This is a genomic window from Streptomyces sp. NPDC001351 (assembly GCF_042896045.1).
In the GTDB taxonomy this organism is placed as follows: domain Bacteria; phylum Actinomycetota; class Actinomycetes; order Streptomycetales; family Streptomycetaceae; genus Streptomyces.
The window spans coordinates 57,672-506,623 of the sequence record NZ_JBIAWS010000008.1 but is presented as its reverse complement, the minus strand read 5'-3'; the positions used below and the strand labels follow the sequence as shown (position 1 = coordinate 506,623).

General features: G+C 69.4%; 436 protein-coding genes, 1 tRNA gene, 5 pseudogenes and 1 riboswitch (2 of these 443 cut by a window edge). Of the genes and pseudogenes, 226 read left to right on the top strand and 216 right to left on the bottom strand.

Annotation, left to right across the window (positions count from 1 at the left end):
- A protein-coding gene (locus ACFY1U_RS30495; protein WP_390697325.1) for a winged-helix domain-containing protein crosses the window boundary here: on the bottom strand, positions 1–678 show its 5' portion. The gene continues 102 nt to the left of window position 1, outside the view; only the first 678 of its 780 coding nucleotides appear in the window; it begins with the start codon at positions 676–678; its stop codon lies off the left edge, out of view.
- A 183-nt stretch (positions 679–861) separates the two neighbouring features.
- On the opposite strand from ACFY1U_RS30495, the gene ACFY1U_RS30490 reads away from it, so the two are divergent.
- The 8 genes from ACFY1U_RS30490 to ACFY1U_RS30455 all read left to right on the top strand — a co-directional run bounded on the left by ACFY1U_RS30490 (position 862) and on the right by ACFY1U_RS30455 (position 5,938).
- Positions 862–1,725: an alpha/beta hydrolase gene (locus ACFY1U_RS30490; RefSeq protein WP_390697324.1), complete on the top strand. Its 864-nt coding sequence runs from the start codon at positions 862–864 to the stop codon at positions 1,723–1,725.
- Between the two features lie 40 nt (positions 1,726–1,765).
- Positions 1,766–2,020 carry a MoaD/ThiS family protein gene (locus tag ACFY1U_RS30485; protein WP_390697323.1) on the top strand — a complete coding sequence of 85 codons (255 nt, stop codon included), beginning with the start codon at positions 1,766–1,768 and terminating at the stop codon, positions 2,018–2,020.
- Positions 2,021–2,022: 2 nt separating this feature from the next.
- The gene (locus ACFY1U_RS30480) at positions 2,023–3,126 is read left to right on the top strand and encodes a hypothetical protein (RefSeq protein WP_390697322.1); all 1,104 of its coding nucleotides are present in this window, start codon (positions 2,023–2,025) and stop codon (positions 3,124–3,126) included.
- Between the two features lie 168 nt (positions 3,127–3,294).
- Positions 3,295–4,035 carry a DUF2993 domain-containing protein gene (locus tag ACFY1U_RS30475; protein WP_390697321.1) on the top strand — a complete coding sequence of 247 codons (741 nt, stop codon included), beginning with the start codon at positions 3,295–3,297 and terminating at the stop codon, positions 4,033–4,035.
- A 184-nt stretch (positions 4,036–4,219) separates the two neighbouring features.
- Positions 4,220–4,300 carry an Ms5788A family Cys-rich leader peptide gene (locus ACFY1U_RS30470; RefSeq protein ID WP_350751515.1) on the top strand — a complete coding sequence of 27 codons (81 nt, stop codon included), beginning with the start codon at positions 4,220–4,222 and terminating at the stop codon, positions 4,298–4,300.
- Positions 4,301–4,416: 116 nt separating this feature from the next.
- Positions 4,417–5,256 carry a sulfurtransferase gene (locus ACFY1U_RS30465; RefSeq protein ID WP_390697320.1) on the top strand — a complete coding sequence of 280 codons (840 nt, stop codon included), beginning with the start codon at positions 4,417–4,419 and terminating at the stop codon, positions 5,254–5,256.
- A gap of 60 nt (positions 5,257–5,316) precedes the next feature.
- The gene (locus tag ACFY1U_RS30460; protein ID WP_003991226.1) at positions 5,317–5,604 is read left to right on the top strand and encodes a DUF1416 domain-containing protein; all 288 of its coding nucleotides are present in this window, start codon (positions 5,317–5,319) and stop codon (positions 5,602–5,604) included.
- A gap of 70 nt (positions 5,605–5,674) precedes the next feature.
- The gene (locus ACFY1U_RS30455; RefSeq protein ID WP_115907338.1) at positions 5,675–5,938 is read left to right on the top strand and encodes a DUF3099 domain-containing protein; all 264 of its coding nucleotides are present in this window, start codon (positions 5,675–5,677) and stop codon (positions 5,936–5,938) included.
- A gap of 32 nt (positions 5,939–5,970) precedes the next feature.
- On the opposite strand, the gene ACFY1U_RS30450 is transcribed toward ACFY1U_RS30455, so the two are convergent.
- Entirely contained in the window at positions 5,971–6,333 is a 363-nt protein-coding gene (locus ACFY1U_RS30450; RefSeq protein WP_390697319.1) for a DsrE family protein, read from the bottom strand.
- Between the two features lie 164 nt (positions 6,334–6,497).
- Here ACFY1U_RS30450 and ACFY1U_RS30445 point away from each other — a divergent pair, with 164 nt between their 5' ends.
- The 6 genes from ACFY1U_RS30445 to ACFY1U_RS30420 all read left to right on the top strand — a co-directional run bounded on the left by ACFY1U_RS30445 (position 6,498) and on the right by ACFY1U_RS30420 (position 11,308).
- Positions 6,498–7,205: a hypothetical protein gene (locus tag ACFY1U_RS30445; protein ID WP_390697318.1), complete on the top strand. Its 708-nt coding sequence runs from the start codon at positions 6,498–6,500 to the stop codon at positions 7,203–7,205.
- Positions 7,202–8,062: a hypothetical protein gene (locus tag ACFY1U_RS30440; protein WP_390697317.1), complete on the top strand. Its 861-nt coding sequence runs from the start codon at positions 7,202–7,204 to the stop codon at positions 8,060–8,062. The genes ACFY1U_RS30445 and ACFY1U_RS30440 overlap by 4 nt, the downstream gene beginning before the upstream one ends.
- Positions 8,059–9,006 carry a hypothetical protein gene (locus ACFY1U_RS30435; RefSeq protein ID WP_390697316.1) on the top strand — a complete coding sequence of 316 codons (948 nt, stop codon included), beginning with the start codon at positions 8,059–8,061 and terminating at the stop codon, positions 9,004–9,006. Before ACFY1U_RS30440 ends, ACFY1U_RS30435 begins: the two co-directional genes overlap by 4 nt.
- Positions 9,007–9,247: 241 nt before the next feature.
- Positions 9,248–9,823 carry an FABP family protein gene (locus tag ACFY1U_RS30430; RefSeq protein ID WP_365833454.1) on the top strand — a complete coding sequence of 192 codons (576 nt, stop codon included), beginning with the start codon at positions 9,248–9,250 and terminating at the stop codon, positions 9,821–9,823.
- 71 nt (positions 9,824–9,894) lie between these two features.
- The gene (locus ACFY1U_RS30425) at positions 9,895–10,332 is read left to right on the top strand and encodes a Fur family transcriptional regulator (RefSeq protein ID WP_099929821.1); all 438 of its coding nucleotides are present in this window, start codon (positions 9,895–9,897) and stop codon (positions 10,330–10,332) included.
- A gap of 10 nt (positions 10,333–10,342) precedes the next feature.
- Positions 10,343–11,308, top strand: a complete 966-nt coding sequence (locus tag ACFY1U_RS30420) for a YgfZ/GcvT domain-containing protein (RefSeq protein WP_390697315.1) — start codon at positions 10,343–10,345, stop codon at positions 11,306–11,308.
- 34 nt (positions 11,309–11,342) lie between these two features.
- Here ACFY1U_RS30420 and dtd read toward each other — a convergent pair whose 3' ends face one another.
- Entirely contained in the window at positions 11,343–11,768 is a 426-nt protein-coding gene (gene dtd, locus ACFY1U_RS30415; protein ID WP_030941515.1) for a D-aminoacyl-tRNA deacylase, read from the bottom strand.
- A gap of 167 nt (positions 11,769–11,935) precedes the next feature.
- Between dtd and ACFY1U_RS30410 the strand changes: the two genes are divergently transcribed.
- Together ACFY1U_RS30410 and ACFY1U_RS30405 are read left to right on the top strand one after the other, a co-directional pair.
- Positions 11,936–12,583, top strand: a complete 648-nt coding sequence (locus ACFY1U_RS30410; protein WP_390697314.1) for an aerial mycelium formation protein — start codon at positions 11,936–11,938, stop codon at positions 12,581–12,583.
- A gap of 347 nt (positions 12,584–12,930) precedes the next feature.
- Positions 12,931–14,187 carry a GNAT family N-acetyltransferase gene (locus ACFY1U_RS30405; protein WP_390697313.1) on the top strand — a complete coding sequence of 419 codons (1,257 nt, stop codon included), beginning with the start codon at positions 12,931–12,933 and terminating at the stop codon, positions 14,185–14,187.
- A gap of 235 nt (positions 14,188–14,422) precedes the next feature.
- Here the strand turns inward: ACFY1U_RS30405 and ACFY1U_RS30400 are convergent, their stop codons facing one another.
- On the bottom strand, positions 14,423–14,608 hold the full coding sequence (locus ACFY1U_RS30400) for a hypothetical protein (protein ID WP_390697312.1): 186 nt from the start codon (positions 14,606–14,608) through the stop codon (positions 14,423–14,425).
- A 256-nt stretch (positions 14,609–14,864) separates the two neighbouring features.
- On the opposite strand from ACFY1U_RS30400, the gene ACFY1U_RS30395 reads away from it, so the two are divergent.
- Positions 14,865–15,704: a GntR family transcriptional regulator gene (locus ACFY1U_RS30395; RefSeq protein WP_390697407.1), complete on the top strand. Its 840-nt coding sequence runs from the start codon at positions 14,865–14,867 to the stop codon at positions 15,702–15,704.
- Between the two features lie 54 nt (positions 15,705–15,758).
- Here ACFY1U_RS30395 and ACFY1U_RS30390 read toward each other — a convergent pair whose 3' ends face one another.
- On the bottom strand, positions 15,759–15,947 hold the full coding sequence (locus ACFY1U_RS30390) for a hypothetical protein (RefSeq protein ID WP_344399511.1): 189 nt from the start codon (positions 15,945–15,947) through the stop codon (positions 15,759–15,761).
- Between the two features lie 183 nt (positions 15,948–16,130).
- Between ACFY1U_RS30390 and ACFY1U_RS30385 the strand changes: the two genes are divergently transcribed.
- On the top strand, positions 16,131–17,012 hold the full coding sequence (locus ACFY1U_RS30385; protein ID WP_390697311.1) for a FadR/GntR family transcriptional regulator: 882 nt from the start codon (positions 16,131–16,133) through the stop codon (positions 17,010–17,012).
- A 29-nt stretch (positions 17,013–17,041) separates the two neighbouring features.
- On the top strand, positions 17,042–17,749 hold the full coding sequence (locus ACFY1U_RS30380) for an HAD family hydrolase (RefSeq protein ID WP_390697310.1): 708 nt from the start codon (positions 17,042–17,044) through the stop codon (positions 17,747–17,749).
- Here the strand turns inward: ACFY1U_RS30380 and ACFY1U_RS30375 are convergent.
- Positions 17,740–17,922, bottom strand: a complete 183-nt coding sequence (locus ACFY1U_RS30375; protein ID WP_390697309.1) for a hypothetical protein — start codon at positions 17,920–17,922, stop codon at positions 17,740–17,742. The two genes, ACFY1U_RS30380 and ACFY1U_RS30375, sit on opposite strands and share 10 nt — an antisense overlap.
- A gap of 221 nt (positions 17,923–18,143) precedes the next feature.
- On the opposite strand from ACFY1U_RS30375, the gene ACFY1U_RS30370 reads away from it, so the two are divergent.
- The 5 genes from ACFY1U_RS30370 (at position 18,144) to ACFY1U_RS30350 (ending at position 25,081) form a co-directional block, all read left to right on the top strand.
- A complete protein-coding gene (locus ACFY1U_RS30370; RefSeq protein WP_390697307.1) occupies positions 18,144–18,974 on the top strand; it encodes a winged helix-turn-helix domain-containing protein in 831 nt (276 codons plus the stop codon).
- Positions 18,975–19,289: 315 nt separating this feature from the next.
- A complete protein-coding gene (locus ACFY1U_RS30365; RefSeq protein ID WP_390697406.1) occupies positions 19,290–21,428 on the top strand; it encodes an aminoglycoside phosphotransferase family protein in 2,139 nt (712 codons plus the stop codon).
- 46 nt (positions 21,429–21,474) lie between these two features.
- Positions 21,475–22,341: a hypothetical protein gene (locus ACFY1U_RS30360; RefSeq protein ID WP_390697306.1), complete on the top strand. Its 867-nt coding sequence runs from the start codon at positions 21,475–21,477 to the stop codon at positions 22,339–22,341.
- A 44-nt stretch (positions 22,342–22,385) separates the two neighbouring features.
- A complete protein-coding gene (locus ACFY1U_RS30355; protein ID WP_390697305.1) occupies positions 22,386–22,991 on the top strand; it encodes a TetR/AcrR family transcriptional regulator in 606 nt (201 codons plus the stop codon).
- Between the two features lie 68 nt (positions 22,992–23,059).
- On the top strand, positions 23,060–25,081 hold the full coding sequence (locus ACFY1U_RS30350; RefSeq protein WP_390697304.1) for a HelD family protein: 2,022 nt from the start codon (positions 23,060–23,062) through the stop codon (positions 25,079–25,081).
- A 37-nt stretch (positions 25,082–25,118) separates the two neighbouring features.
- Here the strand turns inward: ACFY1U_RS30350 and ACFY1U_RS30345 are convergent, their stop codons facing one another.
- Entirely contained in the window at positions 25,119–25,976 is an 858-nt protein-coding gene (locus ACFY1U_RS30345; protein ID WP_390697303.1) for a nitroreductase/quinone reductase family protein, read from the bottom strand.
- Positions 25,977–26,141: 165 nt separating this feature from the next.
- Here ACFY1U_RS30345 and ACFY1U_RS30340 point away from each other — a divergent pair, with 165 nt between their 5' ends.
- From ACFY1U_RS30340 to ACFY1U_RS30310, 7 genes are all read left to right on the top strand, one after another.
- A complete protein-coding gene (locus ACFY1U_RS30340; RefSeq protein WP_390697302.1) occupies positions 26,142–26,765 on the top strand; it encodes an RraA family protein in 624 nt (207 codons plus the stop codon).
- A gap of 11 nt (positions 26,766–26,776) precedes the next feature.
- Positions 26,777–27,274 (top strand): HAD domain-containing protein, encoded by a 498-nt coding sequence (locus tag ACFY1U_RS30335; RefSeq protein WP_390697301.1) that lies wholly within the window; start codon positions 26,777–26,779, stop codon positions 27,272–27,274.
- A 97-nt stretch (positions 27,275–27,371) separates the two neighbouring features.
- Positions 27,372–27,947: a carboxymuconolactone decarboxylase family protein gene (locus tag ACFY1U_RS30330; RefSeq protein WP_390697405.1), complete on the top strand. Its 576-nt coding sequence runs from the start codon at positions 27,372–27,374 to the stop codon at positions 27,945–27,947.
- Positions 27,944–28,810 (top strand): RNA polymerase sigma-70 factor, encoded by an 867-nt coding sequence (locus tag ACFY1U_RS30325; RefSeq protein ID WP_390697300.1) that lies wholly within the window; start codon positions 27,944–27,946, stop codon positions 28,808–28,810. The genes ACFY1U_RS30330 and ACFY1U_RS30325 overlap by 4 nt, the downstream gene beginning before the upstream one ends.
- Positions 28,811–28,913: 103 nt before the next feature.
- Entirely contained in the window at positions 28,914–29,540 is a 627-nt protein-coding gene (locus ACFY1U_RS30320) for a helix-turn-helix domain-containing protein (RefSeq protein ID WP_390697299.1), read from the top strand.
- Positions 29,541–29,608: 68 nt separating this feature from the next.
- Positions 29,609–30,259 carry a hypothetical protein gene (locus ACFY1U_RS30315; RefSeq protein WP_390697298.1) on the top strand — a complete coding sequence of 217 codons (651 nt, stop codon included), beginning with the start codon at positions 29,609–29,611 and terminating at the stop codon, positions 30,257–30,259.
- 131 nt (positions 30,260–30,390) lie between these two features.
- Positions 30,391–30,723 (top strand): DUF2516 family protein, encoded by a 333-nt coding sequence (locus ACFY1U_RS30310; protein ID WP_390697297.1) that lies wholly within the window; start codon positions 30,391–30,393, stop codon positions 30,721–30,723.
- Between the two features lie 99 nt (positions 30,724–30,822).
- Here the strand turns inward: ACFY1U_RS30310 and ACFY1U_RS30305 are convergent, their stop codons facing one another.
- From ACFY1U_RS30305 to ACFY1U_RS30295, 3 genes are all read right to left on the bottom strand, one after another.
- Positions 30,823–32,139, bottom strand: a complete 1,317-nt coding sequence (locus ACFY1U_RS30305) for a PP2C family protein-serine/threonine phosphatase (RefSeq protein ID WP_390697296.1) — start codon at positions 32,137–32,139, stop codon at positions 30,823–30,825.
- Between the two features lie 346 nt (positions 32,140–32,485).
- Complete coding sequence (locus ACFY1U_RS30300) at positions 32,486–33,583, bottom strand: NlpC/P60 family protein (RefSeq protein ID WP_390697295.1); 1,098 nt, start codon at positions 33,581–33,583, stop codon at positions 32,486–32,488.
- 191 nt (positions 33,584–33,774) lie between these two features.
- Positions 33,775–34,587: a class I SAM-dependent methyltransferase gene (locus tag ACFY1U_RS30295; RefSeq protein ID WP_390697294.1), complete on the bottom strand. Its 813-nt coding sequence runs from the start codon at positions 34,585–34,587 to the stop codon at positions 33,775–33,777.
- A 186-nt stretch (positions 34,588–34,773) separates the two neighbouring features.
- Here ACFY1U_RS30295 and mshA point away from each other — a divergent pair, with 186 nt between their 5' ends.
- From mshA to ACFY1U_RS30280, 3 genes are all read left to right on the top strand, one after another.
- A complete protein-coding gene (mshA, locus tag ACFY1U_RS30290) occupies positions 34,774–36,111 on the top strand; it encodes a D-inositol-3-phosphate glycosyltransferase (RefSeq protein WP_390697293.1) in 1,338 nt (445 codons plus the stop codon).
- Complete coding sequence (locus ACFY1U_RS30285; protein ID WP_390697292.1) at positions 36,104–36,604, top strand: YbjN domain-containing protein; 501 nt, start codon at positions 36,104–36,106, stop codon at positions 36,602–36,604. The genes mshA and ACFY1U_RS30285 overlap by 8 nt, the downstream gene beginning before the upstream one ends.
- Before the next feature lie 109 nt (positions 36,605–36,713).
- Positions 36,714–38,378 carry a glycosyl hydrolase family 28-related protein gene (locus ACFY1U_RS30280; RefSeq protein ID WP_390697291.1) on the top strand — a complete coding sequence of 555 codons (1,665 nt, stop codon included), beginning with the start codon at positions 36,714–36,716 and terminating at the stop codon, positions 38,376–38,378.
- Here the strand turns inward: ACFY1U_RS30280 and ACFY1U_RS30275 are convergent.
- Both ACFY1U_RS30275 and ACFY1U_RS30270 read right to left on the bottom strand, forming a co-directional pair.
- Positions 38,287–39,027 carry a methyltransferase domain-containing protein gene (locus ACFY1U_RS30275; protein ID WP_390697290.1) on the bottom strand — a complete coding sequence of 247 codons (741 nt, stop codon included), beginning with the start codon at positions 39,025–39,027 and terminating at the stop codon, positions 38,287–38,289. The genes ACFY1U_RS30280 and ACFY1U_RS30275 overlap by 92 nt on opposite strands.
- A gap of 42 nt (positions 39,028–39,069) precedes the next feature.
- Positions 39,070–39,873: an AraC family transcriptional regulator gene (locus ACFY1U_RS30270; protein ID WP_390697289.1), complete on the bottom strand. Its 804-nt coding sequence runs from the start codon at positions 39,871–39,873 to the stop codon at positions 39,070–39,072.
- A gap of 49 nt (positions 39,874–39,922) precedes the next feature.
- On the opposite strand from ACFY1U_RS30270, the gene ACFY1U_RS30265 reads away from it, so the two are divergent.
- From ACFY1U_RS30265 to ACFY1U_RS30255, 3 genes are all read left to right on the top strand, one after another.
- Complete coding sequence (locus tag ACFY1U_RS30265; protein ID WP_390697288.1) at positions 39,923–40,348, top strand: DUF2000 family protein; 426 nt, start codon at positions 39,923–39,925, stop codon at positions 40,346–40,348.
- Positions 40,349–40,668: 320 nt separating this feature from the next.
- A complete protein-coding gene (locus tag ACFY1U_RS30260) occupies positions 40,669–40,893 on the top strand; it encodes a hypothetical protein (RefSeq protein WP_390697287.1) in 225 nt (74 codons plus the stop codon).
- A gap of 225 nt (positions 40,894–41,118) precedes the next feature.
- A complete protein-coding gene (locus ACFY1U_RS30255) occupies positions 41,119–41,283 on the top strand; it encodes a hypothetical protein (protein ID WP_390697286.1) in 165 nt (54 codons plus the stop codon).
- Between the two features lie 141 nt (positions 41,284–41,424).
- On the opposite strand, the gene ACFY1U_RS30250 is transcribed toward ACFY1U_RS30255, so the two are convergent.
- A complete protein-coding gene (locus ACFY1U_RS30250; protein WP_390697285.1) occupies positions 41,425–42,681 on the bottom strand; it encodes an MDR family MFS transporter in 1,257 nt (418 codons plus the stop codon).
- Positions 42,682–42,832: 151 nt separating this feature from the next.
- Between ACFY1U_RS30250 and ACFY1U_RS30245 the strand changes: the two genes are divergently transcribed.
- Together ACFY1U_RS30245 and ACFY1U_RS30240 are read left to right on the top strand one after the other, a co-directional pair.
- Positions 42,833–43,594: a phosphoglyceromutase gene (locus ACFY1U_RS30245; protein ID WP_030941433.1), complete on the top strand. Its 762-nt coding sequence runs from the start codon at positions 42,833–42,835 to the stop codon at positions 43,592–43,594.
- A 320-nt stretch (positions 43,595–43,914) separates the two neighbouring features.
- Positions 43,915–46,746 carry a PKD domain-containing protein gene (locus tag ACFY1U_RS30240; RefSeq protein WP_390697284.1) on the top strand — a complete coding sequence of 944 codons (2,832 nt, stop codon included), beginning with the start codon at positions 43,915–43,917 and terminating at the stop codon, positions 46,744–46,746.
- Positions 46,747–46,921: 175 nt separating this feature from the next.
- On the opposite strand, the gene ACFY1U_RS30235 is transcribed toward ACFY1U_RS30240, so the two are convergent.
- Positions 46,922–47,461, bottom strand: coding sequence for a GNAT family N-acetyltransferase (locus ACFY1U_RS30235; RefSeq protein WP_390697283.1), 540 nt, complete (start codon positions 47,459–47,461; stop codon positions 46,922–46,924).
- Between the two features lie 206 nt (positions 47,462–47,667).
- Between ACFY1U_RS30235 and ACFY1U_RS30230 the strand changes: the two genes are divergently transcribed.
- The 3 genes from ACFY1U_RS30230 (at position 47,668) to ACFY1U_RS30220 (ending at position 50,461) form a co-directional block, all read left to right on the top strand.
- Positions 47,668–48,996, top strand: a complete 1,329-nt coding sequence (locus ACFY1U_RS30230; protein WP_390697282.1) for a thymidylate synthase — start codon at positions 47,668–47,670, stop codon at positions 48,994–48,996.
- 102 nt (positions 48,997–49,098) lie between these two features.
- Positions 49,099–49,890 (top strand): class I SAM-dependent methyltransferase, encoded by a 792-nt coding sequence (locus tag ACFY1U_RS30225; protein ID WP_390697281.1) that lies wholly within the window; start codon positions 49,099–49,101, stop codon positions 49,888–49,890.
- A gap of 256 nt (positions 49,891–50,146) precedes the next feature.
- Positions 50,147–50,461 carry a hypothetical protein gene (locus ACFY1U_RS30220; RefSeq protein ID WP_390697280.1) on the top strand — a complete coding sequence of 105 codons (315 nt, stop codon included), beginning with the start codon at positions 50,147–50,149 and terminating at the stop codon, positions 50,459–50,461.
- A 15-nt stretch (positions 50,462–50,476) separates the two neighbouring features.
- Here the strand turns inward: ACFY1U_RS30220 and ACFY1U_RS30215 are convergent, their stop codons facing one another.
- The gene (locus tag ACFY1U_RS30215) at positions 50,477–50,695 is read right to left on the bottom strand and encodes a hypothetical protein (protein ID WP_390697279.1); all 219 of its coding nucleotides are present in this window, start codon (positions 50,693–50,695) and stop codon (positions 50,477–50,479) included.
- 92 nt (positions 50,696–50,787) lie between these two features.
- Between ACFY1U_RS30215 and ACFY1U_RS30210 the strand changes: the two genes are divergently transcribed.
- On the top strand, positions 50,788–51,024 hold the full coding sequence (locus ACFY1U_RS30210) for a hypothetical protein (protein ID WP_390697278.1): 237 nt from the start codon (positions 50,788–50,790) through the stop codon (positions 51,022–51,024).
- A 12-nt stretch (positions 51,025–51,036) separates the two neighbouring features.
- Here ACFY1U_RS30210 and ACFY1U_RS30205 read toward each other — a convergent pair whose 3' ends face one another.
- Positions 51,037–51,255, bottom strand: coding sequence for a hypothetical protein (locus ACFY1U_RS30205; RefSeq protein ID WP_390697277.1), 219 nt, complete (start codon positions 51,253–51,255; stop codon positions 51,037–51,039).
- 44 nt (positions 51,256–51,299) lie between these two features.
- On the bottom strand, positions 51,300–51,533 hold the full coding sequence (locus ACFY1U_RS30200; protein ID WP_390697276.1) for a hypothetical protein: 234 nt from the start codon (positions 51,531–51,533) through the stop codon (positions 51,300–51,302).
- Between the two features lie 177 nt (positions 51,534–51,710).
- Here ACFY1U_RS30200 and ACFY1U_RS30195 point away from each other — a divergent pair, with 177 nt between their 5' ends.
- Entirely contained in the window at positions 51,711–52,838 is a 1,128-nt protein-coding gene (locus ACFY1U_RS30195; RefSeq protein WP_390697275.1) for an FAD-dependent oxidoreductase, read from the top strand.
- Positions 52,839–53,283: 445 nt separating this feature from the next.
- On the opposite strand, the gene phoU is transcribed toward ACFY1U_RS30195, so the two are convergent.
- Entirely contained in the window at positions 53,284–53,985 is a 702-nt protein-coding gene (phoU, locus tag ACFY1U_RS30190; protein WP_390697274.1) for a phosphate signaling complex protein PhoU, read from the bottom strand.
- Positions 53,986–54,231: 246 nt separating this feature from the next.
- Here phoU and ACFY1U_RS30185 point away from each other — a divergent pair, with 246 nt between their 5' ends.
- Both ACFY1U_RS30185 and ACFY1U_RS30180 read left to right on the top strand, forming a co-directional pair.
- Positions 54,232–55,500 carry a sensor histidine kinase gene (locus tag ACFY1U_RS30185; RefSeq protein ID WP_390697273.1) on the top strand — a complete coding sequence of 423 codons (1,269 nt, stop codon included), beginning with the start codon at positions 54,232–54,234 and terminating at the stop codon, positions 55,498–55,500.
- The gene (locus tag ACFY1U_RS30180) at positions 55,497–56,177 is read left to right on the top strand and encodes a response regulator transcription factor (protein WP_015659563.1); all 681 of its coding nucleotides are present in this window, start codon (positions 55,497–55,499) and stop codon (positions 56,175–56,177) included. Before ACFY1U_RS30185 ends, ACFY1U_RS30180 begins: the two co-directional genes overlap by 4 nt.
- A 76-nt stretch (positions 56,178–56,253) precedes the next feature.
- Here the strand turns inward: ACFY1U_RS30180 and ACFY1U_RS30175 are convergent, their stop codons facing one another.
- The gene (locus ACFY1U_RS30175) at positions 56,254–56,937 is read right to left on the bottom strand and encodes a DUF461 domain-containing protein (RefSeq protein ID WP_390697272.1); all 684 of its coding nucleotides are present in this window, start codon (positions 56,935–56,937) and stop codon (positions 56,254–56,256) included.
- 613 nt (positions 56,938–57,550) lie between these two features.
- Here ACFY1U_RS30175 and ACFY1U_RS30170 point away from each other — a divergent pair.
- The 6 genes from ACFY1U_RS30170 to ACFY1U_RS30145 all read left to right on the top strand — a co-directional run bounded on the left by ACFY1U_RS30170 (position 57,551) and on the right by ACFY1U_RS30145 (position 63,866).
- Positions 57,551–58,033: a CarD family transcriptional regulator gene (locus tag ACFY1U_RS30170; protein ID WP_003953493.1), complete on the top strand. Its 483-nt coding sequence runs from the start codon at positions 57,551–57,553 to the stop codon at positions 58,031–58,033.
- Positions 58,034–58,308: 275 nt separating this feature from the next.
- Positions 58,309–59,061, top strand: coding sequence for a 2-C-methyl-D-erythritol 4-phosphate cytidylyltransferase (gene ispD, locus ACFY1U_RS30165; RefSeq protein WP_390697271.1), 753 nt, complete (start codon positions 58,309–58,311; stop codon positions 59,059–59,061).
- Complete coding sequence (gene ispF / locus ACFY1U_RS30160; protein ID WP_390697270.1) at positions 59,051–59,557, top strand: 2-C-methyl-D-erythritol 2,4-cyclodiphosphate synthase; 507 nt, start codon at positions 59,051–59,053, stop codon at positions 59,555–59,557. Before ispD ends, ispF begins: the two co-directional genes overlap by 11 nt.
- 70 nt (positions 59,558–59,627) lie before the next feature.
- Complete coding sequence (gene cysS, locus ACFY1U_RS30155; RefSeq protein ID WP_390697269.1) at positions 59,628–61,025, top strand: cysteine--tRNA ligase; 1,398 nt, start codon at positions 59,628–59,630, stop codon at positions 61,023–61,025.
- Between the two features lie 108 nt (positions 61,026–61,133).
- Positions 61,134–62,075 carry a 23S rRNA (guanosine(2251)-2'-O)-methyltransferase RlmB gene (gene rlmB, locus ACFY1U_RS30150; protein WP_390697268.1) on the top strand — a complete coding sequence of 314 codons (942 nt, stop codon included), beginning with the start codon at positions 61,134–61,136 and terminating at the stop codon, positions 62,073–62,075.
- A gap of 117 nt (positions 62,076–62,192) precedes the next feature.
- Complete coding sequence (locus ACFY1U_RS30145; protein ID WP_390697267.1) at positions 62,193–63,866, top strand: DoxX family membrane protein; 1,674 nt, start codon at positions 62,193–62,195, stop codon at positions 63,864–63,866.
- Between the two features lie 168 nt (positions 63,867–64,034).
- Here ACFY1U_RS30145 and ACFY1U_RS30140 read toward each other — a convergent pair whose 3' ends face one another.
- The 3 genes from ACFY1U_RS30140 to ACFY1U_RS30130 form a co-directional block, all read right to left on the bottom strand.
- Positions 64,035–64,766, bottom strand: a complete 732-nt coding sequence (locus ACFY1U_RS30140; RefSeq protein ID WP_390697266.1) for an NDP-sugar synthase — start codon at positions 64,764–64,766, stop codon at positions 64,035–64,037.
- 117 nt (positions 64,767–64,883) lie between these two features.
- On the bottom strand, positions 64,884–65,339 hold the full coding sequence (locus ACFY1U_RS30135) for a hypothetical protein (protein WP_390697265.1): 456 nt from the start codon (positions 65,337–65,339) through the stop codon (positions 64,884–64,886).
- Between the two features lie 236 nt (positions 65,340–65,575).
- A complete protein-coding gene (locus ACFY1U_RS30130) occupies positions 65,576–66,712 on the bottom strand; it encodes an ABC transporter ATP-binding protein (RefSeq protein WP_390697264.1) in 1,137 nt (378 codons plus the stop codon).
- A 213-nt stretch (positions 66,713–66,925) separates the two neighbouring features.
- Here ACFY1U_RS30130 and ACFY1U_RS30125 point away from each other — a divergent pair.
- Positions 66,926–67,002, top strand: a tRNA-Thr gene (locus ACFY1U_RS30125).
- A 67-nt stretch (positions 67,003–67,069) separates the two neighbouring features.
- On the opposite strand, the gene ACFY1U_RS30120 is transcribed toward ACFY1U_RS30125, so the two are convergent.
- Positions 67,070–68,494, bottom strand: coding sequence for a condensation domain-containing protein (locus ACFY1U_RS30120; RefSeq protein ID WP_390697263.1), 1,425 nt, complete (start codon positions 68,492–68,494; stop codon positions 67,070–67,072).
- Positions 68,495–68,915: 421 nt separating this feature from the next.
- Here ACFY1U_RS30120 and ACFY1U_RS30115 point away from each other — a divergent pair, with 421 nt between their 5' ends.
- The 4 genes from ACFY1U_RS30115 (at position 68,916) to ACFY1U_RS30100 (ending at position 71,103) form a co-directional block, all read left to right on the top strand.
- A complete protein-coding gene (locus tag ACFY1U_RS30115) occupies positions 68,916–69,179 on the top strand; it encodes a hypothetical protein (RefSeq protein ID WP_365833343.1) in 264 nt (87 codons plus the stop codon).
- A gap of 216 nt (positions 69,180–69,395) precedes the next feature.
- Positions 69,396–69,749 carry a hypothetical protein gene (locus ACFY1U_RS30110; RefSeq protein WP_390697262.1) on the top strand — a complete coding sequence of 118 codons (354 nt, stop codon included), beginning with the start codon at positions 69,396–69,398 and terminating at the stop codon, positions 69,747–69,749.
- Between the two features lie 384 nt (positions 69,750–70,133).
- Positions 70,134–70,571 carry a hypothetical protein gene (locus ACFY1U_RS30105; RefSeq protein WP_390697261.1) on the top strand — a complete coding sequence of 146 codons (438 nt, stop codon included), beginning with the start codon at positions 70,134–70,136 and terminating at the stop codon, positions 70,569–70,571.
- Positions 70,572–70,695: 124 nt separating this feature from the next.
- Entirely contained in the window at positions 70,696–71,103 is a 408-nt protein-coding gene (locus tag ACFY1U_RS30100; protein WP_390697260.1) for a hypothetical protein, read from the top strand.
- Between the two features lie 137 nt (positions 71,104–71,240).
- Here the strand turns inward: ACFY1U_RS30100 and ACFY1U_RS30095 are convergent, their stop codons facing one another.
- The 3 genes from ACFY1U_RS30095 to ACFY1U_RS30085 all read right to left on the bottom strand — a co-directional run bounded on the left by ACFY1U_RS30095 (position 71,241) and on the right by ACFY1U_RS30085 (position 72,747).
- Positions 71,241–71,546, bottom strand: coding sequence for a hypothetical protein (locus ACFY1U_RS30095; protein WP_115907393.1), 306 nt, complete (start codon positions 71,544–71,546; stop codon positions 71,241–71,243).
- 244 nt (positions 71,547–71,790) lie between these two features.
- Positions 71,791–72,084 (bottom strand): hypothetical protein, encoded by a 294-nt coding sequence (locus ACFY1U_RS30090; protein WP_030941334.1) that lies wholly within the window; start codon positions 72,082–72,084, stop codon positions 71,791–71,793.
- Between the two features lie 189 nt (positions 72,085–72,273).
- On the bottom strand, positions 72,274–72,747 hold the full coding sequence (locus ACFY1U_RS30085) for a hypothetical protein (RefSeq protein WP_390697259.1): 474 nt from the start codon (positions 72,745–72,747) through the stop codon (positions 72,274–72,276).
- Positions 72,748–73,164: 417 nt separating this feature from the next.
- On the opposite strand from ACFY1U_RS30085, the gene ACFY1U_RS30080 reads away from it, so the two are divergent.
- Positions 73,165–73,917: a hypothetical protein gene (locus ACFY1U_RS30080; protein WP_390697258.1), complete on the top strand. Its 753-nt coding sequence runs from the start codon at positions 73,165–73,167 to the stop codon at positions 73,915–73,917.
- A 74-nt stretch (positions 73,918–73,991) separates the two neighbouring features.
- A complete protein-coding gene (locus ACFY1U_RS30075) occupies positions 73,992–74,270 on the top strand; it encodes a hypothetical protein (RefSeq protein ID WP_390697257.1) in 279 nt (92 codons plus the stop codon).
- Between the two features lie 67 nt (positions 74,271–74,337).
- Here the strand turns inward: ACFY1U_RS30075 and ACFY1U_RS30070 are convergent, their stop codons facing one another.
- Both ACFY1U_RS30070 and ACFY1U_RS30065 read right to left on the bottom strand, forming a co-directional pair.
- A complete protein-coding gene (locus ACFY1U_RS30070; protein WP_390697256.1) occupies positions 74,338–74,820 on the bottom strand; it encodes a GNAT family N-acetyltransferase in 483 nt (160 codons plus the stop codon).
- Positions 74,821–74,877: 57 nt separating this feature from the next.
- Entirely contained in the window at positions 74,878–75,798 is a 921-nt protein-coding gene (locus ACFY1U_RS30065) for an aminoglycoside phosphotransferase family protein (protein WP_390697255.1), read from the bottom strand.
- Between ACFY1U_RS30065 and ACFY1U_RS30060 the strand changes: the two genes are divergently transcribed.
- The 3 genes from ACFY1U_RS30060 to ACFY1U_RS30050 all read left to right on the top strand — a co-directional run bounded on the left by ACFY1U_RS30060 (position 75,797) and on the right by ACFY1U_RS30050 (position 80,619).
- A complete protein-coding gene (locus tag ACFY1U_RS30060) occupies positions 75,797–76,453 on the top strand; it encodes a rhomboid-like protein (protein ID WP_390697254.1) in 657 nt (218 codons plus the stop codon). The two genes, ACFY1U_RS30065 and ACFY1U_RS30060, sit on opposite strands and share 2 nt — an antisense overlap.
- Positions 76,454–76,463: 10 nt before the next feature.
- Positions 76,464–77,870 (top strand): NAD(P)/FAD-dependent oxidoreductase, encoded by a 1,407-nt coding sequence (locus ACFY1U_RS30055; protein WP_390697253.1) that lies wholly within the window; start codon positions 76,464–76,466, stop codon positions 77,868–77,870.
- A 112-nt stretch (positions 77,871–77,982) separates the two neighbouring features.
- Positions 77,983–80,619 carry a glycosyl hydrolase gene (locus ACFY1U_RS30050; protein ID WP_390697252.1) on the top strand — a complete coding sequence of 879 codons (2,637 nt, stop codon included), beginning with the start codon at positions 77,983–77,985 and terminating at the stop codon, positions 80,617–80,619.
- A gap of 79 nt (positions 80,620–80,698) precedes the next feature.
- Here ACFY1U_RS30050 and ACFY1U_RS30045 read toward each other — a convergent pair whose 3' ends face one another.
- The 3 genes from ACFY1U_RS30045 to ACFY1U_RS30035 all read right to left on the bottom strand — a co-directional run bounded on the left by ACFY1U_RS30045 (position 80,699) and on the right by ACFY1U_RS30035 (position 84,559).
- The gene (locus ACFY1U_RS30045; RefSeq protein WP_390697251.1) at positions 80,699–82,201 is read right to left on the bottom strand and encodes an MFS transporter; all 1,503 of its coding nucleotides are present in this window, start codon (positions 82,199–82,201) and stop codon (positions 80,699–80,701) included.
- A gap of 56 nt (positions 82,202–82,257) precedes the next feature.
- Positions 82,258–83,238, bottom strand: coding sequence for a zinc-binding dehydrogenase (locus ACFY1U_RS30040; RefSeq protein WP_390697250.1), 981 nt, complete (start codon positions 83,236–83,238; stop codon positions 82,258–82,260).
- A 139-nt stretch (positions 83,239–83,377) separates the two neighbouring features.
- Complete coding sequence (locus ACFY1U_RS30035; protein ID WP_390697249.1) at positions 83,378–84,559, bottom strand: NAD(P)-binding protein; 1,182 nt, start codon at positions 84,557–84,559, stop codon at positions 83,378–83,380.
- A gap of 128 nt (positions 84,560–84,687) precedes the next feature.
- Between ACFY1U_RS30035 and ACFY1U_RS30030 the strand changes: the two genes are divergently transcribed.
- Positions 84,688–85,383, top strand: a complete 696-nt coding sequence (locus tag ACFY1U_RS30030) for a pentapeptide repeat-containing protein (RefSeq protein ID WP_390697248.1) — start codon at positions 84,688–84,690, stop codon at positions 85,381–85,383.
- Positions 85,384–85,524: 141 nt separating this feature from the next.
- On the opposite strand, the gene ACFY1U_RS30025 is transcribed toward ACFY1U_RS30030, so the two are convergent.
- Positions 85,525–86,025 (bottom strand): hypothetical protein, encoded by a 501-nt coding sequence (locus ACFY1U_RS30025; RefSeq protein ID WP_115907403.1) that lies wholly within the window; start codon positions 86,023–86,025, stop codon positions 85,525–85,527.
- Positions 86,026–86,110: 85 nt separating this feature from the next.
- On the opposite strand from ACFY1U_RS30025, the gene ACFY1U_RS30020 reads away from it, so the two are divergent.
- Positions 86,111–87,505: a M1 family metallopeptidase gene (locus tag ACFY1U_RS30020; protein WP_390697404.1), complete on the top strand. Its 1,395-nt coding sequence runs from the start codon at positions 86,111–86,113 to the stop codon at positions 87,503–87,505.
- A gap of 327 nt (positions 87,506–87,832) precedes the next feature.
- On the opposite strand, the gene ACFY1U_RS30015 is transcribed toward ACFY1U_RS30020, so the two are convergent.
- Positions 87,833–88,201 carry a VOC family protein gene (locus ACFY1U_RS30015; protein ID WP_390697247.1) on the bottom strand — a complete coding sequence of 123 codons (369 nt, stop codon included), beginning with the start codon at positions 88,199–88,201 and terminating at the stop codon, positions 87,833–87,835.
- 62 nt (positions 88,202–88,263) lie between these two features.
- Here ACFY1U_RS30015 and ACFY1U_RS30010 point away from each other — a divergent pair, with 62 nt between their 5' ends.
- Positions 88,264–88,722 carry a MarR family winged helix-turn-helix transcriptional regulator gene (locus tag ACFY1U_RS30010; protein ID WP_390697246.1) on the top strand — a complete coding sequence of 153 codons (459 nt, stop codon included), beginning with the start codon at positions 88,264–88,266 and terminating at the stop codon, positions 88,720–88,722.
- 219 nt (positions 88,723–88,941) lie between these two features.
- Here ACFY1U_RS30010 and ACFY1U_RS30005 read toward each other — a convergent pair whose 3' ends face one another.
- Positions 88,942–89,466: a GNAT family N-acetyltransferase gene (locus ACFY1U_RS30005; RefSeq protein ID WP_390697245.1), complete on the bottom strand. Its 525-nt coding sequence runs from the start codon at positions 89,464–89,466 to the stop codon at positions 88,942–88,944.
- An 81-nt stretch (positions 89,467–89,547) separates the two neighbouring features.
- Between ACFY1U_RS30005 and ACFY1U_RS30000 the strand changes: the two genes are divergently transcribed.
- Positions 89,548–89,982 (top strand): hypothetical protein, encoded by a 435-nt coding sequence (locus ACFY1U_RS30000; protein ID WP_390697244.1) that lies wholly within the window; start codon positions 89,548–89,550, stop codon positions 89,980–89,982.
- On the opposite strand, the gene ACFY1U_RS29995 is transcribed toward ACFY1U_RS30000, so the two are convergent.
- The 4 genes from ACFY1U_RS29995 to ACFY1U_RS29980 all read right to left on the bottom strand — a co-directional run bounded on the left by ACFY1U_RS29995 (position 89,961) and on the right by ACFY1U_RS29980 (position 92,513).
- Entirely contained in the window at positions 89,961–90,509 is a 549-nt protein-coding gene (locus ACFY1U_RS29995) for a Uma2 family endonuclease (protein ID WP_390697243.1), read from the bottom strand. The two genes, ACFY1U_RS30000 and ACFY1U_RS29995, sit on opposite strands and share 22 nt — an antisense overlap.
- A gap of 62 nt (positions 90,510–90,571) precedes the next feature.
- A complete protein-coding gene (locus tag ACFY1U_RS29990; protein ID WP_390697242.1) occupies positions 90,572–90,796 on the bottom strand; it encodes a hypothetical protein in 225 nt (74 codons plus the stop codon).
- A 114-nt stretch (positions 90,797–90,910) separates the two neighbouring features.
- On the bottom strand, positions 90,911–91,834 hold the full coding sequence (locus ACFY1U_RS29985) for a helix-turn-helix domain-containing protein (RefSeq protein ID WP_390697241.1): 924 nt from the start codon (positions 91,832–91,834) through the stop codon (positions 90,911–90,913).
- Between the two features lie 202 nt (positions 91,835–92,036).
- Positions 92,037–92,513, bottom strand: coding sequence for an ATP-binding protein (locus tag ACFY1U_RS29980; RefSeq protein WP_390697240.1), 477 nt, complete (start codon positions 92,511–92,513; stop codon positions 92,037–92,039).
- A gap of 157 nt (positions 92,514–92,670) precedes the next feature.
- Between ACFY1U_RS29980 and ACFY1U_RS29975 the strand changes: the two genes are divergently transcribed.
- Together ACFY1U_RS29975 and ACFY1U_RS29970 are read left to right on the top strand one after the other, a co-directional pair.
- A complete protein-coding gene (locus ACFY1U_RS29975; RefSeq protein WP_390697403.1) occupies positions 92,671–93,546 on the top strand; it encodes a helix-turn-helix domain-containing protein in 876 nt (291 codons plus the stop codon).
- On the top strand, positions 93,543–93,755 hold the full coding sequence (locus tag ACFY1U_RS29970; protein ID WP_390697239.1) for a DUF397 domain-containing protein: 213 nt from the start codon (positions 93,543–93,545) through the stop codon (positions 93,753–93,755). Before ACFY1U_RS29975 ends, ACFY1U_RS29970 begins: the two co-directional genes overlap by 4 nt.
- A 72-nt stretch (positions 93,756–93,827) precedes the next feature.
- On the opposite strand, the gene ACFY1U_RS29965 is transcribed toward ACFY1U_RS29970, so the two are convergent.
- On the bottom strand, positions 93,828–94,403 hold the full coding sequence (locus ACFY1U_RS29965; protein WP_390697238.1) for a TerD family protein: 576 nt from the start codon (positions 94,401–94,403) through the stop codon (positions 93,828–93,830).
- A gap of 173 nt (positions 94,404–94,576) precedes the next feature.
- On the opposite strand from ACFY1U_RS29965, the gene arfB reads away from it, so the two are divergent.
- Both arfB and ACFY1U_RS29955 read left to right on the top strand, forming a co-directional pair.
- Positions 94,577–95,014, top strand: coding sequence for an alternative ribosome rescue aminoacyl-tRNA hydrolase ArfB (arfB, locus tag ACFY1U_RS29960; RefSeq protein ID WP_390697237.1), 438 nt, complete (start codon positions 94,577–94,579; stop codon positions 95,012–95,014).
- A gap of 91 nt (positions 95,015–95,105) precedes the next feature.
- Complete coding sequence (locus tag ACFY1U_RS29955) at positions 95,106–96,002, top strand: sigma-70 family RNA polymerase sigma factor (protein WP_390697236.1); 897 nt, start codon at positions 95,106–95,108, stop codon at positions 96,000–96,002.
- Positions 96,003–96,050: 48 nt separating this feature from the next.
- On the opposite strand, the gene ACFY1U_RS29950 is transcribed toward ACFY1U_RS29955, so the two are convergent.
- A complete protein-coding gene (locus tag ACFY1U_RS29950; RefSeq protein WP_390697235.1) occupies positions 96,051–96,635 on the bottom strand; it encodes a flavin reductase family protein in 585 nt (194 codons plus the stop codon).
- A 307-nt stretch (positions 96,636–96,942) separates the two neighbouring features.
- On the opposite strand from ACFY1U_RS29950, the gene cdgB reads away from it, so the two are divergent.
- Positions 96,943–98,601 carry a diguanylate cyclase CdgB gene (gene cdgB / locus ACFY1U_RS29945; RefSeq protein ID WP_390697234.1) on the top strand — a complete coding sequence of 553 codons (1,659 nt, stop codon included), beginning with the start codon at positions 96,943–96,945 and terminating at the stop codon, positions 98,599–98,601.
- Between the two features lie 133 nt (positions 98,602–98,734).
- The gene (locus ACFY1U_RS29940; RefSeq protein WP_390697233.1) at positions 98,735–99,682 is read left to right on the top strand and encodes a CBM35 domain-containing protein; all 948 of its coding nucleotides are present in this window, start codon (positions 98,735–98,737) and stop codon (positions 99,680–99,682) included.
- A 7-nt stretch (positions 99,683–99,689) separates the two neighbouring features.
- Here the strand turns inward: ACFY1U_RS29940 and ACFY1U_RS29935 are convergent.
- Positions 99,690–99,886, bottom strand: a pseudogene (locus ACFY1U_RS29935) (1-phosphofructokinase); the annotation flags it as partial.
- A gap of 217 nt (positions 99,887–100,103) precedes the next feature.
- Here ACFY1U_RS29935 and ACFY1U_RS29930 point away from each other — a divergent pair.
- Together ACFY1U_RS29930 and ACFY1U_RS29925 are read left to right on the top strand one after the other, a co-directional pair.
- Positions 100,104–100,604: a lactococcin 972 family bacteriocin gene (locus tag ACFY1U_RS29930; RefSeq protein ID WP_390697232.1), complete on the top strand. Its 501-nt coding sequence runs from the start codon at positions 100,104–100,106 to the stop codon at positions 100,602–100,604.
- A 212-nt stretch (positions 100,605–100,816) separates the two neighbouring features.
- Complete coding sequence (locus ACFY1U_RS29925) at positions 100,817–101,311, top strand: hypothetical protein (RefSeq protein ID WP_390697231.1); 495 nt, start codon at positions 100,817–100,819, stop codon at positions 101,309–101,311.
- A gap of 465 nt (positions 101,312–101,776) precedes the next feature.
- On the opposite strand, the gene ACFY1U_RS29920 is transcribed toward ACFY1U_RS29925, so the two are convergent.
- The 3 genes from ACFY1U_RS29920 to ACFY1U_RS29910 form a co-directional block, all read right to left on the bottom strand.
- Positions 101,777–102,706 carry a 1-phosphofructokinase family hexose kinase gene (locus ACFY1U_RS29920; RefSeq protein WP_390697230.1) on the bottom strand — a complete coding sequence of 310 codons (930 nt, stop codon included), beginning with the start codon at positions 102,704–102,706 and terminating at the stop codon, positions 101,777–101,779.
- A 101-nt stretch (positions 102,707–102,807) separates the two neighbouring features.
- Positions 102,808–104,046: an N-acetylglucosamine-6-phosphate deacetylase gene (gene nagA / locus ACFY1U_RS29915; protein WP_390697229.1), complete on the bottom strand. Its 1,239-nt coding sequence runs from the start codon at positions 104,044–104,046 to the stop codon at positions 102,808–102,810.
- Positions 104,046–104,987: an ROK family protein gene (locus ACFY1U_RS29910; RefSeq protein ID WP_390697228.1), complete on the bottom strand. Its 942-nt coding sequence runs from the start codon at positions 104,985–104,987 to the stop codon at positions 104,046–104,048. The genes nagA and ACFY1U_RS29910 overlap by 1 nt, the downstream gene beginning before the upstream one ends.
- 161 nt (positions 104,988–105,148) lie before the next feature.
- Here ACFY1U_RS29910 and ACFY1U_RS29905 point away from each other — a divergent pair, with 161 nt between their 5' ends.
- From ACFY1U_RS29905 to otsB, 3 genes are read left to right on the top strand one after another with little or no spacing between them, the layout of a single operon-like run.
- The gene (locus ACFY1U_RS29905; RefSeq protein ID WP_390697402.1) at positions 105,149–106,369 is read left to right on the top strand and encodes an ABC transporter substrate-binding protein; all 1,221 of its coding nucleotides are present in this window, start codon (positions 105,149–105,151) and stop codon (positions 106,367–106,369) included.
- Positions 106,370–106,409: 40 nt separating this feature from the next.
- A complete protein-coding gene (locus tag ACFY1U_RS29900) occupies positions 106,410–106,670 on the top strand; it encodes a DUF3263 domain-containing protein (RefSeq protein WP_390697227.1) in 261 nt (86 codons plus the stop codon).
- Between the two features lie 58 nt (positions 106,671–106,728).
- On the top strand, positions 106,729–107,610 hold the full coding sequence (gene otsB, locus ACFY1U_RS29895; protein ID WP_390697226.1) for a trehalose-phosphatase: 882 nt from the start codon (positions 106,729–106,731) through the stop codon (positions 107,608–107,610).
- Positions 107,611–107,668: 58 nt separating this feature from the next.
- Here otsB and ACFY1U_RS29890 read toward each other — a convergent pair whose 3' ends face one another.
- Both ACFY1U_RS29890 and ACFY1U_RS29885 read right to left on the bottom strand, forming a co-directional pair.
- The gene (locus ACFY1U_RS29890) at positions 107,669–109,060 is read right to left on the bottom strand and encodes a trehalose-6-phosphate synthase (RefSeq protein ID WP_390697225.1); all 1,392 of its coding nucleotides are present in this window, start codon (positions 109,058–109,060) and stop codon (positions 107,669–107,671) included.
- Positions 109,061–109,155: 95 nt separating this feature from the next.
- Positions 109,156–110,100, bottom strand: a complete 945-nt coding sequence (locus ACFY1U_RS29885; protein WP_390697224.1) for a glucosyl-3-phosphoglycerate synthase — start codon at positions 110,098–110,100, stop codon at positions 109,156–109,158.
- A gap of 161 nt (positions 110,101–110,261) precedes the next feature.
- A riboswitch (SAM riboswitch) is annotated at positions 110,262–110,419 on the top strand.
- An 18-nt stretch (positions 110,420–110,437) separates the two neighbouring features.
- Between ACFY1U_RS29885 and thrC the strand changes: the two genes are divergently transcribed.
- From thrC to ACFY1U_RS29850, 7 genes are all read left to right on the top strand, one after another.
- Complete coding sequence (gene thrC / locus ACFY1U_RS29880) at positions 110,438–111,724, top strand: threonine synthase (RefSeq protein ID WP_390697223.1); 1,287 nt, start codon at positions 110,438–110,440, stop codon at positions 111,722–111,724.
- Between the two features lie 44 nt (positions 111,725–111,768).
- Positions 111,769–112,044 (top strand): MoaD/ThiS family protein, encoded by a 276-nt coding sequence (locus tag ACFY1U_RS29875; RefSeq protein ID WP_030941262.1) that lies wholly within the window; start codon positions 111,769–111,771, stop codon positions 112,042–112,044.
- A 451-nt stretch (positions 112,045–112,495) separates the two neighbouring features.
- A complete protein-coding gene (locus tag ACFY1U_RS29870; protein WP_019057200.1) occupies positions 112,496–112,702 on the top strand; it encodes a cold-shock protein in 207 nt (68 codons plus the stop codon).
- Positions 112,703–113,026: 324 nt separating this feature from the next.
- On the top strand, positions 113,027–114,649 hold the full coding sequence (gene groL, locus ACFY1U_RS29865) for a chaperonin GroEL (protein ID WP_115907423.1): 1,623 nt from the start codon (positions 113,027–113,029) through the stop codon (positions 114,647–114,649).
- 137 nt (positions 114,650–114,786) lie between these two features.
- On the top strand, positions 114,787–115,932 hold the full coding sequence (locus ACFY1U_RS29860; RefSeq protein ID WP_390697222.1) for an NADH:flavin oxidoreductase: 1,146 nt from the start codon (positions 114,787–114,789) through the stop codon (positions 115,930–115,932).
- Between the two features lie 191 nt (positions 115,933–116,123).
- Positions 116,124–117,008, top strand: a complete 885-nt coding sequence (locus ACFY1U_RS29855; protein ID WP_390697221.1) for a metallophosphoesterase — start codon at positions 116,124–116,126, stop codon at positions 117,006–117,008.
- A 40-nt stretch (positions 117,009–117,048) separates the two neighbouring features.
- Positions 117,049–118,572, top strand: coding sequence for a carboxylesterase/lipase family protein (locus ACFY1U_RS29850; protein ID WP_390697220.1), 1,524 nt, complete (start codon positions 117,049–117,051; stop codon positions 118,570–118,572).
- 6 nt (positions 118,573–118,578) lie between these two features.
- On the opposite strand, the gene ACFY1U_RS29845 is transcribed toward ACFY1U_RS29850, so the two are convergent.
- Positions 118,579–119,148, bottom strand: coding sequence for a hypothetical protein (locus tag ACFY1U_RS29845; RefSeq protein ID WP_390697219.1), 570 nt, complete (start codon positions 119,146–119,148; stop codon positions 118,579–118,581).
- 202 nt (positions 119,149–119,350) lie between these two features.
- On the bottom strand, positions 119,351–120,325 hold the full coding sequence (locus ACFY1U_RS29840; RefSeq protein ID WP_390697218.1) for an ankyrin repeat domain-containing protein: 975 nt from the start codon (positions 120,323–120,325) through the stop codon (positions 119,351–119,353).
- Positions 120,326–120,523: 198 nt separating this feature from the next.
- Between ACFY1U_RS29840 and ACFY1U_RS29835 the strand changes: the two genes are divergently transcribed.
- A complete protein-coding gene (locus tag ACFY1U_RS29835) occupies positions 120,524–121,027 on the top strand; it encodes a DUF1269 domain-containing protein (protein ID WP_390697217.1) in 504 nt (167 codons plus the stop codon).
- Here ACFY1U_RS29835 and ACFY1U_RS29830 read toward each other — a convergent pair.
- The 3 genes from ACFY1U_RS29830 to ACFY1U_RS29820 all read right to left on the bottom strand — a co-directional run bounded on the left by ACFY1U_RS29830 (position 121,024) and on the right by ACFY1U_RS29820 (position 123,077).
- Positions 121,024–121,122 carry a DUF397 domain-containing protein gene (locus tag ACFY1U_RS29830; protein ID WP_390697216.1) on the bottom strand — a complete coding sequence of 33 codons (99 nt, stop codon included), beginning with the start codon at positions 121,120–121,122 and terminating at the stop codon, positions 121,024–121,026. The genes ACFY1U_RS29835 and ACFY1U_RS29830 overlap by 4 nt on opposite strands.
- Positions 121,123–121,140: 18 nt before the next feature.
- Entirely contained in the window at positions 121,141–122,076 is a 936-nt protein-coding gene (murQ, locus tag ACFY1U_RS29825) for an N-acetylmuramic acid 6-phosphate etherase (RefSeq protein WP_390697215.1), read from the bottom strand.
- A 77-nt stretch (positions 122,077–122,153) separates the two neighbouring features.
- On the bottom strand, positions 122,154–123,077 hold the full coding sequence (locus ACFY1U_RS29820) for a MurR/RpiR family transcriptional regulator (protein WP_390697214.1): 924 nt from the start codon (positions 123,075–123,077) through the stop codon (positions 122,154–122,156).
- A 54-nt stretch (positions 123,078–123,131) separates the two neighbouring features.
- Here ACFY1U_RS29820 and ACFY1U_RS29815 point away from each other — a divergent pair, with 54 nt between their 5' ends.
- Both ACFY1U_RS29815 and ACFY1U_RS29810 read left to right on the top strand, forming a co-directional pair.
- On the top strand, positions 123,132–123,515 hold the full coding sequence (locus ACFY1U_RS29815; RefSeq protein ID WP_390697213.1) for a hypothetical protein: 384 nt from the start codon (positions 123,132–123,134) through the stop codon (positions 123,513–123,515).
- Positions 123,512–123,790, top strand: a complete 279-nt coding sequence (locus tag ACFY1U_RS29810; RefSeq protein WP_390697212.1) for a DUF4031 domain-containing protein — start codon at positions 123,512–123,514, stop codon at positions 123,788–123,790. The genes ACFY1U_RS29815 and ACFY1U_RS29810 overlap by 4 nt, the downstream gene beginning before the upstream one ends.
- Here the strand turns inward: ACFY1U_RS29810 and ACFY1U_RS29805 are convergent.
- Complete coding sequence (locus ACFY1U_RS29805) at positions 123,772–124,839, bottom strand: GNAT family N-acetyltransferase (protein ID WP_390697211.1); 1,068 nt, start codon at positions 124,837–124,839, stop codon at positions 123,772–123,774. The two genes, ACFY1U_RS29810 and ACFY1U_RS29805, sit on opposite strands and share 19 nt — an antisense overlap.
- A 10-nt stretch (positions 124,840–124,849) precedes the next feature.
- The gene (locus ACFY1U_RS29800; RefSeq protein ID WP_390697209.1) at positions 124,850–125,527 is read right to left on the bottom strand and encodes a hypothetical protein; all 678 of its coding nucleotides are present in this window, start codon (positions 125,525–125,527) and stop codon (positions 124,850–124,852) included.
- Between the two features lie 73 nt (positions 125,528–125,600).
- Between ACFY1U_RS29800 and ACFY1U_RS29795 the strand changes: the two genes are divergently transcribed.
- Entirely contained in the window at positions 125,601–126,272 is a 672-nt protein-coding gene (locus tag ACFY1U_RS29795) for a maleylpyruvate isomerase family mycothiol-dependent enzyme (protein ID WP_390697207.1), read from the top strand.
- 292 nt (positions 126,273–126,564) lie between these two features.
- Positions 126,565–127,257 (top strand): copper homeostasis protein CutC, encoded by a 693-nt coding sequence (locus ACFY1U_RS29790; protein ID WP_390697206.1) that lies wholly within the window; start codon positions 126,565–126,567, stop codon positions 127,255–127,257.
- 41 nt (positions 127,258–127,298) lie between these two features.
- Here ACFY1U_RS29790 and ACFY1U_RS29785 read toward each other — a convergent pair whose 3' ends face one another.
- Positions 127,299–129,362, bottom strand: coding sequence for a HelD family protein (locus tag ACFY1U_RS29785; protein WP_390697205.1), 2,064 nt, complete (start codon positions 129,360–129,362; stop codon positions 127,299–127,301).
- A gap of 301 nt (positions 129,363–129,663) precedes the next feature.
- Here ACFY1U_RS29785 and ACFY1U_RS29780 point away from each other — a divergent pair, with 301 nt between their 5' ends.
- The gene (locus tag ACFY1U_RS29780; protein WP_181922421.1) at positions 129,664–129,849 is read left to right on the top strand and encodes a hypothetical protein; all 186 of its coding nucleotides are present in this window, start codon (positions 129,664–129,666) and stop codon (positions 129,847–129,849) included.
- Positions 129,850–129,893: 44 nt separating this feature from the next.
- Here ACFY1U_RS29780 and ACFY1U_RS29775 read toward each other — a convergent pair whose 3' ends face one another.
- On the bottom strand, positions 129,894–131,537 hold the full coding sequence (locus tag ACFY1U_RS29775; protein ID WP_390697204.1) for a DNA repair helicase XPB: 1,644 nt from the start codon (positions 131,535–131,537) through the stop codon (positions 129,894–129,896).
- Between the two features lie 136 nt (positions 131,538–131,673).
- Positions 131,674–134,205 carry a helicase-associated domain-containing protein gene (locus ACFY1U_RS29770; protein ID WP_390697203.1) on the bottom strand — a complete coding sequence of 844 codons (2,532 nt, stop codon included), beginning with the start codon at positions 134,203–134,205 and terminating at the stop codon, positions 131,674–131,676.
- A gap of 305 nt (positions 134,206–134,510) precedes the next feature.
- Here ACFY1U_RS29770 and ACFY1U_RS29765 point away from each other — a divergent pair, with 305 nt between their 5' ends.
- The 3 genes from ACFY1U_RS29765 to ACFY1U_RS29755 all read left to right on the top strand — a co-directional run bounded on the left by ACFY1U_RS29765 (position 134,511) and on the right by ACFY1U_RS29755 (position 137,908).
- Positions 134,511–136,115 (top strand): PstS family phosphate ABC transporter substrate-binding protein, encoded by a 1,605-nt coding sequence (locus tag ACFY1U_RS29765; RefSeq protein WP_390697202.1) that lies wholly within the window; start codon positions 134,511–134,513, stop codon positions 136,113–136,115.
- A gap of 73 nt (positions 136,116–136,188) precedes the next feature.
- Complete coding sequence (locus ACFY1U_RS29760) at positions 136,189–137,160, top strand: hypothetical protein (RefSeq protein WP_390697201.1); 972 nt, start codon at positions 136,189–136,191, stop codon at positions 137,158–137,160.
- A gap of 106 nt (positions 137,161–137,266) precedes the next feature.
- Positions 137,267–137,908 (top strand): HAD family hydrolase, encoded by a 642-nt coding sequence (locus ACFY1U_RS29755; protein WP_390697401.1) that lies wholly within the window; start codon positions 137,267–137,269, stop codon positions 137,906–137,908.
- On the opposite strand, the gene ACFY1U_RS29750 is transcribed toward ACFY1U_RS29755, so the two are convergent.
- On the bottom strand, positions 137,887–138,135 hold the full coding sequence (locus ACFY1U_RS29750) for a hypothetical protein (RefSeq protein ID WP_390697200.1): 249 nt from the start codon (positions 138,133–138,135) through the stop codon (positions 137,887–137,889). The genes ACFY1U_RS29755 and ACFY1U_RS29750 overlap by 22 nt on opposite strands.
- Before the next feature lie 164 nt (positions 138,136–138,299).
- Here ACFY1U_RS29750 and ACFY1U_RS29745 point away from each other — a divergent pair, with 164 nt between their 5' ends.
- Positions 138,300–138,683, top strand: a complete 384-nt coding sequence (locus tag ACFY1U_RS29745) for a cold-shock protein (RefSeq protein ID WP_390697199.1) — start codon at positions 138,300–138,302, stop codon at positions 138,681–138,683.
- 22 nt (positions 138,684–138,705) lie between these two features.
- Here the strand turns inward: ACFY1U_RS29745 and ACFY1U_RS29740 are convergent, their stop codons facing one another.
- The 4 genes from ACFY1U_RS29740 to ACFY1U_RS29725 form a co-directional block, all read right to left on the bottom strand.
- Positions 138,706–139,569 (bottom strand): 1,4-dihydroxy-6-naphthoate synthase, encoded by an 864-nt coding sequence (locus ACFY1U_RS29740; protein WP_390697198.1) that lies wholly within the window; start codon positions 139,567–139,569, stop codon positions 138,706–138,708.
- Positions 139,559–140,236, bottom strand: a complete 678-nt coding sequence (locus ACFY1U_RS29735) for a futalosine hydrolase (protein WP_390697197.1) — start codon at positions 140,234–140,236, stop codon at positions 139,559–139,561. Before ACFY1U_RS29735 ends, ACFY1U_RS29740 begins: the two co-directional genes overlap by 11 nt.
- A gap of 29 nt (positions 140,237–140,265) precedes the next feature.
- The gene (locus ACFY1U_RS29730; RefSeq protein WP_390697196.1) at positions 140,266–140,757 is read right to left on the bottom strand and encodes a DUF2771 domain-containing protein; all 492 of its coding nucleotides are present in this window, start codon (positions 140,755–140,757) and stop codon (positions 140,266–140,268) included.
- Positions 140,758–140,818: 61 nt separating this feature from the next.
- Complete coding sequence (locus ACFY1U_RS29725) at positions 140,819–142,243, bottom strand: MFS transporter (protein ID WP_390697195.1); 1,425 nt, start codon at positions 142,241–142,243, stop codon at positions 140,819–140,821.
- A gap of 344 nt (positions 142,244–142,587) precedes the next feature.
- Between ACFY1U_RS29725 and ACFY1U_RS29720 the strand changes: the two genes are divergently transcribed.
- The 3 genes from ACFY1U_RS29720 (at position 142,588) to ACFY1U_RS29710 (ending at position 147,888) form a co-directional block, all read left to right on the top strand.
- Positions 142,588–143,514 carry a DUF3027 domain-containing protein gene (locus ACFY1U_RS29720; protein WP_390697194.1) on the top strand — a complete coding sequence of 309 codons (927 nt, stop codon included), beginning with the start codon at positions 142,588–142,590 and terminating at the stop codon, positions 143,512–143,514.
- 186 nt (positions 143,515–143,700) lie between these two features.
- Entirely contained in the window at positions 143,701–146,844 is a 3,144-nt protein-coding gene (locus ACFY1U_RS29715; RefSeq protein ID WP_390697193.1) for a sacsin N-terminal ATP-binding-like domain-containing protein, read from the top strand.
- A 162-nt stretch (positions 146,845–147,006) separates the two neighbouring features.
- Positions 147,007–147,888: a hypothetical protein gene (locus ACFY1U_RS29710; protein ID WP_390697192.1), complete on the top strand. Its 882-nt coding sequence runs from the start codon at positions 147,007–147,009 to the stop codon at positions 147,886–147,888.
- A gap of 13 nt (positions 147,889–147,901) precedes the next feature.
- Here the strand turns inward: ACFY1U_RS29710 and ACFY1U_RS29705 are convergent, their stop codons facing one another.
- Positions 147,902–150,295 carry an HAD-IC family P-type ATPase gene (locus ACFY1U_RS29705; RefSeq protein WP_390697191.1) on the bottom strand — a complete coding sequence of 798 codons (2,394 nt, stop codon included), beginning with the start codon at positions 150,293–150,295 and terminating at the stop codon, positions 147,902–147,904.
- A 215-nt stretch (positions 150,296–150,510) separates the two neighbouring features.
- Positions 150,511–150,795, bottom strand: coding sequence for a DUF2530 domain-containing protein (locus ACFY1U_RS29700; RefSeq protein ID WP_390697190.1), 285 nt, complete (start codon positions 150,793–150,795; stop codon positions 150,511–150,513).
- A gap of 111 nt (positions 150,796–150,906) precedes the next feature.
- Between ACFY1U_RS29700 and ACFY1U_RS29695 the strand changes: the two genes are divergently transcribed.
- Complete coding sequence (locus ACFY1U_RS29695) at positions 150,907–152,358, top strand: NCS2 family permease (RefSeq protein WP_390697189.1); 1,452 nt, start codon at positions 150,907–150,909, stop codon at positions 152,356–152,358.
- On the opposite strand, the gene ACFY1U_RS29690 is transcribed toward ACFY1U_RS29695, so the two are convergent.
- Positions 152,351–152,533 (bottom strand): ribbon-helix-helix protein, CopG family, encoded by a 183-nt coding sequence (locus ACFY1U_RS29690; protein ID WP_390697188.1) that lies wholly within the window; start codon positions 152,531–152,533, stop codon positions 152,351–152,353. The genes ACFY1U_RS29695 and ACFY1U_RS29690 overlap by 8 nt on opposite strands.
- A 153-nt stretch (positions 152,534–152,686) precedes the next feature.
- Between ACFY1U_RS29690 and ACFY1U_RS29685 the strand changes: the two genes are divergently transcribed.
- A complete protein-coding gene (locus ACFY1U_RS29685) occupies positions 152,687–153,124 on the top strand; it encodes a MarR family winged helix-turn-helix transcriptional regulator (protein WP_390697187.1) in 438 nt (145 codons plus the stop codon).
- Between the two features lie 26 nt (positions 153,125–153,150).
- Positions 153,151–154,509, top strand: a complete 1,359-nt coding sequence (locus ACFY1U_RS29680; RefSeq protein WP_390697186.1) for an MFS transporter — start codon at positions 153,151–153,153, stop codon at positions 154,507–154,509.
- Positions 154,510–154,523: 14 nt separating this feature from the next.
- Here ACFY1U_RS29680 and ACFY1U_RS29675 read toward each other — a convergent pair whose 3' ends face one another.
- Positions 154,524–155,111, bottom strand: a complete 588-nt coding sequence (locus ACFY1U_RS29675; RefSeq protein WP_390697185.1) for a Uma2 family endonuclease — start codon at positions 155,109–155,111, stop codon at positions 154,524–154,526.
- A 104-nt stretch (positions 155,112–155,215) separates the two neighbouring features.
- Between ACFY1U_RS29675 and thpR the strand changes: the two genes are divergently transcribed.
- Positions 155,216–155,788 (top strand): RNA 2',3'-cyclic phosphodiesterase, encoded by a 573-nt coding sequence (gene thpR, locus ACFY1U_RS29670; RefSeq protein ID WP_390697184.1) that lies wholly within the window; start codon positions 155,216–155,218, stop codon positions 155,786–155,788.
- 175 nt (positions 155,789–155,963) lie between these two features.
- Here thpR and ACFY1U_RS29665 read toward each other — a convergent pair whose 3' ends face one another.
- Positions 155,964–156,956: an aldo/keto reductase gene (locus ACFY1U_RS29665; protein WP_390697183.1), complete on the bottom strand. Its 993-nt coding sequence runs from the start codon at positions 156,954–156,956 to the stop codon at positions 155,964–155,966.
- A 499-nt stretch (positions 156,957–157,455) separates the two neighbouring features.
- Here ACFY1U_RS29665 and ACFY1U_RS29660 point away from each other — a divergent pair, with 499 nt between their 5' ends.
- Positions 157,456–158,328 carry a DUF2637 domain-containing protein gene (locus ACFY1U_RS29660; RefSeq protein ID WP_390697182.1) on the top strand — a complete coding sequence of 291 codons (873 nt, stop codon included), beginning with the start codon at positions 157,456–157,458 and terminating at the stop codon, positions 158,326–158,328.
- A 7-nt stretch (positions 158,329–158,335) separates the two neighbouring features.
- On the opposite strand, the gene ACFY1U_RS29655 is transcribed toward ACFY1U_RS29660, so the two are convergent.
- The 3 genes from ACFY1U_RS29655 to ACFY1U_RS29645 all read right to left on the bottom strand — a co-directional run bounded on the left by ACFY1U_RS29655 (position 158,336) and on the right by ACFY1U_RS29645 (position 160,374).
- A complete protein-coding gene (locus ACFY1U_RS29655; protein ID WP_390697181.1) occupies positions 158,336–158,941 on the bottom strand; it encodes a DinB family protein in 606 nt (201 codons plus the stop codon).
- A 68-nt stretch (positions 158,942–159,009) separates the two neighbouring features.
- Entirely contained in the window at positions 159,010–159,603 is a 594-nt protein-coding gene (locus ACFY1U_RS29650; RefSeq protein ID WP_390697180.1) for a Uma2 family endonuclease, read from the bottom strand.
- Positions 159,604–159,690: 87 nt separating this feature from the next.
- Positions 159,691–160,374 carry an SGNH/GDSL hydrolase family protein gene (locus tag ACFY1U_RS29645; RefSeq protein WP_390697179.1) on the bottom strand — a complete coding sequence of 228 codons (684 nt, stop codon included), beginning with the start codon at positions 160,372–160,374 and terminating at the stop codon, positions 159,691–159,693.
- A 128-nt stretch (positions 160,375–160,502) separates the two neighbouring features.
- Here ACFY1U_RS29645 and ACFY1U_RS29640 point away from each other — a divergent pair, with 128 nt between their 5' ends.
- Entirely contained in the window at positions 160,503–161,489 is a 987-nt protein-coding gene (locus ACFY1U_RS29640; protein WP_390697178.1) for a WD40 repeat domain-containing protein, read from the top strand.
- Positions 161,490–161,643: 154 nt separating this feature from the next.
- Positions 161,644–163,161 (top strand): cellulase family glycosylhydrolase, encoded by a 1,518-nt coding sequence (locus tag ACFY1U_RS29635; RefSeq protein WP_390697177.1) that lies wholly within the window; start codon positions 161,644–161,646, stop codon positions 163,159–163,161.
- Between the two features lie 52 nt (positions 163,162–163,213).
- On the opposite strand, the gene ACFY1U_RS29630 is transcribed toward ACFY1U_RS29635, so the two are convergent.
- Together ACFY1U_RS29630 and serC are read right to left on the bottom strand one after the other, a co-directional pair.
- Positions 163,214–163,696: a hypothetical protein gene (locus tag ACFY1U_RS29630; RefSeq protein ID WP_390697176.1), complete on the bottom strand. Its 483-nt coding sequence runs from the start codon at positions 163,694–163,696 to the stop codon at positions 163,214–163,216.
- An 84-nt stretch (positions 163,697–163,780) separates the two neighbouring features.
- Positions 163,781–164,899, bottom strand: a complete 1,119-nt coding sequence (gene serC, locus ACFY1U_RS29625; protein ID WP_390697175.1) for a phosphoserine transaminase — start codon at positions 164,897–164,899, stop codon at positions 163,781–163,783.
- A 180-nt stretch (positions 164,900–165,079) separates the two neighbouring features.
- Between serC and ACFY1U_RS29620 the strand changes: the two genes are divergently transcribed.
- Positions 165,080–167,938: an FAD-binding and (Fe-S)-binding domain-containing protein gene (locus ACFY1U_RS29620; protein ID WP_390697174.1), complete on the top strand. Its 2,859-nt coding sequence runs from the start codon at positions 165,080–165,082 to the stop codon at positions 167,936–167,938.
- A 191-nt stretch (positions 167,939–168,129) separates the two neighbouring features.
- Positions 168,130–169,053 (top strand): DMT family transporter, encoded by a 924-nt coding sequence (locus ACFY1U_RS29615; protein ID WP_390697173.1) that lies wholly within the window; start codon positions 168,130–168,132, stop codon positions 169,051–169,053.
- A 19-nt stretch (positions 169,054–169,072) separates the two neighbouring features.
- On the opposite strand, the gene ACFY1U_RS29610 is transcribed toward ACFY1U_RS29615, so the two are convergent.
- The 4 genes from ACFY1U_RS29610 to ACFY1U_RS29595 form a co-directional block, all read right to left on the bottom strand.
- Positions 169,073–169,822: a class I SAM-dependent DNA methyltransferase gene (locus ACFY1U_RS29610; protein WP_390697172.1), complete on the bottom strand. Its 750-nt coding sequence runs from the start codon at positions 169,820–169,822 to the stop codon at positions 169,073–169,075.
- Between the two features lie 71 nt (positions 169,823–169,893).
- Entirely contained in the window at positions 169,894–170,292 is a 399-nt protein-coding gene (locus ACFY1U_RS29605; protein ID WP_390697171.1) for a DUF6234 family protein, read from the bottom strand.
- Between the two features lie 47 nt (positions 170,293–170,339).
- On the bottom strand, positions 170,340–170,561 hold the full coding sequence (locus ACFY1U_RS29600) for a DUF397 domain-containing protein (RefSeq protein ID WP_390697170.1): 222 nt from the start codon (positions 170,559–170,561) through the stop codon (positions 170,340–170,342).
- Positions 170,521–171,366, bottom strand: coding sequence for a helix-turn-helix domain-containing protein (locus ACFY1U_RS29595; RefSeq protein WP_390697169.1), 846 nt, complete (start codon positions 171,364–171,366; stop codon positions 170,521–170,523). The genes ACFY1U_RS29600 and ACFY1U_RS29595 overlap by 41 nt, the downstream gene beginning before the upstream one ends.
- 118 nt (positions 171,367–171,484) lie before the next feature.
- Between ACFY1U_RS29595 and ACFY1U_RS29590 the strand changes: the two genes are divergently transcribed.
- Genes ACFY1U_RS29590 through ACFY1U_RS29555 form a run of 8 tightly spaced genes read left to right on the top strand, consistent with a single transcriptional unit; the run spans position 171,485 to position 181,558 of the window.
- Complete coding sequence (locus tag ACFY1U_RS29590; protein ID WP_390697168.1) at positions 171,485–172,282, top strand: TIGR03084 family metal-binding protein; 798 nt, start codon at positions 171,485–171,487, stop codon at positions 172,280–172,282.
- Complete coding sequence (locus ACFY1U_RS29585; RefSeq protein WP_390697167.1) at positions 172,279–173,970, top strand: acyclic terpene utilization AtuA family protein; 1,692 nt, start codon at positions 172,279–172,281, stop codon at positions 173,968–173,970. Before ACFY1U_RS29590 ends, ACFY1U_RS29585 begins: the two co-directional genes overlap by 4 nt.
- Positions 173,967–175,565, top strand: coding sequence for an acyl-CoA carboxylase subunit beta (locus ACFY1U_RS29580; RefSeq protein WP_390697166.1), 1,599 nt, complete (start codon positions 173,967–173,969; stop codon positions 175,563–175,565). The genes ACFY1U_RS29585 and ACFY1U_RS29580 overlap by 4 nt, the downstream gene beginning before the upstream one ends.
- Before the next feature lie 5 nt (positions 175,566–175,570).
- Positions 175,571–177,421: an acetyl/propionyl/methylcrotonyl-CoA carboxylase subunit alpha gene (locus tag ACFY1U_RS29575; RefSeq protein ID WP_390697165.1), complete on the top strand. Its 1,851-nt coding sequence runs from the start codon at positions 175,571–175,573 to the stop codon at positions 177,419–177,421.
- Positions 177,422–177,478: 57 nt separating this feature from the next.
- Positions 177,479–178,615, top strand: a complete 1,137-nt coding sequence (locus tag ACFY1U_RS29570) for an acyl-CoA dehydrogenase family protein (RefSeq protein ID WP_390697164.1) — start codon at positions 177,479–177,481, stop codon at positions 178,613–178,615.
- A gap of 26 nt (positions 178,616–178,641) precedes the next feature.
- The gene (locus ACFY1U_RS29565) at positions 178,642–180,219 is read left to right on the top strand and encodes a 4-coumarate--CoA ligase family protein (protein WP_390697163.1); all 1,578 of its coding nucleotides are present in this window, start codon (positions 178,642–178,644) and stop codon (positions 180,217–180,219) included.
- Positions 180,216–180,950 carry an enoyl-CoA hydratase family protein gene (locus ACFY1U_RS29560; protein WP_390697162.1) on the top strand — a complete coding sequence of 245 codons (735 nt, stop codon included), beginning with the start codon at positions 180,216–180,218 and terminating at the stop codon, positions 180,948–180,950. The genes ACFY1U_RS29565 and ACFY1U_RS29560 overlap by 4 nt, the downstream gene beginning before the upstream one ends.
- Positions 180,938–181,558 (top strand): TetR/AcrR family transcriptional regulator, encoded by a 621-nt coding sequence (locus tag ACFY1U_RS29555; protein WP_390697161.1) that lies wholly within the window; start codon positions 180,938–180,940, stop codon positions 181,556–181,558. The genes ACFY1U_RS29560 and ACFY1U_RS29555 overlap by 13 nt, the downstream gene beginning before the upstream one ends.
- Positions 181,559–181,609: 51 nt before the next feature.
- On the opposite strand, the gene ACFY1U_RS29550 is transcribed toward ACFY1U_RS29555, so the two are convergent.
- Complete coding sequence (locus ACFY1U_RS29550; RefSeq protein WP_365836214.1) at positions 181,610–182,710, bottom strand: citrate synthase 2; 1,101 nt, start codon at positions 182,708–182,710, stop codon at positions 181,610–181,612.
- Positions 182,711–182,987: 277 nt separating this feature from the next.
- Here ACFY1U_RS29550 and pdxH point away from each other — a divergent pair, with 277 nt between their 5' ends.
- From pdxH to ACFY1U_RS29535, 3 genes are all read left to right on the top strand, one after another.
- Positions 182,988–183,674 (top strand): pyridoxamine 5'-phosphate oxidase, encoded by a 687-nt coding sequence (gene pdxH / locus ACFY1U_RS29545; protein WP_390697160.1) that lies wholly within the window; start codon positions 182,988–182,990, stop codon positions 183,672–183,674.
- Positions 183,675–183,987: 313 nt separating this feature from the next.
- Positions 183,988–184,815 (top strand): GNAT family N-acetyltransferase, encoded by an 828-nt coding sequence (locus ACFY1U_RS29540; protein WP_390697159.1) that lies wholly within the window; start codon positions 183,988–183,990, stop codon positions 184,813–184,815.
- 135 nt (positions 184,816–184,950) lie between these two features.
- Positions 184,951–186,354, top strand: a complete 1,404-nt coding sequence (locus ACFY1U_RS29535; RefSeq protein WP_390697158.1) for a PAS domain-containing protein — start codon at positions 184,951–184,953, stop codon at positions 186,352–186,354.
- A gap of 21 nt (positions 186,355–186,375) precedes the next feature.
- Here the strand turns inward: ACFY1U_RS29535 and ACFY1U_RS29530 are convergent, their stop codons facing one another.
- Positions 186,376–187,131, bottom strand: coding sequence for an SIS domain-containing protein (locus ACFY1U_RS29530; protein ID WP_390697157.1), 756 nt, complete (start codon positions 187,129–187,131; stop codon positions 186,376–186,378).
- A 225-nt stretch (positions 187,132–187,356) separates the two neighbouring features.
- Between ACFY1U_RS29530 and ACFY1U_RS29525 the strand changes: the two genes are divergently transcribed.
- A complete protein-coding gene (locus tag ACFY1U_RS29525) occupies positions 187,357–188,049 on the top strand; it encodes a metal-dependent transcriptional regulator (protein ID WP_030941023.1) in 693 nt (230 codons plus the stop codon).
- A gap of 572 nt (positions 188,050–188,621) precedes the next feature.
- Positions 188,622–189,494, top strand: a complete 873-nt coding sequence (locus tag ACFY1U_RS29520; RefSeq protein ID WP_390697156.1) for an alpha/beta fold hydrolase — start codon at positions 188,622–188,624, stop codon at positions 189,492–189,494.
- A 129-nt stretch (positions 189,495–189,623) separates the two neighbouring features.
- Here ACFY1U_RS29520 and ACFY1U_RS29515 read toward each other — a convergent pair whose 3' ends face one another.
- The 3 genes from ACFY1U_RS29515 to ACFY1U_RS29505 form a co-directional block, all read right to left on the bottom strand.
- Entirely contained in the window at positions 189,624–191,219 is a 1,596-nt protein-coding gene (locus ACFY1U_RS29515) for a transporter (RefSeq protein ID WP_390697155.1), read from the bottom strand.
- Positions 191,216–191,989 carry an ABC transporter ATP-binding protein gene (locus tag ACFY1U_RS29510; RefSeq protein WP_390697154.1) on the bottom strand — a complete coding sequence of 258 codons (774 nt, stop codon included), beginning with the start codon at positions 191,987–191,989 and terminating at the stop codon, positions 191,216–191,218. Before ACFY1U_RS29510 ends, ACFY1U_RS29515 begins: the two co-directional genes overlap by 4 nt.
- Positions 191,990–192,097: 108 nt before the next feature.
- Positions 192,098–192,751 carry a bifunctional DNA primase/polymerase gene (locus ACFY1U_RS29505; RefSeq protein ID WP_390697153.1) on the bottom strand — a complete coding sequence of 218 codons (654 nt, stop codon included), beginning with the start codon at positions 192,749–192,751 and terminating at the stop codon, positions 192,098–192,100.
- Positions 192,752–193,017: 266 nt separating this feature from the next.
- Between ACFY1U_RS29505 and ACFY1U_RS29500 the strand changes: the two genes are divergently transcribed.
- Together ACFY1U_RS29500 and ACFY1U_RS29495 are read left to right on the top strand one after the other, a co-directional pair.
- Positions 193,018–194,403, top strand: a complete 1,386-nt coding sequence (locus ACFY1U_RS29500) for a transcriptional regulator (protein WP_390697152.1) — start codon at positions 193,018–193,020, stop codon at positions 194,401–194,403.
- 190 nt (positions 194,404–194,593) lie between these two features.
- Positions 194,594–196,330: a hypothetical protein gene (locus tag ACFY1U_RS29495; protein ID WP_390697151.1), complete on the top strand. Its 1,737-nt coding sequence runs from the start codon at positions 194,594–194,596 to the stop codon at positions 196,328–196,330.
- Positions 196,331–196,352: 22 nt separating this feature from the next.
- On the opposite strand, the gene ACFY1U_RS29490 is transcribed toward ACFY1U_RS29495, so the two are convergent.
- Positions 196,353–197,660 carry an ABC transporter substrate-binding protein gene (locus ACFY1U_RS29490; protein ID WP_390697150.1) on the bottom strand — a complete coding sequence of 436 codons (1,308 nt, stop codon included), beginning with the start codon at positions 197,658–197,660 and terminating at the stop codon, positions 196,353–196,355.
- Positions 197,661–197,777: 117 nt separating this feature from the next.
- Between ACFY1U_RS29490 and ACFY1U_RS29485 the strand changes: the two genes are divergently transcribed.
- Both ACFY1U_RS29485 and purU read left to right on the top strand, forming a co-directional pair.
- Entirely contained in the window at positions 197,778–198,278 is a 501-nt protein-coding gene (locus ACFY1U_RS29485) for a hypothetical protein (protein ID WP_390697149.1), read from the top strand.
- A gap of 46 nt (positions 198,279–198,324) precedes the next feature.
- Entirely contained in the window at positions 198,325–199,206 is an 882-nt protein-coding gene (purU, locus tag ACFY1U_RS29480) for a formyltetrahydrofolate deformylase (protein WP_390697148.1), read from the top strand.
- Positions 199,207–199,243: 37 nt separating this feature from the next.
- Here purU and ACFY1U_RS29475 read toward each other — a convergent pair whose 3' ends face one another.
- On the bottom strand, positions 199,244–200,719 hold the full coding sequence (locus ACFY1U_RS29475; protein ID WP_390697147.1) for a maleylpyruvate isomerase N-terminal domain-containing protein: 1,476 nt from the start codon (positions 200,717–200,719) through the stop codon (positions 199,244–199,246).
- Positions 200,716–201,297, bottom strand: coding sequence for a sigma-70 family RNA polymerase sigma factor (locus ACFY1U_RS29470; RefSeq protein WP_390697146.1), 582 nt, complete (start codon positions 201,295–201,297; stop codon positions 200,716–200,718). Before ACFY1U_RS29470 ends, ACFY1U_RS29475 begins: the two co-directional genes overlap by 4 nt.
- A gap of 306 nt (positions 201,298–201,603) precedes the next feature.
- Here ACFY1U_RS29470 and ACFY1U_RS29465 point away from each other — a divergent pair, with 306 nt between their 5' ends.
- Together ACFY1U_RS29465 and ACFY1U_RS29460 are read left to right on the top strand one after the other, a co-directional pair.
- Entirely contained in the window at positions 201,604–201,984 is a 381-nt protein-coding gene (locus tag ACFY1U_RS29465) for an STAS domain-containing protein (RefSeq protein WP_390697145.1), read from the top strand.
- Between the two features lie 169 nt (positions 201,985–202,153).
- Positions 202,154–202,666: an EF-hand domain-containing protein gene (locus tag ACFY1U_RS29460; RefSeq protein ID WP_390697144.1), complete on the top strand. Its 513-nt coding sequence runs from the start codon at positions 202,154–202,156 to the stop codon at positions 202,664–202,666.
- Here the strand turns inward: ACFY1U_RS29460 and ACFY1U_RS29455 are convergent.
- Positions 202,650–204,194, bottom strand: coding sequence for a class I adenylate-forming enzyme family protein (locus tag ACFY1U_RS29455; RefSeq protein ID WP_390697143.1), 1,545 nt, complete (start codon positions 204,192–204,194; stop codon positions 202,650–202,652). The genes ACFY1U_RS29460 and ACFY1U_RS29455 overlap by 17 nt on opposite strands.
- Positions 204,195–204,364: 170 nt before the next feature.
- On the opposite strand from ACFY1U_RS29455, the gene ACFY1U_RS29450 reads away from it, so the two are divergent.
- The 4 genes from ACFY1U_RS29450 (at position 204,365) to ACFY1U_RS29435 (ending at position 208,561) form a co-directional block, all read left to right on the top strand.
- Positions 204,365–205,558, top strand: a complete 1,194-nt coding sequence (locus ACFY1U_RS29450; RefSeq protein WP_390697142.1) for an amidohydrolase family protein — start codon at positions 204,365–204,367, stop codon at positions 205,556–205,558.
- Positions 205,558–206,691 carry an acyl-CoA dehydrogenase family protein gene (locus ACFY1U_RS29445; protein WP_390697141.1) on the top strand — a complete coding sequence of 378 codons (1,134 nt, stop codon included), beginning with the start codon at positions 205,558–205,560 and terminating at the stop codon, positions 206,689–206,691. Before ACFY1U_RS29450 ends, ACFY1U_RS29445 begins: the two co-directional genes overlap by 1 nt.
- Positions 206,692–206,814: 123 nt before the next feature.
- Entirely contained in the window at positions 206,815–207,612 is a 798-nt protein-coding gene (locus tag ACFY1U_RS29440) for an acyl-CoA dehydrogenase family protein (RefSeq protein ID WP_390697140.1), read from the top strand.
- Between the two features lie 487 nt (positions 207,613–208,099).
- Positions 208,100–208,561: an ATP-binding protein gene (locus ACFY1U_RS29435; RefSeq protein ID WP_390697139.1), complete on the top strand. Its 462-nt coding sequence runs from the start codon at positions 208,100–208,102 to the stop codon at positions 208,559–208,561.
- Positions 208,562–208,927: 366 nt separating this feature from the next.
- Here ACFY1U_RS29435 and ACFY1U_RS29430 read toward each other — a convergent pair whose 3' ends face one another.
- Positions 208,928–209,854: a cyclase family protein gene (locus tag ACFY1U_RS29430; RefSeq protein WP_390697138.1), complete on the bottom strand. Its 927-nt coding sequence runs from the start codon at positions 209,852–209,854 to the stop codon at positions 208,928–208,930.
- Between the two features lie 84 nt (positions 209,855–209,938).
- On the opposite strand from ACFY1U_RS29430, the gene ACFY1U_RS29425 reads away from it, so the two are divergent.
- The 3 genes from ACFY1U_RS29425 (at position 209,939) to ACFY1U_RS29415 (ending at position 213,157) form a co-directional block, all read left to right on the top strand.
- Positions 209,939–210,853, top strand: coding sequence for an SDR family NAD(P)-dependent oxidoreductase (locus ACFY1U_RS29425; protein WP_390697137.1), 915 nt, complete (start codon positions 209,939–209,941; stop codon positions 210,851–210,853).
- Positions 210,854–210,959: 106 nt separating this feature from the next.
- Positions 210,960–212,108: an acyl-CoA dehydrogenase family protein gene (locus ACFY1U_RS29420; protein ID WP_390697136.1), complete on the top strand. Its 1,149-nt coding sequence runs from the start codon at positions 210,960–210,962 to the stop codon at positions 212,106–212,108.
- Positions 212,108–213,157: a Zn-dependent alcohol dehydrogenase gene (locus ACFY1U_RS29415; protein ID WP_390697135.1), complete on the top strand. Its 1,050-nt coding sequence runs from the start codon at positions 212,108–212,110 to the stop codon at positions 213,155–213,157. The genes ACFY1U_RS29420 and ACFY1U_RS29415 overlap by 1 nt, the downstream gene beginning before the upstream one ends.
- On the opposite strand, the gene ACFY1U_RS29410 is transcribed toward ACFY1U_RS29415, so the two are convergent.
- Positions 213,154–214,197 carry a GlxA family transcriptional regulator gene (locus ACFY1U_RS29410; RefSeq protein ID WP_390697134.1) on the bottom strand — a complete coding sequence of 348 codons (1,044 nt, stop codon included), beginning with the start codon at positions 214,195–214,197 and terminating at the stop codon, positions 213,154–213,156. The genes ACFY1U_RS29415 and ACFY1U_RS29410 overlap by 4 nt on opposite strands.
- 59 nt (positions 214,198–214,256) lie before the next feature.
- On the opposite strand from ACFY1U_RS29410, the gene ACFY1U_RS29405 reads away from it, so the two are divergent.
- A complete protein-coding gene (locus ACFY1U_RS29405) occupies positions 214,257–215,582 on the top strand; it encodes an MFS transporter (RefSeq protein WP_390697133.1) in 1,326 nt (441 codons plus the stop codon).
- A 195-nt stretch (positions 215,583–215,777) separates the two neighbouring features.
- Here ACFY1U_RS29405 and ACFY1U_RS29400 read toward each other — a convergent pair whose 3' ends face one another.
- From ACFY1U_RS29400 to ACFY1U_RS29380, 5 genes are all read right to left on the bottom strand, one after another.
- Positions 215,778–216,383 carry a flavin reductase family protein gene (locus ACFY1U_RS29400; protein WP_390697132.1) on the bottom strand — a complete coding sequence of 202 codons (606 nt, stop codon included), beginning with the start codon at positions 216,381–216,383 and terminating at the stop codon, positions 215,778–215,780.
- Positions 216,384–216,423: 40 nt separating this feature from the next.
- The gene (locus tag ACFY1U_RS29395; RefSeq protein ID WP_390697131.1) at positions 216,424–217,215 is read right to left on the bottom strand and encodes an enoyl-CoA hydratase/isomerase family protein; all 792 of its coding nucleotides are present in this window, start codon (positions 217,213–217,215) and stop codon (positions 216,424–216,426) included.
- A complete protein-coding gene (locus tag ACFY1U_RS29390) occupies positions 217,206–219,431 on the bottom strand; it encodes an acetate--CoA ligase family protein (protein ID WP_390697130.1) in 2,226 nt (741 codons plus the stop codon). Before ACFY1U_RS29390 ends, ACFY1U_RS29395 begins: the two co-directional genes overlap by 10 nt.
- A 142-nt stretch (positions 219,432–219,573) precedes the next feature.
- On the bottom strand, positions 219,574–221,088 hold the full coding sequence (locus ACFY1U_RS29385) for a flavin monoamine oxidase family protein (protein WP_390697129.1): 1,515 nt from the start codon (positions 221,086–221,088) through the stop codon (positions 219,574–219,576).
- Positions 221,089–221,248: 160 nt separating this feature from the next.
- Positions 221,249–222,442 carry a flavin-containing monooxygenase gene (locus tag ACFY1U_RS29380; RefSeq protein ID WP_390697128.1) on the bottom strand — a complete coding sequence of 398 codons (1,194 nt, stop codon included), beginning with the start codon at positions 222,440–222,442 and terminating at the stop codon, positions 221,249–221,251.
- 225 nt (positions 222,443–222,667) lie between these two features.
- Between ACFY1U_RS29380 and ACFY1U_RS29375 the strand changes: the two genes are divergently transcribed.
- From ACFY1U_RS29375 to ACFY1U_RS29360, 4 genes are read left to right on the top strand one after another with little or no spacing between them, the layout of a single operon-like run.
- Entirely contained in the window at positions 222,668–223,120 is a 453-nt protein-coding gene (locus ACFY1U_RS29375; RefSeq protein WP_390697127.1) for a DoxX family protein, read from the top strand.
- The gene (locus ACFY1U_RS29370) at positions 223,117–223,509 is read left to right on the top strand and encodes a Zn-ribbon domain-containing OB-fold protein (protein WP_390697126.1); all 393 of its coding nucleotides are present in this window, start codon (positions 223,117–223,119) and stop codon (positions 223,507–223,509) included. The genes ACFY1U_RS29375 and ACFY1U_RS29370 overlap by 4 nt, the downstream gene beginning before the upstream one ends.
- Positions 223,510–223,532: 23 nt before the next feature.
- Positions 223,533–224,147 carry a GNAT family N-acetyltransferase gene (locus ACFY1U_RS29365; RefSeq protein ID WP_390697125.1) on the top strand — a complete coding sequence of 205 codons (615 nt, stop codon included), beginning with the start codon at positions 223,533–223,535 and terminating at the stop codon, positions 224,145–224,147.
- Between the two features lie 39 nt (positions 224,148–224,186).
- Complete coding sequence (locus ACFY1U_RS29360; RefSeq protein ID WP_390697124.1) at positions 224,187–225,059, top strand: GNAT family N-acetyltransferase; 873 nt, start codon at positions 224,187–224,189, stop codon at positions 225,057–225,059.
- On the opposite strand, the gene ACFY1U_RS29355 is transcribed toward ACFY1U_RS29360, so the two are convergent.
- A complete protein-coding gene (locus tag ACFY1U_RS29355) occupies positions 225,037–225,702 on the bottom strand; it encodes a pyridoxal 5'-phosphate synthase (protein ID WP_390697123.1) in 666 nt (221 codons plus the stop codon). The genes ACFY1U_RS29360 and ACFY1U_RS29355 overlap by 23 nt on opposite strands.
- A 133-nt stretch (positions 225,703–225,835) precedes the next feature.
- Entirely contained in the window at positions 225,836–226,366 is a 531-nt protein-coding gene (locus ACFY1U_RS29350) for a hypothetical protein (RefSeq protein ID WP_390697122.1), read from the bottom strand.
- A gap of 78 nt (positions 226,367–226,444) precedes the next feature.
- On the opposite strand from ACFY1U_RS29350, the gene ACFY1U_RS29345 reads away from it, so the two are divergent.
- Together ACFY1U_RS29345 and ACFY1U_RS29340 are read left to right on the top strand one after the other, a co-directional pair.
- Positions 226,445–227,488 carry a helix-turn-helix domain-containing protein gene (locus tag ACFY1U_RS29345; RefSeq protein ID WP_390697121.1) on the top strand — a complete coding sequence of 348 codons (1,044 nt, stop codon included), beginning with the start codon at positions 226,445–226,447 and terminating at the stop codon, positions 227,486–227,488.
- Positions 227,489–227,571: 83 nt separating this feature from the next.
- Positions 227,572–228,702, top strand: a complete 1,131-nt coding sequence (locus ACFY1U_RS29340) for an IS630 family transposase (protein ID WP_390697120.1) — start codon at positions 227,572–227,574, stop codon at positions 228,700–228,702.
- Here the strand turns inward: ACFY1U_RS29340 and ACFY1U_RS29335 are convergent.
- The 5 genes from ACFY1U_RS29335 to ACFY1U_RS29315 form a co-directional block, all read right to left on the bottom strand.
- The gene (locus ACFY1U_RS29335; protein WP_390697119.1) at positions 228,699–229,043 is read right to left on the bottom strand and encodes a type II toxin-antitoxin system PemK/MazF family toxin; all 345 of its coding nucleotides are present in this window, start codon (positions 229,041–229,043) and stop codon (positions 228,699–228,701) included. The two genes, ACFY1U_RS29340 and ACFY1U_RS29335, sit on opposite strands and share 4 nt — an antisense overlap.
- Before the next feature lie 131 nt (positions 229,044–229,174).
- Positions 229,175–229,354: a DUF397 domain-containing protein gene (locus ACFY1U_RS29330; protein ID WP_390697118.1), complete on the bottom strand. Its 180-nt coding sequence runs from the start codon at positions 229,352–229,354 to the stop codon at positions 229,175–229,177.
- On the bottom strand, positions 229,351–230,196 hold the full coding sequence (locus tag ACFY1U_RS29325; protein ID WP_390697117.1) for a helix-turn-helix domain-containing protein: 846 nt from the start codon (positions 230,194–230,196) through the stop codon (positions 229,351–229,353). The genes ACFY1U_RS29330 and ACFY1U_RS29325 overlap by 4 nt, the downstream gene beginning before the upstream one ends.
- A gap of 988 nt (positions 230,197–231,184) precedes the next feature.
- Positions 231,185–231,517, bottom strand: a complete 333-nt coding sequence (locus ACFY1U_RS29320; RefSeq protein ID WP_390697116.1) for a hypothetical protein — start codon at positions 231,515–231,517, stop codon at positions 231,185–231,187.
- On the bottom strand, positions 231,514–233,379 hold the full coding sequence (locus ACFY1U_RS29315; RefSeq protein ID WP_390697115.1) for a polymorphic toxin-type HINT domain-containing protein: 1,866 nt from the start codon (positions 233,377–233,379) through the stop codon (positions 231,514–231,516). Before ACFY1U_RS29315 ends, ACFY1U_RS29320 begins: the two co-directional genes overlap by 4 nt.
- Positions 233,380–234,025: 646 nt before the next feature.
- Between ACFY1U_RS29315 and ACFY1U_RS29310 the strand changes: the two genes are divergently transcribed.
- Entirely contained in the window at positions 234,026–237,328 is a 3,303-nt protein-coding gene (locus tag ACFY1U_RS29310; protein ID WP_390697114.1) for a S8 family serine peptidase, read from the top strand.
- A gap of 195 nt (positions 237,329–237,523) precedes the next feature.
- Here ACFY1U_RS29310 and ACFY1U_RS29305 read toward each other — a convergent pair whose 3' ends face one another.
- The 6 genes from ACFY1U_RS29305 to ACFY1U_RS29280 all read right to left on the bottom strand — a co-directional run bounded on the left by ACFY1U_RS29305 (position 237,524) and on the right by ACFY1U_RS29280 (position 240,323).
- Positions 237,524–237,754: a hypothetical protein gene (locus tag ACFY1U_RS29305; protein WP_390697113.1), complete on the bottom strand. Its 231-nt coding sequence runs from the start codon at positions 237,752–237,754 to the stop codon at positions 237,524–237,526.
- 22 nt (positions 237,755–237,776) lie between these two features.
- Positions 237,777–238,019, bottom strand: a complete 243-nt coding sequence (locus ACFY1U_RS29300; RefSeq protein ID WP_390697112.1) for a hypothetical protein — start codon at positions 238,017–238,019, stop codon at positions 237,777–237,779.
- A 189-nt stretch (positions 238,020–238,208) separates the two neighbouring features.
- Positions 238,209–238,475, bottom strand: coding sequence for a hypothetical protein (locus ACFY1U_RS29295; protein WP_390697111.1), 267 nt, complete (start codon positions 238,473–238,475; stop codon positions 238,209–238,211).
- Positions 238,476–238,600: 125 nt separating this feature from the next.
- Complete coding sequence (locus tag ACFY1U_RS29290; protein ID WP_390697110.1) at positions 238,601–238,858, bottom strand: hypothetical protein; 258 nt, start codon at positions 238,856–238,858, stop codon at positions 238,601–238,603.
- Between the two features lie 2 nt (positions 238,859–238,860).
- Positions 238,861–239,994, bottom strand: a complete 1,134-nt coding sequence (locus ACFY1U_RS29285) for a WXG100 family type VII secretion target (RefSeq protein ID WP_390697109.1) — start codon at positions 239,992–239,994, stop codon at positions 238,861–238,863.
- Positions 239,991–240,323: a type VII secretion target gene (locus tag ACFY1U_RS29280; RefSeq protein ID WP_390697108.1), complete on the bottom strand. Its 333-nt coding sequence runs from the start codon at positions 240,321–240,323 to the stop codon at positions 239,991–239,993. Before ACFY1U_RS29280 ends, ACFY1U_RS29285 begins: the two co-directional genes overlap by 4 nt.
- Before the next feature lie 220 nt (positions 240,324–240,543).
- On the opposite strand from ACFY1U_RS29280, the gene ACFY1U_RS29275 reads away from it, so the two are divergent.
- Positions 240,544–240,891, top strand: coding sequence for a DUF1330 domain-containing protein (locus ACFY1U_RS29275; RefSeq protein ID WP_390697107.1), 348 nt, complete (start codon positions 240,544–240,546; stop codon positions 240,889–240,891).
- Positions 240,892–240,904: 13 nt separating this feature from the next.
- Here the strand turns inward: ACFY1U_RS29275 and ACFY1U_RS29270 are convergent, their stop codons facing one another.
- Positions 240,905–242,098, bottom strand: a complete 1,194-nt coding sequence (locus ACFY1U_RS29270) for an acetyl-CoA acetyltransferase (protein ID WP_390697106.1) — start codon at positions 242,096–242,098, stop codon at positions 240,905–240,907.
- An 88-nt stretch (positions 242,099–242,186) separates the two neighbouring features.
- On the opposite strand from ACFY1U_RS29270, the gene ACFY1U_RS29265 reads away from it, so the two are divergent.
- Together ACFY1U_RS29265 and ACFY1U_RS29260 are read left to right on the top strand one after the other, a co-directional pair.
- Entirely contained in the window at positions 242,187–243,377 is a 1,191-nt protein-coding gene (locus ACFY1U_RS29265; protein ID WP_390697105.1) for an acyl-CoA dehydrogenase family protein, read from the top strand.
- Positions 243,374–243,838 carry a nitroreductase family deazaflavin-dependent oxidoreductase gene (locus ACFY1U_RS29260; protein WP_390697104.1) on the top strand — a complete coding sequence of 155 codons (465 nt, stop codon included), beginning with the start codon at positions 243,374–243,376 and terminating at the stop codon, positions 243,836–243,838. The genes ACFY1U_RS29265 and ACFY1U_RS29260 overlap by 4 nt, the downstream gene beginning before the upstream one ends.
- 47 nt (positions 243,839–243,885) lie before the next feature.
- On the opposite strand, the gene ACFY1U_RS29255 is transcribed toward ACFY1U_RS29260, so the two are convergent.
- Entirely contained in the window at positions 243,886–244,506 is a 621-nt protein-coding gene (locus ACFY1U_RS29255) for a LysE family translocator (RefSeq protein WP_390697103.1), read from the bottom strand.
- 82 nt (positions 244,507–244,588) lie between these two features.
- On the opposite strand from ACFY1U_RS29255, the gene ACFY1U_RS29250 reads away from it, so the two are divergent.
- The gene (locus ACFY1U_RS29250) at positions 244,589–245,041 is read left to right on the top strand and encodes an Lrp/AsnC family transcriptional regulator (RefSeq protein ID WP_365836101.1); all 453 of its coding nucleotides are present in this window, start codon (positions 244,589–244,591) and stop codon (positions 245,039–245,041) included.
- A gap of 97 nt (positions 245,042–245,138) precedes the next feature.
- Here ACFY1U_RS29250 and ACFY1U_RS29245 read toward each other — a convergent pair whose 3' ends face one another.
- Positions 245,139–245,774, bottom strand: a complete 636-nt coding sequence (locus ACFY1U_RS29245; RefSeq protein ID WP_123970478.1) for a TetR family transcriptional regulator — start codon at positions 245,772–245,774, stop codon at positions 245,139–245,141.
- A gap of 135 nt (positions 245,775–245,909) precedes the next feature.
- Here ACFY1U_RS29245 and ACFY1U_RS29240 point away from each other — a divergent pair, with 135 nt between their 5' ends.
- Together ACFY1U_RS29240 and ACFY1U_RS29235 are read left to right on the top strand one after the other, a co-directional pair.
- Complete coding sequence (locus ACFY1U_RS29240; RefSeq protein WP_390697102.1) at positions 245,910–246,656, top strand: VOC family protein; 747 nt, start codon at positions 245,910–245,912, stop codon at positions 246,654–246,656.
- 225 nt (positions 246,657–246,881) lie between these two features.
- Positions 246,882–249,242 carry a PQQ-binding-like beta-propeller repeat protein gene (locus ACFY1U_RS29235; protein ID WP_390697101.1) on the top strand — a complete coding sequence of 787 codons (2,361 nt, stop codon included), beginning with the start codon at positions 246,882–246,884 and terminating at the stop codon, positions 249,240–249,242.
- A 251-nt stretch (positions 249,243–249,493) separates the two neighbouring features.
- On the opposite strand, the gene ACFY1U_RS29230 is transcribed toward ACFY1U_RS29235, so the two are convergent.
- Genes ACFY1U_RS29230 through ACFY1U_RS29220 form a run of 3 tightly spaced genes read right to left on the bottom strand, consistent with a single transcriptional unit; the run spans position 249,494 to position 251,843 of the window.
- Positions 249,494–250,270 carry an enoyl-CoA hydratase/isomerase family protein gene (locus ACFY1U_RS29230; protein ID WP_390697100.1) on the bottom strand — a complete coding sequence of 259 codons (777 nt, stop codon included), beginning with the start codon at positions 250,268–250,270 and terminating at the stop codon, positions 249,494–249,496.
- On the bottom strand, positions 250,267–250,683 hold the full coding sequence (locus ACFY1U_RS29225) for a Zn-ribbon domain-containing OB-fold protein (protein WP_390697099.1): 417 nt from the start codon (positions 250,681–250,683) through the stop codon (positions 250,267–250,269). The genes ACFY1U_RS29230 and ACFY1U_RS29225 overlap by 4 nt, the downstream gene beginning before the upstream one ends.
- 2 nt (positions 250,684–250,685) lie before the next feature.
- Positions 250,686–251,843, bottom strand: coding sequence for a lipid-transfer protein (locus tag ACFY1U_RS29220; protein ID WP_390697098.1), 1,158 nt, complete (start codon positions 251,841–251,843; stop codon positions 250,686–250,688).
- Positions 251,844–251,935: 92 nt separating this feature from the next.
- Between ACFY1U_RS29220 and ACFY1U_RS29215 the strand changes: the two genes are divergently transcribed.
- Positions 251,936–253,498, top strand: coding sequence for a FadD3 family acyl-CoA ligase (locus ACFY1U_RS29215; protein WP_390697097.1), 1,563 nt, complete (start codon positions 251,936–251,938; stop codon positions 253,496–253,498).
- Positions 253,499–253,569: 71 nt separating this feature from the next.
- Here the strand turns inward: ACFY1U_RS29215 and ACFY1U_RS29210 are convergent, their stop codons facing one another.
- Positions 253,570–253,752 (bottom strand): hypothetical protein, encoded by a 183-nt coding sequence (locus ACFY1U_RS29210; RefSeq protein WP_390697096.1) that lies wholly within the window; start codon positions 253,750–253,752, stop codon positions 253,570–253,572.
- A 229-nt stretch (positions 253,753–253,981) separates the two neighbouring features.
- A complete protein-coding gene (locus tag ACFY1U_RS29205; protein ID WP_390697095.1) occupies positions 253,982–256,933 on the bottom strand; it encodes a BTAD domain-containing putative transcriptional regulator in 2,952 nt (983 codons plus the stop codon).
- 196 nt (positions 256,934–257,129) lie between these two features.
- On the opposite strand from ACFY1U_RS29205, the gene ACFY1U_RS29200 reads away from it, so the two are divergent.
- The 6 genes from ACFY1U_RS29200 (at position 257,130) to ACFY1U_RS29175 (ending at position 264,598) form a co-directional block, all read left to right on the top strand.
- Positions 257,130–258,362: an amidohydrolase family protein gene (locus ACFY1U_RS29200; RefSeq protein ID WP_390697094.1), complete on the top strand. Its 1,233-nt coding sequence runs from the start codon at positions 257,130–257,132 to the stop codon at positions 258,360–258,362.
- Between the two features lie 17 nt (positions 258,363–258,379).
- The gene (locus tag ACFY1U_RS29195; RefSeq protein WP_390697400.1) at positions 258,380–259,282 is read left to right on the top strand and encodes an LLM class F420-dependent oxidoreductase; all 903 of its coding nucleotides are present in this window, start codon (positions 258,380–258,382) and stop codon (positions 259,280–259,282) included.
- Positions 259,283–259,293: 11 nt separating this feature from the next.
- On the top strand, positions 259,294–260,064 hold the full coding sequence (locus tag ACFY1U_RS29190; RefSeq protein ID WP_390697093.1) for an SDR family NAD(P)-dependent oxidoreductase: 771 nt from the start codon (positions 259,294–259,296) through the stop codon (positions 260,062–260,064).
- 127 nt (positions 260,065–260,191) lie between these two features.
- On the top strand, positions 260,192–261,310 hold the full coding sequence (locus ACFY1U_RS29185; RefSeq protein ID WP_390697092.1) for an LLM class flavin-dependent oxidoreductase: 1,119 nt from the start codon (positions 260,192–260,194) through the stop codon (positions 261,308–261,310).
- 97 nt (positions 261,311–261,407) lie between these two features.
- A complete protein-coding gene (locus ACFY1U_RS29180) occupies positions 261,408–263,138 on the top strand; it encodes an amidohydrolase family protein (protein WP_390697091.1) in 1,731 nt (576 codons plus the stop codon).
- On the top strand, positions 263,135–264,598 hold the full coding sequence (locus ACFY1U_RS29175; RefSeq protein WP_390697090.1) for an aldehyde dehydrogenase family protein: 1,464 nt from the start codon (positions 263,135–263,137) through the stop codon (positions 264,596–264,598). The genes ACFY1U_RS29180 and ACFY1U_RS29175 overlap by 4 nt, the downstream gene beginning before the upstream one ends.
- A gap of 159 nt (positions 264,599–264,757) precedes the next feature.
- Here ACFY1U_RS29175 and ACFY1U_RS29170 read toward each other — a convergent pair whose 3' ends face one another.
- Positions 264,758–265,156, bottom strand: coding sequence for a nitroreductase/quinone reductase family protein (locus ACFY1U_RS29170; protein WP_365834627.1), 399 nt, complete (start codon positions 265,154–265,156; stop codon positions 264,758–264,760).
- Between the two features lie 209 nt (positions 265,157–265,365).
- On the opposite strand from ACFY1U_RS29170, the gene ACFY1U_RS29165 reads away from it, so the two are divergent.
- A complete protein-coding gene (locus ACFY1U_RS29165) occupies positions 265,366–266,778 on the top strand; it encodes a M14 family zinc carboxypeptidase (protein ID WP_390697089.1) in 1,413 nt (470 codons plus the stop codon).
- A 109-nt stretch (positions 266,779–266,887) separates the two neighbouring features.
- Here ACFY1U_RS29165 and ACFY1U_RS29160 read toward each other — a convergent pair whose 3' ends face one another.
- Entirely contained in the window at positions 266,888–267,622 is a 735-nt protein-coding gene (locus ACFY1U_RS29160) for a DUF6348 family protein (RefSeq protein WP_390697088.1), read from the bottom strand.
- A gap of 26 nt (positions 267,623–267,648) precedes the next feature.
- Positions 267,649–269,097: a CehA/McbA family metallohydrolase gene (locus ACFY1U_RS29155; RefSeq protein ID WP_390697087.1), complete on the bottom strand. Its 1,449-nt coding sequence runs from the start codon at positions 269,095–269,097 to the stop codon at positions 267,649–267,651.
- A gap of 98 nt (positions 269,098–269,195) precedes the next feature.
- On the opposite strand from ACFY1U_RS29155, the gene ACFY1U_RS29150 reads away from it, so the two are divergent.
- Genes ACFY1U_RS29150 through ACFY1U_RS29140 form a run of 3 tightly spaced genes read left to right on the top strand, consistent with a single transcriptional unit; the run spans position 269,196 to position 273,283 of the window.
- Positions 269,196–270,044: an LLM class F420-dependent oxidoreductase gene (locus tag ACFY1U_RS29150; protein ID WP_390697086.1), complete on the top strand. Its 849-nt coding sequence runs from the start codon at positions 269,196–269,198 to the stop codon at positions 270,042–270,044.
- Positions 270,045–270,082: 38 nt separating this feature from the next.
- The gene (locus ACFY1U_RS29145) at positions 270,083–272,665 is read left to right on the top strand and encodes a bifunctional FO biosynthesis protein CofGH (RefSeq protein WP_390697085.1); all 2,583 of its coding nucleotides are present in this window, start codon (positions 270,083–270,085) and stop codon (positions 272,663–272,665) included.
- Between the two features lie 54 nt (positions 272,666–272,719).
- Positions 272,720–273,283, top strand: a complete 564-nt coding sequence (locus ACFY1U_RS29140; RefSeq protein ID WP_390697084.1) for a hypothetical protein — start codon at positions 272,720–272,722, stop codon at positions 273,281–273,283.
- A gap of 62 nt (positions 273,284–273,345) precedes the next feature.
- On the opposite strand, the gene ACFY1U_RS29135 is transcribed toward ACFY1U_RS29140, so the two are convergent.
- Positions 273,346–273,852: a DUF2165 domain-containing protein gene (locus ACFY1U_RS29135; protein ID WP_390697083.1), complete on the bottom strand. Its 507-nt coding sequence runs from the start codon at positions 273,850–273,852 to the stop codon at positions 273,346–273,348.
- A 284-nt stretch (positions 273,853–274,136) separates the two neighbouring features.
- Here ACFY1U_RS29135 and ACFY1U_RS29130 point away from each other — a divergent pair, with 284 nt between their 5' ends.
- Positions 274,137–275,252, top strand: a complete 1,116-nt coding sequence (locus ACFY1U_RS29130; RefSeq protein WP_390697082.1) for an ADP-ribosylglycohydrolase family protein — start codon at positions 274,137–274,139, stop codon at positions 275,250–275,252.
- A 67-nt stretch (positions 275,253–275,319) separates the two neighbouring features.
- Here ACFY1U_RS29130 and ACFY1U_RS29125 read toward each other — a convergent pair whose 3' ends face one another.
- Positions 275,320–276,894, bottom strand: a complete 1,575-nt coding sequence (locus tag ACFY1U_RS29125) for a sodium:solute symporter family protein (RefSeq protein ID WP_390697081.1) — start codon at positions 276,892–276,894, stop codon at positions 275,320–275,322.
- Positions 276,895–277,044: 150 nt separating this feature from the next.
- Complete coding sequence (locus ACFY1U_RS29120) at positions 277,045–277,830, bottom strand: SDR family oxidoreductase (RefSeq protein ID WP_390697080.1); 786 nt, start codon at positions 277,828–277,830, stop codon at positions 277,045–277,047.
- Positions 277,831–277,909: 79 nt separating this feature from the next.
- Between ACFY1U_RS29120 and ACFY1U_RS29115 the strand changes: the two genes are divergently transcribed.
- Positions 277,910–278,749 (top strand): hypothetical protein, encoded by an 840-nt coding sequence (locus tag ACFY1U_RS29115; protein ID WP_390697079.1) that lies wholly within the window; start codon positions 277,910–277,912, stop codon positions 278,747–278,749.
- A 137-nt stretch (positions 278,750–278,886) separates the two neighbouring features.
- Here ACFY1U_RS29115 and ACFY1U_RS29110 read toward each other — a convergent pair whose 3' ends face one another.
- From ACFY1U_RS29110 to ACFY1U_RS29100, 3 genes are all read right to left on the bottom strand, one after another.
- The gene (locus ACFY1U_RS29110) at positions 278,887–279,078 is read right to left on the bottom strand and encodes a DUF397 domain-containing protein (protein WP_078912651.1); all 192 of its coding nucleotides are present in this window, start codon (positions 279,076–279,078) and stop codon (positions 278,887–278,889) included.
- Between the two features lie 214 nt (positions 279,079–279,292).
- Positions 279,293–280,150, bottom strand: coding sequence for a helix-turn-helix transcriptional regulator (locus ACFY1U_RS29105; RefSeq protein WP_030940853.1), 858 nt, complete (start codon positions 280,148–280,150; stop codon positions 279,293–279,295).
- A 374-nt stretch (positions 280,151–280,524) separates the two neighbouring features.
- On the bottom strand, positions 280,525–281,283 hold the full coding sequence (locus tag ACFY1U_RS29100; RefSeq protein ID WP_115907564.1) for a GPP34 family phosphoprotein: 759 nt from the start codon (positions 281,281–281,283) through the stop codon (positions 280,525–280,527).
- Between the two features lie 1,013 nt (positions 281,284–282,296).
- On the opposite strand from ACFY1U_RS29100, the gene ACFY1U_RS29095 reads away from it, so the two are divergent.
- Both ACFY1U_RS29095 and ACFY1U_RS29090 read left to right on the top strand, forming a co-directional pair.
- Complete coding sequence (locus tag ACFY1U_RS29095) at positions 282,297–284,648, top strand: D-alanyl-D-alanine carboxypeptidase (protein WP_390697078.1); 2,352 nt, start codon at positions 282,297–282,299, stop codon at positions 284,646–284,648.
- A 201-nt stretch (positions 284,649–284,849) separates the two neighbouring features.
- Entirely contained in the window at positions 284,850–286,745 is a 1,896-nt protein-coding gene (locus tag ACFY1U_RS29090) for an MFS transporter (RefSeq protein WP_390697077.1), read from the top strand.
- A gap of 158 nt (positions 286,746–286,903) precedes the next feature.
- Here ACFY1U_RS29090 and ACFY1U_RS29085 read toward each other — a convergent pair whose 3' ends face one another.
- Together ACFY1U_RS29085 and ACFY1U_RS29080 are read right to left on the bottom strand one after the other, a co-directional pair.
- Positions 286,904–287,770, bottom strand: coding sequence for a MerR family transcriptional regulator (locus tag ACFY1U_RS29085; RefSeq protein WP_390697076.1), 867 nt, complete (start codon positions 287,768–287,770; stop codon positions 286,904–286,906).
- A 69-nt stretch (positions 287,771–287,839) separates the two neighbouring features.
- Positions 287,840–288,349 (bottom strand): glutathione peroxidase, encoded by a 510-nt coding sequence (locus ACFY1U_RS29080; protein WP_390697075.1) that lies wholly within the window; start codon positions 288,347–288,349, stop codon positions 287,840–287,842.
- A 77-nt stretch (positions 288,350–288,426) separates the two neighbouring features.
- Here ACFY1U_RS29080 and ACFY1U_RS29075 point away from each other — a divergent pair.
- Positions 288,427–288,900, top strand: a pseudogene (locus ACFY1U_RS29075) (MFS transporter); the annotation flags it as partial.
- Here ACFY1U_RS29075 and ACFY1U_RS29070 read toward each other — a convergent pair.
- A complete protein-coding gene (locus tag ACFY1U_RS29070; protein WP_390697074.1) occupies positions 288,833–289,678 on the bottom strand; it encodes a slipin family protein in 846 nt (281 codons plus the stop codon). The pseudogene ACFY1U_RS29075 and the gene ACFY1U_RS29070 overlap by 68 nt on opposite strands.
- Before the next feature lie 157 nt (positions 289,679–289,835).
- On the opposite strand from ACFY1U_RS29070, the gene ACFY1U_RS29065 reads away from it, so the two are divergent.
- On the top strand, positions 289,836–291,290 hold the full coding sequence (locus ACFY1U_RS29065) for a flavin-containing monooxygenase (RefSeq protein WP_390697072.1): 1,455 nt from the start codon (positions 289,836–289,838) through the stop codon (positions 291,288–291,290).
- Positions 291,291–291,390: 100 nt separating this feature from the next.
- Here ACFY1U_RS29065 and ACFY1U_RS29060 read toward each other — a convergent pair whose 3' ends face one another.
- The 3 genes from ACFY1U_RS29060 to ACFY1U_RS29050 form a co-directional block, all read right to left on the bottom strand.
- Positions 291,391–294,315, bottom strand: coding sequence for a M36 family metallopeptidase (locus tag ACFY1U_RS29060; protein WP_390697071.1), 2,925 nt, complete (start codon positions 294,313–294,315; stop codon positions 291,391–291,393).
- Positions 294,316–294,460: 145 nt separating this feature from the next.
- Positions 294,461–294,640: a DUF397 domain-containing protein gene (locus ACFY1U_RS29055; RefSeq protein WP_390666490.1), complete on the bottom strand. Its 180-nt coding sequence runs from the start codon at positions 294,638–294,640 to the stop codon at positions 294,461–294,463.
- A 3-nt stretch (positions 294,641–294,643) separates the two neighbouring features.
- Positions 294,644–295,525, bottom strand: coding sequence for a helix-turn-helix domain-containing protein (locus tag ACFY1U_RS29050; RefSeq protein ID WP_390697399.1), 882 nt, complete (start codon positions 295,523–295,525; stop codon positions 294,644–294,646).
- Between the two features lie 154 nt (positions 295,526–295,679).
- On the opposite strand from ACFY1U_RS29050, the gene ACFY1U_RS29045 reads away from it, so the two are divergent.
- The 4 genes from ACFY1U_RS29045 to ACFY1U_RS29030 all read left to right on the top strand — a co-directional run bounded on the left by ACFY1U_RS29045 (position 295,680) and on the right by ACFY1U_RS29030 (position 300,940).
- Positions 295,680–296,141 (top strand): ATP-binding protein, encoded by a 462-nt coding sequence (locus ACFY1U_RS29045; protein ID WP_390697070.1) that lies wholly within the window; start codon positions 295,680–295,682, stop codon positions 296,139–296,141.
- 119 nt (positions 296,142–296,260) lie between these two features.
- The gene (locus ACFY1U_RS29040) at positions 296,261–296,557 is read left to right on the top strand and encodes a hypothetical protein (protein ID WP_390697069.1); all 297 of its coding nucleotides are present in this window, start codon (positions 296,261–296,263) and stop codon (positions 296,555–296,557) included.
- 16 nt (positions 296,558–296,573) lie between these two features.
- Positions 296,574–296,726: a hypothetical protein gene (locus ACFY1U_RS29035; RefSeq protein WP_390697068.1), complete on the top strand. Its 153-nt coding sequence runs from the start codon at positions 296,574–296,576 to the stop codon at positions 296,724–296,726.
- A gap of 1,004 nt (positions 296,727–297,730) precedes the next feature.
- Complete coding sequence (locus tag ACFY1U_RS29030) at positions 297,731–300,940, top strand: amidohydrolase family protein (RefSeq protein ID WP_390697067.1); 3,210 nt, start codon at positions 297,731–297,733, stop codon at positions 300,938–300,940.
- Between the two features lie 105 nt (positions 300,941–301,045).
- Here the strand turns inward: ACFY1U_RS29030 and ACFY1U_RS29025 are convergent, their stop codons facing one another.
- The 4 genes from ACFY1U_RS29025 to ACFY1U_RS29010 form a co-directional block, all read right to left on the bottom strand.
- Entirely contained in the window at positions 301,046–302,077 is a 1,032-nt protein-coding gene (locus tag ACFY1U_RS29025; RefSeq protein WP_390697066.1) for a LacI family DNA-binding transcriptional regulator, read from the bottom strand.
- Between the two features lie 74 nt (positions 302,078–302,151).
- Complete coding sequence (locus ACFY1U_RS29020) at positions 302,152–302,988, bottom strand: ATP-binding cassette domain-containing protein (protein WP_390697065.1); 837 nt, start codon at positions 302,986–302,988, stop codon at positions 302,152–302,154.
- Entirely contained in the window at positions 302,985–303,998 is a 1,014-nt protein-coding gene (locus ACFY1U_RS29015) for an ABC transporter permease (protein WP_390697064.1), read from the bottom strand. The genes ACFY1U_RS29020 and ACFY1U_RS29015 overlap by 4 nt, the downstream gene beginning before the upstream one ends.
- 153 nt (positions 303,999–304,151) lie before the next feature.
- Positions 304,152–305,168, bottom strand: a complete 1,017-nt coding sequence (locus ACFY1U_RS29010) for a sugar ABC transporter substrate-binding protein (RefSeq protein ID WP_390697063.1) — start codon at positions 305,166–305,168, stop codon at positions 304,152–304,154.
- Positions 305,169–305,362: 194 nt separating this feature from the next.
- Between ACFY1U_RS29010 and ACFY1U_RS29005 the strand changes: the two genes are divergently transcribed.
- Complete coding sequence (locus tag ACFY1U_RS29005) at positions 305,363–306,307, top strand: carbohydrate kinase (protein WP_390697062.1); 945 nt, start codon at positions 305,363–305,365, stop codon at positions 306,305–306,307.
- A 44-nt stretch (positions 306,308–306,351) separates the two neighbouring features.
- A complete protein-coding gene (locus ACFY1U_RS29000; protein WP_390697060.1) occupies positions 306,352–306,645 on the top strand; it encodes a putative quinol monooxygenase in 294 nt (97 codons plus the stop codon).
- 18 nt (positions 306,646–306,663) lie between these two features.
- Here ACFY1U_RS29000 and ACFY1U_RS28995 read toward each other — a convergent pair whose 3' ends face one another.
- A complete protein-coding gene (locus ACFY1U_RS28995; protein WP_390697059.1) occupies positions 306,664–309,621 on the bottom strand; it encodes a SpoIIE family protein phosphatase in 2,958 nt (985 codons plus the stop codon).
- Between the two features lie 589 nt (positions 309,622–310,210).
- Between ACFY1U_RS28995 and ACFY1U_RS28990 the strand changes: the two genes are divergently transcribed.
- Positions 310,211–310,522: a hypothetical protein gene (locus ACFY1U_RS28990; protein WP_390697058.1), complete on the top strand. Its 312-nt coding sequence runs from the start codon at positions 310,211–310,213 to the stop codon at positions 310,520–310,522.
- A gap of 346 nt (positions 310,523–310,868) precedes the next feature.
- Here ACFY1U_RS28990 and ACFY1U_RS28985 read toward each other — a convergent pair whose 3' ends face one another.
- Positions 310,869–311,090 (bottom strand): hypothetical protein, encoded by a 222-nt coding sequence (locus ACFY1U_RS28985; RefSeq protein ID WP_390697057.1) that lies wholly within the window; start codon positions 311,088–311,090, stop codon positions 310,869–310,871.
- Between the two features lie 113 nt (positions 311,091–311,203).
- On the opposite strand from ACFY1U_RS28985, the gene ACFY1U_RS28980 reads away from it, so the two are divergent.
- The gene (locus ACFY1U_RS28980) at positions 311,204–312,046 is read left to right on the top strand and encodes a serine hydrolase domain-containing protein (RefSeq protein ID WP_390697056.1); all 843 of its coding nucleotides are present in this window, start codon (positions 311,204–311,206) and stop codon (positions 312,044–312,046) included.
- A gap of 107 nt (positions 312,047–312,153) precedes the next feature.
- Here the strand turns inward: ACFY1U_RS28980 and ACFY1U_RS28975 are convergent, their stop codons facing one another.
- The 4 genes from ACFY1U_RS28975 to ACFY1U_RS28960 all read right to left on the bottom strand — a co-directional run bounded on the left by ACFY1U_RS28975 (position 312,154) and on the right by ACFY1U_RS28960 (position 316,683).
- Complete coding sequence (locus ACFY1U_RS28975; RefSeq protein WP_390697055.1) at positions 312,154–315,150, bottom strand: glycine--tRNA ligase; 2,997 nt, start codon at positions 315,148–315,150, stop codon at positions 312,154–312,156.
- A 298-nt stretch (positions 315,151–315,448) separates the two neighbouring features.
- Positions 315,449–315,679, bottom strand: coding sequence for a tautomerase family protein (locus ACFY1U_RS28970; RefSeq protein WP_390697054.1), 231 nt, complete (start codon positions 315,677–315,679; stop codon positions 315,449–315,451).
- A gap of 29 nt (positions 315,680–315,708) precedes the next feature.
- Entirely contained in the window at positions 315,709–315,858 is a 150-nt protein-coding gene (locus ACFY1U_RS28965) for a hypothetical protein (RefSeq protein WP_390697053.1), read from the bottom strand.
- Positions 315,859–315,900: 42 nt separating this feature from the next.
- Positions 315,901–316,683, bottom strand: a complete 783-nt coding sequence (locus ACFY1U_RS28960) for an SDR family oxidoreductase (RefSeq protein WP_390697052.1) — start codon at positions 316,681–316,683, stop codon at positions 315,901–315,903.
- A gap of 187 nt (positions 316,684–316,870) precedes the next feature.
- Between ACFY1U_RS28960 and ACFY1U_RS28955 the strand changes: the two genes are divergently transcribed.
- From ACFY1U_RS28955 to ACFY1U_RS28945, 3 genes are all read left to right on the top strand, one after another.
- Entirely contained in the window at positions 316,871–317,776 is a 906-nt protein-coding gene (locus tag ACFY1U_RS28955) for a helix-turn-helix domain-containing protein (protein ID WP_390697051.1), read from the top strand.
- Positions 317,777–318,170: 394 nt separating this feature from the next.
- Positions 318,171–318,962 carry a hypothetical protein gene (locus tag ACFY1U_RS28950; RefSeq protein ID WP_390697050.1) on the top strand — a complete coding sequence of 264 codons (792 nt, stop codon included), beginning with the start codon at positions 318,171–318,173 and terminating at the stop codon, positions 318,960–318,962.
- 150 nt (positions 318,963–319,112) lie between these two features.
- Positions 319,113–319,973, top strand: coding sequence for a polysaccharide deacetylase family protein (locus ACFY1U_RS28945; RefSeq protein WP_390697048.1), 861 nt, complete (start codon positions 319,113–319,115; stop codon positions 319,971–319,973).
- A gap of 140 nt (positions 319,974–320,113) precedes the next feature.
- Here the strand turns inward: ACFY1U_RS28945 and ACFY1U_RS28940 are convergent, their stop codons facing one another.
- Both ACFY1U_RS28940 and ACFY1U_RS28935 read right to left on the bottom strand, forming a co-directional pair.
- Positions 320,114–320,458: a hypothetical protein gene (locus ACFY1U_RS28940; RefSeq protein ID WP_390697047.1), complete on the bottom strand. Its 345-nt coding sequence runs from the start codon at positions 320,456–320,458 to the stop codon at positions 320,114–320,116.
- A 79-nt stretch (positions 320,459–320,537) separates the two neighbouring features.
- Positions 320,538–322,298 carry a hypothetical protein gene (locus tag ACFY1U_RS28935; RefSeq protein ID WP_390697046.1) on the bottom strand — a complete coding sequence of 587 codons (1,761 nt, stop codon included), beginning with the start codon at positions 322,296–322,298 and terminating at the stop codon, positions 320,538–320,540.
- Positions 322,299–322,574: 276 nt separating this feature from the next.
- Here ACFY1U_RS28935 and ACFY1U_RS28930 point away from each other — a divergent pair, with 276 nt between their 5' ends.
- On the top strand, positions 322,575–323,045 hold the full coding sequence (locus tag ACFY1U_RS28930; protein WP_390697045.1) for an SMI1/KNR4 family protein: 471 nt from the start codon (positions 322,575–322,577) through the stop codon (positions 323,043–323,045).
- A gap of 208 nt (positions 323,046–323,253) precedes the next feature.
- Here ACFY1U_RS28930 and ACFY1U_RS28925 read toward each other — a convergent pair whose 3' ends face one another.
- Positions 323,254–323,961, bottom strand: a complete 708-nt coding sequence (locus ACFY1U_RS28925) for a hypothetical protein (protein WP_390697044.1) — start codon at positions 323,959–323,961, stop codon at positions 323,254–323,256.
- A gap of 858 nt (positions 323,962–324,819) precedes the next feature.
- Between ACFY1U_RS28925 and ACFY1U_RS28920 the strand changes: the two genes are divergently transcribed.
- Complete coding sequence (locus ACFY1U_RS28920; RefSeq protein WP_390697043.1) at positions 324,820–325,320, top strand: YfbM family protein; 501 nt, start codon at positions 324,820–324,822, stop codon at positions 325,318–325,320.
- Positions 325,321–326,141: 821 nt separating this feature from the next.
- A pseudogene (locus ACFY1U_RS28915) lies at positions 326,142–326,453 on the top strand (tyrosine-type recombinase/integrase); the annotation flags it as partial.
- A 435-nt stretch (positions 326,454–326,888) separates the two neighbouring features.
- Here ACFY1U_RS28915 and ACFY1U_RS28910 read toward each other — a convergent pair.
- From ACFY1U_RS28910 to ACFY1U_RS28790, 25 genes are all read right to left on the bottom strand, one after another.
- Positions 326,889–327,410 carry a hypothetical protein gene (locus tag ACFY1U_RS28910; RefSeq protein WP_390697042.1) on the bottom strand — a complete coding sequence of 174 codons (522 nt, stop codon included), beginning with the start codon at positions 327,408–327,410 and terminating at the stop codon, positions 326,889–326,891.
- Positions 327,407–328,504 (bottom strand): DUF4192 domain-containing protein, encoded by a 1,098-nt coding sequence (locus tag ACFY1U_RS28905; RefSeq protein ID WP_390697041.1) that lies wholly within the window; start codon positions 328,502–328,504, stop codon positions 327,407–327,409. Before ACFY1U_RS28905 ends, ACFY1U_RS28910 begins: the two co-directional genes overlap by 4 nt.
- The gene (locus tag ACFY1U_RS28900; protein WP_390697040.1) at positions 328,501–329,043 is read right to left on the bottom strand and encodes a hypothetical protein; all 543 of its coding nucleotides are present in this window, start codon (positions 329,041–329,043) and stop codon (positions 328,501–328,503) included. Before ACFY1U_RS28900 ends, ACFY1U_RS28905 begins: the two co-directional genes overlap by 4 nt.
- The gene (locus ACFY1U_RS28895) at positions 329,040–330,074 is read right to left on the bottom strand and encodes an N-6 DNA methylase (RefSeq protein ID WP_390697039.1); all 1,035 of its coding nucleotides are present in this window, start codon (positions 330,072–330,074) and stop codon (positions 329,040–329,042) included. The genes ACFY1U_RS28900 and ACFY1U_RS28895 overlap by 4 nt, the downstream gene beginning before the upstream one ends.
- Positions 330,075–330,159: 85 nt before the next feature.
- Positions 330,160–330,462 carry a hypothetical protein gene (locus ACFY1U_RS28890; protein ID WP_390697038.1) on the bottom strand — a complete coding sequence of 101 codons (303 nt, stop codon included), beginning with the start codon at positions 330,460–330,462 and terminating at the stop codon, positions 330,160–330,162.
- Between the two features lie 66 nt (positions 330,463–330,528).
- Entirely contained in the window at positions 330,529–331,155 is a 627-nt protein-coding gene (locus tag ACFY1U_RS28885) for a hypothetical protein (protein ID WP_390697037.1), read from the bottom strand.
- Between the two features lie 368 nt (positions 331,156–331,523).
- Complete coding sequence (locus tag ACFY1U_RS28880) at positions 331,524–332,213, bottom strand: hypothetical protein (RefSeq protein WP_390697036.1); 690 nt, start codon at positions 332,211–332,213, stop codon at positions 331,524–331,526.
- Positions 332,210–332,803, bottom strand: a complete 594-nt coding sequence (locus ACFY1U_RS28875; protein WP_390697035.1) for a hypothetical protein — start codon at positions 332,801–332,803, stop codon at positions 332,210–332,212. Before ACFY1U_RS28875 ends, ACFY1U_RS28880 begins: the two co-directional genes overlap by 4 nt.
- Positions 332,804–332,867: 64 nt before the next feature.
- Positions 332,868–333,200 carry an HU family DNA-binding protein gene (locus ACFY1U_RS28870; RefSeq protein WP_390697034.1) on the bottom strand — a complete coding sequence of 111 codons (333 nt, stop codon included), beginning with the start codon at positions 333,198–333,200 and terminating at the stop codon, positions 332,868–332,870.
- Between the two features lie 199 nt (positions 333,201–333,399).
- A complete protein-coding gene (locus ACFY1U_RS28865; RefSeq protein ID WP_390697033.1) occupies positions 333,400–334,212 on the bottom strand; it encodes a hypothetical protein in 813 nt (270 codons plus the stop codon).
- Between the two features lie 30 nt (positions 334,213–334,242).
- Complete coding sequence (locus ACFY1U_RS28860) at positions 334,243–334,623, bottom strand: hypothetical protein (protein ID WP_390697032.1); 381 nt, start codon at positions 334,621–334,623, stop codon at positions 334,243–334,245.
- Between the two features lie 65 nt (positions 334,624–334,688).
- Positions 334,689–335,414 carry a hypothetical protein gene (locus tag ACFY1U_RS28855; RefSeq protein ID WP_390697031.1) on the bottom strand — a complete coding sequence of 242 codons (726 nt, stop codon included), beginning with the start codon at positions 335,412–335,414 and terminating at the stop codon, positions 334,689–334,691.
- Positions 335,415–335,448: 34 nt separating this feature from the next.
- Positions 335,449–336,951: a DNA cytosine methyltransferase gene (locus ACFY1U_RS28850; RefSeq protein WP_390697030.1), complete on the bottom strand. Its 1,503-nt coding sequence runs from the start codon at positions 336,949–336,951 to the stop codon at positions 335,449–335,451.
- Between the two features lie 191 nt (positions 336,952–337,142).
- The gene (locus ACFY1U_RS28845) at positions 337,143–337,535 is read right to left on the bottom strand and encodes a hypothetical protein (protein WP_390697029.1); all 393 of its coding nucleotides are present in this window, start codon (positions 337,533–337,535) and stop codon (positions 337,143–337,145) included.
- On the bottom strand, positions 337,535–338,161 hold the full coding sequence (locus ACFY1U_RS28840; RefSeq protein ID WP_390697028.1) for a hypothetical protein: 627 nt from the start codon (positions 338,159–338,161) through the stop codon (positions 337,535–337,537). The genes ACFY1U_RS28845 and ACFY1U_RS28840 overlap by 1 nt, the downstream gene beginning before the upstream one ends.
- A gap of 85 nt (positions 338,162–338,246) precedes the next feature.
- The gene (locus ACFY1U_RS28835) at positions 338,247–338,534 is read right to left on the bottom strand and encodes a hypothetical protein (RefSeq protein WP_390697027.1); all 288 of its coding nucleotides are present in this window, start codon (positions 338,532–338,534) and stop codon (positions 338,247–338,249) included.
- Positions 338,535–338,634: 100 nt separating this feature from the next.
- Entirely contained in the window at positions 338,635–339,558 is a 924-nt protein-coding gene (locus ACFY1U_RS28830) for a helix-turn-helix domain-containing protein (protein WP_390697026.1), read from the bottom strand.
- 90 nt (positions 339,559–339,648) lie between these two features.
- Positions 339,649–340,782: a PD-(D/E)XK nuclease family protein gene (locus tag ACFY1U_RS28825; protein WP_390697025.1), complete on the bottom strand. Its 1,134-nt coding sequence runs from the start codon at positions 340,780–340,782 to the stop codon at positions 339,649–339,651.
- Positions 340,779–341,369, bottom strand: a complete 591-nt coding sequence (locus ACFY1U_RS28820) for a hypothetical protein (RefSeq protein WP_390697024.1) — start codon at positions 341,367–341,369, stop codon at positions 340,779–340,781. The genes ACFY1U_RS28825 and ACFY1U_RS28820 overlap by 4 nt, the downstream gene beginning before the upstream one ends.
- 18 nt (positions 341,370–341,387) lie before the next feature.
- A complete protein-coding gene (locus tag ACFY1U_RS28815; RefSeq protein ID WP_390697023.1) occupies positions 341,388–342,356 on the bottom strand; it encodes a recombinase RecT in 969 nt (322 codons plus the stop codon).
- Between the two features lie 27 nt (positions 342,357–342,383).
- On the bottom strand, positions 342,384–342,728 hold the full coding sequence (locus ACFY1U_RS28810; RefSeq protein WP_390697022.1) for a hypothetical protein: 345 nt from the start codon (positions 342,726–342,728) through the stop codon (positions 342,384–342,386).
- Between the two features lie 103 nt (positions 342,729–342,831).
- Complete coding sequence (locus tag ACFY1U_RS28805; protein ID WP_390697021.1) at positions 342,832–343,038, bottom strand: hypothetical protein; 207 nt, start codon at positions 343,036–343,038, stop codon at positions 342,832–342,834.
- Positions 343,039–343,127: 89 nt separating this feature from the next.
- On the bottom strand, positions 343,128–343,697 hold the full coding sequence (locus ACFY1U_RS28800) for a hypothetical protein (RefSeq protein WP_390697020.1): 570 nt from the start codon (positions 343,695–343,697) through the stop codon (positions 343,128–343,130).
- 248 nt (positions 343,698–343,945) lie between these two features.
- Positions 343,946–344,191 carry a hypothetical protein gene (locus ACFY1U_RS28795; RefSeq protein WP_390697019.1) on the bottom strand — a complete coding sequence of 82 codons (246 nt, stop codon included), beginning with the start codon at positions 344,189–344,191 and terminating at the stop codon, positions 343,946–343,948.
- Positions 344,192–344,204: 13 nt separating this feature from the next.
- A complete protein-coding gene (locus tag ACFY1U_RS28790) occupies positions 344,205–345,416 on the bottom strand; it encodes a peptidoglycan-binding protein (RefSeq protein WP_390697018.1) in 1,212 nt (403 codons plus the stop codon).
- 375 nt (positions 345,417–345,791) lie between these two features.
- Between ACFY1U_RS28790 and ACFY1U_RS28785 the strand changes: the two genes are divergently transcribed.
- Positions 345,792–346,121, top strand: a complete 330-nt coding sequence (locus ACFY1U_RS28785) for a hypothetical protein (protein ID WP_390697017.1) — start codon at positions 345,792–345,794, stop codon at positions 346,119–346,121.
- A gap of 16 nt (positions 346,122–346,137) precedes the next feature.
- On the top strand, positions 346,138–346,482 hold the full coding sequence (locus ACFY1U_RS28780) for a hypothetical protein (RefSeq protein ID WP_390697016.1): 345 nt from the start codon (positions 346,138–346,140) through the stop codon (positions 346,480–346,482).
- An 88-nt stretch (positions 346,483–346,570) separates the two neighbouring features.
- Here the strand turns inward: ACFY1U_RS28780 and ACFY1U_RS28775 are convergent, their stop codons facing one another.
- The 12 genes from ACFY1U_RS28775 to ACFY1U_RS28720 all read right to left on the bottom strand — a co-directional run bounded on the left by ACFY1U_RS28775 (position 346,571) and on the right by ACFY1U_RS28720 (position 357,664).
- Positions 346,571–347,014 carry a hypothetical protein gene (locus ACFY1U_RS28775; protein WP_390697015.1) on the bottom strand — a complete coding sequence of 148 codons (444 nt, stop codon included), beginning with the start codon at positions 347,012–347,014 and terminating at the stop codon, positions 346,571–346,573.
- Between the two features lie 2 nt (positions 347,015–347,016).
- Positions 347,017–348,123: a hypothetical protein gene (locus ACFY1U_RS28770; protein WP_390697014.1), complete on the bottom strand. Its 1,107-nt coding sequence runs from the start codon at positions 348,121–348,123 to the stop codon at positions 347,017–347,019.
- Entirely contained in the window at positions 348,123–349,049 is a 927-nt protein-coding gene (locus ACFY1U_RS28765) for a hypothetical protein (protein WP_390697013.1), read from the bottom strand. Before ACFY1U_RS28765 ends, ACFY1U_RS28770 begins: the two co-directional genes overlap by 1 nt.
- An 11-nt stretch (positions 349,050–349,060) precedes the next feature.
- Positions 349,061–349,993 carry a hypothetical protein gene (locus tag ACFY1U_RS28760; protein WP_390697012.1) on the bottom strand — a complete coding sequence of 311 codons (933 nt, stop codon included), beginning with the start codon at positions 349,991–349,993 and terminating at the stop codon, positions 349,061–349,063.
- On the bottom strand, positions 349,993–354,255 hold the full coding sequence (locus ACFY1U_RS28755) for a phage tail tape measure protein (RefSeq protein ID WP_390697011.1): 4,263 nt from the start codon (positions 354,253–354,255) through the stop codon (positions 349,993–349,995). The genes ACFY1U_RS28760 and ACFY1U_RS28755 overlap by 1 nt, the downstream gene beginning before the upstream one ends.
- A 35-nt stretch (positions 354,256–354,290) precedes the next feature.
- The gene (locus ACFY1U_RS28750) at positions 354,291–354,689 is read right to left on the bottom strand and encodes a hypothetical protein (protein ID WP_390697010.1); all 399 of its coding nucleotides are present in this window, start codon (positions 354,687–354,689) and stop codon (positions 354,291–354,293) included.
- The gene (locus ACFY1U_RS28745; protein ID WP_390697009.1) at positions 354,632–355,189 is read right to left on the bottom strand and encodes a hypothetical protein; all 558 of its coding nucleotides are present in this window, start codon (positions 355,187–355,189) and stop codon (positions 354,632–354,634) included. Before ACFY1U_RS28745 ends, ACFY1U_RS28750 begins: the two co-directional genes overlap by 58 nt.
- A gap of 2 nt (positions 355,190–355,191) precedes the next feature.
- Entirely contained in the window at positions 355,192–355,872 is a 681-nt protein-coding gene (locus ACFY1U_RS28740; protein ID WP_390697008.1) for a hypothetical protein, read from the bottom strand.
- A gap of 128 nt (positions 355,873–356,000) precedes the next feature.
- On the bottom strand, positions 356,001–356,444 hold the full coding sequence (locus ACFY1U_RS28735; RefSeq protein WP_390697007.1) for a hypothetical protein: 444 nt from the start codon (positions 356,442–356,444) through the stop codon (positions 356,001–356,003).
- Entirely contained in the window at positions 356,441–356,872 is a 432-nt protein-coding gene (locus ACFY1U_RS28730; protein WP_390697006.1) for an HK97 gp10 family phage protein, read from the bottom strand. Before ACFY1U_RS28730 ends, ACFY1U_RS28735 begins: the two co-directional genes overlap by 4 nt.
- Positions 356,872–357,303, bottom strand: a complete 432-nt coding sequence (locus tag ACFY1U_RS28725) for a DUF6093 family protein (RefSeq protein WP_390697005.1) — start codon at positions 357,301–357,303, stop codon at positions 356,872–356,874. The genes ACFY1U_RS28730 and ACFY1U_RS28725 overlap by 1 nt, the downstream gene beginning before the upstream one ends.
- The gene (locus ACFY1U_RS28720) at positions 357,293–357,664 is read right to left on the bottom strand and encodes a hypothetical protein (protein ID WP_390697004.1); all 372 of its coding nucleotides are present in this window, start codon (positions 357,662–357,664) and stop codon (positions 357,293–357,295) included. The genes ACFY1U_RS28725 and ACFY1U_RS28720 overlap by 11 nt, the downstream gene beginning before the upstream one ends.
- Before the next feature lie 422 nt (positions 357,665–358,086).
- On the opposite strand from ACFY1U_RS28720, the gene ACFY1U_RS28715 reads away from it, so the two are divergent.
- Positions 358,087–358,623 carry a hypothetical protein gene (locus ACFY1U_RS28715; protein WP_390697003.1) on the top strand — a complete coding sequence of 179 codons (537 nt, stop codon included), beginning with the start codon at positions 358,087–358,089 and terminating at the stop codon, positions 358,621–358,623.
- A gap of 56 nt (positions 358,624–358,679) precedes the next feature.
- On the opposite strand, the gene ACFY1U_RS28710 is transcribed toward ACFY1U_RS28715, so the two are convergent.
- From ACFY1U_RS28710 to ACFY1U_RS28690, 5 genes are all read right to left on the bottom strand, one after another.
- On the bottom strand, positions 358,680–359,009 hold the full coding sequence (locus tag ACFY1U_RS28710; protein WP_390697002.1) for a hypothetical protein: 330 nt from the start codon (positions 359,007–359,009) through the stop codon (positions 358,680–358,682).
- Between the two features lie 79 nt (positions 359,010–359,088).
- Positions 359,089–359,376, bottom strand: coding sequence for a hypothetical protein (locus ACFY1U_RS28705; protein WP_390697001.1), 288 nt, complete (start codon positions 359,374–359,376; stop codon positions 359,089–359,091).
- Positions 359,376–360,425, bottom strand: a complete 1,050-nt coding sequence (locus tag ACFY1U_RS28700; protein ID WP_390697000.1) for a major capsid protein — start codon at positions 360,423–360,425, stop codon at positions 359,376–359,378. The genes ACFY1U_RS28705 and ACFY1U_RS28700 overlap by 1 nt, the downstream gene beginning before the upstream one ends.
- A 13-nt stretch (positions 360,426–360,438) precedes the next feature.
- A complete protein-coding gene (locus ACFY1U_RS28695; protein WP_390696999.1) occupies positions 360,439–360,855 on the bottom strand; it encodes a head decoration protein in 417 nt (138 codons plus the stop codon).
- A gap of 111 nt (positions 360,856–360,966) precedes the next feature.
- On the bottom strand, positions 360,967–361,671 hold the full coding sequence (locus tag ACFY1U_RS28690; RefSeq protein WP_390696998.1) for a hypothetical protein: 705 nt from the start codon (positions 361,669–361,671) through the stop codon (positions 360,967–360,969).
- A gap of 464 nt (positions 361,672–362,135) precedes the next feature.
- On the opposite strand from ACFY1U_RS28690, the gene ACFY1U_RS28685 reads away from it, so the two are divergent.
- On the top strand, positions 362,136–362,342 hold the full coding sequence (locus ACFY1U_RS28685; RefSeq protein WP_390696997.1) for a hypothetical protein: 207 nt from the start codon (positions 362,136–362,138) through the stop codon (positions 362,340–362,342).
- Positions 362,343–362,553: 211 nt separating this feature from the next.
- On the opposite strand, the gene ACFY1U_RS28680 is transcribed toward ACFY1U_RS28685, so the two are convergent.
- Positions 362,554–362,742 (bottom strand): hypothetical protein, encoded by a 189-nt coding sequence (locus ACFY1U_RS28680; RefSeq protein ID WP_390696996.1) that lies wholly within the window; start codon positions 362,740–362,742, stop codon positions 362,554–362,556.
- Positions 362,743–362,945: 203 nt separating this feature from the next.
- Here ACFY1U_RS28680 and ACFY1U_RS28675 point away from each other — a divergent pair, with 203 nt between their 5' ends.
- Positions 362,946–363,893: a Ku protein gene (locus tag ACFY1U_RS28675; protein ID WP_390696995.1), complete on the top strand. Its 948-nt coding sequence runs from the start codon at positions 362,946–362,948 to the stop codon at positions 363,891–363,893.
- On the opposite strand, the gene ACFY1U_RS28670 is transcribed toward ACFY1U_RS28675, so the two are convergent.
- The 3 genes from ACFY1U_RS28670 to ACFY1U_RS28660 form a co-directional block, all read right to left on the bottom strand.
- Entirely contained in the window at positions 363,890–364,222 is a 333-nt protein-coding gene (locus tag ACFY1U_RS28670) for a DUF6233 domain-containing protein (protein WP_390697398.1), read from the bottom strand. The two genes, ACFY1U_RS28675 and ACFY1U_RS28670, sit on opposite strands and share 4 nt — an antisense overlap.
- A gap of 19 nt (positions 364,223–364,241) precedes the next feature.
- Positions 364,242–364,829, bottom strand: coding sequence for a hypothetical protein (locus tag ACFY1U_RS28665; protein WP_390696994.1), 588 nt, complete (start codon positions 364,827–364,829; stop codon positions 364,242–364,244).
- 173 nt (positions 364,830–365,002) lie between these two features.
- Positions 365,003–365,782 carry a hypothetical protein gene (locus tag ACFY1U_RS28660; RefSeq protein ID WP_390696993.1) on the bottom strand — a complete coding sequence of 260 codons (780 nt, stop codon included), beginning with the start codon at positions 365,780–365,782 and terminating at the stop codon, positions 365,003–365,005.
- A gap of 357 nt (positions 365,783–366,139) precedes the next feature.
- Here ACFY1U_RS28660 and ACFY1U_RS28655 point away from each other — a divergent pair, with 357 nt between their 5' ends.
- Entirely contained in the window at positions 366,140–366,613 is a 474-nt protein-coding gene (locus ACFY1U_RS28655) for a hypothetical protein (protein WP_390696992.1), read from the top strand.
- Positions 366,614–366,829: 216 nt separating this feature from the next.
- Here ACFY1U_RS28655 and ACFY1U_RS28650 read toward each other — a convergent pair whose 3' ends face one another.
- The 8 genes from ACFY1U_RS28650 to ACFY1U_RS28615 form a co-directional block, all read right to left on the bottom strand.
- Complete coding sequence (locus ACFY1U_RS28650; protein WP_390696991.1) at positions 366,830–367,069, bottom strand: hypothetical protein; 240 nt, start codon at positions 367,067–367,069, stop codon at positions 366,830–366,832.
- 73 nt (positions 367,070–367,142) lie between these two features.
- Positions 367,143–368,843, bottom strand: coding sequence for a hypothetical protein (locus tag ACFY1U_RS28645; RefSeq protein ID WP_390696990.1), 1,701 nt, complete (start codon positions 368,841–368,843; stop codon positions 367,143–367,145).
- 315 nt (positions 368,844–369,158) lie between these two features.
- The gene (locus ACFY1U_RS28640) at positions 369,159–369,827 is read right to left on the bottom strand and encodes a Crp/Fnr family transcriptional regulator (protein ID WP_390696989.1); all 669 of its coding nucleotides are present in this window, start codon (positions 369,825–369,827) and stop codon (positions 369,159–369,161) included.
- 54 nt (positions 369,828–369,881) lie between these two features.
- Complete coding sequence (locus ACFY1U_RS28635; protein WP_390696988.1) at positions 369,882–371,318, bottom strand: terminase large subunit domain-containing protein; 1,437 nt, start codon at positions 371,316–371,318, stop codon at positions 369,882–369,884.
- A gap of 53 nt (positions 371,319–371,371) precedes the next feature.
- Complete coding sequence (locus ACFY1U_RS28630) at positions 371,372–371,905, bottom strand: hypothetical protein (protein ID WP_390696987.1); 534 nt, start codon at positions 371,903–371,905, stop codon at positions 371,372–371,374.
- Positions 371,906–371,930: 25 nt separating this feature from the next.
- Positions 371,931–372,833: a ParB N-terminal domain-containing protein gene (locus ACFY1U_RS28625; RefSeq protein ID WP_390696986.1), complete on the bottom strand. Its 903-nt coding sequence runs from the start codon at positions 372,831–372,833 to the stop codon at positions 371,931–371,933.
- Positions 372,834–372,835: 2 nt separating this feature from the next.
- Positions 372,836–374,170 (bottom strand): hypothetical protein, encoded by a 1,335-nt coding sequence (locus tag ACFY1U_RS28620; protein WP_390696985.1) that lies wholly within the window; start codon positions 374,168–374,170, stop codon positions 372,836–372,838.
- A 1,100-nt stretch (positions 374,171–375,270) separates the two neighbouring features.
- The gene (locus ACFY1U_RS28615; protein ID WP_390696984.1) at positions 375,271–375,786 is read right to left on the bottom strand and encodes a VUT family protein; all 516 of its coding nucleotides are present in this window, start codon (positions 375,784–375,786) and stop codon (positions 375,271–375,273) included.
- A gap of 551 nt (positions 375,787–376,337) precedes the next feature.
- Between ACFY1U_RS28615 and dpdE the strand changes: the two genes are divergently transcribed.
- From dpdE to dpdD, 8 genes are read left to right on the top strand one after another with little or no spacing between them, the layout of a single operon-like run.
- Positions 376,338–379,655, top strand: coding sequence for a protein DpdE (gene dpdE / locus ACFY1U_RS28610; protein WP_390696983.1), 3,318 nt, complete (start codon positions 376,338–376,340; stop codon positions 379,653–379,655).
- Positions 379,645–382,281: a protein DpdF gene (gene dpdF / locus ACFY1U_RS28605; protein WP_390696982.1), complete on the top strand. Its 2,637-nt coding sequence runs from the start codon at positions 379,645–379,647 to the stop codon at positions 382,279–382,281. The genes dpdE and dpdF overlap by 11 nt, the downstream gene beginning before the upstream one ends.
- Positions 382,281–383,189, top strand: a complete 909-nt coding sequence (gene dpdG, locus ACFY1U_RS28600; protein WP_390696981.1) for a protein DpdG — start codon at positions 382,281–382,283, stop codon at positions 383,187–383,189. The genes dpdF and dpdG overlap by 1 nt, the downstream gene beginning before the upstream one ends.
- Positions 383,182–386,310, top strand: a complete 3,129-nt coding sequence (dpdH, locus tag ACFY1U_RS28595; RefSeq protein ID WP_390696980.1) for a protein DpdH — start codon at positions 383,182–383,184, stop codon at positions 386,308–386,310. The genes dpdG and dpdH overlap by 8 nt, the downstream gene beginning before the upstream one ends.
- Positions 386,307–386,993, top strand: a complete 687-nt coding sequence (locus ACFY1U_RS28590) for a hypothetical protein (RefSeq protein WP_390696979.1) — start codon at positions 386,307–386,309, stop codon at positions 386,991–386,993. The genes dpdH and ACFY1U_RS28590 overlap by 4 nt, the downstream gene beginning before the upstream one ends.
- Positions 386,990–391,486: a protein DpdJ gene (gene dpdJ, locus ACFY1U_RS28585; protein WP_390696978.1), complete on the top strand. Its 4,497-nt coding sequence runs from the start codon at positions 386,990–386,992 to the stop codon at positions 391,484–391,486. Before ACFY1U_RS28590 ends, dpdJ begins: the two co-directional genes overlap by 4 nt.
- Positions 391,483–392,004, top strand: a complete 522-nt coding sequence (gene dpdK / locus ACFY1U_RS28580) for a phospholipase D-like domain-containing protein DpdK (protein WP_385013929.1) — start codon at positions 391,483–391,485, stop codon at positions 392,002–392,004. Before dpdJ ends, dpdK begins: the two co-directional genes overlap by 4 nt.
- Complete coding sequence (dpdD, locus tag ACFY1U_RS28575) at positions 392,001–394,052, top strand: protein DpdD (protein ID WP_390696977.1); 2,052 nt, start codon at positions 392,001–392,003, stop codon at positions 394,050–394,052. The genes dpdK and dpdD overlap by 4 nt, the downstream gene beginning before the upstream one ends.
- A gap of 57 nt (positions 394,053–394,109) precedes the next feature.
- Here dpdD and dbpB (ACFY1U_RS28570) read toward each other — a convergent pair whose 3' ends face one another.
- Genes dbpB (ACFY1U_RS28570) through ACFY1U_RS28555 form a run of 4 tightly spaced genes read right to left on the bottom strand, consistent with a single transcriptional unit; the run spans position 394,110 to position 398,523 of the window.
- Entirely contained in the window at positions 394,110–395,204 is a 1,095-nt protein-coding gene (gene dbpB / locus ACFY1U_RS28570; protein ID WP_390696976.1) for a DGQHR domain-containing protein DpdB, read from the bottom strand.
- 48 nt (positions 395,205–395,252) lie between these two features.
- Positions 395,253–396,497 (bottom strand): tRNA-guanine transglycosylase DpdA, encoded by a 1,245-nt coding sequence (gene dpdA, locus ACFY1U_RS28565; RefSeq protein WP_390696975.1) that lies wholly within the window; start codon positions 396,495–396,497, stop codon positions 395,253–395,255.
- The gene (dbpB, locus tag ACFY1U_RS28560; protein WP_390696974.1) at positions 396,494–397,636 is read right to left on the bottom strand and encodes a DGQHR domain-containing protein DpdB; all 1,143 of its coding nucleotides are present in this window, start codon (positions 397,634–397,636) and stop codon (positions 396,494–396,496) included. The genes dpdA and dbpB (ACFY1U_RS28560) overlap by 4 nt, the downstream gene beginning before the upstream one ends.
- On the bottom strand, positions 397,633–398,523 hold the full coding sequence (locus ACFY1U_RS28555; RefSeq protein ID WP_390696973.1) for a hypothetical protein: 891 nt from the start codon (positions 398,521–398,523) through the stop codon (positions 397,633–397,635). Before ACFY1U_RS28555 ends, dbpB (ACFY1U_RS28560) begins: the two co-directional genes overlap by 4 nt.
- Positions 398,524–398,633: 110 nt before the next feature.
- On the opposite strand from ACFY1U_RS28555, the gene queC reads away from it, so the two are divergent.
- The 4 genes from queC to ACFY1U_RS28535 are packed head-to-tail and all read left to right on the top strand — an operon-like array spanning position 398,634 to position 401,109.
- A complete protein-coding gene (queC, locus tag ACFY1U_RS28550) occupies positions 398,634–399,344 on the top strand; it encodes a 7-cyano-7-deazaguanine synthase QueC (protein ID WP_390696972.1) in 711 nt (236 codons plus the stop codon).
- Positions 399,345–399,346: 2 nt separating this feature from the next.
- Entirely contained in the window at positions 399,347–399,982 is a 636-nt protein-coding gene (gene queE / locus ACFY1U_RS28545) for a 7-carboxy-7-deazaguanine synthase (RefSeq protein ID WP_390696971.1), read from the top strand.
- The gene (gene queD, locus ACFY1U_RS28540) at positions 399,982–400,338 is read left to right on the top strand and encodes a 6-carboxytetrahydropterin synthase QueD (protein WP_390696970.1); all 357 of its coding nucleotides are present in this window, start codon (positions 399,982–399,984) and stop codon (positions 400,336–400,338) included. Before queE ends, queD begins: the two co-directional genes overlap by 1 nt.
- 3 nt (positions 400,339–400,341) lie before the next feature.
- Entirely contained in the window at positions 400,342–401,109 is a 768-nt protein-coding gene (locus ACFY1U_RS28535; protein ID WP_390696969.1) for a GTP cyclohydrolase I FolE2, read from the top strand.
- A gap of 301 nt (positions 401,110–401,410) precedes the next feature.
- Here ACFY1U_RS28535 and ACFY1U_RS28530 read toward each other — a convergent pair whose 3' ends face one another.
- The gene (locus ACFY1U_RS28530; RefSeq protein WP_390696968.1) at positions 401,411–401,806 is read right to left on the bottom strand and encodes a hypothetical protein; all 396 of its coding nucleotides are present in this window, start codon (positions 401,804–401,806) and stop codon (positions 401,411–401,413) included.
- 650 nt (positions 401,807–402,456) lie between these two features.
- On the opposite strand from ACFY1U_RS28530, the gene ACFY1U_RS28525 reads away from it, so the two are divergent.
- The 3 genes from ACFY1U_RS28525 to gltX all read left to right on the top strand — a co-directional run bounded on the left by ACFY1U_RS28525 (position 402,457) and on the right by gltX (position 405,313).
- Positions 402,457–402,963, top strand: coding sequence for an ATP-binding protein (locus tag ACFY1U_RS28525; protein WP_390696967.1), 507 nt, complete (start codon positions 402,457–402,459; stop codon positions 402,961–402,963).
- A 75-nt stretch (positions 402,964–403,038) separates the two neighbouring features.
- Entirely contained in the window at positions 403,039–403,632 is a 594-nt protein-coding gene (locus ACFY1U_RS28520) for a non-canonical purine NTP pyrophosphatase (protein WP_390696966.1), read from the top strand.
- Between the two features lie 313 nt (positions 403,633–403,945).
- Complete coding sequence (gltX, locus tag ACFY1U_RS28515; protein WP_390697397.1) at positions 403,946–405,313, top strand: glutamate--tRNA ligase; 1,368 nt, start codon at positions 403,946–403,948, stop codon at positions 405,311–405,313.
- Positions 405,314–405,491: 178 nt separating this feature from the next.
- On the opposite strand, the gene ACFY1U_RS28510 is transcribed toward gltX, so the two are convergent.
- The 5 genes from ACFY1U_RS28510 to ACFY1U_RS28490 form a co-directional block, all read right to left on the bottom strand.
- On the bottom strand, positions 405,492–406,325 hold the full coding sequence (locus tag ACFY1U_RS28510) for an aminoglycoside phosphotransferase (RefSeq protein WP_390696965.1): 834 nt from the start codon (positions 406,323–406,325) through the stop codon (positions 405,492–405,494).
- On the bottom strand, positions 406,325–407,158 hold the full coding sequence (locus tag ACFY1U_RS28505) for an aldo/keto reductase (protein ID WP_390696964.1): 834 nt from the start codon (positions 407,156–407,158) through the stop codon (positions 406,325–406,327). Before ACFY1U_RS28505 ends, ACFY1U_RS28510 begins: the two co-directional genes overlap by 1 nt.
- Positions 407,092–408,282, bottom strand: a complete 1,191-nt coding sequence (locus tag ACFY1U_RS28500; protein WP_390696963.1) for a JmjC domain-containing protein — start codon at positions 408,280–408,282, stop codon at positions 407,092–407,094. Before ACFY1U_RS28500 ends, ACFY1U_RS28505 begins: the two co-directional genes overlap by 67 nt.
- Positions 408,283–408,290: 8 nt before the next feature.
- The gene (locus ACFY1U_RS28495; protein ID WP_390696962.1) at positions 408,291–408,479 is read right to left on the bottom strand and encodes a hypothetical protein; all 189 of its coding nucleotides are present in this window, start codon (positions 408,477–408,479) and stop codon (positions 408,291–408,293) included.
- Positions 408,480–408,855: 376 nt separating this feature from the next.
- Positions 408,856–409,035, bottom strand: coding sequence for a transcriptional regulator (locus ACFY1U_RS28490; protein ID WP_390696961.1), 180 nt, complete (start codon positions 409,033–409,035; stop codon positions 408,856–408,858).
- 503 nt (positions 409,036–409,538) lie between these two features.
- On the opposite strand from ACFY1U_RS28490, the gene ACFY1U_RS28485 reads away from it, so the two are divergent.
- From ACFY1U_RS28485 to ACFY1U_RS28475, 3 genes and pseudogenes are all read left to right on the top strand, one after another.
- Positions 409,539–410,894: a tetratricopeptide repeat protein gene (locus tag ACFY1U_RS28485; protein WP_390696959.1), complete on the top strand. Its 1,356-nt coding sequence runs from the start codon at positions 409,539–409,541 to the stop codon at positions 410,892–410,894.
- A gap of 35 nt (positions 410,895–410,929) precedes the next feature.
- The gene (locus tag ACFY1U_RS28480; protein WP_390696958.1) at positions 410,930–411,427 is read left to right on the top strand and encodes an NUDIX domain-containing protein; all 498 of its coding nucleotides are present in this window, start codon (positions 410,930–410,932) and stop codon (positions 411,425–411,427) included.
- A gap of 39 nt (positions 411,428–411,466) precedes the next feature.
- Positions 411,467–411,577 (top strand): annotated as a pseudogene (locus tag ACFY1U_RS28475) (YdcF family protein); the annotation flags it as partial.
- Positions 411,578–411,621: 44 nt separating this feature from the next.
- Here ACFY1U_RS28475 and ACFY1U_RS28470 read toward each other — a convergent pair.
- Positions 411,622–412,188, bottom strand: a complete 567-nt coding sequence (locus tag ACFY1U_RS28470; protein ID WP_390697396.1) for a flavoprotein — start codon at positions 412,186–412,188, stop codon at positions 411,622–411,624.
- A 588-nt stretch (positions 412,189–412,776) separates the two neighbouring features.
- Between ACFY1U_RS28470 and ACFY1U_RS28465 the strand changes: the two genes are divergently transcribed.
- The 9 genes from ACFY1U_RS28465 to ACFY1U_RS28425 are packed head-to-tail and all read left to right on the top strand — an operon-like array spanning position 412,777 to position 421,168.
- Positions 412,777–413,931: a hypothetical protein gene (locus tag ACFY1U_RS28465; protein ID WP_390696957.1), complete on the top strand. Its 1,155-nt coding sequence runs from the start codon at positions 412,777–412,779 to the stop codon at positions 413,929–413,931.
- Positions 413,931–415,976: a hypothetical protein gene (locus ACFY1U_RS28460; protein ID WP_390697395.1), complete on the top strand. Its 2,046-nt coding sequence runs from the start codon at positions 413,931–413,933 to the stop codon at positions 415,974–415,976. Before ACFY1U_RS28465 ends, ACFY1U_RS28460 begins: the two co-directional genes overlap by 1 nt.
- Entirely contained in the window at positions 415,973–417,043 is a 1,071-nt protein-coding gene (locus ACFY1U_RS28455) for an enolase C-terminal domain-like protein (RefSeq protein WP_390696956.1), read from the top strand. The genes ACFY1U_RS28460 and ACFY1U_RS28455 overlap by 4 nt, the downstream gene beginning before the upstream one ends.
- Entirely contained in the window at positions 417,025–417,471 is a 447-nt protein-coding gene (locus ACFY1U_RS28450; RefSeq protein ID WP_390696955.1) for a hypothetical protein, read from the top strand. The genes ACFY1U_RS28455 and ACFY1U_RS28450 overlap by 19 nt, the downstream gene beginning before the upstream one ends.
- A complete protein-coding gene (locus tag ACFY1U_RS28445) occupies positions 417,468–418,133 on the top strand; it encodes an HAD family hydrolase (protein WP_390696954.1) in 666 nt (221 codons plus the stop codon). Before ACFY1U_RS28450 ends, ACFY1U_RS28445 begins: the two co-directional genes overlap by 4 nt.
- Complete coding sequence (locus ACFY1U_RS28440; protein WP_390696953.1) at positions 418,130–418,927, top strand: class I SAM-dependent methyltransferase; 798 nt, start codon at positions 418,130–418,132, stop codon at positions 418,925–418,927. The genes ACFY1U_RS28445 and ACFY1U_RS28440 overlap by 4 nt, the downstream gene beginning before the upstream one ends.
- On the top strand, positions 418,924–419,763 hold the full coding sequence (locus ACFY1U_RS28435) for a creatininase family protein (protein WP_390696952.1): 840 nt from the start codon (positions 418,924–418,926) through the stop codon (positions 419,761–419,763). The genes ACFY1U_RS28440 and ACFY1U_RS28435 overlap by 4 nt, the downstream gene beginning before the upstream one ends.
- Entirely contained in the window at positions 419,747–420,514 is a 768-nt protein-coding gene (locus ACFY1U_RS28430; RefSeq protein ID WP_390696951.1) for a phytanoyl-CoA dioxygenase family protein, read from the top strand. The genes ACFY1U_RS28435 and ACFY1U_RS28430 overlap by 17 nt, the downstream gene beginning before the upstream one ends.
- A gap of 3 nt (positions 420,515–420,517) precedes the next feature.
- On the top strand, positions 420,518–421,168 hold the full coding sequence (locus tag ACFY1U_RS28425; protein WP_390696950.1) for an L-threonylcarbamoyladenylate synthase: 651 nt from the start codon (positions 420,518–420,520) through the stop codon (positions 421,166–421,168).
- 185 nt (positions 421,169–421,353) lie between these two features.
- On the opposite strand, the gene ACFY1U_RS28420 is transcribed toward ACFY1U_RS28425, so the two are convergent.
- From ACFY1U_RS28420 to ACFY1U_RS28400, 5 genes and pseudogenes are all read right to left on the bottom strand, one after another.
- Positions 421,354–422,193 (bottom strand): phosphotransferase, encoded by an 840-nt coding sequence (locus ACFY1U_RS28420; protein WP_390697394.1) that lies wholly within the window; start codon positions 422,191–422,193, stop codon positions 421,354–421,356.
- Between the two features lie 32 nt (positions 422,194–422,225).
- On the bottom strand, positions 422,226–423,701 hold the full coding sequence (locus ACFY1U_RS28415; RefSeq protein WP_390696949.1) for a helix-turn-helix domain-containing protein: 1,476 nt from the start codon (positions 423,699–423,701) through the stop codon (positions 422,226–422,228).
- Between the two features lie 99 nt (positions 423,702–423,800).
- Positions 423,801–424,529, bottom strand: a complete 729-nt coding sequence (locus ACFY1U_RS28410) for an HAD family hydrolase (protein ID WP_390696948.1) — start codon at positions 424,527–424,529, stop codon at positions 423,801–423,803.
- 2 nt (positions 424,530–424,531) lie between these two features.
- Entirely contained in the window at positions 424,532–425,551 is a 1,020-nt protein-coding gene (locus tag ACFY1U_RS28405) for an XRE family transcriptional regulator (protein ID WP_390697411.1), read from the bottom strand.
- A gap of 150 nt (positions 425,552–425,701) precedes the next feature.
- A pseudogene (locus ACFY1U_RS28400) lies at positions 425,702–425,929 on the bottom strand (helix-turn-helix domain-containing protein); the annotation flags it as partial.
- Between the two features lie 852 nt (positions 425,930–426,781).
- Between ACFY1U_RS28400 and ACFY1U_RS28395 the strand changes: the two are divergent.
- From ACFY1U_RS28395 to ACFY1U_RS28350, 10 genes are all read left to right on the top strand, one after another.
- On the top strand, positions 426,782–426,976 hold the full coding sequence (locus ACFY1U_RS28395) for a hypothetical protein (RefSeq protein ID WP_390696947.1): 195 nt from the start codon (positions 426,782–426,784) through the stop codon (positions 426,974–426,976).
- A gap of 137 nt (positions 426,977–427,113) precedes the next feature.
- Entirely contained in the window at positions 427,114–428,442 is a 1,329-nt protein-coding gene (locus ACFY1U_RS28390; RefSeq protein WP_390696946.1) for an ATP-binding protein, read from the top strand.
- Positions 428,439–428,855 carry a roadblock/LC7 domain-containing protein gene (locus tag ACFY1U_RS28385; protein ID WP_390696945.1) on the top strand — a complete coding sequence of 139 codons (417 nt, stop codon included), beginning with the start codon at positions 428,439–428,441 and terminating at the stop codon, positions 428,853–428,855. The genes ACFY1U_RS28390 and ACFY1U_RS28385 overlap by 4 nt, the downstream gene beginning before the upstream one ends.
- Positions 428,852–429,196: a DUF742 domain-containing protein gene (locus tag ACFY1U_RS28380; RefSeq protein ID WP_390696944.1), complete on the top strand. Its 345-nt coding sequence runs from the start codon at positions 428,852–428,854 to the stop codon at positions 429,194–429,196. Before ACFY1U_RS28385 ends, ACFY1U_RS28380 begins: the two co-directional genes overlap by 4 nt.
- A complete protein-coding gene (locus ACFY1U_RS28375; protein ID WP_390696943.1) occupies positions 429,177–429,776 on the top strand; it encodes an ATP/GTP-binding protein in 600 nt (199 codons plus the stop codon). The genes ACFY1U_RS28380 and ACFY1U_RS28375 overlap by 20 nt, the downstream gene beginning before the upstream one ends.
- A 2-nt stretch (positions 429,777–429,778) precedes the next feature.
- On the top strand, positions 429,779–431,008 hold the full coding sequence (locus ACFY1U_RS28370) for a cytochrome P450 (protein WP_390697393.1): 1,230 nt from the start codon (positions 429,779–429,781) through the stop codon (positions 431,006–431,008).
- Positions 431,009–431,019: 11 nt separating this feature from the next.
- Positions 431,020–432,264: a cytochrome P450 gene (locus ACFY1U_RS28365; protein WP_390696942.1), complete on the top strand. Its 1,245-nt coding sequence runs from the start codon at positions 431,020–431,022 to the stop codon at positions 432,262–432,264.
- Between the two features lie 167 nt (positions 432,265–432,431).
- A complete protein-coding gene (locus ACFY1U_RS28360) occupies positions 432,432–433,325 on the top strand; it encodes a phosphotransferase enzyme family protein (RefSeq protein ID WP_390696941.1) in 894 nt (297 codons plus the stop codon).
- 166 nt (positions 433,326–433,491) lie between these two features.
- Positions 433,492–434,544 (top strand): phosphotransferase enzyme family protein, encoded by a 1,053-nt coding sequence (locus tag ACFY1U_RS28355; RefSeq protein WP_390696940.1) that lies wholly within the window; start codon positions 433,492–433,494, stop codon positions 434,542–434,544.
- Positions 434,545–434,851: 307 nt separating this feature from the next.
- Positions 434,852–435,409 carry a hypothetical protein gene (locus ACFY1U_RS28350; protein WP_390696939.1) on the top strand — a complete coding sequence of 186 codons (558 nt, stop codon included), beginning with the start codon at positions 434,852–434,854 and terminating at the stop codon, positions 435,407–435,409.
- Between the two features lie 537 nt (positions 435,410–435,946).
- On the opposite strand, the gene istB is transcribed toward ACFY1U_RS28350, so the two are convergent.
- Complete coding sequence (gene istB, locus ACFY1U_RS28345) at positions 435,947–436,735, bottom strand: IS21-like element helper ATPase IstB (RefSeq protein WP_390696938.1); 789 nt, start codon at positions 436,733–436,735, stop codon at positions 435,947–435,949.
- On the bottom strand, positions 436,732–438,363 hold the full coding sequence (gene istA, locus ACFY1U_RS28340; protein ID WP_390696937.1) for an IS21 family transposase: 1,632 nt from the start codon (positions 438,361–438,363) through the stop codon (positions 436,732–436,734). The genes istB and istA overlap by 4 nt, the downstream gene beginning before the upstream one ends.
- Positions 438,364–438,613: 250 nt before the next feature.
- Between istA and ACFY1U_RS28335 the strand changes: the two genes are divergently transcribed.
- The 5 genes from ACFY1U_RS28335 (at position 438,614) to ACFY1U_RS28315 (ending at position 444,166) form a co-directional block, all read left to right on the top strand.
- Positions 438,614–438,907, top strand: a complete 294-nt coding sequence (locus tag ACFY1U_RS28335; RefSeq protein ID WP_390696936.1) for a hypothetical protein — start codon at positions 438,614–438,616, stop codon at positions 438,905–438,907.
- Between the two features lie 190 nt (positions 438,908–439,097).
- Complete coding sequence (locus ACFY1U_RS28330; protein ID WP_390696935.1) at positions 439,098–439,583, top strand: DUF6082 family protein; 486 nt, start codon at positions 439,098–439,100, stop codon at positions 439,581–439,583.
- A 136-nt stretch (positions 439,584–439,719) separates the two neighbouring features.
- Positions 439,720–442,014, top strand: a complete 2,295-nt coding sequence (fxlM, locus tag ACFY1U_RS28325; RefSeq protein ID WP_390696934.1) for a methyltransferase, FxLD system — start codon at positions 439,720–439,722, stop codon at positions 442,012–442,014.
- A gap of 178 nt (positions 442,015–442,192) precedes the next feature.
- On the top strand, positions 442,193–443,050 hold the full coding sequence (locus ACFY1U_RS28320; RefSeq protein ID WP_390696933.1) for a hypothetical protein: 858 nt from the start codon (positions 442,193–442,195) through the stop codon (positions 443,048–443,050).
- Between the two features lie 129 nt (positions 443,051–443,179).
- Positions 443,180–444,166: a phosphotransferase family protein gene (locus tag ACFY1U_RS28315; RefSeq protein WP_390696932.1), complete on the top strand. Its 987-nt coding sequence runs from the start codon at positions 443,180–443,182 to the stop codon at positions 444,164–444,166.
- Between the two features lie 131 nt (positions 444,167–444,297).
- On the opposite strand, the gene ACFY1U_RS28310 is transcribed toward ACFY1U_RS28315, so the two are convergent.
- The 4 genes from ACFY1U_RS28310 to ACFY1U_RS28295 all read right to left on the bottom strand — a co-directional run bounded on the left by ACFY1U_RS28310 (position 444,298) and on the right by ACFY1U_RS28295 (position 448,060).
- On the bottom strand, positions 444,298–445,383 hold the full coding sequence (locus ACFY1U_RS28310; protein WP_390697392.1) for a hypothetical protein: 1,086 nt from the start codon (positions 445,381–445,383) through the stop codon (positions 444,298–444,300).
- 386 nt (positions 445,384–445,769) lie between these two features.
- Entirely contained in the window at positions 445,770–446,438 is a 669-nt protein-coding gene (locus tag ACFY1U_RS28305) for a contact-dependent growth inhibition system immunity protein (RefSeq protein WP_390696931.1), read from the bottom strand.
- 24 nt (positions 446,439–446,462) lie between these two features.
- Positions 446,463–447,725 carry an RNase A-like domain-containing protein gene (locus ACFY1U_RS28300; protein ID WP_390696930.1) on the bottom strand — a complete coding sequence of 421 codons (1,263 nt, stop codon included), beginning with the start codon at positions 447,723–447,725 and terminating at the stop codon, positions 446,463–446,465.
- The gene (locus ACFY1U_RS28295) at positions 447,722–448,060 is read right to left on the bottom strand and encodes a hypothetical protein (protein WP_390696929.1); all 339 of its coding nucleotides are present in this window, start codon (positions 448,058–448,060) and stop codon (positions 447,722–447,724) included. The genes ACFY1U_RS28300 and ACFY1U_RS28295 overlap by 4 nt, the downstream gene beginning before the upstream one ends.
- 503 nt (positions 448,061–448,563) lie before the next feature.
- Between ACFY1U_RS28295 and ACFY1U_RS28290 the strand changes: the two genes are divergently transcribed.
- Positions 448,564–448,952: the 5' portion of a hypothetical protein gene (locus ACFY1U_RS28290; RefSeq protein WP_390696928.1), read on the top strand. The gene runs 274 nt beyond the window's last position; the window shows 389 of its 663 coding nt (coding positions 1–389); its start codon is at positions 448,564–448,566; its stop codon lies beyond the right edge, outside the window.

Here is a 448,952-nt window from a genome sequence, read left to right as displayed (position 1 = left end):
ATCGGCCTTCTCGGGAGTAACGAATCGATAACCGACGTTCCGGACGGTCCCGATCAGCGACTCGTGCTCGGGGCCGAGCTTGGCGCGCAGACGTCGTACGTGGACGTCGACCGTGCGGGTGCCGCCGAAGTAGTCGTAGCCCCAGACCTCCTGCAGCAGCTGCGCGCGCGTGAAGACGCGGCCCGGGTGCTGTGCGAGGTACTTGAGGAGCTCGAACTCCTTGAAGGTGAGGTCGAGGACCCGCCCCTTGAGTTTCGCGGAGTACGTCGCCTCGTCGACCGACAGGTCGCCGTTGCGGATCTCCATGGGGGAGTCGTCGTTGACGATCTGCTGCCGGCCCATGGCCAGCCGCAGTCGCGCCTCCACCTCCGCCGGTCCTGCGGTGTCGAGGAGCACATCGTCGATGCCCCAGTCGGCGGTGACGGCCGCGAGGCCGCCCTCGGTGACGACCAGGACGAGCGGACAGCCGGGGCCCGTGGAGCGCAGCAGCTGGCACAGGCTGCGGACCTGGGGCAGATCACGGCGGCCGTCGATGAGGATGACGTCGGCACCGGGGGTGTCGACGAGGGCGGGGCCCTCCGCCGGAGCCACTCGCACGTTGTGCAGGAGCAGACCGAGGGCGGGGAGCACCTCCGTCGACGGCTGGAGGGCATTGGTCAGGAGCAGCAGAGAACTCATACGTCTGGTTCCTCCTCGGTCCCTGCGAGGACGTGTGTGGTGCATCACCTGCTCTGCGATCCCGAAAGGCCCCGTATATCAGCGGTCACCTGGAGTTTCCCGCTTCGTATACAACGCTTCCGAAAGCACAAAAGGACCCGGGGGCTACGCTGCCCGAGTCCTCTGCCCAGCAGAATAGCCCACATGAGCATCACTCCGGCAGGTCATGTGGCGCGATCCACCGTTCGTCCGAATCCTGAGACGGGCAGACGGGGGCCTTTCCGTACGTTTCTGCGCACCGACGACGGGATTGCGATCGATTCCGTATACGACCCGGGCTCGGTCGTATACGACGCCTCCATGTCACCTTCCGTTGTTCCGGTGTTCGTCGTCGCCCACGGGTTCACGGGCGATGTGGACCGGCCGCATGTTCGGCGGGTGGCGGAGGCGTTCGCGCAGTACGGGGCCGTGGTCACGTTCTCCTTCCGCGGCCACGGTGCCTCCGGCGGGCGCTCCACGGTCGGCGACCGGGAGGTCCTCGATCTGGCGGCCGCGGTGGAGTGGGCGCGGGGGTTCGGGCACACGCGCGTGGTGACCGTCGGGTTCTCGATGGGCGGCTCCGTGGTGCTGCGGCACGCGGCGCTGTACGGACAGGGGCGCGAGGGGCGCACGGAGGCGGCGACGGACGCCGTGGTTTCGGTGAGTGCCCCCGCCCGCTGGTACTACCGGGGCACCGCCCCTATGCGGAAGCTCCACTGGCTGGTAACGCGGCCCGAGGGGCGGCTGGTGGGCCGCTACGGATTCCGCACCCGGATCCACCACCGGCAGTGGGACCCGGTGCCGCTGTCCCCCGTGGAGGCCGTACCGCGGATCGCGCCGACGCCGTTGCTGATCGTGCACGGCGACCAGGACGGCTACTTCCCGGTGGACCACCCGCGCATGCTGGCCGACGCCGCCGGTGACCGGGGCGAACTCTGGCTGGAGCACGGCATGGGGCACGCCGAACACGCGGCCGGCGACGACCTGCTGGCCCGTATCGGGGCCTGGGGTGCCGCGCAGGCGGGCTAGCCTGACCGTGTACACCGCCGATCCAAACCAGAGGAACCGGATGTCAAAGGTCACGGTGCGCTACTGGGCCGCCGCGAAGGCCGCGGCCGGGGTCGCCGAGGAGCCGTACGACGCGGCCACCCTCGCCGACGCGCTCGACGCCGTGCGCGCGCGACACCCCGGAGAACTCACGCGCGTCCTGCGGCGATGCTCGTTCCTCATCGACGGTGACCCCGTGGGCACCCGCGGACATGAGACGGTACGGCTGGCCGACGGCGGCACGGTCGAGGTGCTCCCGCCGTTCGCAGGAGGGTGACGATGACCGACCAGCCGTACGAGGGTTCGTACGACGCGTACGACCCGTATCAGCAGCCGTACCAGCCGTACCAGGGGTACCAGGGGTACGACGAGGCGCACGCCGCCCAGGCCCAGCAGTACCAGCAGTACACGCAGCAGTGGCAGGGGCAGACGTGGGAGGCGGCACAGCCGCAGGGGGCGCAGCAGGGGTATCCCGGCGCTGTAGTCGACCACGGCTACGAGGCGCCCGGCGGTGATGGCCTTGCCCACCCGTCCCGCCCCAGCGGGACGACTGCCCAAGGCGGTGACGGCGGTGACAGTGAGGCCGACTCCGATTACGGCCCCGCGACCCTCGCCGGCAACTCCCGGATCACGGACGCCCAGCGGGCCCGTGAGGAGGGACGTTCACCGATCATCGAGCCGGGCATGCAGCCGGCCGGGCTCACGGCGCTGCTGGGTCTGCTCGTGTCCGGTGCGGCGGCGATCAACTCGTACGCCCTGCTCGTCCCGCTCATCGCCCTGCAGGCGGTCACCGCTGCGGGCTGGTTCCGGCTGAACGGCATGTGGCCGGCCCGGCAGGGCATCGCGCTGGCCTTCCTGGGCGCACTCGCCGCGGACGTGGCGCTGCTGGTGGCGGGCCGGGAGAACGCCCCCGCGGCGATCCTGGGCACCCTGGGCGTCTGGGTCCTGCTCTCCCTGGTCCTCCAGCTGCGCTCGCACGCGGACCCGGACGAGCGGATGTACGGCCTGATGGCGACCGTCGCCTCGGCGGCGCTGTCCATCGTCGCGGCCGGGTATCTCGCGGCCGAGCCGGACGCGGTGACCGTCGGCGCGGCCGCCGTGGCGGTGGCGGTCCTGGCCCGCGCCCTGCCGCTGCCCACCCCGGCGTCGATCGTGGTCTCGCTGCTCGCCGCGGCGGGGGCGGGCATCGCGGTCGGCGGGATGACCGGCCTCGGCGCGAAGGGCGCACTCCTCGGCGCGGGCGCGGCAGCCTGCGCCCTGATCGGGCACCGCGTCGCGAGCTACGACTACCCGTCGAGATTCGTCCACTTCACAGCAGGCGTGGCCCTGCCCCTGACAGCGGCGGCACCGGTGGTGTTCATGCTGGGCCGGGCGCTGGCGTAGGGCTGGACCGGGGGCGGCAGCCCCGCTCACGGTCGGGCCGACTCCGGCAACCTCTGTCACAGCTGATCGACAACTCCGCGATCAGACCCAAGTGCAGGGTTACGCTCGCGCTGGACGGCCACCCGGTCGTCACAACCGTCGTCGTCCGGCAGGTGGGGGAAACACCGCATGCGCGCCCTGCGAATGCTTCTGATCGTCGTCGTGGTCCTGGGCGGCCTCTTCGTTGTCGCGGACCGCGTCGCGGTCCACTTCGCCGAGAACAAGGCGGCGGACAAGGTGAAGACCACGGAGAACCTGGCAACCACCCCGGACGTGTCCATCAAGGGCTTCCCCTTCCTCACCCAGGCCGCCTCCGGCGAGCTGGACGACGTCGAGATCGGCATCAAGGACTACGAGGCCGACACCGGCACGGGCACCGGCGGCGGACCGAAGACGATCCGTATCGACGACCTGAAGGCCGACATGAAGGGCGTCAAGTTCTCCGGCGACTACAGCTCCGCCACCGCCGCCACCGCGACGGGCACCGCCACCATCGCCTACGACGAACTCCTCAAGGCGGCCAAATCCGAGCCGACGCAGCTCTTCCCTGGCGTCCACGCCCAGGTCGTCGGCCTCTCCGACGGCGGCAACGGCAAGATCAAGGTGGACATCAAGGTCACCGTCGCGGGCGCCACGCAGACGTATCCCGTGCTCAGCTCGGTGACCGTGGACGGCGACACCGTCAAGGTGCACGCGGACAACCTGCCCAAGCTGGTCGTCGACCTCGCCGACTCCCGCATCCGGGCCGTCACCGACTTCCAGCAGGCCATCCACCAGCTCCCCGGCGGTGTGAAGCTGGACAGTGTGCAGGCTGCGAAGAACGGTGTGGAGATCACGGTGAAGGGTTCAAACGTCAAGCTCGCGGGGTAGACCGTAGACCGTCCGAAAGGCGAGACGGCGAGGTCCGTACCGTAGATGTGATGGTCCGTCCGCGCGCCGGGGAAGCACGGAATCACGTGCCCCGGAACGCGTCTGTCTCACTTTGTGGACGATCGCATCTCACCATTCAACACCCCGGTGACACGCCCTGCTGTCCGTCCCTACGATCGAGGCCATGAAGCGACAGGCGGATCTCACGAAGCGGCGGGCAGTCGACCTGTGCCGCGTCGCCGCCATGCTCTGTCGCCCCTTCTGAGCGGAAGCGCCGCCTTCCGTATTCCCCCCGCCCTGCCAAGGGCACCCGTGCGCTCCGGTCGAACCGCCGGAGGCACTCCGCACGCCCCGCCGCAACTGCCCCGGAGGAGAAAGAGCATGAGCCGCAGCGACGTCCTGGTCGACGCCGACTGGGTCGAGGCCAACCTCGACAACCCGAACATCGCGATCGTGGAGGTGGACGAAGACACGTCCGCCTACGAGAAGAACCACATCAGGAACGCGATCCGCATCGACTGGACCAAGGACCTCCAGGACCCGGTCCGCCGCGACTTCATCGACCAGGAGGGCTTCGAGAAGCTCCTGTCCGCCAAGGGCATCGCCAACGACACGCTGGTGATCCTCTACGGCGGCAACAACAACTGGTTCGCGTCGTACGCGTACTGGTATTTCAAGCTGTACGGCCACGAGAGCGTCAAGCTGCTCGACGGCGGCCGCAAGAAGTGGGAGCTGGACGCCCGCGAGCTGGTCGAGGAGGTCCCGGAGCGCGCCGAGACCACCTACAAGGCCAAGCCCCAGAACACGGCCATCCGTGCCTTCCGTGACGACGTCGTCGCCGCGATCGGCTCGCACAACCTGGTCGACGTCCGTTCGCCCGACGAGTTCTCCGGCAAGCTGCTCGCTCCCGCGCACCTGCCGCAGGAGCAGTCGCAGCGCCCGGGTCACGTCCCGTCCGCGCGCAACATCCCGTGGTCGAAGAACGCCAACGACGACGGCACCTTCAAGTCGGACGACGAGCTCAAGGAGCTCTACGCCGAGGAGCAGGTGGACCTGTCCAAGGACACCATCGCCTACTGCCGCATCGGTGAGCGCTCGGCCCTGACCTGGTTCGTCCTGCACGAGCTGCTCGGTGTCGAGAACGTCAAGAACTACGACGGCTCGTGGACCGAGTACGGCAGCCTCGTCGGCGTCCCGATCGAGCTCGGCGCCAACAAGTAAGACCCAACCCGCAAAATCCCGACCGGCCTTCCTCCGGTCAGACCCCTCTTGGAGAAAGACATGTGTGGAGCGAAGGCCGGCGGCCCGGACGCCTCGACGATCAAGCCCGGTGAGACCACCATCCAGGGCCAGGTGACGAAGGACGGCGAGCCCGTCGTCGGTTACGTCCGTCTCCTGGACTCGACCGGTGAGTTCACCGCGGAGGTCCCGACCTCCGCCACCGGACAGTTCCGCTTCTACGCCGCCGAGGGCACCTGGACCGTCCGTGCCCTGGTCCCCGGCGCCACCGCGGACCGCACGGTCGTCGCCCAGCAGGGCGGCCTCGCGGAGGTGGCGATCGCGGTCTGACGCGCTGACCACCCAAGGGCCGCATCCTCCGGGAGCGGCCCTTCGGCGTGCCCGGTTCTACTCTGGAAGCATGCTGGCACGTCGGCGTCACGTCTATTTCGCCATGATGGGCACCTGCATCACGCTGTTCGTCCTGGCCTGGGGAGTCGTACGCATCTGGTCGGTCCCGGTGGCGGTCGGGATGTGCGTGGTGGCGATGGTCATCCCCCCGGTCGCCGCCATGGTCGCCAACCGCCGGGGCCCGGACGACCGCTGGTGGGACGATCCGTCCGGCGACCCGAAGTCCGACGAGTGGTGGGACGAGCTGGACGGCAAGAAGCGCCCGAGGTCCTAGCGCGGCTCGGTGGGCCGGCTCCGTCGGCCGTCTCAGTAGACGAGAGCCTGCGTCTCGTCCCCCAGAGCCTCCTGGACGAACACCTGCGCCCCCGCGATCCGTACGCCCTCGATGACGTCCTTCTCCGTGATGTCCCGGCGGGCCGCGCACTGGGTGCACAGGGTGACGCGGCCGGCGGCGAGGATCGCGTCGAGCAGGTCGGGCAGCGGGGCCGCGTGCGGGAGTTCGAACTCGGCGGCGCGGCCCGGCAGGGCGAACCATGCGGACTCGCCGGTCAGCCACAGGGAGACGTCGACCCCGCTGGCCACGGCCACCGCCGCCACCGTGAACGCCTGCGAGCACCGCTCGGGCGCATCGGCCCCCGCCGTCACCTTGATCACGAGCTTCTTCGCCATGGCCGAATCGTAATCAACTCCCTTACAACCAGCGGTGCCGGCCATGGGTCTCCTGTGAGCGCGCGTACGGAATGCGCGCTTCAAGTTTGTGGGGGGACGTGTTGGAAGTACCCGAAGAGGTGGTCGAAGCGCCGGTTGTGGAGGTTGCGCCGGATGCGCCCGCCGTGCCCGGACGCCGCGGCCGCACCGCTCTGCTCATCGCCGGCGCCGCACTCCTCGGTGTGGTCGCGGGCACCTGCACCGGCTTTCTGATCCAGGCCGACCGCAGCCCGACGGCCCTGCCCCCGCTGTCCCAGCCGAAGCTGGCCCAGGCGACGGGCAAGGCGCCCGAACCGCTGCCCGCCGCCGAGGACCGTCAGGTGAAGACCGACGGCGACCTGCGCAAGCTGCTGCTGAAGAAGCCGGGCGGCGCGAAGGCGGCGACCTGGCTGGGCGGGGACGGCTGGATGAACCTGACCGAGTACGCCGAGGACTTCGAGAAGCCCGGCACCATGTTCGGCAACCTCGTCCGCGACGAGTTCCGCCGCGCGGCCGTCACCGGCTGGGAGACCGACGGCGGACAGACCGTGGAGATCCGGCTGGTCCAGTTCCGCCAGCAGGAGTCCCTGGAGGCCGCCGACTCCAGCGACAACGGCCAGTACTGGGCGGACCGGAAGTCCGCCACCAACAGCTGGTCCGTCCCCGGCACGGGCAGCGGCATGGCGTACGTCCACACCCGTCCGGACACCAAGGCCGGCTATGTGCCGCTGTACAGCGCGGAGGCCCACGCCTACCGCGGTGACATCGCCATGGAGGTCTGGGTCTACGACACCAAGCCGATCACCAAGGCCAGGATCATGGACCTGGCCGAGCGGCAGATGGAGCGGCTGTGAGCGAGAACGTCAACGAGCCGGCCGAGCCCGTACAGCCGATACAACCGGTCGAGCCCACCCCCGCCTCTGGGGAGCCGAGCGGCCCCGCGGAGCCCGCCGCCCCCGTCGGCAAGCCGCGCCGTCGCGGCCGTGTCGTCGCCGTCGCGGGGTTCACCCTGCTCGCCGTGGCAGTGGCCGCCGGTGTCGGCTACACCGCCGTCACCGTGAACGGCGCCGATCGCGACGCCGGTGCGGCCGTCTGGAAGTTCCCGAAGCAGAAGAGCGCCGAGGGAGGGAAGGAAGCCCGCGCCAAGGGGCTCTCCGGCATGCTCCTGACCTACACCAACGGCTGGAAGCGCGGCCCCGACCTCGGCGACTTCGCCGCCGACACCGAGCTCAGCGGTGCCCAGGCCACCGCCCTGCGCAAGGAGTCGCTGCGGAACCTGCCGCGCACCCAGCGCAAACAGCTGGAGAAGCTGATCGACAAGCAGCACATCGAGGGCATGGCGATGCGCAGCTATGTGCGGGAGGCCGGCGCCGCGTTCTTCACGGACACCGCCGTCTCCGTGAACATCCAGCTGTCCCAGATGAAGAACAGGGCCGCCGTCCGGAACATCTCGGCGTCCCAGAACGAGTTCCTCGACAGGCTCGACGTCTTCCGCAAGGGTCCGAAGATCGAGGGCTACAAGGACGCCGCGTGCTTCCTGCCGCCCAAGGACTCCCACGAGGACCTCGAGGCGATGTTCTGCTCCGCCTACCGCGGAAACGTCCTGGTCACCGTCACCGCTGACGGGGTCAAGCCGTTCGACGCCAAGGGGATCGCGGAGCTCCTGAAGGACCAGCTCGACCGCATCGCCGAGCCGGGAGAGGCCGTATGACCGAGCAGACCGAACGCACGGTGCAGGCTGAGCCGACCGTGCAGGCTGAGCCGACCGTGCAGGCCGAGCCGACCGTGCAGGCCGAGCCGACCGTGCAGGCCGAGCCGCAGACCGTCGTGGCGCCGCCCCACCAGCCACCGGCCCCGAGCCAGGGCCCCGTACCGGCCCCGGCTCCGGTCAAGAAGAACCGCCGCGTCCTGCACGCGGCCCTGCGCTGGACCGCCGCCGTCGTGGTGTTCGCGGCGGCCGGTGCGGGGACGGCGTACGGCATCACGGCGATGAAGCGGACCGACGTACCGGGACTGGCGACGCAGTCGGACGGGCGCTGGGAGTACCCGACGCTCGTCAAGCCGCCGCTGCCCTCCGGCAGCCCAGGGCCCTTCGCCGAGGGCAACACGGCCGGCGCCCACTACGCCGACCTGCGTGAACTCGTCCTGCCCGCACCCGAGGGAGCGGTGCAGGACCAGAAGCTGCGCGGCACGGACGGCTGGCTGGCGACGAAGGACTTCCTGGCCGAGTACGCGCCGGGGTCCGCCCGCGACGACCTGCGGCAGGAGTTCGTCGACAAGGGGCTGCGGCACATCGCGGCCCGCGGCTGGACCACTCCGGACGGCACGCGCACCCGCGTCTACCTGCTGCAGTTCGGCACGGCGGAGGTCGTGGACCATCTGTTCTCCCAGGAGGCCCCGATCGACGGCCCCCGACAGCAGCTGCGCGGCACGGACGGCTTCGTCTTCGACTCGGACTTCCCTTCCGAGGCTCACGACCACCATGTCGACTACTCCGTCTACATCGAGAAGAGGCCGCGCGGCGCCGAGCAGACCCGGCAGGGATACCTCTCCGCCGGTGACGTCCTGGCGGTGATCGTGCAGTCCGGGAAGGGCGCGGCGAAGGCCGTACCGTTCCGGCAGACGGTGGCCCTGCAGAGCGAGCTGCTCGGCTGACGTCCGCCCGAGTCCCGCTTGGGCGTACCTCACAAGGAGTGCCGGGCCCCGGCCGCGTAAGCTGGGGCCCGGCCTTTGTGTACCGCCCATCCTCAGCTCATCAAGGAGCACCCCGTGCTTGAGGCATTCTTCGAAGCCCTGCTGATCCTGGTCTGCGTCGGCGTCCTCGCCTTCGCCGGGCTGACCGTGAAGAAGCTGTACCAGGGCCAGCGCTGACCCCCATCAAGGAACTGCCGACCCCATGATCGAGATCCCGTCCGACCTCCACAAGGACCTCGTCCCCCTCGCCTTCCTGCTCGGCAACTGGGCGGGCGCGGGCGTGCACGACTTCCCCGGTGCCGAGAAGTGCAACTTCGGGCAGGAGGTGACCTTCAGCCACGACGGCCGGGACTTCCTGGAGTACCAGTCCCGCACCTGGGTGCTGGACAACGACGGCAACAAGGTCCGGCCGCTGGAGTCCGAGCACGGCTTCTGGCGCATCGACGCCGACCGCAAGGTCGAGGTGACGATGGTCCGCGACGACGGTGTCGTCGAGATCTGGTACGGCGAGATGGCCGACAAGAAGCCCCAGATCGACCTGGTCACGGACGCCGTCGCGCGCACGGCCGCCTCCGGCCCGTACAGCGGCGGCAAGCGCCTGTACGGCTACGTCAAGAGCGACCTCATGTGGGTCGGCGAGAAGCAGACCCCCGAGGTCGAGCTGCGCCCCTACATGTCGGCGCACCTGAAGAAGGTCGTCACCCCGGAGGACGTCGAGCGCTGGGCCAAGGCCCTGCCGGACGACATGCCGGACGACGGCATCGCGTTCTTCAAGTAGTCCGGTGGTCGTACCGCGGTCGCGTTTTTCAGGTAGTTCTGACAAGTACAAGTAGTTCTAGACTCTTCGGTGTGGTGAGCACCGACTGGAAGAGCGACCTCAGGCAGCGCGGCTACCGGCTGACGCCGCAGCGGCAACTCGTGCTCGAAGCCGTGGACGCCCTGGAGCACGCGACCCCCGACGACATCCTCACGGAAGTGAAGAAGACGGCGTCGGGGGTCAACATTTCCACCGTCTACCGGACGCTGGAGCTGCTGGAGGAGCTGGGCCTCGTCAGCCACGCCCACCTCGGGCACGGCGCGCCGACGTACCACCTCGCGGACCGCCACCACCACATCCACCTGGTCTGCCGGGACTGCCAGAACGTGATCGAGGCCGATGTGTCGGTGGCCGCCGAGTTCACCGCGAAGCTGCGGCGGGAGTTCGGCTTCGAGACGGACATGAAGCACTTCGCGATCTTCGGCAGATGCCGTGACTGTTCGCTGAAGAGTTCAACTACCGAGTCGTAGGCTTGTGCATATGAAGAGCCCCCTCCTGTCCCTGCCCGGCGCCGTCCCCGCCGAGGGCGTGGACGAAGGCGTCGCCGCCCACTACGGCGAACTGTTCCGCGAGCAGCGCGCCCTCGCCGACGGCACCGGCTTCGTCGACCTCTCGCACCGGGGGGTCGTCACCGTCACCGGCGAGGACCGCCTCAGCTGGCTGCACCTGCTCCTCACCCAGCACGTCAGCGACCTCCCGGCCGGCCAGGCCACCGAGGCGCTGATCCTCTCCGCACACGGCCACATCGAGCACGCGCTCTACCTGGTCGACGACGGCGAGACGGTCTGGGCGCACGTCGAGCCGGGCACCCAGGACGCGCTCCTCGCCTACCTGGAGTCGATGAAGTTCTTCTACAAGGTCGAAGTCGCCGACCGCACGGCCGAGTTCGCGGTCGTGCACCTGCCGGCCGGTTCGATCGCGGAGGTGCCTGAGGGCGTCGCCGTACGCGAGACGGCGTACGGCCGCGACCTGTTCCTCCCGCGCGCGGACCTCGAGTCGTACGCGGAGAAGGCGGGCCCCCCCGCCGGGATCCTGGCCTACGAGGCCCTGCGCGTCGAACACCACCGCCCGCGCCTCGGCTTCGAGACCGACCACCGCACCATCCCGCACGAGCTGGGCTGGATCGGCACGGCGGTGCATCTGCAGAAGGGCTGCTACCGGGGCCAGGAGACGGTGGCGCGGGTGCAGAACCTGGGGAAGCCGCCGCGCCGCCTGGTCTTCCTGCACCTGGACGGCAGCGAGGTCCACCTCCCCACGCCCGGCACGGAGATCCGCCTCGCGGACGAGGACCCCGACGGCCGCAAGATCGGCTTCATCACGACCTCCGTACGCCACCACGAGCTGGGCCCGGTCGCACTAGCCCTGGTGAAGCGGAACGTGCCGGTGGACGCGCGGCTGGTGGCGGGGGACACGGCGGCGGCGCAGGAGACGGTCGTAGAACCCTAGGCGCAGTGGCCGGAGGCTGGATCCAGATCCAGGTCTAGATCTCCACCAGGACGGTGAAGGGCCCGTCGTTGGTGAGCGACACCCGCATCTGCGCGCCGAAACGGCCCGTCGCCACCGTCGCGCCGAGGGCCCGCAGCTGGGCGACGACCTCGTCGACGAGGGGTTCGGCGACATCGCCGGGGGCGGCGGCGTTCCAGGTGGGCCGACGCCCCTTGCGGGCGTCCCCGTACAGGGTGAACTGGCTGATGACCAGCAGCGGCGCATCGACGTCACTGCAGGACTTCTCGTCCTGCAGCATGCGGATCGACCAGAGCTTGCGCGCGAGTTGGGCGGCCTTCTCCTTGGTGTCCTCGTGCGTCACCCCGACGAGGACGCACAGCCCCTCGCCGATGATCTCCCCGACCGTCTCGCCGTCGACGACCACGCTCGCGCCGTCCACTCTCTGCACCACTGCACGCATGAACCCATCATGCCGTGCGCCCGGAACCGGGTCCGAGGGGGCCTGGGAGGGCTTCTTATTGATCCTTAACCCCCCATCTGGGGCCGATCGGGGGCACTCGGTCACATAGCGGCCACTTGGGGTGGCACGATGCTTCCACACGCCGGTCGAGGGGACGGTTGAGGCACATGAGCACACCGAGCATTGGGCAGCCTCCTGGGGCAGTCTCGCTGATTCGTACGGGGGAGCGAACGCCGATGCGTCCGCCCACACAGCGCACGGACAGCCCGGACGGCGCGACCGGCGGGGACGGTGGTGAGGGTCCGGGCGGTCCGCAAATGCCCGCGGGGCCGCCCGAGCACGACCTGGCCGTGCTGAGCCTGCCCGAACTGCGCACCCTGCGCCGGGACGCCCAGCGCGAGGAGGCCGACCTCAGCTATGTACGGCGGCTGCTGCAGGGCCGTATCGACATCCTGCGGGCGGAACTGACCCGCCGCTCCCCGGCAGGTGCGGGCTCCGTGGTCGAACGGCTTCCGGAGATCCTCACCGACGCCCCGGCCCGCCACCGCTCCTCGGCCCGCCATGTGACGCTGGGCACGCCGTACAACGAGGAGTACGGCCAACTGGCCGCGGACATGCTCGCCGAGGTCGAACTCTCCGACCTGGCCGCCCGCACGGACCTGGAACTGAACACGGCAATGGGCCGACTGGTCCGCTACGAACAGCAGGTCTCCCTGAGACGCCAGCGCCTCCAACGCACCACGGACGACTGCAGCGGCGAAATCACCCGCCGCTACCGCGAGGGAGAGGCACAGGTCGACGACCTGCTGACCTGAGCCGGGAGATCGCCGCCCCGGGCCTGCCGTCCCGGTCCCTTGCCCGTCCGGCGGGGCGTTGCCTTTCAGCCCGTCGTGGGGGTCCCCCCGCTCGAGCGAAGCCGAGAGTGGGGGAGTTTGAGGACGAGGCCGTTCAGGCCGATCGGGGTCCGGGGCGGAGCCCCGAAACGGGGTGCGGGGGCGGAGCCCCGCGAGGGGTGCAGGGGACGCAGTCCCCGCCGGGGTGCAGGGGCGGAGCCCCTGGCGGGGTCGAAGGAGCGGCAGCCCCTGGGGACGGGACGGGTAGGGGCGGCGGGGGCGAGGAAAATCCACGCGACACCACCCCACGCCGCACCTACCGTGATCCCATGACCCAGGCGCACCCCGACATCGACGTCCGCCCGATCACCGAGGCCGAGTTCCCCGACTGGATCAGGGCCGTGAAGGCCGGGTTCCTGCAGATGCCCACGCCCCCGGAAGCCGAAGTCGAGGCGCGGCGCACGCAGTTCGAGACCGGCCGGTATCTCGGCGCCTTCGACGGGGCCCGCTGCGTCGCGACCTTCCGCTCCTTCGCCCAGGAGGTCACAGCGGTCGGCGGCACGCTCGTACCCGCCGACGCGGTCTCGGGTGTGACCGTCACCGCGACCCACCGCCGCCGCGGCCTGCTCACCCGCATGATGAGCCGGGACCTGGCGGCGGCGAAGGAGCGCGGGGACGTGGTGGCGACCCTGATCGCCGCCGAGTACCCGATCTACGGCCGTTACGGCTTCGGCCCCGCCACCAGCGCCGCCGAGTGGACCGTCGACGTGCCGCGCACCGGCCTCGACCCCCGCTGGTCCGGGCCGCAGGACGGCGCCCGTATCGACCTGGTGGACGCGGAGGAGGTGCGCAAGCTCGGCCCCGACCTGCACGACCGCGTGCGCCGCGCGACCCCCGGCGCCGTCAGCCGCGACGACCGGTGGTGGCAGCTCAACACCGGCGCGCTGCGCTTCGACCCGAAGTGGACCGAGCCGTTCTTCGCCGTGTACCGCGCGGCGGACGGCGAGGTCGAGGGTCTGGTCGCCTACGAGGTCGACGACAAGTGGGGGGACGCCAAGCAGCCGCAGGACACGGCGACCGTGCGGGGCCTGGACGCGGCGACCCCGGCCGCCGAGCGCGCCCTGTGGAGCTACCTGTGCTCCATCGACTGGGTCACCCAGGTCAAGAGCGGCCAACGGGCCCCCGACGACCTGCTCCCCCTCCTCCTCCCGGACCCGAGGGCCGCCCGTATCACGTCGCAGTCCGACTGGCTGTGGGTGCGGATCCTGGATGTCGTACGGGCGCTGGAGTCGCGGACGTACGAGGGGTCGGGCTCCCTGGTGCTGGAGGTCGCCGACCGCGCCGGCCTGGCGGGCGGCCGCTACCGGCTGGAGGCGTCGGCGCAGGGCGCGTCCTGCACGCCGACCACGGAGAGCACCGAACTCGCCCTGGACATATCCGAGTTGGGGCAGCTGTGGCTGGGCGACGAGTCGGTCGTGCGGCTCGCGGCGCTGGGCCGGGTGCAGGAAGAACGAGCGGGCGCCGCCCGAGTGGCCGACGCCCTGCTGCGTACGTCCAGGCGGCCTTGGTGCCCGGACATGTTCTGAGCCCCTTCCTTCCGACGACGACTGATGACTCATCCGTAGCTGTGCTCTTCAGTTGTGACCGTGCTTTCACGGGTTGTGCTGTTCAGTTGTGGCTGTGCTGGTGGAGCTGTTCAGTTGTCGGTGTTCAGTTGTGGCTGTGCGGTTGGTGCAGACTGACCGGGCTCCCGGCTCCCCTCCGGAAGGGAGCCCGGCCAGCCGGATCCTGGGTCGGCGAACCCCTCGGGCTCGCCGGGGCTCAGCCGGACTGGGCGAGCAGCATCACGAGGATGACCGCTCCGATGCCGCTGATCGTGGTGTTCCTGGCCTTGAGTCCGATGGACAGGGCGGCGAAGGCGATGATGCCCATCGGCCCGTACTTCCACTGGACGAGGTTCTCGAATCCGATGGCGAGGGCGGCGACGACGAGGGCGACGAGCGGCATGGCGGTCCCTCCTTCGGGACGGGGAGGCGGACGCCTGGTTGCGGCCAACCCTCTTGAAGTTTGACCATGTTGTTGAAGTTGGCTACCAACTTCTCTCTACTTATCTCCGCTTGGAAGCGGCTTATAACCACCTTCCCTGGAACTGCCGAAAGATGGCGGGAAGTTGTAGTGTTTGGTCGTGGACCCGAAACACGCCTCCGTCAATGGACGGAAGAGGTCGCAGCGGCCACAGGCGTCACAGATGTCGCACCGAGACGTGGCAGACAAGCTGCGCGCCCGCATCAGGTCGGGCGAGCTCAAACCGGGTCAACGCATGCCCACGCAGGCGAAACTGGCCGAGGAGTTCGGCGTCGAACGCGGCGCGGTACGCGAGGCCCTGCGCATCCTGCAGTCGGAGCACCTGCTGACCAACGTGTCGAAGGGTGCCCCCGCCACCGTCGCCCCCGACCTGGGCCTGAGCAAGGCCCTGACCGGCCCCGGAGCCCCGCCGCTGCCGACCATGGTGGCCCTGGCCCCACGCATAGCGGAGGCCTTCGCCGCGCAACACGTGGAGATAGACGCCCTCTGTCTGACCGCCGTCTCGCTGACCCTCGCCATCGGCGAACCGCTGCGCCGGATCCACGCCGGACAGCTGAAACCGGCCAGGCTGGACGTCCGCGTACTGCTGCCCAGCCACGACATCGACCTGGCCTTCCCGACCCCGGTGGACCCCTCCGCCGACGGCCGGCTGCAGCGCCGCTGGCTGGCCAATCGCAATGCCCAGGGCCAGGTGCTCCAGCACAACCTGCTGGCCCTGCGCGCCACACACGGCATCGATGTGAACATCACCTTCCGCGCCCTGCCCTTCACCCCGCCCGTGAAGCTGTACCTGCTCAACGGCATGGAGGCGCTCTTCGCGTACTACACGCTCACGCGACGCGAGGAGGAGATCGACCACGAGTACCTGGAGATGTACGACGCCGAGGGCACCCAGTCCATGCTGTTCGCCTTCGATCAGGGCGCCGGCCTGCGCGACACGACCTTCGTCGAGCAGTCGCACCTGTGGTTCAACGCACTGTGGGAGACGATCAGTTCGGAGCTTGTGCTCACGAGCTGACGTCTCCCACAGCGACGGGGACAGCGGCCGAGCGGGCCGCAGACCGCCTTCCGCTCACAGAGCGGGCCCCGCGACCAGCAGGGCGAGCACGACGGCCCCGATGGAGCTGACGGCCGGGTTCTTCGCCTTGATGCCTATGGTGAGCAGCAGCAGACCGATGATGCCGGTGGCGCCGTACTTCCACTGAACGGTCTGCTCGATGCCGACGACGAAGACGGCGGAGAGGAGGGCGAGGACGGGCATGGTGGTTCCCCCTTCGGGCTTCGCGGGCGGGACGGTGCGTGGGGGGCGAGGCGGTCCAAGGAAGCAAAACTTCCGCCAACTGAACAGAGTTGGCAACCAACTCCAAGTAAGTTATCCCCACTTGGCAGCCACTTATAAACAAGTCCCAAACAACTCCCGATAGATGGATCCGAGTTGTAGCGTTTGGTCGTGACCCAGGAGAACGTGGCAGTGAACGGCAGCAGAAGGCTCTCGCCCCAGGAGATCGCCGACATCCTGCGGGAACGGATCAGCAACGGCGACCTCAAGGCCGGAGACCGCCTGCCCACCCAGGCCGAACTGGCAGACGAGTTCGGCGTGGAACGCGGCGCGGTCCGCCAGGCCCTGCGCGCCCTCCAGCAAGACGGGTTGCTCAGCAATGTCAGCAAGGGAAGCCCACCACGGATCGCGGAGCCGCCGGCGCCCGCTCGGGGGGAGCCGCAGCCGACGATGGTGGGGCTGGCGCCGCGGTTGACGGAGGCGTTCTCGGCGCAGCGGGTCCGCGTCGACGTGGTGTGCCATACGTCCGAGACGCTGCTGCTGGCCCTCAGCGAGCCGCTTCGCATGATCCACGAGGGCCGCATACGGCCCGAGTCGATCACGTTCCGGGTCCTGCTGCCGAGCCGCGACATCAATCTCGCCTTTCCCGTGCTGGTCGAGGGCAGCGACGAGGACGACATGGTCCACAAGCGATGGCTCTCGATGCGCGACGCGCAGGCGCAGGTGCTCCGCCACAACCTGCAGGCCATCCGGTCCACGCACGGTATCGATGTGCGGGTCACATTCCGCGCGCTCCCCTTCACGCCTCCGGTGAAGCTGTACATGCTCAACGGCGAGGAGGCGCTGATCGGCTACTACATCCCCACCAAGCGGGCGGAGGAGTGGCAGAGCCAGACCCTGGAGATGTACGACGCCCTCGGCTCCGCGTCGGTCCTCTTCTCCTTCGTCAAACGAGCCGGGCAGCGGGACGGGGCGTTCGTGGAGGAATCCCAGAAGTGGTTCGACGCCCTCTGGGAAACCATCACGACGGACCTGACACTCTCCTAGTGACTAGTGATACGACGCAGACTGATCCGATGGCGGCACAGACCGAGCGACTGCAGGAGCTGATCGGGCACGCCCGCGTCGTGCTCTGGGACTTCGACGGACCGATCTGCCGGCTGTTCGCCGGGCACTCGGCGGAGGGGGTGGCGACCGACCTGGTGGACTGGCTCGAAGGCCGGGGGCTGCACGATCTCCTCACGGAGGACGAGCGGGACACCGAGGACCCCCACGCGGTACTGCGCGCGGTCGACCGCCGGCACCCCGACAGTGACCTGGTGCTGGAGGTGGAGGAACGTCTCACCCAGGAAGAACTGCGGGCGGTCCCCAAGGCCCAGCCGACCCCGTACGCCGACCCGCTGATCCGCACCTGGAAGGCGGTCGGTGCACGGTTGGCGATAGCGACCAACAACTCCCCGAAGGTCGTTCACGCCTACCTGGCCGGTCGGGGCCTGCTCGAGTGCTTCATGCCGCACATCTACGGCCGCACCCACGACCTCCAGTACCTCAAGCCCCACCCCCACTACCTCAACCGCGCCCTGACAGCCATGGGCGTGGCCCCCACCGGCGCCCTGTTCATCGGGGACACCCCCACCGACTGCGAGGCGGCCCGCAAGGCGGGTGTTCCCTTTCTCGGTTACGCGCGTAACGAGGCCAAGAAGAAGCAGCTGCGCGACGCTGGCGCCACGTCCGTCGTGATGTCGCTCGAGTGGCTCCTGAAGCTGCTCAGAGATCAGGCGTGAGTCATCAGCAGCGTGAACATGACGGCGGCCGTCACGGCGAGCCCGGTGCGCCGCACCCGCACAGCCGCGCCGATCACCAACAGGAGCAGCACACCGACCACACCCAAGCGCGCCTGCGCCCGCATGCCCAGGACCAGTTGGGCCAGTCCCCAGCACACCTGGAACAGGAACATTCCCCCCACCTCCCATCCACTTCCGGTCGACCTATCAACTAGCCGCCCAATTGGACTGGCTGGCCTGAGATTGGTCTGCCCCGCCCGTCTGATCCTTAATCAGCCATACCAATTCGGCCGTTCAGTTGACTGGAAGTGGTGTGAAAGTGGGCTGGGGGCGGTAGGTTCGAGAGGTGGACGGTCAGCAGAGTGCAGACGGTGGCGGCAGGGAGTTCCAGCGGGTGTCCGACGAGCTGCGGGCCCGTATGACCGACGGTACGTATGCGCGAGGTTCCTTCCTTCCCTCGCAGCGTGATCTGGCCGAGGAGTTCGGCGTCTCCCGGGACACGGTCCAACGGGCGCTGCGGGAGCTGGCCAGCGAGGGCTGGATCGAGTCGCGGCAGGGCAGCGGGTCGCGCGTCATCAAGACCCAGCGCATACAGTCGTCGACGCCCAAAGCCAGCAGGACGCCGCGCGGTATGACTCTGGGGCCACTCATCAGCGAGGCGTTCGAGCAGCCCGAAGTCACCCTGGATGTCTACACGTTGACGTCCGAGTCGCTGGACGCGCACATCCGCCTTCAGGCGGAGCGCATTCACGGTCGTTTGATCACACCGGAGCGGATCGCTCTGCGCATGCTGCTGCCCGACAGGACGCTGCCCCCTCCCTATCCGCGGATCAGTGGCGACAAGGACGACCTGCGCCCGTGGCGGCGGATGCTGGACATCACCGAGCGGCATACGGACTCACTGCGCGGGCTGCTGAAAGACCTGAAGACGGAGAAGCTGGTCCAAGACGTCGACGTGCAGATCCGCTACGTACCCCTCACCCCGGCCTTCAAGCTCTATCTGCTCAACGGTGTCGAAGCCCTGCACGGCATGTACGAAGTGATCGAGCGTCAGATGGAGCTGGATTCCGGCGAGGTCGTTTCGGCTCTCGATGTTCTGGGGCTGGGCACCGTGCTGACCCATCATGTGAAGGACGCCGATCCCGACTCGCCCGGCTCGGTGTTCGTGGACAGCATGCAGGCCTGGTTCGACTCGGTATGGGAGCGGCTTGCCACGCCCGAGTGATGTCACGCAGCGTGTCAGAGGCTCAAGTCGGCGATATTTCATCGACACGGCAATGCGCTAACATGCCCGCCATCCCCGGTGAACAACAGCTCCGGTTCATGCGTAAGAGATGGCAAAAACTACGCCAATCTCAAGCGGTCAGGTACAGAAGAGTGGCAAACCACCCATTGCGCACTCTCGACTGTGATTCTGGCCGTTCCGTGTATCACTCTGCGGTTAGTGCAGCTGTTTTGCCACCTGTCGAGCCAATATGCCGGAGGGTCAGTGGATACGTGGCCTGTCCCTCATGCCACTGCCGGGACGCACGCTGACGAGGTGCGACCCGCGGACACCTACCAGGCGTTCGTGGCGCGTGCGGGGGCATCAGGCCAGGCAAGCAACGGCTTCCACAATCAGAACTACGTGCTACCCCTGACGGCGCCCGTCGCGCGGTTGCTGAATCGTGATCCCGAGACTTACGTCACTGTGCGTATTCGGCGTGCCGAGGCGCTTCCTGTCGTGATCAGGACCTGGAACAACGAGGCGGAGATCCTTCGGGCCATCAGGGGCGTGCTGCCCAATGTGCCGGAATGTCTGTTCCAAGGGGACGGATTCGCCATCCACAGTTATGTGGAGGGCATCCCTCTTTCGAGTGTCTGCGGGAACGGCAAGCCCGTCGATACCCTTCTCATAAGGGCGCTGGCCGACCTCCTCGCGGGGATGACGCAGGTGCGCCTGGCGGCTCTGCCGACGCTGCCGTCGATCTGGCCTCACGACCACACGGACAGTCAGGGCTTCCTGCGGACGCTGGCGTTGTTGGCGAACTCTCAGATCAGGCAGCCCAATTGGCCTGGCTTCGGAGCCCTGTTCGCGAAGCTCGGCCTCCCGGAGGACGCCCTGATCCGGCTGGCCGAGCGGGTGCCGGCCATGGCGGCGCGTCCCTACAGCCTGCTCCACGCGGACCTGCACCGCGACAACCTGATCATGTCGTACGCCGGCGACTCGCCTCTCATCTGCGTGGACTGGGAACTGGCCACCTACGGCGATCCTCTGCACGATCTCGCGACGCATCTGGTCCGGATGCAGTACCCAGCCGACCAATGGGACGAGGTCGTGAATGCGTGGGCGGACGCCATGGAGCAGGTCCGACCGGCCGCTGTTAACGGTGCGAACAAGGACCTGCGTCACTACGTCGCCTTCGAGCGGGCGCAGTCCGTCTATCCCGACGTGATGCGTGCGGCACAGACCCTGCAGGGCCCGACCGACCAGAAGGGCCTGGACGCGGCGACGCAGGCGGTGCGCCGTGCCCTGGAGGCTGCTGCGGAGCCGCTGCGACTGGCGAAGGTGCCGAGCGAGCGCGCGATCGAGCAGGTCCTCGTGCAGTGGCGGGCCTCCCGCACCGGCGATGGCCTGGGTCTGTATGCCACGGGCGCCGACTGGCACCGCGACGAGCGGGTTCTCGAGCGACCCGACTTCCCTGAGCGGGCTGTGAGTGACGCGCTTCAGGCAGAGGGTGCGGCGTCCGGCAGCAGGGTGTTCAAAGGGACCGCGCACGTCAACACGGTGGTGAGCGTGCCGAACGTCGACTCCCGCGTCGTCGTGAGACGCGCCGTGCCCGGTGTGCGCCGACGTGAGCGGGGCTTTCTCAGCGAGCATGCGGTACTGGGTGCCATCGAGAAGTCGGGTGTCGAGGTGGCGGCCCCCAGGATCCTGGCACTGGGTTGGAACCATGACGGGGCCCCCTTCGCCATCCATACCTACGTCGGGCCCTGTCATCCCTACAGGCCGCCCGATCACCCGGTGAACGGTCTGCTGCCGCGTGAGGCGGACAGGCTGGTCGATCAGCTCTGCGCGCTGACGAAGGTCGACTACCTTCAGGTCGACCCGCTCGCGGGCCAGGGGAGGTTCTACGGCTGGCTCAGCGATCAGCTGGTGTCCCTGGTACGGGAGTTGCCGAAGGAATCGCAGCAGCTGGCCCGCGTTCTCGGGCTGCCCGGAGCCGACATGCTGGCGCAGATCCTGGCGCGCCACACGGTCAGCCACCGGACGCCTGCCCTGCTGCACGGCGACCTGAACCCCTGGAACCTCGTCCGCCGCGACGACGACCTGGCGCTGACCATCATCGACTGGGAGATGGCGATGGTCGGCGATCCCCTCTATGACCTCGTCCGACACATGCATCTCACTCCGACGCGGCCGGAGATCCGTGACCGGATGTTCCGCCGCTGGCAGCAGCGGCTGCCTTCCGAGTACACCGTCGACTGGCCGAAGGACTGGCGGGTCTACCGCTGGATCGAGATTGTGCGGTCCGCGTATGTGGACCTCGACCGCCTGGTCACCGGAGCAAGCCTGGATGCCCCCAACGTACGGCGGGCCGTGGACTCGTACGCGATGACCCTCGCGGCAGCCACCGGATCGCTGGGCCTGCCGGTCCGTCCGGCCGCGAACCCCTATCTTGCCCGTGCCCTTGCTTGAAGGGACCATGCATGGGGGGATCACGACATCCCCGGATGGGGGAGTCGTGCCGGAACGGGGGGCGGCGCTGGGGCGGTGGCTCAGGCGTCAACAGGAGCGCTGGGAACCGGTGGTGACCCGGGTCCTGTTGCTCGGAATCTTCGCCATCGGGCTGATCGGACAGTTCGTCAAGCCGGTCGGCGATGCGCTGGAAGGCAAGGTGTACCTCGTCGGCGCGCTGCTGAGCCTGGTCGGGTACGTGCTGTACGACCAGGTCAAGGAACTGGCCTCGTCCGTCAGGGCCCCGGCCCGCGCCCTCGTGAACTCCAGTGAGCTGGGCAGCTTCGTCAGTGAGGCCTTCCATGCCCGGAAGGTCGAGATCAGCTTCCTCGGCTACACGGGCGAGACCCTGTACCACGCCCTCTACCACCGCCTCGAGGATCTCTTCGACAATCAGGGACCCACCCGGAGGGTCTCGATCCGCATGATGGTGCCGGACTTCGGGTTGCCGATGCTCGTGCCCTCCAAGGTCGACGCTGAAGGGAAGCCCGAGGACGACGAAGCCTTTCGCAGGCGGTGTGAGCAGAAGTGCAGCGAGTACGACGACATGCTGTCCGATCTGGCAGAGCGGCTCACCGGAACCGGCCGGATGGTCGTTGAGTGCGAGTACCGCTTCTACCCCGGCATTCCGCGTGACAAGATCTGCATCTTCAACCGCAAGCAGGTTCTCCACGGCCTGTACGACCTGTCCGCGCGGATGCACTACATGGGCAACGAGTACTTCGATCCCAAGGGCTACAAGACCGACCTCAACGTGTGGTCCCTGCAGGGTTCCGCTGCCGCCGAAGAGGCCGTCGCCAGATGGAACAAGCATTTCGACGACCTGTGGAAGCTGGCGCGGGTGCCGCAGTGGCGGCGGCATCCGGCACCGTGATCGTCCGCCCCCCCCGCCGGTGCGCAGTGCGTACGCTCAGGGGCATGACCGAGCCCGGCCTGCGTGAACGCAAAAAGCAGCGGATGTACCAAGACGTCTCCGAGATCGCCATCCGGCTGTTCCTGGAGCGCGGCTTCGACGCCGTCTCCGTCGCCGAGGTCGCCGCCGCCGCCGGGATCTCCAAGCCGACCCTCTTCCGGTACTTCCCGGCGAAGGAGGATCTCGTCCTGCACCGGATCGCCGATCACGAGGGGGAGGCCGCTCGGGTCGTGGCCGGGGGGCCCACGCCGCTCGCCGCGCTGCGGCGGCACTTCCTCGACGGGCTGGAGCGGGGCGATCCGGTCACCGGGCTGAACGACCATCCGCAGGTGCTCGCCTTTCACTCCCTCCTCTACGGGACCCCCAGCCTCGTCGCCCGTGTGTACGCCTACCAGCAGCGGTCCGAGGCCGCTCTGGCCGAGGCCCTCGGCGGTGGGCTGGAGGGGCGGCTCGCCGCCGGGCAGATCGTTGCCGTGCAGCGGATCCTCGCGATGGAGAACTGGCGGCGGATCGCCGAGGGGGAGCGGGTGGAGGACGTACAGGCAGATGCCGTGGCTGCGGCGGAGCGGGCGTTCGGGGTGCTGGCGGCCGCGTTGCCGCACTTCGCCTGAGCCGCGAGCCGGCGTGAGACTCGGTAAAAAATTTAACTCGGTTACGTTTGTTGGGTAGTCTCGTACCCATGACGTCAGCCGATCCCGCCCCGCCCGCACTGAGAGAGTCCCTCCACCGCGAACGCGCCCACCACGACCGCTGCCGCAGAGCACTCGCCGCCATGGTCGACGGTGCCCAGGAGCACGTCGTCACCGGCGAGGACGTCTCCGCCTCCGGTGCCGACGCGGAGGTGCTCGGGTACCGGCTGCGCAGCCGGGCGAAGGAGATGCGCGAGCTGCCCGAGGGGCCGTTGTTCTTCGGGCGGCTGGACACCGCCGAGCAGTCGCTGCACATCGGGCGGCTCAGGATCAGCGAGGACGTCGCCGCCCCGCCCCTGGTCGTCGACTGGCGGGCGCCCGTCTCCCGCGCCTTCTACCAGGCGAGCGCCGGCGACCCGCAGGGCGTCGCGGTCCGGCGCAGGTTCGGCTGGGCCCCCGGCAGCCGCGGCGACTCCGCCGACCTCACCGGCCTCGAGGACGAGCACCTCGACCGGGGCGAGTCCCGGGCGAGCGACATCGTCGCCCGGGAGATCGAACGGCCCCGCGTCGGCCCCATGCGGGACATCGCGGCGACCATCCAGCCCGAGCAGGACGATCTCGTACGAGGGGACCTGGGCGTTTCCGTGTGCGTGCAGGGCGCTCCCGGCACCGGCAAGACCGCCGTCGGGCTGCACCGCGCCGCCTATCTCCTCTACACCCATCCGCAGCGCATGAAGCGCGGCGGACTGCTCATCCTGGGGCCCAACCGGACCTTCCTCTCCTACATCTCCCAGGTGCTTCCGGCCCTCGGTGAGACCGGCGTACGGCAGTCGACCCTCCAGGAGGAGATCGCCGCGCACCCGGTCAGGGGGACCGACAGCGAGCGCGCCGCCGTCGTCAAGCACGACGCCCGGATGGCTCAGGTGCTGCGCCGGGCGCTGTACGCGCATGTCTCCAGCGACGGGGTCGAGCCCCTCTCGGTGGACGACGGCTCGTACCGGTGGCGGGTCGGGGCCGGCGAACTCGTGCGGATCGTCGAGGGCGTACGCCGTGAGGAGCCGCCGTACGGGATCGGGCGCGAGCGGGTGCGGATGCGGGTCGTGCGGTGCGTTCAGGCGCAGGCCGAGCGGCGGGCCGGGCCGCAGTCGAACGCCTGGGTGCAGAAGATCTCGCGGGCGCGGGCGGTCCGGGAGCATCTCGACGCCGTGTGGCCTCGGGTGCGGCCCGAGGAGGTCCTCGCCCGACTGCTCGCCGATGCAAGGGCGTTGGCCGTCGCCGCCGACGGGCTGCTGGACGCCGACGAGCAGCGGGCACTGCTGTGGGCCAGGCCTCCGCGGTCGTGGAAGTCGGCCCGCTGGTCGGCCGCCGACCTGGTGCTCCTCGACGAGGTCGCCGGGCTCGTCGGGCATCCGGAGGGGTACGGCCATGTCGTCGTCGACGAGGCGCAGGACCTCTCCCCGATGGAGTGCCGGGCCATCGCGCGGCGCGCGCCCTTCGGGTCGCTCACCGTGCTCGGCGACTTGGCGCAGGGGACCACGCCCTGGGCGGCGCGCTCCTGGGACACGGTCCTGCGGCACCTGGGGAAACCGGACGCGGCCGTGGTGCCGCTGACGACCGGGTTCCGGGTGCCCGGGGCCGTCGTCGCGCTCGCCAACCGGCTGCTGGAGCGGCTGGACGTCGACGTTCCGGCGGGGCGGTCCCTGCGCGGGGACGGCGAGTTGAGGGTGCGGGAGGCGGGGGCCGATCTGCCGGGCGCGGTCGTGGACGCCGTACGCGACGCGCTCGGTCATGAGGGATCGGTCGGGGTCGTCGCCGCCGACGCCGACGTGGAACGGGTGACACAGGCGCTCGGCGCGGCCGGGATCAAGGCCGCGGGACCGGACGAGCTGGGCGCCCGCGTGACCGTCGTACCGGCGGCCCTCGTCAAGGGACTCGAGTACGACCATGTCGTCGCCGTCGAGCCCGCGGCGATCGCGGAGGCGGAGGCGCGCGGGCTGCACCGGCTGTATGTGGTGCTGACCCGGGCGGTCTCGCGGCTGGATGTGGTGCACGGGCGGCCGCTGCCGTTCTAGCCCGAAAGGGCCGAGGCAGGCAGCGGCCGCCCGCGGGTCAGGCCGGGGCGTCGAGGAGGGGGATCAACTCCTGCTCCTCGTACGTCAGATGGGCTTCGAGGTCGCGGGTGAGGCGCTCGACCTCGGCGCGGGCGGCTGCCGGGTCCTCGTCGGCCAGCGCGCGGCGCAGCTCCGCCACCAGGGCGGCGATCTGCTGGTGCTCCTCGCTCAGGCGTTTGAGTACCGGGTTTGCTTCGGGACGACGGTCGGCGAGGAACGGGAACATCATCGTGTCCTCGCCGGTGTGGTGGTGGTGCAGCCCCTGGCAGAAGGTCAGGCAGTTGACGCGCAGCTGGGCGCCGAGAGTGCCGTTGCCCGCCGCCATCTCCTTGCGGATCAGGGCCAGTTCACGGCGGAAGGCGTCGTGCACCACCTTGATCGCCTCGCCCGGCGAGGAGGCGTTGATCTTCCCCGGGCCGCCGTTGGTGATCGCGCGCAGGGCGACCACCGGGATGACCCGCTCGGTCTTCCTCTGGTACTCCGCCCAGCCGGGGTCGGCCTCCACCGCCCGCGCCCAGGCCTGCTCCCGCTCCTCTCCGGTCAGTACGACGGCCTCGGCCTCGTACGTGAACACACCGCTCTCCACGGTGACCCGGGGGTTGGCGAGGAGGTTGTGGTACCAGTCCGGGTGCTTGGGGGAGCCGCCCGCGGAGGCGATGACCAGGACCCGTTCGCCGCCGTCGGGGAAATAGGCGACGGGATTGGTGTGCGGGTTCCCGGTGCGGGCGCCGGTGGTGGTCAGCAGGAGCAGCCGGCCACCCTCGAAGGGGCCGCCGACGCGGCCGTGATGAGCGCGGAACTCATCGATGACCTGCTGGTTGAAGTCGATGAACTTCTTGTTGTCCTCGTCGGGCATTCTCTTCTTTCTCTGCAGTTGGTGTCTTCCGAAGGATGCGAAGGCGACGCAGAGAAAGTGGCGGGCTTCGCGCCCGCCCTGGCCTCACTCAGAGGCCGGGCACCCGACTCGCTCACGGCACAAGGCCGACCCGGCAGTCATGTACTGGACGATAACGTCCGGCGTATGACTGACGCCATCGAGTTCCGGACCATTCCCACCACCACCCTCGCCGACCTCCTGGGCCGCGGACAGGTCATGGACATCGGGATCCGCCCCCTGTGGGGACCGCACGGCCGGGTGGCCGGACCGGCCTTCACCGTCAGCTGCCCGCCCGGCGACAACCTGATGCTGCACGCGGCCATCCACCGCGCCGGGCGCGGATCGGTCGTCGTCGTGGAGTCCGGAGACCTGGACTGGGCGCTCGCGGGCGGCAACGTCTGCGCCGTCGCCCAGCGGCGGGGCGTCGAGGCCTTCGTGCTGGACGGGCTGATCCGCGACCTCGCCGAGGTGCGTCAGGCACGGTTCCCGGTGTTCGCCCGGGGTGTCATCCCGATCCCGGGCGCCAAGTCGGCCGTACGGCCGCTGGGCGAGCCGGTGACGTGCGGTGGCGTGCGGGTAGAGGCCGGTGACATCGTCGTGGCCGACGAGGAGGGCGTCGTCGCCGTGCCCGCCGCGCGAGGCGACGAGGTGCTCGCGGCGGCCCGGGCCAAGCTCGCGAAGGAGGCCGACGAATCGCTGGACGCGTGGGAGGCGGCCCACCGGGCACGCATCGACAAGATCCTGGCGGAGCAGGGTTTCGAGGGCTGATCCTGTCCCTGATGCTTCTCTTCCTCGACATCGACGGAACGCTGATCCCGTTCGGCTCGGCGCACCCGTATCCCTCGTACGAGCCGCGCTTTCCGCTGCCGCGGGCAGCGGTCGCCGGGCAGCCGCTGCTGGAGCGCATCGACCCCGCGCTCGGCGCGCGGCTGGTCGCGCTGGACTGCGAGCTGGTGTGGGCGACGACGTGGCTGGACGACGCGAACGTGTGCGTGGCGCCCTGGCTTGGCCTGCCCCCGCTGCCCTCGGTGGACTGGCCGGACGAGGACGAGCCGTCGGCGCCGCTGCACTGGAAGACCCGGCCCCTGGTCGCCCGGGCGGCCGGCCGGCCCTTCGTCTGGGTCGACGACGAGATCACCGCCGCCGACCGCACCTGGGTCGCCGCACACCATCGGGCGCCCGCCCTGCTGCACCGGGTCGATCACCGGTACGGGCTCACCGACGCGGACTTCGCCGTACTGGAGGAGTGGCTCAGGGGCCGCCCCGCCGGGAGCTGACGCTCTCTCCGCGCGTGCCTGTCGCTGTCACATTCGCGGACCCCGCGGTGTCTTCATGCCGAACAGGCAACGCACGCACACGGACAGGGAGATCACCATGGCGCTGCGCGTTCCGAAGGCCGAGATCAGCCGTGAGGTCGCCGACAGCATGACCGAGCGGTTCGGTGTCGTACCCGAACCGCTCGAGGCCACCTGGCACAACCCCGCGGTCGCCGAGGCGTCCTCGGAGATGGGGGCCAGGGTGGCCGCCTGGGACGCGGCCGACGAGAGCCTCAAGTCGTTCGCCCACATGGCCGTCGCCGCGCAGGTCGGCTGCGGCTGGTGCCTCGACATCAACTACTTCCAGGCGCGGAACCTGGACCTGGACCTGGCCAAGGCGAGCCAGGTGCCGCGCTGGCGCGAGTCGGACGTGTTCACACCGCTGGAGCGGGACGTCATGGAGTACGCGGAGGCCATGACGAACACGCCGCCGACCGTCACCGACGAGTTGTCCGCCCGCCTGCTGGCCGAACTCGGCGCGGCGGCGCTGGTCGAGCTCACCGGCTGCATCGCCTTCGCCAACCTCGCGACCAGGAGCAACACGGCGCTCGGGGTCAGCTCGCAGGGCTTCTCCGCGGCATGCGAGATCCCGCTGGCGGCGCGGCCGGGTACGCCCGAAGTGACCACGGCATGACCGAGGACCCGTTCGTCGCCCATCGCCGCCTGCTGTTCACGGTCGCCTACGAGATGCTCGGCTCGGCGGCCGACGCGGAGGACGTGCTGCAGGAGTCCTGGCTGCGGTGGGCCGGCGTCGACCGGGCACAGGTGCGTGACCCGCGGGCCTACCTCGTCCGGATCGTGACCCGGCAGGCGCTCAACCGCCTGCGCACCGTGTCGCGCAGCCGCGAGGAGTACGTCGGCGAGTGGCTCCCCGAGCCGCTGCTGACCAGCCCGGACGTCGCCGAGGACGTCGAACTCGCGGAGAGCGTCTCGATCGCGATGCTGACCGTCCTCGAAACCCTCGGGCCGACGGAACGGGCGGTGTTCGTGCTGCGCGAGGTCTTCGAGCTGCCGTACGGCGAGATCGCCGAGGCGACGGGCAGGTCCGCGGCCGCGGTGCGGCAGATCGCACGGCGGGCCCGCGAGCGCGTGGCGGCCCGGCGCCCGCGGGTGCGGGTCAGCCGGTCCGAGCAGCAGGCCGTGGTGGAACGGTTCCTGGCCGCGCTGCGGACCGGGCAGCTGCAGGAGCTGCTGGAACTCCTGGCACCGGACGTCGTCATGATCGCCGACGGCGGCGGGATCGTGGCGGCGGCTCTGGCTCCGGTCCACGGCGCCCAGGTGGTGGCCGAGCTGCTGGCGGGCGCGAACCGCAAGGTGGCGGCGCTCACGGCGACGACCGTATGGCTCAACGGCGCGCCCGCCGGCCGTATCGACTTCGACGGCGAACCGTCCACGGTGAGCCTCACGGTGGACAACGGCCGGGTCACCCGGATCTACGTGGTGAGAAACCCGCGCAAGCTGACCCGGCTGGACACACCGGCCGAGCTCGCGCGGTAGCCGTCGTGCACCCGACAGCCGTGGTGCACCCGACCGAGTGGCGTGGCGCACTATTGCAAGCAGCTGCTTGCAATAGTTAGCGAGGGTGGTGCAAGGTGGAGGCATGGCATCGCTCAACGTCGGCAATCTCGGCGAGTACCTGCGCGAGCAGCGGCGCACCGCGCAGCTGTCGCTCAGGCAGCTCGCCGACGCCGCCGGGGTGTCCAATCCGTATCTGAGCCAGATCGAGCGCGGGCTGCGCAAGCCGAGCGCGGAGGTGTTGCAGCAGGTCGCCAAGGCGCTGCGGATCTCCGCCGAGACGCTGTACGTCCGCGCCGGCATCCTCGACGCCGAGCGGGACCGGGACGAGGTGGAGACGCGCGCCGTCATCCTCGCCGACCCCACGCTGAACGAGCGGCAGAAGCAGGTGCTGCTCCAGATCTACGAGTCCTTCCGCAAGGAGAACGGGCTGGGGATCACCAGTACGGCGGACGAGGTGATCGAGGCACCCCCAGAGGCCGGCGCGGTGATCCTGTCCGCCGAGCCCGGCCAGGGCGCCACGGACACCCAGGACGCTCAGGACACCGACACCGCGATACGCCGCCCCCGCGAGGACGACGGCGAGCAGACCGGTGAGCGCCGTACCCGCAAGACCCGCACGGCCGGCGGACGCAGGTCCGCCACGCGCCGCACCCGCACGTCCGACGGCAACGATGCCGAACCGCACGACCCGCAGCGGCCCACCGGTTGAGCAGACCGGCCACGCTGCCCGCGGGAACCAAAACCCTCAGCTGCAAGCGACCCGGGAGGACCATCACCATGGCCATCACCGACGACCTCCGTAAGACCCTCAGCGACCCGACGCCGCTCTACTTCGCCGCGGGCACCGCCGACCTGGCCCTTCAGCAGGCCAAGAAGGTGCCCGGCCTCGTGGAGCAGCTGCGCGCCGAGGCCCCGGCCCGTTTCGAGGCCGTCCGCACCACCGACCCGAAGGCCGTCCAGGAGAAGGCCCAGGCCCGTGCCAAGGAGGCCGGCGCCAAGGTCAAGGAGACCCAGGAGAACCTCCAGGCCAAGGTCACCGAGTTCCTGGCGACCCTCGACGGTGACATCAAGAAGCTCGGCTCCACCATCGACGCCGACCTGAAGAAGCTCGGCGAGTCGGCCCAGGACCTCGCGCTGCGCGGTGTCGGCGTCGCCGCCGAGTACGCCGTGAAGGCCCGCGAGACCTACGAGAAGGTCGCCGAGCACGGCGAGCAGGCCGTGAAGACCTGGCGCGGCGAGGCTGCCGAGGAGATCGAGGAGCTCGCCGTCGCCGTCGAGCCGAAGGCCGAGCCGGTCACGGTCAAGGAAGACGCCGCCAAGCCGGCCGAGCCCACGGCCGCCGCCGCTCCGGCGAAGAAGCCCGTCGCCAAGAAGGCGCCGGCCCGCAAGACCACCACCGCGAAGAAGACGACGCCGCCCGCGAAGTAACCCGGACGGGTGATCGGTAACGGGTCGGGCACTCCTGGAGCGCCCGGCCCGTTGTGCGGGTAGCCGGTGTTCGGGAACGGGTACGGTGACCGCGTAGGGACAAGCCGAGTCGGGTGGTGGACGTAGTGCTGATGCAGGGATTCGCAGGGTTGATGTGGCTGCTGAGCATGGCCCTGATCCTTTTCAGCGGTTTCGCGCTGTTCGACGCGGCCATCCGCCGCGAGGACGGCTACCGAGCGGTCGGCAAGCAGACAAAGCCGTTCTGGCTGATCATCCTCGCCATCGCCTTCGTGGTGAACCTCATCTTCCCGATCCTGTCGTTCCTGCCCGCCATAGGCCTGGTCGCCAGCATCGTCTACATGGTCGACGTCCGCCCGGCCCTCCGAGGCCTCGCAGGCGGCGGCCGCAACCACAGGGGCTCCAGCAGCGACGGCCCTTACGGCCCGTACAACGGCGGCCGCTGACAACCGCCGGTCAGGGGAGCGCCCGAAGGGGCGCGGGGAACTGCGCGAACAGCCACAACGGACCCGCAGTCGGCATACAACAAACCCCACAACGGCGAGTTACCGCTCAGACCCCCGGTCCAGCAGCAGCACTGCAACATCATCCGTCAGCTCGCCCCCATTGAGCGCGCGAACCTCGTTCACGGCAGCCCGCAGCAACGCCTCACCCCGCAACCCCTCCGCCAACTGCCGCCGGACCATCTCCACCATCCCGTCCTGCCCCAGCCGCTCAAGGCGCCCCTCCCCGATCCGCCCTTCGATCAGCCCGTCGGTGTAGAGCATCAGGCTCCACTCCCGCCCCAACTCGACCTGCATCCGAGGCCACCGCGCCCCCGGCAGCAGCCCCAGGGCCGGCCCGTTGTTGTCGTAGGGCAGCAGCTTCGCCTTCCGTCCGGGCCGCGCGATCAGCGGCGACGGGTGCCCGGCCAGGCAGAGCCCGGCCCGCCGCCCGTCCGGCGAGATGTCCACCGTGCAGAGCGTCGCGAAGATCTCGTCGTCGGACCGCTCGTGCTCCAGCACCTGCTGCAGCGTCCCGAGCAGTTCGTCACCGCACAGCCCCGCCAGGGTCAGCGCGCGCCAGGCGATCCTCAGCTCCACGCCGAGCGCCGCCTCGTCCGGGCCGTGCCCGCAGACGTCGCCGATCATGGCGTGCACGGTGCCGTCCGGCGTCCGTACGACGTCGTAGAAGTCACCCCCGAGCAGCGCGCGCGACCGCCCCGGCCGGTACCGGGCGGCGAACCGCAGCGACGACCCCTCCAGCAGCGGCGTAGGGAGCAGTCCCCGCTCCAGACGCCGGTTCTCCTGTGCCCGCACCCGGCCCTCGGCGAGCCGCCGCTCGGCCGTGTCGGAACGTTTCCGCTCCACGGCGTAGCGGATCGCCCGGCTCAGTAGCCGGCCGTCCAGTTCGTCCCGGAAGAGGTAGTCCTGGGCGCCGACCCGCACGGCCTCGGCGCCGCGCTCGGCGTCGCCGGACGCGGTGAGCGCGAGGACGGCGTGCCGGGGCGCGAGCTCCAGTACGTGCTTGAGCACGGCGAGCTCGTCGTCGTCATCGCTGCGGCCGGGGGCCGGCAGCGCGAGGTCCAGCAGGATGCAGTGGACGTCGTCGGTCAGCAGCCGCGCGGCCTCGGTGAGGTTGCGGGCGGTGCGGACGCGGATCGGACGGCCGGCCGAGTCCTGCAGCTCGGGTATGACGGTGGAGCCGCCGGGATCGTCCTCGATCAGCAGCAGCGTCAGGTTCGTGGTGGTGGCGGCGTTCTTGTCGACCGTGGCTTCCTTGCGCGGGGTCTGGTCCGTGGAGGTGCCGCCTTGTTGCGCGGCCTGCGCCTGACCACTCTCCGCGGCCGGGATCGCTCTCTGCCGCGGTATGGGTACGGGCATCTTGTTGAGTTCCTTCCCTCCCCCCGAGGGCACGAGGAGCGAGAGATCTCGATCCACCGACGGGGACCATAGCGGGTGCCGGCGCCGTAAAGGAATGGCGTGAGACACGCTGCTTGGCCAGGCGCCAATGTCATATGCCGCGATTGGTATCGCAGTTGGACAGGAGGGACGGGGGCCAGGAATGACCAACGTCACGTCCACCGTGGGTTTGCCGGGGCGTTCAGCGTGCAGTGGGTCACGTGACGGGGTTCACGGCAGCGCCCCGAAGGGGCGCGGGGAACTGCGCGACAAGCCACGACGACGCCGCAGACAAAACACGACCCAAGGCCGCACAACCCGCGGAGCGTCACGCGTCGGGCCGCACCACCCCGAGGATCGGCATCGACCCCGCCCCCGTGATCGTCACCGTCCGCCCAGGCCGCGGGGCGTGCACGATCGCGCCGTCGCCGATGTACATCCCGACATGGCTGGCGTCGTCGAAGTAGATGATGAGGTCGCCGGGCCGCATGTCCTTGATGTCGACGTGCGGCAGCTGCTTCCACTGCTCCTGCGAGGTGCGTGGAATGGGGTGCCCCGCAGCCGCCCAGGCCTGTGAGGTCAGCCCCGAGCAGTCGTAGGTCTTCGGGCCCTCGGCGCCCCATTCGTACGGCTTTCCGATCTGCGCCGTGGCGTATGCGACCGCCTTCTTGCCGAGCTCGGACGCCTTGCCGTTGATCTCGTCGAGGATCCCGGAGTCGAGCCAGGCGGTCTGCGCCTGGAGGGCGGCGTCCTGCTCCAGCTGGGCGAGGCGCTCCTTCTCCTTCTTCTCCAGCCGGTTCTCGAGCTTCTCGGCGGCCGCGATCTGCTGCTTGATCTTCTTCCGGGCGGCGTCCTTCGCCTTGCGGTTCGCCTCCAGCTTGTTCCACTGGTCGGCGGCGTCCGCGGCGTACTGCTTCAAGTCCTGCTGGGTGCGGGTCATTTCCGTGATCAGGCCCTTGGTCGCGCGCTCGCCCTCCAGTACCTGGCCCGCGCCGTCGAGGAACTGCTGCGGGTTGTCGCTGAGCAGCAGCTGGGCCTCGTCGGGCAGTCCGCCGGTGCGGTACTGGGCGGCGGCCGCGGCGCCCGCCCGCTGCTTCAACTCGTCCAGCTTCTGCTGCCCCTTGACGATCTTCTGCGCCAGGTCGACGATCGCGGCGGACTGCTGCTTGGTCTTCTCCTCGGCCGCGTTGTACGCGTCCGTGGCGACGGCGGCGTCGTGGTAGAGCTGGTCGAGCTTCTCGCGGATCGCCTCAAGGTCCTTGCTCGGCGCGGGAGTCGCGGACGCGGACGGGTCCGGCGAGGGAGAGGCGGTGGGGGAGGGCGTCCGGCCGGCATTCGCGAACGCCGTTCCCGGCGCCGCCAGCACGGTGACCGCGCAGACCACGGTCACGGCCATCGCGACGAGGCCGCGCTTGCCCGTACCCATACCGCTACCCCCAAACCTGATTTACCGTCAGTAACTTACGGCGTCTGGGGGATCGTGCCACGCCGACGCGCAAAGCGACAGAGCCGCACGCACGTCGGATTTCCCCCTCCCTGCTGCCCTACGCGATCTCCCCGCCTTTGTGACGAACGACTCATGGAGATCGTTCCCCGCAGGTCAGGGGTGGCGGCCGGTCAGCCGCGGGGCGCCAACGCCTCCCAGGTCACCGTCACTTCACCCTGCCGCCACCGCCCGGCCCCGTCCGTCACCGGCCAGTCGGCCGTCAGGTCCCGCACCGCACGGATCCAGCGCTGGCGGGCGCCGTAGGAGGCGTAGGGCGCGGCGGCGGACCAGGCGCGGTCGAAGTCGCGCAGGAAGGCGTGCACGGGTTCGCCGGGGACATTGCGGTGGATGAGCGCCTTGGGGAGGCGTTCGGCGAGGTCCGAGGGCCGGTCCAGGGAGCCGAGCCGGGTCGCGAAGGTGACCGTCCGCGGCCCCTCGGGCCCGAGCGCGACCCACACGTGCCGGCGCCCGATCTCGTCGCAGGTCCCCTCGACGAGCAGCCCGCCGCGGGAGTGCGCGGTCGCCGGGGCCAGCCGGGCGCACAGCCGCTGCCACACGGCGGCGACCTCGGACTCGTCGTACTGGCGCAGGACGTTGGCCGCGCGGACGAGATGCGGCCGCTGGGGGAGGGGGATCTCGAACCCGCCGTGCCGGAAGGCGAGCCCGTCGCGCTCGTACGGCTTGGCCGCCGTCACCCGGGCCGGTTCGATCTCGACGCCGACCACGCGGGTGCGGGGCGCCGCCGTGCGGAGCCGGGTGAGGAGTTCGACGGCCGTCCAGGGCGCGGCGCCGTAGCCGAGGTCGACGGCGACGGGATCGGCGGCGCGGCGCAGCTCGGCGCCGTGCGTGGCCGCGATCCAGCGGTCCATGCGGCGCAGCCGGTTGGGATTGGTCGTCCCGCGCGTCACGGTTCCCACAGGGCGGGGCGTGGCGCGGGAAGTCATGCCTACGAGGGTATGCGGACGGTTCGCGGCCCCACGCACCCGAGTGTCGAACGGTTGAGCGATCCCCGGTAATGCCTCGGCAAAATCGCCGCCGCCGGGGATGGGAACGCCTCCCTGCAATGTTGCTTCCCTTGGAGGGCGCCCCACACCCTCCCCCAGGCATGCCCGCACAAGGAGGAACGCCACGTGAGCCAGTACGTCAACAGGCTCGGGCGACGCTCCCAGGCAACGCCCCCGCGGCTGAGGCTGCACCGCCGCCCCCGCCGCGTCGCCATGCTCTCCGTGCACACCTCACCGCTCCACCAGCCCGGCACGGGCGACGCCGGTGGCATGAACGTCTACATCGTGGAACTCGCGCAGCGCCTCGCCGCGATCAACATCGAGGTCGAGATCTTCACGCGCGCGACCACGGCCGCCCTCCCCCCGACCGTCGAGCTGGCCCCGGGCGTCCTCGTCCGCCATGTCGACGCGGGCCCGTACGAGGGCCTGGCCAAGGAGGAGCTGCCCGCGCAGCTGTGCGCCTTCACGCACGGCGTGATGCAGGCCTGGGCGGGCAACCGCCCCGGCTACTACGACCTCGTGCACTCCCACTACTGGCTCTCCGGCCACGTCGGCTGGCTCGCCGCCCAGCGCTGGGGCGCCCCCCTGGTCCACGCCATGCACACCATGGCCAAGGTGAAGAACGCCAACCTGGCCGACGGTGACACCCCCGAGCCCGCCGCCCGCGTGATCGGCGAGACCCAGATCGTCGAGGCGGCCGACCGTCTCATCGCGAACACCGCCGAGGAAGCCGACGAGCTGGTACGGCACTACTCGGCCGACCCCGGCAAGGTCGCCGTGGTCCACCCGGGTGTCAACCTGGACCGCTTCTGCCCGGCCGACGGCCGCGCCGCCGCCCGCGCCCGCCTCGATCTCCCGCAGGACGCCCTGGTCCCCCTCTTCGCGGGCCGCATCCAGCCCCTGAAGGCCCCGGACGTGCTCCTGCGCGCGGTCGCCGTCCTCCTCGACGAGCGCCCCGAGCTGCGCTCCCGCATCGTCGTGCCGATCGTCGGCGGCCCCAGCGGCAGTGGCCTCGCCAAGCCCGAGGGCCTGCAGAAACTGGCCGCCCGCCTGGGCATCGCGGACGTGGTGCGTTTCCGTCCGCCGGTCGGTCAGGACCAGCTCGCGGACTGGTTCCGGGCCGCCTCCGTCCTCGTCATGCCGTCCTACAGCGAGTCCTTCGGCCTGGTCGCGATCGAGGCGCAGGCGGCCGGCACCCCGGTGCTCGCGGCCTCGGTCGGCGGACTGCCGGTGGCCGTGAGCGACCGGGAGACGGGTTTCCTCGTACAGGGCCACCATCCGGCCGACTACGCGCGCGTGCTGTCCGCATTCGCCGACGACCCGACGCTCCCGTCCCGCATGGGCGCGGCCGCCGCCCGGCACGCGCAGTCCTTCGGCTGGGACACCGCGGCCGCCGCGACGGCGGACGTGTACACGGCCGCGATGCAGTCGCACCGGCGTCGCGTACGCTCCCACCATGGCTGATGCAGAGAAAGCGGCCCAGGTGATCGAGGGTGTCCTGAAGGACGCCGAGCTCGAATGGGAGAGCCCCGCCCCCGGCAACTACGTCGTACAGCTCCCCGGCACCAGAAAGCTGAAGACGACCGTCTCCCTCCTCGTCGGCCGCCACTCCCTCTCCCTCAACGCCTTCGTCATCCGCCACCCCGACGAGAACGAGCCGGGCGTCCACCGCTGGCTGCTGGAACGCAACCTCAAGCTGTACGGCGTGAGTTACGCCGTCGACCAGCTCGGCGACATCTACGTCGCGGGCAAGCTCCCGCTCTCCGCCGTCACCCCCGAGGAGATCGACCGCCTCCTCGGCCAGGTCCTGGAGGCGGCGGACGGCAGCTTCAACACCCTCCTGGAACTCGGCTTCGCGTCCGCGATCCGCAAGGAGTACGCGTGGCGGGTGGCGCGGGGCGAATCGACGCGGAATCTGGACGCGTTCACGCATCTGACCCAGCGCTCTGCTGAATAACTCCCGCACATCCCCTTTCCGACCACAGCCGCTCGTGGCATGCTCACGGCCGACGCAGATCTGAACGTCGTTCATATCCATGAAGAGTCGCATGGAAAGGACGTACGGAATGAGCACGGCGCACCAGGGCATGACCAGACGGAGCCTCCTCGCCGGCGCCACCGCTGTGGCCGCCGCCGCGGCGACCGGCACACCCGCCTCCGCCGCCCCCACCGGCAACCAAGTCCCCCGCATCTGGCGGGAGTTCACCCGCACTCCCTTCACCCACCCGCAGATCCCGTACGTCGGCCGGTCCGGCTTCCTGCGCGGGGCGGCGCGCTTCCCCCGCCGTCCCGCCGCGGCCGACATACGCGACTACGGCGCCGAGGCGGACGGTTCGACCGACTGCGCCCCCGCGATCAACCGCGCCCTCGCCGCCGCCGGGAGCGCCGGGGGCGGCACGGTCACCATCCCGCCGGGGACCTTCCGCATCGACGGCCTCATCCACATCGGGTACGACAACGTCGTACTGCGCGGCGCCGGGAGCGGCCGTACGACGCTGTACGCGACGAAAAGCCTCACCGAGCTGATCGGCGTCTACGGGTCCCGATACGGCGGCACCAAGTCGGCCTGGTCCTGGGCGGGCGGACTGATCTGGCTGGCCCCACAGGCCCGTTGGGAATCGCTGGTCGCCGCCATCAGGGCCCAGGCCTGGCCCTTCGAGGGCTGGACCGGCAACAGGCGGGACGAGTGGGAGCCCTTGACGACCGTGGAGCCCGCGCGGCAAGGGGACTGGACGGTGACGGTCGCCGACCCGTCACGGCTGCGCCCCGGCCGCCTGGTCCTCCTGCGCATCGCCGACGACGCCGGCCACACCCTCCTCCAGCACATGTCGGGCGGCGGCCCCGGCCCGGCGGCGTACTACTGGCAGGACAAGACCAAGCTCCTGTCGTACGTCCCCTACGAGTGGCCGGTCCGGGTGGCCCGCGTCCGCGGCCGCAGGGTCACGCTGGAGCGCCCGCTCCCGCTCGACCTGCGCCCCGAATGGGACCCCCAATTCACCACACACGTAAGGGAGCTGACCGGATCCGGCGTCGAAGGCCTCACCCTCGACGTCATGGACACCCCCCAGTCGCCGCACCTCCTCGACAAGGGCTACAACGGCGTCGCGCTGCAGTGCGCGTACGACTGCTGGGTGGACGACGTGACCGTGCGCAACGTCGACAACGGGTTCGGCCTGGTCGCCGCGTCCTCCTGCACCCTGCGCCGCACCAGGGTCGGCGGCCGCGGCGAACACCACCCCTACTTCTGCCGTGAGGGCTCGCACGACAACCTGGTCGAGGACTTCACGATCGAACAGCGCACGGTCCCGGCCCCGGAGGGGACACAGCTGCACGGCATCAACGTCGAGGGCCTGTCCTCCTACAACGTCTGGTCACGCGGCGATATGCAGATGGGCACCTTCGACTCCCACCGGGGCCTGCCCTTCGCGAACGTCCGCACCGACATCACCGTCTTCAACAACGGCCGCCACGGCGGCGACGCGAACGCGGGCCCCCTCTACGGCGCCCGCTTCACCCACTGGAACGTCCGCGTGTCGAACGGCAGGGCGGGCCTGGTGAAGATCGACGGACTCGCGCCGTACTCCGCGACCGTCGGCGTCAACGAGGTCACGGAGTTCGACCAGATGGACGTACCGGACTTCACCGGGGACCTGCATGCGCGGCTGGAGCTGTATCCCACGACGAACGAGGTCCGGCCGCGGAATCTGTACCAGGCTCAACGGGAGCTGTGACCAAGGCGCGGCGCAGGGTGTCGTACCCGATGAAGTCGAACATGCGCTGTCCGGGCTTCAGCGGCTGGGGTTCACCGGCGAACCGGTGGGCCCCGACGCCGTAGCCGAGGCTGGGGTCGGACACCCACAGCCGCTCGAAGCCCCGCTCCTCCAGCCATGCGCAGATCTGGGGCACCAGGTCGGGCTCGAAGTGCCGGGTGCGGGTCCATACGACAGTGCCGCCGGGCCGGCAGAGTTGCGTGAGGTGGTCGACCGTCCGCTCGACGTCGGCGTCGACCAGGTTGCCGAGGACCCCGCAGACGAGGACGAGGTCGGCGGGCGCGAGCGGGGCGTAGTGGTCGGTCAGCGAGGCGTCCCCGGCGAGGACTTCGACGTCCGGCAGTTCCGCGGCCCGCGCCGCGGCCCGTGCCGCCGTGACGTTCCGCTCGTCCAGCTCGACCAGCCGGGCCCGGACGTCGGCCCGTCGGGGGTGGTCGTGGAGCGCACCGATCAGGTCGCGGCCCTGGCCGGCGCAGAGGCTGACCGCGGTGAGCGGGCCGGGCGGGGCCTCGTCGAGGGCGAGCCGGATGCGTTCCTGGACGAGGGCCAGGCGCCGGCCGAGATAGGAGTCGGGTGAGTCGTACGCTTCGTGCCACTCATGCCAGTCCATGAGCCGGACGATATGGCCGCGGGCCTCGCAAGGGCGGCCTTCTCACACGTTCTTCGCATAACGCCCCGGGGTCACCCCCACCAACTTCCGGAAATGCCGGGTGAGATGGGACTGGTCGAAGAACCCGGTGGCGGTCGCGACCTCCCCCGGCGACCGGCCGTCGAGGAGAAGCCGGCGGGCGCGGTCGACGCGGCGGGAGTTCAGGTACTGGTGCGGCGCGATGCCGTAGGCGGTGCTGAACGCCCGTACGAGATGCGCGGGATGGGCGTGCACGAGCCCCGCGGCCTCGTCGAGGGTGAGGCCGTCGACGACACGCTCGTCGAGGAGTTCGCGCAGGCGGCGGGCGAGGGCGGGATCGGACCGGGGGGTGTCCGCACTGACGCTCGGCCGCAGCTGGGAGCGCAGCCGCTCCCCGATGAACGTCAGCCTGCTCTCGGCCTCCAGCTCGTCCCCGGCGTGTGCGAGGGCCGTGTGCAACTGCCCGACGCGCCGCCGCAGCACGGGATCGCGCAGGTCCGGCCGGTCGACGGCGGCCCCGATGAGGTCGTCGCGCAGATGCGTGCCGTCGAGATAGAGGACGCGCTTGCGGAAGCCGTGCGGGGTGGCGGGGGAGCCGTTGTGCGGCACGTGCGGCGGGAGGAGGGTGACCGTGTCGTGCGGGGTGCCGTGCTCGTGCCGGTCGAGGTCGTACCGTACGGCGCCGTCGTCCACGATGAGCAGCGTCCACGCCTCGTGCACGTGCATCGGGTAGGCGTACTCGGTGAAGTGCGCGTGGAAGACCTCCACGACGCCGGGTATCCGGGGGCGCCAGGCGGAGACCTCCTGCCTGGGGCGCTGGGCGGCCATGCAAAGAACGTACAAGACGGGGCCGTACGACGGTCGGCAGTCTCGAGGCATGAGCACTGAACCGATGCGCTTCGACACCAAGATCGCCGTCCTGCTGCGGGAGGACCTGGAGCCCTGGCAGCGGCTGAACGTGACCGCGTTCCTGGTCAGCGGCCTGGGGACGGCGGTTCCCGAGGTGATCGGCGAGCCGTACGAGGACGCGGACGGCGTCCGGTATCTGCCCATGTTCCGCCAGCCGGTACTGGTCTTCGAGGGGACTAAGGAGACGCTGACGGCGGCCCACGGGCGGGCGCTGTCCCGGGCCCTGCCGCGGTCGCTGTTCACGTCCGACCTGTTCGCCACGGGAAACGACCGCGACAACCGGGCGGCGGTGCGTGCCGTGGGGACGGGTGATCTGGACCTGGTGGGGATGGCGGTCCACGGCCCGAAGAACGCGGTCGACAAGGTGCTGAAAGGCGCGCGGATGCATCCGTGACCGAATCTGCACAGTGCATGCGCAACCGTGCGCGACCTCGACGCGAATGAGTTCTGTTGATGCGGAGTTGTCCTGTTCGCGATGGCCGGGGCAACACCTGCCGGCCCCGTGTGCGGCGCTCGGTGTAGAGAACCTGCCCCCAATTCGTGTGCATCCCCACACGCTTCGGCCGCCGACCGTTTCAACTGCCCAGCTCCGGGCGCCTTCGCACTGGATGCCGGGCACGCTCCGTGGTTTGATCCTCCGCACCGAGCCCCGTCTTCTGTCCCCCGCGGGGCCGCTCTCCCCTCTGGTACATCCATGCGAAGGGCAGTTTCACCATGAACTCCGCTCCCCAGGTTCAGACCGCCGAGATCTCCGACGCCGACCTCGACGCCGTCTCCGGCGGTCTGGCCCCGCAGGCCTCCCTCACCGTCGGCTCCACGACGCTCAGCAGCGCTGACGCCCTGGCCGAGCTCGACACGCTCAAGGCGACCGCTCTCGGCACCCTCGGCGGCACCCTCGGCGCCCTCCCGCACCAGGTCGGCCTGAACGCCAGCTTCTGACCACCAGCCGGCGACCTGACAGCGCCGGCACCGGTCGACAGCCACGGCGACAAGCCCTCCACCGGCGGACAACCGCAGGTGGAGGGCTTTGTCATGCCTTCTCCTAGGCCCATGCAGGTGACGCCCAGTGCGACGCATTCGGGTGCTTGTGGGCACGTGGCGCTTCCTTGACGGCGGCTGGGCGGCATAACTCCGGCAAGCACACACCTACCGAAGGAGACGCTTATGCGTGCATTTGCCGTGCTGGCCGCCATCGCGCTCGCCGGAGCAGTCCTGCTGGGCGGCGCGGCCCAGGCCCTCGCCGACGGCCACGACGACTGGCCGACCAGCGACGTGGGCCACGTCAAGGGCGACCCCGACTTCGGCAAGTTCGAGGGGACCTTCAACTAGGCTTCCGGGCACTGAGTGCCGGGCGTTGCTTGATTCCCCGCACACCGCAGGCGCGGGCCCCCGGCTCGCGCTCGTGCCCAGGCCTGGGCCGACTTCGTGACGTACGTCTCCGAAGCCTGACGCGGCCCGGGCGACGGGCGCCTACCCCGCCGCCACCTCGGCCCCGGCGGCGGCCGGAACGGTAGCTGCGGGCTCCGTCGCCGGAAGCCGCCGCATAAGGGCGCCGTACCCGACAGCGGCCGCCGTGCCGACGACCGCGCACAGCCCCCACAACCACTCCGCCCCGAACCGGTCGATCACCACCCCGGACATCAGCGGAGCGACCAGCGCGGCAAGAGACCAGGACAACGTGTACACGCCCTGGTAGCGCCCGCGCCCGTGCACGGGCGACAGCCGGACGACCAACCCCGTCTGTGTCGGCGCGTTGACCATCTCGCCCAGAGTCCAGACACACACCGTGAGTGCGAAGACGCCGACCGACCCGGCGAAGGCGGTGAGCCCGAAGCCGTACCCGGCCAGCAGGGACGAGACGACGAGCAGCCGCCGGGGATCCCGGCGCTCGATGAAGCGTGTGACGGGGATCTGCAGCGCCACGATCAGCACGCCGTTGACGGCGATGGCCATGCCGTAGTCGGCGGGCGTGAACCCGGCCTGCCCCATGGCGACGGGCAGCCCGACGGACCCCTGCTGAAAGACGAGCGCGACCAGGAAGGACAGCCCGACGACACCCATGTACCGCTTGTCGCGGACGACGGTACCGAGGCCGACGACGTCCTCCCTCGCCCCCTTGGAGACGCCGGCGACCGGTCGTGACTCGGGCAGCTTCAGGAAGACCACGACCGCGCAGACGGCCGTCATCCCGGCCTCGATCAGGAACCCGGCGAGATAGCTGAATTCGGCGATGAAGCCCGCGGCCATGGAGGAGACGGCGAACCCGAGGTTGATGGCCCAGTAGTTGAGGGAGAAGGCCCGCACCCGGTCCTCGGGCCGCACGATGTCGGCCATCATCGCCTGGACGGCGGGCCGGGAGGCGTTGGACGCCATGCCGACCAGGAAGGCGACGGCGGCGATGGCGACGGGATCGTGCACGAACCCGAGGAGGGCGACGGAGACGGCGGTCGAGGACTGGGCGATCAGCAGGGTGGGCCGCCGCCCGAGCCGGTCGGCCATGACTCCGCCCCCGAGCGAGGAGACGACCCCGCCGAGCCCGTGCAGGGACGCGACGAGACCGGCGTAGGAGGCGGAGTACCCGCGGTCGATCGTCAGGTACAGAGCCATGAAGGTGGCGACGAACGCCCCGAGCCGGTTGACGAGGGTGCTGGTCCACAGCCACCAGAACTCGCGGGGCAGCCCGGAGACGGTCTCCCGGGCGGCACGTCTCAGACTGGCGACTGACATCGGAATCCCCCACGGAAGTAAGTGGCCCAAGCGGCAGGCACAACTTACACACGGGTCGATGAGCAAGGCCACTCAATTAACAGATGCCGTCAACTGTCCGCTTGCTGGGCGGCCCTCCTGTGGCCCGAATGCGTGGATTACGCTCTGGGACATGGCCGACGCACCGTACAAGCTGATCCTCCTCCGCCACGGCGAGAGCGAGTGGAACGCGAAGAACCTGTTCACCGGCTGGGTGGACGTGAACCTCAACGAGAAGGGCGAGAAGGAGGCAGTCCGCGGTGGCGAGCTCCTGAAGGACGCCGACCTTCTCCCCGACGTGGTCCACACGTCCCTCCAGAAGCGTGCGATCCGCACGGCGCAGCTCGCGCTGGAGTCCGCGGACCGCCACTGGATCCCGGTCCACCGCAGCTGGCGCCTGAACGAGCGCCACTACGGGGCCCTCCAGGGCAAGGACAAGGCGCAGACCCTCGCGGAGTTCGGCGAGGAGCAGTTCATGCTGTGGCGCCGCTCCTACGACACCCCGCCCCCGCCCCTCGAGGACGGCACGGAGTTCTCCCAGTCGGACGACCCGCGCTACGCGTCGATCCCGCCGGAGCTGCGTCCCCGCACGGAGTGCCTGAAGGACGTCGTCGTCCGCATGCTCCCGTACTGGTACGACGGCATCGTCCCGGACCTCCTGGCCGGCCGCACGGTCCTCGTCGCCGCCCACGGCAACAGCCTCCGCGCCCTGGTCAAGCACCTGGACGGCATCTCGGACGCGGACATCGCGGGCCTGAACATCCCGACCGGCATCCCGCTCTCCTACGAGCTCGACGCCGACTTCAAGCCGGTCACCCCCGGCGGCAAGTACCTCGACCCGGAGGCGGCCGCGGCGGCCATCGAGGCGGTCAAGAATCAGGGCAAGAAGAAGTAGCTTCTGCGATCACGCCTCCCACCTGCGCATACGGCGCGGGCGGGAGGCATTTTCGTGCTCTGGAACCTCTCTGGAACCTGCTCAGCACCGACAAGAACGCCACAGGACTCACCATGCTGCCCAAGCGCGCGGCCTCCAGGCCCCGGCCGACGCCGACCGGCTCCGGGCGGTACTGGACCGCCGTGCAGCGGTCTTCCGCGCGAGGGGCGGCCTGACCGAACACGTTCAAACGGATAGAGGATCAAGGGCAACGCAAGACCCTCTCTTTGTGGTGCCGGTGCCAGACTGCGCGCCAGGGCATCTGATCTTTTGGGGGAGTGGTGGGCTCGTCACGCTTCGTCGCCTCGGCCGCGAGCATGCTGGTCGTCGTGGGCGTTCTGGCCGGGGCGCCGGCCGCTGCGGCGGACACCGGGCGGCCCGGGACGTTGTACGTGCAGAACGTCGACTGGTGCAGCGACACGGGCCCGGGCACGCAGGACGTGCCGTTCTGCTCGGTGCAGGCCGCAGCCGATCTGGTGGTGCCGGGCCAGACGGTCGACATCGTCGGCCCCCCGCGCCACGGCGGGACGGTGACCATTACCCGGTCCGGCACTTCCTCCGCGCCGATCACCTTCCAGGGCGTCACCTCCGACCCCATCGGCACCTCGGCCGCCCAAATCCTGCCGCCGTCCCTGGGCGGAACGATCACCCTGTCGGGCGTGCACGATGTCCACATCTCCTACCTCCTGCTGGACCACTCCACGACCGACGCCGTTGACGTCAAGGGCTCGCAGGACGTGGTGCTCGACCGCCTGCGCATCGCCCAGCAGGGCCCCCAGGACGCGCCCGCGGCCACCGACGGGGTCTCCGTCGACGGCGCCTCGTCGGATGTCACCGTCTCCCGCAGCCGGATCTACGACAGCCACGGGAACGCCGTCCAGGTCGCGTCCGGCGCGCACGACGTCACCGTGACGACCAACGAGCTCGAAGGCGGCAGGTACGCCGAGATCGCGGTCAGCGGCACCGCCACCGCGGATCTGACGGGCAACACGCTCGACGACGCGTGCGGTCCGGGCCTCAGCATCGACCGCGGCTCCTCCGCGACGGTGGAGAACAACGTCTTCACGGGCATCGGGCAGAGCCTCGTCTGTCCCGCCCCGACGGCCCCCGCGTTCTCCGTCGCCGCCGATTCGGCGGCCTCCGTGACCGCCGATTACAACGCCTTCGCGCTCGACAGCGGCCGGACCGAGTACTCCTGGGGCGACACCGGCTACACCACGGCCGCGGCGTTCACCGCGGCCACCGGCCAGGGCGCCCACGACCTCGACCACGTCGGCTACGCATACCCGGACGCCACGGACGAGAACTCCCCGGTGATCGACTCGGCCGACGCCGATGCGCCGGGCGAACCGGCCACCGACGTGAACGGCGCGCCCCGGGTCGACGACCCTCTCGTCGCGGACACCGGCACCGGCGCCCACACGACGTACGACCGCGGGGCTTTCGAGCGGCAGGACACCCTCTCCGCGCTCGGCGGTGCCACGCCGTCCAGCGGTATCGGCCCGCTCAGCGTGTCGGTGACGCCGGGCAGCGCGAAGCCCGGCTCCTGGGGTCTGCCGCAGACGTACACGGTGGACTTCGGCGACGGCAGCCCGGCCGTCACGGACGCCTCCGGGACCGTCACGCACACGTACACCACCCCCGGCGTCTATGCCGAGAAGGTCACCGTCACCGACGCCAACGGGTCCAGCACGACCCGGACGGCGAAGGTCACCGTCGGTACGGCGACGCCCCCGGCCACGTCCTTGGCCGTGAGCCCGGAGATCGCCCAGGGCACCGTCGACGCGGGAACCGCCTTCCTGAGGCTCGACCACTCGGACAACTGGGAGCTCGCCTCACGCACGATCTCCTGGGGCGACGGCTCCTCCAGCAGCGTGCCCGTCACCGCGGGAGTCACGGGGCATGACTACTACGACGAACAGTTCAGCAGCTACACGATGAAGCTGACGCAGACCGACATCTTCGGGCGCACCGCCACCGCCACCGCCGCCTTCCGGCCGGCCGACTCCTACACGCCGCTGACGCCGCCGGAGTACGACTACCAGGGCACCGTCAAGGCCCATGGCCTCCTCGACCTCACCAGCAGCACCCTGCACACCGATTCGAACGGCGTCGACGCGGCCGCCCTGAGGGTCACGGTCACCGGCGGCACCGCGGGCGGCTATCTGACCCTCTATCCGTACGGCACCACGCGGCCGGCCGTCTCAGCTCTGAACTTCGCCGCGCACCAGGCCACCGAGAACGGCATGACGGTCAGGACAAGCCCCTCCGGGGACGTGTACCTCTACAACGGCAGCGCAGCCTCCGTCAGCGTGAAGGTCGTCACCGCCGGGATCTTCAGCCACGCCCAGTACGGACACACCTACACGCCCGTCACCCCCGTCCGCGTGCTCGACACACGAAGCGGCACGGGCGGCGTCACCGGCCCGGTGGCGTCCGGGAAGTCGATCACAGTCGGTGTGGCCGGGACCCACGGCATCCCGGCGGACGCGGCGGCCGTCGTCCTCGACGTCCAGACGACGAGCGCCCAGGCGTCCGGGTCGCTCACCGTCACCTCGCACGGCATCGCGGACTCGGCCGTCACCACGTCCTACTGGACCAAGGGGCAGACGGTATCGAACGTGACCGTCGTGCCGCTCGCCGACGGCAAGGTCGTGCTGCACAACAGCAGCAGCGGCTCCGTGCAGCTGGTCACCGACGTCTTCGGCTACGTCGACGCGACCGGCACCGGTTCGGTCTACTTGCCGTCCACGCCCACCCGGATCCTCGACACCCGGAACGGCACCGGCACCGGGGGCCGCATCGCCAAACTCGGGGCGCACCAGACGCTGAAGTTCAAGTTCAGCGGCGCCCACGGCATCCCGTCGTCCGGCGCCACGGCCGCCGACCTGGTGCTGACCGCCGTCAGCCCCGCCACCGGCGGCTACCTGACAGCCTGGGCCGACGGAACCACCCGGCCGGGTACGGCGAGCCTGGACTACGGCACCGGGCAGACGACACCGAACGAGATCATGCCCCGGGTCGGCTCGGACGGGTACGTCGACATCTACAACGGCGGCTCGGCGGCCGTGAACGTCCTCGCTGACCAGTACGGCGTGTACGTGGCCCAGTGATGCCGCAACCGCCGACAGCCCGCGCAGAAACATCATGGCGCAGCAGCCCCAAAATCCGGGCGGTCGAAACTCAGGGCAAGAAGAAGTAACCCGACCTGAAGAAGCCCCCTACCTGCGGGTTCTCCGCCGGGAGGGGGCTCTTTCATGAGCCGGGGCCGTGTCTGGGCCGTCGTGCTCAGACACTCACACCACGCGCGATGCGGTACAGCACGTTCGGACGCAGTGGCCCTTCGGGCACGGTGGGGTCGTCGAAATCGTCAGCCGGGTCGCGGGTCATGCCGATCCGGCGCATCACTGCTTGGGAACGGAGGTTGGTGGCAGTCGTCACTGCAAGGATCTCGGGGAGTCCAAGCGTTTCGAAGCCGAAGGCCAGGACAGCCAGGGCGGCCTCGGTGGCGTACCCCTGGCGCCAGGCCGAGCGAGCGAGCCTCCAACCGATCTCGACCCCCTTGAACGGCATGCCATCATCCACTTGGTCCAAGCCCGCGAAGCCGATGAACTCGCCCGTGGCCTGCACTTGAACTGCCCACCATCCGTAGCCCCGCTGGTCGAACTCGGCCTGGAACCGCGCCACGGAGGCATCGCTCTGTTCACGGGTGAGCAGGTCGCCCAAGTGCTGCCGAACCTCGGGATCGGCATTCATCGCCGCCCACGGTTCAAGGTCGGAGTCTTGCCATCGACGGAGCACGAGGCGATCGGTACGCAGTTCAGCCATGCCGACCAGCCAACGTGAGCGCTACCCCCAAGGCAATCCATTTTCCTGCCGCCACTCAAAAGGAGACTGCTTCCCGGTCAGAGCAGTGGCTTCGGCGCGCATGTCGAATGCCCCGCCCAACAGCTGACACCACCACCAGCCGTCCGCTGCACACGTACGGCGTTTGGCTGCGCGCGCCCCTCGTCAGGAGCTCGTAGCCATGGTTCATGGCGGCAGCCTCATCCGACAGGGGGCCGGAAAACAGCCACAAAAAGGGTGAAATCTCCGGGCGAACCTCTTCCCGTGGCTCGCCGCTCACGGCCCCTGCGGCCGAGAGTGACGCCGGCACCATCCCGCTCCCCACATGGACCAAAACCCTCGGCTGGTGCGGTGTCGCCGGGCTGATCTACCTGCTGGTCTGTGCCGTAAGCATCATCAGTCGCGGCTTCGCGGGGCTGGGCAGCGACGCGGCGCACGCCATGTTCGCCTTCGCCGCGCACCCGTGGGTCGGACTGAGCGTCGGCATTCTCGGTACGGTCCTGATCCAGTCGTCGACCACGACGACGGCCATCGCCGTCACCGCCGTGGGGTCGGGCGCGTTGCCCATCCAGGGCGCGATTCCCATCATCCTGGGCGCCAACGTCGGCACCACGGTGACGACGAGCCTGGTCGCGCTGACCTTCATCGGAAACCGCACGGAGTTCCGCAGGGCGCTGGGCGCGTCCACCGTCCATGACTTCTACAACTGGCTCGCGTTGCTGATCTTCTTCCCGATCGAGCTGATCTGGCATCCGCTGCAACACATCAGCGGGACGCTGACCGATGCGCTGTACGGCACGGACTGGCTGCCGAACCCGGCTCACTTCAACTTCATCCGGGCGGCCACCAGGCCGGTGGAGCACGGGGTGATCCACGCGACCTCGCACGTCAGCAGCACGCTCGGCCCGCTGTCCACGGTCGTGATCGGTGCCCTGCTGATCCTGGTCGCCGTCCGCTACCTGGGAAAGCTGCTCAAACTGCTCATGGTCGGCAGAGCCCGCGACATCCTGATCAAGGCCGTGGGCCGCAATCCCTACCTCGCCATGGCGTCGGGCATGGGGGTGACCGTCGTCACCCAGTCCTCGATCATCACCACGTCCGTGCTGGTCCCCTTCGCGGGAACGGGCATCCTGACACCGGCGCAGGTGTATCCCGTCGTCGGCTCCAACCTCGGCACGACGTTCACCGTGGTCTTCGCGGCGTTCGCGGGCGTCGGGCAGGACGCGAAGATCGGCCTGCAGGCGGCCTTCGTCCACCTGATCTACAACCTCTGCGCGATCGTCGTGATCTACGTGATCCCGTTTCTGCGCCCCGTGCCGCTGTTCTGCGCCGAGAACCTCGCCCGCATCGCCTCCGAGCACCGGTGGGTTCTCGCTGTCTACCTCGGCACCGTCTTCACGCACTGCCCGCCCTGGTCATCGTGCTGGTGGGCGTGCTCTGAGTACGGCGTTCGACGGTGGAACCCGTCAGGGCTCAAGGCTCCGGGGCAGATTCACTCAGCACGTGGGCACCTTTGACGCCCGCTGATTTCGTTGTGCCCGCACTTGTGATCGTATTGGCTGTCGGCATCGAACTGTCAGTACCGCTGGTGTCCGCTCGGCTGTAGCAGGGAGTCAAACGTGCAGGACATTGTCGTCGACCCCGGTGCCCATAATCGGGCAGCCTGGGACAGGTATGTCCAGGAGGGCAACGAGTGGACGAGGCCGGTGAGCGCTGAGGATGTCGAGCGCGCCCGCAGGGGCGACTGGTCGATTGTTCTCATCGGGCGTGAGCCAGTCGACCGCTCCTGGCTGCCGACGGACCTGACCGGCAAGGACGTGTTGTGCCTGGCCTCCGGCGGTGGTCAGCAGGGTCCGATCCTCGCCGCCGCGGGGGCGCGGGTCACCGTGTTCGACAACTCGCCCCGCCAGCTCGGCCAGGACCAGATGGTGGCGGCGCGCGACGGACTTGAGCTGCGCACCGTCCTGGGGGACATGCGCGACCTCAGCGCCTTCGGCGACGCAGCATTCGACGTTGTGTTCCACCCGGTCTCGAACGCATTTGTACCCGACTTGGCGCCGGTGTGGCGTGAGTGCTTCCGCGTTCTGCGGCCGGGCGGAACCCTGCTCGTGGGCTTCCTCAACCCTGATGTGTACTTGTTCGACCACGAGGCCCTCGACGAGCGCGGCGAGCTGGTCGTCGTGCACAAGCTGCCCTACAGCGATGTCACGCAGTACTCCGCCGAGGAACGCGCCGCGAAGTTCGGCGCGGATGCCCCTCTTGAATACAGTCACACCCTCACCGACCAGATCGGCGGGCAACTCGCCGCCGGGTTCGTCCTCACCGGCTTCGCAGAAGCACCGCACCAATCCAATGCATCCGCCCCCTACATGTCGGGCTATTTTGCGACACTGGCGGTAAAGCCAGGCTGACGCGGACAGAACCGACTGAACGACACCTGCGGAGGCCGGCTCCGGCGGCGGTTCGAAGGCGGCGGGCGGCGACCACGCCGCCGGTGCCGCGCAGAACCTGTCCGCGTCCGACGCGGACGGCAAGGGCGGTGCGGCGCAGGTCACCAGCGGTGGCAACACGAAGCAGAGGGTGCGCCCGGCGTCCGTCTCGGGCGGGACCGACGAGGCCGGGGGCAAGGGTACGACGGCCGGCGCCCAGCCCTGCCGCGGAGACGAGATGCTTGTCTCCGCCGCGCACCGGTTCGCGGGTCAGCAGGGCGACCACCTGCTGATCACCGCGGCTAACGAGGACAACCCGGGCGGCGGCAAGCACATCACGCTCCAGCCCGGAGCCAAGGCGTGCGGCGCAGTGAACCTCTTCGACTACGGCTCGAAGCACCACACGGTGCAGTCGCTCGCCATCGCGCAGCGGGGTGCGCACGGCCAAGACGGCCCCTTCTGCTCCGTCGTCATGAAAGGGCCAGAAGCCGCAGTTCAGCTGGAACGAGGCCGACGTGCTGAACTCGAGCACCAGAAGCCGTACGACTTCTGACAGCCGTCGACGTCGTCAGGGGAGCCTCTTCATCACCCGCAACCCGATCCAGTACGCCAGGACGGCAACCGCGAAGCTGACGAAAAATACGGCAGTGTGCGGATAGTCCCGGGTCAGCCGCTCGGCCGAGTCGCGGGCCAGTCCGAAGGTGAAGGAGTAGCCGGCCGCGGCCGCCAGGGCGGCTCCGGCCCTGTCCTTGGTCCACCGCGCCTTCGGCCCGGAGTTGCTTGTCATCGGACGGTTGTACCGGGGGCAAGGGCGGTGCACAAGATCCAGCCGTCCGGACGCATCCCGGCCGTCGCTCGGCGGCCAGCTACCTTGAGCCCGTGACCGGTGGAAGCAGACGCCTCAAAGCGGCGGCCTGGGCTGTTGTCCAGTGGATCCTGACGACAGTCGTGATCCGCTTGATCGGCCTGGGCATCGACGAGTTCAGGAGTTGGTCGGCGTCCGCCGTGTTGGCCGCTGCTGCCATCGCGACCGGGGAGCTGTCGGACCGCTGGCACCGGCGTAGGCGAAGGAGGAAGGCGCGCACGTCTTCCGACTCGGTGGCGACCCGCGAGTAATCGCAGCTTCCGTCACGCCTCCGGGCCCCAGTGCTCCGGCCCCACTCCCCGCCAGTCGATCCAAGGCAATTGCGCCACGTCCGCCGGATCGATCTCCAGGCCGGCCCGGCGGAGGAATTCCGCGACATCCGTCACGTTGTACGCCAGCCCGAGGATCTCGCCGTCCACACGCACGCGCCTGCCTCCCGAGGGCGACGGTGGATGCACGGTCACGCGAATCGGTCCGGCCATGCCTTCAGGATCATCCGGGATGTCCGGGTCTGCACTCCAGCGTGTCATCGGGGGAGCCGCTCACTGGCGTTTCCGTGTGATCGTCCCAGGTCTCGCAGCTCCCACCAGGCTGCGGGGCTGGGGCGCCGGTGCTGCCAGTAGGGGTGGAAGTACAGCTGGGCCGACAGCTGGTGCAGGCGCCGGCGCAGCTCGGTGCGGCCGGGGTGCTCGGCGAGCCGGCGGTAGGTGGCGCTCCAGTCCTGCTGCGCCTGGGCGAGGTCGTCGGGGAACGGTCGCATGGCCGAATTCAAGCATGTGTTCGATTTTTTGGGCCAGTCGGATCGCCGTCGGGTGGATGTAGGCGAGTCGTCGGTGGCTGTCGGATGGATGTAGGCGGCTCGTCGGCGGGGGCTGACACCTTCCAGGGACGGGGCCGGCCGGAGTTCGCCGGGCGGCCACACACCTGAGGAGCCACCATGCACACACCTGTCACGATCATCGGCGCCGGACTCGGCGGACTCACGCTCGCCCGCGTTCTGCATGTCCACGGAATCCCGGCCACCGTCTACGAGGCGGAGGCCTCCCCGTCGGCCCGCGCACAGGGCGGGATGCTCGACATCCACGACTACAACGGGCAGCTCGCCCTCCAGGCCGCCGGTCTGATGGACGAGTTCCGCGCCATCGTCCTGGAGGGCCGCGAGGCGATACGGATCCTCGACCCGGACGGAACCGTCCTGCTCGACAAGGCCGACGACGGCGACGGCGGACGCCCCGAGGCGATGCGCGGCGAGCTGCGGCAGATGCTGATCGACTCGCTCCCGGCGGGCACCATCCGATGGGGGCACAAGGTCAGCGGCACACATGCCCTCGGCGACAGCCGCCACGAGGTCACCTTCGCCGACGGCACCACCCTCGTCACCAGCCTGCTGGTCGGCGCGGACGGCGCGTGGTCGCGGGTCCGGCCGTTGCTCTCCGACGCCACACCCACGTACACCGGCACATCGTTCGTCGAGACCTATCTGTACGAGGCCGACACCCGGCATCCCGCCGCCGCGAAGGCGGTCGGCGGCGGGATGATGATCGCGCCCTCGCCGGGCAGGGACATCTTCGCCCACCGGGAGAGCGGCGACACCCTGCACATATACGTGGCGCTGTCGAAGCCGCTGGACTGGTTCGCCGCGATCGACTTCACCGACGCCGCCGCGGCGACGGCACGGACAGCGGCGGAGTTCGAGGGCTGGGCACCGGAGCTCAGCGGGCTGATCACCGACAGCGACACCGCGCCGGTCCTGCGTTCCCTGTACGCCCTGCCGACCGGGCACCGCTGGGACCGGGTGCCGGGCGTGACCCTGCTCGGTGACGCCGCCCACCTCGCGACCCCCAACGGAGAGGGCGCCAACCTCGCCATGCTCGACGGCGCCGAACTCGGCAAGGCCATAGCCGCCCACCCGGACGACACCGAGGCCGCGCTCGCCGAGTACGAGCAGACCATGTTCCCCCGCAGCGCCGAGGCCGCCACCTTCGAAGGCGACGAGATACCCCGGATCGACTCCGAGGCCGATATCGCCGACCTGATCGCCCTGTTCACCCAGAAGGGCGAATGAGCCGCTCCTTCCACCGGGTGCGCCCCCTGCGGTCCATGGCGAGGTACGCAGTCCGGGGCACTTACGACGAAGGGCCCCGGCACGCTCACCGGGGCCCTTCACCGTCGTACGAGTCGTTCGAAATCAACCGGAGCGGTCAGCCGCACTGACAGGGATTACCCGACTGGCACCCGCAGCCGCAGCCCGAGCCGCAGCCGCACGCGCCGAAGAGCGGGAGGCTCTTGATCTCGGCGGGCTGGTCCGTCTCGCGCTCCTGCGTCGGGTCGGGCGTGGTGGGGGCTTCGGCCATGGGTCCTCCTGGAGACCTAGAGGCTGGTGCCTGTGCCCATTGCATGCCCGCCGTGCTGGGCGCATCAACGGCGCACTGTGGCGTCCACACGCCCCGCTCTCAGGGTTCACGCCCCTCGGTATCCCTTGGCTGTACGCCCCCCGGCACCCCTCCGCCCTACGCCCCGTCGCCCCCGGCCACCGGCTGGATCTCCGGCTGGACGTCGGCCTGCAGCTCGTCCGCGTGCTCACCCGTCACCAGGAACACCACGCGCTTGGCGACGGCCACCGCGTGGTCGGCGTACCGCTCGTAGTAGCGGCCGAGGAGGGTGACGTCCACCGCCGTCTCGATGCCGTGCTGCCAGCGGTCGTCCAGCAGGTGCTGGAAGAGGGTGCGGTGCAGCAGGTCCATCTCGTCGTCGTCGGACTCCATCTGCAGCGCCAGGTCGACGTCCTTGGTGATGATCACCTCGGCCGCCTTGGCCATCAGGCGCTGCGCGAGCTGGCCCATCTCCAGGATGGTCGCGTGCAGGTCGTGCGGGATCGCACGCTCCGGGAAGCGGAGGCGGGCGAGCTTCGCGACATGCTGTGCCAGGTCGCCCGAACGCTCCAGGTCGGCCGACATACGGAGCGAGGTGACGACGATACGGAGATCCGTGGCCACCGGCTGCTGGCGGGCCAGCAGGGCTATGGCCCGGGCCTCGAGGTCGTGCTGGAGACCGTCGACCTTCTGGTCGCCCTCGATGACGCTCTCGGCCAGCTTGAGGTCGGAGTCGAGGATGGCGGTCGTGGCGCGCCCGATCGCCGACCCGACCAGCCGGGCCATCTCCACCAGACCGTCGCCGATCGAATCCAGTTCCTCGTGGTACGCGTCCCGCATCAGGGATCCCTCTCTTACGTGTCCTTCGGGGCTGCCGGGGCAGGGGCCCGTGCGTCCGACGGCCGAAAACCGACCGTTCAAAACGGCGCTTCGCACCCCACGCTCCCACGTTCCGGCCCGCACGCGTCCGTTTCCGTCATCCCAAATGAACCATCACTGGCTCCAAGGTGAACTCTGGGCGACGAGTGTTCGAGCTCGCACCTCGACGGCTGTGGGGATGTCGTACCCCATGCCTAACCTGTTTGCATGGACGTGAACGCGGCGGTCGCCGCAGCGGCAGCGATCGCCGGGGTGCTCACCGGCGTGATCGCCATGCTGGCGTTCCGCTGGAGCGAGCGGGAGCAGAAGCGCCCCACCCGCACCTCCCTGCACACGGACCCGGTGCTTCCACCGGGCGTGGACACCGTCCTGTCCGTGCTCCGCTCCTCGGCCGTCGTCCTCGACGAGGCCGACGCGGTCGTCAAGGCCAGCTCCGCGGCGTACGCCCTGGGCCTGGTCCGCGGCGGCAGGCTCTCCGTGGAACCGATGCTCCAGATGGCCCGGGACACCCGGCGGGACGGCGAGATACGCCAGGTCGAGCTGGACCTGCCGCGGCGGGGCACAGGGCGGGGCGGCGACGCGCTCGCCGTCTCCGCGCGGGTGGCGCCGCTCGGCTCCCGGCTGGTGCTCCTGCTGGTCGAGGACCTCACCGAGGCCCGCCGCATCGAGGCGGTACGACGCGACTTCGTCGCGAACGTGAGCCACGAACTGAAGACCCCGGTCGGCGCTCTCTCCCTTCTCTCCGAGGCCGTCATGGACGCCTCGGACGACCCGGAGGCGGTGGAGCGCTTCGCCGGCCGTATGCAGATCGAGGCCACCCGGCTCACCAGCCTGGTCCAGGAGCTCATCGACCTGTCCCGGGTGCAGAACGACGACCCCCTCGAGGACGCCGAACCCGTCCGGGTGGACGAACTGGTCGCCGAGGCCATCGACCGCTGCCGCCACCAGGCCGGCACCAAGCAGATCACCATGGCCGCCGGCGGCACCGCCGACCTGTACGTCTGGGGCAACAGGGGTCAGCTGGCCGCCGCCCTGGGCAACCTTGTCGAGAACGCCGTCAACTACTCACCCGCCCGCACCCGTGTGGGCATAGCCGCCCGCCGGGTGACCGCGCCCGGCGGTGACCACATCGAGGTCGCCGTGACCGATCAGGGCATCGGCATCTCCGACAAGGACAAGGAGCGCATCTTCGAGCGCTTCTACCGCGTGGACCCCGCCCGCTCCCGTGCGACCGGCGGCACGGGCCTGGGACTCGCGATCGTCAAGCACGTGGCCGCCTCGCACGGCGGGGAGGTCACCGTGTGGAGCTCCGAGGGTCAGGGCTCCACGTTCACCCTGAGGCTGCCGGAGGCGGGGGCTGCCCGCGACCGTGCCCAGCCCCACCCCGACCCGGACGATCTCGACGACGAGGCCGACCGAAACACCCCCCAGTCATCCCCGTACGAACCGCTTCCCGCCCCGGAGGTCCTTCCGTGACCCGAGTGCTTGTCGTCGAGGACGAGGAGTCCTTCTCCGACGCCCTGTCGTACATGCTCCGCAAGGAGGGCTTCGAGGTCGCAGTGGCGACCACGGGCCCCGACGGACTCGACGAGTTCGAGCGCAACGGCGCCGACCTCGTCCTCCTCGACCTGATGCTGCCCGGGCTGCCGGGCACCGAGGTGTGCCGTCAGCTGCGCGGCCGCTCCAATGTCCCCGTCATCATGGTGACCGCCAAGGACAGCGAGATCGACAAGGTGGTCGGCCTGGAGATAGGAGCCGACGACTATGTCACCAAGCCGTTCTCCTCGCGTGAGCTGGTCGCCCGCATCCGGGCCGTCCTGCGCCGCCGCGGCGAGCCCGAGGAGGTCACCCCGGCCGCCCTGGAGGCCGGCCCGGTCCGTATGGACGTGGACCGCCATGTGGTCACGGTCTCCGGTTCCAAGGTCGACCTTCCCCTCAAGGAGTTCGACCTCCTGGAAATGCTCCTGCGCAACGCCGGGCGCGTCCTGACCCGCATGCAGCTCATCGACCGCGTCTGGGGCGCCGACTACGTCGGCGACACCAAGACCCTGGACGTCCACGTCAAGCGCCTGCGCGCCAAGATCGAGCCGGACCCGGGGGCGCCCCGGTACCTGGTGACGGTTCGTGGTCTGGGTTACAAGTTCGAGCCGTAGGCCGGCCACCGGGCCCTACGACGAAGGGCGGGACCTCCTGGAGAGGTCCCGCCCTTCGTCGTACTCGTACGCGTGCTCAGTGCCCGGCGGCCGGCTTCGACGGCGAGGCGCTCGCGGAGGCCGCGTCGGTCGGGGTGGCCGAGGTGGCCGGCTTCGAGGCCGAGGCGGACGGGTTCGGGGACGCCGTCGTGCTCGTGCCCGGCTTGGGGGTGGGGGTGGGGGTGGGGGAGGCGGGGGCCGACGGGATCTCGCTCGGGCCCCACGCCTCGAAGTAGCTCTGGGCCGGGACCACGAAGGCGCGCAGGCTCACATCGCCGGTCTTGCTGAAGGTGAAGGTGACCTTGCGGACGCTGCCGTCCTGGACCGCCTTGCGTCCGTTGGCCAGTACGGCGCTGGCGTTGCCCTTGCCGCCGATCACCAAGGAGCCGTGCGCGGGCACGACGAGCTTGCCGTTGCCCTTGGCCGGCCTGATCTTGGCGGTCGCGTTGACGTTCGGGAGGGTGATCGAGTCCACCGTCTGCGCGGTGTCACCGTTGTTGAAGAGGGTCGCCGAGATCACGGCCGGACCGGGCGCCCGGACGTCGGGCTGGGTGATGATCAGGGCGTTCTGCACCTTGAGGTCGCCGACCTTGGTCGCCGCGTTGTCCGGCTTGATTTCCAGCGTCTGAGCGTCGCCGCCCGCGCCGCACGCGGCGAGCGAGGCGATCGAGAACGCGATGGCGGCGGCGGCGAGGGCGCCGCGTCGAAGGCTGCTGCTCACGGCGGCGGCAACTCCTTGACTCGAGCGTGGCGACCCGTAAAGCCGCCCTAAGTGTCTGTCAGCGGCCTTAGGTTACCGAGCCGTCCCCGAGTCGCCGCACCCGACCCTCCCTCTGGCCCCGGCATGGCCCACCAGGGAGTAGTCCACAGGGGGTAGCCCACGCCCGTCCGGCATTCACATAAGTCCCTCCGGCATACCCCGTCCGACGGGGCGCAAAATTTCCGTGAAGGAATGCGCGGCGCCCCCGGAATTGATCACGACGCGGAACAAGCCACAGAACAACAGGCCACGTAGTCGGGTGCCCGTGATCAATTCCGGAATCGACGCGGAAGCGACTCCTGACACCGAACGGAGTAGCGGAAGTCGCACACTTGGAACCGGACATATGCGGACGTTCGTCCCCTTGGAAGGGCGTCCGGATGTGTGTAACGTACGCGTTTCACCTCCCCCGGAGAGCCGCTCCGACCTGCGAATACCTGCTTCCGCCGGGCCCGCGCAGCACGTTCCTGTTGCTGTTGTCAAGCCCCGAGATATGCCCTGACCTGCGAAAACGCCATTCAGAACCCGCGGTTTCCGTGTTACCCTGGATAGCCACGGAAGGGGTACCTGTCACATGACGTTCAAGGTTGGCGACACCGTGGTCTATCCCCATCACGGGGCCGCGCTGATCGAGGCCATCGAAACTCGCCAGATCAAAGGCGTGGACAAGACCTACTTGGTGCTGAAGGTCGCCCAGGGTGACCTGACGGTACGTGTGCCAGCGGACAATGCGGAGTTCGTCGGCGTACGTGATGTGGTCGGTCAGGACGGGCTGGACCGGGTCTTCGAGGTGCTGCGCGCGCCGTATGCCGAGGAGCCCACGAACTGGTCCCGTCGTTACAAGGCAAACCTGGAGAAGCTCGCCTCCGGCGATGTCATCAAGGTCGCGGAAGTAGTGCGTGACCTGTGGCGTCGTGAGCGCGAGCGCGGACTGTCCGCGGGTGAGAAGCGGATGCTCGCCAAGGCCCGCCAGATCCTGGTGAGCGAGCTCGCCCTCGCGGAGAACACGAACGAGGACAAGGCCGAGGCCCTGCTCGACGAGGTTCTCGCGTCCTGAACCTGACAGCAGGCGCAAGCCCGCTTCAGCACTCAGTACATTGAAATGCCGCGGTGCCCGATGACGTTTTCCCGTCGCCGGGCGCTGCGGCATGTTCATATCCAGGCGCCTTGCGTACGTCGTCACTGTCGGGGAGGTTCCCCCGCGATACTTGGCGTGCCGGGCCCGGGCAGCTGGCTCAACCGGTGTCACGGAAGGGTCCGGTCAAGGCGTCGCGCCCGGCACTTCCCAGGCCATACCCACGCAAGGCCAGCACACAAACCTGACAGGAACCGATGTCTGACGATTCGCGCCCTTCGCCCGCCGGAACCCGTACGGCTGCGGTGATTCCGGCCGCCGGACGGGGCGTACGCCTCGGTCCGGGCGCCCCCAAGGCACTCCGCGCGCTGGGCGGCACCCCCATGCTCATCCACGCCGTGCGCGCCATGGCCGCGTCCCGTGCGGTCTCCCTGGTCGTCGTCGTGGCCCCGCCCGACGGCGCGCCCGAGGTCAAGTCCCTTCTCGACGCCCATGCGCTGCCCGAGCGGACCGACTTCCTCGTCGTCCCGGGCGGCGACTCGCGCCAGGAGTCCGTGAAACTCGGCCTCGACGCCCTGCCGCCCGACTACGACATCGTGCTCGTGCACGACGCGGCACGGCCGCTGGTTCCGGTGGACACGGTCGACGCCGTGATCGAGGCCGTACGGGAAGGTGCGCCGGCCGTCGTGCCCGCGCTGCCCCTCGCCGACACCGTCAAGGAAGTCGAACCGGCGGCGGCACCGGGCGAGCCGGAGCCGGTGGTGGCCACCCCGGAGCGCTCCCGCCTGCGCGCCGTGCAGACCCCCCAGGGCTTCGAACGGGCCACGCTCCTCCACGCCCACGAGACCGTGACCGACAACGTCACCGACGACGCCAGCATGATCGAGCAGCTGGGCCTGCAGGTCGTGGTCGTACCCGGCCACGAGGAGGCCTTCAAGGTCACGCGCCCCCTGGACCTGGTCCTGGCAGAGGCGGTCCTGGCCCGCAGGAGGCTGAACGATGGCTTCTGACTCCTTCGACGGGCCGCTGCCCCAGGTCGGCATCGGCACCGACATCCACGCCTTCGAGGAGGGCCGCGAGCTGTGGTGCGCCGGCCTGAAGTGGGAGGGCGAGGGCCCCGGGCTGGCCGGCCACTCCGACGCGGACGTCGTCGCACACGCCGCGTGCAACGCGCTCTTCTCCGCCGCCGGCCTCGGTGACCTGGGACAGCACTTCGGCACGGGCCGCCCCCAGTGGTCGGGCGCCTCCGGCGTCACCCTCCTCACGGAGGCCGCCCGCATCGTCCGTGAGGCGGGCTTCCGCATCGGCAACATCGCCGTACAGGTGGTCGGCCCCCGCCCGAAGATCGGCAAGCGTCGCGACGAGGCGCAGAAGCTGCTGTCGGAGGCGGCCGGAGCACCGGTGTCGGTGTCGGGCGCCACAACGGACGGGCTCGGTTTCCCGGGCCGCGAAGAGGGCCTGATGGCGATCGCGACGGCACTGGTGGTGCGGGCCGGCCGAGGGTGAACGTCACGAAACCGTGCCCCTTGAGCGGAAGGGGCGCAAGGCACTGCCCTGCGCCCACTACCCTGGAGTGGTGACCATTCGCCTGTACGACACCAACGCCCGGCAGATCCGTGACTTCGTCCCGCTCACAGCGGGCTGTGTCTCGATCTACCTCTGTGGTGCCACCGTGCAGGCGGCCCCGCACATCGGGCACATCCGGTCGGGCCTCAACTTCGACATCATGCGCCGCTGGTTCGAATACCGCGGTTATGACGTGACGTTCATCAGGAACGTCACGGACATCGACGACAAGATCATCGCGAAGGCGGCCGAGCAGAACCGCCCCTGGTGGTCGATCGGTTACGAGAACGAGCGCGCGTTCAACGACGGTTACACCGCGCTCGGCTGCCTCCCGCCGACGTACGAACCGCGGGCGACCGGCCATGTGACCGAGATGGTCGAGATGATGCAGGGCCTCATCGAGCGCGGACACGCCTACGAGGCCGACGGCAACGTCTACTTCGACGTGCGGTCCTTCCCGGGCTACCTGGAGCTGTCCCGGCAGGAACTCGACAACCTCCAGCAGCCCTCGGGGACCGGCGAGACCGGCAAGCGTGACGCGCGCGACTTCGCCATGTGGAAGTCGGCCAAGCCGGGCGAGCCGACCTGGGCCACGCCGTGGGGCCGCGGCCGTCCCGGCTGGCACCTGGAGTGCTCGGCGATGGCGCACAAGTACCTGGGCACCGCCTTCGACATCCACGGCGGCGGCCTCGACCTGATCTTCCCGCACCACGAGAACGAGATCGCCCAGGCCAAGGCCTTCGGCGACGACTTCGCCCAGTACTGGGTGCACAACGCCTGGGTGACCATGGCGGGCGACAAGATGTCGAAGTCGCTGGGCAACAGCGTGCTCGTGAGCGAGATGGTCAAGACGTGGCGGCCGATCGTGCTGCGCTACTACCTCGGCACCCCGCACTACCGCTCGATGATCGAGTACAGCGAGGAGTCGCTGCGCGAGGCCGAGTCGGCGTTCGCGCGCATCGAGGGCTTTGTGCAGCGCGTGGTGGAGAAGGCGGGCGTGGTCGAGCCGTCCGCCGAGGTGCCGCCCGCCTTCGCCGAGGCGATGGACGACGACCTGGGCGTGCCGCAGGCCCTCGCCATCGTGCACACCACGGTGCGGCAGGGGAACTCCGCCCTCGCCGCCGACGACAAGGAAGCCGCTGTGGCCCGCCTCGCCGAGGTGCGCGCCATGCTCGGCGTCCTCGGACTCGACCCGCTGGATGAGCACTGGGCCGGCGAGTCCGACCGCGGCGACGACCTGCACGGCGTGGTCGACAGCCTCGTACGCCTGGTCCTCGACCAACGCGAGGCGGCCCGCGGCCGCAAGGACTGGGCCACCGCGGACGCCATCCGCGACCAGCTGGGCCAGTCGGGGCTCGCCATCGAGGACGGCCCGCAGGGTCCGCGCTGGAGCCTCGGCCCGCGCTGAGCGCGACAGCTGATCAGAAGATCGATTGTGCCGCCCGGCCGTCCGGGCGGCACACTTCATAGACGTACGAACGCACGCTTCCCCTTTTTGAGAGCAGACAGGTAGGTCATGGCAGCCAACAACCGCCGCATGTCCGGCAAGAAGGGCGCGCAGGTCGGCAGTGGCGGCCAGCGGCGCAAGGGCCTCGAGGGCAAGGGCCCGACCCCGCCCGCCGAGATGCGCAAGGGGCACAAGAAGAACCGCATCGCGACCGCCAAGGCCAAGCAGACGCAGCGCCGTCCCGTGCCGCGCGGCCGCGGCGGCAAGTCGTCGTCCGAACTGGTCGTCGGCCGCAACCCGGTGGTCGAGGCCCTGCGCGAGGGCGTACCGGCCTCCACGCTCTACGTCCAGCAGTTCATCGACAACGACGAGCGCGTCCGCGAGGCCCTCCAGCTCGCCGCCGACCGCGGCGGCATCAACCTCATGGAGGCCCCCCGCCCCGAGCTCGACCGCATGACGAACGGGCTCAACCACCAGGGCCTGGTCCTCCAGGTCCCGCCGTACGAGTACGCCCACCCGGAGGACCTCGCCAGCGTCGCCTACGACGAGGGCGAGGACCCGCTGATCGTCGCCCTCGACGGCGTGACCGACCCGCGCAACCTCGGCGCCGTCGTCCGTTCCGTCTCCGCCTTCGGCGGCCACGGCGTCGTCGTCCCCGAGCGGCGCGCGGCCGGCATGACCGCCGGCGCCTGGAAGACGTCCGCGGGCACCGCCGCCCGTACGCCCGTCGCCCGCGCCACCAACCTGACGCGCGCCCTGGAGGCGTACAAGAAGCAGGGCATCGCGGTCGTCGGCCTCGCCGCCGACGGGGAGCACGAGATCGGTGAACTGGAGGCCCTGGAGGGCCCCGTCGTGATCGTGGTCGGCAGCGAGGGCAAGGGCCTGTCCCGGCTCGTCGGCGAAACGTGCGACTTCCGGGTGCGGATCCCGATGCCGGGCGGCGCCGAGTCGCTCAATGCGGGTGTGGCCGCGGGGATCGTGCTGTACGAGGCGGCTCGGCGGCGCGGCTGAACAGGCGTTCGCGCCATCACTCGTGCGGGTCAATCTGGGCGTCCCGGACAACGTTGACGCGATCCGGACACATCCGGCGGGTCAAAGCAGTGTCCTAACCACACGTCACTCGGTTAGATGAGTGTGGACACCAGAACACCCCGCACGCCCCCGGGGGACGGCCCGTCGGGATTCGATGACGCTCCCGCGCTGAGCATGGTGAAGGTGCCGAGCGATCCGGCGCAGGTCATCGTCAATCATGCGAGCTTCCGTGTGCAGCTCGGCGCCTCGGCCCGCACCCGATCGCCGCGGATCGCACGGCACTTGACCGCCTCCCAGGACGCCGCCCGCACGCCCGCCGCCGGTACCGCCGCGGGCAGGACGGGCGCGGGCGCCCGCCGTCGGCCGGTCGTCTGGAGCGGCAGGTCGGCCCCCGACGACACCGGCGCGCACCGCCTGCTCCAGGCCGTGCGCGGCGGCAGCGTCCGGCACGGCGACGACCAGTCCGTCGACGCGGGCGCCACCCAGGTCATCCCGCGCGTGGAGGTCGGCGGCTACGACGAGGCCTACGACGAGCTGGAACAGACCGTGGAGACCCCGATCGTCGGCGCCCAGCGCGGCCGCCCCGCGGGCGACATCGTCGGCACCCGCCTCCTCCCCGGCATGCGCACCGCCGGCAGCGGATACGACGAGGAACAGGCCTACGGCGGCCAGGAGTTCGAGGACTTCGACGAGACCGGCGAGTTCGACGACCCCGAGGGGTTCGACGACTCCGACGAGTTCGGCGAATTCGACGAGGAGGACGCCGACCGGCCCGCCAGGCGCCACGGCGTCGACCCGGCGCGGCACGCCTACTACCCGGGCCGCCGGATGAACCTCGGCGTCGTCCTGCTCCCCCTGCGCATCTTCCTCGGCTTCATCTCCATCTACGCCGGCATGGGCAAGCTGTGCGATCCCGTCTACTTCGACGGCGGCAAGCGCGGCTCCATGGTCAAGTGGCTCAACACCCTGCACCCGTGGGAAGTCGCCGAGCCGCTGCGGCAGTTCGCCCTGCAGCACCCCGTCGGCTCCGGCCTCGTCATCGCCTTCGCACAGGTCGTCGTCGGCGTGCTCACGGTCCTGGGCTGCTGGCAGCGGGTCGCCGCCGTCTTCGGGGCACTGCTGTCGGCCGCGCTGATCGTCACCGTCAGCTGGAAGACCGTTCCCGCCTACGACGCCCCCGACATCATCTACCTCGCCGCCTGGTCTCCGCTGATCATCGCCGGCGCCCCTGTCTACTCCGTCGACGGCCGCCTCGCCGGCAGCGCCTGGCGGCGTCTGGGACCCTCCTCCGACATCTGGGACCTGCGCGCCTACGTCCTGCGCCGCGGCGCCCTCATCACGGCGATCGTGACCGGCCTGACCCTGCTCGTCGGCTCGCTGCTCGGCGGTGCGGTCCGCGACGCCGACCGGGTGATCGTCCCCGGTCCCGGCGAGGCCCCGCGCAACGAACTGCCGGGATCCCCGCTCCCGCAGGAGCCGCACAAGCGGCACAGCCAGTCGCCCTCGGCCTCGAAGACGCCGACCCACGGCGCCACCGCAGGTTCCACGCCCTCCGGCGCGGCGACCACGCCGGGAGCCACCGCGACCGGCGGCGCCCCCAGCCAGACCCAGGGCACCGCGGGCCGCACCCCGCCCCGGCACTCCTCACCGTCCGGCGGCGCCCCCAGCACCAGCTCCGGCCCCACCTCCGGCGGCGGAGACGGCGGCACAGGCTCCACCGGCGGCTCCTCCTCGGGAGACCCGGGCCTGGTGGGCGGCCTGCTGGGCTGAGCCGAGCCGACGGCCACCGGTCCATACGAAAGGGTCCCGCACAAAACGTGCGGGACCCTTTCGACGTGCGGTGCTGGAGCGCCCTGAAGGGGCGCGGGGCTGTATCGATTTACGGCTCCGCCGCGTGGGCGCGACAAGCCCCCACTGGCCCGCAGCCAAAAGGCAACCTCACCGCCCCAGAGCGGCCAGCTCCTTCGCCGCCTCGGTCAGATCCTTCGCCGTGTCGATGGCGCGCCAGTACGCCCCCTGCGGGATCGTGAACCCGGCCAGCCGCCGCTCACGGGCCAGATGCGGGAACGTCGTCCGCTCGTGATCCCCCCGCTCCGGCAGCAGATCAGCGAACTCGGCAGAGAAGACGTACACACCCGCGTTGATCTCGAACGTCGACGGCGGCGCCTCGATGAAGTCCGTGATGTGCCCGAAGCCGTCCGTCTTCACCGCGCCCCAGGGGATGCGCGGCCGGGCCAGCGCCAGCGTCGCGGCCGCGTCGCGCTCCGTGTGGAAGTCCGCCATGTCCCGCAGCGAGAAGCGGGTCCAGATGTCGCCGTTGGTGGCGTACCAGGGCCGGTCCGGGTGCGGGAGATGGGCGGCGGCGTACTTCAGCCCGCCGCCCCGCCCGAGCGGCTCCGTCTCGACGACCGTCGTCACCTTCACCGGCAGGTCGGCGGACTTCAGCCAGTCCTGCAGCACCTCGGCGAGATGGCCGCAGCTGACCACCACGTCCGTCACGCCCTCCTCGGCCAGCCAGACAAGCTGATGGCCGATGATCGGAGTCCCCGTACCGGGGATCTCGACCATCGGCTTGGGCCGGTCGTCGGTGTAGGGACGCAGCCGTGAGCCCTGGCCACCGGCCAGGATGACGGCTTGAACGGGGCGGGACGCGGCGCTCGGATGGGTCATGACCGAACTGTACGGTGCGTCCCGCCCGCCTCCGGAGCCCGCAACCGTTCCTTAATCAGCCGTTACCCTCCTCCGAACTGTCCGTGGCGTCCACGGCGGAGGAGGGACGGTTCCGACTCAGCTGAGCGCGGCGGCGACGCCCGAGGCGAAGGACGTGTCGCAGACCGGGCGGGCGTACGACTGGGCGCGTGTGGGGCCGTACATGCGGACCGCGGCGCGGCCCAGGGACCGGGCGATGGACACGCAGTGCCTGGCGAGCGACGGGCGCTCGCTCACGGCCTGCTGGAGGTGCGTGAGGACCGTGCCCGGGTCCTCCTGCTGGAGCTCGCCCAGGAGCTTGTCGCGCAGCACGTCCTGCGGGGCGCGGTGGGCGGCCCTGGCGTCCGAGGTGATGTCGGACGCGTCCGAGGCGGTGAGCACCGAGTCCGAGGGGTTTCCCGTCCAGTTGACTCGGGTGACCGCGAGGGTCCCGGAAAGCACCAGGACGACGGGCAGGACAAGGGCGAGCGTGCGGCCGATCCGGCGGGCGGGGCCCCGGCCGCGTCGCGTCTGTTGGTTAGTGGAGTGCTTCACGCGAGTGAGAGTAGCGCCAGGTGATGATTTGGCGACATTTAGTAATCAGTTCGGGGGACGTAAAGCCGGTTCGGACCGGGCGTGAAGTTGACGCACGCTGCTCGAAATGACCGATGTGCCGGGGTAAATATCGACAACGAGAAGGGCCCCGCAGGGGTCTGCGGGGCCCTTCTTCGTCAACCTGGGTGAATTACCCGGGATGGGTGTTTCGGGAGTTGCCGCTCGGCCGAGTGGCCTCAGTCGGTGAGACGCTCACCCGTCGAGGTCGAGAACACGTGGGTCTCGCCCGGGCGGGGCACCACGTGCAGGGTCGAGCCCTTCTCCGGCACCCGGCGGCCCTCGACACGGACGACCAGGTCCTTCGTCTCGCCGCCGACCTCGGCGGTGCCGTAGACGTAGCCGTCGGCGCCGAGCTCCTCGACGACGTTCACGGAGACCGCGAGACCGGCCGGCTTGTCCTCGGTGTCCTTCGACAGGGCGGAGGCGGCGGCGCCACCCTCCTCGACGATGTCGAAGTGCTCGGGACGGACACCGACGGTGACGGTGCGGTCCCCCTTGTCGGCGGCGGCCTTCAGGGCGTCACGGTTGACCGGGACGACGCTGTTGCCGAACTTCACGCCGCCGTCGGTGATCGGCACCTCGACCAGGTTCATGGCGGGGGAGCCGATGAAGCCGGCGACGAAGAGGTTGGCGGGCTTGTCGTACATGTTGCGCGGCGAGTCGACCTGCTGGAGCAGACCGTCCTTGAGCACGGCCACGCGGTCGCCCATCGTCATGGCCTCGACCTGGTCGTGGGTGACGTAGACGGTGGTGATGCCGAGACGGCGCTGCAGCGAGGCGATCTGCGTACGGGTGGACACACGGAGCTTGGCGTCCAGGTTGGACAGCGGCTCGTCCATGAGGAAGACCTGCGGCTCACGGACGATGGCGCGGCCCATGGCGACACGCTGGCGCTGACCACCGGAGAGGGCCTTCGGCTTGCGGTCCAGGTACTCGGTGAGGTCGAGGATCTTCGCGGCCTCTTCGACCTTCTTGCGGATCTCCGCCTTGTTGACGCCGGCGATCTTGAGCGCGAAGCCCATGTTGTCGGCGACGGTCATGTGCGGGTACAGCGCGTAGTTCTGGAACACCATGGCGATGTCCCGGTCCTTCGGCGGCAGGTGCGTGACGTCGCGGTCACCGATGCGGATGGCGCCGGCGTTCACGTCCTCGAGCCCCGCGAGCATGCGGAGCGAGGTGGACTTGCCGCAGCCGGACGGACCGACGAGGACGAGGAACTCGCCGTCCCCGACTTCGATCTCCAGACCGTCGACGGCGGGCTTCTCGGTGCCCGGGTAGATCCGGGTCGCCTTGTCGAACGTAACAGTGGCCATGGTGATGGGCCCCCTTCTACCGGCAGGAACGTGCCGGACGATCCGTTGTAGGAAGGTGGTGTAGTCCACGAGGGTGAACTGGCTCAGGACGCTACCTGGCGTTCGCCTGGTCTGTCAGTACCCGCGGGCCTGTGAACTTCGCGGAAATTTTCGACAGGGGCGGGCCGGGACCTGGGTACACTGCACGGGCACGCACGCGAAGCCTGCGTGCAGGCCTCCTTAGCTCAGCTGGTCAGAGCGCCGCTCTTGTAAAGCGAAGGTCGTCGGTTCGAATCCGACAGGGGGCTCCAGCCTGCCGCTCGGGCGGGCCGCCGAGACACAAGGGGCGGCCCGGTCGGCCGCCCCCGTTCGTGGCGTTCATCCCGCGAGATCGTGCGGTGCGAGTTCGCTGGCGCGCTGCTCGCCGGCCACGGTGAGGATGACGTCCCGCAGCCGCTCGACGTACAGCCGCATGTTCTTGTACGCGATGTCGGTGTCGGGGTAGCGGCAGGTGAACCACAGGCCCTCGTGCAGCCGGTTCAGCCAGATGCACACCTGGTCGCCGTAGGACACCCGCACCAGCCCGTAGGCCGCCAGCTCGTCCCAGCGCTCGGCCCCGGGGATGCCCCGTGCGTCCACGAACGAGACGATCGAGTACAGGTCGGGCGAGGTCGGCCGGAAGTCCTCGCCGAGCAGCCGCAGTACGCGGGCGAGCGGCATGCGCGCCAGCGACCTGTTGGCCTGCAGTTCGGCGCGCACGGCGGTCAGGGCGGTGGGGAAATCGGGTGCCTCGTCGATGGCGACCTCGATCGGGGCTCCGCCGACGTACCAGCCCACGGAGTTGGACCACTTGGACTTCACCCGGGTGTGGAACGGCACGACGGCGCGGTAGACGGGCTGTTTGCCGATCTCGTGGACGATGAGGCTGGTGGCGGCCAGAACGCCGACGAGGCTGCCGCCGAAGGGCCGGCAGTACGACTCGAACGCTGCGGCGGCGTCCGCGTCGACCAGCATCTCGCGCATCAGCTTCTGCCTGGGCAGGTCACCCCCGGGCTCAAGGCCCAGGTCGACTTGGAAGTTGGGCAGCTTCCCGTTGCACCGCCGGATGAAGTCCCGCCAGCGGCCGACGATGGCGTGGGTGCCGTCGATCCGGTCCGCGTCCGCGCGCTCGATCTCGCAGAAGTCGACGTAGCTGCCGACCGGGGACTCCTCGAGGGGACGCCCCTCGGCGGCGGCGTTGTAGAGCTCGTTGATCTCGGCGGGCATGCGCTGGATGGAGTAGGAGTCGACATTGCTGTGGTCGAACGCGATGTACAGGCTCGCGCCTTCGTCCCTGACGACCGCCGTGTAGAGGAAGTTGGGCCAGCTCAGCGCGCTCGCGGAGGCGTCGAAGCGGTCCTGGAGGTACTGCACGAGCCGCGCCGCGTCGGGGAAGTCGCCGATGTCCTCCCGGTGGAGGGACACGTCCTCGGTGCCGAGCGTGAAACGGCGCATCTCGTCGCCGTCCCAGCGGAATCCGCTGCGCAGCGTCTCGTGCCGGAGCGTCCAGCTGCGCAGTGCGTCCTGCAGCGCGTCGAGGTCGACCCTGCCCGGGATGTCGAATGCCGTACCGACCCAGGTCGGCACGAACAGGCCGTCCTCGTGCACCGATCGGGCGGTCCTGATGTGCGACTCCTGGACGTACGCCGGCGGCCGCGGGTCCTCCGGAAGGTCCGCCGCCATGGTGACGGTCGCCGGACTGAGCGCCCACTCGACGAGCCGTCCGGGCCGGACTTCGCAGCGCTGGATGTCGGTGATTCGCACGGGCGTCTCCTGTCGCAGTTGGAGCCCGAATCGGGCGGACCCGATCAAGGGAATGCCGCGACCGCGAAAGGAGATACCCGGAACATGGGGTGTTCCCACTTTTGAGTGGATTGAGTGATCGGCGGATGTGCGCCAATCGGTTGGCGGGACACCGCTATTCACTGGTCCGGGCATTTCAACATACGAACAAGTCGCGCTCGAGAAACCGGAGTTCATTCCGGCCGGGGGCCAGCGGCCCCCATTCTCGTACGGGGAGAATACGCGCTCCTTCGAACGGACTTTGCGTAAGCCGGAGTTGCCGCGCGTCGAGTGGACACGGGATATCCGGCGGTGTGGAATGCCTAGTTGTTACTGCTAGTGTTCGTCCAGTCACAGTAGGCAATCTGCCTCGACATCCAGGCAATGAAGGACCGAGGGTTTCATGCGCAAGCTTCAACAGGCCATGATCGCAGCAGCAGTGGCGGCTGGCGGTCTCTCCGTCATCGGTGCCGGCGCCGGCACCGCCTACGCCCACGGCCACGGTCACGGCCACGACGCCAAGCCGAAGGTGACCGAGCACTACCGCCCGTACCAGGAGTGCAGTCCGCAGACCGTGGCCGACGGCGACCTCCCGATCGGCGTGCTCGGTCTCTCCGAGACCTTCGACACCACCTGCGGCCAGTTCAACAACGCCTTCACCTCGTAATCGTGCGCGACGCTTTCCGCGAGCCCCTCGGGGTCACCCCCCGCAGGGGCCCGTTCACGTGTGGCCGCCCGGAGCGCGAGGCCGCTCCGGTGGCCCGCATGCGTTCGTGATGGCTCTGGAAGTTCCTTCAGCAGGTCAGCCCTTCACTTCGTAGGCGAAACGGGCCGGTCCGCGGCGCACGGCGCCCGGGTGCCCCTCACAAAGGAAACGGATCACATGCTCAGTAGGAAGAAGATCGCGGCCGTCTCGGGGCTTCTGTGCGGCCTCGCCGTGACCTGTACCGGAGCCACCCAGGCGTATGCGGCGGCGGGCCCGGGGGCCTGCACGGTGAGCGCGTCGGGCGATGTCACCTGCGTCCAGCGGTTCGCGGGCAAGACGTCCGACGGTGAGGACTTCATCGTCCGCCGGGCCAACACCTGCACCCCGCAGAAGCCCATGGAGCTGCCCGTCATCCCCCTGCTGAACAGCGGGAGCACCAAGATCGGGCCCGCGGTGACCTGTTCCCCCAACGATACGGGGGTCGACGACAGGGACACGCCCTCGGAACTGCCCGGTGGCATTCTGGGCTGAGGCCCGCACTTCCCAAGCGACGGACGGCCGGACCGGGGCGACCGGGACCGGCCGTCCGCTTTTTCCGTGCCGTTTTTTCGCTGCCTGCGGCAGATGGGTGACTGCCGCTGCCTGCCCGTGACTTGGGCCGGGGGAATCGTCGTTCTACGGGAGAGCGCCGAGTGCGCGACCCGACCACGTCATCAACTGCCCGCCCCGCACCATCCCTTTCTCTTTCCCTTTCCCTCTCCGAGCCCGCGGCCGAGCGGGTGGAAGGCCGCTTTGGCATAAGCCGACACGGTGCACAGAAGGACCCAAGATCCCAAATGACTACGTTTCGTGTGTATATGCTCACATTAAGTAGTCGAGCCAGGGCTTCCCGCCCAGCTAGGAAAGGGTCTAATCATGCGCAAGTTTCAGCGGACCGCAGCAGTAATTGCAGCGGTCGCGGGGCTCTCCGCCCTCGGGGCCGGCGTCAGCAGCGCCACCGACGGGTGGGGCGGCGGGGCGACCGCGGTGGCCTCCTCGCAGGCCAACGCCGTGGCCTACGGGAGCGGCGGGGGATGGGCCCCGCACGACGCCCCGCAGGCGGCTCCGTACGGTGCCCCGCAGGCCGCTCCGTACTTCGCGCCGATGAACGTCAACTTCGCGCCGCCGTCCGCGCCGCAGGCCGCCCCGCAGGCCGCCCCGATGGCCGCACCTCAGCCCGCGCCCCAGTACTTCGTGCCCCAGTACATCGCCGCGCCGCAGTACGCGCCCCAGTACGCCGCCCCCCAGTACGCCGCCCCCCAGCAGGCGCCGCAGTACGCGCCGCAGTACGCCGCCCCGTACGGCTCCAGGTAAAGAAGCCCCTGGCGCAACGACCTGAACAGAACCCTCAACGGCCAAGGCAGCCCGGACGCGCAGTAAACCCATCAGGGTGCGCGTCCGGGCTGTACCGATATAGCGATCAAAGGAAGAACAGCGCATGTTCAGTCGGCAGAAAATCGCAACGGTCTCGGGGATCCTCGGAAGTCTCGCCGTGATCTGCGTCGGAGCCGTGCACGCGCAGGCGAGCGAGAACCCGCGTGGCTGCAAGACCAATGCCGCAGGGGAAATCATCTGCGTGCACAAGACCGAGAGCGTCCACAAGGACAAGCACGGCACGTTCGTCGTCAAGCAGTCGCAGAGCTGCTCGACGACGGCGCGGCCGCGACTGGTGCTGCCGGAGGACGGCATGCTCAACAACGGGTCGACGCACGTCGGGCCGGTGCTGGACTGCACCAACAAGGCGCCGACGCCCAAGGGGTTCAAGCGGCCCCACATCAGGGCGTTCCATGTCACGGCGCCGCATGTCACGGCGCCCCGTGTCACGACGCCGCACTTCGATTTCTGAGGTGCGATCGGCGAGTGCCGGACCGGGGCCGCTCCCGATCCGGCACTTCGGCGTTCCGGCCCTGTGAAAACCCGGGTGCCCCGGCCGACCGGCCGGGGCACCGAGGACTGTTCTGACCTTCCGGCTTACTTGCCGGCTTACTTTCCGACGCTGTTGTTGCAGCCCATGTCCGAGCCCAGGTGGGTGTCCTGGGCGCCCGGGTTGCCCTCGCCGTTCAGCAGGTTGCCCGCAACGCCGTTGAGGATGCCGACCTGGCCGAGGACGTCGACGTTGGCGTCGTGCGAGCGGCAGGTGGTGCTCTGCAGAATGTTGAAGCCACCGCCGCGATGGCCGCCTTCGCCCGAGCCGAAGCCGCCCTGATCGGCGTGGGCGGCGCCGGCGCTCAGGAGTCCGACGCTGCTGAGGGCAGCGACCAGGACGGCAGCCTTGCGAAGCTTGTGCATGACATCTCCGGTGGAGTGAAGTGGATGCGATCCGTGATGGATCGACTTCGTGCAGTTACGGAGGCTAATAAGAAATACCCGTAAAAGACTGTGCGGCGCGCCGAATTCGGAATGATCCTCACTGCCCTGGTCGATGCCCGGAAATGCCGCCGGCGTGACAAAAAAATGGGCCCCGGCACCGAGTCTGGAGCTCGGTGCCGGGGCCTGCTTCCCGCTCTCGGCCGGCTACGCGACCGTCATTCGGCTAGAAGGCGCTGTTGTTGCAGCCCATGCTCGAGCCGATGTGGGTGTCCTGGCCTCCGGCGTTGCCCTCGCCGTTGAGCGCGTTGCCGAGCAGGCCGTTGAGGATGCCGACCTGGCCGAGGACGTCGACGTTCAGGTCGTGCGACTTGCAGTTGGAGCTCTGCAGCACGTTGAACTTGTCGCCACCCTTGCCGCCCTTGCCCCCGTCGTCGTGAGCCTGAGCGGTGCCGGCACCGAGGAGTCCGACGGTGCTGAGGGCGGCGACCAGGACGGCAGCCTTGCGAAGCTGGTGCATGTCATCTCCGGTGGAGTGAGTGGGTGCGATCCGTAACAGATCGACTTCTTACAGTTACGGAGAATAATAGGAAATAACCGACAATCACCTAGCGACGCGCCGTGTCCTGTGATCTTGTTGCGGCAGCTCCCTGACGTCGTACGGCGATCCCGGTGGACCTCGGCGACTTCTCGTCGGCCTCGGCGGCTCCTAGTGGGCCTTGGCGAGAGCGTTCGCCTGGCTGTTGGCCTGGGTGCAGGCGACGCCCTTGGTCTCGGCGGCGGCGAGCACGGCGACCGGGAGGTTCGCGTTCAGCACGGACTGCGGGCTGCACTCCTGGGCGGGGCGGAAGAGGTTGAACTGGTCGGCCGTGCCGCTGGACTGCGTCGGCGCCGACGGCGAGGAGATGTGCGGGTTGAGCTGCGGGTTGATCTGCGGATTGACCTGCGGGGCAACCTCGGCGGGCTGTGCCGGGGCCGCCTGGCGCGGGGCGGACGGGCCGGACGGGCCGTCCGCGTGGGCGGTGGCCTGGGTGGCCGTGAAGGCGCCGGCCATGGCGGGGCCCGGGGGCGGGGCACTGTTGCCGTAGGCGACAGGAGCGTCGGCGACACTGGGGCCGACGCCGATGGCGGACAGACCGCCGGCCGCTGCTACGACGAGCGCGACGTGCTGGAACTTGCGCATGGAACCTTCGGCCCTTCATTGACCTGGCATGGACGTACTGAAATAGCAGATGAGCCAGTGGAGTTGTGGCTGCTCTTGCTGTTCTGGGCGGCTGCGGTGGGTGATGGGTCTTCGCTCTGTCCCCGTGGGGAACGAAGCAAGTTCGGGGCCAGTCACGGGAGTCGGGGAGCAGTCACCCATTCGCCCCCCGGCAGGCCGGTTATCCGATCAATTCCAAATGGGTGACGGAATTCTTGATCCCGTGACCGCGCAGAAGGAAATGTCGTTGCCAGCAGGGAGAGGGCAGCGACCATGAACCGGTGAGAGGGGCAAGGGGATCCGCTGTCGGCTCCGGCGTGAACATCAGACTGAGCGCACGCAACACAGCACTGAATACAACGGATTTCCCTGCACAGGTATTGAAGGGCCGAGGGTTCCATGCGAAAGATTCACAAGGCCGCGCTCGTCGTAGCAGCGGCCGGCGGCCTGTCCGCCATCGGCGCCGGCGTCAGCCATGCCGACGCCTACCCCGGGTACACCGGTGGCGCTCCGGCTGCTCCGTACTACCCGGCCCCGGCGCCCGCGTACTACCCGGCGCCGCAGTACGCGGCCCCGGCGCCCGCGTACTACCCGGCCCCGGCACCGCCCCCCCAGTACTACGCCCCGGCCCCGGCTCCCCAGTACTACCCGGCACCCCCGCAGAGCGCTCCGCCGCGGGCCGTTGCCGCGTCCACCGCGGACAGCACCGCGCAGTCCGGTGGCCCGCAGTCGTACTCCCAGCCGGCGCCGCAGTACGCGCCCGCGGCGCCCGCCCCGCAGGCCGCGCCGCAGCAGCCGAGCCAGGCCACCGCCGTCGCCTCGTCGGTGGGCGGTGCGCAGGCCGGTGCGCCGGCGTCCGCCCCGCAGTCCGCTCCTCAGCAGCAGCCGCTGGTCCAGCCGCAGGTCGCCCCGCAGTCGTCGCCCGAGGTCATGCCGAAGGTCGCCCCGCAGGTCGCCATGCCCCAGGTCTTCAACCCGGAGCCGGCGCCGCATGTCGCGCCTCAGGTGAACCCGCAGTTCAACCCCCAGGTGAACCCGCTCATCGACCCGCTGGTCTCGCCCGCCAGTGCAGCACCGCAGGTGCCCGGGCTCGGTCTCGGACAGGTTGCGGCTCCTCCCGTCGGGAACCTGGGTCTGCCCCGCCTCGGCTGATGGCCTCCCGGTAGTTGTCCGTCGTCCCAACTCGATCTGCTGCAGATCACTTCCGCTCGATCAATGGAGAAGAAATGCGCAAGCTTCAGAAGGCCGCCATCGTGGGCGCCGCTGTCCTCGGCAGCATCGGCGCCTTCGGGGTCGGCCCGGCCTTCGCACACGGCGAGCCGGGGCACGACATCGACGTCACGCAGGACATCGAGTGCCGCTCGCACGACATGAACGTCGACGTCATCGGCAGCCTTGGCGCCCTCAACGGTCTGCTGGGCGGCGCGCTGAACGGTGAAGGCGACCCGGGTGCCCAGCCCACCCACCTCGGTTCGGACATGGGCTGCAACAGCAAGGCCCTCTGAGCAGCCGCGCTACCGCTTCTCGCCCAGGTCAGGAGCAATCCGGCCTGGGCTTTTGCGCTTCATGGCGTCAGCTGCTGCGGCCGGCCAGCTTCTTGAGCGGTTCGTCCGTCAGCCGGTACACCGTCCACTCGTCCTGCGGACGGGCGCCGAGGGACTCGTAGAAGGCGATGGCCGGGGTGTTCCAGTTCAGGACGGACCATTCGAGGCGCTCGTAGCCGCGCTGGGTGCAGATGCGGGCCAGTTCGGTGAGGAGGGCTTTGCCGTGGCCGGCGCCTCTCGCGGTGGGGCGCACGTAGAGGTCCTCCAGGTAGATGCCGTGGACGCCGCGCCAGGTGGAGAAGTTCAGGAACCAGAGGGCGAAGCCGACGGGGGTGCCGGTGGTGTCGTCGGTCGCGATGTGGGCGTAGGCGGCGGGGTGGTCGCCGAAGAGGGCGTCGTGGAGCTGGGCCTCGGTGGTCCTCGCCTCCTGCGGGGCCTTCTCGTAGGTGGCCAGTTCGCGGATCAGGGTGTGGATGACGGGGACGTCGGCGGGGGTTGCTTCGCGGATCACGTTTCCGAGGTTACGCGCGGGGTGCGCCGTCCTCGGCTGCGGCAGCCCCGGGCCCCCTCAGGCCTGGTTGCGCAGCCGCCTGGCTATTTCCAGGTCGCGGGGCTCCGGGGCGCGGCCGTCCTCGATGTCCCAGAGGGTGTTCTGCAGGAGTCTGCCCAGGGTCCAGGCACGTGCGCGTGCGCGGTCCAGGCCGAGTACGTCCGTCATGGCGTCGAAGCGCCAGCGGATCTCGTCGGCGTCGAAGCGGTTGGCGAGGGCCGGCCAGAGTTCGAAGCCGGGGTCGCCTGCCAGGGGTTTGGGGTCGATGGCGAGCCAGGGGGCGCGGGCGGAGGCGAGGACGTTCTCGTCGTGCAGGTCCCAGTGGAGGAGGCGGTCGCCGGGTTCGTCCACGACTTCTCGTACGGCGGCCGCGCAGTGCGCGACCAGGCTGCGGGTTTCGGGGTCCGGGATGCGCCTCAGCGCCCACGGGGTCCGGTCCAGCATGGCCTCGGCGATGTCGCCGAGGCGGCGCATGCCGTCCGGGGCCGGGGTGGCCGTCAGGTGGGCGAGCAGACGGGCGATGACCAGGACGGCCTCGCGGGTGCCGGGGAGCCGGGAGAGCATCCGGGTGTGATCGAGGCGTTCCAGGAGCATGGTGTGGGTCGTCTCGTCGTGGGCGAGGAGGCGGACCGCGCCGTCGCCGTCCCACAGGCGCAGGGCCACCGGCTCGCCCACGCTCTCCTCGTCCAGCAGCTGCAGCTTCAGCACGGCAGGGGTGTCGTCGCAGCGCAGGACCGGGAGGACAAGGGCGCTGACTCCGTGCATGGGGCGCCCGTCCAGTCGTAGCTCCCAGCGATCGAGGAACTCCTCAGCCAGGTGCGGCAGGCCCGCGATGAAGGCCCGTCCCGCCTCGCCGTTGAACTTCTCCTGTGCCGCCGCCAGCTCACCCGGGATGTCGATCACCCTTGCGACGATACTTACGTGCGTGAATCGCCTCATGCGAATTGACCGGGGGCTCGGGCAGCGGGTGTGGGCCTACGTCTGCAGTGCGCCGGGCACGTATCTCTGGCTGGCCGTCCTGTTCGTCACCACGGTCGCGATGCACCACATGTCGCCGCACTTCGAGCAGGAGTTCCTGCGGCAGCGGTCCACGAACATCCATGAGCTGTCGAACAACCCCGGGCGGGTGCTTCTGCAGAGTGCGATGTGGATCGACGGCGGCAAGTGGCTTCCGGTCGCCGTCCAGTACACCGTCTTCCATGCGCAGGCCGAGCGCTGGCTGGGGACGCTGCGGTGGCTGATGGTCTGCGCGGCTGCGCATGTGCTGGCGACGCTGATCAGCGAGGGAGCCCTGCTGAGGGCGGTGCAGGACGGGGTGGTGAAGCACTCGGCCGTCAATACCCTTGATATCGGGGTGAGTTACGCCCTCGCGGGGGTGGTGGGGGTGCTGGCCTACCGGATCGTGGCGCCCTGGCGGTATCTGTATCTGGCGGTGGTGTTCTTCGTGTACGGGGAACCGCTTGTGGACGCGCCGACCTTCACCGACCTCGGGCACTTCGTGTCGGTGCTGATCGGGCTCGCCTGTTATCCGCTGGTCATCGGGCGGGGGCCGGCGTGGGATCCGATGGAGACAGTTTCGGCCCTGAGGCGTTAGCTTTCCGGCCATGAGCAGCTCGGTGAGCAGTGTCGTGAACGGCGGTATCTCCTACTGGTACGCGGACGACGGTTTCCCGGCGGTGCGGGAGCCGCTCGGCGGTGACGCGTCCGCCGACGTCGTGATCGTCGGGGGCGGGTACACGGGGCTGTGGACCGCGTACTACCTGAAGAAGGCGGCCCCCTTCCTCCGTATCACCGTCCTGGAGCAGAAGTTCTGCGGGTACGGGGCCTCCGGGCGCAACGGCGGCTGGCTGTACAACGGGATCGCCGGGCGGGACCGGTACGCGAAGCTGCGCGGGCGCGAGGCCGCCGTACGGCTGCAGAAGGCCATGAACGAGACCGTGGACGAGGTCGTCCGGGCGGCGCACGAGGAGGGCATCGAGGCCGACATCCACAAGGGCGGAGTGCTCGAAATCGCCACCACACCCGCCCAGCTGGCGCGGCTCAGGGCCTTCCACGAGCTCGAGCTGTCGTACGGGGAGAAGGACCGTGAGCTGTACGGCGCCGGGGAGACCGCCGAGCGGATCCGGGTCGCGGACGCGGTCGGGTCGACCTGGACCCCGCACGGGGCGCGGCTGCACCCGGTGAAGCTGGTGAAGGGGCTGGCGGCCGCCGTCGAGGCGCTCGGGGTGACGATTCACGAGCTGACGCCGGTGGCGGAGATCCGCCCGAAGCATGCGGTGACGCCGTACGGGACGGTCCGGGCGCCCTACGTCCTGCGCTGCACGGAGGGGTTCACCGCGAGCCTGAAGGGGCAGCGGCGCACCTGGCTGCCCATGAACTCCTCGATGATCGCGACCGAGCCGCTCACCGCCGAGCAGTGGGAGTCGGTGGGGTGGGACGGGCTGGAGACGCTCGGGGACATGGCGCACGCGTACATGTACGCGCAGCGGACCGCCGACGGGCGGATCGCGCTCGGCGGGCGCGGAGTGCCGTACCGCTTCGGGTCGAAGACCGACAACGACGGGCGGACGCAGGCGGAGACGGTCGAGGCGCTGCGGGAGATCCTGGTGCGGTTCTTCCCCTCGCTGGCGGGGGTGGGGATCGAGCATGCCTGGTCGGGGGTGCTCGGGGTGCCACGGGACTGGTGCGCGACGGTGACCCTGGACCGGTCTACGGGGCTCGGCTGGGCGGGCGGCTATGTCGGCTCGGGGGTGGCGACGACGAATCTCGCGGCGCGGACGCTCAGGGATCTGGTGCAGTTCGACTCGGGGCAGGGCGGCCGGACCGAGCTGACCGAGCTGCCGTGGGTCGGGCACAAGGTGCGCAAGTGGGAGCCGGAGCCGTTGCGGTGGCTCGGGGTGCAGGGGATGTACGCCATCTATCGGGCCGCGGACCGGCGGGAACGCGCCACGTACCGCGCGGAGTCGTCGAAGCTGGCGCAGTTCGCCGATCGGGTGGCGGGGCGGCACTGAGGATTTTTTACCCGGTGATTACGTTCATGGGAATCTCTCATCGCAGCATTCACGCCAATGCTGTTGGCCAGCTCGTGTCATGTACGCCACTGCTCCCAGGGGAGGGCACTTCATGGCAGCCGACGGCTGGCGAAGAAGACGAGTATGGGCGGTGCTTGCCACCGCTGCCGCGCTGGGCCTGACAGTCACTCAGGCCCAGGCGGCGAACGGCGGCAGAGACCCCTTCGGTGTGCGGGAACTTCACAGACAGGCCCTTCTGCATCAGCAGCAGAAGGGCCTGTCGGCTTTCGCGCAGACGGGGGACGACGACGGCGGGGGAGAGGCACAGGAGGAAGCCGAGCAGGCGGACCAGTACGCCGAGGCGCGCACCTCGCCGGGGATCGTGGCGCCGGGGGCGTACGGGGCGGCGTACGACGCTCTGGTGAATCTCCCGCACACCAAGGGCAGCTGGAGCGATCTGACGCGGCTGCCCTACGACTCCGACGACCCGCGCTACCGGGACATCAACTCCAACTCCAGCGGCGGGGCCGGGAAGGTGACCGGCCGGGTCACCGGGCTCGCGGCCGACCGGCACGGCTATGTGTACGCCGGTTCGGCCAACGGCGGGGTCTTCCGCTCGCGCACCGGTGGCGGTCACTGGACGAACATCTCCGACGGGCTGCCCGCGCTGTCGACGGGCGATCTGCAGCTCGACGGACGGGGGCGCCTTTGGTACGCCACGGGTGAGGCCAACACCAGCGCGACCTCCTTCCTCGGGACCGGCGTGTACGTCCTCGCCGATCCGCGCAAGGGCAGCTTCGGTCCGAGCGACCGGGTCGGCGGCGACGAGCTGGAGTCGACGTCCATCAACGCCCTGCGCTTCGCCGGCGACAAAGTGTGGGCCGCGACCACCGAGGGCGTGTGGAGCCACTCCACGAAGACACTGAAGGGCCACTGGAAGCTGGAGTTCGCGCCCAACCCGGACTATCTGCCCGGTGGTCCGAAGGCGAATGACCCGTCGGCCGCGTACAAGAACATCACCAGTGACATCGCGATCGACCCGAAGGACCCGGGCAAGGTCGTGCTGGCCGTCGGCTGGCGCGGCGGGGACACCTACAACGGCTTCTACGCCAGGTCCGGGGGCAGCTGGCAGCGGCTGACCGGGCTCGGTGACCTGCCGAGCAACGCCGAGGACGTCGGCAATGTGACCTTCGCGCGGAGCGCCGACGGGTCGCGGTACTACGCCATCGACCAGTCTCCCGAGCAGACCGCGGAGAACCCGGACAGCGGGCTGGAGGGCATCTTCGTCTCCAAGTCCGGTTCGCCGACCGGCCCCTGGACGAGGATCGCCGACTACAAGCAGCTGCGGGACTCCGGCTCCGCGCTCACCGGCGCCGGGTACCAGCCCGGGATCCAGGCCTGGTACGACCAGTTCCTCACCGTCGACCCGAAGGACCCGGACCATGTGTACGCCGGTCTGGAGGAGGTCTTCGAGACCAAGGACGGCGGAAAGTCCTGGTCGGTGCCGGGTCCGTACTGGAACTTCGGGTTCCCCTGCTGGTCCATCGACCCGGGCAAGCAGACCGGTGACTGCCACCAGACCGTCCACGCCGACCAGCACTCCGTGGCGATCGGCAGCAACGGCGGAGCGCCGTACGTCGTCGTGGGCGACGACGGCGGCACCTTCCGGCGGCCGCTGAACGGCAGCGCCGACGCCTCCGGGCACGCGACCGACTGGACCTCCCTGAACGACGGCACGATGGACGCCCTGCAGTACTACTCGGTGGGCGTCGGAGCCGATCCGGCCGGGCGGGGCGTGGCGATCACCGGTGGCCTCCAGGACAACGGCCAGTCGGAGCTCCGGGCCGGTGACCGCGTGATGGGCTCCAACTTCGGCGGTGACGGCGGCGACACGATCACCGACCCGGCGAACGGGTGCAACATCGCCCAGGAGTACGTCTACCTGGCGGTCTCCGTCACCAACAACTGCGCGGTGAACGACGGTGGTTGGGTCACCGACCCGTCGAAGGCGACGACGTACTCCGTCGCCCCGCCCGACAACGCGACCGGCGAGGCACGCTTCATCGCCCCGTTGAACGCCGACATCAAGGACCCGAAGGTCTGGGTCGCGGGCGGCCGGCATGTGTGGATCAACACCAAGGGGTACGCGATCCGCAGCGGGAGCGAGTGGTTCGGCGCGTTCGACCTGGGTGCGGGGCACACGGCCACGGCGGTGGCCGCCTCGGGCGGCAAGGTGTACGCCGCCTGGTGCGGGCCCTGCAACAACCAGGGCTTCACACGCGGCATCGCGGTCGGCAACGCCGACGGCACGGGCTGGCACCAGCTGAGCCTGCCGGTGGACGGGACCGTACCCAACCGCTACCTCTCCGGTCTGGCGATCGACCCCGCGAACTCCGATCACGTCCTGCTCGCCGTCAACGGCTTCTCGCGGAAGTGGACGGAAGGGCCGGGCGCGGGTGTCGGGCACCTCTTCGAGACCCGGGACGGCGGGGTCACCTGGAAGGACGTCTCCGGGAACCTGCCCGATGTACCCGCCGACTCGGTGGCCCTGCTGAAGGGCGGCACGATCGCGCTGGGCACGGATCTCGGGGTGCTGGTGCGGACGCCGGGCTCGAAGGGCTGGAGGGTGGCCGGGGACAACCTGCCCACCACCGCGGTCCTCCAGCTGCGGACCGGCCCGGACGGGCGGCTGTACGCGGCCACGCACGGGCGGGGGATCTGGGCCATCGACGTACGGCGACTGCGGTGAGCGGCTGAGCGACCGCCCTGAAGGGGGGAGAAGGGGAGGGGCCCGCGGTCCGTGCGGCCCCTCCCCGTCCTTGTGCCCCCTATGCGACCGGCTCCGGCACCGGACTCTCGGCGGCTGCCCCGCGCTTCGGGGCCTTCGCCGTGACCATCAGGCCCGCGACCAGGCCGGCCAGCAGCATGATTCCGGCGGCCCACCAGATGGCGACCGTGTAGCCGTGGACGACGCCCTCCTTGGCGATCAGGGCCTTCTGCGCCGGGTTGTGGAGGTGGGCGGCGATGTACGCCGTGCTGCTGGTGGTGGCGATGGTGTTCAGCAGGGCCGTACCGATCGAACCGCCCACCTGCTGCGAGGTGTTGACGGTCGCCGAGGTCACACCGGAGTCGTGCGGGGCGACGCCCGCGGTCGCGGTGGCGAAGACCGGCATGAACGTCAGACCCATGCCGAGACCCATCAGGATCAGACCGGGCATGACCTCGGTCGCGTACGACGAGTGCGTGGTCATCCGGGTCAGGATCATCATGCCGCCGGACGCGAGGACCATGCCGGGGACCATCAGCACGCGCGGCGCCACGTGCTGCAGCAGCCGGGCGGAGATCTGCGTGGAGCCGGTGATGATCGCGGCGGTCAGCGGCAGATAGGCCAGACCGGTCTTCACCGGCGAGTAGCCGAGCACCACCTGCAAGTAATAGGTCATGAACAGGAACAGCCCGAACATGCCGATCACGGCGAGCATCATCGTCAGGAAGCAGCCCGCCCGGTTGCGGTCCTTGACGATGTGGAGGGGGAGCAGGGGCATCGGGGCCCGGTTCTGCCACCACACGAAGGCGACGAGGAGTGCGACGCCGACCGCGAACAGCGCCAGCACCAGCGGGTCGGTCCAGCCCCTCGGTTCGGCCTCGCTGAAGCCGTAGACGATCGCGACCAGTCCGCCGCAGCCCAGCACCGCACCCGGCACGTCGAGGCGGGCGCCCTTGCGGCCCGGACGGTCGTGCAGCAGCGCGAAGGCACCGAAGACGGCGATGATCGCGATGGGCACGTTGACGTACAGGCACCAGCGCCAGTCCAGGTACTCGGTGAGCAGACCGCCGACGATGAACCCGATCGCCGAGCCGCTGCCGGCCAGGGCGCCGTAGATGCCGAAGGCCTTTCCGCGTTCCTTCGGGTCAGTGAAGGTCGTGGTCAGGAGGGACAGCGCGGAGGGCGCGAGGACGGCGGCGAAGGCTCCCTGCAGCGCGCGGGCGCCGAAGAGCATGGCGGAACTGGTGGCGGCGCCGCCGAGCGCGGACGCGGCGGCGAAGCCGATCAGCCCGAAGACGAACGTCCGCTTGCGGCCGACCAGGTCCGCGATGCGCCCGCCGAGCAGGAGCAGTCCGCCGAAGGCCAGCGTGTAGGCGGTGATCACCCACTGCCGGTTGCCGTCGGACATGCCCAGGTCGCGCTGTGCGGACGGGAGCGCGATGTTCACGATGGTCGCGTCGAGGACGACCATGAGCTGCGCGAGCGCGATGATCACCAGGCCCCACCAGCGGCGGGGGTCGGCGTCCACAGGAGGGCTGGCTTCGCCTGTACGGGTGACGCTCACTCGGTCAGAAGACCATGAATCTGTACGTATCGCATCTGCGGATGCCTTGTGCCTGGTCATGGCTCCAGGACCACCTTTCCGGTCGTTCCGCGTGTCTCGAGCGCACGGTGCGCGGCCGCCGCCTCGGCGAGCGGGAAGCGCTGCACGGCGGGGGTCAGCCTGCCCGCGGCTGCTTCGGCGAGAGCGCGCAGTTCCAGGGTCTGTACGGGGTTGGGGCCGCCGGCCTTCCGCATCATCGCGGGGCCGAGGACCCGCTCGGAGACGCCGTCCACGAGAGAGGGCTCGCCGCCCCGGGCGCCCGCGGCCGACCAGCCGAAGACGAGATGTCTGCCGCCGGGTCCGAGGAGCTGTGCGCTGTGGTGTGCGACCTCGCCGCCCACGCCGTCGAGGACGACGGTGGCGGGCCGTCCGCCGAGGTGGGCACGGACCTTGTCCGGCCATCCCGGTTCCGTGTAGTCGACGGCGAGGTCGGCGCCGTTGGCCGCCACGCGCGCCGTCTTCTCCGGGCCGCCCGCCAGGCCGACGACGGTGGCGCCGGCGTTCTTCGCGTACTGCACGAGCAGGGTGCCGATGCCGCCGGCGGCGGCCGGGATCACGGCCACGGCATCCGGGCCGAGCTCGGCGAACTGCACGATCCCCATCGCCGTACGGCCCGTTCCGATCATGGCGACGGCCGCGGCGAAGTCCAGGTTCGCGGGGATCTCGTGCACGCGGTCGACCTCGGTGACGGCCAGCTCGGCGTAGCCTCCGGGGGCGAATCCGAGATGGGCGACCACACGCTTGCCGAGCCACAGCCTGGCGACGCCCTCGCCGAGCGACTCGACGACGCCGGCGACCTCGCGGCCCGGGACGGTGGGCAGCCGGGTCGGCTCGGGCAGCGGCCCCTGCTCGCCCTCCCGGAGAGCGGTGTCGAGCAGGTGCACTCCCGCCGCCGCTACGGCGATACGGACCTGGCCGGGGCCCGGCAGAGGGTCCGCCACCTCCTCGTAGCGGAGGTTCTCGGCGGGACCGAAGGCATGGAGCCGGATGGCGTGCATGGTGAAATCCCCCATCGGTTGCTTGTCAGGGACACCAGCTGTTTCGGGTGACCCGGCTGTTTCGGGTGACCCGTCTGTTTCGGGTAACCCGGCCGTTTCGGGTAACGCAGCTGTCTGTCCGGAACCCCAGCCTTCAACCTCAAGCATGCTTGAGGTCAAGCGGGCCGGTGGCCCGGCGGCCGAGCGCCAGCGACACCGCGGCGAGGGCGCTGTTGAAGGAGACCTCCGAGAGGACACCGGGGGCCGCGACCTGGTCGCCGGCGAGGTACACGCCGTCGCCGCGGTCGATGGCGGGGCGGTCGCGCCAGCTGGTGCCCGGCAGGTCGACGGCGCCGGTACGGCCGTTCGCGACGGCCTCGCGCCGCCAGGTGACGCGCCCGCGCCAGCCCTCGAAGGCCAGGTCGAGAAGCTCCTCGGCGCGGGCGACACCGTCGGCCTTCGTCTCGTGCGGGGCGATGGGGATCTGGCCCTGGACGAGCTGCTCGCCGGCCGGGGCGAGCGACCGGTCCTGCGCCGTGAACCTCTCCAGCCATCCCGGAGAGTCGAGGTCGCCCACGGCGAAGGCGTCCCCGCGCCGGCTCCGCACGGCGAGATCGACGAGCGTCGTACGACCGCTCGTCCAGGTCAGGGAGTCGTCCCTGAGCAGCCGGCGGGCGGCGTCGAGAGAAGTCGCGACGACGACCGGGCCGCCGGTCGCCGGAAGGGCGTCGAGGGAGTCCACCCGGGACAGGGTCTCCATCCGCACGCCCAGGTTCCACGCCCGGGCGGCCATCCGGTCGATGACGTTCGCCCAGCCGCCGCGCGGATAGTGCGCCTCCGGCGGGAGCTTGGTGGCACGGCGCAGCCGCTCCTGCACGAACGCGGCCGACAGGGCGCCCGGGTCGTGATGGAAGAGGGCGACGGCGGAATAGTGGGCGGCGGCGCGGGCGGCCTCCTCGCCCGCGATGCCGGTGGCCCAGGTCATGAAGTCGACGTCGACCGGCGCCTGTTGGAGACCGGGGCGCAGCAGCTTGACCATCGCGAAGGGCGGCGTGCGGCGCAGACTGCCCTGGTGGCGCAGCCGCAGCCGGGCCGCCTCCAGGGGAGGGAGCGGGGCGAGCGGTCCGATCAGGTTCCGCTGCTTGAGCCAGGTCCAGTGCGGGCCGCCGTTGTAGAGGGCGTGCGGTCCGTCGTTCGTCCGGTACGGGCCGTCGGCGGTCCGGGCTCGGCCGCCGAGGGTGTGGCGGGCTTCGAAGACGGTCACCTTGGCGCCGGCCTCGGCAGCGGTGACGGCCGCGGTCACTCCGGCGAATCCGCCGCCGATGACGGTGATGCGGTGCATGGCTCGGGGTCTCCCTCGTCTCGGGTCCGCCTTTCTGCGCATACGACGGATCGAGCCCCCGGAATGTGACATGAGCGGCGTTCAACCTGGTCAGGGTCGTTGTCAGTGGCGGAGTGCACCATGGGGGCATGGCGAGGAGAGAGGCGGGCGGGATGGGTGGCTCCAGCGGTACGGCGGTGAAAGGGGCGCGGCGGCCGGAGGTGCGGCTGCCTGCGCTGGAGCCGTTCGGGGGCGGGAAGTTGGAGCCGGACGGGGACTACGACGGGCTGGAGTTCCGGGAGACGGACCTCGCGGGACAGGACGGCGGGGGCGCCCGCTTCATGGACTGCGCGCTGACGGGGTGCGCGCTGGACGAGACGGGGCTGCGGCACGCCCGGATCCTCGACTCGGTCCTGACGGGGCCGCGCGGGGTCGGCACGAACCTCGCCGAGGCCACCCTGCGCGACGTCGAGGTGGTCGACGCCCGTCTCGGCGGGGTGCAGCTGCACGGCGCGGTCCTGGAGCGGGTGGTGATCCGCGGCGGCAAGATCGACTACCTGAACCTGCGCGCGGCCGGACTCAAGGACGTCGTCTTCGAGAGCTGCGTGCTGGTGGAGCCGGACTTCGGGGGCGCCCGGCTCGAGCGCGTGGAGTTCGTGGACTGCGTCCTGAAGGAGGCGGACCTCACCGAGGCGGTCCTGAAGGACGTGGACCTGAGAGCGGCGGCCGAACTAGGCATCGCACGCGGGGTGGACCGGCTGGCGGGGGCGGTGATCAGTCCGGGGCAACTGGTCGATCTGGCGCCGGTGTTGGCGGCGGAGATGGGGATTCGGGTGGAGGGGTGAGGGCACATTTCGGCGCTGGCCGCACTCGATCCTTGCCCGCCGGGGCTTGGGCTTTCAGCCTGTCCGGCGATTGAGGGCGAGGCCGTTCAGGCCGAAAGCGGGCGTCTGGGGGCGGCAGCCCCCAGCAGGCGGCACCGAACGTCACGGCACCCTGGGAAACCGGGCCTGCAGAGTCCAGATCGCCGGGTTCTCCCCAAGGTCCTCATGAAGGTCGACCAGGTCGGCAATCAGGTCATGCAGAAAGTCCCGGGCCTCGCGCCGCAGCTCACCGTGGGAAAAGGAGAGCGGCGGCTCCTCCGCCGGCATCCAGTCGGCCTCCACGTCCACCCACCCGAAGCGCCGCTCGAAGAGCATGCGGTCGGTCGACTCGGTGAAGTCCAGCTCGGCGCGCTGTGGCCGCGACGCGCGGGAGCCCGCCGGGTCGCGGTCGATGCGCTCCACGATGTCGCACAGCGCCCATGCGAAGTCGAGCACCGGTACCCATCCCCAGGCTGTGGACAGTTCTCGGTCCGCCTTGGTGTCCGCGAGATAGACGTCGCCGCAGAACAGGTCGTGCCGCAGCGCATGGACGTCCGCGCGGCGGTAGTCCGTCTGCGGGGGATCCGGGAAACGGTTGGAGAGGGCATAGCCGATGTCGAGCACGTACGAGATGGTGTCACGCCGCCGCCATAGGATCACCGGCGTGCCCAGACCCGTCCCCGTTGTCCCCGCAGCCCTCCGCGCCTCCATGGTCCGCCGAGCCCCCGCGGCTCTCTGCGCCCTCGCCGTGCTCCTGGCCCCGGCCCTGACGGCGTGCGGCGCCGGTGTCCACGGCACACCGGGCGGCTCCGGCCTGCGCGACCCGTACTTCCCGAAGGCGGGCAACGGCGGATACGACGTCGGCCACTACGACCTGAAGCTCGCCTACGACCCCTCCGGTGGGCATCGCCTCACCGGCACCGCGACCATCACCGCCCGCGCCACCCAGGCCCTCTCCGCCTTCAACCTCGACCTCAAGGGGCTGCACGTCGACGAGGTCACCGTGGAGGGCAGACGCGCCCGCTGGAACCGCACCGGGCAGGAGCTCACCGTCCGCCCGCACGACGACCTCCGTGCCAAGGAGACGTTCCGTGTCACCGTCCGCTACTCCGGCAGCCCGGTGACCATCACCGACCCCGACGAGTCCGAGGAGGGCTGGCTGCGCACCGCCGACGGCGCGCTCGCGCTCGGCGAGCCCACCGGCTCCATGGCGTGGTTCCCCGGCAACGACCACCCCTCCGACAAGGCGTCGTACGACATCGCCGTGACCGTGCCGAAGGGCCTGCAGGCCGTGTCCAACGGGGAACTGACGGGCGAGACCAGCAGCGGGGGCCGTACCACCTACACCTGGCACACCGCCGAACCGATGGCGACCTACCTCGCCACCCTCGCCATCGGCCACTACGACATCAGCCGGTACACCATCGGCGGCAAACACCTGCCCGTGTACGTGGCCGTCGACCCGACCCAGGCTAAGGACGCCCGCAAGGTCCTCGCGCAGCTCCCCGAGATCATCGAGTGGGAGGAGTACAACTTCGGGCCGTACCCCTTCTCCTCCACCGGAGCGATCGTCGACCGCCCGGATGACGCCGGGTACGCGCTGGAGACCCAGAACCGGCCGGTCTTCCCCGGCGCCCCCGACACCGGAACCCTCGTCCACGAACTCGCGCACCAGTGGTACGGCGACTCCGTCACCCCGAAGAGCTGGCGGGACATGTGGCTCAACGAGGGCTTCGCGACGTACGCGGAGTGGCTGTGGGACGAGGACCACGGCGGCGACACCTGCCAGCAGACCTTCGAGTCCCGCTACGAGGACGGCGACAAGGACATCTGGGCCTACCCGCCGGCCGAGCCGAGCAGCGCGGCGCACATCTCCGACAGCCCCGTCTACGAGCGCGGCGCGATGGTCCTGCACAAGATCCGGCAGACCGTCGGCGACGACACCTTCTACGACATCATCCGGGGCTGGGCCGCCGCCCACCGCCACGGGAACGCGGACACCGACGACTTCACGGCGTACGTCGAGAAGAAGGCACCGGACAAGGACTTCAAGGAGATCTGGAAGGTCTGGCTGTACGGGGAGGGGAAGCCGGATCATCCCTGAGGAGTCCGTGAGAGGAGGCCATGGGAGGAGGTCGTGAAAGGGATGATCCGGCGATTCAAGCCGGGGAGTCCTGCTCATCCCGCACCGCGGCGACGCGGCCGACGATGGCGCACTGCCCGGCGAATTCCGCAAGGTCCTCGCGATCGTGCGGGAGGCCGACGGCCCCGTGCAGGTCAGGGCGGCCCAACATTCACATGCCCACATAGCCAAGCATCCGATGCTTGCCTACTTGTTGTCCCGACATTGTCGGCTCAGCGCAGCAGAAGGGAGCGTCACGCACGAGCCCGGGGCGCAACCGCTGGTGATCGTCCGGTGGTGTCTGGTCGATCAAACGCGGTCGTGGAGCGTGACCTGGTAGCCGTCGGGGTCGGCGAAGGTGAAGGTCCGGCCGAAGGGGCCGTCGATCGGTGCGGAGACGATCGTGTGGCCGTCGGCGACGAGAGCGTCATGGATGGCCTGGACGTCGGTGGCGTGGAGCCAGATCGCGACACCGATGCCGGGCTGGGCAACGGATGCGAGGTCGGTGCCCGGAATGACGTCGCGGAGTGCGAACGCGATCGGCTTCGTCTCGAAGACGACGGCGTGCGGAGGTCCGGCCGGCGATCGGACGAGGCCCAGGTACTGCTCGTAGAACGCCTGTGAGGCGTCGAGGTCGCGCACTTGGAGCGAGATGAAGTCGGGTCCGGTGGCGGGCATGGTGATGCTCCTTCTCTTCGTGTCAGATTCCTGACACGGGCAATGTATGTCAGAATCCTGACATGAGTCAAAAGGGTCCCGGTGTCGACCTGGACAAATCATTGGGCTACCTGCTGAAAGAGGCGTCGAGCGCTCTGCGCGCAGCCATGGAGGAGGTGCTGCGGCCACTGGGGATGAGCGTGACGCAGTACTCCTGCCTGGAGCTGCTGGCTCAACGGCCGGGCTTGTCGAACTCCGAGCTCGCGCGGGGCGCGTTCGTGACACGGCAGTCGATGAACGTGCTGCTCCAGGCCCTGGAACGAGAGGGCTACGTGACCAGGCCCGCACAGGCGCCCGTCGGGAAGGTGCTGCCCGCGCGGCTCACGCCGCGCGGCCGGCGCAGCCTCGATAAGGCGACCGTAGCGGTCCGGTCCGTCGAGGTCAGAATGCTGTCCGGCATGACCGAGGCCGAGCAGTCAGACGCGTTCCGGATCCTGCAGAGCATGATCCATTCCCTGCGCGACGGCAACGACGGCGTATAGCTCGCCCACCGGCGCACGTCTCGCCGCGCCCGGACAGGAGTGCAGCCGAGCCTGAAATCCAGATGCTCCTGCCTTCCTGACGGCTGCGCTCCGTCGCGTCGCGGCGCCGGCGTGCGCGGTCAGCGAGCAGGGTTGAGCCGACGACGATGAGTGCGCCGAGTCCGGTGCCGGCCAAGGTCGTCCAGTCCACCTCGGCATCGTGCATGGGCGGGGTGCGGCTCAGGCGGGCGGGGTGTGGAGGTCCTTCCGCAGTACCGCGCAGGGGCGGCCGAGGCGGTGGTCGAGGCGGTGGTCGATCAGCTCGTAGCCGAGGGTGGTCCAGAAGGCGAGGGCCTTGGGGTTGTTGTCGAGTACCGCGAGGCGTACGGCGTCCCGGCCTCTCGTTCGGAAACGTTCCTCGACGAGGGCGGCGAGTCGGCGCCCGTAGCCGCGACCGTGCATGTCCGCGTCCACCATCAGCAGCCCGATCCATGGATCCGGGTCGGCCTGGTCGGGGTGATGGGCGAGGGTGATCGCGATTCCGACCAGGCGTCCCTCGCTGCGGGCGAGCAGCACGTCGACATCATGGTTCACGAACTCATCGGCCAGTGCGGTCGCCACCTGTTCCGGCCGGATGTCGTCCGGGTCGGGGAAGTCGCCGCTGAGGGCGTGGAACTCGCGGTTGGAGGCGTAGAGGGCGGTGAGCTCGGTGAGCAGCTCGGCGGGGAGGGCGCCGTCTTTGGGGGTGAGCTGTTCGAGGAGCATGGGGCGACAGTATCCGCAGCATGCGCTGACCTTTGGGAAGATTTCCGCGTAGCCACACCACGATTCCGGGGACGGAAGACGATGACGACACCGCTGCAGCCGCCGTACGGCACCCAGCCCCAGTACGGTCAGCCGCCCCCGCCGCCGCATCCACCTGCCGCGGCCCCGGCCGGCTTCGGCCCGCCGCCCCCTCAGCACGCCGCCCCGAATCCGCAGATCCAACCGCCTGCGCAGGGGCCGGAGTTCATGGCGGTCGACGTCCACAATTCGGTCGTCGTCGATGTCGCTGGTGTCGCCTTCGAGGATCACGGTGCCGCCATCGAGTTCTCCTGGCAGGAGATCGGCAGCATCCACTACAAGGCGAGCCCGAACGGCAAAGCGCTGATGGTGGCCGTGGTGCTGCCGAGCGGTCAGTTCTACGAGTGCGTGGTGCAGGCGAAGCCGAGGGCGCAGCTGGGGGAGTGGTTTGCGCAGTTGGCGGCGGTGTTGGGGTACTACCGGCCGATGGGCTGGTAACGCGGCAGGCCGTCCGTGGAGATCGTCCAGTCGCCGATGGTGACGTCCTCGCCGTAGACGAAGTCCTTGCGGGTGGCGTAGCGGGGGCCGTCGGGGGTCGTGTTGATGTCGGTGAGGACGGCGCCGGTGCCGGTGCGGGGGTCGAAGATCGCGTAGATCGGGATGCCGATCAGGGGGTAGTCACGGACCTTGCCGATCCAGTCATTGTCCGGGTTGGAGTGGGAGACGACCTCGATGGCGGCGATGAGGGCACGGGGGTCGAAGGATCCCGGGACATCCATGTCCGACCAGGCGATCACCATCACGTCGGGACGACGCATGATGCCTTCGGACTCGTCCTCGACATCGGGTTTCCCTGTGTGGGCCACGATCTCCTGCGGCATGGCCGTTTCCAGGCACTTCCGGAGACGAAGCCTCGTCAGCTCGTGGGGGCTGTTGGGCGAGATCGCGTCGTGGACGATCCCTTCCCGGGTGATCTCGAACTTGCCCGGCAGGAGGTCGTCCATCGCGTGAACGACGTCGCGCATGGCTCGATAGCGAGCGGAGCGCGCGGTGTCTTCGGCTCCGAAGGAGTACTCCCGCTTCCAGGTCACTCGCGAACTGCCTTCAGTGCCTCTTCAAGGACTGCCCTGAGGAGGGCTTCCAGCGCGATCGCTGGATCCGCGTGCTCCAGATCGTTCTCGGTTTGGAGGTAGCGCTTGGACAGGGCCGGGCGACGGGCGATCTCGATCTCCCTGGCCCAGATCAGGACCCAGCTCCGTACCGGGCTGAGGGACTGCCACTCGACGGCTTTGGCGAAGGCCTCGTCTTTCATGGCCCGCATCTCGTCGAGACGACCGGAGCGACGACGGTGAGGGCTGCACGCAGGGCGTCCGGTGTCAGTTCGGGACGGGGGATCAGCTCGTGCCTGTGGTTGGACGGAGCGCACTCAGGCGGCGGTGGCGAGGGGCGTACGGCAGTCACGGCAGAGTCCTGGGGCGGGTGAACGGAAGGCTCGGTCGCAGCCTTCGCAGGTCTGGAAGCGGGGCGGGGCAGCCGGCGGCTCGGTGGGTGCGCGGAACGGTGGCGGGGGCGGCAAAAGGGCCGTCAGGCGGTGGGCCAGGAGGGCGGCCGGGCGGCGTGGGCCCTCGGGTGGGAGGTCGCTGGTCAGGGCGTGGCGTACGGCTGCGGGGCTGACGTCGCGTTCCAGCCAGGCGGCGACGCCGGGGGTGAGGTGGGCGGCGTCGTGGGCCGAGAGGAGGAGGCTGGGGTCGATGTTGCGCAGGCCGGTGAGGAGGTCGGTGGCTGTCTGGAGGAGGCTGGGGGCGGGGTATGCCGGGTGCGGTACGGCGGGGAGGGGGCGGGCGGGGCGCTTCTTGGGTAGCGGGGTGCTGCGTGCGGCTGGGAGCGCGGGCGCCGGGGTTGGGCATGGGCGGGCGGCTGCGGGCGCCGCCGCTGTGTGGTCGGGCCGGTGAGCGCGGTGGGGCCTTGGCTGGTTGCACGAGATCGTGCGCGTGACGATACGGCCGCCGGTGATGCGTTTGCGTTCGCGGCGCAGGTAGCCGTGGGCTTCCAGTTCGCGCAAGGCCGCGGCGATGCGGGTCGGGCCCTCGGGGAAGCGGGCGGCCAGGGTCTTGATGTCGACGGAGGCGCCCGGCGGTAGCGACTGGATGTGTGCGCCCAGGCCGATGGCCAGGAGCGACAGCTCCGGGTGCTGGGTGAGGTGGTTGCCGATCACGGTGAAGCGGGTGGTGTGGCGGGTGTGGTCGTGGATCAGACCGCCGCCGGTTTCGGGATCCCGCCGGTTCGGGTGGTTGTTGGCTGCAACGCGGGACTGGGCGTGCGGGGGCACGCTAGGGTTTTCGGTGTCCATCAGGAAGGTCCGATCTTCCTCGGTGGTCAGGCCCCCGCACTGGGATTGCAGTCCCGGCGGGGGCCGTTGCATGTCTGCGGTTGTGTTGCGCTGAGCGTAGGGCAGGCAACCGGGCCGAAATCCAGCTGAGTTGGTGATGTTCACCCGCGAGGGTGAGCCTGTGCTGCGGGCGGGAGGGGCGGGGTTTAGTGGGGTTTCTTTCTCATCTCCTCGTTCCTTGGAGAAGGTCGCCCGGCCCACCGGAGCACAGCCCGACCGGAGCAGCGTCCACCGTGCTCCGGTGGACGCGGACCTCCGCCCACACCGTCTTGCGCGGCGGCAGCCCGGGTGCCACGCCCCACCTGTCCGCCAGTGCTTCTACGAGTACGAGGCCGCGGCCCGACTCGGCATCGGGAGCGGGGAGTTGGGTGCGCGGCTCACGCTCACCTCGCGTGTCCGTGACCTCGATGCGCAGGGTGTCGCCGACGACGTAGAGCGTCAGGCGGAAGTCGCGTCCCGGTACGCGGCCGTGGGTCGACGCGTTCGCCGCCAGCTCCGCCACGATCTGCTCCGCCGGGTCCAACGGCAGTCCCCAGGTGCGGAGTTGCTCGGTGGTCAGCAGACGGGCCAGGCGTGCTCCTCGTGGGGTGGAGGACAGCTGCGCGCTGAAGTTGCGGATGACGGCGGTTTCTTGATTCACGTCACTCAGCGTGGCCGCGCACGCTTACCGTGAACAGTGACGACTCCGTTGCGTACGGTGACTGTCCGGACGTTGTCCGGTGGTGTCCGGGCTGTCGGAGCGGGCCGTACGGGTAAGGGCGCGCGGTAGGGCCAGGTACGACGGAGGGGCACGCGGGATGTCAGTGGACGCGGAGGCGGGTCTGCTCAAGACCGAGGCGGACGAGCCGGGTTGGGAGGTGGATCCGGACGACGAGTGGGGAGTCGCGGTCATTGCCACTGTCGGGCGGCAGCTGAAGCTGCGGCGGGAGGCGGTGGGGATGCGGGCCGCCGAGTTCGGGGCGGCGGTTGGATACGGCGAGGACATGGTCTACAAGGTGGAGGGCGGGAAGCGAATTCCCAAGCAGGACTACCTGAACGAGGCCGATGTGGTGCTGAATGCGGGTGGCTTGATCGCGGCGACCTGGGAGGACGTGAAGAAGGTCCGGTACCCGAAGAAGGTTCGGGAGCTGGCCAAGTTGGAGGCGCAGGCGGTTGAGATCGGGCTGTACGAGTGCAACATCATCGCCGGGTTGTTGCAGACACCGGAGCATGCACGGGCCGTCATCTCGGCGGCTCAGCCGCCCTACTCGCCGGACGACGTGGAACGAATGGTGACTGCGCGCCTGGCTCGGCAGTCGGTCTTCGAGCGTGACCCGGCCCCGTCTATCCACTTTGTGCTGGAAGAGGCGGCACTGCGCCGTCCCATCGGCGGCACAATGGTGTGGCGACAGCAGCTCGAACGCCTGCTGGAGGTGGGGCGGTTGCACAACGTCGTGCTTCAGGTGATGCCGTTGAACTCCGAGGTCCACTCCGGTCTGGACGGGAGGATCGAGGTGCTGAAGTTCCCGGACGGTACGACGGTGGGGCGCTCCGACGGCGCGTTCAACGGCCGCCCTACAACGGACCCGAAACAGCTGCGCATCCTTGAGCTGAGGTATGGCACCATCCGGGCGCAGGCTCTCTCGCCAGGGGAGTCACTGGCCTTCATCGAGCAACTGCTGGGAGAAACATGATCCGCAAGTCCGCTGCCGGGGACGTCTCCAACCTGGCGTGGTTCAAGAGCAGTTACAGCGGCGGCAATGACGGCAACTCCTGCGTCGAGATCGCGATAGCGCCCCGCACCATCCACGTCCGCGACTCCAAGAACGACACGACCGGCCCCCGGCTCGCCTTCGCCCCCACCGCCTGGGCGAGCTTCGTGTCGCACGCCTCCGGCAGCTGACTGAACGCCGGAGCCCCCGGCCGCAGCGAACCGCAGCCAGGGGCTCCCGCTCAACGCAGCGCGCAGCGACTGTCAGACGTTCACGCCGAAGTCCTGGGCAATGCCTACCAGGCCCGAGGCGTAGCCCTGGCCGACCGCGCGGAACTTCCACTCCGCGCCGTTGCGGTAGAGCTCGCCGAAGACCATGGCCGTTTCCGTGGCCGCGTCCTCCGACAGGTCGTAGCGGGCGATCTCGGTGCCGCCGGCCTGGTTGATGATGCGGATGTAGGCGTTGCGGACCTGGCCGAAGTTCTGCGAGCGGTTCTCCGCGTCGTAGATGGAGACCGGGAAGACGATCTTGTCGATGTCGGCCGGGAGGCCCGCCAGGTTGACGTTGATCGCCTCGTCGTCGCCCTCGCCCTCGCCGGTGCGGTTGTCACCGGTGTGGACGATGGTGTTGTCCGGGGTCTGCTTGTTGTTGAAGAAGACGAAGTGGGCGTCCGAGAAGACCTTGCCCTGAGCGTTGACCGCGATCGCGGAGGCGTCGAGGTCGAAGTCCGTGCCGGTGGTGGTGCGGACGTCCCAGCCGAGGCCCACGGTGACGGCGGTCAGGCCCGGAGCCTCCTTGGTGAGCGAGACGTTGCCACCCTTGGACAGGCTTACAGCCATGGTTGGGAGTCCTTTCCCTCGTTTGCGTACGGCGGTACGACGTACGGGCTTGAAGCTACAGCTACCCCTATGAACGCCAAGAGGGGCGCCGAAGGTTCCACGTGTCTTTACTTTCTTTACCGAACTTGGGGTGAACGTTATTCGCGTGACGTGTGCCGGTCAGCTGCGGGACCATGGTGGGCATGTCCGGTCCCTACCTCATCCGCGGCTCCGTCTCGCTCCCCGAGGCCGAGCTCATGTGGCGTTTCTCGCGGTCGTCGGGGCCCGGCGGGCAGCACGTCAACACCAGTGACTCGCAGGTGGAGCTGCGGTTCGACCTCGCGAAGACCGAAGCCCTGCCCGAGGTGTGGAAGCAGCGGGCGCTGGAGCGGCTGGCCGGGCGGCTCGTCGACGGCGTGGTCGTCGTCCGTGCCTCCGAGCACCGGTCCCAGTGGCGCAACCGCGAGACCGCCGCCGTACGGCTCGCCGCCCTCCTCGCCGAGGCCAGCGCGCCGCCGCCCAAGCCGCGTCGGCCGACCCGTATTCCGCGCGGGATCAATGAGCGCCGGTTGCGGGAGAAGAAGCAGCGTTCCGATACGAAGCGGGGGCGATCCGGGCGGGACTGGGGTTAGGGACTCCACTCGTAGAACGTCCTTTGTCACATCCCCGCCCTCGCATCCGTCAAGTCACTGACAACGGACGGGGATGTGAGGAGCTGTGGCGATGGACGAGAACGGAATTCCCGGCGGGGACGGCGCTCCGAATGCGGCGGAGAAGGAATTTCTCGCCCGGCGGTTCGAATCACACCGGAGTCATCTGCGGGCCGTCGCCTACCGAATGCTCGGTTCCGGCGCCGAGGCCGATGACGCGGTGCAGGAGGCCTGGTTCCGGCTCAGTCGTACCGATGCCCGGCAGGTGGACAATCTCGGGGGCTGGCTCACGACGGTGGTCGGGCGGGTCTGTCTGGACATGCTGCGCTCGCGCAAATCGCGGGCGGAGGAGCCTTTGGAGGGCGGGGCGGGCACCGCGCGCGTGGGGGAGGTCTTCGCCGGCGATCCCGAGCAGGATGCGCTGCTTGCCGACTCGGTGGGCGTTGCGCTGCTCGTCGTGCTCGAGACGTTGACTCCTGCTGAGCGGCTGGCTTTCGTGCTGCACGACTTGTTTGCGGTGTCGTACGAGGAGGTCGGGGAGATCGTGGGGCGGAGCCCGGTGGCGGCGCGGCAGTTGGCCAGCCGGGCGCGGCGGCGGGTGCAGGGGGCTGAGGCTCATGATGCCGATCTGGGGCGGCAGCGGGAGGTTGTGGATGCGTTCTTGGCGGCCGCGCGGGAGGGGGACTTCGGGGCGCTGGTCGAGTTGCTGGATCCGGATGTGGTCGCGCGTACCGATGTGGGGGTGACGACGGGTGCGGCGGCGGTCGCCAAGGGGGCGTCGAGCTTCCGGCATTTCGGGGCCGTGTCGCGGCCTGCGCTGGTCGACGGTGTCACCGGGCTGGCCGTGTTCATCGAAGGGCGCCTGGACCGGACGTTGGCCTTCACGTTCGTACGGGACCGGATCGCGGTCATCGACATCGTGCTGGACGCTGCACGGGTGGCGGAGCAGGACGTCACCCTCGTGGACTAGGCCAGGCCGGTGCGCCACCTGCACCTTGCCGCACGCCAAGTGCTCAGCTCACCCCAACTGCCGGTACCGCCCCCGGAAGTACGCCAGCGGCCCCCCGTCCGCGCTCGGCACCCCGGCGGTCAGTACCCGGCCGATCACCAGGGTGTGGTCGCCGGCCCGCACCCGCTGCTCCGTGCGGCACTCCAGGGTGGCCAGGGCGCCGCCCACCAAGGGGGCGCCGGTCGCCTCCCCACGTACGTACGGGATGTCCTCGAACAGCAACCGGTCGCTGATGCGGCCCTTCATGGCGAAGCGGCCCGCGATGTGGCGCTGGCTCTCGGAGAGGACCGAGACCGCCCACAGGGGCTGCTCGTCGAGCAGGTCGTCCATGCGGGAGCCCTCGCGCAGGCTGACCAGGACCAGGGGCGGGTCCAGGGAGACGGACATGAAAGCCGTCGCCGTCATGCCGACGTCCTCGCCGCCCGGTGCCGTCGCGTCGTCCGGGTCGAGCGGCGGCTCCTGCGCGGTCACCAGGACCACACCTGCGGCCAGCCGGGACATGGCGGCGCGGAACTCCTCGTTGCTCACCCCCTCAGCATGCCCGGAGGCGGGCGGGGCAGTGATCGGGATCGTGGCAGCGGGAGTGTTCGGCACGCCCGAGACGCTAGTGTCCGCCCTGCGGCTGCCGCATCGGGCCCCGGGCCGATACTGGACCTAGGTCCATCGGCGGAGGCTTCTCCACATCCCCACAAAGTTTGCGTTCAGTAAACGCATAGGGAAAACGCAGAAACACCACTCAATTGTTCATCTTTGGCTGTGACTTGAGTCACAAGAGCCACTAATTGTTGACCCTGTGTACCGAGTGGGCAGCGCGCTGTGATTCAGTGGCGGGGAAGCTGCCAATGACGATACGCCGATGAGAACCCTTGATTCACTGCGAGGTCTCGGGGGGAGGGCGAGCATGGAGACCGAGTCGGAGCCGTACGTCCGTCTTGCGACCCTGCGACAACTTCACCAGGTCATGGCTGACATGAACACGGCCCGAAGCCTGGCGGACACACTGCAGACCGTCGCCGACGGCGTGGTCAACGGCCTCGGTTACGAGCTGGCGTGCGTCAATCTCGTACGTCCGGACGGAGATCTCGTCGTCGCCGCCTTCGCCGGCAACCCTGCGGCCGAGGCGCTCATCACCGGCCGGGTCGGCTCCCGGGAGTCCTGGGAGCGCCGCCTGAGCATGGGCGAGCACTGGGGCGACCTGGTGTTCATATCGCACACCGAGGGCTGGGTCCTCGACGACGACGACGTCCCGCAGTGGTACACCGACGGCCCCGCGCCCCGCTTCGAGGACGAGTGGCACCCCTCGGACCGGCTGTTCGCGCCCATGTACATGCCCGCCTCGCCCGGCGGCAGCTGCGGTGAGCTGATCGGCGTCCTGTCCGTGGACCGGCCGCGCAACGGCCGGCGGCCGGGCGCATGGGGTCGTGAAGCGCTCCAGATGTATGCGTTCCAGGCCGCCATCGCGATCAGCAACGCGCGTCTACGTGCGAATATGCAGCGGGCACTGGTCAGACTCGAAAGGGAGCAGCAGGCCCTGCGGGCGAGTGAGGAAAGCTTCAGGCAGGCCTTCGAGTACGCCCCCTCCGGCATGGCGATCGCCGAGATGGGCGGCGACCAGCACGGCCGGATCCTGCGGACCAACGACGCGCTGTGCCGCCTCCTCGGCCGCCCCGCCTCCGCGATGCGCCGCTACGCCTTCTCCGACCTCGTCCACCCCGAGGACATCGGCACCCTGCTGAGGACCTCGGCGGAGGGCGGACGGGCGGAACTGCGCCTGGGACGCCGTGACGGCACGTACGTCTGGGTGTCGCTGCGCAACAGCGTCGTCGCGGACGCCGCCGACGGGCCCCGCTTCCTGCTCACCCACGTCGAGGACATAGAGGACCGCAAGCGGCGTGAGCTGCAGCTCGCCCACCGCGCCTCCCACGACTCGCTCACCGGCCTGCCGAACTCCGCCGAGCTGCGCTCCCGTCTCTCCTCCCGCCTCTGTCAGCGCGCCGGGCACCCCGGCGCCCTGGAGTCCCTGGACGCGGCGTACGGCCATCCCGTCTACGACGCGGGCGGCCACGGCTTCGACTTCCGGCCGGGCGGCGGCGTCGAGGTGTACGACGGCTACGACCACCATGTGCACACCGCCGCCCCCCAAAGCGATCACGACGACGGCACCAAGGGGCTCGCGGTCCTCTTCTGCGACCTCGACGGCTTCAAGTCGATCAACGACCGGTTCGGGCACAACGCGGGTGACGCGGTTCTCATCGAGGTCGCCCGGCGGCTGTCGCGGGCCGTGCGCGACGGGGACACGGTCGCGCGGCTCGGCGGCGACGAGTTCGTGATCCTCGCCGACGGGCTCGGCCGGGCCGACGCCCAGGACCTGGCCGTACGCCTGCGCAACGAGATCATCCAGCCGATCCGGGCCGAGGGACGGGCCGTGCGCGTGGGCGCCAGCTTCGGCATCGGGTGGGCGCACTGCGGCATGACGGCGGACGAAGTGTTGAAGTCCGCCGACGAGCGGATGTACGTAGAGAAACGATCTCGTCCCAAACAGCACAGACGCGCGGGCTGATCTCCAGGTCAGGGGCCCTGTCTGCGGAACGATGCGATCCGAGTCACCCGTTTGGGGCAGCGGGAGCGGGTAGGCTCGCCATTCTGACCCCACGTATCGCGTTCGACCCGCACCGCTGAGGAGTACCACGGAGATGACGTCCGGCAACAACGGCGCCAGCACGCCCGAGGACGACGACCCGTTCGGCTACCTCTACGCCGACGGGCAGGCCAACGGAGCGCAGCCGCCGTCCGGTGGCGGCGGCTACGGCTACCCGGGCTCCGTCAACCGGAACCGCGCCGTCGGCCAGCGCCAGTACGGCCAGCCGGCCCAGGCCCAGCAGACCGCCGCCTACGGCCAGGCCCCGCAGCAGCAGGGCGCGTACGGCCAGCCGAACGCCCACTACGCGGCGCCGGAGACGCTTCCCGGCGGCGGCGCCCCCACGGCCCCGCAGCAGCCGGCGTACAGCGGCGGCGGTCGCCGCGGCCCCAACACCAAGGGCCTGCTGATCGGCGCGATCGCGGTGGTCGCCGCGGTCGTGATCGGCATCGGCGTGGCGATGATGAACGGCAACTCCAAGGACAACAAGGCGGGCGGCGGTTCCTCCAGCACGCCGTCCACCTCGCAGAGTTCCCAGCCGAGCCAGTCGGCTAGCAGCAGTGCTTCGGCGGAGCTGCCGAAGACGGATGCGAAGGATCTTCAGCTGGGCGGTACGGCGGCGAAGGCTTCGGACGTCCAGGGTGCCGGGGCCGACGGCGGTGTCTACGTGGGCAACCTCAACAACGTCGGCTCCTCGGTCACCTGGACGATCGACGACATCTCCGAGGCCGGTGCCTACACCCTCTTCGCGACCTACAGCGTCCCCGGCCAGGACCAGTCGATGACACTGCTCGTCAACGGCCAGCCGTTCGGCAAGAAGTTCAATCTGGGCAACTTCGCGCGTGCCGCGGACGGCGACTTCACCAAGGGCTGGACGAAGAGCTACGTGTGGCCCACCCTCAAGAAGGGCCCGAACACGCTCACCCTGACCTGCCAGGCCGGCGACAAGTGCAACGTCCTGCTGGACCAGCTGTACCTGAAGAAGGGTCAGGTCACGAGCTAGGGCGGTCTCAGGCCGCGGTGACCTCCCCGGTCACCGCAACCCGCCCCACCAGCTCCTCGTACGCCCCCGGTCGAACTCCCCCGCCACCGGCGCCGGCACCGTCGCCGCCGGCACCGACAGCGCCACCGCCCGGGACAGGCGGTCCGGCCATGGGAGTTGTTCCTTCGACCCCGACAGCAGGACTGCGACCGCCGAGTCGCCCGCCCGAGGATGGGTGGGTGCTGATCAAGCCATCCCTCACAACGTCTACCGGGGAGGGGAGATAGGTCAGGTCGGGCGAAAAATGGGCAGTTCGCACTGAGTCGGGTTAGTGAACCGGCCAAAAGTGGCTTTCCGTGATGCTCAATTTGATTGACCGCCCCTGCTCCTTCATAGAAGATCCTTCCGAAACCCCCAACAGGGGGGTGAACAGGGGGATATCGTGAAAACCTTCGGAAGGTCAATAACTTTCGGCTTTGTGAGCGTTGCGCTCGCGGTTTGCGGCTTTGCCGGACCGGCGGCGGCCTACGGTCCTCAGGGTGGAAACGGTGCAGGGAATGCCGTGGTTGAGGCCGGCGGTGGCCTCATAGCCGGGCAGCCCGTCATCCACAAGAGGGGGGACGGCGTCAAGCCGCCGGCGGAGCTGGGCAACCCCTCCGAGTGGGGCGTGGTAAAGCTGGAAATCAAGAATTCGGCCGCTCAGCTGAGAAGAGGGAATACCTGCGAGACCGTGACTCATGGCAAGTGGTGCTATGGGTACGATCTGGTGTCGGCCGGAAAGAAGTGCTACTCGAACTACATCGCGGATGTGCAGCACAAGTCGACGGTCAGGGTCCTGAACGTCGACCATTCAAGTGGCTGGGTGGCGAAGGGGGAGACTTCCTACGCCAACTCGACACAGGGTGCGGCGTGGACCTGCTATGCGTATTACGATAATGCATAAATGTATCCGCCGTGATGAGGGTTGACCTCCCTCGGGTGGGGCATTGCTCCGGGCGCACGCGAGCCCGGAGCAATGCCCCATTAGGGCTGGAAGGGGAGAGAGTGAGCGGTTGGGGTGCTCGGGCCGCGTCGTTCGCGGTTCCGCTCGGGCTTGGCTTGTTGCTTGGGTTGATGGGGCCCGTCGCTGAACATTGGGGCGGTCCGGGTGCGGCCGTGGGTGCCGTTTTCACCGGTGGGTGGCCGTGGGCCTGTTATGCGTTTCTGGTGGGTTATTTCCGCCGGTCCAAGATTGAATCAGTGATTCTCGCGCCTCTGGGGCTGGCCATCGGTGTCGTGACCTACTACCTGACCAAGGGAAACCTGGCCTCCCTGGGTGGAGTGGATTCCTCGGGTGCGGGGTCATCCGGAATCGCCCTCTGGGGTGTGCTGGCATTTCTCTTCGGAGCACCTCTTGGGCTCCTGGGGAATCTCGCACGGGTGCCGGGCGTTGGCGGCCTGTTCTTCCGGCTGCTTATTCCCCTGGTGGCTTTTTATGAGACTTCCATGCGTCTGGAGAGGGAGTCGCGCGGGCCGAGTCAGGTCGTTCTGGGTACCTGGACCACCGTTCGGTTCACGGCTGTTGCCGTTGCGGTCGCTCTAGTCGGCCACACGGTCTGGGGTTGGTGGAGGTCTCGCCGTATTCGTTCCGCCGGGGTGGGCGTTGGCTAGTGCCTTGTGATCCTGTTCAGGTCAGTTCGAGTGGACTTGATGACAGCTTGCCGGGGCCAGGCTGGGTGAGCCAGGAGCGGACGTTCCGTAAGGTGGTCTTCGAGGTTGAGCGGTGCATCGCTGCGACGGGACCGGCCGACGGGTCACGAAAGTGCGACAGATTGCCGCGAAGTGTCACACTCCTGGGCAGGTGGCATCCCCTCCTGGCAGGCGTCATCGGGGTCGATACACCGCTCAACTTCGAAGACCCCCGTAAGGCTCTGGGCAGGCAGGGCAGTTGAGGCTGGCGGGGTGTGACTGCGCCCCTCGGGCCGGTCGTCCGGGCAGATATCCAGCGCGGGGGCGTCCCGTGCTCCGGGTGGGCGTCGGTGGCCAGATCGACACGTGTCACGCGGCCGGTGCACCGCAGCCGACACCTCCCGGCGCGGGAACGACCGATCCAGTGATGCGAACCCTGCGAAGGCTCTAGGCCGCGGTGACCTCTCCGGTCACCGCCACCCGCCCCACCAGCTCCTCGTACGCCCCCCGGTCGAACTCCCCCGCCACCGGCGCCAGTACGGTCGCCGTCGACAAGGCCACCGCGCGGGACAGGCGGTCCGGCCAGGGGAGTTGTTCCGCCAAGCCCGACAGCAGGCCCGCGACCGCCGAGTCGCCCGCGCCCGTCGGGTTGCCGTGGATGCGGGCGGGCGGGGCTGCGTGCCAGCGGCCCTCCGGGGTGACTGCCAGGAGGCCCTGTGTGCCGAGGGAGGCGACCACCGACCGGGCGCCCCGGCGGCGGGCGTCCTGGGCGCCGCGCAGGGGGTCGTGGGAGCCGGTGAGCTCGGCCAGTTCGTCGGCGTTCGGTTTGACCATGTCCGGGCGGGCTGCCACACCGCGGCGCAGGGGTTCGCCACTCGTGTCGAGGAGTACGGGGACCCCGGCGGCCTTCGCGAGACGTATCAGGCCCGCGTACGCGCCCACCGGCACCCCGGGCGGCAGGCTGCCGCACAGGGCCACCGCGGACGCGGGCGCGAGCAGGTCCTCGTAGACCTCCTGGAAGGCGGACCACTCGGCGGGGGTGATGGTGGGGCCCGGCTCGTTGAGCTGCGTGGTGTCGCCTGTCCGATCGTCCACCAGTGCGATCGTGCGCCGTGTCGGACCCGAGACCGGGACCAGGGCGTCCACCAGGCCGGGCGTGGCGGTCAGCAGGTCCTGGACCGTGCGGCCCGTGGCGCCGCCCGTGAAGCCGGTGACCGTCACCTCGTGGCCGAGTGCCGCGAGCACGCGCGCCACGTTCACGCCCTTGCCGCCGGGCCGTTCGGTCACCTCGGTGATCCGGTGCGAGGCGTGCGGCTTGAGCGCCGGTACGCGGTAGGTGAGGTCGAGAGCGGTGTTCAGCGTGACCGTGAGGATCACCTGGGCCGACCTCCCCCGAAGACGAATGCGGAGCACGCGCCGAACGGACGGCGGCCCTCCTATTTTCGCAGGACGACCGCCGTCCTCAACAGCGGGACAGATCAGCCCAGTTGGGGATCGACCACCCATTCACCGCGGCGCATCACGCCCTTGAGGGCGAATTGATGGTCGAGAACCACCAGGTCGGCGTCCTTTCCGGGCTCCAGGGAGCCGACCCGGTCGTACAGGCCGAGCAGTTTGGCGGGATTGGCCGAGATGGCGGTGACGACGTCCTCCACCGGCAGTCCGTCCACCGTCACCGCCCGCTGGAACGCCCGGTCCAGCGTGAGCGTCGACCCCGCGATGGAGCCACCCTCCACCAGACGGGCTACTCCTTCGGTGACCTCTACCTCCAAGGGGCCCAGCAGATAGCGGCCGTCGCCGAAACCCGCCGCGTCCATCGCGTCCGTGATGAAGGCGACCCGGTCCGCTCCGGCGTGGTGGAAGGCCAGCTGGAGGGCGGCCGGGTGCAGATGCGTGCCGTCGTTGATGAGCTCGACGGTGACGCGTTCGTCCTCCAGCAGGGCCGTGATCGGGCCGGGGGCGCGGTGGCCGATCTGCGGCATCGCGTTGAACAGGTGGGTGGCGACCGTGGCGCCCGCGTCGATCGCCGCCACCGTCTGCTCGTACGTCGCGTCGGTGTGCCCGATCGCCGCGATGACGCCTAGTTCGGCGAGGAGGCGTACGGAGTCGAGGCCGCCGGGGAGTTCGGTGGCGAGCGTGACCATCCTGGCCCTGCCGCGGGCCGCGTCGATCAGTTTGCGCACCGCAGCCGGGTCGGGGTCCCGCAGCAGCTTCTCGGAGTGGGCGCCCTTGCGGCACGGGGAGATGAACGGGCCCTCGAAGTGGATGCCGGCGATGTCGCCCTGTTCGGCGAGCTCGCTCAGCAGCCCCGCTCGCTGGGCGAGGAGGTCCATGTCGTCGGTGACCGTCGAGGTGACCAGGGTGGTCGTGCCGTGCAGGCGGTGGGTGTGGATGCCGGTGAGGACGTCCTCGACCGTGCCCGAGGTGAAGGAGGCTCCGCCGCCGCCGTGGTTGTGGAGGTCTACGAAGCCGGGCACTACGTGGTGGCCGGTGAGGTCGATCAGCTGAGCGTCAGGTGATGCCGCACCGGCGATGCGAGTGCCCTCGACAAACACTCGGCCGTTCTCGACGGTTCCGGTGGGGAGGACCACGTTGGCGCCGGAGAGCACCAGGGGGGTGCGGGCCGTTGCGGGGTGCGGGTGCGTCGTGGTTGATCGCGCCCACGCGGCGGTAGCCGCAGATTCAATGGGGCCCCGCGCCCCTAGGGGGGTTGCCATCAGGGCGTTACCTCCGTGCCGTCAGTTGTAGTGAGGAGGTCCCAGGCCAGCAGCCCGGCACCGAGACAACCCGCCGTGTCACCCAGCGCCGCGGGGACGATCGTCGGCAGCTTCTGGAAGGTGACCCGCCCCCGGACCGCCTCCCGTAGCGGTGTGAACAAGGTGTCCCCCGCTTCCGCGAGGCCGCCGCCGATGATCAGGGTGCGGGGGTCCAGCAGGGTGAGGGCGGTGACCAGGCCGTCGGCCAGGGCGTCGACCGCGTGCTGCCAGACTCGTACGGCGTTCGGGTCGCCGGACGCGACGGACTTGGCGCAGTCGGCGGCGTCCGCGCCAGGGTCGCCCGTGGCCGCCGCCCAGGCCTCGCTCACCGCCGCCGCCGAGGCGTAGCGCTCCAGGCAGCCGCGCTGGCCGCAGGGACAGGGGCTGCCCCCGGGCCGCACGACGATGTGGCCGATCTCGCCCGCGAAGCCGTGCGCGCCCGCCTCCACCCGGCCCGCGATGCCGATCGCGCCCGCGATGCCGGTGCCGAGGGGGACGAAGAGGAAGCGGTCGGCGTCCTGTCCGGCGCCGATGCGGCCCTCCGCCAGTCCGCCGGTGCGCACGTCGTGGCCGAGGGCGACCGGGGTGCCGAGCCGTTCGGCGAGCAGATCGCGCAGGGGGATGTCGCGCCAGCCGAGGTTGGCCGCGTAGACGGCGATGCCCCGGTCGGCGTCGACGATCCCGGGGACGGCGACGCCGGCGGCGGACGCGGGCTCGCCGAAGTGCTCGGCGCCGTGGGCGCTGAGCTCGGCGGCGAAGTCGAGGATGCCCTCGACGACCGCTTCCGGCCCGCGCTCGCGACCGGTCGCCCGGCGGGACTGGTGGAGGAGGGCGCCGTCCTGCGCGACCAGCGCGGCCTTCATCCCGGTGCCGCCCACATCCAGGGCGATGACATGTCTCACGGGGGACAGTGTGGCCCGAGGACCCGCAAGAGGTCTAGTCCACTTACGTGGTGTAGACCTATCGTGTCCACATGTTGAACAGCGAGACAGTAGGGTTGGGGTCAACAGCAGTGCAGCGGCGGGGTAGGACAGGAACGATCGCGGCGGTGTCCGCACTGGGCATGACGGCGGTCCTCGGCGGCTGCGGCCTGACCGGCGGCGGCTCAGGAGACGTCACTCTGAAGCTGATCGCCGCGGACTACGGCGACTCCGCCGACAACAGCTCCCAGAAGTACTGGGACCGGCTGGTCAGGGAGTACGAGAGCAAGCACTCCGGTGTGAAGATCGACGTCACCGTGTACTCCTGGAACGACGTGGACCGCAAGGTCAAGGAGCTGGTCGACGCGGGCGAGGCGCCCGACATGGCGCAGATAGGCGCGTACGCCGACTACGCCGACAAGGGCCTGCTCTACTCGGCCGACGACATGCTCTCCATCAGCACCCAGGCCGACTTCGCCTCCCAGCTGGCCACCGCCGGACAGGTGAAGGGCGTGCAGTACGGGCTGCCGTTCGCGGCCTCCACGCGGCTGCTCTTCTACAACAAGACCCTCTTCAAGAACGCCGGGCTCACCCCGCCGAAGACCTGGAACGAGCTCGCCGCCGACGCCAAGGTGCTCAAGGCGCGCGGGGTGAAGTTCCCGTACGCGCTGCCGCTCGGCCCGGAGGAGGCGCAGGCTGAGACCATGCAGTGGCTGCTGAGCGGCGGCGGCGGTTACACCGACACCGTCGGCACCTACGGCATCGACTCCGCGCAGAACATCGACACCTTCAACTGGCTCAAGGACGACCTGGTCGACAAGGGCCTGACCGGTCCCGTCGCGCCCGGCAGCCTCAACCGCGCCACCGCCTTCGCCGCCTTCGCCAAGGGCGACGTCGGCATGCTCAACGGCCACCCCTCGCTGATGAAGATCGCCGCGAAGAAGGGCGTGAAGTTCGGCATGGTGCCGATGCCCGGCAAGGACGGCGTGAGCAAGAACGCCATGGGCGTCGCCGACTGGATGATGGCCTTCAAGAAGAACGGCCACGCCGAGCAGGTCGGCAAGTTCCTCGACTTCGTCTACAGCGAGAAGAACGTGCTCGCCTTCTCCCGCGAGTACGACCTGCTGCCGGTCACCACCTCCGCCTCCGACATCATGAGCACGAGCCGGCAGGACGCCTCCCTGGAGCCGTTCCTGAAGCAGCTGCCGCTGTCCGAGCTCTACCCCGTCGACAAGACCTCCTGGGCCTCGGTCGCCGTGGCCGTCAAGAAGCACATAGGCAACGCGGTGGCCCCCGGCGGCAACCCCGCGGCCACCCTCGCGCAGCTGGAGTCGACGGCGTCCATGGCGGAGAGCTCGCATTAGCCGCGGGGCGCTGTCAGTTGCGCGGGTTACGGTTCAGGACATGGACCAGGAGCAGCGGGGAGGCCGCCAGCCGCGCGAACCTCTGGGCGAGCGCGAGCGGGCAGTCCTCGCCCTCGAGCGCCGGGGCTTTCCGGGCCCCGGCGCCAAGGAGCGCGCCATACGCGAGGAGCTGGGCCTGGCCCCCGTCCGCTACTACCAGCTGCTCAACGCCCTGCTGGACGACGAGCGGGCCCTCGCCCACGACCCGGTGACGGTGAACAGGTTGCGCAGGGTGCGCGAGACACGCCGAGCGGAACGCTGACGGCCGGCGCTCCCCTGAGCCATGGGTGCGCCCCGCCCCGCGCGGTTATGGTCACCGTATGGGCACCCATACGGACACGGACTCGACGCACTCCATGGACCCCCTGCCGACGCCCACCACGCAGGCAGGCAGGGACGGACTCGCCGCGATCCTCGCGAACCCCGCGAAAACGGTGGTCGGCCTGGACTTCGACGGCACCCTCGCCCCGATCGTGGCGGACCCCGAGCAGGCCCGCGCCCACCCGGAGGCGGTGCCCGCGCTCGCCGCCCTCGCCCCGCGGATCGCCTCCGTCGCGGTGGTCACCGGCCGCCCGGCCGGCGTCGCCGTGCGGCACGGCGGCTTCGCGGGCGTCCCCGGCCTGGAGCACCTGGTGGTCCTCGGCCACTACGGCGCCGAACGCTGGGACGCGGTCAGCGGCGACGTCACCGCGCCCGCCCCCCACCCCGGCGTCGCCGCGGTCCGCGCCGAACTCCCCGGCTTCCTCGACCGCATCGGCGCCTGGCAGGGCACCTGGATCGAGGAGAAGGGCCGCGCCGTCGCGGTCCACACCCGCCGCGCCTCCGACCCCCAGGCCGCCTTCGAGGCCCTGCGCGCCCCCCTCACCGACCTCGCCACCCGCCACGGCCTGATCGTCGAACCCGGCCGCCTGGTCCTCGAACTGCGCCCCCCGGGCACCGACAAGGGAGTGGCCCTCCTGGAGTACGTCCGCGAGATCGACGCCTCGGCGGTCCTCTACGCCGGCGACGACCTCGGCGACCTCCCCGCCTTCGCGGCCGTCGACAAACTCCGCTCCGACGGCACCCCCGGCCTCCTGGTGTGCAGCGGCAGCGACGAGGTCACGGAACTACGGGAACGAGCGGACCTCGTGGTGGACGGCCCGGAGGGGGTCGTACGCCTGCTGCGGGGCTTGGCGGATTCCTTCAGCCCGTCCGGCGTTTGAGGACAAGGCCCCTTAAGGGCCGAGAAGGCGGGGGCCTGGGGGCGGCAGCCCCCAGACCTCAGCCTCGCAAGGCCTCCAGCTGATCAAGAAACCACTGGGCAGGCGGCAACGCCGTAGCCGCAGCGGCAAGCCGCTTAGACCGCTCGGCCCGCTCAGCCGCCGGCAGGCACAACGCCGCGTGCAGCGCCTCCGCCGTAGCGATCACGTCGTACGGATTCACCGTCAGCGCATCCTCGGCCAGCTCCTCGTACGCCCCCGCCTCCCGCGACAGCACCAGTGCGCAGCCCTCGTCGGAGACGACCGGCACCTCCTTCGCGACGAGGTTCATGCCGTCCCGGATCGGGTTGACGAGGGCCACGTCGGCCAGTCGGTAGGCGGCCAGCGAGCGCGCGAAGTCGTCCTTGACGTGCAGCACGACGGGGGTCCAACCAGGCGTCCCGAAACGGGAGTTGATCTCCTCGGCCACCCGCTGCACCTCGGCCGTGTAGTCGCGGTACACGGCGAGGTCCTGCCGGGAGGGATAGGCGAACGCGACATGCACGACCCGCTCCCGCCACTCGGGGCGGTCCTCCAGCAGCTGCCGGTACGCCAGCAGCCCGCGCACGATGTTCTTCGACAGCTCGGTGCGGTCGACCCGCACGACCGTCCTGCGGCCGGCGCCGATCTCCTCCTTCAGCGCGGCCATCCGCTCGGCCACATCGGCCTCGTGCGAGCGCTTGCGCAGGAAGTCCGCGTCCGCGCCCAGGCCGTGCACGCCGATCTCCGTGCCCCCGAGGCCGCCCACCACCGCCGTGGCGCACGCCGTGAACGCGTCCGCCCAGCGCCGGGTCAGAAAGCCCAGCCGGTCGGCGCCCAGCATGCCGTGCAGAAGCTGCTCGGCGATGTCGTCCGGCAGCATCCGGAAGTAGTCCACCGGTGCCCACGGCGTGTGCGAGAAGTGCCCGATGCGCAGGTCGGGACGGAGCTCGCGGAGCATGCCCGGCACCAGACACAGGTGGTAGTCCTGCACCAGCACCGCCGCGCCCTCGGCCGCCTCCTGCGCCAGCGCCTCGGCGAAGGCCCGGTTGTAGGTCTCGTACGACGCCCACTGCCGCCGGAACTCCGCGTCGAAGACCGGCTCCAGCGGCGTCTGGTACAGCATGTGGTGCACGAACCACAGCACCGAGTTCGCGATGCCGTTGTACGCGTCGGCGTGCACGCCGGCCGGGATGTCCAGCATCCGCACCCCGCCCTCGCCGGCCCCGCGCCGTACCGCCTCGCGATCGCCGTCGGACAGGGCCGAGCACACCCACAGGGCGTCCGCGTCGGGCCCGATCGCGGAGAGGCCGGAGACCAGCCCGCCGCCGCCACGCCTGGCGGCCAGCGAGCCGTCCTCCTGCACTTCGTACGAGACCGGGCCGCGGTTGGACGCGACCAGCACCTGATGACCAGCGCCGTGCGTGGAAGCCATACGCCTCAACCTAGCCCGGCCCGTAAACGCTCAAACGTACGGCTGCGCTCTGCGAGTGGACCGTATACACCGCCCACGCCGCGTAACGCGCCGCCTCAGGCGACCTTGCGCGACGCGTACTCCGTGATCTCCACCATCGGCGGCCGCTCCTCCGTGTCCACGGAGTAGGTGCGCGGCTCGAAGCCGTCCTCGCCCCGTTCGAACTGGGTGAGGGAGGGACGGATGAGGTGGCCGCGGGCCAGCCTCAGCTGTGCCGTGCGGTAGATCGCGGCGGACATCCGGCCCAGCGCCTGCCCGTCCTGGTGGCGGTGCTTGCGCACCCCGACGTCCACCTGGGCGAGTGCGTCGAGGCCCACCAGGTGCAGGGCGTCGACCAGCATGCCCAGCTCGACGCCGTACCCGACGGGGAACGGCAGCTGTTCCAGCAGGCTGCGCCGGGCCGCGTACTCACCGCCGAGCGGCTGCACGAAGCCCGCCAGCTGCGGCCAGTGCATGTTGAGCAGCGGGCGCGCCATCAGTTCGGTGACCCGGCCGCCCTGGCCCTGGGCGCCGGCCAGCGGACGGTCGTACATGCCCTTGACCAGGTCGACCGCCGGGTCGGTGAGCAGCGGGCCGACGATCCCGGAGACGAAGTCGGAGGAGAACTCCTTGAGGTCGGCGTCGATGAAGCAGACGATGTCCCCGCTCGTGACCAGGAGCGAGCGCCACAGCACCTCGCCCTTGCCGGGGACGGTCGGGATACGGGGCAGGATGTCGTCACGGTGGACGACCCTGGCCCCGGCCGCCGCGGCGACCTCGGACGTACGGTCGGTGGACCCGGAGTCGACGACGACGATCTCGTCGACGAGCGGAACCTGCTGCATCAGGTCGTGACGGATGATCGCGACGATGTCGCCGACCGTCTCCTCCTCGTTGAGCGCGGGCAGCACGACGCTGACCGACTGTCCCGTGCGCTGCTTGGCAGCGAGGATCTGGTGGAGAGGGCGGTCGGTCAGGGACCAGGAGCGGGTGCTCAGCCAGCGCTCGACTTCTTCCAGCACGTAGGCGGCTCCTCTGCGTTCTCTCGGCGAAGACCGGATCATCATGTGATCCATCTCGCGGTTCGGACGACTATCTCAACTGTCCTGGCCTTCCGTTACAGTCTTGAACAACGCTGGTGACCATCGCATGTCGGGGTCGCCCGGCGTTCACAACCGCATACCGCTCATCCAGAGGGGCAGAGGGATACGGCCCGATGAAGCCCCGGCAACCCTCCAGCCGGTCTCGTAACCGATCGATGCTGATCGTTCCGCGAGGCTCCCGGCTAGGGAAGGTGCCAAATCCGTCTCACGGCGAGATGCGTCGTGAGGAAGATGAGGAGAAAGGGCCTCGCCTCACATGGCTGCGCAGACTGTTGCAAGCACCACCGACTCCACGACCGTCGACCTCGGTCCCGCCGCGGCGCTCTCCTGCCGCGAGTGCGGTCACCAGGTGCCCCTCGGCCCGGTCTTCGCCTGCGAGGAGTGTTTCGGCCCGCTCGAGATCGCGTACGACTTCTCGGCCTACGACACCGAGGAGCTCCGCAAGCAGATCGAGGCGGGTCCCGCGAACATCTGGCGTTACGCGCCCCTGCTGCCCGTCCCGGCGGACGTGGCGGACAAGCCCAACATCAACCCCGGTTGGACCAAGCTCGTCAAGGCCGACAACCTGGCCCGCGAGCTGGGCGTGACCGGCGGTCTGTACGTCAAGGACGACTCCGGCAACCCGACGCACTCCTTCAAGGACCGGGTCGTCGCCCAGGCCATCGAGGCCGCCCGCGCCTTCGACTTCACCACCCTGTCCTGCTCGTCCACCGGCAACCTGGCCGGTGCGGTGGGTGCCGCCGCCGCCCGCGCCGGCTTCCGTTCCTGCGTGTTCATCCCGCACGACCTGGAGCAGGGCAAGGTCGTCATGGCCGCGGTCTACGGCGGCGAGCTCGTCGGCATCGAGGGCAACTACGACGACGTGAACCGCTTCTGCTCCGAGCTGATCGGCGACCCGGCCGGCGAGGGCTGGGGCTTCGTCAACGTCAACCTGCGGCCGTACTACGCCGAGGGCTCCAAGACCCTGGCGTACGAGATCTGCGAGCAGCTCGGCTGGCGGCTGCCGGACCAGCTGGTCGTGCCGATCGCCTCCGGCTCGCAGCTGACGAAGATCGACAAGGGGCTGCAAGAGCTGATCAAGCTCGGCCTCGTCGAGGACAAGCCGTACAAGATCTTCGGCGCCCAGGCCGAGGGCTGCTCGCCGGTGTCGGTGGCCTACAAGGCCGGGCACGACGTGGTGCGGCCGCAGAAGCCGAACACGATCGCCAAGTCGCTGGCCATCGGCAACCCGGCGGACGGGCCGTATGTGCTGGACATCGCTCGCCGTACCGGTGGGGCGGTGGAGGACGTGAACGACGAGCAGATCGTGGACGCGATCCGGCTGCTCGCCAGGACCGAGGGAATCTTCGCGGAGACCGCCGGTGGCGTGACCGTGGGTGTGACGCGCAAGCTCATCGAGAACGGTGTCCTCGACCCGACGCTGACCACGGTCGTCCTCAACACGGGAGACGGTCTGAAGACACTGGATGCGGTGGCTGGCACCGGGCTCACCGCCACGATTCGCCCGAGCCTGGAGTCGTTCCGCGAGGCCGGCCTCGCGTAGTTCCCCGTGCCCCTTAAAAGCCATACCCCGACCGGAGGTTCATCGTGAGCGTCAACGTCCGTATCCCCACCATCCTGCGCACCTACACCGGCGGCCAGGCCGAGGTCACTGCTGAAGGTGGGACCCTCGGCGAGGTCATCGCCGATCTGGAGAAGAACCACACCGGTATCGCCGCGCGTGTTCTCGATGACCAGGGCAAGCTTCGCCGCTTCGTCAATGTCTATGTGAACGACGACGACGTGCGGTTCGAGCAGGGGCTGGAGACGGCGACTCCGGACGGGGCGGGCGTCTCGATCATCCCGGCCGTGGCCGGAGGCTGACCGAAACAGGTCGGACGACCGATTATTACCGTCGGTAACGCTGATTACCGAGAGTTCATCGAATTGCCCCCTCCGTGAGAGAAGCGGAGGGGGCAATTCTGCATGGTTGAGCACGGTACAGTTGGGGAACCTGCTCGACTCCGCTTGCCGCGTGCATATGAGTTCCTACTTCTCGGGCAGCGAGAAGTAGCCAAAGTGTGCAGGTTTTTTGCGCCTTATGCTCCATTTATGGGGCCCGACTTGCCCTGAATTCGGGCGAATTCTCCGTAAATTCCGGACCGGTCGTGCCCGGAATTCTCGTCCGATTGACCTGTTGCAGACGGCAGTTGGACAGATACATTCAGCCGCGGTCGACGCGTTCCGGCGCACGCCCCCAACCGTGGGGGGTGAGGTCTGACCCGGATCCGCGAAGTGTGGATCTGTGCAAGGGCCAGTAATAGGGGAGTTAGGCATGGCTCAGGGCACCGTCAAGTGGTTCAACGCGGAGAAGGGGTACGGCTTCATCGCGGTCGACGGTGGTGCGGATGTTTTCGTCCACTACAGTGCGATTCAGATGGACGGCTACCGCACCCTGGAAGAGGGTCAGCGGGTCGATTTCGAGATCTCGCAGGGCCAGAAGGGGCCGCAGGCGGACATGGTCCGTCTGGCGACCAGCTGAAGCACGCGCCGGGTTAACTGCAGCGACGTTCTTCTGTTCTTGATCGAAGGGCCCGCACCTGAGGGTGCGGGCCCTTCGGCATGTCCGGCGGCGGGCCCGGGCGGCCCGTCGCCCCGGCTGTTCCCTGAGGGGCGCTTGCACTCGACCATGCCGAGTGCTAATCATTGGCGTTAGCACTCTGAAGGTGAGAGTGACAAAGATGGACCGGGTCGGTGAGGCCCGCAGGCCAGGTGGGGCAAGGAACCACGAGGCGTGCGTGCCGTCCGTCGCGGGCGCGGGCGCGGTCCGAAGGAATCACCCCCAGTCCTGGAGGGACCACTTCACATGGCCAAGATCATCGCGTTCGACGAGGAGGCGCGGCGCGGCCTCGAGCGCGGCATGAACCAGCTCGCGGACGCCGTGAAGGTGACGCTCGGCCCCAAGGGCCGCAACGTCGTCCTCGAGAAGAAGTGGGGCGCCCCCACGATCACCAACGATGGTGTCTCCATCGCCAAGGAGATCGAACTCGAGGACCCGTACGAGAAGATCGGCGCCGAGCTGGTCAAGGAAGTCGCCAAGAAGACGGACGACGTCGCCGGTGACGGTACGACCACCGCGACCGTGCTCGCCCAGGCCCTGGTCAAGGAAGGCCTGCGCAACGTAGCCGCCGGCGCCAACCCGATGGCCCTCAAGCGCGGTATCGAGAAGGCCGTCGAGGCCGTCTCCGGTGCCCTGCTCGAGCAGGCCAAGGATGTCGAGACCAAGGAGCAGATCGCTTCCACGGCCTCCATCTCCGCCGCCGACACCCAGATCGGCGAGCTCATCGCCGAGGCCATGGACAAGGTCGGCAAGGAAGGCGTCATCACCGTCGAGGAGTCCCAGACCTTCGGTCTGGAGCTGGAGCTCACCGAGGGTATGCGCTTCGACAAGGGCTACATCTCGGCGTACTTCGCCACCGACATGGAGCGGATGGAGGCGTCGCTCGACGACCCGTACATCCTGATCGCCAACTCCAAGATCGGTTCCGTCAAGGACCTGCTCCCGCTCCTGGAGAAGGTCATGCAGTCGGGCAAGCCGCTGCTGATCATCGCCGAGGACGTCGAGGGCGAGGCCCTGTCGACCCTGGTCGTCAACAAGATCCGCGGCACCTTCAAGTCCGTCGCGGTCAAGGCCCCCGGCTTCGGCGACCGCCGCAAGGCGATGCTGAACGACATCGCCATCCTCACCGGTGGCGAGGTCATCTCCGAGGAGGTCGGTCTCAAGCTCGAGAACACCTCCCTCGACCTGCTGGGCCGCGCCCGCAAGGTGGTCATCACCAAGGACGAGACCACCATCGTCGACGGCGCCGGCTCCACGGAGCAGGTGCAGGGCCGGGTCAACCAGATCCGTGCCGAGATCGAGAACAGCGACTCGGACTACGACCGCGAGAAGCTGCAGGAGCGCCTGGCGAAGCTCGCCGGCGGTGTCGCGGTCATCAAGGCCGGTGCCGCCACCGAGGTGGAGCTCAAGGAGCGCAAGCACCGCATCGAGGACGCCGTCCGCAACGCGAAGGCCGCCGTCGAGGAGGGCATCGTCGCCGGTGGTGGCGTGGCGCTCATCCAGGCGTCCAGCGTCTTCGAGAAGCTGGACCTCGAAGGTGACGAGGCGACCGGCGCCAACGCCGTGCGCATCGCGCTCGAGGCCCCGCTGAAGCAGATCGCCGTCAACGCCGGCCTCGAGGGCGGTGTCGTGGTGGAGAAGGTGCGCAACCTGACCCCGGGCCACGGCCTGAACGCCGCGACCGGCGAGTACGTCGACCTGGTCAAGGAAGGCATCATCGACCCGGCGAAGGTCACGCGCTCTGCCCTGCAGAACGCCGCGTCCATCGCCGCGCTCTTCCTCACCACCGAGGCCGTCATCGCCGACAAGCCGGAGAAGGCCGCCGCGCCCGCCGGTGGCGGTATGCCGGGCGGTGACATGGACTTCTGATCGGCCTCCGGCTGATCCGGGTTCCACCGAGGGCGGCACTCCCTGGAAACAGGGGGTGCCGCCCTCGGGCGTGTCCGAGGTCATAGGAGAATTGCTTAAGCGGGTGCAACAATGCGTGTGCACATACCATTCGGTTAATGCAGCCATCGCACGAGGAGCCCACCCACGTGACCACCGCCCCCTCCCGCGCCGCCGAGGTCCTCTCCCGGCCCACCGCGATCAACGGCCTGACCGTCCCCAACCGCATCGTCATGGCGCCCATGACGCGCATGTTCTCCCCGGGCGGCATCCCCGGCGAGGACGTGGTGTCGTACTACGCCCGCCGGGCCGCCGCCGGCGTCGGACTGATCGTCACCGAGGGCACCTACGTCGGCCACGAGTCGGCCGGCAACAGCGACCGCGTCCCCCGGTTCCACGGCGAGGAGCAGCTCGCGGGCTGGCAGAAGGTCGCCGAGGCGGTGCACGCGGCGGGCGGCACGATCGTTCCGCAGCTGTGGCACATCGGGACGGTCCGCAACCAGGGCGACGGCCCCTACCCGGGCGCCCCCTCGCACGGCCCCTCCGGTCTGCGCGTCACCGGCGTCGAGGACGCGACGCCCATGACGCAGGCCGACATCGACGCCGTCATCGGCGCGTTCGTCGAGTCCGCGGTCGCCGCCGAGCGCATCGGCTTCGACGGCATAGAACTGCACGGCGCGCACGGCTACCTCCTCGACCAGTTCCTGTGGGCCGGCACCAACCGTCGTACGGACGCGTACGGCGGCGACCCCGTGGCCCGTACGAAGTTCGCGGCGGAGATCGTGGCGGCCGTACGGGAGGCCGTCTCGCCCGAGTTCCCGATCCTGTTCCGCTACTCGCAGTGGAAGCAGGAGGCGTACGACGCGCGTCTCGCCGAGACGCCGGAGGAGCTGGAGGCGATCCTCGCGCCGCTGACCGCGGCGGGTGTGGACGCGTTCCATGCCTCCACACGGCGGTACTGGCTGCCGGAGTTCGACGGCTCCGACCTCAACCTGGCGGGGTGGACGAAGAAGCTGACGGGGCGGCCGACCATCACCGTCGGATCGGTGGGACTCGACGGGGACTTCATCCGGGGGTTTGCCGGGGAGGGGTCGCCGGTCCGGGGGATCGACGACCTGCTGGACCGGCTGGAGCGCGAGGAGTACGACTTCGTCGCTGTCGGACGGGCGTTGCTGCAGGATCCCGAGTGGGCGACGAAGGTGTTGGCCGGCCGGAGCGATGAGCTTGAGCCGTACTCGGCGAGTGCGTTGAAGACGCTGAGCTGAGCTGTGCGGTACGGGTCGGTGGGGGTGCGCCTCCCTGGGGGCCGCGCCCCCAGACCCCCATCGGCCTGCGGCCTCGTCCTCAAACTCCCCCACTCTCGGCTTCGCTCGAGCGGGGGGACCCCCACGACCGGCTGAAAACAGCGGCCTGACGTTCTGGTTGCCGAGGTCAACTACGGCTAGCGTTCCGGGACATGAGGATCCTGCACCTGTCCGACACCCATATCGAGCGCACCGACGCCCCCAACCGGCACGGCGTCAATGCCACCGATTCCCTGCGCCTCATGCTCGCCGAACTGCGCCACCAGCGGGACGTGGACGCGATCGTCGTCACCGGTGACCTCGCCAACGACGGGGCGGTGGAGGCATACACGACCGTACGAGAGCTGCTGACCGAGTTCGCGCTGCCGCTGAACGCGCCCGTGTTCTGTACGACCGGCAACCACGACGAGCGCGAGGCCTTCGGCAAGGTGCTGGGCAGCGGGCATCTGGCTGCGGACGGGGGCGAGCGGGCCGAGACGGTTCTCGAGTCCGCGGCGGGGGAGCGGGCCGCGGTGAGTGTGGTGGGCGGGTGGCGTTTCGTCACGCTGGACTCGCTCGTGCCGGGCAAGGTGCACGGGTGGCTCGGTGATGAGCAACTCGCTTGGCTTCGTGGCGTGTTGGCGACCCCTGCGGAGAAGGGGACGGTCCTCGCCCTCCATCACCCGCCGATCGCGCTCGACGTCGAGACGCAGCGCGTCTTCGGTCTCCGTAATCCTTCGGCGCTGGCGGAGGTGATCCGTGGCACCGATGTCCGGGTCGTTCTCACCGGGCACTTCCACCTCCAGTTGTTCGGGCTGCTCGAAGCGATTCCGGTGTGGGTCACCCCGGGCGTGGTCAACCGCATCGACCTGACGACACCTCCCGGCACGGAGCGTGCGGTGCGCGGGGCGTCGGCCTCGCTGGTGGAGCTGGGCGAGGGGGCGGGCTCGTCCGGGCCGATGTTCCATACCTTCCACGCGCGTGATCCGCGGGCCCACGAGACGGTGTACGAGATGGACGAGCAGCAGACGCGGACCCTCGTCGAACGGCACGGCTAGCCCTCCACTACCCCCCACAGTTCCCGACAAGGAGTAAATGATGACGTCGACGACCGTCGTGCGTACCGTCGCCGGTTCGGTGCGCGGACGCCTTGAGGGCGGGCTGACGGTGTTCCGCGGCATTCCGTTCGCCGAACCGCCCGTCGGGAAGGACCGGTTCGGGGCGCCGCGGCCGGTGCGGGCCTGGGAGGGGACCCGGGAGGCGTACGAGTTCGGGCCGCCGCCTCCGCAGGAGTCCGGCTTTCAGGGGCGTAGGGCCGTGCTGAACGTTCCCGAGGGCGACGAGTGGCTGACCGTCAATGTCTGGACCCCGGAGGCGGATTCGGGCGCCCGGAGACCGGTGATGGTGTGGATCTACGGCGGGGCCTACAAGCTCGGGCACTCCGGCAGTCCCGGTTACGACGCCCAGCGCATCGCCCGTGACGGTGACCTGGTCGTCGTGACGCTCAACTACCGGGTGGGGATCGAGGGGTTTGCCCTCATCGAGGGGGCGCCCGCCAATCGGGGGCTGCTCGACCAGGTGGCCGCGCTGGAGTGGGTGCGGGACAACATCGAGGGGTTCGGCGGCGATCCCGGGCAGGTGACCGTCTTCGGTGAGTCCGCGGGGGCCGGGTCGGTGGCCTCGTTGCTGGCCATGCCGAGCGCGCGGGGGCTGTTCCGGCGGGCCGTCGCGCAGAGTGTCCCGGGGACCTACTTCTCCGGCGAGCTGGCCCGGGACATCGCGTCCGCCATCGCGGAGGAGGCGGGTCTGCGTCCGGCGGCGGCCGATCTCGCGACCGTCGAGCCCCGTCGACTCACCTCGGTGGGCGAGGCGTTGAGCGCGAAGATGATGTCGTACGCGGACCGCTGGGGGCAGGTGGCCCCCACCTCCACGCCCTTCTCGCCGGTGGTCGACGGCGAGGTGCTGCCGTGCACCCCCTGGGAGGCGCTGAGGGCGGGGGCGGGGAAGGACGTCGACCTGCTCGTCGGGCACAACCGGGACGAGTTCCGGCTGTTCCTCGCCATCGGCGGGATGCTGGGCAAGATCGGGGAGGAGCAGGCGGGCTGGGCGCTGCGGATGTTCGGTCCGGGGCCGGACGGGGAGCGGGCGTATCGCGCGGCCTTCCCGGAGGCCACGCCGGGTGAGCTGTTCGAGCGCGTGCAGACGGACTGGTTGTTCAACATGCCCTCACTGCGCCTGGCCGAAGCGCAGGTCGAGGGTGGCGGGCGCGCCCATCTGTACGAGCTGACCTGGGCGGCCCCCGGCGGCGGGGGCGGCCTCGGCGCATGCCACGGACTGGACATTCCGCTGCTGTTCGGCACGTTCGAGGCGGACCTGGGTCAGCTGCTGTTCGCGGGTACGGGGGCCACCGCGGAGGGGGAGGCGTTGTCGTCCCGGTTCCGGGAGTCCTGGACGGCGTTCGCGCGGACGGGGGATCCGGGCTGGCCGGCGTTCGAGGCGGGGGAGCGCCTGGTCCAGGTGCTGGATGCCGGGCCGAAGGCGCAGGTCGGGCCGTACCTGGAGGAGACCTCGCGGCGGCTGTGGGAGGGGTACGAGTTCGCGTCGCTCCCGCTGCACAAGTAGGCGGGGCTAGAGGTTTCCCAACGGCTCGATGTCGACCTTCACCGGTGTGCCCCAGACGCGCAGCACCTCGTAGTCGGTGAACTCGTGCACCAGCCGGTACGCCATCGCGGGGCGGGGCCCGCGGCGCTGAGCGGCCAGATACAGCTCGGCCTCGCGCCGGTCCCGCCTCGGCGTCCCGCACAGGTGCCAGGTCTGGCCGTTCCACGCCTCCGCCAGCCAGCGCTGCTGCGGCTGCGGGCGGTCGGCGCTGACGCCGTAGCGGGAGGGGACGGTCTCGGTGGCGTGCGAGGGGACGGGGCCGCCGTTGAACTCGGCGCGGCGGGCCGCCCGGCGGCGGGTCTCGCACAGCAGGCAGAGGTCGTGGGCGTTCTCGTCGACCGGGCCGTTCGGGTGCTCGCGGCAGCGGGTGGCGGGCGCGGCGGAGGTGACGCTCTCGTCCAGCAGGTCGAGGGCGCGGCGGAGGTCCGCCTTGACCTCGTGAAGCTTGGCGTCCGGGGTGTCGGCGGTGAGGGATTCGCCGTGCTCGCCTAGGAGGCGGAGGGCGCGGCCGAGGGCCGTCAGTTGGGCGTGGTTCATAGGTATCAGTGTGCGTAGTCCTTGAGCTCTTCGGTGTCGAGGGTGAAGCCGACGGGTGCGGGGAGCTCCACCAGCGTCCCCAGGGCCGGCTGACGACTTGCTGGTAGCGGCCGTCCTTGGGCTCGCTGTAGACGACGACGGTGTTGTTGTCGCGGTCGATGAGGAGGTAGACGGGGATGTCGGCCTGGCTTCGGGGACCTAGTCAGACCGCCCAGTAGTCGCGGTCCGGCAGTTCGACCCAGTGGTCCGGCGGACCGAGGATCGCTCGGGCGTCGGTCGGGCGCAGGCCGGCGTACGCGAGCGAGTGGGCCACCGCCTGGTTGCAGTACACGTACGAGAACAGGACCTCCCCGGGGCTGTCCCCCACGTCCGGACCGCCACCCGGGTGCAGATCCCAGCCCTCGCAGACGCCGTCGCGGTGGATGCTGCCCTGGTTGCCGCTCTTCGGGTTGGCGTACAGGCCGTAGGAGACGGTGCCCGCGGAGAGGCGGGTGTGTATGCCGGGCATCGAAGGGCCGTAGCCCCACGGCTGGGTGATGACGCAGCCGCCCGGCACGGTCGTCACGCCGACGATCCTCAGGGTTTCGTCCAGGTCGTAGGCGTACGGGTCCTCCTCGAGCTCGGCCGTCAGTTCGGGGTCGGCCGGGGTTGCCTCCAGGCGGCGTATCGCCTCCGCCGCATCGATCCCGCCCACGCACGCCAGCCCGAGGCCGTCGTCGTAGAAGTCGCCGAGGGCCGCGATGAGCCGTCGGCCCTCCTCCGTCACCGCCCGCTCGGCCTCCGTGAGGCCGGGGCGGGCCTCGGGCAGGTCCGCGAACAGCTCGGGATCCGGCCCGGCGAGGCTCAGCCGTGCCGGTGTCCAGCCGCCGGGTCCGACCCACCCCGGGTCCGCGCCTGCGGCGACCAGCGCCCGGGCGTTCTCCGAACGCCTCTCCACCACCGCGTCCCACAGCGCCGTCGTCCCGCCCTCCAGCGCGTCCACGTCCGCCACGCGCCGGGCCAGTTCCGCGGCGACCTCGGGTGAGCCGAGCAGCGCCGCCCGGTGCAGGGGCCGCGAGCCGCCGACGCCCCACCGCTCGGGATCGGCGCCCGCGTCGAGGCGCCGCCGCACATCCTCAGGGTCCTGCCAGCCCCGGTAGTCCATGCCCTCCCAGCCGCCGCCGTCCGTGCGCGTCATGCCGTGTCCCCTCCAGCTCGTCGATCTCCGTGCCCACACCCTCGCAGACACCACTGACATTCAGTAACTCGACTTTGTCACTTGACTTGAGCAGTCGACCAACTCCATGATGGAGCCATCGCAAGGCGCTGTGGATCGAAGGCCAGGAACACTCGCGAGGTCTTCGGTGCGCGTCCCGTACCGTCAGGAGGAACCCCGATGACCGACATGATCGCCGTCGCGTACCCCAACGAGAGCGTCGCCGAGCAGGCGCTCGTGGAACTGCGCGCCCTGCACACCGAACACACCGTGCATGTGGCCGACGCGGTACTGCTCGTCCGTGACCACGACGGTGAGGTGAAGATCCCCGGCAAGCCCCACCCCGCCGCCTCCGGCGCCCTGGGCGGTGCGCTGTGGGGAGGTCTGATCGGGCTGCTGCTCCTGCAGCCGCTGCTCGGTGCCGCCATCGGCGCGGCCGCGGGCGGAGCGGTCGGCGCGACCGCCGAGGACGACGAGCGGACCCAGTTCATCAAGAGCCTCGGCGAGCGCCTGGCACCCGGGCACGCCGCGGTGATCGCGGTGATCTACGACGCCACCGCGGACAAGGCGCTGCCGCGTATAGCCCGGTTCGGCGGCGAGGTCCTGCACACCTCGCTCAGCCAGGCGGACGAGGAGGAGATCCGCTCCGCCCTGAACGCCCACCAGGCGGCAACGGTTGCTTAGTGGGCCCGCACGTCCTCGACGAACGCGGTCCATGCCTCGGCCCGGAACACGAGCTTCGGGCCGAGGGGGTTCTTGGGCGCTCGTCTGGCGGGCATGAGAGCGCCGGTGATTTCTCAGTGGGCCGCAGCCGCCAGTGCACCCCGCAGATGCCCGTCCGAGTCATCCAGGAGGCGCGCCGCCGTGGGGCCGTCCACACCGGCCAGGATGGTGAGGATCGCGTTCTTCACCTCGCCGTCGGTGGCCGCGAGGGCGCGCTCGATCTCGTCGTCCGAGGCGCCTGTGGCGAGGGCGACGATCCGCCGCGAGCGGGCGCGCAGCTTCTCGTTCGAGGCGCGTACGTCGACCATCAGGTTCCCGTAGGTCTTGCCGAGCCGGATCATCGTGATCGTCGAGAGCATGTTGAGGACGAGCTTCTGCGCCGTGCCCGCCTTGAGGCGGGTGGAGCCGGTGAGCAGCTCGGGACCGACGACGACCTCGATGCCGTGCTCGGCGGCCGCCGCGAGCGCGCTGTCCGCGTTGCAGGCGAGGCCGATGGTCAGTGCCCCCAGTGCGCGGGCGTGCCGCACGGCGGCGATCGCGTACGGGGTGCGGCCGGAGGCGGAGATGCCGACCACCGTGTCGGCGGCGAGGAGGCGCAGGGCGTCGAGGTCGCTGCGGGCCAGCTCCGCGGAGTCCTCGGCGCCCTCGACGGAGGTGACCATGGCGTCGGGTCCGCCCGCGATCAGGCCCACGACCTGCTCGGGGTCGGTGTTGAAGGTCGGCGGGCACTCGGAGGCGTCCAGCACGCCGAGCCGGCCGGCGGTTCCCGCACCGGCGTAGATCAGCCGCCCGCCCCGCGCCATCCGCTCGGCGACGGCGTCGATGGCGGCGGCGATGGACGGAAGCTGCCGGGCCACGGCTGCCGGGACGGTGGCGTCCTCGCCGTTCATGAGCCGGGCGATGTCGAGCGTGGGCAGCCGGTCGATGTCGGCGAGCTCGGGCCGGAAGGCCTCGGTGGTCAGCGATTCCAACTCGGCGCGGAGATCACGGGGGTTGGAGGTGGAGGTCATGGGGGCGGCTCTTTCGGATGTGCGGTCCGGTCTCTTGTCTGCGACTTCCTGCGACTTCCTGCGACGACTGCTTGCGACTACCTGCGGTGCCGGTGCGCCAGTGCCTCGTACGAAGCGGCCAGCGCGGGCGCAGCCGTCTCGTACGTCTTCTGCGCGACTCCCACGAACAGGCAGTCCACGACCAGGAGTTGACTGGTCCGGGAGGACATGGCCGCGGGCCTCAACTCGCTCTCCCGCGCGGTCGACGTCGTCAGCACATGGTCCGCGTACTGGGCGACCGCCCCGTCCGGCCGCCCCGTGATCGCCACCGTCGTGGCCCCGCGCTCGAAGGCGACCCGCAACGGCTCGATGACGTCCCCGGTGGACCCGGAGTGCGTGATCGCGATGGCGACGTCCCCCGACCGCAACTGCACCGCGTTCGTCACGGCCAGGTGCGGATCGCTGTGCGCCTGGGCTATCAGCCCTATTCGCAGCAGCTTCTGCGTGAGGTCCTGGGCGACGAGGCCGGACGCCCCGACACCGTACACATCGATGCGCCGCGCGACCGCCGCCGCGGCGACCGCCGCCCCCAGCTGGACCGTGTCCAGCCCGGCCGCCGTATCGGCCAGCGTCTGCTGCTCGTCGTACGCGAGTTTCGCCACGACATCGGCGATCGGATCGTCGACCGCGATGTCGGTGGTGATGGCGGGCGCCCGCCCGGACTGCTGCTGCGCCGCAAGCCCGGCGAGGGCGAGCCGCAGATCCCGGTACCCCGGATACCCGAGCAGCCGGGCCGTCCGTACGACCGTCGCCTCGCTGGTGCCGGTGAGCTCGGCGAGGCCGGTGACCGTGAGCGCCGCGCAGCCGGCCGGATCGCCCGCGACGGCCTCGGCGACGCGCTGCATGGAGCGGGTCATGGAGGGCGCGAGCGTGCGCACCTTCGCGGCGAGGGCGGCGGGGGCGGGCGGTGCGCTCGCCCGGCCCGCCGAGCCTGCGAAAATTTCCTTCACGTTCTGGGTCACCCATGAAAGATATTTTCGGTTCGTGTCCCGGTCAAGAGTGCGCACAATGGGGGCATGCACCCCATCAGCCCCCAGGAGCAGGCGCTGCACGCGGCACGCGCCCTTGTACTCGCCGATCTGGCCGCGGGCGAGGTCGCCGCGGCGGACGTGGTGTCCATGGTCGAGGAGTCCGTCGTCCAGCGGCGATGGTGGGTGGAGCAGTGGCCGGAAGGCGTCGAGTACGTCGCCGGGCTGGTCGCGCAGGACGTCCAGGACGCCCTGCTGGAGGCATACGGCCGCTGGCCGCTGTGCCCGGTCTGCGGCGGCGGTGACCCGCACGCCCTCGACGTCGAGCCGGAGCTCGGCCCCGATCCGCACTGGGTCTGCCACAAGGCGGGCGTGAAGGTCGCCGCGGTCGGCACGCTGGCCACGGCCACGGGCGGGTCGTCCTCCTCGTGACCGTGTACATCGACCCACCGACCTGGCCCGGCCACGGCCGCATGTGGTCCCACCTGGTGAGCGACGTGTCGTACGACGAACTGCACGCGTTCGCCGAGAAACTGGGCGTGCCCTCGCGCGCCTTCGAGCGGGACCACTACGACATCCCGTCGCACCGGTATGCGGAGGTGGTCGCGGCGGGAGCGGTGGAGGTCAGCAGCCGGGAGGTGGTGCAGTTGCTGACCCGGGCGGGGTTGCGGCGGCCGAAGGGGCGGTTTCAGCGCCCCAGCTCGTAGGCCAGCCCCTCCTCGTCCTCGCTCACCTTCCTGAAGCCGGCGCGGGTGACCACCGACTGGGACGGGACGTTGTCCCGTTCGATCGTGGCGAAGAGGGTGTGGACGTCGTCCCTTGCCAGGGCCCAGTCCGACAGGGCGCGCAGGGCCTCGGTGGCGTAGCCGTGGCCGCGGGCCGGTTCGGTGAGGTCGTAGCCGATCTCCGTGCGGCCCTCCTCGTCGGGGACGCCGTGGAAGCCGATGCCGCCGATCGCGCGGCCGTCCTCGCGGCGGACGAGGGCGAAGACGCCGAACTCCGGGCGGTGCACGCCCTCTTCGTACGCCTTCAGCATGAAGCCCGAGGCATCCCGGGTGCCCTCGAAGGGGGCGCCGTCGAGCCAGTCGAAGCCGCCGTCGCCGCCCGCCACCAGGTCGCGTGCGGCCGCGGGGGTGATGCCCTGCAGGGTGAGGCGGTCGGTGGGCAGGACCAGGTTGTTGCTCCAGCGCCACTCGGTGAGGCGGGCGCGGCCGGGGAGTTCGCCGCGGCCGGTGGCCCAGAGGAAGGTGCGCCAGTGGTCGGGGCTCGGCTGGACATGCGGGAAGATGCGGGTGAGGACGGACTCGGCCAGTGCGGCCGGGGGTTCGTACTCCAGGCCCAGAGCGCCCGCGATGTCGTACGTGTGGGCGAGGACCTCGGCGATGCCCATCGCGGCGAAGCCCTCGCGGTTCGCACTGCGGAAGGGGTACGGGTGGAAGCAGCGGGCCTCGCGCGGCGCGGTGCGGACGGCGGCGGCGAGCAGGGCGCCGGTCGTCTCGATCACGTGCAGCAGGCCGGCGTTGTCGGTGCCCTCGTCGAGCCTGAGCTCGAAGGGGACGTAGGCGTCCTGGGCTTGTCCGGCCAGGTTGGCGGCGTACGCGATGAGGTCATCCGCTATGTGGACCGCCGTCTCGTGGCAGTTCCACTCCAGCCCGGCCGCCGCCACCTCCGTCCAGTCCCGGTCCACCGCCTGCCGCAGCGCTGCCACGCAGCCCGCCACGGCCTCCTCCACCTGGTCCCCGCCCCATGCATGCATGGGCCGCAGACTATGCGGCCGGGCCGGTCGGAAGCGACAGCATTTCCAGCTCGGAGGTGAGGTTGTACCGGGCCGTCGCCTCCCACTCCGTCTGGCCGTGCGGCGTCCTGAACAGCCGTGGCAGATCGAGGAGTTGGCGCAGGATCGCGGCGCGGCCCGTGCGGAAGGCGACGCTGGGGACGAAGTGGTACTCCTCGCGTACGGCGGCCGTGTACGCGGCGTACGCGGACGGGGGTGAGGCCAGGATCGCGAGGTCGGCGTCGCACAGGACCTGGCCGTCGCGGTCGTCTTCGGCCGGGTCGTGGCCGACGGTGAGACGGACCAGGCGGGCCACCTCGGCGGTCTTCGCCTCGGAGAGGCCCGCCTCGGGGAGGGCGCGCTCGGCGAGGCGGGCCGAGCGTTCCTCGTTCTCGGAGCGGTCGGGGAAGTAGACCGCGTCGTGGAACCAGGCGGCGAGGCGTACGACGTCCGGGTCGGCCGCGTACTCCTCCAGTACGTCGACGTGGTCGAGGACCGCCGTGAGGTGCGCGAGCGTGTGGTAGTGGCGCTGCGGTTCCTGCCAGCGGGCGAGGAGGTTGTCCGCGTACGGGGCCGGGTCGGGGCCGGTGGCGGGGGAGCGGGCACCTTCCAGGGCGCGGGTCCAGCGGGTGCGCAGGGCGTCGGCATCGGGGCGGGCGTGATCGGCCATGGGCTCATTCTCCCGCCTCTCCGGAGTCTCCGGCCTCTCCCGTCGATCACCCGGCGCCCCTAGCGTGGCCCCCATGACGACAACTGACGACGTACGCGACCCCGAACTGCCCGGACGCCTCCTGGCCGTCGAGCGCGACGCCCTGATCCCGCTCCTGCGCGCCCGCCCGGACGCGGACTTCGCCCTTCCCACCACCGCGTGTCCGCGGTGGACGGTGCGGGACGTTCTCGCGCACTGTTCGGCCGCGCTGCTGCGGGTGGTGGAGGGCCGCTTCGAGGAGGGCGTCTTCTCGCCCGCATCCAACGACCGGGACATCGCCGAGCGCGCCGACTGGTCCCACCAGCAGGTCGTGGACGAGCTGGAGCGCGGGATGGCCGAGGCGGGACCGGTGATCGCCAAGGCGGGCGGTGTGCTGGACCGGGTCGCGCTGGGGGAGTGGGTGCACGCGGGCGACGTACGGGACGTCTGGGGTGAGCCGGGGGCTTACGGGGGCCCCGGTCTCCCGGACGCCCTCAGCCTCCTCGCCCGGATCACCCGCGAGCGGGGCCGCCTGCCGCTGCACGCCGACCTCGACGACGTGGACGAGCCGCTGCTGCTGGGGGAGGCGAGCGGGGAGCGGAACCCGGCGCGCTTCATCGGCGACTCCGCAACCCTGGTACGGCTCTACGCGGGCCGGTCGGTGCCGGATGGCACGTCGTACGAGCTGGTGGGAGCGGAGGCGGGGGAGCTGAACATGTTCGGCTGACGGCTCGCGGCTGCGGCAGGGTCCGGGGGGCGATCTCGCCCCGGCCGCCCCCCCTCGGCGTGCGCAGGGTGCGGGCCCTGGGTCGCCATCCGCAGGAGGTCGTTCCGAACACGTTGAGTCGCCCCCGCCGCCCCTACCCGTCCCGTCCCGGGGGCCAGCCCCCGGACCCCCGCTCCTCAAACGCCGGAGGGGCTGATTGGGGGCGATCTCGCGGTCGTCCGGCCTGGCGTCGTACCCTGAGATTGGACTAGACCTGTAGTCGCTCCAGGGGAACACCGACGGAAGGGGCCCTATGAGCATGCGTGCAGTCCTGGAGGTGATCGCCCTCGACGCCGAGGACGCGGTCGCCGCCCAGGCCGGAGGCGCGGACCGGCTGGAGCTGGTCGCCGACATGGCGGCCGACGGGCTGACCCCGCCGGTCGAGACCTTCGCCGGGATCCGTGCCGCCGTCGACATCGACCTGCGCGTGATGCTGCGGCCGGCGGACGGGTTCGCCGCGGGGGACGTGGAGAGGCTGGTCCGGGTGGCCCGGGAGCTGCGGGCGGCCGGGGCCGACCAGTTCGTGCTCGGGTTCCTCGACACGGACGGGCAGGTCGACCTGGATGCCGTGGAGCGGCTCGTGGGGGAACTCGACGGCTGCCGCTGGACCTTCCACCGCGCGATCGACCGGGCCGCGGACCGGGACGCACTGCGCAAGCAGCTGGACGGCCTGCCGGGGCACGACACCTACCTCACGGCCGGTTCGCCCGCCGGGGTCGACGACGGCCTCCCCACACTGCTCGCCGAGGCGGCGCGGTGCGGGGAGCCCGGCTACGAGCCGCGGATCATGGTGGGCGGGGGGCTGCGGCTGGAGCACGTGCCACAGCTACGGGCCGCGGGGATCGATGCCTTTCACATCGGCGGGGCCGCCAGACCCGGGGGCTGGGACGGGCCCGTGTCGGCGGAGTCGGTACGCGAGTGGCGGCAGGTCCTGGACGGGCGTTGAGCGGGGCTCCCCGAGAGGGCATGTCAGAACGGCGGAGCGCCCTACTCGGCCAGCTGCGGTGGCAGCGGTGCCGCATGCGTCACGATCAGGCCGGACACCGCGCGGGTCAGCGCCACGTACAGGCGGCGCAGGCCGGTCCGTTCGTCGGGCTCGCCGTCGACCACCGCCTGGGGCTCGTCCAGGACCACGTAGTCGTACTCCAGGCCCTTGGCGAGCGACGCCGGGACCAGGGTGAGGCGGGTCTCGGCCGTCGTCTCCTCACCGGGGGCCAGGTAGCTGATCCCGGCCGCCGTCAGTGCCTGAGCCAGTGCCGGGACGCGCGCGTCGGCCGCGATCAGGCCCGTCGAGCCCTCGTTGCGGAGCAACTCCTCGCAGGCGGCGACCACTTCGGAGACGTCCTCGATCGGGCGCAGGGCGAAGAAGCCCGGGTTCTCGCGGACCGACGCGACCGGAGTGAGGCCGGGAGCGATGTGCGGCAGCAGCCGGGAGGCGTAGGTGATGACGTCCGTGGGCACGCGGAAACCGGCCGTCAGCTCCTCGATCACGCCGTCCGACTTGCCGAGGTGCGCGAGCGCCTCGTCCCAGCTCCGCGTCGCCCAGGGCGTGGTGCCCTGCGCCAGGTCGCCGAGGACGGTCGCCGAACCGGTGGTGCAGCGGCGGCCGACCGCGCGGTACTGCATGGGGGAGAGGTCCTGCGCCTCGTCCAGGACCACATGCCCGAGGGAGTGCGTGCGCTGGACGAGGTCCGTCGTCTCGTCGATCAACACGGCGTCGGCCGCGGACCACTTGGCGGACTTCACGCTGCGGACCGGCTTCGACCAGAGGATCGTCTTCTGCTCGTCCTCGTCCAGGACTCCCTCCGCGTGTACGGCGAGGAAGTCCGCGTCCGTCAGCAGGCGCAGCACGAGTTTCGCCGGATCCACCGGCGGCCACACCTGTTTGACGGCCGCCTTCACCGCCGCGTTGCGGGCCACCGCGTCCTGCACCCGGTCGTCCGGCGCCTCCCCCGACCGTTCCATCTGCACCAGTACGGCGTGCGCGATGCGCTGCGGGAGGGCCTCGCGGGCGGCGCCGTAGCGGATGCCGCGGTCGAGCAACTCCCGGACGATGTCCTCCAGTTCGTACGCGGGTACCCGCCAGCGGCGTGAGCCGCGCACGACGACGAGGGGCTCGGTCGGCATGGTGACGTGGGAGTGGACGGCCCGCCGCAGCACCTCCGCCATCCTCGCGTCGCCCTTGATGACCGCGGCCGCCGCGTCGTCGGTGCCCCGGACCTCGATGCCCCCGGCCACGAGGTCGTCCACGGTGGCCTGCTGGACCGTCAACTCGCCGAGGGCGGGCAGGACCTGCTCGATGTAGTGCAGGAAGGACCTGTTCGGCCCGATGACGAGTGTGCCGGTGCGGGCGAGCCGCTCCCGGTGGGCGTAGAGCAGATACGCGACGCGGTGGAGGCCGACGGCCGTCTTTCCGGTCCCGGGTCCTCCCTGTACGCACACCGTCCCGCCCAGCCCGGACCTCACGATCTCGTCCTGCTCGGGCTGGATGGTCGCCACGATGTCCCGCATCGGACCCACGCGCGGGCGCTCGATCTCCTGCTGGAGCAGTTTGCTGGTGCGGGCGGCCTCGGCCGGGTCGGAGAGGTGCTCGTCCTCGTACGCGGTGATGTCGCCGCGGGTGTACCCGAAGCGGCGGCGCAGCGCGATGTCCAGCGGGTCCTTCTTCGACGCCCGGTAGAACGGCTGTGAGACCGGAGCCCGCCAGTCGATCACCATGGGGTCGCCGTCGTGGTCGTGCACATGCCGGCGCCCGATGTAGAAGCGCTCGCCCTCCGCGCCCTCGGCCTGGTCGGCGCCCGGGGAGTGCAGGTAGTCGAGGCGGCCGAAGAACAGCGGGGTGTCGCTGAGGTCGGCCAGCGCCTTGATGCGCTCGTCGATCTGGCGGGCCAGGACCTCGGCGTTGACCCAGTTCGCGGTGACGTCGCTGATGTCGAGCGACTCGACGTCCTCCCGCATGGCGCGCAGGGCCGCACGGGACTCGGCGAGGTGGGCGCGCTCGCGGGAGAGGGGGTCGTCGAGAGGGGTGGGGTCGTCGACGGGCGTGGACAAGGCTGTGCCTCCGAAGGCGCTGCGGGCTGGGCTGCGAGGTGCCGACCGGTTTCCGTCCGGGCGGCGGCACTCCGTGGAGGGAGGCGGGCAAGAGCGGAGATTCTAGGTGAACGGGGGAGACGGAGGCCAACGGTTTTTCCACCCCCCCGTCCGCCGCCCGGGCCTCCCCCTCAGGGCCCCCTAGGGGATGTCCCCGTCATACCCGGGAGGGAGGGCCAGGACCGGAGTCGTACGTGGCGGCGAAGGAGGTTCGGTCCGCAGGCCGATGCTCCCTTTATGCCTGCCGATCCACCATGGATACATGAGCGCAGCAACCATCACCCCAGGCCCCGGCCGGCCGGGTCCGCCCGGCGCCACCCCCGTCCTCGGCAGCCACCGCCACCGCCTCGGCGACGCCCTGCGCGCCCTGAAGGTGTTCGCGGGCGCCGCCTTCGACGTGGTCATCCTCGGCGAGTACGGCGAGGAAGCGGGCGTACGCCGTAAGTGACGGCACAGACGCCCGGCGGCTTCCCTGTGGGGGAATCGCTGTGCTCAGCCCTCCGCCAGGAGTTCGTCCGCGTCCATGATCCGGTAGGCGTAGCCCTGTTCCGCCAGGAAGCGCTGGCGGTGGGCGGCGAAGTCCTGGTCGATGGTGTCGCGGGCGACGACCGAGTAGAAGTGCGCCTGGTGGCCGTCGGACTTGGGGCGCAGTACCCGTCCGAGCCGCTGGGCCTCCTCCTGGCGTGAGCCGAAGGTGCCCGACACCTGGATGGCGACGGTCGCCTCCGGCAGGTCGATGGAGAAGTTCGCGACCTTGGAGACCACCAGCACGCTGATCTCGCCTTCCCGGAAGGCGTCGAAGAGCTTCTCGCGCTGGGCGTTGGAGGTCTCGCCCTTGATGACGGGCGCGTTCAAGTGCTCGCCCAGCTCGTCGAGTTGGTCGATGTACTGCCCGATGACGAGGATCTGCTGGCCCGCGAAACGGCGCACGATCGCCTCGGTGACCTTCCGCTTGGTCTCCGTCGTCGCGCAGTAGCGGTACTTCTCCTCCTGCTCGGCGGTGGCGTAGGCGAGCCGCTCGGAGTCGGTGAGGTTGACCCGGACCTCCACGCAGTCGGCGGGCGCGATGTAGCCCTGGGCCTCGATCTCCTTCCACGGCGCGTCGAAACGCTTCGGGCCGATCAGCGAGAACACGTCCGACTCGCGCCCGTCCTCCCGTACGAGGGTCGCCGTCAGACCCAGCCGCCGCCGCGCCTGCAGATCCGCCGTGAACTTGAAGACCGGCGCGGGCAGCAGATGCACCTCGTCGTAGACGATCAGGCCCCAGTCGCGGGAGTCGAAGAGCTCCAGGTGCGGGTAGACGCCCTTCCGCCTGGTGGTCAGCACCTGGTACGTGGCGATGGTGACCGGCCGGATCTCCTTGCGCGTACCGCTGTACTCACCGATCTCGTCCTCGGTGAGACTCGTGCGCTTCACGAGTTCGTGCTTCCACTGCCGCGCCGAGACGGTGTTGGTGACGAGGATCAGCGTCGTCGACTTCGCCTGCGCCATGGACCCGGCGCCGACGAGCGTCTTGCCCGCGCCACAGGGCAGGACCACGACCCCGCTCCCGCCGTGCCAGAAGTTCTCCACGGCCTGCTTCTGGTACGGGCGCAGCGCCCAGCCGTCCTCGTGCAGCTCGATCGGGTGCGCCTCGCCGTCGACGTATCCCGCGAGGTCCTCGGCGGGCCAGCCCAGCTTCAGCAGCGTCTGCTTGATCTGCCCGCGCTCGGACGGATGCACGGCCACGGTGTCCGGGTCGATCCGCGCCCCGACCAGCGGAGCGATCCGCTTCGAGCGCAGGATCTCCTCCAGCACCGGCCGGTCGGTGGTGGTGAGCACCAGTCCGTGCGCGGGGTGCTTGCTGAGGGTCAGCCGCCCGTACCGGTCCATGGTGTCCGCGACGTCCACGAGCAGGGCGTGCGGCACGGGATACCGGCTGTACTGGACGAGCGCGTCCACGACCTGCTCGGCGTCGTGCCCGGCCGCCCGCGCGTTCCACAGCCCCAGCGGTGTCACCCGGTAGGTGTGGATGTGCTCGGGCGCCCGCTCCAGCTCCGCGAACGCCGCGATGGCCCGGCGGCACTCGTCGGCCTGCTCGTGGTCGACCTCGAGGAGCAGGGTCTTGTCGGACTGGACGATGAGTGGACCATTCACGCGGGGCACCCTTTCCGTGGGCCGGACGTCTTGGCCAAACGTCTCGGCCAAACGTCCAGTGTGCCGCATCCAAGGATGATCACGGGAGGTCGGGAAGCGGCAGCAACCGACCGCTGCCGGTCCTGTCCGGCCTTGATCAGTCGTCCGCGAGTTCGGCGACCCCCGTGACCCGGTGCAGCGGATACGTCCGCACCTCGTCCGCCGTGTGGTCGTACGCCGTCACGAAGCCGCCCTCGACACGGATCGGGGCGATGACGCGCTGGCTGGCGGCTCCCTCGGCGTTGACGTAGCCGATCCACAGGGCCTCACCGGTGAGGACGGCGGCCTGCATGGTGGCGAGGGTCTCGGCGGAGGTGGTGCGGGGGAGGTCGCCGCCCGGCGCGGCCGACGGGGTCTGCTTGCGCGGGGTGGTGGAGGCCAGGTCACCGGCCCGGATCGCGCGGATCGCCGCCGCCAGGAGCGTGGCGTCGGGGGTCGGCGGACCGTCCGGGACCGGCTCGGGGGCGGTGCGCGGCGGGGTGCGGTGGGCATCGGCGCGGGTGATCAGGACGTCGCCCTCCGCCGACTCCGCGGCCGGGGCGAAGCCCATCGCGCGCAGCCCGTCGAGGAGGGTCGCCGGGTCGGCCTGGGTGGCGAGGACGGTGGGCGCGAGGCGGCGCAGCCGCAGGGCCGCGGCGCGTTTGTCGGCCATGATCTCGTTGAGCATCGTGTCGTCGTCGCAGCGCACGTACGCCGAGGCCGCGCCCACCCGCAGATGCCCGTGTTTGCGGGCCACGTCGTCGATCAGATACGTCAGCGGCTGCGGTACCGGCGTGCGGGAGTGGGCGCTCAGGAAGGCGTGCAGGTCGGTGGCCGTGCGGCCCGCGTCCAGGGCGCGCCGTACCGAACCCGGTGTGAAGCGGTAGACGGTGGCCCCGCCCTTCGACTCCACGTCCGCCAGGACGTCCAGCATGTCGGCCAGCGGGCGCTTCAACGGGCCGGGGGCCACCGCCGTCAGGTCCGCCTGGAGCAGCACATGGTCCAGGGGCTCGGGCAGGAGCGGCGCGAGGAGACGGCCGGCCGCCGCGGAGGCGGTGGCCTGCTCGGTGGGGGAGAGGGGCTCCACGGTGAGCGGCACGTGGTGGACGGGGAGCTTGTCGCCGGGGCCCTCCTGCGCCGGCTCGGCGTCCTTCGGCGCGGGTGAAGGCACGGGCGCGGGCGCCCCGAGCAGCGCCCTGCCGTGCGCGGACAGCGCGCCCCGGCCCGTCACGCCCAGCGTCTCCGCCTCCGACAGCGCCCAGCCGGCGAGCCGTCCACGCAGGTCGTCGCCCAGCTGGGGGCCGCGCAGGGGCCGCTCCCAGCGCAGCCGCGCCAGGACGGACTCGGCAGACGGGGAGGCGCCCTCCGGCAGCCCGGCCAGCAGGCTCAGCACCCGGTGCCGTACCTCCGGGGCCGCGGAGCGGTCCAGGCCCGGTCCCAGCGCCGACAAGGTGCGTTCCTTCGCGTCCCGCGCCCCGACGACGCCCGCGGTCCGCGTCGCCGTCAGCCACGCCTGCGCCAGCTGCGCCCAGCGCTCGGCGGGCGGCAGCTCCAGCCACTCGTCGTAGGCCGGGGTCGCCGCATACCGCTCGTCGGCCTCCCCGTCGGACGCCAGCAGCCCGGCCGCGTACGCCAGCTCGACCCAGAAGGCGGCGACGGGCTCGGACACGTCGAGCGCGACCGCGGTGCGCTTGAGGTCGCGCACGCTGAGACCGCCGGCCCGCAGCACCGCGGGCCCGCCCTCGTCCCAGTCCTTCAGCAGCTCCTCCACGGTCGCCAGCGCCGTGTACGCCTGCCCGGCCGCCGTCGCGTCCACAACCTGTGGACGGTGCGTGGCCGTCACCTCCAGGGCGGGCGGCAGCGGCTCGACGGCACGATGCGCACGGCCGCCGCGCAAGTGCAGGGCCACTTCACGGGGGAGTACGACCGTCCCGGGCGCCGTCGGCAGCAGCAGCCCGCGGTCCAGGAGCCAGCGCAGCCGGGGCGCGGGATCTGCCGTGACCTGCCCGTACGGCGGCCCCCACACCAGGCGGTCCAGCACCTCCCGGGACTCCACAGGCGCCTCGGCCAGCAGTGCCGTCATCCGGGCGCGGTCGCCGAACAAGGCGGTCAGCGAGGCCACGGCGGAGACGGAGTCGTGCGTCGAGGGCAGCCCGACCGTGGTGACGATCTCCTGGATCCGGCCCGGCGACATACCCGCCGTCGCTTCCTGCGCCGTGGGCCCGAGCCCCGTCGGCGACGGGTGCTGCGGTGCCGGCGCGAGCAGCTCACGGGCCGTCCGCACCAGCCGCAGCCGGTCGTCGCCGCCCCATACCAGGGCCTGCTCACGCAGGGTGCCCAGGGCACGGGGGAGCGCCGCGGCGACCGCCGGGTCGCCGTCGTCACCGCTCATCAGCCCGAGCAGCTCCTCGTACCCCGCCGGATCCGCGGCCACCGCCAGCGCCTCGGCCGTCTGCAGCGCGAAACGGTCCAGCCGCTCCAACGCCCGCACGACCGACGCGCGGGTGCCGGCCCGGGTCGCCAGCTGGGTGAGGTCGGTGGGGACGGGCGTGATGAGGTCGGGGCGGGCGCGCAGCAGTGCCGCCAGGGAGGCGTCGTCCCTGTTGCGCAGTGCCTCTGCGAGTGAACGCGGAGCGGCCGGGGTGCTCATCCGACCCACGGTAGCGGGTGGGGTCGCGTCCCTGGGGGCTGCGCCCCCAGACCCCCGTCGGCCCTGAAGGGGCTCGTCCTCAAACTCCCCCACTCTCGGCTTCGCTCGAGCGGGGGGACCCCCACGACGGGCTGACTTGGCTAACGGGACGTTTCGCAGTTGACCTCCGGATGAACTTCAGCGGGACGATTGCGGCAATCCTGGCCCCACCCGGCACCCACTGGTCACCCTGGGCTCCCTGTCAACTGCACGGTGGTTGCGGGCGATTGGGTGTTCGGTGGACACGGGGGAACTGGGGGCCCGGGGTGAACCTCGACTTCGACAAGTGGGTTGCTCTCGTCAGCGTCGGCTTCCCGTTCGCTGCGTTCCTGTGGGAGTTCGCCGTCGTCGGCCGCAAGCGGCTCGGCTACCGCGTGCAGATGGACACGCTCGCCGCGGACGCGACCCAGTCGCCGTACGCCGGAGTGCTGCGGGACATGCAGCAGGACGGCCACCATCTGAAGGATCCTTCCTTCGTCCTGCTGCGGATCGAGAACGCGGGCACCGCCCCGATCGAGGAGGGCGACTACCTCACCCCCGACAGCGATCCCTGCGGCATACGGGTCACCTTCCGGGAACGCCAGGTCGCGGCCCTGGTGGTCACCGAACTGAGCCAGGACGAACTGCGCGACTCCTTCATCCGGGACAACCAGGCCGTGCCCGGCTTCGGCCACGACAACCACCTGCCCGAACGGCAGGGCGTCATCCGGCTGCCGAAGGTGAAGCTCCCGGTGCGGGCCGAGTACAAGGTGCTCGTGGTGCTGGAGCGCTGGCCCGACGACCAGAGCAGAGAACCCTTCCCGAAGCCCGTCTTCCGCGGTGCCGTCGGCGGCCGCCGACGCTGGTTCGACCCGGTGCTGCGGTTCTTCCGGTTCAAGGTCGCCAGGACCGAGAGCCATGTCTTCGCGTCCCGGCCGGCCTGGTTCGGCATCATCCTGCTGGCCCTGGCCGTCATGGTCCAGGCGGGCCTGACCCTGTTCGTACGCGACGAGCCGGCGCCGCTGGACTGCGTCGGCGGCACCCTCCACCTCGGCGGCTCCACCGCCTTCGCACCCGCGGTGAAGGCCGCCGCCGACGAGTACGTGAAGCTGTGCGCGGCCAAGGGCGCGCACATCCCCGTCGACGGGGGCACCTTCCAGGGCAGCGGGAACGGCGTCGCAGCCCTGGAGAAGACCGGCGCGGACGCCGGGATCTCGGGCGAACAAGGGCTCCGTGACCACATCGCCTTCACCGACGGCCCGGCGGAGGGCAACCACCCCCAGATCCTGCCGCGCCCGGTCGCGTACACGCTGTTCACACTCGTCGTCAACGCCGACGCCAAGGTCCGCAACCTCTCCCTGCAGCAGGTCCGCGACATCTACGCCAGGAAGATCACCAACTGGTCCGAGGTGGGCGGCGTCGACCTCCCCGTCCACCTCGTCGACCGCTTCCGCAACTCCGGCACCCGCAACGCCCTCGAAAAGCGCGTCCTCAAGGGCCGCCCGGTCCCGGAGGCCGACGTGAACGACTGCACCGCCCTGGACCGCAACAAGCCCGGCGTCTGCGAGGCCGACAGCACCGACAACCTGCTGGACCGCACGGCCGCCATCCCGGGTGCCCTCGGCTACAGCGAGGTCAGCAGCGTGACCTCCGGCCGTCTCGTCAAGCTCCGCATCGACGACATGCCGCCCACCCTCGACGGCGTCGAGCACGGCACCTACCCGTACTGGCAGACCGAGTACGCCTACACCTACGGCGAACCGCCCGCCGACTCCATCGCCGCCGCCTTCCTGCGCTACCTCACCGACCAGGGCGGCAAGGACGTCCTGCGCGAGTACGGCAACCGCCCCTGCTCGGAGACCCGATACCCGCTGGTGTGCCGGCCGACGTGACCCGCGGCCTGCGCTACCGTCGTCACGGGAAGCAGCACGGGAAAACCAACGCACCCACCCCAAAGGGGACTTCGTGGGTATCGAGAGCGACAAGGTCGTCTACGAGTATCTGAGCCGCGTCGGCGACGTGGCGCAGCAGCGGCAGCTGCCGTCCGCCGCGCGCATGCGCCTGGTGTCGGAGCTCCGGGGTGAGATCGACCGCCGCCGGGCGAAGGCCACCGTCGACAGCCCCGCCGCGGTCCGCCGCATCCTCTCCCGGCTCGGCACCCCGGACGAGGTCGTCGCCGCGGCGGGCGGCACCGCCTCGGCACCCCAGTCGGCCCCCACCCATGTGCCGGTGCAGCGCGACGACGAACCGGACGACAGCGGGCGGCTGCCGAAGAGCCTGCGCCGGGTCGTACCGCGCCCCCGCCCCGCCCAGCCGGCCCCACCCGAGAGGCCCGCCGCCTCCCCGCCGCACATGGCGAGCGCCGAGGAACTCGGCAACAGCGCGACCCAGCCCGACTGGTGGCGGGTCGACAGCACCCCCTTCGGTGAGAGCGTCCCGGGATTCACCGGCGGTGTGGAGATCCCGGACCTGCTCAGGCCACCGCGCCCGAAGGATCTGGAGAAGGAGCCGCCACCGGCCGTCGAGCGGGCCCCGGAAGCCGAGGAGGAGACCGCACCCGAGGCCCCCGCCCCGCGTCGCCGCCTCGCGCTCCCCACCGGGGGCTGGAGCAACCCGCTCCTCCTGGTCGCCGCCGGCCTGCTCGTCGTCGGCGCGATCCTCGGCAACTGGTTCGCCCTGCTGCTCGGCTGGCTCATCGCCTACGCCTCCCGCCGCCTCACCCGCAACGAGTCCAAGTGGGCGGTCATCGGCATGCCCGGCCTCGCCGTCACGGCCGGCCTCATCTGGCTCTGGGGCAGAAACGACGGCCGCTGGGGCACCCCCATACCCCAGGGCCACATGAACGAGGCGATGGCGCAGACCTGGCCGTGGGTGGTGAGGGGCGCGGCCGTGCTGTCGGCGCTCTTCATCACCTGGCGCTCACAGAGGCGCCCCTAAAAGGGGCGCGGGGCTGTATCGATTTGCGGCGCCGCCGCGTGGGCGCGACAAGCCCCCACCCACCCGCAGCCGCCAGGCAACGGTTGTGACCGAGTCACTGGGCACAATGGCCCATATGGCCTACACGACCCCGCTCCCGCCCACCGTCGGCTTCGACCTGGACATGACCCTCATCGACTCCCGCCCCGGCATCCACGCCTGCTACCTCGCTCTTTCCGAGCGCACCGGCACATACATCGACGCCGACCTGGCCATCACCCGCCTCGGACCACCCCTCGCCGAGGAGCTCATCAACTGGTTCCCCCAGGAGCAACTGACGGAGATGGCCGACCTGTACAGGTCGATGTACCCCACGATCGCCATCGCCGCGACCCCCGCGATGCCCGGCGCCCGCGAGGCCATCGCCGCCGTACAGGCGGCCGGCGGACGCGCCATCGTCGTCACGGCCAAGTACGAGCCGAACGCCAAGCTGCACCTGGAACACCTCGGCATCCATCCCGACGAGGTCGTCGGCGACCTGTGGGCCGAGCAGAAGGCGGAGGCGCTGCGCGAGCACGGGGCCGGGATCTACGTCGGCGACCACATCGGCGACGTACGCGGCGCGCGCAAGGCCGACGCGCTGTCGGTGGCCGTGGCGACCGGTCCGTGCAGCGCGGAGGAACTGAGCACGGCCGGGGCGGACGTCGTCCTCGGGGACCTCACGGAGTTCCCCGGCTGGCTCGCGGACTACCGCCCGGCGCGCGCCTGACGGCGGCCCGCGGCGATCGACCGCAGCACTCCGGCGCCGGCGATCAGGAAGCCGACCCCCATGAGCATGCTCAGTCCGAACATGTATGTCGGAAATGGCTTCGCGTGGAGGAACAGCGGAGCCACTGTGACGAGTGTGGCCAGGGCACCGAGGAAGAACACGATGGCACCGACACGGATCAGTCGGTCACCGGGCTCGGCGGAATTCGTTTGGGTTTTGTCACGCACCGGACCAGGGTAGTTCCCTGCGCGAAGGAACAACCCGGCGACGTCTTGTCACCGGCCTGAAGACCATTAGCCTTGGTACCGGCGGGTCCGCGACGACCCGCCCGAGTGCTATCAAGAGCCGTTTCCGAAGCAGTTTTCCGACGAGTACGAGGACGAGGACAGACGTGCCTACCGGCAAGGTCAAGTGGTTCAACAGCGAGAAGGGCTTCGGCTTTCTCTCCCGTGACGACGGCGGCGACGTCTTCGTCCATTCCTCGGTCCTCCCCGCCGGAGTCGAGACGCTCAAGCCGGGCCAGCGAGTGGAGTTCGGTGTGGTCGCCGGCCAGCGCGGCGACCAGGCACTTTCCGTCACCGTCCTGGACCCGACCCCCTCGGTCGCGGCCGCCACCCGCAAGAAGCCGGACGAACTGGCCTCCATCGTCCAGGACCTGACGACCCTCCTGGAGAACATCACCCCGATGCTCGAGAAGGGCCGCTACCCCGAGAGGACCTCCGGCAAGAAGATCGCGGGCCTGCTGCGCGCGGTCGCCGACCAGCTGGACGTATAACCCTCAACAATTCCCGTATCCCCTACGGGAATTCGAGCGAATCCGGGCCGAGGGGCGGCACCAGCCCCTCGGCCGCCGCACGTGTGAGCAGTCCGCGTACCGCCGCGTAGCCGTCCTCGCCGAGGTCGTGGGTGAACTCGTTGACGTACAGGCCGATGTGCTGGTCGGCGACGGCCGGGTCCATCTCCTGGGCGTGCTCCATGACGTACGGGCGGGAGACCTCGGGCTCGTCCCAGGCAGCGCGTACGGAGGAGCGGATCGACTCGGCGAGCCCCTTCAGCACCTCCGCCCCCAGCGACCGCTTCGCGATGATCGCGCCCAGCGGGATCGGCAGCCCGGTGGTGTCCTCCCAGTGCTCGCCCATGTCGGCGAGCTTGTGCAGGCCGTAGTTCTGGTACGTGAAGCGTGCCTCGTGGATGACGAGCCCCGCGTCGACCTTCCCGTCCCGCACGGCGGGCATGATCTCGTGGAACGGCATGACCACGATCTCGCCGACCCCGCCGGGCACCGTGTCGGCGGCCCAGAGCCGGAACAGCAGATACGCCGTCGACTTCTCGCTCGGCACGGCGACGGTACGGCCCGTCAGATCCCCCGGCCCACGGGTGAGCACCAGCGGCCCGCAGCCCCGCCCCAGCGCACCCCCGCACGGCAGCAGCGCGTACTCGTCGAGGACGTACGGCAGCACGGCGTACGACACCTTCAGGACGTCGAACTCGCCGCGCTCGGCCATGCCGTTGGTGATGTCGATGTCCGCGAAGGTCACATCCAGCGCGGGGGCGCCGGAGACGCGGCCGTGGGCGAGGGCGTCGAAGACGAAGGTGTCGTTCGGGCAGGGGGAGTAGGCGATCTGCAGGGGCTGTGCGGGGTGTACGGGCTCAGTGGTCATGCTGGTTCCAACTCTCCAGTACGGTCGCGAGCTTCCCGAAGGCCTCCGTCAGGGCCGTGAGGGCGTCGCCGATGCGCCAGGCGGCGCGGTCGCGCGGGCCGACCGGATTGGAGACCGCGCGTATCTCCAGCACCGGCACGCCGTGCGCGGCGGCCGCCTCGGCCACCCCGAAGCCCTCCATGGCCTCGGCGAGGGCGCGGGGGTGGCGGGCGCGCAGGGCGGCGGCGCGCTCGGCGGTGCCGGTCACGGTGGAGACGGTGAGTACGGTGCCGGTGGGCGCCCCGGTCACGGACGCGAGGTCTCGTACGAGTGTTTTCGGCGGACGATGGGTGACGGTCCCGAAGCCGAGCTCCGTCACCGGGACGAAACCCTCGGGCGTCTCGGCGCCCAGGTCGGCCGCGGTGATCTCGTCGGCGATCACGAGGGAGCCGACGGGGGCCTCGGGCTGGAAACCGCCGGCGATTCCGGCGGAGACCACCAGGTGGTAGGGGGTGCCGCTCAGGGCGGCGGTGGTGAGGGCGGTCGCGGTGGAGGCCGCGGCGAGCGCCGGCCCCACACCGGCGGCGATCACGTCAGCCGTGAGGGGGCCGTCTCCCGTGAACGCCCGGGCCACCGCGTCCCGCTCGACGGGAACCGCGGTGGCCACGAGGACACGTACCAAAGACACGAAGGACCCGGCGGGCTCGGCAGGCGGGGTCAGTCGTTCTTCTTGAGCTTGAAGGACCACAGGCCGGTGACCGCGCTGCCGCCCTTCTTGCCGTCGCCCGCCTTGATGGTGACCAGGGTGGAGTTGCCCTGGGCGCCGTACTGGGCGTTGAAGAAGACGCTGCCCGGGATGGTGCGGTAGGTCTTGTCGCTGTCCTCGGTCAGGGGCTGACCGTTCATCAGGACCGTCCACCGCTTGTCGGCGATCTTGGGGTCGACGCCGAAGCGGACGGTGTCGTCGGGGTCGACCTTGATGGACTTGATGTTCTTGTCCTTGAGGCACTTCGCCAGGTCCGCGGTCTGCAGGGACTTGCCCTCGCCGCCGCAGGTGGCCTCCGAGCTGACGGAGGAGCGGCCGACCGTGATGGTGGACAGCGGCGTCGGCTTGTCGCACGCCGACAGGACGAGCAGTCCGGCGGAAACGGCGCCGGCGGCGGCGACGGCGCGGCGGCGTCGCACAGCATCGGATTGCATCGAGGTCATGGGCGAAGGCTATAGGGCCCGTCCGACGCTCTCTTTACCTGGGGTGCGGCGTGCCCCTGTGTTACGCCACGCGAGGCTTCGACGCACCCCCGTGCCGGGCCGAGCCGAGCAGCCCGCGGACGGTGGTGGCCCAGCCGAAGGCGATCACCGCGGCCGCCAGGGACAGCCCCGCCGCGCCGTTGAGCGGCATCACGATGCCGATCGCGCCGCCCAGCACCCAGGCCATCTGCAGCATGGTCTCGGAGCGCGCGAACGCCGACGGGCGCACCGTCTCGGGCACGTCCCGCTGGATCAGCGCGTCCAGTGCCAGCTTGGCCAGGGCCTGCGAGAACCCGGCGAACGCGGCGAGGCACGCCACCAGGAACGCGCCGAAGAAGATCGCGGCGGTGATCGCCACGCCGAGCACGATCGGCAGCACCGTCACGATGATGATCTCCGGCGCCCGCTGCCGCAGCCACGCACCGACCGCCGTACCGAGCGCGTTGCCCGCGCCCGCCGTGACGGCCACCAGGCCCAGCGACACCGCCGCGCTCTCGCCGGTCAGCGGATGCTCGCGCAGCAGGAAGGCGAGGAAGAAGGTCAGGAACCCGGACAGCCAGCGCAGGGCCGCGTTGGCGCCGAGCGCGTGGGTGACCGCGATACCGACGGTCCTCAGGCCCGGCTTCTTGACCGGTTTGATGTGCGGCCCGTGCAGATGCTGCTCGTCCGCCGCGAGCAGCGCCGTGTCCTCGCCCTTGGCCGAGTCCACCTTCGGCGCCAGCGAGAAGGACAGGAACATGCCCCAGATGTAGATCACGAAGGCGCCGTACAGCGGCCAGCGCGGACCGATGGCATGCAGCCCCGCCCCGATCGGCGCCGCGACACCGGTGGCGAGGAGACCGCCGAGCGTGACCCGGGAGTTCGCCTTCACCAGAGAGAACTTGGGCGGCAGCAGCCGGGGCACGACCGCGCTTCTGACCACGCCGTACGCCTTCGACGCGACCAGCACGCCGAGCGCGGCCGGATACAGCTCCAGGCCGCCGCCGGCGACCGCCCCGGCGATGATCAGCGCAAGGAGCGCCCGGGCGAGCATCGAGCCCGCCATCGCGGCGCGGCGGCCGTGCGGGAGCCGGTCCAGAAGCGGGCCGATGACGGGGGCGAGGACGGTGAAGGGCGCCATGGTGATGGCGAGGTAGAGCGCGACACGCCCCCGCGCCTCGTCGGTCGGCACGGAGAAGAAGACGGTGGAGGCGAGGGCGACGGTGACCATGACGTCACCGGCACCGTTCACCGCGTGCAGTTCGATCAGTTTGCCGAGGCCCGACTCACCGGCGCCGTGCGCATGCGTGGCCCTCCTGATCCCGCGGGCCGTTCCGGTCACCGGGAAGTGCAGGGCACGGCCGACCGCGCGGACGGACCCGCCGAACCGGCCCGAACCGCCACCACGACTGCTGCCCCTGATCCCACCGACCCCGGCGGTGCCTTGGGGCGTCCTTGCGGCTGCCACCCCGTCATAGTGCCCCGAGAAACCTGTGTGTAGTGCGGTTACCGCGCGTATGGGCGCGTAGTTCCTCTGCTTTTCCCAGGTGCATGCCAGATCGTTGCCGGGCCCGCGGGGGGAAACCTCCCGTCGGTGTAGGCCGAGCGGTCGGGAGAAGGTAGCGTGCGTAGCGCGTCGTGGCGAACGTTCTCGGCCGCGCGCCTCTCGGACATCCCGCAGAATGGATGCATGAGGTGCGCCCGAGTGCGATCGGGCGCGGACGTCGACGCGGCCCTCCGGTCCGCTCCGTCCGCACCCACCGCCTTCAGGCCGGCGCACCCGAGTGACGGCGTAGGAGAGAAGCGATACCTGTGAGCGCAGCGACAACGCGAAGCCGCACCCCCGACCGCCTGTGCGCCGAGGCCGTCGACCTCGCGCGCGCCGCCGCCGAGGAGGCCGCCGCGCCAGGCGTGGTCGGCGAGCATGTCGGGCTGGAGTCCGAGGGCGACCGCGTTGTCACGCACTTCTTCGAGTGCAAGGAACTCGGGTACCGCGGCTGGCGCTGGGCCGTGACGGTCGCCCGCGCCTCCCGCGCCAAGTTCGTCACGCTCGACGAGGTCGTCCTGCTGCCCGGCCCGGACGCGCTGCTCGCCCCGGAGTGGGTGCCGTGGAGCGAACGCCTGCGGCCCGGCGACATGGGCCCCGGCGATCTGCTCCCGACCGACGCCGAGGACCTGCGCCTGGAGCCCGGCTACTCCGGTGAGGAGGAGCCCGTGCCGAACGCGGCCGTCTCCGAGGAGATGGCGGAGCTGGTGGAGGCGGAGGACGCGGAGGTCACGGCGGGCGCCCCCGCGAACCTGCCCGTCGTCCCGTCCCGCGGCTCCATCGCCTCGGTCGCCGAGGAACTCGGCATGCGCCGCGCGCGCGTCCTGTCCCGCTACGGCCTGCATGTCGCCGCGGACCGCTGGGAGGAGTCGTACGGCGCGAAGACGCCGATGGCGCAGGCGGCACCGGCGTCCTGCGTGAGCTGTGGGTTCCTGCAGCCGATCGGCGGTTCACTGGGCCAGGCCTTCGGCGTCTGCGCCAACGAGTTCTCCCCGGCCGACGGCCGCGTGGTGTCCTTGGCGTACGGCTGCGGAGGCCACTCCGAGGCCGCGGTCATGCCGAAGCCCCCGCAGCCGGCACCGCCGGTGATCGACGAGACCCGCGTGGACCCGTTCCCGCTGCGCCCGGCGCCGGACTCCGGGTCCGTGCCGGTCGTCTCCGACGGGGAAGCGGCGGACCTGGGGCACTCGTAAGCCTGCAGGCGCGTCCAAACGCCGGACGGGCTGAGTTGGCTGCGCCAAAACCAGCCTCTCCGGCGTTTGAGGAGCGGGGGTCCGGGGGCTGGCCCCCGGGTCGGGACGGGTAGGGGCGGCGGGGGCGGCGAACAACTCGCGGTACCTTCGAGCTCACGCCGATGAGGGCCGATGAGGAGAGCCAACGTGAGCAAGTTCGTGCGGCCTGCACCCGAGGGCGCGGACCCCTTCGGAACCGCCCGCCTCAGGCGAGGCGTACTCGACGCCTGGGCCACCAGCCCCGCCCGGTTCCGCGAGGACGCCAACGCCGAGGAGGACCTCGTCCTCGGCGGCTACCGCGACCGCCTCGTCGTCGAACTCGCCCAGAACGCGGCGGACGCGGCGGCCCGCGCGGCCGTCCCCGGCCGCCTCCGCCTCACCCTCCGCGACGGCGTCCTCGTCGCCGCCAACACCGGCGCCCCCCTGGACGCAACCGGCGTCGAGTCGCTCTCCACCCTCCGCGCCTCCGCCAAACGCGACGCCCACGACACCGCGGTCGGCCGCTTCGGCGTCGGCTTCGCCGCCGTACTCGCCGTCACCGACGAACCCGCCCTGGTCGGCCGCCACGGCGGCGTCCGCTGGTCCCTCGCCGAGGCCCGGGAACTGGCCGCCGACACGGCACGGCACAGCCCCGGACTGGGCGACGAGATCCGCCGCCGGGACGGCCACGTCCCGCTCCTGCGGCTCCCCTTCGCCGCCGAGGGCACCGCCCCGGACCCGTACGACACCGCCGTCATCCTCCCGCTGCGCGACACCGCCGCCACCGACCTCGCCGAACGCCTCCTGGGCGCCGTCGACGACGCCCTGCTCCTCGCCCTCCCCGGCCTCGAAGAGGTCGTCGTCGAGATCAACGGCGACAGCCCCCGCACCCTCAGCCGCCGCACCAACGGCTCCTTCACCGTCGTCGACGACTCCCTGGGCGGCACCACCCACTGGCGTACGTCCTCCGCCCACGGCCCCCTCACCCCCGACCTCCTCGCCGACCGCCCCGTGGAGGAACGCCTCCGCCCGCACTGGTCCCTCACCTGGGCCGTGCCCGTCGACGCCACCGACAGCTCCCCCGCCCGCCCCCGCACCAGCGCCGTCGTCCACGCCCCCACCCCCAGCGACGAGCCCCTCGGCGTCCCCGCCCTGCTCATCGCCTCCTTCCCCCTCGACACCACCCGCCGGCACGCGGCACCCGGCCCCCTCACCGACTTCCTCGTCCAGCGCGCGGCGGACGCGTACGCCGAACTCCTCGCCGACTGGCGCCCGGTGAGCGGCGGCATCATCGACCTCGTCCCCGGCCCGCTGGGCAAGGGCGAGCTGGACGGCGCACTGCGCCAGGCGATCCTGGAGCGGCTCCCGCGGACCTCCTTCCTCCCGCCCGCCGCCGAGCCCGGCAAGGATCAGGGCGACGACCACGACCCTGAGCTGCCCGAGTCCCTCCGCCCCCGCGACGCCGAGATCGTCGAGGGCGCGGGCCACGACACGGTGCAGGTCCTCGCCGAGGTGCTCCCGACCCTCCTGCCCGCCGGACTCGAACGGCGCGTGGAACTGCGGACCTTGGGCGTCGCCCGCGTCCCGCTCACCGACGCGATCGACCGCCTCGCCGGTCTGGAGAAGGAGCCCGGCTGGTGGCGTCGGCTCTACGACAGCCTCGCCGGGGTCGACCCGGACCGCCTCTCCGGACTGCCCGTGCCGCTCGCCGACGGCCGTACCACCATCGGCCCCCGCCAGGTGCTCCTGCCCACCGCCGACGCCGCACGCATCGACCCCGAGGTGCTCGCCCGGCTCGGCCTGAAGGTCGCCCACCCGGACGCCGCCCACCCCCTCCTGGAGAAGCTCGGCGCCCTCCCGGCGACACCCCGCGCCGTCCTCACCACCCCCCAGGTACGGGCCGCCGTGGCCGCCTCCCTCGACGACGAGGGCGGACTCGACTGGGAGCAGGACGCGCCCGACGCCGAGGAACTGGCCGACACGGTTCTCGCGCTCGTACGGGACGCCGGTCTGGAGCCGGGCGACGAGCCGTGGCTCGGCGCCCTCGCCCTCCCCGACGAGGACGGCGAACTCGCCCCCGCCGGCGAACTCGTCCTCCCCGGCAGCCCCTTCCACCAGGTCATGCGGGCGGACGAACTCGCCACCGTCGACGCCGAGCTGGCCGACAAGTGGGGCGAACAACCACTGGCCGCCTGCGGTGTCCTCGCCACCTTCGCCCTCGTACGGGCCACCGACGTCGTCCTCGACCCGGACGAACTCGAACCGAGGGAAGGCGACTACGCCGAACCCGACGACGCGGGGCTGCTGGACGCCGTGGACGTGTGGAGCGAGGACGTCCTCGACCGCTTCCCGGACACACCCGTACCGCCGGTCGCCACCGAACTGGTCGCCGTACGGGACCTCGACCTGGTCGACGACGACAAGTGGCCGCAGGCCCTCGCCCTGCTCGCCCAGCCGCCCCTGCGCGACGCCCTCACCCAGCCGGTACGGATCCTGCTGCCCGACGGTACGCACGAGGTCGTACGCCCCTACACGGCCTGGTGGCTGCGCGGCCACCCGGTCCTCGACGGCCGCCGCCCGGCCGGGCTGCTGGCGTCCGGCGGCGACCCCCTTCTGCGGGGCCTGTACGACGAGGCCGACGCGACCGGCTTCGACGACGAGCAGGTGCTGCGGGCGCTCGGCGTACGGACATCGGTGTCGGCCCTGCTCGACGAGCCGGGCGGCGCCGCCGAACTCCTGGACCGCCTCGCCGACCCCGAGCGTGAGGTCACGGGGGCCCAACTGCACGCCCTCTACGGCGCGTTGGCCGATCTGGACCCCGAGCAGGTGACCCTGCCGGACGAGCTGCGGGCCGTTGTCGACGGCCGGGTCGAGGTCGTGGACGCCGCCGACGCCGTGGTCGTCGACTCCCCGGACCTGCTGCCCTTCACCGAGGGCGTCCCCCTCCTGCCGGTACGCCCGGCCCGATCCGCCGAACTGGCCGAACTGTTCCAGGTGCGGCGCCTGAGCGAATCCGTGACGGGCGAAGTCACCTCCGAGGGCACCGAACACGACGTACCGGACGCGGTACGGGTCCTGCTGGGCGCCGGTACGCCCGACACGTACGTCGAACACGAGGAACTCGTCGTCGACGGTGTGGAGCTGGACTGGCGCCTGACGGCGGACGGGGTGCTGCACGCGGCCACCCTGGAGGGCGTGGCCGCGGGCCTCGCCTGGGCGGCGGGCCAGTGGCCCCGGCGCTTCGAGGTGGCGGCCCTGCTGGAGGACCCGTCCCGGACGGAGGAACTGGCCCGGGACCGCTGGTTCGACTGACGGGCACGGAGGGAACTCCGGGGCGGCCGGTTCCCGATCTTGGCAAGAGATTTGCCATCACGGTCAGAAATTCGCTTCGGCCGTACAACTTTTCACAACCGTCACGGATCTGACCCCCTGAGCCAACAGGCTCCACGATCACTTTCTCCACTTGGGGAACACATGCGCATACGTGCCACCGTGGCCGCCGTCTCCGGCGCCCTGGCCCTTTCCTCCTTCGCCCTGCCGGCCGCCCACGCCGCCGACGCCCCGTCGTACCAGACGGAGGCCGCGAAGATTCTCGCCGCGCACGGCAGGACCGCCTTCAGCAGCAGCGCCGCCGCCGCGGACCTGGGCGTCACCTTCTCGAACCTCAAGATCGCCAAGACGATCAAGGTCGGCACCACGAACCACGTCGCCGCCACGGTCACCTACACGCTGACCCACGGGGCGAACTACGACATCAACTCCAGCGACTTCGACAGCGGCCCCCTCATCTACAAGGGCAGCTCGATCACCAACGCCCAGAACGTGCTCGGCGGCGAACTGCCCGCCACCTGCACGGCCACCTCGGACACCACGGCCAACTGCAAGGGCGACATCGACATCTTCCCGGTCAACGAGGGCGGCACCGCCGGTGACCTGCTCAACTCGGACGCGGGCACGTGGTCGGCGGGCGCGCTCGCGCTGCAGTACAGCACCGGGGACCACTCCCTGCAGGGCGGCCTCGGCAGCACCCTCGTCCAGCGCAACTCCACGCTGACGGTCAACGCCACCCCGGAGCCGGTGAAGAAGGGCAAGACCATCACCGTGGTCGGCAAGCTCTCCCGCGCCAACTGGGAGGACCACAAGTACCACGGCTACAGCACCCAGCCGGTGAAGCTGCAGTTCCGCAAGAAGGGCTCCAGCACCTACACCACGCTGAAGACCATCAAGACGAGCACCACGGGTGACCTGAAGACGACGACCACGGCCACGGTCGACGGCTACTACCGCTACTCGTTCGCGGGCACCACGACGACCCCGGCGGTCAACGCCACGGGCGACTTCGTCGACGTGCAGTAAGTATCCGCACCCGCTAGGCGGGAAAGCGGCGGTCGACCCACTTCCACAGCACCTCCAGGGCGACCGCCGCCACCGCCGCGATGCCGACCGCGACCCACGGCATCGTCTCGCCGACCAGCTTCAGCGCGAAGAAGTGCTGGAGCTGCGGCACGATCAGCACGAAGAGGAACGCCACGCCCATCGAGGCCACCAGGGCGATCCGCCACCAGGTGTAGGGGCGGGCGATGATCGCCAGGACCCACATGGAGATCAGGAACAGGGTCAGCGTGGCGGCGCTGGTCTCCGCGTCCAGCTGGCCCGGCCCGGTGTAGTAGTGACGGGCGATCAGATACATCACGAAGGTCGCCACGGCGGCCACCACCCCGCCGGGGATCGAGTACCTCATCACCCGCCGTACGAAGTGGGGTTTCGCCCGTTCCTTGTTGGGCGCCAGGGCGAGGAAGAAGGCCGGGATGCCGATCGTCAGGGTGGAGAGAAGCGTCAAGTGCCTCGGCAGGAACGGATACTCCACCTGCCAGCACACCACCAGCACCGCCAGCAGCACCGAGTAGACCGTCTTCACAAGGAACAGGGTCGCCACCCGCGTGATGTTGCCGATGACCCGCCGGCCCTCCGCGACCACCGAGGGCAGCGTCGCGAAGCTGTTGTTCAGCAGCACGATCTGTGCGACCGCCCGGGTGGCCTCCGAACCCGAGCCCATGGACACGCCGATGTCGGCGTCCTTGAGCGCCAGTACGTCGTTCACGCCATCGCCCGTCATCGCGACCGTGTGGCCGCGGGACTGCAGGGCGCCCACCATGTCCCGCTTCTGCTGCGGGGTGACGCGTCCGAACACCGTGCCCTTGTCGAGGGACTTCGCCATTTCCTCCTGCTCGGAGGGCAGGTGGCGGGCGTCCACGGTCGTGCCGGTCAGGCCCAGCTTGGCGGCCACCGCGCCGACCGACACCGCGTTGTCGCCGGAGATGACCTTGGCGCGGACGTCCTGGTCGGCGAAGTAGCGCAGGGTGTCCGCCGCGTCGGGGCGCAGACGCTGTTCCAGGACGACGAGGGCGGCGGGCCTCGCCCCGTTCGCGGGCTCGGGGTCGTCCAGGTCGCGGCCGGCCCGGGCGAGCAGCAGCACCCGTAGGCCCTGCTCGTTCAGCCGCCCGGTCTCCTTGAGGGCGGGGTCGCCTGCGGCCAGCAGCACGTCGGGCGCCCCCAGCAGCCACGTACTCGACTCGCCGTTGCCCTCGCTGAAGGTGGCGCCGCTGTACTTGCGGGCGGAGGAAAAGGGCAGGGACTCCGTGCAGCGCCAGTCCTCGACGTCCGGGTAGGCGTCGATGATCGCCTGGAGGGAGGCGTTCGGCCGGGGGTCGGACTCGCCGAGGGCGCCGAGGACCTTGCGTACGTACGACTCGTCGGTCCCCTGCAGCGGCCTGAGCTCGGTGACGTCCATGCCGCCCTCGGTGAGGGTGCCGGTCTTGTCGAGGCAGACGGTGTCGATGCGGGCGAGGCCCTCGATGGCCGGGAGTTCCTGAACGAGGCACTGTTTTCGGCCAAGTCGTATGACGCCTATCGCGAAGGCGACCGACGTCAGCAGCACCAGCCCCTCCGGGACCATCGGGACGATGCCGCCCACCGTCCGCGCGACCGAGTCCTTGAAGCCGTGCTGTTTGACCACCAGCTGGCTGATGACCAGGCCGATCGCGGTCGGGATCATCATCCACGTCACGTACTTGAGGATGGTCGAGATACCGGTGCGCAGCTCGGAGTGGACCAGGGTGAAGCGGGAGGCCTCCTCGGCGAGCTGGGCGGCGTAGGCCTCACGGCCCACCTTGGTCGCCTTGAAGGCTCCGCCGCCCGCCACCACGAAGCTGCCGGACATCACCTGGTCCCCGGGCTTCTTGACCACCGGGTCGGCCTCTCCGGTGAGCAGCGACTCGTCGATCTCCAGCCCGTCGGCCTCGACGCACACCCCGTCGACGACGGCCTTGTCCCCCGGCCCGATCTCGATCAGGTCGTCCAGCACGATCCGAGACGTACTGATCGCGGCGGCCACCCCGTCCCGCCGCACCGTGGGCCGCGCCTCCCCGATCACCGCGAGCGAGTCCAGGGTCTTCTTCGCCCGCCACTCCTGGATGATGCCGATGCCGGTGTTGGCGATGATCACGTATCCGAACAGGCTGTCCTGGAACGGCGCGACGAACAGCATGATCAGCCAGAGCACACCGATGATCGCGTTGAACCGCGTGAAGACGTTCGCCCGGACGATCTCGCCCATCGACCGGCTGCTGCGCACCGGAACGTCATTGACCTGCCCCCGCGAGACCCGCTCGGCCACCTCGGCCGCGGTGAGCCCCCGCGCCGGCACCGGAAAAGGTACGGGGTGCACAGGGTCGAGCTCCGCGCCCGCGTCGATGTGCGTCATGCATTCGACGGTACGTGTGGATTTACGCCTTCACCCGCCGAGTGCCCGGAAGATCCGACCTGGGGATGAGCGAACTCGTGCGGTGGTTGTACGCGCACTTCTCGGCGCGGCCGGCATCTTCAGCCCGTCCGGCGCTTGAGGACGAGGCCGTTCAGGCCGAAAGCGGGGGTCTGGGGGCGGCAGCCCCCAGCAGGGCCCGCACCACCGCCGGGTGCCTATTCGGCCGACGTCGCCTGTTCCGCCGGCGCTGATTCCGCGGCAGCGGCCCGCTTGATCGCCGCGTCCCGCTTCCGCACGAACCACACGCCGTACAGCCCGAGCACGCCCCCGGTCAGGCACGTCCACAGCCACCACAGATGCCCGTGGTCGTCGAACCAGCCGTAGAAGGGAAGCTGCACCAGGAAGAGGACGAACCAGAGGATCGTGCCGCCGGTGATGGTGGCGACCACGGGGCCCTCAAGGGGCTCCGGCGCCTCGTGCTGGGGGGTCCACTTCGCCATGCGCACAGCTTACGAGGCGCACGGGTCTACGCGCGGAGATAGCACCACCGGACTCATATGTTCATACTGAAACCGTTTGCGCACGTCCACTTCTGCTCGTAGGAACCTCCAATGTCCACCTCGGCCCCCGCCAAGGTCCCCACCCCCGAACAGTCGGGGAAGGCGCCCGTCTCCGGCGCTCTCGACCGCTACTTCAAGATCTCCGAGCGGGGCAGCACCCTGCCGCGCGAGATCCGCGGCGGTTTCGCCACCTTCTTCGCGATGGCCTACATCATCGTGCTGAACCCGATCATCCTGGGCAGCGCGAAGGACATGTACGGGCACCAGCTCGACAACGGCCAGCTGGTCACGGCGACGGCCGTGACAGCGGCGTTCACCACGCTCCTCATGGGCGTCGTCGGCAATGTGCCGATCGCGCTCGCCGCCGGTCTCGGTGTGAACTCGGTTGTCGCGCTCCAGCTCGCTCCCCGGATGGCCTGGCCGGACGCCATGGGCATGGTGGTCCTGGCCGGCTTCATCGTGATGCTGCTGGTCGCCACCGGACTGCGCGAGCGCGTCATGAACGCCGTGCCCTACAGCCTGCGCAAGGCGATCTCCATCGGTATCGGCCTGTTCATCATGCTGATCGGCCTGGTCGACTCGGGCTTCGTCTCCCGGATCCCGGACGCCGCCCACACCACCGTCCCACTCCAGCTCGGCGCGGACGGCCACCTGGGCGGCTGGCCCGTCCTGGTCTTCATCCTGGGCGCGCTGCTCACTCTCGCGCTGATCGTCCGCAAGGTCTCCGGCGCGATCCTGATCTCGATCGTGGCGATGACGGTCCTCGCGCTGATCATCGACGCCGTCGCGAAGGTCCCGACCTGGGGCCTGACGACGCCCAAGTGGCCCGGCAACCCGGTCGCCACCCCCGACTTCGGTCTGATCGGAAAGGTCAGCCTGTTCGGCGGCTTCTCCCACGTCGGTGTGCTGACCGGCATCCTCTTCGTCTTCACCGTGCTGCTGTCGTGCTTCTTCGACGCGATGGGCACGATCATGGGCGTCAGCGACGAGGCCAAGCTGACCGACGCCCAGGGCTATATGCCGGGCATCAACAAGGTCCTGTTCATCGACGGCCTCGCGGTCGCGACCGGCGGCGCCAGCTCCTCCTCGGCCACCACCGCGTTCGTGGAGTCCACGGCGGGCGTCGGCGAAGGCGCCCGTACGGGCTTCGCGAACGTCGTCACCGGCGGTCTGTTCGCCGTCGCCCTGTTCCTGACCCCCGTCGCCACGATGGTCCCGTCCCAGGCGGCCACCCCGGCCCTGCTCGCGGTGGGCTTCCTGATCCTGGCCGGCTCCATCAAGGAGATCGACTGGGCGGACTACACGATCGCCATCCCCGCCTTCGTGACGATGGTGATGATGCCGTTCACCTACTCGATCACCAACGGCATCGGCATGGGCTTCATCACCTTCGTGGTGCTGCGCCTCGCGGCCGGCCGGGGCCGGGAGGTCCCGGTGGCGATGTACGTGGTCGCGGCGGTGTTCGGCTTCTACTACCTGATGCCCGCGCTCGGTCTCACGTGACGCCGTAGAACCTCTCGGTCTCCTCCACGGCGGACTGGAAGCGCTCGTCGAAGTCATCCCGAATGAGCGTCCGGACGACATAGTCCTGGACGCTCATTCCTCTTTTCGCGGCGTGGTCCCGGAGTCGTTCGAGCAGCTCTCCGTCTATCCGCAGGCTGAGCACACTGGTCCCCATGCCTACGAGGGTCGCTGCACCCTTCGGCGCGGTGTGTCACGTTCCGCGTCTCGATCACCCAAATGAGTGATGTTCCGGTTCAGTGGCGCGAGTCACGGGCATTCGGCGCGCCCCGCCTGGTCCTTAGCGAGAGTAATGAGTTACTCTAAATACATGTCGGACCTCAGCCATGGCGACGATGCTGCCGCCGTGAACTCCCTGCGATCAGCTGTCATGCGGCTTTCCCGTCGGCTCAAGCACCAGCGGGTCGACGAGTCGCTTAGCCCCACCGAGATGTCGGTGCTGGGCACCCTCTCCAACTGCGGTAGCGCCACACCCGGCGAGCTCGCCCGCAAGGAGCACGTGCAGCCGCCGTCGATGACCCGCATCGTCGCGCTGCTCGAAGCCAAGGGGCTGGTCCGGCTGGAGCCGCACCCCGAGGACCGGCGCCAGAAGGTCGTCACCAAGACCGAACAGGCCGAGGCCATGCTCGCGGAGAGCCGCGCCAAGCGGAACGCGTTCCTGGCCAACCTGGTCGACGGCCTCGACGAGGACGAGTGGGCGACACTGCGCGCCGCCGCCCCCGTGCTGGAGAAGCTCGCACACCTGTAAGCCGACAAAAGAGGAGGCGAACCCTTTTGAGTACGGGACCCGGAGCAGATTCCGCCCCCGCACCGACACCTACTACCCCCGCTTCACCCCCGCTCTCCCGCAAGTCCTCGATGTTCAGCTCGCTGAAGGTCAGGAACTACCGCCTGTTCTTCATGGGCCAGGTCGTCTCCAACATAGGCACCTGGATGCAGCGCATCGCCCAGGACTGGCTGGTCCTGAGCCTCACCGGCTCCGCCACGGCCGTCGGCGTCACGACGGCCCTGCAGTTCCTGCCGATGCTGTTCCTCGGCCTCTACGGCGGCGTCCTCGTCGACCGCCTGCCCAAGCGCCGTACGCTGCTCGTCACCCAGACCTCGATGGCCGTCACCGGTATCGCGCTCGCCGCGCTCACCCTCTCCGGCCACGTCCAGGTCTGGCACGTCTACCTCGCCGCCTTCGCCGTGGGCCTCGCCACGGTCGTCGACAACCCGGCCCGCCAGTCCTTCGTCTCCGAGATGGTCGGCCCGGACCAGCTGCAGAACGCGGTCAGCCTCAACTCCGCCAACTTCCAGTCCGCCCGCCTGGTCGGCCCCGCCGTGGCCGGTCTGATGATCACCGGCGTGGGCACCGGCTGGGCGTTCCTCTTCAACGGCCTGTCCTTCGTCGCCCCGGTCGCCGGCCTGCTGCTGATGCGGGCGCGCGAGCTGTACGTCGTCGAGCGGGCACCGCGCGGAAAGGGCCAGCTGCGGGAGGGACTCCACTATGTCGCCGGGCGCCCCGACCTGATCTGGACCATCGTCCTCGTCGGGTTCATCGGCACCTTCGGCTTCAACTTCCCGGTCTACCTCTCGGCCTTCGCGGACGACGTCTTCCACGCGGGCGCCGGCTCCTACAGCGCCTTCAACACCGTGATGGCGGTCGGCTCCCTGGCAGGCGCACTCCTGGCCGCAAGGCGAGGTACGGCCCGGATGCGGGTGATGATCGGGGCGGCGGCGGCCTTCGGCGCCCTGGAACTGGTGGCCGCGACCGCACCCTCGCTCTGGCTGTTCGCCCTGCTGATGGCCCCGATCGGCATGTTCGGCATGACGATCAACGTCACCGCCAACACCAGCATCCAGATGGCCACCGATCCCGCCATGCGCGGCCGGGTCATGGCCCTCTACATGATGGTCTTCCTCGGCGGATCCCCGATCGGCGCACCCATCGCGGGCTGGGTCACGGACGCGTACGGCGTCCGGGCGGGCCTGGCCGTGGGCGGCGCGATCGCCACGGCGGCGGCCGTCACCATCGGCCTGATCCTGGCCAGGGTCGGCGGCCTGCGGCTGTCGGTCGGCTGGAACCACGGCCGTCCGGTCGTGCGGTTCGTGCCGCGGGAGCGGCAGGAGGAGTTGGCGGCCGCGGCGTAGGAAGGGCGGCGGGGTCAGTCGCGGGGGAACTCGTCGGTCTTGAGGACGAGGCCGACCACGGTCCCGGTCAGGTCGATGTCGTCGCCGAAGTCGAGACTGACCTCGCCCCGGTACTCGCCGTCCTTCGGCAGGGTGTGCAGGTGCCACTTTCCGGTGTAGGGGTCCACAAGCAGGTACACCGGTACGTCCGCGAGGGCGTAGGTGGTCTTCTTGGGGCCGTAGTCGTTGGCGGCGGTGTCCTTGGAGATCACCTCGGCGACGAACTCGACGTCCTTGTAGTGCCAGCGGCCCTTGTCGTCCAGCTGCGCGTCCTCGGCGATCAGCGTGACGTCGGTGGCGAATCCGTTGAGGCGGCCGGGGTAGTCGATGCGGACATCGGACATCAGACGCTTCCTGGGGTACCGGCTGCGCAGCTGGTCGAGGATGTCGAAAGTGATTTGCCAGTGAGTCCGGCGCTGCGGCGACATACAGATCTGCCCCCCGACGATCTCGGTCTTGTATCCCTCGGGGATGGGCATCTTGTCCAGCCACTCGAACATCGCGTCGAGTGTGAGCTCGTCACCGCTGTCGGCCATCTCGATCCTGTCTTCCAGGACGGTCATCGTGGCGCTCCTCCCCGGCTGCCGCTCGGTCAGGGACAGCCGCGCAGTACAACGATACGCACGGTGACCGGGTCACGCATGGACGCGGGAGTGAGACTGGCCTCATGAGACTCTTCGCCGCCGTGCTGCCCCCCGAGGGGTCCGTCGATGAACTCGCCGCCGAGGTGGCCGCATTGAAGAAGCTGCCGGACGCGGGGGCGCTTCGCTGGACGGCGCGGGAGGGCTGGCACTTCACGCTCGCGTTCTACGGAGAGGTCGACGAGGACCTCGTACCGGAGCTGTCGGCCCGGCTGGAGCGGATGGCACGGCGGTCCGAGCCCTTTGCGCTGGCCCTGCGGGGCGGTGGCCAGTTCGGACATGGGCGGGCGCTGTGGGTGGGCGCGGAGGGGGAACTGCCGGCCCTGCGGCTGCTCGCCGACCGCGCGGAGGCCGCGGCGCGGAAGGCGGGGGTGGCGATGGGGGAGCACCGGCGGTACAAGGCGCATCTGACGGTGGCGCGGAGCCGGGACGCGGTGGACGTACGGCCGTATGTCGCCGCGCTCGGGGAGTTCACGAGCCGTACCTGGACGGTGGGGGAGCTGGTGCTGGTGCGGAGCAATCTGCCGAGGTCCGGGGTGCCGGGGGAGCAGCCGCGTTATGAGGCGGTCGCCCGTTGGGCGCTCGGGGGCGCCGGTTAGGCTCGGGTACGTGGACCCGAAGACCCGGAACCGGATCATGGCCGGTGTGCTCGTGCTGTTGTTTGCTGTCGTCGCCCTGGCGGCTGCGCTCGGTAGGTAGCGCATCGCCGACGCGGCGGAGCCGCATATCGAATGCAGCCCCGCCGCCCCTGAAGGGGCGCCCCTGCTCGGGGCGCTACCAGGCGAAGGCCTCCGGCGACGGGCCCGGGCCCGGGAAGATTTCGTCCAGGCCGGTGAGAAGCTCGTCGCTCAGTTCCAGCTCCGCCGCCCTGATCGCCGACTCCAGCTGCTCGGCCGTGCGCGGGCCCACGATCGGGCCGGTCACGCCGGGGCGGGTCAGGAGCCAGGCCAGGGCGGCCTCGCCGGGTTCCAGGCCGTGCTTGTCGAGCAGGTCCTCGTACGCCTGGATCTGCGCGCGGATGGTGGTGTTGGCGAGGGCGTCCGCGGCCCGGCCGCCCGCCCGGCGGCCGCCCTCGACCTCCTTCTTGATCACACCGCCGAGCAGGCCGCCGTGCAGCGGTGACCAGGGGATGACCCCGAGGCCGTACTCCTGGGCGGCCGGGATGACCTCCATCTCGGCTCGGCGCTCGGCCAGGTTGTAGAGGCACTGTTCGCTGACGAGACCGATGGTGCCGTCGCGGCGGGCGGCGATCTCGTTGGCCTGGGCGATCTTGTAGCCGGGGAAGTTCGAGGACCCGACGTAGAGGATCTTGCCCTGCTGGACCAGGACGTCGATCGCCTGCCAGATCTCCTCGAAGGGGGTGCGGCGGTCGACGTGGTGGAACTGGTAGACGTCGATGTAGTCGGTCTGCAGCCGCTTCAGGCTGGCGTCGACCGCGCGCCTGATGTTGAGCGCGGAGAGCTTGTCGTGGTTGGGCCAGGTCTCGCCGTCGCCGGCCATGTTGCCGTACACCTTGGTGGCGAGGACGACCTTGTCGCGGTGGGCCGCGCTCTTGGCGAACCAGTTGCCGATGATCTGTTCCGTACGGCCCTTGTTCTCGCCCCAGCCGTACACGTTGGCGGTGTCGAAGAAGTTGATGCCGGCGTCCAGCGCCGCATCCATGATCGCGTGGCTGTCGGCCTCGTCGGTCTGCGGTCCGAAGTTCATGGTGCCGAGCACCAGTCGGCTGACCTTGAGTCCCGTGCGTCCGAGCTGCGTGTACTCCATGAACACCCAGCCAACGGCCTGGAGTGCGCTCTAGGCAAGGGATTCCCCAGAAAATGATCTATCCCTGCAAATGATCTCCGCTGTGCGAGAAGAATTCAAAAGACAAACTGCTGGATGACAAACGCTCTAGTCGATGTTTTCGTCGAATTGGCCTCACTCGTTTGCCGCGCATCCGGAGGAGGGGACGCGGCGTTAGCGGAATATGGCGAAAGCAAGGTTCCTTAACCCGTACCGTTCCGGAGCGACCGCGGAGGATCTGCCCCCCGCCCGTGCGGTGACAGTGGGCCGCTACACCTTCACGCCGGCCGCGGCGTACTCGGCGGCCGATGCGTGCGGCACCTTGCACGGGGACGGCGCGCGGATCGAACTGCAGGTCACCGGGACCCTCTTCAGCGAGTTCCTGGGAATCCTGGACACGGCTCAGGAGGAACTCGGGCGGCGGTGGAACGATCAAGGACGGTCCGGCTGCCACGCGGTTACATGACGGGGGCGGACCTCTATGAACGACGAATACCTGGATCTTTCCTTCACCCCGCACGAACGGTATCCCGGTGACTACCCGACCGGGCTGGCCACCGGCCGCCACCGGGGTCCCGCAGAGGACATGTACGCCACGGGCCCTCTGGTGGAGGGCTGGGACCCGGTCGAGGAACTCACGTCCCTCCTGCAGAACGCCGTGACGGCGGAGCAGGCGGGCACCGTGCCGCCGCCGCCTCGTCGCGAGCCGCCGCAGCAGCCCGACCTCGACTTCACGGGCGAGTCGATGGACAACCTGGCGAGGATCACCGCCGAGTTGCCACCCATCCGGCGCCGTACCGTCCGGCACCGGAAAGTGCGGTTCCGGCTGCGCTTCCGCTTCACCTGGCTGCAGACCGTCAGCTTTCTGATCGCCGCGCTCGCCGCCGTGATCGTTTCGATGGTGAGCGTGTTCGGCGGCATGGTGGCCTATGCGCCTCTGCGGCACGTCGCGTCGGCCACGCAGGGCGGGATACTGACCTGGTGGCCGCTTCTGGTCTACGGCCCCTGGATGGTGGCCTCGCTCTCCATCCTGCGCAGCGCCCTCCACCAACGCAGGGCCGTGCACTCCTGGTTCGTCGTTCTGCTCTTCTCCTTCCTTGCGATGTCACTCTGCGTGGCCGAGGCCGACAGGAGCTTCACCGGTATCGCCGCTGCGGCCCTGCCGACGCTCGCGTCCCTGGCCTGCTTCCAGCAACTGGTCCGTCAGATCACGCTGACCCGGCCGCCGCGCAGAAACATCTCCCGCCATCGTCATCGCCAGACGCCCACCAGTGCCAAGTCCCCCGCCTCCAAGAGCGGTTCGGGCACGTCCAAGCCGCGCCCCAGCGGTGGTGGCACGGCCTCCCGAAGCTGACCGGGGATCAGGCCGGCTTCCGGCCGGCCTCCCGCGCCGCACGCTCCACCCGGTCCCGGTGGCTCTCCCACCAGGCCGCGTCATCCGACGGCATGCTGTCGTTGCCCTGGTTCATCCCCACCGCGCCGTCCGTGAGTTCGCGCAGGATGTCGGCGTGCCCGGCATGCCGGTGCGTGTCGGCGATCACGCGCACCACGGCGTGATGCAACGTCACCTCGTCCCTGCCCTCGGGCCACCACGGCACCCTGCCGACGGTGTCCAGAGGCAGTGAGTCGATCGTCGCGTCCGTGTGCGCCCACGCGCTGCGGTAGAGGTCCACGACGTACGCGCGGGACTCGCCGGCGGTGGCCCACAGGTCCGCGTTGGGTTCACCGCCCGCTGCCATCCAGGGCAGCGGCCCGCCGGACAGCGGACGCCCGAAGGTGTCGCCGAGGTAGCCCAGCTCCGCGCCGGTCGCGTGCTTCACCAGGCCGAGGAGGTTGGTGCCGGTCGGTGTCCGCGGACGGCGGATGTCGTACTCCGAGAGCCCTTCGAGCTTCCAGAGCAGGGCATCGCGGGCGGACTGCAGATAGAAGTGGAGGTCGGCCTTGGCGTGAGGGGTGGGGGAGGTCATGGGGGCAGTCTGCCGCCGGCGCGATCTTTGGTCACCGGTTTTCCACCGCTCGTGGCAGTGCGCCGGGTTCAGTCGCGGGGGAAGTCGTCGGTCTTGAGGGTGAGGTCGATGATGGTGCCGGTGAGGTCGATGTCGGTGCCGAAGTCCACGGACGTCCGTACGGCGTAGTCGCCGTCCTTGGGTTCGGTGTAGACGTGGCACCGCCCCTGATAGGGATCGGCGATGACGTAGACGGGGACCTCGGCGACCGCGTACGCCGTCTTCTTGGGGCCGTAGTCGTTGGCGGCGGTTCCCTTCGAGATGACCTCGGCGACGAACTCGACATCCTGGTACCGCCAGTGTCCCGTGTCGTCCTTCTGCGCCGCGTCGCTGAGCTTGGCGAGGTCGGGGCAGAAGCCGTTCTCAAAGCCCGGGAAGTCGATGCGGACGTCCGAGAACACTCTGGTCTTCCTCCCGAAGCGGTCCACGAAGGACAAGAGGATCTCGCGGATGATTTCCCAGTGAGTGTCCCGCTGTGGCGTCATGTGGACGTTGCCCCCGACGATCTCGACCCTGAATCCCTCGGGGACGGGCATACGCTCAAGGCGCTCGAACCACTCGTCCAAGCGCTTGGTGTTGGCGTCGGCGTCGGCCATCTCGATCCTGTCCTCCAGGACGGTCATCGTGGCGCTCCTCCCCGGCTGCCCACGTTCGAGTGCAGCCGCGCAGTACAACGATACGCACGGTGACCGGGACACGCACCGATCAAGTCACCTTGTTCGAGCCACGTACGTTTCGCCCAGGTCCCACGCCTGATACATCGCCTCCGCGAACGCCTCCGCCAGCCGGTGCTCACCGCTCGCGTTGGGATGCGTGCCGTCGTACGTGTCCAAGTGGATGTCATACGACTCCGGCACCGACGCGAGCAGCAGCGGTGAGGACGGTTCGTCCAGGTCGGCGATCGTCTTCGCCAGCAGCTCGTTGAAACGGGTCACCTCCGCCGCGAACGGCGGGTCTGACTCCGCCCGTACGTTCGGGATCACCGGCAGCATCACCATTCGCACCCGCGGGTTCGCCTCCCGCGCCGCCGCAACGAACGCCCGCACGTTCTCCGCCGTCTGCTCCGCGTTCGTGTAGAAGCCCAGGTCGATCAGGCCGAGGGAGACCAGCAGGACGTCCGCGCGGCAGGAGCGCACCGCCTCGCCGATCAGCGGAGCCATGTGCAGCCAGCCCTCGCCCCAGCCGGCCAGATGTGCGCGCGGGAAGCCGGGGTCGGCGTACTCGTACGACACCGGCGCGTCCGCCGCCTTGTCGTACAGCGTCTCGCGCGGGCCGACCAGGGCGAACGGGCCGCCGTACGTCTCGCGCAGGTGCTCCCACATCCGGTAGCGCCATGTGTGCTCGCCCGCGCTTCCGATCGTCATGGAGTCGCCGACCGGCATGAATCTGAGCATCCGCTCATGATGGACGATCGAGGAGGGATCAGGGAGGGACCAATGGGGCGGGTGGGGTGTGAGGCCTGCCACGCGCCCCGCGCCGTCACCCGCCCGTGAACACGGGGCCGGGATGGCAGGCTTGGGACATGCGCCGACCGTTCGCTCTCCTCGCCGGGGTCCTTCTCGTGGGCGCCCTCGCCGCGCCCGCATCCGCCGCAGCCGGCGACGGCAAGGGTGACCAGGGCTTCACCATCAAGGACTCGCGCATCGCCGAGTCCAGCGGCCTGGCCGCCTCCCGCCTGCACCCGGGCATCTTCTGGACCCACAACGACAGCGGCGACGGCCCGTACATCTACGCCGTCGACAGCGGCACCGGGAAGACGGTCGCCCGCGTCACCCTCAGCGGTATCGGCGCCCCCCGCGACACCGAGGCCATCTCCATCGGCCCCGACAACCAGATCTACGTCGGCGACATCGGTGACAACCTCGGCGGCAAGTGGCCGTACGTGTGGATCTACCGGCTGCCCGAGCCGAAGAAACTGGTCGACCAGACAGTGCGGGCCACGCAGTACGTGGTGAAGTACACGGACGGGGCGCGCAACGCCGAGTCGCTCGTCATCGATCCGAAGACCGGTCGCGCCTACATCATCGACAAGAACGAGAACGGCGGGCACCTGTACGAGGGGCCGGCCAAGCTCTCCACCTCCGGCACGAACTACTTCAGGCCCGTCGCCACCGTCGACCTCTGGGCCACCGACGCCGCCATCTCCCCGGACGACGGACAGCTCGCCGTGCGCGGCTACTTCGGCGGGATCTACTACGACTGGAACGGCGGCAGGATCAAACGCAAGGGGCGCCTGAACGTTCCGCTGCAGGGCCAGGGCGAGTCCATCACCTACTCCGTCGACGGCTCGAAACTCCTTTACGGCAGCGAGGGCGCCGACAGCTCCGTGCAGGCGCAGGACGTGCCGGGCGGGGCCCGGGGTCCCAAGTCGCCCTCGGGTGGCGGGAGTTCCAGTGCATCGGGCGGGATCGGTGACGGCGTGAGCGGCAATCTCAAGGTCGGCGCGCTCACCGTCGCCGTCGCGGCGGCGGTCGTGTTCGGATTCCGGCGGCTGCTGCGCCGTAACTAGTCACCACTGGTCGCTCTTCTTTCTCCTCGACCGGCTCGCTTGTTGTCACGCACAGGGTTGACGTGTTCATGAGAGCTGCTTCCATTGGAGGTGCCGGGTTGTGGGAGCGCTCCCACTCGTTCCGGGCCCGCGCCTCCCGAGAGGAAGCAGCGACATGTTCCGCAGCCTGCGAAGAGCGCTGTGCGCCGGTGCCGCGGCGCTCCTGTTACCGCTGGGCGTCGGCGCGCACACCGCACACGCGGCCGCCGTCCCCGGCGCCGGCCACTGGCACACCAGCGGCCGTCAGATCCTCGACGCGGCCGGGCAGCCGGTCCGGATCGCCGGGATCAACTGGTTCGGCTTCGAGACCGCCAACCACGTCGTCCACGGCCTCTGGTCCCGCGACTACAAGTCCATGATCGACCAGATGAAGTCGCTGGGCTACAACACGATCCGGCTGCCCTACAGCGACGACATCTTCAAGCCGTCCACCGTGCCCAACAGCATCGACTTCAGCAGCGGCAAGAACGCCGATCTGCAGGGGCTCAGCTCCCTCCAGGTCATGGACAAGCTCGTGGCGTACGCCGGCCAGGACGGCCTCAAGGTCATCCTCGACCGGCACCGGCCGGACTCGGGCGGACAGTCGGCGCTCTGGTACACGGCGGCCGTCCCCGAGTCGACATGGATCGCCGATCTGAAGGCGCTGGCCGCCCGCTACCAAGGCCAGGACACCGTCATCGGCATCGACCTGCACAACGAGCCCCACGACCCGGCCTGCTGGGGCTGCGGCGACACGGCGACCGACTGGCGGCTGGCCGCCGAGCGGGCCGGCGACGCGGTGCTCTCCGTCAATCCCGACCTGCTGATCTTCGTCGAGGGCGTGCAGACGTACGGCGGGGTGTCGGGGTGGTGGGGCGGCAACCTGATGGGCGTCGCCCAGTACCCGGTGCGGCTCGACGTGGCGAACCGGGTCGTGTACTCCGCCCACGACTACGCGACCAGCGTGGCCCAGCAGCCCTGGTTCAGCGATCCGGCGTTTCCCGCCAACATGCCGGGCGTCTGGGACAGGTACTGGGGCTACATCTTCAAGCAGAACATCGCGCCCGTGTGGGTCGGCGAGTTCGGTACGACGCTGGCCTCGACCGTCGACCAGAAGTGGCTGGCGGCGCTGGTGAGCTATCTGCGGCCGACTTCGACGTACGGGGGCGACTCCTTCCACTGGACGTTCTGGTCCTGGAACCCCAACTCCGGTGACACCGGCGGAATCCTGAAGGACGACTGGACGACCGTCGACACGGTGAAGGACGGCTATCTGGCGAGCGTCAAGGCACCGCTCTTTCCCGGCACCGGCACGGGCGGCGGGGGCGGCGGCGGTGGGGGCGGCGGGAGCACGGCCGGGTGCTCGGCCTCGTACACCGTCAGCAGCGACTGGGGCAGCGGCTTCAACGCCGAGGTGAAGGTGACCAACACCGGGACGAGCGCGATCAGTTCCTGGAAGGTGACCTGGACCTGGAGCGGGTCCCAGCAGGTCACGAACATGTGGAACGCCTCGTACACCCAGAGCGGTTCGACCGTGACCGCGGTGAACGCCTCACACAACGGTGCGATCGCGGTGGGCGGTTCGGCCGACTTCGGGTTCGGGGGCGCGCCCGGGGGCGGAGGTGTGCCGAGCGTGACGTGCACGGCGGCATGAACAAAGGGCGCCTGGTGCCTGCCGGGCGCCCTCGTCGCCGTACTCGGACGGTTCAGCCGCGCACGGGGATGATCCCGTGGATCCGGCGTGGTTTGGGGGCGTCGAGCATGCTGACGCCGTTGTAGCGGCGGCCTCGGAGGAAGAGCACGGGAGCGGCGACGAAGGTGACGAAGATCGAGACGACACTGACCGGGAACAGGACCGGCAGCGACTGGCCCTCGGGCAGTGTCTTGCCGCCCTCGTGGATGGCGTAACCGAATGCCAGGAAGAAGACGAGCACGGTCAGGGCGGCCAGGGCCAGCAGGATGGTGGCGGTCCGGCGGGTGTGGGCCTCGTCGCGGACCTCGGCCAGCAGGGAGGCGTCGCACTGGGGGCAGGTCAGTTCCACGGTCTGCTTGCCGGACTGCGGCCGGCGTACCCGGTAGAGGCTGTCCCGCCAGGTGATCCGACGGGTCCGGGTGAGGAAGCCGGTCGTCTTGTCGCTGAGGATGTGGCGCACCGCGACCTGCACGGTGCCCGGTATCGGTCTGTTCATGCCACCGCCGTACCCAAGGAACAGGGCCCTGTCACCGACAGGGCCCTGCAACAAGTTACGGAACTACCGGGTTTGAAGCGGGAGTTACAGCTTCTCGATCACGTAGTCGATGCACTTCGTCAGGGCCTCGACGTCCGCCGGGTCGATCGCCGGGAACATCGCGACGCGCAGCTGGTTGCGGCCGAGCTTGCGGTACGGCTCGGTGTCGACGATGCCGTTGGCGCGCAGCACCTTGGCGACGGCGGCCGCGTCGACCTCGTCGGTGAAGTCGATCGTGCCGATGACCGCCGAGCGCTTGGCCGGGTCGGTGACGAACGGGTTGGCGTACTTGATGTCCTCGGCCCAGCCGTAGAGGGTGCGGGCGGAGGTCGCCGTGCGGCGGACCGACCAGTCCAGGCCGCCCTGGCCGTTGAGCCACTCCAGCTGCTGGTTCAGCAGGAAGAGGGTGGCGAGGGCCGGGGTGTTGTACGTCTGGTTCTTGCGGGAGTTGTCGATCGCCGTGGGGAGCGAGAAGAACTCCGGGACGTGGCGGCCGGACGCGTGGATGCGCTCGGCGCGCTCGATCGCGGCCGGGGAGAAGATGCCGATCCACAGGCCGCCGTCGGAGGCGAAGGACTTCTGCGGGGCGAAGTAGTAGACGTCCGTCTCGGACACGTCCACCGGGAGGCCGCCGGCGCCGGAGGTGGCGTCGACCAGGACCAGCGCGCCCTCGTCGGCGCCGGCCACGCGCTTGATCGGCATGGCGACACCGGTGGAGGTCTCGTTGTGGGTCAGGGCGTAGACGTCGACGCCCGCCTCGGCGACCGGCTCGGGGTGCGTGCCCGGGTCGGAGACGATGACGTCCGGCTCGGCGAGCCACGGGGCCAGCTTGGCGGCCTTGGCGAACTTCGAGGAGAACTCGCCGAAGTTGAGGTGCTGCGACTTGTTCTCGATCAGGCCGTGCGTCGCGATGTCCCAGAACGCGGTGGAGCCGCCGTTGCCGAGGATCACCTCGTAGCCCTCGGGCAGGGAGAACAGCTCACTGATGCCCTCGCGCACCTTGCCGACCAGGTTCTTGACCGGGGCCTGGCGGTGGGAGGTGCCGAGGAGGGAGGTACCGGTCGCGGCCAGCGCGTCCAGCGCTTCCGTCCGCACCTTGGAGGGGCCCGCGCCGAAACGTCCGTCGGCGGGCTTGATGTCAGCGGGAATCTGGATCTCAGCCACGGGGTGAGGTTAGCTGTTTCGGGAAACCTGGGTGAAACGTGGTCCGTCGGGTGAGACGGCGGTGTCGTGGCCGTAGCGGGGGGCTGCCGCCCCCAGACCCCCGCCTTTCGGCCTGAACGGCCTCGTCCTCAAACGCCGGACGGGCTGGTTGGTGTCGGCCGTGGCTGATTTGCTGGCCCCATGGCGGATCTCGAGGCACGTTTGCGCGAGGTTGTCCGGGGTGAGGTGCGGTTTGACGTTGCCGCCCGGGCGCTGGTCACGATGGACGCGTCCAATTATCGGCGTGTCCCGTTGGGGGTGGTCGCCCCGAGAGACGCCGAGGACGTGGCCGCCGTGCTGGAGGTCTGCCGGGGGCACGGCGTGCCCGTCGTGGCGCGGGGCGGGGGTACGTCCATCGCCGGGCAGGCCACCGGTACCGGTGTCGTTCTGGACTTCACCCGGCATATGAACCGGATCGTGTCCCTGGACCCCGAGGCCCGTACCGCCGTCGTCCAGCCGGGGCTCGTCCTGGACCGGCTGCAGGAGGCCGCCGCCCCGCACGGGCTCCGGTTCGGGCCCGATCCGTCCACGCACAGCCGCTGCACGCTCGGCGGGATGATCGGGAACAACTCGTGCGGTTCGCACTCGGTGGCGTGGGGGACCACCGCGGACAGTGTGCGGGAGCTGGACGTGGTCACCGCGGGTGGGGAGCGGTTGCGGCTCGGGCAGGGGTGGGCCGGGGCGCCGGACGGGCTGCGGGGACTGGTCGAGGGGGAGTTGGCACGGTTGCGGACCGGGTTTCCGGAGCTGCCCCGCCGTATCTCCGGGTATGCGGTGGACGCGCTGCTGCCGGAGAAGGGGGCCGATGTCGCCCGTTCCTTCTGCGGGAGCGAGGGCACGCTGGGGGTGCTGACCGAGGCCGTCGTACGGCTCGTCGAGGCGCCACGCGCGCGTGCGCTGGCCGTGCTGGCGTACGCCGACGAGAGCGCCGCCGCCGAGGCCGCGGCCGGACTGCTGCCGTACGGGCCGCTGACCGTGGAGGGGATGGCGGCCGATCTGGTGCCGTCCACGGCCGGGCTGCCGCGGGGCGGGGCCTGGCTGTTCGTGGAGACCGGCGGGGAGACGGAGGCGGAGGCACGCGCGCGTGCGGAGGCGGTCGTGCGGGCCGCCGATGTCGTCGACTCGCTCGTCGTCACCGATCCGGGCGGGCAGCGGGTGCTGTGGCGGATCCGCGAGGACGCCAGTGGTACGGCGACCCGGATGCCGGACGGGAGCGAGGCCTGGCCCGGGTGGGAGGACTGCGCGGTACCGCCCGCGCGGCTCGGCGCCTACCTGCGGGACTTCAGGCGGCTGCTGACCTCCCACGGGCTGCGCGGCACCCCTTATGGGCACTTCGGGGACGGCTGCATCCATGTCCGTATCGACTTCGACCTGCTGAGCGAGGCGGGCGTCGGCCGGTTCCGGCGCTTCTCGGAGGAGCTCGCGGACCTGGTCGTGGCGCACGGCGGATCGCTGTCCGGGGAGCACGGCGACGGGCAGGCGCGGGCGGAACTGCTTCCGAGGATGTACGGCGAGGACATGGTCGCCCTCTTCGGGCGGGTCAAGGGCGTGTGGGACCCGGACGACCTCCTCAACCCCGGCATGCTGGTCCGTCCGGCCCCGCTCGACGCGAACCTCCGCTTCTCGGTCCTGCCCCGGAAGCCGGTCGACGTGGCCTTCGGGTACCCGGCGGACGGCGGCGACTTCTCCGCGGCCGTACGGCGGTGCGTGGGCGTCGCCAAGTGCCGTACGACCTCCGCGTCCGGCCCGTCCGTCATGTGCCCGTCCTTCCGGGCGACCGGCGAGGAGGAGCACTCCACGCGCGGGCGTGCCCGGCTGCTGCACGAGATGCTGGCCGGCGAGGTCGTCACCGACGGCTGGCGGTCGACGGAGGTGCGGGACGCGCTCGATCTGTGCCTGTCCTGCAAGGGGTGCCGGTCCGACTGCCCGGTCGAGGTCGACATGGCCACGTACAAGGCGGAGTTCCTGCACCACCACTACGCCGGGCGGCGCCGCCCGGCCGCGCACTACAGCATGGGATGGCTGCCGGTGTGGCTGCGGCTGGTGGACCGCACCCGCACCGCCCGGCTGGTCAACGTCCTCGCCTCCGTGGGGCCGTTGGCGGCGCTCGCCAAGCGACTGGGCGGGATCGCGCCCGAGCGGCGGATTCCGCGGGTGGCGACCGAGACGTTCACCCGGTGGTTCGGGCGCCGTGCCAGGGCGCGGCAGCGGCGGATGATCCGCGAGCTGGGACCGGCGTACGAGGAGTCCTTCGGCAGGCCCGTCCTGCTGTGGCCGGACACCTTCACGGAGCACCTCTCGCCGGAGGTGGGGAAGGCGGCCGTGCGGGTTCTGGAGGCGGCCGGGCTGAAGCCGGTCCCGCTGCCCAGGCTGCCCCGGCACCGCCCCGTCTGCTGCGGGCTGACCTACCTCTCGACCGGCCAACTCGACCGTGCCCGCGAGGTGTTGCGCCGCACCCTCGACCAGCTCGACGTCCTGGTCTCCCCGGACGCGGCCGAGACCCTCGCGCCCCTCGTCGTCCTGGAACCCAGCTGCGCCGCGGCCCTGCGCACGGACCTGCCGGAGCTGCTCCACGACGATCCCCGCGCCGCCCGCCTCGCCGCCTCGGTCCTGACCTTCGCGGAGGCGCTGGAGCGGTACGCCCCCGACTGGGTGCCGCCCGCCCTCGACCGCCCGGTCACCGGGCAGACCCACTGCCACCAGCACGCGGTCCTCGGTGACGGGGCGGACCGCCGGCTGCGCGAAGCGGCCGGGCTCACCGGGGAGTTGGCGGGCGGCTGCTGCGGTCTTGCGGGCAACTTCGGCTTCGAGAAGGGCCATTACGAGGTGTCGGCGGCCTGCGCGGAGGAGCAGCTGCTGCCGGCCGTGCGGGACGCGGCGGACGGCACCGCCGTACTGGCGGACGGCTTCTCCTGCCGGACGCAGTTGGATCAGCTGGCGGGGGTGCGTGGGAGGCATCTGGCCCAGGTGCTGGCGGAGGGGCTGGCGGAGGAGCCGTAACAGCGGCTTCCCCGACGGCCGCCCCCTCTTCCGTGACGAGGAGCCCTGGCCCCGCAGCCGAGGCTGCCGTGTCCACCATTCAGGACAGCTGCAAAATGGGTTCACACGCCTGACCGAGTCCACTACCCTGGACCTGGCAGTGCATCTCGATGAACAAATCGTGAACCCCGAGCCGAGCACCTGGACCGCCCGTGACCAGCCCCAGTACCACCACCTCACCGTCAGCGGTGCACACCCCGACGGCCCCGCATCGCCGAGGCTCCCTCGGACCGGTCGGCCTGGTCCTGTCCGGCGGTGTGTCGGTGCAATTCGGCGCCGCGCTGGCGGTGAACCTGATGCCGCGGGCGGGCGCGCTCGGCGTGGTCACCCTCCGCCTCCTCGCCGCGGCCGTGGTGCTGCTGCTGATCTGCCGCCCCCGGCTGCGCGGCCACTCGCGCACCGACTGGGGCACGGTGATCGTCTTCGGTATCACCCTGGGCACGATGAACGGCCTCTTCTACCAGGCGGTCGACCGCATCCCGCTCGGCCCGGCGGTCACCCTGGAGGTCCTCGGCCCGCTCGCCCTGTCGGTCCTGGCCTCGCGCCGCGCGGTCAACGTCGTCTGGGCCGGACTCGCCCTCACCGGCGTCTTCCTGCTCGGCGGCGGAGGCTTCGACGGCCTCGACCCGCTCGGCGTCGCCTTCGCGCTGGGCGCGGGCGCCATGTGGGCGGCGTACATCGTGTTCAGTGCGCGTACGGGCCGACGGTTCCCGCAGGCGGACGGGCTGGCGCTGGCCATGGCGGTGGGGGCGCTGCTCATGCTCCCGCTGGGGATCGCCGAGTCGGGCGCGAGGCTGTTGGACCCGGTGACGATCGCGCTGGGCTCGGCGGTGGCCATCATGTCCTCGGTGCTCCCGTACACCCTGGAACTCCTGGCCCTGCGCCGCCTCCCCGCGTCCACCTTCGCGATCATGATGAGCCTGGAACCGGCCCTCGCCGCGACCGCCGGCTTCCTCATCCTGGGCCAGTCCCTCTCCCCCTGGCAGGCCGCCGCGATCGCCCTGGTCATCGGGGCGAGCATGGGGGCGGTGCGGACGCAGGTGGGGCGGGGGAAAGCGCCGGCGCCGGAAGCCTGACGGCCGGTGCCGGTTGTGTTCAGCCGGCGGGCTTCTCCCAGACCGACACGTGCTGTCGGCTGTCGCTGGTGAAGGGTTCGCGGGTCCAGCCGTCCCACCGGTCGCGCAGCCGCATCCCGGCCAGCCGGGCCATGAGGTCGAGCTCCGACGGCCAGACGTAGCGGAAGGGGACGGCGAGATACGAACCGTGGCCCTCGCCGTCGATCCGCACGTGGTGCGAGCTCATCGACTGGGTGGCGACGTCGTACAGATCGAAGCCGAGCCGTCCGTCCTCCACCCGGAACGGCACGGCGTTCTGCCCGGGCGGCAGCCGGCGCAGATCGGGGACGCCCACCTCGACGACGAAGCGGCCCCCGGGTTCCAGATGCTCGGCGACGTTGCGGAAGCAGTCGACCTGGGCGTCCTGCGAGGTCAGGTTGTTGATCGTGTTGAAGACGAGGTACGCCAGTGAGAACCGGCCCTCCGCCTTGGCCGTCGCGAAGTCCCCGATCGTCACACTGATCGCGTCACCCCCGGGCTTGGCCCGCATCCGCTCGACCATCGCCCGGGACATGTCGATGCCGTGCACCTCCACACCGCGCCGCGCGAGCGGCAGAGCCACGCGGCCCGTGCCGATGCCGAGTTCGAGCGCGCGCCCGTTCCCGCTTCCGGCCAGCTCCGCCAGCAGGTCGACCACCGGATCCAGCGTGTCCGCCGCGAACATCTCCGCCGTCGACTCGTCGTACCCCGCCGCGACGGATTCCCCGAAGTAGCCATCCTCATCGATCACCGGGGGACCGTACTGCGGGGGTGGTGGGCGGCGCGCCTCAATTTCGGCGCCTCAATTCAAGCGGTTCGCGTTCAGCAGTTGGCGCTGTACCGGACACAACCGGGCGGCGGGGAGTGGTCGTGGTTCCACTCGCGCTGCGCGGCCGTCAGCGCTCCGCCGGCCAGGAGCGCCACCAGCAGGTGCGCGACCACGGTCCAGCGGGCACGGAAGACTGCCGCGACGACCGCCAGGACGAGTACGACGATCAGCAGTTCTCGCAACCGCCCCATGTGCGCGAGGGCTGCCGCGTCGATCCGCGCCTGGTCGCCCTGCGCCGCCCATACCTCCAGGCCGTAGCCGTACATCCAGTCCAGCACGAGCCACCCCGTCTCCAGCAGGAACAGGGGGATCGCGAGGGCCAGGTCCACGCCCAGCCGCGTCCTGCGCGACCAGGGCCACCGGCGGGCCGGTCGTACGAGGGTGTCGGTCATGGGTGCAGCGTGCCGCGCCGGGTGGCGACACGCATGAGCACCCGTACTCAGCCTCGGTCGCGAGGGTTCTCGACGGCACCTCGGAGGAAGGCGGAGAAGGCAGCCGGGCTGAGGGTGAGGACCCCTGCCGGGGGGTTCTTGGAATCGCGGACGGCTATGACGGCGGTGTGGGGGGTGAGGTCGGCGACCTCCACGCATTCACCTCCGGTGCCGCCGCTGTACGACGACTTACGCCAGCGGGCTCCGGTCAGGTCCTGGCTGTTCTGCATACCGTTCCTCCCGTACGCGGGCGATCAGCGCTGCCGAGTCCTCGACTGAGAGGGCTGCGGCCTGCAGATGATCGTAACGATGCGAACAGTCCCTGACGACGTCTGGGTTGGCGGTCATGTACCCCTTGTCGTAGTTCTCTGAGTAGACGATGTCGGGGTCGGCATCGAAACGCAGAATGGTGAACGAGCCCGCCGTGGCCGGGTGTTGCCCCACCCCGAACGGCAACAACTGCACACGCAGCTGACGGCGTTTCTGGAGGTTCAACAGGTGCGTCAGCTGCTGATGCATGACTTCCCTGCCGCCGAAGGGCCTGTGCAGCACCACCTCGTCCAGCACCACCCATGCCAAGGGCGGTTCCTCCCGAGTCAGGATGCGTTGCCGTTCCATGCGCGCAGCGACCTGGTCGTCGAGCTTGTCCGCCCAGCCTGCCTCCAGCACGGCACGCGCGTACCCCGGTGTTTGGAGCAACCCGTAGACCACCTGGGTCTGGAACGTGGCGATGCTCGCCGCCCGCGCCTCCATCTCCGCAAACGGCTGAAACCAACTCGGCAACTGGTTCCGCAGAACCAGCCCCACCAACCGCGAAAACGTCCCGTCCGTCCCCAGCGCCGCATCCACTCGCTCGGAGAACTCCCGCGTCGGCACCTTCAGCGTCGTCTCGATCTGGCCGATCAGCGACCCGGTGCAGAACACGATCGAACCGAGCGCCGCTTGAGTCAGCCCCGCTGCCTCCCGAGCACGCCGTAGCTCGAAGCCGTAGTAGTCCAGTGGCGACGCACTGGGATCAAGTTCGCGCATATACATGGCGACCACCTCCAATAACCGAGGGTAGTCACTCGAGTGCGGACAGGTTCGGGCCTGTGGAAAACAAATTAATGCAAGCATGCTTGCTTGTTTCTGGGTCCGCTGCCATGCTCACCCCATGGCTGACCCGACGCCCGTGATCGACGATCTCTGCGCGGAGAGCGAGGAACTCGACCTGCTCGTGGCCGAGTTGAGCCCGGAGCAGTGGGCGCTCGCGACCCCGGCGCCCGGCTGGACCGTCGCCCACCAGATCGCGCACCTCGCCTGGACCGACCACTCCTCCGTGCTGGCCGTGACCGACCAGGACGCCTTCGCCCGCGAGGTCGAGAAGGCGCTGGTCCAGCCCGGCGACTTCGTCGACAACGGCGCGGAGGAGGGCGCCGTGAAGCCGCCCGCGCAGCTCCTCGCGGACTGGCGAGCCGGGCGCAAGGCGCTGGCCGACGCGCTGCGGGCCGCACCCGACGGCGCCCGCTTCCCCTGGTACGGCCCGCCCATGTCCACCGCCTCCATGGCCACCGCCCGCCTCATGGAGACCTGGGCGCACGCCGGGGACGTGGCGGACGCGCTGGGCGTGGCACGCACCCCCACCGACCGGCTCCGGCACATCGCCCGCCTCGGTGTCCGCACCCGCGACTTCGCCTTCGGCGTGCACGGACTGACTCCGCCGTTCGAGGAGTTCCGTGTCGAACTGACGGCACCTTCCGGCGAGTTGTGGATCTACGGCCCCGAGGACGCCACGGACCGCGTCACCGGCCCCGCCCTCGACTTCTGCCGCCTGGTCACCCAGCGCGCCCACCGCACCGACCTCGCCCTGCACGCAGAGGGCTCCGACGCCGACCGCTGGCTCGACATCGCCCAGGCCTTCGCGGGCCCACCAGGTGCCGGACGCCCGCCGAAGGGCGGCGGCACCGCATGACGACGACCCTGCGCGTCGGCAACGCCTCCGGCTTCTACGGCGACCGTTTCGACGCCATGCGCGAGATGCTCACCGGCGGTGAGCTGGATGTCCTCACCGGCGACTATCTCGCCGAGCTGACCATGCTCATCCTGGGCCGCGACCGCCTGAAGGACCCCGCGGCCGGATACGCCCGCACCTTCCCGCGCCAGCTGGAGGAGTGCCTCGGGCTCGCGCACGAGCGCGGAGTGCGGATCGTCGCCAATGCCGGTGGTCTCAACCCCGCCGGACTCGCCGATGCCGTACGGCAGTTGGCCGACCGGCTCGGCCTCCCCGTCCGCGTCGCCCATGTCGAGGGCGACGACCTCAAGGCCCGGTATCCGGACCGCCTCGCCGCCCACGCCTACCTCGGCGGCTTCGGCATCGCGGCCTGCCTCCGGGAGGGCGCGGACGTGGTCGTCACCGGGCGCGTGACGGACGCGGCGCTGGTCACCGGGCCCGCCGCCGCCCACTTCGGATGGGGGCCGGGGGACTACGACCGGCTCGCGGGGGCCGTCGTCGCCGGGCATGTGCTGGAGTGCGGGGCGCAGGCCACCGGGGGCAACTACGCCTTCTTCAACGAACGCGCGGGGGACCTCCGGCGCCCCGGCTTCCCCCTCGCCGAGATCCACGAGGACGGCAGCTGCGTCATCACCAAACACCCCGGCACCGGCGGTTTCGTCGACGTCGGCACGGTCACCGCGCAGCTGCTGTACGAGACGGCCGGCGCCCGGTACGCGGGACCGGACGTGACGGCCCGCCTGGACACGATCCGTCTCACTCAGGACGGCCCCGACCGCGTCCGCGTCGAAGGCGTGCGCGGCGAGGCCCCGCCCCCCACCCTCAAGGTCGGCCTCAACCGCCTCGGCGGCTTCCGCAACGAGGTCGCCTTCGTCCTCACCGGCCTCGACATCGAGGCCAAGGCCGCGCTTGTGCGGGGGCAGATGGAAACCGCCTTCGCGGAGGCCAAGTCCGCACCGGGCGAGGTCAGTTGGGACCTCGTCCGCACCGACGCCCCCGACGCCCCGACCGAGGAGACGGCCAGCGCGCTGCTCCGGCTCGTCGTGCGGGACCCGGACGAGCGGCTCGTCGGGCGGGCGCTGAGCGGAGCCGCCGTAGAACTGGCACTGGCCAGCTACCCCGGATTCCATGTGCTGGCGCCACCGGGAAAGGGCGCGCCTTATGGGGTTTTCGAGGATGTGTACGTCCCCCATAGCGCCGTCGACCATGTGGCGGTGCTCCACGACGGGCGGCGGGTTCCTGTGGCTCCGGCACAGGACACCCTCGTACTCGAAGACCTCCCGAGCCCCGAGTCGCCCGAACCGCTCCCGGACGGGCCCGCGCGGCGCGCCCCGCTCGGCCTCGTCGCCGGCGCCCGCAGCGGGGACAAGGGCGGGAACGCCAATGTGGGCGTGTGGGTGCGGACGGACGAGGCGTGGCGGTGGCTCGTTCACGAGCTGACGGCCGATCGATTCCGTGAGCTGCTGCCCGAGACCCTCGACCTGCCCGTCACCCGGCACATCCTGCCGAACCTGCGCGCCCTCAACTTCGTCGTCGAGGGCATCCTCGGCGCGGGCGTCGCCGCCCAGCACCGCTTCGACCCGCAGGCCAAGGCCCTCGGTGAATGGCTGCGCTCCCGCCACCTGGACATCCCGGAGGCCCTCCTGTGACCGTTCTGCCGACCACCCTGGACACCAGCGGGCCGGACTACCGGGCGGCCCGCGAGGCCATGCTCGCCAAGCTCGCCGACCTCGATGCCGAGCACGCCAAGGCCCTCGCGGGCGGCGGCGAGAAGTACGTCGAACGGCACCGCAGGCGCGGCAAGCTGCTCGCCCGCGAGCGCATCGAACTGCTCCTCGACCCGGACACGCCCTTCCTGGAACTGTCGCCGCTCGCGGCCTGGGGCAGCGAGTACGCGGTGGGCGCCTCGCTCGTCACCGGCATCGGCGTGGTGGAGGGGGTCGAATGCCTGATCACCGCCAATGACCCGACCGTACGCGGAGGCGCCAGCAACCCCTGGTCGCTGAAGAAGGCCCTGCGGGCGAATGACATCGCGCTCGCCAATCGGCTCCCGTGCATCAGCCTGGTGGAGTCGGGCGGCGCCGATCTGCCCTCCCAGAAGGAGATTTTCATCCCCGGGGGCGCCATCTTCCGGGACCTGACGAGACTGTCGGCGGCCGGGATCCCCACCGTCGCCGTCGTCTTCGGGAACTCGACCGCCGGAGGCGCGTACATCCCCGGCATGTCCGACCACGTGATCATGGTCAAGGAGCGCGCGAAGGTCTTCCTCGGCGGTCCGCCCCTGGTCAAGATGGCGACCGGCGAGGAGAGCGACGACGAGTCGCTCGGCGGCGCCGAGATGCACGCGCGCGTGTCGGGTCTCGCCGACTACTTCGCCGTCGACGAACCGGACGCGCTGCGCCAGGCCCGGCGGGTGGTCGCCCGCCTCAACCACCGCAAGGCGTACGGTGATCCGGGACCGGCCGAGCCCCCCAAGTACGACGAGGACGAGCTGCTGGGCATCGTGCCGGAGGACCTGAGGACCCCCTTCGACCCGCGCGAGGTCATCGCCCGGATCGTCGACGCCTCCGACTTCGACGAGTTCAAACCGCTGTACGGGACGAGCCTGACGACTGGCTGGGCCACACTCCACGGCTATCCCGTGGGGGTGCTGGCGAACGCCCAAGGGGTGCTCTTCAGCGAGGAGTCCCAGAAGGCCGCCCAGTTCATCCAGCTGGCCAACCAGCGCGACATCCCGCTCCTCTTCCTGCACAACACCACCGGCTACATGGTCGGCAAGGAGTACGAGCAGGGCGGCATCATCAAGCACGGCGCGATGATGATCAACGCGGTCTCCAACTCGAAGGTGCCCCATCTGTCGGTCCTGATGGGCGCCTCCTACGGCGCCGGTCACTACGGCATGTGCGGCCGCGCCTACGACCCCCGCTTCCTCTTCGCCTGGCCCAGCGCCAAGTCGGCCGTCATGGGCCCGCAGCAGCTCGCCGGCGTCCTGTCCATCGTCGCCCGGCAGTCCGCGGCCGCGAAGGGGCAGCCGTACGACGAGGACGGCGACGCCGCCCTGCGCGCCATGGTGGAGCAGCAGATCGAGTCCGAGTCGCTGCCGATGTTCCTGTCCGGGCGGCTGTACGACGACGGCGTCATCGACCCCCGCGACACCCGCACGGTCCTGGGCCTGTGCCTGTCGGCCATCCACACCGCGCCGTACGAGGGTGCGCGCGGCGGCTTCGGCGTCTTCCGGATGTGAGGCTCATGATCAGTTCTGTCCTGGTGGCGAACCGCGGCGAGATCGCCTGCCGTATCTTCCGCACCTGCCGCGAGTTGGGAATCCGGACGGTCGCGGTGCACTCCGACGCCGACGAAAACGCCCTCCACGCGCGCGTGGCCGACACGGCGGTACGGCTGCCGGGCGCGTCGCCCGCGGAGACGTACCTGCGCGGCGACCTGATCGTGAAGGCGGCCGTCGCCGCCGGCGCGGACGCCGTCCACCCCGGCTACGGCTTCCTCTCCGAGAACGCCGACTTCGCACGCGCCGTCATCGACGCCGGCCTGACCTGGATCGGACCGCCCCCCGAGGCCATCGAGGCGATGGCGTCCAAGACGCGCGCCAAGCACCTCATGGGCATCGCGTCCCTGGAGCGAGGCCGGATCACCGAGGCCGACCTGCCCGTCCTGGTGAAGGCCGCCGCGGGCGGCGGAGGGCGCGGGATGCGCATCGTGCGCCGCCTGGAGGACCTCGACGCCGCCCTGGAGGGCGCACGGGCCGAGGCCGCGAGCGCCTTCGGCGACGGCGAGGTCTTCGTCGAGCCGTACCTGGAGCAGGGCCGCCACGTCGAGGTCCAGGTCCTCGCGGACAGCCACGGCACGATCTGGACCCTGGGCACCCGCGACTGCTCCCTCCAGCGCCGCCACCAGAAGGTCATCGAGGAGGCCCCGGCACCCGGGCTCTCGGAGAGCCTGACGGAGGACATGTGCGCGCTGGCCGTACAAGCCACGTCCGCCGTCGCCTACGAAGGCGCCGGCACGGTCGAGTTCCTGGTCGCCGACGGCCGCGCGCACTTCCTGGAGATGAACACCCGCCTCCAGGTCGAACACCCCGTCACGGAGGCGGTCTTCGGCATCGACCTGGTGGCCCTGCAGATCCGGGTCGCCGAAGGCCACCGCCTGGAGAACGACCCCCCACGCGCGCGTGGCCACGCGATCGAGGCCCGCCTCTACGCCGAGGACCCGGCGAACGACTGGACCCCCCAGACCGGCACCCTGCACCGCCTGACCGCCCCCGAAGGCATCCGCCTGGACACCGGCTACGGCGACGGAGACGACATCGGCGTCCACTACGACGCCATGCTCGCCAAGGCCGTCGCCCACGCCCCCACACGCGCGGAGGCCGTCCGCAGGCTGGCCGGAGCCCTGGAGAGCACCACGATCCACGGCCCCACCACCAACCGCGACCTCCTCGTCCGCTCCCTGCGCCACCAGCAGTTCACCTCGGCCGCCATGAACACGGCCTTCTACGAGCACCACCTCCCCGAACTGACCACCCCGCCCCCGGCCCCCTACGCCCCCCTGGCCGCCGCCCTCGCCGACGCCCGCTCCCGCCCCTCCCGCTTCGGCGGCTTCCGCAACCTCCCCTCCCAGCCCCAGACCAAGCGGTACGCCATGGCGGGCGAGGAGCACGAGGCCCGCTACCGGCACACCCGCGCGGGTCTGGAGGCGGACGGGGTGCGGGTCGTCCACGCGGACGCGCGTCTCGTCGTACTCGAAGTGGACGGCGTACAGCAGAAGTTCGAGGTGGCACGGTACGGCGACGACGTCTACGTGAACGCCACCCGCCTGACCGCTCTGCCCCGCTTCCCCGACCCGACGGCCCAACACGCTCCGGGCTCCCTGCTGGCGCCCATGCCGGGAACGGTCGTGAAGGTGACCGAGGGGCTGGCCGTAGGAGCGCCTGTACAGGCCGGAGAGCCCCTTCTGTGGCTGGAGGCGATGAAGATGCAACACAAGATCACAGCCCCGGTCACGGGCACGCTGACAGCTTTGCACGTAGTACCTGGCCAGCAAGTGACGGTCGGCTCATTGCTGGCAGTGGTGGAGGAGACGTAAGGGGCGCGGGGAACTGCGCGACCAGCCACATACAACCCGCACCCCGAAGGAAACCAGATGGCCCTCATCGAGTCCGAAGAACACAAAGCCCTCCGCTCAGCAGTCGCCGCCCTCGGCAACCGCCACGGCCGCACCTTCGACCGAGAAGCCCTCTGGTCAGAGGCAGCCAAGCTCGGCTACCTGGGCGTCAACCTGCCGGAGGCACACGGCGGCGGAGGCGGCGGCATAGCCGAACTCTCCATCGTCCTGGAGGAATTGGGAGCCGCAGGCTGCCCCCTCCTCATGATGGTCGTATCCCCGGCGATCTGCGGCACAGTGATCGCCCGCTTCGGCACCGAGGACCAGAAACGCACCTGGCTCCCGGGCCTCGCCGACGGCACCCGAACCATGGCCTTCGGCATCACGGAACCGGACGCCGGCTCCAACAGCCACCGCATCACCACCACGGCCCGCCGCGACCCGGACACCGGTGACTGGCTCCTCACCGGCCGCAAGGTCTTCATCTCCGGCGTGGACATAGCGGACGCAACCCTCATAGTCGGCCGCACCGAAGACGCCCGCACCGGCACCCTCAAGCCCTGCCTCTTCATCGTCCCCCGGGACGCCGAAGGCTTCACCCGTCGCCAGATCGACATGGAACTGCACGCAGCCGAGAAGCAGTTCGAGCTGACCCTGGACGACGTACGCCTCCCGGCGGACGCCCTCGTCGGCGACGAGGACGCAGGCCTCCTCCAGCTCTTCGCCGGCCTCAACCCCGAACGCATCATGACCGCCGCCTTCGCCATCGGCATGGGCCGCTACGCACTCGCCCAGGCGATCACCTACGCCCGCGACCGCACCGTCTGGAAATCCCCCATCGGTGCCCACCAGGCCATCGCCCACCCCCTCGCCCAGGCGCACATCGACCTCGAACTCGCCCGCCTGATGATGCAGAAAGCTGCCTACCTGTACGACGCCGGAGACGACGTCGGCGCAGGTGAGGCCGCCAACATGGCCAAGTACGCGGCCGGAGAGGCCTGCGTCAGGGCCGTCGACCAGGCCGTGCACACCCTCGGCGGAAACGGCCTCACCCGCGAATTCGGACTCGCCTCGTTGATAACGGCCGCACGCGTGGCTCGTATTGCTCCGGTGAGCCGGGAGATGATTCTCAACTACGTCTCCCACCAGACTCTGGGCCTTCCCAAGTCGTACTAGACCGTCGTGGCCGCCTTGGAGGAACCGTGTTCCGCAGCGAGTACGCAGACGTCCCGCCCGTAGAACTCCCCATCCACGAAGCGGTGCTGGGCCGGGCCGCCGAGTACGGTGACGCCCCCGCCCTGATCGACGGAACCGACGGCACCACCCTCACGTACGAACAACTGGACCGCTTCCACCGGCGCATCGCGGCCGCGCTCGCCGAGGCCGGCGTACGCAAGGGCCATGTGCTCGCCCTGCACAGCCCCAACACCGTCGCCTTCCCGACCGCCTTCTACGCGGCCACCCGCGCGGGTGCCTCCGTCACCACCGTGCACCCCCTGGCCACCGCCGAGGAGTTCGCGAAACAGCTGAAGGACTCGGCGGCCCGCTGGATCGTCACCGTGTCACCCCTGCTGGAAACGGCACGCAGGGCCGCCGAACTCGCCGGCGGCGTCGAGGAGATCTTCGTCTGCGACAGCGCGCCCGGACACCGCTCGCTGATCGACATGCTGGCCTCCGCCGCCCCCGAACCGGACGTCGACATCGACCCGGCGGCGGACGTCGCCGCACTGCCGTACTCCTCGGGCACCACCGGCATCCCCAAGGGCGTCATGCTCACGCACCGCCAGATCGCCACCAACCTCGCCCAGCTCGAACCCGTCATGCCGGCCGGCCCCGGCGAACGCATCCTCGCCGTCCTGCCCTTCTTCCACATCTACGGCCTGACGGCCCTCATGAACGCACCCCTCAGGCAGGGCGCCACGGTCGTCGTCCTCCCGCGCTTCGAACTCGAAACCTTCCTCGCGGCCATCCAGAACCACCGCATCACCAGCCTGTTCGTCGCCCCGCCCATCGTCCTGGCCCTCGCCAAACACCCCCTGGTCGCCCAGTACGACCTCTCGTCCCTGAAGCACGTCATCAGCGCCGCCGCACCCCTGGACGCCCACCTCGCCGCCGCCTGCTCCGAGCGGCTCGGCCTGCCACCCGTCGGCCAGGCCTACGGCATGACGGAACTGTCACCCGGCACCCACGTCGTCCCCCTCGACGCCATGCACGACGCACCCCCCGGGACCGTCGGCAAGCTCATCGCGGGCACCGAGATGCGCATCGTCTCCCTCGACGACCCCGACAAGGACCTCGGCACCGGCGAGTCCGGCGAGATCCTCATCCGCGGCCCCCAGATCATGAAGGGCTACCTCGGCCGCCCCGACGCCACCGCCGCGATGATCGACCCGGACGGCTGGCTGCACACTGGAGACGTCGGCCACGTCGACGCCGACGGCTGGCTGTTCGTCGTCGACCGCGTCAAGGAACTCATCAAGTACAAGGGCTTCCAGGTGGCCCCCGCCGAACTCGAAGCCCTCCTCCTCACCCACCCGGGCATCACCGACGCGGCCGTCATCGGCGTCTACAACGACGACAACAACGAGGTCCCGCACGCCTTCGTCGTCCGCCGGCCCACCGCCACCGACCTCTCCGAAGGAGAGGTCATGATGTACGTCGCCGAACGCGTCGCCCCCTACAAGCGCGTCCGCCGGGTCACCTTCATCGACAGCGTCCCGCGGGCCGCCTCCGGCAAGATCCTCCGCCGCGAACTCCGGGAACTGCAGGAGCGCACATGACATTGATCGGACGTACCCGCGCGCGTGGCATCGAGACCCTCAGCCTCGACTCCCCGGCCAACCGCAACGCACTCTCCGCGGCACTCGTCGGCGAACTGGCCGACGCGCTGACGGACGGCGCCAAGGACACCGACGTACGCGCGATCGTCCTCACCCACACCGGCAACACGTTCTGCGCGGGCGCCGACCTCCGCGACCCTCCGGCCCCGGACGCACTCGTCGGGCTGCTGAGGCAGATCGTCGAGCTGCGCAAACCGGTCCTGGCCCGCGTGACAGGCCACGTACGCGCAGGCGGCCTCGGCCTCCTGGCGGCCTGCGACATCGCGGCAGCGTCGACCGGAGCGACCTTCGCCTTCACGGAGGTACGGATCGGAGTGGCCCCCGCGGTCATCTCCCTGCCCCTGCTGCCCCGCACAGACCCCCGAGCACTCGCCCGCTACTACCTCACCGGCGAACGCTTCGAGGCCCCCGAGGCGGCCCGCATCGGCCTGCTGACCGCCACCGGCGACGACGTGGACGCCGTACTGGAACCGATCCTGGACGGACTGCGCCGAGCCGCCCCTCGGGGCCTGGCCGAGACGAAAGCGCTGCTCACGGCTAAGGTGCTCGAAACATTCGACCGGGACGCGGCCGACCTCACCGCGCTCTCGGCCCGGCTGTTCGCCTCCCCGCAGGCCCGCGAGGGGATGACGGCCTTCCTGGAACGACGGGATCCCACATGGGTGCTGTGACCACCGACAACGGCGTCGACCGCGCCGACCGCGTACCCAAACAGGACCGCAGCCGAGCCACCCGGCAGCGCCTCCTGGAAGCCGCCGTGGCCTGCCTCGCCGAACACGGCTGGGCAGGCTCCACCGTCTCCGTCGTGGCCGAACGCGCCGGCGTCTCCCGCGGCGCCGCCCAACACCACTTCCCCACCCGCGAGGACCTCTTCACGGCAGCAGTCGAATACGTGGCCGAGGAACGCTCGACGGCGCTCCGCGCCCTGTTCCCGCAGGGAGCGGCCGGAGACCGCCGGGCGGTCGTGTCGGCCCTCGTCGACCTCTACACCGGCCCCCTCTTCCGGGCGGCGCTGCACCTGTGGGTCGCCGCCTCCAACGAAGACCAGCTCCGCCCCCGGGTGACGGAACTCGAGGCGCACGTCGGCCGCGAAACCCACCGCATCGCCGTCGACCTCCTGGACGCCGACGAGTCCCGCCCGGGCGTCCGGGAAACCGTCCAGGGCCTCCTGGACATGGCCCGCGGCCTCGGCCTCGCGAATCTGCTCACGGACGACACCGGGCGGCGGGAGCGGGTGGTGGCGCAGTGGGCCGCACTGCTGGACGAGGCGCTGGACTGAACTCCCGGGCCCATGCCTCGGCCCGCAGCCGCCCGCGCCCCCCAAGCCCCGTCAGCGGGCGATGCCCTCGTACCCCTCGATCTCCGAGGGACGCCGCACGCCCGGCCCCACGTACCGCGCAGACGGGCGCACGAGCCGGCCCGTCCGCTTCTGCTCCAGGATGTGCGCCGACCAGCCGGCCGTACGGGCACACGTGAACATCGAGGTGAACATGTGTGCCGGCACCTCGGCGAAGTCGAGGACGATCGCCGCCCAGAACTCGACGTTCGTGGCGAGGACGCGATCCGGGCGCCGCGCGTGCAGCTCCGCCAGGGCCGCCTTCTCCAGCGCCTCGGCGACCTCGAACCGCGGAGCGCCCAGCTCGCGGGCCGTACGCCGCAGTACGCGCGCGCGTGGGTCCTCGGCGCGGTACACGCGGTGTCCGAAGCCCATCAGCCGCTCGCCCTTGTCGAGTGCCTGCTTGACGTACGCCTCCGCGTCGCCGGTCCGTTCGATCTCCTCGATCATGCCGAGGACCCGGGAGGGCGCGCCGCCGTGCAGCGGCCCTGACATCGCTCCTACGGCGCCGGAGAGCGCCGCGGCGACATCCGCTCCGGTGGAGGCGATGACGCGGGCCGTGAAGGTGGACGCGTTCATGCCGTGCTCGGCGGCGGAGGTCCAGTAGGCGTCGACGGCGGCGACATGCTTGGGGTCGGGCTCGCCCCGCCAGCGGATCATGAAGCGCTCGGTGATCGAGTGGGCCTTGTCGATCTCCCGCTGCGGCACCATGGGCCGGCCCTGGCCACGGGCCGACTGGGCGACGTAGGAGAGGGCCATCACAGCGGCTCGGGCCAGGTCCGCGCGGGCCTGCTCGGCGTCGATGTCGAGGAGGGGTTTGAGGCCCCAGACGGGTGCCAGCATGGCCAGGGCCGACTGGACGTCCACCCGGATGTCGCCGGAGTGCACGGGGATCGGGAACGGCTCGGCGGGCGGCAGGCCGGGGTTGAAGGCGCCGTCGACGAGCAGCCCCCAGACGTTCCCGAAGGAGACGTGACCGACCAGGTCCTCGATGTCGACGCCCCGGTACCGGAGGGCGCCGCCCTCCTTGTCCGGTTCGGCGATCTCCGTCTCGAACGCGACGACTCCCTCGAGTCCGGGTACGAAGTCGGACATCAGGCGGCTCCTCGTGATGTGTACGACAGATGTGCAGGGCAGAAAAGCGGCGGCTCGGCCGCTGGATCCCCGGTCGTATCGTGCGACTCGTGGTCCTGGGTGGCCACCCTGGTGATGCCCCACGCGGCTGGTCGCTCAACCAGAACGCACCAGCACGATATCCCTGAGTGCCACTTTTGGGGAGGGTTCGCGGCACTCAGTGCCACTGGCGCTCGTGGTCGGCGACGGGCGCCCCTGCCGAAATCATGACGGACGCCATGGCGGACGGCACCTGCGGATGCGGCAGGATGATCGTGTGACCGACCGAGACGCCGTCCCCCTCGATCCCGCCTCGATGCGCAAGCAGTACCGGGCCGAGGGCCTCGCCGAGTTCGATCTGGCCGCCACTCCGGTGGCGCAGTTCGCACGCTGGTTCCAGCAGGCCGCGACTCAGGCCCACCTCTTCGAGCCGAACGCCATGATCGTCTCCACGGCGAACGCCGAGGGCCACCCCACCTCCCGAACCGTGCTGCTGAAGCACTTCGACGAGCAGGGTTTCGTCTTCTACACCAACTACGACTCCCGCAAGGCCCGCGACCTCGCGGAGAACCCGTACGTCTCGCTGCTCTTTCCCTGGCATCCGATGGCCCGCCAGGTCATCGTCACGGGCATCGCGCGCCGCACCGGCCGCGACGAGACCGCCGCCTACTTCCGCACCCGCCCGCACGGCTCGCAGCTCGGCGCCTGGGCCAGCGCCCAGTCGAGCGTGATCTCCACCCGCGCCGACCTCGACGCCTCGTATGCCGAACTGGCCGCCCGCTACCCGGAGGGCGAGCAGGTGCCGGTGCCTCCGCACTGGGGTGGTTTCCGGGTCGCCCCGCAGGCGGTGGAGTTCTGGCAGGGCCGCGAGAACCGGCTGCACGACCGGTTGCGTTTTGTGGCGGAGGCGGACGGGGGGTGGCGGGTGGAGCGGCTCAGTCCCTGAGAGCGCCCTCGCAACGCAGACGACCCGCGAGCTCTGGTCCCTCCGCCTGGGCGGAGGAGCCGGCCGGACGTACCGGCGAGCTCGCGGGTCGGGTGACTGCTTGGGATTGGGCCGGCTGCACGGTTCTCTCCCGTGCTGGTCCGGCACCGCACTCGGTGTGGTGGCGAGCCGCTAGCCCGCAGTCACCTCACGCGTCCGGTATTCATACATCTGCCGAACCACCTCCCTTCTCGTGTAACCCACACCCTAAGAACGGGTCGGCGCACGATCAACCACTTTTTTTGGCAGCGGCCGGTGATCTAGCTTTTCGACCATGACGCAGCGACGCGCGATCCTCAGTGGGTCGACCTTCGAGGAGCAGATCGGTTACGCACGGGCCGTGGTCGACGGGGACTGGGTGCATGTGTCCGGGACCACCGGGTTCGACTACGCGACGATGACGATCTCCGACGACGTCGTCGCGCAGGCCGAGCAGTGCATACGGAACATCGAGGCGGCGCTCGCGGACGCGGGGTGCGGGCTGGGTGATGTCGTGCGGGTGCGGTATCTGCTGCCTGAGCGGGACGACTTCGAGCCCTGCTGGCCGGTGTTGCGGCGGGCGTTCGGGGAGGTGCGGCCGGCGGCGACCATGATGGTGGTCGGGCTGGCTGATCCTCGGATGCGGATCGAGATCGAGGTGTACGCGCGGCGCCCGGTGCTGCGGATCGAGGCCGTCGGCTCCGAGGCGATGCTGGAGGAGTGGCGGTTCGTCCACAACGAGATAGTGCCGCCTGCCGCCATGTCCCTGGACGAGGCACGGGAGCGTCTCGGGCGTTACCGGTTGGAGAACGCGTATCTGGGGGATGTTCTCGTCGGGTGTTCGACCGTGCGGCCGCCGGAGGGCGAGGAGGGTGTGGCCACGGTGATCGCGCGGGTGTTGCCCGAGTTCCGGGGGCGGGGGTTCGGGCGGACGATCTACGAGAAGGGGTTGGCCCACGCGCGCGTGCTGGGTGCCGGGGTGATCGAGACGTGTGTGCTGGCGGCCAATGAGGGCGGGCTGCGGTTTGCCGGGAAGTGCGGGTTTGTCGAGACCGACCGGTATGTGCTGGACGGTGAGAGCGATCTGTGGATTGATCTTCGGCTGGTGATGGCCGGATCATAGGGACCGGCGGGCGTTACAACGATTCCTTCAATCTTGGGGGAACTCGGTGTGTGCTGCGTCACGTTCCAGTTAGATGATTGCGAGTGAGCGAACCGACGCGCCGTACGTGCGGACGCAGCTTGGCAGGGGGTCCAGGTGAGTGCTTCCCGGCGTAGTGGGACCACCGACGAGCTGGGGCCCGATGAGCCCGAGCGGGCCGGCCCGGTGGGCCCTGACGGCTCCGATCTGCTGGCCGCGCTGCTCGACGGGATGGATGCGGCGCTGTGTGCCTTCGACGCGGGCGGGGTCGTCACCCATTGGAATCGTGAGGCCGAGCGGATTCTGGGGTGGAGCGCGGCCGAGGCGGTGGGCCGGCACGGGTTCGCGGGGTGGGCGGTGCGCCCTGCGGATGCCGAGGAGGTCGAGGGGCGGCTGATGTCCGCCATGGAGGCCCCGGGGCGGCAGGTGCACGAGTTCGCGCTGCTGACGAAGGACGGCGGGCGGGTGCTGGTGCGGACGCAGTCCGCGGCGGTGCGCGGGCCCGACGGCAAGCCGGCGGGTGTGTACTGCGCCTTCAGCGAGGTGCATGCGCAGATCGATCTGGAGCGGTCGATCGCGCTGAGCGAGGCGTTGTTCGAGGACGCGAGCTGGGGTGTCGTGCTGGTCGATGCCGATCTGCGGCCCGCGGTGGTGAACGCTCATGCGGCGCGTGCGCTCGGCATCGGGCGTACGTCGGCGCTCGGGCGGCCGCTGGGGGAGTTGCTCGCCCAGGGTGTGGAGGAGCTGGAGAGCGCGCTCACGCATGTGCTCGCGGAGGGCGCGCCGCCGGCGCCGGCCGAGATCTGGGTGAGTGTGCGGACGCCGGAGGGCGATCAGCGGCGGTGCTGGCGCTGCGGCTTCGTACGGCTGGCTTCGCCACTCGCGGAGGAGCCGGTGCCGTTGGGTGTCGCCTGGCTCTTCCAGGACGTGACGGAGGGCAAGCAGGGCGAGCAGGAGGCGGCGCTGCTGCGGTTCAGGACCAATCAGCTGCACCGGGCGGCCCGGGCGGCCGCGGAGTGCGAGGACCCGGGTGAGGCGGCGACCGTCCATCTGGACTTCGCGCTCGCCGGGTTCGCCGATCATGCGCTGATCGACCGGGTGGCGGGCGGTGCGGTGGCCGACGGGGCGGCGGAGGGTCCCGTACGGCTGGTGCGGGTCGCCGCGACGCCGTCCGGGGCGCCGGGGCCGAGTCTGCTGACCGGGCAGGCGGGGTTGCCGGTGCGGTACGGGCAGGGGCATCCGGCGTTGCAGTGCGTGGAGCGGGCGGGGTCCGTGCGGGCGAGCGTGGGGGCGGTGCCGGCGGAGCAGGCGCGGGAGTGGGCGCTGGCTCGGCAGTGGCCGGGGGACGCGGTGCACGCGTTGTGTGCGGTGCTGCGGAGCCGGGGGCGGACGCTGGGGGTCGTGACGTTTCTGCGGGGGAGCGGGCGGAGCCAGTTCGAGCGGGTGGATTCGCTGTACGCGGAGGATGTGGCCGTTCGGATCGCTGCGGCGTTGGACCTGGCGGGGGTTGTGGGGCGGTAGCGCGGTCCGGCGGGTGCGTGGCTACTGCTGGTAGAAGATCCGGTCCCCGTATTCCTCCATCACCCGTGCGTTCCACTCGTGGCCGCCGTCCACGTTTCCCGAGCGCAGCAGGGGTGGTTCGATGCCGCGTTCGGCCAGGGTGCCTGCTGCCGTGGCCATGACGGCCTGGAGGATCGCGCTGGTGACGACCGTGGAGGCCGGGGCGAAGGGGGCCGGGATGCTGTCGAGGGTGAGGGTGGCGTCGCCGATGGGGATCTTGGAGTCGAGCACGAGGTCGCAGTGGTCGCGCAGATAGGTGCCGGAGGTGTGCCGGGACCGGGTCTCGGTCGCGTACGCCACTGAGGTCACGCCGATGACCTTCACGCCGAGCGCGCGGGCGTGCAGGGCCATTTCGACGGGGAGGGCGTTGCGGCCGGAGAGGGAGATGATCACCAGGGCGTCCCCGGTGCGGAGCGGCGAGGAGTCGAGGACGGCGGTCGCGAGGCCGTCGACGCGCTCCAGGGCGGAGCCCAGCGTGGCCGGCATCACGTCGACGCCGACGACGCCCGGCACGGCGAGCAGGTTCATCAGGGCGAGTCCGCCTGCTCGGTAGACGACGTCCTGGGCGGCCAGTGAGGAGTGACCGGCGCCGAAGGCGAAGAGGCGGCCGCCGTCCGTGACAGTGTCGGCGAGCAGGGTGCCGGCCGCCGTGATGGACTGCGCCTCCTCGTCCCGGACCCGTTGCAGGAGGTCGATCGCGGCGTCGAAGAACTGGTCGGCCAGTTTGCCGTCGCTCATGCGGGTCCTTCCGGGGCGGTGTGGGGTCCGGGCGCGGATGTGTCGCGGATCACCGTGCGGTCTGGACCAGTGCCATGTCAATACGGGGGGTGAGCGCCCGGTCGTAACGCCGTGGTTTCAGCGGCGAGGCACGGTTGTCAGTGGTATGCGTCAGAATTGAATCCAGGGCCAGCGCACACGCCGGGAAGCTGTCGTGCTTCCGGCAGATCTCATCGAGGGGCACGTATGTCCGGACTGATCGACACCACGGAGATGTATCTCCGCACCATCCTCGAGCTGGAGGAGGAAGGTGTGGTCCCCATGCGCGCCCGGATCGCCGAGCGGCTGGACCAGAGCGGGCCGACCGTCAGCCAGACGGTGGCGCGGATGGAGCGGGACGGTCTCGTGTCCGTCGCGACGGACCGCCATCTGGAGCTGACGGACGAGGGCCGTCGCCTCGCCACGCGCGTGATGCGCAAGCACCGGCTCGCCGAGTGTCTGCTGGTCGATGTGATCGGCCTGGAGTGGGAGCAGGTGCACGCGGAGGCGTGTCGCTGGGAGCACGTGATGAGCGAGGCCGTGGAGCGGCGCGTGCTGGAGCTGCTGCGGCACCCGACCGAGTCGCCGTACGGCAACCCGATCCCGGGTCTGGAGGAGCTGGGCGAGAAGGACGGCGCGGACCCGTTCCTGGACGAGGGCATGGTGTCGCTGGCGGACCTCGACCCGGGCGCCGACGGCAAGACGGTCGTGGTGCGCCGTATCGGTGAGCCGATCCAGACGGATGCGCAGCTGATGTACACGCTGCGGCGGGCTGGGGTGCAGCCCGGTTCGGTGGTGAGTGTGACGGAGTCGGCGGGCGGTGTGCTGGTGGGCAGTGGCGGTGAGGCGGCCGAGCTGGAGGCGGATGTCGCCTCGCATGTGTTCGTCGCCAAGCGCTGAAGCCGTCAACTTTCGTTGTTCCAGGGGGGTTTGAGGCGTCCTGTGGGTTGGTCGCCGATGTCTTCGGTGCCGGGATTCAGTGCGTCGAAATCGCAGCGCCCGGACGCTTCGCGTGCGAGGCTGTCGCGTGAGGCATATGACCTGAGGGGGGCCGGGAGGATGTGCCGCAGACGTGTGGAGGGCCCCGGCGCCATACGGCGCCGGGGCCTGTCCTCCCCTGTGCTGACCCGGAGCCCCGAGCTCTCAGGGTCATCCCCTTCGGACCTCTTTCCCCGAGCGGTCCGCCTCCCGCTGAAGATCTCCCCTCGGCGGCGGCGATCATTCCTCGGGCGAGGTCACTCGTACGAGGGGTGTTGCTCGCAGGCGCAGTATTTTCGAATAGTCATTCGATAGCCTTCGGTGACAGGTCACGCGGAATGTGCGCTTCAGGAGTGAGCGCACCAGCACTGAGCGCACAAGAACTGAGCTCACAGGAACAGGCAGCTGCACGGCACGGCAGGACACGGTTCACAGGACCGGCCGGCTCGAGCGGGAGCGAGCGGTCCGAGCGGAGCTAGGGGGGTGCCAGGACCATGGCGCGACGCATCGACGTGACGGGAGCGGGTGGCGTACGCCTCGCGGCCTGGGAGTTCGGCGACCCTCCCAAGACCGATCCGGCTCAGCCCGTGTCCGAGGACACCCCCGGAGTGCTGTTACTGCACGGCCTGATGGGCCGCGCCTCGCACTGGGCGGCCACCGCCCGCTGGCTGTCCGGGCGGCACCGCGCCGTCGCGCTCGACCAGCGCGGCCACGGCCAGAGCGACAAGCCCCCGCAGGCCTCCTTCACCCGTGAGGCGTACGTCGAGGATGCCGAGGCCGCCCTCGAGCAGCTCGGTCTCGCCCCGGCCGTCCTCATCGGCCACGCCATGGGCGCGCTGACGGCCTGGCAGCTCGCTGCCAAGCGCCCCGAACTGGTTCGGGGCGTGGTCATCTGCGACATGCGGGCCTCCGCACTGGGGATCGCCTCACAGCGGGAGTGGGCTGACTGGTTCAAGGCCTGGCCCGTCCCCTTCGCCACGCTCGCCGACGTACGCAAGTGGTTCGGCGAGGACGACCCGTGGGTGGAGCGGCCGAATCCGGCGCGGGGGGAGTTCTACGCCGAGGTGATGCACGAGTCACCCGACGGCTGGCGTCCCGTCTTCGACCACGAGCAGATGCTGCGCTCCCGGGAGACCTGGGTGTATGACGCGCACTGGGAGGAGCTTGCGCAGGTGCGGTGTCCGGCACTTGTCGTGCGCGGGGTCGACGGGGAGTTGGGGCGGGCCGAGGCGCAGGAGATGGTGCGGGTGCTGCCTCTCGGCGAGTATGCGGAGGTGGCTGATGCGGGGCATCTTGTGCACTATGACCAGCCGGTGGCTTGGCGGGCGGCCGTCGAGCCGTTTCTCGATGCGGTGTTCACTGCGTGAGGCTGGGCAGGGCGCCTAGTGGCTCGGGGGTGCTGTTGTTTGGCGGGTGCGGGTTGTTTGTGGTTGATCGCGCCGTTCCCCGCGCCCCTTCGGGGCGCGTTGTAGCCCCCCCCGCGTCAAATGGTGCCGTCAGCCCTTGCTTACCGCCGTCAGGATCTCCGGGAGGCGGGCCGCTGTGCGGGGGGCTGCCAGGCGTAGGCCTGCCAAGGTGATGCCTGCCCCGTACGCTGCGCCGACCGGCAGCAGCAGCCAGCCCCACTGGTCGCCGTCCTTGGCCACGTTTGCCCAGATCGTGGCGACGATGACGGGGGCGGACAGCAGGGCCGCGGAGACCATGCCGCCGAAGATGGAGATCCAGGCGAGGCCGGCCTGGCCGGGGGCCACGTTCTTGTAGCCCTCCTGCGGGATGGAGTACGGGAAACGGGCGGATGTCCATGCGCCGGTCGCCAGCATCGCGCCGAGCAGGGAGAAGGACAGGCCGAGCACCTCGGGCAGACGGGGCCAGTCGCCGAGCATCGCGGTGGTCAGGACGGTCACGAGGGTGGCGTACGGCAGGGTGATCACCAGCAGGGCGAGCGCTCGCCCGCGCAGCTCGACATAGGCGTCGTGCGCGGAGGAGATGGTGGTGGCGACCATCCAGAACGCGGAGGTGTCCTGCCCGAACTGGTTGTACATCTGGATGCCGAGCATGCCCGCGGCGAAGCACGCGAAGTAGATCGAGCCGGTGCCCTGCAGCGCGTTGAACACGGGCACGATCAGGCCGATGGCGAGCGAGGTCACCCAGGCCGCCTTGGTCTTGGGGTCGCGCCAGATGTAGCGCAGGCTGCGTTCCATGACCGTGCCGGTGCGCCCGGAGGGCAGCAGACGGGCGAGACCGCCGGTGGTCCGTTCGCGGGCGGCGGGTTCGGCGGCCTGGAGGGTGGAGCCGTCGGGCGAGGTCATCAGCCGGGTCAGATGGCGCGACCAGACGGCGAGCAGCAGTATCAACGCGCCCACGGTCAGGGCCAGTTGGAGGACGGCCACGCCGTACGAGCCGTCGCTCGCCGACTGCACCGCGCCGATGGCCGACGCGGGCGGCACCCACTTCAGGACGTCCGCCACCGGGTCGAGTTGCGAGAGCCCGGAGGAACCCAGGTGCTGCGCCCCGAAGTTGACCAGCTGCGCGCCGATCGCGATGACCAGGCCGCTCAGCACCGCCAGGTCGCGGCCCTTGCGGCTGGTCAGCAGGCGGATGTTGGCGGCGGCGACGGCCCGCGCCAGGGCCACGCACACCAGCAGCCCGAGGACGACGGCGAGGACACCGACGGCGTACGCCGCCCCGCCGTGTGCGACCGCGATCACCGAACCGGCCAGCAGAAGCAGCGTGAACAGCGGCCCGATGCCCACCAGCGAGGCCGCGAGCAGCGCCCGCACCAGCGGCCGGGGCCGCAGCGGCAGCATCACAAGCCGCGTCGGGTCGAGCGTCTCGTCGCCGCTCGGGAAGAACAGCGGCATCACCGCCCAGCCCAGCGCCAGTACGGCCGTCAGGAGCAGGACCACGGGCAGGGCGTGCGTGTTGCCGTGCAGCGCGATCAGCCCGAGCAGTTGCAGCGCCCCGAACAGCACCACGACGACGGCCGAGACGACATAGGCGGCCCGCCGTCCGCCGGACTGCCTGAGCCCGTTGCGCAGCAGCGACAGCTTCAGCCGTACGAAGACGGGAGTGAGGTCGGCTTCGCCCGTCATCGTGCGCCGCCGCCCAGCCAGTCCAGGTGCGACCCCGTGTCGCGGCCGCCCGCGCCGACGAGTTCGAGGAACGCCTGCTGCAGCGAGGCCGCCTCCCCGCGCACCTCGGCGAGCGTGCCGTGCGCGCGGATACGGCCGGCGGCCATCACGGCCACCCAGTCGCACAGCGACTCGACGAGCTCCATGACGTGGGAGGAGAAGACGACGGTGGCGCCCGAGGCCGTGTACCGCTCCAGGACCCCGCGGATGGTCTGGGCGGACACCGGGTCGACGCCCTCGAACGGCTCGTCGAGGAAGAGCACTTCGGGGTTGTGGAGCAGCGCGGCCGCAAGGCCGATCTTCTTGCGCATACCGGTCGAGTAGTCGACGACGAGCTTGTGCTGGGCGCCGGCCAGGTCGAGCACATCGAGAAGCTGCGTGGCCCGCTTGTCGACCTCGGCCCCGGGCAGCCCGCGCAACCGCCCGCTGTACGCGAGCAGTTCACGCCCCGACAGCCGCTCGAACAGCCGCAGCCCCTCCGGCAGCACCCCGATCCGCGCCTTCACCGCCACCGGATCCCGCCAGACGTCGTGCCCGACGACCTCGACACTCCCCTGATCGGGCCGCAGCAGGCCGGTCACCATGGAGAGGGTCGTGGTCTTCCCCGCTCCGTTCGGCCCGACGAGCCCGATGAACTTCCCCGCGGGTAGTTCCAGATCAATCCCGGCAACGGCAACTTGCTGCCCGAACCGCTTCCACAGTCCCTGTACGCGCACGGCGGCTGACGTCATGGATCAACCCTACGGCGCTGCAGCCGCCCTGAAGGGGCGCGGGGCTGTGCTGATCAGCGGCTCCGCCGCGTGGGCGCGAGCAACCACACACAACCCGCAGTCGCGAACCTACCGATCCCGCCCACACGCATAGGCAAGCGGCGAAATCAGTTCCTCCGCATCCGGCAGCCACCGATTGGCGGGCGTGGGCCGACAGGCCCACTGAACGGCCCCCCGCGACCCGTACCGCGTAGGCGGCGCAGCCACATACCCCCCCTCCCCGAGGACAACGAGATCCAAGGACGAGGGCGACCAGCCCAACTTCCGCACCAGTTCGGGCATCTTCACCGCCGCCCCGGGCAGCACGAAGAAGTGCATCCGGCGATCCGGCGTCAACGTCACAGGACCGAGCGTCAACTCCATGCGCTCCATGCGCGCCAGCGCGAGGAACCCCGCGGTCTCGGCGACCTCGATCGCGTCGAACGTACGGCCCGTCGGCAGCAGGATCGACGCCCTCGGGTGCTTCTGCCACATCCGGCGGGCGACGGTCGCACTGCCCGTCGCCAGCGCCTCCCAGTCGTCGTCCGCCGGATGTGCGCCGCGCGCGGCGCACGCGGGGTCGCCGCAGGAGCAGTGCCACACCCCGTCGACGGCCTCCAGCCAGGTGCCGGGAAAGACGTCCCAGTGGCGCTCCTCGGCGTAGCGGACGGCGGTCTCCTGCAGCGATTCCCCGCGCTGCTTCGGAATCTGAGCGGCTTCGGGGCCGGCGATCGTCTCTTCCACGGTGAACTCAACTCCCGCATCCACCTGGAGTTACGGGGGTAACGCGCGCGGGGGAGGAGCATTGATTCCGTATCTGGGGCGCATGGATGCATGTGTGGGGGCGCGCGGGAGGAACCTCGGCGTGAGCTGGGTAGCCACCGGTGGGGTCGGGTTCCGCCTTTACCCCGGCAATCCGCGCAAGCCTCGCATTTTACGTCTGTCGGCGGGGCATTGATCTTCACGGCCGGATCTTTTCGCTTCAGGGAATTGTTCCCAGGGGGTACGCCATGGCCGCAAGGCCTCTCGTCGCGCGACAGCCGAACGAACGGTTGCAGGCGCTCATCCAGGAGGCGGGGTGCTCGAACGCCGGGCTCGCCCGTCGGGTCAACATGTGCGGCGCCGAGCACGGCCTCGACCTGCGCTACGACAAGACGTCCGTGGCCCGTTGGCTGCGCGGGCAGCAGCCGCGTGGGCGCGCCCCGGCGATCATCGCGGAGGCGCTGGGCCGCAAGCTCGGCCGTACGGTCACGATCGACGAGATCGGCATGGCCAACGGCAAGAACCTCGCCTCGGGCGTCGGGCTCCAGTTCTCGCCGACGGTACTGGGAGCCATCGAACAGGTCTGCGAGCTGTGGCGCAGTGACGTGGGGCGCCGGGACTTCCTGTCCGGTTCGTCCGTCGCCGCGTCCGCGCTGGTCGAGCCGAGCCGGGACTGGCTGATCTCCTCGCCCGACTCGCAGGTGTCGCGCTCGGCGGGGCCCCGGGTGGGGCAGTCCGACGTGGCGGCCGTGCGCGCGATGACGCAGGCGCTGGTGGATCTGGACCATCAGTACGGCAGCGGGCATGTGCGCCCGGTGGTCGTGCACTACCTCAACAGCGTCGTCTCGGGGCTGCTGGCGGGGTCGTACCGGGAGGCCGTCGGCCGTGATCTGTTCGCCGCGGTGGCCCGGCTGACCGAGCTCGCGGGCTACATGGCCGTCGACACCGGGCAACCGGGCCTGGCCCAGCGGTACTACATCCAGGCGCTGCGGCTCGCCCAGGCCGCAGGGGACCGCGGCTACGGCGGGTATGTCCTCGCCGCCTCCATGAGCCACCTCGCCGCGCAGCTCGGAAACCCGCGTGAGATCGCGCAGTTGGCGCGGGCGGCGCAGGAGGGGGCGCGGGGGCGCGTGACACCGCGCGCGGAGGCGATGTTCTACGCGGCGGAGGCGCGCGGGCACGCGTTGATGGGTGACGCACGGGCGGCCCAGGTGGCGTCCGGGCGGGCGGTCACGGCGCTGGAGTCCGCCGATTCCGCCTCCGGGGACGACCCGGCGTGGATCGCGCACTTCGACGAGGCGTATCTGGCCGACGAGTTGGCGCACTGCCACCGGGACCTCGGGCAGGCCGAGGCGGCGGCGCGGTGCGCGCAGGAGTCCCTGGCCGGGCTCCCCGAGACCAAGGCGCGCCGGCGTGCCATCGGGTATGTGCTGCTGGCCACCGCGCAGGTGCAGCAGCGGGAGATCGAGCAGGGCTGCAACACGGGCCTGAAGGCCGTGGAGCTCCTCGAGTCCCTGCGCTCCAACCGGGGCGCCGAGTACCTGGAGGACTTCCAGCAGCGGCTGGACCCGTACCGGGACGAGCCGGTGGTGCGGGAGTTCGGAGCCCGCCTTGACCTGCAGGCGGCTGCGTGAACCTGCGGCGAACGGCCGGTTGCCGTGCGGGGCCGGCGGAAGTGGGTGACAGATACAGCGGTCTGTAGAGCGGTTTTGTTACTGCTGTCACAGGGAAGGAGGTTGCGCCCTGAGCTGCGTGGCACCCGGCTCGGGGGACCCGGTAGCGTGAGCCGACGATTCCGAAGGTCCCCCATTCGTAGGAGTCCCGGTGACGCAGAGTGGACAGGGCGAGGAGCCCTCGCCGCGCGAAGCGCGCGAAGGCATCGTGCTGCCCTCCGACGGCGGCGAGCCCCTGCTGCCGGGCATGCTGGGCGCCCAGGCTCCGGCCGGCCCGCAGCCCGGCCCCTACGGCGGACCGCCTGCCGGCGACTCCGCCGGGCAGCAGGCAGGCCCGTACGGCGCTCCGCAGGCCCCGGGCGCGGCCCCGCCCGGCGGTCAGGCCTGGGGCACGCCATGGGGCCCCGAGCAGCAGCAGAGCCCGGCCCCGCCGCCGGGCCAGGGCTGGCCGACCCCACCGGCCCCGGCGTGGGGGGCACCCGACCCGCAGCAGTCGCCGCCGCCGGACCAGTGGGGTGCCCACACGTCCGGCGCCCTGCCCCCTGAGGGCACCCCGGCCCCGTCGTACGGCGGGCAGCCCGCGATCCCGCAGCCCCCGGCGAACGCGCCCTTGCCGCCCGCCGCGCAGGGAGGCCCGGCCGCGCCGCTGCCGGCCGACCGCTCCGGTGGTTACGGCTCTGCTGCCGCGCCGGGCGCGGACGCGTACGGTGCCCCGGCTTCGGGGGCCGCGCCGCACGGAGGCCCGGCTGCCCCGCTGCCTCCCGCCCACCCCGGCGGCTACGGCTCTCCCGCCGCTCCCGGCGGTGCTCCTCTTCCGCCCGCTGTGGATGAGGGAGCAACCCAGTACATACCGCCCGTTGCCGCTGTTTCCGATGCCGAAGGGGCGACGCAGTACATTCCGCCCGTTGCGCCGGGGGCGTTGCCGCCCGAGGTGAGTGGGGGTGGACCGGTCTCCGAGGCCACGCAGTTCCTCGGGCATGTGCCGCATGCGGCCGGGCCCGACTCCCAGGCCACGCAGTACATACCCCCCGTGACCGGGCAGGCGCCGTACGGCATGCCGCAGGGCGGGGACCGGCAGCCGCCCGCCGAGTTCGACAACCTGTTCCGCAGCGGGCCCGGCAGCGAGAGCCCCGCCCAGGCCACGCAGCAGATGCCGCGCTTCCAGCAGCCGCCGCCGCAGGCTGCGCAGCCCCCGCAGGGCGCGTACCCGCCGCCCGGCGACGGCCGATGGGGGTCCCCCCGCTCCGGCGAAGCCGAGAGTGGGGGACGCTCGCGGGTGCCGCTCATCGCCGCGATCGGTGTCGGCATCGTCGTGCTCGGCGTCGGTGCCGGCGCGCTGCTCAACGGCGGGGGCGGCGGCACCAAGGACAAGAACCAGACCGTCTCCGCCACGGCCCCGGCCACCGACGGCTCCGCCTCCTCGGCAGGCGATCCGGCGAAGCAGCAGGCCGTCGCCCTGGACAAGCTGCTCGCCGACAGCGGTGACAGCCGGGCCTCGGTGATCCGGGCGGTGGACAGTGTGAAGGGGTGCAGGGACCTCGGCCAGGCCGCCTCCGACCTGCGCGGCGCGGCCAAGCAGCGCACCGAGCTGGTCACCCGGCTGTCCGGCCTGTCCGTCGACAGGCTTCCGAACCACGCCGCGCTGACCGCCGCGCTCACCAGGGCCTGGCAGGCGTCCGCGGCGGCCGACAACCACTATGCGGCCTGGGCCGACCAGGTCGGCGGCAAGAAGGGCTGCAAGAAGGGCCAGGCCCGCCCCACCGGCCAGACCGCGGCCGGCAACCGCGAGAGCGGCACCGCCAGCCAGCAGAAGGTCAAGGCGGCCCAGCTGTGGAACGCCATCGCGAAGACCTACGGCCTGACCTCGCGCCAGCCGACCCAGCTGTGACGTGAAGGCGCGGACGTGGGCCTCAGTTCACGTCCGCGCTCCGCAGCGTCTTCGTCACGTCGACGAACCCCTTGTCCGCCGCCACGAGTTGGCCCTGGCGCACGACCTGGAGCGTCACGTCGGCGTTGACCATGCGGGAGAAGCCGATGGCGGCCAGCGGGCCCTCGGAGGACCACTGCAGCGTCGGTGTCAGCCCCCCGGTGTCGACCTTCAGCCCGTCGTCGAGGGCCTTGCGCACCGTGTCGGCGGACACGTCGCCGCTGCCCAGCGACGCGACGACGGACCTGAACACCGTGTACGCGATCCAGGTCGTCTGCACCCCGGTGTCCGAGGCGTCGATGCGGTTGTCGCCGAAGGCCTGCTTCTGGATCACCTTCTTCATGGCGTCCCAGCGCGGATCGCTCGACACCGGGTACCAGCCCGTGACGTACGAGCCCTCGTACGGCCCCGACTGCCCGCCGGACTCGTTGATCACCGTCTGGTCGACGCTGTCGAGCGTGGCGGCGGTCTTCACCGCGGGATAGTCCTCGCGGTCGCGCCGGAAGGAGTCCATGAAGGTGTCGGTGCGGTCCCCGAGCGCGGGGATCACGCACCCCTTCTCCGCCCGGTTGCCGGTCGTGGCCGTCAGCGCCTGCTGCGAGGGCCCCGAGTACTCGGTGGTGTCGTCCGCCGCCCGCTGGTCGATCGCGGGGCGGTGCCCGCCCGCCTTCAGTCCGGAGTCGAGCATGGCGGGCAGTTCGTCGCCCGTGATGCTGTCGGGCCGTACGAGCGCCACCGGGCCGCAGCCGCCGGCGAGTTCCTTGCCGAGGCCGGCCAGCAGGGCGGGCTGGCCGCCGTTGACCGGGTACGACATGGGGCTGGTGAACTCGGCGGTCGTGACGCCGTAGCCGCCGATGTAGGGGATGCCGGCGCCCTCCAGCTCGGGGAGGTAGGAGTCGCCGTACTGGCTGTAGGAGCCGACGACCGCGACGACGTTCTCCTTGACGGCGAGGCGGGCGCACTTCGCGGCGGCCACGCTGTCGTTGTGCTCGTTGCAGGTCAGGACCTTCAGCTTGCGGCCGTTGATGCCGCCCTGGGCGTTGATCCAGCGGGCGTAGGCCTGCGCGAAGGCCGGCATGCCGGGCTTGTTGGTCGCTTTGGTGTCCGAAGGTGCCCAGGTCATGACGGTGATCGGGTCGTCCCCGGAACCCCCCGTGGTACCGGGGATGACCCCGCAACCGGCGGCGAGCGAGGCACACGCGACCAGCGCCCCCGCCGAGAGGACGGTGGCTCTGTGAGGCCGGGTGCGTGTGGGGAGGAAGGTGCTGCGATTGCGTCGCCTGCCGGTCATGGGTACACACGCTTCCGCCACATCGCCAACCCGGGGGTGACCCTCGGTTATCGACCGGTGACGTCAAGGTGAATTGCGGGGGCCGCTGGGACGCCCGAGCGGGAGAACGTACGATCGATGACCGTGCAAGGTTCGGAGAACTCTTCCCGTCGCGGCCGTCGCTCCTCCACCATGGGCGGCATGCCACTGAACGACATGCCGTGGTGGCGCTGGCGCAGCAATGTGCGCTCCGCGCTGCACATGCTCTCCGACCCGGCGTTCCAGCAGAACGTCTGGCTGGCCGGCGTAGACGGATACGGGGACGTGACCGATGCCGTGTACCGCCTGGTCGAGGACACCTGGCTGGACAACTGGTCCGCCGAGAAGTACGTGGGCACGATATTCCGGGACTCCCAGGAGGCGGCCCTCGTCGACACCGCCGTGCTCCGGGTGCTGCGGATCATGCACCAGGTCGGGCCCGACGCTCCGGTCTCCGCGTACGTCGAGAACCAGGCCTGGCCGGAGGCGGTCCGCGCGGCCCGGGACGCGCACGTGCGGATGGCGATGGCCGACGGGGAGGACCCGGACGCGCCGCCGCGCACGCTCGAGGTGCTGCGGATCATGACGAGGTCCGCGTAGCGGACTCCGGTCCGGACAGGGGCCCACTTATGGGACCCTGTCCTGCATGAACGAGCAGTCCACCCGAGCCGCGGCGCTCGACGACCAGTACGTCCTCACGCTCTCCTGCCCCGACAAGCGGGGCGTCGTGCACGCCGTGTCGAGCTATCTCTTCATGACCGGCTGCAACATCGAGGACAGTCAGCAGTTCGGCGACCACGACACGGGTCTGTTCTTCATGCGCGTCCACTTCTCCGCCGAGGAGCCGGTGACGGTGGACAAGCTGCGGGCGAGCTTCGCGGCGATCGGTGACTCGTTCCACATGGACTGGCAGATCAGCCGGGCCGACGAGAAGATGCGCATCGTGCTCATGGTCAGCAAGTTCGGGCACTGCCTGAACGACCTGCTGTTCCGGGCGCGGATCGGTGCGCTGCCGGTGGAGATCGCGGCGGTGGTGTCGAACCACACGGATTTCGCCGAGCTCGTCGGCTCGTACAACATTCCTTTCCACCACATTCCGGTGACGAAGGACAACAAGGCGGAGGCTGAGGCGCGGCTGCTGGAGATCGTCCGTGAGGAGGGGGTCGAGCTGGTGGTGCTCGCCCGCTACATGCAGGTGCTCTCCGACGATCTGTGCAAGCAGCTCAGCGGGCGGATCATCAACATCCACCATTCCTTCCTGCCGAGCTTCAAGGGCGCGAAGCCGTATCACCAGGCTCATGCCAGGGGGGTGAAGTTGATCGGGGCGACGGCGCATTACGTCACCGCGGATCTTGATGAGGGGCCGATCATCGAGCAGGAGGTCGAGCGGGTGGGGCATGACGTCACGCCGGATCAGCTCGTCGCGATCGGGCGTGACGTGGAGTGCCAGGCGCTGGCGCGGGCCGTGAAGTGGCATGCGGAGCGGCGCATTCTGCTCAACGGGCGCCGGACGGTTGTGTTCGCCTAGCAGCTCGGGGCTGCCGCCGGCGAAACCGAACCGCCCCCTACATCCGGCTCAAGGCAGCTGCAGCGAACAGCACATCCCTGATCGCCTCCCGGTCACCGACCTGCCCCACCGCCGCCTCCGCCGGAGGCACATGGCCCGCTGCCAGGCGGCAGAACTCGGCGCCGTCCAGGGCCACGTGAGCCACCTCGTGCGCGGCGGAGCCGACCGCCGCGGGGGAGTCGAGGGGGATCAGCCACTCGCCGCCGCCCAACCCTTCGATCTCCAGCCGCAGGCTGCGACCCGGCTCGCCCGCCGGGACGAGGTGCCGGTGATGGGGAGGCGAGGCCAGGCCGGCCCGGCGGCGGGTCGCCAGTACGTCCGGAAGGACACGCGCCGCGAGGTCGATCATGCGGTTCATATGGCGTGGGGCGGGCGGCTCGTACGGGTAGTCGACGGCCTCGGCGATGTCCTCGGCGTGCACCCAGCACTCGAAGGCCCGGTCCAGCATCGCGTCCCGCAGCGGCAGTTCGAAGTCGCCGTAGGAGACGGCCGGCCGGGCCGGCCCCGAGTCGCTGATGAAGGACACCGCGCGGACGAGGTCATGGGTCTGCTCGCGCCAGGGGGCCCGTACGGAACGGCCCGGCGGGAAGTGCGAGGTGCGCCAGTACGCCTCGGTGCGGGCCCGGGGTGTGGGGGCCGCCCCGGCCATGTCGCCGAGCGGGTCGTCCATGCCGAGGGCGACCGCGACCAGCCCGTCGACCGACAGCAGGTGGGCGATGACCCCGGCGACCGTCGTACGACGGGTCATGGGGCCCTCGGCCTCGAACCAGCGCAGCCGCACGGGCCTGTGCCACTCGGCGTCCCCGATGTCCTGCAGCAGCGCGTCGAGCCGGGCGGCCTCCGCGTCGTACGGAGCCGCCCATCCGGGCACCGGGACGCGGGGCGGGCGCCGGTCGAGGCAGCCGTCCAGGACGCGGGTGCGCAGGCCCGGGTCCAGGTCGAGGCTCTCCGGCTGGTGCAGCAGTCCGACCGCCTCACGCAGCCGCAGCGCCTCGTCGGCGCAGGAGCCGCAGTCGCCCAGGTGTTCCTCGACGGCCGCCGTCTCGTCCGGCGAGCAGGCGGCCAGCGCCCATGCGCCGAGGAGCGACTTCAGGACGCGGTGCTCCAGGACCAGCGGGGCGCGCCGCGGCGCCGCCTCTCCCAGGTCCTCCAGGGCGGGCAGCGGCCGTCCGCCGTCCTCGACGGAGGCGCGGGGCATCGGTATGCGGGGCGGCTGCCCGGGGCGCTGAGGGATGTCGTCGCCGTTGTCGTTCGCGGGTCCGCCCGGGATGCCGTACCCCTCCTGCCGCTCGTGCTTGTCCTGCTTGTCCTGCTCGTCTTGTTTGCCGCTCTCACCCTCGAAGACGCGCTTGTCCTCAAAGTCGCTCTTGTCCGAGAAGTCGCCCTTGCCCTCGGCGCCGTTCCGGCCGTCGGGGTCGTCCTCGCCGTCGAATCCCCCGTGCTCGAAGCGGTCGGCGCTGCCTGCGTCGTTCACACGGCACTCCCGTAACCGGGTGGTGCCCCGGGTGCGCCGGCGTCGTGGGCGGTGGCCAGCAGCTGCAGGCCCAGGCGGAGCCGGCGGCGGGCCTCGTCCTCGGTGACACCGAGGTCGGCGGCGGTCTGGCGGTAGTCGCGGCGCTGGAAGTAGGCCAGGTCCAGGGCGGCGCGCAGCGGGGCGGGCATGGACGTGACGATGTAGTCGGCGCGGGCGGCGACCGAGGCGCGGCGCACCTTGCGCTCCAGCTCCTCGGCGGAGCCGCCGGAGCCCTGGGCCAGCGCGGCGGTCTCGGTGGCGCGCAGCCGCTGCACGGCGAGCCGGTGGGTCAGCGTGGCGACCCAGGAGCGCAGCGGGCCCTGTTGGGGGTCGTACGCCTCGGGGTGTTCCCAGACGTGCGCGAAGACGTCACGCGTGATGCCGTCGGCCGCGCGCTCGTCCCCCAGGACGCGGTGGGCCAGGCCGTGCACGAGGGAGGCGAACCGGTCGTAGAACTCGCCGAGGGCGGCCGCCTCACCGCGTGCAAGTCGCTGCTGCATCTTGCGGTCCCAGCGGGGCGGTGCGTCCTTCTTCGTCATACGGCCCCCTCACCCCTGCCCGTTCGTCGGCCCGGCCTGCGTCCATCGTCTCCTCGAATGTAGTCGGCACCTACGACAGTGCACGTCGCTTTGTCGCAATGTGTGCAGCCTGCGTTCTGTGCCTGCCTACCCGCTCGACCTTCGATCAGACCTGATCGAACAGGATCGAAGTCGATTAAAACAAGCCTCTTCTGATCGGTTTCCGTTTCTTGCGTCGTGTTTCAGGGAACGGCCGCTGGGCAGCCGCGCTGCAAGGAAGCGTAGGAATGGCTTCCGTTTTGCGGGGGACTCCGGCGAGCGAAGGGCATGGTGGTGGCGTTCTATGTGACCGACGGTGAGCAGGGCGACTGGACCGTGCTCCGTGTGTCGGGCGAGCTGGACCTGCTGACGTCGCCGGTGCTGCGTCAGCGGGTGCACGACGTGGTGGCCGACGGCCGTCACGGCCTCGTCCTCGACCTCTCCGAGGTCTTCTTCTGCGACTCGAGCGGCGTCGGCGTACTCATCGCCGTCCGCCGCCTCATCCGCTCCTGCCAGGGCACCCTGCGTCTGATACTCCCGGCGCAGGGCGCGGTCGAGGGCTCACACGTCAACCGCGTCCTGGGCGCCCTGGGCGTGCGCCGGCTGTTTGACGTGTACGCCGACGTGGCCTCGGCGGTCGCGGAAGAGGCCGATCCGCTTTCGGCCTGACCTGGGCGGAAGCTGTTCAAGGGGTCGCAGCTCAGCTCCATGTGCCACACAGTTGTCCCGAAATTCCCCCGGTCTTGGCACAAGCGCCGCTTTCCCGCGCCCGGACGGCCTCCCGCGTCGTACGCTCCGACGAGACGCACCCGAGATGACGTAAGGCGGCCCGAAAGACATGGTCAGCAGCGAGTACGAGCGCAGGATCGCCGCCCGGTTCGCCACCTTCGACCAGGACGGCAACGGCTTCATCGACCGCGAGGACTTCAGCTCGGCGGCCAAGGCGCTGCTCGCCGAGTTCGGCGTCGCGGCCCGCTCCGACAAGGGCCAGGCGCTGTACGGCGGGGCCGAGGCGTTCTGGCAGGGCATGGCCGGAATAGCGGACCGGGACGGCGACCAGCGCATCAACCGCGAGGAGTTCGTGAACGGCGCGGTCAAGCGCCTGCGTGACAACCCCGAGCGGTTCGCCGAGATCGCCCGCCCCTTCCTGCACGCGGCCCTCGACCTGGCCGACACCGACGGCGACGGTGCCGCCACCGTCGAGGACACCGCGCGCGTGCTGCGCATCCTGGGCGCGGACGAGGACATCGCCAAGGCCGCCGCCGCGGCGCTCGACACCGACGGCGACGGCAAGGTCGGCGAGGCGGAGATCGTCCCGGCGTTCGCCCGCTACTTCACCGTCCCCGAGTAGGACCCGGCCGCTGGTCGGCGCCGTGCCCGTAGCGCTCCCGCAGCCTGTACTTGAGCACCTTGCGGAGCGTCTCGTTACGCGGCAGGGCGTCCACCACCTCCAGCTGCTCCGGCAGCTTGTGCACCGACAGCCCTTCCGCGCGCAGGTACGACGTCACCGCGTCCAGGGTCAACTCCACGGCGCCTTCGGGCTGTGCCCCCCTCTCGATCACTGCGCACACGCGCTCCCCGCGCTCGGCGTCCGGCAGCCCGATCACCGCGACGTCCCCGACCGCCGGGTGGGCGGCCAGCAGGTCCTCGATCTCCTTCGCCGAGATGTTCTCGCCCTTGCGGATGATCACGTCCTTGAGCCGCCCGGTGAGGACGAGATGCCCGCTGTCCGTCACGAACCCCAGGTCACCGGTGCGCAGAAACCCTTCCTCGTCGAAGGCCTCCGCCGTCTGCGCCGGATCCAGATACCCCTGGCACACGGCCTCCCCGCGCAGCCGCACCTCCCCGTCCACGATCCGTATCTCCATCCCCTCCGGCGGCCGCCCCTCCGTCGTCGCCAGGTTCTCCACGGTGTCGTCCGGCGCCCCCATGGTGATCATCGGCACCTCGGTCATGCCGTACCCGTGGGTGAGCTGCACCCCCATCTCCCGTACGACGGCGTGGTACACCTCCGGCGGCTTCGGCGCCCCGCCGCCCGCGAGCAGCCGTAGCGAAGGAATGACCTTTTGCCCGGGCTGCTTGCGCTGTTCCGCCAGGAACATCGAGTAGAACGCCGTCGACCCGCCCGCGACCGTCACCCCGTGCCTGCGATATCCCTCCAGCGCGTCCGGCAGGGCGAACTGCTCGAACATCACCGCCGGGAAGCCGTACAGCAGCAGCATCACCGTGTAGTCCGGCCCGGCGATATGGGCGTACGGGAAGGCCATCGAGCCCACGTCGTCCGCCGAGAGCCGCAGCGCGTGTGCGAGACAGGAGCCGCCCGCGATCAGCGAACGGTCCGTGTGCAGCACGCCCTTGGGATCGGAGGTGGTCCCCGAGGTCCAGTAGATCCAGCGCACCGAGGTGCCGTCGGAGGGCGGCGGGGGCAGCACCCCCGGATCGCCGTCCGGCAGCACGTCGTACGCCTCGAAGACCCCCTTCGCACCGAGCCGCCGCGCCATCCCGGTGTGGTCGAAGCCCCGCCACTCACCGGGTACGGCGAAGAACTCGGCCTTGGACTCCCGCAGCGCGAAGCCGACCTCGCGGTCCCGGTAGAACGGGATGACCGGAGTCTGTACGGCACCCAGGCGGGCCAGCGCGAAGGACAGCAGGGCCGTCTCGATCCGGGTGGGCAGCTGCCAGGCGACCACCGTGCCGGGACGTACCCCCATGTCGTACAGACCGGCCGCGACGCGCTCGGCACGCGCGCGTAGCTCGCCGAAACTCAGCGAGCGGTCGTCCTGGAGCAGGACCGGCCGGTCGGGGGTGAGGCCGGCGCGGCGGGCGACCAGGTCCCAGAGGGTGCGGGATGCGCTCAGCGCGTGGGCGGTGTCGTTCACGGCGACCCCCTCGTGGAGCTGACACGGAGCTGGTGCCGACCTGACGGGCAGTCAGATCGTGCGCAGAGCGTAGGGCTCGGCGCCTTGTCGGTCCAGAGGTGCGCGACTAGCCTGCTCGATGAAGCGAATCTGACGGTCCATCAGATAACTGAGTGCCCAGTGGGGGACCCATGACCGAACTGCCCCGCATCATCAGCGTCGACGACCACGTGATCGAGCCCGCCCATCTCTTCGAGACCTGGCTGCCTCAGAAGTACCGCGACCGGGGCCCGCAGGCCCTCACCGCCGGGATCGGCGAGCTCGCCTACGTAGGCGGGAAGTACCGGATCACGATGGACCCGGAGGGTCAGCCGACCGACTGGTGGATCTACGAGGATCTGAAGTTCCCGTACAAGCGGAACATCGCCGCCGTCGGATTCGACCGCGACGAGATGACCCTGGAGGGCATCACCCGGGAGGAGATGCGGCGCGGCTGCTGGGACCCCAAGGCCCGGCTCGAGGACATGGACCTCAACCATGTCGAGGCCAGCCTCTGCTTCCCGTCCTTCCCCCGCTTCTGCGGGCAGACCTTCGCCGAGGCGCACGACAAGGAGGTTGCGCTGGCCTGTGTGCGCGCCTACAACGACTGGATGGTCGAGGAGTGGTGCGGCGACAGCGGCGGCCGGCTCATCCCGCTGTGTCTGATCCCGCTGTGGGACGTGGAGCTCGCGGTCGCGGAGATCCGGCGCAACGCCGCACGCGGAGTGAAGGCGGTGACCTTCTCCGAGATCCCCACCTATCTCGGCCTGCCCTCCATCCACTCCGGCTACTGGGACCCGTTCTTCGCGGTCTGCCAGGAGACCGGGACGGTCGTCAACATGCACATCGGCAGCAGTTCCCAGATGCCCGCCGCCTCACCCGACGCACCCCCCGCGGTGCAGGCCTCGCTGAGCTTCAACAACGCCATGGCCTCGATGATGGACTACCTGTTCAGCGGGGTGCTGGTGAAGTACCCGACCCTCAAACTCGCCTACTCCGAGGGCCAGATGGGCTGGATCCCGTACGCCCTGGAACGCGCCGACGACGTCTGGGAGGAACACCGCGCCTGGGGTGGCGTGCGCGACCTGATCCCGGAGCCCCCGTCGACGTACTACTACCGGCAGATGTTCTGCTGCTTCTTCCGCGACAAGCACGGGGTGGCCTCGCTGGACGTGGTGGGCCGGGACAACGCCACCTTCGAGACCGACTATCCGCACGTCGACTCGACCTTCCCGCACACCAAGGAGGTCGCCCTCGACCATGTGAAGGGCCTCGACGACGAGACGGTCCACAAGCTGATGCGCGGCAACGCGATCCGCATGCTCGACCTGGACCTCGACCGCTGATGGACCTGTCGTACACGCCCGAGGAGGAGGACTTCCGGGCGCGGCTCGCGGAGTGGCTCGGCAAGGTGCTGCCGACGCTGCCGGCGAAACCCTCCCCGGAGGACTGGCCCGGGCGCAGGGCGTACGACCTCGGCTGGCAGCGGATGCTGTACGACGCCGGGTACGCCGACGTCCACTGGGACGCCTCCCCGACCACCCGGCTGATCTTCCTGGAGGAGACCGAGAAGGCGGGCGCCCCCTATGTGGGCGCGAACTTCGTCGGGCTGCTGCACGCCGGGCCGACGATCGCCGCAGAGGGGACCGACGAGCAGCGGGCCCGCTGGCTGCCGCCGATCCTGCGCGGCGAGGAGGTCTGGTGCCAGGGCTTCAGCGAGCCGGACGCCGGCTCCGACCTCGCGGCACTGCGCACGCGCGCGTGCAGGGACGGCGACGCGTACGTGGTGAGCGGGTCCAAGATCTGGACTTCCCACGCCGAAGTGGCCGACTGGTGCGAGCTGTTGGTCCGTACGGATCCGGCGGCGCCGAAGCATCGCGGGATCACCTGGCTCGCCATGCCCATGGCCTTGCCGGGCATCACCGTACGGCCGCTGCGGACCCTTGCCGGGTCGGCCGAGTTCGCGGAGGTGTTCCTCGACGACGTACGGGTGCCGGTCGAGAACCGGGTCGGGGACGAGAACGACGGCTGGCGCGTGACCATGGTGACGCTGTCGTTCGAGCGCGGTACGGCGTTCGTGGGCGAGGTGGTCGCCTGCCGACGGGTGCTGGGCGAACTCGCCGCGGAGGCGAGGGCCAACGGCCGCTGGGACGACCCCGTGCTCCGACGGCGCCTCGGGAGGCTGAACGCGGAGTTCCGGGGGCTGTGGCGGCTGATCCAGTGGAACGTGAGCGAGGCGGAGGCCTCCGGCGGTGTGCCGGGGGTGGGGGGTTCGGTTTTCAAACTGCGGTATTCGCATGCGCGGCAGGAGTTGTACGACGTCGCTGCCGCGGTTCTGGGGGCGGATGCCCTGGATCTGGACCGGCCCTGGATGCTCGACCGGCTGTCGTCGCTGGCGTACACCATCGCTGCCGGGACCTCGCAGATTCAGCAGAACATCGTTGCCGAGCGGATTCTGGGGCTGCCGAAGGGGCGGTGAGCGGTGCGGTTTCAACTGACCGTTGAGCAGCGGGCTTTGCGGGATGCCGTGCGGGGTGTGATCGGTCGTGGACCGGCTGCGGGTCCGTGGCGGCTGGTCGCGCCCCGCGGCGGAGCCGCTGATATGTACAGCCCCGCGCCCCTTAAGGGCGGCGATACCCAGCCCCGGCTTGACCGTGCCCGGTGGCGGGCCCTTGGAGAGCTTGGGTTCTTCTCCCTGCGGTTGTCCGAGGCCGACGGCGGGGCCGGACTTGGGTTGCCGGAAGCCGTGTTGGCCTTTGAGGAAGCCGGCCGGGCGCTGGTACTCGGGCCGCTCGTGGCCACCCATCTCGCGGCCGGGGAAGTGCCCGGAGCCGCCACGGGGGAAGTTGTCGTGGCCGCCGCCGATGGGCGGCTCGTGGAGTGGCGGGACGAGGCGGACGTCGTACGGCCGGGCGCCGAGGGAGCCGTACCGCTGCGGTCGGTGGATCCGCTGACCCCCCTGCACCGGGTGCCCGCGCCGGCGCCCGCCGATCCCGTCGCAGACCTCCTCACCGCCGCCGAGCAGCTAGGCACCGCCACGCGCGTGTGCGAGCTGGCCGTGCAACACGCCCGGACGCGTGAGCAGTTCGGGCAGCCGATCGGGGCCTTCCAGGCGGTCAAGCATCTGTGCGCACAGATGCTGGTGCGCGCCGAAGTGGCACGCGCCGCGGTCTACGCGGCCGCCGTCACCGCCGACCGCAGCGACATCGCCGCGGCCCGGCTGCTCGCCGACGAGGCCGCCGTGCGCGGCGCCCGCGACTGCCTCCAGGTGCACGGCGGCATGGGCTTCACCTGGGACTCCGAGGTGCATCTGCATCTCAAGCGGTCATGGGTGCGGGCGCAACGTGGCGGCGGTGTCACGGAGAGTGAGGAACTGCTCGCGGCCGATCTGGTGACCTGAACGGCGCCGGCCTGGGATGTCGCGGAAGCCGCCCTCGCGGTTGTCGCGGATTGTGGCATACCGGAATTACGGAGCGTTGATATCGGGTTGTGTCCTACGCGTGACCCGTCACGTCCTGGAGTCGGCGTCCCGCTCCGGTACCTTCTGTGGGATGCGAGTGGCTGCGAGCGTGAGCCGTACCGGTGTTGCCCCCGGGGTGACGCCGGAACTGGCCTGTTCGAGTCCCCGCATTGAGCGTCGCACAGTATGCCGCACGGGTACTCCTTCGCGCTGGAATATGCCCGAAGCGCTTGTTGGCGTGACTGTACGTCAACCATGCTGTCTCTTAAGGGATTCACGTTCCGTGACCCTTGCTCTGGGCTCTGCACTGGCCATTGTTCTGGTCATGCAGAAAATGGCTACGATCGTGGCCCTCGTCGCGGCGCGCGCGTGGCGCGAGGTCATGTGTCCGCCGGTTCGGATGGTGTGAGCGGTGCAGGTGCTTCAGGTGCAGCTGGAAGTCCGGCCCGACCCCGCTGAGGTGGGGCGAGCCCGGAGGTGGGCGCGTTCCCGCCTCGCGGGATCCGGGATAGAGGTCGACGAGCCGCTCGCCGAGACGCTGATCCTGCTCGTCTCCGAACTGGTCACCAACGCCGTGGTGCACACCGGCTGTCCGGCCGTGCTGCGGCTCTCCCTGCCCGGTGTGGCCGCCGAATCGGCCACCGTTCGCCTCGAGGTGGCCGACACCAGCGACCGGGCCCCCGTGCCCCGGTGCGCCGACGGTGACGCGACCGGCGGCCGAGGCCTCGCCCTCGTCGACGGTCTCGCCGACCGCTGGGGCTGGAGCCCCGAGGGCGCGGGCAAGCGCATCTGGTGCGAACTCGACCGCTGCGCGCAGACCCGGCAGACCGCACAGGCCTGCGTGGGTGGTGTGACGGCGTACGACGGGCTGGCGTTCGAGGCGGTGTGACCGGCGCACGGGCGTGGAAGGTCCGTCAGGCCCGGTGCACGGTCGCAGAAACCGCTCTCACGCCCTGGCCGGCTGAGGCGATGCGCCGGGATGTGCTTCTGTGCGCGCCCGCGACAAATTGGGCTTAAGTAATAAATCCCCGTACGGGTGTTGACGCATCGTGTCCGTTTGATCACGCTTGTGGTCAGCGATTCGCCGTGAGGGGACGACGAGGGCTTCGGTGACGGGAGCCCTCGACGAGTGCGGATCGTGATTCGGCGTCGGCTTTCTCAGGGTCAGGAAGAGCCGGGGCGGGTACGCCGAGTCGGTCGGCGGCGCGTGGTGCCGTGCTCGGGGCGGGAGCACCGCGCCGCCGGTCGACGAATCTCACAGGATGGCGACGGGGGCCACCGGAGTTCCCGTCGCGCCGACGAAGGGCTCGGGCATCGCCGACAGCAGGAACGTGTATCTGCCCTCTTCTCCACAGGCTGTGGACAACTCTTCGAGATTCCAGTTCTGGCCCTGCAGCATCCCCATCTCCACCAGGTCGAGCGCGTGTACGGGCAGCCACAGGTCCTCGATCTCGGGCGGGAAGATCTCGAACGTGAGGGTGTCGTTCGCGACGGCGGCGACATCGCGCGCGTGGAACCACTCCGGGGTACGGATCGACAGTCCCGGCGAGGGATAGCCGTACGCGTGTTTGTCCCCCGCGAGACAGACCTGGATCTGCCCGGTGCGTACGAGCACTATGTCGCCGGCACGTACGCGCGTACCGGCCATTTCCTCGGCGGCCTCCAGGTCCTCGGGGGTGACCGCGTGCCCGCCCTCCAGCCGGTCTGTGCCACGCGTGCGTGCCACATCCAGCAGCACCCCGCGCGAGACGACGTGCCGCGCCTTGTCGATGCCGCTGAACTCGGCGCCGCCGTGCGCGGTGACGGTGCCGGCCGGGCGGCCGTTGTAGAGCCGGCCCGAGTGCGAGACATGGGGCAGCGCGTCCCAGTGGGTGGCGGCCTGCAGCCCCATGGTCACGGCGTCGTCGCTGCACGCCACCGACCCCGGGCCGAACAGCTCCTGGTTGATCTGCACCATGGCGTGCAGCGGATTGACCCGCCCCGGGATCATCCCGGTCTGCACGCCGTCCTGCCGCAGGGGCAGCGCGAGGGGGATGCGGCGGCCCGTGCGGACGGTCGCGGCGGCCTCGCGGACGACCTCGTCGGTGATCAGGTTGAGGGTGCCGATCTCGTCCTCGGCGCCCCAACGACCCCAGTTGTTCACGCGCTTGGCGATCTCGTCGAACTCCGCGGGCATCGACATCGGCTCTCCCCGGGGCTTGTCTCCAGGTATCTGACGGGTCATAAAATCTAACGGTCCGTCAGAAACCGCGGGAAGGGGCCGGACGTGGGGAACTTCTTGGCAGGCAAGGTCGTCGCCGTGACGGGCGCCGGTCGGGGCATCGGCCGTGCGGTGGCGCTGGCCGCGGCGGCCGAGGGGGCGAAGGTCGTCGTCAACGACTACGGGGTCGCCATCGACGGGGCCTCGCCCACCAGCGAGGTCGCCGAGGGCGTCGTCAAGGAGATCGAGGCGGCGGGCGGGGAGGCCGTAGCGGTGGCCGACGACGTGTCCACGATGGCCGGCGGGCAGCGGGTGGTCGACGTCGCGGTCTCGACGTACGGGCGGCTGGACGGGGTGGTGTGCGTCGCCGGGATCCTGCGGGAGCGGATGCTGTTCAACATGTCCGAGGAGGAGTGGGACCCGGTCGTGGCCACCCATCTCAAGGGCACGTTCACCGTGTTCCGGGCGGCCTCCGCGGTGATGCGGGGGCAGCGGGCGGGGACCCTGATCGGGTTCACCAGCGGAAATCACCAGGGGTCGGTCTCGCAGGCGAACTACAGCGCGGCAAAGGGCGGGATCATCTCGCTGGTGCGGAGCGCTGCGCTGGGCCTGCACAAGTACGGGGTGAGTGCCAACGCGGTGGCGCCTGTCGCTCGTACGCGGATGTCGGCGAACGTACCCATGGAGCTGACGGAGATCGGGGAGCCGGAGGATGTGGCTGCCCTGGTGGTCTATCTGCTGTCCGACCGGGCGAAGGAGCAGGGGATCACCGGGCAGGTGTACACGATCGCGGGGCCGAAGCTGGCGGTTTGGGCTCAGCCGCGGGAGCTGCGCGCTGCGTATGCCTCCGGCGGTTGGACGGCGGAGATGGTTGCGGAGGTTTTGCCGGGGGCGGTGGGGGTGGATCCGATGCCGATGCTTGAGCGGTTGGCGGCGATGGAGAAAGCCGCTGCGCGGGGCGACAGGCCGAACGCCCAATAGGTCGGGGTGTGCGGGTTGTTTGGCGGGTGCGGGCTCGTTGTGGCTGGTCGCGCAGTTCCCCGCGCCCCTAGGGAAGTCACCCTGAACGGCGCCAAGAGGAGACCCCATGGACTTTGCATTCACCGCAGACGATGAGGTGTTTCGGGCGGAAGCCCGGGCGTGGCTCTGCGAGCATGCCGACGCCGGGCAGGACCGGCGGGTCTGGGAGCGCGCTCTCGGGAAGGCCGGATGGATCGGGCTCGGGTGGTCGGAAGCCGGGTACGGCAATCGGACTGCCACGCTTACCCAGCAAGTCGTCTGGGCCGAGGAGTACGCGCGGTCCGGAGCTCCGCCGCGGTCGGGGCATATCGGGGAGAAGCTGCTGGCCCCCACCCTTCTCGCGCACGGAACGCCGGACCAGAAGAGCCGTTTTCTTCCTCCCGTTGCCGCCGGTGACGAGCTCTGGTGTCAGGGGTACAGCGAGCCCGGTGCCGGGTCCGATCTGGCGGGGGTTCGGACGGCGGCCGTACGGGACGGGGCGGGGTACCGGATCAGCGGGCAGAAGATCTGGACCTCGCTGGCGCACGAGGCCGACTGGTGCTTTGTGCTGGCCCGGACGGAACCCGGCTCCCGTCGGCACCATGGGCTGACGTTCCTCCTTGTTCCCATGGACCAGCCGGGGCGGATCGAGGTGCGGCCCATTCGGCAGCTGACCGGGACCAGCGACTTCAACGAGGTCTTCTTCGACGGGGCACGCGCGCGCGTGGAGCACGTCGTCGGGGGTGAAGGGGGCGGCTGGAAGGTCGCGATGAGTCTGCTCGGGTTCGAGCGGGGGGTTTCCACGCTGGCCCAGCAGATCGGGTTCGCACAGGAGTTGGGATCTGTGGTGCGGACCGCCGTGGAGACCGGGGCGGTCGCCGATCCCGTCGTACGGGAGCGGCTGGTGCGGCAGTGGGCCGAGCTGCGGGCCATGCGGTGGAACGCCCTGCGGACGCTGGGAGGTTCCGGAGATGCCGGGGCGTCCAGTGTGGCCAAGCTGTTGTGGGGTGGCTGGCATCAGCGGCTCGGGGAGCTGGCGATGCAGGTGCGCGGGGCCGCGGCGGGGGTCGGGCCGGTGGACTGGTCGCCGACGGCGCCGTACGAACTCGACTCCTTGCAGCACCTGTTCCTGTTCTCCCGGGCCGACACGATCTACGGCGGTTCGGACCAGGTTCAGCGCACGATCATCGCCGAGCGTGTGCTCGGCCTGCCCAGGGAGCCCAAGGGGGTCTTCTGATGCGCGGTGTGGTGTACGACGGCAAGCGACTCGAGGTCGTGGACGACCTGGAGGTGCGGGAGCCGGGGCCGGGGGAGGTGCAGGTCGCCATCTCGGCAGCGGGGCTGTGCCACAGCGATCTGTCCGTGGTGGACGGGATCATACCTTTCCCCGTTCCTGTGGTGCTGGGGCATGAGGGGGCGGGGGTGGTGGAGGCCGTCGGCGCCGGGGTCACTCACGTGAGGGTGGGTGATCATGTCGCGCTCTCCACACTGGCCAACTGCGGTACGTGCGCGGAGTGCGACCGGGGGCGGCCGACGATGTGCCGGCAGGCGATCGGGCGTCCCGGGCAGCCGTTCGTGCAGGGCGGGCGGCCGGTCTACCAGTTCGCCTCCAACTCGGCGTTCGCGGAGCGGACCGTGGTGAAGGCGGTGCAGGCGGTCCGGATTCCCGGGGACATTCCCCTGCCGGCCGCCGCGCTGATCGGATGCGGGGTGCTGACCGGGGTGGGCGCCGTGCTCAACCGGGCAAGGGTGGACCGCGGGGACAACGTGCTGGTCATCGGCACCGGCGGCATCGGGCTCAACGTCATCCAGGGCGCACGGATCGCGGGTGCCCTGCGGATCGTCGCCGTCGACGCGAACCCGGCGAAGGAGGCGGTGGCCCGGCAGTTCGGGGCGACGCACTTCCTGACGTCGACGGACGGGGTGAAGGAGATCCTGCCCACGGGGGCCGACCACGCCTTCGAGTGCGTCGGGCGGGTGGAACTGATCCGGCAGGCGATCGACCTGCTCGACCGGCACGGCCAGGCGGTGCTGCTGGGCGTGCCCGCGGCGACCGCGGAGGCCTCCTTCCTCGTCTCCTCCCTGTACCTCGACAAGTCCATCCTGGGCTGCCGGTACGGCTCTTCGCGCCCGCAGCGGGACATCGCGCTGTACGCCGACCTGTACCGCGAAGGACGGCTGCTGCTGGACGAGCTGGTGACCGAGACCTACCCGATCGAGGACTTCGAGAAGGCGAAGGCGGACGCGGAGGCGGGGCGGGTGGCGCGGGGGGTGCTCACCTTCTAGCTGCTCACCTTCCGGTTTTCGCTGCTCACCTGCTCGCCGGTCAGCGCCCCGGCACGGAAAGTACGGCGATACGCGGTGGGGGTGACCCCCAGGAGTGTCTGCAGGTGCTGGCGCATCGACTGGGCGGTGCCGAAGCCGGACTCCTGCGCCACCTGGTCCACCGACAGATCGCTCGACTCCAGCAGCTGCCGGGCCCGCTCCACGCGCTGCTGGGTGAGCCACTGGCCGGGGCTGACGCCGACCTCCTCGCGGAAGCGGCGGGTGAAGGTGCGTACCGACATGGACTCCTGCGCGGCCATGTCGCGGAGCTGGATCGGCTCGTGCAGGCGGCCCAGGGCCCAGGCGCGGGCGGCCGTCGTGGTCGCCAACTGGGGCTCGGGGACCGGGCGTTGGATGTACTGCGCCTGGCCCCCGTCGCGGTGCGGGGGTACGACCGTGCGGCGGGCGACGTCGTTGGCGACGGCGGTGCCGTGGTCGCGGCGGACCATGTGCAGGCACAGGTCGATGCCGGCCGCGACGCCGGCCGAGGTCAGGATGTCGCCGTCGTCGATGAACAGCACGTTCGGGTCGACGTCGATCTTCGGGAAGAGGCGTTGCAGCTGCTCGGCCTCCGCCCAGTGCGTGGTCGCGGGGCGGCCGTCGAGGTAGCCGGCCGCGGCGAGCACGAACACACCGGTGCAGATGGAGGCGAGCCGGGTGCCGGGCCGGATGTGGGCGAGGGCGGCGGCCAGCTCGTCGGTGAGGACGCCCTGCTCGAAGACCGGGCCGAGTTCGTACGACGCCGGGACGATGACCGTGTCGGCGGTGGCCAGGGCCTGAGGGCCGTTCTCGATCTGGATGGCGAAGTCGGCGTCGGTCTCCACCGGGCCCGGTGGCCGGATCGAGCAGGTCACGACCTCGTACAGATGGCGCCCCCGGGCGTCCTTGGGGCGTCCGAAGATGCGGTGCGGGATGCCCAGCTCGAAGGGGAGCAGGCCGTCGAGGGCGAGGACGACCACGCGGTGCGGGCGGAACTCCGGGTCAGCCGGCTCACTGCTCATGGCCCGATCCTAGCGAATGCTGTCCTTCGGGCCAGTGGATGCGTACGGTTCCGGCCTGGATGCTCTATGGCGTGACCCAGACAACCGAACCCGCAGCAGTCGAGACGGCCCCCGAGCCCGGGCGATCCCCTCGTATCCGTGTCCACCGTGCGTGGTTCGTCGCCGCCGTCACCTTCGTGACGATCATCGGCGCGGCCGCCTTCCGTTCGCTTCCCGGCCTGCTCATCGACCCGCTGCACCAGGAGTTCGGCTGGTCGCGCGGCACGATCGGGGCCGCGGTCTCCGTCAACCTCGCGCTGTACGGCCTCACCGCCCCGTTCGCGGCGGCGCTGATGGACCGCTTCGGCATCCGCAAGGTCGTGGCCGTGGCCCTGACCGTGATCGCGCTCGGCTCGGGCCTGACGGTGTGGATGACGGCCGCCTGGCAACTGCTGCTGTGCTGGGGCCTGCTGGTCGGCCTGGGCTCCGGCTCGATGGCCCTCGCCTTCGCCGCGACGGTCACCAACCGCTGGTTCACCGAGCGCCGCGGTCTGGTCACCGGCATCCTCACCGCAGCCTCGGCCTCCGGCCAGCTGATCTTCCTGCCGCTGCTGTCCTGGATCGTCGAGAAGCACGACTGGCGCCCGGCGGCCGTCACCGTGGCCCTCGCCGCCCTCGCGGTCGTCCCCTTCGTCTGGCTGCTGCTGCGCGACCACCCGGCGGACGTGGGCCTGAAGCCGTACGGCGCCAAGGAGTTCGTACCGAAGCCGGAGCCCGCGGTCGGGGCCGCCCGCCGAGCGGTGACCGTGCTGTTCTCGGCCTCCCGCACCGGCACCTTCTGGCTGCTGGCCGGCACCTTCGCGATCTGCGGCGCCTCCACCAACGGGCTGATCCAGACGCACTTCGTGCCCGCCGCCCACGACCACGGCATGCCCGTCACGGCGGCGGCCTCGCTGCTCGCGGTCATCGGCGTGTTCGACGTGGTCGGCACGATCGCCTCCGGCTGGTTCACGGACCGCTTCGAGCCGCGCCGCCTGCTGGCGGTCTACTACGCCCTGCGCGGCATCAGCCTGCTCTTCCTGCCGAAGCTCCTGGCCCCGTCGGTCCACCCACCGATGCTGTTCTTCATCGTCTTCTACGGCCTCGACTGGGTCGCCACCGTCCCGCCGACCGTCGCCCTGTGCCGGGAGCAGTACGGCGACGACAGCGCGATCGTCTTCGGCTGGGTCCTCGCCTCCCATCAGGTCGGCGCCGCACTCGTGGCCTTCCTCGGGGGCGTCGCGCGTGACGTCTTCGGCTCGTACGACATGGTCTGGTACGCCTCCGGCGCGCTGTGCGCGGTGGCGGCGCTGATGGCGCTGGTGATCCGGCGCAGGCCGACGGTTCCCGTGCCGGCCATGGCCTGAACCCGCCTGAAGGGAAGGGCCGTTTGTGCCGGGTGTCCAGGTCGAGGCCTGGACACCCGCGTGCCGTTGTACGTCCTGTGGCGGATGCCTCTACGCCGTCAATCCCTGTTCGCAGCCATGCGCCGCCGTGCCGGCGGCGGTCGTCGGTGCCGTTCCCCCGAGACCCGCGCACCCTCCGCCTGGCCCAGTCGAGCCTCAGTCGAGCCGCCCGAACCGCCCCCGATGGAAGATCAGCGGTCCGTCGGGGGCCTCGCCCGTCCCCAGCGCGTCCACCCGCCCCACCACGATCAGATGGTCGCCTCCGGTGTGCACCGCGTGGATCGTGCAGTCGATCCAGGCGAGCGTGCCGGCCAGGCGCGGTGCGCCGGAGGCCGGGGCGGCGTCGTACGCCACGCCCGCGAACTTGTCCGCGCCGCTCACCGCGAAGCCCCGGCACAACTCGCCCTGCCCTGCGCCCAGGACGTTGACGCAGAAGACGCCCGCGCGGGCGATGCGCGGCCACGTCGACGACGTACGGCCGACCATGAAGGCGACCAGCGGTGGGTCGAGGGAGAGGGAGGAGAAGGACTGGCAGGCGAAGCCGGCCGGGCCGTCCTCGCCGTCCGCGGCGGGTGCGGTGACGACGGTCACGCCCGTCGCGAAGCTGCCCAGCACCCGCCGGAACTCGGCCGGGTCGACCGGCGCCCGCTCGTCCTCGCCGACGCACCGCAGCTCCGGGCGCGGCAGCGCCTCCACGGGGGCCGGGGTGCCGGCCGACCTGAGGTAGCGGACGGCGGCGGCGGCCGCCCCTGCGTGTCCCATCACCCCTCCATTGAAGCTGACGGCTCGTCAGATGGGAAGGTCAGCGGCCCCTGAACTCGGGGCTTCTGCGCTCCACGAAGCTCCGTACGCCGTCCTGGGCGTCCTCGGTCGTCATGTTGATCTCCTGTGCGGCCGCCTCGGCGGCGAAGGCCGTCGCCCGGTCGGTGTCCAGGGAGGCGTTGACCAGCTGTTTGGTCAGGGCGATGGCGCGGGTTGGCCCCGCGGCCAGGCGGGCCGCCCACTCGCGGGCCGTCTTGTCCAGCTCGGCGTCCGGGACGACCCGGTTGACCAGGCCCAGGCGCTCGGCGTCGGTCGCGGAGAGCGCGTCGCCGAAGAACATCAGCTCCTTGGCGCGCTGGGGGCCGATCAGGCGGGGGAGGAGATACGCCCCGCCGCCGTCCGGGACCAGTCCTCGCCGTACGAACACCTCGATGAACCTGGCCGACTCCGCGGCCAGTACGAGATCGCAGGCGAGGGCGAGATGGGCGCCGAGGCCGGCCGCCGTGCCGTTCACCGCCGCGATCACCGGCTTCTCGCAGTCCAGCACGGCGGCGATCAGGCGCTGGGCGCCCAGGCGCAGGACGCGGGCCAGGTCCCCGGGGACCCGCTCCCCGCCGGCGGAGGCTCCCCGGAGGTCCGCCCCGGCGCAGAACCCACGACCCGTGCCGGTGAGGACCACCGCCCGTACGTCCCGATCCGCCGAAGCCTCGGCCAACAGGTCGATGATCCGGTCGCGTTGACGGGGGGTGAGGGCGTTGAGGGCCTCCGGCCGGTTGAGGGTGAGGTGGGAGACCTGGCCGTCCGTCGTCTGCAGGACCTCGCTCACCGGCACACCGCCAGCGCGTCCAGCGCCACGGCTCCCTGCCCCCTGGGCAGCACCATCAGCGGGTTGATGTCGAGCTCCGCGAGCTCGTCCCCGAGCTCCAGCGCCATCCGCTGCACCCGCAGGACGACTTCGACGAGCGCGTCGAGGTCGGCCGGGGGACGCCCCCGGACCCCGTCGAGCAGTGCCCGCCCGCGCAGGTCGCAGAGCATGTCCCGGGCCTGCTCCTCACCGAAGGGCGGCACGCGTACGGCGACGTCGTGCAGCACCTCGACCAGCACCCCGCCGAGCCCGACGGTCACGGTCGGCCCGAACAGCTCGTCGTGCGTGACGCCGACGACCATCTCCACGCCCCGCTCGACCATCTGGCACACCAGGACACCGTCCAGGGACACGTCCTCGTAGCGTGCGATGTCGGTCAGCTCCCGGTAGGCGTCCCGGACCTGGCTGGCGGAGGTGAGTTCGATCTTGACCAGTCCCAGCTCGGTCTTGTGGGCGATCTGCCCGCCGGACGCCTTCATCACCACCGGGTAGCCCACCTGGCCCGCCGCGCGGACGGCCGCTGCCGCGCTGGTCACCAACTGCTCGCGCGGCACGCGGATCCCGTACGCCCGCAGCAGCTGTTTCGCCGCGTGTTCGCTGAGCTGCCTGCCCGGGCGCATCAGCGCCTGTGCCTTGCGGAAGGACGGCGAGGTGGTGCGGGGGGCCTCGTCGAAGGGGGAGCGGTAGCCGGTGGTGAAGCGGTGGTGGTCGAGGTAGGCGCGGACGGCGGTGATGCAGTTCGCGACGGTGCGGAAGGTGGCCACCCGCGAGGAGCCGAGGAGGACCTCGCGGTAGGCCGGCTCGGTGCCGACCGGGGAGCCCCAGACCACGCAGACCAGCTTGTCCGTGTGCTCGGCCGCGTCCACCAGGTCCTGGACGAGCTTGTCGCTGAGGGGAGGGAAGGGGCCGGTGATCGGGCAGATCAGGACGCCTACGTCGGGGTCGTCCAGGATCGCGTCGATGATCTTCCGGCCGCGCCAGTCGCCGACCGGATGCCCGCCGTTGTCGACCGGGTTGGCCACGCTCAGGTAGTCCGGTATCCACTGGTGCAGTTCGGCCTGCTTGGCCTGCGAGAGAACGGGCAGCCGCAGCCCCGCCTCGGTCGCCAGGTCCGCGAAGTGCGCGCCCGTGCCGCCCGAGATCGAATACACGACGACGCCCTCCGCGCGCGGCGGCCGGGCACGCGCCAGCAGGGCCGCGGTGTCCTGGAGTTCGTCGAGTCCGTCCACCCGGATCACGCCGAACTGCCGCATCGCCGCGTCCACGACCGTGTCCGCGCCGGTCAGCTTCCCGGTGTGCGAGGCGGCCGTGCGGGCGCCCGTCTCGGTCCGGCCCACCTTGACGGCCACGACCGGCACCCCGCGCCGTGCGGCCCGGTCGGCGGCGAGCAGGAAGGACCGGCCGTCCTTGAGCCCCTCGACGTAGCAGGCGATGGCGCCGACCTCGGGCCGCTCGGCGAAGTAGGAGATGAAGTCGGCGGTCTCCAGGTCGGCCTCGTTGCCGGTGGGCGCCCAGTGGGAGAGCCGGATGCCGAGGTCCTGGAGGGAGAAGACGGGCCGGCCCTGGTGGCCGGACTGGGTGATGAGCGCGATGGCCGGTCCGTCGAGGTCGTCCCGGAACCGCTCGAAGGCGTTGAGGTTGGTGTTGGGCCCGAGCAGCCGCATCCCGGAGCGCCGTACGGCCCCCGCCAGACGCTCCTGCGCGGCCGCACCCTCCGCACCGGTCTCCGCGAACCCGGAGGCGAAGACGACCGCGAACTTCACCTTCGCCTCGGCCAGTTCCTCCAGCACCGGAAGGGGATCGGCGATCAGCAGTACGGCGAGATCGACCTGCTCGGGCAGATCGGCGACGGAAGGGGAGCAGGGTATGCCGAAGACCGACGGGCGGCTCGGGTGGACGGGGTGCAGCTGCGCTCCGACCCGCTCGGCCCAGGCCACCAGCTGCCGTGTGATACCGGTGTTGGGCCGCCCCTCGGTGTCCGAGGCGCCGACCACGGCGACGGATTCGGGCCGGAAGAACCGGTCCAGATCGGGTACGTCGGCGTACAGGGGCAGGCCGCTGACGTCGAGGTCGTCGACTTCCGCGGGCCTGCCGTGGACGGCGGGCCCGGGTTGCTCGCCACAGGCGATGACCCGGGCCCGGCGGGAGTCGGTGGTGAGGGTGCCGTGGGTTGATCCAAGCATCGGTCCGCCCGCTCCTCTGAGAGACAGCCAATAACTGACGCACTGTCAGATTACTGAACTGACGCCATGTCAGGAACGGGCGTGCACGCAAAGTTGAACGGGCACTCAAGGCCCAACGTGACGGTCCCTCCCGGCGGACCCCTCACAGCTCCGCGAGCACCTCCTTGGCCACCCGTTCCCCCGACCGCACGGCCCCGTCCATGTACCCGTTCCAGTACGTGGAGGTCTCGGTGCCCGCCCAGTGGATGCCGCCGACCGGCGCCCGCAGGGCGGCTCCGTACTCGGTCAGGACGCCGGGCGGCGCATAGGCGACCGGGCCGCCGCGGGAGAAGCCCTCGTTGTTCCAGCGCTGCAGCACGAAGGAGGTGGGTGACTTGGCCTTGTCGCCGAAGTAGGTGGCGTAGTCCTTCAGGACGGCCGTCTTGACCTCGTCGACGCTCGACGCGTCGTACGCCCGCATCTCGTCGGCCTCGATGAAGCCCATCAGGGCGCCGTAGGAGGCGTCGGGCGGTGAGTTGTCGAACGTCGAGCGGACCACGCCGGAGTCGCTGACGACCTGGCCGTTGAGGCCGTCGGCCCGCCAGAACGGGGTGTCGTAGACCGCGATCGCCTTGCCGATCGAGCCCATGGGCAGCCGCTGGCTCAGCTGGTCGCGGGAGGCCGGCAGCAGCGGGTCGAAGACGATGCGCGCGGCCAGCGGCGGCGGCACGGCGACGACGACCTTCTTCGCGGTGACCGTGATGCCGTCGGCCGTGACGACGTACTCGCCGCCCGACTGCACGACCGAGCGCACCGGCGCGCTCAGCACCACCTTGTCGCCGAGCTTGGCGGCCAGCTTGATCGGGACCTGCTGGGAGCCGCCGACGAAACGGGACTCCTGGGCGCCGTTCGCCGTGTCGGTGAGGCGTTCCAGGGTGCCGACGTTGGACTCGTCGCCGGCGGCCGCGATGTAGAACAGCACGAAGAGCAGGGAGAGTTCGCGGGGCTGAGCCGAGAAGATCGACGTACAGGCCACGTCCAGCAGGAACTTGGCGGACGGGATGACCGCGTTGGCGTTCAGCCAGCTCTCGAAGGTCTGCTTGTCCCACTCGGCGGCCTTCGGGGCGGTCCAGGGCGCGTCGACGGGGACCGTCTTGGCCATGTCGTCCAGGGAGGCCTGCACGATCGCGGCGTTGGCGAGCCCGGCCGCGTCGACCGGCGGCACCGCGCCGAGGATGCCGTCGGTGGCGTACGGGGTCTTCTTGCCGTCCTTGTAGAGCAGGTTCTTGCCGGTGTTGTACGTCGTGAAGGTCGCGACCCCGAGCGAGTCGGCGAGGGCCTTGATGCGGTCCTGGGTGGGGCCGATGAACTCGCCGCCGCCCTCGGTGAAACCGCCGCCTGGCAGGGGCAGATTGACGACCCGGCCGCCGACGCGGTCGCGGGCCTCCAGGACGGCGACGGTCCTGCCGCCGGCCACCAGGTCGCGGGCCGCGGTCAGTCCGGCGAGTCCGCCGCCGACGATCGCGACGTCCACGTCACGGGTGGCGGAGGCCGCGGACGCCGTGCCCGCGGCGGTGGTGGTGAGGGTGGCGGCGCCCGCCGCAGCGGCGGCGCCGCCGAGCAGGGAGCGCCGGGAGAGCGTTCGGGGGTGGTGCTGTCTTTCGCGTGCCACGTGCATCCTCCGTGTGGAGAGAGTGTGGAGCCAGAAAGTGAGCAGTGTTCACATTCTGGCCCCGAACAGCGGCACGCTTCAACGCTCCCGCCACATCTGACTCACGCGTAACAAGAGTTCCAGGGACGGGAGTTGAGGGTTTTGGAGGGGGTTGGGGGCTTCTACGTCATCCGGGCAGACGGGACAGCGCGTCCCCGCCGTTCTTCACGATGGTCCTCGCGATCTTCTCGGAGTCCATCGCCACCTCGCGGAGGGTGCCGCTGATGGGGGTGGTGAAGCCGGTGAAGTGCAGACCGGGGGCGTGCTGCGGGGTGCGGGCGCCGTGCGCCACGGGTCTGCCCCGCGCGTCGAGCACGTCGAGGTGGCCGACCAGGCCTTCCAGGGCGCGGACGTACCCGGTGGCGGCGACGACGGCCTCCGGGGAGAGGCGGGTGCCGTCGGCGAGGACGACCTTGCCGTCCTCGAAGCCGTCGACGGCGGCCACGACCTCGACCCGCCCCTTGCGGACGGCGTCGATGAGACCCACGTCCTGCACCGGGATGGCGCCCTCCTTGACCCGGCTGTACAGCCCGGTGTCGGGGCGGGGCAGACCCTGCGCGGAGAGATCGGGGACGCTCAGCTTCGCCATCGGCCGCGCCAGCCGGTCGACCAGCCCGGTCGGCAGCCGCCGTACCAGCACTCCCGTGTACTGGGCGGCCCATCCGGCGGTCGAGCGGCGCACGATGTGCGGGGTCGTCCGCACCGACAGGCGCACCCGCGAGGCGCCGCCCTCCACCAGGTCCACGGCGATCTCGGCGCCGGTGTTGCCGGCACCGACGACGAGGACGTCACGGCCGGCGTAGGGCGCGGGGCTGCGGTACTCGCCGGCGTGCAGGAACTCGCCGGTGTAGGCGTCGAGGCCGGCCCAGTCGGGGACGTACGGCGTGTGGTTGTAGCCGGTGGCGACGACGACCGCGGCGCCGGTCAGTTCGCGGCCGCCCGTGGCGTGCAGCAGCCAGCCCTCGCCGTCGGGGGTGCGCTCGACGCGGGAGACCTCGACGCCGGTGACGGTCTCCAGTGCGTGCACCTCGGTGTACTTCTCCAGGTAGCGCACCACGTCGTCCCGGGCCGGCCAGCGCCCGAACCGGCGCGGCATCGGCAGCCCGGGCAGGGCCGAGAGGCGGCGGGTGGTGTGCAGGTGGAGACGGTCGTAGTGCCGCCGCCAGGACGCACCCACATGGTCGGACTTCTCCAGCACTACGGCGCGTATGCCCCGGGCCCGCAGCGCGTATGCGACGGAGAGACCGGCCGGGCCGCCGCCGATGACGTAGACGGGGCGCCGGCGGTCCGAGGTGCTTGCGGGCGGAGAGGAGTCGGCCATGAGCGCGAGCGTAATCACGCACCGGGTTGATGGGTCTCGGTCAAGCCCGGAATTGGTTGCGGATTGATCACGCCTGTAGGAGGGGTGGGTGGGATTGGTGACGTAGGCCACTCGGATGTGGTCATTCGGCGAGCGCCGGGCCGCCCCGAGGCGGGGGTCCGCTCCCGTTTCGCGTGCGGTGCACGGCGCTTCCCGGATCGCGCCATCTGACGTACCGTCAGATTCATGGATGCGATCTGGCTCACGGGCGCGGAATGGCTGGCCGTGCTGCGCATAGGACTCGGGCTGTGGTGGCTGGAGAGCTGGCGGCACAAGGACCGGAAGGCCTGGTTCGAGCGCGGGACCGGGATCGCGTGGGCGGCGGGCATCGCGGCGAAGCACCGCTGGAACGCGGTCAGGTCCGGCTTCGAGGTCATGGTGGCGCCGCGTCCGCGGACGATGGCGTACGTCGTGGTGTACGCGGAGCTGGCGATCGGGCTGGGGCTGGTCGTCGGGTTCCTGAGTCCGGTCGCGCTGGCCGGAGGGCTGCTCCTGAACGTCCTCTACTTCACCCTCATGATCCACGACGTGGCCGAGCAGGGGCAGAACTCGATGATGGCGCTGATGTCGGTGGTCGCGCTGTTCGGGATGTCGTGGCAGACGTGGTCGCTGGACGCCGCGGTGGGGTGGTTCGGATGACCACGCGCCACGACGTCCCCGAGGCCGACGCCTTCACCCGGGCCTACTGGGACGCGGCCGCCGGGGGCAGGCTGCTGATCCGGCGCTGCGGGGCGTGCGGGCGGGCCCACCACTACCCGCGCGAGTTCTGCCCGCACTGCTGGAGCGAGGACGTGGAGTGGGAGCGGGCGAGCGGCCGGGCGGTGCTCTACACCTGGTCCGTCGTCCACCGGAACGACCTGCCGCCCTTCGGGGAGCGGACGCCCTACGTGGCCGCGGTCGTCGACCTGGCGGAGGGGCCGCGGATGATGACGGAGGTGGTGGGGTGCGGGGCAGGTGAGCTGCGGGCGGGGATGGAGCTCAAGGTCGCGTTCCGGGAGGGGACGCCGGTATTCCGGCCGCGTGAATGAGGCGTACGGGTTTGAATGGCCCGATGACCTCTGTTGATGCGCAGCACACCGGCCCCCGCTCCCCCTCTCCGCTTCCCGATCTGCACGGCCACGGCGTCCGCCTGCGCCCGTGGGACGCGGACTCGGACGCCGATGCCGCGGCCTGGCTGCGCGGACACACGGACCCGGAGTTCCGGCGCTGGAACACACCGCTCAAGCAGGTCGACGACCTCGCCGGCGCACGCGGGTCGCTGCGGGACAAGGTGCTGGCCGCGGTGGACGGTTCGGGGGCGTCGTACTGCGTGACCGACGCGGCGAGCGGTGCGGTGCTGGGGCACATCGGCATCAACGCGATCGACTCCGTGCTGAGCGTCGCCCGTGTCGGGTACTGGGTGCTGCCCGAGGCCAGGGGGCGGGGGATCGCCACCCGGGCGCTGGCCGTGGCCTCCCGCTGGGCGCTGACCGACCTGGGGATACACCGGCTGGAGCTCGGCCATGCCCTCGGCCATGAGGCCTCGTGCCGTATCGCCGAGCGGTGCGGGTTCCGCTACGAGGGGACGTTGCGGGGCGCGATGTGGGAGGCGGAGCGGCGGGACGCGTTCCGGGACGTGCATCTGCACGGGAGGATCGCCACGGACCCCGAGCCGCAGCTCCCGTAATTCGAAGGCGACGGGCGGGGGTGCGCGGGATCATGGGGCATGCGTCCCGATGACTGGTACCTCACCGACGACCTGGACACCTTCCTGACGCGCGCCGGAGCTTTCCTCCGCTCCCGCCCCGCCCTGCACACCGTCCCGCTGACGGTGACCGAGGGACTGCGCACGCGCGGCCCGCAGTACTACGGCGCCGAGGCGCCCTACTTCGGCGTACTGGAGTCGCAAGGCGCCGTCCGGGCCGCCTACTTCCGCACCCCTCCCTACCCGCTCAACGTCACCCCCCTCACCGCCGAAGAGGCCGACTCCCTCGCCGCCCACCTGGCCGGTCTGGGCCGCACGGTCCCCGGAGTCCTGGGTGAGCGCTCCACCGTCGACGCCCTGGCCCGGTCCTGGGAGGGCCGCACCGGGACGACGACCACGGTGCAGCAGCGGCAACGGCTGTACCGGCTGGGCACGCTGACGTTCCCGCAGCCGATACCGGAGGGACGGCCGAGGATCGCCGACGCGGCGGACCGGGAGCAACTGGTCCGGTGGTACGGCGAGTTCATGGAGGCCATCGGCGAGAGCGGCGCGGAGCGTGCGGAGGGGTGGGCCGACGCGCGCATCTCCTACGGCGGGACGACGTTCTGGGAGACCCCCGACGGGACCCCGGTGGCCATGGCGGGGGTGACCCCGATGGTCGCCGGGCAGATCCGGGTCGCCCCCGTCTACACCCCGGCCCACCTGCGCGGCCGCGGATACGCCGGGGCGGTCACGGCCGAGGTCAGCCGGGCGGCCCTCGCGGCGGGCGCGGCCGAGGTACTGCTGTTCACGGACCTCGCCAACCCGACGAGCAACGCCCTGTACCAGCGGATCGGGTACCGGCCGGTGGCGGACTTCGCGATGTACGACTTCACGGCCACAGCAGTTCTCTGATCCAACCGCTCTTGTTATACCGGTAGTTCAGCCGTACGTGCCGTCTCTGCTCGTCCCCCTGGAAGAATTCCACCTCGTCCGGCCGCAGGCGGTACAGGGTCCAGGAGGGCACCGGAGCGTCGGGCTCCTGCTGCGCGCGCGCCCAGGCGGCCTCGGACTCGCGCGCCAACTCCTCCACAGAGCCCAGGACTTCGCTCTGACGTCCGGTGAGGGCGGCGGCGAGTGCGCCGGTCGAGCGGGCGTGGAGGTCGCCCTGGGACTCGGCGGCCGGGGCGGCGGTGACCGGGCCGCGGACACGGACCTGGCGGCCGAGGACCGGCCAGTAGAAGGCGAGCGCGGCATACGGCCGGGCAGCCAGCTGACCCCCCTTACGGCTCGTCGCATGCGTCGCGAAGGCCCAGCCGTCCGCGTCCGCGCCGTGCAGCATCACGATCCGTACGTCCGGGTGGCCGTCCGCGTCCGCCGTGGCCAGCGACATGGTGTGCGGCTCCTTCTGCCCGGCGGCCACCGCTTCCGCGAACCACGCCGTGAAGAGGGACAGTGGTTCGGCGGGGGCGCCCGCCGGGTCGAAGGGGCGCAGCTCGGTGACCTCCGGGTCCCACACCCGCAGCGACCTCAGCAGCTCGTGAAGATCCGTTGTCATGCGTCGAGTATCACCCGCGGGTCCGACACCGATCTTCGGAAGGCGCGCCGGGGGCGCAGGCCAGTGCGAACTGCGCCCCCGGGCCTTGTCGGCCGCCGGCTGTGGGCTGCCGACTGTTCGTCTGCGCACCGGCCTACTTGTACGGGCCGCACCCTCCCCACGTGCTCTGGTCCTGGGCGCAGGCGTCCGCCTGGTCGGGGGACGCCGCGTACATGAGGTTGGTGTACAGGGCCGACCAGGTGCCGCTGGCGGTCATGTCGTGCGTGTACTGGTCGGCCTTGCCGTCGGACTTGCGCCACACGGACACCTCGGCGCGTCCGCTGTACCCGGTGGACACCACGCGCGCCCAGTTGCTCTTGCAGGTCTCGGACCACCACAGCTCAACCCGCACCGGTACCGGCTTGCCGCCGTAGTTGACATCGTATTTGGGCACGACGGGGTAGCCGCTCACCTCCCATGTGTTCCTCATACACACACGGTTGCCGTCGGTGGGGTCGACATGATCGCAGTTGTTCTTGGAAGGATTGGCCGCGCAGGCGGACGCCGAGGCGGCATACGCGGCACCGGGCCCGAATGCCAGCTGACCGGCGAGCACCAGGCCGGCGCTCAGAGCCAGCGTCAGCGCCCGTTTCTGCCTGGTCACTGCGGCGGAGTTTCGGGACATGCGGGACCTCCGTGTCGTGGGGTGAGGGGATGCGCAGCTGTCCGGATGAGAATCTCCGACCTGTCGTGAGCATGCACAATGTTCGGCAGCCGATATGGACAATGCCGAACAAGTTCAAGAGAGTTCACGCTGGTCAACAGGGGAGGGGCGATGGCGGGTCGAAGACAACTGCCGTTGGAAGGTGACTCCGAAGTCGTGTGCCTGGCACGCCTGTTACGGGAGTTACGCGGCGAATCCGGGCTGACCCTACGGCAGTTGGCACGCAAGACCGGCTACAGCGCCAGCACCCTGTCGAATGCCGAAGGTGGCCGCCGACTGCCGAGCTGGGAGGTCCTGGAGGCGTACGTCCAGGGCTGCGGCCAGGAGTCGACGCCGTGGATCGTGCGCTGGCGGGCCGCCCGCCGGGAGGACGCAGGCGGCTCTGCGCCATCATCCTCGTCGGACACCTCGGACGTCCCGGACGACACCCCGCCCGCGGCCCCGCACGCGCCCCAACCTCCGCAACTCCCTGATCCGCCCGCCGCTGGGCAGCCCCAGCAACCCGCGGCCGACCGCCGTTTCCGCGTGCCCGTGGCCGCAGGGCTGGTCGTCGCTGGGCTGGCGGTCGTGGCGGCACTGACCACATGGGTGGCGGTCGGCCTGCACGACCGGTCGGCCACCTCGCCCAGTGCCTCGGCGGCGCTCCCGGCCAGGAACTCCGCGTCACCGTCCCGGCCGGGACGGTCCGGCGGCGCCCCCGATGGCTCCGACCCCTACGTACAGCACTGCAAGGCCGACGAGACCCTGCTCGACCGCCAGGATGTGCGGCGCAGGGACAGCCGCGCCTTCGGGACCCTGCTGCTGATGTACTCGCCGTCGTGCGCTGCCGCCTGGGGCTACCTCAACGCGCCCAACTCCTCCGCGTGGATCACCCACATCGACGCCCACCGCGTGCCCGGCCACACCACCGCGCCCTCGCATTTCTCCGGAGACGCGGCCTTCGGCTCCTGGGGCAACGTCCTGTCGACCCGGAACGGGTGTGTTTACGCCGAGGCGTACGTCGTCGACAGGAACGGCGAGGGGCCGCACGCCAAGACTGCCTGCATTCGGCCGGACGGGCCGGTCGGGACGGCCGCCCCGTAACTAGTGCTGTGACCGGGAACGTTTGCCGGGTTGCTCGTTGTGCTGGTCGGACGTGACGACTTCGACTGGCATGGGGAGGCGGGATGGCGTTACCGGTCAGGGTCCGTGGGCTGACCGAGCAGGAGGGGCAGAAGCTGCAGCAGATCGTTCGGAGGGGCAGCACCAGCTCGGTGCGGTTTCGGCGGGCGATGATGGTGCTGGCCTCGGCCGGCGGCAGCACGGTCCCGGTGATCGCGCGGTTGGTCCAGGCGGATGAGGACACCGTCCGCGACGTGATCCACCGCTTCAACGAGATCGGGCTCGCATGCCTGGACCCTCGGTGGGCGGGAGGCCGTCCCCGCCTACTGAATCGTGACGACGAGGACTTCGTCATCCAGACGGCCACCACCCGCCCAACCCTGCTGGGCAAGCCCTTCACCCGCTGGTCGGTCCGAAAGCTCGCCGACCACCTGCGGCGCAACATCTCCCGGCCAGTGCTGATCGGCCGGGAAGCCCTGCGCTGTCTGCTGGCCCGCCGGGGGATCTCCTTCCAGCGCACGAAGACCTGGAAGGAGTCCCCGGACCAGGCCTTCGACGCCAAGCTCGCCAGGATCGAGTACGCGATCAACGAAAGACCAGACCGCACGTTCGCGTTCGACGAGTTCGGCCCCCTCGGCATCCGTCCCGTCGCCGGATCCTGCTGGGCCAAGCAGGGCAAACCGAACCGGCTGCCGGCCACCTTCCGCCGCACCCACGGGATCACCTACTTCCACGGCTGCTACTCGGTCGGCGACGACAAACTGTGGAGCGTCAACCGCAGACGTAAAGGCATCGACCACACCTGGGCAGCCCTGCGATCGATCCGGGCCACCCGCCCGGACGGCGGCCCCATCTACGTGATCCTCGACAACCTCTCCGCCCACCTGAACTGGAGAATCCGCAGGTGGGCGGCAAAGAACAAGGTCGAACTGTGCTTCACCCCGACCTACGCATCCTGGGCGAACCCCATCGAGGACCACTTCGGGCCGCTGCGGCAGTTCACCCTGGCCAACTCGCATCATCGGAACCACACGATCCAGACCCGGGCCCTGCACGCCTACCTGCGCTGGCGGAACAAGAATGCCCGCCACCCTGACGTCCTGGCCGCCCAGCGCAAGGAACGCGCCCGCATCCGCAGCGAGAAGGGCCTTCGCTGGGGAGGCCGACCCCCGCTCGTGCCTGATCAAGCAGCCTAGTGCGCCGCCTGCTCGAGTCCACCGGCACGGAGGGCATCCTCGATCTCGCCGAGCTTCGCTGACGACAAGACTCCCACCTGCTCGGTCAGATCTTCCTGGGCCAGCGTGACCAGCCAAGTGCACGGGACAAGACCGGGACGTGGCAGCGCCACTCGAAGGACGCCCTCGAGAGGCAGCCCCTCGGGCGCCCCCACTGCCACCTCGACTGCCACACTGCTGATCTCGGTCCCCGCAGGAGCGACGACCTGCATCGCTCGGAACCCGGACGCTTCGTCTCCTGACAGCAGTACTACCGGCCGCCGCTCGTCAAAGTCCGCCAACCAGACCTCGCCGCGCTGCATGTGCCCTCCCGACGCAGGATCGCGGGGGAACCTTGCACGCCCCCGACCGAACACCTCATTGTCGGCCGTAATCCAACCAGTCCAGCGGTCACAGCGGCCAGCGAACCCGGTGAACCTTCGCGGTCACAGCACTAGCCGAACTGCCGGATGAAGGCCTGCCAGCTGTCGCGGGAGACGGTGAGGAGGGGGCCATGCGGGTGCTTGCTGTCGCGGACGGCTCGGCCGCCGGGGGCGGTGGCGGCGACCTCTACGCAGTCGCTTTCCGGCTGCGAGTAAGAGGACTTGCGGAACGAGCCCACGACGTCGCTCATGGCGTGACTCCCCCAATGGCTTCCAGCTTGCTCCGGATGAGCTTGGCGCTCGCCTCCGGCGTCAGTGCCGAAGAACATAGCTGGTCGAACGCAGCGGCGTACACCGCCAGATCGCTTGCTGACTCAAGGACAGATGTACCGGTGAAGTCGTCCGTGGTGACAGCTTCGATGCCCGACTCACAATCGAAGCAGAAGGCAGAGAAGGCGCTCTGGGCAGCCACCAATGTGCCTGCGCTGAAGGGAAGAACCTGCACGGTGACGTTCTCGCGCTCCCCGACCTCAAGAAGCGCCGCCAGCTGCCCCCGGTGAATCGCCATACTCGCCAGGGGATGCTCGATGACCGCTTCCCAGATGACGGCGGTGTACGCGGCGCCCCTTTCCGCAATCCTCTCCTGTCGGCGCTTCCTGACGGTTTTCAACTGATTCATGTACTCAGCGCTGAGAGAGGTGGGCCCACCCGTAATGATCGCCTCTGTATATGCCGGGGTTTGAATCAGCCCCGGGACCAGAACCGGCTGCCACTGGCGGATGTGGCACGCGTCGTCCTCCAACGCGATGTGATCGACGTAGTCCGGCCGCAGGTGTGCCGCATACTCAAGCCACCAACCCCGCTTCTTGGGGTGTTTGGCCAACTCTTCCAGCCTGTCCCGCACTTCCGGGTCCGCGATGCCGTATGCGTCCAGCAGCAGTCGCACCTCGATGACGCGCGGTGTCGCATGGCCACTCTCAATGCGACTGATCCTGGCCTGACTTGACGCGATGACCTCGGCGGCCTGCGGCTGGTCGAGCTTGGCGGCCTGACGGTACTGCCTGAGTGCCGTGCCCAATCGCCTGCTGCGCACAGTCGGTCGTCCACCTGCGGGCATGGGGCCTCCCCTCTCCTTCGGTCACGATGCCACACCCACCATCAACCCCGGGAGTGCATCACGCGATCGAGTGACATTCATGCATGTATTCATCGATTGAGATTGCCTCGGTGTCGAATCCGCGCCTAGCTTCATGAAGGCGCCACAACGGGGCGCGTCTTGACGGCACGTCAGGAGGTCGGCACCCCCATGCCCGAAACCGAAACCTTCCGCATCCCCAAGCACAGAAGGCACGTCCCCGCCGCACGCCAGCGCGTCGGCAAGGTCCTCGCGGACTGGGGAATCACGGACGAACTCGCCGACGACGTCACCCTCTCGGCGAACGAACTCGTGACCAAACCCGTGACCCACTGCCGGGTCTCCTGCGCCCAGATCAAGGTCACCGCTCACGCTTCGGGCGCCGTACCTCTTCCTGGAGGTCCACGACCCCGACCGGGACAGGCTTCCCGAGCCGCTCGACGCCAACCCGGACGCCGAGAGCGGGCGCGGGCTCGCCCTGGTGGGGCTGCTGGCCCACGGCTGGGGCCACGGGCAGCTGCCGTACACGAAGTGCGTGTGGGCGCGGTTCCTGCTCCCGGAGCGGCCGGAGAGGACGGGCCGTGCTCCGGCTGCTTTATGAATACGCCGTTCGCCTGCTCACCGGGCCACGCGCCAACAGCCGTCGCCTGCCGGACGACTGGAACCTCGCACATGAGCCACGGGCACCGGACCCGTACGTCTGGCGGCTCCCGAATCCGCACGACGCCCGGTGGCGCCGCTGGGCCAGGCGGTCCCGCGCGGTCGGTCACCGCCTGCCATTTCCGTGCGATGAAGAGTGCTGGCACAGCCCCACACGCCCCGGCACCCCCCTCTGGGAAGCCGCCGACGAAATGGTCCGGCCGTACGTAGTGGACGCAGGGCCGCTCTCGTAGTCGGCGTGCGGCGGTGGTCGGCGCACCGCCGCACGCGGACAAAGAGACGCTCGCTAGCGGGACCCCTCGCTGGTGCCGTGTCCGGCGTCGGCGAGCCAACAGGCACCGCCCTGGGGGCGCCAGTCGAACCGGTCGAGCATGGCGACGACCCGACGCACCAGAGCCTCGGGACTGCCGGTCCACGCCTCGAAACCGTTGACGCCGAGGTCGCCCACAGCCATCAGCCGGCCGCACAGCAACTCGGTGAGTGCTTCCGTGGCCACGACCCGGAAATCGCGGCCGGACTGTTCGGCCGTCTCCTGTGCGAGCCCGATCAGGCGGTCGACGGGCACCCAGTCGTCGAGCGCTTCCTCCAGCAGCTCGCTGATGATGAACTCCGTGCTCATGACGGCAGGTGCACCTTCTTTCCCTTGCCTGTGACCGGGAAGATATCGATGGTCTCGCCACCTGAGGCGGATGACGCACGCCACTGGATGATCGTGCCGTCGGGGAGCTGGTACACATCCGGGATCTTCGGTCCGCGGGCCGGCAGCCGCTTGGCGTCCTTGGTCCACCGCTCGAAGGTCCTGCGAAGCTCCGCGGCGGTCGAGATCTCCTTCACATGGCTCTGCTTGCCGTTGGGGAGGGCGTCGAACTCGGCCTTCCACTTGCCGCAGCCGTTGGTGTTGTGAACCAGCAGCGGTGTGCTGCCGGCCATGACGTAGAAGGTGTGCAGATCATCGACGGAGAGGTTGCGGACCTTCTGGTCGGAAGCGGTCCAGGCTCTCACCGCGCCGACCTGTACCCGGGTGCCCGCGCTGGTCCGGAGCCAGGCTCCCGGTCGCAGCTGGTCCGCGGTCGCCCAGGCTTCGAGGTCGTCCACCCAGAACGGGTGCTCGTCCGTGGCCGTGACCGTGGCGGGCCCCTGGTCGGTCTGCACAGTGACGTCGACGAGGTTCTTCTCGCCCTGACCGGTGAACAGAGCCGTGACCGGCTCGGGCTGCCGGCGGCCGGTGTCGGGATCGGCGGCCAGGACGCGATCCCCTTCCCGGACCTGTTCGATGGGCACCTGGGAACCGTCCGCCATCAGCACCCTGGTGCCGTCGGGGAAGCTGTTGCAGGTGACGACCTGTTCGCCCTTGCGGGCCTTGCGTATCTCGTCCGCTGTGAGCAGCCGGTCGCCGGTCCGCAGCCAGCTCAGCACGGACACGCCGCCGAGCAGGCGTTCCTGGGTGGTCAGCTTCTGGCCGGTGGCCAGGTCCTTGCCGACGAGCGCCTCGACGATGCCCTTGCCGTCGCCGACCCCGGGCAGCAGGTCCAGCAGCAGTGACATCCTGCGCTGCTGCTCGGCGTCGTCCAGGAGGGACTTTCCGGAGGCCCAGGTGTCCCCGAGGCCGGAGAGGTCGAAGTCGAGCCCCGACATGTCGCGGAGTTTCTCCGCGCCCTTCTTGATGCCGGGTACGTGCTTGTTCGCCTCGTCGACTCCCTTGTTGGCCTCGCGGATTCCCTCGTTGAGCTCCTTCATGCCCTTGTTGGCCTTGTCGATGCCCTTGTTGGCCTCGGCCAGGCCCTTGTTGACATCGCGGACGCCCGAGTTCATCGTGTCCAGGCCGCGGTTCATCTTGGCGAAACCCGCGTTGATCTGGTCGAGCGTTTCGTTGAGCTCGTTCAGCTCCTTCTCGAAGTCGAAGACCGGTTTCGCCTCCGGGTACTTCTTCTGCTCGGGGAAGTACTCGCCGAGCGCGACGGTCAGGAAGGTGAGGGCGAGCAGGGAGTCGTTCTGGTCTCCGAGCAGGGAGTCCGCCTTGGCCAGGTTCTCCCCGAGCTTTTCCAGGTGCGGCTGGGCGCTCTTGAAGGTCTGAACGGCCTTTTCCAGAAGTTTCAACTGCTGTGCGGGGTCCGGCGACTTGCCGGGATCCACGAGATCCAGCGGCTTGAGGGCCTCGATGGCCTTGATGTTCTTGTCGAGATCCTTGAAGCTCGCTCCGTGGTCCTTCATGGCGTCCTGCGCCGTGTAGAGGAACACCCCTACACCGACCCCCAGCGCGATGGCCTTGCCCGCGAACTGCTTCAGGCACGCCGGCCGCTCAAGCAGCGGCAGACGGTCGCAGTTCGCGTACTGGGCCACCTTGCGGACAATCTCCGCGAGCCTTTCCACCCGCCCCTGCTCCGCAGCTTGGGCACTGGCCGCGGAACCCACGCAGCCCGTGAAGGCGATGGCCAAGGCGACGAAAAACGCCGCGATCTTTGATCTGAAATTGTTGTGCATGCATTCCTTGACCGGCGCGCGCGGATATCGGTCGGCGCACCGGTTCTGATTCCCCGTGCCGGAAAGGCAACTTAGCTACTGACCAGTAGTCAGATGGTCGTGAGGAGTGTAACAGGGATTGCATGTACGCCCCGCAGCCCCCCTGGCGCGGCGGGGCGTACGCGTGACCCACGGAGGCCCGCCGAGCACTCGGGCGCCCTCGCGTCACTTCAGGAGATTTCACCGAGAAAAAGTCAGCGCGAATCTTCGCTTGGCGTATTTGGCATTGCGTCCGGAATGCCGACCGAACCTCCGCCTCGCTCTGCCGCCTCCGACGCGGGCCGGGGTCAGGGCTTCGGCGTAGTCGTATGACGTCCGGTTCGTGGTCGTCCGAGGTCGAGGAGTGCAAGGGGTCGGTAGCGTGGTGCGGGAAACGTACAGATCCCCCCAAAACGGAACTGTCACCCCCTGCGTTCATTTTGCTTTCACGCTCCTTGCGCAAGTTACTTCGCCGTCAATTCGGCGCCTGGGAGCGAGCCTTGTTCGCCTTTCCAGAACATTCCTGAATCTTTAATCGCGCTAAATTCTTCCGCCTGCTGTAGGGGACAAGATCGACGCGCGGCCGTCCTCGGGCGGCCCCAACCCCCCACTCCCAGCGGAGAAGTACATGCACAACAGAAGAACGGGCGGAGCCGGTAGGCGAGTTGCCCTCACCGGATCGCTCCTGCTGAGCGTTCTCGCCCTGGGTGCCGTTCCCGCGACGGCCACCCCCGCTCCCGCTCCCGCTCCCGCCCCCGCCTCTGCCGCCGCCGGCGGCGGCACGCAGCGCGTCATCGTGCTGATGCGCGACCAGCACCCGGAGTTGTCCCCCAGGACGAACGCCGTCCGCCGCGACAAGGCGGTGGCCCAGGACCAGGCACCGATCCTGTCGCTGCTCAGGAACGGCGGTGCGAAGCACGTCAGGCAGCTGAGCCTGGTCAACGCCGTCGCCGCGACACTGAAGCCCTCGGAGATATCCCGGATACGTGCCGACCGGCAGGTGGCCGCCGTCGTACCCGACCTGCCGATACGGCCGCCCCGGCTCCGGACCGCCTCGGGCACCACCGCCACCGGCGCGGCCCGCTCGTCGACCGGCACGACCGCCACCGCCTGTCCGAAGGACCCGAAGCACCCGGTCGTCGAGCCGGAGGCCCTGGCGCTGACGAAGACCGACGCCGCCCACAAGCTGGCCTCCGGCAAGGGCGTGAAGATCGCCTTCATGGCCGACGGAATCGACGTCGACAACCCGGAGTTCGTCCGCCCCGACGGCAGCCATGTGATCACCGACTACGAGGACTTCACCGGCGAGGGCACGAACGGGAGCACCAGCGGCGGAGAGGGGTTCGGTGACGCCAGTTCCCTCGCCGCACAGGGCAGCCGGACATACGACCTGGCGGAACAACTGCCCTACTCCACCAAGGTGCCCAAGGGCTGCACCTTCCGTATCCGCGGCTTCGCGCCGGACGCGGAGCTGATGAGCCTTCAGGTCTACGGCGGGAAGGCCGCCGCCCTCATGTCCGGTTTCGTCCAGGCCGTCCAGTACGCCGTCGAGCACCACGCCGACGTCATCAACCAATCCTTCGGCTGGAATTACTACCCGGACCCGGCCACCGACCCGGTCCGGCTGGCCGACCGGGCCGCCGTCGCCGCCGGTGTCACGGTCGTCGCCGCCACCGGTGACTCCGGCGTCTCCGGCACCATCGGCTCCCCGGCCGGCGACCCGGACGTGATCGGGGTCGGCGCCACCACCGCGCAGCGGCTGGCGTCCCGCGGCTACGGCTACCCCGGCTGGACCAGCGACAACATCGCCGCCCTGTCCTCCGGCGGCACCACGCTCGGCAACAAGCTGGTCGACCTGGTCGCGCCGGGCGACAGCGGCATGGCCGCCTGCACCCCCGGCCCGCGCTGGACGGCCTGCTCGCAGCCGACCCTGGTGTTCGGCGGTACGAGCCAGTCGGCCCCCTTCGTGGCGGGCGCGGCGGCCGACGTCATCCAGGCGTACAAGGCCACGCACGACGGTGCCCGCCCCGCGCCCGGCCTGGTCAAGCGGCTGCTGACCGGCACAGCCACCGATCTGCGCGTCCCCGCCGACGAGCAGGGCGCCGGACTGCTGAACACCGACGCCGCCGTCCGCGCGGCCCGCGTCACCGGGGGCAGCGCAGACAGCGCTGCCCTGGTCCCCTCGGCCGGGCAGCTGGACCTCAGCGGCCGTCCGGGCACCACCCGGCACACCACGGTGACGCTGACCAACACCGCGAACCGGCCCCAGAAGGTCACCATGACCTCCCGTACCCTCGGCGCGACGACGTTCCGTTCCGAACGCACCGTCACCGTCGGCGCACCGCTGGGCGACACCCCCTTCGGCCGGCTCGCTGTCAAGCCGTTCACCGTCCGGATCCCGAAGGGCACTCCCTTCCTGGACCTGACCACGGCCTGGCCGGGCAAGGACGGGGGCGGCCGCCTCATCCCGGTCCTGTCCGACCCGAAGGGCCGGCTGGTCCAGATGGGCTACGACGCCGGCGGCAGCGGGCACAGCAACCACCAGTACGTCGACGTGCACGACCCGGTGCCGGGCATCTGGACCGTCAAGATGGTCTGGAACTACGGCGCGAGCGGCCTCCAGTCGGCGAACGACAAGCCCGGCACCTACCGCGGCCCCGTGCACGTCCAGGTCACCGGTCGGCGCTGGACCTCGGCGGGTGTGCCCGCGCGGACCAGGACCGTCCCGGCGGGCGGCACGGCCACCTTCCCCGTGACCGTGCCGATCCCGCGCCCGGCGGGTGACACGCCGTTCTCCCTCCAGTTCGCCTCGGACGCCGGTACGCACCTGTCGCTTCCGGTGGCCCGGCGGACCCTGGTCGCGGTCGACCCCGCACCCGGTCACAGCAGCTCGTTCACCACCCGGATCACCGGCGGTGTGGGCCGCGACGCGGGCCAGGCCAACGGCTACTACCTCGACGTCCCGGCGGGCCGGCGCAACCTGACGGTCGACCTGACCGCGCAGGACGCCGACACCGAGCTCAACTACTACCTGATCAGCCCCCAGCAGCAGATCATCGCCCGGGACGCCAACCGCACCTACGGGAAGACGCCGGCCCCCACCAAGTACGCGAGCCTGACCGTCAACCGGCCCGCCGCGGGCCGCTGGACGCTGATCGTCGCCCTGCCCAACCCGGTCAGCGGCAACGAGTTCAGCGAACAGGTCACCGGCCGCGTCCGCCTCGACGCCCCCGTCACCGTGAGCGCCCCGGGCCTGCCGAACAGCCCGGCCCGCGTCATCAAGCAGGGCAGCAAGCTCAAGGTCACGGTGCGGGTGCCCAACCCGGGGCCGGCGAAGCGGTTCTACTTCCTCGACCCGCGCCTCGCCGCCTCGGCCGACGTCGTCCTCCCGGAGCCGGACGGCAAGACCACGGTCCCCGTGGGCGGCTACAACACCTACTGGTGGGTTCCCACGCACACCACGGCCCTGAAGGCCACGGTCACCGCGGACATCCCCGTGGACACGTCGCTCCGTCCCTGGAACGGCGAACCCGAGGTCCTGGGCGCACCGGGGCCCGACGGATCGGGGGTGGCCACGGCCACCGCCGACCAACTGGCATCGGGAGTCTGGTACGTGGGCGTCTCGGCGCCCGGCCCGTTCAAGGACTCCACCGCGCCCACGGGCACCGCCAAGGTGACCGTGACCGCCACCACCCAGCCCATCGACACCGCGGCCCATGCCTCGACGGGATCGTTCTGGGACTTCACCGGGGACTACACCCCACTCTCCGTCGCCGCGGGCAAGACGGGCACGATGACCCTCACCCTCGCCCCGACGGCCCCCGCCGGCACGGTCGTCCACGGGATCCTCTACGTGGACAACGACACGGCGATGGGCAGCGGGCAGGGCTCAGAGATCACCGGCATCCCGTACACGTACACCGTCGGCTGACCCAGCCGTCCACCGACACGACCGTCGGCCGGCCCCTGAGGGTCGGCCGACGGTCGTGGTCGCGGGCGCTGTGGCGGAGGCCGGCCGCGATGTTCTGGGGTTCGGGGTCCAGGTGGCCGCAAGTCTCATGTCGCCCACAGCTCACTCGTCCGGTCCCGGAGAGATACGGGGCCCAGGTCGCCCGACGTCACGCGGTCACCACAGCCACACGCCAAGGGCGACGACACCGAGGCCGATCGCGATGGTCAGCGGCCCGATCGCGTAACCGGCCCACTTCCTTCGACCCACAAGGCCCCGTATACCGATGGACATGGCTCCACCGACAAGGACGATCACGCACCCCACGAGCATGACGAGCGCCGCAAAGAAGGAGACCCAGCCGGGGTCGTAGTTCGGGTTGTTGTGTGCGACCCCTGCCAGCATCATGTCGCCGAGCCCATCGTGCACGTCACCACAGCCCGAAGCTCCAGCCGGCGATGGCAAGACCGATCGCGAGAATCATCGGCCCGAGAACGTAGTTGCCCACCTTCTTCTGATCGCTGACGTTCCAGAGAGCGACGGTCAGGGCGGCGCCGATGACGACGATCAGGCACCCGCCCACCCCGAGGAGCGCCCAGAAGAAGCCGGCCCAGGTGGCGGGGTGGTCCGGGTTGGGGGTCACCGTGGCCGCAAGCCTCACGTTGCCGATCATGCTCACTCGTCCTTCGCCAGATCCTGGACATCTGCCTCCCTGGGCGTGATCGACGCCGTGGTTTCAGGTGTTGCCGAAGGCAACGGGCGTGGCGTCAAGGCGTCCTCCGCGATGGTCGCGCCGTCCTGGTGGTTCCAGACGTCGGCCGTGAGGTCGCTGACCCCATGGCACCGTTGACGGTGGTGCTGTTCAAAGCAGCCACACGCCGAGGGCGATGATCGCAAGGCCCACGCCCCCGAAGCACCCCGTCGTGGCGAGGAGTACGCGCCAAAGGCCCCGTTCACGCGGCCGCTCGGCACTACGCCACGCAGTGAAGCCCGCGATCACACCCGCGAGAACGAGCGCACCGCCAGCGATCACGACCAGCGCCGCGAAGAAGCCCTTCCAACCGGGGCGGTAGTGCGGGTTGTTGTGCGCGACTCCGGCAAGGATCACGCCCCCCAGCTCACCGTGCACGAATCACTCGCTCGCTTTCTTGGCGTCCTTGGCCATATCCGGCGGAGCCCGGCCGGCAGCCTGCCGCCATGACGCGGTGCGGTCCGATGCCGCCCGGGCCGAGCCGGGGTGGCGGGATGCCCGCCTCAGTACAGCCACACGCCAAACGAGATGATCGCCAGGCCCACAACTGTGAGGCAACCCAACGTGCCGAGGAGCACACGCCACTGGCCTCGGTAACGCGGCTCCTCGGCGCTGCGCCACGTGGTGACGACCGCGAACACTCCCGCAAGGATGAGCATGCCCCCGACCGCTACGACGAGCAGCCCGAAGAAACGCTCCCAGGTGAACGGGTGATGCGGGTTCGGAGTCCAGACAGCTGCAAGCCTCACGTTGCCGACCACTCTCACTCGTCCTTGGCCAGGTCCTGGACATCCGACTCGATGCCGGAGCCGGCAGCGTAAACCCCCGTGTTCAAGGTGGTGCCCACGGTGTTCTTGAAGGCGCTGTCGGCGAGTTTGCCCCGGTCGCTGAGGTTTTCGCCGCCGAGGCTCCCATGCTGTTCCAAAGCGTGGTTGAGGCCGTGGTTCTGCGCATTGCCGAAGGCGCCGGTTGCGGCGTTCGTGAGTGCGTTCTGCCCCATCGTCGATCCGTCCTGACCGCTGATGAGGTCGGCGGTGAGCCCGCCGGCCACATTGCCGGCCGCGCCGTTCACCGTGGTGCCCAGCAGGCCGTCTCCCCTCAGGACGTTGCCGACTACCCCGGTGACTCCCGCTGTCTCCGCGATGGTCGCGCTGCCTGCGGTGAAGAGAGCCGTTCCGGCGGCGGCCCGGGTACCGCTGACCAGATCGTCCCCGACGGTCACGGGCTGGCCGTGGACAGCCTGGTTCAGCATCGAGCTGGCGGAGTCCGCCACGAAGTTGGTGACGAAGCTCTCGGTGCCCTTCTTGAGGAACTTCCCGCTGAACTCGGCCACCTTGGTGAGCACGCTTGCCAGCTTCGCCGCCCCTTCCTCGGTGAGCGTACCGAACCGCTCCAGCAGCGCCGCCACCTTCTCCGCCGCCGACGTGAACAGCTTCACCAAGTCGACGATCTTGGCGACCCGCGTGGCCACGGCCGTGTTCGCGACGAGGTCGGAGAGGAAGCCGGTGAAGAAGGAGAGCGCGGCGCCGGCGATCTCCATCTCGGCGATCTCGACGCAGATGTCGATGATCTCCTCGTTGATCTTGTCGATCTCGTCGGCGTACGCCCGCAGCCCGTCGGCCACCTGGTGGAAGTTGTGGGCGACGTCGTCGATGACGCGCTTCTGCTCCGCCCAGTGCTTCTCGAAGGCGTCGCGGGCCTCGCCGTGCCAGCCCTGCTTGTCGACGCCCTGGATCTGCAGGTCGAGGGCGTGCGCGACCTCTGTCAGCTCGTTGCCCATGGTGTCCCAGGCACCGGCGATCGTACGGAGCGTGTCGCCGTTGCCGCCCGGGAGCTCCACGCCGCAGGCCTGGAGGATCTCGAGGACCTTGCCGTCGATCCAGCTGTTGATGCTCACGCCGGGCCTCCTGCCGGTCGGGTCGCGGCGCGCAGGTGCTCGACGGCGGTCTGGTCCGAGTTCTTGTAGTTGGTGGCGTTGAGACGCAACCGGTCGCCGTCGCTGGTGAGAACGGCAGGCAGCTGCCCGAGCGCCTTGAGGGTGCCGTTCAGCAGCGTCTGGTACTTCTGCGCCGCACCGTCACAGGCACCGAGCAGGCCGAAGGCCTCCCCGATCTGGGACGCGGTGGACGCGAAGGCGTTGACCGGCTTCGCCAGGTCCTTCGCTTCCCTGTCGAACTTCCCGGCAAGCTCGTTCAGCGTGTCCGGGTCGACACCGAACTGGCTCATTCCTGCTCCCCCGTTGTTGAGTACATGGACAGACACCAGCACTACCGGAGGCAGTGATCCACCGGGAAGGGCTGTTTGCGGGTTCCGGATGCGAAGATGGCGCGCCCTTTGCCCGGGACACCAGAGACCGCTTACCTCTCAGGTCATCGACCCCGTCGCGCCGGCCCTGTCACGATCGTCGGCATACGGACCCGACCGACCGGAAGGACGGCAACACCCCATGACCGCCTACGCGATAGCCCACCTGCAGGAAGCCGCCCCGCACCCGGAGATCGCCGAGTACATCGAGCGGGTCTCCGGCACCTTCGAGCCGTACGGCGGCCGTTTCCTGGTGCACGCCACGCAGCACGAGGTGAAGGAGGGCAGCTGGCCCGGGCATGTCGTGGTGATCGGGTTTCCCGGGATCGCCGAGGCGCGGGCCTGGTGGGACTCGCCCGCGTACCAGGAGATCGCACCGCTGCGCTCGCGGCACATCGACGGCGACATCATCCTGGTCGAGGGTGTTGCAGGGGACTACGACCCGGCCTCCACCGCACGTGCGATGCGTGAAGCCCTGCCCGCCGAGTAGCCCTCGCCGCCCGTCACCTGCCCAGCACCACCGTCCCGGAGGAGCAGAACCAGCCACCCGTGCCGGAGGCCACGCCCAGGCGCGGCAACTCCCCGTCCGCAGCCCGGATTTGCCGCGCTCCCGCCTCCCCGCGCAGCTGCCGTACCGCCTCCACCAGCAGGAACAACCCCCGCATCCCGGGGTGCTGGGCCGACAGCCCGCCGCCGTCCGTGTTCACGGGGAGCTCCCCGCCCTCGACCCTCAGCCGCCCCTTCTCCACGAACGCTCCGCCCTCCCCCTTCCCGCAGAACCCGAGATCCTCGAGCGTCACCAGCGTCATGTAGGTGAAGGCGTCGTAGATCTGCGCGAAGTCCATCTCCTGAGCCCGCACCCCGGCCCGCCCGAACGCCAGCCGCCCGCTCACCGCGGCCGGCGACACCGTGAAGTCGGGCCACTCGGACATCGCGGCGTGCGAGACGTGCTCGCCGGTGCCGAGCACCCAGACCGGAGCGGTACGGCAGTCCCGTACGTACTCCTCGGCGGCCAGCAGCACCGCCGCCCCGCCGTCGGAACGTATGCAGCAGTGCAGCTTGGTGAAGGGGTCCGCGATCACCGGGCCGGAGAGGACCTCGTCCATGGTGATCGGGGTGCGGAACGTCGCGTCCGGGTTCAGCGCGGCGTTCGCCCGCGCCTGGACGGCGACGGACGCCAACTGCTCGATCGTCGTGCCGTGTTCGATCATGTGGCGGCGGGCCGCCATCGCGTACTTGGCGATCAGCGTGTGGCCGTACGGCACCTCGAACTGCAGCGGGCCCCGCGCTCCGAAGGAGAGGTTGCCGGTGCGGCGGCCCGCCCTGATGTCCGCGCGGGCCGTCGAGCCGTACGCCAGCAGGACGGCGTTCGCGTGGCCCGCCGCTATCGCGTCCGCCGCGTGGGCCGCCATCACCTCCCACGTCGAGCCGCCGACCGCCGTCGAATCGACCCAGGTGGGACGCAGGCCCAGGTACTCGGCCACCTCGACGGGCGGGAGGGTGCCCGTGCCCGCCGAGGCGAAGCCGTCCACCACCTCGCGGGCCAGCCCCGCGTCGGCCAGTGCGCGGCGGGCCGCCTGGGCGTGCAGGGTGTACGGGGTGGCGTCGTCCACGCGGCCGCAGTCGGAGAGGGCCACGCCGACCACGGCGACCTTCCGGCTCCGGGTCGTCGTCCGGTGTGCCGTCCGGGGAGTCATGAGCGGCCTCCTGCCTCTGTGCATATCGCTGCGCCCCTCCTAATATGACGGACCGTCAGATGCTGAGGGAAGAGAGTGGGGGACAGCCATGGACGCCGGCTTCACGGCCGAGCAGGACGGGATCCGCCGCAGCCTGCGCGAACTGCTCCGCAAGCGCTGCGGCCCCGAGGAGCTGCGTGCCGCCCTCGACACCCCCGCCGGACACGCCCCGGCCCTGTGGGCCGCCCTCGCCGATCAGCTGGGCCTGCCGGGGCTCGCCCTCCCGGAGGCGTACGGCGGAATCGGCTGCTCGGTGACCGAACTCGCCCTGGCGGCCGAGGGGTCGGGCCGGGCTCTCGCCCCCTCTCCGCTGCTCGCGACCTGTGTGCTCGCCGCACCCCTGATCCTCGCCCTCGGCACCGACACCCAGCGCGCCGCCCTGCTGCCCCGCATCGCCGACGGCACCCTCACGGCCGCCCTCGCCGTCCCGGGCGCCGCCCTCGCCACCGCCCTCGCCCTCACCGGCACGGGCGACGGCGACTGGGCGGGCGGGGGCCGCGCGGGGGGCGTCCAGGCCCGGCGGGCGGGCGACGTCTGGCGGCTGTACGGGCAGGTCGACCAGGTGCTGGACGGCCACAGCGCGCAGCTCCTGCTGGTCGCCGCCCACACCGGCGGCTTCGCCCGCTCACGGACCCTCCTCTTCCTCGTGACGGGGGACGCGGCCGGACTCGTACGCATACGGCAGACCGCACTCGACGCGACCCGGCCGCAGGCCCGGGTCCAACTACGCGACGTGGAAGCGGAGTTGCTGGGCGCGGAAGACGGGAGTGAGGTTCTCGCTGCTCTCTCCGCCGTGGGCGACACGGCCGCCGCCGTCCTTGCCTGCGAAGCCGTCGGGGCCGCCGACCACGCGCTGGAACGGACCGTCGAATACGTCAAGCAGCGCGAGCAGTTCGGGCGGGCGATCGGGTCCTTCCAGGCCGTGAAGCACCGGTTGGCCGACGTGTACGTCCAGGTCCAGGCGGCGCGCTCGGCCGCCTACTTCGCCGCGTGGGCCACCGCCCATGGTGAGCAGGTGGGCGGGCTCGCCCTCGCGCAGGCCCTGGAGGCGTTGCGCGGCGCCGCGGCCGAAGGGATCCAGTTGCACGGCGGCATCGGTTTCACCTGGGAGCACGAGGCGCATCTGTACTTCAAGCGCGCCGCGGGCGACGAGCTGCTGTTCGGGCCGGTGCACCGGCTGCGGGCGCACGCCGCCGACGCGGCGCACCTTTTCGACCAGGGGCGCGAGGTGGCGGTGTGATCGGCGAACGACTGGTGCAGAAGGTGTCCTCGACGAGGGGCTTCGCGAAGGTGGCGCCGCACGTCGTGCCGGCGCTCGACAAGGCCGTACACCGACTGACGCGCGGAAAGTACCTGCTCAGTGCGCAGATGCTGCCCGGAGTGATCCTGACGACCACGGGTGCGCGCAGCGGCCTCCCGCGTCGTACGCCCCTCGCCTGTATGCCGGAGGAGGGAGGCTGGCTCCTCATCGGCTCCAACTTCGGCCGCACCGACCATCCGGCCTGGACCCACAACCTCCTCGCCCGTCCCGACGCCGACATCAGCTGGAAGGGCCAGGACATACCGGTCACGGCCCGGCTGCTGGAGGGTGAGGAGAGGGGGGCGGCCTGGAAGGCGTTGTTGGCCTTCTGGCCGCCGTATGCGACGTATCAGGCCCGGGTGGAGCGGGAGATACGGGTGTTCAGGGTGGTGCGGCGCTGATCACCGACGGCCCGGGGGAGCCGCAAACCGGTATGGCCGGCGGGGTGCTACAAGGTCGCCAGCCGCTGCACCAGCAAGAACGCCCCGATCCCCAGCATCGCCGCCCCCGACGTCCGCGTCACCGCACGCGCCGCGGACGGGCGGGCACCCAGGACCGCTCGGGCGCCCAGACCCACCGTGAGGTAGACAGCCGCACAGCACCCCATGTGGAGCAGGCCGAGGGTGGCCGTCTGGACGGGGACCGGCAGGTTCCCGTGGGTGGTCAGGAACTGCGGCAGGACCGACAGGTACAGCAGTAGGCCCTTCGGGTTCAGACCGCTGATCGTCGCGCCGCGCAGGAAGACGCGGGCTCGGGAGGCCTCGGCGGGTTCGTCCGTCGTGCCCGGGGTGCCCGGGCGGCGCAGCACCCCCCAGCCCAGCCACACCAGATACCCGGCGCCCGCCACCGTCAGCACGGTCAGCAGTCGCGGCTCGCCCGCCACCAGCACCGCGAGCCCGGCCACCGCCAGCGCCGTGTGCAGTGCGTACCCGCCGACCAGACCGCCCACCGCCCACCCGACGGAACGGCCGCGGAGTCCGGTCGAGATCGCGTACGCCCAGTCGGCGCCCGGCACGCACACCAGCAGAAGATCGAGGGCGAGGAAGGAAAGCAGCAGTCCGGTGTCCATGTGAGCGACATTAGGCTCGAATGTCCCGAAAGTGTTCCCGGATATTGCTCGATGCGGCACTTTTCATGGAAAGATCTGCCTCATGGACGACGTTGATCGGAAAATCCTTGCCGAGCTGCAGCAGGACGGGCGGCTGACCGTGACCGAACTGGCCGGGCGGGTGCGGCTGAGTGTCTCGCCGTGTCATCGGCGGCTGCGGGAGCTGGAGCGGTCGGGTGCGATCAGCGGGTACCGGGCGGTGGTGGAGCCGACCGCGGTGGGGCTGACCTTCGAGGCGCTGGTCTTCGTGTCCATGCGGCAGGAGGACCGGGACACGGTCGCCGGGTTCGAGCGGGCGCTCGCGGACATCCCCCATGTTCTGGACGCGCAGCGGCTGTTCGGTGAGCCCGACTATCTGCTGCGGGTGGCCACCGCCGACCTCGCCGCCTTCCAGCGGCTGTACGACGAGCGGCTGGCCACGTTGCCGGGAGTGCAGCGGCTGACGTCGACGCTGGTCATGAAGCATGTGGTGCGGGACCGTCCGCTGCCCGCATAGCGCGGCAGGCGGCGGTTCACCGTCGGGGTGAACCGCCGCCTGCCAGACAGGACTTGGGCCTCGAAAAAGAGATCGGTGAAGAGATCCGTGGAGAGATCTATTTCGTCGGCTTCTTGCCGGTCACGCCCAGGTGCACCAACAGCGCCAGGTTCGGCTTGAGTTCAGCCTGCTTGACGCCCCAGGTCTGGAATCCCTTCTGGTGCGAGGCGACCGCCGCGAGCATCGCGACCAGTGAACCGGCGACCGCCGCCGGGTTCACGTCCTTGTCGACCCTTCCCTTGGACTGCAGTTCGGTGATCGAGTCGGTGAGGGAGTTGTTCACCGAGTTGAGGATCTTCATGCGGATCTTGTAGAAGCGTTTGTCGCCCTCGGCCGCACCGAGGTCGACGACGCGCAGGATCGCGTCGTTCTTGCGCCAGAACTCGAGGAAACCGTCCACGAGTTCCTGCGCGGTCTGCCAGCCGGCCTTGCCGACCCAGGAGCGGCCCTCGAGGAGCGCGGTCAACTGCCCGCCCTCGGTGGCCATTTGCTCGGCGATCTCCAGGACGGCACCTTCGACGTCCGGGAAGTACTGATAGAAGGTCGCGGGCGAAGTGCCCGCTTTCCGGGCGACATCGATGACTTTGACGTCCCGGTAGGGGGAGGAGCTGAGCATCTCGCTGAGGCAGTCGAGCAGCTTCTGCCGGGTCGCCTGCCCACGCCGGCCGGCCACGCGGCCGTCGACGGTACGCACTTGTCCTGTCATGTCGTCAGCTTACCGAGGGGTGATGGGAGCGCGATTCGGCCGACTGCAAATGGGGTGCACGAGAGGGCGGAGACGGGTGTGCCTGGTCCTGCGGGGTGCGTGAGTCGCCGTTAGTTTGGCGGTATGGCCGAAAACAGGGCATCCGCGTACGGAGAGGGCGTCCCGTGCTGGGTGGACGCGCAGCTTCCCGATGTGGAGGCGGGCAAGCGGTTCTACGGCGAGCTCTTCGGGTGGACCTTCGAGGACCGGCCGGAGGCGCCCGGCGGCTTCGTGTGGGCCCGCAAGGAGGGGGAGCCGGTGGCCGCGCTCGCGCGCAAGACGGACGGGCGGCTGCCGACCGTGTGGACCGTGTACTTCGCGACGCCGGACGCCGAGGCGCTGGCCGACCGGATCTGGGCGGCCGGCGGGCAGGTCGTCACGGCACCCACGCCGGTCGCGGAGCTGGGCACGGCCGCGCTGGTCACCGACCCCGAGGGCGCCGTCTTCGGGCTCTGGGAGCCGGGCGGTCACCCCGGCTTCGGTCGGCGGCACGAGCCCGGCACCTTCGCGTGGGCCGAGCTGTACGCCCGGGACGTGGAGGTCGCCAACACCTTCTACGGTGATCTCTTCCACGACGCCCTGTTCGGGCCGGACGCCAGGCCCGACTTCGGGCGGGCGGCCGTCTCGGAGGTCTTCCCGGCCGAGATGCCGCCCCACTTCCTGGTGCACTTCGGCGTCGAGGACTGCGAGGCAGCACTCGGGACGGTGAGCCGTCTCGGGGGTCGGATCTGGGCGCCAGTATTCGAGACGTCGTACGGAAGGGTGGCCGTCGTCACCGACAATCAGGGGGCGTCGTTCGCGGTGCTGGAACGACGGAAGCAGACCGACTGAAAACTGCTGACTGCAAAACTGCTGAAATAGACCGACTGAAACAGATCGTGCGGTGAAACGTACCGTTTTGCGGTGAGGCATCCCGACTCGGTCCCGGGTTCGCAACCAGTGCCCGGGACAGGAAGAATCAGGGTGCGTGCCGCCATGGCGGTGCGGTGGTGAGACGCTGCACGGGGTCGCGCAGAGATGTGGCCGGCGCGGCCCGTACGGGGAGGTGGCAGGCAAGTGGTGGATCAGCTGACACAGCACGATCCGCGGCGTATCGGTCCGTTCGAGGTGCTGGGGCGGCTCGGCGCCGGCGGCATGGGGCTGGTCTATCTCGCGCGCTCGGCGTCCGGCCGGCGTGTGGCGATCAAGACGGTCCGTACGGAGCTCGCCGAGGACCAGCTGTTCCGCGTCCGCTTCTCGCGCGAGGTCGAGGCCGCCCGGGCGGTCTCCGGCTTCTACACGGCGGCCGTGGTCGACGCCGACGCGCGCGCCGCCGTGCCGTGGCTGGCCACCGCATACGTCCCCGCGCCCTCCCTCGAAGAGATAGTGAACGAGTGCGGGCCGCTCCCGGCCCAGGCGGTGCGCTGGCTCGCGGCGGGGGTGGCCGAGGCGCTGCAGTCGATCCATGGCGCCGGTCTGGTGCACCGGGACCTGAAGCCCTCGAACGTCCTCGTCGTCGAGGACGGCCCCCGGGTGATCGACTTCGGTATCGCCTCCGGTGTTTCGAACACACGTCTGACGATGACGAACGTGGCGGTCGGCACACCCGCCTACATGTCGCCGGAGCAGGCGAAGGACTCGCGGTCCGTGACCGGAGCCAGCGACGTCTTCTCGCTCGGCTCGATGCTGGTCTTCGCGGCCACCGGGCACCCGCCCTTCCATGGCGCCAACCCGGTCGAGACGGTCTTCATGCTGCTGCGGGAGGGCCCGGACCTGGAGGGCCTCCCGGACGAGCTGCGCCCGCTCATCGAGTCCTGCATGCAGATGGAGGCCACCGCCCGCCCCAACCCGGCCGACCTCCAGGCCCAGCTGGCCCCCCACCTCTTCGGCTCCGGCACCGACGACAGCGGTACGGCCTCGGCCTGGCTGCCCGAGCGCGCGGTGAGCCTGATCGAGGCCCGCCGCAACGGCCGCCCGGCGGCGAAGCCGGGCCAGGGCGGCGGCCGTAGCGGCGGCGGCGCGCGCCCCGCCCCGCCCCCGCCCCCGCCCTCGCACGACCCCGTCGTACCGGCGTCCCCCGTGCCCGTCGGCGCCCCCGACACCGGCCCCGTCCGGCTGGCCGGCGCCCAGGTGCCCATCGGGCCGGGGCCGCGGGTCTCCGACGTCCGCGCCGCCGCCGTCAAGGCACCTCCTCCGGAGGCCGCCCTCGCCGCCTCCTGGTCCAAGCCGCGCCCCGGAGTCAACGGCGCCGATCCTGCCGTAGGCCCTGTCGTCCCCGCGTCGCTGCCCGCGCCGCCGGAGACGGCGGCAGGCTGGCGCCCCTGGCGTTTCCGTATGTCGAACGATGTGTGGGGCACCCCTGCGGTCTCCGGCGACCTCGTGTACGTCACCTCCTTCGAGGTGCACGCCCTGGACGTGGCCACCGGCCGGCGGCGCTTCAAGACGCGGGACGTGGCCTGGTCGATGGCGGTCGCCGACGGCCGTATCCACGCCTCCGACGGACCGACGCTGTTCGCCCTGGACTGCCGTGAGGGCGCCGACCTGTGGCGGCTGTCCACGGACGGCTGGGTGTACTCCCTGAAGGCCGACCGGGGCACGGTCGTCACCGGCACGCGCGGCGGCGGCGTCCAGGCGTGGGAGGCCTCCAACGGCCAGAAGCTGTGGGAACTGACCGGGGCGCAGACCGACTTCGAGTCCCCGGAGGCCGGGCCCGCCGTCCACGAGGGCACGGTCTACGTCTGGCAGGACGCCCGGCTGCGCGCCCTGGACGCCCGCACCGGCAAGGAGCGCTGGTCCTACCCGATCGGCGACGCGGCCTCCTGCGGCGGTGTGCCGGTACGGGTGACGCACGCCCCGGACGGATACGTGTACGTCTCCGCCGGCACCCGGGTCCTGGCGGTCGACGTGGCGAGCGGCCATGTGAAGTGGCACTTCGAGGCCCCCGCGGTCTTCCTGTGCCCGCCCACCTTCGCGCCCGGCCCCGCGGTCACCGGCGGCGGCATCTATCTGGTCGACTACCTCGGCACGGTCTACGCCCTCGACGCCACCGACGGCCGCGACCGCTGGCGCATCGCCACCGAGTCCCGGGCGTCGATCGACCCCGTGCTGGTGGCTGCCGGGCACGTCCACGTCGGCAGCGGCAAGGGCCTGTACACCCTGGACGCGGTCACCGGCACACCCAAGTGGCGCTTCCAGGCGGGCGGTGACATCGTCGGCGCCCCCGCGGTGGCGGAGGGCCGCATCCACTTCGGGTCCACGGACCACCTGCTCTACACCCTGAAGGCCGACGACGGCCGGCTGCGCTGGAAACTCGCGACCGGTGGTGAGATCACCGGCTCCCCGGTCGTGAAGGACGGCGTCGTGTACGCGTGCAGCAAGGACCGCTGCGTGTACGCGCTGGACGCGGAGAAGGGGACGGGGACCGCCCGGCCCGCCTAGCTGCTGGTGACGGCCGTCGTACCGGCGTCACGGAAGGGTGCGGACGGCGGCCGTCCCACCTAGACGCTACGCCGGGTGCGCGGCGGTCGCCATGTGGTGAGTTCGCCCCCGCCGCCCCTACCCGTCCCGTACCTGGGGGCTCGCCCCCAGACCCCCGATCGGCCTGAACGGCCTCGTCCTCAAACTCCCCCACTCTCGGCTTCGCTCGAGCGGGGGGACCCCCACGACGGGCTGAAAACAGCCGGGGCGACTCAACGGGTTCGGAACGACCTCCCGCGCCCGGCGAACAGCTCTGCCTGCCGTTCGGTCGGGAGGTTCCCGAGCGCGACCAGGTGGGCCGCCTGCGCGAAGCCCGGGGCGACGGCGCTCTCCTTCGCCGCCCACAGGGCCCGCACCGTCCCCTGGACGCCCTCCGCCGGATACCCGGCGATCACGGCGGCGCATGCCGTTGCGGCCGCCAACGCCTCGCCGGGCTCGGCGAGTTCGGAGACGAGCCCGATGTCGTACGCCCGTCGGGCCCCGATCCGCTCCGCCGTCCCCATCAGCATCATCCGCGCGACCTCCCCGTACGGCATCCGCTGCGCCATGAGCACGGACTCGTAGGCGCTGACCATGCCGTACGTGGTGTGCGGGTCGAAGAAGGCGGCGGTGGTGTCGGCGACGACGAAGTCCGACTCCCCGAGGAGATAGAAGGCGCCCCCGCAGGCCATGCCCTGTACGGCGGCGACGACCGGCTTCCACAGGTCGCTCGACTTCGGGCCGACATGGAGGAGCGGATCGTCCGCCATGTAGGGGGAGTGGGGCTGCGGGACGACGGCGCTCCGGTCCAGGCCCGTGCAGAAGGCGCGCCCACCGGCACCGGTGAGGACGACGGCGCGTACCGAGTCGTCGAACCGCAACTCCCGCCAGACCTCCCGCAGTTCGTCCCGCATGGCCAGGTCGACGGCGTTGTGCCGCTCGGGCCGGTCGAGGGTGACGACCGCGACGCCGGTGTCCTTGTCGGCCGTGAGCCGGACAGTGTTGGTCATGAGCGCTCCAGCACCCACTGCGGAAGACCCTCGCCGTCGAACACGACCTGCACCTTGGCACCGATCCGGATGCGCCCGGCCGGTACCGAGTCGAGTCGCGCACCGGCCTCGGCGACGAGGTTGCCGACGAGACGGATCCGCGGGGCGTCGCTGAGCTCGACGACGATGACGTTGTACGGGGCCTGGGCCGCGTAGTCGGGCAGGAGCGGCGGGTGGGGCACGACGTACGACCAGATACGCCCGTGACCGGCGACCTCGCGCCACTCGCTCGCGAAGGACTGGCAGTGCGGGCAGCAGGGCCGGGGCGGGAAGCGGAGCTCACCGCAGTCGGCGCAGGCCTGGACACGGAGTTCGCCCTGGCGGGCGTAGCCCCAGAAGGGGGCTCCCTCGGAGTCGATGACGGGATCAAGCATGGTCAGCTCCTCAGCAGAAGGGCGGAGGTGGGCACGCCTTCACCGGCGGTGACGAGGCAGGTGGCGGCGTCCGGGACCTGGGCGGTGCTGGTGCCGCGGAGCTGCCGTACGCCTTCGGTGATGAGGTTGAACCCGTGGACGTAGGCCTCGCTCAGCCCGCCGCCGCTGGTGTTGAGGGGCAGCCGCCCGCCGATCTCCAGGGCCCCCTGCTCGGTGAACGCCCCGCCCTCGCCGCGGCCGCAGAAGCCGTAGCCCTCCAGGGAGAGCGGTATGAGCGCGGTGAACGCGTCGTAGATCTGGGCGACGTCGACATCCTGGGGTGTGAAGTCGGCGTGTTTCCACAGGTGCCGGGCGGCGGTCCAGGCGGGGCCGGTGAGCGGGTCGTCGTTCCAGTAGTTGACCATGCCGTGGTGCTGGGCGGGCAGGCCCTGGGCGGCGGAGTGGACGTAGACGGGCCGTCGTCTGCAGTCGCGTGCCCGTTCCGCGGACACCACCACGCACGCCAACGCGCCATCCGTCTCCAGGCAGTTGTCGAAGAGGCAGAGCGGCTCGCTGATCCAGCGGGAGGTCATGTACATCTCGCGGGTCAGGGGGCGGTCGTACATCACCGCGGCCGGGTTCTGGTTGGCCCTGTTCCGGCAGGCGAGGGCGACGTTGAAGAGGTGGTCGCGGGTCGCGCCGTACTCGTGCATGTAGCGGCGCGTCAGCATGGCGATCTCGTCCGCGGGGCGCAGCAGGCCGAAGGGGCGGGTCCACTGGGCGGGGGTGGGCAGCTGGACGGTGGTGTTCTTCCAGGGGCGGGGGCCGCTGCCCCGCTTGCGTGAGCGCCAGGCGACGCCGACGGTGGCCTGACCGGAGGCGATGGCGGCGGCGAGATGGGCGACGGTGGCGCAGGAACCGCCGCCCCCGTAGCCGACCTTGCTGAAGAAGGTGAGGTCACCGAAGCCGACGGCCTTCGCCAGCTCCACCTCGTCGGTCTCCTCCATGGTGTAGGAGGCGAGCGCGTCGACCTCGCCGGGCGCGATCCCGGCGTCGTCCAGGGAGGCGAGGACGGCACGGCAGGCAAGGGTCCGCTCGTCCTCGTCGAGGCGTTTGGCGAAGGGGGTCTGCCCGATGCCGACGATCGCGGTGGCGTCCTTGAATCCGGTGATTCCGGCCATGCTGGTGCACCTCCGCATGCTGTCCCCTCAGCTGACAGGGCGTCAGGCTACAGCTAATCTGACGGGTAGTCAGCTAGTAGTAGGGGGCTGTTGTGCGCGGTGACGTGGAGTGGGGCAGCATTCCGGGACTCGTCCGGTCGGCGGCCGAGCGGTTCGCGGACGCCGAGGCGGTGGTGGAGGGCCGTACCCGGATCTCGTACGCCGAACTGGGCGCCCGCGTCGAACGGTCGGCGGCGGCCTGTGTCGCGGCGGGCGTCTCACCGGGCGACCGGGTCGCGATCTGGGCCCCGAACTCGCTGGACTGGATCGTGGCGGCGCTGGGCGCGGTGTCGGCCGGGGCGGTGCTCGTGCCGGTCAACACGCGCTTCAAGGGGGCTGAGGCGGCGGACGTCCTGCGCAGGAGCGGGGCGCGGCTGCTGTTCGTGACGGGGACCTTCCTGGGGACCTCGTATGTGGCCTCGCTGCGGCGGGCGGTCGAACGGGGGCCTGGGCTGCCGGATCTCGACCAGGTGGTGGTGCTGTCGGACGACGCGCCCGAGGACTTCCGCACCTGGAAGGACTTCCTCGCGGGCGGGGACGGCGTCGGGCCGGCCGAGGTGCGGGCGCGTTCGGCGGCCGTGGAGGGGTCCTGGCCGTCGGACATCGTCTTCACGTCCGGTACGACGGGCCGCCCCAAGGGCGCGGTGATCACGCATGCGCAGACGCTGCGGGCGTACGAGATCTGGTGCGATCTCGCGGGACTGAGGCAGGGCGACCGCTACCTCATCGTGAATCCCTTCTTCCACACCTTCGGGTACAAGGCCGGGGTCCTGGCCTGTGTGATGCGCGGCGCGACGATGATTCCCCAGCCGGTGTTCAACATCGACACGGCCCTCGCGAACATCGCGGCGGAACGGGTGTCCGTACTGCCGGGGCCGCCGACACTCCACCAGTCCCTGCTCGACCACCCCGCCCGCGACGCCCACGACCTCTCGGCGCTGCGGCTGGTGGTGACGGGCGCGGCGGTGGTGCCGCTGCGACTCGTGGAGCGGTTGCGCGGGGAACTGGGCGTGGAGACGGTCCTGACGGCCTACGGCCTCTCGGAGGCCAGCGGCATAGTGACGATGTGCCGGCGCGGCGACGACCCCACGGTGATCGCCTCGACGTCCGGCCGGGCGATCCCCGGCACCGAGGTACGCGTCGAGGCCCGTACCGGGGAGCCCGGCGAGGTCCTGGTCCGCGGCTTCAACGTCATGCGCGGCTACTACGAGGACGAGGCGGGCACGGCGGAGGTCCTGACGCAGGACGGCTGGCTGCGGACCGGGGACGTGGGCGTCCTGGACGCCGAGGGGAACCTGCGGATCACCGACCGGATCAAGGACATGTTCATCGTCGGCGGCTTCAACGCCTACCCCGCGGAGATAGAGCAACTCCTCGGCCTGCACCCGGATGTGGCCGACGTCGCCGTGATCGGCGTACCGGACGCGCGGCTGGGGGAGGTCGGCAAGGCGTATGTCGTACGGCGGCCGGGGACCACGCTGACGGCCGACGACCTGATGGCCTGGGCGCGGCGCGAGATGGCGAACTACAAGGTGCCGAGGGCGGTGGAGTTCGTGGGGGAGCTGCCGCGGAACGCGAGCGGCAAGGTGGTGAAGGGGGAGCTGCGCAGATCCTGAAAACACCTCGGCCGCGGCAGCTCCCCTCCGGGCTGCCGCGGCCGATCCCCCTGGGGAGGAAGGACTGGGCCTCAGGCCTTCTGGTCCGTGGCGTGCAGGTTGTCCGGCGTGACGGTGGCGCTGCCGCTGTCCGCCTTGAGCGGGTTCACCCCGGTGAGCGGTTCGCTCGTCGCGTGCAGGTTGTCCGGGCTCACCTCGGTACCGTCCTCGACGTCCGTGGCGTGCAGGTTGTCCGTGGTGTTCTCGTCGCTCATGACGACTGCCTCCCCTGACCGTTCGGGTCTCTTGATGTGGCCGCCGGCCCGGCGACTCCCCCGAGGACCGCCGGGCCGGCTTCGTGACCGCTCACCGTAGTGCAACGGTCCTGGTCGACCCGTCTGCCCCCCGACGCGACGGAACGACAGGACGAGAGTGCCGGTCGGCGATAAACGAACGATGAACGCCCGCGGCCGGCCCCCGGGGGGCGTTGCATCGAAGGAGCGCTCAGGCGAGCGTCAGCGGTGTGAGGAGTGGGCGGACCGTCTCGGCCTCCGGGGCACCGAGCGCCTCGAACAGCTCCAGGGCCTCGCGCCAGCAGACCTGCGCGCGCCCCGACTGGCCGATGCCGCTCAGCCCGTGGCCGAGGGCGACCAGGACGCCCGCCCGGCGCCAGTCACCGCCGATCCCGCGCAGCACGGTGAGGGCGCTCTCGGCGTTGGCCGCGGCCTGTGCCGGGCGCCCGGCGGCCAGGTCGACCTCGGCCAGCCGGAACAGGGACATGCCCTCCCACAACCGCTGCCGGCTGTCCCGGAACACGGTCAGGGCCTCCTGGAGGCGGGCGGCCGCCTCGGGCAGCTCGCCGTGCTCGGTGAGCGCGAGCCCCAGCGCGTAACGGCCGTTGGCGCCCTTGAGCGCATGCCCCATGGCGTCGTACATCTCCATGCCCTGCCGGGCCAGGGACACCGCGCTGTCGGTCCGCCCGGTGGCCAGGTGGATCCGGGAGAGGTTGCACAGCACGGCCGCCTCGCCCGCCCGGTCGTCGCAGGCGCGGAAGCCCTCGATCGCCCGGGTGATGTGGGTCTCGCCGTCCTCGTGGCGACTCTGGTAGAGCGCGATCACACCGAGGATGTTGGACGCCCAGCAGCCGGCCAGCGGATCGGGCGCGGCGCCGATCAGCTCGTGGGCCAGGGCCGCTTCCTCGTCCGCCAGGTCGAAGCGGCCTGTCACACTGTGCGCGTACCCCAGCGTGATCAGCGCCCGCGCCTCCGCCCGGGTGTCCCCGGCCTCCCGCGCGGCCTGGCGCAGGGCCGAGGCGACCCCTTCGTAGGCCTTGGAGTTGGTGCCGGACTCCGCGAGGTCCACGGCGGCCCACAGCAGGTCGACCGCCCGCCGCAGGAAGCCGGAGCCGGCGGACTGGCGGACGCAGGCCAGCAGGCAGACCGCCTCCGAGTACAGCCAGTCCTGCGCCTGGTGCCGGTCGGCGAAGGTCAGGCCCTGGTACTCCGGGGCGGCCAGGTGGTCGACCAGCCGGTCCCCGGGCCGCTCGATCAGATAGACGCCCGCCGCGGTGGCCAGATAGAAGTCCAGCAGCCGTGACATCGCCGCGTCACGCTCGCTCGGCGGCCACTCGTCCCGTTCCGCGCATGCACGCGCGTAGAGGCGTACGAGATCGTGGTACCGGTAGCGCCCGGGGGCCGCCGACTCCAGCAGCGAGGTGTCGACGAGGGCCTCCAGCAGGTCCTCCGTCTCCTCCGCCGGCAGGTCGAGGACCGCCGCGGCCGCCGCCAGCGAGATGTCCGGCCCGTCCGCGAGGCCCAGCAGCCTGAACGCCCGTGCCTGGGCCGGCTCCAGCGCGCCGTAGCCGAGTTCGAAGGTGGCCTTGACCGCCAGGTCGCCGGCCTGCAGTTCGTCCAGGCGTCTGCGCTCGTCCGCGAGCTTCGCGGCCAGCACGGAGACCGTCCAGGTGCGGCGGGCCGCCAGCCGGGACGCGGCGATGCGGATCGCCAGCGGCAGGAAGCCGCAGGCCGCCACCACGTCCAGCGCGGCCTCGCGCTCGCTCGCCACCCGTTCCTCGCCCACGATCTTCGTGAACAGCGCCAGGGCCTCTTCGGGGGACATCACGTCCAGGTCCACCAGATGGGCCCCGGCGAGGTCGACCATCCGCACCCGGGAGGTCACCAGCGCCGCGCAGCCCTCCGTGCCGGGCAGCAGCGGCCGTACCTGCGCCGCGTCCCGGGCGTTGTCGAGCAGGACCAGCACCCGGCGGCCGTCCAGGACGGACCGGTACAGCGCCGCCCGCTCCTCCAGCGAGTCCGGGATCGCCGAGTCGGCCGTGCCCAGGGCCCGCAGGAACGAGCCCAGGACCGTCTCCGGTTCCGCCGCCCTTGCCCCCGCGCCCTGCAGGTCGACGTACAACTGGCCGTCCGGGAAGGCCGTCCGTGCCTGGTGGGCGACGTGCACGGCCAGCGTCGTCTTGCCGACGCCGCCGATGCCGGCCACCGCGGACACCGCCATCACCCGGCCCTCGGCGGAGGACAGCACCTCGCCGAGTTCCTGGACGAAGGCCGCGCGGCCCGTGAAGTCGGGGACCGTGGCGGGCAGTTGGGCCGGGCGGACGGGGGCGGCGGCCGGCTCGGCCTGCGGGGACTGCGGCTCCGCGAGCGCCGGGTCGGCCTGCAGGATCCGCTGCTGCAGCTCCCTCAGCCCCGGCCGCGGGTCCACCCCCAGCTCGTCCGCCAGCAGTCGGCGGGTGTCCGCGTACACCGCCAGTGCCTCCGCCTGGCGGCCGCTGCGGTACAGGGCCAGCATCAGCAGTTCGCGCAGCCGCTCGCGCAGCGGGTGGGCCGCGGTGAGGGCGGTCAGCTCCGACACGGCCTCCGCGTGGCAGCCCTGCTCCAGGTCCATGTCCAGGCGAGACTCCAGGAGTTGCAGCCGCCACTCCTCCAGGCGGACCCGCTGTGCCTCCGCGTACGGGCCGGGTACGCCGGCCAGTACCTCCCCGTCCCACAGCGCCAGGGCGCGGCCGAGCAGCTCACGGGCGTGGCGCAGGTCCCCGGCGCTCTTCGCCTTCTCCGCCTCGGCGGCGAGGTCCTGCGCCACGGCCAGGTCGAGGGCGCCCTCGGCAAGTCCCCGCACCGCGTACCCGCCGGACTCGCTCACCAGGACCCCGGGGTCCAGCACCTTCCGCAGCCGGGAGGCGTACGTCCGCAGCGCCGCGAGGGCCTGCGAGGGCGGTTCCTCGCCCCACACGGCGTCGATCAGCTCACCCGCGGTGGCCGTGCGGCCCTCCCGCAGCAGCAGGGCGGCGAGCAGGGCACGTTGCTGCGGGGAGCCGGTGCTCAGCTGCTCCGATCCGCGTCGGGCTCGTACCGGACCGAGCACGCCGAAGCTCAGCGGGGCAGGCTCCGCGCAGGAGCCGGCCCGCCTCTGTTCCGGCACCCGCGGTACACCGTCCATCGCCGTCTCCCTAGACACAGTGGGCAACCACGTCAGTTTGCCTTGTTCATGGCGGATGCGTCAGCCAGGGAGGGCGCTTGCACGGGCAGACGCGCGGGATATCACAAGGCCCTCACCTGCTCTTCGCACCCCGGCCGGGTCTTCGATGCCCGCCGCATAGCTGACGGACCGTCAGATCGGCGCTACCGTGACCGCCATGGAGACCACGAAGGACTTCCCGGACTTCCCGCTGATCATCTCCGTCGACGACCACACCGTGGAGCCCGCCGACGTGTGGCAGAGCCGTCTGCCGAAGAAGTACCTCGACACCGGCCCCCGCATAGTCCGTGCGCCGCTGAAGGAGATCTCCTTCCTCGGCGGCCGCTTCCGCCCCGTGATGGGCGCCCCCGGCGACGACGGACCCCTCGGTGACTGGTGGCTGTACGAGAGCCTCCAGCGGCCCCTCACCCGCCTGGACACCGCGGTCGGCTACAGCAGGGACGAGATCAAGCTCGAGGTCATCACCTACGAGCAGATGCGCCCGGGCTCGTACGACGTCCCGCAGCGCCTCGCCGACATGGACGTCAACCACGTCCAGTCCTCCGTCTGCTTCCCGAGCTTCCCGCGCTTCTGCGGCCAGACCTTCACCGAGGCCGAGGACAAGGAGCTGGGCCTGCTCTGCGTCCAGGCCTACAACGACTGGATGGTGGAGGAGTGGTGCGGGCCGCAGGCCCAGGGCCGGCTCATACCCCTCACCCTCATCCCCCTCTGGGACGCCGAGTTCGCGGCGGCGGAGGTCCGGCGCAACGCCGCCCGCGGGGTCCGCGCCGTCGCTTTCTCCGAGATACCCCCGCACCTGGGCCTCCCCTCCGTCCACTCCGACGACTGGGACCCCTTCCTCGCCGCCTGCGACGAGACCGGCACGGTCATCGCCATGCACATCGGCTCCAGCAGCCGTATGCCCTCGACGTCCAAGGACGCCCCGCCCGCCGTGGGTTCCACCATCACCTTCGCCAACTGCTGCTTCTCGATGGTGGACTGGCTGATGAGCGGCAAGTTCGAACGCTTCCCGAACCTGAGGATCATGTATGCGGAGGGCCAGATCGGCTGGATCCCGTACATCCTTGAACGTGCCGACGTCGTCTGGGAGGAGAACCGCGGCTGGGGAGGCGTGGCCGACAAGGTTCACCGCCCGCCGTCCGAACTCTTCGCCGAGCACATCTACGGCTGCTTCTTCGACGACGCCTTCGGGCTGAAGAACCTCGACGCGATCGGCGTCGGCAACGTCCTCTACGAGACCGACTACCCCCACTCCGACTCCACCTGGCCGAAGTCCCGGCAGGTCGGCGAGGCGCAGATGGGCCATCTGGACCCGGAGGTGGTGGAGCGGATCGTGCGCGGGAACGCCATCGAACTGCTGGGGCTCACCCCTGAGGGACTCTGGCGGTGAGTGCCCTGACGTACGGGATGCAGCTGCCCGTCCAGTCCCAGAGCACGATCTATGCCGAGGGGTGGGAGGCCGCCGCCGGTCCCGGGGACCTGGTGGAGATCGCCCGCAGCGCCGACCGCGCGGGCTTCGGCTACCTCGCGAGCTGCGACCACGTCGCCATCCCGCGCCGGCTGGCTCCCGCCATGAGCACGGTCTGGTACGACCCCGTCGCCACCCTCGGCTTCCTGGCGGGCGTGACCGAGCGGGTGCGGCTGCTCAGCCATGTCGCCGTCGTGGGGCTGCGGCATCCGCTGCTGACGGCCAAGCAGTACGCCACCCTCGACCATCTGGCGGGCGGCCGGCTGATCCTGGGCGTCGGCGCCGGGCATGTGCGGGAGGAGTTCGAGGTGCTCGGCGTCGACTTCGACCGGCGCGGGGCCGTGCTCGACGAGTCGATCGACGCCCTGCGCGCCGCCCTCGGCCCCGACGAGTTCCCCGAGCACCACGGCAAGCTCTACGACTTCGAGGGACTCGGTCAGCAGCCGAGGCCGGCCCAGGAGCGCGTGCCGGTGTGGGTCGGCGGATCGTCCCCCGCCGCCGTGCGCCGGGCGGCCCTCAAGGGGGACGGCTGGCTGCCGCAGGGCGACCCGCGGGACCGGCTGCCCGCGCAGATCGAGCGGATACGGCGGCTGCGGGACGAGGCGGGCCTCGACGGGCCGTTCACGATCGGCGCCATCACCGAGCCGCTCCACCTCGGCACACCCGCCTGGGACGTCGGCCGCCGCACCCTCACCGGCCCGCCGGACGCGCTCGCCGAGTCCCTGCGGGCGTACCGCGCGATGGGCGTGGACCAGATCCAGGTGCGGTTCCGCAGCCGCAGCCGCACCGAACTCACCGACCAGATGGCGGCCTTCGGCGCCGAAGTGGCGCCCCTTCTCTGAGGAGTCATGGCATGGGCAAGCTGGACGGACGCGTCGTGATCGTCACCGGGGCGGCGCGCGGACAGGGGGAGCAGGAGGCCCGCCTGTTCAGGGCGGAGGGGGCCGAGGTCGTGATCGCCGACGTCCTCGACGAGCAGGGCGGCGCCCTCGCGGAGGAGCTGGGAGCGCGCTACGTCCACCTGGACGTGAGCCAGGAGGACCAGTGGCGGTCGGCGGTGAGCGCCGCGAAGAACGCCTTCGGCCGGATAGACGGTCTGGTCAACAACGCCGGCATCCTGCGCTTCAACTCCCTGCTCGACACCCCCCTCGACGAGTTCATGCAGGTCGTACAGGTCAACCAGGTCGGCTGCTTCCTCGGCATCAAGACCGTCGCGCCGGTGATGGAGGACGGCGGCACCATCGTCAACACCGCCTCCTACACGGCCGTGACCGGCATGGCCGCCGTCGGCACGTACGCCGCCACCAAGCACGCCGTCCTCGGCCTCACCCGCGTCGCCGCCCTGGAACTCGCCGACCGGCGCATCCGCGTCAACGCCATGTGCCCCGGCGCCATTGACACCGCCATGTCCAACCCGGCCCGGCTGGATCCGACGGCGGACGCGGAGGAGACGGGCCGGGCCCTGGACGAGCTGTACCGCAAGCTCGTGCCGCTCGGCCGGATCGGGAAGCCGGAGGAGGTCGCGCGGCTGGCCCTGTTCCTGACCTCCGACGACTCCTCCTACATCACCGGGCAGCCGTTCGTGATCGACGGGGGCTGGCTGGCGGGGGTCAGCGTCTTCTGAACCCGGAGGGAATCCGACGGGCGAATCTGACTGACCATCAGCTATTGACCCTCCGTGCGGGTGGTGCAACAGTCATCCAAAACTGACTGTGCGTCAGAAACATCAGAACCGGGGACGGTGAACCTCCTTGGAATTCGGGCTCTTTGTACAGGGATACGTGGGCAAGCGCGCCGAGACCGACCCGCTCGCCGAGCACAAGGCACTGATGGAGGAGACCGAGTACGTCATCCAGGCGGACAGGTCGGGCTTCAAGTACGCCTGGGCGTCCGAGCACCACTTCCTGGAGGAGTACTCGCACCTCTCCGCAAACGACGTGTTCCTGGGCTACCTGGCGCACGCGACGGAGCGGATCCATCTGGGGTCCGGCATCTTCAACCCGCTGGCCCAGGTCAACCACCCGGTGAAGGTCGCCGAGAAGGTCGCCATGCTCGACCACCTCACCGGCAACCGCTTCGAGTTCGGCAGCGGGCGGGGCGCCGGTTCGCACGAGATCCTCGGGTTCATACCGGGGGTGACCGACATGAACTACACGAAGGAGATCTGGGAGGAGACGATCGCCGAGTTCCCGAAGATGTGGCTCCAGGACGAGTACGCCGGCTTCCAGGGCAAGCACTGGCAGCTGCCGCCGCGCAAGGTCCTGCCGAAGCCGTACGGGAAGTCGCATCCGGCGATGTGGTACGCGGCCGGGTCGCCACCCTCGTACGCCATGGCCGCCCGCAAGGGCCTCGGGGTGCTCGGTTTCAGCATCCAGAAGGTCTCCGACATGGAGTGGGTGCTGGAGCAGTACAAGACGGCGATCGTGAACGCCGAGCCGGTCGGGGACTTCGTCAACGACAACGTGATGGTCACGACGACGGCCATCTGCGCGCCGACACACGACGAGGCGATACGGATCGCCACCAACGGCGGGCTGCACTACCTGCCGTCGCTGGTGTTCCGGTACCACGACACCTTCCCGCGGCCCGAGGGCTTCCCGGTGTGGCCGGAGACGCTGCCGGAGTACACGCCCGAGTTCGTCGAAGTCCTCATCGAGGAGGAGCTGTTGATCTGCGGGGACCCGGACGAGGTGCTCACGCAGTGCAAGCGGTGGGAGCAGGCGGGGGCGGATCAGCTGAGCTTCGGGTTGCCGGTGGGGGTGCCGAAGGAGGAGACGCTGCAGACGATTCGGTTGATCGGGGAGCATGTGATTCCGAAGATCGACACGGATCCGGTTCATCGGACTTCGCGGTTCCGGGCGGCTTCTTGAACGCCGTTGCGGGGTGCGGGTTCGTGGTGGCTGGTCGCGCAGTTCCCCGCGCCCCTAAACGGCGGTCACCGCACCGGAGTTGAAAAGGAGGACCCCTGTGCTCGATCACCTCATCAAAGGCGCCACCGTTGTCGATGGGACGGGCGCTCCTGCCTACACCGCCGACGTCGGGATCCAGGACGGGCGTATCGCCGCCATCGGGATCATCGCCGAGGAAGCCCGTACGAGCGAGGACGCGGCCGGGCTCGTCCTCGCGCCCGGCTTCGTCGACCCGCACACCCACTACGACGCACAGCTGTTCTGGGATCCGTATGCCACGCCCTCCCTCAACCACGGGGTGACGACCGTCGCTGCCGGGAACTGCGGATTCACGCTCGCGCCGCTCAACCCCGCCCGTCCCGCCGACGCCGACTACACGCGCCGCATGATGTCCAAGGTGGAGGGCATGTCGCTGGTCGCCCTCGAAGAAGGGGCGCCCTGGAGCTGGCACTCCTTCGGGGAGTATCTGGACGCCCTGGAGGGGCGGATCGCGGTCAACGCGGGGTTCATGGTCGGGCACTGTGCCCTGCGCCGGTATGTGATGGGGCCGGATGCGGTCGGCGGGCAGCCGAGTGAGGAGCAGCTGGCGGCGATCGTACGGCTGTTGCACGAGGCCATGGACGCCGGTGCCTGGGGCTTCTCCACCACCCAGTCGCGCTCGCACTCCGACGGTGACGGGCAGCCCGTCGCCTCCCGGCATGCGAAGCCCGACGAACTCCTCGCCCTCTCCCGTGCCGTCGGCGAGCACGAGGGCACGCAGATCGAGGCGATCGTCGCCGGCTGCCTCGACCAGTTCAGCGACGCGGAGATCGACCTGTTCGCGGAGATGAGCGCGGCGGCCGGACGGCCTCTGAACTGGAACGTCCTGACCATCGACGCCTCCGTCCCTGAACGCGTCCCCCGGCAGCTGTTCGCGAGTGAGCAGGCGCGGAAGGCGGGTGGCAGGGTCGTCGCCCTGACCATGCCGATCCTCACGCCGATGAACATGTCGCTGGGCACCTTCTGCGCGCTGAACCTGATACCCGGGTGGGGGCCCGTCCTCGGGCTGCCGGTGCCGGAGAGGATCGCCCGGTTGCGCGACCCGGAGATACGCGCCGAGCTGCTGAAGCGGGCCACGTCCAAGGAGGCCGGTGTCTTCAGGCGGCTCACGAACTTCGGGCGGTACGTCATCGGGGACACGTACAGCGAGGCGAACGAGGGGCTGACGGGCAGGGTCGTCGAGGAGATCGCAAAGGAGCGGGGGCAGGACCCGTTCCAGTGCCTCGTCGAGATCTGCGCGGCCGACGAGCTGCGCACGGTCCTGTGGCCCATGCCGACCGACAACGACCCCGCGTCCTGGGCGCTGCGCGCCGAGACCTGGCAGCACGAGGACGTGCTGCTCGGCGGGTCCGACGCCGGTGCGCATCTGGACCGCATGTGCGGAGCCCCGTACACCACCCGCTTCCTGGGCGACTGTCTGCGCCGGCGGAAGCTGGTCGGTCTGGAGCAGGCGGTGAAGATGCTGACCGACGATCCTGCGCGGCTGTTCGGGCTGCGCGAGCGGGGCCGGGTGGAGGAGGGCTTCCATGCGGATCTGGTCCTCTTCGACCCGGAGCGGATCGACGCGGGTACGGCCACCCTGGTGCACGACCTGCCGGGTGACAGTCCGCGGCTGGACGCCAAGGCGATCGGGGTGCGGGCCGTGTGGGTCAACGGGGTCGAGGCGATCCGGGACGACGTGGTGAGCGGCGCCGTGCCCGGGAAGGTGCTGCGGTCGGGGCGGGACACCCGAACGGTGAGCACCAGGTGAACCAAGGGGCGGACGGGCAGCGGCTGTTCGTCGGCGGCCGGTGGGTCGAGCCGGACGGCGGCCACTACGAGGTCGTCGACCCGGCGACCGAGGAGACCATCGGGTGGGCTCCGGAGGCCTCGCGGGATCAGGTGCACGCGGCCTGTGCCGCGGCCCGCGAGGCCTTCGGGCCGTGGTCGAGGACCCCGCCCGAGGAACGGGCGGCGGTGCTCGGCCGCGCGGCGGACATCATCGCGAGCCGGTTCCTGCCGTACGCCGAGCTGTCGCAGGCGGAGACCGGGGCGACCACGGGGACGGCGCGGGCGATGCAGGTCGGGGTGGGCGTGGCCCGGTTCCGGCGGTACGCACGCGTGGAGCCCGCCGAGTGGGCGATCCCGCCGCAGATCAACGAGGCCGGGCCGATGGGGAAGGCGGGCGTGATGGGCGCGCTGGCCGTCCGCCAGCCGGTCGGCGTGGTCGCCTGCATCACGTCGTACAACAACCCGTGGGCCAACCCGGCCGGCAAGATCGCGCCCGCCCTGGCCATGGGCAACACGGTGGTGGTGAAGCCCGCCCCGCAGGATCCGTTGTCCGTCTACCGGATGGCGGAGGCGCTGGAGGCGGCGGGAGCACCGGCGGGTGTGGTGAACGTGGTCTCGGGGCGGGCGGTGGAGGTCGGCGAGGCGGCCGTCGCGTCCCCGGATGTCGACATGGTGAGCTTCACCGGGTCGACGGCGGTCGGGCAGCGGATCGGCGAGGTGTGCGGCCGTTCCATGAAGCGGCAGCTGATGGAGCTGGGCGGCAAGGGCGCGGCGATCGTCTTCGACGACGCGGATGTGGGCTCAGCGGTGGCCGGCATCGGCACGACCTTCTCCTTCTACAGCGGCCAGATCTGCACGGCACCGACACGGGTGCTGGCGCAGCGGGGCGTGTACGACCGCCTGGTCGAGCAACTGGCGGCGTATGCCGACCGGTTGACGGTCGGCGACCCTCGTGACCCGAACACGGTGGTCGGGCCGGTGATCTCGGCCGCGCACCGGGACCGGGTGGAGTCGTACGTCGAACTGGGCCGGAAGGAGGGCGCGGCGGTGGTGACGGGCGGCGAACGCCCGTCGTCCTTCGACCGGGGCTTCTATGTCACCCCGACTCTCCTCGCCGACTGCACCAACGACATGCGCGTGGCCCGCGAGGAGATCTTCGGCCCCGTGGTGTCCGTCATCCCCTTCGAGGAGGAGGAAGAGGGCATCGCCCTCGCGAACGACACCGACTACGGCCTCATCGACTACGTCTGGTCGGGCGACGTGGCCCGAGCCTTCCGCGTGGCACGGCAGCTGCGGGCGGGCGGGGTGGGGGTCAACACGGTGGGCCGCAACATGGAGGCGCCGTTCGGCGGGTTCAAGAGGAGCGGGGTGGGGCGGGACGTGGGGTCGTACGCACTGCACGCGTACAGCGAGGTGCAGGCGATCGTCTGGCCGGGGTGACGCCCCGGGGCCTCGGTTCATGAAAACCACGGTGCGGGTGGACGGCGGCGAGGTCTGGGCGGACGACAGAGGCGGAGAAGCGGTGCCGGCCGGTTCCAGCATGGGCGGTCAGACGGCGCTCGGGCTGGCGCTCGCCGACCCCGGCCGGGTGGCGGCCCGTCAGTCCTCCAGATCCACCCGCACCGTCAGCAACCCGGCCCCTATCACCCGCACCGCCACGCTGTTCGGCGAACGCAGGGCGCGCAGGCGGGCGATGGGGTCGTCGTCCGGCAACAGGTGTGCCGTGCCGGTGTGCCAGCGGCCGCGCAGCCGGACCCTCACCCGCGGGTCGGCCTTGATGTTGCGGACGTACTGGGACCGTTCCCCGAACTCGGAGACCAGCCAGAAGGAGTCGCCCACCCGGCGTCCGCCGACCGGGGTGCGACGGGGCAGGCCCGAGGTGCGGCCCGTGGTCTCCAGGAGGGTCTGGAGGGGGAGGCGGCGCATGACGGCGTTCAGGCGGCGCTGGAACGCCGTGACGTAGCGGTACTTGGTCTCCGAGTGGCGGGGGCGGGCCATGGTGAGGAGGCTCCTGTTCTCCGGCGGCGACGGTGGTCTTCAATGTCCCTCACCTTGCCCCGAGGGGAAGCAGTGGGTCGGCCGACGCGCGTCGTGACCTGAAATCCGTGGTGGCGGCGCCCACGGGGGAACCGCATGTCACGCGCCATTTCCTTACCGCCATGGACATGTCACATTAGCCCTACCCATCCCCCACGAAGGGTCACTCCATGGCACACAAACGCCTGGCAGGCCTGGCCTCCGGCGCCGTCCTGGTCGGCGCCGCCCTCCTCCTGCCGCAGACCGCGCAGGCCAGAGCCACGGCGCACGTCACCGCCGACCGTGCCACCACCCGCACCGTCGTCATCTACCGCGTACCGACGCGCCACCCCCTCCGGGACGCGGAACGGCTCGCCGACGCCGGATACGACCTTCTGGAACGCCGTCAGGGCGACAACCTGTTCGTCTCCGGAACCGCGTCGACCGCGACCGCGCTGCGGCGGCTCGGCTTCACCCCGGCGATCGAGACCAGACTGACGGAGACGGTCCCCTCCGGCACCGCCCCCCGGCATGTCGCCGCCGTCGGCGACACCTACGACGGCGGGTACCACACCGTAACCGCTCAGTACACGCACATGGATCAGGCTGCCTCCCAACACCCGGATCTGGCAAAGGAAGTGACGTATGGTCAGTCCTGGCTGAAGCAGAAGGGGAACGGCGGTCGCGACCTGAAGGCGATCTGCCTCACCAAACTCCAGACGAACGACTGCGCGCTCAGCCCGAACTCGGCCAAGCCGCGGTTCTTCCTGATGAGCCAGATACACGCCCGCGAGCTGACCACCGGCGAGATGTCCTATCGCTGGATAGACGCGCTGATCAACGGCTACGGCAAGGACTCGGCCATCACCAAACTGATGGACACCACCGAGATGTGGGTGGTGCCCGACGCCAACCCCGACGGCGTCGACATGGTCGCGCAGGGCGGCAACAACCCCGTACTGCAACGCAAGAACGCCGACAGCTCCCACGGCAGCCGGTGCGGCGTGAGCGCGTACAGCCAGATCGGCGTCGACCTCAACCGCAACACCAGCAGCCACTGGAACACCGCCGGCACCTCCAGCGCCGCCTGCGACCAGACCTACGGCGGCCCGGCGGCCGACTCCGAGGTGGAGAACACCTCCCTGGAGAAACTGTTCCGCGAGCTCTACCCGGCGGTGCGCACCGGCACCGGTGACACCGCCCCGGCGCCGTCCACCGCCAAGGGCATGATGATCACCCTGCACAGCGACGCCAGCATGGTCCTGTTCCCCTGGGAGTACGACTCCCGCGTGCACACCGGCAACGACGCGTCCCTGCGCGCCCTCGCCGCCCATATGGCCTCGCTGACCGGCTACCAGTACGGCCAGGCCGGCGAGATCCTGTACGACGCCTCCGGCGGCACCGACGACTGGACCTACGACAAGCTCGGCCTCGCCAGCTTCACCATCGAGATCGGCGACAGCGACGGCGCCGGCTGCGACGGCTTCACCCCGCCGTACTCCTGCCAGGACAGCTACTTCTGGCCGAAGATCGAACCCGCCCTCCTCTACGCGGCCCAGCACTCCGCCGCTCCTTACAGCACGGCATCCACCGCCCGGCACTGACCTCCGCGCCCGAACGCGCCGGGCTGGACGGCCCGCATCCGCACCCGTCCAGCCCGGCCCGTACCGGGACACCTACGAGGCTGCCGTCCGGTGGCGAGGTCCGACGGGATCACCGGGGATCGGACGCGGCCGGCAGCAGCAGCGCGTAGTGACGCACCGCCGTGAAGGCCGTCGGCTCGGGCAGCTTCAGAGCCCGCATCGCGGCCGAGGCGGCTTCGTGCCGCTCCCCGTTGATCCGTATCTCGGCCTGCATCGCGCCGGGCTTTCCGCCGTAGAAGACCTTGACGCCGTTGAAGAACGGCGATTCCAGGTCCGCGGTGAAGGTGTGCGCGATGCGGTGCAGTACGTTCGCGTCCAGCAGCGCGGTCTGCAGGCGCCGGTTCTCGGCCGGGTCCAGTCCGATGCCCACCGCCCCGGAGACGATCGAGTGCCAGCCGGGGACGCCGCGCTCCTCGTCCGGGTCCACGTGGTCCGCGAAGCGCTGGGTCGGGTCGAGAAGTTCGAGCAGGCACGCGCCCGCTGTCTGCACCCATGTATCGGCCGCCTTGCGGGCGTCCCCGGACATCGCCACGACACAGTCCATGAAGCACGGCACATCCGGCTGGACACTCACGTCCGGCAGCGCGACGAGGTCGTAGTGGCGGCCACCCCCATGGTGGGGCGGCGCCACCGCCACCGCCCAGCCGCGCGGGCTGGACAGCGAATTGCCCTTCAGCTCGGCGCCCTGCGTCACGCCGGGCGCGTACTCCTCGAGGCTCGCCTTCACCAGGGCGAGGAACTCGAGGTCGGGGAGGCGTTCCGCAGGCGGGTCCGGGTGCCGCGCGCGGCGTCGTATCCAAGGCATGGGGTGGATCGTAGTGAGCTTCGCGTTCACCGACGTCCCAGGAAGACCGGGTTGGTGAACGCCGCCATCACCCCCGGCACCGGACCCAGCGCCGTCTCGTGCCGCAACTCCGCCCGTACATAGGCCGCGTAGGCCGGCGTCGTACGCCACTCCACCGTGCCGGAGCCCCCGACCGGCAGCGGGTCGCTCGTGAACAGCACCCCCTGGTCGGTGACGATGCGGACGGTGCAGCGAGGGGCGCCCGAGGCCTCCAGGCGGACGGTGACCGGGGTGTCGGGGTCGACCTCCAGCCGCTCGCCGATGCCCGCGTGCCGGCCCTCGTCGCCGGTCGCCGTGAAGGACACCGACACGTTCTTCGACTCGGCGATGTACGAGCGTCCGGCCCGGATGCCGTCCTGGATCGCCTCCCGGGTCAGGTCGTCGGCGAGGACGACCGTCTGCGGCAGCCCCACCGTGTCCGGATCGCGGTGTGCGTCGCTGTTGCCCATCGCCGGGAGCCAGTCGCGCCCCTCGCGCACGGACGTGACGAGCTGGTTGTCCCACTCCGCGAGCGTCACCTCGTCGTCCGGTGTCCACGGCCCGTTCCACACCTCGACCGCGTCCGCCTCGCCGAAGCCGAACTTCCAGCCGCAGCCGACGCAGGTGCCGTGCGGGTGGGCGGGGACGACCAGGCCGCCCGCCTCGCGGATACGGTCGGCGAAGCGGCCGAAGCGACGGTCCCGGGCCCGGTAGCGCCAGTCGACGAAGGTGCCGGGATCGGTGCCGAGGGCGAGGACATGGCCGTTCCTCGTCGTCACCTCCTCACCGAGCATGATCAGCAGGTCCTCGCCCGCCTCCGGGGCCCAATGCGGGTGCGAGGAGTGGGTGTTGTGGTCCGAGGAGTTGATGAAGTCCAGGCCGGCCGCCCGCGCGAGGGCCGCGACCTCGGCGGGGGTACGGCGGCCGTCGGAGTACCAGGTGTGGAGGTGGCAGTCGCCGCGGTACCAGGCCCGGCCCCGGCCCCGGGCGCGCGACGGCGGATACACGGGCTCCGGGGTCTCGCCGGGCTCCCCGTGCGTGAGCGTGACCGTGAGCTCGTACGACAGTCCCTGCGGGGCCACCGTGTACGGGCCCAGCACGACGTGCCAGGTGCCGGGGCGGATCGGACCGGCGAGGTATCCGGGCGTCGCGTCGTCCGCCCGCACGAAGAACTCCGTACGGGCCCCGCCCGACCACCCCCGGAACCCCTCCCCGCCCAGCTCGGTGCCCCGCTCGTCGAAGAGGCCGATGTCGAGCGCGTTGCCTGGGGTGCCGGGCGGGACGGCGGGCTTGTCGTAGGTGTAGGAGACCCTCAACTCGTTTACGCCGTACGGGACTTCGACGGGCACGTACACGTAGTCCGGGGTGCCCGGGGGCAGGGAGCCGCGGATCGTTGTCACTTCCTCAACGTAAACCTCCCTAGGGGCGCGGGGAACTGCGCCACAAGCCACAAACACACCCGCACTCGCCGACGACGATCAGCCAGCCCCTTCAATCCGCGAACAACCGACCAGTCGGTATGGACATTCGCCACTCGCCCCGGTACAGATGACCCATGCGAATCGCCGTGACAATCTTCCTCACCGACGAGACCGTCACCCCCACCCGGCTCGCGCGGGAGCTGGAAGCGCGCGGTTTCGCGGGGCTGTACCTGCCCGAGCACACGCACATCCCGGTGGAGCGTGCGACCCCGTACCCGGCGGGCGGCGACCTGCCGCCCGAGTACGGCCGCACGCTCGACCCCTTCGTCGCGCTCGGCCAGGCGGCCGCGGTCACCGAGCGGCTGGGCCTCGGCACCGGCATCACCCTGGTCGCCCAGCACGACCCGATCGGCCTCGCCAAGCAGATCGCGACCCTCGACCACCTCTCCGGCGGCCGCTTCACCCTCGGCCTCGGCTTCGGCTGGAACGTCGAGGAGGCCGCCGACCACGGGGTCGAGTGGCGTACGCGGCGGGAGCTGGTGCGGGACCGGATGGCGCTGATGCGGGCGCTGTGGAAGGACGAACCCGTCGCGTACGAGGGGGAGTTCGGGGGCGTGCGGGCCTCGTACGCCTACCCGAAGCCCGCCCAGAAGCCGCGCGGCCCGGTCGTCGGCCCGCGCACCCTCGTCGGCGGGGCCGCCGGCCCCAAGCTCTTCTCCCACATCTGCGCGTACGCCGACGGCTGGCTGCCGATCGGCGGCCGCGGGCTGACGGAGTCACTGCCGGTGCTGCGGGCCGCCTGGGCCGACGCGGGCCGCGACCCCGAGGCGCTGCAGGTGGTCCCCTACGCGGTCTTCCCCACCCCCGGCAAGCTCGCGCACTACGCGGAGCTGGGCATCGAGGAGGTCGTCGTACAGCTGCCGCCGGCGGGGGAGTCAGAGGTACTGCGGGTGCTGGACCAGTACGGGGCCCTGCTGGGCTGACCCCTGGGTACTGATCCGCTCGACCGTATGCTCGAAGAATGACGACTTCCGCGACCGGAACCGGCCCCACCGACAACTCCATGCGTCGCGCCCTCAAACGCGCCCGCGACGGCGTCGCCCTGGACGTCTCCGAGGCCGCCGTCCTGCTCCAGGCCCGCGGCGAGGCCCTCACCGACCTCGCCGCGTCCGCCGCCCGCGTCCGCGACGCAGGCCTCGACGCGGCCGGCCGCCCCGGCGTCATCACGTACTCGAAGAGCGTCTTCATCCCCCTCACCCGGCTGTGCCGGGACAAGTGCCACTACTGCACCTTCGTCACCGTCCCCGGCAAGCTGCGCCGCGCCGGCCACGGGATGTTCATGTCCCCGGACGAGGTCCTCGACATCGCCCGCAAGGGCGCGGCCCTCGGCTGCAAGGAAGCCCTCATCACCCTCGGCGACAAGCCCGAGGACCGCTGGCCGGAGGCGCGCGAGTGGCTCGACGCGCACGGCTACGACGACACCATCGCCTACGTCCGCGCCATCTCCATCCGCATCCTGGAGGAGACGGGCCTGCTGCCCCACCTCAACCCCGGCGTGATGTCCTGGACGGACTTCCAGCGGCTCAAGCCCGTCGCCCCCTCCATGGGCATGATGCTGGAGACGACCGCGACCCGCCTGTGGTCCGAACCGGGCGGCCCGCACTACGGATCCCCGGACAAGGAACCCGCCGTACGGCTGCGGGTCCTGGAGGACGCGGGCCGCTCCTCGGTCCCCTTCACGTCCGGCCTCCTGATCGGCATCGGCGAGACGTACGAGGAGCGGGCGGAGTCCCTCTTCGCGCTGCGCAGGATCTCCCGCGCCTACCACTCCATCCAGGAGCTGATCATCCAGAACTTCCGCGCCAAACCGGACACCGCGATGCGCGGCATGCCGGACGCGGAGCTGGACGAGCTGGTCGCCACGGTGGCCGTCGCCCGTCACATCATGGGCCCGTCCGCCAACCTCCAGGCCCCGCCCAACCTGGTCGACTCCGAGTACGAGCGGCTGATCGGCGCCGGCATCGACGACTGGGGCGGCGTGTCCCCCCTGACGATCGACCACGTCAACCCGGAACGCCCCTGGCCGCAGATCGACGAACTCACCGAGCGCTCCCGCGCCGCCGGCTTCGAACTGCGCGAACGCCTCTGCGTCTACCCGGAGTTCGTCCAGCGCGGCGAGCCCTGGCTGGACCCCCGGCTGCGCCCGCACGTCCGCGCCCTGGCCGACCCGGAGACGGGCCTGGCGGTGCCGGACGCGGTGGTCGAGGGTCGTCCCTGGCAGGAACCGGAGGAGGTCTTCGTAGCGACCGGTCGCACCGACCTGCACGCCTCCATCGACACCGAGGGCCGTACCTCCGACCGCCGCGACGACTTCGACGAGGTGTACGGCGACTGGGCGGCCCTGCGCGAGGCGGCCGCCCCCGGCATGCTGCCGGAGCGCATCGACACCGACGTACGGGCGGCCCTGGCGACGGCGGCGGACGACCCGACGCGCCTCACGGACGCGGAGGCCCTCGCCCTCCTGCACGCCGACGGCCCCGCACTGGACGCCCTCACACGGATCGCGGACGACGTACGGAGGTCGGCTGTCGGCGACGACGTGACGTACATCGTCACCCGCAACATCAACTTCACCAACGTCTGCTACACGGGCTGCCGCTTCTGCGCGTTCGCGCAGCGCAGGACGGACGCGGACGCCTACACGCTCTCCCTGGAGCAGGTCGCGGACCGCGCCCAGCAGGCCTGGGACGTGGGCGCGGTGGAGGTCTGCATGCAGGGCGGCATCCACCCCGACCTGCCGGGTACGGCGTACTTCGACATCGCGAAGGCGGTGAAGTCCCGCGTCCCCGGAATGCACGTCCACGCCTTCTCGCCGATGGAGGTCGTGAACGGCGCCACCCGCACCGGCATGTCCATCCGGGAGTGGCTGAGCGCGGCCAAGGAGGCGGGCCTGGACACCATCCCGGGCACGGCGGCGGAGATTCTGGACGACGAGGTCCGCTGGGTGCTCACCAAGGGCAAGCTCCCTACAGCCACCTGGATCGAGGTCGTCACGACCGCGCACGAGCTGGGCATCCGGTCCTCGTCGACGATGATGTACGGCCATGTGGACCAGCCGCGCCACTGGCTCGGCCATCTGCGGACCCTGTCCCGCATCCAGCAACAGACGGGCGGCTTCACGGAGTTCGTGACGCTCCCCTTCATCCACACCAACGCGCCCGTGTACCTGGCGGGCATCTCCCGCCCCGGCCCGACGACGAGGGACAACCGCGCGGTGACGGCGATGGCGCGCCTGCTGCTGCACCCGTACATCCCCAACATCCAGACCAGCTGGGTGAAGCTGGGCACGGAGGGCGCGGCGGAAATGCTCCGCTCCGGGGCCAACGACCTGGGCGGCACCCTCATGGAGGAGACGATCTCCCGCATGGCGGGCTCCTCCTACGGCTCGTACAAGTCCGTCAAGGACCTGATCGCGGTGGCGGACGCGGCCGGCCGCCCGGCGAAGCCGCGCACGACGCTGTACGGGGAGGTGCCGGAGGAGCGGCAACGGGCGGCGGCGGTCTCGGACGGGCACTTGCCGGAACTTTTGCCGGTCCTGGACTGAGTACGATGATCCGACCCCTGTTCCACGAGGACATGGGGATGTGGAGCTGAGGAGATGCGTGCCGTGCCAGCCCCGAAGGTCTGGGTGACCGGTCTGACGGTGGGAGCGATCGCCGCTGTCGTCGCCCTGGCCGTACAGGCCGACAAGGGGCCGAAGCCCCACGCGGTCGCCGCCCGGCCGAGCGCTTCGGCGTCCGCGGGCGCGCATCCCACGCCCACGAAGTCCGCGGCCCCGGCCGCGGTGCCGGCCGGATCCGGCACCGGGCGGCGCGTCGTCTACTCCCTCGGGAAGAAGACGGTGTGGCTGGTCGACGCGAGCGATGCGGCCCGCCGTACGTTCGCGGTGTGGCCGGGGACGGTGAGCCCGGACCCGGGCACCTACACGGTCGGCGCCCGCACCCGGGGCGCCATCACCGGCTCCGACGGCGTGAAGATCGAACACATCGTGTACTTCTCGGTCAAATCCGGCGTGAATGTCGCCTTCTCCAACGCGGTGGACGGGGCTTCACCGCCGCCCGCCTCGGGGGTGCGGACGGGCGGCATCCGGATGCGGGTCGCCGACGGGGCGGCGCTGTGGACGTTCGGGTCGACCGGCACGAAGGTCGTGGTCGTCGGCTAGGGAGGGTCGTCACACGACGGCCCGGCCGAGCAGTCCGGCCGGGCCGCAGGGGGATACGACGGTCAGGCGGCGCTGTCCGACTCCCGGAACGGCAGGTGGTTGACGATCAGGACGAACCCGGTGAACACGATCACGCGGGTCGCCGCCTCCAGGCCGTTCCAGGTCTTCGACTGCCACATGGAGAACCACTCACCGCCGATCGCGATGAACCCGGCGCCGAAGAGGAGCAGGAGCATCAGCAGGCCGTATGTGGAGATGCTGCGCGCGCGGGCGTAGTCACGCCGGGCCCAGAGCCAGGTGCCGTATATGAGGACGAGTGCGGCGAGGGTCTCCCAGACGATGATCGCGACGTACGCCGTGTTCTGAAGTCCCTTGCTGGTGATGGCTCTCCACATCAGGTCGTCGTCCTTGAACGTGGTGTCCATGGCCAGCACATGCTGCACGAACGCCTGATTGGTGCCGAAGTCGGTGATGTTGCCGAAGGCCACGAGGGCGATGTAGAGGGCGACACTCGCGGTGAGCAGGGTGGCGGTGAGGTGGAGTGCGCTGCGTGGGGGTGTCGATGCCATGACGGCCATCTTCCCTCACCGGGCGGCGAGTTCGAGATCAATTGAGCCAGCGGGCGGGCTGCGTGAATTCGACATCCTCGGAGGCGCGGATTCATCAGCTTCCCGGCCGTACCACGCCACGACTGTGTATACGTTTGCAATGTCACCTGGTACGGGTGATAACTGACCACTCGCGACCAGCCCTGTCATATCCCGCATACCCCTCCGCCCTCTCAACCGACCGTTCCCGTTCGATTACAGTGCTGAACTGTCATGCGTCGGGCGGAGCCATCGGGGAGGTCTTGGTGAATGCGCCAGCCGGGGCCATATGGGGCCGTGTCGAGCAGCAGGATTTTCGGAGCCGGGTGCGGGGGACGCTGCTCGGGGCCGCCGTGGGAGATGCGCTGGGGGCGCCCGTCGACGGGCTGGATCTCGACGGGATCCGGGAGGCGTACGGGGCCGAGGGCGTCGCGGACTTCGCCTTTGCGTACGGCAGACGCGGTGCCGTCACCCACATCACGCAGCTGACCCTGTTCACCGTCGACGGGCTGATACGGGCGCAGGTGCGCCGCGACACCGGTGCCTGGCATCCGCCGACCGATCTGCACCGGGCGTATCTGCGATGGGCGGCCACCCAGCGTGACTGGGGGCCCGACGAGCGTCGTAAGGAAGACGGCTGGCTGGCACGGGAGGAGTGGCTGTACGCCCGGCGCGACCCGGCGCGTTCGCTGCTGCTCGGGTTCGGGGACGAGCACATGGGGACCCTGGACGCCCCCAAGAGCCCCGCTGAGATCGGACCCGAGGCGACCGCGCGTTCCGCGCCCTTCGGGCTGCTGGTCGGCTGGGAGCCGCAGCTGGTGGCCCAGCTGGCGGTGGAGTGCGCGACCCAGACCCACGGGCATCCGGTGGCCTATCTGTCGGCGGGCGCGTACGCCGTGATCGTGCACGGTCTGGCCCGCGGCGAGACCCTCGACGGCGCCGTACAGCGGGCGCTCGCGCTGCTCGCCGCCCGGCCGGGGCATCAGCCGGTGTCGGACGCGCTGCAGCACGCGCTGGGCGCCGTACGGCAGGGCATGCCCACGCCCGTGCGGGTCGAGGAACTGGCCGGGGACGGGTCGGCGGAGGGCGTGCTGGCCGCCGCCGTGTACTGCGCGCTGGTGGGGGAGGACTTCCGGCACGGGCTCTGCCTCGCCGTGAACCAGGACGGCCCCTCGGGCGCGACGGCCGCCCTCACCGGCGGCCTCCTCGGCGCCCTGCACGGCGAGACGGCCCTCCCCCCGGCCTGGCTGGCCGAACTGGAAGGCCGCCCGACGCTCCTGGAGCTGGCCGACGACTTCGCCATGGAGATGACCCAGGGCCCCGCGCTGCACGGCCCGGCGGGGTCGTCGCCCGGGTGGCTCGCCCGCTATCCGAGGGCCTAGACCTCCTGACGGGCAACGGGGTCGCAGCCCCCCGGCTGCGACCCCGTCACCACGACGACCGCCGGCGCTAGTCCTTCACCGCGGTGCCCACGGCGTCCTCCGCGGGACCTGCCGGGGTGGGGATCGCCGCCGCGGCCGCGCCGTCGTCGTCCGTGTTGATGCGTTCGATGACGGCGAGGCGCTCCGGGGTGTCCTCCGGCTTGAGGTAGCCGATGAGGATGTAGAGGAGCAGGGAGACCGCCAGCGGGATCGAGACCTGGTACTGGAGCGGGACGCCGCCGTGCACGTTCCAGTTGATGGGGTAGTTGACCAGCCAGAAGGCGAGCAGGCCCATGGACCAGCTGGTCAGCGCCGCCGTGGGGCCGGAGCGGCGGAACGGGCGCAGCAGGCCCAGCATCATCGGGATGGCGATCGGGCCCATCAGTCCGGCGACCCACTTGATGACCACCGTGATGATGTCCTTGAAGGTGGCGGAGTTGACCTGTGTCGCCACCGCCATCGACAGGGCGAGGAAGACCACCGTGGTCACCCGCGCCGCGATCAGGCCGGACCGCTGCCCCCACTCCCGGGCCCGCTTGGACAGCACCGGCGCCGCGTCCCGGGTGAAGACGGCCGCGATCGCGTTGGCGTCCGACGAGCACATGGCCATGGTGTGCGAGAAGAACCCGACGATGACCAGTCCCAACAGGCCGTGCGGCAGCAGCTGTTCGGTCATCAGGCCGTAGGAGTCGGAGCCGTCCGGCTTCTGGGCGTGGACCAGCAGCGGCGACATCCACATGGGGAAGAAGAGCACGACCGGCCAGACCAGCCACAGGGCCGCCGACAGCCGCGCCGAGCGCTCCGCCTCGCGGGCGCTGCCCGTCGCCATGTAGCGCTGGGCCTGGTTGAGCATGCCGCCGTTGTACTCGAAGAGCTTGATGAAGAGGAAGGCGAGAAGGAAGACGGTTCCGTACGGGCCGACCAGCGGCTTTCCATGGCCGTGCAGGGCCGGCTCGTCCCAGGCGCCGAAGAGGCCGATGCCCTTGTCGTTCAGTTTCAGTACGACGGCGACGAACATCGAGATGCCTGCCAGCAACTGGATGACGAACTGGCCGAGTTCGGTCAGCGCGTCCGCCCACAGACCGCCGATGGTGCAGTAGACGGCCGTGATCGCGCCGGTGATGAGGATGCCCTGGTTGAGGGTGATGCCCGTGAAGACGGACAGCAGCGTCGCGATCGCCGCCCACTTGGCGCCCACGTCCACGATCTTCAGCAGCATGCCCGACCAGGCCAGCGCCTGCTGGGTCTTCAGGTCGTAACGGTTCTTCAGGTACTCCAGCGGGGAGGCCACATGGAGCCGTGAGCGCAGCCGGTTGATGCGCGGCGCGAACAGTTTCGAGCCGATCGCGATGCCCAGCGCGATCGGGAAGGACCAGGTGACGAAGGAGGTCACACCGTAGGTGTAGGCGATGCCCGCGTAGCCCGTGAACATCACCGCGCTGTAGCCCGACATGTGGTGCGAGATGCCGGACAGCCACCACGGCATCTTCCCGCCGGCCGTGAAGAAGTCGCTGACGTCGTCCACGCGCCTGTGCGACCAGACGCCGATCGCGACCATCACACCGAAGTAGCCGATGAGCACGGCCCAGTCGAGACTGTTCATGTGTCCCCTCCGCAGGGTCCGCCTTGTGAACGGCTCGCTCATCGTGGGCGCGCCAACATGGGCACGACAAGCAAGCGTCAGGTCAAAGGACGGCAAAAATGTTCGTTGTGTTGACCTGTGTTCATGCACATGAACAGACTGTTGTGGCGGTCAGCGCATCAGCTCCCCCGCGTTGACCAGCAGCGACTGCCCCGTGATGGCCCGCGCCCGGTCCGAGGCCAGGAACACCGCGGCGTCCGCCACATCCCCGTCCGTCGCCAGCTCCGGCAGCGCCATCCGCCCGGTCAGCCGCTGCAGTACGTCGGCCTCGGGCACGCCCTCCGTCTGCGCGGTGAACTGGACGTACGCCTGCACCGGCGGTCCCCACATCCAGCCCGGCAGCACCGTGTTGACACGTATATGATGCGGCCCGAGTTCCCGGGCCAGGGAGTACATCGCGCTCGTCAGCGCCCCCTTCGAGGCCGCGTACGCCGCCTGCTTCACCTGGGTGGGGGCCGCCACCGCCGACTGCGTCCCGATGAACACCACCGAGCCGCCGCACGCCTTCAGCGCGGGCAGGCACGCCCGCGTCATACGCAGCGAGCCCAGCAGGTTCACGTCGATCACCTGCTGCCAGCTCACGAAGTCCGCGTCCTGAAGGCCGCCGAAGTAGCCGTCCATCGCGGCCACATGGACGACCGCGTCGATCCGCCCGAACCGCTCCCGCGCGAGCGCCGCCAGCGCCTCGCACTGCGCCTCTTCCCTGATGTCGGTCGCCCGGTACGCCGTGTGCGCCCCGTCCGGATCGATCTCCGCGGCGCTCTTGGCGAGGTTGGCCTCCGTGCGCGCCCCGAGCACCGCGTTGCCGCCGTCGCGCACGACCGCCGCCGCGACCTGGTGACCGAGCCCGGCGCCGACCCCCGACACGACGACGGTCTTGCCCGTGAGCAGTGACATCGGAGCCTCCCGGGTATGGCGGATTACCTGACGGGGCGTCAGAGTATGGGCGACCGGCGGAGGACGGAAGGGGAGCGACATGAGCGAGGAAACCCGCAGCGACGTGTACGCCGAGCTGGCCGCCGTGGGGCCGTACGGAGTCCGCCCCGGCCATGCGCTGATCACCATGGTCGAGCCGCACCCCGGCCACGAGTACGCGTACAACCGCTGGTACGAGGACGACCACTACTACGCCGGCGCGATGGCCATGCCCTGGATGTACGCCGGGCGCCGCTGGGTGGCGACCCGCGACCTCCAACTCCTGCGCTACCCCGAGAAGTCGGCGATCGCCCAGCCGGTCACCGCCGGCTGCTACATCTCCACGTACTGGATCACGGACGGCCGCTACGACGACCACATGCGCTGGACCGTCGCGATCAACAAGCGCCTCAACCGCGATGCCCGGGTCTACCAGGACCGTACGCACGTCTTCACGGCGTTCCAGGACCACGAGGTGACGGTCTACCGGGACGGGGCCGCCGGGCCCCGCGACTTCCATGCCCTCGACCACCCGTACGCGGGCCTGGTCGTGGAGGTGATCGACGCCGAATCGGCCGGGCAGCGGGCCGAGTTGCTGGAGTGGCTGCGCTCCCGCCACCTGCCCAAGCGGGTGGCCGGCTCACCGGCGGCGCTGGTGACCGTCTTCCGTCCGACGCCCCTGCCCGGCGACCGCATGACGTACGTCAAGCAGGTCGAGGGCGTGGAGACCAGGCTGACCCTGCTGTGGTTCCTGGAGGCGGATCCACGGGACTGCTGGGAGGCGTACTTTGCGGACCTGGAGGCGCCGGTGCGGGAGGCGGGGCTGGGCAGGGTGGAGCTGGTGGCGCCCTTCGTCCCGACGGTGCCGGGGACGGACAAGTACGTGGACAGGCTCAGGTAGGCGCGTGGACCTGCGCAGGTTCTGGGCGCAGCCGAGCCCCCTCGGCAAGGACGGCGAGCTGGACGAGAGGGCTCTTCAGGTGCTGCTTGTGAAATTGTGGTGGGCGAACGCAGTCGAGGATCAGCAGATCCTCCCCCCTACGCCTTGATCGAGCCGACGAAGGTGTTCCACGCGTCGGCCGGGAAGGCCAGTACGGGACCCTCGGGGACCTTGGAGTCCCGGACGGCCATGGCCGCGCGGACCGGGGACTTGATCTCGACGCACGCGCCGTTGCCCGTGGAGTACGAGGACTTGGTCCATGTGTCCGTGGCGCCCTGACGAATTGCCATTTTTGCTCCGGAATGCCAGTTGTTGAGTTGCTGTCACCGCACGGCGGATCCGACTCCGAACCCACAGCGCGGTTTGCGCCAACCCTTGGTGTGTGGTGGCGTGATCGACGCTACTCTCCAACCTCGACGTACGAAGTGACCATTCACTCGACCGGGTGGCATATTCCAGATGGGTCTTCCAGTCCGACCCGGGGAAGGTGTACCTTAGGGCGCTTCAGCGCGCGTACTCCTTCGCGATGTCCGCGATGAACTGCCGTGACTGGTCCGGATTCAGGGCCTGGGCGCGCAGGTGCTCGTACATCACGCTGTATTTCTGCACGTCGTTGGCCTTCTCGAGGTACAGGTCGCTGGTGACGCCCTCGATGTAGACCACGCTGGAGTCCGCGGCGTCGGGGAACTCGAGGATCGCGTACTGGCCGTTCAGCCCCGGGTGGGCGCCCATGTCGAAGGGGATCACCTGCACGGTGACGTGCGGCAGTTGGGACTGCTCGACGAGGTACTCCAGCTGGTCGCGCATGAGGGAACGATTGCCCACGACCCGGCGCACCGCCGCCTCGTCCATCACCGTCCACAGCCGGAGCGGGTTCTCCGGGGCGGTGATTCGTTCCTGCCGACGCAGGCGCACCTGTACGCGCTTCTCGACGTCGGTGGCGGCCGTCTCCGGCAGTGCCCCCGCGATCAGCGCCTCCGCGTACTGCCGGGTCTGCAGCAGCCCCGGGACGACCTGGGGGTCGTACACCCGCAGGCTCGCCGCATCCGTCTCCAGCCCGATGTAGACGCTGTACGGAATGTCGCCGAAGGAGTGCCACCATCCTTGCTGGCGGCTGTCCTTGGCCATCTGCATCAGCGAGTCGACGATCCGGTGGTCCTCCACCTCGTACACCCCGCACAGGTCGCGGACGTCGCGCTGGCTGATGCTGCGCCGCCCGTTCTCCAGGCGGCTGATCTTCGACTGCGAGACCAGCAGCCGCTCGGCCACCTCCTCGGCCGTCATGCCCTTGAGCTCGCGGAGCCGGCGCAGCTCCTGGCCCAGCCGGCGTCGCCTGACGGTGGGATTGACATTGGACGCCACGAGACGTGCACCTCCGGCTGCGTGCCTGCACTAGCTGTACTTTGCCACTTTGCGTATCTGCTGTTGAGCAGACTGCCACCAAGGGACTTGGTACCGCTGGGAAACGGCGTATATGCGCTGCACGCACGACAGTTCATGAGTTCACGGGAAAACGGCCGCGCGGGGCGGCGGAACCGTTACGGCACCCGTATGGACGGATGGCGCACGGCCCCGCCGCCCCGCGCGAACCAGCGGCTCCCGTACCGGGTCTCGGGGACTGCCTCTGCAGGCTCGGTGCGGCGCTCGGCGGTGCGTGGTGCAATGCGGTGCGTGGTGCTGCGGTGCAATGCGGTGCGTGGTGCTGCGGTTCGTGCGGCTCGTCGTGGGACTGCGGCTCAGTGGGCCACGACGCGCGCCATGGAACCGCGGCGCGGCTGCATCGGAACGCCACGAGCGGGTTCCGGTGCGGACCTGACCGGTCCGGCGGCGGCCTGACGGCCGGCCGGGGCCGGGTTACGGCGTGGTTGTGCACCCACGCCGTTCTGGACGTCCATCACGGCGTGCGCGACGAGACCGCCCATGGGGTCGTGCCTGATCAGATCCCGCAACCGGGACCGAGAGGACCGCCCCTCGTTCCCCGGATACAGGTGCTTGCCGAGGCCGACCGCGTGTGCCAGTGCGGCGAGTGCTGCGGTCCGCGGGTCCGGCGGTACGCCGGTGCGGATCGCGGAGTCCAGTCGGGACCTGATCTCCCGGCTGATCTCGGTGTCCGTCGCCTGGTAGCGAGTCGTCGGCAGCACTCCGCACATCTGGCCCGCCACGGCATGCACCATGCCGCACCGCTCCAGATGCGAGAGATAGGTCTGGCGCAGCCCCAGCCGGGGCCCGCCAATCCAGTTCACTGCACGTACCGGAGCGCCACGCCTGCGCAGCAACTCCAACGCACAGTCCAATGTTGGATCTCCAGTCGGCCGTGGGGCTACCACGGCGATACGATCCCCGTCTGGGGCTATCCGTCCGGCCAGCGCCAGCTCCACTAGCTGTGCTCCGGCCAGACCGAGGTCGAGCGACTGCGGCTGTGCGGTGGTACCCGTGGCCGGGTCCAACGCCAGCAGCAGAAGCTCCTCCGGAAGTGTTCTGCGGCTCCTGCCCATCCATGCCTCCCCGCGTGGATGAAAGACAGGGTGACCCCTCTCACATTGGTCTGTCGAGGGTGCGTGACCTGTTTGTGAGGGAACCGGTAGGTATGTCGTTCTCGTCTACCGCAGGGGTTAAGCCCGCACACAGGACACTGGTACATGGTTCGGACAGCGTGTTTGAGCGGTGTCGCGGGCGGCGGTTCACGGTTCGGTAGGTCGCACGGAGGGCGTGCGGCATGGAGGAGGCATCGGTGGCGGGCGAGTCCCCCGACAGGTCGAAGCAGCGCGAGTCGTCGGCAGAACCGACGTCGGGGAACACGGGCCCGGTTCCCGAGCCCGCCCGCGATCCCCGTCTCTCGGTGGCCCGGGAGAGCGGTTCCGCGTCCGGCTCCTCCGATACGTCCGAGGCGCGCGGCGGCGTGGACACGGCGACACGGGTGTTCTCGGTACGGGATCTGAAGACCACGGCGGAGGAGGCCGGGGGCACTGCGGCTGCGGAGCCAGAGGCCGACAAGACCGTGGCTGAGGAGCCGGAGGCCGGGGAGGTCGCGGCTGAGGAGTCTCGGGCCGGGGGTCTCGGCGTCGGGGAGCCCGGGCCTGGAAAGCCTCGGGCCGGGGAGTCCGCGGCTGAGGAGCCCGGGACTGCGGAGGCTGTGTCTGAAGGGCCTGAGGCCGAGAAGACCGTGGCTGAGGAGCCGGAGGCCGGGAAGATCGCGGCCGAGGATTCTCAAGCCGGGGGGCTCGGCGCCGGGGAGCCCGGGCCTGGGAAGCCTCGGGCCGGGGTGGCCGCGGACGGGGAGGCCACGGCCGAGGAGCCCGTGACTGCGGAGGCCGAGGCCGGGAAGGCTGTGTCTGAAGGGCCTGAGGCCGAGAAGACCGTGGCTGAGGAGCCGGAGGCCGGGGAGGTCGCGGCCAAGGAGTCTCGAGCCGGGGGTCTCGGCGTCGGGGAGCCCGGGCCTGGAAAGCCTCGGGCCGGGGTGGCCGCGGCCGAGGAGCCCGGGACTGCGGAGGCCGAGGCCGGGAAGGCTGTGGCTGAAGGGCCTGAGGCCGAGAAGGCCGCGGCCGAGGAGCCCGTGACTGTGAAGGCGGAAGCCGAGAAGCCTGTGGCCGGAGCCGGAGCCGCGGCTGAGGGGACCGCGGTTGCGGAGTCCGGGACTTCGGAGGCGGAGGACTCCGACGCCGAGGACGCGGTGGCCGATGGTGCCGATGTCGCTTCTGCGGGCGAGGGTTCGGCCGACGACGTCGCTGCGACCGAGGGCGACGAGGGCGGAGACGCCCGGCTCCGGGCCGCTGTGGCGGCGTGGGTCCGCTCCGGGGACTCCAAGGACTCCGAGGAGCCCGAGAACGCGGAGACGGCCGCTGAGGCCGACGAGGACGGTGCCGAGGAGGCGGAAGCGGAAGCAGGGCCCGACGCCGACAGCGATGTCGAGGACAAGGCTCCTGCCGACTCCCGCGAGGCGGAAGCGGAAGAGGGACCGGAGGACGCTGTACCCCAGCCCCAGCCTCAGCCCGAGGCAGACGCCGTCGCCGAAACGGACGGCGATGCCCAAACGGCTGCCGACGCTGAGACGGGCGACGAGCCCGAAGGGGCCGACGACTCCGGCGTCGGCAACGGGTCCGGGACGGAAGGTGCTTCCGAAGCGGGCGATGGTTCCGAGACGGGCGGCGGATCCGAGACTCGCGGCGCAGGCGGAGCCGGTGGCGAATCCGAAGCCGGTGGTGAAGCCGTTGCCGTCCGTGGGCCCGCGGCCGCCGACGGTGAGGAAGGACCGAAGGGGCTACCCGCACCCGACGACGAAAGTGGTACGGGTGGTGCGGGTGGGAGCACCGAGACCGAAGGCGAAGCCGAGGCCGAGGCCGAGGACAAGCCCGTCGACCAGCCGACCGCCATCTTCAAGCGCCCCAAGCCCCAGGTCGACCAGCCCACCACCATGCTCAAGCTGGGCGGCGCCAAGACCCCGGAGCCGTCCGAAGCCGAGCGCACCAGCAAGTTCGTAGCGCTCAAGCCCCTGGACGAGCCCCGCACACCCCGCAGGCCCGCGGACGCGACCGCGCCCGTCCCCCAGGTCGGCCCCGAGCGCACCGCCCAGCAGCCGCTGCCCCCGAAGCCGCCGCTGGACCTGCTGGCCGAGCTGACCAACACCCCGCCACCGCCGCAGACCCCCGTCCGCACGATCATCCGCAGGGTCAAGATCTGGACCCCGCTGGTCCTGCTCCTCGCGATCATCTTTGCGATCGTGCAGGCCGTGCGACCGCTGCCCACCCCCACCCTCGCGCTCACCGCCGACGACTCGTACACCTTCGCCGGCACCAAGGCCGGCCTCCCCTGGCCGAACGAGGGCCAGGGCTGGCTCGACGTCGAGGGCATCGGCACGATGGGGAACTTCGGCAAGCAGACCCCCGTCCCGATCGGCTCCGTGGCCAAGGCCATGACCGCGTACATCGTCCTCAAGGACCACCCGCTCAAGCAGGGCGAGGAGGGCAAGAAGATCACGGTCGACGCGCTGGCGGAGAAGGAGGGCGGCTACTACAAGCAGCACGAGTCCACCCTCAACACCGTCAAGGAGGGGGATGTCCTCACCGAGAAGCAGGCGCTGTCGGCCATCATGATCCCGTCGGCCAACAACATCGCGCGCCTGCTGGCCCGTTGGGACATGGGCTCCGAGGCGTCGTTCATCAAGAGGATGAACGACACCGCCAAGGAACTCGGCATGAAGAACACGACCTACACCGACGCCTCCGGCCTCAAGGAGTCCACCGTCTCCACCGCCGAGGACCAGGTGAAGCTCGGAAACGAGCTGGTGAAGATCCCGGCCCTGATGGACATCACGAAGCTGCCCTACTGGGTCGACCCGTCCGGCCACAAGTGGAAGAACTACAACGATCTGGTCCCCTACAACGGCGCCATCGGCATCAAGACGGGCACGACCACCAAGGCCGGCGGCAATCTCCTCTTCGCCGCCACCAAGGAGGTCGACGGCGAGACGGTCACCGTGGTCGGCGCGATCCTCGACCAGCAGACGGCGCCGATCATCGACACCGTCGTCCACGCCAGCAAGACGGCGATGCTCGCCGCCCGGGATGCGCTGACCTCGACGAAGATACTCAAGAAGGGCGACGTCGTCGGGTACGTGGACGACCAGCTCGGAGGCCACACGCCGATCGTGCTCACCAAGGACGTCGCCGCCGTCGGCTGGGCGGGCCTGAAGGTGAAGCTGTCCTTCGACTCCGATGACATCCCGCACACCGCGAAGGCCGGCACCCAGGTGGGCACCCTCACCGTGGGCGACGGCACGAGCGGCGCGGTCAAGGTCCCGGTGGCGCTGCAGAAGGACCTCACGGAACCCGGCTTCACGGCGAAGCTCAAGCGCCTCGGCTGACAGCGGCCGCGGCTGCCCTCGCACCCCGTCGGCGGGCCCACCAGGGAGCCCTCCGGCGGGGTGCGTGCTAGCGTCACGAAACGGGGCAGGCCGCCGCTCACGGGACGCGACCGGGAAATCCCCGGGGACGCAGCCGCGAACCAGCGGACAACGGGACGCGTCCCAGAACAGAAGACGGGACACCACGGGGAGTGCCTTCAGGTGGCCACTGCGGAGCCGACACACGCCGACGACGCCGATCCGGGCCCGGGAAACGGCCCGCGAATACGCGTGCCCGCACCGCGCGCGGAGGACATGCGCGGCATGCACGGAACTGACACCGCCCGCGCGCAGCTGAGCGAGCGGGCGAGCAGCGACAGGACATCACGCGCGCAGGCCGCCTTCCTCGCCCTGCGCGAGCGGATGCTGCGCCACCCGGTGCTCTCCCTCACCGCCCTGTCCGGCGTACTCCACATCGTCTGGTTCTTCACCTTCGCGAACAGTGGCGGCGATCTTGCGGCGCAGGACGCATGGGCCGAGTTCGTCGGCCGGCACCCCGACTCGGCGTACAACCTCGCCTGGTACGGCGGTATGCACCCGGTGTCGTACAGCGTGGTCTCGCCGTATCTGATGTCGGTCCTCGGTGTCCGTACGACGATGATGATCGCCGGGACGGTCTCGGCCGGTCTGCTGACGATGATCCTCATCCGCAGCCGGAGCGTGAAGAACCCGCTGTGGGCGTCGCTGGCGGGACTTTTCGCGTTCCTGTGCAACGCGGTCTCGGGCCGGGTGACCTTCGGCCTCGGCACGATGTTCGCGCTGGGCGCGGTCGCCACCGTCTTCTGCTGGCCGTACAAGTGGCGCTACAAGCGGTGGGCGAAGGCCCTGTGCACGGCCCCGCTGGCCGCGCTGGCGACGATGTCCTCACCGGTCGCGGGCCTGTTCGTCGGGCTGGTCGCCGTCGCTCTGTTCCTGCAGAAACGCCGTCCCGGCGCCTGGGCCCTCGGGCTCACCCCGGCCGCGGTGGTGGCCGTGTCGGCCTGGCTGTTCCCCTTCTCCGGCACCCAGCCGATGACGATCTGGTCGGTGATCCTGCCGTTCCTGTGCGCCGTCCTCGCCTTCGTGCTCGTCCCGAAGGAGTGGACGACGGTCCGCCTGACGTCCGCGGTGTACGGCCTCTCGGTCGTCGCGGTCTGGGTGGTCAGCTCGCAGATCGGCTCCAACATCACCCGCCTGGCGATGCTGTTCGCCGGTGTGGTGCTGGTCGCGGCGCTCCCCTTCACGGTCCCGCGCTCGCGCAAGTGGTACGTCACCGTGCTCGCGTTCGCCGGATTCGTCATGTGGATCGGCGTCAAGTCGGTGGACGACATCATCCACACCCACCCCGCCGCGTCCTGGGCGCGCGAGCTGGCCCCCTTGGTGAACGAATTGCAGGGCGTCGGCGCCGAGAAGGGCCGCGTCGAGGTCGTCCCGGCCCGCTCCCACCGCGAGGCCTCCGCCCTCGCCCCCTACGTCAACCTGGCCCGCGGCTGGAACCGCCAGGCGGACATGGAGCGCAACCCCCTCTTCTACGACGACACCCTCAACTCGGCGAACTATCACGAATGGCTGCAGCGCTGGGCCGTCCACTTCGTCGTGCTGCCCAAGGGCGAGCCGGACGGCGACGGCGGCGAGCGCGAGCGGGAGCTCGTTCAGCGGGGCATGCCGTATCTGAAGCAGATCTGGGGCGACGCCAACTGGCAGCTGTTCCGCGTCACCGACCCCACCCCGCTCGCCGACCCGCCCGCCACCGTCGACCGGGCGGCCCAGGGCGAGCTGACCATCGAGGTCAAGAAGCCCGGCCGCGTCCTGATCCGCGTCCCCTACTCCCCGTGGCTCGGCCTGGTCGACACCAAGGGCAAGGGCGTCAAGCCCCCGCAGGAGACGTACGCCTCGAAGCACCGCGCGGACGGCACGCCCAAGTCGTACGACAACGTCAACGGCTGTCTGATGGAGACGCAGGAGGACGACAAGGGCGACAAGTGGACCCTCCTGCTGGCCCCGAAGGCGGGAACCTACCGGCTCGGTGCGCCGTACCAGCTGCCGCGCGGCACCCCCTGTCCGGACGAGCTCAAATAGAGCCCGTCCAGCGCTGGAAATTTCAGCCCGTCCGGCGTTTGAGGACGAGGCCGTCAGGCCGAAGGGGGGTCTGGGGGCGCAGCCCCCAGGGACGGGAAGGGAAGGGCGGCGGGGGCGAGGAAACCCGACGCCGACCCCGGCCCCGACACCGACACCGTTCACTTCACCGGAAACGCCACATCACACACCGCGTCCTCCGGCCCCGCCGCAGCCCAGTCCGCGAAGTACACCTCCCGGCACGGCCCCGCCTGCTCAAGCCCCTGCCCCGCGATCCACTGCTCCACCGCCTCGAAGGCGGCCCCGATCTGCGGGGCGGCCACCTGCGCCTTGGTGATCCGGGTGTACGCCAGCCGAGCCGCCGGCTCGACGCGCACCCGGGTCTCCCAGGCCCGCCCGTGCCGCTCCGCCCACTCCCGTGCCGCAGCCGCGTCCGCGACCGGCACACAGGTCTCGGCCGGCCCGTCGCTCTCCATGGACACCTCGGAGTGGTAGACGACATAGGGCGCCGCCGCGACACCCCCGCACTCGTCCGCCACCGGCAGCAGACGGTCCAGCGACGCGTCGATCCACGCCGGCAACTCGTCCTGCAGCGTGTGCCGGGACTGGGTGATCACCACCTGCTCGGGCACATCCACCGTCTCGACCACGAACTTCCCGTACATCTCGGAGCTCCTCCCCGACAGTCGTCCACGGAGGTACTCGACGAGCGTCCGCTGCCCCGCGATCCGCGCCTCGACGTCCGCCCAGTAGGCGGTGAGCCGGTCGGCGGCCTCGGTGTCGCCCGCCTCCACCACCTCGGCGATTCGGGCGAGCGGCATGTCGAGCTGCCGCAGCAGGGCCACAAGGCGGGCCCGTTCCACCTGGTCGGCGCGGTAGTAGCGGTAGCCGCTGAGCTCGTCGACGTGCGCGGGTGCGAGCAGGCCGAGGCGGTCGTAGAGCCGTAGTGCCTTGGCCGACAGGCGCGCCCGGGTCGCGAACGCGCCGATGGTGAGCAGTTCCTCGTCCACCTGAGCATCCTCCGTCACCGGACGGGTCCTTTCCGCCCGGTGGCAGGAACGCTCGCCCTTGCCCCAGGGGCAAGGTCAACAACCGGGCTAGGCGAGGGCGCTCTCCACCGCCGCCACGACCTCCGGCGCCTCCGGCTCGGTCCGCGGGGAGAAGCGGGCGACGACCTTGCCGTCCCGGCCGATCAGGAACTTCTCGAAGTTCCAGCGGATGTCACCGCTGTGGCCCTCGGCGTCGGCGAAGCCGGTCAGGCGGTCGTAGAGGGGGTGCCGGTTCTCGCCGTTCACCTCGACCTTCTCGGTCAGCGGGAAGGTCACGCCGTATGTCGCCGAGCAGAACTCGGCGATCTCCTCGGCGCTGCCCGGCTCCTGCCCGAGGAACTGGTTGCAGGGCACGCCGAGGACCGTGAAGCCCTGCTCGGCGTAGCGCTCGTGGAGGCGCTCGAGCCCGGTGTACTGCGGGGTCAGCCCGCACTTGGAGGCCACGTTCACCACGAGCACGGCCTTGCCCGCGTACTGGGAGAGGTCGGCGGAGCCACCCTTGAGGGCGCCGATCTCCACGTCGAGGGGAGCGGCGCCGTTGCTGTCTGCAGTCGTCATAAGCGGATGCTAACTCCGGTACGTGTCGTCCCGGTTCTGGGCCTCCACCAGAACCCCACCGGCCGCCGTCCGTGCACGCGGCCGGCGCGCTGTTCGCCTGCGGGGCGCTGGGCATGTTCGCCGGGGACGTGACCGTCGGCCGCCTCGTACCGGCCGCGCTGCGCCCCCGGCTGGCCACCCCGCTGCTCCTCCTGCTGGCCACGCCGCACCTGCTCTTCGCCCTGCACCCCGCACTGCCCTGGTCGGCCGCCCTCGCCGTGATCGCCTCCGCCGGCTTCGGCGCGAGCCTCGTCCAGCAGGAACGCCTGATGGCCCTCACCCCGGACGAACTGAGCGGCCACGCCCTGGGCTTGCACTCGGCGGGAATGCTCACCATGCAGGGCGTGGCCGCGGCCCTGGCGGGTTCGGTGGCCCAGCTCACCTCGCCCGCCACGGCGATGACCGTCATGGCGCTCGCGTCGGTCTGTGTGACCCTCGCGCTGGCTACGGCCGGTGCTCGACGCGCGGATCCTGAGCCGGCACCGGCGCTGCAGGAGCTGCAGGAGCCGTAGGAGCGGCCCCGGACCCGAAGTGCTGGGCCGCCTTGTCGAAGTACCTGAGCAGCTCCACCGGGAACGGCATCACGAGCGTCGAGTTCTTCTCGGCCGCGACCTCCACGACCGTCTGCAGAAGGCGCAGCTGCATCGCCTCGGGAGTGTCCGACATGATCCGCGAGGCGTTGGCGAGCTGCTGGGCGGCCTGGAACTCGCCGTCCGCCGTGATGACGCGGGCCCGCCGCTCGCGCTCCGCCTCGGCCTGCCGGGACATGGACCGCTTGAGCGACTCCGGCAGCTGTACGTCCTTGATCTCCACGCGGTCGATGTGGACGCCCCAGCCCGCGGCCGGGCTGTCGATCATCAGGGCGAGCCCCTCGTGCAGCCGCTCGCGGTCGGACAGCAGGTCGTCGAGGTCGCTCTTGCCGATGATGGAACGCAGCGACGACTGGGCGACCTGGCCGACGGCGAACACGTAGTCCTGGACCTCGATGGCGGCCCGCAGCGGATCGGTCACCCGGAAGTAGACGACCGCGTCGACCTTCACCGAGACGTTGTCCTTGGTGATGCCCTCCTGGGTCGGCACCGGCATGGTGACCACCTGGGTGTTCACCTTCCGCATCCGGTCGACGAACGGAATCAGGAACGTCACGCCCGGCTGCCGGTACGACGGCAGCGCCTTGCCCATCCGGAACACGACCCCGCGCTCGACCTGGTTGACCACCCGCATACCGCTGCGCAGCACGAGCAGGGCCGCCACGGCGACCAGTACGACCGCTACCACAGTGCCTTCCATGGCACTCCATTCCTCGAAAGGATTCCCCGTAAGGATGAAGACAAGGAAGTAGACACCGGACGGAGTTGGCCGGATGCGCTCGCACGCGTCAGGAGATCGTCAAGAAAACGATCCTGCACACGGTCCTGCCCCCGGCCCCGCACCGAGGGTCCTCGTCGTGGGCGCCGGCTTCGGGGGGATCGCCGTCGCCGCCGAGCTCCTGCGGCACGGCCTCGACGACGTGACCCTGCTGGAGGCGGCACCGCAGCTGGGCGGCACCTGGCACCACAACCGCTACCCGGGCGCCGCCTGCGACGTGCCGAGCCACCTGTACTCGTACTCCTTCGCCCAACGCGCCTCCTGGGCCCATGTGTTCTCCCACCAGGACGAGATCCTCGGGTACGCCCAGGAGACCGCGGACGCGCTCGGGATCACCCCGCAGATCGTCACGGACACGACGGTGACCTCGTGCACCTGGGACGACGGCACGCGTACCTGGACCGTGCGCAGCCGTCGTACGGGATCCGACGGGCCGGAGGAGGAGAGGGTCGCCGATGCCGTCGTGCTCGCCACCGGGCAGCTCGACAAGCCCGCCTTCCCGGCCGTGGAGGGGCTGTCCGAGTTCGCCGGGCACAGCTTCCACTCCGCCCGCTGGGACCACGACTACGACGTGCGGGGCAAGCGGGTGGCGGTCATCGGGACGGGCGCGAGCGCAACCCAGCTGGTTCCCGAAATCGCTCCTCTGGTCGCCCACTTGACGGTGTTCCAGCGCACGGGGAACTGGTTCCTGCCACGCCGGGACCGGCGCATGCCGGCGGCCCTGAACCGCGCGATGCGATGGCCCTGGGCGCGCCGCGCCTGGCGGCGGCTCCTCCACCACGGCATCGAGCTGCTCACCCTCTGCATCCGCCACCCGCGCACCTTCGGCCGGATCGGCGCGCTGCTCTCCGCCGCCCATATGCGCCGCCAGCTGCCCGATCCCGAACTGCGCCGCAGGGCCTGGCCCGACTACCCCTTCGGCTGCAAACGCGTCCTGCTCAGCTCCGACTTCCTGCCCGCACTGCGCCGTCCGAACGTGGAGCTGGTGACGGACCGGATCGCCCGTATGACCCCCGAGGGCCCGGTGACGGAGGACGGCCGGCTCCACGAGGTCGACTGCGTGATCCACGCGACCGGCTTCCGTACGAACACCTTCATGCTGCCGATGGAGGTGCGGGGCGCGGGCGGCCGCTCGATCGGGGAGGTGTGGGCGGACGGAGCCCGCGCGCATCTGGGCATCATGGTCCCCGGCTTCCCTTCCCTGTTCCTCATGTACGGCCCGAACACCAACACCTCCGGCGGCTCCATCCTGTTCTTCCTGGAGGCCCAGGCCGCCTACGTCCGCCGGGCGCTGGAGCTGGTGCGTCGCGCTGGAGCGGCGGCGCTGGACGTGCGGCCCGAGGTCGAGAAGGCGGGGCTGCGGGACCTGCGGGCACGGTTCCGGGGCACGGCCTGGCAGTCCTGCTCCTCGTGGTACCGCACACCGGACGGCCGCAATGTCGCCAACTGGCCCGGCTATATGCGGGAGTACGCGGCACGGACGCGCCGGGTGACGCCCGCGGACTTCCGTTTCCTTCCGTCCCGGGAGCGATGAACCCACTGGCGCGCGGCCCGCTTGCGTGCCGGCGCCGAAACGCCCGAGGGCGGCGTCCCGTCTCCGGTACGCCGCCCTCGGGTGTCGGTGCCCGGTCCGGTCAGCTCCGGTGGGCGGAGCCGTGGACCAGGAGCTCCGTCACGTCCATGAAGCTGCAGCCCGAGGGGCTCGGGTCCGTCGCGCACTTGGCGCCGTTGTCGGCGGCCTGGTTGCCGAGCATGGTCAGACGGACGTAGCGGACGTTCTGCCCGGTGCCGGCCTTGAGGGGCACGGCGTTCTCCCGGCCGGTGTCGGCGGGCTTGAAGTGGCCCTCGGCGGCGGTGACCCAGGTGGTGCCGTCCGTCGAGGTCTCGACCCGGTAGTCGCCGAGGGAGGCCGTCTTGTCGTCGCCGCAGCCCGACGTCGGGTCGATGCGCAGTTCGGTGACGTCGACGGCCGAGGGCAGCTTGACGGTGTTGTCCACCGGGTCCACCCCGGTGCCGTTGCTGCCGCCCTTGGCGTCCGAGCCCCAGACGGTGCCCGACATGTCGATCAGGCCGTTCGGTCCGCAGCCGAAGTCGGTGTTGTCGGGCCCGGTGAACTCCGTGACCGTGGCGCCGCCGGAAGCGGCGGCCCAGTCGCGGCGCAGCGACCAGTCGGCGCCGCTCCCGGAACCGACGGAGACCGTGCGGATCTGCGGCTCGTAGCCGCTGCCGCTCGCGTACACCTTCCGGTACGTGCCCTTGGGGACGTTGTGGATCGTGTACGTGCCGTCCGCCCTGGTCACGGCGGAGAAGTCGGCGCCGGGGAACCCGGAGGCATGGCCGCTGATGCTGACGCCGACCCCGCCGACGGGGGCGCCGGACGCGTCGTCGGTGACCTTGCCGGTGAGGGTGGTCACCGGGGTGTGCGGGCCGGGCGGCAGCGAGAAGTCCTCGTCGGGCTTGGTGTCGTCGGCGCTCAGCGCGGCGGCGAAGTAGCCCATGCCGCGGTGCGCGAACACCTTCCAGATGAGGGCGTGGGCCCGGCCGCGGTTGACCACGGTGTCGGCCTGCAGGATGGCGTTGCGCTGGTCGAGGAAGGTGGGGTTCGCGGGCGACAGCTCCATCGCGCGGGTCAGCAGCGACTCGGTGAGCCTGCTGCCGAGCCGGTTCCGCAGGTCCCAGAGCGTCTCGCTCCAGATCTCGCCGTCGGCGTGCACCTCGGGGCCGCGGCGCGAGATCTTCCCGTAGTCGCCGTAGGTGTACCCGCCCTTGCCCGCGGCCGCCGTGCCGGGGCACTTGGCGGAGGTGGAGCCGACCGGGCAGTCCAACGGCTGGGAGCGGGACGGCAGTTCATCGGTCCAGTGCGGCGGGTCGAGGGCCACCTCACCGTCGACGTGCCGGTTGTCCTTCAGCAGCCCCTCGGTGTTGAGGAAGTCGAGCGCGTACCAGTCGCTCCACGCCTCGCCCATCGCGCCGCCCTGCTGGCCGGTGAGGGCCGAGACCCCCGCCGCGTCGACGACGAGCCGGTTGGACAGACCGTGCGTGTACTCGTGGTAGACGGTGGCGGCGTCGTCCCCCCAGTTGCCCTGCAGCACCGTGTAGCCGGGCCCGGAGCCGGTCAGGTACATCTGCATCGTGGGCGCCTGCCCGTCCGGCGGCGTCCCCATGTTGGCGTTGTTCAGGTGGTTCTCGTCGGGCAGCCCGTGGTCGACGGCGGCGCCGTCGTCGGTCTGCGCGTCCACGGCGTCGCCGTCCCGGCCGTCGAAGTTGCCCGCGGCCCGGGTGAAGCCGATCGGGCCGGCCTCCAGGTGGTCGTGGTAGGTGCCGAGGTAGTAGTAGACCTGCGCGGCGTTCTGCTCGCGGTTGGTCTTCCAGGAGTACGGCGTCTTCTGGTCCCAGGAGCAGGGCAGCGGGACGTCGCAGCCGGGACCGGTGACCGGCTTGAACGGGAAGGAGAACGTCCCGTCGGCCGCCGGGGTGATCTCCTCGCCCGCGTCCACCTTGTTGTTGTCGTCGACGTCGCTGAAGACGTGCGCGATACGGCCGTCGAGCGTCTTGGCGCCGGCGGGGAGCCAGCCGTGCGTGGTGAGGTGGCGGGTGTGCTGCTTGCCGCCCTTGGGGGCGCCGGGGTAGCGGTCCCAGACGAGGACCTTGCCGGTGCGCAGGGGCGTGGCCGCCGAGGGGGACAGGGGCTGACCGGAGGAGGGCGCCGTCCCGGTCGCCGCCGACAGGTCGTCGGAAAGGCTCTGCCGGTACAGCACCCTGCCTGTCGCCGCGTCGACGACATGCAGCCACATGCCGTGGCCGTCCGGCACGGTGACCGTCTGCCAGGCCCGCCGGGCGGTACCTCCCGGCGCCGTGTAGACGACCTGCTTGGCGGTGTCCTGCTTGCCGACGCCGTCGGCCTCGGCACCGGCGATGTCACGCACCGCGGTGCGCCTGGCCTGCGTCGACGTGATGCGGCCGGGGGCCAGCTGCGAGGGCAGCTTCGGCACCGGGGAGCCGAGCACACTGATCAGCCGCCCGTCGCGGGAGACGTTCGCCTTGACGCCGTTGCCGAACACGGAGACGCCGTCGACCGACTGGACGAACGACAGATGGCGGACCCCGGCGACGTCGGTGTACTCCTTGCGCAGGGTCAGATCGCCGACCTGACCGGCGGAGAGACCGAAGACATCGGGATGGTCCCGCAGATACTGCCGGACGATGTCCTCCGGACCCTTGTCGCTGCGGGCTGTCAGATACCCGTCGAGCTTGGCCACCTGCCGTGCCGTGCCGGTGGCCGGGTCCAGTTCGAGCACGCCCTGAACCCCGAGCTGTTCGCGCAACTGCCGTACGCCGGGCCGATTTTCGGCCTTCGCGAGCCGGGCGTCGCGGCGCACCAGCGTCTGCTGCGACGGTACCGGCGGCGTGGCGGACGGTGTCGGCGACGGACCGTCGGCCGCCGGGCCGCCCGGGACCGCGTTCGCGGCGCCGGGCACAAAAGCGACGGCCAGCGTGAGGCCGGCCGCCGCGGTGAGTATGGTCGCGCGTCTCGCACGCGAGGAGGAGGCTCTCGCCATTTTCAACGCCTCGTGGGGGGTGAGGGGTCCAACGGCCGTGGTCTGCGGCCGAGTTGTACGCCTCGTACCCTTTCAAGGCTGCCTGCGCGACAGAAGACCTCAAAGATCAAGTGTCACAGACGTCACACAGTGAGGGCTGTCCGGATCAGTTGGTGGCCAACGATGCGGTGAAGTCCGTCCATGCCTTGGGGGGCAGGCGGAGTATCGGGCCGTCGGGTGTCTTGGAGTCGCGGACTGCGACGGTGGCGGGGATGTTGCGGGCGACTTCGACGCATTCCTGGCCGGGTTGACTGTAGCTGGACTTCACGAAGGCGAACTCGGGCATGGGTTACGTTTCCTTACGCAGGCTGTCGATCAGTGTCACGGAGTCCCGGGGTGCCAGGCTGAGCCTGGATGTGCGGTCGAACAAGTCACCGTACGTGCTGCTCCCGGCCTCGTTCTCCACCCACACCATGTCCGTGAGGCCATCACTCTGCACCACGTCCAGAGCGTCGTCCTCCGCGAAGGAGAGGATGCTGAACAGGCCGCTGATGCACGGATGCGCACCCGTCCGAAACGGGAGCACCTGTAGGCGCACGTTCGGCAGTTCGGCTACCTCCAGCAGGCGTTCCAGTTGTGCGCGCCTGATGTGAGGCCCACCGACCTCCTGCCGCAGCGCGGCTTCCCAGATCACAGCGTGCAGTTGGAGGGGGCGCTCACCGAGAAGGCGCCCTTGGCGCTTCTGCTTGACCTCCACGTCGCGCTCGATGTCGTCGGGGTCTTCCCAAGCAGCGCTGGCAACACACAGCGCACGTGTGTACTCGGGGATCTGAAACAGCCCGGGAATCAGCGAGGACTGCCAGCTGCGGATGCGTGTGGCGGCGTCCTCCATCGCGAGGTACTCGGCCATGGCCCCCGAGTCGACCGTGCCGCGCCACCACCCTTTCGCCTTACGGCGTTCGCGGTCCAGTCGGGCCAAGTCCAGCAGGCGGGTGAGCACCTTGGGGTCGTCCAGGCCGTAGAACTCGCACAGCACCCGGATATCCGGGTCCCGCATCGGCACCCAGCCCCGCTCCATCTTCACGACTTTGGTGCCGGTTGCATTGATGGACTCGGCGGCCTGCTGCTGGGTCTTTCCGGCGGTGTCACGCAGGCGCAGCAGCTCTCCACCGAGCCTACGCGCCAGGACAGTTGAGACCTGTCCCTGCCGGGGCTGAGTTGGTCGAGTCATGGTCACAGTGTGTCCCACTCCAGTCACGCGGTCGAGCAAATTGCCGTTCTGAGGAAGAACTTCCTCAGTTCGATTGCGCTTAGACGTGCCGCGTCACTACCTTCGGCACATGGTCAATCACTCACCGGAGCCACAACTCGGAGGTGCCACCCCCATGGGCCACACCAACCCCGCCCCCGACCCCCTCCTCCGCGAAGACCAGCTCGACTACACGCCCGTCCCCCGCAGCGTCGCCCTCGCCCGCCACCGCGCCGCACGCCTCGTCACCGAGTGGGGGTATCCGCACCTCGCCGGAGACGTCGCCCTCGTCGCCAGCGAGCTGATGACCAACGCCCTCCTGCATGGCAGCCTGCGTGACCGGCTCATCCGGCTGAGGATCATCGCCACGGCCGCCATGCTCCGCGTCGAGGTCAGCGACCCCCGCGGGGAGCGGCTGCCGTGCCCGCGGGACGCAACCGGCGAGGATCAGTTCGGGCGCGGGTTGGCGCTGGTCGGAGCGCTGGCGGACGGCTGGGGCGTCGCACCACGGGTGGGTGTGGGCAAGACTGTCTGGGCGGAATGGGGCCTCGGCCTCACCCTCTGCGGCGGCGATCCGCTCGCGCGCACGCGGGAGTGAGCGGGAACGGCGCTAGCGTCGGCCCATGCCGGGTCTGCGAAGTTGAGTGGTGCGTCGACCCCAATGCCGCCACCCGCCCGGGGGAAGCCATCTGGCTGCGAGTGCGACACTTCGCGGAAATGTGTCGCACTTTCCACGACCTGTCGGGCGGTCCCGTGGCAGCGACGCACCGCTCAACCTCGAAGACTCCCCATGCCGGAAGGGCGCTCGATGAGCGGAAGGGGGCGTCCACGACCACGCCGTACGCGGACGGAAACGGCCCGCTCATTCCCAGGCCCGAGCTGACACTGCCGGCTCTGCGACAGGCTGTGGGGACGGTGGCCCCCTCCCGCCTGCCCGAGTTCTTCGAGGACCTGCAGAAGGCGTTCGTCCGCGCCGGGGACGAGGACAGCGTCGTACCGATCCGCATGTTCTAACCGGCAGTGGGGCGTCGTGGTGGAGATCGAGCGGCACCCGGAGACGGCCCGTCGACTGCACGCCGCCGAGCAGGCCATCGACAGCTCGGACCCGGACGTACGCGAACGTGCCATACGCGAGGCCGGAGAGATCGTACGAGCCGCGCACCGCGAGGTCGCCGTGGGCTGACCGGCGCTGGGAGCTGTTCCAGGACGACCTGCTGGACGGGCTCCCGGATGCAGCCGCTCAGGAGGATGCCCGAGCGTTGTGTTAAGGGCAGCAGCCGCTCCCGACGTAGGGCTCCCTGCAGCTTGCTGCCATGGAGGGGTGACCTGATGATTACGGCCGCGCCGAGGCAAGGATGGCAACGCCTGGCGCGGCCGAGAATCACTCGTTACTGCTCCGCTTCACTTCATCGCGTACTGCACGAAGAGAGCGAATCGCCGTGATCATCTTCTGTGACAACGCTGGTACTTGGTCGAAGAGGTGCCCAATAACAGCAACACCTCCCGCAACCGAGGCCACAGTGACTGTCACCCAACTCGCCAGTTCCATTTAGCGCCTTTCGGGGGAGTCGACGCACGAGACCGGAAGGTCCGCCTCCGGCCTCCCCCGAAGCCGCGAAGCGGCGCTCGTCCCGAGCCCGCGCAGCGATCAGTCCCCTTGTGGGCAACTACATGACTGCTGAGTCGAGTTGACGCTACCGGACCTCGGCAACCCCACCAACCGGTCTCGACCAGCAGCGCCCGCCAGTCCACTTGAAGGAGCCTGCAACACCGTCAATGTCTGATCTCTGCAGAGCTACAAAATCAGAAGGCTTCTGACATCCACGGCTGACATCAACGACGCCGGACGGAGGCGTACACCAGCGTCTCAGTCCGGCTCTCACACCAGTCGAGGGCAGTAGCCAGAGCGGACTCGGATCGAACTCCTAAAGCGCTTGTCGACCGTGGAGTTGGGCATCAACGATCCGCCGCAAATCGGCGAACAGCTGGTCCTGCCGAGTCCCACTCTGCCAGATCGCTCAGGGCGTACGCCGTGTACGTGAACCCGTCCGTGGTGTGCAACCCGCACCCCAATCGCCGAGACGCACCGCGCTGACACGCGACCATGGCCGCGCGCCGGTGGCACGACAGAGTGATGGCCGGGGACAGCGTTGAGCCCGAGGCTGCCGGTGCAGCAGTGTTGCTGTCATGGACTGTGACCGGACCTCCGAGACCTCCGCCTCCTTTCGCCCGACCCGCCGTCAACTCCTCGCTGCCGCAAGCGCCGTGCCGCTCGTGGGTGTGGCCCCGGCGGCGGTCGCACGCCCCCGCGCCGGTACCCCTTCCTTGTCCTTCGCTCAGGCCACCAACGGCTCGGCCACCCTCTCCCCGGCCGGTGACCGGCTGATCGCCGAGGTGCAGGGCACCCTCTGGTCGCTGCCCCGCGCGGGCGGCAAGGCCCGCCCCCTGACCCCGGCCGACCTCGAACCGGGCCGGCCCACCCACTCCCCGGACGGCACCCTCGTCGCCTTCTGCGCCTACCGGGGCGGCGGCTTCCACCTCTGGACCATGCGCCCCGACGGCTCCGATCTACGGCGGCGCACCGAAGGTCCCTGGGACGACCGCGGCCCGGCCTGGTCGCCGGACGGCACCCGGCTCGCCTTCGCCTCCGAGCGCGGCGGCGACCCCGAAGGCGCCGCGAGCGGAAGCCCGTACCGCATCCACGTGCTTGAGCTGCGCACCGGCCGTATCACCCGTATCACCGGCCTGACCGGCCAGGACGGCCCCCTCCAGGACGGCCCGTGGGAGGACTTCGACCCCACCTGGTCACCCGACGGCAGCAGCATCCTCTTCGTCCGCGCCAAGCCCGTCACCACACCCCTGGGCACCGGGCTGGAGGCCCGTACGATCGCCGCCGTCCCCGCCGACGGCACCGGACCGGTCACGGTGCGCCACACCGAGACCGAGGCCGCACAGGTCATGACCCCGGCCCTGGCCGCCGACGGCCGGCTGGCCCATCTGCGCACCACGGCCGCCCCGAACGGCTCCTGCGCGCTGGTCGTGGACGGTCAGGCCGTCCCGGTGACGGGGGACATCGCTCCGGTGCCCCCGCGCTGGACGGCGGCGGGAGAGCTGCTGCTGACGCTCGACGGCGCCTTCACCCTCGTACGACCGGAGAAGCCGGAGCAGCCGCAGACCATCCCCTTCGAGGGGGTACTGCCCGTGCGGCGGCCGCGGTACGGGACGAAGGAGTACGACCTCGGGGAGCCGGGCCGGGTCCGTCCGGTGCGCGGCATCCATCTGCCCGCGCTGTCGCCCGACGGGCGGCAGATCGCGTTCGCGGCCCTCAACTCGCTCTGGGTGGCAGGCAGTTCGGGCGGACGCCCGCCCCGGCGGCTGCGAACCGCGTCCCGCACTCGCTATCTGCTCGCGCCCGCCTGGGCTCCCGACGGCCGGTCGCTCGTCTACGCCGACGACCGTGACGGCCTCCTCGGTGTGTACCGTCACGATCTCGCCACCGGCGAGGAGACCGCGCTCGCGACCGGCGGCCGGGTCCACCCCGCGCTCTCCCCGGACGGGCAGCGGCTCGCCTGCCTCGACCTGACCGGCCGGCTCCTCGTCCGCGATCTGGCCTCCGGCGAGGAACGCGTCCTCGCCACCCCCCTCGGCGGCGGCGGTCTGCCCGGCCGCCCCAGCTGGTCGCCCGACGGCCGCCGTCTCGCCCTCTGCGACCGCAACCGCCTCAACTCCCGCTTCCGGGAGGGCTACAACCTCGTCCGGATCGTCGACACCACGACGGGCACCGACCGGCTGCACACGGTGGCGCCCCACACCTCGATCTCCGACCGGTACGACTCCGGGCCTGTCTGGTCGCCGGACGGCCGTTGGATGGCGGTGATCGTCGAGTCGGCGCTGTGCCTGCTGCCCGTCGGCCCCGACGGCACCCCGTCCGGCGAGCTGCGCACCCTCACCACCGAACCGGCCGACCACCCCTCCTGGTCCGGCGACTCGACGACCTTGCTGTACTTGTCCGGCGGCCGGCTCCGGCTCGTCTCCGTCGACGGCGGCCCCGCCCGCACCGTCCGCGTCCCCCTCGACGCCCCCAGACCCACCCCCGCGGACGTGGTGGTGCACGCCGGACGCCTGTGGGACGGCACGGGCGAGATGACCCTCGACGACGCCGATGTCGTCGTACGAGCCGGACGGATCACCGCGGTGGAACCCCACCGGTCGTCCGGGCGCACATCCGCCGTCCGCCGCGTCGACGCCTCCGCGCGCACCGTGATCCCCGGCCTCTGGGACACCCACACCCATCCCTGGCAGAGCACCTACGGCGGCCGCCAGACCGCCGGCCAGCTCACCTACGGCATCACCACGGCCGTCTCCCTCGGCGGTTTCGCCTACGAGCAGGCCCGTATCCGCGAGGCCGTGGCCACCGGACAGCTCGCCGGGCCGCGGCTGCTGACCACCGGTGAGCTTCTCGACGGGGCACGCGTCGCGTACAGCATGGGCCGCGCCCACCGGACCCGGGAGGGCCTCGCCCGCTCCCTGGAACGGGGCGCGGACCTGGACTGGGACTTCGTCAAGACGTATGTCCGGGCGCCCGGCTGGATCATGGAGGAGGCGGCCCGCTTCGCCCACGAACGCCTCGGCGTACGCACCGGAGGCCACCTGCTCTCACCGGGCGTACAGCTCGGCCAGGACCTGACGACCCATCTGCAGGCCACGCAGCGCGCCGAGTTCGGGCACGCCATCACGGCACGAGGCCGCGCCCACCAGGACGTCACGGAGATCTACACCGCCCCCGCGGCGCACTTCTCCATGATCGCCACCCCCTTCACCTCCGCACCCCTCCTCGGCGCGGACCCCGCCCTCGCCGACGATCCGCGGGTCACGGTGGTGATGCCCCCGTGGGACACGGCCGCCGTCCGCCAGTCGGCGGGCGTCCCGCCCACCGCGGCCCAACTCGCCACCCTCCGCACGGAGACCGACATCTACCGGCGCATTCTGGCCGCCGGCGGCCTGGTCGCCCTCGGCACGGACCAGCCGCTCGTCCCGGTCGGCCTCTCCCTCCACCTCGGCCTGCGCGCCCTCCACCGCGGCGGCCTCACCCCGGCCCAGACCCTGCGCACCGCCACCGTCCTCCCCGCCCGCCTCTTCGGCGTCGACGGCGACCTCGGCACCGTCGAGAAGGGCAAGCTCGCCGACCTGACAGTGATCGACGGCGACCCGTTCACGGACTTCACCACCCTTGTCCGTACGGTCTCGGTGCTCAGGGGCGGAGTGCCTTACACGACCGAGGAGTTGATCGCCGCTTTCGAGCCGACCGCCGGGGACGCTACGGCGGCGGAGGAGGACTGGCTTGGGCTGGGGAGGCTGATGCGCCGCGAAGGGTGCTGTGAAGGGCACGGTTTCTGAGCGCCCCTTCAGGGGCGCGGGGCTGTGTCGATTTGCGGCTCCGCCGCGCGGGCGCGACCAGCCACGACGGCGCGGCAGACGACCGACGGACAATGGCGACCCCGGTCAAACCGCCCGCACCGCAGGTGCACACCGCTCGCCGGAGCCCCGGACGATCAACCGCGTCGGCACGGTGATCGTCCGCGCCCGCGACCGGTCCCCGTCCAGCCGCGCCAGCGCCGTCGCCGCGGCCGCCCGGCCGATCTCCTCGGGGTCCTGGGCGACGACGGTCAGGGCCGGTTCGAGCGCCTCGGCGAGCGGTACGTCGTCGAAGGCGACCACGGCGACGTCCTTCCGCCCGCTGCGGGCGAGTTCGGCGACCATGCCGAGCGCGACCATGTTGTTGCCGGCGAACAGGGCCGTGGGCGGATCGGCCAGGGCGAGCAGCTGGGCGGTCGCCGTCGCGGCCGCCGGCTGGTCGTGGGCGTTGGTGACCAGCGCGCGGTCGTAGGCGAGACCGGCCTCCTGCAGCGCCGTACGGTATCCGGCCAGGCGTTCGCGGCGGGTGTACAGCTTCACGGGCAGGTCGCCGATGAAGCCGATACGGCGGTGGCCGTGGGCGATCAGATGGGCGACCCCGTCATGGGTGCCCGCACGGTTGGAGCTGACGATGCTGTCCGTGGACAGGCCGACTCCCGGACGGTCGAGGAAGACCACGGGCAGTCCCGCCGCACGATGGCTCTTGAGGTGGGAGTGGTCGGCGCCCACGGACGGCACGATCATCAGGATGCTGACGCGCCGGGCCAGGAACTTGTCCGTCAGGGCCCGTTCCCGGCCGGGGTCGTCCGCGGAGGAGCCCATGAGCAGCGTCAGTCCGCGCTCGCCGACCGTGTCCTCTATGGCGCGGGCCACGGCTCCGAAGAAGGGGTTGGCGAGGTCGGGGATGACCAGGCCGATGGTGGTGTCCGGGCCGCCGACGCGGATGTTGCGGGCCATCAGGTTCGGCTGGAAGCCGAGTTCGGCGACCGCGGCGAGGACCTGTTCCCTGGTCCGGGGCGAGACGGGGCCGTCCTCGTTGAGGACCCGGGAAACCGTCTTGGCACTGACACCTACTTCCCGGGCGACGTCGGCCAGGGTGGGGCGGCGGCTCGCAGCCATGGAGGAACGTCTCCTGTCAGCTCCAGGTTCCGGCCGCGGCCTCGGCCGGAACATGCAGGAGCTGGGTCGTGGTGTCAGGTGGCCTGGACTCCGGCCGCCTTCGCAGCCTCGGAGTCCGCTACGACGGTACCTCCGGCCGAATCGACGGTGAGCGCGCCGGTCATGATGGCGACGACCTCCGCCATGGAGTAGTCGGACGGCTTGATCACAGCAGCACGCTTGCCGAGCCGGTGGACATGGATCCGGTCGGCGATCTCGAAGACATGCGGCATGTTGTGGCTGATCAGGACCACCGGCAGGCCCTTGTCGCGGACGCGTCGGATCAGGTCCAGGACCTGCCCCGACTCCTTGACGCCGAGGGCGGCGGTCGGTTCGTCCATGACGACGACGCTGCCGGCCCAGGCGACGGAACGGGCGACCGCGACGGCCTGCCGCTGCCCGCCGGAGAGGGTCTCCACCGACTGCGTGAGCGAGCGCAGGCCGATCTTCAGGTCGGCCATGTGCTCGGAGGCCTCCTCGCGCATGCGCTTCTTGTCGAGCATGCGGAAGACACTGCCGAGGATGCCGGGACGGCGCAGCTCGCGCCCGAGGAACATGTTCGAGGCGATGTCCATGGAGGCGGCCACCGCGAGATCCTGGTAGACGGTCTCGATGCCGTGGGCGCGGGCGCTCTGCGGGCCGGAGAAGGTGATGGGCTTGCCGTTGAGCCGTATCTCGCCCGCGTCGGGGACCAGCGCGCCGGTGAGCGCCTTGATCAGGCTGGTCTTGCCGGCGCCGTTGTCGCCGATGACGGCGAGCACTTCGCCGGGCAGCAGATCGAAGTCGGCGCCGTCGATGGCGGTGACATGGCCGTAGCGCTTGACCAGACCACGGGCCTGCAGCACGGGAGTGGGGGAGGAGGTGGCGGTCATCGTGCCTTCTTCCGGGAGATCTGGTCGACGGTCACCGCGAGGATCACCAGCACGCCGGTGATCAGGGTCTGGTAGATGGAGGCGACACCCATCAGCTGCAGGCCGTTGCGGAACACACCGACGATCAGGACGCCGATGAAGGTGCCCAGAACCGAGCCGCGTCCGCCGAAGAGGCTGGTGCCGCCGAGGACGACGGCGGTGATGCTGTCGAGGTTGTCGGTCTGGCCCGCCTGCGGGTCGCCGACTCCGGTGCGGGAGATGAGCAGCAGGGCGGCGATGCCGTAGAGCAGGCCCGCGACGGTGTAGATGCCGATGGTCAGGCGGGAGGTGCGGATGCCGTTGAGGCGCGCGGCTTCCTGGCTGTTGCCCAGGGCGTAGACGTGCCGGCCCCAGCTGGTGTTGCTCAGCGCGTAGGCGAGCAGCAGGAACAGGGCGATGGTGACCAGCGAGCCGTAGGTGATGTCGGTGTGGCCGAGGGGGAAGGTCTGGCCGAGAGCCGTCAGCGGGCCGGGCAGGCTGGTGATGGTCTGTTCGTTGGAGTAGATGTGGGTCAGCGCGAAGGCCACGTTGAGCATGCCGAGCGTGACGATGAACGGCGGCAGCGGGATCTTCTGCACCAACAGCCCGTTGAGCAGGCCGAACCCGGCGCATACGGCGATGCCCAGAGCGATGGCGAGAAGCGGGGGCAGGGTGCCGCCCGCAGCCATCTTGGCGATCACGATGCTGCCGAACGCCATCACTGCACCGCACGACAGGTCGATGCCCGCGGTGAGGATGATCAGGGTCTGCCCGATGGCGAGGGTGCCCACGACCATGACCTGCTGCACGATCAGCGAGAAGTTTCCGCCGGTGAGGAACTGGTCGGTCGAGATCGAGAAGAAGGCACAGGCCAGGAGGAGGGCGACCAGAGGGCCGGTGGTCGGTGCCGTGAGCAGCCTGCGCAGCGTGGTCGGCGCCTTGAGATCGGCATACGGCGAGGACGTGCCCGGGGGCGTGGTCGTGGCAGTCATGCGAAGTCCTTGTCGGAAGACAGAAGTCCTTGTCCGCCCGGCACGTTCCTGGCAGGAGGACTGGAGGACGAGGGGGCGGCCGTCCCGGGCGGGGAGGAGGAGCCGGCCGCCCCCTGAGGGGGAAGGGAAGGTGTCGCGGGCCTAGGGGGCGGCTCAGCCCCAGCAGTTCTGCAGGCCGAACGCCGTGTCCTTGGACGTGACGCCCGTCTGCGCCTTGTCGGTGATCAGGTTGACGCCGGTGTCGGTGTAACCGGACGCCTTCTTGCCGGTCTTGGCGTAGGAGACGACGGCCTTGACGCCCTCCGCGGCCATCTTCAGCGGGTACTGCTGCGAGGTCGCGGCGATCTTGCCGTCCTTGACCGCCTGGGTGCCGGTGCAGCCGCCGTCGACGGAGACGATCAGGACGTCCTTCTCGCGGCCCTTTGCCTTCAGCGCGGTGTACGCGCCCAGCGCAGCCGGCTCGTTGATGGTGTAGACGAGGTTGATGCCCGGGTCCTTCTGCAGGCAGTTCTCCATCGCGGTCTGGCCCTTGGCCTGGTCACCGCCGGTGTCCTGGGCACAGGCGACGTCCTTGTCGGTGGCGCCGAAGCCCTGCAGGAAACCGTTGTGACGCAGGACGCCGACGGAGACGCCCGGCGCGAGGTCGAGGGTGGCTATCTTCGCCGCCTTGCCCTTCATGGCGGCCTTCGCGTACTGGCCGATGAGCTTGCCGGCGTTGAGGTTGTTGGTGGCGAAGAGGGCGTCGACGGCGCTCTGCGGCTCGGTCGGCGTGTCCAGGGCGATGACCAGGACACCCTTGGCGCGGGCCTTCTGGACCGCGGGCACGATCGCCTTGGAGTCGCTCGGGGTGATCAGGATGCCCTTCACACCGGCGGCGACCATGTTCTCGATGGCGGTGACCTGTCCGGCGTTGTCACCGTCGAACTTGCCTGCGGCGGTCATCAGTTGGGCGCCGTCGGCCTTGGCGGCCTTCTCCGCGCCCTCCTTCATCTTCACGAAGAACGGGTTGGTGTCGGTCTTGGTGATCAGACCGACCTTGACGGTGCCCGAGCCGGCGCTGGTGGAGCTCGATCCGGAGCCGGATCCGCAGGCGGTGAGAGCGAGGGCCGCGACGCCCGTGACCGCGGCGGCCCTGAGGAGGGAGGGGGACAGGCGAGTGGTGCGAGACATGAACGACTCCTGCGGGATGCGGGACGGCGAGCGGCGGTCGGATCGGAGCGGACTGCCCGCGGTGTCATCGTTGACTTATGTCATCGTTGACACCGCCTGGCGAGGATGATGGACTCCCGTTCGCGGCAACGTCAATGCCTTGTACTCGTCACAAATCGGCAACGTCCCCCCTGCCTTCGGAAAGAAGGGCGCCCATGAGCCCGCGTCGGATCACCGTCCTCGGAGAGTGCGTCGCGGACGCCTTCACCGAACCGGCAGACACTGCGAACGAACTCGCACTGCGCGTGCTGCCGGGCGGCGGACCTGCGAATACGGCGGTCTCCCTGGCCAGGCTCGGCACCCCGGCGCGCTTCCTGGCCCGGCTGTCCGGCGATGTGTTCGGGCGCCTGTTCCGGACCCGTCTCGAGGCCTCCGGCGTGGACCTGTCGTACGCCGTCGCGGCCGCCGAACCCAGCACCCTGGCGGTCGCGGAACTGGACGAGCGGGGGCAGGCCGCGTTCTCCTTCCATGCGCAGAACACGGCCGACTGGCAGTGGACGGCCGAGGAGCTGGCGCGCGTGGACCTGTCCGAAACCGCCTGTGTGCACACCGGTTCCCTGGCCCTGGTCCAGCAGCCCGGCGCAGCAGTGGTGGAGGACTTCCTGGCGGCGGCCGCCCCGCACGCGACCCTCAGCATCGACCCCAACGTCCGGCCACTGCTGGTCGACCCCGACGTCTACCGCGCCCGGCTGGAGCACTGGTGCGGCCTCGCCGACGTACTGCGGCTGAGCGAGGACGACCTGGCGCTTCTCCTGCCCGACACGCCCCCCGAGAAGGCCTGCGACATCTGGCACACCGCCGGAGCGCGGCTCGTCGTGATCACACGCGGCGCCGAAGGGGCCCTGGCCTCCCTCGACGGCGAGCGGATCCAGGTCCCCGCGGTCGCCACGCAGGTGGTCGACACGGTCGGGGCGGGGGACTCCTTCACGGCCGGCCTGCTGCACCACCTCGGCGCCCGCGGACTCCTCGGCGGCCGGCTCAAGGAACTGGACCTCGCCGCCCTCGCCGAAGCCTGTGCGTTCGCCGCCCGGGTCGCCGCCCTGACCTGCGCGGTCGCCGGCCCCAACCCGCCGTGGCAGAGCGAGCTGGCCCAGCCCTGATCGCCCGCCGGACATTCCCCGACAACGCAAGGAGAGGGACCGCCGTGACCAAGACCCTGTACGCCGAGTTCACCGCCCGCGAGGGAGCGGAGGGCGAAGTCGCCCGCCTGCTGCGGGAGTACGCCGAGAAGGTCCGCGAGGAGGAGGGCAACCTCGCCTTCGACGCCTACACCAAGGCCGCCGACCCGCGCGCCTTCTGGATCTTCGAGGTGTACCGCGACGACGACGCCTTCCAGGCACATCTGAAGCAGCCGTACGGCGCGCCCTTCAACGCCGCCCTCGTCCCGCTGATCGAGGAGGACGCCTCCGTACTGACGTTCCTCGATCCGCTGACCTGACCACGCAGGCTCACTTCATCAGGCGTCAACCGGGCTGCCGGGCAAGGGCTGTTCGGTCCAGATGGACTTTCCGGTACGGGTGTGGCGGGTGCCCCAGCGCCGGCAGAGGGCGGAGATGAGCTGCAGGCCGCGGCCGTCCTCGTCGGTGGCGGAGGTGTGCCGGATGTGCGGTGTGGTCAGGCTGGCGTCGGAGACCTCGCAGATCAGTGCGCGGCTGCGCAGCATGCGCAGCCGGATGGGGCCGCAGGCGTGCCGGATCACGTTCCCGACCAGCTCGCTGACCAGCAGCTCGGTGGTCATGACCAGGTCCTCGTCGGCCAGGTCCCAGTCGGTGAGCTGGGCGCGGACCAGCTCGCGGGCCTGACCCGCCGCCACCGCGTCCTCGGGCAACGGCCACTCGGCGACGTTCTCCGCGTCCAGCGGGTGGGTGCGGGCCAGCAGCAGGGCGGCGTCGTCGGTCAGCGCGCGGTGGGCAGGCAGCAGAGCGGAGGTGATGGCGGCGCAGAGGCCGTCGAGGTCGGATCCGCCGGCCGGTGCGGCCGTCCTGGCGTTCACGGACTCGAAGAGCAGCTCGGCGAGGCGGTTCATGCCGGTGGTCACATCCCTGTCCTTGCTCTCCACCAGCCCGTCGCTGTAGAGGGCGAGCAGACTCTCGGCGGGCAGCTCGGCCTCCAGCGTCTCGAACGGGGGAGTGGCCACACCGAGCGGCGGGTCCGGGGTCATGGGCAGGAAGGTCACGGTGCCGTCGGGCCGGGCCACCGCCGGGGGCGGCTGACCGGCGCTGGCGTACGACAGCTGCCGGGTCACCGGGTCGTAGACGCCGTACAGGCAGGTCGCGAAGGTGTCGGTGCCCGGTTCACCCACGAGGTCGTTGAGGTGGCCGAGGATCTCGTCGGGGGGCAGCTCCAGCTCCGAGAGGGTGCGGACGGCTGTGCGCAGCCCGCCCATGGTGGCGGCCTCGGCCATGCCGTGGCCCATGACGTCGCCGATGACGAGCGCCACCCGGGCCGCGGAGAGCGGGATGACGTCGTACCAGTCGCCGCCGACGTCGGCCCCCTGCTTGGCCGGCTGGTAGCGCGCCGCCACCGTCAGCTCGGGCAGTTCGGGCAGCGCCTGCGGCAGCAGGCTGCGCTGGAGCGTACGGGCCCGGGTCGTCGCCTCGTCGTAGAGCCCCGCCCGCTCCAGGGCCTGCGCGATCAGCCCGCTGAGCGCGGTCAGCAGCGTCCGTTCGTCGTCGTCCAGCGTCCGCGGCCGGTCGAAGCAGATCACCGCCGCGCCGATCCCGCGCCCCGACACCGCCAGCGGCAGAAAGGCCCACGCCTGCCCGCCGCCCTCCCGGATCAGGGCCTCGGCCTGCGGATAGCGTTCCCGGAACTCCTCCGGGGAGGCGATGTGCAGGGGGTTGCGGGTGCGCAGGGCGTCGCCCACCGGGTTGGTGGTGTCCCCCGCCGTCCACTGCCCTTCCAGCACCTGGGTGCAGTGCTGCGGGTATCCCCGGGAGCCGACCACGGTCAGCCGGTCGTCGACCACGCCGAGCATGATCAGTCCGGTGGCCCCGAGGGGGGCCATCACACCGTCGGCCACCGCCGTCATCACATCCCGGGCGGTGACGGCCTCGGCCAGCTCCCGCGTGATCCGCTGCACCAGGGCCGCCCGCTCCGCCGCCGCCCGTTCCGCCGTGGCCCGCTCGACCTCCCGCAGATGCCGCTCGGTGGTGTCGGTGATGTAGAGGGTGAGGCCTTCCGGCACCGGCACCAGCCGCAGGTGGTACCAGGACGTCCCGTCCGGCCACGGCACGTCGAAGCCGGCCGGCCGGCCCTCGGCGGCGATGGCCCGGCACCGCTGCTCGAGGCCCGGCACGGCCCGCACGGCGGGAACATTCCAGAGCAGCGCTCCGGCCACCTCTCCCGCGGGTCCGAAGAGCCGCTCGGCGGCCTGGTTGAGGAAGTCGATGCGCCAGTCCGTGTCCAGGGAGACGAAGCCGTCGCTCATGTGCCGCAGCGCCCGCCCCACCGACTCGGCGGCGGCGTGCGTCTCGCTGCTGTCCCGGATGGTGCCGACCACCTTCACCGGAGCCCCCGCCTCGTCCGTGATCGTCCGGGCCCGGGCCTCGATCCAGACGTATGTGCCGTCCTGTTGCCGGATCCGGTACTCGTGCTGGAAGCCGCCGCGCTCCTGGATACCCGTGTCGAAGCCGGCCACCGCCGTCGGCAGGTCGTCCGGGTGGATCAGCGCCGCCCACGCCTCGATACCGCCGGTCATGATCTGCGGATCGATGCCGGGCAGCACCTCCTCGACGGGCCCGCCGGCGGTCAGCTCTCCGGTGCGCAGGTCCCAGGTGTACGTGAGGGCCGGCGCCCCTTCCACCTCCCCCGCCGGAGCATCCCGCGGCCCCGGCCCGTGCTGCAGGGCCTGCAGCAGGGCGGGGGACGGATTGAGGATCCCGGACGACCTGAGCCGCTCGGACATCCAGGCCGCCACCTCGTCCAGAAACGCGTGCTCCGCCGGGCCGGGCTCGGCGCCCGGAGCGAAGAGCACGGAGAGCGCACCGCGCCGCCCGCCGACGCCCGGAACGGGGACGGCCAGGTGCCCGATGCCCGCGGGGACTCCGGAAGGCCACAGCGCGGCCGGGTCCCGGCCGGGCATCGGGTCGGGCGGGGCCAGGTCCGGCTGCCAGGCGACGGTGTCACCGCGGGCGGCCCTGCTGGGCGGCGCCTTGCCCCGGGCCGGGATGATCAGCCAGGGCCGGGTCAGCGATTCCGGCAGCCCACTGTCGGCGACCAGATAGAGAACGCCGCTCATTCCGCCGCCCGGCAGATGCACCATGCCGCCCAGGCCGTGTACCTCGGCCACCGCCTGTTGCAGCGCGGTCAGCAGCACCTGGACATCGCGCCGGTCCTCGTCCACGGCGCCGAGCAGCCGCATCCGCATCCGCTGCCGCTCCAAGGGCTGCACGGCGCCTCTGGCATTCACCACGCCCGACTGTCGCCTCCGCTCACCGCTCGGGGATCCACTGGGCCGCATGCGATCGGGACCTGCAGCGATCTGCATCCGTCCAGTTCATCCTGACCCGAGCAATTTAGGCGATTTCATCATGATTAGGGAGGTTTTCGCAGCCGATCGACGAACCTCGCCGACCGTGGCCGCCCGGTGCACGGGGGGCCAGGGCGCTGCTGACGGCGCCCCGAGGACGCCGGGCCTCGCCCGGGTCGCCGGACTGGGGCTGAACCGGTTCCCCGCCGGATGCTCGGCCCGACGCGACCGCTCGTCATGGCCGTCCACCCCGGTGAACACCGTCGCCGTAGGGAGCCGAACGGCCCAAGCCGCCTCATGCTCACGGCACCGCCGCACGGGTGGTTCCGACCGGAGCGTCTGCGTCCGCTTCCGTCTATCGATGCCCTGTCCGCACAGGGGACTTGGGTCACGATCCGAGCCCGCGGCCGTGCTCGTTGATCGGACGATCCGGCGTGCCGACGAGCGGATATAGGGCATTTGCGCATTAACCTCCAGTCACCTTAAGACGTGGCGGATCTCGCCCGCGTCCGTTTCAACACCCGGAGAAGACATGCGCAAGCCTCGCAAGACCGTTGTCGTGGCAGTCCTCCTCGGCACCGTCGGCTTCCTCGGCGCCGGCACCGCTTACGCCCACGGGGACGGGCACAAACACGAACACGGACAGGGTCACTCGCGCGAGCACCGCGGCCACGGAAACCAGACGATCCGCGTCAACCAGAGCACCACCTGCACGGTGAACGAGGAAAACACCGATATTCAGGGCGAGACCGCCACGTTCGGCCCGGACGGCAAGCCCGCCACGCAGAACACCAACGTCGGCTCCAGCCTGGGCTGCAACAACACCGTCAGTTTCGGCAAGTAGCTAGCAGCCCGCTCGGGCGCAGCACGAGGAAGGCCCTCCGTGATCTCCACGGAGGGCCTTCCTCATGCTCATGCAGCCCTTGAACTGGCCTTTCTCAGGCAGCCTTGGACCGCGCCGCTCGGGTGTCCGGGGCGGGCTCCTGCGCGTCCTCGGGCCAGAAGATCTCGTCCTCTCCGAAGTCCGGGGCCTGGAAGGGTGTCGTCGTCGGAGGCGGCGACGGTGCCGTGGAACGGCGGGGTCGCCCTTCCAGCGGGGCGGAGAACAGCGACGTCGAGTCGATGACAGGTCTGCCTTTCGTTACAGGCCCCCGATGGGGCCTGGCGTGCCGCGGCCGGGCACGACGGCGCTACAGCTTGGTCATCTTGGCGTACGGGCTCAAGATCCGCATCTGTGTCGAGCCGAAATCGACGAGCGCCGCGATCCCGTCCTCGACGCCGATCACCCGGCCGAGGCCGTACACGTCGTGTGTCACTTGGTCGCCCGTCGCGAAGTGCTTGGGGGCCGGTGCGACCGGGGCCTTGAAGGGGCTGGTGGGCAGATGACGCTTCGATGCCGCGGGCTTGGTCATGGCTCAGTATGCGCCCACGTTCCTCCCGACCGCTGTGGCCGGCGGCACAGATCGTCAATGCCTGCGGGTACGGTGGCATGCGCGCTGCCCCGAACGCACGACGGAAGCCTCCCATGACCCGAGTTCCCACCTGCGTACTCAGCAGCTTCGAGCCGCCCGAGACACGCAACGGCCACAGCCTGGACCTGTTCGTGCAGATCGGGTCCCTGACCAAAACACTCACCGCAACCGTCCTGACCGCCTTGGCCGGCCGCGGTGCCCTGAGCCTCGACGACCCCCTGGAGTCGTTCCTGCCCGCGCCCGGGGGCACCGGCATCACCCTGCGCCACCTCGCCGAACACACCTCGGGCCTGCCACGGCTGCCCCCCGGAACCGGCGGCCGTGACCCCTACGCGGCCTTCGACGCCCAAGCCCTGGACACGGTCGTACGGCAGCTGGACACCCTGGTCACGGCCCCCGCCGGCACCACCGAGGAATACTCGAACCTCGGCTACGCCCTGCTGGGCGCGGCGCTGGTCGCGGCCACCGGCACCTCGTACGAGGAACTCCTGCACCGGCATGTCCTCGACCCCCTCGGCGTCACCGACGTCGCCGCCGACCCGCCGTCCGGCAGACGGCTGTGCCGCCGGGGGCTCTTCGGACGACCGGTACGGCCCTGGACCATGACCGGCGCGATCCTGCCCGCCGGCGGCCTGTGGGCCACACCCGAAGCCACCGCACGCCTCGTCACCGGACTGCTCGTCGACCGCAGACTCGGCGAACCCGCCCCGGCCTGGCAGAAAGCAGGCCGCCTCGTGTGGCACAACGGCGCGACGGGCAGCGCCTCGGTCTTCGCGGGCGCCGCACCCCAGGGCTGGATACTCGTCCACCGCCTGTCCGGCCGGAGCGCGGTGACGGACCGGCTGGCCGTGGAGACGTTCAGACGTTTCGTCGACGGTTCGTCCGACCAGAGGTGAGCGGGGTTCGTCGGGGGTGAGTCCGACTGCGAGGACCACGCCGCGCCCCGCCCCGGCACAGAGCCGGAGACGGGGCGCGGTGGATGATCAGGGCCGTCGAGGCCCGACTACAGCGCCTTCCAGTCCAGCGTCGTGCGGGCCAGGCGGGCCACGTCGTCCAGCAGGGCCAGCCGGGCCTCGCGGACCGCGGGCTCCGGATCCATCACCAGGACCTCGTCGAAGAAGACGTTGATCGCGGCGACCAGCGGGGCGGAGACCTCGATCAACGAGGCGAGGTCGTCCTCGCGGCCGTGCAGGGCCTGACGGACGGCCTCGGCGCTCTCGGCGAGGCGCAGCTCGGCGGGCGCGGTCAGCAGGGAGCGGTCCGCGGCGCCGACGCCGCCCTCGGGGAGGATGCGCACCACCCGCTGGAGCGCGGCAGCGAGCGCGTCGAACGCCTCGCTCCCGACGTGACGCTCCAGAGTGGCCAGCGTGCGGTCGCCGTGCGCGGGACGGTCCGCCCACACCAGTACGGCCTGGACGAGGCGGTGCTCGTGTCCCGCGTCGGTGAGCTGCTGCTCGTAGCGACGAGTGATCAGTTCCGCTGCCTCCGCGAGCCGCTCCTCGTGCACCTCGACCCCCTGGGCGGCATAGCGTTCGGCCGCCGCGCGCAGCCCGTCGCCCAGCCGGACGCCGGCCAGGGCGGGCATGTTCCGCAGGACGTTGAGAAGGCCGATGGCGGCCCTGCGCACACCGTACGGGTCGGAGCTTCCGGTCGGCACGGCGCCGATCACGAACATGCCCGTCACGAGGTCGAGCCGGTCGGCGAGCGACAGCATGGCGCCCGCGTCGCTGGTGGGCAGGGCGCCGCCGGCGGAGCGCGGCAGCTCCATCTCGGCCAGGGCCTGCGCGACCTCAGCGGACTCGCCGGCCCGGCGCGCGTACTCCTCCGCCATCACCCCGGCCAGCCCGGAGAACTCGACCACCATCTGCGATGCCAGGTCGAACTTCGCCAGCTCACCGGCGCGGCGCACGGTGGCGACCGCGTCCTGGGTGAGCCCGGCGCGTTCGGCGAGGACGAGGGCGAGGGCGGCGATGCGGTCGGCGCGGTCGGCGACCGTCCCGAGCCGGTCCTCGAAGGTCAGCTTGTCCAGCTGGCGGCGGAACTCCTCGGGGGCCACCTTCAGATCGGCGCGCCAGAAGAAGGCCGCGTCCTCGTAACGGGCCCGCAGAACCGCCTCGTTGCCCGCCCGCACCACGTCGTCGTCGCAGGTGCCGTTGGCGAAGGTGACGAAGTGCGGCATGAGGCGCCCGTCGCCGTCCAGTACCGGCAGATAGCGCTGATGCTTGCGCATCACGGTGGTCAGGACGCTCGCGGGCAGATCGAGGTAGCGCTCGTCGAAGGTCCCCCGGACGGGGTGCGGGTGCTCCACGATGTCGGTGATCTCGTCGATCAGCGCGGCCTCGCCGTCGACGTCGATGCGTCCGCCGGCCTCGGCCGCCAGCTCCCGGGCACCGCGGACCACCGCGTCGTGCCGGGTCTGCCGGTCCAGCAGGATGCCGTGCATCTGGAGGAAGTTGGCGTAGGCGTCGGCGGACGTCACCTGGACGACCGGCTCGGGGGCGGTGCGGTGAACCCGTGTCGTGGTGCCCGAGGCGAGCGCGGAGACGGCGACGGGCAGGGGGGTGCGGCCGAGCAGGGCGAGCAGCCAGCGGACGGGACGGGAGAACGACAGGGTCGGGTCGTTCCACCGCATGTTGCGGGTGGAGCGCAGCCCGGACACGACCTCGGCCAGCAGTTCGCTGAGTACCTCGGCCGCCGTGCGGCCCGGCTCCTCGCGGGTGACCGCGACGTACTCGACACCGTTGACCTCGACGGTGTGCACGGCCGCCGGGTCGACGCCCTGGCTGCGGGCGAAGCCCAGCAGGGCGGGGGTGGGCTCACCGTCCCGGTAGGCGGCGGCGACCTTGGGGCCGCGCACGGTCTTGGCGGTGTCCCGCTCCCTCGCCTCCACCCCCTCGACGGTGACCACGACGCGGCGCGGTGTGGCCCGCACGGTGATCGTGCCGTGTCCCAGCCGGGTGGCGGCCAGCTTGGTCGTGACCGACTCACGCACCGCTTCGGTGGTGGCGGGAACGTCGGCGTAGGGCAGTTCCTCCACGCCGATCTCGAAGAGCAGCGTGTCGGTGCCGGACACCCTGGGCAGCGGGTTCCGCGTGACCAGGGCAGGCGTCGGCGTCACCCCGAGCGGGTGCTCCAGGGCCGCGCGGCGCTGCGCCCACAGCTTGGCCGACTCGTGCGTGAGACCGCGCATCAGGGAGAACGCCTTGGCGCGCTCCGTGGTGCTGATCGCGCCCCGCGCGTCGAGCACGTTGAAGGTGTGGCTGCACTTGAGCACGTACTGGTACGCCGGTACGGGCAGCTCCAGGTCCAGCATGCGGCGCGCCTCGGCCGCGTACGACTCGAAGAGCCGCTGGTTGGTCTCGACGTCGGCGTCGTCGAGGTAGTAGCGGCTCATCTCGTACTCGTTCTGGCCGAACACCTCGCCGTAGGTGATGCCCGGCGCGTAGACGATGTCCTTGAAGTGGGACACGCCCTGGAGGTTCATCAGGATGCGCTCGAGGCCGTAGGTGATCTCGACCGACACCGGGGACAGCGTGACGCCGCCGACCTGCTGGAAGTACGTGAACTGGGTGATCTCCATGCCGTCCAGCCAGACCTCCCAGCCCAGGCCCCAGGCGCCGAGCGCGGGGGAGGCCCAGTTGTCCTCCACGAACCGCACGTCGTGCGCGCGCAGGTCGACGCCGAGGGCCTCCAGGCTGCCCAGGTACAGCTCCTGCGGGTTGCCCGGGTCGGGCTTGAGGATCACCTGGAACTGCGTGTGGGTCTGGAGCCGGTTCGGGTTCTCGCCGTAGCGGGAGTCGTCCGGTCGCACGCTCGGCTCCACGTAGGCGACGCTCCACGGCTCGGGGCCGATCACCCGCAGTGCCGTGGACGGGTTGGCCGTACCGGCCCCCACCTCGGTGTTCAACGGCTGCGTGATCATGCACCCGTTGTGGCTCCAGTACTTCTGCAAGGTGAGGATGGCATCCTGCATGGTCAGCGCCGTCTGGCCGTTGTTCATGGTGATCGAATCGCCTGTTTCCCGAGTTGTTCGGCAAGGTGGTTTGTGCGTGGGCGCCGTCCGGGCGCCGCCGCCTGGACCGGGGCCCTCAGGGATGCTCATGATGGCACAGGCCCAAAATCCCCCCGGACACAGTGCCTTGGCCCGCTCCGGCGCTCTGAACAGCCGGAATCCGGCTGTTCAGCAGACCGCGAGTGCGGCCGGTCTCCACACCTCGGCGGGGCCGGACCCGTGCCGCCCCGCGCTGCCGACGCGGGCCGGGCGTTCTCGACAGGGGGGCGTGGTCCGGTGGGTGCGGTCAGGCCTCGCTGGTCTCGGTCGGTACCGCCTCACCGAGCATGGCGAGGGTCAGCACGTTGCCGGAGATGCCCCAGCCGCCGTCGGCGACCTCTTCGACCAGAACCATGGTGTTGTTGCGGGCGCGCTCGCCGTAGATCTCGACGTACAGCTCGGTGGTACGGGTGACGATCTCCTCCTTCTGCTTCGGGGTGAGGGTCTTCTCGGGGACCTTGAAGTTCGCGAAAGGCATTTCTGGTCGTTCCTTCTTTCAATGGGGCGTTACAAGGGGTGTTTGACACAGGGCCGAGTGCCGTGCGGCATCGCGACCAGGCGCTCGCCCAGACCGCCCATCAGGGGTCGGTCGGTGACGCCGGCCGCGTGCAGGTGACCGGTGACCGGGATGGCCTTTCCGGTGTCGCCGTTCCTCACGACAGGGCCTCTTCGTCGATCGATGGGGTGGCTGCGGGTGGTTCAGATGATTCCGCCGTTGGCGCGGACGACCTGTCCGTTGATCCAGTGGCCGGCCGGGGAGGCCAGGAACGCGACGACCTCGGCGATGTCGGCCGGGGTACCGAGTCGCTCCAGCGGGGGCTGGGCGGCCAGACGGGCGATGGTCTCCTCGTCCTTGCCGTCCAGGAAGAGGTCGGTGGCCGTGGGGCCGGGCGCGACGGCGTTGGCGGTGATGTCCCGGCCCCGAAGCTCCCGGGCCAGGATCAGCGTCAGCGCCTCGACCGCGCCCTTGCTGGCTGAGTACGCGCCGTAGTTCGGGAAGGCCAGCCCCACCACGGACGTGGAGAACGTCACGATCGCACCGCCGGGGCGCACCCGACGGGCGGCCTGCTGGACGACGACGAACGTGCCGCGAATGTTGGTGCGGTGCAGGTCGTCCAGGACGGCCAGGTCCAGCTCGGCGATCGGCGCCATGTGGGCCCGCCCGGCCGTGTGCACGACGACGTCGACACCGCCGAACTCTGCTTCGGCCGCGTCGAACAGGGCCGCGACGGCGTCTTCGTCGGCGACGTCGGCGCGCACCGCGATCGCCCGAACGCCGCCGGCGACGGCCTCCTTCACGGCGGCTTCGGCCTCGTCCTGGTTGCGGGCGTAGCCGACCACGACGGCGTATCCGTCGGCCGCCAGCCGGCCTACGGCCTGGCGGCCGATGCCGCGTGAGCCGCCGGTGACGATCGCGACACGGGGTGAGGCGGAGGGCTGGGCCCGGGCAGCCCTCCCGTCGAGGGAAGTGGGCAGAGGCATTACTGACTCCTGAGGTGAATGCGGATCGGGACTGACTCCTGTGGTGAATACAGGCCGGGCCGCGGTCTCGCCGTCGCCCTGCTGCGTCCTTGACGATCCGCCGGTCCCCCACCCCTAGCCAGGGCTGCGTTCACCCAGGGGATGCCACCCCCTGGCTACGGCCTGACGCGCGAGCGACCATGAAGCGGTGAACCTTCCAGAACTCGGCGCCTTTCTCAGGACACGCCGCGACCGCATCCGCCCCGCCGAGGTCGGTCTCCCCCAAGGCCCGCGCCGGCGCGTCCCCGGGCTGCGCCGCGAGGAGGTCGCCCAGCTGGCAGGGCTGTCAGCCGACTACTACACCGAGTTGGAACGCGGCGGCGCAAAGAACGGCGTGCAGCCCTCGGCCCAGACCCTGGCCGCCCTCGCCCGAGCCCTGCGCCTGAACGGAGACGAGCGCGACCACCTGTTCCACCTCGCCGAACGGCCGGTCCCCCCGTCGGCACACGGACCGTCGGCACACGTGCAGCCCGCGCTTCTCGGACTGTTGGACCGGCTGTCCAACACCCCCGCGCGCGTCATCACCGACCTGCACGAAACCCTGGTGGAGAACGACCTGGCCCGTAACCTGCTCGGCAAGTCCCCGGCGCACCACGGCCCGACGGCGAGCTTCGTGTACTGCTGGTTCACCGACCCGCGGACGCGCGAGAGGTACCCGGCCGAGGATCACCCGCACCACTCCCGGGTGTTCGTGGCCGACCTCCAGGCAGCGGCCGCCCGGCGCGGCCGGGACGCGGAGGTCACCAAGATGATCGCCGTACGGCGCCGCCGCAGCCAGGAGTTCGCAGCCCTCTGGGACACCCACGACGTCGCGGTGCGCCGCGCGGACCACAAGAAGATCGTCCACCCCACGCTCGGCATCATCGAACTCGACTGTCACAACCTGCTCAGCGAGGACGGACGCCAACGCCTGCTGTGGTTCACCGCGCCGCCCGGAAGCCGGGGAGCCGAGCAGCTGGAACTGCTGTCCGTCATAGGAACCCAGGACCTGAGCGTCACCGAGGGCACGGCACCGCAGGGGTTGACCGCGGCGGAATCAGGAAGCCGGCGCTGACGGGCGCCTCCGAGGACGCCAGGGGCAGACCGTCCAGCACAGTGGCTGTCCCGAGGCGTACGCCCGGCACGGGCAGGCCGCCGCCACTCCGGCCGTCGCGCTGTCCGGCCGCGAGGGGGCCTCGCTCAGCTGCGAGGTGCGGAGCGTGGGCACACCCGGCTCCGCCCGGTCCGGCGGCACGGCCGTCACGGCGGAGGTCCGGCGCGAGTTCGGCACCGGCCTCGCCACCGCCCCGCCCGCCCCCGCCCCGAACCAAGTCGCTTACCGGGCAACCGCACCGCTCCCGGGCCACCGGCGAAGTCCTGGCCAGGCTCGCTTCTGCCGCAGCCTGACGGACGACTCCAATTGATTGCAGACTTGCGCAATGAGGCAAGCACCTGGCGAAGATAGGCCCGTGACTACCCATGACACCCCGCCTCCGCAGCGCCCCGGCCCCGAGCACTGGGCCGAGCTGCTGCAAGTCCGCCTGGAACGGATAGAAGGCCTGCTCGCTCCGGCGCAGCAGGCATCCGAGTCCGAGTCCGAGCGTCCCGCTTGGCGGCGGCGCACCCAGGGCGAGCAGCGCTGGGCCGTGATGGCGGCGCTGCTGGTTGCCGTCTGGGTGCAGTGGGCGCTGCCTGAACGGCTCACCATCCACCCGCACTGGCTCCTGCCGGTGCTGGAGCTGGTCATGATGGCGGCCCTCTGGGTGGCCCATCCACACCGGCGGATCGAGTACCGCTCCCGACTGCTGCGCACGCTGGGCCTGCTGCTGGCCGCCACGGTCAGCCTCGCCAACGGCTGGTCGGCCGTCATCCTGGTACGCGACCTGCTGCACGGCACCGAAGGCTCCAACGCCGTGGCCCTGCTGATGACCGGCGGCGGCATCTGGCTGACCAACGTCATCGCCTTCAGCCTCTGGTACTGGGAGTGGGACCGGGGCGGTCCGGCGGCCCGCGCCCTCGGCACGCACCAGAACCCGGACTTCCTCTTCCCGCAGATGCAGCAGGAGGGCATCGCGCCCGAAGACTGGGAGCCGCAGTACATGGACTACCTCTATGTCGCCCTCACCAACGCCACTGCCTTCAGTCCCACCGACACCATGCCGCTGTCTCGGTGGGCGAAGCTGCTGATGTCTGTGCAGTCCACGATCTCCCTGCTGACTCTGGCGCTGATCATCGCGCGCGCGGTCAACGTCCTGAAGTGATCCGCGACTCCTTGCCCGGGTTCCACGGCCGGCGGGAACCCTGCCCCGGCATCCGTCATCAAACAGGGTGATCGTGCGTCTTGATTATCAAGCTATTTTCATTCGGGCCAAGCGTCATATTCCAGATGGAAGCGAGGAGCGGTGCGGTGGATGAGCCGGGGCAGGTTGTACACGTCGGTGACCGGGGCGGTCGCGGTGGCCGTCGTCGTCAGCGGCTGCAGTGCGGGCGGCGGCAGCGCAACCGGTCACTCGGCACCCACGGCGCAGGGCGCCGCACCAAAGGGCAACGCGGCCGGCACTGCTCAGACCACTGAACTCGCCGCCTGGCGCAGGTGGGGTCTGACACCGCTGCGGACCGCTCCGCAGCCGCCGGCCGACAAGCCGGTGAAGCTCTCGGCCAACGGAACCGTTCCGGTCTTCACCCACATACCGACCTCGCAGAAGGTCGTCTTCATCACGGTGGACGACGGCCAGGAGAAGGATCCCGAGTTCATCAAGATGATGCGGGACCTGAAGGTCCCGATCACGATGTTCCTGATGAACGACGCGATCAAATCGGACTACGCGTACTTCAAACCGCTTCAGGCGCTGGGCAATCACATCCAGAACCACACCCTGCACCATCCCGTCATGAGCTCCGTCCCGCTGGCCCGTCAGCGGGAGGAGGTGTGCGGAGACCAGAAGGTCCTCGCCAAGGAGTACGGCACCGCTCCGCTGCTGTTCCGGCCGCCCTACGGCGCGTACAACACCAACACCAAGACCGCGGTCGGGGCGTGTGGGCCCCGTGCGATCGTGTGGTGGCGGGAATCGATGCAGATCCGCAGCATGCAGTACCAGACGCCGGACAAGAAGTTGCGCGACGGCGACATCATCCTCGCCCACTTCCGCGGGCCCTCCGAGCTCAAGGGCCGCACGATGACGCAGATGTTCGCCAACATGCTCAGGCTCATCCAGAAGCAGGGCTTCGCCGTCGCACGACTGGAGGACTACATCCAGCCACCGGCCCGCTGACCCACGAAATGCTGATGGTCGCCTTTCGTGCCCAGTGCGACGAAGGCCCTGCAAGGCGATGAAAGACGCACGCGAGGGACACCTCCCCCTGGCCACCACCAGCTTCGTGGGAAGGGATCAGAAGTGTTGGTGATCCATCCCTACGCCAACGAACTTGGTGATGGATCACCCGCATGGGGCTGGCTGGTACCCCGATGGAGTCGCAACGAGGCGGACGCTACGTCGGCAACGGCGTCGGCGTCGGCCGGGAGCAGGCCGAGGAACCAGACGATGGTGTCAGCCCAGAACTCCGGGTCCCCATCGCTGAGGATCAGGTGGCCAGCCGTGCCGATCGCCGACACAATGCTGCGCGCGGCCGGCTCGTACTTCGCAGCGAAACCGTGTGCGGTCCCGTCGTCTCCTGCCCTTCCCGCGCAGGCGGACAGGTCACCCGCGACACCAAAGGCGATGCTGAATACGAAGTCCTTGGTGTCGAAGAATCCCACCGAAGATCGGAACACCATGTCTGGATCGGCCTTCCCAGGCGCCGGCCCCCCTCAGCGGTAGGGCCCGGCGCCTGGTGCGTCACTGCCTGACGGTGAAGTACTGCCATGCGCCCCATGTGCTGAGGTTGCCGGTGTCGTTGCTGCTGTGGACGTACTCGGCCCGCATACGGAACTTGCTGTTGACCGCGTTGGTCAGGCTCAGCGTCGCGTAGCTGGTGCTCGTGGTGCTGAGCGTGCGGCAGGAGGAGGTGCTCTGTGTGTGCCAGGCATCGCTGTAGTACCGCTGGATCTGGAATTTCACGCACTGGCCGGCCTTGTTGGGCGTGACCGTGACGTTCAGCTTGGCCTTGGCGGTGTGATGGTAGACCCGGTAGAGGAGGCCGCCGTAGTGGGTGCTCCCGTAGTAGCCGCTGAGCGACTCGGACACCTTGGCGTAGGCCGGCGCGGTCGTAGCGGCCGTGGCCGGGGCGTAGCGGTAGTCACCGGCGAACGCCGCGGTGAAGGTGGTCTTGCGGGTTGGTTCGTAGGTCGTGGCCAGGTTGCCGTGGCTGTCCACCGTGCCGGTCCCGATCAGCGCCTTCTTGCCGCCGTAGGGCTGGGCGTAGATCGCGAGGGTGCGTCCGTTGTAGGTCGTGCCGAGGTGGGCGGTGATCTTTGCGGTCGCGCCGTAGGCGTACGACGGAGCGTTGGTGGTGATGGACACCGCGGCGGCGCTGCGGGAGACCTGGACGGTCGCGGACGCGTTGACGGCCTGGTGGGTGGAGTCACCCGGGTAGGTCACGGTGTATGTATTGGCTCCCCCGACCTGCGGGACATCGGCGATGCGGAAGGTGCCGTCGGCGGACAACGGCGCGTCGGGCAGCGCAACACCGGTGGGATGGGCCAGGTCGCTCTTCAGCACGTGAACAACCTCACCTGATGAGTACGGAGCCGCCGACAGCTGCCCAGAGACGGTCAGTTGGGCCCCTCGGCCGGCTGTCTCCGGTGTGGTGAGGTTGAGGGTGGGCCGGCTCGGGGGCGGGAGCTGCGACGGCACCGTGAACGTGTACGCAGCCGGCTCCTGCGACCGGTTCCCGGCCACGTCGACCCCGACGACGTAGAGGGTGTGCACGCCCCAGGACAGGGCGGTCGTCAGACTGCCGTTGCCCCCTGCATCGGCGGGAACCCGGGCGGCACCGATGCCCGGTTCCTGGTCCAGGGCGTACTCGAAGTGGTCCAAGCCGCTGGCCTGACAGTCCGGGGCCCCCGCCTCGGCGCACCCGCTGGGCAGGGGATCGCTGGTAGAGCTGAAACTGAACGTGGTGGGCTGCCCGGCAGCCTTCGTGGGCGTTCCCGGGCTGCCCGCCGGGGGGAAGTCCGGGTTGGTGACGACCGGGGCGAGGGGCGCGCTCCCGTCCACCCTGAAGTAGCAGGGCTCGGTCGGGTTCGAGTACGCCGTCCCGTCGTACGTCGACGCGTGCCAACCGTAGGTGTGCCCGTCCGCCAGGGGCAGCGGGACGTACACGGACTGGACGGGCACGGGCTGCCCGGAGACGGACCCGTCGGCCGCCTGCGAACCGTCCACGTCCCACGCGTGGACGACCCCCTGGTACGTCACCCCGTTGACCGTGGACCGCGGTACGCCGATGGAGACGGTCATCCCCGCGGGAGGCGGACTGGGCACGGTCCGCCAGGTAGGGCTGCTGTCGCTGCCGCAGTCCGCTCCGGCCGGCAATGCAGGCGCCGGCAGTGCCGGGTCGATCGGGGTCTCGTCAGCGGCCGCTGCCGCCGGAAGCGCTGCCACGATCGCGCCGGCCAGCAGAAGCGCGAGCCAGCCGCGCTTGTGCGCGGTTCGATTCACAGGTGTCTTCCTCCCGGGCCATGCCCGTACGTCAGTGTCGAGTGCCTGCACTCTCGCCGGGGGGCAGCGCCCGGGAACTCGGTTGTGCGCACGGCGATTGCCAGGGCGGCATGCGTCTCCCCACACACGCGGCCTTCCACCCCCGCTGCTGCGGTAGGGGACCGCAGAGCAGCCGGACGTTAACACCGCCTGGGACGACCTCAGTGTTCCTTGATCAAACATTTACTGCGTGCGATGGACAGCTTTCCAGACGTCTTTCGGGCTACCCGTGCACGCGTGGCCGGCCGGGGACCACCCGGTCCCGCGTCCGCCGAGGACGTCACCAAGGTCGAGCGAATCGTGGGCCACCGGATGCCCGAACTGTTGCAGCGGATGTACCTCGAAGTCGCCAACGGCGGCTTCGGCCCGTCAAAAGTGCTGTCCCTCACCGACACAGGCGTGTGGTTCGGCGACCTCGCGGACATCGCCATGGCCTACGACGACTTCGCCGCCGGCCTCGATCACCCACTCCCGCCGGGAATCGTGCCTCTCATGAACCGCGGCTGCGCGATGTGGACACTCATCGACTTCCGCGCCGCAGACGGGCAGATATGGGACTGGGACCCCAACCTCTGCTGTCTCCCACATGCTCTCGCCCCGCTCGAACAATCACTGGCCCAGTGGCTCACCGACTGGCTGCACGACGTCATGCCCGACGGACCCTACCCACACCGCGAACTGTCCAGCAGGGATTGCCCCCACTGGTGACGTCCGGGATGAGCCCGCCGTCTCGCTTTCCGTCTCATTCAGCACCGTTCACGGCCGTTCAGGCGAGACCGAGAGCCGTCCCCAGACCGGCGGCGAGCCGCCCATGAACCCAGGCGAACACCCCCGTACCCAGCCCAAGCCCCCACCACCACAGTTGGAAAGCGTGCGCCTGCACGCGTCAGATCCCTAGCCGCAGGCGGCCTTGTGCTCAGCTGATGAAGCGCTTGTTGGCGGCCGCGGCAGCGTCGGCGACCAGGGCGTCGTCGTTGTGGAGAGGCTCGATGGTGAGTGCCATCAGGTTTGCCCCGTATCGGACGATGAGGATCGGCTCGGCAACGGTGACGCCAGTACCGCCGGCGAGAAGTTCTGCGCTCTGATCGCCGTAGTGCGGAGCAGGTACCCGGGTCAAAGTCATTGTCGCCGGGGGTGTCGGTGAGGTGACGGTCGCGGTAGGGCAAGTGGCCGCGTCGGCCAGCAGGTTGTTTGTGGCCTGCTCGGCCTGGGCCGGGCTGGAGAAGGAGCCCACCCATTCGTTCAGGCCTGCCCGGGTCGTGGGACTTGCCAGTGTGCGGGCGGCGAACTGCTTAGCCGAGAGCCTGCCAACCCGGGGATTCATTGCGAAGGAGCCCATGGCGTCGGTACAAGCGACCGATCCAGGCTTGAGCGTATGGAAGCCTGGCGGCTGGTCCACTCCCGTCTGGTTGTCACCAAAGGACTTGTAGCCGAGGCCTAGTTCGTCGGGAGTGACTAGCCGTTTGATGAGCTGGGCCGTGGTCAACCCGGGCATGCCCGAACCTGCGGGCGCGGCAGCAGGCTTGGCGGAGGTCGGCTGGGCGCTGGAGCCAAGATGGCCAGTGCTGCTCGCGGCCTTTGCACTGCAGCCGCCCAGGAGCAGGCTGCTCAGTATCGCGGCCATGGCACCTACGGTGCGGACGTGTCTTCGTGGAAGAGCGATCACCCGCTCATCCAAGCCGTTCCGCGGAGTCTTGACCAGGGCCTTCGTCGCACGCCCCCTGACATCCACGAGTGACATCAACGACTCCGTACACCAACACACGGCTACGGCTCCGTTCGACTGAGGCGACCACGCAGCTCCGCAGCAGAGCCAAGCCGCAATCGAACTCCTAAAGCGGGTGTCGCAGGTTCGAATCCTGCCGGGGCACAGAGTCTGACCAGCGCGTTTACCTTCCTCGGGTAGGCGCGCTGTTCGTCGTAGCCGTGGCATTAGCCGTCAGTAGGTTCCACGTCATGGCAAACACCAAGGTCGAGACCACTCAACGAGGCCGCATCCGGCGCAACGGATCCGGCTACCAAGCGAGCGCCTAAGCCGGGCGCGATCCGCTCACAAAGGAAGAAGATCTACCTCTACGAGCAGGCCGAGACGCTCCCCGCTCCAACCTGAACCTGACCACCGGCCAGACCCGCCCGGTTCTCGCCGTGATCCCAGTCGGCGCGGACGGCTACATCCACATCTACAACGCGCTCGGATCGGTCAACGTCCTCGCCGACCTCGAGGGGTACTACGGCTGACCGGCTCCTGTCCTGTGAGTCGGCCACCAGCACGCCACCCCGGACGGGGTGCACGCTTTCCAACTGTGGTGGTGGGGTGGTGGGCTGTGTGCAGGGGCGTTCACCTGCGTTCATCGACGGCTTGTCACCATGCTGGGAGCTGCTCCAGGTCTCGACTGAACGCCGGTGAACCGGGCTGAATGAGACGGAAACTGAGACGGGTCGTCCGACGGCCGTTGTCAGTGGCCTCGCCTAGCCTCCGGCCATGAGCATGATCGGTGAGTACCTGCGTGTCACGGCTGTTGAGCTGAACCGAGCGATCCAAGAGCCCGACTGGGCATTGGACTTCGTCGAGGAGGTCCAGGACGCCGAGGAGGAGGCGGACCCTGCGCCGGCCGAAGCGCGCCACTTCAGCACATACAAGACCTGGGACATGCTCCGCTTCCTGCTGGCGCGCGCCGAGTTCCCCGTGAACGTGATCCACGGCGAGGAGCCGTTCGCCGAGGATGAGGATTGGGGTTACGGGCCTCCGAGGTACCTGAGGCCTGAGCGGGTCCGGCTCGCGGCGGAAGCTCTGAGGGCTACCAGCTATGACCAGCTCGTCAGTGGCGTGGATCCTGCCGAACTGACCAGCGCCCAGGTCTATCCGCTCGGATGGAGTGAGCCCAGCTCGCTGGAGTGGGGGCATCCCTGGTACGACGGCCTCACGCAGTACTTTGAGGCTGCTGCCAGGGCGGACGACGCGGTACTCGTCTGGCTGGACTGACGGGCCACGACGGCGGTGAGACCTCAGCTTGGGAAGCTGCGGGCACCGAGGGCCTGTTGTAGGTGCTGAGCCGCTCGAACGGCAGCTTCGCCACCTTGGCGGGCTAGGCTGCTTTCACCGTGATTCCCGCTGATCCCCGCTCGATCTGGTGCGCTTGTGGTGCGACCGCCGCCGGTGTGGGGCTCTAGGAACCGGCGCGTCTGCACGTGTCTCAAAGGTGTTGCTTGGCTGCTCTGACCAGTCTGCTGATGGCATCACGGGTCCGTACCCTGGCATCGTCGAGTTCTTCCTGCTGTCTGTCTTGGACAGCGTCGTAACGTTTGCGAGCACGTCCTCCGAGGCCTGGCTCAGCATCTCGTCATCGGTGAGTATCTGCACATAAGGTGAAATTAGGGCATTTGGGACTTGCGTCTTGGGTGGATTACGAAGTGCGCGCTGCCTTGCCTGCAGGTTTCTGCACGTTCCAGTGACATGAGCCTTGGCTAGTGGCAACATCGGAAGGGGAGCGATTGGAACTGGGGGATGAGTGATTCCGCATACTCGGATGACGCGTTCGCGTCTCTATGTTCTCGTTGATTCATTCGAAGCAGATGTTCGTAATCTCCTGGTCCGATACGTGCTTGATCACTTGGATGAAGAGACTGCGCTGGGGCCTAACTACGAGAAGGCCAATCTAAAACGAGATTCTGAAGCAATCGGCGAATCTTCTGCCAGTGCGATCCATTATCTAGACATGCGCGAATCCTATGATGTGCTTAACAGGCATCGTGATTCGCTTCCAGCGGATCTGGGTCGAGAACTGCGAGAAAATACGCCCCTGATGGCAGGAGTCCGCCTACGTCTTCACCACCCGCACCGGCCGCCCGGTCGAGCCCCGGAACGTCTACCGCTCCTTCACCCGCGTAGCCCAGTCCGCCGGCCTCCGCGTGATTCGCCTGCACGACGCTCGCCACGGCACGACCACTCTCCTCACGGCGGCCGGAGTGGCGCCCCGCGTCGTGATGGAGATCCTCGGGCACTCCCAGATCAGCATCACCATGGACGTGTACACGCACGTCGTCCAGGACACCCAGCGAGAGGCCATGAGCCACATGGACCGGCTCCTGCGAAAGCGGCGCCCCGGTCGTGAGTGACCGTCCCCGTTGATGTCAGAAGTAGATGTCAAAGGCCCCGGACCATGATCGGTCCGGGGCCTTTTGCCTGGTGCCCCCGGCAGGATTCGAACCTGCGACACCCGCTTTAGGAGCATGATCATAGACTTACCGGTCCGTCGCTGTCCGGCTGGATCTTTCGCCGTTTCTGCAGGTCAAAGGCCTGATGGCGAGAGGCCGGGTCTGGTTCTTTCGCGATCCTTCCCGGGCTTTCTCTGTCCTTCTGTTCCCACTACGTTCCCAACTGACGTCCTGGGAACAAGTTGTCCGCGACCCGCTGAGAGGTCTGTGGAGGTCAACCGGCCAATCGCGTTTCGGTGAGCACCGCAGATGCTTTGGGAGGAGTAACTCCCTCGCTCCCTTGACCCGGGAGTTGAGCCAGTGACCGTTTTCGCAGGTCAGCCGCGTCCTGACAGACTACCTCGCCGTTGTGCGTCCGTCCGGTGACGTGGTCGGATCCGCGTCTGCTCCATCGAGGCTGCGTATCGCGGCGACCTCGGCCTCCAGCGCCTGGCGGGCTTGTCCGAGGCGGGCCCGGTGTTTACGCAGGGCTTGCCGCGTACTCGCGAGCTTCTGTGCCTGCCGCTTCTCAAGGTCCGTAAGTCGAGCGATCTGTCGCTCGTGGTGAGTGATCTCTTCGGACCGGATGACGACAGAGGGCCGGTGAGGGCCGGTCTTTCGGGCGGTGCCGAGTTCCTTGTTCAGTTGGGCGCACGCGAAGTCGAGGAACTCGTTGCGGGGGACGTACTTCGCGCGGCCGGCGCCTATGCCCATCAGTAGGGCGATCTTCGGGAAGTTGGCGTGGCGTTTGGCCCAGTTGCTGACGCTGGAGCGTGTGACTCCTACGAGGGCCGCTGCGGCGGAGAGGTGGACCAACTCGTCTTCGCGGCCTTGGAATTCGGGGCGGAGCCAGACGACGGATTCGGCTGGCGTGGTCATGCGCGGTCCTTCTCTGCGCGGGCGTGGCGCTCGGCCTTGGTGTTGCGGGCGATGGGGAGGAGGGTCGTGGCGTCGACTTCGTGGTTGATGGCTTCGTGGAGGGCGTCGGCGAAGTCGTCGTCGGGGTCGAGGGTCAGGGCGCGTTTGAGGGCGTAGCGGGCGGTGGGGATGTCGTCCTGTCGCCAGGCGACGGCGGCGAGGAGGGTGAGTGCGGGGACGGCTGCGGCCTCGTGCGGGGGGATGGCGCGGCGGGCGAGGAAGGCCCACAGGCGGCGGGCGTGGGGCAGGTCGTCGTCCTCGATGTGTTCGAGGCCGTGGTCTCGGGCCCATTCGTCGTTGAGACCGAAGATGAGTCGCGCCGTGATGTCGTGGGCGAGTTCGGTGGCGCCGGCACGGAAGTCGTGTATCGCGGTCTCCAGGAGCGCGTGGGTGGCCCGCAGGACGGTGTTGTCGTCGGAGGCGTTGGCGCAGTACTGGGCCCAGGCTGCGCCTTCGTTGTCGAGGGCGCGGTGCAGGTCGGCGGTGTCCTCCGGCTCGATGGGCTGGAACTCCTGGGTGATCTCGCTGGTGCGGCGGCCGAGCGTCCAGCCGTGGCGGGCGAGTTGGGCGGCGACGCTGGTGGGGTCGTCGGGGCTGGGGAGTGGTTCGCCCTCGCAGCATCCGGGGAGGTGGCACTCGTATGCCCACCAGCGGTTGTCCACGAGGGCGATGGTCGACTGGATAGAGCCGCGGCCGATGTCGGTGAAGGCGTCGACGAAGTAGTCGGCCAGGGGCCGCAGGGCCTCGGCGGTTTCCTCTGCGCTCTGGCCGGGGCGCGGGGTGCGGCAGAGGAAGACAACGATGTCGAGGATGTTGGGCTGCCCGGGCGCGTGGGTGATGTGGATGAACTTGGCCGCGAATGCTGCGGCGGTTGCCTGCCAGGTGGCGGGGTCGTCGGGGAGCGAGATGGTCATGGTCGGCCCGGTGCCGGTCTCGGTGTCGATGCGGCCGTGGAGGGCGATGCAGTCCTCGGGCTGGTGGCCGACGAGGAAGGGCAGGAGTTGGGCGAAGTCAGCGGGGCCGTCGACCTTGATGCGGGGATTTGGCGTTTTCACTTCGGGGTGCCTTCCTTCTGGGTGGAGTGGGTCTGCTGGGGCCGGTTGCTGGTTTCTGGGGTGGGCCCGTATGTGGTGGTGCGTATGCGTTTGGGTTTGGTGGTGAGGGAGCGGATGAGTCCGTCGCGCAGGACGGCGTCGATGGCTGCCGCGAGGTCGGGGGTGTGTCGGATGGGGATGGTGCGGTGCCAGGTGCGGCCGGGCTGAAGGCGTGCGTCGTTGGCGGCCTGGGCTTCGGCTTGCTCTGCCGCCGTGCCGTCGGGGACGGCTGGTACGTGGGGGCCTGCGGCGATCCAGGTCTGGATGATCAGGTCGCCTCCTTGGAGGCGCAGGCCGATGCGGTGGCCTTCGGGGTGGGTGTAGCTGGCGGTGCGGTCGGGGGTGTCGGTGTCCTCCTTGGCCCAGGGCGGTTCGAGGTCGGGTGCGAGTTGGCCGAGCGGCTGGTCGAGGCCGGTGGGTGGGGGCTGGGCGAAGGCGGGTCGGCGCCTGCCCCGGGTGGGGGTGGCGCGCGGGCGTGCGAGGTCGTCTTCGTCGCTCATGCGGCGGTTGTCTCCTTGCCGGAGATGAGGTCGTCCACGAGACGGAAGGCGCGGCGGGAGGCGACGATGGTGTTTGCGGCGTCGACGTAGCGGTCGCGCTGTTCGAAGGAGTCCTTGGCTTCGGCGAGGGTCTTGGCGTAGCCGCCGTCCTCGAGGGCGAGGGAGTCGGCGCATCCGATGAAGCACTTGGGACCGAGGTCCCAGATGATCGCGTTGACGGCTGCGCACGCCGCGGCAAGCGCGTCGACGTCGTTGCCGTACCAGAGGTAGTCGTGCGGGTTGAGGCCGAGGTCGCGCAGCCGTTGAGCGACGGAGCGGAGCATGGTGCCGGAGCCGACGGCGGGTTCGCGGATGGCCAGGTCTGGCTGAGCGAAGTCCTTGTCGACGAGCATGTTGGCCAGCAGGTCGGTGACGCCGGGCGGTGTGTGGTATTCGCCGCGCCACTTCTTGTCGCTCTTGTGGCGCAGGCCGGTCAGCAGCGGGCTGAGGACGTCGGTCTCGGCGCGCATGTACGGGTCGTCATGGCCGGTGAGGTCCAACAGGCCCTGGTTGAGGGCGCGGTGGGTGATGGCCTGGACGGCTTGGAGCTGGTGGGGGTCGGGGTCGGGGTTCCAGGCCCAGTCGTGCAGACGTACGGCGCGGTCGATCAGGTCGGGGCGCTTGAGCCAGTAGCCGAGGTAGATCTCCTTGAAGAGCTGCGGGAGTTCGTGCGGCTCGCGGCCCATGATCCAGTCGGCGAGTCCGTTGCCGGTCTTCTCGGGCTGGCGCAGGAGTGCGAGTGCGGCGACGGTGCCGAGGGGGACGTCGATGCTGCTGCCGCCGTGGCTCTGATACCAGGCGTCGATGACGTTCTCGGCGATCTTGCGAGCGTGCTCGTGCGGATCGCGCGGCGCGAGGATCTTGCGCCAGGTGGTCTTCGCGGGGCGTACGGCGGCTTTGGACTTGGGCGGGGCCTTCTTCGCCCAGCTCGGTACGGGGCGGGCCGCGGCGGGTGCTGCGGCCCGCGGCAGGAATATGTCGTCGTCGGACACAGGGGCTCCTTGGGGTGCGCGCATGGGGCCGCCCCGGTGCGCGGGGCGCGGCCGGGGCGGCGTGGGGCAAGTGCGGTGCCGGGGTTCAGTCGGCCTCGTGTTGGGCCTGGAGTTGGGCTGCGAGGCCGCGTATCTCGACGGCGGCGGCCGCCTCGGGGTGGCCGGTGTGGCGCAGTCCGGTGGCCAGGAACATGAGGGCCAGCTCGTCCACGGCCATGCCCGCGACCAGTTCCTCGAAGCTGAGGTGCCGCAGGGAGTGGGGGCGGTGGACGTAGCCGACGCGCAGCGTCTTCTCGATCTCCTTGAGGACGTCGGCGGCCTGTTCCTCGGTGAGGTTGAGGAGGGAGGACCAGGCGTTGAGGGTTTCGTCGTCGACCGGGAGCTTCACGGTGCCGGTGGCCTTTCTGGAGGGGCCGTCGCCCGCCCGCCTGGTGCGGGCGGGCGACGGGTGCAGTCAGGAGGGGAAGGGGTTGCTCCGGTGGTTGGGGTGGACGACGGCCCACAGCCCTGCGGGCATGGGTTCGGTGATGACGCCCCATCCGGCCCAGCGCATGACGGCGAGGTAGCCGAGGCTGCCGCCGGCGAAGCCGGTGCGGGCCTCGCAGTCGGGGTCGGGTGCGATGAAGACCCAGCCGGGCAGTTCGCTCTGGGCAGGCAGGACCTGGAAGCCGGGGCGCAGTTCGTGGGTGCCGTCGGTGACGATGGGCGGCAGGCCGGCGGCGTCGAGGATGCGGATGGCCTGCTGGATGTGGGCGTGGTTGTGGTACTCGGGATGGGTCCCGACGCCCTTGCGGATGGCCTGTCGGGGCGGCTTGGTGCCCTGGCTGGCGTGGTAGATGTCCATCAGGAGCAAGGCGTCTTCAATACGTCCGGCGTAGCGCAGGGCGAGGTTGGCGACGAGGGCCACGGCGAGGCGGTCGCCGCCCATGAGGCGCCGGAACTGCTCATCGGTCAGGTCCTGGAATTGCTGAGCGCGTATGACGGCGTGTGTGCGGGATGCCGTGCGCAGGGCGCGGGCGACGTATTCGGGTTCTGTGCCGATGTGCTGGGCGAGGGTCTGAATTCCTCGGGTGTAGGTCATGCGGTGGTCTCCAAGAGGGCGCTTGCGCGTATGGGTGCGCCCCCGGCTGTCGGGCCGGGGGCGCGGGTAGATCTGAGGGGCGGGTTGTGTTGGGGACTAGGCGCAGAACTCGCAGGAAGTGTCCGGGCAGCAGCCGCAGTCCGCGGCGTGGTCGCAAGCGCACGCCCCACACTGCGGGCAGCGGATGTCGTGGCTGCGGCACCAGGGGTAAGCGAAGGGGTGTTCCGAAGCCGGTGCCACGATCTCTTTCCCTGCCATTTTCTGCACCCAATCCGTGGGGAAATGAATTACTTATATCTTAATGGCAAATACCCCAAAAGCAATATCCACCCCTCCGAATTTGAATTCATTTTCCGCAATTCAATTCCTTAATTGGCGGACGCCGGGATCAGGTCTGGCCACTGCACGGCTTCGAGGGCGCGGCGGTGGGTGTCGGGCACCGGCACGGTGGGGTAGCCGAGCCAGTCGAGGCCCATCGCGGCGAGGATCGTGGCGTCGGCCTGGTCGTAGCGGCCCGGCCCGTCGCATGCGACGCCGTACCGCTCCACGGCGACGGCGCGCACCATGCCCTTGGCCACCCGCGACCGCTCCTTGCGAGGAAGATGCTGCGCCGGGTTCGCGCGGCCGGTTGCGTAGATGGTGCGGTGGTGGGGGTTGGCCACGGCGTAGGGGATGCGCTGGCGCCACAGGTACTGCGTGACCTGCCACCACAGTCCGGCTAGTTCGTGGTGTCCGGCCTGCGCGCCCTGCGCGTACGCCGCACCCTCGACCACCGCCAGGTCGGCACCCTCCTTCAGGCACAGGCCGATGCTGCACAGAAGCCAGTCCATCCGCTCATGACCGCGCCGCCGTCCGGGGCGGGCGGCCAGCGCCCAGTCGGCGCCGGCGATACCGGTGGAGGTCAGAGAGAGGTCGAGGCCGAAGACGCGCGGCTGCCACTGCCCCTTGCCCTGGACGCTTGGCAGGGTGACGGGCGCGCTCTGCAGCGGCGCCGTCTTGCCGCCGTCCCGGCGCGCTCGGCGATCTCGGCCGGGGATGGTTTCGGGCTGGGCCGTCACCGTTCCGTCTCCGCCACGGTGGCGAGGTGCTGGGTGATGAGCCGGTCGGCTTCGCGCGTCGCGTCGGCCTTCCCCGGCGCGATCCACGTGCCGAAGTGACTTTCGGCAGGCCCCCACAGGTACCAGCCGGTGTCGGTGTAGCCGTCCTTGGGATTCCTCTTGCGGTGGGCCAGTTCCCACCAGCCGTTGCGCCAGCGCCACAGGCGGCGCGGTTCGCTGTCGGCCATCCAGCCTGCGCGTTCGACCAGGTTCTGGAAACGGGCGAGGTCGATACGCATCAGGGCGTTGTCGCGCATGACGTTCTGCACCGGCTGAGCCGCAGGCCGCGCCCGCCCGCTCAACGGGTACTCCGTCTCGACCCGTTGTTGCGACAGTTCGGCGACTTCGGCTGCGCGGCGCTGGGCGCGCCCTCGCGCCGACTGCCACGCCGAGCGGTAGCGGTGAAGGCGGTCGAGCGTGACGTCGAGTTGTTGGCGCGAGCGGTCGCGCTGATGGGCGACGCGGCGCAGGACGGTGGCGGCGCCGGCGGCGGAATGGGCTTCGAGCCACTGGGCGGTGGCCTCTATCTCGGTTCCCACGGGGTGGTTCATCAAAGGGTTCCTTCGGGCGGCCGCCGCCCCGGCGCACACCGGGGCGGCGGCGTGGTGTGCGGGGTTACGGGCGGGGCGTCTTGGGGGCCTTCTTGATGCAGTTGCCGGATTCAGGCATGTCTGCGCGTCCCGCCACGAGGTCCTGGAAGCGCACGCCCGGGCGGAATTTCACGACCCGCACGGCGTTGACGGTCACGGTCTCGCCCGTCTGGGGATTGCGCGCACGACGCTGGGGATGGTGGCGCGGGAGGAGCGTGCCGAAACCGGTGACCGACACCGGGTCGTTTGCCGCGACGGCGCGCACCATGACGTCGAGGACGATCTCTACCGCCTCGGTGGGCGTGAGGTGGCGGCCGCCCTTGTCGGCGACGGCCTGAATGAGCTGAGCCTTGTTCACAGGTTTCCCTTCAATTCATAAGCAGGACTGGGCAGTTGGACTGCCAGCGCGGTCTGATCTGCGGCGGTACGCCAGGCGGGCGGCAGGGGATTGATCCCGAGGTCTCCGTCCTTCTCGGGGTCGACTTCCTTGTCCGGGCCGCACCTACCCCGGACTTCACTTATCTGTTTCACTAGTGGGACCTATCTTTTGGTTGAGGTCAGTCGGTGATGCGCAAGAGGGGCCCGCCGGCGCCGAGTACCGCCGACAGGGGCAGTGCAGAGCCGGACGGGTCGGCGGTGACGGCTATGGGCTCCTGCCCCGGCTCGGGCCGGACGAGGATGCGCCACACCATCCCCCACCGGTCCGCGTAGCTTGCTCCCATCTCGTAGGGCAGGCCCTCGTACAGGAACCATCGCGTGCGCAGGGACGCGGTCCAGCCGTCCAGCGCGTCCCCCTCCAGCGCCTTCCCGTCCGCTGCTTCGGGCCGGGGCAGCTGGACGCCGATGAAGTCCGGGCCAGAGGTGACGACGAACGCCGCCATCCCGGCGGCGGGCCGGATCTCGATGTCCCTGCCGGTGCTCTCCCACAGGGCGAGGTCCGCGGCGCTGATCCGCATGACGCGCGGTGCAGCGAGGCGCGGTTGGGCTTCCAAGCGCAGGATGGTGCGCCAAGGCAACTCGGGTGCGTCGGTGACCACAGGCATCGTGATCTGTGCCGGACCCTCGGCGAAGCGCACCAGCGGGCGGCCGCCCTCGACGGTGTGCTCCACGTGGACGTGGTCGGAGGTGTCCAGCCATGCGCGCAGGACGCTGACCTCGTCGTAGTCGAGGGGTGCCGTCCAGAACGCGGTGTTCTCGATCGGTGTCCGGGCGATGGCGAGCGTGCTGGCTCCTGCACCGACGGCATGGAGATGGCCGCGGGTGCAGTCGAGGACGACCACGTCCAGGCCACCGGTGTCACGGACGTCGAGATGATGCGGGATGACCTGGTCGAGGACGGCGGACAGGGCGTCCGCCTTAATGGTGAACATGTCTTCTCCATGAGGGGGTTGACGGGGCGTTTACGGGCCGGAGGGATGTTTGCGTTCGCGTCGGCGGGCCTGGGCAATCCGTGCCGCCTCGCGGCACAGGGAGCAGGCACGCTCGCCGCGCCGGGTGTGGGCGCGGGCACCGGACTCGGTGCCGTGGGTGATGGGCGAGGCGCCTTCGGCGAGTTCGCCGGGGTCGGCGCTCTCGCAGGTGGCGCGGATCTGGCCGTTGAACCACAGGCGCCCGCCGCTGATGCCGTCGAACCGGGAGGCGCGGGGCCTCACGAGCCTGATGCACTCGGCTCTGAACGGGCACACCCGGCAGACCTTGAGCAGGTCCTGAAGGTGCGGCCGTCTGAGCAGGTCCTCGACGGCCTCCGGGTCGTCGGAGGCGTCGCCGGGGGTGAAACGCATGTCCCCGGCGCATGGCGCCCTGCTGGCCCACCCGGTGTCGCTCATCGGGTGCTGGTCCAGGGCGGTTACTCGGCCGGCGGCAGAGGCATCACCCAGGCGAGGTCGCGGGTGCCACTCCACCAGCGATGGCGGTAGCGGTCCTGGGCGTGCACGAGATGACGGTCCGCCAGGTCCGGTATCGCGAAGATCTGAGCGACCAGGCGGTTCAGGACGTCGTCGCACTCGCCCGTCCAGCGGGGGCGGAGTCGAATGGGGGCGCCGTCCTCGTCGACGCCTTCGACCACCTCGATGACGCGGCCGCCGACGCCGCGCCCGTCCACGACGACGGCCGTGGCCTGCGGGTGACTCTCGCGCACCAGTTGGGCGATGCGCGCCGCCCGGTCAACTGGGGGCAGCTCGACCAGCCAGAGGTTTCCGTCGCTGGCCCGGTTGGCTCGGATGGTGGCCCAGGCCGGGGAGTCGTAGGGCTTAAGGGCGGTCTGGACATCGGCCTCGATGTCGGCGGCGATCTCGGCCAGGGGGTGTTCCTCGTCGCTGCTCTCCCACAGCCAGGGCAGGCCGCTGAGCGGGCTGGTCTGCTCGCCGAGCACGCCGAGCAGGTCCACATCCCGTGTCGTGCCGTTGTAGGCGACGCCGACGTAGGCGGCCTCGGGGCAGGCGTGGCGCACCTTGGCGGTGATGTGGTCGAGCACGGCCAGGCAGTACGCCTTCTGGATGCGGCGCCGCTCGACATCGAGCTGTTCACGCTGCTGGGCGAGGACGCCCAACTGATCGGATATGGCGGGGGTCATGACGGTGTTCTCCGTTTCTTCCAGAGAGGGTGGTTCAGGCCAGAACGGGCATGAGGCGTTCGCCGATCCAGCGGGCAACGCTGACGGTGACCGCGTTTCCGGCCTGCATGGTCTGGTCGGCCTTGGTGCCGACGACCTTGTAGGTGTCCGGGAACCGCTGCGCGGACAGCTGCTCGCGCGGCTGGAGCATGCGGAAGTAGCAGTCCTCGATGGCCGGTGCGGTGCGTACGACGGCGGCCGAGTCGTGGGTGGACATCGCGTGCAGCGGGACGCCGGCGGTCTTGGCGGCGTTCCCCTTGCGGTAGGGGATGACCAGGGTGTTGCGGGAGCGGTCCCCGGCGATGCCGTCGGGCACGACCAGGCCGTGGTGGCGGGCCGTGGCCAGTGTCGACAGGGGGTTGTCGATGGGGGCGGCGTCGCAGTTGTTGCGGTACTCGACGATGAACGGGGCCGGATCGATGGTGACCAGGGCCTCGCTCTCGCGCGTGCTGCGCGTGCGCATGGGCGCATCGACACGCGCGGCGGTGTCGTTCCAGGAGCCGCCGACCGGTACCAGCAGCGCCTCGCCGAGCTTGGCGGTGCGCGTCGGCATCGGCCGCCGGCGTGGCGCGAAGGCCCGGTCGGTGCCGTCCTTGCCGTGGTTGAGGGTGACCACGCTCGGCTCGAACGGGAACTTCGCCAGGCCCGCTTCGATACGCGCCATGGTGTTGGGCACGAGCGGCTTGGCGCGGTCGCCGATCCGCGTGCCGATGTCGTCCCACAGAATGATGTCGGACGCGGGCCGCACGTACGGCTCGACCTCGGCACGCCCGCAACGGGTGTTCGGGCAGCGGTAGTTGTAGTCCTCCTGATACTTGCCGACGCGGACCTTGGGGTCGAACCAGGTCTGGCGGGCCTTGACGTCGCGCCCGCAGTCCATGCAGTACGCCAGCGGGCGCGGCGCGAGGTCGGGGCGGCGGACGCCTTCCAGGGTGAAAACCACATAAATCCTGTCGCGCCACTGGGGCGCATACGGGTTGGTGTCGTCACCGATGTGCGCGGAGGACACGGAGACGATCTGGACCCGGTAGCCGAGCTTCTTCATGCACCTGATCCAGTCGGGGAACAGCGGCCAGTCCTTGACGAACTCGACGACGTTCTCCACCACGACGCACGGGAACCGCTTGGCCTCGGCTGCGCGCAGCACGCACCAGGCGGTGACGCGTGTCTTCTCGAACGCCTCCTCGGGGACGTTGCGCCACATTTCCTCTTCCTCGAAGAGGGCCTCCTGTGCGGGATCTGGCGCCCGCTTCTTGCCTCCCGCAGGGCTGATCTCGGTGCAGATCACCGAGGCCCAGCAGAGCGCGGCCTTGGGCAGCCAGCGCATGGGGTAGTTCTGGATGTCCGCGCAGCGTGCCGCCGCGCCGGGGAAGTTGATCTCGAAAGTGTCGACGGCGGTCTGCCAGTGGTTGATGCCGAGGATCACCTCGAATCCGGCCTCGCGCAGGCCGGCTCCGTCTCCGCCCGCTCCGCAGAGCAGGCATATGGCACGGGCCAACGGGGTCTTCTCCAAGGGTGCTCGTGCCGCCCGGCCCGAGATCGGGTCGGGCGGCTGTGGGTCAGGTCAGGTCAGGTCTGGTCGTGTGCGCCGAGCGCGCGGTGGTGGCGGCTGTCCTCGATGCCGAGGGCGATGAACGCGGCAAGGCCCAGGAGCAGGAGGATCAGCAGCCAGATCACCGGTCGCGCCTCTCAGCGGGCATCGCGCCAGCCGTTGACGTAGGCGCCGACCTCCTCGGCGAGAGGTTCGAGGGACAGGTCGCCGGGTGGTTCGCCCTCGCCGGTCGTGGTGTTGTAGATGACCTTGGCCGTGCCGTGGGTGTTGTCGATGTGCTGGGCCCGCCAGCCGCCGAGTTCGCTGCGGTCGGAGTGCCAGTCCAGTGACGTGCGGCCCGAGATGGCGACGTACTGCTCGCCGTCGTCTGTGAGCGGGACGGTGATGGTCAGCTCGTTGCCGGGCCAGTCCACGCTGACGTCGGTGCAGTGCTGTTCGAGGGCCTCGATGACATCCGCGTACAGGGCGCGGGCCTTGGCCTCGTCGGCGCGGCGCAGCAGTTCGACGCCGCTGAGGTAGTGCAGGGCCATCACGCGCCCTCCGTGTGCGTGCTGCGGGTGACGCGGACGGTGGCGATGTGGCCGTCCTTCTCGAGGAGGGCGAGCGGGTAGCCGTCGGCTTCGGGCCGTTCCCAGACGCGCTGGTAGCCCGAGCCGGCCGTCAGGTGCTGGCACCACTCGAAGTAGCGGGCGACGGCCATGCCGGGCGGCTCGATGGCTCCGCCCTGGTTGGTGTTGAGGCCGTAGGGGGCGCTGTAGGTGGCCGAGGTGGTCATCCAGACCGTGGGCTGGCGGGCGTCGATCGCCTCGATGCGCCCGAACATCGGCATCAGCCCTGCGTGGCTGTGGCGCTGCGGGCCGCCGGGGAGGGAGTCGTACAGGACGGTGTGCCGTGTCGGGTCTTTGACGTCGCGGCGCACGACCTGCCAGCCGGTCACCGTTGCGGGATCTCGGGGCAGTCCGTTTTCGGAGGTGATGGTCAGCTCGGTGCCGTCGGCGAGGTCCGCACGGATGCAGAACGCGTCGGTGAGGTCGATGTCGGTGGTCCAGCCCAGGTAGCGCAGCGGCGTGATGACGTGCGAGTAGTTGCGCAAGAGCTCAAGCCACAGTGGGTTGTTGCGGAGGTTGTGGTCGGGCAATGCCGCGAGGGTGGTCATGTGGGTCTCCAAGAGGGGTATGGCCTACGACACCTCGTAAAGGCGTCAGTGATTGCAGAGGTAGCACCTATCTCGGGGCGTGCGTTCAGACGCTTTCGGGCAGTGCGTCGACGGAATGGGCCTCTACCTGCCACATCCGCCCGTCGCCTGCGACGACGTAGCCGATGGGGCGGTTGTGGCGGCGCAGGACGACGGCTGCGCCCTGTTCGCTGGAGCTGAGCGAGCGCGTCAGCTGGTACACGCCGACTCCGGCGCACTCGACGGAGCAGAACAGCCCCTTGCTGAGGACGGGGGTGGCGGGGCGGCCGTGGATGGCTTCGGCCACGACGATGTAGGCCGTCTCTGCGGGTTCGCGCTCTGCGGCGGCGTTCATGTGATCTCCAAGAGGTTGAGTCCGAAGGGGTTTTCGAACTTATTGCCTATATCTTATTCGCATACGTCGGGGCGTCAATGATGGCGATCTTTGAAGCCGCCTATGTGTCAAGGGAGTTGGGGCGCCGGGCGCGGCCCAGGCGGGCGAGCTCGCGCGTCCGCTGGCGGGCCATCTCCAGCGCCACGGGATCGCTGTCGGCAACCCGCCGCTCCTGCTCGGCGAAGAACTCTCTCAGCCACGCCCGCTGGGCCATGCGCTCCCGCTCGGCGGCCTCGCGCTGGGCCTGCTCGCGCCGGGCGCGTGCGTTGGTACCGCATCCCCGGCAGCCGTCGACCGGCTGCGGATGCGCAGGGCAGCCGGATGCCGGCTGCTGCCCGGTCTGCTCGTCCTCCTCCCCCTCTCCACCGGTGCCCGCCGCGGGGGTAGGGGGGTTAGGAAGGCTGTAGGAAGAAGGAGGAAGAGAAGGGGTTCCCCTGGGGGAACCCACTGGGTCGCCGTGGGGGAACCCACTGGGTTCCCCTGGGGGAACCCTCTTTTGTCCATCGCCAGGGTTCCCCTGGGGGAACCCTGGCTCGTGCCGGGCTGCCGGGGCTGCGCGCGCTGTTTCGCGGGCGGACACATCGTCGCGGGTCCGGGCTGCCATCGACGGCTTGCCCCGCGGTGACGGCTGCCGGGCCAGGCGGGGGTTTCTCGGCGCACGCTGCGAGGCGCTGCGTCGCTCCATCAGCTCCTCGGTCGACGGGATCGGCGGCACACCGTAGGGGAAGACGCGGTATTCCGCGCGGCGCCCTGCCCGGCCGATCTCGGTCCGCTCGACCAGGCCCAGGCCGACGAGTTCGGTGACGACCGTGATGACCTGGTTCGCGCCCACGCCTGCCCAGGCCGTCATCCGGTCCAGGCCGGGACGGGCCAGGCGGGTCTGGTCGTCGGCGGAGTCCGCGATCTTCATGAGGACGAGCTTCTGCGTCTTGTTGATCACCTCCTTCGGCAGGTAGGCCGCCACCACCATCAGTTGGATGCTCACCGGCACTTCTCCATGTCACGTCCGGGTATGGGCCGCACTGGGGTAGGGGCAGGGCCTACATCGGGCCCTGCCCCTTGCCTGGGGTGCAGGTCAGGGTTTCTTGCGTACGGTGACGTTGATGCTCACCGTGGTGCGCCGTTCATGGTCGAGGCGCACCGGCGCCGGGATACCGGCCGCCTTCAGCTGTTCCTTCATCGCCACTGTGTCGGGCGCCATCGGCACCGGCACCCCGGCCTGCCGGAACAACGTGACCATCGCGTCCACGTCGTCGACCTTGGTCGGGTTGCCGCCGCTCCACGACAGGACGTTGCCGCCGTACACGCCCTCTTCGGAGCCGTCGAGCTTCGCGCGCAGTTCCTTGAGCCGGTCCTTGAGCGGCTTGATCTGCTCGGACACTTCGACGTACTCGGCCAGCGCCTGCTCCCGCTCGGCGTCGTCGTGGACGAGCAGGCTCTGCGGGCTCCGGCCGGCGACGGTCGGGCCCCAGCAGGCCGTCTTGAAGGGGCAGTTGTCGCAGACCACGGACAGGCCCGGCCCGGCGAAGGTGCGCGGCAGGTCCTCGGGCGTCTCCGCAGCCCGTACCTGCTGGACCCACCAGCGCGCGCCGCTGGCCCGCTCGGCGGTGAAGGGCATCTCCTGCACGTGGTCGTCGCCCGAGTCGCGGTTGATGAACCTAAACCGGATGCGACCCACGGGCAGCGGGCCGAGACGGGCCAGCTGTCGCTGGCCGTCGATATCGGCGAACCCCTCGGTGCGCAACAAGTCGGCGTACAGCAGGACTTGGCGCAGCTCGGCGTCGCTGGCCCCGCGCCGCAGGATGGTGTCCCACTGGAAGGTGCTCTTGGTCTTGATGTCCTCCACGGTGACCTCCTCGGCCGGGAGGCTGGGGCGCAGCCGTTTTGGCAGCCGCAGGGCGGTGCGGCCGTCGAGCTGGACGGCGTCGATGTGCCCGCGGATGAAGTCGTCCTCCACGCGGCGCTCGATGATCCAGCCATACTCCGCACGGACGGCGTCGAGTGCCCCTTCGTGCAGCCAGGTGCCGAGGATCGCCTTGCGCTTCTCGCCGCCGTCGGTCGGCGTGCGGCCGTGCAGGAGGTAGCCGGCACGGCGTGCGCACACGGTGTCGCTCGCGCCGATCTTTGTCTGCCGGGAGCGGGGGCGGCGTGCGTCGGCCGCGTGCGCTGCAGGCCACAGGCTGACGGGCCGCTCCTGGGTGAGGGTCACTGGTGGGCTCCCGACGGGCGCGGTGCTGCGGCCTCGGTGGGCCGCTGCCAGACGGCCTCGCTGAAGGCCTCCAGAGCCGTCTGGATGGAGCCGGTCAACCGCTGCGCAGGGGAAAGGACATGCCCGACGGCTGTTGTGGCTTTTCCGTCGCTGAGCCGGTCGGCGGTCACGAGGTATTGCTGGCCATGCCGGTCGACGGCGTTGATCCACCGCTGTTCGATCCGCCCGGGGATGTCCTCGTTGCGGGGAGCCGAACCTCCGGCCATGCGGCGGCGCATGGCTTCGGCCGCCTGGGGGCTGGTGTCAGGAGTGATGGAGAACCCCTCGCTGCGCAAAGCCAGGGCGACCGTGTCCGCTTCGGCGGCGATCGTCGTGGTGCGGGCTGCCCTGGCCGACGCGACGATCACTTCGGCGGGATGGAACAACTCCCACAACAGGTCCGGGATGGGCAGCGGCTGGACGGTCAGGCCGGTGTCGCTGTGGCGCTTGAAGACGAGGAGTTCCGGCATCTCGTCCCAGCGGGTTCGTGCGGACAGGGACGCGCGGGCAACGGTCAGGATCTGGCTCTGCAGGTCTGTGCTGGTCATGGTCTTTCCCCGGGTGGTTCAGGACGTGGCCGATGGCTTACGGGCCGCGGTAGCCGTCTTCTTGCCGGTGGCGCGCGGACGGTGCGGCGCAGGCTTGTCGCCTGCGGTCGGTTCGCCCGGCTCGTTCTTCGGCCGGGCCGGGGTGCGCTTGCGTGGCCGGGGCTGCTTCTCCTCGGTAGCCGTGTCTTTGCTGGGCTGGACGGCATCGCTCCTGGCCTCGCCCGTCTCCAGGCCGGCGGCCTCGCGCAGCCTGCGGGTGGCCTCTTCGGAGGCCCCGGCCACGACTTCGGCGTCGGCCTGGGCCATCTCCTCGTCCACGTAGACGCCGGACAGGTCCTGCGGGGCGGCCATGCGCAGGGAGCCCGCCTCGGCGCACTTGCGCAGCATGTGGGAGCCCATCTGGCGCCACATCTTGGCGACGACGTACTTGCTCTGCTTGGCGTCCCAGTACTCGGGCGCGAACTCGCTCCAGCGGGCGATGAAGGGGAAGCGGCTGGCTCCCCTCAGCACGGTGACCTTCACGGCCGCGGGCGGGACCGGTGCCAGCCACACGTCGTGGGCGCCGCCGTCGGCGTCGTAGTAGACGGTGTCCTCGTAGGAGATGCGCTCCCCAGTCCGCTCGGCCGCCCGGTGGGCGATGGTGCGGAAGCCGTCGATGCCGGTCTGGATGGTCCAGTTGACCGGATTGTCCTCGCGGTCCTCGCCCTTGTTCTTGCGGCCGATCATGTAGATCTGGCGGGCGAACGGGTCGAGACCGGAGCGCACGCAGTAGTGGAAGAACACTGCCAGCTGCGCGCGGGGGGCCTGCTGCAGGCCGGGGCTGATCAGCGCCAGGGCGCCCACCTGGCGTGCGTCGAACTCGACTTGGTCGGCGCGCAGCGCGACGGCACTTTGGTTGACCGTTCGCTCGGGCAGCGTTTCGGTGCTCGGCGGGGGCGGGGCGGTCGGCTGGCTGTCGCCGCCGTCCTGTCCGGGTGGCTGGTTCATGGGTCGTTCGTCTCCAAGAGGGTTGGTTCAGTCGGTCCGCAGAGCGCGGACCTCGAACGCGGGCCCCCACTCCGGGTGGCGCTCGATGAGCAGCCGCACGTAGCGGGAGCGGAAGTTGTTGTTGAGGCGGAACTCGTCGCCTTCCGTGGCCGTGGCGTAGCGCCAGCGCAGGACCTCGAAGAGCATCCCGATGCCGACACGTGCGGCGCCGCGCCTGAGGTAGTCGGCGGTCAGGCTCTCCAGCGCGCGCAGCACCCAGGGGTTGAGCCGGTGGAACGCCTCGAACTGCGCCTGGATCGTGGCCGCCTGATCGTCCGGATGCCGCACGGTGTGGATCACCAGCCCCGGGATCTCGTCCTGGACACCCTCCATACCCCCACCTCTCGGTGACGTCTGCAAGAATGGCACCTATCTTGCAGCTTGGATGGCCGGTGATCAACCCCGCTACGGTGGCGGCGACTTCACTCAATGCCCGTCAAGGGGAGGCGGCGCCCTCCGCCAGGTCCTCCATGCGGGCCTCCCGCTCCTCGTTGGCGCGGGAGACGTCCGCGAGCATGCGGACGGCGACGTGGGAGTCTGGATGCTCCAGTACGTAGCGCGACAGGGCCAGCTCCACGACCAGGACCTCCTTTGCCTCCATGACGGCGACGCCGTCACCGGCGGGCGTTTGCACGAACTGCACATCTACCTCCTATGCGAATGAACCCCTTGAGGGGGAGATATGCCTATATCTTACTCGTGTTCGAGGTCTGTGTACAGTATTTGCGCAGGTCAGAGGCCTTTTCGCGCGTGCCGCCCGCGCGTCAGGACCTTCGATCCCGGGCCGTCGTATGTGCCCTCGCGTAGAGCCTTCACCACCTGCTCGTCGACCTCCCAGGACAGGCTGCGCGCGCTCGCCCGCAGCCCGGGCGCCGCACCGAGCACGGTGTCCAGCAGCCACAGCCCCGACCCGGACAGCAGCCAGTCCTGCTGCGGGAAGTTGCCCGCGGCGATCCGCGTGGCCAGGGTGCCCTGCGACGGCAGATGGAACAGCTCCATGATCTCCTGCTGACCGACGATCGGCGGCAGCTGGTCGCGTGAGTCGGCCTCCCAGCCCTCGCCTTGCTCCGCAATGAGCCGTTCCTTGTAGCGGACGTTCAGCTGCTTCGGCCGGGCGGTGGTCGTGCCGAAGCGGCATGCGAACCCCAGCGGCCAGTAGCGCACCCCGGAAACGACGATGGCGGTCGCTGGATCCAGGACATTGCGGCTGGGAGATAGCCACTGCGACACCATCTGCGGCGCGACCCCGTACAGGGCGGCGAACTCCTGGTGCCCCACCAGATACGGCTTCAGCCGATGCATCGCCCTGTCCTCCGCTGTCCTCTTGAACCTGCCGGCGCATGAGCGTAGCCACACCGCGTTGACCGGCGTCACGATGGCCGCTGTTACCGTAGGCAGTGGTCTTTCTCCAAGAGGGCCAAGTGGCCCTCGCCCAGGCGGGGGCCACTCTTCTGCCCGGACGGGCACAGACGCCGCAGCCACTCCGAGGGGCTCGGTGTCTCCTTGAGTAGGCCGTCTGACAATTCCTCGCCGTGCAGCGGGTCTTCGTTTCAGCCCCTCATCAGTCCGTATACCGTCAGCGCCACCGCGGTGACGGTGGCCAGCACTGCGACTGTTGGCAGCGGCCACCTTCCCTTCTCCAGAGCAGTGACCCGCTGCTCCAGGTCCTCAACTGCTTTGTCCGTCTGTTCGTTGCGCTGCACGAGCAGCGCCAACTGGCCGTCGATACGGGCTAGGCCGACTTCCAGGGCGCTGCGCAGTTCGGCGAGTGCGAGTGCGATCTCTCCCTCGGGCACGAGTGGCTCCCGGTCAGTACTTGGGGGTGGCCGGGTCGTGCTTGCCCGGCAGCCAGGAGGCCGTGCCGGTGCGGCCGAGTGCCGTGCCGAGTGTGGACTTCAGCGCCGACAGGGCGGCGGGGAGAGCGGAGACGGCGGCGGCCTGCCACGCCGACAGCGACACCAGGTCGGTGGTCGAAGAGGCCGCCATCAGGCCCAGCAACGACTGGACGTAGGTGGCCGCGGTGCGCTCCGCGATGTCGGCGAGGGCCTGCGGCACGGGATCGGTCTCCTTCTCGGGCTGGGTCGTCGTCGGTTCGGTCGTGCTGGCCTGGCGCGGGACGCGCAGCGCGTTCCACGTCGCGTGGCCGGGGATGCCGTCGGCGTCAGGGCCGCGGTAGCCACGCTTGATCTGGTAGGCGGCATACGAGCGGCGGTGCGCGTCGTTCCACACCGCGCCCGCGGGGGTGTCGTAGGAGTCGCAGCCTTCGGCGATCAGCCGCTTTCCCATGGCCTCGATCACCGGCGAGGACCGACCGGCGTGGAAGAAGGCCCTGCCGGGAAAGGCGGCGTACCGTGGGGCCGGCCTCGGAGTGGGTTTGGGCGACGGCTTCGGCTTGGGAGCGGGCTTCGGCTTGCCCGGAGTCGTACCGTCGCCCTCGAGGTGGCGCGCGACGCGCGCGCGGAAGTCGTCCATGTCGATGCCGCCCGGGTCCGGCTTGCCGGGCTGCCACTCCTTGTGGCCGATGACGCTGTGCTCGTTCCAGCCGTGCGCGCGGCACACGGCCGCGGCAGCGCGGGCCATCGCATCCAACTGCGCCGCGGGCCATGTCTGATGGCCGGTGTTGATGCACTCGAAGCCGTAGAAGTGCCGGTTGCCGTCGGTGTCGGCCTCGTTGTCGCGCGGCAGGCTCTTCTTCTCCGCGCTGACCGCGAGCAGCACGTCGGTGTCGCCCATGCCGGCGTGGTTGGTGCGGCCGTAGCCGACCAGGTGGATCGTCCCGGACCGGTCGATCACGCCGTGACACAAGGGGCCGGGGAGGTCGTGGTAGCCGACGCGGCACTGCTCCACCATGTCGGCCTCGGACGAGTACGGGCCGGTGTGGTGGATCATGACCCCGTTCACGGGGCCCCAGTTGCCGTATCTGTTGCGGTTGTGGGTACGCCACGCGCCATGCTCGACGACGCCGAGGCCCGCGTGCTTCAGCACGGACAGAAACCTGTCCGCGCTCAACGGAGTTGCCACGCTCGCTTCGCCTTCTCCCCTGCGCCGTATGGCAGTCGGCCGATCCTCGCTGGTGCGGGTCGGTCCCTCGGGAGTTGGGTGCGAAGCACGGGGTGGAGGGTCACCCAGTCGTCATCGTATCCGGGAGGCCATCGACCATCTGCAGGTTGGGGACCTGGTGTGCGTCGCTCACCGGCCTTCGGCATGGTCAGCCGCGCTCCGCCGAAGGGGCGAACAGAGGCTCGCCTGATGCCCAAGTCACCCTGAGAACTCTCAGGTTCCCCCTTCAACTGCCTGCGTTCCACGATGCGGGTGGGCACACGTGAGAGCTGAGCCTGACCGCGCAGGGGACGGTCAAGCTCCCCCTTCACCAGGCAGAAAGAAACGGGAGGAATCATGCAGATGCGTAAGCGCATGGCGGCAGCCGTCCTGGCCACCGTTGCACTGTTCACCACGGGGGCGACGGCATCCCACGCCTTCGCGGACGACACCCAGTCCGACTTCAATTCGACCGGGGTCCGTATCCACCAGCAGCCCACCCTCGGCTCCGGCGTCAACGGCCTCGGAAACCCTGGTGATGGCCTGACCGTGCACAGCTACACCATTGGCGACTGGGTGCAGGACTGCGGCAACGGCATCGGCCAGACCTACGCCTGGGACTACATCACGGACAACCGCACCGGCGTGAGCGGCTACGTCGTCAGCTGCTACGTCGGCGCGCTGTAGGGGGAGCTGAGACATCGTGCGAGAACTAGTGACCCGTACAGCCGCCGGTGCCGCGCTCGCCGCCGCGCTGATCATGCCTGTCGCGACCACAGCGACGGCCGCGGCCGGGCCGATCACGGCGGCGCAGCGTCCGTCGGATGTCGCGGACTCGTTCAACGACGACGGGGTACGGATCCACAGCGGGCCCGGCACCGGCTACTCGGTGAACGGGCTCGGATATCGCGGCCATTCGGTGACCAAGCACTGCTTCGTCGGGTACGACGACCAGTGGACGTACATCACCGACAACACGACGGGCGTGAGCGGCTACGTCACCCCCATCTACCTCGACAACGGTGATCTCGACATCGGCATGTGCTGATGAACAGGCAGGGTGGCCGTCAAGACCACCCGGCACCCACGGGCAAAGGAAGACACACAGGACGGCCTCCCGCCCTCGTGTACAGCCTCTACGTCTCCTCATCCTCGCTGTCGATCCGGCACGAGGCGCTGTCGAGGCTGAGCCAGGTGGCTCTCACGCTGCCGCCGTCCTGGACCCGCAGGGTGATCTGGCCCTCGGGAGTGATGTCGAGGTGGAGTTCCCGGCGGAGGGCGTCGGAGGCTACGTCGACGGTGCGGGGCACGGCGGGCCAGTAGCCCTCGGGCAGGAAGGCGATGACTGTTTCGTCCAGCGCCCGGCCGCCTGGTAGGCCGATCCGGCCGCTGAATTCCAGTGTGTTCCACGGGTTGGCGCGGAGCTGGGGCGGCTGTGAGGTGTCGGGGACGGCGGTGTTGCCGGTGAGCGGCAGGTCGCGCCACGGCGGGTACGGTGCGCGCCGGGCCCGCTCCAGGACGGCGACCCGTCGTTCCAGGGCGGCCATGCGACGCGCGAGTTCCGCGATCGTGTCCGGCATCTCTAAGCCTCCCCCGTCTCGTCGCTGCTCTCCTCCGGTTTGAGGGTGCGTTCCAGCTTCAGCGTCACGCGCTCGGGGGTCTCGCCCTCGCCGGGGCGTACGGTCCAGCCGGTGATGCGGTTCCAGCCGTCGTAGGCGGTGTGCGGTTCGTGCAGGCGGATGCGGACGTCGTCGCCAACGCGCAGTGCCTCGATGGGGGCGGCAGGATGGTCGGTGATCTCCAGCTCGGTGAGCGTGGGCAGGATCTGCCGGGCCAGCCGCTCGCGGCGGGTGCGCTGCTTCAGCTTGGCTTCGTCCTTCTCGCTGGTCTCCAGCCTGTGTTCCAGACGCAGCCGCCCGTTGCGGACGCCGTCGACCACGACCTTGCGCTTGCTGCCTTCGCCACCGCCCAGGCCGACGACCCACTGGGCGTAGGAGTCGGCGTCCTTGATCACGTGCGGCTCACCGGTCACGTTGGCGCTGGTGGTGAAGGTCAGGTCCTCGCGACGCCGGCCGAGCAGGGGAGCGCCCAGGACGATGCGCCTCTCGGCGCGGCGCCCGGCCCAGGTGACCGTCTCGGTCCATTCCAGGCCGTCATCGATGTCGGCCATCTCGTCGACGATCTCCCCGAGGTTGCGGGGGTCCGTCTTGGAGGTGGTGTAGGGGTCCTTCGCGGTGCCGGCCGTCGCCGTCGACTTGGTGTCGTCCACGACCACGCCGAGATCGCCGTCGGGCTGCTCCTGCGCGTATGCCCAGACGTCGCGGATGACCTGGCAGGGGTCGGCCTCGATGTAGGGGCCGCGGCCGTTGAGGTTGCCGTGCAGGTCGAAGCGGCGGTGCAGGTAGCTGGTGAAGCCCGAGGCCTCGACCGGGAGTTGGGATCCTTCCGGTTCGGCCCGCCACAGCAGCCCTCCCCACATGAGGCGCGCATTGCGCTCGACGAGGATCACCGTGTCGCCGGCGTCGTCGAGCATGTCGCTCAGCGCACGGCGGAACGTCGGGTTGAGGGTTGCGTGGAAGGAGCCCGGCCCGGACTTTTCCGGACCGAACTCAACCTCGGTCAGCGGCAGGTTCCAGTGCAGGACGTCGCCGGTGGCGGCGCGGGCGAGGATGTAGCGGTAGTCGGCCATCACACCGGGCTTTCGGTGAACTGGATGTCGGCTGTCACCGTGGTGCCCTTGGCCACGGTGAGGTCGCCGTCGCCGTACTTGTCGACCTGATTGATCTGCACGGCCAGGTGCTGGCGGGTGCCCCGGTAGGCGGGCGGCACGGTGAGGCTGTCGGCGAGGATCACGCTGGAGCGCCTTGTGGTGGTGCCGTCGTCGTCAAACACAGTCGGCTCGGCGTTGTGCTCGCCGAGCCGGGTGCGGAGTTCGGCGTAGATGTTGCCGGCTTCGGCGCGCAGGCCGGAGAGGGTGATCACGATGGTGGCCTTCGTCGCCCAGGCGGGGATGTCCACCTCCCAGGCGGCTTCCTTGGGCCAGTGCGCCCACTGGCCGTGTGGGGCGGGCACCTTCTCCTGGTCGGTGGGGTGAACAGTGTGCAGGGTCCGCTCGGTGCGCGGGTTGGCGAGCCGGCGCAGGTCGGTGATCATGTCGGCGGTGACCGCGGCGGTGTTGCGGGGCAGGGTGATGCGCGCCAGGGGTATCGCGGTCATCCCGTGCAGCGCGGTCGCGTCCTGGTCCACGCCCTTGACGAGGTGGAAGTAGCCGATGTCTTCGGTGCGCGGGTTGCGTTCGCCCTCGTACTCGGGATCCTCGACGCGCAGGACGAGCAGGTCGGTGCGGGCGAACGGCCCGGTCGGCGGGACGTCGACGACCGCGTCGCCGACGTTGCTCTGGGTGTAGGCGCCCTGCCAGGGGCGTACCCCGTGGACGAGCGCCGCTCCGTCGCCGACGCGCACCCCGGGCCCGGGCGCCTCCAGGGGGCGAACCTTCAAGTCTTCGGCTGCGGCGACGCCCTGCCGGCCGCGGGCGAGGTCGCGGATCAGCAGGCGCATCGCGCGGGCGGAGTGGCGGCCGCCGCGCACCATCATCGGGGGTTGGACAAGGGTCACTGGTGCTCCGTTCACAGTGCGGTGTACGCCGACCGCCACGACACGTCGAGGCGCGCGGTACCGGTGGGGTCATCGCCGCTCCAGCCGATCTCGGAGCGGCCCCGCGGGATGGCGAAAAGATCGAGGCGGGAAGGCGGAGTGAGGTCGTTCGCGACGTTGACCGTGCCGTTGCGCAGGGCCCAACAGGTGCTGGGCCTGGTTTCCAGTTCCACCCACTCCCCGACTCGCAGCGACAGGCCGAGTTCGAGGACACGGCCGGTGACGGTGTTCCAGATCCGCGGGTTGGTGACCGGGCCGTGGATGCGGAGGCTGGGCCAGGTCGACACGTTGCCGCGGTTGGTGATCCATCCGGGCCGGTCGTCCGGGGCTGCGGAGCCGCAGTCCGGCGGGGCACACAGGACCTGGTCCGCGGTGCGGTCGGCGCCCTGCCGAGCGGCCTGGTCCAGGCCCAGGGTGAGCTGGGAGAGTTCGTCGTCGTACCAGCGCGGGTCGAGACCGGCGAACTCGATGTCGAGCGGGATCCATCCGTTGATCGCGTTGGCGGTGCTGGTGGCCTCCAGGCGGCGCAGCCGCCCGTACAGGCGGCGGGTGCGGTGTCCGGGCCAGCGGCCCCGCAGCACCGCCCGTCCCTCAGGCCGGGTCCGGGCAGCCGGGTCGTCGACGGCCAGCTCCAGGCGGGCCAGCAGGTCGGCGGCCGCGGCGGGGTCGCCGGGGGTCTTGATGCCGGCCTCGAAACGCAGGGTGCGCGGACCGTAGAAGTCCTGGCCCGGGTAGGTGCCGTCGCCCGTGGGGTTGTCCACGTCCTGTGGACGGGTGGCGGGTGATCCGAGTCCTTCGATGTTGCCGACCGGGATACGGGTCCCGCGGCCGAGGACGACGCCGCCGATCTCGTACTGCCATGGGGCCAGCTCGATGGGCGGGGACTGCTTCGCTGTTGTGGTCATCAAATCCTCCCGCCCCGTTGGGCGTTGCGCAGGTTGCGCATCATTTCGGTGCCGATCTGCTCGGGGGTGGCGGAGCTGTCTGTGACGGTGACCGGCATCGAACCGATCAGCGGCTGCTGCTCGCGGACCACGACGACCTGGACGCGCCCGCCGGCGCGAGCGTCGACCACGCGGGTGCGGGCGGCGTTGTTGCCGGTGCGGATGTCGAAGGCCCGCACGACCCCGGCCATGACGTCCGCGGTCCGGGCCTGCTTGAAGGAGCTGGCGAGCACGGGGCTGTAGTCCCGGCTGCCGCGTACGCCGCCGTTGGCGAACCACTCGACCTGCCCGCCGAAGCGGCCGACGACTTCCTCGACGATGGCCTTGCTGCGCTCGCGCTTGGAGGCGGCGAGCGGCACGTAGGCCTCGCCCCCGGTGGAGGGCTCCGCCCAGATGCGCCAGCTCCCGGCCGGAGCGATCTGCGCGACCTGCTGCTCCCGGCCGCGAGGTCCGGTGACCCCTCCGTCGGCGAAGTAGTCGACGACCGCGCCGTCCGCATGGCTGTTGGCCCGCTTGCGAAGGTTCTCGGCCTGCCGCCGCAGGGCATCGGCAGTGTTGGAGTTCTGCTCCTGGAAGGTGTCGAAGATCGACACGTGGCGCGTGGTGACGGTCAGCTGCTTGCCGCGCAGTGCGTCGATGCGCCGCTGGATGGCGTCCGCCGCCCTGCGGGGGCCGCTGGTCGGGACGGTCACCCGGACGTTCTTCGACCCGGGCACCTTCTCGATGCGGAAGCCGAGCGCCGCAAGCTCCTTGCGGGCCTGCGCGGTCGGCGCGCGCACGATGACGGACTTCGCGCCGGGCGTCGCCCGGATCTTGGCCTCGACGGCATCCAGGCTCTTGATCGCCGCGGCACTCGGCGCGGACACGCGGACGTTCTTGCTGTTCGGGGTCCGGCCGAGCTTGTCGACCAGCCCGTCAAGGTCCTTACGGGCGGCAGCGGTCGGCGCGGTGATCTTGATCTGGCGGGTGCCCGGAACCGTCTTGACCGTGAAGCCGAGCTCGCGCAGCTTGGCCTGCGCGCCGTCGCTCAGCGAGTCCACCTTGATCGTCTTGGCGTTGGGCAGCCGGTGGAACTCGGCCTGAACCGCGATCAGGTTCGCGAGCGTGCTGTCCATGCCCTTGGTCTGCAGCAGCAGCGACACCTTCGACGGCAGCAGGCCGAGACTGTCGGCCACTCCCTCCGCCTGGGCGCGGGTTAGGCCGTAGCCCTGGGCCGCCTTGATCGCCTCGGTGCGGGCGCGGCTCATCTGCTCGCGGGCCTTGGCCAGCGCCGCCGGAAGCGTCTCGCCGTTGCGCTGGGCCAGGTCATAGGTCGCCACGGAGGCATCGGCCGCCGCATCCGAGAGCGCGGTGAGTTGGGTGTAGAGCTGCTGACCGTTCCGCGTGGTGGTGTTGAGGGTCTTGTCCTGGTTGACCAGCTGCCGACTGCCGTATCCCTGCTGGCGATTGACGCCCTTACTGCCATCCTGCAGGTCGAGGACGGCGCTGTTCACCTTCGCCTCGGCGGCCTGGAGGGATATCTGACCGCCGGAGAGCAGGTCGAGGGCGCTCTTGAGGGAGCGGGTGCGGGTGTCGGCGTCGGCGGTCTCGTCGGCCAGGCCGCCGACCGCGGCCTTCAGCCGGTCGTACGCCGACGTGCCGTCCCCGGTGCCCTTGGTGGCCTGCGCCAGCTCCCGGGCGTTCTTGATCGACTCGGCCATCTCGCCCTTGACGCTGCCCAGGGCATCGGCGGCGTCCTTGTACTGCTGGCCTACGTCGGTGTAGTCGAGGACCGACGCCTTGCCAGCCGCCACGTCCTTGTACGCGCGGTGAGCGTTAGCCGTGGCCAGCAGCTGCTTCTGCAGCGACTCCAGCGAGGTGCCCTGCCCGAGGTAGGCATCCGTCAGCGTCGCGAGCGGAACGCCGGCCTGGTCCAGAACCTTGGTCAGCTGCCCCTGGCTGGTCTTGGTGTCCAGCAGGACCTGGGCGGCCTGCTGGCGCACGTTGCTGTCGATCTGCCCGCCCGACTCGCGCAGCGCCGACGTGAGCGAGGAGATCCGCTGCTGGTGCTCGGCCGCGGCTTGAGCCGCACGCTGCTGCCGGGCGGCCAGCAGCCCCAGCCCGACGGACACCCCGGCCATGGCGATCCCGAACGGGCCGCCGAGCGCGTTGGTGATGCCGCCGAGGGCGGAGCGCAGACCCGAACCGGCCGCGCGAGACAGACCGTTGAGGGTGCCGGAGAACGTGGTCCCGGCGCCGTTCGCGGTGCGGAAGGCAGCCGTCATCGTGCCGAGGAACCCGACACGGGCCTGGAGGGCAGCCCACGCGGCCCCGTACCGGGACAGCGACACTCCGGCTGAGGCGGCGAGGGCCTGCTGCACCCGCATCTGCTGCGCGAAGCTCTGGAACCCGCTGCGCACCGGCCCGGACACGGTCGTCGCGATGCTGGTCAGGGTCGGCTGGACGCGGCGGAAGAGCAGCATGGCCAGGGCGGCGGTCTGGATCGGGGCGGGCAGCGCGCCGAAGGCGGTGACCAGCCCGCCGACCAGATGCCCGATCGGCACGAGGACGAGGGAAAGGCCGGAGACGGCGTCCATGGCCAGGTTCGCGACGGCGGCGATGATGTCGAGCGTCCCGGCCGCCGCCCCGCCGTCCTCGCCGAGGCCGGCGAACGCGGCCACGATGGGCTGCGCGCCATCGGCGGCATGGCGCAGCACCTGGCCGAGGGTCTCGGCCGCGTTGATCAGCAGGTTCAGGCCCGTGGCGAGCGTGTCCTCGCCCAGTTCCTTGAGCGGGCTGACGAAACGTTTCGCCTCGTCGACGAGACCGCCGAGCCCGGAGGAGGCATTCGCCTTCAGCTCCGGCCCGTACAGGACGGCCAGATGGCGGCCGTACTCCAGCGCGGTCGTCAGGTAGGGCGTCGCCCCGGCCATCCCGCGCGTCAGCAGCCGGGTCACCCACTCCAGTCCGGGGGCCATGCCCTGGTAGAGGGCGATCCCGGTCTGCCGCGCCTGGGTGCGCAGCTGCACCATCGCGCCGGACAGGCCCTGACCGCGCGAGGCCGTGATGGCCGCGGCAGCGCCGGTCTGCCGCACGGCCATCGACAGGTCGTCGAAGGACGCGGTGCCCTGGTGCGCCAGCGCCACCGCCCCACTGAGGGCGGGCTTGCCGAAGGCCCGGGTGACACCGGCCGCGAAGTCCCGCTGGGACATTTCGTGTTCGGCCTTGGACAGGCCATCGATCACGATCCGCAGCCCGCGGAACTTGCCCTGGGCGTCGAAGGCGTCGATCCCCAGGTCCTTCAGGGCGCTGCGCATCTGCGGGGTGGGGGAGGCTAGGTTCGCGAAGATCCCCCGCAGGCTCGTGCCGGCGGTCTGTCCGAGGATGCCGCTCTTGCCGAGCATGCCGACCGCGGCCGCGGTGTCCTGCAGCGAGACGCCGAGGGCGTTGGCGACCGGCCCGGCGTAGCGCATCGAGTAGTAGATGTCCGTGATCGAACCGGACGCCGAGTTCGCCGTGGCGGCCAGCGTGTCCGACGCCTTGGACGCCTGATCAGCACTGAGGCCGTACTGATCCATGATGTCGCCCAAGTACTTGGCCGAGGTGGCGGCGTTGACGTCGGCGGCGGAGGCGAGTTGGAGGGAGGCGCGGACGGCGTCGATCGACTGATCGGCGCGGAAACCCGCCTTGCTCAGCTCCACCATGCCCTCGGCGGCATCCGCCGACGTCGCACCCGGCAGGCTCAGGTCGGCGCCGAGTTCCTGCGCGACGACCCCGGCACGCTTCATCTGCGCGGCGGTGGCGGAGGTGACTGCGCGGAAGAGGTTCATCTGCCGCTGGTAGCGGTTGCCCTCCTCGACCATCTCGCCCGCGCCAAGCAGCAGCCCCCCGCCCGCCAGCAGGCTGGTGGCCGAGATGCCGCGTCGGCCCGCACCGGCCACCGCACGCTCAAGGCGCGACATCGACCGGGTGCCGTCGTCCCCAACAGCACGCAGGCTGGCCCGCGCGGCCGCGGCGCGGGCGGAGATGCGATTCAGCTCGCCGGTCGCCGTACGGGCGGAGCGGTTGAGCGCGGCGAACTGGCCAGCCAGCCGTGCACCGTTGACGTCAAGGCGAGCCAGAGACCGATTCGCGGCATCCGTACGGTCGGCGAAGGTCCGCATCTGGCCGGAGGCAGCACGAGTCCCCGCGATCAGGTCGCGGACCTCGGCGCGCATCGCCACCGTCAGGGTGAACCCGGCCACCGCAGGCGGCCCTCCTTACATCGTGCGGGAGTTGTTCAGGGGCGCTGCTCGTACTCGGCGCGGGGCAGGAGCTGGATCTTCACTCCGTAACCGGAGCGGTCATGGGGGACGTGGTCGCGTTCCTGCTCGATCAGCTCGCAGCCGGGGCAGCGCAGCGTGTCGGTGACGTAGGCGTGGGGGTCACCGCCGCGCTGGTCGTCCCACTCCTCCAGCCGGGTGTGGCACTCGGGGCACACCGACCGCTGCCACTGCGCCCACGCCAGCGCCTTGGCCCGGTCCAGCGGCGTCCACCGGCCGTCGCCGCCCAGGAACTGTGAGTGCGGGATCCGGTATCGCTCGCACAGCTCCAGCTCGGCCCGCAGCTGCGCGTCGCAGCTCAGCCTTTTCCCAGCTCCACCCGGCTTTCCTGCTGCACCGACCAGGCCGCCTCCCACAGCAGCCCGGCATCGGGCGCCGACCAGGTGGCCAGCAGCTCGGCCGCCTCGTCCTGGCTCATGCCGTCGAAGGACGCCGCCGCGATCAGCGCCGGCGGGAAGGTGTCGGGGTTGAACAGCGAACCCTCTTCGGCCTGTTGCTCGGTCGGCGGGTGCTCGGCGATCAGGTCTTCCAGGACCGGGCGCGGCAGGGCGAGGAAGGTCAGGAAGTCGGAGACGTCGTCCAGCTCGGCCCGTGCTGTCTCGAGCGCGGCTGCGGCCTCGCCGACCTGCTGGGCGGACCGCTCGTCGTCGGGGTTCGCCTCGGCGAGGAAGCGGGCCCGCCGGGCGGCCTGTTCGGCGTCCTCGACCCGCTGCTTCAGCTGGTCGTCGTCGCAGATGCGGAGCTTGTTCTGCGGCAGGGCACGGCGGCGAAGGCGTTCCATCTTGGCCGCCCACGCCCCCTCCTCCGCGCTCGCACGGGGAGGGGACGTGCGTTTGGCCGGTGCAGGGCGCGACATGCTCAGTCCTCGACCTGCTCGTGGACGCTTTCGGCGGTCACGATGCTCCGCAGCACGGTGACGTCGGCCTGCGCACCACCGTGCTGGTGCTCATGGCCGTGGTCGTGGCCGCTGTGGCCGTGCTCGTCGTCGTCGCAGTCCTCGACCGGCTTCGGGAGCGGGACTGGTGCGATCGCCTCGGGCACCGGGGCATCGAGCGACGGCTCGTCGATGATGGTGAAGTCGACCTTGAACTTAGCCGCTTCGTTCCCGGTCGAGTACGTCGCGGCGCGGGTGGCGACCTGCGCGGGAAAGACGTCGACCGACCGGGAGCCAGGGATGTCGCCCTTGCGGAGGAAGACGACGTAGCCCTTCGCGCCCTTGGGCAGTTGCTGCTCGACGGCGTCGGAGAACCGGTCCTCGTAGAAAGTCAGTGAGCTGCTGTCGGCCTTGTCGTTGCCTGGGATCGACGAGTTGAACGTCGAACCCATGTCCGGAGTCTCGATCGGCTCGTTCTCCAGCGCCCAGCCCTCGATGTCGCTGACCGCCTTGGTCAGGTCGAACCGGTTGGGCTCGGACAGCTCCGTACGGGACGGCAGCTCCGGGGTACTGACCTTCTTGAGCCAGTAGATCTTGGAGATGCCGCGGCGGAGGAATCGGGTCTGGGTGGCCGGCTTGTTCGTGGCCGGCTTCGTCTGGGACACAGGTCCGCTCCCACTTCTGGGGCAGCGTCCCGTGCCGAGGCCCTGCCCCTTGATGTTCAAAGGGGGTTCGCCTGGCCTGGGGCCTAGCGTCCGCGCGGGCCTCCGCGGTGAGGGTGAAGACCGTGTCTTCAGGCAGGTGTCACGGTGATCGTGAACCTCTGCACGTAGGACACGATAACCCCTGCCGCCGACACGGACAGCTCGCCGCCTGCGTCGTAGGTCAACTCCCGGTCGACCACGTGGACTTCGGGAACACGCAGGTCACGGGCCCAGTCGCCGTCGCTGCGGCCGACGACGCCGGCGCGCACGCGGTCGGCCAGCCACTGAACCTGATCGGCCCGTTCGCCAATGGACGTGACTTGGTAGGCCCATGCCGCGTCCGCGTGCCAGTCCCACAGCGGTGGACCGCTGAACTCGGCGGGCAGAGCGTCGAGGATCGTGTACGGGGCGCGGGCAGGCTCCCGTCCCGACTCCCCTTGCACAAGAGGTAGTTCACCTAGGCCACAAGGCCGTCCGGTGGCCTGCTCGACCAGTGTGGCGAGCGCACGGGTGACCGGCAGACGCGCAGTCACGGTAGTAGTACCCCGTTCGCGAGGGCTTGGATGAACTCCGGTTCGGTGCGGCGGAAGGCGGGCTCAACGTGCGGGAACGGCGGCTGACGGTAGTGCCGTCCGAGGCTGTCCACGCCGACGAAGCCGTACTCCAACCTGCGCGTCTGCGGGGCGTCGGAGAACACCTCGGCGGTCACCGAGCCACCCCCGGTACGCATCCTCACGTCCCACGAAGCCCGATACTGCCCGGTGATCACGTTCGGGCCAGGCCTGCCGCTGGCGTTGCGCTGGATACGCACCCGCAGCAGCATCGCGTGATGCCGCGTGATCGTCCGCGTACGGGCACGGGCGGCCGGACCAAGCCGAGCCAGCGCGGCGGCCAGCGCGATCGGATCGCGAAAGGCCGCGGCGTCCGGGTGGGCATTGGGGTGCGGGTTCACGGTGGCCATCAGTCGAGCACCTGGACCCTAACGATGCGCACCACGCTGTAGGTGCCTACGGCTTCGTCCGATATACGGAACCGGCGCCCGATCAACTGCGGATCCCGCGGGCCCTCAGGGCGGGCGGATCCGGCAACGCGGATCACGTCGTCTCGCCGCAGCGCGGGGGCGTCGACGGGCAGCACCGCCTGGTAGTCCGTAGTCGGTGGCTCGACGGTGACCGATCCACTGACCGGCTGTGTGATCGCCGGGCGGCCGAACGGCATCACTGCACCGAGACCGTCCCAGACCAGTTCCTCGTCCGGGCGCGGCGGCACCAGTCGGCCGGTGGTCTCATCCAGCAGGTCGTCCGTGCGGCCTGCGCCGTCGCGCCACACCTCCAGCTTGTCGTCCAGGATGCGGCCGACGACCCGCCGCGCCCCTTCCACATCAAAGGCCACGCGCCCACTCCCCAAGCTGGGTAAGCATCGCCTTCGTCAGCGAATACGGCTCCGTGCCGAGATCGGGACGGGTTAGCGCGGCACGTTCCAGGACTTCGGGGTCGATCGCGTCCAGGAAGACGGCGGCCGCTGGGCCGGGGTCGGGCAGGTCGACCACCGCGACCCGGGCGAGTCCGGACCACTGGGCCTCCTCGCGGTCCGCTACGTGCAACACGATCTCCGGCTTTTCACCGGCGAAGTGACTGACGTTGTAGGCACGGACGGCGCTGGTCTCTATCCGTGCACCGTCGATCTCGATCTCGGCCTTCGGACCGAAGGCGGTGATGGTGACGTGGTGCAGGTCTTCCTCGTTGTGATCCATTCAGAAGACGCTAAAGCCGCTGTCGGACAGTGCTGGGCGAGCAAGCCCGGCCCCCCTCTCCCATGGGCTGGGCTCCCTGCCATGCGCAGCACCGTCCTGGAGGCGCGCGACGCCGGTCTCCCCGTCGATGTGGTGTGGCCGCAGGGCGCTGCACGGACCGACTGATCTGCACGTCCCCGTGCTGCACACCGAGGGGTGTGCCGTCGGGCGACCCAGATTCACGTACGGTCGGTGCCGCCCGGCGGGACCGGGCGAGAATGATCACAGATCATCCGGAGCGTCTCGTTCCGGTCAGATGGCAAAATTCAAGCCGTGAACACGCAAGACTGGACGCTGTCCGTAACGGGATATACCCGCCCGAAGCGGTGCGCAGGGAGCCATGGCGCTGCCAGCGCGCTGGAGCAGTGGCGCGACCACCTGCCATGCGCCACCTGATCATGATGTTCGCCAAGTTCCGTCGTCGCCGCTCCGCCACGGCCACCCACTCCACCCATCAGCAGGTCGTCGAGCCGTCGCTCCCCCCGGTCCCGCCGGTCGACCTGGAGACGCTGGGGCGAATCGAGCGAGTGCGAGCCGGGCTAGCCCGGGTCATCGAGTTGGACCAGTCGGCCGAGCCGGAATGGTTTGCACGCGTGCGCGCCGGCGAAACCGTATCCGTCACGGCCAGGGAGGGGCAGCAGGTAAGCGACTACCTCCAGGGCACCCCCGTGGAATTCGTGCTGTCCGATGCCGCCGTCACCGACCTGCTGGACCGGATAGAGGTGGTCGAGGAACTGATGGAACTGGAGGAGCAGGGCGTGAAGATGTATCTGTGCCGGGGTTCGATCGCCAGCGCGGCAGCCGCCCGTAGCGCACTCGCATTGGCACGTCAGGTACAGACGGACCAAGCGAAAGACACACCGCCCAGGCGCCGTCGTCCAGCATCTCCTGACGACTACCCGGCCGCCGACCGGCCGTGACATGGGCGAACGACACCGGCAAAAGGCCGCGCCTGCTGGAACGCACGCAGCATGGTCTACCGGTAGCGGCGTGCTGGCGCCAGCCACGTAATCGCCAGAGCCTCGCCCCCCTCATCCTCGTCCGATGGGTCATCGGGCGCGGCAGCCTGACGCACCTGCTCGATCTGCCGCTCGATTCCCCGCAGGTTCTCCTGAAGATCCATCGTGACCACGCCGTCCACGGCGACCTTCAGCGGGTCAGCGAGGAGCTTGGCTCGACGCTCCCCCAGCACCTCGAGTGCGACCGCGCGTGCCGACCGCAGGCGGAAGAAGCGGCGTTCCAGGTCGAACGGGTCGGTATCCGGGCCAAGCTGCGCGAGCAGCCACGACTGCTGGAACTCGTCCACCAGTAAACATCCCTCGCAGCCAGGCACGCCGCGAAGCCGGGCGGGGGAGAGTCCGGCTCCACAGCGTGCGGTGAGCGTATTACGCAGACGGCACCCGCGTACGACGCGATGGCGTCTTCTTCCCGGCGCCGGCGGCCTCACCCTGCTCCCGCTCGGGCTCGGCCGTACCTCCCGTCGGGTCCGGCTCGCCGACCGCGATCGGCTCCGGCTCGACGTCGTCACACGGCGGCGATTCCCAGGCATCCGGGTTCGTCACCAGCGCGGCGATCTCCGGCGGCGGGCTCTCGCCTGGAAGCAGGACCAGGTCCTCGTGGGTCGCCGGGTCCTTCACATACACCGCGGCCTTCAGCCGCCCGCTCCCTGCCATCACAGGACCTTCGCCACGATGTGCGCGTCTGGCGTGTGCATCACCGGCATGCCGACCGCGGCCCCCTTGGTCCAGATCTGCACCGGGTCATCCTGCACCCCACGGGTGATGATCAGGCCCGGCGCGTCCTCGCGGACGATCTCCGGGTTCGAGCCGCGCGAGAGCACCAGGGCCTCGGCGGTCACCCCGTAGAGGGTCTGCGCCCACTTCTCCCGCTCCGGCGGCACCAGGATCCACAGGTCCTCCGGCAGCACCTTGCGGGGCTTGCCGTCCACCCGCACCTGGGCCTTGTAGAAGCGGATCGGCGGCAGACCGTAGTTGCCGCGCACCACGTTGATCTGCTGCGGCGTCAGCGTCGCCGTCGGGGTCGCCGACGGCGACACGGAGCCGTAGTAGGCCGCCCGGTAGGCGTTGTTCGCCGCCAGGAAGCTGAACGCCTTGCGCGACGTGATTACCAGCTCCGGTTCCGGCGCACCGATGTCGTCCAGGTGCTGGATCCACCGCAGCTCGTCCGCGATCGCATCGGCTTCCGGGTCCCACCACGGGCGCGCGGCGACCGGCATGTTCTCGGCCGGAACGTTCCAGTCCACCTCCAGCGTCAGCCCGTTCTCCTGCACCAGGGAGAACTTCCCGTCGGCGAGCACGTCCCCGGCCGCGAGTTCCAGCCGGGAGCGGATGGCTTCCACGTGGCGTTCCACGTCGTCGTAGAGAAGGTCGATCAGCCGGTCCTGGTCCGCGCCGTGCGAGGCCTCCAGCAGGATCTGCTCCTGCTCGCCGACCACGAGCTTCTGCCCGAGCGCCGGCAGCGCGCCCTCGCGGGAGGTCTGCCACGCCTCACGGGTCGCGAACGGCACGGACGCGTTGAACGCCCGGTACTTGGCGACGTTGACGTACCGGCCGGAGTCCTTCGTGCGCCACTTCACCTCCCGCATCTCCACCGCCGGGAAGATCGTCTGCGTGAGCAGGAAGTCCTTCGGGGACGGGATCGCCCTCGCGAACGCCGTCAGATCCATGACCGAGACGTCCTTGAGCAGGTCCTGAATCGTCACAGCAGGCCCCCGTTCACACGAAGCGGACCTGCGCACCGCGCGGGTGCCAGGTCAGCTGCGACAGGTCGATACCGCCCGGGACCTTCGACGCCTTTACCGCGCCGTGCCACAGCAGCGCGGCCGGCACCCGGGTCTGGCCCGGCGCGAACGGTGCCTCGGCGATCACGAAGCCGCGCAGTACCTGGCGGCCGCAGGTTGCCTCCGGGTCGTAGGGGCCGTACAGCTTCGACTCGGCCACCTTGCCCACCGGCACGCCGGAGAAGACCCGGCCGTACGGGTCGCAGTGGTCCCCGCACTCGTAGTGGACGCCCTCGGTGAACAGGTTCAGGTCGAGGGTGATGGTGTCGACGGAGTCGGTGCCGTGCAGGGACGCCAGCCACTCGCGATTGGCGGTCGTGTACTCGGACTTCGAAACGGGCTGAATGGACATGTGCGTGTCTCCATGGACGCTGCGGTCAGAATCCGCACACCGCCCGCCAAGGCGATGTCGTCCACGAAGTCGAAGGGGGCGTGGTCCCCCAAGGTCTGTGCCCGAGTGGGTCTACGGGGTGGCGGAGTCGCTGAACTCCGGGATCAGGCCCCGGCGCTTGGCCATCTCCAGCCCCGCCGAACCTGGCTTCGACACGGGTGCCGTGCGGCTCGGGCCGCGGCCGGCCGGTGCTCCCGCGGGCGCCGCGGGGGCAGGAGTGCGTACCTCGCCGAACAGTTCCGGCCGACGCGCCCGCAGGGCTTCGGCTGCCGACTGGATCTGCGTCTCGTCCGCGTCCTCGTCGTCGACCGCCAGCAGACGCTCCGCGTCCACCAGGTCATCGCCTTCCGCACCGAGCGCCACCAGAGCACCACGGCGCAGCGCCGCCCGCTCCCGCTCAGCGGCCATCTCCTCCCGGCGAGCAGCCTGCAACTCCCGCTCGGCTGCCGCCTGTTCCCGGCGCTCCACCTCCGACAGCGCAGCCTGCTCGGCCTCCCGCTGCGAGGTCACGAACTCCGTCAGCGCCTTGGGGGAGTCGAACCCGAGCGCCGACAACAGCCGCTTGACCGCCGCCCGTTCACCCTGCGCCTTCTCCCGGGTGAGCATCTTGCCCAACCGGTCCTGGGTGACCGTGACTTGCTGCTCCTGACCAGTCTCAGCTGCGTCATCAAGCTGGTCGTTCGTCTCGTCCTCCGCAGAGGCGCCGAGAATCGGATAGATCGGCCGCCCGTCACGGCGAAAGCCAACAGGACGGCGAAGCGGCAGGGGCCGGACCATGCATCTCCTCCAGAGCGCGCCCCCGCGCTGTCGATCAGTGTAGCCATCAGCGCAGACAGCTCCACGAATCGCACTGGACAACTGCTCCCACACGCACAGTCTCTTTAGGGCGAATGTCTACCGAGAGTACTTGCCCCATCGCGTCCAGTCGTGTATTGCAACCCGGCCACTCATCAAGTCATACTGCACGGACGCCGGTTGACCGATCACCGGATATGACGGGGGTAGCTCATGTATCGAGAATTGCGAATATCCACGCCGCAGATTTGAGCCTTGATCATCTGCGGCTCCCTAGACGTCCGCCATCAGGCAGGACCGTCGGCACACCAAGTGGATCTCTACTTGTGGCCCTGGGAGCACGTTGGCGCTGGCAACAGCGCGCGTTCTTACCTGAATCCTCGCCGTGAGCCTTCCCCGGGCCGCCCCGGAGCTAGGGCACGGCGAAGCCACGAGAGGCCGCCGACGTGCAGCACATCCTGGAGCTGGTCAGTCCCAAGCACTTCCATGGGGCGCTCCTCATCCTCCCGTTGATCATCGTTGTGGTCCTCCTCGCGCCATGCTGGCTGTCCTGGGTCTTCCTGCCCGAGAGTCGCCAGAAACGCGTCATTGACCTCGTCAAGCAGTTGGTCGAATGGACGAAGGCGACACGGGAGGGAAGGCCCTCTCAGTGAACATGCCACTCTCTCGGCCGCCGATCGATGCGGATACCCAGATCGTGCGGCGGCCGGTCGCACCCGCCCGTCTCGGCACGACCGCTTTCTCCGTCCGACCCTCGCGCCCGAGCCGCACAGTCGATCCTGTTCGGCCATCGCCACCGTCGCGTCAGCCCACCCATCCGATCTCGCGTACCTCGATGGCTCCGGTATGCGGCATGCACTGGATCTAGCAGCGCGGCTCGAAGGCCTCGCGGATCTCCTCGACACTGCCAGGGTCGCGTACGTCCGGCCACGCCCGAGGGACCGCGCGCACCAACTCGACCAGGTCCAGGGCCTCGCACCGCGCCTCGTCCGTCGGCAGCTCCGCCATGACCTCCACCGCGAGCTCCTCGAACACCGTGCCATGCCTGTGCATAACGCCCCCTTGTGATCCACAGGGGCGACACGGTAAGGCAGCACACCGGAGTCCGCTGAGGCCTGTGGATAACTCACGGATCTCCCTGGGCGTGCCAGGCATAGCCGACACAGATGGCGAAAGAAACGCCTGGCTGTGCACGTGCGGGGCGGAAGGGGCGCTCGTAGGCTGATCGTGCTCGGGGTGCACGCGGAGGTCCTGCCATGCCCCGAACCATCTGGTCAGGCGCCATCAGCTTCGGCCTCGTGACCGTACCCATCCACGTCGTCAGCGCCACCGAAGACCACTCCGTGCACTTCCACCAGTACCACCTCGAGGACATGGCCCGAGTGCGCGTGCGCAAGGTCTGCGAGGTGGAGGACCGCGAAGTCTCAACGGCGGAGATCGGCAAGGGCTACGAGCTCGTGAAGGGGACCAAGGAGCGCGCTGAGCAGATCATCCCGATCACGGAGGAGGATCTGCGGAACCTGCCGCTGCCGACGGCGAAGGCGATCGAAATCCATGCGTTCATGCCTCTCGCCTCGATCGACCCGTTGCAGATCGCCGAGGGGTACTACCTCCAGCCCGATGGCGCCGTCGCGGTCAAGCCGTACAAGCTGCTCGTCCAGGCCCTTGGCCGCTCCTCGCGGGTGGCGATCGCGAAGTACGCGTGGAGCGGGAGGGAACGACTCGGCATCCTGCGAGTGCGCGGCGAAGCGATCGTGCTGCACGCCATGCGCTGGCCGGACGAGATCCGCTCCCCGGCCGAGTTGTTCCCGCCGGCAGTGGAGCTCACGGAAGAGGAGATCGAGGGCGCGCTGGCGCTGATGGACACGATGACCCGCGACCGCCTTGAAGGCGACGAGTTCCGCGACACCTACAACGACGCGCTGGCACAGGTCATCGAGGCCAAGAGGGAGCACAACCCCCTGCCGGAGGCGCCGGAGCCAGAAGCCCAGCCGGGCAAGGTGCTGGACCTGATGGCAACGTTGCGGGAGTCGGTGGACAAGGCGAAGGCCTCCCGCGGTGCGGCCGAGGTGCACGAACTGCCGAGGAAGAAGACCGCGGCCAAGGCGGCCACGAAGAAGCAGCCGGCGGCCAAGAAGGCAACCGCGAAGAAGACCACACAGAAGGCGGCCGCTAGGAAGCGGACCCCAAGGCGCAGCGCCTAGCCGCGCAGCCCCGTCTCAGGCTTGCAGATCTGGCACATCTCGACCGTGAGGGTGTCGTCCTCCAGCGCGAGAAGGACCTCCCGGCGCTCAACGTAGCCGTGCTCGTTCTTGTACAGGGTGCAGCCGCCCCGGTGGAGGATGGCATGCCGGTCGCCGTTGCGTGCGGGCTGGAACTTCCAGCGTTGTTCGGCGTACGCGCGTGCGGTCTGTCGGCGGTCGCGCTCTATCTGGGCCTGGACGGAGCGGATCTTCTGCCGTGTGCTGTTGAGCTGCCAGTCGAGCCACTGCTCCAGGGCAGTGAGCTTGGCGAGACGCTCACCGGGCGGCATGTCGTTCACGTGTTCGAGTCTAGGCGCGTTCCGGCAGGTCAGCACCAGTAGGCCTGATCACCTCAGGATCCCAGCAATACCAGCGCCAATACACGACGCGAGCGTTCCACTCCGGCTCATAGAAGTGCACGTCGACCCAGGCGAGCCCACGGCCATCCGGCCCGTGATAGATGCGACGTAACCCGCCTGGATGCCAATCGCCTCCGGCGCGCACCTCAACGCCCCTGTGCGGCTGATATCGCGTGACCGTTGACGGGTTGAAGCAGGCCTGCCAGTGCTCCAGGTCTGCCGGTACGGCATCCCCCCTCTGAGGGCGGGCCTCGGCCGACGCCTTCGGGCTGCTCCCGCGGTTTTCGAGGCTCATGCGGCTCGGATCCCAGAAGATCCACGCCTTGCGGATACCGGGGCGCCGCCCGTTCACGACGACCAGGAGTGCGCGGCGACCGGAGGGGAGATCGCAAGCCTCCAGGATCTGGGCCCTCTCCCGCTCGCCGGCCCACTGCAGGTGGAGCCAAAGGCCGGTGCGGTTGGTGACGCCGTCGCGCCAGCCGTACCGCTTGTCCGGTATCGGCAGGTGGGCCTCTTCCGCATCAAGCCATTCGCTCATACGTTCGAAAATAGCGGCTGTGGGACCCACCGGCTACCCAACCACCTGCTGTGACTGAGCACGCCAGTTGGCCGTACTGGTGCTCAGCCTCCCTTTTTGAGGGGCGCTAGCTCCTCAACCGATCGCTCGATGGCCACAGCGCACCCTAAGGGCCGGCCGGGGTACGGGAGCCGTCATTCGCGCGGCTCGCGGGGAACGCCTCTCCGGCGGCCGGGCCGAAGACTCCCCACCGCAGTGAGCCGCGTGCGTGGACGGCCGAGACGCGAATGGCCCTCACGTGCCGACCGTGCCCCCGGCCGGCGACCGACGCCGCGGACACGCTCAGTGGTGCCCGCCTCGTCCGCGTCGACACCCGGAAGCCTCCGGCGGATCACCATGACGGCCGCGGCAACAATGGCACTCACGGACACGGCGAGCCCGCCCAGACTGGTGATCGCGCCGCTCACCCACTGCCACAGGTCCTTGATCCAGGAGAACAGGCTGTTGTCGCTGGGTGGCGCTGCTACGTCGACGCGCGAGGTCACGGGCGGCTTCTCGATGAGCACGGTGTCGCTCTCGCGGAAGTAGGCGGTCACGGTGAGAGCAACGCTGACCTTCCCAGCACGCTGTGCGCTCACGTCCCACATCCAGGTTGCCCTGTCGTTCTTGAAAAGGACGTTCTGGCGCTCCGACGACAGCGGGATGCACCGCACTCCGGCGCCCGAGCAATGCAGCTTTACCCCGATCTGCGCACCCGCACTCACCGGGGCCTGCGTCTCACCAGGCTTGGCCCGGCGCCACCTGCCCAGGATGTCGACGCGGAACGAGCGCGGTTCCGCACCTGCCACAAGCCCCAAAGATCTGGCGTCTGTGTAGACAAGTTGGCCTTGAAAGAGTTGCTGGCGGGCCTGGCCGATCTCTTCGTTGTAGGTCCTCTGATTTCCCGGCCCGTTGTCGCTGCTGTATCGGGTCATCCACAGTCCGGAGACAAGGGTGATCAGAACGGCGAGTGTCGTCCACGGGAAGCAGCCGAGTCCACTGGACATCGGCGCCGGTAGCGACCACTGTCGCCTGTGGGCGTGGGTCGGACTGGGCTTCGGCCCGGGCGATGCGGCCATTGCTCCCTCGCGGATGTCGAATGCTGCGAACCTGCCGAACGCTGTCTCACGCAGGTCGCTCCATGGTCGCCCAACTGCTATACCCACCGGTGCGGTTCGGGCATGCTCGGTGGCGCAGATGCTCTGCGTGACCGGTAGCGAGGTGGATGGCCACTGATGGCCAACTGATTTGTCCCGTTCTCTTGGCGAGCTGGCCGAACTACGGTTCCGCTCATGGACTGGGGCACACTACTTGGCACAATTGTCGGCGCCACGCTCGGGATCGGCTCGACCATGCTCGCTGACCACACGCGACACCGTCGTGAACAAGCGAACCGCGCGCACGACACCCTTCGGGATCTCTACAGCACCTATCTCGCCGCCTTGAACGACAGCTCGTCTGCCTTACGCGTCATCATCCTCAGGGAGAGCGACGCCATGGTGCGATACCAGGCGGCTTTGGATGCCTTTCGCGACGCTTCGGTACTGACGCAACGCTACGGAATCGCCCTGCAGGCCCCTTCGGCGGTTCAAGAGAAATCCGACCGGGCGTACAGACTGCTCCGGCAATGGCGTGACCTGCTGAACACGCATCCAGACCTCTCGCTCACGTCGCCGGAGTACCTCGAAGGGCTGGAACGGTTCCATCAAGCCCTCAAGGACCTCCAGGCCGCTATGCGTGCAAGTCTCATTGCCGCGGGAAGGTAGTGCGCCTCGCCCGGCCGAGTACGGGACTCAGCCCGGCCAACTAGAGCACTCAGCGGGCAAGCACTCAGTCACACCTGCGACTGAGCATGCTGCGTGGTTGTCACGCGCTTCCGCGCCGACTACGCCAGGGCCGGGGGACGCGCTGTGGAGGCCTTCCGATGGCCTGGGATGTTGGCTAAAGCGCCCAGTCACAACACCACATCGACCACCAGGGAACTATGCGGCGTCGTCCTCAGGCTGAGGGTGCCGAACAGCCTTCTTCACATCCATCTCCACGGAGACCCGGTCCGCTCCCTGCTCCCTTGCGTACTTCGTCACCTTGGCCTGAAAATCCGCAGCTGCGTCGACCCAGGGCTTCCACGCTTCCGCGCTGTACGGCACATCCCTAACGGCCCCGTGAGCCTCCAGGACAGCGCGCTCAGCATTGATCAGGTCATCGAACGAAATAGCGGTCACGTCTGAGCATCCTACGGTCGAGCAGGACAAAGCCCCACACGCTGCACATAGGGGCAGACGCGCCTATGGCCCGCTAGGCCGCCCGCTGACTGCCACCGTCGCCCGGGCCGTTGTCGCTGCCGTCGCGCTCGCCGCGAGCCCTGTCCTCCGCGGCTCGCATCGCGGCATCCTGCTCGACCTTGGCACGAATCCGCGCCACCTCCTGCGACGCATCCTCGATCGGATACCCCGCCTCCACGAGCATCGCCACCGCCGTCTCCAGCGACAGCACCCCCGCCCCATACGCCGAGACGACCTCCTCCAGCACCGCGGCCCGGTCCGTCGGCGTGTGCGGCGCCCACGCCAACCTTGTCGGCAACGACTCCCCGGCCGGCCAGCCTTCCACCCGACCGGCCTGGTATAGGCGCTGCACCATCTTGAACAGCAGCCGGTACTTGTGCTCCCTCGCCAGCCGCATCATCCCGATCAGCGCGTCCAGCGGCCCCAACGCCAGCTTCAGCGCGTACCCCGACGGCACCTCCGTGGCATCCAGCGTCCCCAGCCCGGCCGCCGTCACCCGCGAGTTCGACGCGATCCGCTCCAGCAAGTGATCCACTCGCGCCCTGAGCTCCGCCAACTGCGGCGAGGTGTCCAGCGCATCCATCCGGCCTGTCTCGCCGAGCTGCCACACCGCACCAGCCCTCACCTGGAGCTCCTGCGGCTGGCCCGTCGCCCGGTCCACCGGCAGCCGGGCCCCCGCCAGCCCAATGATCGGCGTGCCGGTCGTCGCGGATGCCGCCGAGCTGTCCGAGTCCGTCGCCGCGAGCTCATCCAGCGCCTGCAGCACTCGAGCGAGCACCGAGCGTCCCCAGTGTTCCCCGCCGTCCGGGATCGTGTTCGCGAGGTGTACGACAGGGACGAAGTCGATCATCAGGTCCAGCCGGTTCAGTTCCATGCCATCCGGCCGCACCCTGTACGAGGCCTTGCCCATCGGCAGCCGATCGAGCGTCTCGCCGTTCTTCAGGTCCTCCAGCAGCCACTCGGCATCGGTCAGATAGCAGGTCACGTTGGAGGCCCGGCCTGGCTCCCACGGGTACTCCCTCCCCGCGGCTCCATCATCTTCTTCGCCATCCCCGGCGATCGGGCCCAGTTCGTAGGTGACCCGGCGCACCCGGGCCTTCAATCCGGCCGCGTCGTCGGCCGGCAGCTCCCACGCCAGGTGCACGCGGCTGGGGAAGTCGTCGTCCTCGTCGTCCCACTGCGGGAAGAAGAAGCCCGGATCGTAGACCCGCAGCGTCGGCCGCCGCTTTTGTGGGTTCCACGCCAGCACCATCACGCTGTCCCCGAGCAGCACCGCCGCGCGCTCCGCCTGTTGCACCCGGAATGTAAGCAGCTCCTTGTCCGCCCACGTCCGCAGCCGCTCCTGCACCGCCGCGGCCTCCGCCGCACCCGGCGTCGGCGCCTCGTCATCGGCATGTTCCGCGCCCTCGACCGCAACCTTCTGCTCCGAGCCGAGGAGGTAACCGAGTGCGGTGTCCACGAGGTTGGCCGCATCGCCCAACTCCCTCCGCTCCAACGCGCCCGCATCACCGCTGGCCGCCGTGAGTTGCCCGGCCTGGTTGTTGTCGTACGAGGACAGCACCTTGTACGCCGCGAGCCGCCGCAACTCGTGCGGCGGCACCCATGTTCTGGCGAGCTCTGGAAACACGCGGCTTCCGGGACGGCCAGCGTCGGCCATCACGGGCTTGTAGTTCAGCCACGACCAAGCGTCGATGATGAATTGGCGCAGGCCCATCGAGAGCGGATCCCTCCACTAGAAGACCCCACGCCGAGCAGTCAGGGTAGTGCCCATCGTCCAAAGTGATCAGCTACTCGTGAAGACGCCAAGCACAACGAAGACGAGACCGGCTACGGCCAATGCCACCGACCGAGTCCGCGACAGGCGCGGCACCTCCACTTCAGAGATCTTCAGCCCTTCACCGACAAGTGCAACGGCGACGCACAGTGCGCCAACGACCTGAAGCGTCACGAGCCCAGCCCCCAGGAGCCACCGCGAAGCCGGGAAGGCCTCGCCACTTGTGAGTAATAGTACACACAAGAGTGAGGAATTCTACCGAGCTTCGGTGACCAGCTTGCGCAACTCCTCAACGTCGCGCACGATCATGGTCCGCCGTCCGGTAAGGATCAGTCCTGCATCACGGAGCTTACGTAGCTGCAGGTTGACAGCCTCTCTGGATGCGCCAATGCGAGACGCCAACTCCGCCTTACTCAGCGCCAGAGGAATCTCCACACCGCTATCCCCCTGCCGCCCCGTCATGGCGGCCAAGTCGACCAACAGGTTCGCGAATCGCTCACCAACGGACTGATGTGCGAGGCGAGTTCTTTCCTGGTCGGCTTCACGCATGCGCTCCATCAGGTGGCGAATGATATTCGCTTCCAGGTGACGTTCCTGCACGAATCGCAGGAACGCATCCGCCGGAACGTCCAACCCCTCAACTTCGCTGATGGCTTTCACTGTGTTGGACTGCAGTTCCCCCGTGAGGGCGCTACCGATTCCGAGCACCTCCCCGGGGCCGCGAAAGGACAACAGCACGTCCATCCCGACTTCCGAAGGGATGGAAACCGTCACATAGCCACTGGTGATCAAGAGCACGGAGCGAACAGGCTGCCCGGCATAAAACAGGACATGCCCGCGAGGGAACTGGACTTGAGTGGCTAGTTGTTCAAATTCCCGCTGGAGTTCCTCGTCCGCAGCAGTCAGAAAGTTCAAGATGGCCATACGGTGAGTGTAGTTCTGCACGCTCCTTTGCGGAAAACTACACACAGGAGCGGTTCATCGCCGTCCGCTCAGCCGTTGATCATCCCCGCCACGTGGAGGCGGCATCGTCGGATCCAGGAACAGATCCCACAGGGCCCACACCGCCGAGTCCAGCAGGTCCGGCGAATCCTCCGTCTCCCCCTGGCCCACGAACGTCGTCATCTGCTCCTCCAACTCCGCGAACACACGCGCCGAGCCCACGTGATGCACCCGCACCTGCTCATACAGTTGCGCTGCCGGGGCCGCCCGCGCCCGCTTCCCCCGCGTCGCATGAACGATCCGCCAATTCACCGTCGGATCGACCTGCTCCAGCAGCGCAGGCAGGTAGTCGCCGCCATTGTTTGCCTCGATCACCGCACAGTCCGCACGATGCTGGTGATACAGCTCGGCGGCCCGTTTCATCGCCTGCGTCGGTGTGTACCGGTCCTGCTCGCAGTGCAGCAGATACCCGCGCGGTCGCTCGTCCCCGAACGTCGACTCCACGGGGAACCCGCGGCCGGCCACCGTGAAGGCCGTCATGTCCGCGTTCTCGTGCGACTTCGTGGCCGGGTCGACCGCTACCACCACCCGCTGCAGGTCAGGCAGATGCTCAGGCCGGGGACGGAAGCCCTCGACCTCCAGCATCCACCGCTTCCACAGCGCACCCTCCACGTCCTCCAACAGTTCGCCGGACAGCTCCTGCCGCCCCAGCCGGGTGCCGGCGTACTCCTCCTCCAGCTCCTCCCGGGCCGCCGCAGACAGGTTGGCGTCGTTCTCCCGCATGTGCCCACGGGTCAGCACCACCCGCGGCGGCTGCCCGCCTTCCCGGTGTGCCTTCTCCTGGGTACGTCCGCGCTCCACGAGCCGCTTCACGTGCGGCAGCGGCTTCGGCGTCGTGGAGATGACGACCTGCGGGGTCTCCGCCTCGCGCAGGCAGAACCAGAGCATGTCGTATACCTCTTGCGCGGTATGCCGCGACCAGGCCGCGTATTCGTCGCACCACGCCTTGTCGAACGCCCAGCCACGCAGGTTGTCCGGGGTCTCGGCACCGAAGCCACGGATCAGCGTGCCGTTCGTCAGCTTGAGGACCGTGTCACCGAGCGATGAGTTGTACTTCGCGATCTCCTCCGGCGGGAACACCGACAGCAGCCCCGACTTCGGGGACTCGAAGCAGATGTCCCGCACCAGCGTCGCGTTCTTCGCGACCACCGCGATCTGCAGGCCCGGCGTCTTCGACCACTCCCGTACCGCCTCCGCCGCCGTACGCGACTTACCCCAGCCACGGCCTGTGAGCAGCATCCACACCGTCCACAGCCACAACGGCCGACGCTGCGCAGCACGCGCATGGTGATGCAGCCAGCCCTCGTGCGGCAGCCCGTCACAGTCCGGGACCTCGCACGCCCACCGCCGCGCCGACAACTCATCAGCCCGGATCAACTCCCGTATCTCCGCCTTGAGCTGCTCCTCGCTCATCACCGACGGGTCCGCGAACTCCTCTACCATCCGGCGCTTGGCCCGACCCCGGGTCACTGCGTGCTCTCCGACAATCGGCGCTCCAGCTCCCGCCGCAGCTGATCCATCCGCGCCCGACGGTCCTCGTCCGACAACGCAGTCACATCCGCACTCTGATCCCGGTCCTCGACCTGATCGACCACCGGGGCCTCGCCCACCGCCCGGCGTTCGATCTCCGCAGCCACCTGGATGTACCGCAGCAATTCCGACGGCGACAGCTCCCGGGGGTCGAGCGTCTGGAGCCGAGCCACCGCCTTGCTCTGCACCGCCTGCGCCAACTTCGCGTGCCTACGAGCGATTTCCCTCCGCGCCTGAGCCTGCTCCGCAAGGAACAGGCGGTCCTGCTCACGGTCGTACGCGCTCGCCCGAACAACCCATGCGAACTGCCGCGACCACCGGCCCACCAACGCGCGGGATTTATCCAACTCCCGTGCCACCTTCGTGACACTCCGCGCGGGGCCGAGATCGCGGTACACGGCGAACGCCTCGAACGCCTGGACCGACTCCCCGCCTTGCCGCTCCCAGGACTCCACGGTGCCCTCAGCCACCGCTCACCTCCTGGCCAACGGCCTACTAGATCTGCTGCGCGGCCAGAACCTCCAGCGCCCGCCACGGCTCCTCCGCCGGCACCATGCCGTCCTGCACCAGCCGGTCGATCGCTGCCCGCACGACAGCCGCCGTCTCCACCGGCACGACCCGCGCCCCGAACACCGTCTCCAACGGCGCAGTCCCCGCCCGGGTCGGCTCCCCGGAGTCCGCGTCGAACCAGCCCTCAGCCAGCTCGCCCAGATGCCGCTCGAACACGGCGAGGATCACGCCGAGCGCGGTTGCGCTGTTGCCGATCTTGTACGCGGCGCGCGAGGTTTCCAGCGCGTCGAGTACCGGCTCGTACTGCTCCAGCCCAGCCACCCACCGCTGGTCTGCGGTCGCCGTCGACCGGGCTGCGTCGAACGCCGCTTCGGCCCGTTCCAGTTCATCGGGTAGGAACATGAACTGCACGCTGGCGAAGTCGAGGTTCGCCTCGCCCAGGGAGGCGACGTCGACCTTCTCCAGCAGATCGAGGGTCTTGTCGTCCAGGCCCGTGTACTGACGCCACTCCACGTTCTCCAGCTCGTCGTACAGCTCCTTGAGGATCGCCGGATCGTCCTGCCCGGCGATCGCGTTGTGCGAGAGCTGGAGCGCGATCTGCCGCTGGCGGGGGAGCGGCTCGTCGATCTGCATCCACCAGATCGTCGGCAGGCCGGCCTCGATCGCGGCGAGCGTGCGATGGTTCCCGGACAGCACCACCAGCCGCCCGGACTCGCGGTCGTTCCACACCAACGGCGTCGAGGTCAGGTGCCCGTCGCGCTCGATGTTCGCCACGAGCTGCCGGAACTGTTCGTGCGGCAGGAACCGCGCGTTGACGTCGAGCAGTGTCAGGGTGCGCGGGTCGCCCTGCACCATCTGCGGTGGGGCGAGGCGGTTGGTGTCCTCCATGGTCAGACTCCCGTCTTCACGATCGGGGCGCCCCACCGCTTCGCCCATATCTCAAGGGCTTCGGCCAGCGTGTGCTGGCCCATGGCCCCCTGGTACTGGAGCTGGAACTTCCAGCCGTCCTCGTTCGACGGGCTGCGCTTGTTCAGGTGGAGCAGCCCGCGGTACTTCATCGACACTGGGTTGTTGCTGAAGGCCGTTGTCGCCACCTGCCTAATCCGCCGCGAGAACGCCCGCTGGCACAGCAGCTGCGCCTCGGCGCTCGTGGCCGCAAGGACGATGAGCTTCGACAACCGCGGGTAGTCGGTCGGCGCGACAGCGAAGTCACTGAGCACGTACGCCTCGTCCGGCGTGAACGTGCTGGGCGCCATGGCGAACACGCCGAGCAGCCGCCCGTCGCCGTCCCGGACCGCGACCGCCAGGTTTGCCGCCCCGGGCGCGATCTTCGGGTTGAGGTACCGGGAGCGCAGGGCGTTGAACTGGCCCGGCTTGAGCAGCGACAGCGTGAGCGGGCCCACCAGTTCGTCGCCCTCACGCAGGCGCGGGGCCTTCACCGGCTCGATCGGCTGGCGCGGAGCCACGATCCGAGTCCTAGCCTCGCTGGCATACACGTAGAAGGGAGCGGCACGCGGCGTCGCCTTGATCACCCCGCGCAGGTACGGCTGCAGCTCCGGCACGTCGTGGTTGGAGGCCGTCAGCCAGTACGGCCGGTCCGTGATCGCGCCGAGCACGTCGACCACGTCCGCGTCGGACAGCGGTTCGTACTGGGGCGCGTCCCAGGTGAAGTGGGCTTCCAGCGGCTCGTACAGCTTCTCGTAGCCGTTGCTGTAGAAGGGAGGGAAGCTACACACGGGAGCGTCGCGGGGCACCTTCTGCAGCCAGGAGCGCACGTCCTCCACCTCGTAGGAGGCGAGGTTGATGTCCGAGCTGGACAGCCGCTCGACCGTTTCGGCGTGCTTGGCTTTCCACTGGTCTCGGTAGGAGCGCACCACCCGCTCGTGCCACAGCCCGTCGCGGCCGACGCTGGCGAGGAACCGAGTGCCGAGCATCATTGTGGCGACCGTGCCGACACCGTCGTCCAGCGAGCCTTCGAGCCAGTCGAGTTCGTCACGGCTTTCCTTGCGAAGCCGGATGCCGACCGGTTGTCGGGTGAGCCAACGGCCGATGGCTGTGGTGTAGATGGACACGTCCGACGAGTGGAGGGTGAAACCCATGCCGGGCAGTGATCGTTCGATAGTGAAATTGCCGCAGCAAGGCACGTAGACCGGTCCTCTGGGCCAACCGGCCGCTGTCTCACGAACGATGGCTCGCATGGGGCCCGGGATCGTGCCCTGGAACATCTGGCCTCCTGGGGTGCGCGGCTGCGCTGAACGGCAAACGCCCCGTCCCAACGAGTGGTCGGGCCGGGCGCCGGGAACTTAGCACGATAAGTGCAATGACAATTTCAATGATGGCACCTATCTTGACCGAGGTTTCCGCACCGGGTCGACGGCGCGACGCGATCGGCAACCTGGGTCATTCGAGCGGCGCCTGCGCTGAGATCTCGGATCGCCGCGTGAGCCCGATGTAACGGGCTGCCGAGCGTGATGCCCCGATCACCCCGTTCGGCCGCGAACCGCTGTTGGATTCGGATCACTTGAGCTGAGAGGGAGCACCATCTGACAGTTAGCTCAGTTCTTACGGACAGATCGGGGGGAATGCGGGTGGCCAGCCCTCAAGGCCGCGAGACAGGCATCCCGCGGCCTTGATTGCTCAGGCGTGACTACCAGGGCCAGTGACCCCAGCCCAGCAGGCCGGCGCCAACTGACAGCGCCGTCACGATTACGGGCGAGACGTACACAGCGAAGACCGTGCGGCCTCCGACCTGCAGCCGCACGTCCCCGCGCCGTGCGAATGGGGGCGGCGCTGCTTCGGGAACCCAGGTGGCCTCCGCCGGGACGTTTGCGGGTGACTGCTGACTCGAACCTGTGTCATGGTGGGTACTCACCAGTTGTCCTTTCGCATGCTTCGCAGCCGCTGCCTCCCTGGCCTCGGAAACCTGAAGACGGCGGCACGCGACACTCGGTCCCCCCGGGTTCGAGAGGACACAAAAGGGCCCCACCAGCACCTAGGCGTGGTGGGGCCCTCATTGATGAAGCGACCGTATCGGAGGCGGTAGGAGCGAGGCAAGTTGACCCTGCGACACCTGTCATAACGTCATATGACTGAAAATCGGCGGGTGTTCGGATGCCAAGTCCCCTACTGACAACACCTGACCATGCGGGCGAAGGGGTGACGGGCCCTCGCTTCCCGACCCGGCCCACCTTCGTCCCGCATGCGCCCGCCGATGGGGCCGGCATTCTCGACGCCGTCGTCAACGGCATAGGGCCCCGGTAAGTCGGAGCCCATCCAGGCGGGAGAGGAAGAGGCGACTCGAAACCTGGCCAGCCCCACGGACGGCTCAGGCCGTCACTTGCTTGCGACGTCGAACCAGGGCCAGAACGCCGATCGCAGCGAAGGTCATCCACGCCTTGCCGAGGATCTGGCCAGGCAAATAGTCGTAGGAGCCAAAAGCCAGCTTCAGGAAGAGGAGGCTGTCTGCGAGCAGGCCGACGGCATTCGAGGCGAGCATTGCGATCAGCAGGCCGCGCTGCCGAAGGGGCTCGTAGACGACGAAGTCCATGGTCTCGGCGACCACGAAGGCGGCAGCTGAGGCGCCGGCGAGCGCAGGGTCGGCCAGGAAGTACGACAGGAAGGTGCCGACGGCTATGGCTGCGAGAACAGCGCCGCGGCCTGCGGACTCACGCGCGAGGTCACGGAGGACCAAAGCGAGGCCCACCATGTAGACCCCGGCAGGGGCGGCATAGCCGAACCCGACGGGCACGGCTCCGAAGTGGGTGACGGCGAGGTTAGCCGCGGGGATAGTGGCGACGTAGGCGACGAGGGTCGCGATACCGGCAGGGGCGGGGAGTTTCACGTTCTTCTTTCTGTGTCGGTGAAGTGGTCGTTGCGCCGATACCACGCCGCGGACGGACAGCGAGGCGAACGCCCAGACAGTACAACCCAGGCCACTGACATCGACACTGCCCCCGATCTCGGAGATTCTGGCTGGGATTGAGTGCACTGCCGACGGCATATGTCGATCAGGGCGGCATGAGTCGGCTACATCCCGGCGCACCATCGAGTGCACCTCGAGCATGCACTCGCAGGTCAAGCGACGGGCATCCCCTCGCCGCTGCTCGGCGTTCGTTGCTGCGCTCCATCCCACAGCGACGGCGCCGCCTCTGAGCAAGATGCTGTTTCGGCCGTATCTTGCGGCGCGATGCCCCCATCGAACCAATCCGATAGATCCACTTAGTGGTGATTCGGTGCGTTTGGGAGGAGTGAAGAGAGATGCCGCGGGAGCGCCTACTGTCCGGTATCGAAAATGCATGCGAATTCGCGATCTGTTCTGTCGACCGCGTTGTCAGTGGATGCGCCTAAGCTCGTGCCAGTTGTTAAATCAGCAGGTGGGGGGCGAGCAGAAGGATGTCTCTGGACTTCGAAGTCGGGCACCTTGTCACGTTCACAGGAGCGCCCGGAATCGGCCGAGTGGGGGCTGTCGATGGGGGCGCTCTCCGCATCGACTTCTTCGAGTCTGTCGCCGAGCCAGAAGTCGAGTCGCGCACGGTTCCAGCGACTGCATGCCGGCATGCCGTACTCAAGCGAGAGACTCGCGTTTTCTGGCGCAACCCGAACACGGGTGCGTGGCTCGCTGGGCGAGTGCAACTGGCTCAACGCCCCACGTATTTCGTCCACTTCCCCAACACGCAATCCGAGCTGCCGGTGCAGGAGACCGAGCTTCGCGTCCGGTGGGACAAACCCGTGCGTGACCCACTCCAAGTTCTGGTCTCGGGGGGCAACGAGTCCGGCTACTACCACAACACTCGGCTCCCGCTGCTTCACAACCTCATCGGCCAGCGAGCAGCCTGCGCCAGCACACCCGCCCTGCTATCGTCCGCGGTCGAGATCTACCCCCACCAGATCCACGCGGCCCTGACTGTCCTCTCCGATCCGGTCCAGCGGTATCTCCTCGCCGACGAAGTCGGTCTGGGGAAAACCATCCAAGCTAGCTACGTCATTCGCCAGACCTTGATCGACAACCCGAGCGCCCGGATCACGATCATTACCCCGGAGATCTTGCGGCGGCAGTGGCGGAGCGAACTGCACGAGAAGTTCTTCATCAGGGACTTCGTTGACCGCCGCGTGCGGTACTCATCTCACGAGACGCCGGAGAACTGGGACCAGTACCACGACAGCGAACTCGTCGTCGTGGACGAAGCCCACGAACTGGTGCACAACGCTGACAACAATGACCCCCGGTACCGCGAACTGTGCGCCCTGGTCCACGCCGCCCCCAAGCTTCTCCTGCTGTCAGCCACACCGATCACGGCCGGACCGACAGCTCAGTTGGCCCTTCTACACCTCCTCGACCCCGCCCTCTACAGCTGGGAAGACCGGGACGCCTTCGAGCGTCGTCACGAGATGCGTGTGAAGCTCGCAGACCGCGTGTCCGGCCTCGATGAGAAGCTCCCGCCCCTTCTGCCCTCCACGATCGACCGCATCAGGGAAGTCATCCCCGAAGACCCGCTCTTCGAGGACCTGGCCCCGCAAATCCTCGAACTCCTCGACGAGTACGACGAGCTTGCCGATGAAGCGAATGCGCCCGAACTCGCCCTGCGTGTAGAGGCGCTCCGCGCTCACATCAGCGAGACGTACCGGCTCGACCGCCGAGTGATCCGTCACCGCCGAGCCCGCGTCCTGCGTGACGACGAAGACTCCGACCTCGCCCCCTATGCCGTACGCGGTCGAGCCCTCCCCAATCTCCTCGGTGACGGGACGCTGCACTCCATTGCCACGGAGACTGCACGGACCTGGCAGCGTGAAACGTGGGATCGCCTCCTAGACGAGAACCTCGATGAACAACGAACCGCGTACGGTCTCGTTCTCGGCATCCTCGTCTCGCGACTCGGCGGTCCTTCCAACGACTTCCTGGACTCCCTGCGGTGGCGCGTACGCGAAGACGCGCAGGCAGCAGACCGTGCTGGCCTGACGAGCCAGGAGCGCGACCTGCTGGCCGGCCCGCCGCTCCTCACACACGAGTCCACTCTCCTGGAGCGGCTCGAAGCGAAGCTCGAACAGGACCTCCTCAAAGCCGAAGCGGACGAACTCAGTGCCGTCCTCCTGCCCATCGTCGCCCAGAGCGGAAGAATCGCGATCTTCGCGGGAGCCGGTTCGCTCGCATCGAATCTGGCCGCAGAACTGCAGCAGCGCCTCCCCGACGTGCTCGTTGCCGAGCACACCCGTCACGCCGGATCGGAAGCGTCACACAAGGCCGTAGAGGCGTGGCGGGCTCCCTACCCGAAGAACCCTCGGGCTGCTCGTGGGGCTGAGAAGCTGCCTCGCGTACTCGTCATGGACGACTCGGCTGACGACGGCCTGAACCTGCAAACCGCCAACACAGCGATACACCTGCGGCTTCCCTGGTCACCGAACCGTCTGGAGCAACGACTCGGCCGCTTCGACCGATACCCCGACTTCGAGGAGACCGGGCAGGACCCCGCCACGCAGTTCGTCCTTGCCGAAACCGACGAGTTCACCGGGGCCTGGCAGGCTCTACTGAAAGACGGCTACCAGATCTTCTCCGGGTCGGTTTCCACCCTGCAGGACGCCATTGCAAGGGATCTCGCGGGCGTATGGTGCACCGCCCTCGTTGAAGGACCGGACGGACTGACCAACTCATCGCCACACATCGCGTCCCAGTTGAAGGACGCGCAGGCTGCCATCGCCAAATTCGAACGAGTCGAGGCAGTCCACGAGTCCGCCACCTACCAGACAGACGTTGCCGCCGAAATCGCAAAATTCGAGCAGCCGCGCCGCAAGATCGAAGATGCCCTGCTCAACTATGCCGGCGACGGATCCTCCGGCATCAAGCTGCCACACTGGACACGCTCGGTGAACGGCTGCATCCGCCACAAATTCAACCTCGAAGCCCAGCCGCTGGTCTCCCCGCACCTCTACCAGAGGCTGAAGACCAAAGTGCCGGCCGAAGCCGCTGAAGCCACGTTCTTCCGCGCTGACGCACTGCGCTCCTCCGGCACCCGTCTCTTCCGGATCGGCAACCCGCTCGTCGACATGCTGGCCTCCGTCATCTACACCGATGACCGAGGCCAGGCCACGGCCTTCTGGAGACTCGACCCCAACCACCGGGGCGAACTGGAGCCCTACTTCGGCTTCGACTTCGTGGTGGAAGCCGACATCACCGGTGCCATGGCGCTGATCCACGAAGTTGACGCGGAGAAGGCACGTCCCGCACTGCGCCGACAGGCAGACCGGATCCTTTCCCCCTTCGCTCTCAAAGTCTGGGTTGCTGCGGGCAGCACGAAGGCCGTCACCAACGAGCAGACCCTCAGGTGGTTGGAGAAGCCCTACGACAACAACAAGGACCACAACTACAACGCCAAGCTGATCCGCGAACTCACCGACATCTTCGGAGGTTGGAGCTACTACGCCGCCGCAGCAGAGTCGGCCAACGCAGTGGCCCTTCAAGAGCTTGAGCGCGTAACGGATCTCCCAGCCCGATGCGCTCGCGCCCAGGAGTCGGCTCGCCGACGTCTCGCCGTAGCCGCAGCCCAGGCCAAGTCCCGTGGGGCTGCCGAACACCTACTGGGAGACACCAAGAGCTACATGACGGACGTGTCCGTCGCAGATGCCCTTGTCGACGGCCTCAACAAGCCGACCATGCAACTCGTCGCGGCCACATGCATCGTGAAGAGCGGGTACAGGAGAGTGCGGCATGAGTCGTGACGCACACAGCACCGCACGTCGTGAAACTGTCCCAGCCGTCGACAGTTGGACCGGAGCCGACGAACTTCTGCGTGCCTGGCCCTCGGTCCCGCTCATGGACAACAGCCAAGGCACCCTCCGGCGCCTCCGGGACGCACTTGCTGGCCTGGACAACGGATCGTCCGGCTGGAGAGATGTGGCAACCCTCATCCGTCAGGTGCTGCTTGAGGCCCAGTTCCGCAAGATCAACAGGGGTCTGGTCGTTCCCGACCACCCTGTACTGCCCTCACAGGAACAGTGGTCCCAACTGCACTGTGATGCGTTCCTGCACGAGCGGGGCTGGTACGTCACCGCGAAGTTCTGGCACCCGCCGGTGGACGAGAACGATGCAGCGGCAGCAGCTCGCGAGGATCTGCGACAGGTGTACCTAGGGGCAGAGGCCGAACACCACCGCCGGCTTGAGTCCTTCCCCGCGGACCCATTCTGGACTGCGGCCCTGGGCACCATGCACGAGCAGTACTTGTCCTTTGGCCAACGACAGGCCGCGCGAGCGGTCGCGCTCGCCCAAGCGGGCAGCACAGTGATCATCTGTTTGCCTACTGGCCACGGCAAGACCGCTGTCATCCAGGCACCAGCACTGCTCGCGAGCCGAAGCGCCGGCGTCTCGGTCGTAGTCGTCCCCACAGTCGTCCTCGCCCTCGACATGGAGCGCCGTACCCGTCCTCTATTGGAGGCCTATGGGCGACCCAGCCCAACAGGACGCTACGCCTATGTCGGTGGCCTGCCTGAGGACGTCAAGCGGCAGATGTGCGAAGACATCCGCACAGGACAGCAGCGCCTGGTGTTCACCTCGCCCGAGGCTCTCGTCAGCAGCCTGCGCAAGCCACTTGAAGATGCCGCGGCAGCCGGTCTGCTCAAGTACTTCGTCATCGACGAGGCTCATCTCGTGGAACAGTGGGGCAACGGCTTCCGACCCGAGTTCCAGACGATGTCCAGCCATCGGCGTACTTGGTTGAGCAAGGCTCCCCAGGGTCTGGCACCGGTCACAGTAGCCATGAGTGCCACCCTGACCACGCAGCAGGTCAACACGCTTGAGGAACTTTTCGCAGGACCAGACGAAGCTCAGATCGTCTGGGCTTCCCAACTTCGACACGAGCCCGCCTACTACATCCGTAAATCCGTGACGGAAAGGGGCCGCCAGGACGCAATCCTTGAGGCAGTGTCGCTGATGCCGAAACCCATGGCCCTGTATGTCTCCACGGTGTCAGATGCAAAGGAGTGGGTGAGGCGGCTTCAGGCGGCTGGCTTTCGTCGGGTGACTCAAGTGACGGGTCATTCAAGTGATCAGGATCGCCGCGGTGCTGTTGAGGGCTGGGGAGGAAAATCTACCGAAAGTAACAGAAACGTACCCACCCGGTATGACATTGTCGTGGGCACCTCGGCGTTCGGGTTGGGCGTTGATCTGCCAGACGTTCGATCGGTACTCCACGCATGCCTGCCCGAAACCGTCGACCGGTATTACCAAGAGGTTGGCCGAGGCGGGCGCGACGGAAACCCGTCCATCGCCTACATGGTCACAGCTCCTGGAGACCGCGGCGTCGCTGAAACTCTCGGCAGCGAACCCGTCATCAGTTCTGACAAGGCGTGGAAACGCTGGGACGCCATGTTCCGGCGCGAACAACAACTCGGCGGCAACCGCTACCGACTTGACCTGGACTCCCGCCCCAGTCACGTCAGCGAGGACTCCGAAACGAACCGATCGTGGAATGTCCGCGTGCTAAATCTTATGGTTCGCGCCAAGCTGATCGAGCTCCACGTACCTCAACCACCTCGACGCGAGGAGGGAGAGCTCGAATCCACCTGGGAGGAGCGGGTGGATGAATTCAGGAAGCGCATCGGAATCCAGGCAGAAGTCACCATCAAGGATCCCCAAGTTAACGCCAAGGAGCGTTTCTCATCACGCTTCGAGGCGCAGCGGCAAGAACTTCTGGATGAGCAGAAGAAATCTCTCACAGGTCTCGAAGAGGCACTCGGAGGAAGCCGGTGCATCGGTGACGCCCTTGGGGAGTACTACCGCCTGCGCCGAGGACGAGCCTCCCTCCCCACCCGCGTCACCTGTCGTGGCTGCCCGAACTGCAGGGCAACTGGAGGCCCAGACAAGTCAGGCTTCTACCGACTCGCCGGTGAGCCTCGGCCGTGGCTGCGCTTCCCTGTATCGCCCGCCAGCGACCCACTGGCCCGATACCGTGACGGCCTCTCCTGTTTGAGCTTGTGGTGGGAGGACGATCAAGAACACCATCTCTACGTCCCTCGCCTGCTGGAGCGACTAGTCCGGCGAGGCATGACCATCGTTGGCGGCCCCGGTATAACAACACGGTGCCGGGACGTACTGCACAAGGCAGCACGTACACACCCTGTTGTGCTGGACGAGGATGCAGAGTTGCTGAAGTCGTGGGCCGGCCCCGTGGTGTGGATCCTGGACGATTCTCCCTCGCTGGACTACGACACCGCCGCGCGGTTCAGTTCGGAGGATGTCACGTACCTCCTCCATCCACGCCACACTCGTCACCCAGACCGGACCAATGACCCGCTGATCGATATTCACCGCGCCAAACTCCCGGTCTTCCGCGCCTTGGAGGAACTCTGATGACGCTCCTAAACGTAGGTGCAGCCCTGCCCTCTCAAGCATGGGCACTTGTAAGGCTGCTCGCCTACATGGAGAAGGCAGTGCCATTGGAGGAGGCACGCTCGCTGCTGTCCCCGCCTCCGATTCGCGGTGATAGGTCACAAGACAGGCCGCCCTTCGACAAAGCGGTGAGCACGCTTGAAGAGTTGGGCCTGATTCAATTCGAGGGGGAAGATCAGCAACTTTCTCTGACTGGCACGGCTTCGGAACTCGACGGACAGGACGTATCAGCGTTCACGTCAGCACTCCGTCGGGCGGCACTCGACCCTGCCAAGAACACCTCGCTCGGCGAATCCTCCGACCAGACTGGGCCTCGCGACCTGACTCGCGCCCTGGCCTGGCTGCTCTCTCTCGATCCAACAGAGCCCATGGACTGGTACCGGGTGCAAAGGGAACAGAGAGAAGCTCTGCGGCCAGAAGCAGGTCCCCCCTTCACCAACGAGACCCGGTGGCTTCGCTTCAACTACTGGGCGCCCGCCTTGGGACTGGCGGCAGCGCCACTCTTCCAAGCCGAGGACAGCACAAGCAACAGGCTCGTTTCTGATTGCACTGTCGCTGTGCGACAAACGCTCTCCGAACTACAGCAGACCGACGTGAGAATGAATGCTGTTGAAGTCCTTCGAATCCTTCGAGAAAGGCTTCCTGTACTGCCAGGCGGCGCACACTCACGGGCCGTAGGGCTCCGGTCTCCGGGAGACGCAACGGCCGGCGTGGCGCTCTCCTTCGCCCTCCTGCGCGGTGAAGACGAGAACTGGCTGCGTCTTGAACACGACGACGACGCACAACATGTGCTTCAGATCGACGATCAAGACAGGTCATCTGCCCGACCGGTCAGCGCCATCACGATCTTGGAGGCCGTCAATGGCTGACTTCCGCGGCATGCTCTGCTGGGACCCAGCAACCGCCTCTGCCACGATCAACACCGAGGCCATCAGCCCGCACCGGTCCGTCTTTCTTGCTACGCACGCGCCCCTGCGCATCACGCGCGCACTGGTCTCGGCGGACAGGCAAGTCCAGCCGCTCGGGGATCGGATCGATGAATGGTCAGTACTCAACGACTTCCTCACGAAGAAGTCGGACTCCGGCGCCCTCCTCATGCTTGTCCTCGGAGACTCAGGGGCCGGTAAGTCGCATCTCGTCCGATGGGTTCGCGAGCAGATTCCAACGGTCGCTCACGATTCGGACGCCCATGAGGTCATCTACCTCGAACGTTCTATGACCAGTCTGAAGGCCGTGGTCAAGGCTCTTATAGCTAAGGCAGAGAGCCGCGAACTGGAGCAGCTCAGAGTAGATATCGACAGGTTCACTACCGAGATCGACCATGAGTCGCTCGGTCGTCGCATCCTCAATGAATTGAGCGAGCTTCTATCAGCCACACCGCCGAAGGAAATCCCTGGACCTGGACGAGTCCTTGCTGGCCCTGGACGGCTGGCTGCGATGCTGCACGACCCGTTCATCCGGCAGCACATGTTGTCGGAAGGGAAGTTTGTTCCGCGGCTAGCTGCTCAACTCCTCAAAGACCGACGTAGCGGCGAAGGTGAACGCCCCGAGAGCTTCACCATTGAGGACTTGCCACTTGATGTCGACTACGACAATGCCGCTTCCGATATGGTTGCCCGCCTGCTTAACCAACTCGCCACGCGAGAAGATCTTCAGACCACAGCTGTGGAGCTTCTCAATGGCCACTTGGAAGCAGCCGTCAAGAAAGCTGCCAATCTTGGTGCGGGCCGCCTCCTAGACGCGATGATGCAGGTTCGCGCGGCGTATCAACGGCTCGGCAAGGAGATCATCCTCCTCATCGAGGACTTTGCCCTCATCCAGGGAGTTCAACAAGATCTCCTCGACGCAGTGATCGAGGCGGCGAATCGGGACGGAAACACCGCGCTGGCTCCGATCCGTACCCTCATGGCTGTCACGCCAGGCTACATGGCGCAACTCCCGGAAACAGTACTTACTCGCATCCGGGCTACCGCTGGCCATGTCTACAACTTGGATGTTCCCTTCAGCGAGACCGACACCGGAAGCCAGGAAATTTCCTCTTTCGTCGGTCGTTACCTCAATGCTGCTCGCGTCGGTAGAGAGGCTCTGGAGACTGCACGCGACGAGGAGACGCCAAACGCGTGCGAAGGTTGTCCACTGCAGGAGCGGTGCCACGACGCCTTCGGTGTCACGCCGGAGGGATACGGCCTGTATCCCTTCAACTCACCTGCTCTCGTCAGGACGGTCCACTCCACCGCTGACTCGACGAAACCATGGTCCTTTGTGCCCAGGGCCGTTCTCGGCAGCGTTGTGCGACCTGTTCTGATTGACCACGCCGAATCTATTAGGCGCGGAGAATTTCCCGACTCGGAATTTCGACGCCGCTTCAAGACAGCCAGCATCGATAAACCATTGAGTCGGGATGTCCACGCCTTTGTCGACGACAATGACCGTGTCGACGCTGAACGTCGAAAGACCCTTCTACTGTTTTGGGGCGACGCGCCCGAGGATGCTAATGCGATCGATGGAACAATCCTCGAAGCATTCTCCATTGCCGCCCTGGACGGCAAATCGCGACGGATCCCCGCGGTGGCCCCCGAAACTTCTACGCAAGATCGGAAGGTGGACTCTCCGAGAAACGAACCCAACCAGAACCTCGGGGTAGACGGCATGCCCCGATCCCTAAAAAGGAAACTGGATACCGTTAGGGATTGGCTTACCAAGGAAGAGATCCTAGACAGCACCACCGCACTCAACATCCGCACCATCATTGCAACCGCCGTGCTACAGCGATACCGGTGGGAATCACCGCTGATGCATGAGCAAGGAAAGCGGATCACGGACAAGGCATGGCCCAAGAATGCAACAGTGGTGTCAGTGACTGGGGCAGACGAGCGTCTTCCCGGTGTAGCCGACGCCCCCATCAGGTTCGCGCGCACGGCCAAAGACAGCTACTTCTTCGAGAGTCTGCTGTGCGCAGAGGCAGGTAAGGGACACGTCAGGAGCACGGACATCCGGCGCCTCGCCACCTATGCGGAACAGTACGCGCCGGCCCTCACCATGCGCGTCCAACGGCATCTAGAGATCTCCGACGAGCAGTTGGTGCTCGGCCTACGCGCTTCCCTACTCGGTGCGATGCTTGCCGGCCATGCGTACCCCGGGATGGATACCACTGCCCTACTCGCAGCCGCCCTGAACGACGGCCACGGGTGGACCCGACAAGACACCGCACTCCGGACACGGCAGTGGAACGACATCTTGAAGCGCCACCTGGATGGCCGCTCTGCTCTCGTCGAGCAGTTGCGGGACGCTGTAGGCATCGCCCAGGGAGCGAGCGGGGCCGTCAGGATGATCGACGCGGCCCGGATACTGCCTCTGCTCAAGCAAGCGGCAACTCAGTGGGAATGGACGCTCGACAAGACGCAGGTTCCATCTTGGGCCCACAAGGCCGTGACCGGCTTCGCTTCACTCTCGACTCTGGTGGACGAGCAACTGGCCCAACTCAAGGAACAACTGGAAGGGATCCGCTGCCGCCACCCCCGCGGCACCAACAGCGCACACACCCTCTCTGCAATCGAGGGCGCTCTCACCGCCGCTAAGGAGGTAGGTGGGTTGATGCCTCTCGGGACGGAGCGGACACTCCATTTCGAAGAACTCCTTGAGCGGGGCAAGCAGGCCGACTGGAGCGCCGTCTCGCAACTGGAAGACGACCTCACCCGGGCCTCTGATGACAGTCGGACTGATCAGGTCCGACACATCGCACGTTTTACAGCGGCAGCGCACGATCGCGGCACAGCCATCCAGGACGTCCTCTCCCTTCTCGCCGAGAGCGAATCGTGGCTTGAAGCCGCTTTGAGGAGGGCTGAAGCACGCGCGGGCACGACTGCGGTGGACAGCGTGTCTCTCGCTATGCAAACCGTCCTCGGTGAATGGAATGAGGTGGCACGGCTTGCCACTGTCGGACCGAAGTTGAACGAGACTTCCGCAGTGCCCAAGGAGGAGACCGAGTGACCCAGAGACCGGTATACGAAATGGCGCTGCAACTTCAGGACCGCGCACGGCAGTTGGCCGAAGGCGAGGCCGGTGAGAAGGAAGCAGCACGGGTCTCGTCGCGCATCACTGAATTGAGTGCACGCCTGGCGGAGCTTCGCAAGGAAGTGGCAGTGGCGCTCGCATTGAAAGAACAGGGCGCACCAATAGGACCCAGCCTCTCGGCTGCCAGCGACGGGCTGGAGCCATTCACACGCCGAGCACAGAACGGGTGGCCTGGTGACCAGGCGTTCAATACCGCCAAGCGGAAGGTTCAGGCCGCGGCCGACGCCCTCAGGGATGAGAACCTCACAGCCTGGTCAGAGTGGTCCGCACGGCAACTCGCTTCGCTACCTCTTGCTCGCATCCCAATGCTGCCCCCGCAGGAGCAAGCCTCAGCCCGTTCGCGTCGCACCGATCTTGAGAGGGCTGCTTCCGCCAAAGCCATCGCCACCGGGGACATCACGCTGTTCGTGACTAGGTGCGAGGCTCTCGCGGAGTCACTGCGCGATGCAAAGGAGCCTCCGGCCGAGTTGCTCGCGCTCCTCGAACGCCTCGACAGTCGGCCCGCGCCGACACTCCTCGACATCACGGATCAGGAAATCGCCCTCCTGCGCGAATTCGCCATGGACGGCCAGGTCACACTGACAAGGAAGGGCGCGTGACACAGCTTTTCGATCAAGGTTTCGCCAATGCGCTCCTTAACCGGCTCGAAGATCGCGAACTCCCACTGCTCTCATGGGGTGTGACGGAAGGCTCGCTTTCCGAGGCCGAGGTTCTGGAGACCATCGACGAACTATTTCTCACACGGCAAGACGCACCATCCGGCGCCTCACCTGACGAGGTTCTTGAGGAGTGCCTCGAGCGAGCCCTGCTCCTCGAGGTGCCGGTCCCCGTCATCTCTCCACCGCGGTACCGCACCCGCATGGCGGAGACCTTGAGGCTGACAGCTGGGCTTCGGCAACTCTTTGTACGTGGCGGTTGGTCCTCGACACCGGAACGAGGCTGGTGGCGGCAGCAGAAGCGACTGGTTGCCGACTACCGGCTCCACGTTGCCCCACGCCGCTACCCCCGCCGTGACATCCCTGCGGATGGCGCCCTGGCCGAGCTGGCCAATCTTGATCACTGGCGCGACCTCCAGCACTCTGTTGCAGCGGCCCACGTCGGGAGCTACAAGCTGGCACGCTTCCAGTTGAAAGCGACCCGTGCTGTATTTGCGGCGCTTGGCGGTCGACGCTCAGCGGGAATCATCGTCGGCGCTGGCACAGGTAGCGGCAAGACGCTCGCCTTCTATCTGCCGGCGTTCGCCGCCATGGCGGAGCACGCACGCCCAGGCACAAAATCGCGCGTGCATACCCTCGCGCTCTACCCAAGGCTGGAGCTGCTTCGCGATCAACTGCGAGAAGCGGTTCGCGCGGCTGAAGGCGTAGAGCCTGCCCTGCGTGCTCAAGGACGCCGTCCCCTGCGAATCGGCGCGCTCTATGGCAGCACGCCATGGAACATCAACGATCCTAAGTTGCAGCCCGGGAGCCAGGCTCGCGGAGCCTGGGCCCGAACCGTAGACGGGGCCATCTGCCCGTACCTGCCCTGCCCCAACCTCGATTGCGGGACGGGTGACCTGGTGTGGTCAGACAATGACCGGCTCCAGCGCCGCGAACGGCTCACCTGCACGAAGTGCGGCTACACGATCAAGGATGGTTGCCTGGCACTGACGCGAGACTCGCTGAAGGACAAGGAGCCTGACCTCCTCTTCACGACCACGGAAACGCTCAACGAGGCCAGCGGTAATAGCAACCTTGAGCGGCTGCTTGGTTGGTGCGGCGGCAACCCGGGCCCCGCCCTTGTCTTGCTCGACGAGGTGCACACCTACACCGGTGTGCACGGTGCGCAGGTCGCCCTCCTCCTCCGCCGCTGGCGGAATGCAGTCGATCGCCCCGTCACCTTCGTCGGGCTGAGCGCCACACTGCGAGACGCCAAGCACTTCTTCGCGCAACTCACGGGTCTGCGTCCAGGCGACATCGAGTCGATCGAGCCGGCCGAAGCTGAGTTGGAGGCCGAAGGCCGCGAATACGCCATCGCTCTCCGCGGAGACCCCGTCGCCGGGGCGAGCCTGCTGTCGGCGTCGATCCAGACAGCGATGCTCTACGGGCGGGTGCTGGACCTTGAAAGCGACCGCTTCCTATACGGTTCCAAGGGCTTTCTGTTCACCGATGACCTCGACGTCACCAACCGCTTCTTCGACGACCTCCGTGATGCCGAAGGGGGCCAGACTCGGACCGGCCGTCGTAACGGTTGGGACCCCGTGCTCGCAGGCCTTCGCTCCCCGGATCGAGACGAGCACGGTGCCCGGTACCGCGACGGGCAGTCCTGGGATCTCGTCGAAAAGATCGGCCACGACCTCGATCCCAGCCTCCGCCTCCATCACTTGCGCATCGGTCGTACGTCATCGCAGGACGCGGGCGTCGACCACGATGCGGACCTCACAGTGGCCACTGCTTCGCTGGAAGTCGGTTTCAACGACCCACGCGTCGGCTTGGTCTTGCAGCACAAGGCACCTCGGGATGCCGCCGCGTTCATCCAGCGCCGCGGTCGGGCCGGACGTCAGCGCGGGACTCGTCCCATCACGGTCGTCACGCTGTCCGACTACGGTCGTGACCGCCTTGCGTACCAGGCATACGAAACCCTATTCGCCCCAGAGGTTCCGGCCCGAACACTGCCCGTGGGTAACCGGTTCGTCCTGAAGATCCAAGGTGCGCAGGCTCTTCTAGACTGGACGGCCCGTAAACTTCGCCGTCGGAACCCATGGGCCGACCCCCGAAAGCTGCTGGAGGCCCCATACAGCAATGCCAAGCAGAAGCGGGATCCGGCATCCGAAGACCTGCTCGCAGACCTGCTCCAGGCGCTCCTCGACGATTCCGGACTCCAGGATGACCTTGCCAACCATTTGGTGAGAGCTCTCCAGATCAGCGCAGATGAAGCTCAGACACTGCTATGGGAGCAGCCCCGCTCGCTACTCCTAGCCGTAGTACCGACAGCCCTGCGTCGTTTGCGGAGCCGATGGCACCCGCTGCGTGAAGACTCGGGGGCAAGGGAAGGCGCTCTGCTACCAGAGTTCGTCACCCAGTCGCTGTTCGCGCCTCTGAATCTGCCAGAGGTGGACCTACTGCTTCCGTTCTCCGAGGGCGACAGCGTCGAGCAGTTGCCCATCGCCCGGGCTCTGCGCGAGGCGGTTCCGGGGCGGGTCAGCCGCCGCTATGGTTACCGTCGCGACGAGCACCGGACGTGGCTTCCGCTGCCTCCCGACGGTATGGACGCCCTGCCGCTCACTGAAATCGTCCGCGGTCACGATCCCGAGGGGACGTGGCACCCTCACGGACAAGACGCCTCTGTTGAGGTCTTCCGTCCGCATCAGCTCATCCTCGATCAGCCTCCGCAGGAGATTGACACCCGATCTCAAGGCATTCCTCGATGGGGCACGCAGATCGTTGCCTCCCAGGACGTGCCGCTGAGCCCGGCAGCTGTTCCCTACCCATCTCTGTGGTCTCAGCGCGTCGTGTCGGTGAATTTTGCGACGCACGCCGGCGGCAACCCCGTCGAGGTTCGACGTATGACGATGGGTGCAGACTGCGAGGTCGTTCGTAAGCGCGGCGGAAGTGAGAAGCGAACCGTTCGCTACGAAGTGAACGGTCAGCCAGCGGCCCTCGGGTTCCGGCTAGATGTCGATGCGTTCCACGTCAGGCTGCGGCCGCTGGACCTCGCGGATCCCGCTATCCGTGCGTATCTCTCCCGTCCTCAATGGCGGTCGCTGGCGTTTTCGCAGGCAGTCTCTGAAGATCCAACACTCGCCGAAATCACGAACACCTTCCAGCGCGAGTGGCTGGCCCAGGTTTATCTGACCGCGTTCGCCTTGGCCGGCCTCGACGGTATGCGTACCGGCGAGCAGGTGCGGGCTTCACTCGCCCATGGAGCATGGAGTCGTAATCTCGCTGAGATCTTCAAAGTCCTCTACCGGGACAACAGCGACTCCGAACAGCCCGTGGACGGTGATCGTCTCGTCGCTGCCCTCCTGGAGTTGTCCCGCGACAATCGTGTGATCGCCGCCCTCGACAGGGCCGGGGAACTCCTGGTGGCACCCGACGTGGCTGTGCTGACCGAAGAACTGGCCCAGCGGGCGTACCGAGACACCCTTGCCGCTGCAATAGCCAGCGCGGTGCAGCGTGCCTGCCCCGATGCTCAGGAAGGCGACCTGATCGTCGACGTGCTCCCCGGAGACGGCCCGGACGACCCGGCTACTGTGTGGCTGAGTGAGACGTCCATCGGGGGCCTGGGCGTCGTCGAGCACCTCGTGCACTACTACACCGAAGACCCACGCCGCTTCTGGGGGCTGGTTGCCAGCGCGCTGGCCCCCAGCGATTACGAGTACGTCGACGCGACGCTGACTCGTCTCCTACAGCACCTCATTCAGGAACCCGGCGGCGAGGCCGCCGACGCGATAAGGGCTCTGCGCGGTGCTGATGATTCGACGGCAGCGGCTTCTGCGCTCCAACGGCTTCGCTCAGCTTGGGCGCGTCTGGACGGTCCGCCCAGGCGCACGGCGGTGTCGGCCATGTCGACTCGGCTCCTGCGTCCGGGTTCAAGCCCCGATACAGACGCGGTGGCGCTAGGCCTCGTCGACGCCTGGAACGAGTTGGAACGCCGACTCGGGGTCGAGGTCGACGCCCGCGTTGTGGCGTACGCAGCCGGGAAGGGCCGCCTCTCGTTGCCCAGTTCGCAGGTAACCGCGGACCAGGCGTTCAGCCTGCTTTGGCCTCGCGGACGACAGGCCCGAACCCAAGATCTCCAGCACTATCAGCCCTACGTAGGGCTGCCAGTGCTTGACCGGCTGCTCGTGCAGGTCGCGCACGACGAGCGCATCGCGCAGATCGACGTAACCGAGACCGACTGGGCCCTGACGTATCAGAAAGCGATGTCAGAAGGCGCTGCGGTACATCTCGTGTGTCCCGCGTGCGAAGGCTCAGCGATGGCACAGGCTCTCGTTCGCGTGCCCGCCCTGCCAGTGGACCGGGACGTCCTGCGGGTGTACGGCGAGGTCCGCGGCTTCGCCCGCCAAGGCGATCAACTTCAAGTGCGAGTGGAACTTCGGGAGGCAGCGCAGTGAGCGTCCTGGAACGGACCGTCCGCATCGGTGCGGGTACGGGGCTTCGGGTCGATGCGATGCTGTCGTCCGCTTTGATCGCCGAAGTGGTGAACCCAAGCAACGAGATCTGGCTGGTTTCGCCGTGGATCACTGATATCCAGGTTCTGGACAACAGCCAAGGCGCATACGACTCGTTCTTCGGCGATGTGCCTCCGTTGGACTGGCGGTTGTCCGAGGCCCTGATCCAGATCGCGAGCAGAGAGACGCGCGTCCACGTGGTGACGCGACCAGACCCCCACAATGCACTCTTTCTACGGCGACTGGAGTCGTCAACGGAGCGCGACTTCATCCGCATCGTGCTGAACCCAGATGTGCATGAGAAGACACTTTGCGGTGACGAATGGATTCTGACCGGATCGATGAACTACACCGTGCGCGGCATGGCGGTGAACGATGAATCGGTCACGTACAAAGTGGGCGGTCCAGAGGCGAGCCAGGCGCGGCTGGACCTGAGGCAGAGGTGGGGTGCCGGCGCGTGAATCAGATCCAGCAGCGTACGCGTGAGCAGTCCGAGCACTTTTTGCAGACGTTCTTCGGGACAGGAAACGGGGTCTGGCCGGACCTCGACCCGGACTACCGGCACGGCCACCGGAGCCTACCCTTCGTGCAGGCGTTTCGGCGCGGCGACGATGCTCCCATCGTGCTGCCCCGCACGTACCCCAGCGGGGATCGTCGGTTCGTGATGTACGTCATCGCGAGAGACACAGTGGACGCGGCGAAGACGGCTGAGTTGATCCGTGCTTTCGCCGGCCCGACGTACATCGCCTACAACCCGTTGTGGGGTCTGCGTCCCGCCGAACTCGACCCCGGCGATCCCATCGAGAAGGCCATCCTGGACCACTTCGGGTCCGGGGTAACCTTCCGGCTCACCACCGGCAAGACCCCTCAGCACCGCACCAGCCTGGCTGACGCACTCCAACTCATGCAGCGAACAGTCGCCAACCGGCCGCCCAGGTTGTGGCGACTCGCCAAGCCCATGGGACGGCTCTTGGCCGAGTTCGACGCGTCGCTGTCAGCAGGTGGCGAGTCGGCATCTCTTGATGTGCTTGAGCAGTTGGCCGCAACTGGTGGCATTACTGCAACCAATCTGGCCAACTTGCATATCAAGAGGCTGGACCGGTTGGGCCGCAGTGCAGATGTACTTGCATTCCCGGGGCTACTGGACATTGTTCGCCAGAAGCCTCCGGCTCCAGTCCGGGAGGCGGTCCTCAACGCCCTCTTTTCGGCCGCGCTGGAGAAGCCGCTTGCGGAGAACGATCTCGACGGAGCCAAGAGCAGTTTGGTCGAGGTCGGCCGGGTAATTCCTGATCTGCTGGCCGGCGACGCCAGTGCGTTCGGGCCGCAGGCTCTGACCGTTCTGCTGCTGGCCGCCAGAATCCGTGGCGACCTGGCGATCCTGCAACGCCTTGCAGCAACCGTGCAGGACAGGGGCCATACGAACGAAATCCCGTCGCTCGTATGGAACCATGTCGCGGAACTACTCGAGCAAGACAAGCCGACCGAGGCCTCAACAGACCCGCTCTCCGAGCCGCAGACGACTGGGGTTGAATCAGCCGTCAAGACGGCGCTTGAGTCTCCGGCACTGATCGAGTCGTGGGTTGATCTGTTGCGGTCGATCGCATCTGGCCACGCCGAGGCCCAGCCAATCCTGGAGGACCGTAGGTGGACGGACTGGCCGAGTCCAGCAACGGACGATGCGGCACTCGCCGAGTTCCTGGACGGCTTGCAGGACCACGAGGCAGACCGGGTGTGGAGCGCGGTTGGTGCCTTCATCGATGCCGTGGGGTATGAGGCCCCCGCAAGGCGGGCAGCCCATGCGTTCATTCGCAACGCGCTGACCTTCGATCGGTTCGGTCCGGGCGATCTCGCGGTCCTCCAGGCGCTGATGGAGATTGCCCTTCGGGCGGCACCGAGCGAGGCGGAGTACCGGGAACTCTTGGAGGAGATTGGGTCGGAGCGGAGCAGGTGGGTGGCTGCCGAGCGAGCAGCGATCGCCCTCGACTTCGTCGACCGTCTCTTCCTTGCGGCATGTCCGAGTGAAGAGGCTCGCAGCAACTTGGCGTATGCACTCTTGGAGCCGCTGTGGCTGCATCAGCAGCGCCTCGACGTAGCCGACTTGGCGTTCGCTCAGCGTCTCTCCCAGGAGCTCAGCATCGAGTTCGCGTGGGAGGCTCCTGCCGGGGATGAGGCTGAGGAGGAGTCGTCGGCCGACATCCCCGCGTTGACACTGCTGCTGTATTCGCTAGATGAAGCAGTCCTTGCTCGCTGTCAAGAAGAGGTCAAGCGATTCGCCCCGGCGGTCAAGGTCGTAACGGCCTCGGATCACGTGGGTTCGCCGCAACTCCGGCAGAAGGCCCGTGCAGCGAATGCGATCGTGCTGGCCACGCGCTGCGCGAAGCATGCCGCAACCGGCTTCATCGATCAGAACGCAGAGACCGAGTACATCGGGTACGCGAACGGCAGCGGTTCGGCCTCGCTTCTGCGTGCGGCCGTCGACATCCTTCGTGCTGTAGCAGCAGGTTCTTGACCGAAGAGTGGCCGCCCAGATCACTGGGCGGCCACCCTTAAAGGAACGTGTCAGGCTCTACTTCGAGACGAGGGCCTGCAGGTGGCTGGTGAGCAGCCGCACGTCATTGGCTGTGTTCTGAAGGCTGTTCCAACGGCGCTCCTGACCGTCCGAGAACCGCCACGTGCCTGAGGTCCAGGCGACGTGGTCCTCCAGCCCGCGCAAGGTGATACGGATCTTGTCCCAGTTGACCTTGTCGTAGGGGACGTCCGTGGTGAGTTGGTCCATGACGAAGCCCATGGCCTGGATACCCACGCCATGCGTGAGCCTCGACTCCTTGGGAGGCCTGCCCCACGCGTCTTCGAAGAGGAGCGACACCGGCTTCCAGAAGGCAAGCAGGTGGGCCAGCATCGCCTCTTCGTCCCCAGTGCCGTCGTCGGCGTTCCGGTATTGGTACAGGGCGCCCTCGTAGATGCTGTGCTCCAGCATCCTCAGCACGCTGTTGTCCTTGATGTTGCCGCCCGGCGACGTGGGGCTGGCGATCCTTCCGCCGAAGGGGCCGTCGCTCATATTCAGAAGGACCATGATCTTCGCGGCAAGTTGACGGCGCGCGTACGAGCGCGGCAGCTGGCCGGTCGTCTCCGGCAGAAGTTCGTAAACAAGCCCCTTGGGAAGCGGCTTGGTCGAGTTGACCAAGATGAACTGCGACCGCTGCTCTTCCGGGGTGGCGATGAAGCCTACGGCTGCCACGGGGAATTCTCCGAGGTCAGCGTCCCTGATGGCTGCACTGCGCTGCTGTCCGTCCACGAGCCAGGCTGGCTTCTCTTCGTCGGCAAGCGACTCATCCACCGGGATGATCAGTTCGCCGGGGATGGAGTACGTCACGTCTCCGCCGCGGGCCGCCGGCTTAAACGTCACGCGCTCATCGAACGCGAGAACGACTGCGTTGGGGAGCATCGCCCCCTCTGACTCGAGGTAGCGGCGGATCGAACTGATGTGGCTGAGGACCTCGGGCCGCTGGTACCCCTGCAACCGCTTCTGATCATCGCGGCGGACGCGCGAGACAGAGGCAAAGTCGTGCAGCTTCTTGCCGTCGACAGCGAAGCAGTAGATCTCTTTGCTGCCTTGAAGCACCTTGAGCGCGGGAACCTTCAACACGTAGCGGTCGGCCACATCATCTCCTGTTTGAGTTGCTTTACGTACTATGCGCGGTCTGGGCGATTATGTGAGCGGCAGCTTGCGCATCTTGGCTTCGAGTACCGTCATGTTATGGAACCCGCGGCGCTTGTTTCTCTCTGTTCCACGGAAGATGACCATCTCGATCTTGTGCTTCCGGCAAAGAGCGCAGGGGCAGTCCTTCCACGGCCGGGCGACGAGGGTCTTCCTATACTTCTCGACTTTCTCAAGCTTCTTAGGATCACCTAGAAGTGCTTGATAGGCACGCAGGGCATCCATGACGGGCTCTACATCAGCACTCTCATCTTCGTCATACTCGCGAAGCAACCTGAGACATTCCCGTTCGGCCTTGATTGCCGCCGACTGGGACACAGTCCCCGCCAAAATCATTCTCTTGAGGGCGAGGTTACCGTCAACCTGGGGAACTCTGATCGCCATGAAGGAATCATCGGCAGTATGATAGTTATTCCGCTCATCCATGAAGGCCTGTCGGAATGCCGATGTGCTGTCGAAGCTACTGACGTGATATTTGACGAAGCGTTCCATGCTATCGATGCGTGTAATTCCCAGCAGATGGAAATTAACACCGTCCTTGCGCTCTTCAGAGATCCTCTGGAGGCAGGCAATGATCTCCGGGGTCTTGAGCGGGACCATGCCACCGAGAGCGATCCTCTTATATCCCATCTCCTGGAGCCTAGCGACGCTATCCGCGTAACTGTCGGGGCTCCACCCCTGGGCCGCACCAACCGGCTCCAGCCTTCTTCCGCCCACAGGAATGAGTTTATTGCGCCGCTTGACGGCATCGATGAATTTCTCTGCCAACTCAAGCGAAATCTCGCGGCGCTTCACCCATGCCGGATCCGCCTCTTTCTCCGAGTCATTAGGCTGGTACCCGAAAATCACATGGTCGATACTGATGCCAGCGTCAAATCCGCACTCAAAGTAGAATTCGAGAACACTATCGATAGTGTACGGTGGGTGCTCCTCATCGATGTAGTTAAATGCACCACAATCGCCGAGACTCGTCATCGTTTCAGGTAGGCCGAAAAACCTCGAAACACCGTCACGATAAAGTCGATTTCGTTGAGGGGTGCTATATTTCCCGGCACCCTTGACTGACCCGTCTACGATCGCCTTACTAACCAGTATCCCGTCGTACGGTGCCGGAGTCACCGCCTGATGGGCATACAAGTCATCCCTCTGCCGGACCCGGTGATCTGGATACTCATCCCTTTTAAAGTCGTACTGTGGACTGATCTGGTCCTGACTGTCCGGAAAGTAGAACTTCACGACGCGCTCATCCTCGACTGAAGGTAAATTCGAATCAAAAGGTTTGACAGAGTGCTGATATGGCGAGGCGTGTTCTGCAACTCATTCCAGGGAATGTTGAGCTCCGGCCAGCGGCCCTTTGTCCAATGGCAGTGGGGCTTGACTAGCTCCAACTCGGCCATAGCCTTGTCGTAGGCATCCTTAGACCCGATATCTGCACTCACCAGTACACGGTCCATTATCCGGTCCATGAGGCGCCCCATTGATCGAATTCCCACACCGTGCATGAGGCGACTTTTGGCTGGCGAGAGCCCCCAGGCTTCCGGGAAGGTGTCTCTAACGGCTGTCCAGTAGACGACGAGAATGTCTCTCATCGCTGATGTGTCGGTTGTCCCGTTGGAAAGGTTTTTGTATGGAAAGAGAACCCCGGAGGCGGACAGTGATTCTTCGATGGCAGAGATGAGGCTGTTGTCCTTAACTACTGCCTCAGATTTCCTATCGCCTACGGTTGAAGCCTGCTTGATCAGTCCCTTGAACGGTGAATCGTTGTCCAGATTCAAGGCATTAACAAGCGCGGATGGGAGTTTCCGAGCAGACAACCTGGTTGGTAGCTTTGTGTTGACTTCGGGGAGGAGTTCGGAAACGAGGTTGGTAGGAAGAGGTGACACGGTGTTGACCCGGAGGAACTGGTCGCGCTGGATCTCCAGATCTTCAGCAACAAACCCTGCAACGGTGATGGGGAGCTTCGACCGCTTGGTGCGTGCAAGAGCAAGGCTTCGCTGCTGTCCGTCTACGATCAGGGCCGGCCGAGGAGCGTCGTCGGATTCCGGCAGCGGGATCTCGATGGTCCCGATCGTCGCCAAGCCGTCGGTGCTATTGGGGCCTCGGCTGCCCTTCCAACGGACCGAGGCGGGGAGGGCGAGGATGAGACCGTTCGGGAACAGGACGTCTTCGCTATCCAAGTAGTCAAGGATCTGCTTGACGTGCTGCTTCTTCTCGGGCCGCTGGTAGCCGAGAAGTTTCCCAGCCTCGTCACGGGAGATCCTTGCTACGTCAGCCACACGATCCACCTCTCCGGCCTCCAGGGCGAAGAGGTACAGCGGGATGCTCGGGTTCTGTTCGATGCGTAGAGCTCTGCGTCGAATCGGATTCTCTGTCACGACACCCTCATGGCCTTGATGTACAGGTTGGCGAAGCGACTCTGTTCACAAGCCTGGCCGCCGTCTCTCAGTCGACGCAGCAGCCGTGTCCGCGAGATGCCCGGCTGGGATGCAGTCTGCTGCCGGATGAAGGCGATTACCTCGTCATCCGTCATCGGCTGGCGGTTGTGGAGTTCGGGTCTGGATTCGCACGCCGCCCACTTCTTCCAGGAGTCGGTGGTAGCCGTTGACGTGAGCTGGTTGTCCTGGCAGTGCTGGAGCCACGACGTGGCCATGCGAACGTTCAAGCTCGTCAGCGTTCCGCCCAGAACCCGTCTCAGCCCGGCGTCCGCGGGGACTCTCTGGATGCCAGCGACCTCTTCGACGCCACCGAAGAGGAGAACGTCGGGCGCGACTTCGGCCAGGGCGCGCAGTTCCGCTTCCATGGCCTTCGCGTAGACCTCCGAGAGAACCATCAGGACAGGGCTTGCCTTGCCGAGTTCCTGCAGCGTTGCTCGACCGGTGTCTTCCTGGAGGTGGCCCCACCACTGGGCGCTGTCTTCTGCTGTGGCGGCCACCGAGTCGGCGTGTCGGGTGCTGAAGGTCGCGGCGTAGGAGGGAGCCGACGCTGATACTGGCTGAAGGCCGAGGCCGGCGGAAGCCACCCAAAGCTCCGCGTTGAACCCGGCTTTGATGGCTTCTTCACGGAGTCGCTGTGCCTGCGTCCAGTGGTCGCCGCGGTAGAGCCCAGTGAGCGTGTGTGCTGGCGCGGCGTTGGTGACGCGCTCGTTCCAGAGCGTCGCGCGCTCCTTCACGGTCCCTGCAGGGAGGGATCTCGCCTGCAGTGCGGTCTCTGGCGCAGCAGCCTTGCGGTCTGTGCAGGTGACGACCACCGTTAGTTGCTTCACGCAGCCCCTACTCCCCGACGAGTGTAACTAGCAGTTTGCTGTCGTTACTCTACCTGCCAGTTTCCGCTAGGGTTTCACCCGAACACATAGATCTAAGTAGGGAGCAAGGCATGGCGGAGCGTCCCGCGATCGTTCTACTGAGCGGCGGACTGGACTCGACGACCGTCCTGGCGATCGCCAAGGACCAGGGCTACACGCCGTACGCGCTGAGCTTCCGGTACGGCCAGCGACACAGCGTGGAGCTTGAGGCTGCGAAGCGCGTGGCTGCGGCGCAAGGGGTCGCACGCCACGTCATCGCTGACATCGACCTGCGAGTTTTTGGAGGCTCGGCGCTCACGTCGGACATCGACGTTCCGAAGCACGAGTCTCTGGATGACGCCAGCGGCAAGGACTCCGACAGCAGCGTGCCCATCACGTACGTTCCTGCACGCAACACGATCTTCCTGTCCTTCGCACTGGCCTACGCGGAGACGGTTGGAGCGAGCGACATCTTCACGGGGGTGACGGCCGTCGACTACAGCGGCTACCCGGACTGCCGTCCCGAGTACATGGAGGCCTACGAGCGGATGGCCAACCTGGCTACTCGCGCTGGAGTTGAGGGCACGCAGCGGCTCAAGCTGCACTCGCCGCTGATCTCCATGTCGAAGGCGGACATCGTCCGCGAAGGCTTGCGGCTCGGTGTGGACTACTCCCTGACGTCCTCGTGCTACGACCCGGACGAGCAGGGTCGGGCCTGCGGACACTGCGAAACCTGTCTGCTCCGCCTCAAGGGCTTTGCCGAGGCTGGCGTCACCGACCCCGTTCAGTACCAGGGCGCGTGAGAATGACCTACCTGGTCAAAGAGATCTTCTACACCCTGCAAGGTGAAGGGAGCCACGCAGGTCGCCCAGCCGTCTTCTGCCGCTTCTCGCGATGCAATCTATGGACGGGCCTGGAGAAGGACCGACACCGTGCGATCTGCCAGTTCTGCGACACAGATTTCGTCGGAACTGACGGCGAAGGTGGCGGCCGGTTCCAGACCCCGGAGGACCTCGCTCAAGCAGTCGAGCAGGCGTGGCCGTCGTCCTCCCGGGAGCACCGCTTCGTGGTGTGCACCGGCGGAGAACCGCTCCTGCAACTCGATGAAGCAGCGATCGACGCGTTGCACGCTCGGGGCTTTGAGGTGGCCGTCGAGACGAACGGCACCCGAGTACCGCCGCAGGGCATCGACTGGATCTGCGTAAGCCCCAAGATCGGCTCCGAACTGGTCGTGACCAGCGGAGATGAACTGAAGCTGGTCTACCCCCAGTTGGGCGGAGACCCCCGTCAGTTCGAGCACTTGGACTTCTCGTACTTCCGGCTCCAGCCCATGGACGGCCCGGACGTGGAAGCCAACACCCGTGCGACGGTCGACTACTGCATGAAGAACCCGCGCTGGATCCTCTCTCTCCAGACGCACAAGTATCTGGGAATTCAGTAATGGAAATCTTTCGCGAGTTCACCTTCGAAGCTGCACATCGCCTGCCCAACGTGCCTGAGGGCCACAAGTGCGCGCGCCTGCACGGCCACTCGTACAAGGTCATCGTCCATGTCGAGGCTCCAGTCGATCCCGAGGCGGGCTGGGTCATGGACTTCGGCGACCTCAAGAAGGCCTTCAAGCCTCTCGAAGCGCAACTCGACCACTACTACCTCAACGAGATCGAGGGACTGGAGAACCCGACCAGCGAGGTCCTCGCCCGCTGGATCTGGGATCGGTTGAAGCCAGCCCTCCCCGATCTCTCCGCGCTCACGGTCCGCGAGACGTGCACATCCGGCTGCACATATCGGGGCGAGTGAGTGATGCACGACATCCAGAATGAGACCGACTCCCGCGGCATCGAGATCGACGAAGTCGGCATTAGCGGCCTCCGCTACCCGCTGTACTTCGAGGACGGCTACCTCCGCCAGGAGGGCATCGCCGAGATCGAAGTGACCGTGCGGCTCCAGCACGACCGCCGCGGCACCCATATGAGCCGCATGGTGGCACTTGCCCACGAGCATCTCCGCCGGTTTGATCCGCGCAGGTTGCCACACATCCTGAAAGTCGGTGCAGACATCCTTGACGCGCCGGCGCTCGCAGTCTCGGTCGCCGTCCCGTTGAGCACGACCGTGATCGCGCCCGCGAGTGGCGTCGAGTCGTGCCAAGTTCACGATGTTCGTTTCGACGGCCGCTGGAACGACGGAGATACGACGGTGACCACGTCGGTTACCACCGAGGTCACCAGTCTTTGCCCGTGCTCAAAGGCGATCTCTGACTACGGCGCGCACAACCAGCGGAGCCGGGTCACGCTGTCCGTAACAGGACACGGGGATACTCCCTACCCCTTTGGAGTGCAGCAGGCGGTACGGCTTCTGGAGCAGTGCGCGTCCGCTCCGGTAGTGCCGCTGGTCAAGCGTCCCGATGAACGCGTGCTGACGATGCAGGCATACGACCACCCGATGTTCGTGGAGGACATGGCGCGCGACATCAGCCGGGCCTGCCGAGACCGGGGCCTGGTCCACTCGGTGCGCGTGCGCAACCTTGAGAGCATCCATAGTCATGACGCGGTCGCCCGTACTTCTGGGTGAGCCTCTGTTTCCCCCGCGTGGTTTGGCGTGTGGCCGATCCCGATCCGGCGCACAGTTGGGTTGATCAACCTTGCCTTACGGGCTCTATGTCCACAGCATGTGGACATAGAGCCCGTAGCCATCCGCAGTTGCTGCTAGAGGCCGCCGTGTAGCAGCAGTTCGGATTCTGTCCGGTTCCCAAGTGGACGGGCCGCCGCGCCGCTCCTCCTGCGACGAGAGAAACCACAGGTCAACGTCGATCCGACCGTCTGCAGCAGCTTGCGGGCACTGCACAGGATCGAGAGGCCGTCGTGCCCTCCGCTCAGGCTGCGGTCTCGTAGAGCCACCGGCGAACCACGGTGTAACCGTCAGGAAGCTCGTTCCCTGTCAGTTCCCTGTACCTCGCCTTGGCCTCTTCGCTGGCGTGCTGGCCATGAGGGAGCGTCCGCAGGAAGGGGTCACGATCAGGGTCGAGGAAGGACTGACGAGATTGATCCGCCTCCTCAGGGGCTGAGGGCGGCTCCCAATCCTCAACCTCGTACCTCTCGGCGTCCCGCCCTTTGATGCGACTGGCGATCACGGCGGCCAGGATCACGCCGCCGATGGCCAGAGTTGCGCCGCCAGCAGCGCGGAACTTGGGCTCGTGCTTCTTGCACCAGTTCTTCGCCTTGGCGAAACGAGTGGGCTCGCCATCCTCGGGGGACGTGAAGTCGTTCACACGCACATATCTACCGGAACCGTCCCTCACCTGTCAGGCAATCACCCGACATCGCCCGATCAAGTTCAGTAGCGTTGCGGTACAGCAGTCGAGGAGCCCTATGACAGCCCCATCCACTACGGTCGTCTCCGTCGACTTACGTGTTCAACCAGTTGATCAGGCTCTCTCGCGCGTTGAACGTGCTCTCGGTGTGCGTTTTGACCCGGAGACGGTGGTCCGGAAGCGCCGCACCGTTGGTGCACGTACGCACCGCGACACATGGGCGCGGATTAGCGCCGGCCCATCGCCTGTCGATGTGAGGTCATGGTCCAATGATGGCGTTCCGCCTGACAATACGAGGTGGGAATGCGGGACACAGCGTCATGGAACTGCCCCCCTGGCGATCGCGAGCGGGTGTTCGCGGAGCGGGTGCGTGTTCGGTCATTTGGGCCCAGCCCGTAGCTTGTTCATCCCGAGTATTGCTGTAGTGATATCACCTCCGGGATAGGGAAGTAGACCGTCTCGGGTCCATGGTGGTCGTCCGCCATCTTCTGGGCTGCTGCCGGTTCCTGTAGGGCACATATGGACGCGCCGAGTCCAGGTGGTGAGCGAGCCATTCACTTCCGATAGATCGCGTTGCCGCCAGCTCCGCTCCGCGAGAGGTCACAGACATGCCCCGCCCATTCGGAGAATTTCCCTACGCGTTCACCGTCGCGCCCTTGGCCGAGGCGGTGTCGGCAGCACGAAACCGGGTCGTCAACCGTGCGCAGCAGCTCGGGCTTGCCCTGGGTGAGGAACTGACCAGCGACCTGCGGTTGCTCACGGGCGAAGTAGTCGCAAACTCGGTCACACACGCACAGTCCGCGTGTGTGGTGTCAGTACGGTGGACCGGCGAGCGGCTGCGCGTCGAAGTCACCGACGCTGAGCCAAACTTGGTACGTCCGTCCAAGGCCGACGTGATCAGCGAAAGTGGGCGGGGCCTCTTTCTGGTTGACACATTGGCGACCGAGTGGGGGTCGGAGCCCTGTACGGCGGGGAAGAAGACTTGGTTCGAGTTGGCAGTACCCACTTCCGCAGACGGCGCCGGGACCGTGCCCTCATCACGTGCCGATTCCGGCAGCGAGGAAGCCGCGTCAGCAGCCAATGAGCATCCACGAATCGAGCATCAGGCTGCATGATCCGTGATGGAGAAAGCGGCGCGGCACCGATGATCGTATGAGCCGGAGACCTACTCGAAGGGGATTTCTCGGAACATGTCGGGCATCCAGGTCGTAATGTGTACAGGGAATGCCGGTAAGTTTCGTACAGCTCAAGAGCATCTCGTTCCATGGGGTGTTCAGGTGGAACAGGTGCGGCTGGAACTGGAAGAGATCCAGACGACGTCAGTCGTCGAGATTGCGCAGCACAAGGCTCGACAGGCGTATGCGGTTCTCAGGCGGCCGTTGTTCGTCGAAGACTCAGGTTTCTACATCGAGGAGTTCGGCGGTTGGCCGGGACCGATGGTGAAGCAGGCTCTTGAAGCCTTCGGCCCCAGCGGGCTTACGCATCTCGCGGATCTCACGAAGGGCCGGTCCTGCCGTTTCGCGAGTGCCGCTGTCTACGCGGACGCTGACGGCCGATTGAAAACCTTCGCGGAGGACGGGCGTAAACCGGGGACGATCGCCGCTGCTCCTGTCCGTGGAAGCAGTTCACGGTCCTGGTCTGACCTGTGGTCGATCTTCGTGCCGAACGGCGCGACGACGACGCTGGCGGCCTTGCCGGAGGACGAGCAGAATCGTGTGTTCACCGAGTGGGGAAAGAGCTCGGTCGTAGCGGCCCTGGGTGGATGGCTAGCGCAGTCTCATTGACATTGCGACAGACGATTGCCGTCTGCGTCTCTCACCTTCCGCGACTCAGAACATCCAGCTACGCCGGTGGGCCAGCCAACGCAGAGTGACCTCGCCGCACCAAGTCTGGTGCTGGCGAAGGTGAGGCGACCAGTCCTGCGCGACAGATTTCTAGTACGGGGCCGAGTCGATCCGCCCAGCAGCAGCCCGAACGATCTGCACGAATGACAGCCGTCGGTTACAAAATGCGGCCGAGCATCCAGCGGAAATCAGTAGGCTTGCACGCATGTCTCTGGCTTCGATGCGCGTGCGTTTCGCCCCGTCCCCGACTGGAATGTTCCACGTTGGTGGGGCCCGGTCGGCACTCTACAACTGGGCCGTCGCACGACAGTCGGGGGGCAAGTTCGTCCTGCGTATCGAGGACACCGACGCGGCCCGCAACAAGCCGGAGTGGATCGACGGCATCATCAGCGCGCTCGCGTCCATCGGGATCTCCAAGGACGATCCCGCTTTCGAGGGCCCGTACTTCCAGTCGCAGAACGCCGACCGTCACAGCGAGGCCGCCCAGCAGCTCTACACGCAGGGCCGCGCGTACTACTGCGACTGCACCCGTGAGCAGCTCCAGGAGCGGACCGGATCGCAGCACCTCGGCTACGACGGCTTCTGCCGGGACCGGGGTCTGGAGTACGTGGAGGGCCGGGCGCTGCGGTTCCGTACGCCCACCGAGGGCGAGACGGTCGTCGTGGACCTCATCCGGGGTGAGCCGTCCTTCCCGAACTCGGCGATCGAGGACTTCGTCATCGCCCGCGGTGACGGCTCGCCGGTCTTCCTGATCGCCAACGTGGTCGACGACCTCGACGAGGGCATCACGCTGGTCATCCGGGGTGACGAGCACCTGTCGAACACGCCCAAGCAGCAGCTGTTGTGGGAGGCGCTCGGCGCGAAGGCCCCGGTGTGGGCGCATCTGCCGGTGATCGTGAACGAGAAGCGGCAGAAGCTGTCGAAGCGCCGGGACAAGGTCGCTCTTGAGGACTACCTCGCCGAGGGCTACCTGCCGGAGGCGATGACCAACTACCTGATGCTGCTCGGCTGGGGTCCCGGGGACGACGTCGAACTCCGTCCGTACGAGGAGCTGGAGCAGAAGTTCCGCGTCGAGGACGTGAACACCTCGCCGGCCTTCTTCGACATCAAGAAGCTGACCGCCTTCAACGGCGAGTACATCCGCGCCCTGCCGCTGGAGACGTTCGTCGAGGCCTGCGAGCCGTGGCTGCGTGCCCCGTATGCCAACTGGGCGGCCGAGGACTTCGACCAGGCCGCGTGGGAGGCGATCGCCCCCCACGCCCAGACCCGCGTGGCCGTCCTGTCGGACATCACGGCCAACGTCGACTTCCTGTTCCTGAAGGAGCCGGTGGAGGACGAGGCGTCCTGGGACAAGGCGATGAAGGGCGACCCGGTGGCTCTCCTCATCACGGCGCGCGCCAAGCTGGAGACCGCCGACTGGACCAGCCCCGAGGCTCTCAAGGAGGCGGTCCTGGCCGCTGGCGAGGAGCACGGCCTGAAACTGGGCAAGGCCCAGGCCCCGGTGCGCGTCGCGGTCACGGGCCGCACGGTGGGTCTGCCCCTCTTCGAGTCCCTGGAGGTCCTCGGCAAGGACCGGACGCTCGCCCGGATCGACGCGGCGCTGGCGAAGCTCGCAGGCTGACTACGGCGCGATCAAGATTCCGTCCCTTACGCCAGCGACCTTCGCACTGCGATGACTCAGGCGGGGCGACAAGTGGCAGATGTCGTGACGGAGCCCTGCCCTCCGGCTACGGGGGAGGCCGAAGGACAGGGCGGTTTGTGATCAGAACCGGCAGTGTCGGTACCAGGTGCTGACGGGTCTATCGCAGTTCATGCAAGAGTGACTCGGCGATCACTGCCATTGAGTCGGTCAACGGGGCCTTCGTGCCTGTCCGTCGGTAGGCACGCTCGACGTTAGCGCACAGCAGCAGTCGTGACAGCTTGCCGTTCCGCGTAGACAGGAGGTCCGAGAACACGGACTGCACTCGCTCTGCGAGAGCCGGAAGGGGCAAGGACGCGGACCAGAGACAGGCTGCATCCCATCCCACGGGGCCCACCCCCCAACTCTCCCAGTCGAGGAGCGACAGGCGGGGGCCGCAGAGGTTGGCGTACCCAAGGTCACCGTGGGCACAGGCCCAATCGGTGATCGTGGTGTCGATGTCCTCGCCGTAGACCTCGTGGATCCGTCGCGATAGATGGGCTTGGCCCATCGAGACTCGGTCAGTGGAGTGCTCTGCGAGGTTGGTGAGAGCGGTGCGCAGGTCGTTCCACCACTGCTCAGGCAGTCCGGGATCCGTAGTGATGTCGCCCGTGGCTGACAAGGCTCCGTCTTCCACGAGCGTCATCTCGTCTGCGCGCCACACCACGCCGCGTGCCTGGTCGGTCCAGAGGGCTGCTGCCGACCACTCGGGACGCGGTACCCCTTCGATAGCGGCCGCGGCCTCGAAGCCCGTCCATGCTTGAGCGTCGATCTCGCCGGGACGGCGCCAGGCGAGACGGATCCACGTGCCTTCGGTAGTTCGAAATCCGGCAGTCCCGTTGAACCTGCTGAAGTGGCCATCCTGACGCTTGAGTTGACGACCAAGCCGCCGCTCTACGCCATCGAGGACGTCGTCGAGCTGGACGGTAGAGAGGTCATCCAAGGTGGCTTGCACTATCGGTCCTTCCTGGACGGAGCTCCTGCGCTCACGGTAGCTCGCTGACGCAGCAACTCCCGATACGCCGTCACGGTCTCGCGGCTGACCTCAAGTCGCGAGCCGTCGACCACCTCACTGAGGTGGTCGACGTGGGAGGTGCCGACCGCGAGGCGGGACACCCGGGGGACAGCGAATGCTGCGGCGACACCTGCCTGCAGTGTGCTGCCGTGCTGGCCCGATGCAAGGAACGTCGAGGTGTCCACGGTCTGCCATATCGGGTCGGCGGCGTTCCCGGCGAAGGGGGCCATGCCCCATAGCTCGGCGATCTGCGTACGGTCGACGAGTTCGTCCACGGCCTCGAGAATTCCGGCGGAGACCGTGAGGCCGGCGCGGACCATCGCCACGTCTGGACGTGGGATCTCCCAGTCGGCTTCGAGGAGACGCCGGGGGTCCCAGGTGGAGACTCCCCAGTTCTTGCAGTACCCCGCCTCGCGCATCTCCATGAGCACAGCGCACGCGTTGGCGAAGCCGCCGACGGAGGACTCTGGGTTGTGTAGGAGCACGGTGTCCGGGGTGCGACCGAGTTCGTTCGCCGACTGCTCAACCGCTGTGCGAAGCCGCGCCGGGGTGAAGTCGTGACCGTCGGGGAAGTAGCCGACCTTCGTGGAGATGGTGAAGGCGGAGAGGAGGTCGTCGGCGATCGCTGCCAGGGTCCGGTGGGACGCGAACTGGCGGTAGTTGAACGCAGTGTCGAGGTCCGTTACACCCAGCTTCAGAGCGCCCTCTAGAAGGTCTCGGTTGTGACCAGTCCGGTATAGGCCGACAGCGATTCGATGGTCAGCGGTGCGCACAGCCCCTCCTGGATCAGGTGCTCGGCGAGCGTGGTGAGGTCATGGTCGTCGTCGGCGAGGCGCACCGGATGCCCGGACATGAGCTTGCGGAGGGCGGGTTCGGCGCGGCCATGGAAGGTGAGGCGCTTGCCGCCGCCAACCACCTGGACCGTGTCACCAGAAGGTGTGATGACCGGTTCGAACTCGGTGACGGCTGCGACGTATTCGAGCGGGCCGAACACGGGAATGTGGGGCATATGCCGAGCGGGCGGAGTGTTCGCTCGCAGTTCCGCGAGGTACCGCATGGGGTCGTACTCGCGGGCTAGGTCTGAAATCTTCGCTGCGAGCCTGTCGCCATCGACCGTGTCGCCGCTGCGCTCCAGGTCCGTACGGAAGATATCGTCAGCGCGCGCGGCGTCGGACAGGAAGTTGGCCCAGGTCACGCCGGTGCGCTTGGTAAGGCCGAAGGTGACGTGGAGGGAGTGACCGTTGTCGCCGGAGCCGATCCTCGTTGCGGTGTGCCAGAAGCCTCGGGGTATGTGCATGACGTCGCCGGCGCGCATGGTGCCCTTCCAGAGCACTTCCTCCGAAGGGGTGAGGTTGCGTTCGGCGTCCCGATACATGGGCGCGGGCCGGGAGGGACCTCGAACCTCCCAGGACTTCTCACCGGAGAGCTGGACGGCGATCACGTCGTGGTCGTCCCAGTGCAGGTTGAAGCCGTCCGTGTCGCCGACCGCGAGGTAGGCGTTGGCGGACGTGAGCTCGCCGGACCACCAGCCCAGGGCGCGGCAGGCTACTTCCAGCGTCGGGTCGAAGAAGTCGACGTGGTCCAGGACGACGGTTCCGCCGCCGTTGAGGATCCCGCCGAGGGCCGCCATGTCGGCCTGGCTGACGGCCTGCCGGCGCCGGTTGACGTTGGTGGACAGGAAGAGTGAGGGGTGTACCTCGTCTCCCTCGGCGTAGCAGCGCAGCTGAGGGTTGGCGAGGTGGCGGTGCCGGATCGTCTCCAGCAGCCGGTTCGGAGTCATCAGCCGGGTGATCAGTTCCGGGTCGGCGAGGACTCCGCGAGCGAACGCGGTGCCCACGGGCCCCGGCCCGCCCCAGCCGAGCGCCTTCTCGATACCTGTGACGAGCCGGTGCTCCATGGTTCCTCCTACTCCTTGGGAAGGTTCAGGTCGCGGTTGTCGCCGTCATCACCCGCGCTGTTCTGAGAGCTGGTGATGTCGGACCGCTCCGCCTCGCTGCGGTCGTGGGCCACGGCGAGCTGCTCGACAGTGACGAGCAGGCTGACGCTGGTCCCGCCGCCCTCCTTGGCCTTCGTGCCTTTCGTGTTCGTGGTCACTCGGCTCTCCTCTCATCGAGGCCTCTCGGTAAGCGAGCGGCCTGGGGATCCTGCGGCTCCAATACGCAGCCGCTGAGTGGTGATGCAATCTGGCGCAGTGGACGCCAGAAACCGTCCCGCGTCCGAGGCGATTCGGGTGGTGCAGGGACGGCGTTTGTCGGCGGCGCGAAGCGTCACAACCCGGCGCCTGAAGTGCCCGCACCGTTGGGACGATGAGCTCCGGACGTCCGCCAATACTTGAGGCCTCGCTCGTCCGTCGTCCTAACCCTGCTGTTGGCAGGGGGACTTCGCACATCACGGCCGTGATATCACCAGGGTGATTCAGTGTCCGGCCGTCGCCGAAAACAGACACCCGAACCGGCGCAGAGAGGCTGGTTCAGCAAGCCGTTGGCAGATGAATCGCGTCTGCCGCTATGCGGAGCATGGGGCACGTCAGCTCGGCAGGCGCCCCTAGTCCAGCCAAGAGCACGATGATCTTGTCGATGTTCGTGAGCCGCCGCTGGCCTGCTTCCAGCATCGACAAGAAGGCCTGGCTCAATCCGGTCAGCGTGGCCATGTCCTCTTGCCTGAGAGAGCCGATCTCACGGACCAGCCGACAGAGCCCGCCAAAGTCCCGATGGGCCAAGGCTTTCCGCACGTCGTCGGAGTGCCACACGTGCGGTGGGACTACGGGCCGGGTGGGAGCGGCGCCACCCACACGGCGAGTGCAGCCGCTGCAGTACGCCGTGTCGTTGTATCTACTCAGTCGGCATCCACAACGGCCGCAGCAGCGTGCGTCTCTTGCGATCAGAGGTACATCGGCGGTCTGGATCGCCGGCACGTTCATCCACTCCTTGATGGGCGGAACAGCACCTGGTCGGTTCAACGGTCGTCGGTCGGATGTCGCCCGGCGCTCCGGCCAGGCAGCCTCACGCGGGGGCGCGGCAGCGAGGCAGGTTCGGATCATGGCCAAGGGCCAGCGGGACTAATGCTCAGTGAACCCGCCCGCACACAAAGTGGGTACGGTGAGAGGCAGTTGAAGCGGTATACGCGGTTTACAGCTTCAGATTGGGGGACCGGGTGGCCGCACCGAATCAGCCCAACGTTCGCCTACGCGAGGTGATCTCCGCTTGCGGCTGCACCTACGAGGCGCTGGCCCGGGATGTGCGGCGTATCGCTGCGGAGAACGGGGAGGTTCTACAGACCAACAAGTCGGCCGTCTCCCACTGGGTGAATGGCACCCGCCAGCCCACAGGCCGAACGGGACAGTACCTCGCCGAAGCACTGTCCCGCAGAGCAGGCCGGACCATCACCCAGAGCGAGATCGGCCTACGCGCAACTGAAGCCGAGGAACCAACAGAGGTCGATCCAGTCCTTATGGCAACAGATTTGGGACGCGCCGACGTCGAGCGCCGACGCTTCCTCGCCGTAGCCGCCTTCACCACGGCCGGCGTTGCTATGCCCCTCGACTACGACCACGAGGCCACAGCCCGGATGCTGCGGGCCCGCACCGGCAACGCCACGGTCGGTTCGGAGGATGTGGACGTTGTACGCCAGATCACCGCGGCATTCAGCGCAGCAGACGAACGTCTGGGCGGCGGCCACGGCCTCACCACGGTGACCGCGTACCTTGCCGACACGGCCGCTCCAATGCTCCGGGCGCGTTTTCCCTCGGAGGCGTTACGCCGGTCGGCTTTCGGCGCGGTGGCCGAACTTGCCTACTTGGCGGGTTGGAAGCATCACGACCTCGGTCAGGAAGGCGCCGCACAGCGTTACTACCAGGTTGGCTATCAACTCGCGTGCGAAGCCGACCCGCGCGGCCATGCCGCCTGGATGATGCGAGCCCTCGCTCACCAGGCCCTCAGCCTCAAGCAGCCTCACCACTGCGTCGGCCTCGTCGAGGGCGCCCTTCGGCGCGGCCTCGGTTACGTCGACGGTCGGACAGAAGCCCTCCTCCACATCACCCACGCCCGCGCCTACGCCGCCACCGGCGCGAAAAGCGACGCCGCCCGTGCCCTGCTCGCCGCCGAAGATGCCTTGCTCCGCGACGACGGCCCGCAGCCCAGTTACTCCCGCGTCAGTGGCCCCGCCTCCGGCACCGTAGCGAGCCACACCGCCCGCACCTTGACCGACCTTGCCGACCACGTCGGCACTGAACAGCAGCACCGTGACGCCCTGATCCGCTGGGACCCGGAGAAGTACAAGCGTGTCCACGCCCTCACATACGCCGATCTTGGGGACAGCCTGGCTGCCCAGGCACGCGCCGATGAGGCCGTTGCGGCCTGGTCCCAGGCCCTGACCCTGATGGACGGTATGACTTCCGACCGCACTCGTAAGGCGATCACGTCTCTTCGATCGACGCTGGCTGTCTACCAGCGCCGGAGGGTTCCCGGCGCTGGCGAACTCGCTCGCCGCGCTCGCGAGGCGCTGGCCTAACATGCCCACCAAGCCGGCCGACGAAAGGGATAACCGTGGCTCAGCCGAAGACCGACACCCAGTCCAAAGCTCTCCCGCCCGCCCTCGAATCCATGACTCTGCTGGTCGCTGCGGTGATCGTCCACGACAAGGCCACCAACCGCGTCGTTCTCCTCCAGCGCAGCCAGAACGCCAAATTCGCCCAGGGCATGTGGGACCTCCCTGTCGGCAAGAGCGAGCCCGGCGAGCCCATCACCGAAACCGCCGTGCGCGAGCTGTACGAGGAGACTGGCCTGACTGTGAAGCCCGAGTCTCTGACGGTCGCCCACATCATCCACGGCGCTTGGGGCGTGGAAGCTCCCAACGGCTTCCTCACCGTAGTTTTCGCCGCCCACGAATGGACCGGCGAGCCTGAGAACCGAGAGCCACGCAAACACGCCAAAGTCTGCTGGGTGAACACCGACGCCATCCCCAAGGAATTCGTCGATACCACCGCAAGCGCACTTCACCGTTATCTCGAGAACGGGGCACAAGTATCCCTCGATGGCTGGTAAGACTCGGGCTGCAGACCGATGAGGCTTCCGTTCTGGTGAGGATTCATGATCGAGCAGGAGATTCCAGACGACGTGGCGGCGGCATTCGAGCGGTTGCGTAACGACGGCTTCACAAGCCGACTCGTATCCGAAGAGGCGGAACGGGTCTGAGCGCCGCTCCACTCGCCTCAGGGGGAGAAACGCCCGACGGCAGGCTACGGTCGAGCTGTGGCCATTGCCCTGCTGGCCTCGCCTAGTACGACTTCCCACGGGTATCGGCGCCCTGGCATCCCGGCCCGCGGCTCTGCGAGCGGCCATACTTTATTTCCGTAGATCAACCGCACCCCTGAATCGTGAAGGGCTTTCATGTGCCCTTTCCATGCGGGGTGGCGAGCGTGCGCAGCGTTGACCCGGGGCCAGACCACTACCGGGAGGTCTAGTGTTCCGATGGCTTCGTTGACCTGTGTCAACGCCTGGTTGTCTGAGATCCCCAGGGCGAGCTTGGCGACGGTGTTGGCACTTGCCGGGGCCACGACGTAGCAGTCCACAGGCGGATGCGGCCGGGAGTCACCCGGCAGGCGTGAGTCGGACCGTACGGGAAGGCCAGTCAGCTCCTCGAGCTCCGTTGTCTCCCCGTTCGCGCGGAGCCACTGACCTGCAGTAGGTGTGAGTGTGACCGCAACGGTCCAGCCCAGTTCCAGCGCCGGGACCACGAGCCCTGTACGCAGTTCCTCAATGCCGCCGGCGCTCGATCCGACGACGCCCAGCACCTTGCCCTGCATCGAACTCACCGCATCGCCTTGCATCGTTGAGCCATGGCCAGCCGCTCGGACGAGTGGCCGCCGCTGGTGACCGAGGGCTGCTTCCTCAGGTCGCGACGAGTCTCTCGTACACATGGATTGTTCTGCACGAGCTGGGGAGAGGCACGGTCGGCCGTCCGCAGTTCGCAGAAGGACCCGTCGACGCGACCCCTGAGGCAGAGGCCCGACGAGAGCACGCTCATGAGACTGGCTGGAACGTCAGCATCACGTCGGTGATATCACCGGTGAAATGTGCGGGCTGCCGCCGAAGTCACAAGGCTTAGCACCCACCCGGTCCGCGGTTGGGATGGCATGGACTCCGTCACCAGCAGCTTGAGGTGCGGGCTCCATGCCGCTCGCATAGATCAACATCTTGTGAGTAGGCCGACGCTATCTCCGAGTTTTGCGATGAGAAGGAGCCCGGCAAGTGCCACTGTCGCCCTCAACCTTGCTCCCTCAACCTGCTGGCAGGAACGAAGCGCACGAAGGCAGAAGCAGTTATGGCTGGTTCATCGTGCGTGGTTCGGCATCCTGCCGTACGCCGGCGCTCGCTTGCATGGCGTCGGCCGAATGTCCCTTCGCGCCCCGCCGATGCGCCAACCCTTCAGATCTCGTGGACGGAGCAAGCGCGTGACAGCGTTACTCGGCGGACAAGCAGGCGCGACCTCCACTCTCGCGGATGTGGAGCGGCTGGCGGAGCAGTACCTGGTTCCGGTCGAAGATGTCCTGCTCATCGCCATCAACCTGCACGGAATCAACGGAGAGGCCCCTCGTCACCGCGCACGCCTCCAGGTACGGCTGGACACCGCGCGGTCGGTGCCCTGGCAACTCATCGTCCCGCTGAACGCCGAGGAGTCGCCGTTCCGACTGCTTGAGGATGGGCAGCTGCTGCTGGCGGAGTCCCCGATCGCCACGGTGGAGAGGGTTGATGCTGACGAGGCAGTTGGCGGCTACTTCCGCGACAATGGGACCGCACTGACACTCAACCCGAACGCTCGCAGCCGCTGCGTCGGTTGTGCCTTCTGCCCCAACACCCTGGAGGCGGCGGCGGATCCACGGTTGTCCGAGGAACGGGATCTGCGTGAACTTCTTGCCGCGCTGCGAGAGCAGCACCCGAGGCGAGACCTGAGAGAGGTCCGCGAAGTGACCGTCTCCACCGGATGCTTCGAGCGGGAACCAGCTGCCGTCAACCACCTGCGCGCCTTGCGCTCGGTGCTCGCCGAGTACGGCGTCGAGGCCCGCCTCGGCTTCCTCACCTCGGTGCTTCGCTCACAGCAGGCCTTCGAGGAACTCGCGGATGTCGGGCCCTTCGTCCTCCGGCTCACCGCAGAGTGCTTCACTCGACGCGACCTGTTGCTGAAGGCCAGCAAGGCGGTTCTGGCGACCAACTGGATGCCAGAGGTGCTGAGGCGGGCTGTCGCCGCCGGCCATGGCACATCGTTCACGTACATCGTGGGACTGGACGACATCGAGGCCCTGCGCGAAGGCGTCCAATCCTTGGCCCCCTACGTGACCGAGTTCCCCAACTTCCAGGTCTATCAGGCCCACAACCGGATCATGGTCGGCCTGCGCGCCTCCGGCGCCCATGAGCTGGAGTACTACCTGCACGCCCGCACGGAGATCGAGAAGATCATGAAACCGACCGGGCTGCGCCCGGCGGCGTGGGAGTGCTACCGCCCGCTGTGGTACTTCACCTTTGCCGACGAGCCCCTGGTCGGCGCGTGATGGAGAACAATGCCGCTCTCCCCGACGCCTTGTGGAGGGCTATCTGTTACGCCTCAGTGTGCCAACTCCACCTGCGGGACAACGTCCTGCTGCAACAGCCACTGTCAGCAGACCACGTGAAGGAGCGCCCTTCCGGTCATTGGGGAACCGTGCCGGGCGCCGCCTGGGCTCTGTCCCATCTCGCTGTTGTCGCTGGGGAGTTGGAGCGGGATGTGGACCTCCTGCCACTGCTCGGAGCCGGTCATGCCGGAGTCGCCCAGCTCTCCGCAGCCTGGGTGACAGGCGTACTCGGCAAGCTGCGCCCCGGCTTCAGTCCCGACGCCAGCGGGCTGAAGCGGCTGTCCCGGTCGTTCCCGGATGTTGAGGGACTGGGGGCTGAGGTCACCCCTGCGCTTCCAGCCGGTGCTTACCTCGGGGGACGCCTCGGCGGCTGCCTGCCGTTCGCCCAAGGGGCCGCGTTGGACGCTCCCGGAAGGGTTGTCGTGCCTGTGATCGGCGACGGTGAGTGCGAGACTCCGACGACTTCTGCCTCCTGGCTCGCACACAGCGCACTCGGCAAAGCTGCCGTACTCCCGGTGGTGCACGTGAACGGCTTCCGTATGGCCGGGCCTTCCCTGATCGGCGGGCTGGACGACGGTGAACTCCGTATGTACTTCGCCGGCCTGGGGTGGGAAGCCAGTGTCGTGCACGTCAGGACCGGAGCACTTGACGATCATGCCGACTTTCATGCCGCGCTGTGGGATGCAATCGAGTCGACTCTCGAAGACAAGCCCACGGTGATCGTCCTGCGGTGCCTCAAGGGATGGACTGGCCCTGCCGCTCTCAATGGGCAGGCCCTGCTGGGCACACCCGCCCTGCATAAGACGCCCCTGACGAACCCGCGGACCGATCCCGATCACCTGTCGCTGCTCGCCGACTGGCTCGCCTCCTACCGGCCCTCCCAGCTCTTCGATGCGGATGGGCGCAGCCGAGGTCCTCTCGCGGAAGCCGTATCCAGGGCACGTTGGTGCTCCCTTCCGTCCGCACGGCCGGGAGTTCCTTCCGTCCTGCGGGAAGGCAGCACAGTCTCGTTCGCGAGCGCGGTCAGCCGGACCGTCCGGCAGCACGCCGCACAACGGGACTTCCTACTGGTCAGCCCCGACGAGCTGGCTTCCAACCGTCTTGCCGGTCTCGCCGGTGAGCCATGGGCGTATGAGCTGCTAGCGGAGGAGGTACTGCTGGAGTGGCTCGCCGGATGGACCGCCAGCGGGCGACGTGGACTGCTCGTGTCGTACGAGAGCTTCGCTCCCTTGCTCACCAGCGGCCTGGTGGGACACATTAAGCAGCGACGCCTCGACGGCGCACGCGGCCTGCCCAGCCTCAACGTCCTTCTGACCTCGTATGGCTGGCATAACGTCCACACGCACGGCGATCCGTCCCTCGCTACGGCACTGCTGGCGCTGGGCGCTCCGGGTGTGCGTGTGCTGACGCCGGCAGACCCGGCGCGGACAGCGATGGCCCTGGACGAGGCGCTCAACTCGGAGGACCGCGTCAACCTGGTGATCGTCGGCAAGCACAGTCGCACGCTCCACCCGGAGGATTACCTCGCTGAGGAGCAGAGCCGTGGTCTCGCAGTGTGGTCGCACCTCAGTGACGATGACGACTTTGACCTGACGATCGTGACAGCAGGTGACATCCCCGCTGCCGTGGCAACCGAAGCCGTCGATCAAATTCGCGATCGTCACGGGTGCCGTATTCGCGTCGTCAACCTGTTGGATCTCACCGTCCTCGGCGTTCCGGGCGCGTGGCCAAGGGGATTGAACGGTCGCGAGATCGAGCACTACCTCGGCGCACACGCTCCCGTTCTCGTCCTCACACTCGGCCACCCGGCAGCTGTGTGGGGCCTGTTGGGGGGAAGACTCCGCCGCCCCGTCGACGTCATCGGCTGGCAGGAGCCGACCGGTCCGATGCCACAGCGCGATCTTGCCCGCGCAATGGGCATGGACGTGCAGGGAGTCGCGCGCGCTGCCGACCGCCTCCTGGCCTCCCGCGAGGTGGTCCGATGACCTCGTGGACCATCCAGGATCTCCACGTGATCCAAGCGGAGCATCCCACGGCAGCAGGAGACGACACCTTCTTCGTTGCGGTCCGCGCTGCGCACGAGGTCGGCTGGTACGGCCCGGTCGGGGAACGCGTAGGACGCTACGTGAACGCCGTACTTGCCCCCGAGATGAAGAACTGGCTGGTCACCGACCACTCTCGCGTGCTGGACGAACTGCGGGCTGCGGCGCGCAGGCATCCGTCCGACGTTGCTTCATGGGCCGTCGGCACCGTTGACTGCGCCGTCTGGGACCTCCACGGCCGACTCGCTGGGCGCACCGTGGCTGAGCTTCTTTCCACCGCGGCCCCCCTCCCACTCATCCCGACGTATGCCTCCTGGCTGACCCAGGACCTCAGTACCATCAACAGCCCTAACGTGCTCGCGGGCGTGATGGCCGGCGGCTGGAGTTTCACGAAGTGGGGACTGCGCCGCGACCCGGCTGACTCGCCAGGCGAATCCGCGTCCCGCATGGCTGAGGCCCTTGAGCTCTGCACCGAGGCTCTCGGCGTGCCGATCGCCGTCGACGCGGTCGGCACCTGGACACCGACAGTAGCCCTGGCATTCGCGCAGGCCGTCGATCCCACCTGCCTGCGATGGCTGGAGGATCCGTTCCCGCGCCACGATGAGGACACCTACGAACTCCTTGCAGCGGCCCCGCTACCTCTGGCGGTTGGTGAACGCGCACACTGCGACGAGGACCCCTCCGAACTGATCCGGTACATCCGGCCAAGTGCCCTGACTCTCGATGCTGTTGGATGCGGCGGTCTGACCAGAGCGGCACAGATCATCCCGGTCGCCCAAGCTCAGGGCGTCCCCGTATACCCGCACGGCCGCTCGCTCCTGCCCGGACTCCACCTGGCCGCGGCCTACCCCGATGCTGTCCCGGCCGTCGAGTACCGGCTCCGCTGGGAGCCCGGACGTCAACGCCTCTACGAGATGCCGCTCCGCCCCGAGCACGGCCATATCCACCTGCCGGACAATCCTGGTCTCGGCACCATGCCAAGGAGCGCAGCATGCCCAGTGCCCCACTGATCGTTCCCGTCGAAGGTACGGTAGCCCACAGCCCGGAAGGCCCTTTGCTCCGTTTATCGCGGCGACTCGACGGCCACGACACCTTTCTCACCGGAAGCCTCGACATCGAGGACTCATCAGTCCCCGTGCGCATCCTCACCCTGGACGACGTCACCGTTTTGCGCCCCGCGAACAGCTTTCCGGCACCGGCCGATGGCGAGCACTGGCGCGGCCGGCTCCACTTGCCACACGGACTGCGCCCCCGCAGCATCCCACCGGACCTCAATGCAGCAGCCCATCAGGGAGGGCGATCACTCGACGCTCTCGACGAAGCGGAGTTGCGCTACGTCCTCACGTTCCTCTCAGAGGCCACGACCGCGGACATCCGTCACGCCCGTATCGAAGCTGTCGTCTGCGCGCTGCCGGCCACCACGGGGAGGACCCGGTGACGCCACGTCCCGAACTGTTGGTCTCGGTGGACGTCGGGGGCACCCTGGGCATGGCCGACGGCCCCGGCCTGACAATGCGGCTGGTAGAGGCGTCGCCGCTTCCTCCCGCCCGAACCCGCGAGATCCTTCGCTCCAGCCTCCACACCCGCCCGGCCCTAACCGATTCCCTGGTGCACGAGGTCTGCGAGGCAATCAAGGTGCCAAGCGCGACATTCCCACGCGACGTGCCACCGGCTCCTTTTATTCTCTACCCCGGTACCACTGAGGCCCTGCGTCGGATCAGCGCCGTGGCGACGATTGTCACCCTCTCCAACGTGACGTGCGTAGACGCCGACACCGATGGAATGCGCACCCTCCTCTCTCCGTGGGTGAGCGACTTCTTCCCGTCCTGCCGCATCGGCCACACCAAGCCCGACCCTCGCGCCTTCCACACCGTCACCGACCACTTCGGCACCGTCCCCAGTGGCTTGATCCACATCGGTGACGACTGGACGTGCGACATCGTGGGAGCCGTCGAAGCAGGGGCCACGGCCATCTGGATCTCGCGCGGAAGGCAGATCCCTGACGAGTCCCTACTCGTTGACCACGGTGTGCTCACCGCCCACGACTTGGCGGCAGCCGCCACCCACATCCAGCACCTTGCAGCACGGAGCGCCACATGAGTCTGTTCACCGGAACCGCCAGCTACTACCGCCAATTCCGCCCCGGCATCCCCGAAGACGTCGCCGCGGCCCTGGACCAGGCCACACCGAACCGGTCGGGCGGCCCACGGCGTCTACTGGACGTCGGCACCGGCACCGGGCTGGTGGCCGAGGCGCTGCTCGGGCGGTTCGGCGACATCATCGCCATCGACAACGACGCCGACATGCTCGCCGCGGCCGAGTCGGCGCTGCGCCCGAAGCTCCCAGAGGGAGCGCGCCTGGCGCTCGTCGAAAGCACCGCAGAGGACTTCGTGCCCCCCACCGAATGGAAGGCCGACCTGGTCACGATCTGCCGTGCGTTCCATTGGCTCGACCAGGCAGCAGTGCTGGCCCGCCTGGATGACCAAGTCGCTCCCGATGGCGTGGTCGCCATCTTCGGCGACAGCAGCTTCTGGACCGCTACGAGCCCCTGGAAGGACGCCGTCCGGGACGTCATCAAGACGTTCCTCGGCGAGGAGCGCCGGGCTGGCTCCGGCACCTTCCAGCACCACAACCGCCCCTACAGCGAAATCATGGAGGAGTCGCCCTTCGACCAGGTCGAAGAGGCCCGGATCCCCGTCTACCGCACCTGGACCAGGGAGAGCATCCTCGGCTACCTGTACTCCACCTCCTTCGCTGCCCCTCACCTCTTCGGCGACCAATTGCAGGCATTCGAAACCGCGGTCAAGGAACGGCTCGCCGACTTCAGCGGAGACGACACCTTCCCGGAGGAGAACGAGTTCCTGATCCGCTTCGGCCGGCGGAGCAGGAGGTGACAACCGACCATGCCAGACGGGAGTTCGCCGCACTCACCGCACCGCGCGCGGAAGCCGAGCTCAGCGAGCGATCCCTCCTCTGCCTGCCGCTTGGATCGCTCGAACAGCACGGCCCTCACCTGCCGTTGGACACCGACACCGTCATCGCTGAGCGATTCGCCCACCGTCTGGCCGCGTACGTAGCGGACCGGCACGACCTCTGGGTCGGGCCGGCCGTCCCCTACGGCCTCTCGCCCGAACACGCGCGCACCCCGGGAACCGTCACCCTCGACCTCCACCTGTACGCCACGCTGCTCGGCGCACTCGTGCAGGAGTACGTCCGCACCACACCTGTCCGGTGCGTGATCCTCGTCAACGGCCACGGCGGCAACCGTGGCGTGCTTGAGGCGCTCGTCCACCAGCTCCGCCACACCCACGACATCACCGCCATCGTTCTCCATCCCGCCACAATCGCCGCCGGCCGCATCCCGATCGACAGGGAACTCCCCGAGGTGCATGCCGGGATCCTGGAGACCGCCCTCATGCTCGCCCTCGTCCCCGACCGGGTCCGACTGGACCTCCTGCCGAGCGAGGCACTACCTGACCCTGGAAAGCGCCAGGCCATCGGCCGCCACGTACTCGACCGCGGTATCACCTGGCCCTGGACCTCAGACGACCCCGCTCTGGCCACGCACGGCGTCATCGGCGGAGACCCACGCAACGCCTCCCCAGAACTCGGCCAGAAGCTCCTCGCCTCTGCCCTCTACGCAAGCGCGCACGCCCTGGACCGCCTCGACACAGCGGCCTCCCCTGGGACGCCGGAGACCTTACGGAGACACCATGCCTCTCACAGCTGAGGAGAGAGAGACGTTCAAACGGGACGGCGCGGTCATACGCCGCGGGCTGGTCTCCACCGAACTGGCCCGCCGCGCCACCTTGCTGATCGAAACCTGGTACCGCGACCACCTGAAAGCCGACGAAGTTCCCGCGTACAACCAGCGGACGTTCGCCCCCGAGTTGGGCAGCCACCCCGACATCCTTGCTCTGTACGGAGAGACGGACGCTGTCAAACTCGCTGGCGACCTGCTGGGTGACACCTCTCCTGTGACCACTGCCCAGATCCAGATCCGCGTGCCGGAGACGGAGTTCCCCGGCGTACAGCCGGAGAAGGCCATGCACGTGGACGGGGTCTCCTGCCCGCACCTGGATCCACAGGAACTGCGTACCTTCTCACTTCTCGTCGGCGTCGTGCTCTCCGACGTCACCAGTGCACAGGACGGCGCGCTGCACTACCAGCCGGGTGGCCACCACACCATGGCGGACTGGTTCGGCACCGCGTGGTCGCTCGGCATGACGGAACAGGTGCCACCGGAGGTCGACCGCGAGCAGGGTGTGCCGTTGCTCGGCGCACCTGGTGACGTCCTGCTCATGCACCACCTCGTCCCGCATTCCGTAGGACGCAACTTCACGCCCTTCCCCAGGGTGATGGCCTACTTCCGCATCTCCCATCCAGACCATCCGCGCCGCCGCCTCGAGGCCCTCCGCGATCCGTGGCTCGATTACCCGTCAATGACCTTTATCCCCCAGCCTGTAGTCGACAAGGAGTAGCTCATGCGTGTCATCGGCCCCGAAAACCTTGATGCTGCCGCTCAGGCGATTGAGGGTGGCGGACTCGTCATCGTCCCGACCCGGCGTTGGTACATGATTTGCGCGGATGCCAGTAACGCTCAGGCATGCGACAGCATTATCACGGGCAAGCGCCGCCCGAGCGGCAAGCCACTCGCGTACGTCGCGCCCTCCGCCTCCCCCTGGGAAGACGTCTTCACTTTCAGTCCGGAGGCCAGGCGACTCGCGGCGGCCTTCTGGCCTGGTGATCTCGCACTGCTGCTGCCGTGGAAGAGCTCGGAAGATGCCACCCGGTACGCGGCAGTCGGATCACCCGCTCTCGTCACGGTCGCCCCCGGCTTCCTCGGAGACCTCGCGTCGGCGGTGAAGGGCCCTCTCGCGGCCACCACAGCCAACATCTCCGGAGACGCCGGCCCGAACGACCCCGGTCCGGCTATCACCGTTGACCAGGTCCACACCTTCCTGGCCGCCTCCGGCCTAGAGCCCGACGTCATCGTCGACGGCGGAGTGTGCCCAGCGGCGAACCACATGACCATCGTCGACTGCTACACGCCGCAGCCGAGGCTGGTGCGCACGGGGCTCATCCACCAACGTTCCATCTCGGCGGCGCTAGGCACCGAGATTCGGACCACCTGACGACCTTTGACGCTCGCGGAAACAGCCAGTGCGTCACGAGGGGGCGGTGTCGACCATCACGGTTTGATCATCGACGCTCGCACCGGGTTGCTGCTGCCCTTGTGGACCGCAGCGACATGGCGGCACAGTCGTCAAGAGCGAGGTCGAGCCCTCGGCGGGGTGCACGGTCAGGCCCGACGGGGGTGTCAAGCCGCTTTCCATCGTGCCCGGTCGTCGCGGCTTCTCAGCGTCCCGATGCGATACGACAACTGCTTTGCGGCAGCGGCATCTCCGCGATCGGCGCGTCGGATGAAGGAGCCAAGGGTGTGTAGGTCTCGGATCTCACAGAGAACGCGCAGTCCGGGCCACTCTCGGAGGTCGTATCCGTACGCAGAGCCAAATTCGTCCAGTTCTTCTGTGGTACGGCCGAATCGAACCCCTTGGTAGGTGTTGGCCAGATCGATCTCGCGAGGTCCCGTAGCTGCCTCGTCCCAGTCACCGAGCCGGACACTCTGATTCGCCCAAAGGGTGTTTCCCGGGTACGCGTCGCCATGGATGTGGCCGTGACCTAGCGGGAATTCCAAGCTGGCATACGCCTCCAGAAGCTCCTCCCGCCGAGTCGCTAGCCATACTCGCCGGCCTGAATCCAGGTAAGTGCTGGAGTCCACAGTGCTCTTTAGTGACGCGAGGGGGAGGTGCGGTGGGAGGTCGATTGGAGGCGACGGCAGGTCGTGGAGGGCCCGAAGCAGCTCTCCCAACTGGCTGACCGGGGGTGCAGCACCCTCGGGCTGTGGGTAGTGCCGCCAGAACGTCACGACGTACGGGGCGTACGTCACCGGTTGCGGCACAGCCAGAGGCTCCGTCGCCGGGAAGCCGTTCCCGACGAGCCAGCGGGTCAAAGACACAGCAGTCTCAAGCCGCTCCTGCTGGGAAGCGGGGCTGACTCGTACGATCGCGTCTTCGTCAGGGACGAGGAACACGGAAGTGGCGTGCTGATGAAGTTGGGTGAGGGACCGGTCTGCGAGCCCTGCGGCTCGGCAGGCCATCCGGGCGGCGGACTCGGGGGAGACCGTCATCGTCATCGGGCGAGGGCCTTCGTTCGGGTGTCGATCGACTGGTATCCGCGGGATGCATCCGCGAGGTCACGAGCGACCGAATTATGTGCGAACCGCGGTTCCTCCAACAGCCTAGTGACCGTGTGCATGGCGTCACCGAGTTGCCGGATCCGCCGGTCCGCGGGGAGTTCCAAGATGGGGTGGAGTTGTTCGCTGGCGCCTTCGACCTCGCCTGCCGCAAGGCGCGCTTTGACGATGTCCAGCCGGGCCAGGGCTTCGTCGCCGTATGACCGGTGCTCCCTAGGACCGTTCTCATACAGTTCGATGGCCGTGGCGGCATGCTGTTCGGCCCGCTGGTGTTCACCGAGCAGGGCGAAGGTGCCACCGATGTAGTACTCCTGCTTCGCCTGGGGAAAGGTGAGGAGGCCTCCGAACCGGGTCAGCGCATCAGGAGCCGCGCTCTGCTCTCGGGCACGCTGGAGTTCCTCGAGCGCGCTCACGGCCGTGGCGCGGTCACCGATGCGGGCCGCCGCTCTGGCCTCGATCGCTGCGATCCGGATACGCGTCTCCCCGCCGGGCGCCATGCGGATCGCCTGACGTGTGTAGTCGAGCGCCGTCTCCCCCCGAGTGGACCATTCGGCGATCAGAGCGGCTGTGCCTTTGACCCAGGCACGTAGGTCGTTGTGATCGGCCTGCTCGGCGAACGCCCAGGCTGTTTGGAGCTGTGCGAGTGCGGCGTCTTCGTCGCCGAGGTTCTGTGACGCGTGGGCGAGCAGGAGGCAGCTGGTGCCGGCGAGAAGGAGTAGCTCGCGGGTCTGTCTCAGTGGCTGGCGGCCGTTGAGCAGGGTGAAGAGGTGATCCCGCGTTGTGACGAGCTCAGTGAAGATCCGGTGCAGCGGGGCGTGGACGTAGTCACGGGCGATCCGGGTGAGGACGGACTCAAGTCCTTCAAGCTCGACGTCGCTCACGTTGGTCCTGGTGATCTCGCCCGTAAAACGCAGCGACTGCACCGCTGCCAGCGCCGCCAGATCGTCAAGGCCCCGCGGAGCCTGCGCCGCGGGCGCAGTATCGGTACGAAGGAGCCCTGCGTGCGCCTCAGGGAGGGGAGCAGGGCGTACGGTGAGTTCACGGAAGGGCGGGGCCAGCAGGGAATCCGGGGTACCGATCCCCTGCAGGAACCGTGCGGCCTTGTCGAGATTCGTTAAGCGTCGACTGCCCGCTTCGAGCATCGACAGGAAACTCTGGCTGAGCCCGGTCATGAAGGCCATGTCGTCCTGTCGCAGTCCCGCCCTTTCACGGATCAGACGGCTTGCTAGACCGAAGTCCCAGTTCGCCAGGGCCGACTGGATCTCCGCGTCATGCCAGACACCCTCCGGGATACGGGGGCCACGTTGGGCATCCAAGCGCCTGTCGCGGGAACACGTCGCACACCGGTCCTCCAGGTTGTACTGGCTCAGCCGGCATCCGCAGTCGGCACATGTGCGCGCGTTCTTGCTCATCGCACCCCCGTTCCTCATCTGCGCGGGCCAGCGTACGTGCGGAGTGCTGCCGGGCCGTATCACGCAGGTGATACGCGCTGGTGAGGGACTTACAGGCGGTCAGGCGCGTTCGAAAGTCAGGTCTTGGATCGCAGCCAGGAGACGCGGGACGTCCTCCAGACTGTCCAGTACGACGTCCGCTCCAGCCGACTGAAGCTCGTCGGAGGAGGTCTTGCCGGAGGCTACGCCAATGACTGGAGCCCCGCCTTCCAGGCCGGTGCGGACATCTTCAAGCGAGTCACCGACGATGACCGTGTTTTCGTGGCTGAAGGCAGTTCCGAACTTCGCCCGAGCACGCTGCTGCGCCACGCCCACCAGGGCTGGACGGTGATCGTTGTCCGAGGAATACCCGCCAATCTCCGTGTCGAGGAACCCAGCAAGGTTGAACGCTTCGAGCTTCAGCAGCGCGTTGGGCTTGAGATTGCCCGTGACGACGGTCGGAACGTAGCCCGGCTGCGCTTGCACGGCCTTGAGAGCGGCTACGGCGCCCGGCAGGAGGACGCCGTGCTCACGGAGATCGTCGGCATGTGCAGCAAGGTGCTGCGGTAGGAGTTCCACCATGCGCGGAAGCAGACGAGGGACCTCCGCCTCGGGAACGCCGTTGTCCAGGAGCAGGGAACGGATCGCCAGAGGCATGGTGACCCCGGTGCCGCGAGCCGGAAGCTGTTCCGCGGGGCGGCCGACGACCTCGGCGAAGGTCTCCCGGTAGACCTGGCGGTCGATGTCACCGACGTACAGCAGAGTGCGGTCGATGTCCCACAGCACGAGGATCCGCGGAGTGTCGGTCAACTTCAGCTCCTTGTTGCCGTCATGGCGGCACGTCGCTCCAGGACCTCTTGAGCGTACGGGCTGTGAGCAACCGAGTGGAGATGCTGGATCATGCTGGTGACATGGTGGTCGAAGCGGGCCGACTGCAGCCTCTCGGCGAGATCGAGGACCTCGTGTGCCGTAGAGCATCCGGCTTCGAGGTCGCCCTGGTTGACGTGGGCGGTCGCGGCACGTGAAAGGAAAAGTCCCCTGGTGCGGTGATCCGTCGGGTTGAGGGCCTCCCGGGCCTTCGTGAAGCTGGCCACCGCGCTGCGCGGGTCACCGACGTCGAGGTAGACACTGCCGGCCTGCCCGTGGATCTCGCCCTCGTTGATCCAGTACAGCCAATGCGGGTCGTGCTCGGAGCGGCCTTGGGCGCAGAGTTCGGCAGCGCGCCCGAGAGCGGCGAGGGCCGCTTGGCGTTCGCCCATTTTGGCGTGCCCGCGGGCCTGCCGGGTCAGGAGCATCGCTTCGAGTGCGGGCGTACCGAGGCTCTTGATCTTGTCGCGGGCCCGCTGCGCCGCAGTGACCGCGTCATGTGGTGCTCCGGTGGAGTACCCGTGGATGGCTATGTAGGACAGGGCGCCGGCGCCGAGCCGTACGTCCTGCGAGGCTTTCGCCGCGCGGAGCGCGGCGTACAGGTAGCTGAGCGGCCGGTCGCGGTCACCGGAGTCGAAGACGAACCATCCGGTCTGCGTGGCGGTGTCAGCAGTGATCGCCGCAAGCCGCCTTCCTGTCGCCTCGTCGTACGACGTCTCCTCCAACAGGTGCCTGAGGAACTGGAGGTGACGATTGCCTAGAGTTGTGAGGGTGCCACTGCCGTCGCTCGCGTCCATGGTCCGCAGGCTGTCGGTGGTGCGTTGCAGGCCATCCAGGAGATCGGGGGTGAGCCGGCTGCCCCCGGCTGCTGCCCGTCGCAGAGGCTCAGCTTCCACGACGTCCCACGCGTTCACGAACGCGGTCAGCGCGACGCCGCTTGCAGTGAGGAATCGTCGACGGTCCATCGCACTACCTCCTACCGCAACATCCAGTGCTGCCACCATACGGGCCGCAGTCCAGGGCAGAGACGGATCAGCGTCTCCCGCAAACGGGGCCGAAGGCTCTACCTCCGCAGGAGCGGAGGCGTGAGGGAGGGGGAGTGCGACCAGGCCAGCGGGTACACCAAGACCGGTCAGGAACTCGATGATCTTGTCGATGTTGGTGAGACGGCGACGTCCCGACTCCAGCATCGACAGGAACGCCTGGCTCAGACCGCACAGTTGGGCCATGTCCTCCTGTCGGAGGGCGCCGCGCAGCCGGATCAGGCGACTCGCCCGGCCGAAGTCCCATGCTTCGAGCGCACTTCGTACCTCAGGATCGAGCCAGACATGCTCGGGAACCACCGGAATGTGCGCGGCCCACGTTTGGGAGCGCGCGCAGGCGGCGCACAATGTGTCCGTGTTGTACTGGCTCAGCGAGCAGCCGCACCGATCGCAACGTCGCTGCGCCTGCTGAAGCACTTTTCCTCCCCTGAGCGCGTGCGTACGGCCCTGGATCTTCGGGAGCCGGAATCACCGCAGTGATATCACCCGCGGAATGTGCGTAAACGCCTTCCATTAAACAGGCTTAGGGATCAGCCAACGCCCGTGTGGCAGCTGTTACTTGGGTCGTGCGGCTCAATCAGTGCGTTCGTATCTACAGGAGACCCTCCGTGATGGCCGCTCTGCCAGGGCGAGTTGACGCCGCACCCTATGCCCACAGCTCGCGGCAACGTGCAGCACCGATCGTGCCGCTGCACGACCGGCAATTGACGCAAAGCCCCTATCGCTTACAGGAGTCGGCACTGCAAGCCGCGCAGACCGAACTGCCCTGGAGAGTCCAACTCTCGGCGCAGCCGCTGCCGCGACTCGGTGCCATGGATGTCGTGCAGGCGGGTCTCTTGGTGGGACTGCGAGCGATCGAGGGCGTCCGAAAATGGGGGCTTCCTGTGGGACCCGTGCTCTGCTGCCACGTCCATTCCCGCATTCACATACCGGTTGAATCGGATACGGCGTATCGGTGGCACGCCCCGCAGACCGTGTGCCGGACGGGCCAGTGGGACTGCGCGTTCGACAAGCAGACCTGGATGCAGCACCGGTGCTCAGGGGTATGGCTCCTTCCCCCTGACCGTCACCACGCATGCACCGACAGCGCCGCTCTCCTGCACTGGCTTTCCGTGACCCGGTCCACCGGCGCGCACAACGGGGGGACGCCGCATGGCCGTTAGCATCTCGGCCGTCGTCCTGCTGGGGATCGTGACGTTCCTGCTCATCAAAAAGGGCGGGCTGAAGGCCGCACACGCGATCGTCTGCACCCTCTTCGGGTTCTACCTCGCCAGCTCCTCGATCGCCCCGACGGTCACCTCGGCCACGACCAGCCTCTTCCAGCTGATCGGCAAGCTCAAGCTCTAGCCGCTGGCCGACGAGGTCCGTCGCCTGAGACACATACCTCGGTCATTTCGCCTCCACGGACAGCCCTGGCCGTCCACGGGATCGCGGGCCGTTCTCCTTACTCTGCCGCCGCTCCCTCGCCCCCACTGAGAGATCCGATGAGACACGAAATATCCGTCGCAGCGTTTCTCGGCATGGCCGCCGTGCTCGTTGCCGCCGCCGCACTGGCCGCGTACTACGCCTGGCAGTTCGCCAAGCACCGTGAACAGGCCGCACATTGGCAGGAGATCGCCGTCGCCCAGGACGCGGCACTCATGACACTGGCTTCCACCAGCCTGGAGCAGGTCGCGGCCGCACTCCAGCAACCGCAGACAACCTCCACGGAGATCACGGTCCCGGACTGCCTCACCGGTTCGGACTTCGTCAACAACCTCCGCCTCATCGGTGAACGGTACGTCGCGGACCTCCACCGGGTTCGAGCAGAGACCGCAGTGGCCACGAGGCGGCAAGTTGAAGCGGAGGCACGCGAGGCTGCGAAGGCAGCAGTCAAGTCCTTCGCCACCGCCATGGTCAGCACCGGCATCGACGTGAGCAGCGACATCGCCCAGGCTCTGCGTCAGCATCACTCCAACTCCACCTTCGCGGCGCTCACCAGGATCGATCATGGCGTCCAGCAGATGCTGCACCAAGCACAGTCGTACGTGGTCCTTGCCGGAGGTCTGCTCGGACAGCGGTGGCCTGCCAGCACCCTCACGGACGTCATCGGCGCCGCGCAGGGAGCGATCCGCGACTACGCCCGCGTCCAGCCCTACGCGTCGGACCGTGCCGTCATCGCCCGCATGGTCGGGCCGGTAAAGCTCATCCTGAGCCACCTGCTCGACAACGCCGCCCGCTACTCCCCGCCCCAGACCCGCGTGGACGTGAGCGCCCAGCACGGGCACCACGGCATCACCCTCCTCATCGACGACGCCGGCAAGCGCATGAGCGAGGAGCAACTCCTACGCACGCAGCGAATCCTGAGCGGCCAGCAAGAGGTCGACATCCTCAACATCGAGGCACACCCCCGAGTCGGATTCCCGGTGATCTCGCTCCTCGCCCGCCGGTACGGCATCAAGGTCGTGCTCTCCGACTCCAACCGCTACGGCGGTATGTGCGCCTCGGTCTTCTTGCCGGAAGCCCTCCTCACCACGGTGCCCGCACACCTCGAACCGGCTCCCGAACCGGCCGTCTTCGAGCCAACTGCACCCGCGCAGCTCACCGTGACGGAGAACGGGCTGCCCACACGCACAGCCCGCCGACCGAAACAACAGCAGCCTCAAGGCACCGGCGGACGCCGCGTGAGCACAGCACCCACCAGGACGTCGGTCATCGGCGCCTGGCAGCAAGGCACCCGGCGCGCCCGCACCGTGGGTGCGCCTGCGCCGGCGCGAGACCAGCAGGCGGCCGCAACACACACTGACCAGGAAGAAGGGTCCATCGACTCATGACGCAGGCCAACAAGTACGGCTGGATGCTCAAGGAGCTGTCGGGCATGCCCGAGGCCCGCTACGCCGTCCTGCTGTCCTCGGACGGGCTCATCATCGGGCACTCGGAGACGGTGGACCGTGACGACGCCGACTCCATCGCTGCGTCTGCCAGCGGATTCCACTCCATCGGTGTCGCGCTGGCCCCGTACACCGGCGGCAAGAAGAACGGGCTGCGCCAGGTCGTCGCCGAGTTCGACGAAGGTCTCCTCTTCGTCAAAACGGTCGGTCTCAACGCGCTGCTGGCGGTCTGCACGACCGACGCGGTGAACGCCGAAGACCTCACCTACCGGATGAACGGTCTGACCGTGCGTCTCGGCGAGGTGTTGACCAGCCCTGCACGGGACCAGGGTGGCGAAGGCGGCGCCCGGCCATGAGCGGGCTGCGGCGCGACCGCGACATGGTCCGAGCGTATGTCCGCACCGGGGGACACTCGTCGCCGTCCCGCGACGGATTGACCCTGACGACCTTGGTTCGCGCCGCAGACCGCCCGCTCCACGGCCTCGATATCGAAGCCGTCCGAGTCATGCGGATCTGCCGCGGCCCGCTGGTCATCGCCGAGATCGCCGCGCTTGTGGATCTACCCCCCACCGTCGCTCTCATCATCGTCTCCGGGCTTCTCGACACCGGCCACCTGGACACCCCGGCACCGGCACGAGACGACGAGCCGGACATCAGCCTTCTGGAGGAAGTGCTCCATGGACTCCGTGCTCTCTGAGCACCCCTACCTCCCCACCACCGTGACCCGGTCAGCGAAGATCCTCATCGGGGGGCACTTCGGAGCAGGGAAGACGACGCTGGTGGGCAGCGTGTCGGAGATCAAACCGCTGCGAACCGAGGAGCCGATCACCGAAGCCAGCATCGGCATCGACGACCTCGCCGGCCTGCCTGGCAAGACGGAGACCACCGTCGCCTTCGACTTCGGCCGCCGCACCCTCAGTCCCCGGCTGGCCCTCTATCTGTTCGGCACCCCCGGGCAGAACCGGTTCACCCCGTTCTGGGAGCACCTCTTCCACGGGGCACTGGGCGCGCTCGTCCTCGTCGACACTCGCCGGCTCGAGGACTCCGACGCGGTCCTCGGGCTGTTCGAAGAGCGCGGCATGCCGTTCGGCGTCGCGGTCAACCTATTCGACGGTGCCGCCCGCCACGACCTCGACGAAGTGAGGCGGGCGCTGGCCCTCGACGACGACGTGGTGCTCACGTCCTGCGACGCCCGCGACGAGCTGTCCTGCCGCCACGCGCTGATCGAGTTCGTCGAATACCTCCACCGAACCAGCCAACTGGAGCACCTGTCGTGACCCTGCCGCCCCCCACGTCGCACGCCGGCCATCACACGCCCGGCGCGCAGATGCGCTTCGCGATGTACACCCCGAAATTCGCTGCTGATCCCTACCGCGCCTACGCCCAGATGCGCGAACAGTTCGGGACACTGGCCCCGGTCCTGCTCGACCCCGACGTGCCCGCCACCCTGGTGATCGGCTACCACACAGCGGTACGCATCCTCCACGACCCGCTACGGTTCCCCGCCGACCCGCGCATATGGCAGCAGAGCGTTCCCGCCCGCTGCCCGGTCCTGCCGATGCTGGAGTACCGGCCCAACGCCCTGCGCAACTCAGGCCCCGCCCATACGCGTTACCGCGCCGCGAACACCTCCGCCCTCGACCACATCCGCCAGCACGAACTGCACGCCACGGTCGAACAGATCGCCCTTCCCCTGATCAACGACATGTGCGAGGCCGGCCACGCGGATCTGCTGGCGCAGTACGCCCAGCCACTGGCGTTCCAGGTCCTCAACGCGATCCTCGGATGCCCGCCGGACATCGGTCAGCGCGTCGCCACCGGAATGGCCGCGATCTTCGAAGGCGTCAATGCCGACGCCGGCAACGTCATGCTCGCCGAAGCCCTCACCGAACTCGTCGACCTCAAGCGCCGCCATCTCGCGATGGACGTCACGACCGGCCTGCTGATGCACCCGACCCGGCTGAACGAGGAAGAGCTGCTGCACCAGCTGGTGACCCTCTACGGCGCGGGCATCGAGCCCGAGCAGAACCTCATCGCGAACACCCTCCGACTGATCCTCAACGACGAGCGGTACTCCGGCGACGTACTGCGCGGCAGCCTCAGCGTGCGCGACGCCCTCGACGAACTCCTCTTCGTCGACCCGCCGTTGGCCAACTACTGCGTCTCCTACCCGCCCGCTCCGGCGGAGGTCGACGGCGTCGTCCTACCGGCCCACCAGCCCGTCGTCATCAGCATGGCCGCCTGCAACAACGACCCCTCGGTCATCTCCGATCAGCGCACCGGCAACCGCTCTCACCTGACCTGGAGCGCCGGACCCCACGCCTGCCCGGCCCAGCCCCTGGCCTACCTCATCGCCCAGGTGGCCATCGAGCAGATCCTCGACGCCCTGCCCGAGATGGAACTCGCCGTCCCCGCCAGCCACCTCACCTACCGCCCCGGCCCCTTCCACCGCTCCCTGACCGGCTTGCCGGTCCACTTCCCCCCGTCGCCGCGCCTGCCCCAGAACTAGGGAGAACCGCCATGGACCGCGCCCTGCCCCTCATCCTCGACCCCACCGGCCGTGCCCGCCCGGCCGAAGAAGCCGCCCTCCATGCCGCGGGTCCCGCCCTGCTCGTGGACATCCTCGGCGTGACCGCCTGGTCGGTCAGCGACCCGCACCTCCTCAAGAACCTCCTCAACGATCCCCGAGTGTCCAAGGACGCCAGCAAGCACTGGCCGGCCTTCATCAGCGGCGAGATCAGCGAGAAGTGGCCGCTGGCCCTGTGGGTCGGCGTGGACAACATGTTCACCGCCTACGGAGACAACCACCGCCGGCTCCGGCGCCTGGTCAGCAAGGCATTCACCGCGCGACGCACCGCCGAGATGGTGCCGCGCATCGAGCACCTCACGGACCGCCTCATCGACCAGATGACCCAGACCCGCCCCGGAGAGGTCGTCGACCTGCGCGAGGCCCTCGCCTACCCCCTCCCCATCCAAGTCATCGGCGATCTCATGGGACTGCCCGAGGAGGTGTGGCCCCGCTTCCGCACCGTCGTCGACGGGGTCTTCGACACCACCCTCAGCAGCGAAGAGGCCCGCGCCAACACGATGGCGCTGTACGGCATCCTCACCGAGCTGGTCGAGACGAAGCGGGCCACCCCCGGCGAGGACATCACCTCCGCGCTCATCAACGTCCGCGACGACGAGGGCGACGGTTCCGTGCTCACCGAACAGGAGCTTCTGGACACGCTGCTCCTGGTCATCAGCGCCGGATACGAGACGACCGTCAACCTCCTCGACCAGGCCGTCACCGCACTGCTCACCCGCCCCGACCAGCTCGAACTCGTCTGGACCGCGCATGCGTCATGGGACGACGTCACCGAGGAAGCCCTGCGCTACGCCGCCCCCATCAGCCACCTGCCCCTTCGCTACGCCGTCGAGGACATCCCCCTGCCGGGAGGAATCGTCATCCAGCAGGGCGAAGCGATCCTCGCCTCGTACGGGGCCGCCGGCCGCCACCCGAACCTGCACGGCACCACCGCGGGGGAATTCGACGTCCTGCGCAAGGACAAGCAGCACCTCGCCTTCGGGCACGGCGCGCATTTCTGCCTCGGCGCCCCCCTCGCCCGTACCGAAGCCCGAGTCGTGCTCCCCGCCCTCTTCGGCACCTTCCCGCACCTGGAACTCGCCGTCCCCGCCAGCGACCTCGAACCCGTGGCGAGCCTCCTCGTCAACGGGCACCGCACGCTGCCCGTCCGCCTGACGCCGTCCAGCCAGCCCGGCTGAGCGGCGAGGCGGCCGCCACGACACCAGGTCCCCTGAGGCGGAAACGGCCAGCTCAGCCCCCACTGTCAGTGGCTCCTGTCACGCTACCCACCCAACCACCTACAGCATCCGCCTAGTAACCCAGTGTCACAGAACTGGGTGTCCGGGCAGCGGAAGGGCGCACCAACGTGAGCGAACTGCCCAGCGCACTCCACCAGCTGATGGAGTCGGTAACCGACACGTACACCGTCGTCGCCGAGCACCCCCGCCCCGGCGACATCAGGCCGCCGGTCTGGGAGATCCACGGGCCCGCGGGCGAGCGGTGGTTCGCCAAGCAGCACGTCGGCCCGAAACTGCACCGGCGCGAGGTGGACGCCTACCGGAAGTGGACCGGTGCGCTCGGCTCCGGTAGAGCGCCCACACTGGTCGCCTCGGACGACCAGGCACGCACCGTGCTGGTCACGGCTGTTCCCGGCCGCAGTCTTGACACGCTACGGCTGCCGGCCGAGCAACAGCGCAAGGCGTACGAACAGGCCGGCGAACTCCTCGCCCGCCATCACACAGCGGCAGCCACCGAGAGCACCACCGAGGCGACCGAGGACGCGTGGGACGAGACGGTCTCGAAACTGCTGGCCTCCGCCCTCACCTACGTACCCGAACACGAGATCGCGACCGTACGGGCTCTGCTGAGCGAGGCACCCCCACACCAGCCACAGGTTGCCGCCCACGGCGACTACATGCCCAAGAACTGGATGTGGCACGAGACCGAGCAAGTACTGCGCATCATCGACTTCGAGCGAGCCGAACTCCAGCCCGCCCCGCGCCGCGACCTCAGCCGACTGCGCTACCGGATCCTGCACCACCAGGCCGACCTCAACGCCGCGTTCCACAACGGATACGGCCGCCCCCTCACCGACGAGGAAACAGCGGCATGCCGGGCCTACGCAGCCCTGGACGCGGTCGACTCACTGGCCTGGGGCATCGAACACCGCGACCTCGGCCTGGTCGACGAAGCCCACACCATGCTGGAGAACCTTCGCCTGGAAAACAGCCGGCGCATCTGGGGCGGGTGGAGCCAGTGAACAACGTCCCCACAACGCCCTCCCCCTACCGGGACTGCCGCCCCGACCGCAACCGAGCGTCCCACCCGGCCCGGCGAGGCGCCCTGGCCCTCCTGCCCGAAGACGGGCCGCTCGCGAATGCCCCGCTGCGCACCGCACCCCACCCCGCACCCCCCAAGGACCGGCCATGGACATGAGCGACGCGAACCCCGGTGCGGCACTCGTGGCAGACGTGCTGGAAGACCGGTACGGACTTGCCGTGGATGTCATCGAGCCGGTGCCCATGGGAACGGACACGATCAACCGACGGGTCCTGACCACGGACGGGCTGCGCCTGTTCGTCAAGGAGTACCGATCCACGGCAGATGTGGATGCGGCACGGTCCTCATGGGACATGTCGGAGTACTGCCGTGCTGCACAGCTTCCCATCCCGCGGGTCCGGCCGGACATGGACGGCGATCTCGTCACGATCGCTGAAGGCGGCGCCTGGGCTGTGATCGACGAAGCGCCGGGCCGGGTGGCCACGTCTGCGATGACGGTCGCCCTCGCCGAGGACATCGGCGCCGTGATGGGCCGCATGCACCGGGTGCTGGCTGCCTACCCGATGCCGAAGCGGGTGCAGCAATGCCGCTGGCACACCAGCGCCGTGAACGAGGCGGCCGAGAGGTGCACCGACGTCTTGGCCGCAGCCGTCCGGCAGGGACACGACCATCTTGAGCAGCTGCGAGGTGACCTCGACCAGCGAAGGGAGGACCTGCACGAACATGTCTCTCGCCTTCGGCAGGCGCTGCCTCACACGCTGGTGGAACAGGCTCTGCACGCCGATCTCACCCGCACCAACCTGATCGTCCTCGCCGAGTCCGTCACCGGTGTCATCGACTTCCGCGGCGCACGTGCCATGCCCGCGTGGGAACTGGGCCGGGCCGCATTCGACCCTCGCACCGTCGCCAGCAGTTCGGAGTGGATCGCATGCGCGTTGGCGATGGTCATCGCATACGCCGCCGAGAACCCGAGCCTGCCCTTGGCGGAAGTGCGGGCCTGTGCCCGGATCGCGCTCCTCTACATGTTGTTCAGCTTCTATGGCGCCACCACCGCCGAATACGGCCTGCCTCCGGCTGCCGAGGCCGATCTGAAGCAGCACTGGCGGGAGCGGCAGACCACGATCCGCCTGCTGCTGAACCACCTCGACGAACTGGACGACGCGTTCTCCAGCCTTTCAACGGGCGGAGGCAGCTCGTGACGAGCCCCTTCCGTTCGGCCGCGTCAACCTCCAGGCCGTCCGTTGCCTCACACCCAACTCGCCCACAGGGAGTTGCTTTGGATCACACGGTGATCGGCCCGCGCTTCTCGCCCGCGCCGACCGGGACGTACGCCGCGCCCCCGGCCCACGGCACTGCCACGCAGGAGGTGGGGCGCCGATGACGACTACCGGGTGAACTGTGGGACCTGCAGAACGACCGGACGGGACAGGTACCTGCCCCGACGTCCTCCAACCACGACACGACGCCCGACCAACACGCCCTGTTCTGATCTTCTGGAAAAACACGATGACACCGACCGCCATACCGCCCGAGGCCGCGGACTGGGCCAGAGGCCACGTAGGGAGGCATGCCGCCTGGGCGCTGCCCGCCGATCTCGGCGGCGCCCAGGCCTGGCGCATGTCCTCGCCCCAAGGACTCATCGACATGCGTATCACGCGCACCGATGAAGACTTCCGGCGCGAGATCTACGCACACCGCAACGCCATCCGCCGTCTCGGCCCCAGCCACGGGCCACGATTGCTCGCCAGCGAGCCGAGGCTCAGGAGCTTGCTGACGGTGCAGCCCAGAGCATGGCGCGTCGACAACACAAGCCTCCAACAACTGCCGCGAGTCCATGAGGACGCCGGCCAACTCCTGCGAGTGCTGCACGAATGTGCTCGTCGCACCGATGACGCACGCGCCCGCGCGACGCGGGCCACAGTGCTCTACGTACAACGCATCCAGGCTGCGATCGACCGCCTCAGCGGGGCACTGACTCGATCGCAGACCGACGCCCTTCGGCGCTCTGCGTCGCTCATGCTGGAGCACGTACCGACGTTGCCAACTGCCTTCTGCTGGCGTTAACGGTCTGAACTGGCCCCACTTTTCCGGCCCGACCTGGCCCCACCGGCGGGGCCGTGCGGCGATTGTTCCGGCTTGAAGTGGCCCCGGCTTCCGGTCTGCTCCGGCCCCACCTTCGCCGGGACGGCTGTGTTGGGCGACTTGCTGTGGGAGAGAATGCTGGGCATGACGACTTGAAGAGCACCGGCCGGGCGGCAGCACTGGCGCAAGGTCGGGACCTGGGACACGGTCTCCGACGGGAACTGTCGGATCTGTGCCGCCTGCGGAACGCCCGTCCGCTCGTACCAGTACCGCTTCTATCCGCCCGAGTCGTCCATGTTCGAGCGGTGCATCGGGCTCGCCTGGTGTTCCGGTTGCCGGATCTACTCCGGCAATATGGTGCACGTCCCGCGAAAGCGGGTCCTGGTCGACGTCCTCTCTTCGCTTCCTGGCGAACAACGGGAGAGGCTTGCGCGTTCGGAAACACGGCTGATTGAGTTCCTGGACCGCCAGGCCCGATGCCACAGGGATTAAGGACCCACCGGCCAGCTGGTCTTGGGGCTACTTCTTCGTCTGCAGTTGCTTGGCCTTGGTCTGGGCGAGGCGGTAGGACTCGGTGCCGGTCTCGATGATGGTGCCGTTGAAGGTGAGTCGGTCGACGATGGCCGCGCAGAGCCGGGGGTCGGTGAACGTCTTGGTCCAGCCTCCGAACGATTCGTTCGAGGCGATGGCCACACTGTTCTTCTCCTCCCTCTCGGTCAAAACCTGGAACAGCATCTCGGCTCCGCGGCGGTCGAGTTCGAGGTAGCCAAGCTCGTCGATGCAAAGCAGGTCGACGCGCCCGTAACGGGCGATGGTCTTGGTCAGCTGTTTCTCGTCGGCCGCTTCGACGAGTTCGTTGACGAGCTTTGCGGCGAGCGCGTAGCGGACCCGGAATCCGGCCATCGCGGCGGCGGAACCGAGGCCGATCAGCAGATGCGACTTGCCGGTGCCGGAGTCGCCGATCAAGCACAGCGGCTCGCCCTTCTTTACCCATTCGCAGGTGGCGAGGTTGTTGATCAGGGCCGGGGTGACGTTCTGGTTGGCCGTGTAGTCGAAATCCGAGAGCCACTTCGGGCGTGGGAAGCCGGCCGCGCGGATGCGCCGCTCGGAGCGGCGGCGGTCCCGGTCCTCGCACTCGGCCATCAGCAGCTCGGCGAGGAACCCGCGGTAGGACAGGTGCTCGCGCTCGGCGCGGGCGACGGTGTCGGCGAACTGGGCCCGCATCGTCGGCAGCCGCAGGACCCGGCAGGCGGTGTCGATCGCGGCGTCGGAGGCGGGCTCGGTCAGGGTGTGGTGCGGGCCGGTCATCGGGATTCCCTTCCAGGACGGTGCAGAAGCTGGTCCCAGCGTTCGAGGGCGGGCAAGGGCCGCTGGTCGGTGGGAAGGCGGGTGGCCCGGCGCTCGGTCAGGCTGGGCAGCGGCAGGTCCGGCGGGGCGACCGGCTCGGGAAGGACCGTGGTGGCGGTGACGGTCGGGGACCGGCCCTCCATCTCGGCGGCCTTGCGGGCTTCCAGCGCAACCACGTCCGCGGTGCAGGCGCCGACCGCGAGCGCGGCACGGATCCCGGCGACCACGTCGCGGTGCTGCAGGTGGCGGTGCAGCAGCAGAACCTGAACCAGGGCCTTGGTGCCCTCGGACTCGCCGAGCGTGTGTTTGGCCGTGGACCAGAGCGCTTCGTGGGCGGGGGTGAAGGTGCCCTCGCGGCGAGCCTGATCGAGCGCCTCGGAGCCGGCCAGGGCGCCGGGCTTGGCCAGCAGGACTTCCAGGAAATGGTCCAGCACCACCCGTTCGGCGCCCTTGGTCGTCAGGCGGGGGTGGCGGGCGATCTCGGTGCGGCCGTGGAAGACCACGACCTCGCTGGAGCGCAGGAGAACGTGGACGGTGCGGCCGATGAAGCGGACCGGAACCGAGTAGCGGCAGACCCGGACGGCGACCATGCCGTAGCGGTCGACCCGCGGGTTCAGTGCGAGGCCGGTCTCGAAGGGATCCTCGGGCAGGGGCAGCAGGAGCGGGGCCTCGCGGCCGAAGTCCTGGCCGATGGTGCGGATCCGCATCCCGATCCGCCGGTTCTCCTCGGCCTCCTCGAAGCCTGCGAAGGCGTCGTTGAGCTCGTTCAGGGAGTCGACGCGCGGGACCGGCGTCAGGTAGTTCCGGCGCCAGTAGCCCACCTGGCCCTCGACCCCTCCCTTCTCATGGGCGCCGCGAAGTCCCGGCTCGCAGTAGAACGGGGTGATCGAGAAGTGTCTGCGGAAGTCGGCCCAGCGTGGATGCTCCTCGCGGGAGCGGCTCCTGTGCACCACTCGGGAGACTGCCGGGGAGAGGTTGTCGTAGCGGATCTGACCGGCCGGGATACCGCCCAGCGTGCGGAAGGCGTGGACGTGTCCGTCGAAGAACGCCTCCTGTCCGCAGGACGCGGTGATGCGGTGCACGGCCTTGCCGGAGTAGGCCAGGCGGAACGCGAACACGAAGCACTTGGTGCGTTCGCCGGCCAGGTCCACCCATGCCTCGCCGAAGTCGACTTCCGCGTCCATGCCGGGCTGGTTGTGGCGGATCACGAATCCCGCCGCCGGTGTCGCCCCTGCTGCCTCGGCGATCTCCTGCCGGCGCCGGTGCACGTAGTCCCACACCGTCGAGTAGGCGATGTCGGCGCCAGCCTCCTGCTGAAGCCGGCTCAGGATCCTTTTCACTGTGTGCCGCTGCTTCGGCGGGGCGTCCAGATCGTCGAGCAGCCACTGGTCGATCGTCTTCTTGAACGGCTCCAGCCTGGGCGAATGCCGTCGCGGCGTCCGACGCGGAGCGGGCACCGTCGAACACAGTGCCTCGCGTACCAGCCGGCGGTGGACCCGGTACTTGCGCGCCAACGCGCGGACCGACAGCCCCTGCTGCCACGAGTCCCGGCGGATCAGCAGGAACAATTCTTCCTTCGATGACGCCACCCGGCATCGCCCCCTCACGGCGACCTACCGCGAGCGTCCCAGCCCCAGCTCCAAGGTGGGGCCAACTCAAGCCGGAACAACCCCCGAACGCTCCCGCGCGCCCCTCCGGTGGGGCCAGGTCGGGCCGGAAAAGTGGGGCCAGTTCAGACCGTTAACGCCATTCTGCCACGGCACGTTCGGTCCCGCAACCTGGGAGTGGCACGGCCAGTCTCAGACCCTGTCCTTCACCGGGTTCGGGCGGTCGCAGACCATGGCCGCCGTCATCGACCTTGCGCGGCCGGCATTGCTGTGGGCCAAGCAACCGCACCTGCGCGATTGGTTCTTCAGGGGCTACGGCCGCGGGCTCTCGGAAGACGAACTACTCGTTCTCGGGCACGCGTCGGTCCTCGCCTCGGGCGAGGACCTGCTCCACGCGATCCAGTTGCGCGACACCGAGTCGATCGCAGGAGCAGCAGCAGCCCTCCGACACTCCACCGACCAGAGCGGGACCGCGCTCGACAGTGGCTCGGTGACCTCCGCCAAGGCACAGGACGGTTGGTCGTGATGGAAACGGTGCCTGCTGCTGAGCCGCTCGGGCACAGAGACATGCTCTGGCCAGGCCGCTGCTCCTCCGCATTCCACCGATTACGTCAGATCGCACTCACCGACCTGGCGGGCCGCAGCCTCCTGGCGTGCCATCAGCCTCTGCCCGCTCCCGCATTCCTCGACGATCTGCTGGAAGAAAGAGATCTCTCATGCGTAGCAACCGTGTGACCGCTGCCGCTCTGCTCGCGCTCGCGGGCATCGGCAGCTTCCACCTCGTTCTCAGTGAACGCCGACATCGTGATCGGACCGTTCTGGAGACCGCACGCATGCGTCAGCAGTTGCTCGCGGCCCAGGTGGAACGTCCCGCTCTACGCGCGATGTGGGGAAGCCTGGCGCCGCTCGACTCGACCGAGCGGCGCCTGCACATACACCGCAATGCCTGGGTCTCCGCATGGGAGGCGATGTACTGCGTCGGTGCCCTGTCACCCGCCGGAGTGGCTGATGCGGCACGTGCCCTCTTTGCCACACCGGAGGGGCTGCACTGGTGGACCCGCGTCCGCGAAGACAGGGCCAGGGCCGCGGTCGACAAGCGTGCCTCCCAGTTTCACGCCCTGATGGACACCACCTACCAGGACGAGACCGGAATGGTCTTGCCGCCGCCCCTCCCGCAACGGGAAGCCGCCGACCGCACCTAGGGCGTAGGCGCCCGGTCGACACCGACAGTCACACGGCCTCGGGCCACCAGCCCCACAGGTGATGAGCGACCGCAGGCTGACGAACCCGCGCACTTCATCCGACCAAAGCCCATTGATCAGGCAAGGAGCCGTACCGGTGGGATACACCGCACCCGACGAGTGGGACGCGCACTACACCAGCGGGAAGACCTTCCAGCCCCTCGGCGACACCGAGCGCCATCTGCTCGCCACAGACGTCCTCGCCCCCGACGGTGGCCTCGCCCTGGATGTCGGCTGCGGGCTGGGCGAGCTCGCCCGCCACCTCGCCGCAAGCGGCTACACGGTCGACGCCATCGACTACGCCCCTGCCGCGCTCACCCACGCCGAAGCCCACAACACCGATGCTCCACCCGTTACTTACCAGGTGCGCGACATCGAGCGGGATGGTCTGGTCGGCCTGCCCCACGCCGCCTACGACGTGATCGTCTTCCGCCTCAGCTGGGCCTTCATCCGCGACCGCACCCGCGTCATGAACCGCCTGCGCGAGCACCTGCGCCCAGGCGGCACCGTCTGCATCATCACGCCCGTCACCTCCGCGGTGCCGGACAGCAAACGCGACATCGCCCTCGACGACGAGGAGATCGACCTGCTGTGCGCGGGTTGGACGGTCGCCGACCGCCACGACGCCGACGGACTCGCGTTCGTCGTCCTGCGCGACCCCGTCCCGGTCCCGTCCGGGTGTGCCGGCAAGGGACGGCCGACGCCGCACGCCCTGACCGGCGCCGGTGTCGTTGTCACCGATCCCGTGGGCCGGATCCTGCTGGGCTGGTCGGCGCGGCGCGGCGTTTGGGAGCTGCCCGGCGGTAAGAACAACGCCGGCGAGGACTTCCTCGCCGCGGCCGTACGGGAGCTTCAGGAGGAGACGGGGCTGAAGGCCGACCCCGCAGGTGCACGACTGCTGGCGCTGCTGATGGACTCCATCCACGGCATTCCACGCATGACGGCCGCTGTCCGCGTGACCGCCTACAGCGGCGAACCAACCGTCACCGAACCGGACTTGATCCGCCGCTGGGAGTGGCACGAGGTCGCCGACCTGCCCCACCTTGCCCAGCCGCTGTTCACGCCGAGCGCGCACGTCATCGACACCGTCTGGCCCGGCCTGCTGACCGGACTGCCACCTGTCCACCGCTACCCGATGGCCCCCGCCGAAGCACCCGAGCCCGGCCAACAGGCAACGGAAGCCGCCAAGTTGCGGCAGGCGATGGTCGACCGGCTGATCGAGGACGGCTACCTGGACGCCGACTGCGCGATCGAGTCCGCCTTCCGGCACGTTCCGCGTCACCGCTTCCTGCCCGGCGTCGCCTTGGCGGATGCCTACGACCCGATGAAGGCACCGGTCACCAAGACCACCCCCAGCGGCGCGAACACCAGCAGTGTCTCGGCACCCTGGCTGCAGGCCGTCATGCTCCGTGACGCCAGCCTCCACGTCGGCGATAGCGTGATCGAGATCGGTTCCGGCGGCTTCAATGCCGCCCTCGCCCAGGAGCTCACCGGCCCGCACGGCAGCGTGACCAGCATCGACATCGACCCCTTTGTCACCGACCGCGCCCGCCGGTTCCTCGGCGACACCGGCTACCACCACATCCGCGTCCACCTCGGAGACGGCGAACAGGCCCCGGCCTCGCTCGCCGAGCCCGGGAGCGTGGACGCGATCATCGTCACCGTCGAGGCCCGGGACATCGCGCCCGCCTGGACCGACTGCCTCGCCGAGGGCGGCCGTCTCGTCGTCCCGCTGCGCATCCACGGCTACACCTGGTCCATCCCCTTCACCAAGCGCGACGGCGTCCTGATCGCGGACCGCTACACGGTGTGCGGGTTCGTTCCTCTCCAGGGCCCTGGCTATCGCGCGGACCATGTCACCCGGCTGCGTGGCGGCGAGATCACCGTACGCTTCGCCGACGGAACCCCCGCCGACGCCAGCCGCCTCGATGCGGCCCTCGACACGCCCCGCACCGAACGCTGGACTGGCGTCACCATCCCCGGCAACACGCCCTTCGACATGCTCATGCTGTGGCTGGCCACCCACATCGAAGGCGGGTTCGCGCGGCTCGCTGTCGACGAGGGCCTCGACACCGGCCTTGTCGAGCGACCCGGAGGCTGGGACGCCGCCACCCTTATCCGAGACGACTCCCTCGCCCACGTCCTGACCCGCAAGCTCCCCGACGACGCATCCAGGCCCAGCCTGTGGGAGTTCGGCATCCACGCCTACGGCCCGCACGCCGATGCCCTCGCCGACACCATGGCTGACCTCGTCACCGCCTGGGACCGCACCAACCGCCCCCAACTGCGGGTCTATCCCGCCGAAACCGCTGACCGGGACTTGACCGCAGGCCACGTCCTGGACAAACCGCAGTGCCGACTCGTCTTCACCTGGACGCCCCAGACACCCTGAGCAGCCCCCGCAACACGGACCCACACAACACCTTCACTCACCGCGCATCCCCGTCCGCCGGCACACCCCCGCCCGGGACCGTCCCGCTTCCTATGAAACGGCGAACGGATAGCCGACCAATACGCCCAGCCGCCGGGGACAGCCGGTACGCCGTCACCTGATTCGATCGGAGAACCTCATGCCATCGCGCACCCTGCGCCTCGTCATCTACAACACCCTCTTCGGGGGCCGGGATGACTTCGGTCTCGGTGATAACACCCGCTGGACCCCCGCCGTCCCCTTCCTGAAGTCCCTGGAAGGGGACATGTACGCGCTGGAAGAGTGCAACTACTGGGACCTGCTCGGACATCAACGTCTGCACCAGGCCCGAAACGACCTGGCCCTGAGCACCGCGTTCCTGGCCGAGGCGAACAGCACCACCACCGGCCACCGCTTCCACACCGCGATGCTCTTCAACCATCGCTGGAACGTGATCGGCGACGGAGCGGAGCGGGCCAAGTACCACCATGTCCTCGGCTGGGCCAGGGCCTGCCTCGACGACCAGCCCGCCGTGTGGGACTTCCGCCATCTCCACCTCAGCCCGTTCTCACCCGCCCACCGGGCCCTGGAGGTCGAGCCGCTGCAGACGCTTGCCGCGCCGCGTCGCCTCTCCGTGCTCCTCGGCGACGCCAACACGCTCGGCATCGGACATCCCGAGCCGGACTGGAGCCCGCTACCGCCGGCTTGGCGCCGCACCCACCGGGTCCGCGACGAGAACGGCACTTGGGGCACCGACCGCACCGCGATGACCGTGCTGGCCGACGCGGGCTTCATCGACGCCGCCCACCACCTGGACGACCATCGGCCCACCGCAGGCTTCGCAGACAGCGACGTCCCGCGCCGCCAGGACCTGTTCCTCCTCAGCCCCGCACTCGCCCCCGCCATCGTGTCGTACGAGGTCCACACCGAGCCGCTCGACGAGGGCTGGAGCGATCACGCCGCGGTGACCGTCACCCTTGACCCGGACCGGATCGAAGCTGAGGAAGGCGTCCGATGAGGCGTTTCCTGTGCCCGCATCGGCCCTGGGTACCGGGCGCCCAACGTCCCGGGGGCGGGTTCCAGGATGGGGCACACTCAGAGGTTGATACCGGCCCTGTCACTGCAGAGAGCTCGAAGGGTGAGCTTCATGGAGTTCCGCCCTGTCGCGCGCGCTGCCGGAGCGTTCCAGCAGCCGCTGACCGCTGAGCAGGTCCAGGCCGTCAGCCGTCGCGCCTTCGGCACGAATGTTCAGGTCGTGTCGGCCGTCGAGTTGGGCTCGGGCATGTACAACACCACCTACCGCGTCGACCTGGTCGGCCAGGAGCGTCCGGTGATCCTGCGGGTAGCCCCCGCGCCAGAGCGGCAGTTCCGATCCGAGCACCAGCTCATGCGCAACGAGTACGCGAGCCTCCCGCACCTCGCAGCGATCACGCCTCTGCTGCCGCGCGTCATCGCCGCGGACTGGTCCCACGAGGTCATCGGCCGGGACTGGATGATCCAAAGCCACCTCGACGGCATCCCCGCCCCTGAGCGCCTCGGCGACTACCCACGCACGCTCTGGCCCGCGTTCTTCCGACAGATGGGCGCGATCACCAAGACCGTCCACGCGGTGCGCGGCGCGCACTTCGGGCCCGTGAACGGCCCGAGGTACGCCACCTGGAGCGCGGCCCTCGTCGCCTCCCTAGGAGAGATTGCTGCCGACCTTGATGACGCCGGTCTGGACGCCGCCGACATCCGCAAAGTCGCCGCTGTGGCCGCTCGCGAAAGTGCTGTCCTCGACGAGATCACCGAGCCCCGGATGTCCCTCGGCGACCACTGGACCCTGAACACGATGATCGACGGAGCCGCTCCGGAGCCGACGATCACGGGCATTTTCGACACGGACCGCACGTACTGGTCGGACCCGGCATCCGACTGGACGATCCGGATGGCGATGGCGAAGCCGGATGAGCGGACCGCGTTCTGGGAGACGTACGGGCCTCGGGATGAGTCACCGCATGCGGTGTGGCGCTCACGGATCTACGAGGCCCGCCACCTCGGCGCGATCCGCCTGGAACGCCACCGCTTGGGCAACGCTCACGGCGTCCGCGATTCCTACCGCGCGCTCGGCACGGTCCTCGACTCTGTCGCCTGACCGCAGTTGACGGGAGCTACCACCATTGGGCGGGGGCTCACCATCTTGTCGTCAACTGAGGCCCGTCGGGTGACGCCGGCGACGTCGGGACAGCGGCTGCAACACACGAGGCTTCCGTGCTGCCGTGGTGGTCAACGGCTGCGGGGCGTGGGAATCTGGCTGCCCCAGTGGTGACCGCAGGTGGACCACTTACCGCGGCCGCAGGGGCAAGCACGGCTGCCGCGCGTGGGGTGGAAGCCGCGCCAATACGTACGCCGGGTGAGCGTGGCCGCTGATGTCGTCAGGCCGAAGTCGTCTACGACGGCCAGGCCGTCTTCGAGAACGTTCAACATGAGCGTGCCAGCGGCAATCAGGGAGTCGGCAACTGCGAAGGCGACGATCGGCTCCAGAACTTGGACAGATTCTCCGTCAGCGAGCGACATGGGAGATCGGGCATAACTGCGCACCGTGACAGCCCCTGAGGGGTGTACGAGCGGAGGTGTGGCCAAGGCGATTCTGGCTCCGAAGGCCGGGTGCGCGGCGTCGGAGAGCAGGTCATACCACTTTGGGAATCTGTCATCGCCCGTCGCTTTGGTCACCTTCTTCACGAGGGTAAGGACGTTGGTGGCCTTCAACTTTTCGTTGGTGCCGTTCATCCTTGAGCCAAACCCAGCCTTCAGCAGGACGGGAGCGAGCGCCTCGCGGACAAGGGCGGGTCGTTTCAAGGAGTCTTTGGCGGCGGCCTTGCCGGTCCGCCATGCCTCGGCGATGGCGTTCTGCTCGTCTACCAGTGAGCCTGCTTCTTCGATGAGAGCCCGGGCCGTGACCGCGCCGGAGGTGATACGCCACCGGCTCAGGTTGTCCAGGGTGTCAGCGAGGAGGTCGGCGCTGCGCCAGGCGTGGACGAGCCACCAGCTGACCAGTCGTGTGTGCAGCTCAGGGTAGATGACAGCTGCCGCCGGATCGCTGGCTCCGGCTTCGGATGCCTGGTCCACCGCAAGGACGGTGGCACCGTCGTCGGAACGGACATAGACCCAGTCCTCAGCCTCCCGCAGAGCGAGTCTCTCCCACCTTTCCGCAGCGCGGCCTTTCAGGGGGGTCAGCAGCACTTCGGTGGTTCCCGCGTCCTCGCTCATGCGGCGCAGCGCGGCGACACGGTCGGTGAGTTCCGTGAGGGCAGCGGTGCGCTGATCGCCCAGCGCATCGGCAACCGCCTTGGTCAGTCCGGATTCATCCATGTTCACCGCCCGAGACCTTAGCGGCTGCCCCCTTGCCGCGTGGGATGTTGGTGTGGCTAACGGGTGCGCGGAGCGGCCCACCCAGTTTGGAGCTCCCGGGGGCCGACCTGCGACCGCATGGCATGATCTGCTGGAGGGCGGCATATTCGTTCCGGACGACCTCGACGAGGCGGCACTGCTGCACTTCTCTCGTCAACAGCTTCCGCAGCTTGTCGAGTTCCTGCAACAGCGGTGGCAGAACCGCCGCCTGAGCGCATCCCATCCGTCGGTACCGCTTGTTGGACCGGTGAGCGGAGCGGTGTCTACAGAGTGAGGCCGCTGCGGTGAGCCGATCTCCTGCATAGTCGTGCGGAAATGCTGGCGTACCGAGCCCTATCCCTTCGTCACTATGCGCCGGTGCGCAGATGTTCTGTGATGACGCCCTGGATGTCGGTGAGCCACCTATGCAGGGACAGGTCCGCGGGCGGGGGCTCGCTGAGGCCAAGGACCGCTGCTGCTTCAGCGAGCTCGTCTGCAGACGAGTTCAGGGCCAGGACCTCACCGATCTCGGAGGCGGTTTTCCCGATGTCGTCGGTCGATTCGCCGGAGAGATAGTCGTCCACTGCATCGGTGTGTGACTCGTACTCGAGCTTGAGGCTGTCCTGGTAGAAGTACGCGCCGAGGAAATGGGCCAGTGCGGGGAACCGCTCGCGCCACTCCCAGGCAATCTCTGGCCGGGCCGACGGCTGGGGCGATGGCGGGTCGGCCAGGAATCGCTCAAGGTGCTGCAGGACGACGCGCAGGCACTCCTCCACGCTGGCGCCCTGGGACGGATGGATGTGGGGAAGCAGTTCGACGTCGTCGGCGGCCTCGTCGCTGAACAGGCCAACCGAGAGGAGGTCCTGGATCTCCCGCGCGGCGGCCGCCGCGCGCTCCGGAGTGAACGCGGCCGTCCGCAGGTACGCGCTCAGAGCGACGCCGGGTGCCTCCGCCGTGTCATCGAAGGCGTAGCCGGGCTGCTCGTACGCGTGAAGGAGCCGGCGCAGTTCGTGGAAGCGGTCGTCCACCGGTGTCATCGTTGCTGTCTGACCTGTCTGGCTCTAGGGGACGGGATAGGACGTCAGGACGCGGTAGCCCATCTCGGCCGATGGATCGCGCTTAAGGATCACTCTTGCACCCTTGACCCACTCCGGGGGATTGCCGTGGACGAAATTCGCACGCGACAAGCTCAGACCTGTGGGCTGGTCGAAGTGAGCTTCCAGCTCGAGCTTCCTGCTCTTCTTTGCGAGCCAGGCCTCGATCTCCTTCTGGTGCTGCAGCACCACGCCGTCCGTCGCCTTCTGCGCCGATGCCTCGTCGACGTAGCGTGAGACAGTTTCCCGCTCGGGTTCCGCCCGCAGTCGGGCGCGCAGGTCCCGGGTGGTGACGTCTACGTGCTTGCGCAGGGTGTGGGAGCCGTTTATGTCCTCGTCACCGGGGACGTCCGCGCGGTACTGGGGGTTCACACGGCCCTTGCGCTTGCTGCGTGGCCAGGCGTTGGCCTCGCCGTCGCCCTTGATGAGCAGTCCGAGGTCGTCAAGGCTGGTGGCCGCGCCGCCCGGCATGGCCAGCTCCGGCCCGAGCCCCGGCACCCGCACACCCCCCAGCAGCTCGGTCCAGCCGCCTGCGCTGCCTGCGGCACGAAACGCTGATCCCGCCCCGCCGAAGGTGCCGCCCAGGAGCGCGCCGTACACCAAGGACTGATGGGCCTCGTCGAGGTTGATGCCGCCCTTCTGCTCGCCCAGGGCCATGGCCGTGGGCTGGGCGACGGCCAGGTCCACGGTGATGGACTCCACCCCGCCGAAGGCGGCGGTAGCCAGGGTGGTGCCGGCGATGGCCGCGATCTCCTCGGTCACCGCCACTCCCAGCGAAGCCGCGAGTTCGGTGACGCCAGCCGCGGCCGCTGCGGCGGCGCCCTCGGAGAGGCCGGCGGTGAAGACGGCCAGGGCGGTGCCCGCGACGAGCGTCGCTCCGACAATCTCCAGCTCGTGTTCGAGGTGCTTCTTCGCGCCGTGTACCTCGTCCGCGTACGCGTCCAGCGCCTTGGCCATGTCCCGGGCCGCATCCGGCACGTCCTTGAGCCAGCCACGGCCATGGTCGTAGTAGCGGCGCCAGAACTTGTCGAAGGCGTCGATCGACTCGCCTTTGTTGTCCTCGATCAACGCGCGGGCGGCCTTGTTCGCCACCGCCTGGATGTCCTCGACATCCTCGGCGAAGGCCCGCCACGCCCTGGCCGCCTCCCGCAGCCCGTCCTCATCGGCGTCGGGCCACCACATGCCCGTCAGGTCCTGGACGACCTTGCGGGCCTTGTCCGCGACGCTCACTTGCTGCCACCCGTGGCATCGTGGCCGAACATGCCCCGGACGAGCTCTTCGTTGTCGATGTGCTTGTCGGCCATGTCGGCCAGACCCGCGTGGATACTGGCCAGGCCCTCGACGAGGATCTGCGCGGCGTGCTCGATCTGCTTGACGTGCGGACCGTACGCGGCGTGGAACTGCTGCCCCTGCTCGTCGTCACCCCATGGCGAGCCTGCCGCGGCCAAGCCGTGCTTCAGCTTGGTCAGCGCGTGTGCGAGGGCAACGCTTTCGCGGTGGAAGGCCGGCGCCGCCGTCTTGATGTCGTCGACCTTGATGTCGAGTATCTCGTCCTTGCCACCCATGACTTCGCTTCTTCCCCCTCCGCTGGCCACACGGGCATTCGACCCTAGTCGCCAGTTGGAAGTTCCCGACTGCGAGTCACGCAAAGTCGGGGCAAAGATCCCTCCACAGGAGGTGAGTTCTCTCACTGGCCGCGGCCGCGCCGGAGGAGAGCAGGCTCCGCGGATGACACCGCATGGCCTCCAACTGCCCTTCGACGACCGAGCCCACGTCGTTGCTCAATCTGTCCCACGCCGTCCTATCGAGGCGATCAAAGTGCTCCCCATCGACGTGATCCTTCCGGAACGGGACAGAGACAGGTCCACGACGTCGTCACCCCCTAACTGTCACCACGGACGGTCTGGGTTGGGTCCCGGGACGAACTTCTTGGCTCCGTTTCATGATCGATACAACCGACTGGAACGGCCCAAGCATGGTGCGAAACAGCCCCGCCTGGACGGCTGTTGAAAAGCGAGCGTCGGCGCGCCCGTGCAATGCACCAACGTAGGCTGAGTACGTGGCGGACATGAACAAGAGCACGAACTGGCAGGCCGCGACGGACCGCGCACGCGAGTACTACATGCTCGATTCCCCTCCGGGCAGCCTGTTCGCGCTCACCCTGCACCTGATCGCGCACCGCGACGAGACCGCCGTCGCCGACGTCTCGCTCGCCAACGTGCGCTACGAAGTCAACGATCCCGCCGCACTCCACGAGGCCCTCAACGCCCACTGCCCGCCCCTCACCGTGCCCTTGACCCCCACCCTCCGGCACGCTGTACCGCACTGGCCGCGCTACCCAGCCCCGGACGCCGTCCAGATGCGACGGGCCTGGCTGCTGGCGAACGCAAGCGGGCCGGATATCACGCCCATGGCATGGCCGGACGACGCCGACGTGATCGCCTACCCCGGCTCCCT

Bases quoted from the DNA above. Each gene is read 5' to 3' on its own strand.
- ACFY1U_RS30130 (WP_390697264.1), bottom strand. From the start codon at position 66,712: ATGGCCACTGTTACGTTCGACAAGGCGACCCGGATCTACCCGGGCACC.
- ACFY1U_RS29630 (WP_390697176.1), bottom strand. From the start codon at position 163,696: ATGAACAGACCGATACCGGGCACCGTGCAGGTCGCGGTGCGCCACATC.
- ACFY1U_RS29010 (WP_390697063.1), bottom strand. From the start codon at position 305,168: ATGTCTCGCACCACTCGCCTGTCCCCCTCCCTCCTCAGGGCCGCCGCG.
- ACFY1U_RS28970 (WP_390697054.1), bottom strand. From the start codon at position 315,679: ATGCCTTTCGCGAACTTCAAGGTCCCCGAGAAGACCCTCACCCCGAAG.
- ACFY1U_RS28640 (WP_390696989.1), bottom strand. From the start codon at position 369,827: ATGGCCATCTTGAACTTTCTGACTGCTGCGGACGAGGAACTCCAGCGG.
- ACFY1U_RS29385 (WP_390697129.1), bottom strand. From the start codon at position 221,088: ATGCACGTGGCACGCGAAAGACAGCACCACCCCCGAACGCTCTCCCGG.
- ACFY1U_RS30105 (WP_390697261.1), top strand. From the start codon at position 70,134: ATGCGCAAGTTTCAGCGGACCGCAGCAGTAATTGCAGCGGTCGCGGGG.
- ACFY1U_RS28985 (WP_390697057.1), bottom strand. From the start codon at position 311,090: ATGACCAAGCCCGCGGCATCGAAGCGTCATCTGCCCACCAGCCCCTTC.
- ACFY1U_RS29890 (WP_390697225.1), bottom strand. From the start codon at position 109,060: ATGGCTTCCACGCACGGCGCTGGTCATCAGGTGCTGGTCGCGTCCAAC.
- ACFY1U_RS28960 (WP_390697052.1), bottom strand. From the start codon at position 316,683: ATGCCTCTGCCCACTTCCCTCGACGGGAGGGCTGCCCGGGCCCAGCCC.
- ACFY1U_RS29770 (WP_390697203.1), bottom strand. From the start codon at position 134,205: ATGAGCACCCCGGCCGCTCCGCGTTCACTCGCAGAGGCACTGCGCAAC.
- ACFY1U_RS30075 (WP_390697257.1), top strand. From the start codon at position 73,992: ATGCGCAAGCTTCAGAAGGCCGCCATCGTGGGCGCCGCTGTCCTCGGC.
- ACFY1U_RS29955 (WP_390697236.1), top strand. From the start codon at position 95,106: ATGGACGAGAACGGAATTCCCGGCGGGGACGGCGCTCCGAATGCGGCG.
- ACFY1U_RS29870 (WP_019057200.1), top strand. From the start codon at position 112,496: ATGGCTCAGGGCACCGTCAAGTGGTTCAACGCGGAGAAGGGGTACGGC.
- ACFY1U_RS30455 (WP_115907338.1), top strand. From the start codon at position 5,675: ATGCTGGCACGTCGGCGTCACGTCTATTTCGCCATGATGGGCACCTGC.
- ACFY1U_RS29970 (WP_390697239.1), top strand. From the start codon at position 93,543: ATGATCCGCAAGTCCGCTGCCGGGGACGTCTCCAACCTGGCGTGGTTC.
- ACFY1U_RS29305 (WP_390697113.1), bottom strand. From the start codon at position 237,754: ATGATGCTGGCAGGGGTCGCACACAACAACCCGAACTACGACCCCGGC.
- ACFY1U_RS29965 (WP_390697238.1), bottom strand. From the start codon at position 94,403: ATGGCTGTAAGCCTGTCCAAGGGTGGCAACGTCTCGCTCACCAAGGAG.
- ACFY1U_RS29705 (WP_390697191.1), bottom strand. From the start codon at position 150,295: ATGACGCACATCGACGCGGGCGCGGAGCTCGACCCTGTGCACCCCGTA.
- ACFY1U_RS30280 (WP_390697291.1), top strand. From the start codon at position 36,714: ATGAGCACGGCGCACCAGGGCATGACCAGACGGAGCCTCCTCGCCGGC.
- ACFY1U_RS30265 (WP_390697288.1), top strand. From the start codon at position 39,923: ATGAGCACTGAACCGATGCGCTTCGACACCAAGATCGCCGTCCTGCTG.
- ACFY1U_RS30205 (WP_390697277.1), bottom strand. From the start codon at position 51,255: ATGGCCGGACCGATTCGCGTGACCGTGCATCCACCGTCGCCCTCGGGA.
- ACFY1U_RS30420 (WP_390697315.1), top strand. From the start codon at position 10,343: ATGAAGAGCCCCCTCCTGTCCCTGCCCGGCGCCGTCCCCGCCGAGGGC.
- ACFY1U_RS29200 (WP_390697094.1), top strand. From the start codon at position 257,130: ATGGAGACCACGAAGGACTTCCCGGACTTCCCGCTGATCATCTCCGTC.
- ACFY1U_RS29700 (WP_390697190.1), bottom strand. From the start codon at position 150,795: ATGGCGAAGTGGACCCCCCAGCACGAGGCGCCGGAGCCCCTTGAGGGC.
- ACFY1U_RS28925 (WP_390697044.1), bottom strand. From the start codon at position 323,961: ATGGCCGCGATACTGAGCAGCCTGCTCCTGGGCGGCTGCAGTGCAAAG.
- ACFY1U_RS30050 (WP_390697252.1), top strand. From the start codon at position 77,983: ATGGCAGCCGACGGCTGGCGAAGAAGACGAGTATGGGCGGTGCTTGCC.
- ACFY1U_RS29975 (WP_390697403.1), top strand. From the start codon at position 92,671: ATGTCAGTGGACGCGGAGGCGGGTCTGCTCAAGACCGAGGCGGACGAG.
- ACFY1U_RS29070 (WP_390697074.1), bottom strand. From the start codon at position 289,678: ATGGAAGGCACTGTGGTAGCGGTCGTACTGGTCGCCGTGGCGGCCCTG.
- ACFY1U_RS28730 (WP_390697006.1), bottom strand. From the start codon at position 356,872: ATGGCCACCGTGAACCCGCACCCCAATGCCCACCCGGACGCCGCGGCC.
- ACFY1U_RS28375 (WP_390696943.1), top strand. From the start codon at position 429,177: ATGGACTCCGTGCTCTCTGAGCACCCCTACCTCCCCACCACCGTGACC.
- ACFY1U_RS28840 (WP_390697028.1), bottom strand. From the start codon at position 338,161: ATGACCACCCTCGCGGCATTGCCCGACCACAACCTCCGCAACAACCCA.
- ACFY1U_RS28420 (WP_390697394.1), bottom strand. From the start codon at position 422,193: ATGGCCTGCCGAGCCGCAGGGCTCGCAGACCGGTCCCTCACCCAACTT.
- ACFY1U_RS28355 (WP_390696940.1), top strand. From the start codon at position 433,492: ATGGACATGAGCGACGCGAACCCCGGTGCGGCACTCGTGGCAGACGTG.
- otsB (WP_390697226.1), top strand. From the start codon at position 106,729: ATGGGCACCCATACGGACACGGACTCGACGCACTCCATGGACCCCCTG.
- ACFY1U_RS30230 (WP_390697282.1), top strand. From the start codon at position 47,668: ATGGCGGCAGCCTCATCCGACAGGGGGCCGGAAAACAGCCACAAAAAG.
- ACFY1U_RS29530 (WP_390697157.1), bottom strand. From the start codon at position 187,131: ATGAGCGACGGCAAACTGGCCGACCAGTTCTTCGACGCCGCGATCGAC.
- ACFY1U_RS29845 (WP_390697219.1), bottom strand. From the start codon at position 119,148: ATGAACCACGCCCAACTGACGGCCCTCGGCCGCGCCCTCCGCCTCCTA.
- ACFY1U_RS29585 (WP_390697167.1), top strand. From the start codon at position 172,279: ATGACGACGACCCTGCGCGTCGGCAACGCCTCCGGCTTCTACGGCGAC.
- ACFY1U_RS30015 (WP_390697247.1), bottom strand. From the start codon at position 88,201: ATGCCCGCCACCGGACCCGACTTCATCTCGCTCCAAGTGCGCGACCTC.
- ACFY1U_RS29115 (WP_390697079.1), top strand. From the start codon at position 277,910: ATGAGCGAGGAAACCCGCAGCGACGTGTACGCCGAGCTGGCCGCCGTG.
- ACFY1U_RS29440 (WP_390697140.1), top strand. From the start codon at position 206,815: ATGTACAGCCCCGCGCCCCTTAAGGGCGGCGATACCCAGCCCCGGCTT.
- ACFY1U_RS28745 (WP_390697009.1), bottom strand. From the start codon at position 355,189: ATGTCGCGCCCTGCACCGGCCAAACGCACGTCCCCTCCCCGTGCGAGC.
- ACFY1U_RS29100 (WP_115907564.1), bottom strand. From the start codon at position 281,283: ATGGGCAGGAGCCGCAGAACACTTCCGGAGGAGCTTCTGCTGCTGGCG.
- ACFY1U_RS30450 (WP_390697319.1), bottom strand. From the start codon at position 6,333: ATGGCGAAGAAGCTCGTGATCAAGGTGACGGCGGGGGCCGATGCGCCC.
- dpdG (WP_390696981.1), top strand. From the start codon at position 382,281: ATGACGCTCCTAAACGTAGGTGCAGCCCTGCCCTCTCAAGCATGGGCA.
- ACFY1U_RS28395 (WP_390696947.1), top strand. From the start codon at position 426,782: ATGGCCGTTAGCATCTCGGCCGTCGTCCTGCTGGGGATCGTGACGTTC.
- ACFY1U_RS28525 (WP_390696967.1), top strand. From the start codon at position 402,457: ATGCCCCGCCCATTCGGAGAATTTCCCTACGCGTTCACCGTCGCGCCC.
- ACFY1U_RS29540 (WP_390697159.1), top strand. From the start codon at position 183,988: ATGACGCAGCGACGCGCGATCCTCAGTGGGTCGACCTTCGAGGAGCAG.
- ACFY1U_RS28425 (WP_390696950.1), top strand. From the start codon at position 420,518: ATGCGTGTCATCGGCCCCGAAAACCTTGATGCTGCCGCTCAGGCGATT.
- ACFY1U_RS29390 (WP_390697130.1), bottom strand. From the start codon at position 219,431: ATGCTTGGATCAACCCACGGCACCCTCACCACCGACTCCCGCCGGGCC.
- ACFY1U_RS28660 (WP_390696993.1), bottom strand. From the start codon at position 365,782: ATGACCCGATACAGCAGCGACAACGGGCCGGGAAATCAGAGGACCTAC.
- ACFY1U_RS29250 (WP_365836101.1), top strand. From the start codon at position 244,589: ATGGACGACGTTGATCGGAAAATCCTTGCCGAGCTGCAGCAGGACGGG.
- ACFY1U_RS29645 (WP_390697179.1), bottom strand. From the start codon at position 160,374: ATGCTCAGATTCATGCCGGTCGGCGACTCCATGACGATCGGAAGCGCG.
- ACFY1U_RS30375 (WP_390697309.1), bottom strand. From the start codon at position 17,922: ATGTTCCTGTTCCAGGTGTGCTGGGGACTGGCCCAACTGGTCCTGGGC.
- ACFY1U_RS28900 (WP_390697040.1), bottom strand. From the start codon at position 329,043: ATGAGCGACGAAGACGACCTCGCACGCCCGCGCGCCACCCCCACCCGG.
- ACFY1U_RS29230 (WP_390697100.1), bottom strand. From the start codon at position 250,270: ATGACCAACACTGTCCGGCTCACGGCCGACAAGGACACCGGCGTCGCG.
- ACFY1U_RS28535 (WP_390696969.1), top strand. From the start codon at position 400,342: ATGCACGACATCCAGAATGAGACCGACTCCCGCGGCATCGAGATCGAC.
- ACFY1U_RS29240 (WP_390697102.1), top strand. From the start codon at position 245,910: ATGGCCGAAAACAGGGCATCCGCGTACGGAGAGGGCGTCCCGTGCTGG.
- ACFY1U_RS30480 (WP_390697322.1), top strand. From the start codon at position 2,023: ATGACCGACCAGCCGTACGAGGGTTCGTACGACGCGTACGACCCGTAT.
- ACFY1U_RS28675 (WP_390696995.1), top strand. From the start codon at position 362,946: ATGCCCCGAACCATCTGGTCAGGCGCCATCAGCTTCGGCCTCGTGACC.
- ACFY1U_RS29350 (WP_390697122.1), bottom strand. From the start codon at position 226,366: ATGTCCCGAAACTCCGCCGCAGTGACCAGGCAGAAACGGGCGCTGACG.
- ACFY1U_RS30460 (WP_003991226.1), top strand. From the start codon at position 5,317: ATGTGTGGAGCGAAGGCCGGCGGCCCGGACGCCTCGACGATCAAGCCC.
- ACFY1U_RS30315 (WP_390697298.1), top strand. From the start codon at position 29,609: ATGGCCATCACCGACGACCTCCGTAAGACCCTCAGCGACCCGACGCCG.
- arfB (WP_390697237.1), top strand. From the start codon at position 94,577: ATGGTGGGCATGTCCGGTCCCTACCTCATCCGCGGCTCCGTCTCGCTC.
- ACFY1U_RS29080 (WP_390697075.1), bottom strand. From the start codon at position 288,349: ATGACGACTGCAGACAGCAACGGCGCCGCTCCCCTCGACGTGGAGATC.
- purU (WP_390697148.1), top strand. From the start codon at position 198,325: ATGAACGAGCAGTCCACCCGAGCCGCGGCGCTCGACGACCAGTACGTC.
- ACFY1U_RS28910 (WP_390697042.1), bottom strand. From the start codon at position 327,410: ATGACCACGCCAGCCGAATCCGTCGTCTGGCTCCGCCCCGAATTCCAA.
- queD (WP_390696970.1), top strand. From the start codon at position 399,982: ATGGAAATCTTTCGCGAGTTCACCTTCGAAGCTGCACATCGCCTGCCC.
- ACFY1U_RS29370 (WP_390697126.1), top strand. From the start codon at position 223,117: ATGACCACGCGCCACGACGTCCCCGAGGCCGACGCCTTCACCCGGGCC.
- ACFY1U_RS29600 (WP_390697170.1), bottom strand. From the start codon at position 170,561: ATGCAGAACAGCCAGGACCTGACCGGAGCCCGCTGGCGTAAGTCGTCG.
- ACFY1U_RS29695 (WP_390697189.1), top strand. From the start codon at position 150,907: ATGTCCACCTCGGCCCCCGCCAAGGTCCCCACCCCCGAACAGTCGGGG.
- ACFY1U_RS29050 (WP_390697399.1), bottom strand. From the start codon at position 295,525: ATGACTCGACCAACTCAGCCCCGGCAGGGACAGGTCTCAACTGTCCTG.
- ACFY1U_RS29190 (WP_390697093.1), top strand. From the start codon at position 259,294: ATGGGCAAGCTGGACGGACGCGTCGTGATCGTCACCGGGGCGGCGCGC.
- ACFY1U_RS30430 (WP_365833454.1), top strand. From the start codon at position 9,248: ATGATCGAGATCCCGTCCGACCTCCACAAGGACCTCGTCCCCCTCGCC.
- ACFY1U_RS29790 (WP_390697206.1), top strand. From the start codon at position 126,565: ATGAGCATGCGTGCAGTCCTGGAGGTGATCGCCCTCGACGCCGAGGAC.
- ACFY1U_RS29045 (WP_390697070.1), top strand. From the start codon at position 295,680: ATGGGCCACACCAACCCCGCCCCCGACCCCCTCCTCCGCGAAGACCAG.
- ACFY1U_RS29905 (WP_390697402.1), top strand. From the start codon at position 105,149: ATGACGGCGGTCCTCGGCGGCTGCGGCCTGACCGGCGGCGGCTCAGGA.
- ACFY1U_RS30195 (WP_390697275.1), top strand. From the start codon at position 51,711: ATGCACACACCTGTCACGATCATCGGCGCCGGACTCGGCGGACTCACG.
- ACFY1U_RS29170 (WP_365834627.1), bottom strand. From the start codon at position 265,156: ATGGCCCGCCCCCGCCACTCGGAGACCAAGTACCGCTACGTCACGGCG.
- ACFY1U_RS29855 (WP_390697221.1), top strand. From the start codon at position 116,124: ATGAGGATCCTGCACCTGTCCGACACCCATATCGAGCGCACCGACGCC.
- ACFY1U_RS30085 (WP_390697259.1), bottom strand. From the start codon at position 72,747: ATGCGCAAGTTCCAGCACGTCGCGCTCGTCGTAGCAGCGGCCGGCGGT.
- ACFY1U_RS29665 (WP_390697183.1), bottom strand. From the start codon at position 156,956: ATGGAGTACACGCAGCTCGGACGCACGGGACTCAAGGTCAGCCGACTG.
- ACFY1U_RS29510 (WP_390697154.1), bottom strand. From the start codon at position 191,989: ATGACGTCAGCCGCCGTGCGCGTACAGGGACTGTGGAAGCGGTTCGGG.
- ACFY1U_RS28520 (WP_390696966.1), top strand. From the start codon at position 403,039: ATGTCGGGCATCCAGGTCGTAATGTGTACAGGGAATGCCGGTAAGTTT.
- ACFY1U_RS30255 (WP_390697286.1), top strand. From the start codon at position 41,119: ATGCGTGCATTTGCCGTGCTGGCCGCCATCGCGCTCGCCGGAGCAGTC.
- ACFY1U_RS29405 (WP_390697133.1), top strand. From the start codon at position 214,257: ATGCTCTATGGCGTGACCCAGACAACCGAACCCGCAGCAGTCGAGACG.
- ACFY1U_RS28415 (WP_390696949.1), bottom strand. From the start codon at position 423,701: ATGAGCAAGAACGCGCGCACATGTGCCGACTGCGGATGCCGGCTGAGC.
- ACFY1U_RS29620 (WP_390697174.1), top strand. From the start codon at position 165,080: ATGGCGGATCTCGAGGCACGTTTGCGCGAGGTTGTCCGGGGTGAGGTG.
- ACFY1U_RS29555 (WP_390697161.1), top strand. From the start codon at position 180,938: ATGGGTGCTGTGACCACCGACAACGGCGTCGACCGCGCCGACCGCGTA.
- ACFY1U_RS29690 (WP_390697188.1), bottom strand. From the start codon at position 152,533: ATGGGGACCAGTGTGCTCAGCCTGCGGATAGACGGAGAGCTGCTCGAA.
- ACFY1U_RS28310 (WP_390697392.1), bottom strand. From the start codon at position 445,383: ATGGATGAATCCGGACTGACCAAGGCGGTTGCCGATGCGCTGGGCGAT.
- ACFY1U_RS28330 (WP_390696935.1), top strand. From the start codon at position 439,098: ATGCGTAGCAACCGTGTGACCGCTGCCGCTCTGCTCGCGCTCGCGGGC.
- ACFY1U_RS29525 (WP_030941023.1), top strand. From the start codon at position 187,357: ATGTCCGGACTGATCGACACCACGGAGATGTATCTCCGCACCATCCTC.
- ACFY1U_RS29120 (WP_390697080.1), bottom strand. From the start codon at position 277,830: ATGTCACTGCTCACGGGCAAGACCGTCGTCGTGTCGGGGGTCGGCGCC.
- ACFY1U_RS28990 (WP_390697058.1), top strand. From the start codon at position 310,211: ATGCGCAAGCCTCGCAAGACCGTTGTCGTGGCAGTCCTCCTCGGCACC.
- ACFY1U_RS29830 (WP_390697216.1), bottom strand. From the start codon at position 121,122: ATGCCCGCCAGACGAGCGCCCAAGAACCCCCTCGGCCCGAAGCTCGTG.
- ACFY1U_RS30350 (WP_390697304.1), top strand. From the start codon at position 23,060: ATGACGTCAGCCGATCCCGCCCCGCCCGCACTGAGAGAGTCCCTCCAC.
- ACFY1U_RS30005 (WP_390697245.1), bottom strand. From the start codon at position 89,466: ATGCTCCTCGAACAGCTCACCCCCAAAGACGGCGCCCTCCCCGCCGAG.
- ACFY1U_RS28645 (WP_390696990.1), bottom strand. From the start codon at position 368,843: ATGGGCCTGCGCCAATTCATCATCGACGCTTGGTCGTGGCTGAACTAC.
- ACFY1U_RS28690 (WP_390696998.1), bottom strand. From the start codon at position 361,671: ATGGTCCGGCCCCTGCCGCTTCGCCGTCCTGTTGGCTTTCGCCGTGAC.
- ACFY1U_RS30115 (WP_365833343.1), top strand. From the start codon at position 68,916: ATGCGCAAGCTTCAACAGGCCATGATCGCAGCAGCAGTGGCGGCTGGC.
- ACFY1U_RS30295 (WP_390697294.1), bottom strand. From the start codon at position 34,587: ATGACTTCCCGCGCCACGCCCCGCCCTGTGGGAACCGTGACGCGCGGG.
- dpdH (WP_390696980.1), top strand. From the start codon at position 383,182: ATGGCTGACTTCCGCGGCATGCTCTGCTGGGACCCAGCAACCGCCTCT.
- ACFY1U_RS30220 (WP_390697280.1), top strand. From the start codon at position 50,147: ATGCTTGTCTCCGCCGCGCACCGGTTCGCGGGTCAGCAGGGCGACCAC.
- ACFY1U_RS29590 (WP_390697168.1), top strand. From the start codon at position 171,485: ATGGCTGACCCGACGCCCGTGATCGACGATCTCTGCGCGGAGAGCGAG.
- ACFY1U_RS28975 (WP_390697055.1), bottom strand. From the start codon at position 315,150: ATGAACAACGGCCAGACGGCGCTGACCATGCAGGATGCCATCCTCACC.
- ACFY1U_RS29550 (WP_365836214.1), bottom strand. From the start codon at position 182,710: ATGTCCGACTTCGTACCCGGACTCGAGGGAGTCGTCGCGTTCGAGACG.
- rlmB (WP_390697268.1), top strand. From the start codon at position 61,134: ATGGCAGCCAACAACCGCCGCATGTCCGGCAAGAAGGGCGCGCAGGTC.
- ACFY1U_RS29900 (WP_390697227.1), top strand. From the start codon at position 106,410: ATGGACCAGGAGCAGCGGGGAGGCCGCCAGCCGCGCGAACCTCTGGGC.
- ACFY1U_RS29800 (WP_390697209.1), bottom strand. From the start codon at position 125,527: ATGGCCGATCACGCCCGCCCCGATGCCGACGCCCTGCGCACCCGCTGG.
- ACFY1U_RS29835 (WP_390697217.1), top strand. From the start codon at position 120,524: ATGACCGACATGATCGCCGTCGCGTACCCCAACGAGAGCGTCGCCGAG.
- ACFY1U_RS28980 (WP_390697056.1), top strand. From the start codon at position 311,204: ATGACCCGAGTTCCCACCTGCGTACTCAGCAGCTTCGAGCCGCCCGAG.
- ACFY1U_RS30320 (WP_390697299.1), top strand. From the start codon at position 28,914: ATGGCATCGCTCAACGTCGGCAATCTCGGCGAGTACCTGCGCGAGCAG.
- ACFY1U_RS30400 (WP_390697312.1), bottom strand. From the start codon at position 14,608: ATGCCGCTCGTCGCCCTCGTCGTCGCCGCCCTCGCCATCGGATTCGAG.
- ACFY1U_RS29040 (WP_390697069.1), top strand. From the start codon at position 296,261: ATGTGTCGCACTTTCCACGACCTGTCGGGCGGTCCCGTGGCAGCGACG.
- ACFY1U_RS28320 (WP_390696933.1), top strand. From the start codon at position 442,193: ATGCCATCGCGCACCCTGCGCCTCGTCATCTACAACACCCTCTTCGGG.
- ACFY1U_RS28455 (WP_390696956.1), top strand. From the start codon at position 415,973: ATGACCTCGTGGACCATCCAGGATCTCCACGTGATCCAAGCGGAGCAT.
- ACFY1U_RS29940 (WP_390697233.1), top strand. From the start codon at position 98,735: ATGACGTCCGGCAACAACGGCGCCAGCACGCCCGAGGACGACGACCCG.
- ACFY1U_RS29740 (WP_390697198.1), bottom strand. From the start codon at position 139,569: ATGACCACTGAGCCCGTACACCCCGCACAGCCCCTGCAGATCGCCTAC.
- ACFY1U_RS29805 (WP_390697211.1), bottom strand. From the start codon at position 124,839: ATGCATGCATGGGGCGGGGACCAGGTGGAGGAGGCCGTGGCGGGCTGC.
- ACFY1U_RS29165 (WP_390697089.1), top strand. From the start codon at position 265,366: ATGGCACACAAACGCCTGGCAGGCCTGGCCTCCGGCGCCGTCCTGGTC.
- ACFY1U_RS30380 (WP_390697310.1), top strand. From the start codon at position 17,042: ATGGCGGCACAGACCGAGCGACTGCAGGAGCTGATCGGGCACGCCCGC.
- ACFY1U_RS29355 (WP_390697123.1), bottom strand. From the start codon at position 225,702: ATGACAACGGATCTTCACGAGCTGCTGAGGTCGCTGCGGGTGTGGGAC.
- ACFY1U_RS29605 (WP_390697171.1), bottom strand. From the start codon at position 170,292: ATGACCGACACCCTCGTACGACCGGCCCGCCGGTGGCCCTGGTCGCGC.
- ACFY1U_RS30010 (WP_390697246.1), top strand. From the start codon at position 88,264: ATGAGTCAAAAGGGTCCCGGTGTCGACCTGGACAAATCATTGGGCTAC.
- ACFY1U_RS30080 (WP_390697258.1), top strand. From the start codon at position 73,165: ATGCGAAAGATTCACAAGGCCGCGCTCGTCGTAGCAGCGGCCGGCGGC.
- ACFY1U_RS28350 (WP_390696939.1), top strand. From the start codon at position 434,852: ATGACACCGACCGCCATACCGCCCGAGGCCGCGGACTGGGCCAGAGGC.
- ACFY1U_RS28665 (WP_390696994.1), bottom strand. From the start codon at position 364,829: ATGAGCGAATGGCTTGATGCGGAAGAGGCCCACCTGCCGATACCGGAC.
- ACFY1U_RS29195 (WP_390697400.1), top strand. From the start codon at position 258,380: ATGCAGCTGCCCGTCCAGTCCCAGAGCACGATCTATGCCGAGGGGTGG.
- ACFY1U_RS29125 (WP_390697081.1), bottom strand. From the start codon at position 276,894: ATGAACAGTCTCGACTGGGCCGTGCTCATCGGCTACTTCGGTGTGATG.
- ACFY1U_RS28470 (WP_390697396.1), bottom strand. From the start codon at position 412,188: ATGCAGGGCAAGGTGCTGGGCGTCGTCGGATCGAGCGCCGGCGGCATT.
- ACFY1U_RS29205 (WP_390697095.1), bottom strand. From the start codon at position 256,933: ATGGACGGTGTACCGCGGGTGCCGGAACAGAGGCGGGCCGGCTCCTGC.
- phoU (WP_390697274.1), bottom strand. From the start codon at position 53,985: ATGCGGGACGCGTACCACGAGGAACTGGATTCGATCGGCGACGGTCTG.
- ACFY1U_RS29150 (WP_390697086.1), top strand. From the start codon at position 269,196: ATGCGAATCGCCGTGACAATCTTCCTCACCGACGAGACCGTCACCCCC.
- ACFY1U_RS29465 (WP_390697145.1), top strand. From the start codon at position 201,604: ATGGTGGTGGCGTTCTATGTGACCGACGGTGAGCAGGGCGACTGGACC.
- ACFY1U_RS30245 (WP_030941433.1), top strand. From the start codon at position 42,833: ATGGCCGACGCACCGTACAAGCTGATCCTCCTCCGCCACGGCGAGAGC.
- ACFY1U_RS30345 (WP_390697303.1), bottom strand. From the start codon at position 25,976: ATGCCCGACGAGGACAACAAGAAGTTCATCGACTTCAACCAGCAGGTC.
- istB (WP_390696938.1), bottom strand. From the start codon at position 436,735: ATGACCGGCCCGCACCACACCCTGACCGAGCCCGCCTCCGACGCCGCG.
- ACFY1U_RS28295 (WP_390696929.1), bottom strand. From the start codon at position 448,060: ATGGGTGGCAAGGACGAGATACTCGACATCAAGGTCGACGACATCAAG.
- ACFY1U_RS30410 (WP_390697314.1), top strand. From the start codon at position 11,936: ATGAGCACACCGAGCATTGGGCAGCCTCCTGGGGCAGTCTCGCTGATT.
- ACFY1U_RS28800 (WP_390697020.1), bottom strand. From the start codon at position 343,697: ATGCATCGGCTGAAGCCGTATCTGGTGGGGCACCAGGAGTTCGCCGCC.
- ACFY1U_RS29265 (WP_390697105.1), top strand. From the start codon at position 242,187: ATGGACGCCGGCTTCACGGCCGAGCAGGACGGGATCCGCCGCAGCCTG.
- ACFY1U_RS29310 (WP_390697114.1), top strand. From the start codon at position 234,026: ATGCACAACAGAAGAACGGGCGGAGCCGGTAGGCGAGTTGCCCTCACC.
- ACFY1U_RS30340 (WP_390697302.1), top strand. From the start codon at position 26,142: ATGACTGACGCCATCGAGTTCCGGACCATTCCCACCACCACCCTCGCC.
- ACFY1U_RS29335 (WP_390697119.1), bottom strand. From the start codon at position 229,043: ATGCAGCGCGGCGAGGTCTGGTTGGCGGACTTTGACGAGCGGCGGCCG.
- ACFY1U_RS29410 (WP_390697134.1), bottom strand. From the start codon at position 214,197: ATGAGCAGTGAGCCGGCTGACCCGGAGTTCCGCCCGCACCGCGTGGTC.
- ACFY1U_RS29255 (WP_390697103.1), bottom strand. From the start codon at position 244,506: ATGGACACCGGACTGCTGCTTTCCTTCCTCGCCCTCGATCTTCTGCTG.
- ACFY1U_RS30020 (WP_390697404.1), top strand. From the start codon at position 86,111: ATGGTCCGCCGAGCCCCCGCGGCTCTCTGCGCCCTCGCCGTGCTCCTG.
- ACFY1U_RS29430 (WP_390697138.1), bottom strand. From the start codon at position 209,854: ATGTCGATGCCCGCGGAGTTCGACGAGATCGCCAAGCGCGTGAACAAC.
- ACFY1U_RS29500 (WP_390697152.1), top strand. From the start codon at position 193,018: ATGGCCGCAAGGCCTCTCGTCGCGCGACAGCCGAACGAACGGTTGCAG.
- ACFY1U_RS30355 (WP_390697305.1), top strand. From the start codon at position 22,386: ATGACCGAGCCCGGCCTGCGTGAACGCAAAAAGCAGCGGATGTACCAA.
- ACFY1U_RS28715 (WP_390697003.1), top strand. From the start codon at position 358,087: ATGCGCCACCTGATCATGATGTTCGCCAAGTTCCGTCGTCGCCGCTCC.
- ACFY1U_RS29225 (WP_390697099.1), bottom strand. From the start codon at position 250,683: ATGCTTGATCCCGTCATCGACTCCGAGGGAGCCCCCTTCTGGGGCTAC.
- ACFY1U_RS30405 (WP_390697313.1), top strand. From the start codon at position 12,931: ATGACCCAGGCGCACCCCGACATCGACGTCCGCCCGATCACCGAGGCC.
- ACFY1U_RS28865 (WP_390697033.1), bottom strand. From the start codon at position 334,212: ATGTTCACCATTAAGGCGGACGCCCTGTCCGCCGTCCTCGACCAGGTC.
- nagA (WP_390697229.1), bottom strand. From the start codon at position 104,046: ATGGCAACCCCCCTAGGGGCGCGGGGCCCCATTGAATCTGCGGCTACC.
- groL (WP_115907423.1), top strand. From the start codon at position 113,027: ATGGCCAAGATCATCGCGTTCGACGAGGAGGCGCGGCGCGGCCTCGAG.
- ACFY1U_RS28385 (WP_390696945.1), top strand. From the start codon at position 428,439: ATGACGCAGGCCAACAAGTACGGCTGGATGCTCAAGGAGCTGTCGGGC.
- ACFY1U_RS30325 (WP_390697300.1), top strand. From the start codon at position 27,944: ATGACCGAGGACCCGTTCGTCGCCCATCGCCGCCTGCTGTTCACGGTC.
- ACFY1U_RS30095 (WP_115907393.1), bottom strand. From the start codon at position 71,546: ATGCACAAGCTTCGCAAGGCTGCCGTCCTGGTCGCTGCCCTCAGCAGC.
- ACFY1U_RS30275 (WP_390697290.1), bottom strand. From the start codon at position 39,027: ATGGACTGGCATGAGTGGCACGAAGCGTACGACTCACCCGACTCCTAT.
- ACFY1U_RS28315 (WP_390696932.1), top strand. From the start codon at position 443,180: ATGGAGTTCCGCCCTGTCGCGCGCGCTGCCGGAGCGTTCCAGCAGCCG.
- murQ (WP_390697215.1), bottom strand. From the start codon at position 122,076: ATGACCTCCACCTCCAACCCCCGTGATCTCCGCGCCGAGTTGGAATCG.
- ACFY1U_RS30475 (WP_390697321.1), top strand. From the start codon at position 3,295: ATGCGCGCCCTGCGAATGCTTCTGATCGTCGTCGTGGTCCTGGGCGGC.
- ACFY1U_RS29840 (WP_390697218.1), bottom strand. From the start codon at position 120,325: ATGACGCGCACGGACGGCGGCGGCTGGGAGGGCATGGACTACCGGGGC.
- queE (WP_390696971.1), top strand. From the start codon at position 399,347: ATGACCTACCTGGTCAAAGAGATCTTCTACACCCTGCAAGGTGAAGGG.
- ACFY1U_RS28635 (WP_390696988.1), bottom strand. From the start codon at position 371,318: ATGAGCGAGGAGCAGCTCAAGGCGGAGATACGGGAGTTGATCCGGGCT.
- ACFY1U_RS28855 (WP_390697031.1), bottom strand. From the start codon at position 335,414: ATGACCCCCGCCATATCCGATCAGTTGGGCGTCCTCGCCCAGCAGCGT.
- gltX (WP_390697397.1), top strand. From the start codon at position 403,946: ATGTTCCACGTTGGTGGGGCCCGGTCGGCACTCTACAACTGGGCCGTC.
- ACFY1U_RS30465 (WP_390697320.1), top strand. From the start codon at position 4,417: ATGAGCCGCAGCGACGTCCTGGTCGACGCCGACTGGGTCGAGGCCAAC.
- ACFY1U_RS28465 (WP_390696957.1), top strand. From the start codon at position 412,777: ATGTCCCTTCGCGCCCCGCCGATGCGCCAACCCTTCAGATCTCGTGGA.
- ACFY1U_RS30100 (WP_390697260.1), top strand. From the start codon at position 70,696: ATGTTCAGTCGGCAGAAAATCGCAACGGTCTCGGGGATCCTCGGAAGT.
- ACFY1U_RS28845 (WP_390697029.1), bottom strand. From the start codon at position 337,535: ATGGCCCTGCACTACCTCAGCGGCGTCGAACTGCTGCGCCGCGCCGAC.
- ACFY1U_RS28670 (WP_390697398.1), bottom strand. From the start codon at position 364,222: ATGCCGCCCGGTGAGCGTCTCGCCAAGCTCACTGCCCTGGAGCAGTGG.
- ACFY1U_RS30035 (WP_390697249.1), bottom strand. From the start codon at position 84,559: ATGCACCGCATCACCGTCATCGGCGGCGGATTCGCCGGAGTGACCGCG.
- ACFY1U_RS28450 (WP_390696955.1), top strand. From the start codon at position 417,025: ATGCCCAGTGCCCCACTGATCGTTCCCGTCGAAGGTACGGTAGCCCAC.
- ACFY1U_RS29815 (WP_390697213.1), top strand. From the start codon at position 123,132: ATGCACCCCATCAGCCCCCAGGAGCAGGCGCTGCACGCGGCACGCGCC.
- ACFY1U_RS29020 (WP_390697065.1), bottom strand. From the start codon at position 302,988: ATGACCGCCACCTCCTCCCCCACTCCCGTGCTGCAGGCCCGTGGTCTG.
- ACFY1U_RS29685 (WP_390697187.1), top strand. From the start codon at position 152,687: ATGTCGGACCTCAGCCATGGCGACGATGCTGCCGCCGTGAACTCCCTG.
- ACFY1U_RS28335 (WP_390696936.1), top strand. From the start codon at position 438,614: ATGGCCGCCGTCATCGACCTTGCGCGGCCGGCATTGCTGTGGGCCAAG.
- ACFY1U_RS30000 (WP_390697244.1), top strand. From the start codon at position 89,548: ATGACGACACCGCTGCAGCCGCCGTACGGCACCCAGCCCCAGTACGGT.
- queC (WP_390696972.1), top strand. From the start codon at position 398,634: ATGGCGGAGCGTCCCGCGATCGTTCTACTGAGCGGCGGACTGGACTCG.
- ACFY1U_RS28625 (WP_390696986.1), bottom strand. From the start codon at position 372,833: ATGGAGGACACCAACCGCCTCGCCCCACCGCAGATGGTGCAGGGCGAC.
- ACFY1U_RS29595 (WP_390697169.1), bottom strand. From the start codon at position 171,366: ATGTATATGCGCGAACTTGATCCCAGTGCGTCGCCACTGGACTACTAC.
- ACFY1U_RS29570 (WP_390697164.1), top strand. From the start codon at position 177,479: ATGGCCCTCATCGAGTCCGAAGAACACAAAGCCCTCCGCTCAGCAGTC.
- ACFY1U_RS29005 (WP_390697062.1), top strand. From the start codon at position 305,363: ATGAGCCCGCGTCGGATCACCGTCCTCGGAGAGTGCGTCGCGGACGCC.
- ACFY1U_RS30435 (WP_390697316.1), top strand. From the start codon at position 8,059: ATGACCGAGCAGACCGAACGCACGGTGCAGGCTGAGCCGACCGTGCAG.
- ACFY1U_RS28430 (WP_390696951.1), top strand. From the start codon at position 419,747: ATGCCTCTCACAGCTGAGGAGAGAGAGACGTTCAAACGGGACGGCGCG.
- ACFY1U_RS30060 (WP_390697254.1), top strand. From the start codon at position 75,797: ATGCGAATTGACCGGGGGCTCGGGCAGCGGGTGTGGGCCTACGTCTGC.
- ACFY1U_RS29360 (WP_390697124.1), top strand. From the start codon at position 224,187: ATGCGTCCCGATGACTGGTACCTCACCGACGACCTGGACACCTTCCTG.
- ACFY1U_RS29640 (WP_390697178.1), top strand. From the start codon at position 160,503: ATGCGCCGACCGTTCGCTCTCCTCGCCGGGGTCCTTCTCGTGGGCGCC.
- pdxH (WP_390697160.1), top strand. From the start codon at position 182,988: ATGCGGCAGGATGATCGTGTGACCGACCGAGACGCCGTCCCCCTCGAT.
- ACFY1U_RS29025 (WP_390697066.1), bottom strand. From the start codon at position 302,077: ATGGCTGCGAGCCGCCGCCCCACCCTGGCCGACGTCGCCCGGGAAGTA.
- ACFY1U_RS29515 (WP_390697155.1), bottom strand. From the start codon at position 191,219: ATGACGGGCGAAGCCGACCTCACTCCCGTCTTCGTACGGCTGAAGCTG.
- dtd (WP_030941515.1), bottom strand. From the start codon at position 11,768: ATGCGTGCAGTGGTGCAGAGAGTGGACGGCGCGAGCGTGGTCGTCGAC.
- cdgB (WP_390697234.1), top strand. From the start codon at position 96,943: ATGGAGACCGAGTCGGAGCCGTACGTCCGTCTTGCGACCCTGCGACAA.
- ACFY1U_RS29490 (WP_390697150.1), bottom strand. From the start codon at position 197,660: ATGACCGGCAGGCGACGCAATCGCAGCACCTTCCTCCCCACACGCACC.
- ACFY1U_RS30215 (WP_390697279.1), bottom strand. From the start codon at position 50,695: ATGACAAGCAACTCCGGGCCGAAGGCGCGGTGGACCAAGGACAGGGCC.
- ACFY1U_RS30300 (WP_390697295.1), bottom strand. From the start codon at position 33,583: ATGGGTACGGGCAAGCGCGGCCTCGTCGCGATGGCCGTGACCGTGGTC.
- ACFY1U_RS30200 (WP_390697276.1), bottom strand. From the start codon at position 51,533: ATGCGACCGTTCCCCGACGACCTCGCCCAGGCGCAGCAGGACTGGAGC.
- ACFY1U_RS30090 (WP_030941334.1), bottom strand. From the start codon at position 72,084: ATGCACCAGCTTCGCAAGGCTGCCGTCCTGGTCGCCGCCCTCAGCACC.
- ACFY1U_RS28680 (WP_390696996.1), bottom strand. From the start codon at position 362,742: ATGCACAGGCATGGCACGGTGTTCGAGGAGCTCGCGGTGGAGGTCATG.
- ACFY1U_RS29345 (WP_390697121.1), top strand. From the start codon at position 226,445: ATGTTCGGCAGCCGATATGGACAATGCCGAACAAGTTCAAGAGAGTTC.
- ACFY1U_RS29340 (WP_390697120.1), top strand. From the start codon at position 227,572: ATGGCGTTACCGGTCAGGGTCCGTGGGCTGACCGAGCAGGAGGGGCAG.
- ACFY1U_RS28500 (WP_390696963.1), bottom strand. From the start codon at position 408,282: ATGGAGCACCGGCTCGTCACAGGTATCGAGAAGGCGCTCGGCTGGGGC.
- ACFY1U_RS29060 (WP_390697071.1), bottom strand. From the start codon at position 294,315: ATGGCGAGAGCCTCCTCCTCGCGTGCGAGACGCGCGACCATACTCACC.
- ACFY1U_RS28390 (WP_390696946.1), top strand. From the start codon at position 427,114: ATGAGACACGAAATATCCGTCGCAGCGTTTCTCGGCATGGCCGCCGTG.
- ACFY1U_RS29445 (WP_390697141.1), top strand. From the start codon at position 205,558: ATGGACCTGTCGTACACGCCCGAGGAGGAGGACTTCCGGGCGCGGCTC.
- ACFY1U_RS29485 (WP_390697149.1), top strand. From the start codon at position 197,778: ATGACCGTGCAAGGTTCGGAGAACTCTTCCCGTCGCGGCCGTCGCTCC.
- ACFY1U_RS29140 (WP_390697084.1), top strand. From the start codon at position 272,720: ATGCGTGCCGTGCCAGCCCCGAAGGTCTGGGTGACCGGTCTGACGGTG.
- ACFY1U_RS29420 (WP_390697136.1), top strand. From the start codon at position 210,960: ATGGACTTTGCATTCACCGCAGACGATGAGGTGTTTCGGGCGGAAGCC.
- ispD (WP_390697271.1), top strand. From the start codon at position 58,309: ATGTCTGACGATTCGCGCCCTTCGCCCGCCGGAACCCGTACGGCTGCG.
- ACFY1U_RS29380 (WP_390697128.1), bottom strand. From the start codon at position 222,442: ATGGCCGACTCCTCTCCGCCCGCAAGCACCTCGGACCGCCGGCGCCCC.
- ACFY1U_RS29575 (WP_390697165.1), top strand. From the start codon at position 175,571: ATGATCAGTTCTGTCCTGGTGGCGAACCGCGGCGAGATCGCCTGCCGT.
- ACFY1U_RS28875 (WP_390697035.1), bottom strand. From the start codon at position 332,803: ATGAACCACCCCGTGGGAACCGAGATAGAGGCCACCGCCCAGTGGCTC.
- ACFY1U_RS30040 (WP_390697250.1), bottom strand. From the start codon at position 83,238: ATGCACGCCATCCGGCTCCATGCCTTCGGTCCCGCCGAGAACCTCCGC.
- ACFY1U_RS30030 (WP_390697248.1), top strand. From the start codon at position 84,688: ATGGCGAGGAGAGAGGCGGGCGGGATGGGTGGCTCCAGCGGTACGGCG.
- ACFY1U_RS30285 (WP_390697292.1), top strand. From the start codon at position 36,104: ATGGCTGATGCAGAGAAAGCGGCCCAGGTGATCGAGGGTGTCCTGAAG.
- ACFY1U_RS28380 (WP_390696944.1), top strand. From the start codon at position 428,852: ATGAGCGGGCTGCGGCGCGACCGCGACATGGTCCGAGCGTATGTCCGC.
- thrC (WP_390697223.1), top strand. From the start codon at position 110,438: ATGGCTGCGCAGACTGTTGCAAGCACCACCGACTCCACGACCGTCGAC.
- ACFY1U_RS29365 (WP_390697125.1), top strand. From the start codon at position 223,533: ATGACCTCTGTTGATGCGCAGCACACCGGCCCCCGCTCCCCCTCTCCG.
- ACFY1U_RS30490 (WP_390697324.1), top strand. From the start codon at position 862: ATGAGCATCACTCCGGCAGGTCATGTGGCGCGATCCACCGTTCGTCCG.
- ACFY1U_RS30055 (WP_390697253.1), top strand. From the start codon at position 76,464: ATGAGCAGCTCGGTGAGCAGTGTCGTGAACGGCGGTATCTCCTACTGG.
- ACFY1U_RS30305 (WP_390697296.1), bottom strand. From the start codon at position 32,139: ATGCCCGTACCCATACCGCGGCAGAGAGCGATCCCGGCCGCGGAGAGT.
- ACFY1U_RS29270 (WP_390697106.1), bottom strand. From the start codon at position 242,098: ATGACTCCCCGGACGGCACACCGGACGACGACCCGGAGCCGGAAGGTC.
- ACFY1U_RS28885 (WP_390697037.1), bottom strand. From the start codon at position 331,155: ATGACCTACACCCGAGGAATTCAGACCCTCGCCCAGCACATCGGCACA.
- ACFY1U_RS28860 (WP_390697032.1), bottom strand. From the start codon at position 334,623: ATGCGTTTCACCCCCGGCGACGCCTCCGACGACCCGGAGGCCGTCGAG.
- ACFY1U_RS28440 (WP_390696953.1), top strand. From the start codon at position 418,130: ATGAGTCTGTTCACCGGAACCGCCAGCTACTACCGCCAATTCCGCCCC.
- ACFY1U_RS28815 (WP_390697023.1), bottom strand. From the start codon at position 342,356: ATGAACCAGCCACCCGGACAGGACGGCGGCGACAGCCAGCCGACCGCC.
- ACFY1U_RS29400 (WP_390697132.1), bottom strand. From the start codon at position 216,383: ATGGGACACGCAGGGGCGGCCGCCGCCGCCGTCCGCTACCTCAGGTCG.
- ACFY1U_RS28820 (WP_390697024.1), bottom strand. From the start codon at position 341,369: ATGACCAGCACAGACCTGCAGAGCCAGATCCTGACCGTTGCCCGCGCG.
- ACFY1U_RS29330 (WP_390697118.1), bottom strand. From the start codon at position 229,354: ATGAGCGACGTCGTGGGCTCGTTCCGCAAGTCCTCTTACTCGCAGCCG.
- ACFY1U_RS29520 (WP_390697156.1), top strand. From the start codon at position 188,622: ATGGCGCGACGCATCGACGTGACGGGAGCGGGTGGCGTACGCCTCGCG.
- ACFY1U_RS28760 (WP_390697012.1), bottom strand. From the start codon at position 349,993: ATGACCACAACAGCGAAGCAGTCCCCGCCCATCGAGCTGGCCCCATGG.
- ACFY1U_RS30145 (WP_390697267.1), top strand. From the start codon at position 62,193: ATGAGTGTGGACACCAGAACACCCCGCACGCCCCCGGGGGACGGCCCG.
- ACFY1U_RS28490 (WP_390696961.1), bottom strand. From the start codon at position 409,035: ATGGCCACGCTGACCGGATTGAGCCAGGCCTTCTTGTCGATGCTGGAA.
- ACFY1U_RS29275 (WP_390697107.1), top strand. From the start codon at position 240,544: ATGACCGCCTACGCGATAGCCCACCTGCAGGAAGCCGCCCCGCACCCG.
- ispF (WP_390697270.1), top strand. From the start codon at position 59,051: ATGGCTTCTGACTCCTTCGACGGGCCGCTGCCCCAGGTCGGCATCGGC.
- ACFY1U_RS28785 (WP_390697017.1), top strand. From the start codon at position 345,792: ATGCAGATGCGTAAGCGCATGGCGGCAGCCGTCCTGGCCACCGTTGCA.
- ACFY1U_RS29850 (WP_390697220.1), top strand. From the start codon at position 117,049: ATGACGTCGACGACCGTCGTGCGTACCGTCGCCGGTTCGGTGCGCGGA.
- ACFY1U_RS29015 (WP_390697064.1), bottom strand. From the start codon at position 303,998: ATGACTGCCACGACCACGCCCCCGGGCACGTCCTCGCCGTATGCCGAT.
- ACFY1U_RS28835 (WP_390697027.1), bottom strand. From the start codon at position 338,534: ATGAACGCCGCCGCAGAGCGCGAACCCGCAGAGACGGCCTACATCGTC.
- ACFY1U_RS29145 (WP_390697085.1), top strand. From the start codon at position 270,083: ATGACGACTTCCGCGACCGGAACCGGCCCCACCGACAACTCCATGCGT.
- ACFY1U_RS30110 (WP_390697262.1), top strand. From the start codon at position 69,396: ATGCTCAGTAGGAAGAAGATCGCGGCCGTCTCGGGGCTTCTGTGCGGC.
- ACFY1U_RS30330 (WP_390697405.1), top strand. From the start codon at position 27,372: ATGGCGCTGCGCGTTCCGAAGGCCGAGATCAGCCGTGAGGTCGCCGAC.
- ACFY1U_RS29635 (WP_390697177.1), top strand. From the start codon at position 161,644: ATGTTCCGCAGCCTGCGAAGAGCGCTGTGCGCCGGTGCCGCGGCGCTC.
- ACFY1U_RS28920 (WP_390697043.1), top strand. From the start codon at position 324,820: ATGAGCATGATCGGTGAGTACCTGCGTGTCACGGCTGTTGAGCTGAAC.
- ACFY1U_RS28810 (WP_390697022.1), bottom strand. From the start codon at position 342,728: ATGGAGGGTGTCCAGGACGAGATCCCGGGGCTGGTGATCCACACCGTG.
- ACFY1U_RS30390 (WP_344399511.1), bottom strand. From the start codon at position 15,947: ATGCCCGTCCTCGCCCTCCTCTCCGCCGTCTTCGTCGTCGGCATCGAG.
- ACFY1U_RS30170 (WP_003953493.1), top strand. From the start codon at position 57,551: ATGACGTTCAAGGTTGGCGACACCGTGGTCTATCCCCATCACGGGGCC.
- ACFY1U_RS28695 (WP_390696999.1), bottom strand. From the start codon at position 360,855: ATGTCCATTCAGCCCGTTTCGAAGTCCGAGTACACGACCGCCAATCGC.
- ACFY1U_RS30140 (WP_390697266.1), bottom strand. From the start codon at position 64,766: ATGACCCATCCGAGCGCCGCGTCCCGCCCCGTTCAAGCCGTCATCCTG.
- ACFY1U_RS29415 (WP_390697135.1), top strand. From the start codon at position 212,108: ATGCGCGGTGTGGTGTACGACGGCAAGCGACTCGAGGTCGTGGACGAC.
- ACFY1U_RS29135 (WP_390697083.1), bottom strand. From the start codon at position 273,852: ATGGCATCGACACCCCCACGCAGCGCACTCCACCTCACCGCCACCCTG.
- ACFY1U_RS29055 (WP_390666490.1), bottom strand. From the start codon at position 294,640: ATGCCCGAGTTCGCCTTCGTGAAGTCCAGCTACAGTCAACCCGGCCAG.
- ACFY1U_RS30270 (WP_390697289.1), bottom strand. From the start codon at position 39,873: ATGGCCGCCCAGCGCCCCAGGCAGGAGGTCTCCGCCTGGCGCCCCCGG.
- ACFY1U_RS30235 (WP_390697283.1), bottom strand. From the start codon at position 47,461: ATGGCTGAACTGCGTACCGATCGCCTCGTGCTCCGTCGATGGCAAGAC.
- ACFY1U_RS29110 (WP_078912651.1), bottom strand. From the start codon at position 279,078: ATGGCAATTCGTCAGGGCGCCACGGACACATGGACCAAGTCCTCGTAC.
- ACFY1U_RS28655 (WP_390696992.1), top strand. From the start codon at position 366,140: ATGGACTGGGGCACACTACTTGGCACAATTGTCGGCGCCACGCTCGGG.
- ACFY1U_RS29210 (WP_390697096.1), bottom strand. From the start codon at position 253,752: ATGAGCGACGAGAACACCACGGACAACCTGCACGCCACGGACGTCGAG.
- ACFY1U_RS29755 (WP_390697401.1), top strand. From the start codon at position 137,267: ATGGCCCATATGGCCTACACGACCCCGCTCCCGCCCACCGTCGGCTTC.
- ACFY1U_RS29460 (WP_390697144.1), top strand. From the start codon at position 202,154: ATGGTCAGCAGCGAGTACGAGCGCAGGATCGCCGCCCGGTTCGCCACC.
- ACFY1U_RS29375 (WP_390697127.1), top strand. From the start codon at position 222,668: ATGGATGCGATCTGGCTCACGGGCGCGGAATGGCTGGCCGTGCTGCGC.
- ACFY1U_RS29990 (WP_390697242.1), bottom strand. From the start codon at position 90,796: ATGAAAGACGAGGCCTTCGCCAAAGCCGTCGAGTGGCAGTCCCTCAGC.
- ACFY1U_RS30185 (WP_390697273.1), top strand. From the start codon at position 54,232: ATGGACGTGAACGCGGCGGTCGCCGCAGCGGCAGCGATCGCCGGGGTG.
- dpdF (WP_390696982.1), top strand. From the start codon at position 379,645: ATGAGTCGTGACGCACACAGCACCGCACGTCGTGAAACTGTCCCAGCC.
- ACFY1U_RS30470 (WP_350751515.1), top strand. From the start codon at position 4,220: ATGAAGCGACAGGCGGATCTCACGAAGCGGCGGGCAGTCGACCTGTGC.
- ACFY1U_RS29710 (WP_390697192.1), top strand. From the start codon at position 147,007: ATGCGCATACGTGCCACCGTGGCCGCCGTCTCCGGCGCCCTGGCCCTT.
- ACFY1U_RS29280 (WP_390697108.1), bottom strand. From the start codon at position 240,323: ATGAGCCAGTTCGGTGTCGACCCGGACACGCTGAACGAGCTTGCCGGG.
- ACFY1U_RS28770 (WP_390697014.1), bottom strand. From the start codon at position 348,123: ATGGCCGACTACCGCTACATCCTCGCCCGCGCCGCCACCGGCGACGTC.
- ACFY1U_RS29315 (WP_390697115.1), bottom strand. From the start codon at position 233,379: ATGCACAACAATTTCAGATCAAAGATCGCGGCGTTTTTCGTCGCCTTG.
- ACFY1U_RS28720 (WP_390697004.1), bottom strand. From the start codon at position 357,664: ATGGATCACAACGAGGAAGACCTGCACCACGTCACCATCACCGCCTTC.
- ACFY1U_RS28405 (WP_390697411.1), bottom strand. From the start codon at position 425,551: ATGGACCGTCGACGATTCCTCACTGCAAGCGGCGTCGCGCTGACCGCG.
- ACFY1U_RS29780 (WP_181922421.1), top strand. From the start codon at position 129,664: ATGAGCGCAGCAACCATCACCCCAGGCCCCGGCCGGCCGGGTCCGCCC.
- ACFY1U_RS29470 (WP_390697146.1), bottom strand. From the start codon at position 201,297: ATGACGAAGAAGGACGCACCGCCCCGCTGGGACCGCAAGATGCAGCAG.
- ACFY1U_RS28305 (WP_390696931.1), bottom strand. From the start codon at position 446,438: ATGACACCGGTGGACGACCGCTTCCACGAACTGCGCCGGCTCCTTCAC.
- ACFY1U_RS29985 (WP_390697241.1), bottom strand. From the start codon at position 91,834: ATGGACACCGAAAACCCTAGCGTGCCCCCGCACGCCCAGTCCCGCGTT.
- ACFY1U_RS29220 (WP_390697098.1), bottom strand. From the start codon at position 251,843: ATGGCCGGAATCACCGGATTCAAGGACGCCACCGCGATCGTCGGCATC.
- ACFY1U_RS30485 (WP_390697323.1), top strand. From the start codon at position 1,766: ATGTCAAAGGTCACGGTGCGCTACTGGGCCGCCGCGAAGGCCGCGGCC.
- ACFY1U_RS30250 (WP_390697285.1), bottom strand. From the start codon at position 42,681: ATGTCAGTCGCCAGTCTGAGACGTGCCGCCCGGGAGACCGTCTCCGGG.
- ACFY1U_RS29655 (WP_390697181.1), bottom strand. From the start codon at position 158,941: ATGACCTCCCCCACCCCTCACGCCAAGGCCGACCTCCACTTCTATCTG.
- ACFY1U_RS29030 (WP_390697067.1), top strand. From the start codon at position 297,731: ATGGACTGTGACCGGACCTCCGAGACCTCCGCCTCCTTTCGCCCGACC.
- ACFY1U_RS29560 (WP_390697162.1), top strand. From the start codon at position 180,216: ATGACATTGATCGGACGTACCCGCGCGCGTGGCATCGAGACCCTCAGC.
- ACFY1U_RS28775 (WP_390697015.1), bottom strand. From the start codon at position 347,014: ATGCCGGACACGATCGCGGAACTCGCGCGTCGCATGGCCGCCCTGGAA.
- ACFY1U_RS29300 (WP_390697112.1), bottom strand. From the start codon at position 238,019: ATGATCGGCAACGTGAGGCTTGCGGCCACGGTGACCCCCAACCCGGAC.
- ACFY1U_RS29730 (WP_390697196.1), bottom strand. From the start codon at position 140,757: ATGACCTCGATGCAATCCGATGCTGTGCGACGCCGCCGCGCCGTCGCC.
- ACFY1U_RS29650 (WP_390697180.1), bottom strand. From the start codon at position 159,603: ATGACCGTCCTGGAGGACAGGATCGAGATGGCCGACGCCGACGCCAAC.
- ACFY1U_RS29320 (WP_390697116.1), bottom strand. From the start codon at position 231,517: ATGAGCACGGAGTTCATCATCAGCGAGCTGCTGGAGGAAGCGCTCGAC.
- ACFY1U_RS29860 (WP_390697222.1), top strand. From the start codon at position 114,787: ATGCAGCCATCGCACGAGGAGCCCACCCACGTGACCACCGCCCCCTCC.
- ACFY1U_RS28945 (WP_390697048.1), top strand. From the start codon at position 319,113: ATGAGCCGGGGCAGGTTGTACACGTCGGTGACCGGGGCGGTCGCGGTG.
- ACFY1U_RS29450 (WP_390697142.1), top strand. From the start codon at position 204,365: ATGACCGAACTGCCCCGCATCATCAGCGTCGACGACCACGTGATCGAG.
- ACFY1U_RS29660 (WP_390697182.1), top strand. From the start codon at position 157,456: ATGAACGACGAATACCTGGATCTTTCCTTCACCCCGCACGAACGGTAT.
- ACFY1U_RS29160 (WP_390697088.1), bottom strand. From the start codon at position 267,622: ATGCCTTGGATACGACGCCGCGCGCGGCACCCGGACCCGCCTGCGGAA.
- ACFY1U_RS30065 (WP_390697255.1), bottom strand. From the start codon at position 75,798: ATGAGGCGATTCACGCACGTAAGTATCGTCGCAAGGGTGATCGACATC.
- ACFY1U_RS30260 (WP_390697287.1), top strand. From the start codon at position 40,669: ATGAACTCCGCTCCCCAGGTTCAGACCGCCGAGATCTCCGACGCCGAC.
- ACFY1U_RS30335 (WP_390697301.1), top strand. From the start codon at position 26,777: ATGCTTCTCTTCCTCGACATCGACGGAACGCTGATCCCGTTCGGCTCG.
- ACFY1U_RS28460 (WP_390697395.1), top strand. From the start codon at position 413,931: ATGGAGAACAATGCCGCTCTCCCCGACGCCTTGTGGAGGGCTATCTGT.
- ACFY1U_RS28365 (WP_390696942.1), top strand. From the start codon at position 431,020: ATGGACCGCGCCCTGCCCCTCATCCTCGACCCCACCGGCCGTGCCCGC.
- ACFY1U_RS29795 (WP_390697207.1), top strand. From the start codon at position 125,601: ATGACGACAACTGACGACGTACGCGACCCCGAACTGCCCGGACGCCTC.
- ACFY1U_RS28705 (WP_390697001.1), bottom strand. From the start codon at position 359,376: ATGGCAGGGAGCGGGCGGCTGAAGGCCGCGGTGTATGTGAAGGACCCG.
- dpdE (WP_390696983.1), top strand. From the start codon at position 376,338: ATGTCTCTGGACTTCGAAGTCGGGCACCTTGTCACGTTCACAGGAGCG.
- ACFY1U_RS29675 (WP_390697185.1), bottom strand. From the start codon at position 155,111: ATGACCGTCCTGGAAGACAGGATCGAGATGGCCGACAGCGGTGACGAG.
- thpR (WP_390697184.1), top strand. From the start codon at position 155,216: ATGAGACTCTTCGCCGCCGTGCTGCCCCCCGAGGGGTCCGTCGATGAA.
- ACFY1U_RS29995 (WP_390697243.1), bottom strand. From the start codon at position 90,509: ATGCGCGACGTCGTTCACGCGATGGACGACCTCCTGCCGGGCAAGTTC.
- ACFY1U_RS28620 (WP_390696985.1), bottom strand. From the start codon at position 374,170: ATGTTCCAGGGCACGATCCCGGGCCCCATGCGAGCCATCGTTCGTGAG.
- ACFY1U_RS30310 (WP_390697297.1), top strand. From the start codon at position 30,391: ATGCAGGGATTCGCAGGGTTGATGTGGCTGCTGAGCATGGCCCTGATC.